Here is a 461,373-nt window from a genome sequence, read left to right as displayed (position 1 = left end):
ATGAGAAGAAGATGCACGACCCCTTCTTTGACAACTTCAATTATGAAGCTTTTGGTGGCAGTCCTATCTTGGGCATAAATGATAATGCTATCATTGGGCACGGAGTGAGTACGCCGCTGGCTATTTGTAATATGCTTTTACAGGGTTACAAAATGGCCGAGTCTGGTATTTCAGACCAAATCAAGAGCACCTTTAAGTCTTAGTGACTAAGTCCGGCTCTGGCCGGACTTTTTTTGCCGCCTTCGTCCGTCTTTCTCGATGAAAATAACTGCCGCTATCACCGGAGTGGGTGCCTATGTACCCGACTACGTACTCACCAACAAGGAACTTGAAACCCTGGTGGATACTACCGACGAGTGGATTCTGAGTCGCACAGGCATACAGGAGCGGCACATTCTGAAAGGCGAAGGACAAGGCACCTCCGTTATGGGGATCAAAGCCGTCGAGCAATTACTAGCAAAAACGGGCACCAAAGCCGAGGACATTGACCTAATTATCTGCGCTACCACTACCCCCGACTTAGTATTTCCTGCTACCGCTAATATAATCTCAGCAGCGGTGGGGGCCAAAAAAGCGTTCAGCTACGATATGCAGGCTGCCTGCTCGGGCTTTATGTTCGCTTTAGCTACAGGTGCCCAGTTTATTCAGACTGGCACTTATAAAAAGGTGATCGTAGTAGGTGCCGACAAGATGTCGAGCATTATTGACTACACTGACCGTTCTACCTGCATTATTTTTGGCGATGGTGCCGGTGCAGTTCTTTTAGAGCCTAATACTGATGGCCTAGGATTGCTCGATCAGCAGCTTTGCTCCGACGGCAATGGTGAGCCATTCTTACATCAAAAGGCAGGTGGCAGCCGTCGTCCTCCGTCGGCAGAGACTGTTGCAGGCCGGGAACACTTCGTATATCAAGAGGGGGGGACAGTATTCAAATTTGCGGTGAAAAATATGGCTGATGTAGCTGCTCAAGTAATGGAGCGCAATCAGCTTACGGCCGATGATGTAGCCTGGCTGGTACCGCACCAAGCCAATAAGCGCATAATTGACGCGACAGCGCATCGCATGGGTGTCGGTCCCGAAAAAGTGATGCTTAACATTCATCGCTATGGCAATACCACTAACGGTACCATTCCACTTTGCTTAGCCGATTACGAAAGCCAGTTGCATAAAGGCGACAACCTTATTATTGCCGCATTTGGTGGAGGCTTCACTTGGGGGTCATTGTACCTCAAATGGGCATATGATACCAAGTCGAGTCAGTAAATAGTCTGATTAGTCAACTGCACGCAGAAAACCTCTATACTTGCACTTTCGAAAACGCTGAACTTAGTACGTTAACGATTGAGTAGATTCTGTACAAACGTTATTAGCGCAATTCAGAAACTCATGTTCAGCCTTTAACTTTCAATAACTAGTATCTAAAAAATGGCCACCACCGCAGACTTCCGTAACGGCCTCGTCCTGAATTACAACAACGAGTTGCACGTTATTACCGAGTTTCAACACGTGAAGCCTGGAAAGGGCCCAGCCTTTGTACGCACCAAATTGCGCAACATTAAAACCGGGCGTGTAATTGATAACACCTTTAACGCAGGTGTGAAGGTAGAAACCGCTCGGGTGGAGCAACGTCCTCACCAATTCCTATACAAGGATGAGTACGGCTTCAACTTCATGAATAAGGAAGATTTTGAGCAGGTAACACTGCCTGAAGCAATGGTGCCCTTCGCCGATTTGCTGAAGGATGGGCAGGAAGTCACTATTTTGTTTCACGCCGAAACGGAGCAGCCGCTCACAGCTGAACTGCCAACTACAGTGGAACTCGTAGTAACCTACACCGAGCCTGGTTTGCGTGGAGATACCGCCACTAATACGCTTAAGCCCGCAACTGTAGAAACGGGTGCCCGTATCCAAGTACCCTTGTTTATCAACCAGGACGAAAAAATTCGCGTGGATACCCGCGACTACTCCTATGTCGAAAGAGTTAAATAAGTCGCCGCAGAAGCAGCCTGCTATGAAAGCCAAAGAACTACAGGAATTGCTCGATTTCATCGCCAAATCGGGTTTGAACAAAGTCAACATCGAAACTGAGGAATTTAAAATCTCAGTTCAGCGCGACCCCAGCTATAAGCCGGTAATAAGTTCCTCGATGTCTGCGCCAGCGCCAGCTGCTGCGCCTCAAGTGCCGGCTCCAGTAGCTGCTCCTGTTTCTGCACCTGCACCAACAACCACTACGCCTGCTACTACTAGCGAGCCTTCTGAGTCCAATTATCAGGCACTGAAGGCCCCTATGATTGGCACTTTCTACCGTTCCAACAGCCCCGATTCACCTGCTTTTGTGAACGTAGGTGACACAGTCGAAAAGGGTCAGGTTATCTGCATCATTGAGGCTATGAAGTTGTTCAATGAGATTGAAGCTGAAGCTTCAGGCCGTATTGTAAAGGCGTTGGTAGAGAACTCCTCTCCAGTAGAATACGATCAGCCCCTGTTCCTGATCGAGCCAATGTAATTTTTGGGCCTTGAGGTCTTGGTAGCTTAGGTTTTGGGCGAGTCGGATGACTTGCACAAGCATCTAAGCCACCAAGGCTTTTCTTTTTCGATCAGGTTCCCCCAATTATTTGCTTCCAAAGCTTCTTCATCATGTTTAAAAAAATACTGATTGCTAACCGGGGCGAAATTGCACTGCGCATTATTCGCACGTGCAAGGAAATGGGTATCAAAACGGTAGCAGTATACTCCACTGCTGACAAGGAAAGTCTTCATGTTCGCTTCGCCGACGAGGCAGTGTGCATCGGTCCTCCCCCCAGCGCACAGTCGTACCTAAACATTCCGACCCTAATTGCAGCGGCAGAAATCACGAATGCCGACGCTATTCATCCTGGCTATGGATTCCTTTCGGAAAACGCAGAATTTTCGCGTATCTGTCAGGAAAACGGCATCAAATTTATCGGTGCTTCGCCCGAAATGATTAATAGCATGGGCGACAAGGCTTCGGCTAAAGCAACCATGAAAAAAGCCGGGGTACCCACTATTCCCGGTTCGGAAGGCTTACTCGATTCGCTACAGGATGCGCTGAAAATCGCGCACAAGATTAAATATCCAGTTATTCTGAAAGCTACGGCTGGTGGCGGCGGACGTGGTATGCGTGTAGCGCGCACCGACGAGGAATTGGAGAAGGGCTGGCATGATGCACGCACCGAAGCCAAAGCAGCCTTTGGCAATGATGGTATTTACCTTGAAAAGTTTGTAGAAGAGCCACGGCACATTGAAATCCAAATCGTTGGAGACCAATTTGGCCGAGCTGCCCACCTTTCCGAACGTGACTGCAGCATTCAGCGCAGGCACCAGAAGCTAGTAGAAGAAGCACCTTCTCCGTTCATGACCAAAGATCTGCGGAAGAAAATGGGTAATGCGGCCGTAGCTGGCGCGAAGTCCATTCGCTACGAAGGAGTAGGTACGATTGAGTTTTTAGTAGATAAAAACCGTGATTTCTACTTCATGGAGATGAATACCCGCATTCAGGTGGAGCACCCTGTGACGGAGGAAATCATCAACTATGATCTGATTAAAGAGCAGATTAAAGTAGCTGCGGGCGTACCTATTTCGGGCAATAACTACGAGCCCAAAATGCACGCTATGGAGTGCCGGATCAATGCTGAAGATCCGCGCAATAACTTCCGCCCTGCTCCTGGCAAGATCACAACGCTCCATATTCCTGGTGGCCACGGCGTCAGGGTTGATACGCACGTTTATGCTGGCTACACTATTCCGCCGAATTACGATTCGATGATTGCTAAGCTTATCACCACTGCTCAGACTCGGGAAGAATGCATTGTAAAAATGAAGCGTGCATTAAGTGAATTCGTCGTGGAAGGCGTGAAAACTACTATTCCATTTCACTTAGCTCTTATGGATAATCAAAGCTTTAAGGATGGTAACTTCACCACTGCCTTCCTGGATACGTTTGACTTTTCAACTATCTAATTAGAGATCCTATTTCATAACCAATAAAAAGCCCCCCAGAACTATTCTGGGGGGCTTTTTATTGGTTATGAAATAGGATGTTCTATTTCCTGCACTAACTCACTATACCATTGTTCACCATACTTGCGAATCAGGGGCTCTTTAAGAAACTGATAGACCCGCACACCCAAATCGGCGCCAAAGGAGCAGGCAGGATTGCAGATGCCCCATCGATCATAGTTTAGGGCTTCAAAATCCTCGTACTTGCTGATGCGAATGGGATATAAATGGCAGCTGATAGGCTTCTTGAAATTGGTGGCTCCGGCCAAGTAAGCCTGCTCGATGCCACACTTTAAAATGCCACGCTCATCATACAGAGCATATGCACATTCTCGGTCATTGATGGTAGTGGTGCTAAAGTCGCCTTCCCAATCCTTGATATAAAGACCTTGTTGTTCAATAGCCTGCTGACCCGCTTCGGTAAGAAAAGGCTTTATATTGGCGTATTCGGCTTCAAGAATGGCTAATTCGCCTTCTTCTAAGGGAGCACCTAGGTCACCCTCTACGCAGCAAGCACCTTTGCAAGCCTCGAGATTACAAACAAAGAAATTGTCGCGAACGTCATCGGAGATGACGGTGTTCTGGATAATAATCATGGGAATGAGAGGCAGAACCTCACGGGGGGCTTTTTAACTCCGTCAAATAGTCGCAGGCGTTAAGCCAGCGACGAGCAAAGTCCCGAGAGAAATGAATTGACAAAGATAACCCCGAACGGGTGCTTCCTGGTTTCCTGGGGGGCAAAACCTTACCTTTGTTCCTTCGCCAACGAGCCGGTTTACTTGAAAGAATGGCATTAGATTATCATACCTTATTGAATCCCTCGCAGGCCGCTGCCGTGCTGCAAACGGAAGGCCCCTGCATGATTATAGCTGGTGCTGGTTCTGGCAAAACGCGCGTACTGACGTATCGTATTGCGCATTTGCTTGAGAAAGGCGTCGACCCATTTAATATCTTGGCCCTGACTTTTACCAATAAGGCAGCCAAGGAAATGCGTGCCCGCATTGAGAAAGTAGTGGGCCCTGAGGCTAAGAATGTGTGGATGGGCACCTTTCACAGCATTTTTGCCCGCATCCTACGCTCCGAAGCTGAAAAGATTGGCTTCCCGCGTCACTTCACCATTTACGACACCCAGGATTCCAAGACGCTGGTATCGCAGATTGTGAAGGAACTGGACCTCGACGACAAGCTGTACAAGCCTAGTATGGTACTGGGGCGCATTTCGTCAGCGAAGAACAAGCTGATCTCAGTGCAGCAGTACTTGAGCGACCCAGTCATCAAGCAGGACGACGAAGCGGCTTTGCGGCCTAAAATTGGCGTAATTTATCAGCAGTACCAGTCGCGGTGTTTCAAGGCTGGTGCCATGGATTTTGACGATCTGTTGTTTAACACGAATGTGCTGTTCAAAGACCACCCTGAAGCGCTTAACAAATACCAGAATATTTTCCGGTATGTGATGGTCGACGAGTATCAGGACACCAACTATTCGCAGTACCTGATTACGCGCAAGCTGGCCGCGAAGGAGCGTAACATTTGCGTAGTTGGCGACGATGCGCAAAGCATTTATGCATTCCGGGGGGCGGATATTACCAATATCCTCAACTTTGAGAAGGACTACCCCGAGCTTGAAGTATTCAAGTTGGAACAGAATTATCGCTCTACCAAGAACATTGTAAAAGCGGCCAACTCGGTCATTAAGAACAACAAAGCGCAGCTTCGCAAAGACGTTTTCTCCGAGAATGAGGAAGGAACGCTCATCGAAGTGCTCAAAGCGGCTTCGGATAATGAAGAAGGCAAGCTGATTGCCAACTCCATCTTTGAGGACAAGATGAACCAGCACTTGTCTTATGACCACTTTGCGATTCTCTACCGCACCAACGCCCAAAGCCGGGCAATGGAAGAGGCCTTGCGTAAGCTAAATATTAAGTACAAGATTGTGGGGGGCCTTTCTTTCTACCAACGGAAAGAGATTAAGGACTTGGTAGCTTACCTACGCCTCACGGTAAACCCGAATGACGAGCAGGCGCTACGCCGCGTTATCAACTACCCCAAGCGCGGCATCGGCGACACGACGGTGAGCAAGCTCATTAACACGGCCGAGGAAACCAATCATACGCTGTGGGAAGTGGTAGCAAATGCGACTTCATTTCTGGGAGCACGGCTTTCGGGAGCTATAACGCAATTTGCGGAGCAGATTAAAAGCTACGCTGTAATTGCTGGCAAAGAAGATGCGTTTGAGGCTGCTAAGTTTATTGCCAAAAACTCCGGCATGATTGAGGAGCTTTATGCCGATAAAAGCATTGAGGGACTCTCGCGCTACGAGAACATTCAGGAACTGCTGAACGGTATCAAGGCGTACACGGAAGATCCGGAGCGTGATGACAAGTCACTGGCTTCTTTTCTACAGGATATTGCCCTCGTTACTGACGCCGACACCAAAGACGCGCAGCAGGATGGGGAGGCCGTGACGCTGATGACCATTCACTCAGCCAAGGGTTTGGAATTCCGTAATGTATACATCGTGGGCTTGGAGGAAAACCTGTTTCCGTCCCAAATGATGATTACGTCGCGGGCTGATTTGGAAGAGGAACGTCGCCTTTTCTACGTTGCCATTACGCGGGCGGAGAAGAAGCTAACCCTCAGCTATGCCACTTCGCGCTACCAATGGGGAAACTTGCGGAGTTGTGAGAAAAGCCGTTTTCTGGACGAAATTGATCCGCAATTCGTAGATTTCAAGTTCTCTGCGGGGCCGGGTAGTGGCGAGTCGCCATTTGGGCACGTTTTGGAGCGGCGTAGCAACCTAATTCCGCCCGCTCCGCGTAAGACGGTAGCCACCAGCTACAAGCCTTCAGCAGATTTTCAGCCTTCCGATACTTCTAATCTGGCCACCGGGCAGCGAGTAGAGCACCCTAAATTTGGCTTCGGCACGGTGAGTAAGCTCGAAACGCAGGCCGGTTCCACCAAGGCGATTATTCAATTTGAAGAGGTGGGTGAGAAGACGTTATTGCTGAGTTTTGCCAAATTGCGAGTGCTGAGTTAATTGGCCGCACTCAGTGCCCACCACAGCACTCTTCAGAGCGCTGATTCTTCTTGTTTTTATCTTTTCTCATGTCTCTTCCCTCCCCTCATAAGCACGAGTTGCTCCAGCGCGAATACGGCCAGAGTACCTTCCAACTTGTGCAAACCCTGCGTACTATCGAAGATAAGGCTGAGCGTACGCGCCGGGCTCATCAGATAGTACAGCTTATCTTCCGCCTGAACGCCAATTTGCGCGACCAGCCCGACGCCCAGCAAAAAGTATGGAATCATCTCTACGAAATGGCCGATGAGGACTTGGACGTAGATAGCCCATTCCCGCTTACCAGCCTTGCCCAGCTGCATCAGCAGCCGAAGCGGGTGCCCTACCCCAGCAAATCGCCCAAACTGAAGCCATACGGCCGCAGCGTGGAAGCAATGATCGAAAAGGCACTGACGCTGGAAGACCCGGCGGAGCGCGAGCAGGCGACTATTGCCATCGGGCGGACGATGAAGTTTCTGTACCGCTCTTATAGCAAGGAGAATGCGAAGGATATTACCATCCTCAAGCATTTGAAAGAGCTTTCGGGGGGCAAATTGGAGCTCGACCCGGCTCAGGTTGACGCGCAGAACTTATTTGAGTTTGCTACCAACGGTCGGCCCGCACCATTTATCGTACCCCAGCCCCGCAACGACCGCTCCGACCGTGACCCACGCCGCAGTGGTGGTGGCGGCAATCGCCGCGACAAGCAGCGCCGTGGTGGCAAAAAACGCCAGGAACCACAGCAACCTCCTCAGTAATTTTTATCAGGGAGCTAGGAGTTTTGGGCTTGAATATCAGTTGTCATAAGCTTCTCTCCTAGCTCCCAACTTTTAACTTCTTTTTTAATGGCCTCTTTTGAAGTAATTGGCGGACACCCGCTTAAAGGCGAGATTATACCCCAGGGGGCAAAAAACGAAGCGCTACAGATATTATGCGCCGTACTGCTTACCAGTGAGCCAGTTACAATTAGCAACATTCCCGATATCCGCGATGTAAACAAGCTCATCGAGCTACTGCGTGATATGGGCGTAAAAGTGGGCAAGCTCGCCACCGATACCTACGTTTTTCAGGCTGACAGCGTAAACTTAGATTACCTCGACTCAGAGGAATTTGTAGCTCAGGGCCGCGCCCTACGCGGTTCCGTCATGATTCTGGGGCCCATGTTGGCGCGCTTTGGTCAGTGTCAACTGCCAAGACCAGGCGGCGACAAAATTGGGCGGCGGCCTCTGGATACGCACTTTTTAGGATTGCAGAAGCTGGGGGGCAAATTGACTCTCGAAGGCAATGACTTTTACCGTATTCGTACGGAAGGCAAGCTGCAGGGTGCTTATATGCTCCTCGACGAAGCTTCCGTAACAGGCACGGCCAATATTGTAATGGCTGCCGTGTTAGCCGAAGGCATTACCACCATTTACAATGCTGCTTGCGAGCCTTATTTGCAGCAGCTATGCAAAATGCTGGTGCGTATGGGGGCCAAAATCAACGGTATCGGCTCCAACCTACTCACCATTGAAGGCGTGGAAAGCCTCGGCGGCACCGAGCACCGCATGCTGCCCGATATGATTGAAATCGGTTCTTTTATCGGTCTGGCAGCCATGACGGGGTCCGAAATAACCATCAAAGACGCGCATATTCAGGAGCTTGGTCTGATTCCGGATACATTCCGCAAAATGGGTATTCAGCTGGAGTTTCGAGGCGATGATATCTTTATTCCTGCCCAAGATCACTATGAGATTGCTACTTATTTGGATGGCAGTATCCTGACCGTATCAGATCATACGTGGCCGGGCCTCACGCCTGATTTGCTCAGCATTATCCTCGTGGTGGCAACCCAGGCAAAAGGCACAGTTCTCATTCACCAGAAGATGTTTGAGTCGCGCTTGTTCTTTGTCGATAAGCTTATTGATATGGGCGCACAAATCATTCTCTGCGACCCTCACCGCGCTACTGTCATTGGCCTCGATCAGCGTAATCGCCTGCATGGTATCTCTATGACGTCGCCCGACATCCGGGCTGGCGTGGCGCTGCTTATTGCGGCTCTATCCGCCGACGGTCGTAGCGTAATTGACAATGTAGAGCAGATTGACCGTGGCTATCAGTTTATTGATAAACGCCTGAATGCGCTCGGCGCGCAGATCAAACGACTGTAATTCAGATTATCAAGTCATAAAAAAGCCCCCCAGAAACGTTTCTGGGGGGGCTTTTTTATGACTTGCTAACTATTCAACGATCATATCAATGACGCTCGTTACCAGTGACAATACAATGCTGAATAGCAAAGCCGCCAAGAAGCCGTCGAGTTTGAAGCCGGGCAGCACCCAATCGGCCAGCAACACAATAGCGGCGTTAATGACGAGCAGAAACAAACCCAGAGTAAGCACGGTAATCGGAAAGCCCAGAATCTTGAGGATAGGCTTCAATACGGCATTCAGCACCGCCAGTACCAGCACCAGAAGCAGAGCATCGCCAAAGCCATCGAGGTGAGCACCGGGCAGAAAGTAAGCCAGGGCATAGGTGACAATGGCAGTGAGAATGAATTTGAGTAGAAATCCCATAGGGTCAGAATGATGAATGAGCGAAAAATCCGACCCCCAACCGGGAGTCGGATTACGGTACGCAAAAATGCAAATATCGTTGAGAGTCTATTCTTCGTCTTCTACTTTCTTCATGTCGCGGGCGGCAATGCGCCCCTGCGATACGGCCATCCAGTTGCAGAGCTGATACAGCAGGCGGGCACCCACAATGCCATTCCAGTCGGTGTCGCCGGGGGCTACTTCGTTTAAGTCGCAGCCGATGATTTCACGACCTGAGCGCACCACCATCCGAATCAGATAGAGCGCTTCCTCAAACTCCAAACCACCAGGTACGGGCGTGCCGGTGCCGGGGCAAAGCTTCGGATCGAGACCGTCGATATCAAAGCTCAGATATACCTTCTGGGGAAGCTGCGCGATAATTTTCTTGCACTCCTTCCGCCACGATTTGCCGGCAAACAGCTCTTCCCGCAGAAAGCGCTCCGGAAACATAATGATGCGGCCATTACTGCGTTCGGCCAACTCTGCTTCCTGCTGGCAGAAATCGCGAATACCTACCTGCACCAGCTTCTTCACCTGCGGCAGTTGCAGCGCATTATACATGATAGAAGCGTGCGAATACTCAAAGCCTTCGTAGGCCGGGCGTAGGTCGCAGTGAGCATCAATTTGTAGAATACCGAATTCTTCATGGCGCTCCGCCAACGCGTGAATGTATCCTAAGGGCGTGCTGTGGTCACCGCCCAACACCGCTACCGCCTTGCCAGCATCGAGGTGAGCACCGGCTTTTTGCTTGAGCCACTCCAGCAATGCTTTGCCCCGAACCGTAGCCTGACTGGTGGCCGTGGCATGTTGGGGGGCTTTTTCGGCCGGCTGCCCGTCCTCCAGCCACCGAATGTAGCTGGAGGTCTGCTCGCGTAGCTCGCGGCTTTCGGCGGCCCAGCTTTCATCCTCCTCTTCCATAGCTAGGCCTAAGCGCCAGGCATCTGTAATATCCAGATCGTAGAGGTCGACTTGTAAGGAGGCTTCGCGGATTGCGGCTGGTCCCAAAGCCGTACCTGCCCTATATGAAACCGTCACTTCCCAAGGCACCGGCACAATAACTACCTGAGCCTCCTCAACGGTGAAAGGCAATCCAAAAATGCCCCCCGCAGTGTCTCCCAACGCATTGGGGTCGAACGAGGCGAGTTTCTTTTCGAGATTTGATGAATGAGAATTTGACATGACAAACGAATTAGAAAAGGAAATAGGCACCAAGTCGGCGCTACAAAAAAGCAGTGTTTTTTTATAAACTGAGCACATCTCCATGTGGTCCTACGCAATAAAAAAGCTGTCATTTTGGGTGGTTCAACCAGCCGCGATACGTAATCTGCGACAGTTGATATCTACCAAAATGACAGCTTTTGTCCCTTATAGGGCTATTTAGCGGGCGGCTTGCTGGCCGTTGAGAAAGTCGTAGGTCCGTATTATATCCAGAATCTTGACGAAAGTCTCACGGTCAAAGAACAGCATCAAAGGCAATTCAACCGAGTTGTTTTTGTCGGAGAACTGTGTAATAACCGAGAAAACCATAGGCTGAAATAACGGATTTTGCGTCACCAACCGAGTTAGGGAAGAATCGAGGTGGCCTTTGGGAGCAATAGGCGGCGCGCCGTAGATATTGGCTTTGAGGATATTTGCCAACTGGGTTACCAAAGCGCCCGTGATAATGTTGCTGATTTCCAGCAATAGCGACTCTTGCAACTCATCTATTTCCACCGATTCGGGCTTCACCAGACGCAAACATACCCGCGACAGGCGTTGCACATGCTGCCCCGAGAAGAACATCAGCGTTGAGCCATTGAATTCACCCTTTATGTCGGACTGAATAACTACGTGGTCTTTCTCGTACACTTTTACGCGCTCCAGAATACTGGTTCCGGGTACCAGGTCAAGGCTAGGAACCTCCAGTAACACGGTTTCCTGGGCAATAGAAGCAAAAGAATCGGCGGCGCGAGCCAAGCCAATATTCAGTATTTCCCGAATAATGTCTCGCTCCAGTTCCGTCATGTGCAAATCCATACAATTCAGTCGGTTGGTACGAAAAAGCCACTATAGGCAGTTTCGAAATCTGCAATACGTGTTTTAAGGTCGTTTGGCCAAGAATAGTCGAGTTAATGCTGGCACATCGAGCACAAGGCACACATGCCCGCTGCCCAGCAACGTCACGCCCCCGAATAAGTCAATGGTATCCAACGGTTTACTCACAGGCTTGATAACAATGTCTTGCTGACGCAAAAAACGATCGACAATCAAACCCAACTTACGGTTATTATAATCTACGATGATGATGCGCTGCCGTCCTACTAGGTCTTCATGGATGGCGGCCGGCAAGGGGCCGTCGCCGCTATGAAGCAGGGTTTTCAGGTTCACTATCGGCACGTTTTCCTCTTGGATACGTGCCATCAGCGTCCCTCCTACTACATGTAACTCCTCAGGCTCCAAGGCCACTACTGAGTCGGTGTGCATGAGTGGGATAGCATAGCTTCGCTCCTCCAGCTCAAACAACAGGGCACCCTTTACAGCAATAGACGTAGGCAGCACCAAGGTAAAAATAGTGCCCTGACCTAGCTCCGACTCGACCCGTAATTGCCCCCCAAGCGAGTCGATAGCCAGCTTCACCACGTCTAAGCCAACGCCCCGACCCGATATTTCTGTCACCTCCTTGGCCATTGAAAAGCCCGGCTCAAACAGGAACGCCCGCACTGCATTCGCATCGAGGTTAGCAGCTACCTCAGCTCTCACCAAGCCCCGCTCTATTGCCTTACGCCGCACGCTTTCTACATCAATACCGCGGCCATCATCAGCTACCCTAATCAGTACATCGTCGCGCTCCGTTTGGGCGGAGAGTGTCAGACGCCCTGCAGGACTCTTATTTGCTTTCTGCCGCTCTTGAGGTGTTTCAATGCCGTGGGCAATGGCATTGCGTACTAGATGCAACAGGGCATCGGTGATAATTTGAAGAATATTTCGGTCAATCTGGATGTCCTGGCCTTCCAGCCGCAGTGTTACTTCCTTTTGCTCCGAAGCAGCTACATCGCGTACTACGCGGGGAAATTTATTGAAGAGCGAGCCGACATTTACTAGGCGCGCATCCATCACGCTATACTGCAGCTCGTCGGTAATACGAAACAGGTGGGAGGCAGCTGCCTGCAGCGCTGGGTGACCAATTTCCCGGCCCAGTGTCATGATCCGGTCGCGGTCAATAATCAGCTCACCTACTAAGTTGAGCAGGTGGTCCAGCTTTTTGATTTGAATATAAACCAAATCAGACAACTCGAGCTTGCGGCCGGCCTCTTCATCAGTGTCCGATTCGGCGATAATCAGGATAGGTTCCTCGCCTTGAACTAATCGATCAAGATTGGCAAGTAAATCCTCGGTGGGGGGCATTTCGGCATCTTCCCCAACGGCCCGAATCATGGCGCCTAAAGTATCGACGCCGGTAAACAACACCGGGACGACTGTTCCAGCAAAGGATTTCTCTTTGTCTCTAATCAAACCAAATATGGTTTCCATCTCATGCGAGACTTCGCCAATTTGATTGTAGCCCATCGCGCGTGCGTTGGACTTGAGGTTGTGCATAAGCCGAAAAAGCTCATTCAGGGCGGCTGTATCTTCCGGATTTTTCTCCAGCTCGCTGATATGACGGCTCATGGCGTCATAATACTCCAGCGCCTCGGACATAAAGATCTCCCGGTACTCCTGTTCCCGTGACTTCATTAGTTTACGGTCGCTAGAGATTGAGAAAAACGGGCAGTTGAAGCAGGTAGCGCAGCACGCTGATTTATAATCTCCGCAATCTGATCCAGTGGCAATACGGCGTTGGCGTGTCCGGCCCGAATCACGGAACCAGGCATACTAAATAAGGCCGCTGACTCCTGGCTTTGCGCTATAATGCGGCCTCCGCGTGCCCGAATAGCCTTAGCCCCTCCGGTTCCGTCCTGCCCCAAACCAGTCAGGATTATACCCAGCACCTGTGAGTTGGCCGCCCTAGCAGCCGAGCGCATAAGCATATCAATGGACGGGGCATCAGCTGACAGGTTGGGCTTTGAGCTAAACCCAATCTGCCATACTCGCCAAGGGCCGCGCTGCACAGGTTTCAGCACCATATTTTGCCCCCCAGGAGCTATAATAATCTGCCCCTCTTCTATGGGTATTCCTGCAACGCCAATTTTAACTGGCAATGGAGTCAGTCGTTGTAAGCGCTTGGCAAATGAAGCGGTAAAGTACGCGGGCAAATGCACCGCAATGAGCAGAGTAGAAGGCAAAGCGGGATGCAATGCCTGTACAAGTTGCTCCACAGCGGCTGTGCCTCCCGTAGAGGCGCCTATCACGGTCAGGCTCTGAGGCTGAGCACTAACTATATGACGAAGCGGATTAATGAAAGTGGCTACACGCGGCACAACTGGTATAGCCCGCAACTGCTGAAGTACGGCTCGTCGAAACGCCTGCTCATTGCCCAACTGCAAAGGCGCGATGTAGTTATATACTCCCCAACGAGCAGTTGCACACATAACACCTGCCAAAGGAATGGCAGTGGCATAAAGAAGTACCGGACAAGAGTGCTGCTGCTGGAGCCGATTAAGATACGGCAGGCTATGCTCGCCCAGAATTACCAGTGCAGGCCGAAACCTTCGAGCCAGAATAACCAGCTCATCGGCACTGCTAGCCGAATCTACCACTTGGTAGCCCAGCTGGGATTGCAGTAAGTGAGTCAACTCCAACTGCACTAAAGCAGGGAGTTTATCAAGCAATACAGTAAAAGGGACGGGTAAAAAGGGCACGGAATAGGTGGAAGCGCGGAGTAAGAAGGCTGAACGAAATAAGTATACATATGCCCTGGGGGGCAAATTTGACCTTAGGCGTCGTTTTCTTCAGAGTTTTGCAAAGCACTGCCTACAATCTCGAGTACCTTTTCCTCAGAGAAAGGCTTCACGATGTAAGCCGAAGCACCACTTTCAAGCGCCTCATTCACAATTATTTCCTGCCCCACCGCACTGCACATTACCACTTTCACAGTAGGATTTACCTGACGGATTCCCTTCAGAACATCCAGGCCCGTATTATCAGGCAGAATAACGTCGAGCGTGATCAGATCAGGATTGGTAGCACTCGTCATTTCCAAGGCCTGCTGACCATTGGCGGCCTCTCCTACCACCTCGTAGCCAGCATCAGTAAGCATATTCTTTAGCATCGTGCGCATATAAAAGGAGTCGTCCACGATGAGAATGCGGTTTTTCATAAAAGTAGAATCGGTAGAAGGAAAAAACGGAAAATAAGCTAAACAGCAATGTTAACCCTTGTACGGGCAGCCACTCACTAAGATTAGGCTTTGGGTTGAAGCTGCATTATTTCCGTTGGGGTGAGGAGCTTCAGCATATCGAGCACAATAATAATGCGACCGTCCAGCTTAGCAATTCCCTCAATGTATTTGTCCTGAATGTTGGCATCCTGAATAAATTCTGGCGCTTTCTCAATGATTGAAACCGGAATCGACAACGGCTGCGGCACTTCACGTACTACCAGCCCAATCGTATAGTCTTTGGCTTCAATCGCTAAAGTATACGTGATGGCTGGCAATGCTTCTGCAGTTGAGCGCAACTGAAATCTTTCCTCCAAATCAATAATGGCGATGATGTCGCCGCGCAAGTTGGCAATTCCCTTCACGAAAGGAGGCGTCTTGGGCATACGAGCAATTTCCGGGGTAATAGTTACCTCTTTCACTTGCTCGATGCGAATACCATATTCTTCGCGTCCCAATCGGAACACAATTAATTGGATAAGCGCTTGCTGCTTAATAACCTTCTTTTCGCTATTCGACTCTATTTCAGGCATGAACAAGATTGATATAGGCTTGCCACTGCTTGATTAGGGTAGTGACAAGCCTGTAAATAGACCTGAGAGGAATTAGTTGGCTTTCGCTTTGGCCCGGGCTTTTGGAGCCTTCTTGTCGGCTCCATTTGCCGGCTGCGCCTCCACCGATTTTCCATTTACGGGAGCCGGACGCCGCGTCGCCGCTTTTTCTGTAGCAGGTGCTTCCGGTAATTTGCCCCCCCGTGCGGGTCTGGCTACCTGAGTAGCCGTCGCCGTTGGTTGAGCATTGTCATTACGCCGAACAGGCCGTTCCCTTTGAGTGGTTTGCTTAGGCGCAACTGCTTGGCCGTTGCGAGGCTGTGCCATCTGAGTTAAGCGCTGGCGACTACGACGCGGCTCTGGCTCTGGCTCTGGCTCCAGATACTCCATCAGCTGGAAGGCCGACAGACCAACTTGCAAGTCATCAGCAATATCTGTCAGCTTTTGGCTGGAGGCAGTCAGTTCCTGCATAGAAGTGGATAGCTGCTTGGCTGTACCTGCCACTTGCTGCGTACCAGACGCCGTTTGCTCAGCAATAGCTACAACTTCCTCTACATACTTTACTACGTCGCCGATACTGATTTTCTGAACTTCGGTAGCCGTAAGAATGTCACGGGAAGTACGTAGCGTTTCGCCGCTGCTCGTTGCAATATTTTTGAAGGCGGAGCTGGCTTCAAACGTCGCGTTTTTACCCTTCAATACTCGGCCTTCCATGGTTGAGATAGCCGTAGCTGCTGAGCTTGTATCCTTGCGTACGTCGTCAACCAGCGTAGCAATTTCACTGGCTGACTTGCGCGAGCCTTCTGCCAGCTTGCGAATCTCTTCGGCTACTACTGCAAAGCCTCGACCAGCCTCACCAGCGCGGGCTGCCTCAATAGCAGCGTTCAAAGCCAGCAGGTTGGTTTGCGAAGCAATGTCTGTAATTACTCCCAGCGACTTACTGATTTCCTGGCTGCGCGTACTCAGTACTTCAATCGTTTTGGACGTTTGGGCAGCAGCGTTGGAAATCTCTTCCATGTTCTTTACCACCTCAGCTACTGTTTTCAGACCAAGCTGAGAAGTTTGCTCACCCAGGATAGCGGCTTTGTTCACCACATCAGCCTTACCGGCTGTTTCCTTCGTAGCCTGCATGATTTCTTCAATCAGCTTAAAGGCTTGGTCTGTCTTAAGTGCTTGGTTTTGCGCGCCCTCGGCCATTTGCTGCATGGCCAAAGCTACGTCGACCGTTACACGGCTCATCTCCTGACCTTTACCGGCCATTTCTTCTGATGAAGTTCCTACCACCTGCGACGAATCATTGATTTCGCCCAGCAGTTCGTTTAGATTCTCAACAGCTAGGTTCAAAGCATTCGACATAGCCATGATGTCGCCAGCGGTGGGTACTTCAACACGCTGGGTCAGGTCACCTTCCGAAATGGCTCGCACTACGCGGCTCACTTCCAGAACCGGAGATGCAATCGATTCGAGCAGTTCGTTGAGCGTGTCTACCAGTTCTTTCCAAGAGCCGCTTACACCGCCTACTGTTGCGCGCTCCGTCAGCTTCCCTTCCACACCGGCTACTTTAGCCACACGGCTAACTTCCACCGCCAAGCGGTTCAAGTCGTCCACCATTCGGTTGATGGTATCAGCTAGCTCGGCTACCTCGCCTTTAGCGTCCAAGGTCAGCTTTTGGGTCAAGTCACCTTGCGATACAGCTGTTACTACTTTTACCAGTCCCCGCACCTGTGTGGTGAGGTTCGAGGCCATCGTATTTACGTTATCGGTCAGGTCTTTCCATACCCCACTCACGCTAGGCACATTGGCCTGGCCACCGAGTTTACCCTCGGTACCTACTTCCTGCGCCACACGGGTTACTTCGCCGGCGAAGATGTTCAAGGAGTCCACCATGCGGTTGATGTTGTCCTTCAAATCCAACAGCTCACCTTTTACATCAACCGATACTTTCTGGCTCAGGTCACCTTTGGCAACTGCAATAGCTACGTTAGCAATGTCCCGCACCTGACTGGTCAGGTTTGAAGCCATCGTATTTACGTTATCAGTCAACGCTTTCCAGGTTCCACTCACGCTGGGCACATTGGCCTGACCGCCGAGTTTGCCTTCCGTACCTACGTCGAGGGCCACACGGGTTACCTCGCCAGCAAACAGATTGAGCGAGTCCACCATCTGGTTCAGGTTCTGCTTGAGTTGTAGCAGCTCGCCCTTTACATCCACCGTAATCTTTTGACTTAGGTCTCCCTTAGCTACGGCCGTGGCCACATTGGCAATGTCGCGCACCTGACTGGTCAAGTTCGAGGCCATCGTATTTACGTTGTCCGTCAGGTCTTTCCAAGTACCGCTTACGCTGGGCACATTGGCTTGGCCGCCCAGAATACCTTCAGTTCCTACTTCACGGGCCACGCGGGTTACTTCGCCGGCGAAGATGTTCAAGGAGTCCACCATGCGGTTGATGTTGTCCTTCAAATCCAACAGCTCACCTTTTACATCAACTACAATTTTCTGAGTTAGGTCACCTTTGGCTACAGCAGTAGCTACGTTAGCAATGTCCCGAACCTGTAGAGTCAGGTTGGCGGCCATGGTGTTTACGTTATCTGTTAGCTCCTTCCAGGTTCCACCTACACGAGGCACATTGGCTTGACCACCCAGCTTTCCTTCGGTACCCACTTCACGGGCCACGCGGGTTACTTCATCACCGAAAATATTCAGTGAGTCCACCATCTGATTCAGAATGTTCTTCAGCTCCAGAATTTCTCCCTTCACGTTTACCGTCATCTTCTGGCTCAAGTCTCCCCGAGCTACAGCGGTAGCGACGTTAGCAATGTCGCGAACCTGACTGGTCAGGTTCGAAGCCATGTAGTTCACATTATCAGTCAGCTCCTTCCACACACCAGCTACGTTGGGCACCGAAGCTTGTCCGCCCAGTTTACCCTCCGTGCCTACTTCCAATGCCACACGGGTTACTTCGCCGGCAAACAGATTGAGCGAGTCCACCATCTGGTTCAGGTTCTGCTTGAGTTGTAGCAGCTCGCCCTTTACATCCACCGTAATTTTTTGGCTCAAGTCGCCTTTGGCTACAGCGGTCGCTACGTTGGCAATGTCGCGAACCTGACTGGTCAAGTTCGAGGCCATATAGTTTACATTATCAGTCAACTCCTTCCACACACCGGCCACATTCGGTACCGAAGCTTGGCCGCCCAGCTTGCCTTCCGTGCCTACTTCCTGGGCCACGCGGGTTACTTCGCCTGAGAACATGTTCAGCGAGTCCACCATTTGGTTCAGGTTCTGCTTGAGTTGTAGCAGCTCCCCCTTTACATCCACCGTAATCTTCTGCGACAAGTCGCCTTTGGCTACAGCGGTCGCTACGTTGGCAATATCTCGAACCTGACTGGTCAGGTTCGAGGCCATATTATTTACGTTGTCCGTCAGATCTTTCCATACCCCGCTAACATTCGGTACCGAGGCTTGGCCGCCCAGCTTGCCTTCCGTGCCTACGTCGAGGGCCACACGGGTTACCTCGCCGGCAAAAAGATTGAGCGAGTCCACCATTTGGTTCAGGTTCTGCTTGAGTTGTAGCAATTCACCCTTTACATCCACCGTGATTTTTTGGGTTAGGTCACCTTTGGCTACAGCCGTGGCCACATTGGCAATGTCCCGTACCTGACTCGTCAGGTTAGAAGCCATGTAGTTTACGTTGTCGGTCAACTCTTTCCAAATGCCCCCCACGTTGGGTACTGAAGCCTGGCCACCGAGTTTACCTTCGGTACCTACTTCCTGTGCCACGCGGGTTACTTCGCCGGCAAACAGGTTTAGGTTGTCAATGGTCTTGTTTATGGTTTCGGCCATCACTTTGAAGTCGCCCGAAACAGGAATTTGGAAGGTCTCATCCAAGTTGCCCTTGGAGATGTTCTTCAGTACTTTACCTACTTCCAATACCGGAACGGCGATGCTATCCATCAAACCGTTGATATTGTTAATCATATCGCGCCAGAAGCCTGAGGCGTTCTCGCCGGAAGCGCGAGCCTTCAGGTTACCCTCTACACCGGCAACTTTTGAAATGCGCGATACTTCGCCCCCCACGCCGCCAATCATTTCCACCATCGAGTTGTAAGCCTCAGCGATGTCAGCGAAAATGTCGTCGTTCTGCTTGGTTAGCCGCACTGATACATCTCCTTTTTTGAAGGCATCAAGCGCATACAGAACTCGGGTAAGCTGCTCGTTTACATAACCGTCATCCTGCGTGTTATCGAGGTTACGAGTGCTGACCCGTCTGCGTGTTACTGTGCTACCACCAATTGGTGCTTCTTTCCGCTGTGACTGGTTATTATCGGCTGCAGCAACGGCAGCATCTGTGGATCCCGAAGCCAATGCCGATGAATTAGAAGCCGGACGAGTGGTGGTTTTGGTAGTCTTACCTGAAGCCATACAAAATGTAGATTGCGAAGCGTGCTAAAAAGGCACTGCTGAAACAAACCGGAGGGTGGACCGGTAGCCAGACTTACAAAGGTAATAAACTACTGGCTTCCGCAGCAATGGAAATAAGCTGTTATATAGGATTCGTTCAACCGGCGACGGATGAACTACTTATCCAAAATATTTGCTCTTATACAGTTCTACTTAGTCTGGATTTGGGCTAGGAGCTGTAAGGATAATTAAGATGGTATAGGTGACTGGCCGGATTATTCCATCATCTTTGCGGCAAAATTCAACTTTTGCCCCTCTTAGGCCGTTTCCTAGTTGATACCCACCTGTATTTGGTTGCCAATCCCCTTTATATGATCAAAAATTTAGTCATAGTCGAGTCACCGGCCAAAGCCAAGACCATTGAAGGATACTTGGGCAAGGACTTTATTGTAAAGTCCAGCTTTGGCCATGTACGCGATTTACCGAAGGATAATAACGCTATTGATATTGCTAATGGCTTTAAGCCAACGTATGTAGTTTCGGCCGATAAGCGCGAGATAATTGCTCAGTTGAAAAAGCTGGCAAAAGAGGCCGAAGTTGTATGGTTAGCGAGTGACGATGACCGTGAGGGGGAAGCAATTAGCTGGCACCTTGCTGAGACTTTGAATCTGAGCGACGCCAAAACGCGCCGTATCGTATTCCGCGAAATCACTAAAAACGCTATTCTCAACGCTATTGCCTCTCCCCGAGAGATTGACCTTAATTTAGTAAATGCTCAGCAGGCCCGCCGTGTGCTCGACCGTTTGGTTGGCTTCGAGTTGTCGCCGGTGCTCTGGAAAAAAGTTAAAACGGGTTTATCCGCTGGCAGGGTACAGTCGGTGGCGGTGCGGCTGGTTGTAGAGCGGGAGCGTGAAATCAATCAGTTTAAAACCTCATCTGCTTACCGCGTTACAGCACGTTTCGATGCTGGCCGGGGGGCAATTTTGGAGGCCGAGTTACCAACGCGCTTCAAAACAGAAGCTGAAGCACAGGATTTTCTGGCTCGTTGCGTGGGGGCTATTTATCAGATTGAAAACTTAGAAAAGAAGCCAGGCAAACGCTCCCCAGCGCCGCCTTTTACCACTTCTACACTTCAGCAAGAAGCCTCCCGCAAACTGGGCTTCTCCGTGGCTCAAACTATGAGTGTGGCTCAGAAACTGTACGAAGCTGGTAAGATCAGCTACATGCGTACTGACTCGGTAAACCTGTCACAGGATGCGCTAGCGGCGGCTCATGTGGAAATTAGCCGGGCTTATGGTGAGGAGTACGCTCATAAGCGTCAGTTCAAAACAAAGTCAGCCTCGGCTCAGGAAGCTCATGAAGCTATTCGGCCTACTGATTTTGCCTTGGTAAAAACAGGCTCTGACTCTCAGGAGCAGCGCCTCTACGATCTGATTCGCAAGCGGGCGCTGGCTTCGCAGATGGCCGATGCGACGGTGGAACGCACCGTGGCTACTATCGGCATCAGCACGCAGCCGGGCACTACGCTTACGGCTACTGGTGAGGTGATTACCTTCGAGGGTTTCCTGAAAGTGTACAGCGAGTCGAAGGACGACGAGGAGGAAGATGGTGATTCTACCTTCTCCCGTGGCTTACCTCCTCTGACGGTTGGTCAGCAGTTACCTTTGCAGTTACTGCGCGCTACGGAGCGCTATGCTCAGCCGCCGGCTCGCTACACGGAAGCATCCTTGGTGAAGAAACTGGAGGAAATGGGTATCGGACGGCCTTCTACCTATGCGCCTACCATCAGCACGATTCAGAAGCGCGGATACGTCGAGAAAGATACCCGTGAAGGCAAGGAGCGCAGGTTTCGGGTGCTCACGCTGGAAGGTGAGGAAGTGAAGACGGAGGTTAAAACGGAAACGTACGGGGCTGAAAAAGCGAAGATGTTTCCAACCGACACCGCTATGGTCGTCAATGACTTCTTAGTGGAGCACTTTCCTATTATTATCGACTACCAGTTTACGGCCAAAGTGGAGGGCGAATTTGACCTCATTGCCAACGGCCAGGAGAAGTGGGGCGATATGCTCTCCAACTTCTACGGGGCATTTCACGAAACCATTGAGCGCGGTCAGGATATTGAGCGCAGCACATTAGGCTCGAACCGCGAGATTGGTATTCACCCCGAAACTGGGCAGAAATTGACCGCTCGTTTGGGTCGTTATGGCCCTTATGTGCAGATTGAGCCGAAGGAAGGTTCTGAGGAGAAGGCCGTGTACGCAAGCCTTCGCAAAGGCCAGTTTATAGAGAACATTACGCTGGAAGAAGCGCTCGATCTGTTCAAGTTGCCGCGCATCGTGGGGCAGTTCGAGGAGAAGGATATGACGGCTTCACTTGGTCGTTTTGGTCCTTATATCCGCCACGACAGCAAGTTTTACTCGCTTACCAAGGAGCAGGATCCGCATACTATTACTGCCTCGGAAGCTATTGAGCTTATTGAAGCCAAGCGCAAATCGGATGCGGAGCGTCTGATCAAAAGTTTTCCGGAGCGCGAAGACGTACAAGTGCTGAACGGCCGCTTTGGTCCTTACATTGTGGTGGGCAAGAAAAACGTGAAGATTCCTAAGGGCGAAGAACCGCAGGATCTCACGCTGGAGCGCTGCCTGGAATTGGCTGAGCTAACCCCCGATAAGCCAGCTAAAGGTGGCCGCTTCGCCAAAAAAACGTCAGAGAAAACCGTAGATGAGCCGGCTGTTGCCAAGAAAAAACCAGCCGCAAAGAAGCCAGCCGCGAAAAAGGCTACAACAACCAAGAAGGCTGCGCCCGCGAAAAAGGCAGCAGCCAAAGCGAAATAGCAAATCTCATGATAGTGAATAAAAAAGCCCCCCAGAAATTATCTGGGGGGACTTTTTTATGTGATAAGTGACCAATCTTCTATTCACCTAAACGCTGGCGCAGACTCTGTACCTCACGCTCCAACTCTAAGTTGCGAAAGGTAACTTTCATTTCCAGATCAGCATAAGAGCGCTCTAGCCGTTGCTGAAGCTGCTTTTGCTCGTGAATATCGGTGCAGGTACCAAACCATTGCTCAATGTTGCCTTGTTCATCGATGCGCGGCAAGGCTTGGCCCAAAAACCAGCGGTAGGAACCGTCTTTGGAGAGAAACCGATATTCTATTTCGTAAAACTCACCGGTAGCTAGCGAATGCCCCCACCGCTCTCGGGCGCGTTGGCGGTCGTCGGGATGCAACAGGTTATTCCACATTTCGCTGCCGCGGCTTTGCTCCACAGTATAGCCTGTGTAGTCGATCCAGCGTTGGTTGAAATAGGTGTGGTAGCCAGCAAGGTCCGTAATCCAGACAAGTTGAGGAATGAGCTCGGCTAGGAAGCGAAATTGCTGTGCGTTAAATTCAGTATCAACAGATGACATAACGTAGTAAGTAGCAAAAGGCGAAATCAGGGCCGGGCGAGCTGCATTTCCATACCCGACTGAAAATAAAGACTAAGCTGGCTCTGGGCTCCATCGGTGGAGCGGCGCAGACGCGTGACTAAAGCGCGCGTTTGTTCGCGCGCCAACTGCATTTGCAGATAAGGACGACTAAGCAAACTGTCACGCTCCACGGTCCACTGACCATTATCTTGCTGCGTGGGGGCTTCTACATGCAGCAAGCCAGGCTGCAGCTGCAGGTGCGTCGCTTGAGCTAGGGCAGAGCCAGGGTCATTTCGATTCAGTACCCGATCTGCCACCCGCCAGTTGCCGGTGAGGTAGTCGTCGGGCAACTGTTGAAGGTTAACGTCAAATAAAAGATCGATCATAAAGGAGCTAAGCAGATCGGTGTAGAGACAAATTTACTTAATGCCATTTTATTCTCATCAGTAGTTGAGGGTACTATAGAGCAAACTCAAAACAGACTAATAAGATTAAGCTGGACTGTTGAGCGTAAACCCATTTTAGTCTTGTTTAATTTCAACTGTGGGCATATTCTAGCTAGTAGCACTAGTATAACAGTGACTTAAAGGCCTTTGATTTTCTAGCTCACATCAATTTTTGTTTCTAAATATCAGTTACAAAAGATTTAGCCGAAGCAAAAGGTGCTTAAATGAATTTAAAAACATGTATTGCAAAGACATACTTAATACATGCTTTTAAGTAGGCTTAATACATGCTTTTAAGTAGGCTAGTTAAGATGAATAAGGATACGGTTGGCCGTTTTTTGGTAGTTATTCGTACTCAGGAAAGAATATTTCACCCGACAAACCGGCTTACACCGTGTCAAAAAAAATAGTAGTACTAACTGGTGCTGGCATCAGTGCCGAAAGTGGCTTGGCTACTTTCCGCGGAGCTGATGGCCTTTGGGAGGGTCATCGCATTGAGGACGTAGCCTCACCAGAAGGATGGGTACGCAATCCTGAGTTGGTGCTTGACTTCTATAATCAGCGACGTAGCGCCGCCCGCAACGCCCAGCCTAACGCTGGCCACCATGCCCTAGTAGCGCTAGAAAAAGGCTATGAAGTGGTTATCGTAACCCAAAACGTAGACGATTTGCACGAGCGAGCTGGCAGCAGCCGGATTATTCACTTGCATGGTCAGTTGTTTCAGTCGCGCAGCACGCGCCATGAGGAGCTTGTGTACCCCATGACCGGCGACCGTATTGAGCTAGGAGATTTGTGTGAAAAAGGCCACCAGCTACGGCCTAACATCGTGTGGTTTGGAGAAGCCGTGCCATTGATGGAGCGTGCGATTGAAGAAGCTGCTACTGCCGATATATTTATGGTGGTTGGCACCTCATTGCAGGTATATCCAGCGGCCAGTCTGCTGCAATTTGCCCCCCAGCACTGCCCAATCATCGTAATTGATCCGCATCAGCCGCCATTGGTAGGCCGACGCAACGTGCGCTTCGTTACGGAGCCCGCTAGTACGGGTGTTCCTCGCGTAGCTACGGAATTGCTGTCGGAGTATTAAGTAATAAAGCGAACTATGCGTAAAACAGCTTCGCTTAATCAGACGTAAGCTCAGCACTGCCCGGTAAACCTGTACTGGTTCGCTTCCTATGGTTTTATGCCAATGAGAGGTAATAATCGGAGGCCATTTTTCCTTCTTTTAAGCCTATTTTCGACAAAGGCTTATCTTTGAATTTCAATTCCTTTTCCACCACATCAACCTACCTGATGGAGTATCCCCTACTGAAACTAGCCGCCATTGATATAGGATCGAATGCTGTACGGTGCCAAATTTCGGCGGTTCTGGTTTATGGGGGGCGTTTTCGGTTGAAGCGCGTGGAGTATGTGCGCTACCCTATGCGCTTGGGTGAGGATGTATTTGCCACCGGCGACATCTCGCCCGCTAAGGCCGATAAGTTTGTCAAGTTTCTGCACTCTCTGAAGCTGTTGATGGAAGTGCACGAAGTAGCGCACCACTTGGTGTGTGCCACTTCCGCCATGCGCACCGCCAAAAATGCTCCGGCTTTAGTTGAGCGCGTGCGCAAGGAGCTAGGCTTGACTATCGAAGTAATTGATGGCCAGGATGAAGCCATGTACATCAATAGCGTAATTGAGCACGTGCTTGAGGACAATAAGCACTATCTGCACATTGATGTAGGCGGAGGCAGCACGGAGTTCAATATCTACCACAACCGCCATAAAGTGGCCACGCAGTCGTTTGAAGTTGGCTCCATTCGACGGATGCAACAGGCCGAGTCTGGCCTCAACACCGATGCTCTCAACGGCACCTGGGAGCGGATGGAGGAATGGGTAACCGAAAACGCGCGTCGCTACCATGTCACGCGGGCAATTGGTACTGGCGGCAACATCAATAAGCTGTATAGCTTAGCCAAAACCCAAACCACGCTCGATAAGCCCATCACACGCAAGCGCATCGCTACTCTGCTAGACAATCTGACCAAGATGACCATGGATGAGCGGGTGAATGTGGCCATGCTCAACCCAGACCGCGCCGATGTTATCGTGCCGGCGGGTCAAATCTACCTTTCTGCTATGGAGTGGGCTAACATCAACAATATGCACGTCCCCGATATCGGTTTGAAGGACGGAATGCTGCAAACGCTGTTTGAGCGCCATTTCGAGGACTTTCGCCCGGTCAATGACCACTCTACTATTCCGCCTCACCCCGATGTCCAGAACTCGCACAGCGGAGCTGAATAGTTCGAGGCAAGTACAAAAAAAGCCCCCCAGACGCTGATCTAGGGGGCTTTTTTATGTTGAGATAAGGCAGTAATTAGACGTCCTGAGGAGATTCTACACCGGGCAATTCCTCCTCGGCAGCGGAGTTGAAAGTTGCCAGTTCAGTTTCCATTTCGGCATCTTCCATCTCAGCATCCGTTGGAAAATCAGGGGAAGTTAAGGGAGGTCCTTCGTTGGAGGCAGCATTGTCCGTTTGCACATCCGCGCGCGTAAGCCATTCGTCATACAAAGAGCTTTCAGACACAGCCGCGTAATGGCGATGATAAAACTCCTTGTGCACGTTGAAAATAGGCTCATCAGGAGCGGGGTTGCGACGCACATATGCCCCATCCTCCCGCATCAGGTATGTATTCTGGTTGTCTTTGAGATTGAAATACAGAATGTTAATTGCCTCCCGCTTCAGGGCGGGGTTTACAATTAGGAATAGAGCTTCAATGCGCCGATCAAAGGAACGCACCATCAAATCGGCGGAGCCTGCATACACTTTTGGCTGGCCGCCGTGATGGAAGTAAAACATTCGTGAGTGTTCTAAGTAGTCGCCTACAATACTGCGCACCTCAATATTTTCGCTTAGGCCAGCCCGGCCCGGCCGTAGACAGCAAATGCCCCGTACGATAAAGCGAATGGGCACGCCAGCCTTACTGGCCTTATAAAATTCGTCAATCATCTCCTTGTCTTCCAAGGAGTTCATCTTCATCACAATGCCACTCGGCAGGCCCTTCTTCGCGTTTCGAACTTCTTCCCGAATCAGATGAATGAGCTGCTGACGCATATCTTTCGGGGCCGTAATCAGATACTCATAGTCATCAGGCTGAGAATGGCCGGTAATAACGTTGAAGAATTCTGACACGTCGTGGCCGTACACATCGTTGGTCGTCAGCAGACTTACGTCGGTATAGATGCGCGACGTTTGCTCGTTGTAATTGCCTGAGCCTAAGTGCACGTAGCGCGTCACCTTCTCCCCTTCCTTGCGGATAATCATGAGCATCTTGGTGTGCGTCTTGTACTTGCTCACGCCATAGATGACAAAGCAGCCAGCCTTCTCCAGGCGGGCACCTTCCCGAATATTACGCTCCTCATCAAAACGCGCCTTCACTTCAAACAACACGGATACGTGCTTGCCGTTTTCGGCTGCTTTCAGTAGCGCCGCCGTCACCCGAGAGTCGTCGGCCAAGCGGTAGATAGTTTGCTTAATACCCAGTACGTGAGGGTCTTCGGCGGCTCGCTCCAACAGGCGCACAACAGGATCGATACTATTATAAGGGTGATGCAGAAGCACATCATGATGCTTGAGGTACTCAAACATGTTATCCTCGGCACCTTCGGGCAAGCTAAGCGGGGCCACGGGAGCCGGCTGGCGGGCCGCTTTTCCCCGGAAGTTAGGGTGCTTAAGAATTTGCAGCAGCCCTTTCATATCAATCATAGAGTTGATAACGAACACGTTGCCGTTATCAATTTTCCAGCGCTCCTTCAAAACCGCCATGAGTACAGGTGACGCGTCCTTCTCCACTTCCAGACGCACTACACGGCCCTTCTTGCGGGTTTTTAAGCCAACCTGAATTTCCTTGATGAAGTCTACGTCGATGTCATCTGACTCTTCCAGCGTAAAGTCGCCATTGCGGGTAATGCGAAACAGGTTGGCCGACTCTATCTCGACGTTGCGAAAAAGCTTGGGCAAATTAGCGCGTACAATTTCCTCGATAGGCACAAAAATCACCTTGTCTTTGCGCGTCAGCTCAAAGAAGCGGGACAAGTTTTGCGGAATCTGTACAAAGGTGAGGCGCTCCTGTCCCTTCTCCCCTTCAGCTTCCGTACGCGTTACCACCCCCAGAATCAGCATTTGATTCATCATCAGCGGGAAGCCATGGTAGGAATCGTACACCATAGGCGTGAGCAGCGGAAACAGCGTGTTTTTGAAGTAGCCATCCGCTTTCTTCAACTCCAACTCCGTCAGCTCATCCATCCGCAGAATGTTGAAGCCATTTTTCTCAAACTGCGGCTTCAGCTCATTCAGGTAAGTGAGCGATTGATCGTTTACAAAGCGGTGAGCAAAATCCAGCAGTTTGCGCCGAAACGGCATTTCCCGCAGCCCCGAATAGTCGATGCGCTCCTTACCGTAGTCGATATAATTGTACAGCGACCCTAGCCGAATCATGAAAAATTCGTCGAGGTTGGAGCAGGTAATACTCATAAACCGCAGCCGGTCAAATAAGGTGCGCGACGGATCTTTGGCTTGGTCGAGGACGCGATAATTAAAGCGCAGCCAGCTTAAGTCGCGGCTGATATACTTGCTTTTGCGGATAAGGTCAGCTGATTTGAAGAGTTTCATAGCGAAGAATAAGGCGCAAGTGGCAAGTTACAGCGCCACACCTGTCATTCCGAACAGAGAAAGGAATCTATCCTAGTTGTTACTAAAAGATAACTCCAAAATTCAGAAGATGGTATGCAGCGCTTGCTGTAGTTATAAACAAAAAAAGCCCCCCAGCATGCTGGGGGGCTTTTTTGACACTTCTGCCTTTATACGTCCAGCTTGGCGTACTTGGCGTTTTTCTCGATGAACTCGCGGCGGGGAGCTACTTCGTCGCCCATGAGCATGGAGAACAAATGGTCAGCTTCCGCGGCCGACTCTACGTCTACGCGCTTCAGCGAGCGGGTATCAGGCTGCATGGTGGTGGTCCAGAGCTGCTCGGCGTTCATCTCCCCGAGACCTTTGTAGCGCTGCACGTTCACCGTTTCGGGCTTACCGCGGCCTAGCTCTTCCTGAGCAGTCTGGCGCTCTTGCTCGGTCCAGCAATAGCGCTCTTCCTTACCACGCTTCACCAAGTACAGAGGTGGCAGCGCAATGAAGATGTAGCCATTGTCAACCAACGGCTTCATGTAGCGGAAGAAGAAGGTCAGAATCAGAGTACGAATGTGCGAACCGTCAATATCAGCATCGGTCATGATGATGATTTTGTGGTAACGCAGCTTTGTAATGTTCAGACCTTTAGGATCAGCTTCAATACCAGCCTCCACATCGGCAGGGGTGCCAAACGACACGCCTAATGCGGTAATCATGTTCTTGATTTCCTCATTTTCGTAGATGCGGTGCTCCTGCGCCTTCTCTACGTTCAGGATCTTACCCCGCAGTGGCAGAATAGCTTGAAAAGCCCGGTTGCGACCCTGCTTAGCAGTACCGCCAGCCGAGTCTCCTTCGACCAGATACAGCTCGCAGATTTCAGGATTCGACTCGGAGCAGTCGGCCAGCTTACCTGGCAAAGAGTTCGAGCCCAATACCGTTTTGCGCTGCACCATCTCACGGGCCTTACGGGCCGCAATACGGGCGCGAGCCGCCAGAATCACCTTTTCAACGATGATACGGGCTTCTTTGGGATTCTCCTCTAAGTATTGGTTCAGGATTTCACCTACGGCCTGGTTTACAGCGCCGCTTACATCAGAGTTACCCAGTTTGGTCTTGGTTTGGCCTTCGAACTGGGGCTCCTGCACCTTCACTGAAATGACAGCGGTCAGGCCTTCGCGGAAGTCGTCGCCCTGAATCTCCACCTTCGCCTTCTCCAGCATACCCGACTTGTCGGCGTAAGCTTTCAGCGTACGCGTCAGGGCTGAGCGGAAGCCAGCCACGTGAGTACCACCTTCGATGGTGTTAATGTTATTTACGTAGCTAAAAATGTGCTCTTGGTACGAGTCGTTGTACTGCAACGCCACTTCTACCGGCGTGCCACCCTTTTCACTGATTACGTGAATAGGCTTCGGCATCAGTACCGTACGACCAGCATCGAGGTAGCCAACAAACTCACTCAGGCCACCCTCCGAATAAAACTCCTCATACAAGAAGTTGCCGTCCACGTCGTTGTCGCGGCGGTCGGTGAGGGTGATGCGGATGCCTTTGTTCAGGTAAGACAACTCGCGAAGACGAGTAGCAATAGTTTCGTACTTGTATACCGACTCCGTGAAGATGGTATCATCGGGTAAAAACTCTACCTGCGTACCGTGCTCTTCGGTATCACCAATTTGCTTTACCGGATACTGCGGAACACCAATCTTGTACTCCTGCTCATAGAGGTGGCCATTACGACGCACAGTTACTTTCAGGTCCTTGCTCAGTGCATTCACGCAACTTACGCCTACGCCGTGCAAACCGCCGGAAACCTTATAGGAATCCTTGTCGAATTTGCCCCCCGCGTGGAGCACTGTCATAACCACTTCCAGGGCCGAGCGACCTTCTTTCTGGTGGAAGTCAACGGGGATGCCGCGACCGTTGTCGCGGACGGTTACTGAGTTATTTTCGTTAATGGTAACTTCAATTCGGTCGCAGTGGCCGGCCAAGGCTTCATCGATTGAGTTATCGACTACTTCCCACACTAAATGGTGCAGGCCCTTAACCCCCGTATCACCGATATACATCGATGGCCGCTTGCGTACGGCTTCCAGTCCTTCCAGTACTTGAATACTATCCGCAGAGTACTCAGCGGGGACTCTTTTCTCTTTCGTTTCGCTCATGGAATGCGGGTAAATTCAGCGTCAGTGTTAATAGGCAAAGATACCATTTTTAATCGGTTTTTGCCAGCCAAAGCCGGATTGCATCCTCCATGCTAGCAATCAAAATAGACCTACTTTTCAGGTTGATTAACAGCCGCTTTTGGTACTACTTGCTTGTATACAGATAACGTATCATATCACAATTTTATACAACCCTTGGTTGGCATTTAACACCGATTTTACCAGCTTCATCAGTGTTACTCGCTCTGGGCAAAGGGTACTAAACCTGCTACTTTAGCTCTTGTACTACTCAACCAAACGGAACTCTGGCTTATGGATCGTAGTTCTGAAACCTGCTACATTTGCCTCTATGTCACACGAAGTTGCCAACCTTACGCTAGCCGAAGCTACTCGCCATGCTCCATTCGTTGAGTATGCTCGCTGCCTAAATGCCGCCGACCGCCCTTTCAATCATAATGGTGATTGGCCCGAGGAAGGTCAGTTTTATCCTGTGCGTGTTGTTGACTCTCATTTGGAAGGTATTCCTTTAGTCCATGTATTGGGCTTTCAAGCGGAAGCGCCTTACTTTAATGCCTTTGCTCCTCACCGCTTTGAGCTGCTTTATACCGTCTGGTTAAATTGACCCATTACATCATACGCATTATCAAAAAAGCCCCCCAGAGCAGTTCTGGGTGGCTTTTTTACGAAAAGGTGCCAGCGTAAATCTATAAACCAAAAAATAAACAGCCACCTAAAATTATGTATAAGTAGCTGATAATTAATAATCTAAAAACAAGGTTCGAACTAGCGACCCTCAGCTTGGGAAGCTAACTAGGTACTATAGAGTGAATAGCTTCAGCAGTCAATTAGACTAAATACATTGAAGTGCCAGGTATCCAGTTGTAGAATCGCTTAAAGCATAGGCGGCAGGAGCAGGTCTCCGTTTTGCCATGAAAAAACACCGCCGCAAGCGCACACCCTTTTATCGCCGCATGCCGAAGATTGAGTTAATCGGCTGGCTGCTAGTCATCCTTATTCTGACCTTACTCTAGGCAATAGTCAGTGCCTACGGCTGGTAGCCATCACCTGAGCCCAACGCTTGATAGCGCTGGGCTATTGAACACTGGGTGAGTCTGATTAAAGTCTCCATACCCCCTCCAACTATTCTGCATTTACTACACTGGTGGGCGCACGCCCAAAGTACACGCTCCTAACCGGATCAAGCAATGGCTGCGCTCTAACCTCCCTTTTAGGTTAGATCCATGGTAGGAATAAAGAATTAACAAGCGTAGTGTGTTCTGGTATACTAATTGTTTACTATTAATCCTGTAAACAATTTCACTTTTCCCTCATCCCTATGAAAACCCTCCTTCAGCGGCTATCCGTATTCCTTTTCGTTTCAGGTCTCTCCCTAAGTGGCAATGTTGCCTGGGCTCAGAACACATATGGTGGTGCTCCACAGCGAGGTAATGGTGCCTTTGTGCTGAAAGGAGAAACTACCCAATGCCTACCGAATTCTTTACTTGGCGTGCCTGCCCTAGCTAGCACTGATTGTGTCACGATGACTCGGGAGAAGTTGGTTTCTACTCCTTCGGGCAAAGCAACCATCGTATGGCGGGGTACCGTTCCTGCTGCCTCTCGCCCGGCGCAACGGGTAACCTTCAATTCTACTTTTACCGAAAATACCCACGGTGAATCACTCGGACGCACCTATAACACGGTGGCTATAACCGATCCCAATGGTGCTATTACATTAACCTTGAAAGAACAGTCGAAGGAAGGCTACGGTAAAAAGCAGGGTCGTAAATAGCTCCACTTTAGTCATGCAATAACCTGCCGTCACTTACTTAAATTAAAAGCCCCGCATCCTATCTCTGAATGCGGGGCTTTCTTATAGGTAATGGCTCACAAGGTTGAGCCGGCTTTTATGTCATATAAGAGCCACACGTCCTAATTGTAGTTGCTTGTTCTGTTGAATAGTGACACAAGCTTGGGTTGTATTTTTTTCTCCAGAACAAAGGCGGCGGCTAAGGCTAACGTAATGCATGCGGCGAACCGTACACTAAAGGTCCATAGACTCCCTGAAAAGTATTCGACTTTGTGTAACATCACAATGATTGGCAGGTGGATAATGTAAAGCCCATACGACAGCGCCCCCACCTTAATTAACAGTTCAATTAAGCGTGCTGATGCTTTCTCTACTATAGCGGGGCTTACATAAATAAGGGCCATTCCTATAAGGTAAGCGAGCGATGAAAAAATATATTCGTTCTGGTTGATAGAGTCTATATTCTTGAGAAGGTAGACAAATGTAAGTGCTGGTAGCAGCAGTAGGAATGCCGTTATTTTGTTTTTGTACGGAAAGTCTTTATCCGTAAATATTAATAGAAACAGGATGAAGTAAGGGAGGTAGGAGAAGTCGGAAAAGTTGACCATAGCATCATAGCCCCGTACCGCGCCATATTCCAGTCGGGTACCCGCTATAAGTCGGGTTGTTTTCAATAAGAGCGTATCAAGAATATTGAAATTTCTTAGGCTGATGAAAATAAAGATGAAGCCAACCAGCATATGGTACTTTGTCTTCGTTCGAGACAAATCCGTTGTGTGGCGTGCTAAGGCTAAGCCAGCCAGCCATAGCGTGAGGCCAAAGCTATAGGAGCTAAGGAGGGTGTGCTCCGGAAAGAGCAGGTTGTTGACGACGCCCACAGCTAGGGCACACACGGCGGCTAAGACAGGTTTTATATTGAAAAATGACAGAGGAATAAACAGCAGATAATAAAGTATTTCATAATGCAGTGACCAGCTGGGATTGTTCTCCCAAATAACGGAGTTAAGAGCACCTGCGTAAGGGTCATGTTGCCCCAAATCGTGCTTATGGGATAGGCTTTGGCTATCATTATGGTAAATAGCATACTCAGAAAATAGATTGGATAAATACGCAATAATCGCTTCTTTATGTATTTACCAATTGTCCCCTTCGTAAGTGCTTGCTTATTGGATATTCCAATTACATAACCCGAGAGTACAAAGAATAAAAAGACGCTGATACGCGCCGGAGGTTCAAACGAAAAGGGGCCTGTTATGGCATAATTGGGATCCAGAAACTTTGGAAATACAAAGGCGTGACTCCATACTACAATCAGGGCCGCAACCCCTCGTAGTGCTTCTAAATTGTACTGAATTTCTTTTTTTGGGGCGGTTACTGCTTGCGCCTTACTCTCACTAGGATGAGGACTTGTTACAGAATTAGAAGACATCTAAAAGGTATAACGGGTACACATAAAGGATGCAAAGCTACTATCTGAACAAGGAAGTCTGTCTGCAGCGATGGATGTAGATAAGTAAAAGCTTCCCTCTTGGTGAGAATTTTTATGCTAGTGGAGCTATATAAATTAGCGAGAATCAAGGTTCGAACTTGCTACCCTCCACTTGGGAAGTTCACTACCAGCTAATGCCACTGCGTACTAATTATAAGTTTTGCGTCTATTCTCAACCCTACTTGAAAAGAGCAAACTCAGTTGTATGAACCGGCAACAAAAAAGCCACTCAGCAATACTGCTAAGTGGCTGATTATCAATGTACCCCGTAAGAGATTCGAACTCCTGACCTACTGCTTAGAAGGCAGCCGCTCTATCCAACTGAGCTAACGAGGCAAAAACTAAGCTATTAAAAACAGAATACTGGGTTACATAAAAAAGGCCTTTTGCAGTTTGCAAAAGGCCTTTTTTGGGAAATGTGTCGGGGTGGCAGGATTCGAACCTGCGGCCTCCTGCTCCCAAAGCAGGCGCGATACCGGGCTACGCTACACCCCGAAAAGAGAATGAGGAATAAGAACTGAGTGTGAAGAATCTGTTTGCAATTCCTCATTGCTCATTCTTGATTCCTCATGGAAAAGGAATGCGGAGAGAGGGGGATTCGAACCCCCGGTAGCCTTTAGAGCTACGGCAGTTTAGCAAACTACTGGTTTCAGCCACTCACCCATCTCTCCAAAACAGGTCTCTTCCGGTCGAAGAGTGCGCAAATATACAACTAGAAGCGAAGAAACAGCCTTCTCGAAAAAAAATATCTTCCTTTGCTTATCCTGCCATCCCTACACCTAGCTAGTAATAGGCCGCTATATTTGTTGCAGTAGCCTGAGTAACTGTATAGTTGGACAGCTGGTCATTTACTTATAGTACCAACTACATTAGTCGTATTTTTTTATGAATTGGGCTTATCCCCTTTCCTGGCTTGAGTTGGCTTGCGCAGGTATCTTTCTGATCCTGTATGTTGGCTACGCGATCCGTACGAGGCGATTAGCGGCACCTTTGGGTCAGCGAGGATGGCACCTTGGCTGGAAACTACTTTTGCGAACGGTTTACTTTGGTTTATTTCTGCTAGCCTTGCTTGGGCCAGCTTACGGTGTTACCCAGCAGCCAGTGCGTACAGCGGGCAAAGATGTATGGCTACTCGTCGACCTTTCGCGTTCCATGGACGCTACTGACGTAATTCCATCTCGCCTGCAAAAAGCGAAAGCAGAGCTCACGCAGTTGATTAGCCGTTTTCAGGCTGATCGTATAGGCTTGCTGGTTTTTGCGGCCGACGCCTACGTGCAATGCCCGCTAACGTACGACCAAAGCGCGCTCCGTCTTTTCATTTCTACCCTTCAAACTAGCCTAGTACCTGTTGGCAGTACTGACTTGGTGCCGCCGTTGGAGTTAGTTCTGACTCGCTTGGAGGCAACGAAACGGCCGGTAGGTTCGGCGGCCCGTTCTACAGCGGTAGTTGTAATAAGTGATGGAGAAGACTTTGGCGAAAACTTAGAGCCTACCTTACGGCTGCTTGCTCGCTCTGGGGTGCGCTTATTTACGGTAGGCGTTGGCACTCTTGAAGGCGCGCGCGTTCCGCGATTTACCAACGGTGGATATGTGCGTGACAATAAAGGCCGGGAGGCAGTCACGCGGCTGATGCCTACTACGCTACGTCGGCTTGCGCAGCAAACTGGGGGGCAATATTTTGAACTGAATGATCGGCGCAACGAGTTTCCGTTGTTAGTGAATGCCCTGAACCGCCTTGAGGGACAAGCAGAGCAGGTGCGCACCGTGGCCGTGGCCGATAACCGCTACAGATTTCCGCTGTTGCTGGCCTTGATACTGCTGGCGTTGGACATTGTTGTTACTATTCGTGTAATAAAGCCGTGAAGAATGTGTTGCTACTTTTTTTACTGCTGATCGGCGGCTGGGGAGGCTTCACCCGCATCCGTGACCGAAACGCGGCTATACAGGAAGGAGCCGCTGCTTACGCCCGGCGAAATTTTGCGAAGGCTGCCCAGGCTTATCAGCGGGCCGTGGAGGAGTTGGGCACCAAGGATGAGGCGGCTATCCTGAATCTGGCTCATGCCTGCAACCGGGTCGGACGGGAGGCAGCGGCGAAGTCCTACTATAGCCGTTTGATTACAAGCAAAACGCCAGCTATACGCAGTGTGGCGCAACAGCAGTTAGCCGTGTTGGCCGTGCAGGGAGGTGAATTCGCACAGGCCGTGAATCTGCTGCGGCAGTCGTTGCTGGCCGATCCTACGAATGCCGAAGCGCGCTATAACTATGAAGTGCTACGCGATTATCTGACACGCCGACCCAACACACCACGCATTCCACCGCCGCCTTCCGGCAACGCTTCCAACCCGAGGACGGAGCAAGCTGCGCCCAGCTCTAAAGATGTAGCTAACCAATCTCAGCCGCGAGCAGGCAATGACCGCAAGGGCCAGCTTGACGAACCCAATTTGCCCCCCGACCCTCAAAATGCCCCCCAGCAGCAACCAAACAAATCTGGGCAGTCAAATAATAATCAGCCCGGAGCAGCCCCTGGCAATATGGCTCGTGGTGGCTTCCAGCCTGGTGAGGGCGCTGAGCGTAATGTGTCCAGCGGCTCGGAATCCGGCAATGTGCGCGGCCTCAGCAACGATGGAAGTGGTGAAGAGGCAACCGATGGCCGCAGCCGACGAGCCGGTACTGAAGTAGCTGACCTCGACGAGACCCAACTCCAGACCCAGCGGGCACGCTTGCAGCAGATGCAGCTCAGCACGGGCCGCGCCCGGCAAATACTGGAGTCGTTGGGAGCGGCAGAACAGCAATACCTCCAGCAGCTACCACGGAGGTCAGTTCGTAAGCAGGCCAGCGACAAACCAGCTTGGTAAGCACCATAAAAACGAAGGCAATAAACTCCGGGAAAGCGGACGCTACTCGGGTTATTCGTACTTTTGCGGGCCGAAGCTTCGGCTCCATTTTTCTGATCCACCCCCACTTCCACCCATTTTTATGCAAGTCAAAGAAGTAGTTATTGTTGCTGCCGTACGTACGCCAATTGGCAGTTTTGGCGGTAGCCTCGCCTCGCTTTCGGCCACCGATTTGGGCGGTATAGCCCTAAAAGGTGCTTTAGAGAAAGCCGGCGTCGATCCTAAGGAAGTGCAGCAAGTAATTATGGGCAACGTGATATCGGCTAACCTTGGCCAGGCACCTGCCCGCCAGGCCGCCAAAAAAGCTGGCTTACCTGATACTGTTGAGTGCACCACCGTTAATAAAGTATGTGCTTCGGGCACTAAAGCAATCATGTTTGCTGCTCAGGCTATTATGTTGGGGCAAGCCGACGTGATTCTGGCTGGTGGCATGGAAAGCATGTCCAATGTGCCTTATTATCTCGATAAAGCGCGTTTTGGCGCTAAGTACGGCCATTCTCAGATGATTGACGGCCTGATGAAAGACGGCCTCTGGGACCCCTATAACGACTACGCTATGGGCAACGCGGCCGAGCATACAGCCAAGGAAATGGGCTTTACCCGCGAGCAGCAGGATGAGTTTGCTATTGAAAGCTACACGCGCAGCGCAAAGGCAGCCAAAGCCGGCAAAAAGAAGGATGAAATCATTCCCATCACAATTGAGAGCCGTGGCAAAACGACTGTAATCGAAGATGATGAGGAATACCTGAAGGTAGACTTTACCAAAGTAGCCAGCCTGAAGCCTGCGTTTATAAAGGATGGCACCGTAACGGCGGCCAACGCTTCTACTCTGAATGACGGAGCCGCTGCTGTGCTGCTCATGAGCCGCGAGAAGGCCGATGAGCTGGGCATCAAACCGTTGGCTCGCATCCGGGGTTTTGCCGATGCTGAGCAGGCACCAGAGTGGTTTACGACTTCACCTTCGCTGGCTATTCCGAAGGCCTTGAAGCACGCTGGCATTAATGCCAGTGAAGTGGATTTCTATGAAATCAACGAGGCTTTCTCAGTGGTATCGTTGGCCAACAACAAGCTGCTGAACCTAGAAGGTGACAAGGTAAACGTGTACGGCGGAGCCGTGTCGCTGGGTCATCCGCTGGGTGCTTCGGGCGCACGCATCGTGACAACGCTGCTGAATGTGATGCAGAATGAAGGTGGCAAAATCGGCGTGACGGGTATATGCAATGGCGGCGGTGGCGCCAGCAGCATTGTGCTGGAAAAGCTGTAGAGCTCCTTTTTAGGATAAAAAGCCCCCCAGACACATTCTGGAGGGCTTTTTTGATGCACTAATTCCGCCTCAATTCGACTTAATAGGGCCACAAGGCCTGCGAATGCACTTTGCCGCTTTTTCCTGCGTTCTTGCGTCTATGAAACGAGTTATTTTCCTATTACTGCTGCTTTCTACCACGGCTCAGGCCCAGAAGCTGCGCCGCCTGGTGAGCTACCGCGACTCAACCAATAGGGTGGTGCGCGAAGTCTACTCCGCTTTGGTGAGCCCAGCCGATACCATCATGGAAGGGCCTTACAAGCGTTTTTACCGCTCAGGCAAAGTTGAAGCCCAGACCAGCTATGCCGGCGGCAAGCGGGATAGCGCTTACGTGGAGTTTTTCGAAAACGGGCAGCGGCGGATGGAGGTAACCTTCAAGCAGGGATTGCGGCAGGGTCCTTTCAAAACGTATTATGCTTCCGGCAAACTAGCCCAGGAAGGCACCTACGCCAATGACCAGCCCGATGGCACGCTCAAAACCTACCACCCAAGCGGAGCCATTAAGCTGGAAACATCGCTGGTAAATGGGCAGCCGGTGGGTGCCGTGCGGGAGTTGTACCCATCGGGTAAGCCCAAGGTGGAAACCACGTATAAGAACGGCCAGGCCAATGGCCCCATGAAAACGTACCATCCTAACGGTCAGCTGCAAAGCGAGTCAACGTATAACAATGGTCTGTTGGCGGGCCCCTACAAAACCTACTTCGACAACGGCCAGCTGGAAAGCGAAGTAGTTATTGACAAGGCAGGCAAGGGCACGCAGAAAAGCTACTACCGCTCGGGTAAGCTGCGCACGGAAGGCAACTATGTGGCAGCGGCTCTGCAAACCCGGCGCGTAACGAATCCCCTCGGCGATGACCTGACTAAAGGGGCTGCTCCCGGGGCTGGCACGGCTAACCTGGATGGCCCGGCAAAGGCTTACTATGAGAGTGGCGCCGTAAAGAGCAAGATGAATTATCGCGCTGGCGTTTTGACTGGCCAGAATCAGGATTTCTATGAGTCAGGGAAGCTGGAGAAGCAAACTGACTACAGCAACCAGGCCCGCGACCGGAAGGTAACCGCCTACTATGAGTCGGGCGGGGTGAAGCTGGAGCAGCAGTATAAAAATAATGTACCTGCTGGTACGTGGCGCACATTTTACCCCGATGGTAAACAGGTGCAAACCCAGGAGACCTATGTAAACGGCCGGCTGGCCGGTGAGAAGCTGACCTACTACCCTACCGGCACAATAAAAACCAAGCTGCTATACGAAAACGGCCGCCCCACTGGTATAGGACAGGAATTTTATGCTTTGGGAAAGCTAAAATCCGAAACGACTTACGTGAAGGGATTAAAAGTTGGTGCTTACCGCCAGCTGCGGGAAGATGGTACGCCAGAGGTGACAGGCGCATTCCGCAACAATAAGGAAACGGGAGTCTGGACTTACTTCGGACCCGATGGCAAGGCAGTAACGCAGAAAAAAACCTTCCGAAACGGCGAAGAGGTAACAGCTGGCAAGTAGCATCAGTTTACAATTCAACCTCAAAAAAGCCCCCCAGATAAGTTCTGGGGGGCTTTTTTACTTCACAAGAGCTCAGCAAAGAGGTAGCCACTGACTCCAATCTTACCGAATAACCAAATTATTTATCATAGTACCTTGCTTCACATAGTACCTTCTGATATATTTGTTCCATCAATTAGAATTACTACCTGCCGCTCCACCAAGCCCAACCGGGGCTTCCTGATCGGCGGAAGCCAAGGAACAATAACGGGTACATACCACATAAACGGGCCCTGCTAAAGGGCACTTAGTACTACCTACGACGTGAGGCAAATTCTCGCATTGAGGTACACTACCAGCACCCGTCCCAACCTTTTATTTATCGAGTGAATGCCTGCAATAGGGCAACCAGCGGAACCGCGGCCGTCTGGGAGAACATCCTATTGCCCAAATTTTTCCACTCCTCTCTCCTTCTTTTATGAACTCCTCTTCTACTCTTCGCTGGGCGCTGCGGTGCCTGGGGCTCCTTCTTGTGCTCTTACCAAACGTATTACGGGGCCAGCAAAAAGCCCCCCAGGGTGCTGTTTCGGGCGTTTTGCTCGACGCCAGCAATGGACAGGCGCTGCCGTTTGCCAACGTTGTGCTACTGCGGGCCCAAGACTCAAGCTTCGTGGCGGGCGCTCAAACGGGTGAAAACGGCTCGTTTGAAGTAGCCCCTGTGGCACAGGGAAAATACATGCTCCGCGCTACCGTGATAGGCTACCAAGCGGGCCGGCGCTTGGTTTCTATTACAGAAGCAACGCCCGAAGTAAAGCTTGGCTCCTTAAAATTGCCCCCCACGGCCACTCAGCTGGCCGGCGTAACGGTGCAGGGCGAGCGGGCCACCGTAGTTGATAACCTTGATAAGAAGGTCATTAACGTAGAGAAGGACTTGAGCAGCGTAGGCGGCACGGCCGTAAATGTGCTCCAAAACGTGCCTTCCGTGTCGGTGGACCAGAACGGCACCGTGAGCATGCGCGGCACCAGCAATATCACGGTGCTGATTGACGGCAAAAACTCTGGTGCGGCCTCTGGCGGCACGGGTACGCGCCTGGAGCAGATTCCGGCCAGCAGTATTCAAAGCATTGAAGTCGTGACCAATCCCTCGGCCCGCTACGATGCGGCCGGCGCTGGCGGGATCATCAACATCATTCTCAAAAAGCAGAAAAAGGACGGCTGGAATGGCTCGGCAGTGGCCAACGTGGGCACCCGCGACAAGTACAATACGTCGTTGAGCTTTAACCGTCGGACCGGCAAACTCAATGTATTCGGCTCTTATGATGGCCGTGACGACCACTACCGCAGCCGCAATACGATGCAGCAGTTGGCAACTGTGGAAGGCGTATTGCGCACCACCGATCAGCAGGCAACGGGTCTGCGCCACAGCCGCAACCACGGCGGGCGTCTGGGCCTCGATTACACAATTTCACCCGAGCAAAGTATCTCCCTGACGGTACAGCCCAACTTTAATCGGGCCGACCCGAATGTGATGAATCAAACCGCCCTTCTCCGCACCGGCGACCAAGATCCTATACTCCAGCAAACGCGCTCGGTGGTGACGGAGGATGTAAAGACAGCCGATGTATCGGCGGACTACAAGCGCACCTGGGCTGAGCAAAAAGGCCGGGAGCTAACGGCCAGCACGGGCTACACCCGCCTGTGGGCCGATGTAATAGTGGGCCAGCAGTTTACCAATGATGAAGTAGCTCAGTTGGGCTGGAAGCAGGATTTTCGGGTTCGTATTCACGCGCTTAATGGCCAAGTTGACTATGCGCATCCACTGGGCGAGAAAAGCCGTCTGGATGCGGGCCTGAAAACGGAGTGGGAAACGAATGAAGGCACGGATGACTTTTTAGTACAGACGGTCGCCGACCAGCCTATTTATTCCCGCGACGCCGACCGCTCCTTCGCTTATGACGTCAAGGACTTTGTGCAGGCAGGCTACATCACCGGTCAGCACGCGGTAGGCAACTGGAGCTACCAGGGCGGTTTGCGGGCCGAATACACCAATACGCAGGGGGAAGTGCGCGGCGGCCGGGGCAGCTTTGAGCTCGATTACCTGAATGTATTCCCTTCCGCCACCGTGGCCCGCACCATCAGTAAGCACGATCAGCGCCTGCAAGCCAGCTACTCCCGCCGCCTCAACCGTCCGGGCTTTATGCAGCAGCTGCCTCTGCCCATCTACATGGACCAGCGCAACTACCGCATCGGCGACCCCAGCCTGCGGCCCGAGTATATCAACTCCTTTGAGCTGGGCCACCAGATAACGATGGGCGACGCCACCGTCACTTCCACCCTTTTTTACCGCCAAACCAACAATGCCATTCAGCGCTTCCGCCGGATAGATACTACCGCCACTCGCCTGCTGAATACACCCGGCGTTATCACGGCAGAATACTTCCAGAACTTCGGGCAAAGCACCAGTCTGGGAGCCGAAATGTCAATTAATCAGCCCCTAGCAAAGTGGTGGAAGCTGACCGCTAACGGGTCGTTATTTCGCAATAGCATCACGGCCGCTACTGGCACCGAAGCCAGCCGGCGCAACCTTACGGGCACCTTGCGTCTGCTTAATACCTTCATGCCTACGCCCAAGCTGGATGTGCAGCTCACGGGCAACTACCGGGCAGCTGTGCTCACGCCTCAGGGCCGCTTAGCGCCCGTTGGGTCCGTGGATCTGGCCTTGCGCCACCGCCTGTTCCAAGATCGGGCGGCCCTCACGCTCCGCCTCAGCGACGTATTCAACACCCAACGTCAGCGCATCACGGCCTACTCAGAAAATTTCGAGGCCACTTACAATAACAAGTGGGAAACGCAGGTTGGATATGTAGGCTTCTCCTGGTATTTCGGCTCCAATAAGCCCCCCAAGAAAATAGAAGCCGCACCGCAGGGCGGCGGTGGTTTCGGCGGCTAGCCTTACGATAGCCTTGCAGCTATTCCGGGTCATCGGGTGTCACTTGTACATGGTCTTTGATGCTTAAATAACTGAGCAAATCTTTGAGACGATGCAATGAGTTTTACTTGGTGGCCCGAAACAGATTCAGTAGTTCGTCAAAAATTTCGTCCCAAAAAACAGCGTTTCAAACCTTCAAACGCATCATTCAACACATTTAAAAAAATATTTCAGGTGTCAGGCAGCCCTCACAATTGCTTCTGCATCTATACCCCTGAAAGCAATTCGAAGATGAATCCGAACTCTTACGCACCCTCCTTCAGCCTCTCCTTTTTTCCCCAGCCCGCTATTTCTCAACCTTAAAAAAAATTTTAACAAGTACCTTGCTTTACATAGTACTGTCACTTATCTTTATAGTGTTCTCTTCCGGTTCGTGGTAGTGCTTCTTTCAACCAGCACCCCGATCAAGCCACCCACCGGAGCCGCTTCCAGCCTGACGGGTTGAAGCCTCCCGCCCCACTAGGTTCGCGCCCCCGGCGCCCGACCATCTGGGCTCGCTAATCGTCTTTTTCTAGTTACCTGCCTCACTCCCGAACAGAACCGCGGCTGTTCCCCTGTGCCCAGGTGGCTCCTTTTCCTCTCCTTTCTAAACTTTCAAATCGCCATGAAATCCTCTGTCATCAACCGCTTCCTTGCTGCTCTTATCTTCGTTTTAGGTAGCCTTCAACTAGTTGCTTCCGGCCCCGAGAACGGCCGTCTTACCGGTCAGCTTCTCGATGGCGAAACCCAGGAGCCAATTCCTTTTGCCAACGTAGTGCTGCTCCGCGCCGATGATCACTCCTTCGTACGCAGCGTGGCCACCAATGCTGAAGGCACTTTCAAGTTCAATAATATACCACTGGGAGACTACACGGTGCGCACTACCGTACTGGGTTACAAGTCGTTGAAGCCCGTTGTATCGCTTAGCATGTTGCAGGGCAGAGTTGCACTCGGCTCGGTTGAAATGCAGCCGCTGATGCGCGGTCTGGCTGTGCGGCCCTCTAAAAAAGATGCTCCAATCATCCGTCAGGCTAAGGTAGCTTCTGCCAGCCGTACGCTGACAGCCAGCACCTTAACAGTTCGCTAGCCGACCACTGCCTTTTAGTGCTCTTCTATCCGCCCGACTTGTTGCTCTCCGGCCAGAGCAGTAAGCCGGGCGGCTGCATAAAAGCCCCCCAGCCGCCTTTTCAGTACGAAATACAATCCGGGAGTTGGCGCTATTTAAAAAAGCCACTACTTGGGCCTTTATGCTCTTACGCTGGCTCATGGCTGCATTTGTCGCCTTCATTTTACTGCTGCTGACGGGTACGCTGGTGCCCACAAACAGCGATTTCCGGCAAACGTCCGATGGCATTCAGGTTTTTGTGGTGTCCAATGGTGTTCACTCCGACCTGGTATTTCCCGTGCGCGAACCCCGCACTGCTACCTATTGGCTCCAAAAGCTGAATGATTCGACGGTGGTCAGCAAGTTTGGGCGGTATGAGTATGTTGGATTTGGCTGGGGAAACGAAGCTTTCTATCTGGGCTCGTATGGGGGGCAATTTCCGGGGCTCGGCGCTACGTTGCGAGCCGCTTTCCCATCGCCCACGCTTTTACACATCGATTTTTATAAAAATGCCCCCCAGCCCGGCAAGCGAGTAGCTTCACTACTTATTTCCGAAGCGCAGTACCGCCAGCTAAGCACCTTCGTGGAGCAATCATGGCAAACCGATTCAGTAGGCCGCCCGATGCTGACGAACGCAACTGGCTATACTCCCGACGATTTTTTTGTGAGGGCCAAAGGCAAGTATCACCTCCTGCGTACCTGCAACGACTGGACAAACCGGTGCTTGCGCACCAGCGGCCTGCGGGCTGCCTTGAAGGCTCCTTTTGCTGCCTCTGTACTGTATCAAGCTCGGCAGGCAGCCAAAAAGCCCCCCAGACAACTTCCAACAGATTGACTGTCGGGCTGCAACCTATTAGACCTAAAGCGGTTCTTTGCTCGATTCCCGCTGCTCCGGTTCGGCTGAAGCAGCGGGTTTTACGTTAGGTAACTGTAGGCTTCTGGCTGATTGATTTTGTTTGGTTGTTATTGAGTCTCATGTATTTGAATTTACTACAAAGGGGCGCTCACGCTCGATTACGCTTTTTTTTCGCCTTATTTCTTTCTCTGGCTATAGCCTGGCAAGCGCAAGCTCAGATGGGCACGGTAACCGGCTCCTTGGTAGAGCAAAGCAATGGGCAGCCCGTTCCATTCGCCAACGTGGTGCTGCTGCGGGCGCAGGATTCCACCTTTATTTCGGGTGCCCAGACCACCGAAACCGGCACTTTTGCTATTGAGAATGTAGCGTTTGGCACCTATACCTTGCGGGCCACTATTCTGGGCTACCGCCCCGTGCGGCGCCCCGTTACGCTGAGTGCGGGCAGCCCGACGGTGGCACTGGGTCCCGTTCGTTTGGCATCTACCACCACCCGCCTCAAGGAAGTGGTAGTGCAGGGGGAGCGCGCTATTCTGACCGATAACCTCGACAAGAAAGTAATTGATGTCTCGAAAGACCTGACCACCACCGGCGGCTCGGCAGTGGATGTGCTCCAAAATGTGCCATCGGTAACTGTAGATCAGGCGGGCTCGGTGAGCTTACGCGGCTCGGGCAACGTGACCATTTTTGTGGATGGCAAGCCGACGGGCGCCGCTGGCGGGGGCCGCTCGGCTGTGCTCGACCAGATTCCGGCCAGCAGTATTCAAAGCATTGAAGTCGTGACCAATCCTTCCTCCCGCTACGACGCGGAGGGCACGGCCGGCGTTATTAATATCATTCTGAAAAAGGAGCGCAAAGACGGCGTAAACGGCATCGCGACTGTGACAGCCGGAACCAAAGACAAATACAACAGTTCGTTGAGTTTGAACGCGCGCAAAGGCAAGCTGAACGTATTCGGCAGCTACGATTTTCGGCGCGATCGGCGCGTTGGCTCCGGCAACTCTTTCCAAACATCTACTTTCCTGAACGCCGATGCGGTAGAACAAACCCGCATCCTTGACCAGAACGAGCAAGGCCTCGACTACCGCACTTCCCACGCTGGCCGCTTTGGCTTAGACTATAACCTGACAGATTATCAAACAATTACTCTGAGCGCGCAGCCGCGTTTCAACCGGCAGCAGGAATTTGAGAGTCAGGCCAACCGGCAGTCGGCCCCGAATGGGGGAATTTTGCCCCCCGGCAGCAGCTTTAATCTGGCTAACGCCGAGCGTGAGTTCAACCGCTCAACTGACTACGCACTCGACTACCGTCGTACGTGGAAGGATCAGCCCCGCCGCGAATTGGTTGCCAATGCCGTATTCACGCCCATTCGGAGCGAAAGCGAAAGCATCACTAACCGCATTCCCTACGACGACTCGCCCTTCGTGCAGCAGCGCCAGCGTTTCGACAACGCCATCGACCAAGCCTCAGCCCAACTCGACTATGTGCATCCCTTCGGAGAGAAAGGCCGCCTGGAGGCTGGTTTTAAAAGCGTACTGCGGAAGTTTGATGCCGATTACAAGTTCTTCGATGCCCTGGTGCAGAACGACTTACTCTCCAACCGCTTTCTGTATGAGGAATATATTCAGGCCGGCTACGCTACGTACGCCAACGCTACCGGCAAATGGAGTTACCAAGGTGGCCTACGCCTGGAGCAGACCAACACGGAAGGCAACCAGTCGGCCGCTATTCAGGATACTACATTCACTCGCAGCTACTTAAACCTCTTTCCAAGCGCCGTACTGGCCTACGACCTGTCTAAGGACCAGCGCCTACAGCTCAGCTACTCACGCCGCCTCAACCGGCCGGGTGTTAACCAGCTCAACCCTTTCATTGACCGCTCTGAGCCTCTGAATACGCGCAGCGGCAATCCGGCTTTGCTGCCCGAATACATCAACTCCTATGAGCTAGGGTTCCAGAAGTTTTTTGGCCAGTCCAACTCCTTCACAACTACCGCTTTCTATCGCCAGACCAACAATTCTGTGCAGCGCTTTCGCCAGTTGGGCTTCAATGAGCAACTCCAGGCGCCCACTACCAACCAAACAATTCTAAACCTGGCCCGCGGTACGGCTTACGGCCTTGAGTTGGTTGGCTCAACTACAGTTGCCTCCTTCTGGAAGCTTAACGCCAACCTATCAGGGTTCCGCAACATCATCGAAGGCACAGCACCCGGCACCGATATCGACAACCGCAACTTCACATACACCGGTCGTTTGAACAACAACTTTACGATCACCAAGAAGCTCGATTTCCAGTTATCGGCTAACTATCGGTCGGCGGCTGTCACGGCCCAGGGCCGGCGGGGCGAGTTCTTCTTTACTGAGTTTGCCGGCAAATACACGGTACTAAAGGACAAAGGGAGCATCACGTTGCGCGTGTCGGATATATTCAATACGCTACGCTTCAACTTCGATTCTTTTGGGCCCGGCTTTGAATCGCAAAACAGTTTCAAGCGCGAAACCCGGGTAGGCTTTTTGGGCTTCACGTACCGCTTTGGCGGCGCTCAGCAGCCCGAACGGCGCCGCCGCGGCGACCGTGGCGACCAGCAGCAACAAGGCCCGGAAGACCCAAGTGAAGGAGGCATAGACTAATTTTATAATAGAAAAGGAAGCCGTGACGAATAATTCGTCACGGCTTTTTTGTTTCAGTAAAACACTGTTTATCAGCTTACTAATTCATTAATTACAGTACAGCTCATCGACCGTAATAGTAGCTGCATTTTATTTCAATTAAAAAAGTGCAAAAAGACAGCTTTTGTACAATTAATACGTATTAGCCGCAGAATACTCGATTATTTACCGAAGTCGGAACTACGCTGGCCCTAACCCGCAAGCCCCCGAATCAATCTTAATATCTACTGGCTAGGCTCTCGGTGATAGCTGCCCTGTCTGACATTAATATGCTTGATGTACATCGCGAAATATTACCGGAAAGCTACCTACTAATCCTAGCTCCTGATTCGCATACTCCCGACGAGGAGAAACTGAGTAGGGCGCTATTTCGGGCCAGCCGAAGCAGCAAGCGGGCTGTGTGGGTAGATTGTAGCTTGCTGCAACATATGCCAACGGAGGCAATTGAATTGCTCCTGGCTTATGCCTATCACCTGCGCTGCCAGGAGCGACGGCTCGTGCTTTGCCATGTGCCGGAAGAAGTGCAGCACCACTTTCTGCACCTGGATGCCGCCTCCCAGCCCCTCATGGTTGCCTCCTTACTTGATGCTGACCTGGGCGTAAGCGAATAGCTTTTTACGCAATAAAAAAGCCCCCCACAAACGTATTGGGGGGCTTTTTCTGTGAATAGCCGTTGAAATTACATCCACCACTCAGCTTACTGCCTTAGCTGTATTTGCAGTTGTGTAATAGGGTTGATGAAGCGTGCGGCCAATCGTTGTTACCTTCGCAGCCCTATTGATCTGCATTCGATGAGTATCCAAAAACCCAGCATTCCGAAAGGCACCCGCGACTTTGGCCCCGCCGTGGTGGCGCGCCGCAACTACATTTTTGGCGTCATCCGCCGTACGTTTGAGCTGTTTGGCTACGCCCCGCTCGAAACGCCCACGCTCGAAAACCTCTCCGTGCTCACCGGCAAATACGGCGACGAAGGCGACCAGCTGCTGTTTAAAGTGCTGAACTCCGGCGACTTCCTGAAAGATGTCGCGCCGGAAGATATTGCGGAGGGCACCCGCAAAGTCCTGCCCAAAATTGCCGAAAAAGGCCTGCGCTACGACCTGACGGTGCCTTTTGCCCGCTACGTGGTAATGAACCGTGGCACGCTGACCTTTCCTTTCAAACGCTACCAGATTCAGCCCGTATGGCGCGCCGACCGCCCGCAGCGCGGCCGCTACCGTGAATTCTACCAGTGCGACGCCGACGTAGTTGGCACCGATTCGCTGCTCTGCGAAGCGGAGATTGTGCTCATGATGTGTGAGGTGCTAAACGGTATCGGGCTCACCGACTTCACTATCAAAATCAACCATCGGGGCGTGCTGCGCAATATTTATGAGGCGCTGGGCGGCGAAGGCAAGGAGTCAGATTTGTTTGTGGCCATCGATAAGCTGGACAAAATCGGCCGCGAAGGCGTAGAGAAAGAGTTGGCTGAGCGCGGCTTTTCAGCCCAGGCATCGGAGCACTTATTTGAGCTTTTGGCTACCTCCGGTAGCTATGGCGAAAAGCTGGAGAAGTTGGACGCTGCTTTCCAAAAGGCCAGCTTACCGTCGGAGAGTGAAGGTTCGAACAGCCCTTCATACAAGGGTATACAGGATTTACGTGAGGTACAGGATTATCTCACCAGCTTCGGCTTCACGCAGTTCGACAAAGTAGAATTTGACCCCACGCTGGCCCGCGGCCTTTCCTACTACACCGGCTGCATCTTTGAAATCAAGATCAACAACGTCAAAATTGGCAGCGTATCCGGCGGCGGGCGCTACGACAACCTTACGGGCGCTTTCGGGCTGCCGGGCGTGTCAGGCGTAGGCTTCAGCTTCGGCGTCGACAGGCTTTATGATTGCCTGGAAGAGCTGAACCTGTTTCCGCCAAATGCAGCAACCACTACGCGCTGTCTGTTGGTGAATTTTGACGAAGAAGCGGGCCGCTCGGTGCTGCCTGTTTTGCGTCAGTTGCGAGCGGCGGGCATTCCGAGTGAGCTGTACCACACCCCAGACAAGCTGGTGAAGCAGTTTAAATACGCCGACCAAAAAGGCATTCCTTACGTGTTGCTGCAAGGCTCTGAGGAGCGGGCGCAAAACCTTTTAAAGCTCAAAGATATGAGCACTGGCCATGAGCAGCTGCTTGCTTTGGATGACGTATTGAGCAATCTGAGTCAATAAGTAAAGCTTTGATAATCGGTTTTTAGAAGCGCCGCCCTCACATCGAACGCTCCCATCACAATCGGCTTTCTCCCACCCCGAATGTACTCCCTCAACCCGACCACCCACCTCAGTCTATCTACCTTAGAGCACCTGCTTCGCGAGCGACCCAAAGTTGTATTGAGCGACGAAGCCCGGCACCGCGTTGCCACCTGCTATGAGTATTTGCGCGACCGGCTGGAGCAGTCGGACGCGCCAATATATGGCATCAACACTGGTTTCGGGGCACTTTGCAACACCGGAATTGCCCCCCAGCAACGCCGCCAGCTCCAGCTCAATCTTCTGATGTCGCACGCCTGTGGTACCGGCGACGAAGTGCCCGAGGAGGTAGTCCGGCTAATGCTTTTGCTTAAAGCACAGAGCCTAAGCTATGGGCATAGTGGCGTGCAAGTGGCCACGGTGCAACGCCTGCTCGACTTTTATAATCGCGAGATGTATCCGGTGGTTTATCAGCAGGGCTCCCTCGGGGCCAGCGGCGACTTAGCACCTTTGGCGCACTTGTGTTTGCCGTTGCTGGGCCTGGGAGAAGTAAATTACCAGGGCTACCGCCTCGCCTCCGCCGACGCCCTAAGTTTGTTTAGCTGGCCATCCATTGAGTTGGAAGCAAAAGAAGGACTGGCACTACTCAATGGCACTCAGTTCATGCTAGCATACGGCGTGCATTGTACCCTGCGCGCTCAACGCCTGGCCAACGCCGCCGACGCGATTGGTGCGTTGTCGCTGGAAGCCTTTGGGGGGCAAAACCAACCCTTTGATGCCCGCTTACACCAATTGCGGCCGCATGCCGGGCAAGTGGCCGCAGCCGAGCGCATACGTAACTTTCTTTCTAACAGCGAGCTACAGGATCAACCCAAAGCTGCCGTTCAGGATCCTTACTCCCTCCGCTGCCAGCCGCAGGTACACGGTGCCTCCCGCGACGCCTTCGCTTACGTGGCGCAGGTGATGGAAACAGAATGCAACTCGGTGACTGACAACCCCAATGTGTTTCCTGCCGACGATGCTATTTTTTCAGGGGGCAATTTTCATGGTCAGCCCCTGGCCTTGGCCCTGGATTTTCTGGCTATTGCCGTAGCCGAGTTGGGGGGCATTTCGGAGCGTCGCACATACCAGTTGCTCAGCGGGCAGAGAGGTTTGCCGCCCTTCTTGGTGGCAGAGCCGGGCCTAAACTCTGGCCTCATGATTCCGCAGTACACGGCGGCTGGCATCGTGAGTCAGAACAAACAACTCTGCACGCCCGCTTCCGTCGATAGTATTGTGAGCAGCAACGGGCAGGAGGACCATGTTAGCATGGGCGCCAACGCGGCTACCAAAGCCCGACGCGTGGTCGAGAACGTAGAGCAGCTCTTGGGTATCGAGCTAATGACTGCCGCGCAAGCACTAGCGTTTCGACGGCCGGCTCGAACCTCAGCCGCGCTGGAACAGATAGTCGAGGATTTCCGGCAAAAAGTAACTTTCGTAAGTCGGGACCGGGTGCTGTACCCCGATTTGCACGCCGCCGCCGCCTTCGTTCGCACCTACGAATGGCCGTAATTAAGACACTCATTTTCGCCTGTATGGCTTCACAAAGCCTACATTGGCAAAAATATTCTTTACTTAAGGGTAGCCTATTCAATTCTCAACAATACAGGAACTTGACTTATTAGTGATGGAGTTTGCAAAGGCTTTTATGCAGGCATAACTTCTTACTTTCAGTCATCCGAAAACGCAAACACCCCTTGGGTACGTTATAAGCTTCGTGAAAAACTTCTATCGTCTTTTTGTTCTACTTCCAGCGTTGCTATTGGCTACGCTGGCTCCCGCCCAAACCTGTGAGAACACGCCTAACTCGGGGGCCGATTTTAAGATCGTTGATGCTTCTTCAGGTACAGAAATATCGACCTTGTGCGCGGACCGAGAAATAAGACTCATAGATAATAGCGGTCGGCAACTCGACCCGAGCGTTGTGCGCTACGCCACCGGGGCCGCTATCACCTGCACTGGCTCCGACTTCTCAACCAATGCTTTATATACGCCTAGCGCCGCCGACGCTACTCGCGGCTTTGTGGTTATTACTCAAAACACCCCCCAGGCCGTTGGGGCTTCGGGTATTATTTTCTCCAAACGCCTTGAGGTAAAGGCGTCGCCAGCACCCACCTTCACGCTTACTTCGTGCTCCGCCGACGTTGTTCAGGTAACTATTACTGACCAAGCGTACACGGCTAACCTCTACACCGTGAAGATTGGGAACAACGTGTTTCCTAACGTAGATAGAAGCCAGCCACGCACGTTTTCCGTTCCCGCAGGCGTCACGGCTGTAACGGTAACGGGTAACTACGCAGGCAATAATCAGTGCAGCAACAGTAGCACACAGAACTTTACGCCCGCAGCAGCGCCTTCATCCCGCCCTATACTTACGAAGCTTGAGGTGCGCGATAAGAATATTGTATTTGATTTCGATAACATCCAACCTGGGTTTCAGTATGAAGTTCAGGTGGCTGAACCTGGCGGTTTTCGTACCGTTGCCAGTCGTATCAGCGGCAACGGTATCGTGCGGGATTATACTGTGCTTAATGCCCCGCTGCCCGGTTGCTATCGTATCCTTCCCTCCTCGGCCTGCGGTACTGGCTTAACTACTGGTTTGCCAGCTTCTCCTCTGGTTTGCTCAGTTAATTTATTTAATGCTATCAGTCTGGTTTCTACGTCAGCGAATGGAGTCAATAAACTCGAATGGAAAACTCTCGACCCTGTAGTCGGAACTTTCCGAATAGAACGAACTGAGCCAGGAGTGAATCCCACAATTATAGCAACCTTGCCTGGCAATGGCCCCCATGAATACTTCGATAACACAGCGAGTTGTGGTACTACCTATACGTATCAAGTTGTGGCTCTGGTAGATCGGGCTGCTTCGTGGTCCAACAAAGCATCCGTAACGACAGCAGCTGGTACTGCGCCGCAACCCCCGCGTCTGGTAGCAGGCTTCACGCTCAGCAATAAAGTGGAGTTATACGCTACTAATGCAGTTGGCCAGCCGTTGCCTAATGAACTTACCTTTCTGCGAGCTTCCCCTACTGCTGTTGAATTGGGCGTGGTAAACGCACCTACAATCAGCGACACGCCCGAAAACCTGAGCGTTACTAATCCACCGGTTTATCTTGCCCGCCGCCGCGATGCCTGCGGCAGTATATCAGCCGATAGCAACCCCGCTTCTCCCGTAGTACTGGCCGTTGACCCTCAGTCCGAAGGAGCCCGCTTCACCTGGTCGCCGCTGGGAGGTCCTGATGCCGCTATTCCGGTGCAGTATCAGCTGGTACGCCTGGCGCTTAATGGCTCTACCATCGATATCATCCCCGTAAGCGGATTGAGCTACGTAGATACTCAACCTCCTACTAATCAGAGCACCGTGCGCTACCGCATTGAGGCTACAGGGGGCGGCTTAGCTACGGCCAGCTATTCTAACCTAGTGAATGTTACGCGTCAGCCCCGCCTGGCAATGCCGACAGCATTTTCACCCAATGGCGACGGACTAAATGATGTATTAGAAGTAAAAGGGCGTTTCCTGAGCACATTTGTTTTCGTTATCATTGACCGCAATGGCCAGGAAGTGTTTCGCGGCACCAACCGTACCCAGACCTGGGACGGGCGCATCAATGGGCGGGCACCCGTACCTGGGGCGTACGCGTGGCGCTTCGAGGCCCTCACCGATGAAGGCAAGCCATTCGTGCAGCACGGCGCCATTACCATCGTACGCTAGCCGAAGCAGTAAATAGTGAGCCCTATAACTCAGGTCTGAGCTACTTAATTGCTCTAGCAGGTACTGAAATTGACAAACGAAGTACCTTTGCTTGTCAGTCGTCGTACACGAACTGCTTTGGGTGCTGCCTCTGCACTGACACCGTGAAAACCAGGTGCGGCACCTACTGCACTGCTTAAGCAGGTATTAGTCAGCTTCTCAAAACCTCATTTAAACGCCCTCAGGGCACTATTTTGGCTTATGTTTGATATGATGGGCATGATGGGCAAAGTGAAAGAGCTTCAGGATAAGATGAAGCAGGCCCAGGATGAAGTACAGTTTTTGACCGCAACGGCCGAGTCCGGCGGGGGCTTGGTGAAAGCTACAGCCAATGGCAAGCGCAATGTGGTGAAGCTGGAAATAGATGAGTCGCTGCTCAATCCGCAAGACCGGGAAATGCTGGCTGACCTTGTAGTAGCGGCAGTAAATAAGGCTCTCGATGAAGTTAGTGAGAAAGCGAAAGAAGAACTTAAGAACAAAACGGCCGGTTTGATGCCCAATCTTCCGGGCCTCGACCTTGGCAATTTTGGCCTCTGATCCTTTCGCGTCACCTACCCTTTCGCTCCCGCACGTAGCCGTCGTTATTCTTAACTGGAATGGCCGCGAGCTGCTGCGCACTTTTTTGCCCACCGTGCTGGCCCACTCCGATGGTGCCCGCGTGGTGGTAGTTGATAATGCCTCCACCGACGACTCGGTGGAACTGCTGGGGGGCTTTTTTCCGAGTGTTGAAGTTATCCAGCATCCTGAAAATCTGGGTTTTTGTGCTGGCTATAACCAGGCTTTAACTCAGCTCGATGCCACTTACTACGTTCTGCTTAATTCTGATGTAGCCGTAACGCCGGGCTGGCTGCAGCCCTTGGTGGCGCTGCTGGATCGGCAGCCTGCGGTGGCCGCTTGCCAGCCCAAGCTACTTGCTCATGCCGCACCTACGCAGTTTGAATACGCGGGTGCCGGCGGTGGCTACCTCGACCGCTTAGGCTATCCTTTCTGTCGGGGCCGTTTGTTCGAAACCCTCGAAACCGACCACGGCCAGTATAACGACGCTCGCCCCGTAGCCTGGGCCAGTGGCGCCTGCATGGTAGTGCGGGCCAGTGCCTGGCATGCGCTGGGTGGACTGGAAACAGCTTTTTTTGCCCACATGGAGGAAATTGACCTGTGCTGGCGTTTCTGGAATGCGGGCTACGAAGTATGGTATGAAGGCAGCAGCACGGTGTACCACGTGGGCGGCGGCACGTTGCACAAGTCCAACCCCCGCAAAACTTATCTCAACTTTCGCAACGGCTTAGCTCTGTTATACAAAAATGCCCCCCAGAGTGAGTTGGGGGGCATTTTTATCCAGCGAATTGGTTTGGACTGGATTGCGGCCTTACGTATGCTGGCTCAAGGCGCCTTTGCTGATGCACGTGCCGTGCTGCGGGCGCATCGTGATTTTTTTAAAAACCGTACCTATTGGCGGCAGCAGCGAATGGCAGCCCGACCTCACTTACGGGTGTCGGAGCGCCCCGGCGTGTACGCTCGAAGTTTGGTGTGGGCTTATTTTGGGCTGGGAAAACGGACGTTCACCGACCTACAAATCCCAGACGGTGCTCCGCTGCCGCCGCAACGCGCGGCGCACGTTCATCCAGAAAGCCAGCGCAAAGTATAATACTACCGGCGATCCGAAGGTGAAGAAAGAAGCATAGACGAATGATAATCGCACGCTGCTCGTGGAGAAGCCCAGCCGGTTCCCCAAGGCATTGCAGACCCCGAAGCTCTGCTTTTCGATGAAGTCGGTTAATTGTCTCATTGCTCCTCAGTATGAAGCCCTTACACAGGCTATGATTGGTCAAAATAACGATAAAAGCACCGAACATCAAGCTGCGTGCTGTAACTAGCAAGCAATTTTAGCCGGCAAAACCGAGTTTTGCGTTTGTTGCTTCAATTCGATAACCCGGCTTTCCGCCTTTAAATAGATCTATGAAAGATGCTTTTCGCTCGCTTCTACCAGCTTTTGTCTGCCTAACGATCGTGGCGCTACCGGGTTGTACGCTACCGCGGATGCTAAAGGTTGCGCAAGAAGGTCAGGAAGTGCGTGTGCAGCCGGCGGTGCTGGAAAGTAACGGCGAAAACGTGCTGTTTGAAGTAACGGCCCGCGTGCCAGCCAAGCACTTACGCAAAGGCAAAGCCTATAATCTCGACCTCAGCTACCGCTACGGAAATGGCTTGCAGCAGGATACGCTGGGTCGCATTACTTTTGTTTCGGGCGAGTATCTGTACGACGAGCAGGATAAGAATAAGCTAGTTATTACCAAGCAGTTTTCCTTTCCGTACACGCCGCGCAAAAGCCCTGGCACGCTGATAGCCCGCCCCGATGCGCGCCGCCTCAAGCCGGGGGGCAAAATGGTAAAAGGCAATGAGCTTCCGCTGGCTCGGGGCATCGTGACTACCGCCCGCCTCGTGGTACGTCAGGATTCGACCTTGGATGTGCTACCCGAAACGGTTAGCAATGATCGCAGCGGTACTCGCATACTGCCATTTTTCTTCGATGCCGGAAAGTCGGCTATTCGCAACTATTTGGGCACTAACGTGGCCGCGCTGGAAGACTTTATCGACTCCAACCAGCGCACCGAGCGGGTCATGATTGTGGCTGGTCACTCTCCCGACTCTCTTGATGCCCACGACCCGCGCCTGGCCGACCGGCGGGTTCAGGCTCTGGCCAAATACTACAAGCAGCGCGTCGACGGTTTTTCGTATCATAATTCGGTGCGCAGCATCGTATTTGAAACGCAGGCTTATCGGCAGCGCTGGGATTTATTTCTGAGCAAAGTGCAGGAATCAGCCCTCAAGCCCGAGCAAATTGATTCCGTTGTACAGATTGTGAACGATACGCGGGGCTCTTTTGCACAGAAGGAAAAGCGGCTTCACACCTTATCCTTTTATGATTACCTCGAAGATTACGTGTACCCGGTGTTGCGCTTCGGTACGGTAGCCGTGCAGTACACCGCTCCGCCCCGCTATGATTCTGAGGTATATCTGCTCTCCAAGAAGATTGTTGAAAAAGCGGCCGAAACGGATGCTCTCACGCCGGAGGAGCTGCGTTATTCCGCTACGCTCACGCCCCTACTCGCCGAGAAACAGCGCATTTATGAAACCGCTGTAGCCACTACCGGCCGCTGGGAGGCTTATTATAACTTGGCGGCGGTGCTCTTGCAGCGCTCTGAAAAAGAAATAACCAACAAGTCGCGCCGGGCCTACCAGCGCCGGGCGGCTACTTATTTCACGTTGGCCGCTCATCGTAACCCCACGGCTGAGCTGTTCTTCCGAGTAGCAACCGCTTATCACCGCGCTGGCGATCAGCTTGAGGCACTTCAGAGCTATGATTACGCCATTAAGCTCGGCGGACCGCGCCCCGTGCTAGAGAAGGTTTTTGCGGATAAAGCTGCGCTGGAAATCGAAATTGGTCAGCTCGACGACGCTTTGCGCAGCCTCAGCTTCAGCGGCAAATCTTACCAGAACACCATGAATTTGGCCTTGATCTACCTGATTAAGCAGAATTATGAAGGCGCTACAACCTTATACCAGGAAGCCTTATCGTTGAAGCCTGATGATGCAATGGCTTACTACTGCCTAGCCGTAGTAGCGGCCCGCGCCCGCAACGAGAGCCTTGTAGGAGAGCGGCTGCGTCAGGCTGTGGCCTTGGATCGGGCTTATGCCCAGCGCGCCGTGGAGGATATGGAGTTTAGTAGCTATGCTAGGTCGAAGGCATTTTTGGAGGCGCTGCGGTAAGGATCTAAAGCATCGCTTCTAATTAGGAAGCTCGTTCTTCCATCCTTCATTTGCCCCGGCGCCCTGTGCGTTGTAGCTTTACGCGCCGGTGTAGCGCCGGCTTTTCTGTCTCTGACCTTTCGATTTCGTTAACCAGAATAACTATGCGGACCATCCAATTCCGGGAAGCCCTACGCGAAGCCTTGTCTGAAGAAATGCGCCGCGACCCGCGCGTGTTTCTGATGGGCGAAGAAGTAGCCGAGTACAATGGAGCTTATAAAGTAAGCCAGGGTATGCTCGACGAGTTCGGCCCCGAGCGCGTGATTGACACGCCCATTGCTGAGTTGGGCTTTGCCGGTATCGGGGTAGGTGCAGCCATGAACGGCTTGCTGCCCATCATCGAGTTCATGACCTTCAACTTCTCGCTGGTAGCCATCGACCAAGTTATTAACTCGGCGGCCAAGATGTACTCGATGTCTGGGGGGCAATATTCTATTCCTATCGTGTTCCGCGGGCCAACGGGCAGCGCTGGTATGCTATCCAGCCAGCACTCGCAGAACTTTGAGAACTGGTTTGCCAACACGCCCGGCCTGAAAGTAGTGGTACCCAGCAACCCGTATGATGCAAAAGGCTTGCTGAAAAGCGCCATCCGCGACCCAGATCCAGTAATTTTCATGGAGTCGGAGCAGATGTACGGCGACAAAGGCGAAGTGCCTGAGGAGGAATACCTGCTGGAAATCGGTAAGGCCAATATCGTTCGGCCTGGCACTAGCGTTACCATCGTAAGCTTCGGCAAAATGATGAAAATCGCGACGGCCGCCGCCGATGAGCTGGCTAAAGAAGGTATAGAAGCCGAAGTTATTGACCTCCGCTCCGTGCGCCCCATTGATTACAATACGCTGATAGAGTCAGTTAAGAAGACAAACCGCATCGTTATCGTAGAGGAAGCCTGGCCGCTGGCCAGCATTAGCTCCGAGCTAACGTACACCATTCAGCGTCGCGCCTTCGACTACCTCGATGCGCCCGTCGTTCGCATCACCTGCATGGACGTGCCCTTGCCCTACGCGCCAACCCTCATTGAAGCGTCGTTGCCCAATGTAGAGCGCACGGTGAAAGCAGTGAAGGAAGTACTGTATCAGAAAGCCTAAAGCAAGCTTTCCTGAACTCAGTTTATACAAAAAAGCCCCCCAACAGCAGTTGGGGGGCTTTTTTGATACCTTTCCTAATACAGCAGCTTAGTGACGCAGCCAGGGCAGATTGTTTGACCCACCGCTTCCGACAGCCACCAACATCCTGCCACCCATAATACGAGCCCAAGCGCAGCTAATGCACTCAATGCCGGGCGTGAACGAAACCGAAGCCACCACTCGGAGGGTGAAAAAAGGAATACTACTGCGCTGAGCAGAAGCAGATGGAGCGGCAGTAAAAATCGGTTCTCAATAGCAGTAGGAATAGCTGCGGCACAAGGCAACAGGAGCGCCAGCAATACCCAGTAGTGTTGCTGGCGCAGCTGCTTGGGCCGGATGGTGGTGAGGGCCAGCGCTATTAGCACATAATTCAGAAGCTTTAAGGGCAGTGATTCCGGACTATTTGCCGTCAATCGGTAAGGGGTTGGATACCGGATGTCCAGTCCATTGAACAGATGGCGAGAGTAGCGCAGGAAAAAATCGACGGGCTGCTGAGCTACCAGTTGCAGATACTGTGCATACGACGTGTATTCCCGCTGCTTCAACCGTTCAAACAGCTTCACCCCCGACTGATCAGCATAAGGTAAAGCGCCTGGATAAGTTAAAGCTCCATCATATAGCTGCACGCGTGTTCCCCAGGCAAGCTGTTTTAAGTAAAATGATTCTTTGTGACCTTCCATCCGAGCCAGCGTCAGGGGGGTGTTTTCATGAAAATGAATGCGGTTGATAGCCCACTGCGGGCCAAGGGTGAGCGCCATACCAACGATGAGGGCGGCCCAACGCCAGCCGGTGGTCTGGGAAGAATGCCGGTGGCTCCACCAAATTGCTAGGCCCAAAAATGGCAGCAAGCTTAGCAGGTATACGGGGCGCATATTGAAGGTAGCAGCGATGCTCAGCCCGGCCAATAGCCAAGCCAGCAGTCCCGGCCGGTTCAACAGCCACAGGCTCAGCAGCAACGTACCCAGCGCGGGCATATCGGTGAGGGTGAAACTGAAGAAGTCACGCCAAAAAATAAAGCCTACTAACACCAGCAGCAGCCAGCGTCCTGCTATAATCCGACGGCCAGTGATACTCGTCCATAAGCCAGGAATCAAGAACCCGAACAGGACAGCAGCCCACACGGAGCCCAGCATCTTGGCGGCCGTGAGCATAGAGCAATCGGTAAAAAAACGAAACGCCAGCGCCGGAAACATCATTAGCGGCCCTACATACCCCCGAAGCGGATCGTCGTAGTACAGCAGTGAAAATGACTGGTGGTGCCGCTGAAATTTCACCGCCATTACCCAATATTGAACGGCGTCATGCTGAAGATTACCGCCCTGAAAGTCGTTGAAGGGAAGATAGATCAGATAAACAAGCCACACAAACGCTATTCGCCACCCAACTGCCAGCGGGCTACGCAGGAAATCTTGTACCTTATTCCAACTCATAATTTAATCGCGGACTTTATACGCAACGCTTCTTTCCAGCTCTATTCGCGCCCCTGACGAATGACGCAGGACTTACTTGGGGGGCATATTTTGCGTATCTTTTGCCAAAGCTACGCCGCTGTGCGTAACCTTCCATTCCCGCGCACTACAACCATGAATCATCGTCTGAATCTACGTTTTGAGCAGCTTGAACGAGCTACCAATCAACTTCTAGTGCAGGTAGAGTTACTGGGCGAACGAGCCAGCATCTCGCCCGGTCCCGGACAATGGTCGGCGGTACAGGTGGTACATCACCTGCTGGTCTCCGAAACGGGCATTAATCAATACATCGACAAAAAGCTGGCGCAGACGGAGGATTTGGAGGAAGCGGGTGTGGGGGGCTTTTTGCGGGCCACCTTGCTGCGAGTGCTGCTGCGCCTGCCTTTTCTGCGCTTCGCCGCCCCTTCCAAGCTCAAAGGACTGACGCCCGATGAGGTCCCACCCTTGCCTATGTTGCGGGCCGAGTGGGAAAGCGTGCGCCGTAAGCTGGAGCGCACCTTGAATGAATATCCTTCCAAGCTCCTGAACCGAGCCATTTTCAAGCACCCACGGTCTGGTATGCTTACCATTTACCAAACCCTGGATTTTATGGTTGACCATGTGCTACACCATCAGCGGCAGGTAAGTCGAATTGCGCAAGCAGTTGCGGCCATGCCACCGCCGATAGTGGTAGCTCATAAAGAGAATCAGACAACATAACCCAGAGTTCTATTCCTTCTTCTCTCTCACGATATCGGCGTAAGTTTCATGGCGCGTCACGTGCTGAAATGCCTCCACCATCTCGGCCGGGGGTATCGTGAGCTTTCGCAGGCTGAGGTCGAGCCACGCGCCATCTACCGATACGGTAGCCGCCATACGTCCATCGGCTTTGTATATTGTATGAATAATGCGCCACCGGCTGCCGTCGGCGCTCAGCCCACCCAATTCGGCCGTCACCCGGATGGTCTCGCTGATGCCTATTTCCTTAAGAAAACGGGTGTCTTCTCGGAACAGAATGGGGCCAATGCGCAATTCAGCAAAGCGGCGCATGGTAAAGCCCTGATCAGCCAGAAAATCGAGGCGTACTTGGGCAGCGTAATCGGTGTAGGCGGAGTGACGCATATGCACGTTGGGGTCCATATCGGCCCAGCGTACGGTAAAGGTTTTTTCGTAAACAGACATTCGGGGGAATAAGCGGGTTTTCGTTTGACGGAGTTTGGGGGGCAAATTAGGCCCTTTCTAGTTGTCGGCGGTGAGTCCTGAACCAACACGCTGATTACCTGCCCAGTAATACCTGGTTTGAGAAGTCACAAAAAAGTTCTACAGAAGAGCACTGGGGGGCTTTTTGAGCCCAGGTCTTTAGCTAGACACCGAATATCTTAGGCTTATTCCAGTTGATTCAGCCCATCTGACCTTGTTCCTACCAACCTCAATTTGGACTCCCTGAATGTTTGCCCCACTTTTACCCGCCTATGAATCCTAACCTGCACCACCTCATCACTATTGCCCAAAAGCCCCAGCGGCGTATCATTGGCCTGATGTCGGGCACCTCGCTTGATGGTCTTGATGTGGCGCTGTGCCGGTTTGAGGGCAGTGGACCAGCTACCCAAGTGCAGGTAGAACAGTTTGCCACGGTGCCGTACACGGAGGAGGTGAAAGCAGAAATCAGGCGGGTGTTTGCCAAAAGCACCATCGACTTTGAACATTTGTGCCTTCTCAACCCCTGGGTAGCGCTGCTGCACGCTGATATAGTTCTGGACTGCTTGCGCACCTGGAAAATTACCCCCCAGGAAGTGGATTGCATCGCCAGTCATGGCCAAACGGTGTTTCATGCTCCCAAAAGTCAGCACGGCAAATCCAATTTCCCGAACGCCACGCTTCAGATCGGCGATGGCGACCATGTGGCCGTGCGTACCGGCATTCTCACGATCAGCGACTTTCGACAAAAGCACGTGGCCGCTGGCGGCGAAGGCGCGCCGCTGGCCGTGTATGGCGATTATCTACTATTTTCCAAAGCCGGGGAAGACCGCATCCTGCTCAATATGGGCGGCATCGCCAACTTCACGTTTCTGCCTGGCTCCCTCGATGTTGGGGCCATGTTCTCGACTGATGTTGGCCCGGGCAATACGCTTCTGGATGCGTTCACGCAGCTTTATTTCCCCGATAAAAGCTACGATGTCGATGGCACCATCGCGGCTCAGGGCCAGGTGCACGAGCTGCTGCTACGTGCATTGCTCAATCATCCATTTTACGCCGCGGCCTTCCCTAAAACCACTGGACCGGAGCTATTTAGTCGCGACTACGTAGTACAGGCCCAGCAACAAAGTAACTCGGTTGGCCTCTCCCCTGCCGATCTGCTGGCTACGCTCGTCGAATTTAGCGCGGCGGGCATTGTGCGGGCTATCCGGCGCTGCTTTCCGACTTCCGATGCGCCGCTGACCATATATGCCAGCGGCGGCGGTATGCACAACCCAGTGCTGATGAAGACGTTGCACTTACAGCTACCTAATTGCCGCTTTCTTACTACCCACGACCTGGGAATCAATCCCGACGCGAAAGAAGCCGTCCTTTTCGCAGTGTTAGCAAATGAAACCCTGGCAGGAAGCAATGCGCCGCTCGGTAGCAGCCGGCCAGGTATTCCAGCAGTATCGATGGGCAAAATTTCGTTCGCGCAGTAGCCTCTGTCTAGATTACTGATTTGCCTGATGTGCACCGGCACTCAGCGTCAGTCGAGCCAGATACTGCTGTTGATCGTCTTCAGCAATTATTTCCAGCTCATAGCCAGCTTCTTCGGCATAGTCCTGCAAAATGCTGGCCTCCACAAACAGCCACTGAAAAGGCGCGCCCGTTTCGCCCTCATACGTCATGGCGTATTCTATTTCGCCGTAATAAGGGCCATTCAGATCAATGAGCAAGGCGCCCTCTTCGTCTTCGTAGAGGTAGGCAACATCTGATGAAGTGGCTAAAATTTGCCCCCCAGGCGCAAGAAAACTGCGTGCATGTTTCAGAAAACGCGCGAGTCCATCAAGGGTGCCAACTAGGCCTAAGCCATTCATCAGCATCAGAATAGTATCAAAGTGTTCGCCGCTCGCGGGAATGTCAAAAAGGTTGTGGTGGGCTACTTCACGCACGCCTCTCTCCTCCATCACCTGCACCGCGCCGGCCGATACGTCGAGGGCGCGCACCGAAAACCCTCGGTTTTGTAATTCTAATGCGTGTGCGCCCGCGCCGGCTCCCAAATCCAGTATTCTACCTTGACATTCTTCAAGCGCGCGGCGCTCTAATTCAGGCATTTCCCAAAGCGACCGAAAAAAATAACTCGCGGGCAGTGGCTCATCTTCACTGACGTTGGTGTGCACCGTAAGCGTAGCAGATTCATCACCACGCAAATAAGCAGTTAATGCGTGGCCCAGCGGATCGGAGTTAGTAACAGAAGAAGTCATAAGTTGAAGATACGCGCAGTTGCATCAACAGGATATAAATTATTTAAAAGTAGGAACGTAAGGCAGCAGACAAAAACCAAAACGATATCAACAGCTACCAATGTTGGCTTTTTAATTTATACAAGCAAAGAGACAACTTTGTTAGACCTGATATTTCAGAGATTCGGTCATTATTAGACTATAAGCATCAGCAGAATTTCTTGCCGGCAGGTCTTTATATATTATTAAATCCTAAAAAACACCTTCATGCAATAATCGGGATTTATGAAAGAAGCCCCAGTCTAACTTAAAGACCAGGGCTTCTTAATTTATGCAACAGGGGGCTTAATTACTCAGCCGCAGCCTCTTTTCTGGGGCGACCACGACGGCCACCGGTTCCCGTACTAGCAGCGCGGGGCTTGCGCTCTTTGCGTTCAGGGGTGTAAGATGGGTCCAGCAACGCATTGGTCTCGCTGATGAGGCTGGTAAGTTTTTCCATGTTCTTACGAACCTGGGCTAATACCATCTCATTATCTTCCGCATTTTGAAGAAGTTGCTGTAGTTTGTTTAAATCTGCTGCGGCCATTTTAGGAGGATTTGAAAGGGGAATAAATTAATTTCTTTGGCAAAAGAAAACATTAATTATGACACCAACAAAAAATAAAATTCATGTCGGTATTTTTTCTACGAGCAGATATTGATAAAGGATACATTATTCTTAAGCGTTTAAGATAAAATGGCGATAGTTTGTTTCATAACATGCCTATACAAAAAAATAATTACTCATCCCTAGGAGGGAATAAGTCAATTTTTTAGTATCCCCAATTGGTCGGTGTCAAGGTATTATTGTTGCAAGATTGCATCCTTGCCTTTGCAATTTGCGTTGTAAAGACACCTCCACTTTCACTTTATCCCATTATGGCCAGCAACCTTGACTACCTAAATCCGGCCCTTATTCCACTCGAAGAAAAAGTTAAAGCCTATCTGGAAGCTGAGGAAGAACTGGAAAAGGCACAGATAGAAGCCCGCTCGCTGGCAACATCAGACCTTCCCCCCACCGCCGACGGCTTTGAACAACGCCCCCCTACTGGTAGCTTCGATCAGCATGCTGATGAGCTACAACAGCGCCTGAATAATATGATTACTGATTTGGATCTGCTTCGTCGCGAGATTGTTGAGCTACTGCCCGTGCGCGATGAGTTTGTGAAAGTTAACTTGGGATATGGCCCCAGCCGCGTGGGTGCCTTTACGATACCTACCGCTGCCGGCACAGAACCTAAGTATCAGCTTAGAGTAATTCACTAGTTCCCTATAGCATATTTGGCACAGAAAAAGCCCCCCAAGTATACCTGGGGGGCTTTTTCTGTGCCAAATACTCCAAGAAGGAAGAGAAACTGATAAACAAAAAAAGGCCCCGCTTAGCGAGGCCCCTTTCCACAACCAAAACACCTAAAAAAACTATTCTTTCGAATACTTAATTAGCAAGCATCGGGCCAGAAACAAGGCATTTTTCATTTATATGGTAATCTATTTTAAAATATCATGTACTAAAGTTTTAATTGAATTATTAAATAGTTTATAGATCACGAGGCAAATATTATAAATGTGGATTTATTTATAATATTTTATACTGACTTGCTAGACAGCTAATTACAGAAACAAATATCCATCATTTTTCTAGCAAAATGCAATTTTAGGGCACTTTCCGGAGCTTTCTTTGCTCTGGTTTAAAATCAATTCCACTATTATTTATTGTTCATGAAAACACTTCTTACCCCCTTCACCAGACGGTCAGATACTGTTAGAAAGCTCTTGCGAATAGCAAGTGCGTCGTTATTCTTATTAGCGTTTGGCGAGCGAGCGCAGGCGCAGTTTCCGCGGGTCGAGTCATTCAAGAATGGTACCGCCGCTGGTTTTGACATGTTTGGCACCGCTCGGCTTACAGGTACTGGTACCAGTGGCACGGGGTATTTGCGTCTTACCGACGCAACTAATAATCAAGCAGGTACAGCTATTGACCAGACGGCTTTTCCTGCACCCCAAGGCTTTAGTATTTCCTTTGAATTCTTCTCGTACGGTAGAACGGGCACTTCTGGAGCCGACGGCTTCAGCGTTTATTTGATTGATGGTGCAACGAGCAACTTCCGCATTGGTGCTGATGGTGGCTCCTTAGGATACGCTCAGCGCAAACGAGATGCGAATAGCGCTACTATTACTCCTGGCGTATCGAACGGCTACGTAGGAATTGGTATTGATGAGTATGGCAACTATTCCAACGCCAGCGAAGCTCGATCGGGAGGCTTGGTTGCTAGCGGCTTGACGCCTGACGCTGTCACCATCAGAGGTAAAGGTAATGGCACCGCCTCGACGGACTACCCATATATAGCTAGTAGTGGACAGCTTGGTTTCAGCTTGGATGTAGCTGCAGCACAAGCTCAAGAAGGTAGCGGAGATTACCGGAGAGCCTTTATAGATTTTATACCTTTCACTAATGCTAGCGGCGTAACTGCTTACCGCATTACGGTTCGCATTCAGCACGGGAATACGGTAACCACAGCGCTTAGCAACGTAGAATTGCCGCCGCCGCCGCCTACACTCCGGATTGGTTTCTCAGGCTCTACAGGTCTTTTTAATAATACGCATGAGATTCGCAATCTAGCTATCGTTCGGCCTACCATTGCCAACAATGACCAGTTCCGTACGCGTTATGGAACCGCTGCCTCATTTAATGTAACTACCAATGACCAGGCGCCAGGTAGCAGTCTGAATCTTAACTCTGTAGACTTGAATCCATCAACGGCTACTGTTGATAAGAGCTTTACGGTTACAGACAAAGGCACTTTTACTGTTGATGAACAAGGACTAGTAACTTTTGTGCCTGTCAGTACTTTCGCTGGTGTAGTTGAAATTCCTTATACTATTCGCGACATTCTCAATACACTGTCGAACGAAGCGACTATCACCGTTTTCGTAAGTGGTGCCGATTTGGCTACGAGTCTAAGTGGATCAACAACAGCAAACCCAAGCTCACGCGTAACTTACACGGTAACAACTAGCAACTTAGGTGGTGAAACAGCCTTTAATGTAATTCCAACACTAAGGCTTCCTTTAACAGCTACCAATGTAAGTTTGCCAACTGGCGCTACCATTGCTACTGTGGGCGGCGAGCAGGTTGTTACGTTTGCCACCGTTAGTAGCTTACTAGCCAACGATCCGGCAATAGTTAATGCGGTAACATTTACCGTCCCTACTACTGGAACAGTTACGGGTACCGCTTCATCTACATCTAGCGTACCCGACCCGACCTTAACAAACAACACGGCTACCGTGAGTACGCTGGTCAGCGGAGTTGCTAACGTATCTACATCTTGCGCTACGCCTGGTAAAGATGGCTTTGGTACTCTTATCAGCACCTCCGTGCCAAACACCTATTTCCCTGTAGCTATTCCTACCACAGTTGCCGCTGGCCAAAACAATATTGTTCTCGGTACAGCAGGAACTGGAAACACGCCCATTAGCGCTGGTGACCTTGTATTGATTATGCAAATGCAGGGTGCTACAATGAGTATCGATAACTCATCGTCTTATGGTACGATCAGCAGTGATGCTACATATACTGCTGGTAAGTATGAATACGCCATTGCCACGAACGATGTACCACTGACTGGTGGTACCTTAACACTGGCAAAAGGAGTAACTAACCAGTATGAGAGCAACGCTGGCGGTACTGGTTCTACCAGCCAGCGTCGGTTTCAGGTTATTCGCGTTCCCCAGTATTCTTCCGTTAGCATTACAGGCACACTTTCTGGACCAGCCTGGAATGGTACGACAGGGGGTGTACTAGTGCTGGACGTAGCGGGCCAAACCCGTTTCGTTTCTAATGCTTCAATCAATATGACGGCCAAAGGCTTCCGTGGTGGCGGCGGCGTAAGCTACTCAGGCGATGCTGCCAATAGAACGGATTACGTTACCGCCCCTGCTTTGGCGCACGGTTCGAAAGGTGAAGGTACAGCGGGTTCACCCCGCAACATTTACAACGGAACGGCGGTCATTTCCAATACTATTAATGGGACTGTTACGGATGGTTATTTTGGCGGCAGCAATGGAGCCGGTGCCCCTGGAAATGCCGGTGGTGGGGCTACTGATTATGGCATCAGAATTAATGGAAGTAACAGTACTTATAATAACTCTGGCAATGCCGGCGGAGCTGGCGGCGGCAACGGTGCTAACGGCGGTGTTGGTGGTTACGGTTATGAGTCAAGTAATAATGGTACTGGCTTACGTGCCTTAGGTGGCGCTGCTACTTTAGAATCATCTATTTCTCGCATTGTGCTAGGTGGCGGCGGTGGCGCTGGCTCTACGAACGATGCAAATGCGGCGCAAAGTAGTGGCGGCGTTGGAGGTGGCATTATCATGCTTCAAACCGGCTCTATCAGCGGCACAGGTTTACTGGTAGCGAATGGCGGCAACGCGCCATCAGCCAACGGCAATACCTCTGGTGGCGGTGGCGGCGGCGCTGGTGGTACAGTTCTCATTCGAGCTACACCTCCTGCTACAATTGGTAATGGATTGAATGGAATTACTGTGCAGGTAAATGGTGGCAATGGCGGTAACACTAGTACTGGAGGATCAGACGAATACGGTCCTGGCGGCGGCGGGGGCGGCGGCTTAGCTTATTCAAATGGTAATTTGAGTAACTTCGATGGAGTCGGTGGAAGTGCTGGCAGAACAGGTTTATTAGACCTTAGTGCTTTTGGTGCAGCTAACGGCACATCGGTTACAAATCCATCTGTCAGTACTACTGCTGTTCCGACTAACAATATTGCTGGGGCTGGCTCTTGCTTACCTACGCTTGCTGCAACGCTGTCTACTCCCACTCCAAATGTTACGCGTAGTGGTGATGCAGTAAATCCTGCTACTTATGCACTTGTTATATCAAATACGGGTGGAGCAGCAACAGGTGTGAGCGTAGAAACAGCGTTAACCACTGACCTCTTCAAATATGACAACACAGTAGCTCCTACTGTGACGCTAACACTAGCTGGTGGCATCCCCTCGCCTTATACAGAATACACTGCTCCAACTACTAGCACAAGCACTCCCGTATTCAGTGGTCTGAATATTCCTGCCGGCGCTACGCTCAGAATCTCCTTCCGGGCTACTATCGCCAGCACTGCTGTCAATAACACGGCTTATCAGGCCTCTGCAACTGTACGCTTCCTCGATCCTACCCGCCTCACGGCTACGAGCATCGTATCACCTGCTGGCACCTTCGCCGGTGGTGGAACTGTACCGGGCAGCAACTACGCCGCAGCCGCCAGCACTGCCGAGGATGTTACCATTGTGCGTCCGCTGCCCGTAGAGTTGAAGGAGTTCAAGGCTACAGCAGTTCGTCAGGATGCTCAACTTAACTGGGCTACAGCTTCGGAGCTCAACAATGACCGCTTTGTTATAGAGCGCTCACTTGATGGCTTGTCTTTCAGCACTATCGGAACGGTACGCGGTAAGGGCACCACTACGCAGCAGTCGAAATACAGCTTCACTGATGCTGGCGTGGCCCGTTTTGGTGCGCTGATTTACTACCGTTTGAAGCAGCTGGACTTCGATGGAACTGCAACGTTCAGTCCAGTGCGGACAGTTAAATTTGTGGACGCTATCAAAGTTGACGTATCCGTGTATCCTAACCCAAGTCAAGGTGGCGCTACACTCGACTTAACAGCCTTACCTGCTGGCAACTACCAAGTCCAGTTACTTGATCTGACGGGCCGCAGCCTACAAATCCTGACGCTGGCTGGTCAGCAGGAACACCCATTGCAGGTGCAGGCGCTGCCTCATGGCTCCTACATTGTGCGAGTACGCGGAGCAGCTGTGAATGTAGCACTGCCGCTGGTTCGCAACTAACTTGGGGCAATAGCCCGTGTCTCATAAAAAAGCCCCCTGAATGATCAGGGGGCTTTTTTGTTGCCATTACTTCATATAGTTTCTTCACTAGCAGTCAACAGGTTATATGGAAGTAAGTAACTGTTGATTCCGACTTTATTCCTCCTTAAGCCCAGACAATGTAACTTCATTGCTGGGGGGCTTTTTCTCCCTGCAAAAGTCAGTTTTCTCCTTCCCCTATTATACTATGGAAGCTCCCCGCGAAGAATTTATGCGCGAAGCCATTCGCCTATCGGTTGAAAAAATGCAGGCTGGTTATGGTGGTCCTTTTGGGGCCGTCGTCGTAAAAGATGGCCAGATTATCGCGCGCGGCTTTAATCAAGTTACCAGTACCAACGACCCCACTTGCCACGCCGAAGTTGATGCCATTCGCAAAGCTTGTATCGCCCTGGGCACTTTCCAGTTGCAAGATTGCGACCTGTATACGAGCTGCGAGCCTTGCCCTATGTGCCTGGGGGCCATTTATTGGGCTCGTCCGCGCCGCGTATTCTATGGCAACACCAAGCAAGATGCCGCCGCTATTGGCTTCGACGACCAGTTTATTTACGACGAGATAGAGAAGCCGCTGAGCGAGCGACAAATACCGATGCAGGAATTCTTGGGGGCTGAAGCCAAAGAAGGTTTCACAGCCTGGACAGAGCACGAAGCACGAACGGAATACTAAAAAAAATCCCCCAGAACACCTCTGGGGGGCTTTTTTGTAAAGCTCCGAGCAGCTTATTTCATACCGCCGCGCATGCCCATCATTTTGGCCATTTGCTGCATGCCACCTTTGGTGCTGCTCATTTTGTTCATGGTACGCATCACTTTGCGCATGTCTTCGAATTGCTTCATCAGGTTGTTGACCTGTTGAATATCAGTACCGCTGCCTTTGGCAAGACGACGGCGGCGCGAACCGTTTAATAACTCGGGCTGGGCGCGCTCTTTAGGAGTCATGCTTTTGATAATGGACTCGATTGGCTTGAAAGCATCGTCGTCGATATCCACATCTTTGATGGCCTTGCTCATGCCCGGAATCATTCCCACCAAGTCCTTCAGGTTGCCCATCTTCTTGATTTGCTCCAGCTGGGAGAGGAAGTCGTCGAAGTTGAACTGATTCTTGCGGATTTTCTGGTTGATGCGCTTGGCTTCGTCCTCGTCGAACTGCTGCTGGGCGCGTTCTACCAGCGAAATCACGTCGCCCATACCCAAGATACGCTGGGCCATCCGGTCGGGATAGAACATGTCCAGCGCCTCCATCTTCTCACCCGTTGAGATGAATTTGATGGGTTTCTCAACTACAGCCCGAATGGAAAGAGCCGCACCACCGCGCGAATCACCATCAAGCTTGGTAAGTACCACGCCATCGAAGTTGAGGCGGTCGTTGAAAGTTTTGGCCGTATTTACCGCATCCTGACCCGTCATGGAGTCAACCACGAACAGCGTTTCGGAGGGGTTTATCGCCTTTTTAACCTGCTCAATTTCGCGCATCATCTGCTCATCCACGGCCAAGCGGCCAGCGGTATCGATGATGACTACTTTCTTGTTGTTTTTCTTGGCGTAAGCAATACCATTCTGCGCAATCTCGACGGGGTTTTTATTTTCAACCTCCGAGTAAACCTCCACTCCTACTTGCTCGCCCAGCACTTTCAGCTGGTCGATAGCGGCCGGACGATACACATCGCAGGCTACGAGCAGGACGGTACGGTTTTGCTTTTTAATGAACGTGGCGAGTTTACCGGCGAAGGTTGTTTTACCCGAGCCCTGCAAGCCCGATAGCAAAATCACGGCTGGGTCACCTTTCAGTACTACGTCCTCTTTTTCGCCTCCCATGAGCAGCGTTAGCTCATCGTAGACAATTTTGGTCATGAGCTGGCCGGGCGAAACGGCCGTAAGCACGTCGCGGCCCATGGCCTCGTCCTTTATTTTGTCGGTGACTTCCTTGGCCACCTTGTAGTTCACGTCGGCATCGACCAACGCCCGACGAATTTCCTTGATAGTCGCGGCGACGTTGATTTCGGTGATGCTACCCTGACCTTTCAGGGTTTTGAAGGCCCGGTCGAGCTTGGTAGAGAGATTATCGAACATCTTGTGATGTAGTGATGTGAAAGGTGCTAGTATGCCTAACTGCCTGATTAAGAGGCTTGAGGCAATACAATAGGTCGCAACGGCAAGTTCGCCTCCCCAAAATTAACCCAAAAAACCCTGAAAGCCCACGGCTACGTACCTTCGCGTGCTCAAACCTGCTTTAAAAATGCCCCCCAAGCCCCTGCGTCTGCTTGTTATTACGTATTACTGGCCCCCTTCAGGCGGGGCGGGCGTGCAGCGAAGCTTGAAATTTGTGAAACATCTGCCCGCTTTTGGCGTGGAGCCAACGGTGATTACCGTGGATGCGTCACAGGGAGCTTATCCAGTAATCGATGAGTCGCTAGCGGCGGAAGTGCCGGCTAGCGTGCGTGTGTTTCGCACAAATACGAGCGAACCATTTGACTCCTATAAAAAGCTCACCGGCCGCAAACAGATTCCGCACGGCGGCTTTGCAAACGAAAGCAAAAGCAGCTTGCAACAGCAGGTTTTCAAGTTTTTGCGGGGCAACCTGTTTATTCCAGATCCGCGCCGAGGCTGGAACCAACACGTTCTGGGGCAGTGTGCCGAGCTATTTGCCCAAGGCCACACTTTCGACGCGGTGATGACTAGTAGTCCGCCGCACTCTACGCAGCTTATTGGTCTGGAGCTAAAGAAGCGCTATGGTCTACGTTGGATAGCCGACATGCGCGACCCCTGGACGGATATTTACTACTATAAAGAACTGAACCACACCCCGCCCGCGCGCTGGCTCGATGCCTGGTACGAACGTCAGGTGCTGGAGCAGGCCGATGAAGTGCTAGTTACCAGCCCCGACACCAAGCGCCTGTTTTTAGGGAAGTCGCCGCGCCTTACGGCCAGTAAATTTCATGTGCTGCCCAACGGCTATGATGAAAGTGATTTTCGGGAACCTAGCTCCCCACCCACTGATTGTCTGCTGATTACCCACACCGGCACCATCTCCGAGACGTATCATATTGAACTGTTTCTGGCGGCCTGTGCCACTTGCACCACGCGCCATCCGGATGTACCCCTTAAGCTGCGCTTTGTGGGCACCGTGTCGGCGGGCGTGCAGGAGCAGATACGAGAGGTAGGCTTAGGCAAACACACGGAATTTGTGCCTTTTGTGCCACACGACGAGTCGGTGAGCTACTTGCTGCGGTCTACGGCATTGCTCATGGCCATTCCGGATGTAGCGCACAACTTCGGCATTCTACCAGGCAAAGTATTTGAGTATCTGGCTTCTAACAAACCTATTATCTGCATTGGCCCCGTAGGTTCCGATGCCGATAATCTGCTGGAGGAGTGCGGAGCCGGCCGTGCCCTCCCCTACGACACCTACAGCGGCATGCTCGACCATTTGGATGGTCTGTTTGCTGCCTGGCGAATCAATTCCAACCTTGATTTGCCAGCCATCAATCACGCGCAGTATTCGCGGCGGGCGCTTACGCAAAAGCTGGCTAAGCTGATCAAATAGGCTTTTTACTTCTGGAGCTTTTCCCAAGCATTGCGCAGCTTACTAGGCAAGTGGCTAGCTAATTGTGCTCGCAAATCGGTCCAGGTAGAGCGGGGCAGCTGGCGGCCGTGCCAGGCACCGAGAGCTTGAGCCAGGCGCTGAGCGAGTGTGCGGTAATGTGCGCGCTGATAATGGCGCAGATTATTGGTGACATCTGCCGGCGTACGAACGAAATCGCGCACATCAATGATAAAGCAATTATCAGCGCTGGCCACGAACTCAGCCAACGCTTGGTTCATTTGCGCGTGACGCTGCGCGGCGCCCGTTTCGGCGGAGCCGGGAACTTCTATTTCAGCCCCGTTGAGGAAGAAAATGGGAATAGCCGCCGGCAGCTGGCTCCGTAGCCAGCGCAGATTCGCTTGAAAGTCAGCGGGCGAAATTTGCCCCCCAAACTCGAATTCAGATTTAAACTGACCCAAAAAAGCCTCGTCCATTCTTCGGAAGCGGCGTTGAGCATATTTTGCCGCCAACGTAGCCGAATCAACAGCTAGAATATTCTGGTAGCCACCAAATGGAATGGCAATGCCCGTTGCCTTTTCGCGGTATAGCTCCTGCGTGTAGTCCATAAGGGGGCTGTATACTAAAGCATCATACTCGGCCGTCCACAAGTTGGTAGTGAAAGCTTCCTCTCCCAGAAAAGGCAGCTTGTGGGCCAAGCGTTGCTGCTCACTAGGGGGCAATTCGCGGGTCAGACGGAGCAGAGACGTATGCTCCACATGCACCGGAATTTGGTGCTCATTTACGTAATTAAACTCTTCTATTACGTCGATGGCAAAGGCCTGCAAGAAGGGCGTTAGCTGCCCTAAATCACAGCCACCTTTAAGTAATACCCGAAGCTTGGGATGGTTTTTATCCGGAATATACCCCCCAGCAGAAACACGCTCGTCATCAGTGCTCATAGAGGTTGTGGATGACGTCGGAGCCTTAGCATCTGGCGAATCCAGCGTAATCCAGTCAGGCTTATCCGTTCCATTCAGCTCTGTAGCCACTTCGCCTTCCACTTTTAAAGCCGGAAAACCGAGCCAGGCATATATAAACTGTTCAACGCCCAGATGCAGAATGCGGCAGGAAAACACCAGTTGCTCAAGTCGATTTTCCTGCAAATTCAGGCAGTAGACACCCACTAGACCATAGTCGCCGAATCGATCGCGCACCCGCACAGTGCCCCAACGAAGCGCAGCATCCGTGAAGCTGGCTTCTAAATCATCTTTGGCGACTCGCCTCTTCGTGAAATTGAGTTGGTTGGAGCGGTTAATCAATTCCTCAATGCGGCTCAGATCAGCATGCACGGCAGCTCCTTCCCGAAACTCGATGCGCACCTGCGAATCGCGCAGAAACTCCAGATTATCCTGGTAAGCAGCGCGGGCCTGCTGCTGACGCTCGAGCAGTTTGTACTGCTCCAGGCGCGTTAGGCCGGGGTCGGGTTTGCCGCTGAGTAGCAGCTGAGGAGCAAATTTTGGCAATTCAGCCGGATCGGCTACCTGAAGCTGGGGATTATAATACTGCGCCTCCGCCCGATTAATCGGATTATCGTCCAGAAACAGCGCGTTTGGCGCTCGCAGCTGCATCTGCGCCAGCAACTCTTTAATAATAGGTCCTTTCGGCTGCCAGCTTATTTGGGGGAAAACAAACAAGTCGCGAATGCCCAACTCTACTAGCTTGGCTTCGGCGGCGGCAAAATCATTTTTGGAAACGATGGTGTGCACAATGCCGCGGGCCGCTGTAGCACGCACCAGTTCCAAGTTATCGGCAATGGCTTCCACGACTCCTTCCGAAAGCGTACCGCGCCAAAAAGTATCATCCAGATCCCAGATAATGAGCTTGATAGGTTCGGACATGAAGAGACGCTGTAAAATAAAAGATGGTCATGCGCGGAATGCTCGGCACGACCAATAACCAACAACAGTGCAAAAGTACGCAACCCCGGCGCGGATTGCCTACTTTTGCCCCCCAGCGTCTTTTTCCGGATGGCTGGCCTCTCTTTGTCTTTCTATGGCACTCGATTTAAATAACAAATCCATCCTGGTTACCGGTGGTACGGGCTCTTTCGGCAAGCAGTTCGTGCATACCGTGTTCGAGAAATTTCCGCAGGTAAAACGCCTGGTCATTTACTCGCGCGACGAGCTGAAGCAGTACGAAATGTCGCAGATATTTCCGCACTCCAAGTACCCGGCTATTCGCTATTTCATTGGTGATGTACGTGATGCAGAGCGCCTCAAGCGTGCCTGCGAAGGCATTGATGTACTGGTGCACGCCGCTGCCCTCAAGCAGGTGCCCGCTGCTGAGTACAACCCGATGGAGTGCATCAAAACCAATATTTTTGGAGCTGAAAACGTCATTAATGCTGCTCTAGACTGCGGCGTGAAAGAAGTAGTGGCGCTCAGCACCGACAAAGCCGCTGCACCCATCAACCTCTATGGCGCTACCAAACTCTGCTCCGATAAGCTTTTTGTGGCCGCCAATAACATGAAAGGCAAGCGTGATTTGCGCTTTTCCGTCGTGCGTTACGGCAACGTAATCGGCTCCAGAGGCTCGGTAGTGCCGTTTTTTCTGCAACAGCGCGAGACCGGTGTGCTGCCCATCACACACCCCGATATGACGCGCTTCAACATTTCGCTGGAAGAAGGCGTCGATCTCGTGCTGTATGCTTTGGAAAACGCTTGGGGAGGCGAGATTTTTGTTCCTAAAATTCCGAGCTACAAAATTACGGAAGTCGCCGAAGCCATCGGCCCCAATTGCAAGCACGAGGTAGTCGGCATCCGTCCCGGCGAAAAGCTGCATGAAGCCATGATAACCGAAACCGATGCGCTGAGCACGGTGGAATTGGATCGGTACTACGTCATTTTGCCTTACACGCCGCAGTGGGATGTGGAAGAGTTCATTCGCCATTTCAAAGGCAGCCGCGTGCCCGACGGCTTCTATTATGATTCGGCCAACAATGACCATTGGCTGAACGCCGAGCAGATTCGGGAGGAAATTCGCCTGCACGTCGATCCAACATTCACGGCTTAACCAGCTTCTTCTATTATCTATTCAAAATGTCGCTCTGCACCAAGAGCGGCATTTTTTGTTTCACGCTGCAAGCTTTGTTGACCACAGCACCTGCACAGATCCGGGTGCCACACCAAGCGCTTGGGCTGTGTATATTTACCAGACTATGACTAATGCCTCCGTTACCTTTCAGCCCACACGTGCTATTCCCTATGGCCGTCAGCATATTACTGAAGACGATATACAAGCTGTAACCGATACGCTCCGGTCCGATTTTCTGACACAGGGACCGAAGGTGGCAGAGTTTGAAGAGAAATTTGCGGCTTATATCGGCGCCAAATACGCGGTTGCGGTAAGCAATGGCACGGCGGCTTTGCACCTGTGCACGCTGGCCTTGGGCGTACAGCCCGGTCAGCGCGTCATTACTACGCCTATCACATTTGCTGCCTCCGCCAACTGTGTTTTGTATTGCGGGGGCGAAGTTCATTTTGCTGATATCGACCCCGCCACCGCACTCATCGACTTAAAGCAAGTACGACGGTTGCTGGAAAGTCACCCTAGGGGGCATTTTCACGGCCTTATTCCCGTCGATTTTGCGGGTTTGCCCGTGAATATGGAGGAAGCGCGCGCGTTGGCTGATGAGTTTGGGCTGTGGCTGATTGAGGACGCCTGTCACGCACCGGGGGGCTTTTTTGTGGATTCAAAGGGTAACGAGCAGCGCTGCGGCAACGGACAATTTGCTGACTTAGCCATTTTCAGCTTTCACCCCGTCAAGCACATTGCCACCGGCGAAGGCGGCATGATTACGACTAACCGCCCAGACCTTTACGAAAAGCTACTCATGCTGCGCACCCACGGCATCACCAAAAATCCGGCGCAGCTTCAGCAAAACCCCGGCGGCTGGTATTACGAAATGCAAACCCTGGGCTATAATTATCGCATGCCTGATATGCTCACGGCGCTGGGAATCAGTCAGCTCCAGCGCGCCAATGCTGGCCTTGCTCGTCGTCGCGCTCTAGCCGCCCGCTACGATGCCGCCTTTGCCAAAATGCCCCCCATACGCTCATTGACCACGAAACCGGGTCATGCGTATCATCTCTACGTAATTCAGATTGAGGATCGTAAAGGCTTATATGATTTCCTGCGCGAGCGGCAGATTTTTGCGCAAGTACACTACATTCCGGTTCACACGATGCCTTATTATCAGGAGCTAGGTTGGAAAAGTGGGGATTTCCCGCAAGCTGAGGCGTACTACGCCCACTGTCTAAGTTTACCCATGTTCCCGGATCTGACGGATGAGGAACAGCAGTATGTAATTGACTGTGTACGAGAGTTTGTGCGCATGTAACAAGAATAAAAGGCAAGAGTAGAGACAGGTATTAAAGCGCCTAATAGTTCGTAGTAAGCTGGTAATTAATGCTTTCGAATTCTCCTAAAATCGGTATTATCTCTCAGGCTCGCATGACTAGTACGCGCCTGCCAGGGAAGGTGCTATTGCCAGTTGCTGGCCAGCCGCTGCTACAGTATCATGTAACACGATTACGTGAGAGTGGCTTACCCATGTACCTGGCAATTACCAGTAACTCTACCGACGATGTGCTTGCTGAGTTTGCTGCGCATGCCCATTTGCCCTGTACCCGCGGCGATGAGCAGGATGTGTTGGGACGTTATTGCCAATGTGCAGAGGAAAATCAACTGGACATTATCGTGCGCGTTACCTCTGATTGCCCCCTACTGGATGGGCGGCTTATTGCACAAGGCGTACAGGAATATCTACGCCACCAAGACTCACGTCTTTACCTCTCCAATGTATTGGAGCGCACCTTTCCACGGGGCTTCGACTTTGAGATTTTTTCCCGCGAGCTATTAACTGAAGCCTACCATCAGGCTGTCTTACCTGGTGACCGGGAGCATGTGACGCCGTATATCCACCAGAATCGTTTGGGCAATGTTCATTTTCAACATGTTACTCGCTCTCCCAACCGCAGCCAGTACCGTCTGACCGTGGATACTCCCGACGACTTCCGGCTTTTAAAACTCCTCATCGAGAATCATAATGCTGCTGCTTTAACTTCTGATGAAATTATTGCTCTACTAGATCAGCACCCGGAGCTGGTAGCGCTGAACGCTCATATCGAACAAAAGATAGCTTGATGACCGCCCACCCCAGCCTGCCCCGCCTCGTGCTCCGCGCCGATGGAAATCCACGCATTGGGCTGGGCCATGTGATGCGTCTATTGGCGTTGGCTGATATCCTGCGCGATGAGTTTGGGTGTGTATTCGTTATTCAGGAGCCTGATGCTGTGCTCCTTAATCAGCTCCAGGAATCCTGTTCAGAGGTTGTCGAAATGCCCCCCCAACCTGCGGGTGGTGAGCCAGCCTGGCTGGCCCAGCACGTGTTGCGCCCCAATGACATACTGGTGCTCGATGGCTACGGCTTTGAGTTGAGTTATCAGGAAGCCGTGCGCGCTCATGTGGCCAAGTTAGTTTGCCTGGATGATTTGCACGCCTTTCCCTTCGCCGCCGACTTGGTGCTGAACCCTGCGGGGGGCATTTCTGAGGCTGATTATGACTTACGACAGCCTGGGGCTCGGCTGTTGAGCGGACCAGCCTACGCGCCGCTACGAGCCGCTTTCTGCTCCGCCGCCCCCGCTTCTCACACAGTTGCTTCGCCCTCATCCGTGTTGGTTTGTCTCGGCGGGGCCGACCCTACGCATCAGACCCAACGCGTGGCTGCTACCCTGCTCACGCTGCCCGTCGTTGAGCAAGTGCAGATAGTAGTAGGCAGTGCGTATACCGGGTGGGAATCGTTGAGCCAGTGGGCTGAACACGAAGCTAAAGTTACGCTGCATCGAAATTTGCCCCCCAGCCAGTTAGCGGAGCTTATGCAAAGCTGTGGGGCGGCGGTGTGCTCGCCCAGCACCATCAGCTACGAGTATTGTGCGGCGGGGGGCGGCTTACTGTTCCTGTTGCCTACTGCCGCTAATCAGCATGATCTGCACGAGTTCTTGCGGGCGGCAGGCATGGCTTTGCTGTATCCCAGCGCTGCTAATGTGCTGACTTCACCGGAGGTGATGCGCATTGCAGAGCAGCTCCGAACGGCCCAAAAACGTTATTTCGACGGCCAAGCTCCTGCACGTTTACGCCAAGCTTTCAAGGCCTTACGACTGCCAGATGCGCCTTTCCGCTTGCGCCTGGTTACCGCCGCCGATTCCGCTCAGCTCCTGGCCTGGACGAATGAGCCAACCGTACGGCAGGCTTCCTTCAATCCTCAGCCCGTACCGGCCGAGTTTCATGAGCGGTGGCTAAACGCCCGTCTTGCCGATCCTTATGCCCTGATGCTTTTGGCCGAAGAGGAGGCCACCGGCGCGCCTGTTGGGCTCATTCGCTTCAGTATTTCGCACGACGAGGCCACATTGAGCTACTTGCTTGACCCAGCGTATCGGGGGCGCGGCTGGGCGGCGGTGCTACTAGCCCTGGGCACCACGCATTTGGTGCAAACTTTCCCTCATCTGCGTCGGATAGTTGGGCATGTCCAACTTCGGAATCAAGCTTCGTTACGTGCATTTGAGCGGGCGGGCTATGCTTTGCTCCCCGTCGCTTTATCAGGCGAGCCTGATTCGGTTACTTTTGCGTGGTGGCTGTAGCTTTCTCGTCTGGCGTGGTGCCACCACGACTCTTTTCGCCGTTGATGCCAACACGCTTGAATCGTTCAACGAAAGTGTCACCACCGTGCCTGATTGCAAACAGCTTGTCTTAGCTACCGACTTTTCGCTTCTAACTCCTTCAAGATGCATATCGGCTCCCGCCCTATCGGCCCCGACCAACGGCCGTTTATTATTGCTGAGCTTAGCGGCAACCATAACCAGTCGCTGGAGCGAGCTTTGGCCATTATTGATGCCGTAGCGGCCGCAGGTGCTCACGCCATCAAGCTCCAAACCTATACCGCCGACACCATGACGCTCCCCGGCGCTTACCGCATCGACGATCCTGACTCGTTGTGGTACGGTCGGGAGTTGCACGAGCTGTATCAGGAAGCCTACACGCCCTGGGAGTGGCATGAGCCATTGTTTGAGCGCGCCAAATCGCATGGGATGCTGGCCTTCAGCTCGCCCTTCGATGAAACGGCGGTTGATTTTCTGGAAACACTCGATGTGCCTGCTTATAAAATTGCCTCCTTCGAAAACACCGACTGGCCCCTACTGCGGCGCGTAGCTGCTACCGGCAAACCTGTGATTATGAGCACTGGAGCCAGCACTCTAGCTGAAGTAGCCGAGGCCGTGGAAGTATTGCGTGAGGCTGGCTGCCAGAAGTTGATTCTGTTAAAATGCACCAGCACTTATCCCGCCACACCCCAAAACACCAATCTGCGCACTATCCCGCATCTGGCCCAGCTTTTTCCTGATTGTCCGGTGGGTCTTTCCGATCATACCATGGGTGTGGGCGCGGCCGTAGCCGCCGTAGCGCTGGGGGCCTGCGTCATTGAAAAGCACGTAACCCTACGCCGATCCGATGGCGGTGTCGATTCGGCTTTTTCCCTTGAGCCTGAAGAGGTAGCCACCTTAGTCACCGAAACGGAGCGAGCCTGGCAGGCATTGGGGCATATTCAATACGGTGTGCAGCGGGCCGAGGAAAAAAGCCGCCTGTACAAACGTTCGCTGTATGTTGCCCAGGATATTCGGGCAGGCGATATGTTTACCAAAGAAAACCTGCGCGTAGTGCGTCCCGGCGACGGTCTGCCGCCCCGCTACTTCGCGCCCCTGCTCGGTAAGCCTGCCCGTCAGGATTTGCGCGCGGGTACGCCACTCACCTGGGAAGCGCTGTAGTCTCGTCATGCCCTATTTGGCTCAGCTCGTTGCCCGCACCCGCGACATTCTGCAACTGCGCTTCACCGATCTATTTGTGCAGCTTCCACCCCAGATGCTGGGGGGCATTTCGCCGCACAATCCACTGAAGCGACTTGCTAAAGTATTGGGGTACACGGCCCTGCGGCTGGTAGGCAACTGCTTTCGGCCCATCCATAATCCGGAACCGTTGCGAGGAGCAATTTGGCTGTATGTTGTAAGCCAGAACAACTACCAAGCGCTAGATTTTATCCGGTCTGGGCTCCCCAACAGTGTATTTGTAGCTGGCCAAAGCAAACAGATCGGGCGTTACAACGGGAGCGTGAATCGCCTTTCGCTCCGCCTCAAGCTTTTGTACTACTGGCAGTTTCCGCTGGTACTGGTTGGGTTATGGCGTACAGAAGGAAGCCGGGCAGTGCGCTTTTTCGACCTGATTTTTAACGCCATCGGCTACTACGAAGTGTACGTGCGGGCCCTGCGCCATTACAAGCCCAAAGCCATCATTTTTGCTAACGACCACAATGATGACGCTCGCGCCCTCCTGCTCGCTGCCCGCGCCTGCGGAGTCCCGACTGCCTACGTGCAACACGCCAGCGTAAGTACTTATTTCCCACCCCTGGGCTTCGATTTGAGCCTACTGGAGGGTCAGGATGCGCTGGACAAGTATCAGCAATGTGGGCCCATCCAGGGCCGCGTGGAGTTGGTGGGGATGCCCAAAGCCGATGTCTATCTCAGCCAGCGCAATACCGCGCCGGCCGTACGGCGCGTAGGTATTGCCGTCAATTTGCTTGACGATACAGAAGCCATCCGGGCTGCTGTAGCTTACTTGGTCAGGGAGTTTCCTACACTCACTTTCACTTTTCGCGCCCACCCTGGCGATACCCGCGACTTTAGTTTTTTGCGCGAGCATATTCACCTCTTGTTTTCCAATGCGCGCCAGCAGAACATATTTGAGTTTCTACACCAACAAGACGCTTTAGTAGCCGCCGATACCTCTACACACTTAGAGGCTACACTGCTCAATCTGGCGAGCCTGTATTACCGCTTTGGTACTCACACTGTTGCCGATGATTACTATGGCTACGTGGCTCATGGCTTGGTAGAACGAGCCTCTTCCCTACTCGAATTGGCTACGTTGCTACGAGGCTATGAGCAGTACAAACCTTCCAACCTTTACCAGCGGGCAGCTTACTATAATTCAACTTTAAGTACAAAAAATGAAGGCCTCAGCACCAAACTCGTTTTAAAAAAGTTGGCGTCCTGGATAAATTAAGGTTATTACGTGATTGATAATTCTAATATAACTTTAGAATGAATAAATTTTTACTTTCTTTAGAACCTAGAAATAATATAAGATTATACTCTCTGCTCTTATTGCTTCTTATGTGCTGCTATTCAGCATAAGCTCAGAGCCTTCCGGGAGCGGCTGCAACATCCAGACAGTCAGCCGAACGCTAACCACCCAACTCTGTGTACCCAACATCATCACGCCCAATAAAGATGGTCGCAACGATGCCTTTGTGGTAGCTTCCTATAATGTGGGTGAATGGTCATTGGCTATTTACAACCATTGGGGAAAAGAAGTATATCAAACGGAGTGCTATTTTAATGACTGGGGTGCTAGTGTAGCACCGGGCATTTATTACTACATGCTGCGCCGTGGTGCTACCAACAGCGCTCTCAAAGGCTGGCTGGAAGTGGTTCGTTAGGAAAACAGCCTGATTAGCAGGCATGGACTCGAACAACGTATTTTCGTGCTTATGCCTGCCTATCCTTCTGCAATTTTGCCCCCCATCGCCAGCCAGCCTGTATTGGAAGCAGCGCGCCTGGCTTATGTGCTACGTCATTTCAGGCAAGCATATGCGGGGGTCCCAGCGCTGACTATTAGCTACGCGAATCAATCGCAACTTGTCATTGTCGACCACTCAGATGGGTTTTTCCAGCAGCAGCACCCGTTTCCACCAGCACCAAACTGGCGGGAGTGGCGGGGCAAGAGTATTCCCTTCTTTTTTGATACTAATCCGAAGAGTGAACTGCTGGAGCTTTTGCCCGGCAGTCGAGCTATCATACATGCCGATATAATCTCGGCAGCCTTTTATCTGCTTAGCGGCTGGCAGGAATACTTTTCGGAAGAGCGCGACCAGCACGGACGATTTCCCTACACCGTCAGCGTGCAGCGGCAATATGGCTTTGTGGCGGTATCTGTAGTGAACTACTACTTCGATGTGTTGCAGGCAGCGGTAGAGCACGTTACTGGCCAAAAGCTGCGTCTACGCACTTGGGGGGCAAATCAGGCATCATTCGCGACCTTTATAACGCATGATATCGACAATTGCCAGAGTGCCTGGAAGGGCGAAGGCAAAGCGGCGCTCCGCAAAGGTCAATTGGGTTTGTTTGGGCGCTTAGTGGGGCGCCGGCTGCAAGGCCACGACGCCTGGAATAACTTGGAACAAGTGCAGGGCGAAACGGCGCGCTGGGGGGCAAAATCCACGTTCTTTTTTCTCGGAAATCCAAACCGCGCCGCCAATGGCACCCCGAACGCTGATTACGACCTGACCAAGCCGAGCTTCCAGAAACGCATTCAAAACTTAGCTCAAAACGGTGCCGAAATAGCCGTGCATGGTAGCCTCGGAACGGCCCAAAATGCCCCCCAGCTCCAACAGGAAAAGCAAAAGCTGCCAATTCCTGCTTTGGGCAACCGTTTTCACTACTTAAGTTGGGAGCCGCGCCAGACGCCAGCGGTAGTGAGTGAAGCCGGTTTTACTTATGATTCCACACTGGGATTTGCGGAGCATTTCGGCTTTCGCAATTCGTACTGTTTGCCCTTTTATCCCTTTGATTTTGAGCATGGCGAAGCGTTTGAGTTTCTGGAAATTCCGCTTAATGTGATGGACGCCACCTTACATCACCCTAACTATCTGCAACTTGCTCCGCACGAAATTCTGCCGGCTCTTACGCCTATGCTTCAGGAAGTTGAGCGGTTTGGGGGCGTGTGCACGGTGCTTTGGCACAATGAGAATTTTGCCCCCCAGAATCAAATAAATGGTCCTGAGCAGTTCAAGGAGCTATTGCAGTACCTTCGCAGCCGCAATACAGCATTCGTTAATGGCACGGATATTTTAGCTCACATGGCATCTTCGGAAGTGTCAGCAGCATCTTAACAAGTAATTACAAATCAATTAATTAGAAAACAGTACACTTGGGCATCGTTCAGCGGCAGGGACTGCGCAACACCATTATTGCCTACATCGGGTTAGGCCTCGGCTTCGTGAATACCGTGTTGGTGCTTCCCAACTTGCTGGCCGCCGATCAGATTGGACTGACGCGGGTGCTTGTGTCAGTAGCGACCATTTACGCGCAGCTCGCCGCCTTCGGGTTTGCTAGTACTGGCATTCGTTTTTTTCCTTATTTCCGCAATAAAGCTGCTGGGCACCAAGGGTTTCTGCCAATGCTGCTGGGAGTTCCGCTCCTGGGTTTTGCCGTTGTGACTATCATCTATGTGCTCGGTCGGCCGTTTCTATTGGCCCAATACGAACGTGATGCTGCGCTGCTCAACCCCTACTACTTCTGGGGGGCAATTCTGGCGCTTTTTACCCTATTCTATTCATTGCAGGATGCCTACCTGAAAGCGCTGTATCAAACGGCCTTCTCGTCATTTGTGCAGGATATCCTGCTACGCGTGCTCACGGTGGTAGCAGCCCTTTTGTTCTCGCTCGGGTATCTGACCTTCCATCAATTTGTGCTGGCTTTTATTGGCAGTTATGGCCTTGCCACGCTGTTACTGGCGCTGTATGTCATGTACTTGGGTGAGTGGCACCTGCGACCCTCCAAGGCGGCATTGGCAGTGGTGCCGGTGCGGGAAGTTCTCAGCTTCAGCGGGTTCGTTATTTTATCAAGCTTATCGGGCACTATCATCGGCTCCATCGATTCGCTCATGGTAGGCTCCAGTATCAGCCTGGCTGCCACGGGCGTGTACACCACCGCATTTTTTATCAGCACCGCACTTACTATTCCGGCTCGCTCGCTCAATAAGATTGCCTTCCCGTTACTGGCTGAGTACTGGAAAGCGCAGGATATGCCACGTATGGCCGACTTTTATCGTCGTACTACACGTCTCAACACGGTTGTTGGGTGCTGGCTGGCGCTGGGTATTGGCTTAAATCTGGACTTCATTTACTCGTTGATGCGGCCCGAATTTGCGGCCGGCGCTACATCTGTTTTGCTGCTGCTGGCCGGCCGGCTTTTCGACAGCATAACGGGCGTGAACGGCCTGATTCTCGTCACCTCGCCCCGCTACCGCTTCGATCTGGTGTTCAACGTGTCGCTGGCCGTTGCCACGGTGCTGCTCAATTTGCTCCTGATTCCGCTGTACGGCCTCACCGGCGCGGCTCTTGCTACCCTCCTGGCCATGACAAGCATCAACGTGGCGCGTACCTGGTTTGTATGGCACGCCTACGGTTTGCAACCCTTCGATTTTCGAATTCCGCTGGTGTTGGGCATTGCGGTGGCGACTGGCGTAGCGGCATGGCTGGTGCCATCTGTTCACTCGATATTCATCACCATGCTTGTTCGCTCCGTGGTGCTTACGGGCGTGTATGGGGGGCTTTTATTATTGACTCGGGCTGTACCAGAGGTCAGTAACTTGTGGCAACAAGTACGCCGACGGCTCCCATTTTAAGGCTAGGCGTTGGCTAATGGCTCTGACTCGGTAACTATGCTCATGTGAGTAGCGCGCCAGATAAGCCAGGTTCCACCAGCGAAAGTAACGGCTGATATGACCATTATCAGAAAAAGCATCGAGCCCTCAGGTAGTAAAGCAATAGGGTCCTCTAGATTTTTCCATTTCGGATTTTGCATCGCTATCCAAGCCATTGCATTGTTCAGGAAATGCACCACAATGCACGCCGCCAACGACTGCGTGCGGTAGTATAGCCAACCCAAAAAGAGCCCCAACAAAAACGCCGAAACTACCTGGGCCGGATTCAAGTGGATGATTCCGAATAATAAACTAGACTGTAGTATTGCTTTGCGGGGGCTGTAGTTTTTAAGCAATCCTGGCAGCAGCAAGCCCCGAAAGAGCAACTCTTCCAAAATAGGCGCTGAAACGCAGATAACAAAAAAAGAGAGTCCTGGAAACCCACTTAGCTTTCGCATCGAATCGCTCATCCAGTTGGGCAGATGCAGGAATATAACCAACGTACGCAAAGCCATCTGAGCGAGTACCAGTAGCGGCAGCAACCAATACACCAACGGTATTTCACGGGCCGCCAGCAACCGCAACCGATGGCGGCGAACCGCCGGAATTCTCCAGATCAGCAAGACGACAATAAGTGCCTTGGCCAAATCACTGGCTATCACGGTCACAATAATGGATTGCGCGTGAGTTGTAAAGCGTAAAAAGGGAATAGATAAGACGCCTAAAACCAGAGCCAGCAGCATAAACCAACCAAGCGCGCCCCAGCTTTCACTGATGGTTGGGTAAGCAGGAGATTGATTTATAGGGGTTTGAATTTCAAATTCGGGTAACGATTCAATCATCGGATAGCTATAGTAAGAATAGATGTTTAAAGCTACTTAAAACAACTGCATAGCTATACTTCTCTTATTTGAATGATGACAAAAATCGGTTTTGCTACCAGAATAAGTCGGTTATTCATGCACAAAAAAGCCCCCCGCCTTATTTGTAGCGGGGGGCTTTTTTGCAGGATTGGATTCACTAAGCCTTCACCTTAGCTTGCTCCTGCGCCAGTCGCAGTTTGCTGTGCTTCTTGCCGTATAGGTAATAAATCACCAGTCCGGCGGCCAGCCACACGATGAGGCGCAGCCAAGTATCCCAGGGCAGCGAAAACATCATCAGCAGGCAGGTCAGAATACCCATGATGGGCACCAGCGGCACCCACGGCGTGCGGAAAGCACGGGGCGCGTCGGGCTGCTGCTTGCGCATGATAAGCACGCCGAGACACACCATCACGAAAGCCAGCAGCGTACCGATACTGGTCATTTCGCCTACCACTTGAATGGGCACTAAGCCGGCAAAAGCGCTAATTAAGGCCGCCAACAGTACATTTGATTTGTAAGGCGTCTGAAAGCGGGGATGAATCTCAGAGAAGATCTTAGGTAACAAGCCGTCGCGCGACATGGAGAAGAACACCCGCGACTGACCTAGCAAATCCACCAGAATTACGGAGGTGTAGCCAATCAGAATGGCGATGATAATAGCCTGACTCAGCCAGGCATAGGGCGTTTTCTCAATGGCAATAGCAACGGGCGCGGCGCTGTTTTTAAACTCCGTGTAGTTGGCCAGACCCGTCATTACATGCCCAAACAGCACGAACAGAATAGTACACACCACCAGCGAGCCGATGATACCAATGGGCATATCGCGCTGGGGTTTTTTGGCTTCCTGCGCCATTGTCGCCACAATATCAAAACCGATAAAGACGAAGAAGATGACGCCGGCTCCGCGCAGAATTCCGCTCAGGCCGAACTCACCAAACGTGCCCGTATTGGCCGGAATATACGGCTGATAGTTAGCCGGATCGATATACTGCCAGCCGAGCGCAATGAACACCAGCACCACCGATACCTTCAGGGCCACAATGGTCGCATTGACCCAGGCCGACCCTTGCGTACCCCGAATCACGATGGCCGTGATGGCCAGCACGATCAGAATAGCGGGCAGATTGACGAACCCGTGCACCACCGAGCCATCGGCCAAAGTAGAGGTTTCGAAAGGTGACATGACGAGCTGAGCAGGAATATGCAGGTCGTACTTGGCCAGGAAACGCGTCAGATACTGCGACCAGCTGATGGCCACGGCGGCGGCGCCTACGGAGTATTCAAGCACTAAATCCCAGCCAATAATCCAGGCAAACAGCTCGCCCAGAGTAGCATACGAGTATGTATAAGCCGAGCCGGCCACGGGTACCATGGAAGCAAACTCGGCGTAGCACAAGGCTGAGAAAGCGCAGCCAACGGCGGCCACCAAAAACGAGAGCGTAACGGCCGGCCCGGTATGATTGGCGGCCGCAATACCAGTGAGGGAAAAGAGCCCCGCCCCAATAATAACCCCTACCCCAATGGCGACAAGGTTAAAGGCACTCAGACTGCGCTTGAGGGTGTGAGTGCCGGTTTCGGCTGCCTCTTGTCGCAGCAATTCCAGTGATTTCTTGAGCATAAAAGGTAGCACGAAGCCGCGCCTCGTGTTGAATAAAAAGAATGGAGATAAGAGAAAATAAGCGCTACCGAAGAGGCAGTCAGATCAGAAAGCAAATGACGCCTCTACCGATTCGGCAGTGACTTTATGGGCTGAGCTTCAGCCAAAGCAGAGGCTGCAAGCAAAATGCCCCCCAGCAGCTACTTGCCGCCGCGGGTCGGCAAAGCCAGGAAGACGAGGAGATTATCGAACGCTCAACAACAGCAACAACCCATGTCCAGACAAGTAGCCCAACTCAACGTTTGGGGTGACGTGGTGGCGAAGGAAAGTGGAGCGGGTTGGAAGTGAATGTTCACAGCAATTTGTTTTTATATAGTCAGTCGATACTTGCGCTGACCTCGGTTGGCACCGTTCCAGTTGTGCTGGGGGTTGCCGGCGTTTCGTCGAGCCTTTCTCTCCACGCCTCTGTATAAAAACAATCCTTTGATCAGAAAGAATTGGGGTCGCAAAGGTAGTCCGTGCCGCGCAAAATCTGCATATCAGTCAATTTTTATTGTGCATCCGAAGGTTTTCGGGCACTAAAAAGCCCCCCAGCGCCGAATGCTTGCTCGGCGACTGAAGGGTTCAGTAAGACAATAAGGGCATTTTTAATAGTTGTAGGAAGCGCCGAGCGACACCCCGGTCGATTGGCCCAAATTGCGGCCGCTCACATACTGGCTAGCCCCGAGCACCACCCCAAACCCCTTGGCGATGGGCTTGAATACGCTCATCCCCACCCGGGTGTAGTTGACGCGGGTAGCCGTAAAATCGCCGGTGAAGCCGGGCTGCAAAATATCGGTTCCTTTGCTGCTTGACTGCTGAAAGGATGCCCAACCCTCGGCGTACAGTTTCAGACCAGCATAGCCTACTTTGGCATCAGCAATAAAGGCGTTAGGCACCTGCTTATTGCGGTAGCTATAGCCGGCCTGTCCGGTCAGGAACACGCCCGAAGCCATTTTTAGGTGCGCAATTCCCAAGGTATTGAGCTTAGTGGCGCGGTTGCCGATAGCGATAATATACTCCAAGCCGGTATTCGACTGGTAGTTGCTGGCGGGCGTACTAGCACCTACCACTCCTAATAAGTCGAGCACGCTACCGCCTAACTCAGTTGTAAAAGCTTTGAATTTAAGTAAGCCTGAAATGTCCTGCAGGCCACTGCGGGAATTGGTGTAGCCTTCGTTGTTGCCTTTGCCCTCCGACTTGATGTAGGGCAGGCTGATAGTAGCTTCTATCTGGTCGGTGATGCCATAAGTGGTGTACACGTTCAGCGACGAAACCCTTATCTCCCTGAAAACAGGTACTCCCTGCACTTTTTCGGGAACCAGATACACGCTCTTGTAGCGCTCGGCGGTGCCCGTGAAGGCAACTGAGCCGTGCCCTTTTCCAACCATAAAACCACTCACTAAACTCTGAGCCTGCAGGTGTCCGGTGAGCAGGAGCACCGCTATATGCAGGAGAAAATACTTAAAGTAATGTTGTTGCATGTGTTGCTTGAGGTCAATGAGTTGAAGCAGAATAATTTACAGACGATTTCTCCGGTAGAAATGCAATGATCCTGCATTTCTACCGCAGTTATTATGTCGCACCATACGAGGCCGATTCTATGCTTGGATTTAGCTACAAAAAATATTTTTAGTGGCTAAATCCAAGTGCACACCCGTTTCGTTTATTGGGCATCTCCATTAGATCAATTATATTTTTTGCTCTTAATCTTGCACTTAACACATTTTATGTATTCTTCTTTTCATAGTCAGGTAGTAGCGGGCCTGCTAACTGTTGCTCTACTACTGACTGGCTGCGCTGACGAGAAATCAGAAGCCGATCCGTCTATTGCGGGCGTGGCGGTAGCGGGCCGTGATTTTAGTCTGCTGGAAGATGCAGCCATACGTGGCGGCGTGGTAGATGTGCTGACCAACAAGAACCCTAATGACCCGGAAGGCAAGGGAAATTTCACCGTTTTTGCCCCCCACAACGACGCCTTCGGCCGCTTAGGTTTGCGTAGCGCCAGCGACCTTAATGCGCTGCAAACGGCTTTTCTTACCACCACGCTTCAGTACCACGTCGCGAACAGTTCCCGCCTTATCGGTGCGCTGCCGGCTGGTACTAACACGCCCTCCGTGCTTGGCCTTACCCGGCGCATGGTGACACGTGGTGGCAACCTTTATGTGAATGGCTCACGCATTGTCAGTACAGATATAAAAGCTTCAAACGGCACAGTTCACGTCATCGACAAGGTGCTGTTGGCTACCGGGGCCGACATCGTGCAGTCGGCCATAGCGCTGAGCCGCGCCCAAGTGTTTGTAAAGCCCGAGCTGACGTATCTGGTAGAAGCTGTGCTCTACTGCGACTTGGCTGGAGCCTTGTCTGCTACGCCAGGCAGTGCCCCGCTCACAGTGTTTGCGCCCACCGATCAGGCCTTCAAGGATTTACTCGCTCAATTACTGGGCACGCCCTCTACTTCCCCAGCCGACATCCGCAAGCTACCGAAGGAAGTAGTTACCAGCGTATTGCTCAACCATGTGGTGCTGGGGGGCAAATTCACTTCCGAATTACCCGAGAGTACTTCCATTACGTCGGTTGGCAACACACCCGTTTTGTTGGGAGCTTACAACAATGGTGTGCTGCCTGTACGCGGTGCCGGCAATGGTGCTACCACTGCCTCCATGGTTATTCCCGATGTGCAATGCATCAACGGTGTAGTACACGTGATTGACCGCGTGCTGCTACCTCAATAGCCGAACAATACCGCTTCCCCTGCCCCGATTACCCTGCGCTTCTACTACCTATTGCTCACTAAGCCTTTTCTGGCTAACCCCGGAGGAGGCAATTGCCCACTTTATTACATGAAGAAGATATTTACCGGCTCCTTATTGGGCTGGTGCCGCGTTCTGCTTACATCCCTGCCCCTCCTCCTTTCTGCCCAAGCGTCAATTGGCGGCCCAATTTCATTGGAGGGCGATTGGAAAGGCTCGCTTACCGTTCCAGGGGGCAGCCTCCCCATCAGCATAACCGTTACGGAGTTGACCAATGGTACTCGTTTCGCCGTGCTCGACGTGCCCGCTCAGCGTATCAGCCGAGCAATCATGACGGTAGATGTGAAAGCTGACACCCTCATATTTGAAACCCGCGAACTGGGTTGCAGCTACACCTGCGTGCGGACCCCCGACGGCAAGCAGGTGCAGGGAAAATGGAAGCAGCAGGGTTATCAAACGACTCTGGCGCTAAACTTTTTTCCGCCGCCCGCCAGCCCACCCAAAAACTTCAAGTTTCCGCCGCCCTACCGGGTGGAGGATGTCGTGTTGACCAGCCCACGCGACAAAACTAGCCTGAGCGGCACTCTCACTATTCCGCCTGGTGAAGGTCCTTTTCCGGCCGCCGTGCTACTTTCCGATATGGGCCCCCACGACCGCGACGTGAGTTTGGGTGAGTACAAGCTATTTAATGCCCTGGCTGACTACCTTACCCGCCGCGGCGTAGCTGTACTCCGCCTCGACGACCGTGGAGTGGGCCAGTCGGCGGGCAGCCTAACCGCCCTTACCACCGCCGACCTGGTAAAAGATGCCCAAGCAGCCCTTAGCTTTCTGCGCACCCGCTCCCTCATTGACTTCAGTCAGTTGGGATTAATCGGGCATGGCGAGGGCGGCAATATCGCGCTATTGGCGGCGGCCCAGCCGTTGCCACCGAATTTTGTTATTGCTCTAGCCGCTTCGGGTTCTGTGGGCGACGAGTTGCTACTCCATCAGCCAGGGGTCTTTTTACAGGCTGGGGAAGCTGATACCATGCAGGAAAACCGGGCACGTCAGCTCCTTAAGCTACAGCAGGAGCTAGACCTAAAGGCCACTGAGCTGCGAGCCAAGGGTGCCAACGCCGCCCAAATAGAAACCTACATGACACAGCAGCAGGCACGCCTGCGGGCTGCCGATAAAAAACGGCAGGAAGCAATTATTAAGCAGCAGAAGACGTTGCTGGAAGTTATTCGCCAAACCCCCGACAACGCCCAGGCGCAGGCCATGCTCACCAACATGATTAGCCAGCTCAACCGCAGCCTGCCACTGGAGGCCGCGCAAACCAGAGCTGCCCAGATGACCTCCCCCTGGTACCGATCTTACATGGCTTTCAATCCGCAGCCAGAACTAAGCAGGGTAACTACGGCCGTCCTATTGCTGCACGGCACCGACGACACCCAAGTCAACTTGTCGAACCTGACGCTGCTGGAAAAAGGTCTAAAAGCCAATAAGCGCGTGCAGGCTATCCGTTTGGAGGGCATCAACCACCTTTTTCAAGCGCCTATAATGGAATGGCCCGTAATTAGCGGCGAACCCAAACCAATAGTTGCTCCTGCGGTGCAGCAAGACATTCTGGCTTTCATCCGTCAGACGTTTGCTCAATAGGCTCGCAATTCCCCTGGGGATGGCTTTCAATTACATGGTACCTTCCTTGCTCTACCGACTGTTCAGCTTTTCTTTAGCTGGCGCATTCGGTAGCAGTTCATGGCCGTTTCGCCAAGCTGCTCGATAAGGCGGTAGTTGGCCACTGCTCCCACTGCTGCCCCAATCACGGGCACCAGTTGGGCCAGTTTCGCTAGGTCGATATAGTCGCGGTACTCTTGCTGAAAGGTGCGCCAATCGAACTCGTTCACGTCAGTAGGCAGCGTGTGGCGGTACTCGTCCCAATTGGCGATGCGGCGGAATACCTCGTTGCGGGTGTGTTGACTGGAGAAAGCCAGTTGGAAGATGTGCAGCAGGTAAAGCCGCTCGGTGTAGTCGCGCACATCGTGGCCGTAGAGAGCGGCTACGTCGAAGAGCAGCTTGAGCTTGAGGCCCAGCAGCAATGGAAAATCGGCCAGACCCAGCAAAAAGCCCCCCGCGCCCGTTACAGCCCCTTCGGCCGACGCCGTGTTGCGGTAGTAGCGAATACGGGTGCGCACGGCCGTTTCCCGTTCCGCCCAAGGCGCTTCCAGCAGTGGCTGGCGCGTGGTGTGCATCGACCCAAACAACACCCCACGCACCATCTGCCGAATAGCCGTCGTAATGGCCTCATGCACGCGCTCGGGCAGCAGGGCATTCAACCGAATTTGCACCCGCCGCGTGAAGCGGTTCAGCAGCGTCGGCGACTTCTGCATGCGCTGTTGCCAGGCGCGGAGTTCGGTGAGAACTTGTTGGTCGGGGAAGTCCATGTAGGTAGTTACGTAAAACCGATAAGTAGTTTATATCTACGCTCCCCCACGTTACTTCAAGCTATAAATCTGCTCAATAATTTCCACCACCTTCACCCCTTCCCGAGCGTTCGTTTGAAATGAGTCACCACTCCTAACAGCCTCAATAACCTCTTCTATCACCTGTACATGGTTGGCGGCGCTGCCTTGGTAGAAGCCGTAGTGATTGGCAGGATTGGTGGGCAGTAGCGGCGGGCACTCGTAGTCACGGATGTGGCAGTGCTCCACTTTATCCATGTACTGCCCACCGATGCGCAGGCTACCGTGCTCCCCGATGACGGTGAGGCTGCTTTCCAGATTACGGTCCCAGACGGCGGTGCTGTAGTGCAGGGTGCCGGTGCCCCCGCGCACTAAGTCGAAAGTCACGAGGCCGCTGTCTTCAAACTCAGTAAGATGCTGGTGATTGAAGTTGTGGAAGTGGGCTTGGAGGTTAGTAACGTCGCCGAAAACCCAATAGAGTAGGTCGATGAAGTGGCTGAATTGGGTGAAGAGGGTACCGCCGTCCTTGGCGCGGGTGCCGTGCCAGCTGTCGGGGCGATAGTAGCGGGCGTCGCGGTTCCAGAAGCAATTGATCTGAACCATAAAAATGCCCCCCAGCCGGTTTTCCTCTATCACTTGCTTCAGCCAAACGGCCGGCGGTGAGTAGCGATTCTGCATTACTCCAACTACCAATCGGCTGGCCTGCGCGGCGGCAGCTAGAATCTGCTCGGCATCGGCGGTGCGCAGGGCCAAGGGCTTTTCCACCAGCACGTGCAGGCCACGGCGCAAACCGGCAATGGCCTGTGGTGCGTGCAAATAGTTGGGCGTGGCTACGGTGAGCACATCGGCAGCGGGACCTTGGGCGAGGTATTCTTCGAGCGAAGTAAAGAAAGGCACCCCAACAAATTCGGCGGCCAGTTCCGTATGCAACTCCGTCCGCGCATCAATTAAAGCGGTAAGCGTAGCGCCCGGCTGGCGCTGCACTAGCGCCGCGTGGCGTCGCCCGATGTGGCCCACCCCACAAATCACAAAACGAACTTCAGCCTGTTTGGCCCCAACGGGTAATAGTATACTCATGCAAGAGAGCGAGTTAAATTGAAAAACGCCCGGACAGTAGAAGTAATATAATGGAGTTGCGCCTCGCTCAGCATCGGGTGAATGGGTAACGATAGCACCGTATCACATAATTGCTCGGCCACCGGAAACTGCCCAGCCGGGTAGCCAAGGTAGGCATAGGCAGGCTGCAAGTGCACTGGCACCGGATAATATACCATGCTCGGTACGCCGTGCGCCCGCAGATATTCCTGAACCTGGTCGCGCTGGGGGGCTTTTTCCAGGGTCAAGGTGTATTGATGAAACACATGGCTGCTCTGTGGATCGCGGTATGGAATGCAGAGGCCAGAAATGCCCCCCAGCGCCGCATCAAAATAGTCAGCGATGCGCTGGCGGGCGGCAGTCCAGGTTGGTAGATGCGGTAGCTTTACGCGGAGCAAGGCGGCTTGCAGGGTGTCGAGGCGGGAGTTGAGGCCGATGTGCTGGTGGTGATACTTGCGGGTTTGGCCGTGGTTGGCGAGTTGTCGCAGGTAGGTAGCTCGGGCGGCATCATGCGTAAAAATGGCACCGCCGTCGCCGAAGGCTCCGAGGTTTTTGGCCGGAAAAAAGGATGTCGTGCCCACCTCTCCTACTGTGCCTGCATACGTCTGCTGGCCGTCAGCAAACCGATACGTAGCGCCAATAGCTTGAGCGTTGTCCTCAATCAGCGGAATAGCACGCCTAGTTGCAATCTGTTTCAGAGCCTCCAGATCAGCACATTGACCGAACAAATGCACCGCTAGTATTGCCCCCGTACGTGGTGTAATAGCCGCTTCTACCGCCGCCGGATCGAGGCAGAAAGTGGTAGGCAATACATCGACGAACACCGGCCGCAGGCCCAGCACGGCGGCGGCTTCAGCGGTGGCCACGTAGGTGAACGCAGGAAGAATAATCTCAGCGTCAGGGGGCAAATTCAGACTCATCAGCGCTAGTTGGAGCGCGTCGGTGCCGTTGGCGCAGGGTATTACATGAGGGCCGCCAAGATACGCGCTTAGCTCCTGAGCAAAGGCCGCTACGGCCGGCCCATTAATAAACTCCGCTTCTTGGAGCACGGTACGCAGGGCATCGTCGAGGGCGGGTTGCAGGGGAGCGTGCTGAGTTGCCAGATCCAGCATGCGAATGGGGGCGGGCGGCACAAGATTGGTGGGCAATGGGCAGGCAAATGAAGAGTGGGCGCTAAGCACCAAATATAGCTGCAACGCCCAAACTAGCAGCCCAAAGGGCACGCAACCACTACCCGTGCGCCTGCGTTTAGCCAACCGAGGATCAGGCTTCCACACTGATCATTTTATTTCAGACTTAACACCCTACTGCCATGTTTAAGAAACGAATAACCATGCATACCCTGGCCCTCTTGCTGATGGCTGGTGGCATCACTTTCTCGCAAGCCAGCTGTTCGCGCCAAGACCGCGCGGAGGTTTCGCAGGGAAGCGACCAGGCCTACAACGACTTCAAAAATTTTGTTGCCGAATCGGAAGCTAAAGCACAGGCGGCCAGCAATCAGGCTGAAGCCGATTACGAGCGTGAAACCACCCAGATGAAGGCCGACTACGATGCCAAAGTAGCGGCCGTAGATCAGTACGCCGACCAGTACGACGAGGCCCGCCGTCAGGAAATCGAGCAGCTTCGGACCCGTTACACCACCGCGTATGATCAGCGCGACCAGGCGTGGCGCAACAAAACCAATACTGCCGGCACTACTACCGGCGGCACCGACGCTACTACTGGCGTAGCCAGTGGCGCAGGCACGATGAAAGTGGGCAAATACTATAAGCCCACCAATCCGGCTGCTCAGCTCACTGCCGCCAACGCTCGTCAGACGTACGAGAACTTCACGCAAATGATCAAGCAGAACGAAGACCGCTACGACATTGACGATTGGCGTTACATCAATGCCGAGTGGCGGGCCTTGGATGAGGCATATGATGCCGTAAAAGGCGACATCAGTGCCAATGACTTAGCAGCTATTCAGAAGGAAAAGCTGAAGTATGCTGCCTTCAAGTCGGTTGATAAAACACAGGCGCGCGCCGCACAAGGAGCCAATGCCGTGAGTGGCGAGGCCAAAGAAGTGAAAGAAGAAACCGCCGACGAGCGCAGCAAAGTAGGCCAGGCCGTTAGCAACACCGCTTCTGATGTTAAAGAAACCGGCAAAGATGTTGGTAAAGGTGCCGCTAAAGTAGGCAAGAAAGTAGGTAGCGCCGTAAAAGGTGCTTACAAAGAAGTAAAGTCGGAAGTAAAAAACACTGACAACGACTAAGTAGCCATTTTCAAGTTTTCAGTTCCCAAAAAAGCCCCCCAGAAAATATCTGGGGGGCTTTTTTGGGAGTTTTCAGTAGTCACTGTTTCAAAGCCCGCAGTGCCCAGAGCAACTTCAGGATATCCAGGTTTCGCAACTGAGGAGTAGGCCCGAGTAACTGACGCCAAAGTAGCGGCTCAACTGGGCCTAATGCAATACGCGTAGCCGTACCTAAACCGAGGCGTTGCAGGCGCAAAGCCACTCGCAGCAGTTTGGTATCAATCCCCAAGGCTTCACTGCGATATAAGTACACCAGGTTCTCTACAGCCTGACGAGTGTTCAGCAGGAAAGCCTCACCAGCCTCCAGCCCATCGTGTAGCACAGGGTTATCCAGATGTTGCACCCTAATTCCTGCGGCCTGTAATCGCCACCCAAATTTGGTATCCTCATGCCCATAGCGCGTGAGCGTTTCGTCCAGTTTTACCTGGTTGAGTACATCCGCTTTCAGCAGAATATTCTTAAGCTTGAATTGAGAATGAGGATTCTGTTGACGCACCGACGCGGAAAAAGCCTCCCGCCTGCGTCCGTAGTGCCAACGCAGGTAGGTGGCAGCATCGGTGGGCAACGAGGAAGTGTATGTAGTGCCGCCCACCAGCACGGGAGCCTTCGTCTGGGCAATGGCTGCGGCGTAACGCGCCAAAAAGCGCGTATCAGGCAGATTTACGTTGTTGTCCAGCAGCAGAAGCCACGGCTGGCTGGCAATAGCAGCTAAGCGGTTGCGCGCAGCCGAGCGCCCAACATTATGGGGTAATTCCTGATAAATTACTTGTAGCGAATTAGCCAGCTTCCGATTGAGTTGCCGGTAATGCTCCGCAGAGCCATCATCCAGACAGATAATCTCTATGGCTCCGTCCCAATCCGGTGCCTGCTCCGCTAATGCCTGTACCAGACTGGTAACGTCACGATTGAAAACAGGAATCAGAATAGACAGACCGGGCATACACGTAAGCGGGGTCTTTTGAGGGTTGGCTGGCCGGTTGCTGAATTCGTTATTCAGTCAGCTTGAAGGAAACCTGGGCTGAATCAATCAATTGCCCGTTCTCACACTTCAGCACCCGCTTCGGGTACTGACGGATAATCTGGTAGTTGTGCGTAGCCATGAGCACGGCCGTACCCGCATTATTGATTTCCACAAACAAACGCATGATGTCAGCGGCTACTTCGGGGTCGAGGTTGCCGGTAGGTTCGTCGGCTAGCAGTAGCAAAGGTTCGTTGAGCAAGGCGCGGGCAATGACTACCCGCTGCTGCTCGCCACCCGAAAGCTGGTGGGGCATTTTGCTGGCCGAGTTGGCCAAGCCCACGCGCATCAGTACTTCCGACAAGCGATTCTGAATGCGGGCCTTACCGCTCCAGCCCGTTGCTTTCAATACGAAAATCAGGTTTTCGGCCACGGTGCGGTCGAAAAGCAGCTGAAAATCCTGAAAGATTATTCCCAGCTTGCGCCGCAGATACGGCACCTTGCCGGAGCTAAGCTTTTGCAACGGAAAACCGGCCACAGTACCTACGCCCCCACCCAGCGGCAAATCGGCATACAAGGTTTTCAGCAACGAGCTTTTGCCCGACCCCGTGCGACCCACCAGATAAGCGAACTCGCCTTTTTCGAGGGTGAAGGTGATCTTTTGCAGTACCGTATTCACGTCCTGCATAATGTAGGCGTCGTGGAGCTCAACAACGGGTACGGCGGAATCTGACATAGTAACTATAACGCGAAATGAATCTGAGCCTATTGCCACAGCGGGCAAATCAATGAATGCAATGGCTGAGGGGCTTTTTTAACGCAAAAGCTCAGACTTCCAGCTTTTGCAGCTTACCAAATTCCAGCCCGGCAATAACCCCGGCCAAAGCGTCTTCCTTGCCTTCCAGCCCGTAGCGGTGCAAATCTTTCAAAGGGCGGTCGGCGCGGAAGTAGGCAATCAGCACAAATTCCTCGTCGCGGAGCTGAATATAATCCGGGATTTTTGCCTTGCCTTTTACTTTGATGATGTACATAGGGAGAGAAGCTAGGATGTAAAAGCTGGAGAGTTAAAAGTCGAGAAGTTGCTCTTCGCTTCTAACTCTCCAGTACCTAACAGAATTATCCGTTCACCTTCTTATGATCGGCTAAGAACTGCGCTAAGCCTTTGTCGGTAAGCGGGTGGTTGAGCAATCCGGTGATGACGTTGAGTGGGCAAGTCACCACATCAGCCCCGATTTCAGCGCACTGAATCAGGTGCGGCACATGGCGCACCGATGCGGCCAACACCTGGGTTGGGTAGCCGTAGTTGCTGAAAATATCCACAATCTGCTGAACCAGCACCAGGCCATCGTGCCCGATATCGTCTAAGCGGCCCACGAAGGGTGACACGTAAGTAGCACCAGCTTTGGCGGCCAACAGGGCTTGCCCAGCCGAGAAAATCAGGGTGCAATTGGTCTTGATGCCCTTTTCGGAAAAGTGCTTGATGGCTTTCACCCCGTCGCGGGTCATGGGCACTTTCACTACGATATTGGGGTGCAGTTCGGCAAACATCTCGCCCTCGCGCACCATATCCTCGAAGGTAATACCAATAACTTCGGCCGACACATCGCCATCTACCATCTCGCAGATCTGCCGATAATGGGCCATAATGTTGTCCATGCCTTTGATGCCTTCTTTGGCCATCAAGGATGGGTTGGTAGTTACTCCGTCCAGTACACCGAGTTCGACGGCTTCCTGAATTTCACGGAGGTTAGCGGTATCAATGAAGAATTTCATGCGGCAGGTTATTACAAGAGAATGCCCCAAAGCTACCCATTTGCCGGCAAACGCGGCACTGGGTTTCGTTGGGGCATGGGCAAAAAAAAGCGAGCCAAAATCGCACCGCTCAACCGCCTACCCTTGCTACCTTCCGGTCCTGGGGGAGTTCAGCAGGAGCTGGTCGTTCTGACTCGCCGTTACAAAGATAGGCTACAGATTCGGCAGATGAAGCCCTTTGTCCCGATTATTTTATGATATGACAGCTAATCACAGAGTATCAACCACTTCACTTTGCTGCTTGTCCACCTGTGAATGGCCAGAATCTGCCAGTTGCGAAAACCAGCGCTTTTTCGCCTTGTATAAATAGCATCTGCGCTCTTTTTGCACGCTCGCATTAGCCTCCTTACCTTTGCCCATGCCCCAACAGATTCTGATTCTTGATTTCGGCTCCCAGTACACGCAGCTCATTGCCCGACGCATTCGCGAGTTGAACGTTTACTGCGAGATTCATCCCTACACGCACGCCCCGGCCCTCACTGAGGATATCCGGGGCGTGGTGCTTTCAGGCTCCCCATGTTCCGTGCGCGACCCTGAAGCACCCAATCCTGATTTAAGTCAATACCTCGGCCGCGTACCGGTGCTGGGTGTATGCTACGGCGCGCAGCTGCTGGCTCAGCAGGGAGGCGGCGAAGTATTGCCCGCTACTATCCGCGAGTATGGCCGCGCCCGCATCAGTCACCTCGACCACGGCAGCCCGCTTATGCGCGAGCTGAGCCTCGAATCGCAGGTTTGGATGTCGCACGGCGATACGATCAAAACGTTGCCCCCTGGCTACGAAATCATCGCTAGCACGCACGAGGTAGATGTGGCTGCGTATCATATTACTGGCCAGGACACCTACGGCATTCAGTTTCACCCCGAGGTAACGCACTCTACCCAAGGCAAAACGCTGATGCGCAACTTCGTAGTCGATATATGCGGCTGCGACCAAAGCTGGACGCCCGAGCATTTTGTAAGCAGCATGGTAGCGGCCTTGCAGAACACTATCGGCGAAACCGACCAGGTAATTCTGGGTTTATCCGGTGGCGTCGATTCAAGCGTGGCGGCTTTGTTGCTGCACGAGGCTATCGGCCCACGTCTGCACGGCATCTTCGTGGATAATGGTTTGTTGCGCAAAGATGAGTACGAGGGCGTATTGGAAGCCTATGAAGTGTTGGGCCTGAACGTGCGCGGCGTAGATGCTTCGCAGCAATTCTATTCGGCCCTAGCTGGTCTTTCTGACCCGGAGCTAAAGCGCAAAGCCATCGGCCGTACTTTTATTGAGGTATTTGAGCGCGAAGCCAAAAAGGTAGAAGGCGCCACGTGGCTAGCCCAAGGTACCATTTACCCCGATGTCATTGAGTCGGTATCAGTGAAGGGACCAGCCGTGACCATCAAGAGCCACCACAACGTGGGCGGCTTGCCGGAGCTGATGAACCTGAATGTGGTGGAGCCGTTGCGGATGCTCTTCAAAGATGAAGTGCGGGAAGTAGGTGCGGCCCTGAATTTGCCCCCCGACATCCTGAATCGTCACCCCTTTCCCGGCCCGGGCTTGGCCATCCGTATTCTTGGCGACATCACGCCCCAGAAGGTACAGCTGCTTCAGAAAGCCGATGCTATTTTCATCGACTCGTTGCGCGAGTATGGCCTCTACGACAAAATCTGGCAGGCGGGCGTGATGCTTCTGCCTATTCAGAGTGTAGGCGTGATGGGTGATGAGCGCACCTACGAGCAGGTAGTAGCTCTGCGCGCCGTGACCAGCGTAGACGGGATGACCGCTGACTGGGCTCACCTCCCCTACGACTTCTTAGCCCACGTATCTAATAAAATCATCAACCAAGTGCGCGGCATCAACCGCGTGGTGTACGATATCAGCTCCAAGCCACCCGCTACAATTGAGTGGGAATAGACTAGGTTTACACACAATAAATAAAATCCAAGTATAGGAAACTGATATCATTTATTTATTAGGCACTTCTTAACCTACTGATCTAGGTAATAGTCTCCTTTAGAGCTTTTGCTCCTCTTAAGCCATATGCTATAAAAAAGTCCCCCAGCAGATTGCTGGGGGACTTTTTTATGAGTGTATATTCATTGGCTAAGCTACCTCACGCTACATGTAACGATCTTCCTCTATTCTGTGTGAACCTGACAACTGCCGGACTGTCAGGTAGCCGAGCATTAAGAAAGCCGAAAATAGAATAGTCACGCCGTAGGTTGTAGGATGAGCAAAGGGGTGCACTATCCGGGTCAGGATATCATAGAATAAGGTGAGCGGATTGGTAAATACATCCCAGCTATTCCAGCGCAGATAGCGGCCCAAATAAATACCGAAGCTACTGAGCACAATGGCTATTGTGGCAAAGCTCCAACCGGCTATAGTGCCCATGCGACGCCGCACCAGGCCCTGCATTTCGATAAGGGAAGCGTAAGCCAGCATCAGCCCGTTCCAAGCACAGGTCAGGATAAGAGCCAGATCGTACCAGTAAGGCACGCCGGGGCGCTCAGCCAGATGGAATAAGTCAGTGAGAATGTAGGGCGCGTTCGGAAAAAACAGCAGCCAGATAGCGCCCGTTGGCAACAACAAGCGTCGCCGAATCGGTCCGGCGGCCAGGCCCAGCATGGTGCTAAGTCCGAATGGTATCAAGGCCAAAAACAGGTTCCACAGCAGGAACACAAACGTCAGCTCCTGCGTCATGAATACCCGAAAAGTAATCAGCACGACACTCAGGGTAATGGATGCGCCCAGCACAAACAGCAGTCCGAGACGCTGGCGCAGATGAGTTGTGGAAGGTAGCTGAGGCAGAGAAACAGGCATAAGCAGGCGAAGCGATGAGAGAAGTACCGTAACGACCAAGTGCACCATTTGGGTATAGCCGAGCCGCGCACACTTGCTAAAGATAAGACTTGACTTGGAAACTCAGAGCTGGGTTCTATCAGCCACTGATTGCGCCACTTGCTGGACGTGAATTCAAAAATTTGCCTCCTAGCGGCCACAGCAGTCAATCAGCAAGCCTTCGGCAGATATCATCCCCGCCGATCCTGCGTACCTTTGTATGGCGCGCGTGAGCATTCCCCAAACGCGCGTTTTCTCTCCCCCTTATTCCATTGCCCCTCCTCTATGAGGCACATGTACTCTCTTCGCTTACTTACCTGCCTTTGTTGTTTTTGGTGCCTGACTGTAGCGCCAACACCGGCCCAGACGACACCCGCTCGGCCGGCCAGCAAACCAGCTACTACAAAGCCGGCGACCACAAAAGCCCCCCAGACCGCTAGTACAGCTTCCACTAAAGCCGTAACTACCAATAAGCCAACAACACCGACCACAGCCCGCAAATTGCCCCCCACGGCGCCAAAAACGGCTACAGGGAAACCCCGCCCCGCTCTCCCCACCAATCTCAACTCTTCCGATCAGAACACGCGCTACCAAAACGGCAAGGTGCTGCTTGACCAAGGCCGTTACGACTTAGCGATGCAGGAGCTGGCGCCCCTTACGCCCCCTGCGGCTCGCTTCGAGCGTGGCGCTGAGGCCGCTTACTTGTATGCTGTAGCCGCTACCCGCGCTAAGAAGTGGGCTGAGGCAGAGCAAATGCTCAATCTGATTCGCGCCGAGTACGATAAATGGGAGAACCTACCCGAGGCCATGTTCCTGCAAGCACAAGTATCGTTTGAGCAGGGCGAGCCCGACAACGCTTTGCAGGTGCTTGAACAGATTCCGAACAAGACACTTGCTGCCGAGCAGGAAGGCATGAAGGCTACTTATTTGGCTCGCATTCAGGATAAAGCACTGTTTCAGAACCTATTACAGCGCTATCCCAAAGATGCGGCCGTAGGGCGAGCTTACGCCGACAAGCTGATAGCCGGTGGTTGGTATACAGAAGCTGACAAGCCCGTTTTGGAGCAATTAATCAAAGATTTTTCCCTCGACCGGGCCCGCTATTCGGCTATTCCCCAGGCTCAGAAAAAGGCCATTTACCGAGTAGCCGTCCTTCTGCCTTTCGAATTTAATGACCCAAGCTGGGAGAAAGTGCGTCGCAATCAATTTGTTACGGACCTGTATGCGGGCTTGCTGCTCGCCCAGGACTCCTTGCAGCGTGAAGGTCGCCCCGTGCAGCTTTTTGCCTACGATACCGGCGCCGACACAATCCAGTTGAAGCAAGTGCTCACCTTACCTGAGTTGGCCAGTATGGACATGATTATCGGTCCCATTTATAAGTCGGGCAGCAAACTGCTGGCCCGCTATGCCCAGCAGCGGCAGATTATTACCATCAATCCGCTTTCGCAGGATGGCAACCTGATTATCAGCAACAACTGGCATTATCTGTTCGAGCCCAGTATGGCAACGCAGGCCCAGGTAGCGGCTCAGTACGCCTTTCGCACTTTCAGCGGCCGCACGGCGGCGGTACTTCACGAAGACACCAGCGACGACTTAGCCTTCGCGCAAGCCTACAAAACGGCTTACGAAGCGCTGGGGGGCAAAGTACAAGTGTTGCGGCGTCTCAACTCCAACCTAGAAGAGTCGTTGATAGCCGGCTTTACGGGTGTCGACCTAGCTAGCCTGGGTCATTTAGTTGTTGCTTCCGACAACCGCAAGGCCGGGGCGTATACGCTTAAGCATCTCCAAAACCAGGCTGCACAACTGCCGCTTATTACCTACGGTTCGTGGCTGGAGAACCCGTCGGTGAACCCCAGCCGCCTCGATGCGCGCGATGTGTATCTGATTCATCGCAAGTACCTTGACCCTACAAGTTTTGGGGTGCGTCGCTTTCGCCAACTGTACGTGCAGCGCCACAATTTGCCCCCTAGCGTCTTTGCTCACTCGGGATTTGAGTTGCTGTACTACTTTGGTCACCAGTTGCATCAGCACGGCCCTGCGTTTCAACAGGGATTGGCCACATCCGGCCCAATTTCGGGCGTTCTTTTTCAGGGTATTGGCTATCCTAACGGCGCCCACGACAATCAATACGTACCGCTTATCAAGCTTGAACGATTGGAAGTAGAAGTGCAGAATCCGGTAGGCGGCCGTTAAGCTGAGCACCAGTATTCGCCTTACTTTATCTAGACTTTTACGCCTGTTCTCTGTTTTATCCCTATGAACTCAACATCACTCTCTCCTGCTCCTGAGCTTACTCTTACCACTAGCGAAGCTCTTTTTTCTCGCGCCAAAAACCATATTCCCGGCGGTGTTAATTCGCCGGTACGAGCCTTTCGAGCCGTAGGCGGCCATCCGGTATTTATGCAGTCAGCGCAGGGCGCTTGGCTCACGGATGTAGATGGCAACAAGTACCTTGATTTTATAAACTCTTGGGGTCCAATGATTTTGGGTCACGCCCCACAGGTTGTGGTCGAGGCTGTGCAGGCGGCCATTCCTAGCTCTTTGTCATTTGGAGCTCCGACTCGGCGAGAGGTAGAAATGGCCGAGTTGATTAAAGCCATGGTGCCCAGTATCGAAAAAGTGCGGCTAGTAAACTCTGGTACGGAGGCTACCATGTCGGCCATCCGCGTGGCGCGAGGCTACACGGGGCGCGACAAAATCATCAAGTTTGAAGGCTGTTACCATGGCCACGGCGACTCGTTCCTTATTGCGGCCGGCAGTGGCGCGCTCACGCTGGGCACACCCGATTCGCCGGGCGTGACTGCTGGCGTCGCCCGCGATACAATCACTGTTCCTTACAACGATACAGAGGCCGTGCGGCATGCTATTGAGGCCAACGCGGGCCAGGTAGCAGCGCTTATCTTAGAGCCGGTTGTCGGAAATATGGGACTGGTAGCGCCAGCCGAAGGTTACCTACAGGCTCTTCGCGATCTGTGCACCGAGCACGGCATCGTCTTAATTTTTGATGAGGTAATGACTGGCTTCCGCTTGGCCCGTGGTGGAGCGCAGGAGCTATACGGCATCAAGCCGGACATGACGACGCTGGGCAAAATCATCGGCGGCGGCATGCCTGTGGGCGCTTACGGTGGCCGCCAGGATATCATGGACAATGTAGCGCCCGCTGGCAAAGTTTACCAGGCCGGCACGCTCTCCGGTAACCCTATTGCCACGGCTGCTGGCATTGCTCAACTAACTTATTTGCAGCAAAACCCTGACCTGTACACCGAACTCGACCGCATCACCGCTCGCCTGGCTGATGGCACTCGCCAGATTGCTGCCGACCTTGGCTTGAACTACACTGTCAACCGTGTTGGCTCCATGTTCAGCGTGTTTTTTACTGATAAGCCAGTTCACAACCTTGAGGACGCCAAAACTTCTGATACAGAAGCATTTGGTCGCTATTTCCAGGCTATGCTGCGCCGGGGTATATACCTGGCACCGGCTCAATACGAAGCGCTGTTTGTTAGTACCGCCATCACCGACGAGCTGGTAGATGTGTATCTCACAGCCTGTCAGGAGTCTATGCGAGAAGCACACGGCTTATAAACGAATGATTTGTAAGGTAAAAAAGCCCCCTAGAAACTTTCTGGGGGCTTTTTTAGTGAATTGGGAATCGCGCGTGGGGCAAACGGGAATGCTTGGAAAAGAAATAGACAAGCCATTGGCTTCTGCGGTAATAGTCAGAGCTAGTATTCGGTTTGCCTGCATTTACCAGTTATTTGACAAGGTTGGTCGCTTTTTGCTCAAATATTGCCTTTCTCTATCGTAGCCATGAGCTAGCGGTTACCTTTGCGGCCAAACTGTAGCTCCTCTTATGGCCCAACTTCGTCTCTTTTCTTCCTTATTTGTGTTGTGGTGCCTGCTCGTGCCTGCCTCACAAATAGCACAAGCCCAGACACCCGCGGAGGCCAACAAGCGCTTGTTTGACCGAAGCATTGATGAGTTAAACTTTCGTACCATGGAAACCGTGTACGACAAGTCGTTTACCCGGCGCAAGTTTCCGGTTACGCTTCGCACTTACCAAGCCCGGCGCGAGTTTGACGACTTCAATAATAACGCTGACCTGAAGAAGCTGTTTCAAAACTACAACGATGTATCGGAGCGCTTTAAGAACCGTTTTGGCAAGGGTCGCCGCGATTTGGCCGAGTTTCAGAAGCAGCTCAACTCCGTCCTGATCGACAAGAACTTTGAGTTCTTTATCCGCGTGTTACCCCGCGATGAGCGGGTGGCACTTATTCGATCTTTGCAGCGGATTATCAAACAATCTACTGCCCAATTTAACGCATCCGAAGATCCGGCCCCGGAAGACCTGGCGGCTGATGGCGCGGCTGTGCCTCCCGCCGATGTTGATGCTGATCCGGAAGCGGCAGCACCGACCGAACCGCTCGAAGACCCCGCCCCGCAGCCGGAGGCCGGAGCGCCGGAATCTACTCCTGCCACGCCCACTAGTACTACCGACAGCCCCAAGCGCCACGATTGGGTTGACTACTTTACACTCCTGCTGGCCGGTACGTCTTCATTGCTTTTAGTTTATCTGATCGTGAGTGTGCTGCCTGATCTTCGTGCCCGTCTAGATGGGTTAGCTGATCAAATAGATCCGCAGGCTCAGCGCCGCACACCGCGCCGCGATGCGATGGACTTACCCGAAGACCGCTATGAAGAGGAAGACAATTAACAGCCAAGATGCTTTAAGCGGTGAGCAAATACGGCTCACTACAATGCCTCTTAATTGTTAATCCATTTTTATTACTTGAAATATGATTCTTACTGATCAGCAGATCCTGGCCGAAATAGAGCGGGGCAATATCGTCATTGAGCCCTACGACCGGGCTTGTTTGGGCACTAATTCGTACGACGTCCATTTGGGCCGCTACCTCGCAACATATCGCGATGCTGTACTCGACGCTCGTGCCCACAATAAGATTGATGTGTTTGAAATGCCCGACGAGGGCTTCGTGCTTCAGCCTGGCACTCTTTATCTGGGCGTAACGGAGGAGTACACGGAAAGCCACGCGCAGGTGCCATTTCTAGAAGGTAAATCCAGCGTAGGCCGCCTTGGTATCGATATTCACGCCACTGCCGGCAAAGGCGACGTAGGCTTTTGCAACACCTGGACGCTCGAAATATCCGTAACCCAACAGGTGCGCGTTTATCCTGGCATGCCTATCGGTCAGCTTATCTATTTCGCTGTGCAAGGAGATGTGCAGACATTCTACAATCGAAAAGCTAACGCTAAGTACAATGAGCGCACCGATAAGCCCGTTGAGTCGATGATGTGGAAAAATGTATGGTAAGAAAGGCTTGAAGTACCTGGGCCAAATAAGTAGTTATGTAGGTGCGCTTACTGGATAATGAAAATAAAAATTTGGCTAATAGCCGTGCTTCATTAGGTGAGTGCTGAACCCACTGGCACAGTTTTTCGTTACTATCATACACGACTGTTGTCGCAAGCTTTATGCTGTCCCGACCAGTAACAATTGATTTAGGAGCTGATAAACGACTGACACTGATGAGAAAGACACTTGCCACCGCTACCCTGGCTCTCACCGTTGCTCTCGGTGCGCAGGCTCAACAGAAGCCTGTCGCCTCTATGCCGCAGGACCAGACCCGCCCTACCCCACGACTGAACGCCGTGCAGGAGCGTGCCCAACGTCTCTCCGATCAAATGGCTCGGGAGTTGCGTCTCAATGGCTATCAGGCCACTAAGCTGCGCGCCATTAATGAAGATAAAGTTGCTAAGATGGCTGCCATCGAGCAGCAACATGCTGGCAACCCCACTCTCATTGAAGAGAAGTGCAAAGGTGTGTGCAAAGAGCGCGACAAAGAGTTAACTGCTGTGTTGTCGACCAACCAGTACAGCGACTACTATAGCTCTCGTAGCTCTTTCTATAAGTATGATAAAGACTATGCGGCTACGGCTTCCGATTTCCTTTTCGTGAATTCGGTGAAGAATCCGCTACCAGCTAACAGTAAGGGTGCCACCATTGGCCCGGCCAAAACAACCACCCCTACTCGTTCTGCTTCTAGTTCCGGTAACCGATAGCACCCCATATATCATAAAAAAGCCCCCCAGAAACTTTCTGGGGGGCTTTTTTATGATATATGGAAGCAGACTACTTGTTCTTGCTTTCTTCTTCCTCCAGATGCTGCATGAGCGTACGGCACAACTCCTGCATTTTGGCGGCCATAACCTTGTCGTTGGTAGCTGTAGTGATGCTTTCTGCCATTGCTCCGATGGTATCCACGTAGAAGCGCTTCATCTCATCAACGGGCATTTCCTTGGTCCAGAGGTCGATTTTCATAGTGCCCCGCTCGTCTCGGTCCCAAAGAGCGATGTTGATGGCTTTGGCGAAATGAATATCGGGACCAGCATCAGTAGCCTGCCAGCTGATGGCTTCCGGAACTTTCTGATCGTCGAGGGCAATACTAAAGCGAATTTCAGATTTCTTCATTACTTGAATTGCTAAATAGCCTTGAGTTAAATGGTTGATCGTTGCGGCCATGTTGTTGCCAGCAGAATGATCAGCCATTTAACCCAAGGCCATTTAACCATTAAAATTTAAACGTAGTTGTTAAGCATTACCGGCATCACCAGCATCAGAATGCTTTCGTTGTCGTCGGCAGTGGTTGGCATAAGCAAACCAGCGCGGTTAGGCGTACTCAGTTCCAGGGTAATTTCTTCGGAATCAATATTGGAAAGCATTTCGGCCAAGAAACGGGCATTGAATCCGATTTCCATATCCTCGCCCTCATATTGACAGGCCAGGCGCTCGCTGGCTTCGTTGCTAAAGTCTAGATCCTCAGCCGAAACTGTTAGCTCGGAGCCAGCCAGACGCAACCGAACCTGATGAGTCGTCTTGTTCGAATAGATGGAAATACGCTTTACCGAGTTCAGGAAATCGGCGCGGCTGATGATCAAGCGGTTCGGGTTGCTAACCGGAATTACGTTTTCGTAGTCAGGATAGCGCTCATCAATCAGGCGGCATACCAAGCGCATCTGGTTGAAGCTGAAGAAAGCATTGGAGCTGTTAAACTCAACTTTCACCGTGGTAGCCTCCGATGGCAACGCGCTTTTTAGCAGGTTGAAAGCCTTACGCGGAATGATCAGGTTAGCTGATTGACCTGCGCCTACATCCAAGCGGCGGTAGCGCAACAGACGATGACCGTCCGTTGCTACAAACGTAGCTTGGTTATCGGCCAATTGCACCAGAATACCGGTCATGGCTGGCCGCAGCTCGTCGGTGCTTACCGCGAAGATGGTTTTGTTGATAGCCCGTGCTAATGATGTCGATGGAATCTCAATCGGAGTTGAGCCCTTCACTACCGGAACGCGCGGGAAATCAGTGGCATTCTCACCGGCCAACTTATAGCGACCATTAGCCGAGCTTATCTCGATGGTGTACGTTTCCTCGTCGAGCGTAAACGTAACCGGCTGGTCGGGCAGGTTTTTGAGCGTATCCAGCAGAATGCGGGCGGGCGCAGCAATGCGACCTGTTTCGCGGGCTTCAACCGGCAGCTCGGTTATCATACTGGTTTCCAGATCGGAAGCCGTAATAGTCAACTTGCCGTCCTCAATCTCGAAAAGAAAATTCTCCAGAATGGGCACTACGGGGTTGTTCGTGACTACGCCGTTAATGCTCTGGAGCTGCTTGAGCAAGGCAGAAGACGAGACAATGAATTTCATATAGTGGGGGTTCGGCCAGGGTTGGGGTAAGGCGACAAAGATAGGAAACACACCCGGCTTTGCCAGCGCCAGCAGACAGGAATAACGCAACCTGCCAGTCAGGATTTTGGGGCAAAGTGTAGTATGACGAAAACCTTAAAATATTTGTCGCGTGACGGGGTTAGTAAAAGCTTTTTAAATGTTAAAAAACACGCTGAGCGACCTTGATAATACAGTATTGCATGAAATTGGCTAATGTTGATTTGCGCAAACAAAATCACTTTTTGAGTCTATGGCTATAGAAGTTTTACACCATCTAGTTTACCAAAGTGCCGCTACCCTACCCATGGGTGACAAGGAATTGCAAGCATTGCTAAAACAGGCCCGCGACTGGAATACGCAGCACCAGCTCACCGGCGTTTTGCTTTACAGTGAGCATAATATCATGCAGGTATTAGAAGGGCCCCAAGACGAGGTTCTCTATATCTTCAATAAAATTGAGCGCGATGTACGTCACCGCAACGTGACGAAGCTGGCTGATGGTGAGATTCAGCAACGTAATTTCTCCCAATGGTCAATGGGTTTCAAGGCGGTGGCTCCAAGTGACTTTCAGCATCTGGCTGGCTACCTGAACATCAATCAACCGGATTTTTTGCCCCCCAACCCGACGCAGAGTGACGCGTCTTTGCATTCGATCTTAGCCTCCTTCGTTACCGACGAAATTATCCGATTTTAAACGATGCATACCTACGCTTGCGCCGCCACGCCCGGAATAGCCCAAAAGCTCCCAGTAACACCAGCGGCGCGCCGATATTGAGGATTTGCCAGCGACGGCGCTGCTCCGCTATTTTCACTTTATCCAGCGGCCGCAGCATAATCTGCTTGCTGCGAACGGCGATGAGGCCGGTTTCGTCGAGCATATAATCGACGGCGTTCAGAGCTAGTTCGCGGTTGGCAAACTCGGTGTTAGCAAGTCGGTCGAAGCCAAGACGGAAGGGTTGGCCAGTTTTGGGGTCCAACTCGCTGCGCACAAAGTCGCCATCACCGATGATCAGGATTTTGCCGGGACGAGCATTGGCTGCGGTGGCCGGTTGAAACTGCGTGGTACCCGGCTGAGCACGATTAGCAAACAAGGAACGAAACTGTCCCTCCAGCAGATAACCAACTGGCTTGAAGCTCTCGCGGTAGAGCTTGGCATTGGGCTCCATGCGGGCATCGTTCAGATTGACAGGCACTGGTGAAGGCAACACACGGGTATAGCGTGAGGTGAACAGCAGCGGCGTTTTGCGAATACCTACTGCCTTTACCGTGTCAATGGTGCTCACAAACTTGGTGTACACTGCGTCGAGGTTGCGGGTGATAGGGTGCGGGCTAAACTGATTGATAAGTGGATAAAACTGCCACGGCATCGGCTCGACGGTGGGCTGGTCGCCGGTGGTGCCCGTCACAAGCGGGATTACGCCGGAGTTCAGGTCAAGTACTAGATTTGGGTTGATACGGGCGCCGTACTTAAATAACAGGTCTTCTAAGTTCAGCTGATACGGAAACGACAGCATGCCGCCGCGGGCCGCGCTGTCTAGATTGACGCGCATAGCATCCACGAAAAAGAGGGCTTTGCCCCCCTGTGTAATGAACTGGTCGAGCTTAAATTTTTCGATTTCAGTGTATGCTTGCTCGGGCTTCGCCACAATCACGGCGTCGAGGGTGCGCAGGTTGGGCACCGCGGCCAGATTGACCCGATATACATCGTAGTACTCCTGCAACGAGCCAATCAGGTCGCCGGCTTGGGCGTTGGTCAGTTCTCCGTGACCTTCCACCACTCCAATAATTTTGCGGCGGCCAGGGGACAATTTGCGGATGTTGCTGGCCAGCTCATACTCCAGACCTTCAATGCTCTGATTCAGGCGCACATCAGAAGACGCGGTTTGGTTGCCGCGCAAGAGCAGCACTTGCTTCTCGCGCGGACCAACGGCCACGGTAGCCCAGGGAAAAATGATTTTCTCAACCCGCTTACCATTTTCAGTAGCTGCCAGATTAGTGGGGCGCAAGCCTTTCTTAATCAGGGTTTCATAGTACTCACTGCGCGCTTTCTCGGAGCTGGCAGCGGAAGGATCGACGAATACGTAGCGCAAATTTGCCCCCCCGAATACCTGCATTTCATTCAGGGTTTCGCGCACAGCCTGCTGAAGGCGGCGAAAGGCGGGCGGAAAGTCACCGTCCAGATACACCGTGACCGTCACTGGCTCCGGCAGATTTTGTAGCAGCTGTTTGGTAGCCGGCGACATGGTGTAGCGCTTTTCCTCCGTCAGATCGAGGCGAAAAAAGAGCCGCTGTCCGACGAAGTTGAAAAGCAAAAGCAGACCGATGATCAGCAGAAATCGGGTGAGGTCGCGGCGCTTGCGAGAAGATTGAATCGGTGGTTCGGGCATGTTGTGTGGGGCTTGCATCCTAGCTTTTCTCTGTAGGGTCAAGATGTAAGCAGTGTTACCAATTGCGGCTTTGCAGCACTAACCGCGTAGCTAAAAGCAGCCCGGCTATCAAGCTAAAAAAATACGTCAGGTCGCGGGAATCGATGAGTCCTTTGCTGATGTCACGGTAGTGAGCGGCAATTCCCAGCTGACTGATGTAGTAAGCGGCGCTGCCTTCAAAGACGGAAGCCAGGGAATCGAAACCTGAATACACCAAAAAACAACCAACAACGGCCACCAAGAAGGCAATTATTTGGTCACGGGTGATGGCAGAGGCAAATACACCCATGGCCACAAATACGCCAGCCAGCAGCGCCAGCCCCAGATAAGAGCCCACCGTAGCCGCTGAATCGATGTTGCCTTCGGGGTTGCCCAGCTTATACACTGAATAATAATAGAGCAGCGTGGGCAGCAATGCGAGCAATGCCAACAGCAGACAAGCCAGAAATTTGCCCCCCAGAATCTGCCCATCGGTGAGCGGACGGGTTAGCAGCAGCTCAATGGTGCCTGCCTTCTTTTCCTCCGCAAAGGTGCGCATGGTGATGGCCGGAATCAGGAACAGAAAGATCCAGGGAGCAATATTGAATAGGGTTTGCAGGTCGGCGTAACCGTAGTCAAGCACGCTACTATCTGGAAACACCCACACGAACAGCCCAGTAGCTACCAGAAAAACGCCCAGCACAACGTAGGCGACTGGTGAGCTAAGGAAAGCATTGAATTCTTTGCGAAGAATGGCAAACATTGGGTCAATAAGTGAAAGAAGGTGGTCATGCAAAGCGAAGTATTTCGCGTGATTAATGGGACTTCTAATCAAACGTCAGCACTCGAGATGCTTCGCTGTGCTCTGCATGAACGCCTAGTGATTTCATTTAGTCAGATTCTGGAAGACTTGCTCCAGCGACTGTTCTTCCTGCCGTAGCCCCAGCAGCACCCAGCCTTCCTGGGCCGCGAGGCGCGAAATTGCTCCCCGGACATCAGCGCCGGCGCTGGCCCGGATGTGATACATGTTCTGGGGGGCAATTTCGACACTCGTAATGCCTGCCAGAGCGCGCAAAGGAGCTGGGTCGATAGCCTGCTCAAACTCGGCGCGGATAAGCGTATCGCCGGCGGCACGGGCACCTAAGTCGCTCACCGAGCTATCTGCCACCAGCTGGCCCCGATTGATGATAACGACGCGGGTACACAGAGCCGTTACCTCGGGGAGAATATGGGTGGAGAAAATCACAGTTTTGTCTTCCCCTAGCTCCCGAATGAGCGTGCGAATCTCGCCAATCTGGTTGGGGTCGAGGCCAGTAGTAGGCTCGTCAAGAATGAGTACGCCGGGGTCGTGAATGAGAGCCTGAGCCAAGCCTACGCGCTGCCTGTAGCCTTTCGATAAGGCTCCAATCTGCTTGTTCTGCTCCCGGCCCAGCCCTACCCTATCCACCATGGCCGCCACGCGGCGGCGCCGGTCAGCACCTTTCAGCCCGTGCACGGAGCCAATAAATTCGAGGTACTCATGCACATACATATCCAGGTAAAGTGGGTTGTGCTCAGGTAGATACCCAACTTGGCGGCGTACTTCCAGCGGCTCGGCCAGCACGTCGTGGCCGGCTACGCGCACGGTGCCGGCGCTGGGGGGCAAATACCCGGTCGCAATCTTCATGGTCGTGGACTTACCGGCCCCGTTTGGGCCCAGGAAACCCAGAATCTCGCCTTTACCTACCGAGAACGAAATATCATTCACGGCCGCTTGAGTACCGAAATTTTTGGTCAGATGCTGTATTTCAACCATAGAATGTAGCGCGAAGCTCCAGCTTCCGGCATCGTTGCGCCAGCTAAAACGGAGCGCCCCGACAGTTTCGTACAATAAAGCGTGAAGCTGGAGCTTCGCGCTACAAGTTTACTTTTTAGGCTGTAATGGCCGCATTTCCATATCCACAATGTGGAAATTAAATGGAGTTTGCAGCGCATAAACAATGGTGTCGGCAATATCCTCAGGCTGCATCATGTGCTCGTTGGCGTCGGTGCCGGGGATATCATCGAAGAAATTGGTTTGCACCGAGCCCGGATACAGGCAGGTTACTTTAATGCCATCGTTGCGCACTTCCTTAAACAAGGACTGTGAAAAGCCTCGAACAGCGAACTTAGACGCGCAATAGCCCGCCATTTTCTCTATGCCGGTTGTACCAGCAATAGACGAGATGTTTATGATATGCCCAATTTGCTGACGCTTCATGGCAGGCAACACGGCCTGGCAGCAATAGAACGTGCCGTGTACATTGGTATCAAACATCGTGTGCCAGTCGTCGGCCGAAAAGCCATCTACCGGACCGGCAATGCCCAGGCCAGCGTTGTTCACAAGCACATGCACCTCAGCACCGAGCTGAGTAATTGTTTTGGCAAACGCGACTTGTACACTGGCTTGCTTGCGCACGTCGCACTCAAAAAAATGGAAGTGCTCATGCTTCAAATCCTTCGGGCGGGTACGTCCCCAGCCGGCCACTATGGCGCCTTGATCCAGCAATGCCTGCGCTGTGGCCAGGCCAATCCCTTTGCTGACGCCCGTTAGAATAGCTACCTTGCCGGTCAGGTCCATAGTTTGGTATGTTGCGAGTGAATAGTTGGTTGCAAGTTAGCTGCCCGCAGCGGCTTTTTCGCAGTTGGGTAAGTCTGCTGGTGTTGATGGCATGGCTTTCGAGCTGCGCGAAGGACCACGAAGGCGACTGTTTTAAAAGTACGGGCAGCATCGTGACGGAGCGCCGGGCGCTGCCACACTTTCAGGATTTAGTCACCTACACCAACGTAGATGTGACGCTGGTACAGGATACGACCATAGCTGAACCCTATGCCGAGATCCGAACGGGCAAAAACCTACAAGAGGATATCGAGCTTCAGGTAGAAGATGGACGGCTTACTATTCGCAATACGAGCCGCTGCAACTGGGTGCGTCGCTACGACACGCCGCGCGAAGTGACCCTGCACGTAGCCAGCATCCGCGACGTAGCCTTATTGGGCGCGGGCAACATCAGTACTTCCGGCAACTTCCGCGTCAGCACCGTTTTCTTTCACCTCGTAGGGGCCGGCGACTACGACCTCGACCTAACCAGCGACATTGTGTATCTGGATATGTACGAATTAGGGGATGTGCGCCTGCGCGGCGCGGCCGATGAGCTAAGTCTAATCGTGGGCGGGCTTGGCTCAGTGCGAGCCACTGACTTGCAAACCAAGCGTTGTTTTTTTGAGCTTACCCGCAGCAGCGACGGATCAGCTTACGTCAGTGCTTCCGACGTTGTGGGGGGCACCCATGCCGGCACCGGTACGCTTTACTACAGCGGCAATCCGGCTGCCATCGACATCCGGGTAACCGGCAAGGGCAAGGTAGTAGAGGTCAATTAACAATGGGCTTACCAGCGACTGGCTAAATATCGCCTAGCTGCGGCCGAATCAACAGTTCTTCCACCACCGCCTGCGGCGACAAGGTGTAAGCTCCGAAAATGGCTTCAGCTACGTCTTCGGCCTTAATAAAGCGCTCGGGGGGCAAATCGGCGCCTTCCCAGCTAGCCGTAAGGGTAGCCCCCGGCAACACAGCCGTCACCCGGATACTCTGCTCTTTCAGCTCTTCGCGCAAGGCTTTCGTCAGGCCAAGCAAGGCAAACTTCGCTACGCTGTAAGCGCCGCCACTGGGGTATGCCCGCAGACTGGCCACCGAGCACATGGTGAAAATATGCCCCCCACCATGCGCTAACATGCTGGGCAGCAAGGCGCGGGTTACATCATAAGTGCTATACAGGTTCACGTCGATCATGTGGCGCAGCACCGATCCATCCTCGGTGTCATCCTGTAGGCGGCCGGGCGTAAAGGCTCCGGTATTGTTTACCAACACCTCAATTTTGCCCCCCAGAGCCAGCACGAAATCGGTGAAGCGGCGGGCCTCGTCGGGTTGGCTCAGGTCGGCGGAAAGCGTATAGAGTTCACTGCCTGGAATTGCCTGCTCTATATCAGTGGCGAGTGTAAGCAAATCGGCGGTAGAGCGGGCGCAGGTAACCACCGCGAAGCCAGCCCGCGCAAAGCGCATGACCACAGCCCGCCCAATTCCCTTCGTTCCCCCGGTAACAATGATATATTTTTTCATTCCTTTACTTGTTGAGTTCGTTTTTACGTAGGGTTACCAAACGCGGGCCGAGCATTTGTTGAGGCGTAGCTGTTTGCTCTGCAAGTTCCTGTATTTCTCCCTTCCTTCTTCCGCTTTATGGTCAAAAACTTCGGTGAGTTTCTGCTTTTCATTCAAAGTATGGTCACGCGGACCGAGCGCCTCAAAACGCTTTGGCAGCGCACCCTCGAAGAGTCCGTAATTATTGGCTTCGATTCGGTTTTCATCGTCGCCATCGTCAGTGCATTTATTGGAGCTGTTACGTGCGTTCAGATTTCCTATAACCTGGTTAGCCCGCTCATTCCAAAATCGACCATTGGCTTTATGGTGCGCGAAATGACCATCTTGGAACTGGCGCCTACCATCACCAGCATTGTATTGGCTGGTAAAGTCGGTTCCAGCATTGCGGGTGGCTTAGGCACGATGCGCATCACCGAGCAGGTAGCAGCCTTGGAAGTAATGGGCATCAACTCAGCTTCTTATCTAGTATTGCCCCGTATTGTGGCGGCCATTCTCATGTTTCCGCTGCTGGTTATTCTGGCTATGGCGCTTTCTATTTTGGGCGGCTACTTAGCAGGCACGCTCACCGGCGCTATTTCAGCCCAGGAATATATTGAAGGTCTCCGCACTGATTTTATTCCTTACAACATCGCCTTTGCCTTAATCAAATCGGTCGTATTTGCCTTCCTCGTGTCGGCTATTTCATCGTACAAAGGCTACTTTACCACGGGCGGCGCATTAGAGGTAGGAGCAGCCAGCACCGGTGCCGTAAACAACTCTATTATTGCTATTCTGATAGCCGACTTCGTGTTAGCAGCGCTGCTTTTGTAAAGCAGTAAGTTGGGCGTAGGATGGCAACACAGAGCCCCTCGCCCAATTGTCCCGCTCTAACCCCTTCTTTTATTATCTGTTTTGAACTCATGATTGAAATTCATAACGTCCAGAAATCCTTTAATGGCAACCAAGTGCTAAAAGGTATCACCTGCACGTTTGAGACGGGCAAGTGCAACCTGTTGCTGGGTGGCTCAGGTACTGGCAAAAGCGTGCTGCTGCAGTGTATTGTAGGCCTGATGCAGCCCGACATTGGCAGCATTACCTACGATGGCAGCGTGTTCACCAACAACAAGGTGCAGATCAGACAAGAGATTCGGCGCAAGATCGGGATGCTGTTTCAGGGCTCGGCTCTGTTCGACTCCATGACGGTGTACGAAAACATCGAGTTCCCTCTCAAGATGCTGACGCCTGAGATGACCAAGGAAGAGCGCCGCGACCGTGTGGAGTTCTGCCTGAAGCGGGTAGGCCTTGAAAATGCGGGCAACAAAATGCCCGCCGAAATCAGCGGCGGCATGAAGAAGCGCGTGGGTATTGCCCGCGCCATTGCCCCCAACTGTACCTACCTCTTCTGCGACGAACCCAACTCCGGCCTCGATCCGCTCACCAGCCTCAAGATTGACGAGCTGATTCACGAAATCACCCACGAGTACAACATCACCACCGCCATCATCACCCACGACATGAACTCGGTGATTGAAATCGGCGACCACATCATCTTTTTGCATAAAGGCCAAAAGCTGTGGGATGGCACCAAGGAAGAAATTCTGAACGCCCAAGTACCTGAACTGAAAGAATTTATATTCAGCAGCAGTTTGGTGCGAGCCGCCAAAAAAGTGGACGACGAATCGGAAGGTGGCCTTGCAGCCATTACAGAAGGTGAATCAACTAGCGCTTAACTCTGCGTTTATTTTCTGTAAAAAGCCCCCCAGACTAACTTCTGGGGGGCTTATTTATTCAATCTATTCTACGTTTTCTGGTCACGCAGGCCTGTCAGGTGGGCTAAGTGGTGCTGGCCGTGCCAAGCATAAAGTACCAGGGCTTGATCTAATGTATAGTCCCGGTCGTTTCCGGGATGATAAAAAGTGCGCTGCCATTGCGCTTCCGTCAGGTGGTGAAGCAATACGGTCCAGCGAATATGCAAAGCCTCCAACAGCGTTAAGGATACGGTGACAGGTGTTGCCTCTACGTCAGGAAGTTCGGCCCAGGCGTGCTCATCGTAAGGCCGCACAGTGGGCCGTTCCTCAGTGAGGGCCAAGCGGAAACGTGTGTAGCTGTTGATGTGCGAATCAGCCAGATGGTGAATGACTTGGCGGCCCGTCCATCCACCGGGCCTGTACGGCTCTAAGAGTCGGACGCCGCCTATTTCCCGCGCCACAGTATTAAGCTGGACTGGTAGCTCTGCTATCTGCTGAATAAAAGTCGCGCGCTCCGGGGCGGTAAGCGGGCCAGCGGGCAGCGTCGGCTGACCGATTGGGTAGCGAAGATCAGGACTGGGGGGCATTCTCAATTGGTTGAGTGGAAGGATAGGGCACAAAAAAAGCCTTCCATACAAGGAAGGCTTTCTTTCTAACATGACCAAAACTTAGCCGTTACGCTTATTTAGCTCATCGCGGATTTTGGCCGCTTTTTCGTAATCTTCTTTTTCGAGGGCCTGAGCCAGCATCTTGGTCAACTCATCCAGCGACACCTGACCGCTAGGGTCGCGGGGACTGGGCGCAGATGCCGGAGTACCGCTATTGTCCTCGTCATCGTCGTCCTCGTCATCATCGTCCGAAGCATCTTCAGCGTTTTCGTCAAGGTCGCTCAGGATGATGCCGGCTTCGCTCAGCACACTTTCTACGGTAAAGATCGGAACCCCGAAACGCAGACCGATAGCAATGGCGTCGCTGGGGCGCGCATCAATTTCAAAGGTTGTGGCCCCATCGGAGCACACAATTTTGGAGTAAAATACGCCTTCCTTCAAATCCGAAATCATCACTTCAATGATGGCCACGTGCACGTGCTCAGCAAACGACTTAAACAAGTCGTGGGTCAGCGGACGGTTAGGACTGATTTTTTCTATTTGAATCGCAATGCTCTGCGCCTCAAACATGCCAATGATAATGGGCAACCGGCGGTTGCCGGTTTTTTCACCCAGAATAAGAGCGAAAGAACCCGATTGGGATTGGCTGGATGACAGGCCGAGGATTTCGAGCTGAATTTTCTTCACAAGCGATTAAGCTGATTTTGGGTGTGTCGATTCGCGTTTACTAAGCTAATAATCAATAAGTTAATACACTAAATAAAAACAAAGGCATTAACCTATCAAAACTCAATTTAGCAGCGCATTAATTCAACTCTTTAACGGCCTGAGTTAATTTCGGTAGTACGTCGAATACGTCGCCAACGATGCCATAATCAGCCGCTTTAAAGAACGGAGCTTCCGGATCTTTGTTAATAACAACGATAACTTTTGACGAGTTTACGCCAGCCAAGTGCTGAATAGCGCCCGAAATACCGCAGGCAATATACAAGTTAGGCGACACCGTGATACCCGTCTGGCCTACGTGCTCGTGGTGAGGGCGCCAATCGACGTCGGATACGGGCTTGGAGCAGGCAGTAGCCGCACCCAAAGCTTTAGCCAAGTCTTCAATCAGATTCCAGTTTTCAGGACCTTTCATACCGCGGCCACCAGATACAACCTTGTCGGCTTCAGGTAGCAGGATGCCACCAGCTTGCTCTTGCATGATCACCTGCTTTGGTGCATCGGCGAAGTCAGCATCGGTGAGCTGAGCTGAGAACTGCTCTACAGTAGCAGTTTGGCCAGCGTTGTGCAGAGGCTCCATCGAGTTCTTTTTCACTGCAATAATCTTCCGCTCTCCGCTCAGAATAACGTCAGAGAAAGCCTTGCCGGAGAAAGCACCGCGCTTCACTACAAATTGCCCCCCATCCATCTTAGGAAGCTCTACCACGTTGGTAGCCAAGCTGGCTTGCAGACGCACCGACAGGCGCGAACCCACAGCCGCTCCAATGTTGGAGTTAGCCAGTACAATTATCTGCGCGCTTTCCTGCTGGGCTGCCGCAGCAATCAGCTTGGTGTAAGCGCCGTTTACGAAATCCTTCAGACGGGAATCGTTATCGTGTAATACTTTGCTGATGCCTTGCTCGCCAAGAGTGGCAAGGTTGGCCTCAGTAGCCTCGCCCACGGCCACAGCCGTAGCCGTCGTGCCAAGCATCTGGGCTACCTGACTTCCGTATGAAGCCACTTCCAGTGAGGACTTTTTCACCTCACCGTTATCACACTCAACTACAACTAGAACAGACATTTATTTAGACATAAGAAGTGAAGTACAGGAATTGAGATGTTTGCTAGAGAAGCTTGATAGAAGCAGCATCTGCTTTGTGGTTCTCTAAACTCAATCCTGTATTAAATTACTTTGGCTTCGTTGCGCAGCAGCTTGATCAGGTCGCCGGCCGATTCGGCGGGAATAAGCTTTACACCCTGCTTCTTGGGGGGCAAAGCGAACGCGGTAACCTGGGTGCGGGCAGCTTCGCCGGTAGGCTCTACTACTTTCAAGGGCTTGGTTCGGGCCGTCATGATACCACGCATGTTGGGAATGCGGGGCTCGCACATGGGCTCCTGACACGAAACAACGAAAGGCGTAGCCACCTCCACTATTTCTTTGCCACCTTCAATCTCACGCTCCAGCGTGGCGGTATTGCCTTCTACATCAAGCTTAATGGCCGGCGCTACGGTTGGAATGCCGAGTAGCTCGCCAACCATGCCATGTACCTGAAAGCCGTTGTAATCAATGCTTTCCTTACCCATCAAGATGATGTCGTAGCCACCTTCTTTGGCGGCAGCCGCAATTTGCTGAGCTACGAAAAAGGCGTCGGTGGGCTTGGCATTCACGCGGATAGCATCGTCGGCACCAATGGCTAGGGCCTTACGGATATTGGGTTCCGTATCGGCTTCGCCTACGTTGAGCACGGTCACATTGCCGCCAAGTTTTTCCTTTAACTCAATGGCGCGGGTGAGGGCATATTCATCCCAAGGATTAATTACAAACTGCACCCCAGCCTTGTTCAACTCCTTATTATCAGGAGTAAAGGTGATTTTGGTGGTGGTGTCGGGCACGTTGCTGATACAAACGAGAAACTTCATCGAAGGTGCTTATATGGACAAATAACTACGGGAAAGCCCCTAATTTCGGGCGAAGATACAGAAAACTCCTGCCCCATGGAAACCTCACCCAGCCGTTTACAGCAACTCCTGGCCTTCTACGCCGATGACCCTAACGACGCATTTACGATCTATGCGCTGGCCACCGAATATCGAGCAACAGAGCCACTACTGGCTATGAAATATTATCAAACGCTGCTGGATGAGCACCCCAACTACGTGGGGACTTACTACCACGCGGGTAAGATGCTGGAGCAACTAGAAAAGCCCGAAGATGCCGAAAAAGTTTACCGCCTAGGGTTGCAGGTAAGCCGTAAAGCCGGGCAGATGCACGCCGCCAGCGAGCTACAACAGGCTCTGAATCAGCTGCTGGGCTTAGACTACGAAGACGAGTAAAACGACTGGCTTACTTTTTTTGCATTAGCGTGCGAGCTGCTTCCACGGCTACCCGAGCATTGGGTGCATAAGCATCGGCTCCTATAGAGCGCCACAGCGTTGGGTCAGCATTGAATGGCTCACCTCCTACCATCACCCTTACATTATTGGCACCAATCGTATTGTTCTTGGCGCTAATTAGCTGGCGCAGAATACCCACATGGTGAGCCATCGAAGCACCGATTACCAGCAAATCGGCCTTGAAGCCCACTACCGCCTTCCAAATTCCATCCGTAGGCGTATTTGCGCCTAAGAAGTAGGGCGTCCAGCCATCTAACTCCAAAAAGTCGGATACCATGCGTACCGGCATACTATGCAAATCGCCGGATACCGTGGTAGCTACGAAACTGAAGCCATTTGAGGGCGTTTTTTGCAGATATGGATGGAGCATAGCCATTGCCAATTCGGTAGCGGCGGTGCAATAGTGTTCTTGCGCAACGCTTATTTCGCCTTTATGCCAGCGCGAGCCTACCTCCCACTGCACGGGCATAAATACATGCTCGTAGAGAAGGCGTACGTCAATTCCGTCTTTGGCTTCTTTTCGGAGTAAGTTAATGGCTTCTGTGCGCTTTCCGGCCAACAAGTGCGCTAAATAGGCATCAGCAAGTTCTTTCAGGGGTGCCTCCAACGGCGAAATGACTGGCGGTGTAGGCTCAACCGCCAGCACCGGATGCTCCAACTCTTTAAAAGCCGCACTCAAATAGCCAGCCGCGGCTATATACTCCGCAATGGGTAAGCGCTGGGCCAGAACCTGCTTCAAGGCCGTCAGCTGCTGGGTTAGTATCTGGTCGTGGACCGCGTCGGCTGGATGGTGCCGGGAATGAAACAAATGCGCCTCAAATAGGCCGGCACTGTTCATCAAAATGGCGTTGGCTAAAGCAGTAAGATGCTCTAGCAGTTCTTGCTCAAGTGCTCTACGGCTTTCTTCACCTCCCCCACAATATTCTGAGCCTGGTGATAATTGGCAATAAAGTACTGAGGCTTCTTTTGTAATGTTCTCGGCCTGTTGATTAATGGTTTCGGCCGTACGTTGCTGTTTTACATTCATTGCTACTTTCCCATTGCTGCCATCATAACACTGCTGCGCAGTCTATTTCCTCAACCGCTAAATACTTCTAATAGAATGTATTGTGTAGGGAAAGGGCACTAAAGCTACTTCGTGCTTTTACTGTGAACTAGGCTGGCTGGTTTCACATATCGCACTTTCGCCCACAATTTAATATCGAGATTGTGCTTCGTATAAAATTCAGTGTCTCAACAACAACATTTATAACAGAATAAAGCGAGTTCAGCTTTTCACAAAACAGCGTTTATCTCATTAGGGGGCTTTATTATTCTCTTATTTCCGCCAAGCTCTATATAGCCAGCATTTGTGCTTTTCCTGGCAACGGCGACATCGTCCGTTCGTGGCACTGAACTTTCTCTGATAGTCTGGTGTCAGAGGGGGCATGCGTAAAACCGCTTTTTTGGTTGCTGGGGGGCTTTTTGTAGCTGCTCCAGCCAGTCTGCTAGCCCAGACCACCGACCCTACACTCAATGCTGATGCGCCCTTCGTGCGCAACATCCGCCCTGACCGGCCCGGCCGCACCATTACAACCAATATGGTACCCTTGGGCCAGGTGCAGGTAGATGCGGGCACCAACCGCTTTGAGCCGGCCGAGGCCACAGGTTTTGGCTCGACTCGCACTTTATCTGGCGCTACACTGCGCATTGGCTTGCCCAGTCATATTGAGCTGCGCCTCACGCAAGGCTACCTCCATCCTTCCGACAAGCGTGCCGCCGCTCCCGCAATAGCTGCATCGGGCGATTTTGAGGTACCCGTTCCTTCTACCGCTTTGCCCGGTGGTTTTGCGCCCCTGACCATCGGGGCTAAATTCTTGGCCTCAACGGTGCCCAATGCCCGCTCTCAGGTGGTGCTACTGGGCGAGGTAACACTACGCAATGGCGACACATCTTTCCCAAACAAGGTTTTGGAGCCCGGCGCGCGCTTATTAGTGTCGCAACAGTTAGGACAGCGCTATGGTCTGGAAGCGAACTTCGGCTTTCGTCAGCGTGGCTTCCGCGCTGCCGACACCAAGCTGGGCACCTATCTTGGCACGCTGGCCCTGAATGGACCGCTGGGGGGCAGTTTTGGCTTCTTCGCCGAAACCTATACCACCTGGCAGCGCGAGTCAAAGCTGGCACCCGGTGCTACGGCCGGTATTTATTGGCGGCCGCTACCTAACCTGCGCTTCGACCTAAATGCCGGCCAAGGCTTCACCCCCGAAGCCGAAGGCTTATCCGTGGGGGCTGGCTTTAGCGTGCGCCTTCCCAAGTAGACAATTCGTTATTCGCCTAAAATGAAGCGGCCGCCCCGACACTAAACTGATAAGTGTCGGGGCGGCCGCTTTTACTTTACTTTAAAGCGCTACGGGCGCTGACCTACGCTGGCGGGCTCAATGCGAGTTGGCGTTTGCTCGCCGGCTATAATGCCAGTAGCACTACGCGCAATGGCCGAAATGATGGCCGTCATGTTGGTCATATTCAGGCTTTCCACTTCGTCATCTACTGTATGATAGAGCTTATCCGTCGGAATCTGGTCGCTGCTGATTGTGTGGGCCGGCACGCCCAAGCGGGCTAGCGTAGCGTTATCGGAGCGATAAAAAAGGTTCTGCTCGGGGTACGGATCTGGCTCGAAGCGGAAGGGCGTGCCTTCCAGCTTTTGCTGGAGCAGCTTGCCAAAGTCGGAGCGCTCGTAGCCGGTAATGAAAGCAGTCTGGGGGCCAAATTTGGCTTCCTTTCCAATCATCTCGATGTTGAACATGGCCACCACCTTCTGCGGGTCAATCTGCTGAGAGAAATATTTCGAGCCGAAGCCCCCGATTTCCTCCGCGGTGAAAGCCACGAAAACCAGCGTCCGCTGATTCTTCTTTTTCTTCTTGCCGACCTCCAGCTTATTCTTCTTGAAGTACTCTGCCAGAGCTACTACGGCCGTTGTGCCGCTGGCATCATCATCGGCCCCGTTGGCAATAGAGTCGCCGGCCACAGCTGGCAACGTCCCAATGTGGTCATAGTGAGCCGAAAACACCACCATTTCGGCCGCGCGGGCTTTGTCCTTGGCCTGTCCGGGCAGCACCCCTACCACGTTGCGCAGCTCCACTGTTTTAATAGTTGTCGTGGCAGTAGCAGCAAATTTGATAGGAGCCGCCGGAGCGGCAGCCAGCACAAATACGCTGGCGAAGGGCTTCGGCTGTTCGCCCTGCATATTGCTATGACTCAGGTAGCCAGCAAGTTGCTTGAAACGCTCCGTATGCGCCGGATCTACGAAAACCAGCGTGTTGGCAGTTGGCTGCAGCAAAGCGCCCATCTGCTGCCGCACGTTGTCCTGGGGGCCAATAATGACCACGCGCGGCGGCGTGGCATCCTCGCTGGTCCAGTTGAGGGAAGGCAGCCCCGATACGGGCAGCACGTTTTCGGGTGCAACTACCGAGCCGTTGAGTGTTACACTGCCGGCAACCGTGTGTACTTCGTAGGCCGGAAACACCTGCTCGTAAGTGGTTAAGCCCGGCATCTTCTCCAGCCCAATCCGGTCAAACTCGGCGGCCAAAAACTTAGCAGCCTGCAAGCCGCCTGGCTTACCGGCTGCCCGGCCTTTCATGTCATCAGCCGCCAACGTGCGGATAACACGCTCAACGTTTGCCTGCTTAATATTTTTTTGTGCTTCAGCTAATTGGCTTATAAAGGCCAATCCAAGGATCAGGACAAGTTTTTTCATGGCTCAAGGTAGGAATTTTGCCTCACGACAAAACCAATAATCACTGTTCACCTATCTTCTGTCAGGCTTTTCACTTACTGATATCCTTATGCCTATCCGCCCGCTCCTGATTCTGCTGCCATTTCTGCTTTTCAGCGCCTGCACAACCGTAAGAGAAACACCCCCCGATGCCAGCCTGCGCAATACGCGCTGGGTGCTTCGAACCCTGGCTGCCACCCCTATTACCACCCTCGCGAGCAGTCAGGAAGTTTACCTACAGTTCAACGCTACCACCAACCAGATAGATGGTTACACGGGCTGCAACCGTTATTTCGGCCGCTTCGAACTACCTACCCCTACTACGCTGCGCCTCTTAAGTATTGGCTCTACCAGAATGTTCTGCGAAGCCCGCCAACAGGTAGAAACCGACTATTTAAAAGCCCTCCATGACGCTTCACGCTTTGAAATACAAGGCAACACCCTACAGTTGTACGTAGAAAAAAGCGACGAACCGCTGGCAGTCTTTGAGGCCGTTTATTTAAAATAGGTGCATAAAAAAGCCCCCCAGAATGATCTGGGGGGCTTTCATTAAGTCGCTAAAGCACAATTTATTTGGCGGGAAGCGCAGGCAAGGTATTCAGCCAAGGCGCGAAAGCCACAAAATCGGCTTCGGTACGTAAAGCCGGGCGCTTCTTAAGCTCCGCCTGAATTTGGGCCGAGTGCTCGGGCAAAGCAGCCGCCAACGCCTTGGCGTTAAGCTTAAAGGGCTGCAAGCGACCATCGGCCGTGCGAATGTAATAGTCCGTTTGGTCGAGCAGCTCATCATAGCGACGGTCGGCGCTGTAGGCTCCGCTGTAGCTGGCTTTTTGCAGGGTTTTGCGCTGAAGCTTGAGCAGGCTGTAGTTGCCGGGCACTAATACTTCAAAATACTCCTGCCGCAGAGCCGGGTCGGGCGCATCATAAAAGCGCTTAAAAGCTCGCGGCTGACTTTTGGTGGGGTCATTTAGCACGAAACCCTCCACCTTATTCATGTCCACATAAGTGGAGTCTTTAGGGCTACGTAGCATTAAAAGCAGACGCTGATTAGCATCGTACTTCAGCTTGGTTTCGGGCAGGGGCACTTTGGAGGCCAGCTGAATAGTGCCCGGTATCCAGGCCGAAATCAGGTAAGGCGTACCGCGTACACCCTCGTAGCGGTTGTCGTAGCTGATGGCAGCCGAACCGTTCACCAGCGACTTCAGGTTTTCCTGAGCGGCATTGCCCGAGCTAACAACCGAGCTTTGGGCATGCGCTTGCAGACTTACAAAAGCACCCGTTGCAATAAGAAAAGTGCGTGAGAGATTCATATTTGATTAACAGAGTGAATAGGAAATGTCACAACTTCGAAAATATATACAATTTTCTGGATAGAAGCCGCACTCTACCCACAGTCGCACTTATCAGCTCAGCGTCAATACAAGGTCATCAGCATTTACTAAGGTTCCTTCTCCAAGGTGCAGGCTCTGCACGGTAGAGTCGTCGGGAGCGGTGATGGTGGTTTCCATTTTCATGGCTTCAATAATGAAGAGCGGTGTGTTGCGCTTCACCGCTTCGCCATCTTTCACCAGCACTTTCGACAGCATTCCTTGCAAAGGAGCGCCCACCTGGCGCGGATTGGCTTTGTCGATCTTCTGATTACGCACCGTTTTGACTTCCACCGAGCGGTCGCGCACTTCCAAGTTGCGGGTTTGGCCATTGAAAGAGAAGAACACGGTGCGGTTGCCGTCGTCGTTTACGTTGCCCACCGAGCGCAGCTTCACAATTACCGATTTGCCCCGAGCAATATCAATGATGGTTTCTTCGCCGGGTTTGAGGCCGTAGAAAAACACCCGCGTCGGAATCAGCGACACGTCGCCGAACTGCTGCACGTGCGCCCAATACTGCTCGAATACTTTGGGGTAGAGCAGGTAGGAAAGTAGATCCGTAAACTTAGTCTGGGGGCCAAATTTGGTTTGAAACGCCGCCCACTCTTTATCGAAATCGATAGGCGCCAAGTGCTCGTTGGGCCGGTCGGTGAAGGGCTTTTCATCCTTCAGAATCAACTTCTGTAGCTCCGCGGGCCAGCCGCCTTCTGGCTGCCCAATGTCGCCGCGGAACAAGCTCTGCACCGATTCGGGAAACGACAGGCTCTCCCCTTTTTCCAGCACGTCCTGTGTTGTCAGGTTGTTGGTTACCATAAAGAGCGCCATGTCGCCAACCACTTTCGACGAGGGCGTTACTTTCACGATGTCGCCAAACAGTTGGTTGACGTCGGCGAAGGTTTGCTTTACCTGCTCAAACTTATCGCCCAAGCCCAGCGCCGCCGCCTGGGGCCGCAAGTTGGAATATTGCCCCCCAGGTATCTCGTGCTGAAACACCTCCGAGGTGCCGGCCTTCAAACCCGACTCAAAGGGATAGTAGTATTCGCGCACCGTTTCCCAGTAGTTCGAAAACTCATTCAAGCTCCGCTGATTGAACTCCCGGTGGCGGGGCGTACCGCGCAACATCTCCACGATGGAGTTGAAATTAGGCTGCGAAGTAAGACCCGATAAAGCTCCCAGCGCCACATCAATTACATCTACATCGGCTTCTACTGCTTTAAGGTAAGTAGCTGCTTGCAAGGAAGATGTATCGTGAGTATGCAAATGAATAGGCAAACTGACGGTAGATCGAAGTCCCTGAATCAGCTCGGTGGCGGCGTAGGGCTTGAGCAGGCCGGCCATGTCCTTGATGCAGAGAATATGGGCCCCGGCATCTTCAATCTGCTTGGCTAGGCGCAGGTAATAATTGAGGTTGTACTTGGGGCGCTTGGGGTCCAGAATATCGCCGGTGTAGCAAATGCTGGCCTCGGCCAAGCCTTGCGTCTTGTTGCGCACAAAGCCGATGCAAGACTCCATACCGGGCATCCAGTTAAGGGAATCGAAAATGCGGAAGATATCCACGCCTGTTTCCCAGGCCTGCTGCACAAAACGCTCCGTGAGGTTATCCGGATAAGCCTTGTAGCCCACGCCATTTGCCCCCCGGATAAGCATTTGCAGCAGAATATTCGGAACCGCAGCTCTGATTTTAGCCAGTCGCTCCCACGGGTCTTCGTGCAGAAAGCGAAGCGCCACATCAAACGTAGCGCCGCCCCACACTTCCATAGAGAAAGTCTGCGGATGCATTTTGGCATAGCGCTCTGCTACCTTCAGCAGGTCGAAAGTGCGCATGCGCGTGGCCAGCAAGCTCTGGTGAGCGTCGCGGAAGGTGGTGTCGCAGTAATGGATGGGTTTATCGGCGCGCAGCCACTGGGCAAATCCTTCGGGACCGAGCTCGGTGAGCTTGTCTTTGGTGCCGGGATGGTGCGGCTCGGTGATGTTGGCAAACGGTATTTTGGGCTTGCGCAGGTCCCGTGTGGGATCAATCAGTTTTTTAACGTCGGGGTTGCCGTTCACCACCACGTCGCCGATGTAAGCCAGCACTTTGGTGCCACGGTCCTGGCGGGGCTTGTATTGAAATAGCTCCGGGTGGTCTTTGATGAAGTCCACGTTGGCCTTACCATTTACAAACTCGGGGTTGGCAATGATATTTTGCAGGAACTGGATGTTGGTCTGCACCCCCCGAATACGGAATTCATCCAGCGTACGCGCCATTTTTTGGGCCGCACCTTCCAACGTAGGCGCGTGGGCCGACACCTTCACCAGCAGCGAATCGAAGAAGGGCGACACTTTCACGCCTTGGTACACCGAGCCTTGGTCGAGGCGAATGCCGAAGCCACCCGCCGAGCGGTAAGCCACGATGGTGCCGTAGTCGGGCTTGAAGTCGTTTTCGGGGTCCTCGGTGGTAATACGGCACTGAATGGCGAAGCCGGTTTTGAGCGGTTTGCCCCCCGGCTCCAGTCCTATCTCGGACGAAGAAAGATTATAGCCGGCCGCAATGTAAATCTGCGTTTTGATCAGGTCGATGCCGGTAATCATCTCCGTCACGGTGTGCTCCACCTGAATACGCGGATTCACCTCGATAAAGTAGATGCGGTCCAACTCCGGGTTCACCAGAAATTCCACCGTGCCCACGTTGTTGTAGTTCACGGCCCGACCCAGACGCAAAGCGTATTCATACAGCAAATGGCGCTGATGATCAGCCAGATCCAGTGCGGGAGCAATTTCTACCACCTTCTGAAAACGGCGCTGCACCGAGCAGTCACGCTCATACAGGTGCACAATGTTGCCGTGATTATCGGCTACCAACTGCACCTCAATGTGTTTAGGGCGCTCTACAAATTTCTCAAGGAAAACGGTGTCGTCGCCGAAGGCTTTCAGGGCCTCATTCCGAGCTTCAAAAAAACCCTTTTCCAGCTCGTCATCCGTTCTGATTACCCGCATACCGCGCCCGCCGCCGCCCGAAGCTGCTTTAAGCATAACCGGATACCCAATGCGATGTGCCTCTTTCAGCGCTACTTCCAGATCAAATAACTCCGCTTCGCTGCTTTCTATAATGGGTACTTGGCATTGCACGGCCACGCGCTTGGCAGCTACTTTGTCGCCGAGGGCCTCCATTACTTCGGGCCGGGGACCCACGAAAATGACGCCCTCCTCTTGGCAGCGACGGGCGAATGTGGCGTTCTCGGCCAGAAAGCCGTAGCCGGGATGGATGGCATCGGCACCGTTTTCTTTAGCGGTGCGCAGAATTGCCTCAATATCCAGATAGGGTTTCAGCGGCTCGTCGTCGCGGCCAATTTGGTAGGCTTCATCGGCCTTGTAGCGGTGCAGCGAATACCGATCCTCATAGGTGTACACAGCCACCGTCGGGATTCCCAACTCGGTGGCGGCGCGCAGCACCCGGATAGCAATTTCACCACGGTTGGCAACGAGTAGCTTTTTGATATTCATAGTTTGGACGTAGTAGGGAGCGGGAAAATGGAATTTGGACGAAGCTAAGCAATTGCGCTACAAGCTTCATGAGCCGCCAGCGAATTTTTGCTAGTTGCCACTTATTCGCAATATCGGCTTTATTGGTTGCTTCGAAATAGCTGCTGGTTATCAAGATAGGAAGCATTGCTAAAAAAGCCCCCCGGTAGTGTCCTGCTCCATACAAAATCCCCTGCCCGGCCACCGAAAGCCAAACAGGGGATTCATGCCAGAAAGAGCTCCAGATTTAGCGTGCGGCTCTGACGGAGCTGGCCCCACTAGCCCGGTTGTTTACTAGGCGTGCATTGCCTTTGTAACGAATGTCGCTGGCACCGGAAGCAGTTGATGAAAGCTCCCCATCAATATTCACCTGGGCCTCGCTGGCACCCGAAGCAACTATCTGAGCGCCTTTTGATTGCAGCCCATACGCTTGGTATTCACTACCGCCACTGATGTTTACTTTCTGCCGGTCAGCCTGACCAGACAGCTTCACATCGCTGGCTCCAGAACAGTTCACATCCAAGCTTTTAGCATTTATGTTGAGCGTTATATCACTGGCCCCGCTGGCTTGTACTTTGAAGTCGTTGGCGGCAAAAGTTGATTGCCCCTTCACAGCCGACGCCCCGCTCACGGAAATTGCCCTCAGTTTAGGGCAGGTGATATAAACATTGACGCTGTTTTCACTGCGGCCTACTAAGTCCCGCCAGTTGAAATCACGGTCGCGGTATATTTTCAGGGTACCATTCTGCACCTCCGTTTTCAAGTACTTCTGTACGTCCTCCGAGGCTTCAACTATCACGCTGGTTTCGCCGCCTTGGCGCAGAAATACATTCACCGCACCACTGGCGCTCACAGCTTCGAAGCTGCCTGTGTTGCGGGTTCGCTTCGTCTGGGCTTGCACACAAAAGTGAAGTGTACAGGCTACTAAAAGCAGGATAAGCGTTCTGAAGGGAGCCGAGGCTTTCATGGTGTAGAATAATTATCTGAGAGTTGTCGAGGTAGATGAGCTAGAGAGATCAAGGGTTGCTTAAGAGCAGATAATATAATCATTTGGATGATTATATAGAGAACTAAAATCTCGAATGGCATTTACTATCAGCAAGTTGGGTGCTGGGAGCAACTATTTTTTGCCTTCTCTACAGACAGCTTGCAACCTTCTGCCTGCGAACTGCCTCACTTCTACAGACCACTGGCAGTTCTACTGATATGACACAAATCTTTACACGCTCTTTTTTGTGGCTAGCAATAATTTTCGTGCTCGGCAGCTGCGTTGAGGATTCTGATGTTAATGCCGACCTGCTCAACAAGCGTTGGCAATTAACATCCGTAGGTGAATTTCCTATACTGGCTTCCAGCTTTTTCCAGGATAGCCAGTCTTATATTCAGTTTGAGGCGGCTGGCAACAAGTTGCAAGGCTTATCAGCATGCGACGAGATTGGGGGGCAATTTTCCTTTAACGCCGGCACCAAAACCCTTACGATTACTCAGCTCACCGTGAAGCAAGGCACCTGCTCGAGTCCGGTAGTGGGTGGGCACTATTTATTAGCGTTGCCTCAAATTAGGCGGTATGAGCAAGACGGAAACACGCTCCGCTTGTACGACGCTACCCAGTCGACATTGCCTCGCTTGACCTTTCGCGCAGACGACTAAGTTTATGCAATTACTTTATGTTATTCACTGATTTTTAGCGTATTACTTATTCCTTATTTTATTTATCAGGCCGGCAGAAGGTGCGCTTCTGCCGGCCTGATTTATTAATAGGTCGCTGCTTTCGCACCATCAGGCCAACACACTCAGTAGTAGTAATTGCGCGGGGCGCAAACCTTGGCCGCGTGGTTCAGTTGTGAAGTGACCCTTCTTACCTGAACCACTCCATGGATTTTGCCCAAAAAAACATTCTTATCGTCGGTGCCTCGTCGGGCATCGGGTTGGCTACGGCTAAGCTGTTGCACGGTCTTGGCGCCCAATTGTTTACCGCCTCGCGCCACCTCTCACCCGAGCTGGCCGAGCTGCAAACGACCCACCTAGAGCTCGACGCTACCCAACCACTTGCAGCTACCGCCTTCGATGCCCTGCCTGACACTCTGCACGGCTTTGTGTATTGTCCCGGCAGTATCAAGCTCCGACCTTTCGAGCGGATTCCATTGGATGATTTCCGGGCTGATTTTGAGTTGAATGTAATGGGTGCTGTGCAGCTGCTGCAACCTCTGATGAAGCGACTAAAGAAGGCCGAAGGTGCTTCGGTTATCTTGTTTAGCACGGTAGCCGCTTCCACGGGCATGAGTTTTCATGCCAGCATTGCCACTGCCAAAGCCGCTTTAGAAGGTTTAACTCGCGCTCTGGCCGCCGAATTTGCCCCCCAGAACATCCGCGTCAACGCGGTAGCACCGTCGCTGACCAATACACCGCTGGCGGCACCCTTGCTCAACACGCCCGAAAAAGCGGATGGTGGGGCCAAGCGTCATCCGTTGCAGCGCATCGGGCAGCCTGAGGATCTGGCTTACATGGCCTCCTTCCTGCTCTCTGACCATAGTAGCTTTATTACTGGTCAAGTGATGCCCGTTGATGGAGGTATGGGCCGTTTAAAGTAAAACAGCCAGATTCACATTAAGCTACCCTCATAGTATGGCTAAAATCACGCTTTTCTGGCACCGGCGCGACATTCGCTTGCATGATAATGTGGGCTTGGCGGCCGCACTGCAAAGCGGGCATCCGGTAGTGCCGCTTTTTATTTATGACCGCGAAATTCTGGATTTGCTTCCTAGCCGCCGCGACGCGCGTGTCACATTTATTTATCAGCAAGTTGAACGCTTAGCGGCCCAGACGGACGCCGCGGGGGGCAACTTTCTAGCTATTTACGGGCGGCCGCTGGAAGTATTTGAGCAGCTGATGAGCCAGCACGAAGTCGCGGCCGTGTACACTAATGAAGACTACGAACCCTACGCTCAAGAACGTGATACGGCCGTAGCGGCAATCTGCCAGCAGCACGGCGCCCAGTTTCGAGCATTTAAGGACCAGGTGATTTTTGCCAAAAGCGAGATTCTGACCAAGTCGGGCACGGTACCGAGGGTATTCGGCTCTTATCAAAAAGCGTGGTTAGCGGCGTTGCGCGATGAGCATTTACAGGCATATCCGTCGGCCGATTTATTTCGTGCTGAGAACCTGCACCGGTTGGTAAATGCGCCGGCCCGTCCAACGCTGAAGGAAATGGGATTCGAGCATTTTGAACAGTTCGTGCCCGCCGCTGAATTGCCGGATGAGGCCCTGGTTCGAAACTACCACCTGACCCGTAATCAGCCCGGCTTGGTGAACAGCAGTACGCGGCGGTCGGTTCACCTGCGCTTCGGCACCCTGAGCGTGCGGGAGGTTATGCGACAGGCCAAAGAGCTGAATCCTAAGTTGCTATCCGAATTAATTTGGCGCGACTTTTTTATGATGCTGCTCTGGCATTATCCCTTCACGGCCACCGAGAGTTACGATCCTAAGCTGCGCCGCGTGCCGTATCGCAACAACGAACAGGAGTTTGCAGCGTGGTGCGAAGGCCGAACGGGCTACCCGTTGGTGGATGCAGGCATGCGGGAATTGAATGCCACTGGCTACATGCCTAATCGCGCCCGTATTGCCGCTGCCGGCTTTTTGGTGAAACATCTGCTCATCGATTGGCGCTGGGGCGACCGGTATTTTGCTGATAAGCTGCTCGACTATGATATGTCGCAGAACGTGGGCAACTGGCAGTGGATGGCCGGCACCGGGGCCACTTCCGCGCCGTGGTTTCGAGTATACAGCCCCCAAAGTCAGCAGGAGCAATATGATCCTACGTTTTCCTACGTGTGGCAGTGGATACCAGAGTTTGGCACCTGTGATTATCCCAAACCAATTGTAGACCACAAGTTTGCGCGCGAGCGGGCCATCGAAACCTTGCGCGCTGCTTACCGGCAGGCGGAGTAAAACCGACTGGTGCTGCGTACTTCAACTTTACCATGTCGTTCGCTGTTGTACTAACACTATGGAAAATACGGAAAAGGAACGCATTAAGCAGGGTTACTTGACTTACGTGCTGGATAAAAATAGGCCCCCAGCTTCGGTATTTAAGCTTACTAAACGGCTGAATATCCCGGAGGAAACTTTCTATCGCTATTACCCCAACTTTGAGGCCGTTGATCGGGAGCTGTGGGCTGACTTTGGCCGCCAAGCTCGCGAAAAAGCGGCGCTGGAACCAGTATGGCAAGAATACGGAGCCCGCGAAAAGCTACTGGCCTTTTATTATACCTTGCTCGAAATCTTGAAGCAAAACCGCAGCTACGCCCTCATGGCCCTGCGCCGCTCCATGCCGAACGTGCCAGGCATTACGCCCCGGGTACTCGATGATTTCCGCAGTGAGTTCATCATGTTTATTGAAAGCTTGCTGCGCGATGGCCGCCGCACCGAGGAAATTGCCCCCCGCCGCTTCGTCCAAGACAGCTACCCGCGCCTTTTCTGGACGCAGGCGCTATTTGTGCTCACCTTCCTTGCCAAGGATGAAAGCCTGAACTTCGAGCGCACCGACGCGGCCGTGGAGAAAGCGGTTACGCTCAGCTTTGACTTAGTGGGTCGCAACTCCTTCGATTCCGCCCTCGATCTGACTCGTTTTCTGCTGCATAAGCGTCGCTAATGGCTGAATCTGTGGAAAATTTGCCCCCCAGCATCTCGCTGGCGGATGAGAGCGTGCCCGGCCGTCAGCTTGATTCACTGCCCACTACCAAAGTGGCGCGGGCGGCACGTTTTGCCAAGTCGGGGCTGAAGGTGGGCGCCAACTATGTGAAACATTACGCGCGCCGCTCGGTGGGCGCTACCAGCAGCGAGGCTGACTTGCACGCGGCCAACGCCGCGGAGCTGTACAGTACGCTAAGTGAGATGAAAGGCTCAGTGCTGAAGGTGGCCCAGATGCTGGCGCTAGAAAAGAAATTTTTACCCCCCGCCTACGCCGACCAGTTTGCCCAAGCTCAGTATCAGACGCCGCCGATTTCGGCTCCGCTGATTATCAAAACTTTCCGGGATGCGTTTGGCAAGTCACCCTTTGAACTGTTCGCGGAGTTCGACGTGAACGCCCGGCAAGCTGCCAGTATCGGCCAAGTACACTATGCCCTTTCACGCGACGATAAACGCCCCCTAGCGGTGAAAGTGCAGTACCCCGGCGTGGCTGACAGCATCCGCTCGGATATTCGGCTGGTAAAGCCCATTGCCTTACGTGTGATGGGTCTTGATGAGGCACAAGTGCGGCCTTATTTGGAGGAAGTAGAAACGCGCTTGCTTGAAGAAACCGATTATAAGCTGGAACTGCGGCGCGGCTCCGAAATAGCCGCCAGCTGCGCGCAATTACCCCATCTGGAGTTTGCCCGCTACTATCCTGAGCTATCCTCGGCCCGTATCCTGACGATGGATTGGCTCCTGGGTGAACACTTAAAAGAGTTTCTGCGCACAGAACCCAGCCAAGAAATTCGTAACCAGTTGGGGCAGGCGCTGTGGGACTTCTATATGTATCAGCTAAATACGCTGCTGAAAGTCCACGCCGATCCACACCCCGGCAACTTTCTGCTACGAGCCGATAACGGCGGCACCGTGGGCGTGCTAGATTTTGGCTGTGTCAAGGAAATTCCGGCCGATGTGCATCGACTTTTCAATGCGCTGCTGGCCCCCGAAACTCTGGCTGATGAGGCGCGCCTTGCCGCCCTGCTCGACGAAACCGGCATTCTGCGCTCCACTGATACCCTCGAGCGCCGCGCCCTGTATGTGCGCACTTTGCACGCGTCGCTGGAGTTGGTTGGGCGTCCTTTTCGGGAGACTACCTTCAACTTTGGCGATCCTGCTTACATGGCGTCGTTGTATGCTTTAGGTGACGATTTGATGCAGGAGCCGGAGTTGCGCCAACAGCGTGAGCCTCGCGGGTCTGAGCATTTTATCTATCTTAATCGGACTTACGTGGGCCTATATGCGCTGCTCACTGAATTGGGAGCGCACATTCGCACGCAATAACACGCAGTGGTGCCTCCACCAAAACTATATCTGGTGCTCCCGGTTAATGCGTCCTGAACCAGCACCGATTCGTGTAGCAACATGAATTATGTTAGCTCAGGACGCATTTTCTTTTTCTCTCTATATTTCCATGAAAAAACTCTGGACTCTTTGTGCAGCGCTACTCAGCGCCGCAAGCGTGGCCTCGGCCCAAACCACTACCATGAGTTGCTGCGCCAAGCCAGCGGTAGCCACCGAAACATTCGCCATGCTCGCCTCCAACACCGATTTTTCGGGTGGCCACGATGCGCCGCTGCCGTACTCCTATGAGGGCGAAGGCGAAATGGTCAAGTTCAAAACTGCCGATGGCCAAACTGGTCAGGGCTTCGAAATCAAAAGCGCTACGCCCTCCAAAAAGTATCTATTCGTGATTCATGAGTGGTGGGGCCTGAACGACTACATCAAGAAGGAAGCGGCAGCTTTCGCCCGTGAGCTACCCGGTGTCAACGTCATCGCCCTCGACCTGTATGATGGTCAAGTGGCCACTACGCCTGACGAAGCCGGCAAGTACATGCAAGCCGTAAAGACTGACCGTGCCCAAAACATCATTCGTGGCGCCATGCAGTACGCCGGTCCGGATGCACAATTTGCTTCTGTGGGCTGGTGCTTCGGTGGTGGCTGGTCTCTACAAACGGCGTTGCTCGCGGGGCCCAAAGCTGTGGGCTGTGTGATGTATTATGGTATGCCCGAAAAAGACGTTGCTAAGCTAAAAACCCTGAATACTGACGTGCTCGGCATATTTGCCAGCGAAGACAAGTGGATCAACCCTGAAGTTGTAGCGCAATTCCAAAAGGACATGGCCACCGCTAAGAAGAAGGTGACCATCAAAAGCTACGCCGCTGACCACGCTTTTGCTAACCCATCCAACCCCAAATACAACCAAAAATTTGCCGCTGATGCCCACACCGCAGCTGTAGCTTATTTGCGCAAGAATTTCAAATTGAAGTCTTAACTCTAAGACGCAGAAAAGCCCCCCAGATGTATTTCTGGGGGGCTTTTTTGTGTACGCTGTGGTGAGACAGGGCGTAAGGATAACGGCTAACTTTCCGGCAAAAGTTGAGAGTCGGGTTACGCCGGCTTCAGTTGCCAACTATCCGCAAGCAAGGCGGCCATTTCCGCAACGCTGGCCGTGAGCTGCTCCCAAGAGTTGAGCACGAAGTATTGCTCCTGAAACCGCTGCTCCGAATATGGCGTGTCGAGGACCGTCGAAAGCTCAAAAGCGTGGCGAGCAGTTTCATCGTGCACGCAGTGGTGAATTTCACCGGCTGAAGACAACAATCCAGCCCCGTAGATGCGCGGCTGTCCGCCTTCCTGCACCAGCCCAAACTGGACCGTGAAGCCATACAACCGCCGCAACCGCAACAAAGCGGGCATATCGTGGCGGTGCTGCCTACCTACGATGCCCAGAAACTGTAGGAAGTCGGCGAAGGCCGAGTCGGTAAGCAGCGGCGCGTGCCCAAATACGTCGTGAAACAAATCGGGTGTCTTCACAAAGTCGAACTGCTCCATCGCCCGCAACCGTGTAACGGCCGGAAACTTACGCTCCGCCAACAACGCAAAAAACGTAGCATCGTCCACTGCTTCTGGCACGGGTACTAACTCCCAGTTCGTATAACGCTGCAGCTGCTCACTTACCGCATCAAAGTGCGGAATGACTGTGCGCTGGAAGTCAAGGCGCGCGAGACCAGCCCCAAAGGCTTGAGCCGCACGCTTATGCAACAGAGCCGTCTGGCGGTCGAATAACACTTTCCAGACGAGTTGATCCTGCGTAGTGTACTGGTCGTGGGCTTGTTCGAACATAGCTCTACTAAATAAAATAATGACACAAAAAAAGCCCGACTCTTGACGGAGTCGGGCTTGAGGTTTCGGGGTTGAAGGTGGTTACTTACCTTCCTTTCCGGCCATGCAGCTCGACTCCGCCTCCATTGGGGCGATTGACGGTTAGCATAATGCATTTGGCGGATTGCAGTAACATGGAGGCAAATATAGAAAATCAGAATAATAAACTACACTCAACTATTCAACTTATTTTCAGACAGATACAAAAGTCATAAAAAATGATATTGGGGGGCTTTTCAGTTGTAAAATATTATACCATCGTAGCTAACAACCTCTCAACTAAATAATAAGTGTTGTTATAACGAGTAGCAAATGTCATGCAGAACGCTGAGGTTGCGATGCTCACTTTAACTCCATTAAAGTAAAGCGTTATGCAGAGGCAGAGCCGAAGCATCTCGCTCGCGGTCGTGAGATTAGTAATCCCGCCTAAGCACGCGAGATGCTTCGGCTCTGCCTCTGCATGACAGCCTTTTTGGAAGCTACTCCTTCAGTTATTAGTAGAAGGTGCTTTTATTGTTTGCCATTTACTTCATACCCCATACTCAGATTTGTATCGCCAGTCACGCGCAAGTCAAGGCGGGCTTTTTGGTCTGACGACGGGTTCAGCAGAAGTGCGGTCGAGCCAGGTAAGAAGTGGAGTGTAGCCCGCTGGCCGGGCGCCAGAGTAGCTTTGCCAACAATACCGCCCCCACGTGGCCGCTCCTTTATTTCTACCGGCACCTTTCCCGTATTGCGCGCTACCACCCGAAAGGCACCAGGCTGCCCGCCGCCCAAGGCGAATTGCTTGCCGGGCTCGATGAGTAAGTCGGAGTTCAAACTGCCACCTGCCCAACTGGTCGTTGCCAGGAATAAGGTCAGGACGGCAGCCCCCGCCGAGGCCACTTGCCGAGTTGGTACAAAGCGGCGCAACCAGTTGGTATTACGCGTGAGCATATAATCGAGGGAGTAGCGCCCACCGCCTACTACGGTTACGAGTATGAAGCACCAGAATAGGAGCTGCTGGTAATTCATACCCACAATAAATTCAGGATTTTCGTACCATAAAAAGGCAATGACAAAAAACTGAAACGCCAACTGAAACGCACCTAAGCGGGTGAACAGGCCGAAGGCAATCAATAAGCCGCCGGCAAACTCTCCCCAACAGGCCAACCAAGCCCACATATAAGGAGAGGGAAACGTGAAGCCCAAGTTGGCTACTTGCTGTACAAACCAATCGGGGGGAGCTAGTGCGCTTGCCTCACCGGCCAACTTGGCGGCCTCGGTGGCGGTAGTCATGCTGACGAGTTTTGCCCAGCCAGCCCCAATAGCGATGGATAGGCCGATGTGCAAACGAAGGAGAAGCCAGGCAATATCGGCGAAGCGGGAGCCCAGAGGAGTGGCGGAAAAAAGAAGCTTTTTCATGGTCGTTGAAGGAGTGATTGAACGACCCAAAATTGCCACGCACTCCCCTCTCAAAAGCCCCAAATCACAGCTTGGGATGTCCCAACTTATGGATTGAGCCTAGCTGCTACTTCGCTTGGCGTCGCCGATTTCAGCTTTTTGAAAACTCGGTTGAAGGTTGACTTGGAGTTAAAGCCCGATTCCAGCGCCACCGCCAGCAAGGTATAGTGCTGGAAGCGCGGGTCTTGCAGCTTGCGCTCGGCTTCAGCGATGCGATACCCATTGATGTAGTCATTAAAGTTTTGCCCGAAGCACGTATTGATGACGCGCGAGAGCAGCGAGGTGTTGGTACGAAGCTGACCAGCCAATTCACTTAAGGTCAGTTCGGGTGCCAAATATGGTCGCTCGGTTTCCATGTGGCGGGAGAGTTTTGTGGCCCACCGCGTCAGGTCTGAGTCGGGCGCAACCTCTACAGTGCCTAACTCAGCAACTGAAGCCGACGCCTGGGGGGCTTTTTTCTCGAATTTGCTTTCCAGTTCTGCTGGTTCGAGCGCTTCAATGTTTATCCTATCCGCGACGGTACTAGTGCTTGCTTGAACGTCATCCGTACTGGTGGGCTGAAAATGTAGAGCTGGCGCTGGCTGGTAAGGAGCCAGTAAACCAGCAATACCTAGGTAATAAATCAGCAGACCGGTTGCCAGAAACGAATACCACACCTGGATGTAGGACAGCGGCGTCAGCACTTTATTTACCAAGCCGAAGAAAAAGGAAACTAGCAGACCCACTAGCACCGCCACTATCAGATTGCGCAGCCATTGGAAGCTGATAGGACCTGTGTTAGAGTAATTATCGTCGAGGTAGCGGCGGTAACGCTGATAGTCGCGCAATGTGAGCCAGCCGTACGCAAATACCGATACGTAACCTAGCAACTCTACTGTGCCATCTAATACTTCGCTCACATTGGCGAGCTTGCCTTTTGTACCAAAGTGCTCAGTAAAAGGCTCTCCCAGGTTCCAATGCTGCCACACAACATCATGGCCAAATACCATAAGCCGCCAGCCTAAGTACACCACCGCAGGCAGAAAGTGTAGCTTTTCGGCCTTGCCAAATCGAAAGTCTTGATTGGTAAGACTTCGAAAATAAAAGTAAAAAGTAGGTCCCAGAGCCAGCCAGTGACTGAAGGGGAAATAAAACATAAAGGTGGAGTGGGCATCGTGGGAGTCGTACCAACCCGCGAAGCCCAGCATCCACTGCGTGAGGGGTAGCGTATTGAGCAATAATAGTAGAGCTAGCCACCAATCGGAAGCTAAGCCGCGCCGCCACCCACGTACTAACAAAATCCCTATAAATACCATGCCCTGCACAAAGAAGGGCAGCAGTAACGAGCTATAGGGACTGAATTGAAAAAACATGCGCTAAAGCTACACGACCAGCCGATTACGACATTACACTAACTCCTTCCGCAACTCGTACACGCGGCGTAGGTTTTGAATAAGCCGGCTCGATTCATCGAAATTCAACGTTTGCTGCCCATCAGAAGCTGCTTCTTCAGGCTTTTCGTGGGCTTCGTAGAGAATACCATCAGCGCCGGCCATGACGGCGGCAAGTGCCATGGGCGCTACATAATCGCGGATACCGATACCGTGCGAGGGGTCTACCACGACGGGCAGGTGGGTTTTCTCCTTTAGAATGGGCACCGCATTCAAATCCAAGGTATTGCGTGATGCCGTTTCGAAGGTCCGAATGCCCCGTTCGCAGAGAATCAGCTTTTCATTACCGCCCGAAAACACGTATTCAGCCGAGGACAATAACTCTTCAATGGTACCCGAAATACCGCGCTTAATGAGCACGGGCTTGTCTACACCACCGAGGGCGTCTAGCAAGTTGAAGTTCTGGGTATTGCGGGCGCCAACTTGGAACACATCCACGTAGTCGTGCATTTCCTCTACCTGCGACACCTGCATTACTTCCGTTACCACTTTAATGCCTCGTTCGCGAGCCATTTGGTGGAACTGCTTTAGGCCTTCCATGCCCAGACCGCGGAAGGAATAAGGTGAGGAACGTGGCTTGAAAACGCCCCCCCGCATCAGGCGCACGTTGTTATCAAGCAGATGCTGCATGATTTTTTCCATCTGCTCTTCGCTCTCAATACTGCACGGCCCAGCTACCAGACTAAGCGATCCTTCGCCGATATGCACACCATCACCGAGGTCGAGTACAGTGGGCCGCACGCGCCACTTGCGCGACACCAGTTGGTAGTCATCTGATACCTGATGAATATCCCGGATTCCGGGCAGTTGGCCTATCGCACGCAAGTCGACCTCTGCCTTGCCGATGCCCACTAAATAATGGGCGCGCTGGGTCGTCACCTCCGTAACCTTATACTTCAGGGCTTTTATCTGATTGATAATATCCGCTTTGGTATTCGCGGCAATATCTTTTTCGAGTTGGATGAGCATGGATTGCTGATGCTGAGAAAGGTGTTGGAGTGCTTAATTCAGCACTGAGGAAACAAAAGCTTTGGCGGCGGCGGGTGCATCGTCGGCGCCTTCAAGGGCCCGAATGAAGGCGGAGCCGATGATAGCGCCATCGGCGTAAGAGCACGCGCGGTCGAAGCTGGTTTTGTCGCCGATACCGAAACCAATGAGACGCGGATTGCGCAGATTCATGGCCGCGATACGCTCGAAATACGCTTCCTGCACACCTTTACTTTGGGTATTTTGCCCCCCAGTAGTGCCGGGGCCAGATACTAGGTAAAGAAACGAATCGGTCAGTTCGTCGATGCGGCGGATACGGCTCTCGCTGGTTTGCGGCGTGATAAGGAACACGGGTCGCAGGTTATAGCGCCGGAAAATATCCTGGTATTCGGCTACGTAATCATCCAGCGGCAAATCGGGCAGAATAATACCATCGACACCGGCTTCGGCAGCTTGGCGGCAGAAATTCTCCACTCCAAACTGCATCACCGGATTCAGATAACCCATCAGCAACAGCGGCGTGTCGGGCACAGTTTGGCGGATATCGTGAAGCTGCTTGAACAGCACGCGCATATTCATGCCGTTGGCCAGCGCGGCAGTGCTACTTTGCTGAATCACGGGACCGTCAGCCAGCGGATCAGAAAAGGGCATTCCGATTTCGATCAGGTCGGCACCGGCGCCGGAAAGAGTTTGAATCAGCGGCACCGTAGCGTCAAGCGTGGGGTAGCCGGCGGTGAAGTAGATGTTGAGCAGTTTGCCTTTCTTGGCAGCAAATGCTTGTTGGATACGGTTATTCATTGATTCGTTTGTGAGTTAATGCAGGAAGTAGTTGGCAACCACATTAGTGCATTTGCTCCGCGTATTTCAGGTAAGTATCCAAGTCTTTATCACCGCGGCCCGATAAGTTTAGCACCACAATATCATCTGGGCCCGCCCCTATTTCGGGTAAAGCCGCCAGCGCGTGCGCCGTTTCCAAGGCTGGAATAATGCCTTCTAAACGACTCAACTCGGCTACTGCCCGCAAAGCCGGCTCGTCTTCAATCGAGATAAACCGTGCCCGGCCTGATGCGCCAAGGAAGGCGTGCAGCGGCCCAATACCGGGATAATCGAGGCCCGCTGACAAAGAGTACGGCTCCGTAATCTGCCCGTCTTCGTCCTGCATGAGCAAAGTGCGCGAACCATGAATAATGCCTGGCTTACCCAGCACTGAGGTTGCCGCAGAATGGCCCGAGCTAATGCCCTTGCCTGCCGCTTCTACTGCAATCAGTTTCACGGAAGGCTCATCGAGGAAATGATAAAAAGCTCCCGCCGCATTAGAGCCGCCGCCCACGCAAGCTACCACGTAATCAGGCAGCTCACGACCAACTTTCTCCAGCAACTGCTTTCTAATCTCTTCACTGATAATGGCTTGTAAACGTGACACCAGATCGGGGTACGGATGCGGGCCGACCACGGAGCCGATGATATAGTGCGTATCAACGGGGTTGCTAATCCAGTCGCGGATGGCCTCGTTGGTGGCGTCTTTTAGGGTTTGGCTGCCACTAGTTACAGGGCGAACTTCGGCTCCGAGCAGGCGCATACGCTCCACGTTGGGGCGCTGGCGCTCGGTGTCGGTTTTGCCCATGTACACGATGCATTCCATGCCCATCAGAGCGCAAACTGTTGCCGTGGCAACTCCGTGTTGGCCGGCGCCAGTTTCGGCAATAATGCGCGTCTTACCCAAGCGTTGCGCCAGCAGAATTTGACCAACGGTGTTGTTGACTTTGTGGGCGCCCGTGTGGCACAAGTCTTCGCGCTTCAAGAAGATGCGAGTGCCGTAGCGAGCCGACAGGCGCTTGGCTTCAAACAATGGCGTGGGCCGGCCCACGAAGTCGCGCAGGAGTTGCTGATAGTCGCGCTGAAAGTCGGGGTCGGCGAGAATGGTGAGGTATTGCTCACGCAATTCTTCCACATTGGGATAAAGCATTTCGGGAATAAATGCCCCCCCGAACTCACCGTAGTAGCCACGGGCATTGGGTTGGAAAGCAGAAGTAGTTGCCATATCGTAGGTGAAGTATTGTGATTCTAGGAGGAGTTTGTTAGGTAAAACTTGTCATGCTTGATCTGACGTCCGCTTGTCGAAGCTCTTGGATCATCTGATTCAATCGGGCTGGGTCTTTCTTACCTGGAGAAATTTCAAACCGACTGTTTAGGTCTACGGCAAACAAGCCGGGCAGCTGGAGGTTCCGCAGCGTTTCGGCGTGCGTCAGGTCGAGGCCACCAGCGAGAAAGTATGGAACGGGCAAAGAGTAGTTGCGCAGGAGCTGCCAATCGAAGACTAGGCCGTTGCCGCCGGGCTGCTCGCCTTTGGTGTCAAACAGGAAATAATCGCAGTGCGAGACGTAGGGCAGTAGCGTGTCGAAGTCAAAATTGCCCCCCAGCGCAAACGCTTTGAGTACCAGCAAATCCGACGCACGCAGTTCCTGACATTGATTGGGCGTTTCGTCGCCATGGAGTTGCACAGCGTTTAGCTTGAACTCCTGCACACGCTGCCTGATAACTTCACTCGTTTCATTCACGAAGACGCCTACTTTTTTGATGTTGGAGGGCAGATTTTCTAAGCTGGCCGCGCTTAGCTCCTGCCCTACATAGCGGCTGGATTTGGGATAAAATATGAAGCCCAAAAAATCCGGTTGCAGCGCTGCCACGGCCGCCAAGCTATGAGCCTCGCGCATTCCGCACACCTTTATGTATAGAGTAGGCTTCATGTTATAGAATCGACGCTGCGTTTTACGCCGTAATCGGCTCGGTAGCTTGTAATTCCTGCACCAGCGCGGCGCATGCTTTTTCGGGACGGCTGTGACGCATGAAAGCCTCGCCCAGCAGGAAGCCGCGGTAACCATAACTACGCACTTGCCGGATAGCGGCTGCGGTGCTCAGTCCGCTTTCCGATACTTTCACAAAGTCATTAGGGATACGCTCAGCCAACCCAGCGGAAGTTTCCAGACTCATGCTGAAGTCGTGCAGATTGCGGTTGTTGACGCCTACCAAGTTGACCGCTTCAGCATCGAGGCTGCGGTCCAATTCTTCGGCGTTGTGCACTTCCAACAACACTTCCATACCCAGGCTGCGGGCGAAGCGACCAAGCTTTGCTATTTCGGCGGGCGTGAGCACGGCCGCAATGAGCAGCACGGCATCGGCACCGATGCTTTTGGCTTCCAGAATCTGGTACTCATCTATCACAAAATCTTTGCGCAGAATGGGGCAGAAATTGAAGCGGCGCGCTGTTATCAAGTCCTCATTTTGCCCCCCAAAAAACTCCTTATCCGTGAGCACCGACAGCGCCGAAGCACCGGCCTGCATGTATCCAATGGTTGTGCGCTCTACGGGCGCATGCGGATTTATCCAACCCTTCGAAGGCGATTTGCGCTTAAACTCGGCGATAATTCCGCTTAAGTCTTCGCGTAACAGGTAGTGGCGCAACGATAATGGCTGAGTTTTGAAGTACAAGCTGCGCTCCAGCAGCTTCACTGGCACCAAGCTTTGGCGCTCAGCTACTTCGCTGCGCTTATGTTGAATAATCTGATCAAGAATAGTAGCCATGAGCTAAGAACAAGAAGCCGCGGAGTTTGGTCGGCTGTGAGGATGAAAATGAATAAGTAGAGTAGGGAATAGAAATGCTGATTCGCGCCTCTACACGTTTAACAACTGCCGAAAAGCCCCCCGAGCGCGCCCACTCGCCAACGACTCACGGGCGACTTCCAACGCTGCGGGCAGTGATAGTGCTGGATCAGCGCATTGAATAGCCAGAGCCGCATTTGCAGTTACTACATCGCGCTGCGCAGTGGTTCCTTCGTTATCAAGCACTTGCAAAAACAAGGCGGCAGATTCGGCTACAGTTTGCCCCCCGGCCAAGTCGGTGGCTGTATAAGTGGGCATACCGAGCGTGGCCGCTGTTACCACCTGCTCGCCTCGCGCCGACACAACTTTGGCGGTGCCCGTCAGCGACAGTTCATCGTAGCCGTCGAGAGCATGGACGACAGCGTAGCGGGTGCTGGTTTGCTGAAACAAGTAGTTATATAAACGCAGCAATTCTAGGCTGAACACGCCCGCCAATTGGGCCGCTGGCCGCGCAGGATTAACCAATGGACCCAAAATATTAAAGAAAGTGCGCACGCCCAGTTCGCGGCGCACGGGCCCGGCGTGGCGCATGGCCGGGTGAAAAGCTGCCGCGTGCAGAAAGCAAATATTCGCCTCGTCCAGCTGCCGCCGCAGGGTGTCAGATGGGGCCTCAAAATCGTAGCCGAAGTGGGCCAGAATATTGGAGGAGCCACACACCGACGATACCCCGAAGTTGCCGTGCTTAGCCACCTTATAGCCCGCACCGGCCGCTACAAAACAGGCCAGCGTGGAAATATTGAGCGTGTCTTTACCATCACCGCCCGTACCAACAATATCAAGCACTTCGTGGGTGCCTAGCTCAGGGTCGCGGCAGAGTTCGAGCAGGGCATCGCGGAAGCCGCTCAGCTCGGGCACCGTGATGGGCCGCATCCGATACACGGTCATGAAAGCAGCCGTTTCGGATGCATTGACGCCTCCCTGACCCAGGCGAAACATGGCTTCGCGGGCGTCCTCACGGGTGAGGGTTTGCTGGTCAAAAAGGGTGGTGAGAATCTGTTTCAAAATCGGTGATTTATAAAGATTATACTGACCTGTTTCATTTGGGTCATGCAGAGCGACAGCGAAGCATCTCGCTCGCGGTAGTAAGATTACTAACCTCTCATCAGCACGCGAGATGCTTCGCTGTCGCTCTGCATGACGTTCTGAGGACGGTGCTTCATTTTATTCGGCTAACCAGTTTTTCAGCATTTCGTGGCCGTGTTCGGTCAGGATGGACTCGGGATGAAACTGCACGCCGCGCACGTCATACTGGCGGTGGCGTAGGGCTAGCACTTGACCATTGGCGTCGCTGGCCGTTATTTCAAGTTCGGCCGGCATCGACTCAGGAGTTACAACCCAGGAATGGTAGCGACCTACCTTGAACTTGGCAGGCAGATTTTTGAATAACCTGTCCTCGCCGGTAATGATATCGGCGTCGGTGGCGATGCCATGCAGCACGGCGGGCAGGTTATATAATTGCCCCCCAAAAGCCTCGGCAATCCCTTGGTGACCAAGGCATACGCCCAGCATACGTTTCGTGGGCGCGTAACGCTCAATAATGGCGGGCATCAGGCCAGCATCGGCGGGAACGCCGGGGCCGGGCGAAAGCAGAATAGAGTCGTATTGCTCCACTTCTTCCAACGTTATTTTATCGTTGCGGACCACGGTGGTTTGAGCGCCGTAGCCAAGCTCGCGCAGGAGTTGCACGAGGTTGTACGTGAAGGAATCGTAATTATCGAGAACGAGAATGCTCATGGTACCAAGAGAATTGAAGGGTCGCCACATCACGCATGACAGACACTTACTGTTTTTTTCAGTTCAATTAGAAGCGGCCGTGGCTTGCGTAGCGGTCAGCTTCTCCCCTATTGCTTCGGCCATTTTCAAGGCTTTGCGCAAAGCAGCCAACTTGTGATCCACTTCGTTTAGTTCGGAGTTTATATCGGAAGCGGCTACTACGCCCGCACCGGCTTGGTAGTGGAGCTGATTGCCGGTGCTCAGAAAGGAGCGAATCATGATGGCGTGGTTGAAGTCGCCGTTGAAACCTAGGTAGCCGAGGGCGCCGCCGTAGTAGCCACGACCCGTTGGTTCGAGCTTATCAATGAGCTGCATGGCGCTGTGCTTGGGGGCACCGGAGAGTGTGCCGGCCGGGAACGTATCGGCTACAACTTGCAGCGGCGAGGCGTCGGGGGCTAGCGTGGCAGTTACTTCACTTACCAAATGAATAACGTGGGAGTAATACTGGATTTCGCGGAAGACCTTCACTTTCACCTCGTCGCCGTGGCGAGCCAAGTCATTACGGGCCAGATCAACTAGCATCACGTGCTCGGCGTTTTCCTTGGGGTCGTCGGCTAATTTCTGGGCGAGGGCGGCATCTTCGGCATCGTGGCCGGTGCGGCGGAAGGTACCGGCAATGGGGAACAGGCTAGCGGCGCGGCCTTTGATCAGCAACTGGGTTTCGGGCGAGGAGCCGAAGATTTTGAAGTTGCTGTAGTCGAAATAAAACAGATACGGCGATGGGTTCACGGAGCGCAACGCGCGGTACACGTTGAATTCATCGCCCACAAAACCCTGCGAAAAGCGGCGCGACAATACAATCTGGAACACGTCGCCTTTTCGGCAGTGGTTTTGGCCAGCGGCCAGTTTCTCCAAGAACTCCTCATCGGTAAGGTTGGTGGTCTCTTCGCCGACCGGCGCAAAACCAAACTCCGGCAAACTCGGATTGCGCACCAGATTCACGAGTCGTGTCAGGCCATCGTGGTCGGTAGGCTCATCAGCGGGCGAATGCTCGAATACGTACAACTCGTTGCGGAAGTGATTGATGGCAATTACGTAGCGGTAGGTGCCGTAGATGATGTCCGGAATCTGGCCGGCCGATTCTTTAGCCGGGTTCAGCGTGAGATCTTCGAAATACTGCACCGCCTCGTAGCCCATGTAGCCAAAAAGCCCCCCAGTGATAAAATCGAACTCACTCTTCTCCGTTTGAAAGCGGCCAGCAAACTCGCGTAGGCGGTCGAGAGCGAGGCGAGGTTGCGTTAAGCTTTCGGTAGTAGCGGTGCCGTCTGGGAAGGTTTGGGTCAGCTCGCTGCGACTTAGCTCAAAGCGCGCCAGTGGGTCGCAGGCCAGGTAGCTGAATGCGTTTTGCTGCCCGTGATAATCCGAGCTTTCGAGCAGCAGGCAGTTTGGGTACTGGTCGCGCAGACGCAGGTAGAGCCCCACCGGCGTCACGGTATCGGCCAGCAGGCGCACATGGCGGGTTTTGAGCGAGTAGGTAGATTGCGGCGAGTTATTCATGGGACGCGGGGGGCTTTTTGGCGGTGAGCGATGCGTTCTGTTTTGGAACACCGGGAAACAAAAAAGCCCGGCGGGTGGCCGGGCTTTCCTTTATGTTCGATGCGAGGTTCTATTTACAAATGACCTTACCGCACGCACAGGTTTTCCCGTCCGGAGTTTCGGAGAGGCCACCACCATGCTTGCGAAGTCATTGAGAAATTCATTGCCACTGAGTAAAGGCGTTTGTGTCGCAAATATACGGGTGAACTCACACTGAACAAGTAATTTTTAAACCGACACCCCCGCAGCTTACTCAATCTCATTGCCTTGCACACGCTTTTTTGCCCTCGGCGCATTCGATTGGTATAGCCACTGATAAGCGGCCGGAAACTCGCGCCGCCAAAACCACTCGGCGTGCTTGCCATCGGGCACAGCCCGGTAGGTGATGGCCGCGGACTTCACCCCAGCCTTCTTCAAAGAATCCCGCATTGCAGCCATCAGCGGCACCATTGTCTCACTTTCCTGTTCGCCAGCGACTACGTAAAACTGTATGGGCTGTCGCACTTTTGCGCGGCCGACGTAGGCAAAAACAGAGTCCTGCGCGAACCACAAGGCGGGCGAAAACACTCCGATTTTGCTAAACACTTGGGGATATTTTAAGCCCGCATACAACGAGATCAGGCCACCCATGGAAGAGCCGGCTATGCCCGTATTTTTTCGATTCTTTAAGGTGCGATACTTCGCATCAACGTGCGGCTTAAGGGTTTGAACCATAAAATCAAGATAGGCATCACCCTGCCCGCCACCATACTTCGCATTACGCCATGGCGAAAGCTCATCGAGGCGTGTATCGCCGCCATGGTCCACTGCTACCACAAGGCAGCCCGCATCCTGCCCAGACAGTTGGAGCTGCCGCAGGGTTTCATCCACGCCCCATTCGCCGCTGAAGCCAGTAAACTCATCGAAGACATTCTGGCCATCGTGTAGGTAAAGCACAGGGTAGCGCCGGTTGCTGGTGGCGTAGTCGTTGGGCAGATACACCCAAACGCGCCGCTTTCGGTTGAGCTGAGGTATAGCAAACGAATCGGTCAGCACGGTCACGTTGGGAGTCAGCGTGTGCTGCTTTACGGGTGCGCCGCCCGCCAGATCCTGCCAGTTGCTAATTATGTGCGTGACCGCTCTGCCCGCGGCAGCCGAATATCGCCGGTTCTCGACGGCTTTGTTGGCAGCATCGGTTTCTACAGTTTCCCAGGTGCCACGCGTGAATTTGTACTCGAAATTGCCGGTGCTAGGAGGCAAAACCACTTGGTAGCTGCCATCCGCATTTTTGGTAAGCGCGTGGGGGGCACTTTTAGGGTTCCAATTGTTAAACGAGCCTGCTACGTATAGAACCGCATCAGCGGGCGTGTTAGTTGGTACGCGGTCAATGCGCAGAGTAACCTGGGCCTGTAAAGAGCCTGCGCACAGCAGTAAACCGAGTAATGATGAAAGGATACGCATGTAAAAAAAGAGTTGTCGGCGCCTGAATTCGTTTGTAGCGTCGAGCTTAAGTAGTTGGTAAAGATAAAACTACCTTATCATCTCGTTTTTATACCACGCCAGAATATAATAATGCCTTAACTTCGCAACGCAATCGTTTGCGCAGAAAAGCTAACGTGGCGCTACCTATGGTTTTGTTAAGAGTTGATAGTGTTCGCTTTATGATTACTCGTTTACGTCGCTCCCTGCCTTTTTTTCTCTTCTGGACAAGTGCGTTCCTAATTCCAGCGCTAGCTCAAGAAGCTGTGCGCCGGCCAGAGGGTGACGTATTCGTGGACAAGGAAGGCGTACTGCGGTGGCAGAAGTCGAAAAAAGAGGTGGCTTTATTTGGCGTGAATTACACTACGCCATTCGCCCACGCTTACCGAGCTCACCAGCGTGTTGGTGTTGCTCATGAGCAGGCAATTCGGCAGGATGTGTACCACCTATCACGGCTGGGTCTGGATGCGTTTCGGGTGCACGTGTGGGACGTGGAAATCACGGATACGCTCGGCAACTTACAGGAGAATGAGCACCTCCAGCTGCTTGATTTTCTGGTGGCTGAGCTCAAGCAGCGCGGCATCAAGATCATCCTGACCCCTATTGCCTACTGGAATAATGGCTACCCGGAGCCCGACACCGGCACGGGTTTCTCCAGCATCTATTCAAAAGCGCAGGCTTATACCAACCCACGGGCTATACTTGCCCAAGAAAGGTATCTGACGCAGTTTCTGAATCATCGGAACCCCTACACCAAGCTACTCAACCGCGAAGACCCCGACATCATTGCTTACGAGGTGTGCAACGAGCCCAAGTACAGCAAGCCTGAGGCGCCAGTCACGGCCTTCGCTAATCGCATGGCGCAGGCCATCCGGGCCACCGGCTGCCGCAAGCCGGTATTCTATAATATCGCTGAAAGCCCCGATGTGTACGATGCCATTCTGAACGCTAACGTAGATGGTGTCACCTTTCAATGGTACCCACAGGGATTAGTAAGCGGGCACGCGTTGCGCGGCAACTTCCTGCCTTATGTCGATCAGTACCTGATTCCGTTTCGCACGGATAAGCGCTTTATCAGCAAGGCCAAAATGGTGTACGAGTTTGAATCGGCCGACATTATTCAGCCGATCATGTACCCGTTTATGGCGCGCAGCTTCCGCGAGGCGGGTTTTCAGTGGGCCACGCAGTTTGCCTACGACCCGATGGCTATTGCTTTTGCCAACACGGAGTATCAAACGCATTATCTGAATCTGGCGTACACGCCGGCCAAGGCCATGAGCATGCTGATTGCGTCCAAAGTGTTTCATCGCGTGGGCCGGGGCCAGTCGTTTCCAAGCTACCCTGCCGATTCGGTGTTTGATGCGTTTCGGGTGAGCTACCGGCAGCAACTCAGCGAGATGAATACGCCGGAGGAATTCTACTATACTTCCTCCACGACCACCCAACCGAAAAAGGCCGCCAGTTTGCGCCATGTAGCGGGCGTTGGCTCTTCACCGCTTGTCAGCTACGGCGGCACCGGCGCTTATTTTCTCGACCGGCTGGCGGCCGGCGTATGGCGCTTAGAAGTGATGCCTGATGCCGTGCCTATCCGCGACCCATTCGAAAAAGCTTCGCTAAGCAAGACGGTAACGCAGATTTTGTGGAACAACCAACCACTACAAATCACCCTGGCCGAGTTGGGGGGCAATTTCTCTTTGCGCGGCCTAAACGAAGGCAACACCACACAAACGCAGGCTGCCAATGGGCGCACTACTGTACGTCCGGGCGTGTATTTGCTGGCGGCGGGGGGCAAATCGACCAGTCGCTATACGGCCCAATCCTCTTTCAATCAGATTAAGCTAGGCGAGTTTGCGGCCCCTGCTCCTACCAAAATTGCCCCCCAGGCACTGCACACGCCGATGGCGCAAGTGTCGGCAGGGAAGCCGGTACGTATTACGGCTCGCATCACCGGGGCCGAGCCGCAGGACAGCGTTTTTCTGGTAGCTCAACACTATTATGGCCGCACCCTGGTGTTGCCAATGACCACTACCAGCTACGCGACGGTGGATGCCACGGTGCCCGCCGAGCTAGCGTATCCGGGCTTGTTGCGCTATTGGATTGTGCTGCGCAAAGGACAGCAGGCGCTGACGTTCCCCGGTGGTTTCACTGGCCAGCCCCGCGACTGGGACTACTACCACACGGAGAATTACGCGGTGCCCATTGTGGCGGCAGGCGCGCCTTTGCCACTCTTCACGGCGGCTCAAGATAAGGACCAGGTAGAAGCGCGCGGCTTAGCTTCCACCAACTGGACTGATTATGTCACGACGCCGGCCGGCGAGCTGGCTTTGCGCATGGTGGTGGGCCAACCTCAGTCGGGCCAACCGAAACCGGCCGCACCAGCTGGCCCTTCGGCGGCTTTGCGGGCTTACTTCGGTCACAAGCTGGCAGGTCGCGCTACTGATTTAGCCAGCTTCAAAGAGGTAATGGTGAAAGGCCGCGCCAATCAGCCCGCTACGGCCGTGAAAGTGGTGCTTCAAACCAAAGACGCGGCGGCATACTCTGCTACTGTACAGCTCGGTGCCGAGGTGCAAGAGGTGCGGATTCCGCTCACTTCCTTCCGTCCCGATGCGCTCCTGCTGCTGCCTCGCCCCTACCCCGGTTTCCTGCCGCTCACCTACCAATTTGCCCCCCAGACTGCCCTCAAGCTCACGGACGCGGAGGTTTTGCAAGTAGTAGTTGAAGGCACTGCCCCAGCTACCGGCCAGTTGCACGTCGACATCGAATCAGTCTCCTTACGATAAAACGCATGTTTTCTATCCCGACGCTTTTACCTGTTCTTTCACGCATCATTGGTGGCTTGTTGCTGGTGGCTACCCTGAGTCAGTGCACCAGCACCGACAAGCCAAAGGATCTGACTCCAGCCCCCACCCTTGATTTCAATCAGGAATGGCAGTTTGTAAAAGATATTGACACAGTTGTCACCCCTTCCTTTTTCGCTAAAACAGCCGACAGCGCAGCCCTGTGGACGGATGTATCGTTGCCGCATACGGCTCAAATCGAGCCCGTTGTCACCGATAAAAAGCAGTGGCAGGGCACCTGTTTCTACCGCAAGTTTTTTCAGGTGGACGCTACCGATTCCAGTAAGCGAGTGGCCCTGCATTTCGGGGCGGCGATGCACACGGCAGATGTGTATATGAATGGCAAACGGCTCCAGCGGCATCTGGGGGGCTATTTGCCCTTTACCGTGGACATTTCCCGTCAGCTTAAGTTTGGTCAGGAGAACTGTCTGGTAGTGAAGCTCAACAACCAGGACAACCCCGACGTACCGCCCGGCAAGCCCCTCAAAGACCTCGACTTCAACTTCTACAGCGGCCTCTACCGCCCGGTGCAGTTAGTAGTCCAGGATAAAGTGTACATCACCGACCCCGTGCAGGCAGGCCGGGCGGCGGGCGGAGGCATTTTGCTGCATTATCAAAATATAAGCCCCCAATCAGCGACGCTACAGGTACAAACCGATGTGCAGAACGATGCCGCTCAGGCCCAATCGATGCAAGTACGCGCCACTTTGCTCGACGCAAAAGGCACCGAAATAGGCAAGACCGAGAACAAAGAGGCCACTATTGCCGCCGGTACTTTCGGGCAGGTAAGCCAGCAGCTTACTATTGCGAAGCCCCAATTGTGGTCACCGGAAACGCCGTATCTGTATCGCTTGGTCGTTGAAGTAATGCGCAAAGGCGAAGTGATTGACCGCAAGGAGCTACAAACCGGGGTGCGCACTATTCGCTTTGCTACCGATGGCTTTTACCTGAACGGCCAAAAATTACGCTTACGCGGCACCAACCGCCATCAGGAATATCCTTATCTGGGTTACGCTTTGTCGGACAACGCCCAATACCGCGACGCCTGGCAAATCCGGGAGGCTGGGTTCAACTTCGTGCGCTGCTCCCACTACCCTCCCTCACCGGCCTTTTTGCAGGCGTGCGATGAGCTAGGGATTCTGGTGATGAATTCTATTCCCGGCTGGCAGTTTTTTGGTGATGCCGATTTCCAGAAAAACAGCCTGCAAGATGTGCGCGACATGGTGCGCCGCGACCGCAACCACCCCAGCATCGTGCTTTGGGAGTCATCGTTGAATGAGACCGACATGAGCAAGCCCTACATGGAACAAACCCATGCGGCCGTGCATCAGGAGTTGCCCTGGAAGGAAGGCGTGTACACCTGCGGCTGGATGGACTATGCTTACGACGTCTTTATTCCCGCCCGCCAGCACCGCAAAGCCCCTGATTACTGGAACAAGTACGATGGCAAAAAACCGCTGTTTCTGTGCGAGTACGGCGACTGGGAATACTATGCTCACAATGCCGGCTTCAACCAAACCGCCTACGCAGGCCTGAAAGAATCGGAGCGCACCTCGCGCCAGCTGCGCGGCCAGGGCGAGCGGGCGCTGGCCCAACAAGCCCTCAACTTTCAGGAAGCCCACAACGACAACTACCGCAGCCCCGCCGTCGGCGACGCCAACTGGCTGATGTTTGACTACAAGCGCGGCTACGCCCCCGATATCGAGTCATCCGGTATAGCCGACATTTTCCGCCTGCCGAAGTTTGCCTACCACTTTTATCAAAGTCAGTACGGCCCCATAAATGCCCCCCACGGCTTCGGCAAGCCCATGGTTTTCATCGCCAACTACTGGCAGCCGACCTCCAGCAAGCAGGTAGTTGTGTACAGTAATTGCGATGAAGTAGAACTCTCGCTCAACGGCAAAGTAGTTGCCCGCCAGCAGCCCGACAAAAACAACTTTTCCGACCAGTTGCCTCATCCGCCGTTCACCTTCACACTGCCGAATTACACGCCAGGCACCTTGCGGGCCGTGGGTTACTATCAAAGTAAGAAAGCGGCCCAAATGGAGCGGCGCACGCCGGGGGCAGCCAAAAGCATCAAGCTCTCCTATGCCCATAATGGCAAAGATCTGACTGCCAGCCAGAACGACGCCGTGCTTGTGTACGCCTCCGTAGTAGACGAAAATGGCACCGTAGTACCGGATGCCATTAATTCGGTGCGGATCACTGCAAAAGGCGGCGAGCTGATTGGTGATAATCCGGTGAAAGCTGAAGCCGGCATAGCCACTATTCTGCTAAAAATGCCCCCCAGGCAAGGTACGTCTCAACTTTCCGCCACTGCGGATGGCATAGCTTCTACTATGCTCACCGTCGTTAGCAAATAAGAATTGTTGCTGCTGATACTAAAGCAAAGTAATGCAAGGCACTCCGATTCGGGGCGCATGTTTAGGCAATCGTTTGTGTTAAATCAGCAGAAGGCATATCACTTTAAGTCAAGTAATTAATCGACTTAAAAAATCATATAAAATTGAATATTCAATTGAAGCAGAATACATGCTTATCAAATGCTAACAGTGTTTAATTATCGATTGTGTTTTTTTAGATATCATAGATTTGCTCAATATTCAGGCTGCTATGTTATGCGCAGGGAGATTGAATGTATGCTAAGTAGGTACGAGGGGGCTGATTTATTAGACTTAACAAACACAGAAAGGTATTTTAGACACTCTCACAATCCCGAAAGTTGCCGCTTGTGATGCTGCATTTGACACAAATAAATCATACTATTTCAAATAAAATACAGAACAAATTAATTGTATTTTTTAACGTCAAAACTTTAACTTGCGCAGTTTTTTTACCAATTTAGAATGTGGGCAGAAATAACCAAGTCTGAATTTTATGGTCCGCCGGCTGTAGCAGCTCTTCATTTCTCTACCCACCTTTTTGCTTGCCCGGCTTAGCCGGTTCTTTTATTCCCACCTCAAACATTTTTTCAATGAAACACCCTTACCTGGCGAAACTACTGTTTCTCCTTTTGTTCATCTGTGCCGGGTTTACCGGCGCGTTCGCCCAGACCGGCTCAGTGAGTGGTCGGGTATTGGACGAACAGAGCCAAGGATTACCCGGCGTGACAGTACTGATTGAGGGTACTTCCCTTGGTAACTCCACAAACGCCGACGGCACTTTCTCTATTCAAAACGTGCCGGCGGGCCAGCAGACCTTAGTAGTATCCTTTATTGGATACACTACGAAGCGTTTGCCGGTTGCCGTAACAGCAGGTCAGAATACAGAATTGAATGCAACCTTGGGCGAAAACACTACCCTGCTCAATGAGGCAGTAGTAGTAGGCTACGGTACCCAGCGCCGTCAGGACGTAACGGGCTCCGTAGCTACCGTTGACTCCAAAGACTTCGTTCAGGGGCAGATTACTAACCCTGAGCAGCTGATCAATGGTAAAGTAGCTGGTGTGCAAATCACGACCGGTGGCGGTGCTCCCGGCTCGGCCAGCAGCATTCGCATCCGGGGCGGTGCTTCGCTAAACGCTACCAATGAACCACTTATCGTAATCGACGGTGTACCTATTGATGGCAACAGCATTAGCGGAGCTGCAAGCCCACTCAGCACCATCAACCCGAACGACATCGAAACCTACACCGTTCTGAAAGATGCATCTGCTACTGCCATTTACGGCTCACGCGCTTCCAACGGTGTTATTATAATCACCACGAAAAAAGGCCTGCAGGGTGAGAAGTTGGCTGTTGCTTTCAGCACACAGTTCTCACGCTCTAAGAAAGCCAACGATCTGGATATACTCTCCCCAGATCAGTTCCGAGCCATTGTGAATGAGCGCGGTACCGACGCACAAAAGGCGCTGGTAGGTGCCGCAAACACAAACTGGCAGGATGTTGTCTTCCAGTCAGCCTCTACCTATGATAACAACCTGAGCCTGACCGGTGCGCTGGGCAAATTTCCTTTCCGCGTTTCGGGGGGCTATTTGAACCAGGATGGTATTCTAAGAACCAGCAATCTAGAGCGTATCACGGGTTCTCTCAGCCTGACGCCTGTACTTCTCAACGACAACCTGCGCCTTACGCTGAATGCCAAAGGAAGCCGTGCCAAAAGCTTCTTCGCTGATGAAGGCGCCATCGGAGCTGCCATCAACTTTGATCCTACCAAGCCTGTTACTGGCGAAAACTTTGGAGGTTATTACGAATGGACTCAGCCCAACGGTAATCCAATCACAGTAGCTACGCGCAACCCGCTGGGTTTGCTGGAGCAGCGCCGTGATCAAGCCACTGTAGACCGTTTCATCGGCAATGTGCAGTTCGACTATCGCTTGCCTTTCCTCACCGATCTGCGCGCTGTCCTGAACTTAGGTATGGACCGCTCTTCCAGCACGGGCACTCGCTTTGTTCCGGCTGAAGCCGGTCGTTCCTTCGCCCGTGGTGGTGAGAACAATCAATATGCTCAGGACCGCTACAACAAGCTGCTGGACTTTTATTTGAATTATGTCAAGCAGCTGGGCTCTAGCCGCCTAGACCTTACGGGGGGCTATTCTTACCAAGACTTTATACGGGAAGAGCCTCGCTTCGCTGACTTCCGCGCCGATGGCACAGAGTTCTCCCCAGCGCCTTTCCCCTTCCCCTTCAAAACGCAGAACACGCTGGTATCTTTCTTTGGCCGCGCTATCTATAACCTGAAGGACCGCTACATCGCTACGGCTACTTTCCGCGCCGATGGCACCTCCCGCTTTGGCGAGAACAACCGCTTCGGTTACTTCCCAGCATTGGGCTTGGCTTGGAATATCAAGGACGAGGCCTTCATGAAAGACTTGGGTCTGGTGACTCAACTTAAGCTGCGCGGCGGCTACGGCATCACGGGTCAGCAAGACTTGGAAACTGCTGTTGGCAACTATCCTTTCTTAGCTCGCTATACGCAAGGCGACTTGAATACGCAGATCCAAGTTGGCTATAATGCCGATGGCTCGCCACGTTTCGTTTCGACCCTGCGCCCTGAAGGCTATAACACGGATCTGAAGTGGGAGGAAACAACTACTTACAACGCTGGCCTTGATTATGGCATCTTGGACGACCGGATTTCCGGCTCTATCGACGTTTACAGACGCGAAACCAAGGACTTATTGGCTGTTGTTGCGCTCCCAGCAGGTTCCAACCTAATCAATGAGTTTGCCCGCAACATCGGTACACTTGAGAATCGTGGTATAGAAGTAGCACTGAATGTCGTGCCGGTTCGCACAGAGACAATCAACTGGAGTGCAAACTTCAACGTGGCAGTTAATAAGAATGAAATTACCAGCCTGAACGATGTTGTTGATCCAAATTTCGCCGGCTACTTAGTGGGTGATATTGCCGGAGGTACCGGCAACCGCATCCAGATCAACTCGGTAGGCTACGCACCCAACGCATTCTATGTGTACAAGCAGGTGTATGACACGAACGGTTCTCCAATTGAAGGTGTGTATGCCGATTTGAACAACGATGGCCAAGTTACTGAGCTCGACAAGTATCGCTATAAGTCTTCTAACCCGAAGGCTACATTAGGCTTCAGTTCTAACCTATCGTATCAGAAGTTCAATTTAGCCTTCACTCTGCGTAGCTACCTCGATAACTACGTTTACAACAACGTGAACTCCGACCGCGGAACTTATCGTGGCCTGTTTGACCCCAACAACTTCCTGGGCAACCTGTCTACAAACGTACTGGAGACCAATTTTGTCAACAATCAGTTCTTCTCTGACTACTATGTAGAGAATGCCTCGTTCCTGCGCATGGACAATATTACGTTGGGCTATAATGGTGGACGTTTGTTTAATGAGAAGCTAAACTTTGGCCTGACCTTCGCTGTTCAGAACTTGTTTGTTATCAGCGACTATAAAGGCCTCGATCCGGAAATATTCAACGGTATCGACCGCAACTTTTACCCACGTCCACGCACGTTCACCGTGGGTCTAAATCTGGGTTTCTAATCTGTTCGTACGTCTCAAAAAAATGAAAAAGTTACTTATAAGAAGCCTGGTAGCCTTAGCCGTTACCACCTCTACGTTAGGCGGCCTCTCGTCCTGCGTAAAAGACCTCGAGCGGGAACCTGAATTTGACCCTACATCTGCCCTTGTTTACAATGACCCTGCTAATTATGAATCAATACTTGCCAAGCTATATGCCGGCTTAGCAGTAAGTGGTCAGCAGGGCCCTAGCGGCAACCCAGATTTGCGCGGATTTGATGAAGGCACTTCGCCTTACCTACGTATGTATTGGTTTACGCAGGAGTTGCCCACCGATGAAGCTATCATCGCCTGGAATGACGGTGACCTGCCAGAACTTAATCGTTTGACCTGGACACCAAGCAACACGTTTGTGCGCACCATGTACAACCGATTGTTCTATCAGATTACCGTGTGTAACGAGTTCATCCGCGAGACTACGGATAGCAAGTTGAGCGAGCGTGGCATCGCGAGTACAATGGCGGAAAGCGTGAAGCAGTATCGGGCTGAAGCTCGCTTCTTACGTGCGTTGAGCTACTTCCACGCGCTCGATATGTATGGAAACGTACCTTTCGTAACCGAAAACGACCCGGTGGGGGCTTTCCTGCCAAAGCAAACTACACGGGCTGAGTTGTTCAGCTATGTAGAGTCGGAACTACTGGCAATCGAGCCGGAATTGGTGGCTGCACGCCAGAATCAGTACGGCCGTGCCGACCGCGGTGCTGCCCAGACGCTGTTGGCTAAGCTTTACTTGAATGCGCAGATATACACTGGTCAGCCAAAGTTCACGGAGGCCGCTACTTACGCCAAAAAAGTAATCGATTCAGGCTATAGCCTGACGCCATTATACAAAAATCTGTTTGTGGCTGACAACAATATAGTTGCAGCTAACGAAATCATTTTCCCGATCACATTTGATGGCCTGCGCACCAAAACTTTTGGTGGAATGACTTTCCTTGTACATGCTGGTGTAGGTGGTGATATGGACCCCGCTGCCTATGGTATTAATGGTGGCTGGTCGGGCTATCGGGCTAAATCAACGCTCGCTGATAAGTTTACGGACCTGACGGGGGCTAATGACGACCGTGCTCGCAACTTCGTAACAGAAGGCCAGAAGCGCGAGAACACCGATATCTTCACCTTCACAGATGGCTACGCTCTCCAGAAATACCGGAATGTGACTTCGACTGGGGTTAAGGGCTCTGACACGGGTGGCGACCACCCTGATACCGACTTCCCTATGTTCCGCCTGGGCGACGTGTATCTCATGTACGCGGAAGCTGTAGTACGCGGCGGGGCTGGCAGTTCGGCTGATGCTCTTCGCTACGTTAACCTGGTACGTCAACGGGCTAAAGCTTCGACCATCAACGCTGGTCAGATGACACTCGACTTCCTGTTGGATGAGCGTGCCCGCGAGCTGCATATGGAGTGCCACCGTCGTACTGACCTGATCCGCTTTGGCCGTTTCGCTGGCCCAAGCGCCAACTACAACTGGCCATGGAAAGGCGGAGTAGTACAAGGACGCCCAGTGGCTGAAGCCCTGAATCTATACCCCATCCCATCTTCCGACATTACTGCTAACCCCACGCTTAAGCAGAACCCCGGCTACTAAGCATTCTTGAACAGTTGTTTAACCGAATGCTTGATGATTTAACAAGCCCACAAACGCAGATTTTATCGTTAGGCATTCGGTTTTAACTCATCCAATTTTTTAAATTTCCTTATATCATAACAGATGAAAAACTGGCTTACCCAAATTCTGGGACTTTGCACGGCCATTATTCTGCTCTCTTCCTGTGAAAAGGATGAGGAGCGGATAGTAGCAAAGTCCGGCAGGGAGACAACCCTCTCCACCGTTACGACCAATGTGCCGCTTACCCTAGATGACGCAAACAAGACCTATGTTGTCTATTCCTGGACGCCTGTTTCGTTTGGGTTCATGGGCGAAGTAGTGTCTTACACCTTGGAGATTGACAAGAAAGGCAACGAGTTTGCTTCTCCAAAATCATTTGCTACAGGCTCAGCCCTCAGCAAAACCTTTACGGTATCGGAAATCAATAACCTAATGATTGATTTGGGTGCTGTGCAGAATCCAGACACGAAAGAGTACAGCCCTATTGAATTGGAAGTACGCGCTAAAGCAGCCCTTGGCGGTAGCCCTACTGCCAACGCGCTGGCTAAGTACTCTCCTACTACAGCACTTGCCGGTAAGCCATACAATGCAAACGCTGCCATCGTTTACCCATCACTTTGGGTACCGGGTGCTTATCAAGGATGGGCTCCAGATAAGGCGCCGGTTATTGCTTCGGGTAGTAAGACCAATACTACCTCTTTCGAAGGGTATATCAACTTCGCCGAGGCTAGCAAGCTGGAATTTAAACTTACAGATAATCCTACCTGGGATAAAGGCATTTTTGGTAAAGGCACCAGTACCACTACGAATGGCGTTACCACAGGAACCTTGGCTTCCCCTGGCGACAACATCACGCTGCCAGAGCCAGGTTATTATCAGGTGAAAGCTAACCTGACAGCAAACACATTTACCCTTACCAAGACTACTTGGGCCGTAATCGGTTCGGGTACCGCAAAGGGCTGGGACAATGACACTCCGATGACCTATGATGCTGCCACTGGCGTTTGGACTATTACAACTGCCTTGTCAGCCGATGGCGAGATAAAGTTCCGCGCTAATAATGCCTGGGATCTCAACTACGGTGATAAAGTTGTTGATGGCAAAGCCGATGGCTTGCTGGATGCTGGTTCTGACAACATCAAAGTTCCGGAGCCTGGCAATTATACCATTACCCTGGATTTGAGTAAGGGAGCTGGCAACTACGGTTACACCCTAAAGAAGAACTAGTCATATAGTCTCATTCTCGCTTAACAAGAAGGCCACCGCAATGCGGTGGCCTTCTTGTTTTCCCGTTTCTTTGTTACAGTATATAACCTAGTGCCAGAGAATAGCATACTGGGGGGCTTTTTCTCTAAAAAAAGCCCCCCAGTATGCTATTCAAGCGTAAAGCTTTCATCTACCAGATTCTTTTCCGTGCTTCGCTTCTGCTGCTACGGGCATTTCGACGGTAGCCGGCTCCTTTTCTGATCTTCCCATCTGTTCTCCTACCACTTCTCCTATGATCATTATTGCCGACGGCGGCTCCACCAAAACGAACTGGTGCCTCATTGACGACGCGGGTACGCGTATCAACTTCAATACCGAGGGCTACAACCCCGATTTCATTGGTACGGCGGGTATTCAAGCCTCCCTGCAAAAAAACCTGCCCGACACGCTGGAGTTGGACAAAATTGAGGAAGTGCACTACTACGGCGCTGGCATTTCGTCGGCCAAAAAAGCGGAGATAGTAGCCGCCGCTATGCGGGCGGTATTTACGAATGCGGAAGTAGTAGTTGATCATGATTTGCTGGCTGCCGCACGGGCGCTGCTGGGCACAAAGCCTGGCTTTGCGGCCATTCTGGGCACGGGCACCAATTCCTGCATCTATGATGGCAAGAACGTAGCAATGAATGTCGACTCGCTCGGGTATTTTCTGGGTGATGAAGGCAGCGGCTCTTTCATTGGAAAGCGGCTGCTCCGCGACTACCTACGCGGCTTCCTACCCGATGGCTTACAGGAAAACTTCCGCGAAACGTATGGCCTTACCCGCGACGAGATCCTAGATCGGCTCTACAATCAGCCTTTACCTAACCGCTTCCTGGCCAGCTTCGCCAAGTACGCCTACGACCACAACAACGTAAGCTACTGCCGCGAAATAGTGTTGGACGGCTTCAAGGCTTTCTTCGACAACCTAGTAACCAAGTACCCTAACTATCAGAATTACACCTTCAACTGCATCGGCTCAGTAGGCTACAACTTCCGCGACGCGCTGATTCAGGTGGCCAAAAGCCACGATATGGAAGTGGGCAAAATCATCCGCTCCCCAATAGATGACTTAGTAGATTATCACACCATCCTTACCAAAAAACAGAAATAGAATACGCATTTGGCAGGTCAGGGCGCTGTCCTCGCTTTCCAAACTTGCTACCAACAAAAAAGAGCGACCCTGCCGGCAGGGTCGCTCTTTTTTGTTCGCTAGGGGGCTTTTTTAATGTTGAACAACCAGCCTTGTGGTTTGAATTTGCTCACCGGTGCTTAAACGTACCAAGTACACGCCGTTTGCTAGGCCAGCCACCGACACCGGCAGCTCGTGGGACCCAACAGCCTGGCGTGGCGTAGCTGGCAGCGTGCGCACCGTGGCGCCGAGCAGGTTAGTAATGGTTACTGCAACCGGGGCAGCTGTCTTCAATTCGTAGCGAAGAGTAGCGGTAGCCGCGGCCGGATTGGGGGCAGCCGTCAAGTTTAGCACCACATCCTGCTTACGCTTGGCCGATAGCACCACGCCCTGTGGCCGGTTCACTTTCTGCGATGTATAAACGCGGTACTCGCCCGGCGCCAGCGTGATGGGTGTGTTCAACTCTGCGGCGCTTACGGTTAGGGTAGCATCGGAGAGGTAGTTGTACCAAGTGCCAGCGCTCTGGAAGCCGGGCGCAACAGTGCGCGACACGACATCAAAATTGCCGATAATAGTCACGCTTAAGTCGGCGTTTGCCAAGCGAATGCTTTTGGTGGTTCCACTCAAGCTTTGCGTGTAGGTTGCGGGGCTTTCAAATACCGACTGCGTTTTCTTCAACTCGATTAAGCTGCGGTACACATTGTACAAGTTGCGACGGGCCGGGTCCTGCTGATATTCCCACCGAATGGGCTTGTTGCCAACGCGCCCATTGAAGTTGATACCGACGTCGTAGCCAAGCTCGCCAAATTGCCACACCATCTTCGGGCCGGGAACGGTAAAAAAGAAAGCCGCCGCCTGGCCCATACGGCTCAGGGCGGTATTCACGTCGCGCACGTTGTACCCGGGAGCGGCACCGCTTTGGTTACCTTCATTAACCGCACGCACCATCAGGCGTTCCTCATCGTGGCTTTCCATGTAAGTAATGAGGTTTGGCTGCTGCCAGCCCCTGTTGGCGTAGTAGCCACCACTAAAGTCGGTGCCACTGCTTTGGCCACGTACGGCGTTGGCATAGCTGCCGTTCTGATTTCCCCATAGCATCATGCCATAGTCAGCCAATATCTTCTCTTCATCATTGTCGCTCAGGTGCTCCAAAATGCAGTACACGTTGGGGTCAATGGCGCGAATTTGATCGTAGATATTTTTCCAGATAGCAATACGTGAATCGTCGCGGCGGCCCCAAGCTCCTACATCATTAGGGTTGTTACGTTGGGTAAAGCCCTTCGACAAATCGTAGCGGTAACCATCGATATGGTATTCCTGTAACCAGAACTCGTTTACCCGTTCCACAAAGTATTTGGTGAATGGGCTTTCGTGGTTGAAGTCGTAGCCTACGTTAAAAGGGTGTGTAGCTGCACGGTTAAACCACGGGCTTTGTGCGGTGGGCGCACCATTTTCGAAATACATCTGCACCATCGGCGACTGCCCGAAAGAGTGGTTGAGCACCATATCGATGATGACGGCCATGCCACGTTTGTGGCACTCGTCCACGAAGCGCTTTAGATCATCCTTGGTGCCATAGTATTTGTCGGGAGTAAAGTAGAAGGACGGATTGTAGCCCCAGCTTTCGTTGCCTTCAAACTCATTGATGGGCATTAGCTCAATGGCGTTTACGCCGAGACGTTGCAGGTAGCTAAGCGTATCCGTAAGCGTTTTGTAATCGTGGCGAGCAATGAAGTCGCGCACCAGCAGCTCATACACTACCAAGTCCGTGCGCTTCGGCTTCTGAAAGTTCGCAACCTGCCACTGGTACTCTGCCTGCCCTGACTGAAAAGTAGAGACGATGCCGGTGGTTTTACCGGTCGGGTACTGCAACAAAGCCGCAGGATACGTGACTGCCGGAATCGTCTGGTCGTTGTTCGGGTCGAGTACTTTTTGCGTGTATGGGTCAGCAATACGCAGGGCACCATCTACCAGATACTGATACGTGTATTCGCGGCCGGGCGTGAGGTTATCGAGTTGTATCCACCAGCGGCCAGTGCTGCTGTTATCGGGCGCGTTGTCGGAAGCACTAACGGGCGTCCGTTTCATGGCCGACGCTGTGGTGGGCTGCCAGTCGTTGAAGTCACCAATGGCGTAAACAAACTGCTTATTTGGAGCCGTTAGACTTAATATCGCGGATGAGCCACCATTCAAGTACGTTACGCCATCTTTTTTGGCCCCTACCGGCAATTGCGCCACGGCAACAGCTTCGCGGCTTTGCGCGGTCAGCAGTGTTTCGGCTGTACCATTAGCGTCCGTAGCGGTGAGGCGAATAGTATTGGCCCCCGGCGCGGTCAGCGTCACCGTTCTGGTGATGGTGGTCGCATTTGGTTCGGAAGCACCCAACTGCACACCATTCAAGAACAAAGCCAGCGTGGCTGGCGCTATCGAGTTGCCCGTCACGGTAGTCGGCGTATTCAGCACGAAGAAATTGCTGCCCGGCCCGGTTGGAGCCGTAAAGCGCAGATTAAACCGATCCTGAGCTACATCGATGAAAATGTCGCCACTAGGTCCACGACCTACTTTACTGCCATCAGCGTTCTTAAAAATCATCCCCAGCCGATAAATCGTAGTGCCGGGCGTGATGGGGTAAAAGGTATTCGGCGTGAAAGTAATGGTGTAAATATTGGAATTGGTAGCCGAGCGCGTCATTTTAGCCGCCGCGTCAGGCTGGTTGAAAGCGGGGCTTTTGACGTTGGTCCAGGTAGAGCCGGTAGGTCCGCTGGTAATAACGCCGGTCCAGATATACACGTCACCTGTGAAATTGGCTAGTTCACCGTTGCCCTGCGTAGCATTGAAGGTGATCGTAACGGATTCAGAAGCCAGAAAAACGGCTGGCTGAGTTGTAACCTGTCCGTACGCCGCGGGAAGTCCCGTCAGTAGCACAAACAGGCTAAATAAAAGTCGAAGTGTTTTCATTAAAAATGGATTAATGGTGGGAAGTAGGTAGGGCTGAATAAAGCGCAATGCCTCGTTTCATTTAGCGTTCGTAAGCAAGAAGAATAAAGGTACATAACGAACTGTTTAGCTTAGCCCCAAAGCGCGTCCATTTGTTTGTAGCTTTGATTGTTCCGACCCCAGAGGTCATCAGCTTCCGCATGACGTTCTTCTTTCATTTTTCCATAAAAGTCCGGTGGTGCTTAGTGCCACTTCTGGCAATAAACTGGTTAATACCAGTCATTTGTCAAGCGCAAAGCAATATTGATACGGCTTTAGTTGCGCCTACTGCTCCCCTATTACATCGCCCAAATCTACCTGCCGATACGGCCCGAATAAGCCACCGGCTTCCCATCTTAGCGGGCGGACTCGCACTGAGTTATACAGGCCTCGTGTATAGTTTGAGCAAAAGCTGGTACACTGGCGAGCGTACTTCCTTTCATTGGTTCGATGATAGCCGCGAGTGGAAGCAGCTGGACAAGGCCGGGCACTTCTGGGGGGCTTTTCACGAAAGCCGCGGGGCGGTGGATATGCTGCGCTGGGCCGGCGTGCCCGACCGTAAGGCGCTTTGGTATGGCGGCTTCGTGGGTTTCTTGCTCCAAAGCCCCCTAGAGCTGCTCGATGGCCGCGACCCCGCTTATGGCGCTTCAGCTTATGATTTGGGGGCCAATTTTCTGGGTTCGGCCGGGCTTATTGCTCAGCAGCTGGCATGGAATGAAGTTCGCATAATGCCTAAATACTCTTTCCGTACTACCCGCTATGCAGCACTCCGGCCCAATGTATTGGGCAAAACTTTAGCCGAGCAGCACCTAAAGGACTATAACGGCCACACCTACTGGCTTTGCGCCGACGTGGCAGCTTGGCTGCCGCAGGAAAGTAAGTGGCCAAAGTGGCTTCAACCGGCCGTAGGCTACGGCGCGCAGCAAATGGTGTACAATGACCCCGCTGCTAACGCCGTTTTGGGCCTCAACGATTATCGTCAGTACTATCTGAGCTTCGATGTAAACCTGATGCGCATTCCTACGCGCAGCAAATTTCTGAAGCGTGTGTTTTACGTGGCCAGTATTTTTCACCTGCCCGCCCCCGCTTTAGAATATAACTCCCGACGAGGTTTCGTCCTGCACGGGCTCTACTACTAAAGTATAGGCTTACACTGCCTCGGAGGCGAAGTCAGCCTACTTACTCCATCCTTCACTTCAGAGTAATTATTACCTGCTGTAAACAGCGGGCCTGGAGTATCGTGTCTACAATTTCAAGGTTAAAAACCACACTATACACAGCAACACCATTATAATAATACAATTTTAAACATAATAGAGGCTCATCAATACATTATCTAAAACACTCATTTCAGAGAATTATACTTGATGCTGCTCCGGCTCATAGCTAAACTAACTGGGGGCATTCATTCTACAACAATCTGATTATCAAATATAAGCTCAACCGTTTCCACTTCTTGCCCCATACCCTATGCACGTTCCACACCTCATCCTTAAACCAGAAACTTAGATATGAAAAAACTCTTATTGTTAACCTTAATGATCTTGGCCACTTTTCGCTTGGCGATGGCCCAAGATCGAACGCTACAGGGGCAAGTAACGGACCGGGCCACGGGCAAAGGCCTGCCGGGCGTAACAGTGCTTGTCAAGGGTACTACGTTAGGAGCTTCCACCGATCCGGAAGGTGCGTATTCCTTGTCGGTGCCAGCTTCGGCTACTACGCTTACGTTTAGCTTTATAGGCTATACCAGCGTAGAGCGGCCCATCACTGATTCAGGTACTATCAATGTGGCCCTGGAAGCCTCAACCCGGGAATTGGGTGAAGTAGTCGTAACAGCCCTGGGCCTGGAAACCAGCCGTGACCGGCTAGGTACGGCCCAATCCACGGTGCAGGGGCAAGCGCTAGTACGCTCTGGCGAAACCAGCCCGATCACGGCTCTTTCGGGCAAGGCGCCGGGTGTGCTTATCACCCGCTCTACCGGCGACCCCGGTGCCAGCGCTAATATTCAGATTCGGGGTGCCAGCACCATTACGGGCAATTTGCAGCCCCTGATTGTGGTGGATGGAATTCCAATTTCCAACACGTCGGTGGGCGAAAACACCCCCGGCACCGCCGGGGGCATTGTGGCCAGCGGTGGCGGGGCCGCCTCCAACCAGATAGCCGGTGTCGTGCAGCAGTCGCGCCTCAATGACATCAACCCCGACGATATTGCTTCTATGGAAGTATTGCGCGGGGCTGCAGCCGCGGCGCTCTGGGGTACGCGGGCCGCAAATGGCGTGTTGGTGATTACCACCAAAAAAGGCCGCAATGCCGACAAACTCAACCTCTCTTACCGCACCACCTATGGCATCGATGAGATAAACCAGGTGCCTGAGCTTCAGCAGCGCTACGGACAGGGCCTCAACGGCTTGTTTGCCCAAGGCAATGCCCGCAGCTGGGGCGACCGTATTGCCGACCGCTCTGGTGGCCCCGATGCCACTATCACGACGCCCGGTGCGCCTGGGTACCAAGGTTTTATCACCTTCGCCGATGGAACGCAGCGCTTCGCTATTCCGGCCGGTACTGCTGCTAACCCTCATGGTGGCAAGAACAGCCGCGACACCTACGACCACAGCGACGAGGTGTTTGGGCGAGGCTATACCTGGGATAATATTGCCACGCTCAGCGGTGGCGACCAGCGCAGCAACTTCTACATCAGCCTTGGCAACACCCACACCGAGGGCATCGCGCGCAACAACAGCGACAACGACCGCACTACCTTCCGGGTAAACGTAGATCGGCAGCTGGCCACCAAGTTCCGGGCAGGTATAAACGCCACGTATGCGCGCACGTTTTCCAACAGGGTGCAGCAGGGCTCCAGTGGCAGCAGCATCTTCCTGGGGGGCCTTCGTAGCCCCGCCGACTTCAATAATGCCTATTATATAGGTGACTTTACCGATCCGCAGGGCAACATCTTTCTTCGGCGGCAATCCTCGTATCGTAACCAACTGGGCAACAGCAATAACCCTGGGTTTGACAATCCCTTCTGGACCATTGATGAAGTGCGCGACCAGACGCGGGTGCAGCGGCTTATTGGTGCCTTGGAGCTGACGTATGATGCTACGAACTGGCTTAATATAATCAACCGTACGGGCGTCGACACTTATACTGACCGGCGCTCCTCGGTGTATCCGATTGGGGCGGGGCAGTCGCCTACGGGGCAAATTGGGCAATCAACGATTCAGGAGACGCAGATCAACAACGACCTGATTGCGCGGGCCACTCATGATTTCACCGAGAGTCTGGGAGGCACTTTATTGGTGGGGGCCAATTTTAACATCCGTCGGGGCGAGCAGGTCGGCGCCAACGCAACTAACTTCATCAACCCCTTCTCGCCGCCTCAACTGGACAACACGCTCGCCGACAGCCGCCAACCCTTCAACCTTGTGCTGGAGCAGCGTACGGCGGCCGCCTACGCGCAAGTAGATTTGGCTTTCTTCAACCAGCTCTACCTCACGGGTACAGGCCGGGCCGAAACCGCCTCCACGTTTGGCCCCGAAACCAGCAGCACGTTTTTCTTTCCGGCTGGTACGCTCGCCTGGCAGTTCACCAAGCTGGCACCCTTCGCCGAGAATAAAGTATTGAGCTTCGGTAAAGCTCGCTTGGCTTACGGATCGGTGGGTGTGCAGCCTACCCCCTATCTCACCCGCACCTACTACGTCCCAGGTGATGCTAACATCATTGCCGATGGATGGGGTACCACCCTGGATGCGGCCAACTACGGCGGAGGCTTCGTGCGCTCCAACGTGCAGGGCAACCCTGAAATCAAGCCCGAGCGCAAAACAGAGTTGGAAGGCGGCTTGGACCTCCGCTTTTGGCAAGACCGTATCAATTTCAGCATTACGGGCTACACCAACCGCACCAAGGACGCTATTCTGACGGTGCCGGTGGCGGCCACCACGGGCTTTGTATCCACCAGCGCCAACGCGGCCGAAATCGAAAATAAAGGCCTGGAAATAAGTCTCGGCGCTGATGTTATCAATCAGACCGATGGCTTTGTGTGGAATATTGCGCCTAACTACTCTTTCAACCGCAATGAGGTAACAGACCTGTCGGGCGCGGAGTCTATCTTCCTGAATGGCTTTACGGGCACTTCGTCGCGGGCTGTGCGGGGCTACCAAATGGGAGCTTTGTGGGGCAGCCGCTGGGAGCGCAATTCCGAAACGGGCAGCTTGGTATTCGACACGAATGGTTTCCCAATTCAGGCTGCTACCGAGGGCATTATTGGCGACCCTAACCCCCGGTGGCGAGGGGGACTAAGCAACACCTTTAGCTACAAAGGCTTATCGCTGAATGTACTGTTCGACCACGTCGACAACCTAGACGTGTGGAATGGGACCAAAGGCGCACTCTACTCCTACGGCACCGCCAAAGACACGGAAGTTGAAACGACAGTATCGGCGGCCGATGCGGCCACGTTACGCCTGTGGAATAGCCAGACGGTAGCGCAGCGCTACCAGCCCAACGCCGATGGCACCTACACCTTCCGCGGGTCAGTCACCGATTTTGGGGCCGGACCGGTAGTGGCCGACGAGCAGTGGTATCGGAATGGCTTGGGTAATGGCTTTACCGGTCCGGCCGAGCAGTTTATCGAGAATGTGAGCTATACCCGCTTGCGCGAAATCACGCTGGCTTATAGTCTGAAACTTCCTTGGCTAACAGAGCGCGCTAAGCTGCAATCGGTAGACGTGTCGCTGACGGGGCGTAACCTGGCTTTGTGGACTGACTACACAGGCGTAGACCCTGAAACTAACCTAACGGGTGTATCCAACGGTCGCGGTCTGGACTATTTCAATAACCCCAGCACGCGCTCCTATATCATGTCACTGAACTTCAATTTTTAAGCAGTGTAAAGGGTCATTCTGCACCTAAGACCAATGGGCTCCTATAGACCCACCAGTTTACAGTTTGCTGAACTGGCCCTGCACTTTTCCTCACGATTTTGCTCGTTCATCCATATGAAAACATCCCTGCGTTATTATCTGCTGCTGGCCCTTCTGTTAGTGGGCCTAGGCAGTTGCGAAAAACTTACAGAGGGCTACGATATCAACCCAAATGCCCCCCAGGATGCCCCAGCCGACCAACAACTGACGGCGGTGCAGGTATCGGAAGGCTTTGTGCTGAGCGGCGAGATGGCCCGCACGGCTGGCTTGTTTAGCGACTTCTTCACTGGCACCGACCGCCAGTACGAGGGCCTACAGAACTACACCACCGTGTCGGGTGACTACGATAATATGTGGAGCAATACCTTCACGCTAGTGCTGGCCAACGCCCGCATCGTGACCCAGAAGGCGGAGGCTGTCCAGAACTTCCAGCTAGCGGGAATTGCCCAAGTGCTCGAAGCCCAGATGATTGGAATGGCTACCTCGGTTTGGGGCGACATTCCTTACTCGCAAGCTTTGCAGCCAGGTCAGCCAGCACCATTTGACCGGCAATCGGACATTTATGCTAGCGTGCAAACATTGCTAAGCACTGCCATTACCAACCTGGGGCGCACGGGTATTAATCCGCAGGAGCGCGACATCTACTATGGCGGTGACCTGGCCAAATGGCGGGCGGCGGCCCACTCGCTGAAAGCACGGTTTTTTCTGCACGTGCGCAACTACCCGCAGGCAGCGGCCGAAGCCAGACTCGGGATTGCCAGCCCCGCCGGAGATATGCTGATGCCTTACGGTGGTACGGTGAGTACGAGCGCCAACCCTTACTACGACTTCATCGACATCAACCGTACCGGTTACATGGGAGCTGCTGGTTCGTATGGGGTGCGCCTGCTAGAGGACCTTCGCAACAATGCCCGCACCAATGAGTCGGCTCGCTTCGAGTATTTTTATACTACCGAAGCTGGCTACAGTGAAGTCGACCCAAATATTCTGGAGGGTGGCGCCTTCGCGGCCGATGCTGACTTTCCGCTTATTACCTACGTCGAGACACAGGCTATTCTAGCTGAAGCCCAAGCCCGCGCCAACGACTTATCGGGAGCATTGGCCGCTCTCAACAACATCCGGGCGTACAACCGTACCACATTCACGGGTGGCACTTACGCTGCTTACACCCTAGCCGATTTTGCGTTGGGTGGGCTTCTGAATACGGGCCAATCGCAGCAGCAAGCCTTGCTGCGGGAAATCCTGACGGAGAAATATCTAAGCCTGATTGGCCAGATAGAGCCTTACAACGATGTGCGCCGAACAAATAACCTGATAGGTGTGCCCAAGAAACGCACGGATGCGCCCAGCATTCCGCAACGCTATCTGATTGCGCAGAATGAAGTGAATGCGAACCCCAATGTGCCCGATCCTATTCCGGGACTCTACGAGCCGACGGAAGTCAACCGGTAGGCTAGCTGGCTTTGTCAATTCGCTAAGTTTTAGAGAAAGTCCTGGCTCAAAAGAGTCGGGACTTTCTGTTGTTAGAATGGGGCAAATTATAATTAAAAGGCACGCAGAGGACAGGGCACCTTACTTTAGGCGGCTTGGTTGAGGCATATGGCGTGGAAAAAATCCGCGCTACACCTGAGCCCGAAGCAAAGCCCGAAACTCTACGCTACTTTTGCTTCTCACCCTAAGTTGAACCCACGCCTTACCGATATGAATGTAGGAGACCGAGTACGCCTGCTCACCGGGCGCGAAGAAGGCATTGTCACCCGTCTGCTCGACAACGATCTTGTCGAGGTTGCCATAGATAACGACTTCACAATTCCGGTGCTGCGGCGCGAGGTGGTAGTAGTTGCCGCCGAAGAACATAAAGCGTTTGGGCAAAGCGCTTCCTCCGTGGCCGCCGAGCGCCAAGCGGCTGCCAGTGCCCCACGGCCCAGTTTTGCCCCCCAGAAACCCGATGCACCCACCAATAATAACGTGGGGGGCAAAAAGGCAGATAAAGGCCCAAAACCAGAATTGCCGAAGGCTCAAAAAGGCTTGTATCTGGCACTCAGCCACCAGTCGCCGGAGCTGCTGGCCGTGCAGCTGATCAATAATACCGACACCGATTTGCTGTTCACTTATGGCGAGGAGCAGCAGGAGAAATACCGGGGCTTACTTTCTGATAAGCTTGGTCCGAAGGCAGTAAGCAAGCCTTTGGCTCACCTTCATCTCAAAGATTTCGAGCAGTGGCCCGCCGCGGTAATACAGCTTTTGCCTCACCGCCTCAATGGCGACACAGCGTTTGAGCTGCTTACCAAGCGCTTGGCTTTTCGGGCCAACAGCTTCTATACCAGCCGGCAGCCCGCGCCTATCTTACAGAAAGAAGCTTATCTTTTTCAGCTTGATGAAAAGCCTGCCGCACCCGTAGCACCCGAAAAGCTGGCTGAAAACCTGCAAGCTCAGCTAAGCGGCAATGCGCCGGCCAAACCAGCGGCGATAGCACCTGTCCCGGAGCCGGTCAAAACCATTCTGCCGCCCTCGCACGAGGTTGATCTGCACCTGGAAGTACTCAACCCTGATGCCGCTACCCTCGATCCACCGCTTACCAACACGGCCATCCTGCGGTTGCAACTCGATGCATTTGAGGATGCGCTGAGTCGTGCATTGGCTACCAACATGCACGAAATCGTGTTTATTCACGGCACCGGCAATGGCACCCTGCGGAAGGAGATTCACAAAAATCTGAGTCGCAACCGCGACATAAAGTTCTTTGAGGATGCCCAGAAAGAGAAGTTTGGCTACGGCGCGACACTTGTGCGGCTAAAGTAATTCCCTGCTTAAGCGATTCAATTAATACACTTAGAATTCAAACATCCGTTCTGTGCTTCACAAAAAAAGGCTGCCTTTCGGGCAGCCTTTTTTTGTGAAGCAGTAATTAAGCCTACAAGTGAGCAATCGGATCAGCGTTACCATCTGGGTCGTTTTTCACGGTGCCGCTGGTAGTGAAGCTTTTGCCTCTCATGATAAGTACACCAGCCATGTGCGGAGTAGCCATCGATGTGCCGCTGATGGTGTTATAGCCGCCATTCAACCAAGTTGACTGTACGCTAACACCGGGCATGCAATAGTCTACGGGCGGGTTGCCGAAGTTGGAGAACGAAGCCCACGTATCGGTGTTATTCATCGCCGAAATAGTGTAGATATTAGCTCCATTCACCCGAGCAGGTGAGTGATTATTGGCGTTGTCGGTTTCGTTACCGGCAGCCAAAGCGAAGAGTACTCCTTTTTGAGAAGCGTTTAAAACAGCCTGATCAAGAGCACTAGATACGCCACCGCCCAGGCTCATGTTAGCTACGTCGCCGGATGCGCCATTGGCACCTACATAATCTACACCGGCAATTACGCCCGAGTTGGAGCCGCTACCGCGTGAATCCAGTACGCGAACTGCTACTACTTTCGCACCGGCGGCTACACCTACTACACCACTCGCATCGTTTTTGGCGGCAATAGTACCAGCGCAGTGCGTGCCGTGGCCGTTGCCATCATCTGGCGAAGCGTAGTTTTTGCCGCTAGTCAGGAAAGACTTACTACGGGCTACGTCAACGTTCAAATCGGGGTGATCCAAGTCGATACCAGTGTCGATAACCCAAGCCGTGCGGCCAGTAGCGGCACCATCGCCGGTACCTACGCGGGTAATGCCGTAAGGCGTGACCTGAGCAGCCTGCACGGTGCTGCCGCCGCCATTGTTAGGATTGCCAAGCGTGATAATCCGGTCTTGCTCCACGTAGGCTACATCAGCATCCTGGCGCAGCGCAGCAGCTTCAGCAGGGCTAAGTTTGGCAACGAATCCTTTCAGAGCGTGGCCGTATGCCAGACCTACTTTTTCAGCCCCTAGGCCACGCGCTTTGAGCAGCTTCTGACCGGCGTCTTTTACTTTATTCACTTTCGCGTCGTAGGAGCTTTCGCTGCCTGTATCGACAGAACCATCTTTTAATACAACGATATACTGGCCTTCAATCAAATCATCGGCAGCTTTTGCGTCGGCACTGATCTGGGCTACGGATGGATCTTCGGCATCAATGGAATTGTCGGAACAGGCGGTGAAAACGGCCGAAGTAGCCACGAGCGAAGCGCTCATTACCCAGAAAGAAAGACGCGGATGTAATTGGTTTTTCTGCATGCTTTTGGAAAATGGAGTAATGGGTGAAAAAAGAACTTGTTCGCCGCCCGCTGCCGAAGCTCTAAAACCTCTATTCTATCAGCGACCAGTGGGGTGATTGTTTGGCCAATGTATCGATTCAAAAATGGCATCCAAGTCAGCGGTTGCTATCTGGGGGGCAAAATTATGCTTTTTAGCCTTGTTTTAAGTTCAAAAAACGCGCTTCTGATTAGCATTATCGCAGAAATGGGAAAATATCATTGTATTTGTGACATCGAAAAAACTATATGTATTTTTTGAGGCAGATAGGACTCTGAGAAGCTAAAAGGTGAGCTACCAAATTTTTACGCCGTTGCCTTTTATTTAGCACGCAGCAACCTCATCCGTAAGCGCCCAACCACTGAAAGCGCTACCTTTGCCTTTGTGATGAGTCGCTCCACCGCGGCGCTTTCGGGCGGCGAGGAAAGTCCGGGCAACACAGAGCACCCTGCTTCCTAACGGGAAGGATGGGCCGTAAGGCTCAGACAGCCAGTGCCACAGAAAACTACCGCCTACGTTGCCTTCGGGCAGCCGGTAAGGGTGAAAAGGTGCGGTAAGAGCGCACCAGCGGCCGGGCAACCGTGTCGGCTGGGTAAACCTCAGGGGTTGAAAGACCAAATAAGCGGGCACGCTGCCTAGTAATAGGCAGCACCGGGCGGCTCGTTCGGCGTTCGTGGGTAGGTTGATGGAGCCTTTTCGCGAGAACTGGCCTAGATAAATGGTGGAGACGCTGAACCTTCGGGCTTGGCGGACAAAACCCGGCTTACAGACTCATCACCACCGTATCATCGGTCGTTGTAGCTTCGGTTGCGACGACCGATTTTGTTTTTGGTGGTCTGGGGGGCAAATATTGATGGCAGACGCCTGAAAATTAAATAATTACAATTTTTCATGTGTATTGTGTTCTTTCCTCATTGAATCCTTCAATAACTTTACTCACTAAACGGGTAATGCTTTTCGTTACCTTCGCTACACCCTCAGTATTAATCTATTCTGCTCTCAGCTTATGCCCAAAATCCTCATTATCGACGACGAAAAGTCGATTCGCAATACGCTAAAGGAAATTCTGGAGTACGAAAGCTACGCCGTTGATCAGGCCGAAGACGGTCCGTCGGGCTTGGATATGCTTATCAAGAATAAGTACGACGTGGTGCTCTGCGATATCAAGATGCCCAAAATGGATGGGCTGGAAGTATTGAGCCGCGCGCAAGAATTGGCCCCCGATGCCGCTTTCATTATGATTTCGGCCCACGGCAGCATCGACACCGCCGTAGATGCTACGAAGAAAGGTGCCTACGATTTCTTGCAGAAGCCACCAGACCTAAACCGCCTGTTGGTAACGGTGCGCAACGCCCTCGACCGCACGAAGCTGGTTACTGAAACCAAGACGCTTAAAAAGAAAATCGCCAAAAGCTCCGAGATGGTCGGCAACTCGCCGGCGCTGGAGCAGGTGCGCAAAGCCATTGCAAAAGTAGCCCCCACCGATGCCCGCGTACTTATTACCGGCCCTAACGGCGCTGGTAAGGAAATGGTAGCCCGCCAATTGCACGAGCAAAGCAACCGCGCCAACGGCCCAATGATTGAGGTAAACTGTGCCGCAATTCCCTCAGAGCTGATTGAAAGTGAGCTGTTCGGTCACGAAAAAGGCTCGTTTACGTCGGCTGTAAAGCAACGCATCGGCAAGTTTGAGCAGGCCCACGGCGGCACGCTGTTTCTGGATGAAATTGGTGACATGAGTCTTTCAGCTCAAGCCAAAGTGCTGCGGGCTTTGCAGGAAAACAAAATCACCCGTGTGGGGGGCGAAAAGGAAATAACGGTGGACGTGCGCGTGCTGGCTGCTACCAACAAAAACCTTCAGCAGGAAATCGCGGAGCGCAACTTCCGCGAGGACTTGTATCACCGCCTATCAGTTATCCTTATCCAGGTTCCGGCCCTAAATGACCGTCGCGAGGATATTGGTGATCTGGTGCAGAAGTTCCTCGACGATATTGCCCGCGACTACGGCAACAAGCCCAAAATCGTCACCCCCGAAGCGCTTGCGTATTTGAGAAGCCTCGATTGGCGCGGCAATATCCGTGAGTTGCGCAACGTGGTAGAGCGCCTGGTAATCATGAGCGACGATACTATTACGGAATCAGATGCTAAGATGTATTCAGGCAAATAAATAGCCGTATGTTTAAAACAGTAGCCCCGCCTTTTTTAAGTAGAAAAGGCGGGGCTACTGTTTTATTCATCATCTCAATTTCATCTGTCATCCTGACGCAGGAAGGACCTTATCAAGCTGGAACGAGTCGTTGTTACGATCATCTTTCTGGCTTGATAAGGTCCTTCCTGCGTCAGGATGACAGACATGAGTTAAGTTAGCTAAATATGTTTTATAATACCTACACCATCTGATTACAGCCGCGCACATCGGAGTTATCCAGTCGCCCAAGCACTTCAAACGAACCGTCGGAGTATTGGCGAGCTAAGTCTTTGGTTTCGATAAAGGCGCAGGAATCAATATTTGCCAAATCGATGACATTGATAGCGCCGGCCGGACGCGTGGTATCGGCGGAAAATGGATCGGATGGTTCGCGGAGCAGAATACAAAGGCCCGGGGGGCAAAAAAAGCGACCATCGCCGGTGCTATAGGCTTGGGAAAGCAACTCGGTCATGCCGTATTCCGAGTGAATACCTTGAGGTCCAAAAGCCGTCTGCAACTCGGCGTGCAGCTCCTCACGGATCATTTCACGGCGCCGACCTTTCATACCGCCCGTCTCCAATACCGTGAGCCCCAATAGCTCCGGCGCACTTGCATACGCAGCTACCAAATCGAGCAGCGCATACGACACGCCCAAAAGCATTACCTGACGGCCCGAATCTCGCTTAGCGGTGGCCAGAGCCTGCAACAAAGCTTCGTGGTCGTGGAGGAAAAACGCGGGCTGAGTTTGGCCCGATGCTTTGGCAAAGTATTCAACCATAGCCACCAAGGAAGAATGCCCTTGCTCCAAGTAGGAAGGTAACAGCGCCAGAAAAGTCCAGCTGGTAAGTGGGCCGTAGGTTTGCTCGAAGATGCGCGCGGCGTTCTGACGGTACAAGACCGGATCGCGCAGGAGGTGGCGGCTCCGCTGCTGCTGGGTAGTGCCGCTGCTCAGAAAAACTTCCTGTGGTGTCCAGTCGGCGGGATCGGTGCGTACTTCGTGCGCTTTGAAGAACTCGATGGGCAGAAATGGAATATCCGTCAGTGTGTGAACGTCGCTTGGGTTGCGGCCCAGCGCAGTTAGGTAGTGGCGGTATGGGGGGCAATTTTGGGCCTGATGCTGGAATAAGCGCAGGGCCGTTTGCTCAAAAGTGGCAGCCGATATAGCAGGCAAAGCGCGGAGGTGCTCATCACGGAAACTCATTGCAAAACAGTGGGGTTAAAAGCTGGATATAACAAACGCAGCACGTCTTCGTTGAGAAGTTGTATCTTCCGTTCTGGCTGAAAAGGCCGCGTTCGACCTGTCTTTTTTACTCTGATATGAACCTACTTCGTACTCTTCGGACAAGCACTCTGCTCCTGCTCACGGGCTTGGCAGTGTCTTCATGCCTTGAAATGCCCGATTACCCCGAAACACCTTCTATTAGCTTTAAAAGCATTTCCTCTGAGCGCGTATCCGATGGGTTCGGCCTCTATGATCGGGTGACCATAACCGTTAGCTTCAAGGATGGCGACGGTGATTTGGGCTTACGTGAACAGGATAAAGTGGAAGGTTCGCCTTGGGCCAGACTGAATCCTGATTTGACGCTAAACCCATTTTACAACAACTACTACATTACTCCCCTTATTCGCAATGCTACCGGCGAGTTCGTTGCGCTTGAGCTGGATAATCCGAATGACAATTATAACAGCACATATCCTCCTCTTGACCAAGATAGCAACGGGCGCAAAACACCGTTGCGCGGCGATTTAAGCTTTACCACGGACTTTTTTGCTGGTGACCCCTTAAAAGCAGGCGAGGTGGTACGCTTTGAAGTCTTTATTTATGACCGCGCACTGAATAAAAGCAACACCATCATCACAGACCCCATCACCATTCCGCGCTAAACGAGCTTCGTTGTTAAGCAGAGATAAGAAAACCCCAACTGAACCTTTCCAGTCGGGGTTTTTCGTGTTGATTCGGATGCTTAATAGATGGCTGGGAAGCGTTTAGGATCGGCCTCCTGCATCATTTCGTACACCGTATCGAATACATCTTCGGCGTTGGGCTTGCTGAAATAGTCGCCATCGGAGCCATAAGGCGGGCGGTGAGGCTGAGCGGCCAAGCAGCGAGGCTGCGAGTCGAGCAAGCGGTAAGCTTGCTGGTCGTCGAGCACGTGCTGCATCATGTAAGCCGTAGCGCCGCCGGGCACATCTTCATCAGCGAAGAGCACGCGGCTGGTTTTGCGGATGCTGTCGACAATGACATGCTGCAAGTCGAATGGCAATAGGGTCTGCACATCTATCACTTCCACTGAAATACCTACTTCGCTTAATTGCTTGGCGGCATCCAGCACGATGCGGCACATAGAGCCATAGGTTACGATGGTCACGTCGGTGCCGGCTTGCAATACTTCTGGCGCTCCAAGCGGCAACGTGAACTCACCTACGTTCTGCGGAATGCGCTCCTTGATGCGGTAGCCATTCAGCGGTTCAATAACCAAGGCTGGCTCGTCGCTACGCAATAAGGTATTATAGAAGCCAGCGGCCTGAGTCATATTGCGGGGTACGCACACGTGCATACCCCGAATGCTGTTCAGAATCATACCGATGGGTGAGCCGCTGTGCCATACACCCTCCAAGCGGTGACCGCGGGTCCGCACGATGAGAGGAGCTTTCTGGCCGCCCTTGGTCCGGTACTGCAAGCACGCCACATCATCCGACAAAATCTGGATGGCATACAGCAGGTAATCAAGGTATTGAATCTCAGTAATAGGTCGCAGGCCGCGCAAAGCCGCGCCAATGCCCTGGCCTACAATGGTGCACTCGCGAATACCGGTATCAGTTACGCGCAACTCGCCGAATTTCTCCTGCAAACCCGCAAATGCCTGGTTCACATCCCCGATGCGACCTACGTCTTCACCGATGGCAAAAATGGTGGGGTCGCGGCGGAAGTTAGCGTCGAAACATGCCTGCAATACTTCGCGGGCATCAACCTGGGGGGCGTTTTCGGCAAATTTGATGGGTTCAACTTCGATATTCAGCGCCGCCTGCTCGCTTTGGCTATAGAGATATGAGTTATAGCGGTCAGCGTTTTCGGCTAGGGCTTGATCCAGCCAATTGGTTAGCTCGCGGCGGCTGGCGGAGCGTTGCTGGTCGCGGGTGAAGCGCAGTGCCTTACGAACCGTGCGCACCATGTCGGCCCGGATGGGTGCGGGGTTGTGCTGCAAATGCTCCACCATTTCGTGCAGAGCATTCTGGCGGCCGGTTTCATCAACCAGCTTCTCCAGCAATACTACTACCTCGTCGCGCTCCTGTTTGATGGGGTTGAAAAAAGCCCCCCAAGCAGCAGTACGCGCTTCGCGCACAGTATTCTTCGCTTCGTTTTCCAGCTGATCCAGCTCCTCGCTGGTGGCATATTCTTCGGAGAGCAGCCACTCACGCATTTTAAGCAAGCAGTCGTGTTCTTCCTCCCAGGTCAGTCGATCCTTGGTTTTATAGCGCTCGTGCGAGCCGGATGTGCTATGACCCTGAGGCTGCGTTACTTCCGTCACGTGAATAAGCACGGGCACGTGCTCGCGGCGGCACACATCGGCTGCCCGCTGATAGGTATCCAGCAAAGCCGGATAATCCCAGCCGCGTACCACAAAAATCTCAAAGCCTTGCTCGCCGGGGGCCTCGCGCTGCAAGCCGCTGAGAATGGCACTGATGCTTTGCTTACAAGTCTGATATTCAGCCGGAACCGAGATACCATAATGGTCGTCCCACACCGACACGAGCATCGGAATTTGCAGGACTCCAGCAGCATTCAGCGCCTCAAAAAACATCCCTTCCGAAGTACTGGCATTACCAATAGTGCCGAAAGCGACTTCATTGCCGTTCACGCTGAACTGCGTCAAATCATGCAGCTCAGGGTTTTGGCGGTACAGCTTGGAAGCATAAGCGAGGCCCACCAAGCGAGGCATTTGGGAAGCCGTGGGCGAAACGTCGGCGGACGAATTCTTCAGTTCCGCGAGGTTCTTGAAGTTACCATCTTCGTCGAGTAGGCGGGTGGCAAAGTGCCCATTCATGGCTCGGCCGGCGGTGGCGGGCTCGGCTTCTACATCGGGGTGGGCGTAAAGCTGGGCAAAGTATTGCTGCAATGTCAGCTCGCCGGCGGCCATCATGAATGTCTGGTCGCGGTAGTAGCCCGAGCGGAAGTCGCCGGGCTGAAACACGCGGGCCATGGCCAGCTGGGGCAACTCTTTGCCGTCGCCAAAAATGCCAAATTTGGCCTTACCCATGAATACTTCCTTCCGCCCGGCCAAGGAGGCGTGGCGGCTTTCCCAACCCAGGCGATAATCGTGGAGCAGGTCTTCTTTGCTGAGGGTGACCGGGGTGGCGGCAAGTGCGGATTCGGCAGTGGACATAGGAAAGAGTAGAAATAAAGCAGATGGCACCGATCAGTAGAACTGGGGGTTTCGACGAACGGCGCACAAAAGTACAGATTTGGGCGCGATACCGGCTAAATGCCCCCCAAGCCCCCCTACGAGGCCGGTGGGTTTTTGTCTATCTTTGGAGGGTAATCTGTGGAATTGCGTTCGGCCTTTACAACCAATTGCGCCATAATTTGCTGTTTACTCCGACTTTACTGTTATCATTTTATGAAAAACCTAGCCTCTCCCCTATTTACTCTAGCCTTGCTGTTGCTATGCTTTTCGGCGCAAGCTCAAGGCGTAATGACGTTTGAAAAAGAGCAGCACGACTTCGGCAACGTACCCGAGGGCACGATGGCCACCCACGAATTCAAGTTCAAAAACACTGGCAATCAGCCTATCATTATTGCCACCGTGCAGGCCTCTTGTGGCTGCACCACCCCCGACTGGACCAAGACGCCCGTGCTGCCCGGCAAAATGGGAATGGTGAAAGCCGTGTACAGCAGTGCCGGCCGCCCCGGCGTGTTCAACAAAACAGTGACTGTAACCAGCAACGCTAGCACGCCGAGCACCACGCTGACTATCAAAGGCACCGTACTTGGCCCGGAGGAAATTAAGGCCAGCCTCACGCCTGCTCAAAAAGCACTAGCGCCCCGCCTCGTGCTCGACCGTACTACCCACGACTTTGGTAAGATGGAAGCAGGCCAGCAGCCTTCTGCTCGGTTCACGGTGAAAAATACGGGCAAGCAGGATTTGTTGCTGGGCATGGTAACCTCGCCTTGCAACTGCGTAGGCTACAAAAAAGCCCCCCAGCCCATTAAGCCAGGCCAAAGCGCTGTGGTAGAGATTCTGTATGCGCAGCGCCAGCTTGGCCAGATGACGGATGTAGCCACGCTGAACTCTAACGCCGTAGAAGGCCCTGCCAAGCTCACCATCAAGGCCAATGTGGTGCGCGATCTGAACGCGGCGAGCATGGTAAAAGAAAGCGCCACGGCTGTACCGTTCAAGTAAACCCTTGCTCTGCACATCGAAATAAGCGGCTTTGCTTCGATCGATGCCTTTATTTTAAACTTCTCGAAAGGCCATATCCCTTATCTTTGCGGCCGTTTTCACCCCTCGTATTCCACCCATCTTCACTTCTCTGCCATGATCATCGGCGTACCGAAAGAAATTAAGAACAACGAAAACCGCGTGGGCCTGACGCCCGCTGGCGTAGCTGAGCTGCGCAAGCACAACCACACCGTATATGTACAGGCTACTGCTGGCTTGGGTAGTGGTTTTCAGGACGCCGAATATGAAGAAGCTGGTGCATTAATCCTCTCTACCATCGAGGAAGTATATGCTCAGGCTGAGATGATTGTGAAAGTAAAAGAGCCGATCAAGGAAGAGTACAGCCTGATCAAAGAAGGCCAGTTGCTCTTCACTTATTTCCACTTTGCCAGCGGCGAGGAGCTCACCCACGCCATGATTGAGCGCAAGGCGGTATGCTTGGCTTACGAAACAGTAGAACTTCCGAACCGCGCCCTTCCATTGCTCATTCCGATGAGCGAAGTGGCCGGCCGTATGGCGCCGCAGGAAGGTGCTAAATACCTAGAGAAACCACTGAAAGGCCGCGGCATTCTGCTCGGCGGCGTACCCGGTGTAAAGCCTGCCAACGTGCTTGTACTCGGCGGTGGCATCGTGGGTACGCAGGCTGCAAAAGTGGCTGCCGGCCTTGGTGCTCAGGTTACCATCATGGATATCAGCCTGAACCGTCTGCGCGAGCTCGACGACTTCATGCCGAAGAATGTGGTGACGCAGTATTCCAACGAGTACAACATTCGCGAAGCCATCAAAACCGTTGACCTTGTAGTGGGTGCCGTGCTGATTCCGGGGGCGAAAGCGCCTCACCTCATCACCCGCGACATGCTCAAGACCATGCGCCCCGGCACGGTGCTCGTGGACGTGGCTGTAGACCAGGGCGGCTGCATCGAAACCTGTAAGCCGACCACCCACGAAGATCCGACCTTCATCATCGACGATATCGTGCACTATTGCGTGGCCAACATGCCCGGCGCGGTGCCTTACACTTCTACTCTGGCTCTTACCAACGCCACGTTGCCTTACGCCGTGCGTCTGGCTAACCTGGGCTGGCAGGAAGCTTGCCGCCGCGACCCAGCTTTGCGTCTGGGCCTGAACGTGGTGAACGGTGAAGTAGTATACCAAGGTGTAGCCGAAGCCTGGAATCTGCCTCTGGTAAGCGTTGATTCCGTATTGGAGCCCGCTCACGCCTAAGAGTTTATTTGTGCTAAAAAGCCTTCCCGATACACTATCGGGAAGGCTTTTTGGTTGATAGCGTACTGTAACACCCTGTGGTTGCAGCGCGCTTTTACTTTACTACATGAAAGGAATTATTTATACCGGCGAGGCTATCACCGACCACAAGCTGCTGGTCATGCTGCCTAAAGAGTTGCAGACGTTTCTGCGGCAGCAGAATGGCGTAGTAGCTTACTTCGGCGGCCTACATATTCGGGGCTGCTGTGCTGAGCCAGCGTGGCACTCGCTGCGGGAAGCGTGGCAGGGTGAGCAGGCGTTGCAAAAAACCTATGATACAGTCCTGAAAAATGACATTCCCTTCGCTCAGGATTGTGTGGGCAATCAGTTCTTGCTGCGGCAGGGTGAAGTCGTATTTCTTGATACGGAAACCGGGGAAATCGCGCCACTAGAAGTTGACTTCAAGCATTTCCTGATTGGTGCTGAAAAGTATCCGGTCGATGCGTTGGGGCTCGAACCTTTGCGGCGCTGGCAGCAACAGGGTGGCGGTCTGCTACCTGGTCAGCTGCTGCATGTGTATCCGCCCGTTTGTATTGCCGCCGACACCGACAAAGCCACTTTGTCGCCGGCTTCAGTACCGAAGCGCATGGCTTTTCTGGCTGATTTATACCGGCAAATCAAGCATTTGCCCGACGGTCAGGCGCTGACGATAAAGCCACTTCAGGATTAGATTTCGCAGAATGCCATCACCTCTTTTACGCCTGTTTCTCCGCCGTTTTGCTCTCCTGCTGGGCGTTTATGTACTGTTACGCGCAGGCTTTTATTGGGCGAATAAGGAAGTATTTCGGGAAGCGTTGGGGACGGAGGTAGCGTGGGCGTTCTGGCACGGCTTCCGGTTCGATATGGCGGCCCTGCTACTGCTGAATCTGCCGTTTCTGCTGCTGTCTCTGGTGCCCCGGTTTGATAGAGGCTGGCAGGGTTTCGTGCGAGGTGTATATCTTACCCTGAATGCGACAGGTATGGCGCTCAATATCATTGATAGTCAGTACTTCAAGTTTATTGGGCGGCGCACTACCGATGAGCTGTTTACCATCACCGGCGACATCCAGCGGCAGGCGGGTCAGTTAGCTTTTCACTACTGGTTTCTGGTGCCGCCGTTTGTGGTTTTGTTTGGGCTGCTGTGGTACTTCTATCCGATGCCAACACCCGCAAATTTGCCCCCCAGTCCGGCAACAGGCTCACTGCAACGCCGCCTCGTTCGGCCGCTACTGGAAGTCGTGTTGGTGGCGGCGCTGGTTGTAATTGGCATCCGGGGGGGCTTACAGCTTAAGCCTTTGCGAACTGGTCATGCCTTCGTGCAGATGCCGCCAGTGTTAGGGCATTTGGCACTAAATAGCACTTTTACTTTTCTGCGCAGTCTGGGCTATCAAGCCGTGGAAAGGCGAACGTATTTTCAGTCTGATTCTGAGCTGCGGCAAGCGCTAGCGTCCCGCCTGCCTGAGGCTAACCCTGATGCCCCGCGCGACAACGTAGTTATTCTGCTGCTGGAAAGCTTTTCCTCCGAGTATACCGGCATCGAAAACGGCGGCCGTGGCTACACGCCTTTCTTCGATTCGTTGGCCACTGGGGGGCTTTTTTTCCGTGACCACTATGCTAATGGGCGTCGTTCCATCGAGGCCTTGCCGGCCGTGCTGGCGGGCATGCCGGCGTTGATGGAAAGCCCGTTTATTACGTCAAATTTCCAAACCAACGAGTTGCACGGCTTGGGTGAGCTGCTGGGGCGGCAGGGTTACGCTACGTCGGTGTTTCATGGAGCCGAGAATGGCACGATGGGCTTCAATACGTTTGCCGGCATGGTGGGCGTGCAGCGGTATTTTGGGCTGAATGACTACCCCGGCGGTGCTAAAAGTCCCGACTACGACGGGCATTGGGGCATTTTTGACGAGCCTTACCTTCAGTATTTCGCAAAGGAGTTGAGCCAGCAGAAACAGCCGTTTTTCTCCACTGTTTTCACCCTCACTTCCCACGAGCCTTTCCCGGTGCCGACGAAGTATAAGGACCGTTTTACACCGGGGAAATTACCCATTCACGCCTCCATCGGCTACACTGATTTTGCCCTCCGTCAGTTTTTCAAAACTGCTGCCAAACAGCCTTGGTACCAGAATACGCTATTCATCCTACTCGCCGACCATACGTCTCAGACGCTTACGCCCGAGTATCAAAACACCTTAGGCAGCTACAAAACGCCTCTGCTACTTTTTCATCCGGGCCGAAAATTGCCCCCCGCCAATGTGCGCCGCATCACCCAGCAGGCTGACGTACCGGCTACCGTGCTAGACTATCTAGGTATGCCTGCTAATGGCAAACTACTGCCCTTCGGCTATTCCGTATTCGACACCCTAGCCAATGGTCGCGCACTGTTTCTAACAGGTGGCTCCTACTACCTCGTTCACAACGACTATGTTACGGAGCTGACGGCCAACGATAAAGTGCGCCTCTACCCGTACCAACGCCATAATTTGCCCCCCACGCCCGTCGAAAACGCTGATAAGGCCCAGCAGTACGGCCAAGAACTGCGTGCCAGCGTGCAGTTCCTGACTAATGGACTGCTAGATAACTCCCTGTATAAGTTACCTAAGTAACAGCAGCTTCATTCGTCTGTCATGCAGAGCGGTAGCGAAGCATCTCGCTCGCGGTCGTTGAATTAGTAATCTCACATCAGCACGCGAGCTGCTTCGCTACCGCTCTGCATAACAGACGAGTTCATATTACTAGGAAATGAGAGCAAGTGCCTGCGCATACTTCGGAATTTCAGCCAGGCGCTGATTGGTTTTTTGTGCGAAGTCTACTAGCCAGCAATAGTGCTGCAAGCCATTGGTTAACAGTAGAAAAGGCGCCCCAATAGTTTGATTATAAGTAGTCACCTGATGCGCAACGGCAGCCGTGATAGGCACTGTGGCAGCCTTACACTCTACCAATAAAAGGGGCTCACCACTAGGCCCGAATGCACAGATATCAGTACGTTTCTGACGTTGGTTGTATGCGTGGCCGCGCTCTAAGCTGAGCAGGCCGCGCGGGTAGCTCAGTTCGTTTATGAGGTAATGCACTACGTGCTGGCGCACCCACTCTTCGGGTGTAAGCACCACGTTTTTGCGACGCAATACATCCCATATCAGGGAGTTTGCGCCTGATTTTGTAAGTTTGTGCTCGAAAGGCGGCAGGTCGAGGGCTTGCATCACCTCCAAAGGTACGGCCCGGAATCACTGCTTCCGCTTTTCATACGCTGTACCGTCGTTCGAAAGTGCGACGGTTTTTTTGTATCAGTTTGTGAACAAGCAAGTAAGCGAACGGGAAGCTGTTCTTTGCTTCATCTTTTTCAATTCAAAATTCCACCTTTTAACCCCACCCTATGAAGGACAAATCCGCGATAGTGGAGAACTGGCTGCCGCGTTATACCGGTGTGCCACTTAAGGAGTTTGGGCAGTATATCCTGCTCACCAACTTTATCAATTACGTGAATATGTTCGCCGAGCAGTTCGACGTAGAAGTGCGCGGACTGGATAAGCCCATGCAGTCGGCTACGGCCAACGGCATCACGATTATCAACTTTGGCATGGGTTCGCCGATGGCTGCCACAGTTATGGATTTGCTGTCGGCCATCAAGCCCAAAGCAGCTTTGTTTCTGGGCAAATGCGGCGGTTTGAAGAGCAAAACCAAGCTCGGTGACTTGATTCTGCCCATTGCGGCCATTCGCGGCGAGGGTACGTCTGATGACTATCTGCCTCCGGAAATCCCAGCTCTTCCCTCCTTCCGTTTGCAGCGGGCCGTGTCATCGATGATTAAGAAGCACGAAAAGGACTATTGGACTGGCACCGTATACACCACCAACCGCCGCGTGTGGGAGCATGATGAGGCCTTTAAGGAATACCTTCGGCAGATTCGGGCTATGGCCGTGGATATGGAAACGGCGACCATTTTTGTGGTGGGCTTTATCAATGAAATTCCCCACGGCGCCCTGCTGCTGGTGAGTGATAACCCAATGACGCCTGAAGGTGTGAAAACCGCCGAAAGCGACTCCAAAGTAACGCTGGGCTACGTGCATACGCACTTACAGATCGGTATTGACTCACTGATTGAGTTGAAAAACTCCGGCGAATCGGTGAAGCACATGCGCTTTGAGTAAGCTGAAAGCTTGAATTTAGCAGACCGTCATGCAGAGGCGGAGCCGAAGCATCTCGCGTGCTGATGTGAGAGTAGTAACTCAACTAAACACGCGAGATGCTTCGGCTCCGCCTCTGCATGACGGTCTTTTTTTAGTTACTTATTGCTTTACGACGCCCACACTGAAGAGATATTGCGCTACATTTTGCGTCGTGCCTTAACTTGCCTGTATGATCAGAATTTTACGCCCCCTGCTGTTACTGCTGCCGCTTCTTAATGGCTTCACCAGTTGCCAAAATACCCCCAAGCAGCAAGTCGCCGACCTTGTAGTTTACAATGCCACTGTGTACACCGTCGATTCGGCATTTGCTAAGGCTCAGGCTTTTGCTGTGCAGGATGGCAAGTTTCTGGCCGTTGGGACGGCAGATGAGATACGGCAGAAGTATAAAGGCAAGCAGGAAGTTGACGCTGGGGGGCAATTCATCTACCCTGGCTTTTATGATGCCCACTGTCACTTCTACCGCTACGCCCTGGGCCTGCGCGACGCTGACCTGGTAGGCACTACTTCTTGGGGCGATGTGGTCAGCACGTTGCAGCGGCAGCGCCAGCAATATCCGCAGGCGGCTTGGCTTACTGGTCGCGGCTGGGACCAGAATGATTGGCCTAGCAAACAGTTTCCGACCAAAGACACGCTGGACAAACTGTTTCCTAATGTTCCGGTACTCATCACCCGCGTAGATGGCCACGCGGCTATGGTGAACCAAAAGGCGTTAGACTTAGCCGGAATCACGGCCAACACGCCCGTTAGCGGCGGCGTTATCGGCCGCGATGCGATGGGTGAACTGACTGGATTATTAGTAGACAACGCCGTGGATTTGGTAGCGGCTAAAATTCCGGAGCCATCCGCAACCGAAGCCAACGCCGCGCTGCTGCAAGCGCAGCAATTGTGCGTAGCCGTGGGCCTCACCAGCCTCGCCGATGCGGGCCTCGATAAAGCCAACATCGACCAGATGGCCGCCTTGCAGAAACAAGGTAAGCTGAAACTGCGCTTGTATACGATGCTGAATCCTACGGCTGCCAACAAGCAATTCTACTTCAAAAACGGCCCTGTGGAAACGGATCGGCTGACGGTGCGCTCTTTCAAAGTGTACGCCGATGGAGCATTGGGTTCGCGGGGGGCTTGCTTGGTTGAGCCTTACCACGACCGTCCAAAAGAAACCGGTTTCCTGCTGTCCACTGAAAAAGAATACCGGGCGCTGGCCAAAGAAATTGCAGCCAGCAAGTTTCAAATGAACACCCACGCTATAGGTGACTCGGCCAACCGCATTATCCTGAATATTTACGGAGAAGCGCTTAAGGGACAGAAAGACCGGCGGTGGCGCATCGAGCACGCGCAGGTTATCACGCCCGCTGATATGGGCAAGTTCGGGCAGTTTGGCATTGTGCCTTCGGTGCAGCCCACCCATGCCACCTCCGACATGTACTGGGCAGGTGAGCGGCTTGGCCCGGAGCGCGTAAAAACAGCCTACGCCTTTGAGGAACTGCGCAAGCAATACGGGCAGGTAGCCCTGGGCAGCGACTTTCCGGTGGAAGATATTAATCCCCTCTTCGGCTTCCATTCCGCTGTGGCTCGCCAGGATGCGAAGAACTACCCGGAAGGTGGTTTCCAGCCCGAAAATGCCCTTTCCCGCCCCGATGCTCTGCGTGGCATGACTACTTGGGCGGCCCACGCTGCGTTCGAAGACAAGCAAAAAGGCAGCATTCAGCCCGGTTTGGCCGCCGATTTTGTGTTGCTCAACAAAGATTTGCTCACGGCCCCGGCGCCCGAGCTACGCGGAGCCCAGGTGCAGCAAACCTGGATTGCTGGCGAGCAGGTTTTTTCGCTAAAGAAGTAGACGCAGCATAGTTTCACACGGGCTATTCCCCGAGTACCGAAATCCCATAAAAAAAGCCCCCCAGAATCATATCTGGGGGGCTTTTTTTATGGATCAAATTTCAACCCCAACCTTGCTCATCGGCGCTGGGGCCGTACATGGCCGGTACAGGAATATCGAGCAGACGCAGGTATACGCTGAGCTGGCCGCGGTGGTGAATGCTATGATTCAGGCCCATAATGCGCAGCGCAGCACCTTTAGGGCGATCCATAAATACCTGGTCGCCGGCGTGCAGCTTAAAGGAATGCGTGAGCTTCTCGTTATCCGACTCGCTTAGGGCTTTGCGCAACGTGGCCGAATACTCGTCGAAGCGGGCCAGCAGTTCCTCTTTAGACGTTGGCGTAGGCCCCGGCTTGGGAGCGTTTTTGTCGAGAAAATCGCGCGAATCGTGCTGCACGAAAAGCGTTTTGAACGCCAGCAGATTTACCACGTGCGCCGCCAATTGTCCCAGCTTCATGCTTTTCGGATGCGGTTGGTAATCGGCCTTATCGAAGGGTACCCGCTCAAGTATTTTGCGGGTAGTAATCAACTCATGGTCAAGCTCGGAGAGGATATTTTGCTGGAGAGAAGAAGTGTGCATGGGGTGGATTTTGAATGGAAAAAGAATTCAAGAGAGGTAGAGACGCATATTTACGTCTAATTGTCGGGCCATTATTTTGCCAGTGCAATCGTGGTGGTTCCACGATTAGACGCGAATACGCATCTCTACAGGGCGGCCTGTTTGATCGGGGTTTCATCCGCAGCAGCATCAGGGCGTAGGTTCTGGCCACGCATTCTGAATAGGAATATCAGGCCCAGAATAAAGAACGCAATGAGGGCTAGGATACTGTTGCGCATATTGCCCGTGATTTGGGAAATAATGCCAAAAACGGCCGTTCCAATCACAATGCTGAGCTTTTCAGTGACATCGAAAAAGCTGAAATAGGAAGCCGTATCGGGCGTGTTCTCGGGGATAATTTTGGAGTAGGTAGAGCGCGAAAGCGACTGTACGCCGCCCATAGTCAGGCCGATGACAGAAGCCAGTGCATAAAAGCTCCATCCGGCCTGCACAAAGTAGCCCGCCACGCAGATCAGCGCCCACACTGCCACCGACCAGCTCAGCGCCCGCGTGTTACCAATGACTTCCGACAGACGAGCAAATAAATAGGCCCCCAGAATAGCGACTACCTGCAAAAGTAAGATGGTAATAATCAGCGCTTGCGACTCTAGTTTGAGCACTTTATCACCGAACACGGTGGCTACGTACATCACCGTTTGCACGCCCATATTGTAGGTAAAATAAGCCAGTAGAAAGCGCTTAAGCATAGGAAGCTGCTTGATCTGCTGCCATACATTGCTCAATTCGTGAAAGCCGTTGAGCAGGAAGTTGCCCTGCGCGGCGGGCATATGGTCGGGGCGGCCAGTATCGGTGGGCAGGCGCGAGAGAGCGAATTGGCCGAAAATAGCCCACCACATGCCCGTAAACAGAAAAGAGATGCGCGGCGGCAACGCTTTATTTGCCGGGTCGATGCCCACAAGATCGGGCTTGAGCACGATTACCAGACTCAGCACCAGCAGAATAACACTGCCCACGTACCCGAGCGAAAACCCTTTGGCCGACAGTCGGTCGTACTGATCCTCGGTGGCAATAAGGGGCAGATAGGAGTTGTAAAACACAATGCTGCCCGCCCAGCCAATGGTGGCCGACATCAGCAGCAGCACCGATAATCCGAAAGTCTCTTTCGTAAAGAAAAATAAACCCGCACACGAGGCCGCCCCCAGAAAGCAGAAGAAACGCAGAAATAGCTTCTTACGCCCCGAGAAGTCGGCAATGGCGGTAAGAATCGGGCTAAGCCCCGCGATAATGAGAAACGAGGCCGAAATGGCGTAGGTGTACAGCGAAGAGCCGGGCAGGTTGAAGCCCAGAAAGTTAACCATATCCTGGCCCCGCTCATTGACGGCCACCGAGCCATAATAAATGGGAAATATCGTGCTGGTAATCACCAGCGGATACACCGAGTTGGCCCAGTCGTACATGGCCCAACCATTGGTAATGCGCGAGTTATTTTTCTCGACTGGGGCCGAAGTAGCCACGGCAGCTTGCTGCATACAAACAAGGAAAGAAAGTGGTAGTGGGCAAGATAGTGGGTTTTCGGGCAGTCCGGGTTACACCAGTGGTTCAGCGTGCGAATCCGCATCTTCGGTGTGTTCCTCGCCCATGTCTTTTTCCAGCAAAGATGCGTATTGGGCGGGCGTATCCACATCAAAAATGCCCCCCGCAAACGGTACGCTGCCCACAGATCTACCATAGCTGGCAATAAGCTGACGAGCCCCCTCCGCGCCGCCCAGCTGGCGCAGCGCAGGCAGCGTATCGGCACCGAAAACGGCTGGCACGCCCAATGTACCGCCATAAGCAGCGGCTACCACCGGCGCCTGGGTCAACTGCTGTTGCTCAATTAATTGCGACAGCAATGCAGGCGTCAGCAAAGGCTGGTCGCAGAGCATGATGAGCACGGCGGATGGCGGCTGGGGGGCTTTTTCTAAAGTCGCCAAGCCTGCTCTAATGGAGGAGCCCATGCCCGTCGCCCAATCAGGATTTCGGGTAATGAGAAATGGTAAATCTTCGATTTCAGCGACTAATTCTTCGTGCAAAGCGCCCGTAACGAGCACCAGCGGCTGGCAACCCGTGGCCGCGGCTGTTTCGGCCGCCCGGCGTAGCAGCGTTTTGCCCTGATAGTACAACAACTGCTTGGGCTGCCTCATCCGGGCTGATGCGCCGGCTGCTAACAGGATCAGAGCTACGGGCGCAGTAGTAGCAGAAGCAGTGTTTAACTCAGAGAGCATGAGGCTGCTACCGTCAGATTGTTTCCTGGCGCAAGAGAAGAAGTAAGCACTGGTGTCTGCTCATGAATGGGCCCATCAATCTGGTGCAAAAAGCCCCCCGGACGACCTTTGAGCACCGCCTGCATCTCGGCCACAATGGAAAGCGCAATTTCTTCCGCCGTTTCCGCTCCGATATTTAAGCCCACCGGACTATACAGGCGCGGCACAAGCCGCTGGTTCGGCTGCAAGCCTTCCGCTTCCAACTCTGCCAGTAGTCGATCGGCTTTTTTGCGTGGCCCCAACAAACCGATATACGGCGTAGCAGTGGGCAACAGGTAACGCAGCGCAGCCAGGTCGTAATGATAATTGTGAGTCATGAGCAGGGCAAACTGCTGGCTGGGGGGCAAATTTGAGAGCTGGTCGAAGCCTAACACGCGCACCTCTTCCGCCTCCGGAAACCGTGCAGACGTAGCCTGCCCGGGTCGGCCATCCACCACGCGCACCTGCCAGCCCAGACTAGTAGCCAAGCGCACCAGGGGCTGCACATCGTTGCCAGCACCGAATACCGTAACGCGCACGGGCGGCGGTATTACTTCCAGAAAAACCCGCAGCGTGCCCGCCACCGTGTCATAATCGGCGGTGGCTGACTGGCCGCTGTTCAAGGTTTGCTGGGCGTGCTCCAATAGTTGTGCAGCTATACCGGCTTCAAAGTTGAGCGCACCCCGGCTGGTGCCGTCGCGCAGCAAAAGCAGACGCTCGCCTACCTGCACTTCAGTATTGGTACTCAAACTAAAGCCCGTCAGCAATACGGCTGGCTGATCCTGCTGGACACAGGCACGCAGCAATTCCAGGGGGTTGGTCAGGTCACTAAAATCGAGTGGCTCCAGCAGAATCTGAATGATTCCCTGGCAGCCCAAGCTAACGCCGTGCTCCACGTCTTCCTCCTCATCCATCGAATCATAGGTGACCAGCGCCGGTTGGCGGCGCACGATGGCCTGGCGCGCCCGGCGGCGCGCGTCGCCTTCCAGACAGCCGCCGCTGATGGCACCCGTCAGCTGCCCATCTTCCGTCACTAGCATGCGTGCCCCCGGCCGCCGATAAGCCGAGCCGCTGACATGCACTACCGTAGCCAACGCGCATGCCTGACCAGTTGCACGGTGAACATCATAGGCAGCAAGTAAACGGCGTATTTCACTCATATAACTGCTTATTAATCTGGAACGGCCGCCTCATAGCACACCCGGCCCGCGCGGCACTCAGCAGCTTCCGCCACCTCATCATCCGGACCAAACGACTCCATTGTACGCAAACACCAGCAAGTAGCGGTCATTCCATCAACTAAAAGCCACGGCTGCTCCCCTCCCTCACTCGTACCTAAGCCCGTTTTGCTACGCAAAAAACGACAGATGCCGGTGTGATTTTCGAGGTGAACGGGAATATAAATGGGCATATAAATAAGCTGTTCAATGAGGCCTCAACCCCTAGCCCCTTCTCCTAGGGGAGAGGGGGGACTAGTTCTAAATCTTTAGAATTCTAACCATAACTAGTGTTCTAGAATAACTAAAAACTAGTCCCCCTTCTCCCCTAGGAGAAGGGGCTAGGGGTTGAGGGTTCTCCTACGCCTCCCCTGCTTTCAAAATGGCGCGCTTCACAATGGCTGCAAAAATCGGCACCTTGTAGGCGTTGTGCTCCAGCGGAGTTGCGCCGGCAGTAGCGGCCTGCCCGGCGGCGCGGGCGGTTTCTTCGTTTATGGGTTTGCCAATCAGGGCTGCTTCGGCGGCGGCAGCGCGCAACGGAACCGGGGCGGCGGCACCCAGCACAATGCTCGCCTTAGTGCAGCGGCCATTCTGCTGCTCCAGCACCACGGCTACGTCGGCGAGCGCCCAATCGTAGCTTTCGCGCTCGCCAAATTTGATATACCAAGAGCTAGTACCGGCAGCGGGCGTGGGCAGCAACACATCGGTAATCAGCTCATTGGGCTGAATGGAATTCTCGCGCTTTACATCCTTTTCCGGCGTCACGAAGAACTGCTCTAGCGGCACCCGCCGCACGCCCTGCGGGCCCGTCAATTCGACCTGGGCCCCGAAGGCAACCAGAGCCGTGCTAATGCTGGAACCATGCACCGCCGAGCAGGTCTGATTTCCCAGGATAGCGTGGTACTTATTCTCGGCGCCGGGCTGGTTAGCGAAGCAAACAGTACCGCCTTTTTTCAAGCACTTGAAATTCTCGTTGCGGAAGTACCAGCAGTGCGGACGCTGCATAATATTGCCCCCCAGCGTGGCCGCGTTGCGCACTTGCGGTGTTGCGGCATGGCTGGCTGCTTCGGTAAGAGCACGGTAGCTTTTTTGCAGGTCGCTGTCGCGCTCCAGCTGGGCTAAAGTAACCAAGGCGCCGAGGTGAGTGCCTTCTTTGCCGGCATTGCGAATCGAGTCCAGCTTGGGCAAGTTGCTGATTCCTACAATGCGAGCAGGCGCCAATACGTGCTCCTTCATCAAATCCAGCACGTCCACGCCACCGGCTTTGAAGATGGTGGCCGACTCCGGCTTTGCATTCACCAGCATAGCGTCGGCCACCGGCGTTGTGTTTTGGCCCGTAGCCTGCTTGACGCTTGTGGCGTCGGTCCATTGAAAGGCGTTCATCGTGCTATGTCGTTATATAGGAAGTATTTGCGAAGCAGGCGTTTGACTGACCTGAGCTATACTTTACCTAATTTTTGTTTGGATTTGGCCAGCGCATTCAGGACTCGCTCGGGCGTAATGGGCAACTCATAAATACGCACCCCAATGGCATTGTAAACGGCATTGGCCACGGCCGCAGCAGTAGCTACGTTCGCCGATTCGGCAATGCCCATCGCATCGGTCGAGCTGGTAGCGGTGTATTCCTCCACCATGATGATGTCGATTTGCGGCACCTCGCGTGAGCCTAGTATTTTATACTGGTCGAGGTTGGCGTTCATCATGTGGCCGTAGTTGCGGTCGAGGTAGCGGTTTTCGTACAGGGCCCAGCTGATGCCCTGCAAAATTCCGCCGTTGATCTGGCTTTCCAACGCCAGTGGATTGATAGGTCGGCCGCAGTCGTGAGCGCCCACTACCCGCTCCACTTTCACGTAGCCAGTCTCGGTATCCACGCTCACTTCCACAAACTGAATTCCACCCGATTGCCCAAAGGAGACGCCCGGCCGGAAGAAGCCGCCATAGTCATCCTTGCGCTTTTCGGTGGCCGAAACCTGCTGGGTTGGCAGTTTCTGGGCTGCTTCGCGGAAGCTGATGCTTTTATTGGCATTGCCTTTCACCACAATTTTGCCCCCCACAAAAGCCAGTTCACTGGCTGCCACACCCATACTGGGTGCCACAGCGGCCAAAAGCTGCTGACCAACTTTGTAAGCAGCGGTGCGGGCCGGCGGCGTAATGGAGCCCGTTGTTTTGCTTCCGCCCGAGCCAGGGCCGGGCGGATAATTTGTGTCGCCTATGCGCACGGTTACGTCGGTGGGTTGCAGGCCTAACTCTTCGGCTACCACCTGGGCCAGCACCGTGCGGATGCCCGTACCCAAATCCTGCACGCTCGACATAATCTCCACGGAGCCATCCTGGTGCAAGCGCACCTCGCAGGAGGAGTCCATGTCAATAAAGCGCCCCCACTCCGACTGGGCCGCGCCCACGCCGCGCTTCACCACGCCGGGCGAGGAGCCGGGGGCTTGGCGCTTACTCCACCCAAAACGCTCAGCGCCCACGCGGCGCTGCTCGCGGCGCATTTCGCTCTTATCTATTTTGTCGCGCAGGGTTAAGGCATCAACACCCACCTTTTCGGCCAGTTCATCAATGAGCTGCTCCAGGGCAAATGCCCCCTGCGGCGCGCCGGGCGCGCGGAAGGCCGCGCCGGGTCCGGCATTGGTAAGTACGTCGTATTGTTCGCCCTTGAAGTTGGGGTTAGTGAGGTACATGGTCTCGGCAATCCAGCCAACGCCCGCCCCCAAACCTACGCCGGCCGTGCCATAGCTAGTGAGTTGCATGGCCGTGAGCGTACCATCTTTTTTAGCCCCAATGCGAAGATTTTGCACTGAGTTGGGCCGATTGCCGACTGCCACGTGCTCTTCCCTTCTATCGAGCATAATGCGCACGGGCACGCCTGTTTTTTTCGACAAATGCGTGGCGGCCACGCCGTAGTTACCGGCGCCGTATTTGGCTCCAAATCCGCCCCCCATAAACTCGGTAATCACACGCACCTGCGTTTTGGGCAGCTTAAATAGCTCGGCCATTTCGCTGCGGGCGCCGGCCGTATCCTGAGTGGAAAGGTAAACGGTCAGGCCGTCGGGGCGGTAGTCGGCTACCATGCCGTGCGTTTCGAGCGGAGCGTGGGTTTGTACCTGGGTTCTGAACTCGCCCTCCACGATGATTTCGGCTTCCTTGAAGCCTTTTTCAACGTTGCCGCGCGAGCCGCCAAACATACTTTTGGTACTCGGGCCGCGCACGTTGCCTTTCTGGGGCAAGCCCCCGGCCGCGCCGCCACCACCGCCACTTTCCTCCATGCTTACCTGCTTGCCGCCGTACACCAGCGGCGCATCGGGTTTGCGGGCATCATCCAGGTCAGTTACGAAAGGCAGCAACTCGTATTCTACCTTAATCAGGCGGGCAGCTTCATCGGCGGCTTGCTGGGAGGTAGCGGCTACGGCCGCAATGGGCTGCCCAGCGTAGCGTACTTTCGGAAATTTGCCCCCCGTAGACTGCACTTTGGGGTTTTTGTGGTTGGGGTCGCGCTCAATGGCTGAGCCCATCACGGTTTCAATAATATACACCGCCTTTACGCCAGGGTAGCGCTCGGTGGCACTGGTATCCACGCTCTTCACGTTGGCGTGCGGATGCGGCGAGCGGTACATGCGGCCGTACAGCATGCCCGGCAGGTTGATATCGTAGGTATACTTGGCCTGACCGGTGACTTTCAAATGCGCATCAAGCCGGCGGGTACGCTTACCCAGCACATTCAGCTTGTCATTTATCGCCAGCACGGGCGGCTCATCGGCGGATACTTCGCGGGTAATGGTCTTCAGATTCACACCCGGAATGCCCACCGGCATTGTCAGCGACTGGGTAGCAGCCGGCGCGGCCGAACCGATGGCCGGGGCTGCCAGCGCGGCGGCGAGGGCGGCAAACTTGCCCTCCTTCTTCGCCGACTTTTTGAGTTTACGGTAGCTGGCCATAATCTATCCTTTGGCGGCCTGAGCCTGGGTTTGGGAGTAGGCAATGCCGGCCGCGGCTAGCGTCGCCTCAAATACTTTGGGGTATGTACCACATCGGCAGAGGTTGCCGCTGGTGGCCGTTTTTACGTCGTCGAGCGTGGGCTTGGGGTTGCGCTGCAACAGGCTGGCGCAGCTCATCACCATGCCCGGCGTACAAAACCCGCACATGCTGGCATCGTGAGCCACAAAAGCTTCCTGCACGGGGTGCAGCTTGCCATTTTTGGCTAAGCCTTCAATGGTCGTTATTTCGCGCTTGCCTACTTCAATGGCCAGGGTCATGCAGGAGTTGACGGGCATGTTATCCAGCCACACAGTGCAAGCCGAGCACGCGCCCCTGTCGCAGACGACCTTGGTACCCGTCAGATTCAGCTCAGCGCGCAGCACCTCGGCCAAGGTTTGGCGGGGCTCGATAGCGACTTTTTTCTTGTCGCCGTTGATCTTGAGCGTGATACTGGTGCGGCCGGGCCCAACCGTGTCGGGAGCGGGGGCCGCCTCAGCTTCGGCCAGTCCGGCAATGCCGCTGGTCATGAGCACGCCCCCCGCCGCCGTAATGCCGGCCCCTTTCAGGAAGCCGCGCCGCGACAAGCCTCGGCCCGCGCCGGCGTTTTGTTCAGAATTCTCTTCGGGATCTTTCATCTAGCTTAAAATAGGGTAGCGCTTGCTTTGAATACCTGTCCACAGGTGCTGAGGGTCTTTTTCAGATGCTTGGCGCGGTATACAGCTTCCTTTTGTTGGAACAATAACCTCAAGCGCCACTGCTGGGTTTAGCATACGGCTTTCCGCTAGCTAAGACTAATATAATCAGATCATTCCAAAAATTGAGTGCTTTTGGTAAGGCTTAACTTACCAACACAAGAAAGCCCGGCCAAACGGTCGAGCTTTCTTCTTATTTGAATACACTGACTTACCTAGCGCCCTGAGCAAGCGCCTGATGTATACGATACCACGCCGGCTCTGTCGGCTTCGCAGCTATTGCCATAGGTTTTGCCATCGCAGCCACAGACAGGGTCAACGTTTGCTGTGCAAGCACCAGACGTAATGCGAGTGGGGTCAATGCACATAGGATCTGGGTCGGAATCGGAGTTGCAGGCCATCAGCAACATTAATAGAGAGCTTGAGACTATTGTTTTCATAATCCTGAGAGTGAAGGAATAGCAGTAGTATCTAGATACCAAACATGCCGCAAAGGTTGCAGTCGGACACTTTCACCACTCTTGTTTTCATGGGTGCGTAAGTCCTGTTGTATAGTCACCTTGGGTAGTCAGATGTATCTTCGTATTAGCCAGAGAAACGAAGCAGTGGAGCCCCAGCAAGAACATCGCAAAATCATTCACCTTGACATGGACGCCTTTTACGCTTCCGTGGAGCAGCGCGACAACCCTGCTCTGCGCGGACGGCCCGTGGCGGTTGGTGGCTCGCGGCAGCGCGGCGTGGTAGCGGCCGCCAGCTATGAAGCGCGCGAGTTTGGCGTACGCTCGGCCATGCCGTCGTCGGTGGCACTGCGCAAATGCCCGGAATTGGTTTTTGTGAAGCCGCGCTTCGATGTGTATAAGGCCGTTTCGCGGCAGATTCGCGCCATTTTTGCCGAATACACGCCGCTTATAGAGCCCGTTTCGCTGGATGAGGCGTATCTGGATGTAACCCAAAATCTTAAGCACATTGCGTCGGCTACGCAGGTGGCCCAGCAGATCCGGGGGGCAATTCTGGCCGAAACCCAGCTAACGGCCTCGGCGGGTATTTCCTACAATAAGTTTCTGGCCAAGCTGGCCTCCGACTACCGCAAGCCCAACGGGCAATTTGTTATTCGGCCGCACCAGGGCTTGGCGTTGGTTGGAGAACTGGCCGTAGGGCAATTTCACGGTATCGGGCCCGTAACGGCCGCCCGAATGAACCAGTTGGGCATTTTCACCGGCCTCGATTTGCGTCAGCAAACAGAGGCGTTCCTGCGGCAGAACTTTGGCAAAGCGGGTAGCTACTACTATGCAATTGCTAGGGCCGAAGACCACCGACCCGTCGTGGCCGACCGGATTCGTAAGTCCGTGGGCTCCGAAACCACGTTTGAGCAGGACCTGAGTAGCTATAAGGAATTGATAGCAGGAATTGCCCCCTGCCTGGAATCTGTTTGGGCTTACTGTGAGCGCACCGAAACCAGAGGTCGTACGGTTACGGTGAAGGTAAAATACGCCGACTTTCAGCAGGTAACTCGCAGCCGCACAGCCCTAGCCTCCATCGATGGAAAAGCGAAGCTCGAACAAATCATCTTAGAGTTGCTAGCCGGTCTATTACCTCTGTCTCAGGGCGTTCGTCTTTTGGGGGTGTCGCTGTCAAATTTGGATATGGAGGAAGTAGCGGGTCGGCAATTAGCCCTAATTTTTTAGAATTCATGGGAAATGGCTAAAAACGGAAGTCATAGCCGTCGAAAACCTTAAATTTCTGCCTTAGCGGCCTTTTAGACCCTGAATACTCTTACCGCAGCTACCTCAATCGATTTAGATAGGTACTTTCTTGAAGGAAGATTTTCTTGAGTACGCATGATTTTATTTGCAATTTGTTGGAGTTTATAGTACTCTTAGCAAGAATTTCGACCAACATCACAACTCTAGAATCACTGATGAAGTCCCTCATTAAGTCCCTGCGAGTTTGTTTGGCTTGTTTAGCCTATTGATGTCTGGCACCTAGAAATCATTTTTTTTAAAGCATTACACAATCGTTTGTGAATAAATATCGACACAATCGATTGTGCCTTCTCTACTTCACCATCCCCACCAAAATTTACTTCATGAAAAAGCCTGTACCCAAAATGAGTCGGTTAGCTATACCGGCCTTACTTTGCTGCCTGCCCTTTCAGCCCTACACGGCAGCGGCAGCATCCTACTCTGAGTATTTAGCTAGCTCACTAACCGTTCAGACTCCCGACGTGACCATAAGTGGCCGGATAACGGACGAGAATGGTGAAGGCCTGCCTGGTGTAAACGTAGTGGTGAAAGGTACCACCAACGGCACTCAAACGGGTGCTGATGGCAGCTTTACGCTTACCGCCCCCGACAACGGCACGCTCGTTATTTCTTATGTGGGCTACACCCCGCAGGAAATAGCTATTGGTGGCCGTACTACTATCAATGTTGGGCTGGCCCCCGATGCGAAGGCACTGAGTGAGGTAGTGGTAGTAGGTTACCTAACTGAAGACCGCCAAAACGTAAGTAGTTCGGTGAGCAGCCTCGACGTGAAAGAGGCGAATAAAGCACCTGTAGCAACGGCTACACAAGCACTTCAGGGCCGCCTGCCTGGCGTACAGGTAACCGGCTCGGGCGGACCAGGTGCTGCCCCGATTGTTAACATTCGCGGTATTGGTACCCTAGGTAATGCTGGCAGTGGACCACTCTATGTAATCGACGGGTTGTGGACGGATAATATCCGGGATCTGAACCCAAATGATATTGAGTCGCTCACTGTCCTGAAAGACGCCTCTTCTACAGCAGTTTACGGTTCTCGGGGTGCTAACGGCGTAGTGCAGATTACCACCAAAAAGGGTAAAGCTGGCGCACCTGCCATTAGCTTCAATGGGTATATGGGCGTAGATCAGATCTCTAAGACCTATAACCTGACTAACGCCAGTGAGTGGGCCGACCGCGCCGTTATTGCTTATCAGAATGCTGGCCTTGACCCGTTGAATAACGGCCAAAACAGCTTAGCTGGCGCTGTAAAAGGTCCGGGTGGTGCCTTTGACCCGAATACCGATACCGATTGGCAAGAAGAGTTTTTCCAAACGGGCCGACTCGAGGATTACAACCTATCTTTCTCCGGCGGATCATCGGGGGAGAAAAGCACTACCAACTTCCTGATTTCAGGTGAATATTTTCACCAAGAAGGAATTGTAAAAGGCCCTGACTTCCAACGCTATAGCTTACGTCTTAACTCCGGATTTACCCGCGGACGTTTACGCTTACAGGAGAACGTGCAGCTCACCCACCTCGATGTCACGCTGCTAAACGGCGCGCCATTCATCGACGTGCTCACCATGCTGCCCAGCATTCCGGTATATGATCCGGCGAATGAAGGAGGATTTGGAACCGGTTCGACCCGCCTCAACACGTTTGCTACAAACCCAATTGGTGCCCAAGCGTTGCTGAATCGCACGCAATCGGACAACCGCCTGGCAGGTAACATTAGTGCTGAGTACTCCTTCTTCGATTTTCTTACCTATCGCCTGAATGTGGCCATGGACGGCCATACGTACAGCAATGCTGATGCCCAACAGTCTGGTATCCTGCGTCAGAACACTCGCATCAACACCTCGTCGCTTAATGAGTTTTTAGGCTATGACTTGTTCCTGCTGGGTGAAAACACGTTGAACTTCAATAAGCGACTAGGTGACCACACTGTGAATGCGCTGGTTGGTGTTTCGGAACAGAGCCTCCGTGCTCATAATGTGCAAGCGGGCGGACAGGGCTACACTCAGGCTGGGGGGCAATATTTCTTCGAGTTGAGCGCTGCACCAAAAGTTGGGGTTGTTCAGGGCACCTCTTTCAAGAACACCAAACGTTCTTTCTTCGCTCAGGCTACTTACGATTACAAAAACCGCTACCTGCTATCCATTAGCGGCCGCCGCGATGGCTCCTCCCGCTTTACTGAGGATAACCGCTGGGGAAACTTTGGTGCCGCCTCTGTTGGCTGGCGCATAAGTGAAGAAGAATTCTTCAAGACAACTTTACCTCAGGTGAATAACCTGAAGCTACGTGCCAGCTATGGTGCCAATGGCAATGACGCCGTAGCCGGTGCTGCCGGTGGTAGCTATCTAACTCAGGCTATTGTAGGCCAAAACGTAAACTACGTAATTGGTACTGGCCAGAACATCGTCAATGGTCAAGCGCAGTTGGCGCTGCCTAGCCCTGACATTCGCTGGGAAGAGCGGTATACGAAAAACATAGGTTTGGACCTTGGCGCGTGGGACGACCGCATTACGCTTTCAACGGATTATTATATCTCCCAAACCCGCAACGCACTGGCACCAGTGCAGGTGTTGACCTACTTAGGTCACTTTGGAGCTACTTTGTTCCAGAATGCAGGTGATATCGAGAACCGTGGCTTTGAATTGGCTTTAGGCTACCACGAGAATAAAAGTGCCTTCACTTATGGCGCTGACTTTACTCTTACCACGGTTAAAAACGAGGTTACTGCGTTGCCAGTTGTAGGCCAAGTATTAGAAGGTGGCGAACTCTTGACTCGGTCGCAGGTAGGCCGTTCGCTCGGTGAGTTTTACCTGATTCCCTTCGATGGCATCTTCCAATCGGCGGATGAAGTAGCCAACTACAGAAACTCTGCTGGCACCATTATTCAGCCTTATGCTTCGGCTGGTGACGTACGCTACAAAGACACCAATGATGATGGAGTAATTAATAACGGCGACGCGGTTTATTCAGGTAAGTCAATCCCCAACCTATTAATGGGCCTGAACTTGAATATTGGCTTCAAAGGCTTTGATCTGTCAGTGTTCTTCAACTCGGTCAGCGGCAACAAAATTTTTAATCAAGCTCGTGTCGATCTTGAAAACTACGCCGGCCCGAACAACTACAACGCCGACGTAGAACCCTGGTCTCCAGAAAATCCATCCACTACTTCGCCGCGCCTGCTGCAGGGCGGCGGCCTCGGCAACTTAGGGCGGGCCGCTTCTATGAACTCCCTACGCAACACGACGCGCTGGCTGGAAGACGGAGCGTACACCCGGTTGCGGAATATACAGCTGGGCTACACCTTACCTACTTCGGTAACGAGCAAAGTACCAAGCCTAGGCAGTGTACGGGTATATATAACCGGCCGCAACGTGTTCACCCTCACTGACTACACAGGCTTCGATCCGGAAATTTCCGGCACGGGCTTCTACAGCCGCGGCGTCGACATCAGCTCTTATCCCAACGTGCGCAGTTTCACGGGTGGCGTACAGGTTAACTTCTAAATCACGACGGGGTAGTAGATGCTTTTTAGCTACTGCCCCACCCAAATCGTTTTCTCTACTTAGATGAAAAGCAATAAACTACTTACTCTTCTGCTCGCGGGTGGTCTCTTGATGACCACAGCATGCGAGAAGGACCTGCTGGATCAGAGCAATCCCAACGCTCCTACAAAGGACAACTTCTGGCAAAACGAGACTGATGCTGTTAAAGGAGTATATGCCGCTTACTCTGGTCTCCAGCAGTTTGCTGTGTACTACCGCAGCTGGCACTTCATGGCGCATCGCTCCGATGAGTCGTTTAGTGCTAGCCCATTTGTGGCGCTGGCCGACTTTACGCGCTTCATCCAGCCCGATGTAGACTTCTTTATCTCGTCGTTTGCTTGGAATGATTACTACCGTACGATTTACCGTACGAATCAGGTAATCGGGCGGGTGCCCGGTATTACTATGGACGAGACGCTGAAAAAGCAGCTGGTTGCCGAAGCCAAGTTCATACGGGCCCTGTCGTACTTCGATATGGCGTACTTCTTCGGTAATGTGCCCCTAATCCTGGAAGAGCCTAACGACGTGAATGCACGGGCGCCTCAGGTGACGCAGGCCGAAACGGAGGCGCAGATGATTGCCGATTTACAGAGTGCAATTCCGGACCTACCTCTTTCATATAACGACGACCAAAAAGGTCGTGCTACCAAGGGCGCGGCGCAGGCACTGCTCGCCAAAGTGTATATGCAGCAGCGTAAGTGGGCAGAGGCTTCTGCTTTGTTCACTCAAATAGCGGCTTCAAACCAATATGATTTGGTACCCAACTACCTTGACAACTTCACCGACAGGAACGAGAATAACCGCGAGTCGGTGTTTGAGGTACAGTTTACGGGTGCTGTGCTAGAAGTAGGCCAAGGCCAGGACAACGGCTCTGCTTCGGAAAGCCACGACCGTCCCAACTTCTTCGGCCCTCCCGGTCCGACGTTTGCCGACGTGCAGCCCCGCCGCTGGTTGCTCAACGCCTATACCGACTCCACAGTATCGTTTGCCCCAGGCAGCACAACCAGACACAGAATCGATCCTCGGCGCGACATCAGCATCATTCACGCTGGCAACCCGGATGTATTCTACGGCCGCACCTTCCAGCAATGGAACTGGAACCCGAACCAGCAGTACTGGCGCAAGTATCTGAATGACCGCACCCGCACTGATGAGAACTTTTCATCGGGCATCAACCACCGCGTTATTCGCTACGCCGATGTACTCTTGATGCAAGCCGAAGCTCTCGCCCAACTCAATCAGGTAAGTGCAGCGCTGCCACTCGTTAACAGAGTACGCGCCCGCGTAGACCTGAGACCGCTAACTGGCACCTTCACACGCGAGTCTATGCTCCAGGCTATCTATATGGAACGGGCGAAAGAGCTGGCTGGCGAAGGTACCCGCTGGTTCGATATTCTTCGCTGGGGCCTGATGGACAACCAAGCTGGCATTGATGAGTTGAAAACGCGAGATACGGACTTCAATAACTTCCGTCTGGGTGTCTCTAAGCTACTGCCAATACCACGGCGTGACCTTGGTATTGACCCTAATCTAAAACAGAATCCTGGCTACTAACCGATTGATTAATCGATAGACATACAGCCGCTCCGGCCCCAGCTGGAGCGGCTGTTTTCGTCAGGTACTTACTAATGGTGTTGCTATGCGTGATTTTGCCCCCCAGCCTTTCCAACAGCTTATGCATTCTGGGTCGCGCTGGCTGCTTATAGTTTGCATAGTGCTAGCTGTTGCCTGCGGCAAGGAAAAGGCCGCACCCGCCCTCTCTCCTGTTACCCAACCCACTACCCCACCGGCACCTGACAACACCTTTACTAACCCTTTGCTGCCCTCGGGTGCCGATCCGTGGGTGGCCCAGAAGGATGGGTTTTATTATTACATGAACACCACGTACACGGATCTGCGCATCTGGAAAACGGCCAAGATGTCGGACCTGTCGCTGGCAAATAGCACTACCATTTGGCGGCCCGAGGCGAACAGTCCAGCAGGCGGCAACTTATGGGCTCCAGAGCTTTATTTCTTAGATGGGAAGTGGTACGTATACTATTCAGCGGGTCCGGCAGGCACCAACTTGGGCCTGCAGCGCACGTGGGTACTGGAAAATAGCGCCGCCGATCCAACTACCGGAACCTGGATTAATAAAGGCCGCGTCTATAATCCCAATGCCGACTTTTGGGCCATTGACGGTACCGTGCTAGAGCAGAATAACAAGCGCTACTTCATCTGGTCGGGGCACGATGGTGTGAATGGCATTCAGCGGCTTTATATCTCTAAGATGAGCAACCCCTGGACGCTGACGGGGCCTCGGGTGGAGCTTTCGAGCCCCGAGCATCCGTGGGAAAACGTGGGCCCGCCCTACGTAAACGAAGGGCCCGAAATTATCAAGCACGACAACAAGACGTTTCTGGTGTACTCGGCCAGCTTTTGCGGCACCGATTCCTATGCGCTAGGCATGCTGACATCCACGGCTACGGCTGACCCCATGCTCCCCGCTTCCTGGACGAAGTCAAGCAAACCAGTCTTTACCCAGAGCCCCGTTAATCGCGCTTTTGCCACCGGCCACAATGGCTTTTTCAAGTCGAAAGATGGACAAGAAGATTGGCTGATTTATCACGCTAACTCCAACCCCGGCGAGGGTTGCGTAGAGAAGCGAAATCCACGCATGCAGAAGTTTACCTGGAACGCCGACGGCACTCCCAATTTCGGAACTCCGGTAGCTATTAATACCCCCCTCACGAAGCCCGGTGGTGAGTAGATCTCATCATTCCCTATTCTTTTAAATCCTGCCCGTTATGCCTTTACCTCTACAATTTGCCCCCCAGACCAACCTGGCAGTTAAGCAACCGTCAACTTCGCGGCTCTGGCTTGGCTTGCTGCTGTTGGTGCTGTCCGGGTTATTCAGCACTAACGCCTATGCTTTGCAGGGGCTTACGGGCGTGCATGACCCATCCACGATTATCAAAGACGGCAACCGTTACTGGATTTTCGCCACGGGGCAAGGCATTTACAGTATGTCGTCTACGGACCTGATCAACTGGACGCCTAGTCCGCGGGAGGTGTTTGTCAATAATGCGTATCCGAGCTGGATCAACACGAAGGTGCCCGGTTTTCAGGGGAATTTCTGGGCGCCGGAGTGCTTTTTCATGAACGGTAAATTTTACCTTTATTACTCCTGCTCCACGTTTGGCTCCAAGGTCTCCGCCATTGGTTTAGTCACCAACGTAACCCTGGACCCTAGCAGCCCCAACTACCGCTGGGTAGATCAGGGCGAGGTGATTTCGACGAGCAGTAATAGTAGCGTGAACGCCATTGATCCGGCCGTATTCCGCGACGCCAACAACAATGTGTGGCTTAGCTACGGCTCCTTTTTCGGCGGTCTGCGCACTACGCAGCTGAATCCGGCTACGGGCAAGCTGCTAGGCACGCCTGAGTTTAGCATTGCCAATGGCGATGTAGAGGCCGCCCACATCATGCGTCACGGCAACTTTTACTACTTATTCATTAACCGCGGCGCCTGCTGCCGGGGGGCAAATAGCACCTATTTCGCGCAGGTGGGCAGGTCGGCTTCGCCTTCTGGTCCTTTCCTGGATAAGAATGGCGTGGACCTGAATAACAACGGCGGCACCACCGTGCTCAATTCCTCGGGCCGCTACATTGGGCCGGGCCACATTGGGGTACTTGAAGAAGGTGGCGTCAGCTATGTTTCGCACCACTATTATGATCGGGATGATAACGGCGTGCCGAAGCTTGGGCTGGCTAACCTGACCTGGGATGCCACCGATTGGCCCGTCATCAGCCGCGACTGGGTGAAGCCGGGGCGCTACGAAATCGCCAACAAAAACAGCGGCTTGGTCTGGGATGCTTGGGGCTGCACCGGCGTATCGGGCCAGATGATTGCGCAGGGCACGAAGACCGGCCTAACATGCCAGCAATGGGACTTCACTGCACTGGGCAACGGCGAATACAAAATTAAGACTGCGCTGGGCAGCCTCGCCGCCGATGTATCGGGCTGCTCCCCCGACGCTGGCGCCAAGCTTCAGCTATTTGCCGACAATGGCCTGGCCTGCCAGAAATTTCGCATTGAGCGGGCCAACGACGGCACGTATGTCTTCGCATCTGTGAATGGCAACCGGGTAGTAGAAGTGCCCAACGCCTCGACCGTAGTTGGTCTGCAACTGGGCCTTTGGGACTATAATGAGTGTGCTTGCCAACGCTGGACGCTGGCCGCCCCCGGCACGCTTACCGCTACCCATGCTCCGGCGCTCCTAACGGAAGTCAGCATCTACCCTATTCCGGCTATCCGGGGCAGCTTTACGGTAGAGCTGGGGGGCAAAAAAACAGGTGGCGCCGTACTCATACATATCTTCAATTTGCAGGGCCGATTAATGTATCAACGCAAATTTGCCCCCCAGCAGAGCAAGGTAGCTGTGGAGGCCGCGTTGGCGCCGGGCGTCTACTTAGTGCAGGTGCAGCAGGATGGCAAACTGCTAAATCAGAAGATTACAGTTGAGTGAGCTGAAGCAATGAAGTAGCATGTAAGAGACACAAACGATTGTGTAATTCAGGAAGTCTTTCTACTTTACATACCAAATCTGGAGATTTTACTACTGGCGCTACCCTTCATTTTTACTTATCTGATTGTCTCAAAAGATTTACCTCTAACTATTTAGTAGTAAACTTTCGTCGTCGAAGTGCTACTTTCTTAGCCGGTTTGACCAATCTTCCTACTCCCTTGTTGGCCTTCCACTCACGGTTATTGACCACTTAAAGCCTCTCTTTCTCCCTGCCATGACATCTTTTTCCCGTATCTCTTTGCTAGGCGGAAACCTGGCCGGCGTGCTACTTCTCGTAGCCTGCAACCAGCAACCCACCACTAGTGAAAACGCCACCTCCGGCGCTGCCGCTGACTCTACCCAAACAGCCTCCACCGCTATGACCCCAACCGCTACTTCCTTCGGCAAAACGACCGACGGGACGGAAGTCCAACTCTACACCCTCACCAACTCCCACGGACTGCAAGCTAAAATCACCAACTACGGTGGCACGCTCACCAGCCTACTAGTGCCGGACAAAAGCGGCAAACTGGGTGACATCGTGCTGGGTTTCGACAACGTGAGCGGTTACCAGAGCCCGGAGTATGTTAAATCGGGTCCTTATTTCGGCGCACTGATCGGGCGCTACGGCAACCGCATCAAGGGGGGCAAATTTACGTTGGATGGCAAGGAGTATAAGTTGGCCACGAACAACGGCGCAAACCACCTGCACGGCGGCGTGAAAGGCTTTGATAAAGTAGTGTGGCAAGCTCAGCCCGGCAGCTCAGCCGACGGCCAAAACCTAACGCTAACCTACACCAGCAAAGACGGCGAAGAAGGCTACCCCGGCAACCTCAATGTGCAGGTAGTGTACACGCTCACCAACGACGACGCGCTCCGCATCGACTACACGGCCACCACGGACAAGGCCACGCCCGTCAACCTCACTAACCATAGCTATTTCAACCTCAATCACGGCACAGCCAAGGATATCCTGAGTCATCAGGTAACCCTGAATGCCGACCGCTACACGGTAGTAGATGCCGGCCTGATTCCGACCGGCGAGCTGCGCCCCGTAACAGGCACTCCTTTCGACTTTACCACGCCCCATGCCATCGGGGAGCGGATTGGGCAAGTGGAAGGCGGCTACGACCACAACTGGGTGCTGAAAGGTACCGGCAGCGGCATGCATCAGGCCGCTTTGGTGTACGAACCCACTTCGGGCCGCACCATGACTATAACTACTGACCAGCCCGGCGTGCAGTTTTATACCGGCAATTTCCTCGATGGCACTCTCACTGGCAAAGGCGGCACCAAATACGTGAAGAATGCAGGCTTCTGCCTGGAAACGCAGCATTTCCCCGATTCGCCTAACCAGCCTAAGTTCCCGAATACCATCCTGAAGCCAGGCGAAACCCTGCGCTCCTCGACGGTGCACCAATTTGGGGTGCGCAAGTAATTCTGACTCATTAACAAACCCGAAACGACTTCTTTATTTCTATCGTGCAAGATTCACAATCGATTGATTTTGGGGCCGAAGCTTATGTTATCGGGGTCGATTATGGCACCGATTCCGTGCGTGCTTTGCTGGTAAATGCCCGCACTGGCGCCGAGGTGGCCCAGGCTGTGCACTACTATGCCCGCTGGAAAAAGCTGCTCTACTGCAAGCCCGCCCGCAACCAGTTTCGCCAGCACCCGCTGGATTATCTTGAAGGGCTGGAAACGACTATCCGTCAGGTAGCCCAGAAGGTACCCGCCGAGCAAATCGTAGGAATAGCTGTGGATACCACCGGCTCTACGCCCTGCGCCGTTGACGAGCATGGTGCTGCCCTGGCTATGACGCCTGGCTTTGAGGAAAACCCCAACGCCATGTTTGTGCTCTGGAAAGACCACACGGCCCTTGAAGAAGCAGCCGAAATCAACCACAAAGCCCGCACCTGGGGCGGCGAAGATTACACCAAGTACGAAGGTGGCATTTACTCCTCGGAGTGGTTTTGGGCCAAGATCATGCACGTGGTCCGCGAGGATGAGGCCGTGGCTCAAGCTGCCTACTCCTGGATGGAGCATTGCGACTGGGTGACGCTACAGCTCACGGGGGGCAATTTGCATGACTTTAAGCGTAGCCGCTGCGCTGCTGGTCACAAGGCCCTGTGGCATGAGAGCTGGGGTGGTCTGCCGCTTGAGCAGTTTATCATTCACCTGGAGCCCAAGCTAACGTTGCTGCGCGGACACTTATACCAGGACACCTTCACCGCTGATCAAGTTGCCGGTAACCTATCGGAAGAGTGGGCAACGCGCCTGGGCCTGACCACAAACACAGTAGTGGCAGTCGGCTCATTTGATGCCCACGCGGGTGCCGTGGCCGGCGAGATTGAGGCGTATTCGATGGTGAAAGTGATGGGTACTTCTACCTGCGACATCGTGGTAGCCCCCACGGCCGAAGTAGGCGACAAGCTCGTGCAAGGCATTTGCGGTCAGGTAGATGGCTCCGTAATACCGGGCATGCTGGGCCTGGAAGCGGGGCAGTCGGCCTTTGGCGATTTGCTGGCCTGGTTCCGGCAGATTATCGAGTGGCCCCTGCAAACTCTGCTAGGCTCATCCACGGTTTTGACAACTGAGCAGCAGAAAGCTCTGCGGCAGGAAATGAGCGATAAGCTGCTCGTGGAGCTAGCCAAAGCCGCCGCTGAAGTTGACCCCGAAGAGTCGGCCGTGCTGGCGCTGGACTGGGTAAACGGCCGCCGCACACCGGATGCCAACCAAGCGCTGAAAGGCGCCATCATGGGTTTAACCATGGGCACAAATGCCCCCCAGATCTTTCGGGCGCTGGTAGAAGCCATCTGCTACGGCTCCAAGCAAATTGTAGAGCGCTTCGAGCAGGAAGGCATTCCCATTAAGCAGGTAATCGGTATCGGCGGCGTGGCGAAAAAGTCGCAATTCGTAATGCAGACTCTGGCCGATGTGCTTGACCGGCCCATTAAGATTGCAACTTCTGAGCAGGCTCCGGCCCTCGGCTCGGCTATGTACGCTGCCGTTGCCGCCGGCGTGCACCCCGACGTGCTGACTGCACAAAAAGTAATGGGCAGCGGCTTTGCCGAAACCTACGAACCAAATCCAGCGCGCGTGGCCGACTATCAGCGCCGCTATAATGAGTACAAAACCTTCGGTCAATTTGTGGAGTCGGTGACGCTGGGGGGCAAAAATACCGTACCTGAGCCCGCCGAGTCCCGGGATGCTGAACATATCATTACCGCCAACGCATGAGTCAATACCAGGATTTGAAACAGGCCTGCTACGAGGCCAATATGCAGCTGCCTAAGCTGGGGCTGGTGCTGTTCACCTTCGGCAACGCCAGCGTAGTCGACCGGGAACAGGGCGTATTTGCCATCAAGCCCAGCGGCGTGCCTTATGACACATTGAGGCCCGAAGACATCGTAATTATGAGTCTGGGGGGCAAAGTTGTGGAAGGTGATAAGCGACCCTCGTCGGATACCAAAACACACGCCGTCCTCTTCAACCACTGGGACTACATTGGCGGCATTGTGCACACGCATTCCACCTATGCCACTTCCTGGGCGCAGGCTCAGCTGGATATTCCCATTCTGGGCACTACTCACGCTGACCACCTGACTGCCGATATTCCCTGCGCTCCGCCCATGGCCGACGCCATGATTGCCGGCGACTATGAGCATCAAACCGGCTGGCAGATTCTCAACGAGTTTCAACGCCGTGGCCTCTCTCCCACTGAGGTAGAAATGGTGCTGCTCAGCAACCACGCGCCCTTCACCTGGGGAAAAACCGTGGAAAAAGCGGTTTACAACAGCGCTGTGCTGGAAGAAGTGGCCCGCATGGCCTACCTGAGCTGCACGCTGCGCCCCGATGTTCCGCGCCTGAAAGACGCCTTGATTCAGAAACACTACGACCGCAAACACGGCGTGAATTCCTATTACGGACAGTTATAGGCTGCTGTCTTAACACAAACTATGAACAACTAGACCGTCATGCTGAGCTTGTCGAAGCATCTCTACCGCATTAGCAATTATTAGTATTGCAACGAAGCGGTAGAGATGCTTCGACAAGCTCAGCATGACAAGAAACTTCTGACATTTCTTTCTCCCATCATGCTAGACATTTCCCACTACGAAGCTTGGTTTATTACTGGTAGCCAACACCTCTACGGTCCCGAAACACTGGAACAGGTGGCGCAGCATTCTCAGCAGATTGCTGCTGCGCTGGATACAGAGCTACCCATCAAAATCGTATTTAAGCCCGTACTAACTGGTCCCGATGAGATTTTTCAGCTCATGCAGGAAGCCAATACCACCAAAAACTGCGTGGGCCTGATTGCGTGGATGCATACTTTCTCGCCGGCCAAAATGTGGATTAACGGCCTGAAGATTCTGCAAAAGCCGATGGCCCACCTGCACACCCAGTTCAACCGCGACATTCCGTGGGCAGACATTGACATGGACTTCATGAACACCAACCAATCGGCGCACGGCGACCGGGAATTTGGGTTCATTGGTACCCGCATGCGCCTGAATCGGAAAGTAGTAGTAGGCCACTGGCAAGATCCCGCCGTGCATCAGAGCCTGAATGTGTGGGCTCGCGTGGCTTGCGCCTGGGCCGACTGGCAGGGGGCAAAATTCGTCCGCTTCGGCGACAACATGCGCTATGTAGCCGTTACTGAAGGCGACAAGGTAGAAGCCGAAATCAAGTTTGGCTACTCCGTGAACACCTACGGTATTGGCGATTTAGTGGCCGTTATCAATGCAGTGAGCGACGCGCAGATCGATGAGTTGATGGCCGATTACGCCCAGCAGTATGAGTTGGCCGACACCTTGAAAGATGGCGGTAGTCAGCGCGAGTCGTTGCGCGAGGCCGCCCGCATAGAGGCCGGCATGCGCAAGTTCTTGCAGGACACCGGCGCCAAAGGCTTCACCGATACCTTCGAGGATTTGCACGGCATGGCCCAGCTACCCGGCATTGCTACGCAGCGTCTGATGGCTGAGGGCTACGGCTTCGGTGGCGAGGGCGACTGGAAAACCTCCGCGCTGGTGCGGGCTATGAAAGTGATGGGCGCTGGTATGCCGGGGGGCAATTCTTTTATGGAAGACTACACCTATCACCTGGCCCCCAACAACAACCAGGTGCTCGGCTCCCATATGCTCGAAATTTGCCCCACTATATCTACGGGCAAAGTGCGCTGCGAAGTACACCCCCTCGGAATTGGCGGCAAAGCTGACCCGGTGCGCCTGGTGTTCAATTGCCCGGCCGGCCCGGCCCTGAACGCTACGCTTGTAGATATGGGTAATCGTTTCCGTTTGCTGGTGAACGAGGTAGAAGCCGTAGAGCCCGAGCAGGACCTGCCTAAGCTCCCCGTAGCCCGCGTGCTTTGGAAAGTAAAACCAACCTTAACAGTAGGCGCGGCGGCCTGGATTTTGGCCGGCGGTGCTCACCACACAGGCTACAGTCAGAATTTGACAGCTGAATATTTAGAGGACTTTGCCGAGATGGCTGGTATCGAATACGTTTTGATAGATGACGATACCAAGTTGCGCACATTTAAAAATGAGTTGCGCTACAACGAAGTAGCTTACGGCAGCCGATAATTTCACTACTTTCCCAAATCCTTACCATCTGTCAGCCAAAAGCCCTACTTCCCTCAAATGAATCAGCTCGCAACGATTGACTACATCGTTTTCATTATTTACTTCATCATTGTTGCCGGCTATGGCATCTGGATTTACCGCCGCAAAAACACGCACGATGGCACTGTGGACGGCGACTCCAAGGATTACTTCCTTGCCGAAGGCTCCCTAACATGGTGGGCCATTGGCTCTTCCCTCATTGCCTCCAACATCTCGGCTGAGCAGTTTGTGGGCATGTCGGGCTCCGGATTTAAGATGGGTCTGGCCATTGCCACCTATGAATGGATGGCGTCTATCACGCTGATTATCGTGGCGGTTTTTTTCATTCCAGTATACCTGAAAAACAACATTGCCACGATGCCGCAGTTTCTGAGCCAGCGCTACAACAGCACGGTGGCCATGATTATGGCCGTTTTCTGGCTCATGTTGTATGTGGTCGTAAACCTGACTTCGATTCTCTACCTCGGGGCTATTGCCATCAGCAGCATCTCGGGTTTCGACATCACGCTCTGCATGTACCTACTGGCCACATTCGCTATCTTCATTACGCTGGGCGGTATGAAAGTAATTGGCTACACCGACGTAATTCAGGTGTTCTTCCTGATTCTGGGGGGCTTGGCTACTACGTATCTGGCTTTGAATCTGGTAGCTGAGCACTACGGCAGTACGGGCGTGCTCAAGGGCTTCTCGCTGATGACAAGCCAGGCCAACGACCACTTCCACATGATTTTCAATCGTGACAATCCGAACTACCTCGACCTGCCCGGCCTGACGGTGCTGCTCGGCGGTATGTGGATTGTGAACCTAAACTATTGGGGTTGCAACCAATACATCACCCAGCGCGCCCTCGGTGCCGACCTGCCCACGGCTCGCGCTGGCCTGCTGTTCGCTGCGTTTCTGAAGATGTTGATGCCTATAATTGTAGTGTTGCCAGGTATCGCAGCGTATGTACTGTTTAAGGCCGACGTATTTGGCGGAGAGATGATGCAGGACGGAGAGTTGAACCCCGACCGGGCTTATCCGGTGCTGCTCAATATTTTGCCCGTAGGCTTGAAAGGCTTGTCTTTTGCGGCTCTTACGGCGGCGGTAGTAGCCTCACTGGCTGGCAAAGCCAACAGTATTGCCACCATCTTTACCCTCGACATTTATAAGAAAGTGTTCAACGAGGGCGCCTCAGAGAAGCAGCTGGTACGCGTAGGCAAAATCTCGGTGGTAGTGGCCATGATTCTGGGCGTACTCATCGCTCCCTTCCTGGGCATCGACAAGAAAGGCGGCTTCCAGTACATTCAGGAATACACGGGCTTCGTGTCGCCGGGTATTTTCGCCATGTTTATCCTGGGCTTCTTCTGGAAGAAAACCACTTCTACGGCAGCCCTGTTTGCTACTATCGGCGGTTTCCTGCTGTCGGTTCTGCTTAAGTTCCTGCCGAACATGATGGATCTGTCGTTCCTGGCTCCGTTCGGTTTTGCGGTGCAGCCGGCTGCCGGTGCTCCCTTCGAGATTCCTTTCCTCGACCGCATGGGCATCGTGTTCGTCATTTGCGTACTGATGATGTTGGTTATTAGCTTGATTGAGAACAGGATGGGCGTGAAAACCAACGGCCTGGAAATTGATCGCAGCATGTTTAAAACGAACCGCAGCTTCGCCATTGGCTCTATCGTGGTCTTTGTTCTTATCACCACGCTCTACACTGTTTACTGGTAATTGAAAAAGCCCCCCAGAAGATGATTGGGGGGCTTTTTTTGGCTCTTTAGCTGCACTTACTTCTTTAGAAATTGTTTGAGTTAGCCAAAACGAAGTAGAGGCACCTATCTGTGTCTCCTTAATGTTTAGTTGAACGGCGCCGTATCAATCGTTCGACGTCGAGAAACAAGGGGGTGCCTCTACCTCGTGCTGGTTAGTACACTACCATCAAGCAACTAACCGAATTTTACTTCTTGAATTCAAAAGCCTACTTCCCACCTAAAAACGTACTTATGGAGACTCTCTTTATTTCCCATAAAGCACAATCGATTGTGTTCAGTTTGGCTCTCTCTGGAGTGCTGGCCAGCAATGCGGTGCAAGCCCAGACGGCCGGCGCGCCCAGCACCATCACGGTGCAGGTAAACAAACCCGGGGCCCCAATTGCCAGGACCATGTACGGTCTGTTTTTCGAGGACATCAACTTCGGCGCCGACGGTGGTCTTTATCCGGAACTGGTCAAGAATAAGTCGTTTGAAACCGATGACCGCCTGATCGGCTGGAAAGGCATCAAAGGTGCATCGGCCCTTTCCACTTACACGGTTTCCAGTCAGCAGCCCATCAGCGAAAAAAATAGCCACTTCCTTCGCCTGACCGCTACCACCGCCAGCCCCGACGCGGGCTTCGTAAACGAGGGCTTTCGGGGAATGGGCGTGAAGGAAGGAGTTGAGTACACGTTTTCGGTGTATGCCCGCCGTGGCCCCGGGAACGTCGGGGGGCTAAATGTGACGATAGAAGAGCCCGCCCGCGCCCAGGGAGGTGGTCCTGAAGCGCCCTCCTCGGGGAAGGTGCTGGCCCAGACCAAAATCACTGGCCTTACCAGTGAGTGGAAAAAGTACAGCGTGGTGCTGAAGCCTTCGGCTACGGCCGCCAAAGCGCGCCTCAAACTGACCGTAGATGGCACCGGCACCCTGGACCTGGACGTGGTATCGTTATTCCCGAAGGATACCTGGATGAAGCGAGAAAATGGTATGCGCGCCGACCTCGTGCAGCTATTGAAGGATATGAACCCCGGCTTTCTGCGCTTTCCCGGCGGCTGCATTGTGGAGGGCGTCACGCTCGATAACCGTTACCAGTGGAAGGAAACAATCGGTGACGTGGCCTCCCGCTCCCCTATCATCAACCGCTGGAATACTGAGTTTAAGCACCGCTTCACCCCCGACTATTATCAGTCGTTCGGCTTAGGTTTCTTCGAGTATTTCCAACTATCAGAAGACCTTGGTGCTGAGCCCCTGCCTATTTTGAACGTAGGCATGGCTTGCCAGTTCAACTCCGCAGAACTGGCCCCCATCACGGCCGCCGGTGGCCCCAGCGCCCCGGCCCATGACCACGCCGACGATGACCCAACGCTCGACACCTTCATTCAGGATGCCCTCGACTTGATTGAGTTTGCCAATGGCCCTGCTACCAGCACCTGGGGGGCAAAACGCGTGGCTATGGGCCACCCGGCTCCTTTTAATCTGAAGTATATCGGGATTGGTAATGAGCAGTGGGGCCCGCAGTATTTGGAGCGCTATGAGCCGTTTGCCAAAGCCGTGAAGGCGAAGTACCCTAATATGAACATTGTGAGCAGTGCGGGCCCCTCGCCAGGTGGTGAGTTGTTTGATAAGGCTAGTGCAAAGCTGCGGGAGCTGAAAGCCGAGTTGATTGACGAGCACTACTACGCGAAGCCCGAGTGGTTCCGTGAGAACGTTGGCCGCTACGACAATTACCCCCGCACCGGCCCCAAAATTTTCGCTGGCGAATATGCTGCTCAAAGCGTAGCCATCGGCAGCCCTGACAACAAGAACAACTGGGATTGCGCCATCTCAGAGGCCGCCTTCATGACGGGCTTGGAGCGCAACGCCGACGTGGTAACCATGGCCTCCTACGCTCCCCTGTTTGCCCACGTTGACGCTTGGCAGTGGACGCCAGACCTTATCTGGTTTGACAACCTGAAAGCGTACGGCACGCCTAACTACTACGTGCAGAAGCTATTCGCTACCAACCCCGGCACTACGATGCTGCCCGTGCAACTTGGCAACAACGCCAAGAACGGCCAGGATAACCTCTTCGCCAGCGCCGTAGCCGACGACAAAGCTGGGGAAGTAGTGGTAAAGCTGGTGAACTACTCGCCCCAGCCCCGCACCATAACCCTGAACTTAGCAGGCGCAAAAAAACTAGGCAAGTCGGGCAAAGCTACTGTGTTAGCCAGCAACGATTTGAATGCGGTGAACAGCATCGAACAGCCTATGAACATTGCTCCGAAAGAGGAAAAATTTACGGTAAAATCTTCGACTATCAGCTACACATTGGCGCCCAATTCCTTCACGGTTTTACGCGTTCCTGGTAAGCGATAAGTGTTCGATTAACTAGTAATTGGTGGGTGGAAAAAGGAAGCAACAGGTTCTTTTTCTCCACCCATTTTTTTGCACCAGCCGCTTATCCAAGATTAGCCTTATGAAAAACTTAGGTACGCTTCTGCTGCTTCCTGCTCTGGCCGCGGGACTATCTGTTCAGGCACAAGAAAAGCCCCCCACGCGTGCTTTTCACCAGTGGGCGCTAACTCCGCCTATGGGCTGGAATAGCTGGGACTGCTACGGCCCCACCGTAACCGAAGCCGAGGTAAAAGCAAACGCCGCTTATATGGCGAAGTACCTCAAGGCTAGCGGCTGGGAATATGTAGTGGTGGATATTCGCTGGTATGTGGGCAACGATACGGCCCACGGCTACAACGAGAAAAATCCAGACTGGAATATCGACCAGTACGGGCGCTTCGTGCCGGCCGTGAATCGGTTTCCGTCCGCGGCGAATGGGCAAGGGTTTAAGCCGCTGGCTGATTACATGCACAGCAAAGGGCTGAAATTCGGGATTCATATTATGCGCGGCGTGCCCGTAGTAGCCGTCAACCGGAAACTACCCATTCTGGGGAGTAAGGCAACGGCGGCCGATATCTACTCGAAGGAAGGCCAAGCGGGGTGGCTGCGCGATATGTACACTGTAGTCGCCGGGCGGCCGGGCGCGCAGGAGTATTACAACTCGCTGTTTAAAATGTACGCCGACTGGGGCGTTGATTTCGTGAAAGTCGATGACCTCTCCTCGCCCTACCACGCGCCGGAAGTTGAGATGATTCGCAAGGCCATCGACCTGACAGGGCGACCGATTGTGCTGAGCACGTCGCCGGGCGAAACACCTATTGCCCAGGCCAAGCACGTGCAGCAGCACGCCAATATGTGGCGCACTGTGGGTGACTTCTGGGATAGTTGGGAGCAGTTGAAGGAACACTTTGAGGTCTGCAACCGCTGGGCACCTTACAGCATGCCCGGCGCCTGGCCCGATGCCGATATGCTGCCGCTTGGCCGCATTGGAATTCGGGCGGAGCGGGGCGATGACCGCATGTCGCGCTTCACCAAGGATGAGCAGTACACGCTCATGTCGCTGTGGTCCATCTTCCGCTCGCCGCTAATGTTTGGGGGCGATTTGCCTAGTAATGATGCTTTTACCCTTTCTCTGCTGACCAACAAGGAAGTATTGGCCATGCACAGCACTAGCACGAATAACCGTCAGCTTTTTCGCCGAAACGACCTCATTGCCTGGGTAGCCGACGACCCCAAAAGTGGCGACAAATACCTCGCGCTGTTTAATGCTCAGGATCAGGAACTGGCTTCGGAGAAAGAAGCAGCTTGGTCGAGCGGCCTTATTACGCGTCAAACGCCGGGTCATAGCAAACCCGTGGACATCGACATTCGGGGGGCAAAAAAGCTCTATCTAAATGTGCGCAACGGCGGCGATGATATTGCCTGGGACCACGCCGATTGGCTATCTCCTACCCTATCCAGCGGCCAAAAAAGCGTCATGCTGAGCAGTTTGCCGTGGGAACAAGCCTCCGCTGGTTGGGGCAAGGTAACGGCCAACAAAAGCGTATCCGGCGCCGACTTGCTGGTGGGAGGTAAAAAATATACGGACGGCATCGGAACGCACTCCAACTCCATGATTGAGTTCGATTTGCCCCCTGGCTTCACACGCTTCACCGCTTCCGTTGGCATCGACAACGCGGGCGCAGCACAAAATACTGGCGGGACAATAGAGTTTTTAGTGTTTACCAAAAACCCATTTAAGCCTGTGCCTCCGGATTCAGCACAGGTGGAAGTAGCCTTGCAGCAGCTGGGCTTCAACTCCGCATGCACTATTCACAATCTGTGGACGGGCAAGGAAGTGGGCACGTTTACCGGCAAATTTGCCCCCCACATCCGCCGTCATGGCGCTGGGTTGTATCGGATTTCACCCAAGCAGAAACCCAAGTAGATTTAGCGTCCGTTCAATCAACAGAAAAGGGGCCGACTGCATTCAGTCGGCCCCTTTTCTGTTGTCAATACAGCCCGGTTATTTAGCCGGCTTCACTCCTTCGGTCGTCATCACAACGCGTTTCATCGTGCCGTCCTTGTTGTAGTAAAGGTTGTCGATGCAGACGGAACGGCGGAAGCTGCCTCCATCCGTCTGGAGAGCGCCATTATGGTAGATAAAGTAGGACTGACCTTTAAAATCGATAATTGATTGATGGTTGGTGTTGGAATTGCCCGCTATTTCATTCAGAATGCCTTTGTATTCCCACGGGCCTTCAATCTTCTTGCTCATGGCATACACGATTTTCTCTGGGAAGCCCGACGCATACGATAAGTAGTACCAATCGCCGCGCTTATGAATCCAGGGAGCTTCGGTGAATTTGGGCAGATCTATGGTTTGAATGGGACCGTCCAGTTCGGTCATATTGGGCTTGAGCTTGGCGTAGTAGCAAGCCGTGTTTCCCCAAAACAAATACGCATGACCTTTCTCATCGATCCAGACAGTAGGATCTATATCGTCCCAACTAATCGTGGCTTTGGTGGTCATGTCATTGGTAATCAAGGCCGAGCCGCGCGCATCTTTGAACGGTCCCAAAGGGTTATCGGCCACTGCTACTCCAAGGGCTTTGCCTTTGATAGTGCCATGCTCAACGGCCACGTACCAGTAGAATTTGCCGTTGCGCTCCACCACCTGCGAAGCCCAGGAGTCGCCTTTGGCCCAGGCAAAATCCTTGGCCGCCAGTGGCACCGGATGCTCCGTCCAGTTCACCATATCCGACGACGAATAGCAGAGCCACTCGTTCATCACGTAGCGTTCCTGCTTGGGCGGCGCCTCATCGTGACCAGCGTAGATATACACTTTGTCTTTATATACCAACGCGGCCGGGTCGGCGGTGTACTTGTTTTTGATGATGGGATTACCTCCCGGCGGGTTAAGCGCTGGGTTCACAATCGATTGTGCAGAGGCAGAAAAAAAAGCAGCTAATCCAAAGCAAGCCGCCGCAACTGTTAGGTTTACTCTCATATAGATGGGGTTAGGAATATTAGAATGAACGCGTAAAGACCAATGGCCTGCCCTTCAGATGAGCAGACCATTGGATATTCACTTACGCTTCTTGCACGCTTAGCGGCACGGTAGCCAGCGCTGCCAGCATGGTTTTTATTCCTTGCTCAGCATCAGAGCCCAAATGCACGCGCAACGTGCGCCGATCATTTTGCTGCAACGCCTCCAAGTCGCCTTGGGCTTGAGCATTTTTGAAGGTGCCAAACGTGTACGAGCGGCCCGGCAACGGCAAATCCTGCGGATGATCGACGGTGAATTGCACAAACAGGCCCGTGTTGGGTCCACCCTTGTGATATTGCCCCGTAGAGTGCAAAAAGCGCGGCCCATAACCAGACGTGGTAGCGATGTGCAACTGCTCCTGCACCTGAGCCCGCAGCTGCTGCAAGCTCTCATTCATCGCCGACGATTCCGTGAGGTATGCCTGTATGTTTAAAAAGTCGCCGGGCTTGGCCTGCGCGAAGAAGTTTTGCAGCACTTCGGCGGCGTCATTGCCACTCACGGCGGTATAATACGCTACGCCGTTCTCCGTCACTTTCGGCGCCTCTTTCTGCGGAATCTGCCCTTCCTGCTCCACCACTTTCATCAAACGGTCGGTGGCCGTTTTGGCGGCCTGCACGTTGGGCTGGTCGAACGGATTTATGCCGAATACGGCGCTGGCCACGGCCGTGGCTACTTCCCAGCGGTAGAACTCGGCGCCCAGATCCAGCGCGTCTTTCATCAGAATTGTGATAACCGGGTGGCCGTCCTGAGCTAGCTGTTGCAGCTTGGTCTGGTTGGCTTCGTCAGTTTCATTCTCATAGCCCACGTACACAAACACGCGGTCATGGCCGTACAGGCTTGGCTCACCCAGCGGCTCACCGGCTACGGGCAGAATGCCTTTGCCTTCTTTGCCAGTGCTTTCTGCTAACAGTTGCTCCAGCCACAAGCCCAGGTCGCTCAACGACTCTGGTACAACCAGCGTCAGCTTATCGCGGCCTTGCTCAGCCAGCACACCAATGGCCGCACCCAGCTCTAAGCCGGGATTTTGCCCCCCAGCGCCGTAAGCACCGCACGCCCGCATCATCCCGATGGCCCGCGCCAGCAGCTCGCCAATGCTTATACCGTACAGCGCAGCGGGCACCAGACCAAAGTAAGTCAGGGCCGAAAAACGCCCCCCAACCTCTGGGAAGTTGAGAAAAATGCGCCGATAGCCCTGCTCCGTGGCCGAGGTTACGAACTTGGAACTGGGGTCGGTGATGGCCACGAAATTTTCGCCAGCCTTATCCCCTTTAATTTGCTTGATGCGGTCGTAGAAATAGTCGCCAAAAGCCAGCGGCTCGGCCGTCGTACCCGATTTGCTGGCTACGATAAACAGCGTTTCAGCCAACGGAACTGACTCTTCGATCTGCTTTACCGTGCCAGGGTCCGTAGTATCCAACACCGAAATGGGCAAGCCATTTTCACCCATCGGAAATGACTCTTTGAATACAATAGGTGCCATCGTGCTGCCACCCATGCCCATCACGACTACGTGCTTGAAGCCGGCGGCCTTCACCTCGTGCACAAACTGCTCGATCTCGGGCACCGCCTTCACCATCGTTTCGGCCACGCGCAACCAGCCCATAAAGCTACGAACGCTCTGCTGGGCCTCCGCATCTTGAGTCCAAAGGGTGGCATCCTTTTGCCAGAAGCCTTCGGTAAAGTCTTTGGCGTTGAACTCCTGAATTTTAGCGTCGATGGCCGCTTGAAAATCACCTAGCTGCATCGTGGCCGAAGCCACTGTGATACCTAGGGCTTTCTGCCGCTTCTTTTCCAACGACTCCATGAGTTTGCCAAAGGGCTCGTTGAATTTTTTGGCGCCATCAACCTCCAGATGGTTGGTCAATTCCTCCAGATCTAGCCCCAGCTCCGGCAGACGCCGAAGCACTTCCTGCGCTTTCTCCAGGCCTTCTTCCAGATGATCGTCCGGCTGACCTTTTTCGCGGAAAATATCCAGTGTTTCCACTGGCACCGTGTTCACAGTGCGCGGCCCAATGAGGTTGGTGATATACTTTAGGTCGTCGTACTTCGGATTTTTATTGCCGGTGCTGGCCCACAACAAACGCTGCGTATTGGCGCCCTTGGCTTGCAAAGCCTCCCACCGAGGACCCACAAATATCTCCTTATAGATTTGGTAGGCCTGCTTGGCACTGGCCAAAGCTACTTCGCCTACCATCGACTGCGCCAACTCGCCTTTCTCGCCGCCTTCAGCCGCAATCTTTTCCAGCATTGGGTCAATCAGCACATCAATGCGGCTGAGGAAGAAGCTAGCTACGGAGGCGATTTTATCGATCGGCTGGCCAGCCTTCGCGCGGTCCTCCAAGCCTGATAAGTAAGCGTCAGCTACTAGCTTGTAGCGTTCCAAGCCGAAAATCAACGTCACATTCACGTTGATTCCTTCCGCGATAAGCCGACGAATGGCCGGCAGTCCTTCCAGCGTGGCCGGCACTTTGATCATCACATTGGGGCGGTCAACGGCTTTCCAGAAACGTATGCCCTCCTCAATGGTGCCTTCCGTATCGTTCACCAAGGCCGGCGATACTTCCAGACTCACATAGCCGTCGCCAGCATTATCGTGGCTGTCATACACGGGACGAAAAAGGTCGCAGGCGTGCTGCACGTCGGCAATGGCTAGCTCGGTGTAAATTTCATCTGCCGATTTATTCTGCAAAGCCAGGCTTTCAATAGCCGCGTCGTAGTCGTCGCTGCCCCCAATGGCCTTTTCAAAAATGGCCGGATTAGACGTAACGCCGCGCAGGGCTTCGTCTGTAATACGGCGCTGCAACTCCCCGTTGATGAGAATTTTGCGTCGAATGAAATCGAGCCAGATGCTTTGGTCAAACTGGCGGATGGCTACTAATGGATTCATGCGAAAGAAGGTTTTAAATCTTAGGTTTTAGTCTTTCTGAGCGGCTGAAGATAAATGCTCCCCAGCAGACATTCTGTCTACGTGTTAATTCAGCAAAACGAATTATAAAAACTAGGCTCGTAAAAACGAGGTAAAATTTGCTTTGTGCTCCTCATTATGAGATGGGCAACAACCTTGCTTTTTCGTGTTGTCTGGCTTCACAAATTCAAGTTAAGAATCGGATAAATCAACTATTAGCACCCATTCAGTGGCAATAGTTCACAATCGTTTGTGCAAAGTATGCAAAATAGTTCTTTTACTCACTACTTACTTCTGCCCAGGTGTCGGCCAGCCCTCTTTGTCCCAAACCAGCTTCTCCATCCGTAGCTTAGCCCGTCCTTTGTCGGCAGCGTCATACCCGTGAAACACCAGATAATCTTGGTTATCAAAGGTATATACTGAGTTATGACCAACGCCATACCAGTCTTTGTTGCCTTCCATCACCAGCGTGCCACCGCCTTGCTCCAAGCCCATACCGGCCTTGTCGATGTAAGGGCCAGTAATTTCCTTGGCACGGCCAACCACCATTTTGTACGTGCTTTGCGGCCCGCGGCAGCAGTAGTCAAACGACGTAAACAGGTAATAGTAAGACCCTTTCTTGAAAATAAAGGGTGCTTCAATGGCCGCGTCGCCGGGCATGGAGTCGGTGAGTTGGGCATTGCGGGGCCGGCTGGCGATGGTGCGCCACTGCTCGGGTTGGGCAGGAGCCGTCAGGTCGTCGCGGAGCTTTACCAGCTTGATTCCATTCCAGAAGGAGCCGAAGCTCAGCCACGGCGCCCCAGCTGCATCACGGGCTAAATTAGGATCGATGGCGTTCCACATATCCCGGCCCGGCACCGACTGAATAACCTTTCCCTTGTCTACCCATTTGTAATCAGGCGACGCCGGATTCAGGGTTTTATTCGTTGCTAAGCCAATGCAGGAAGTGTTTTTTCCGAAGGCTGAGATCGAATAATAGAGGTAGTACTGCCCATTTTGAAAAGAAATATCCGGGGCCCAAATATGGTTATTCTTGAACCCTGGTACAGCTTTTACAGCCCAGCCTGGTGCCTCGCTGAATACAGACTTCTCACGCTGCCATTGTTGCCTATCTTTCGATGACCATATTGCAATGCCTGGTCCTGTGCAGAACATATAATACGTGCCGTCCTGTCGAATCATTACTGGATCGTGGGCTGGAATCAAGTCTTTGCTTACCTGCGCGTGTGCCCAATGCGCGACCAACAGCAGAAAGCTCAGATAGACAAGTTTTTTCATAGGATCATTCGGTTTACATTAACGATTGTGTAATCTATGCTTAATTAAGTAAAATTGTGCAGATTCAGTATAACTCTCTGTTTACAGTGGGAGCAACTGAACGAGCTACGGGCAGGCACTACCCCACGGAGTACCACGAATACAAATTATGAACCCACGTAAACCCAAGAAAGAGGAAGTGCCCGACAGCCCGGTTTCCATGGCCGATTTAGCCAAGGAATTAGGCGTTTCCATGACCACGGTTTCTCGCGCCCTCAGTGACCACTACAGCATTGGGCCCGCTACCAAGCAGAAGGTATTGAAGCTGGCCAAAAAGCTCAATTACCAGCCCAACCAAATGGCGGCGGCATTGCGCAAGGGCAAGAGCAAGCTTATCGGCGTAATTGTGCCTTACATTGAAGGACGCTTTTTTCCGTCGGTGGTGCATGGCATCGAAACGGCGGCTCGCAAGGCCGGTTTCAGCGTGATTATTTGCCAGTCGAACGAAGACGTAGCCAACGAGCGCAAGAATATTGAAACCTTGCTTAATGCGCAGGTAGCGGGCATTTTGGTGTCATTGTCCCGTAACACGCGCGATTTCAAACACTTCGAAAAGGTCCGGAAGCGAGGTATTCCATTAGTCTTTTTCGACCGCATTCTGGAAGGCGATAATGTGAATGCCGTGGTGCTCAACGACCGGGAAGGCGCCTTCCAAACCACCAAGCACCTGCTGGAGCAGGGCTGCCGCCGAGTGGCACATTTTGCGGGTCCGCAACACCTGAATATTTACAAAAATCGTCGCCAGGGATACGTCGATGCGTTGCGCAGCTTTGACTTGCCGCTGGATGAGGATATGATCATTTACTCCGATATGACCCTTGAACAGGGCACGGAAGGCATGAAGCAGCTACTCTCGCTACCGAATCCGCCTGATGGCGTTTTTGCCGCAGGCGACTCGGCTATTTTGGGAGCGTTGCAACTACTTAAGAGCCGGGGCATTCGCGTGCCACAGGATATTGCGCTGGCAGGCTTCAGCAACGAAGGTTTCACGGCTATTACTGAGCCCATGCTGACTTCCGTAGATCAGCGCTGCGAGGAAATGGGGCAGGCCACGGTGCGCCTATTTATGGAACTGGTGGAGGCCAAAGGCACGCCCTTTTATCAGCGCCAAGTAGTGCTTCAACCGCAATTATTTATTCGGGAGTCCTCGCTGCATTCGGGGAAGCGTTAGGATGTAAATTTGCCCCCCAGCGGTAGCCATCGTTGAACAATCACACCTAAAGCAGGACTGCGTGAGAGAATATCTGCTTTTCGTTGATACGGAAACTTCCGGCATCCCGCAGGACTGGAACAAGCCGTATTCGAGCCGTGACAACTGGCCCCACATTGCCCAGTTGGCGTGGGTGGTGTACACGCGCGATGGGCAGGAAGTAAAGGCCGAGAATCATTACATCCTGTCCAGCGACTACGACATGAGCCCGGCCTCCGCTACCATTCATGGCATCACGCCGGAGTTTTTACGCGAACATGGTAAGCCGAGGCACGAGGTAATGCGCCGTTTGTACGACGATCTACTCCAGTATCAGCCGCTAGTGGTGGCGCATTTTATGCAGCTCGATTATCATATGATGGGCGTGGGCTTTTATCGCGCCGGGCTGGATAATCCGGTGAGTGAGCTGCCCACTTTTTGCACCATGCTGACCTCGGCCCGGTTTCTCCAGTATTCGACTCAGCCAAAACGCGGGCTGCGGCTAAATGAGCTGCACCAACGGCTTTTTGGGGAGCCAATGGCGCGCGAGCACGACGCACTAACCGATGCGTACGCCACCGCCCGCTGCTTTTTTGCCCTGTGGCAGCGTGGCGACATCAACGAGCAAATAATAATGGCCCAACGCCCCCTTGGTGAACCCGGGAAAACCGTTTCGCGCCGGTGGCGCCCATCTCTGACCCATTTTATTGTAGTTCTGGCCCTCGCTGCCCTAGTGGCTCTGCTCCTTTTCTTCTGACATGAACGACCGCCTGGAATTTCTCAAAATGGCAACGCCTTTCAACCGCCTTCCCGATGATGTGCTGGAGGAAGTAGCTGAGTTGCTGCAGGAAGTGACGCACCCGAAGGAAGCAGTTATTTATCTGCAGGATGTGTCGAAGCTACGCGGAATCGACCTTATTGTGGAGGGCGAATACGAAACGTTTTTCTACGACAGCCAACAGAACAAGCGCCTGATCGAAATTTGCCCCCCAGGCTCCTGCTACGGCGGCGTATCGGTGCTCCTGAACAAAAAACGGTCGTTGCGCACCGTGATGGCCCGCAAAGGCACGCGCGTATATTTCCTGCACCGCCGCGATTTCCGGGCGTTGTGCCAGGCCTACGAGGACTTCTTCCAGTACTTCACGCATCGGTATGGGCAGCAGATGCTCAACCCCGAGTACGCCCACTTTTTGCGGCCCGATCAGAAGCCTGGGGGGCAAAATTATATCCTCTCCGATCAGCTTTACTCGCGCCGCCTGGAAACCGTGGAGCTGCGCGATATTGTGGCCTGCGCTGGCAGCACGCCCATTCATGAAGTGGCCCGCCGTATGGCCGCCGCGCGCACCAGCTGCTACTTCATCACCAGCGACGAGCCCGACGCTTCCATTGTAGGCTACGTGACGGATATCACCCTGCGCGACAAGGTAGTAGCTGGCCTGCTCGATGCGAATCAGCCGGTGGCGACTATTATGGATGCGCCCATAGTGGACATTGATAGCCAAGCGTTTGTGTATGAGGCGGTGCTACGGATGTTCAGGACCAAAACCCGGTATTTGTTGGTGAAAAAGGCTGAGGAATACATTGGGTTTATCAGCCGCAACAAGCTACTCAGCGACCAAGCACAGTCGCCATTTGTGTTCATTCAGGCTGTAAAACAAACCCTGTCGGTGCGGGAGTTGAAGCGGCGCTGGGAACAGGTACCCAACATGGTGTACCAGCTGCTGGACCGCGGCGTGAAGCCCGAAATCGTCAACCAGATTATCTCCAGCGTGTCGGATACTATTGCTCTCAAAGTCATTGAGGGCGTAATTCAGGAGCAAGGGCCGCCGCCCGCCAAGTTTGCGTTTATCGTGCTGGGCAGCGAGGGCCGCAAAGAGCAAACTCTGCTCACGGACCAGGATAACGCCATCATTTACGAAGACAAAGCCAACGAGCAGCGCGAAGCGGTGCGCACATACTTCTTGGAGTTTGCACGCATCGTTTCGGAGCGGCTCAACAACATCGGTTTCTCCTTTTGCGAAGGTGGGCTGATGGCGATGAACCCGAAGTGGACTCATTCACTTTCGCACTGGAAACGAAACTACACAGCCTGGATGACGGAGGCGAACCAGGAAACGGTGATGAAGTTTTCCAGCTTTTTCGACTGTCGCTACCTTTACGGCGAGGAAAGCTTGGTAACGGAGCTGCAAGATCATCTGCGCGCTGAGCTGCAAGGCCGCCTCGACCGCTTTCTATATTACATGGCCAATAACGCCCTGCAATACGAACCGCCCCTCACGTTTTTCCGCAATATCCGCACCTTCACGCAAGGCTCGCAGCAGGTTTTTGACTTAAAGAAAACCATGACGCCGATCGTGGATTTGGTGCGCGTATACGCCCTACGTCAACAGATTTTTACCACGAATACCGGCGAGCGCATGGCCTTGCTATCTGAGCAAAATGTGTTTACCGATAAAGAATATCAAGAGCTGCTGCATGCCTACTACTACCTGATGGGTATCCGCCTCAAGAAGCAAGCCCAGCAAATCATCAACGACCGCACCCCTCCTACCAACTACCTCGACCCGCGCACGCTCACCCAAGTGGAGCAGGTTACGTTGAAGGAAACCTTCAAAGTGATATCCGATTTTCAGGTTAAAATCCGGGTAAGCTTCACAAAGACTTTATAACCCTACAGAGCAAAAAAAGCCCCCCAGAAATGTTTCTGGGGGGCTTTTTTAATGACATTTATCAAAGCTACTGAATTAAGGACGACGGTTCACGGCGTTCAAGTCCTCAAACGCCTGCTTCAAGCGCGCCACGAAAGTTTCTTCGCCTTTACGCAGCCACACACGTGGGTCGTAGTATTTTTTGTTGGGCGAATCGGCGCCGTCGGGGTTACCGATCTGGCCTTGCAGATAGCCTTCGTTCTTCTTGTAGTAGTCTTTGATACCCTCCCACAATGCCCACTGCAAATCGGTGTCGATGTTCATCTTGATGGCTCCGTAGCTGATGGCTTCGCGGATTTCCTCTTGGCTAGAACCCGAGCCGCCGTGGAACACAAAGTCAATAGGCAGTGCCTCCGTGATGCTGTGCTTGCTGCGCAGAAACTCTTGCGAGTTGTGCAGGATTTTTGGCTGCAACTTCACGTTGCCGGGCTTGTACACGCCGTGCACGTTGCCAAAGGCCGCCGCGATAGTAAAGCGTGGGCTGATGGCACTCAACTGTTCGTAGGCGTAGGCTACCTCCTCGGGCTGTGTATAAAGCTTAGAGCTATCCACGTCGGAGTTGTCGACGCCGTCTTCTTCGCCACCGGTTACACCTAGCTCTATTTCCAGGGTCATCCCGATCTTGCTCATGCGATCCAGGTAGCGCTTGCAGATTTCGATGTTCTCCTCAATCGGCTCCTCCGACAAATCGAGCATGTGGGAGCTGTACAGCGGCTGACCATACTGGGCGAAATGCTTCTCGCCGGCTGCTAGTAAACCATCAATCCAGGGCAGCAATTTCTTGGCCGCGTGGTCGGTGTGCAGTACAACGGGCACATCATACAGTTCAGCCATCAGGTGCACGTGCTGAGCGCCCGAAATGCCCCCCGCGATGCTAGCGCGTTGGTCGCCATTCGGAATTGACTTACCAGCAAAAAACTGGGCGCCACCATTCGAGAACTGAATCATAACCGGCGAATTCACCGCTTTGGCGGCTTCCAATACGGCGTTCACCGTGTTGGTACCCGTCACGTTCACGGCCGGCATAGCGTAGGCATTGGCCTTCGCATGACGGAAAAGGGCTTGAATTTCGTCGCCGTGAAGCACGCCGGCCCGCAGTGTGGTGAGTTGTTCAGTCATCATAAGGAATGGTGTAAGAGCAAAAAGTATAGGGTGAGAAGTAGGAGTGGCAATTTCCAACATTTTACTGACGAACCAAATGGCCGGTCATAAGAGGTATAGTAATGACCTTGCTCTGCATGACGGTCTAGTTGTTTATTCTTGACTGTTTTTGCCGCATTAGCAACTACTGTACTCGCGTCAGGCGCACATAATCCAGCATAGCCTGGTTCACCGCACCATTCATGTTCTCATTAGCGGACTCAAAGGCTAAAGTCAACGTCTGAGGGCCATTTTCCAAACGTACCAGCACCGAGTTGGAGAAGCCCCAGTTTGACCACTCCGCTACGCCGCGCTGAGGCATTACAATGGTACCTAGCTGTTGCTGACCGTTGCGCAGGGTGCGAATAGCGCATTTATTCTCCGTATTGATTGGTCCGTTGCCGTTGGAATAACGAAAATCAATTGCGTATAGACCCGTTAATGGCACCGTCACAGGAATAGTCAGCGCCTTATTTTTGGTTTTGCTGATTTCAACAAAGCCCTGACCAGTAAAGCCTTTATACGGTAAAGCCGCCTTCGGAGCAACAGACTCCAGTTGATAAAGCTGACTAAACTTTTCCCCATTTACCACCAGCGGCTCGCTGGCAAACGATTCGAGCCCTGACGCATCAACCGCTACCACCTGATACTCAGCGTACCCCGTGGCATCGGCCGGCGACTCTAGCGCCGTGGTAGTTGCTATTGCTTGGCCATTTCTCAGGATGCGGTAGCTCCTCACCCCTTCCTGCTTATTCCAGGTGATGCGATTGTTCGCGAAAGCAACTTCAGGCGCTGCGGGTGAGAATCGGTTAGCAACCTGATTCACTGGGGCCATCTGGGGGGCTTTTCCGAGCAACAGAATGCGCACCTTATGGCGGCCGGTAAGTGTGGCGGGGATGGTGGCATTAGCCAATGGCTTGTCATCCAAGGTGATGGTCGTTATTTCGTTGCCGTAGCCTTCCATCTCAATATCCAGCACCGCCCCCCGATACTTGAACCCGGCCAGCTTACGCGGGCCAGCGAATGCCTGCGGCACAAATGGCCGGAACACCAGCTTATCGGCCTGAAAATCCATTCCAAACAGCACCTTATACACCAGGCTCAGACTGCCTGATAAGCTCCAGAGCATATTGCTGGAGTTGATTTGGGTGCCCGCGAAGTCGCCGTTCTCTGCTACAAAATTCTCCTTGTTTGTCAGGAATAAGGCCGCGGGCCGATAAATGGCAGCCATGCTTTCCGTGAGCGAGGCTTGGTTGCCAACCTTTGCGGCCGCTAGTGCCCAGTAGCTTTGCACAAAGGGCCATACCCCGTTATTGTGGTAAGGCGGAATGCCCGGAATTTGAGGGTAGATGCAGCTGATACCGAAAGGCGTGGTGGGCGTTTTCTGCACCACTCGCTCCGCCCGATCACCTTCGGCCACGCCGAAAAGCACGCTTAGCGCTTCGCCCAGCGCCTCCGCCCGTGGCGACAGTATTTTGTAGGTACGGCCGTACAAAAACTGGCCATAATAGCCCTTTTCAGCCAGCCACAGGTGTTTGTTCATGCCCTGCTTGATCTGCTCCGCTAGCTGCTGATGCTTGCTGGCCACGACTGGTTCGCCAAGTATCCGGGCCATCTGGCTGAGCACCACGTTGCCCTGGTAATGCACCGCGTTGGTCCCCAGCGTTTCCGACTCATAAATATCCACGGGCTGCATCCACTTGGGGTACGTTTGCTCGCGCCAATCCAGAAACGACGATTCGCCGCGTACCATGCCGGTTTGGGAGTTGTAGGCGTTCTGTATGTCGTCCTCAATCGACTTTTTGATAATAGGATACACCGTGCGCAGCCACTGCTCATCGCCGGTTACCTTATAGATTTCCCAAGCGGCCGTGGCCCAAATCATACGGTCGGTGGAGCATGGGTATGCGCCGCCCGTGCCCGTATCCTGAATTATGCGCCCGTCTTCCGACACTTTGCGCATCAGGCTTTTCATAGCCACTTCGGGCTGCAGCATAGCCATCGACAGGATGATACTGTAGCTGATGTCGCGGGTCCAGACGCCGGCCCACTCTTTGCCCGTGCGGAAGGTGCTATCTGGCTCCACCGCCCGTCGCGCTTCCTCCAGCGCCAGATTATACAGCGCATCGGCAATCGGGTACTCCGAAGTGTACTGCGGAAAGTCATCGGTCTTGACAGACTTTTCCCATTTGCCAGCGGTGGTTTTGGCGGCCTGGGGGGCATTTAGGGTCAGCGTAGCCTCATAAATGCCGTTACCATCCGAGTCTTTCAGCTCCAGCTCGGGCTTGTTCACCAGGTTGTCAAAATCCCAGCTCAACGGGGCCGTATTGCCAGCTACAAATACCTTCTTGAAGTCTTCCTTATAAATCTTCTCGCCTTTGAAGGTGGTGTAGTAACCTTGCTTCTTAAATGCCGCCAGCACCGGCCGCATGTCCAGCCGAATCTTCATGGGTGTGTTGGGAGGCAAATACAAGTTGGCTGGCACCGCTCCAGGGTCTACGTAGCGCTGCCCAAACACAATGACCGGTAGTTCGGGGGCTGTTTTGCCCGCCCGCGGCACGGCAATAAACCGATGGTCCTGGCCCGGTGCCAGCTCGTTATCCTTGCCGTTTATACTAAACTTAAAGTTGATTTCCGGGCTCTGAAACTCGTTGGCCGGGCTCTGGTAGTTTGAGGTGAGCGATGTGGGCGAAAGCACCCGCGCTACGTGCTTACCCTGCACCACACTATCGCGATACACGGCGTACGCCTCCGACTTCCACACTGCCCCGGAGTCGTCCGTATCAGTTGATTGCTGCATCTGACAAGCACTTAAGAGAGAACACGCAAGCACAAAGCCCGCTGAAAAGGATGATTGTTTCATACTGGTAATTTGGAAACAAGGCGGTCCAAGCTGATTCAGCCAGCGGCTGATGCAACAGCTTGGCTGCTCAGGCAAAGTGACGAAAGATAGAGCAGTTTCCGTACCCGGGCAGTCATTCTCGCCATCATTTGTGGTTTTGCCTGTCAGAAACGCCACTCCCCGGCGGCCAGCTGCCATAGCCAAAACAGCCAGTGGCCAACGGATACTTTCAATTTTATATGCGAAATCTACAAAATAACATGACGCTGTACTAGAAGCCTGCTCAATCTATGCTTACTTAGGGCTGCTTACATTATTCATTATCTCTACTTCACTATGCACTACCCACCACGCCAGCGGTATGGGCCGCTCCTGCTTGCCTGTCTGCTGCTCACGATCAGCAGTTATGCCCAAAATAAAAAGCCATTGCCGGGCTACGTCGTTACGATGGGCGGCGATACCCTGCAGGGGGCAATTGTTCCAACTAGTAGGTATACACAACAGTATCAGGTAGAGTTTCTTCCGATACGGGGCCACCAACGCCTTAATCTGGATGCCGATCAACTCGCCTCCTTTACTTACTATTCCGACCTGGACACCATCCGCTACGTTTCGCTGCTGTTTGCACAGAAGGGCACTAATTCCCTCAACCGTGCTTTCTTGCAGCAGATACTAGCGGGCGAAGTGCAGCTATATCATTACAGCTTTTATCCTCGCCGGTTCGGTGACAGGGTGTACAATCCTGAAAACAGCCTCGTCATCTATCGCCCGGATAAGATGCAGCTAGACGAGGTCAGTGGATGGAGATTCCCGAAAGATGCTGTCGCTTATTTTGGCGACTGTCCAGAGTTAGTTGCCGACCTACAAGTTGGCCGCTACCGGTATCGTGACCTTCCCACAATAGTTCGGCGGTACAATGCCTGGCATGAATCGCAAAAAACTACGCCTTAAGAGAACAGAATAGCCAAGTTTTCACCAGTACTCATGTTGCCCGACCCTATGGAAGCTGATGTACTTGTAATCGGGGCCGGACTGGCCGGTTTGGTAGCCGCCGCCGAGCTGGCCGACGCCGGCAAAAAAGTGCTTCTGCTCGACCAGGAGCCGGAGCAAAACCTGGGCGGACAAGCGTTCTGGTCGCTTGGGGGGCTTTTTCTGGTCGATTCGCCCGAGCAGCGCCGCATGGGCATCCACGACTCCCACGCCCTGGCTCTGGAAGACTGGCTCGGCACCGCCGCCTTCGACCGCCCCGAGGACAAATGGCCCCGCCGCTGGGCTGAGGCCTACGTAGATTTTGCGGCCGGCGAGAAGCGGTCCTGGCTTTACAAGCAGGGCATGCGATTTTTTCCGGTGGTAGGCTGGGCCGAGCGGGGCGGGTATGGCGCCATCGGTCACGGCAATTCGGTACCGCGCTTCCACGTCACCTGGGGCACTGGGCCGGGGGTATTGGCACCCTTCGAGCGGCGCGTGCGCGAAGGCGTAAAACGCGGCCTTATCACCTTCAAATTTCGGCATCGGGTAGAAGAGTTAATCGTAACAAATGGCGTCGTGAATGGCGTGTTGGGTGAAATTCTGGAACCCAGCGACGTACTGCGCGGGCAGAAAAGCTCCCGCATAGCCGTCGGCGACTTCGCATTTTATGCCCAGGCAGTTATTGTAACGTCAGGTGGTATTGGGGCCAATCATGCGCTGGTGCGGCAAAACTGGCCCGCGCGCCTCGGCGAGCCGCCCAAAAGCATGCTGTCGGGTGTGCCCGCCCACGTCGATGGGTTGATGCTGGGCATCAGCGCCGCCGCTGGGGCGCATTTAATCAACCAGGACCGCATGTGGCACTACCCGGAAGGCATCCAAAACTGGAACCCTATCTGGCCTAATCACGGCATCCGCATTCTACCCGGCCCTTCCTCGCTGTGGCTCGATGCACATGGGAATCGCCTGCCCGTGCCCTTGTTCCCGGGCTTCGACTCGCTGGGCACGCTGCGGTACCTTCGCCAAACAGGTCACGATTACAGCTGGTTTGTGCTAACACAGCGCATTCTGCGAAAGGAATTTGCTCTTTCCGGCTCGGAGCAAAACCCTGATCTGACCAATAAAGACTGGCGCCAGACTCTCTGCCGCGCCTTTGGCAAAGCCGCACCGGCTCCCGTCGAAGCCTTTAAAAAGCACGGCGCCGATTTCGTGGTACGCGACAACCTCGCCGACCTGGTCCGAGGCATGAACGCCCTGACGGAGGAGCCCCTCATCGACCTCGCTTCCCTGGAGCGCGAAGTGCGGGCCCGCGACCGGCAACTGGATAACCCATTCAGCAAAGACAGCCAGATTACGGCCATCCGAGGGGCGCGCAAGTACTTGGGGGACAAACTTATCCGCACGGCCAAACCTCACTCTATACTCGACCCGTCGGCCGGGCCGCTTATTGCGGTGCGCCTGCACATCATCACCCGCAAAACTCTCGGTGGCCTCGAAACCGACCTTTACGGGCGGGTACTGAACGCGGAAGGCAACCCCGTGCGCGGCCTGTATGCGGCGGGCGAGGTAGCTGGCTTTGGCGGCGGCGGTATGCACGGATACCGTGCTTTGGAGGGCACTTTTTTGGGCGGCTGCCTCTTTTCTGGCCGCGTAGCTGGGCGTGCCGCTGCGGCCACCGTTATTTAAGTTTACCCGACAGTACAGGTAAGCTAATCAGGAGGTGGCGTTTACATTTAGTTCGTTGGCAAGCTACTACCGCTGCCACTGTCGATATGAAACCTGCCTTCTTCCTACTAGCCTGCCTTGTCGGCCTATTCATAGCCAAAAGCACCGTCGCGCAACCTGCTAAAACCATTTTCAAATTTGATTTTGGATCAGGTAAAACGGCGCCTGGCTACCAACAGGTTTTACCGACTGCCATTTACACAGCAGACAAGGGCTACGGCTTCGATTTTAACACCACCGTGAAAGCAGTCGACCGGGGTGGAAAAGATGCGCTCAAAGGCGATTTTGTGACCAGTGACAAGCCCTTTTATTTCTCGGTCGATTTGCCGGAGGGCAACTACAATGTGACCTTTACGCTCGGCGATGCCGAGGGCCGCTCGTCCAGCTCCGTGAAGGCGGAATCACGCCGCTTACTGCTAGAAAAGACGGAAACCGCGCCGGGCAAATTCAGCACGCACACGTTTACCATCAACATCAAAAGCCGGCAGATTCTAGGGGGCAATTCGGTGGCTTTGAAACCACGGGAATTAACTAAACTCGATTGGGACAACAAGCTGACGCTGGAGTTCAATGGCTCCGCTACTTGCCTGAGCTCGTTGGAAATAACGCCCAACCCATCGGCCGTCACCGTTTTTCTGGCCGGCAATTCTACCGTGGTCAATCAGGAAGAGGAGCCTTGGGCCTCATGGGGACAGATGCTGCCGCGGTTTCTGAAGCCGGGTGTGGCCGTGGCCAATCATGCCGAATCGGGCCTGAGTTTGGGTAGCTTTCAGGGCTCCCGGCGCCTGGAAAAAGTACTGAGCGTGATGAAGCCCGGCGACTATCTTTTCATTGAGTTTGGGCATAATGACCAGAAGGAAAAAGGCCCCCAGGACGGCGCCTACAACTCCTACACCGAGCGCCTGAAACTGTTCGTCGCGGAAGCCAAAAAGAAGGGTGGAACTCCAGTCATTCTCACCTCCACCAGCCGCCGCTCGTTTGGAGTTGATGGCAAGATTGAGAACAGCCTTGGCGACTATCCCGAAGCCGCCCGCCAGGTCGCCCGCGCCGAGAACGTTGCCCTCATTGACCTTACCGCCATGACTCAAACGCTATATGAAGCGATAGGCGTGGAAGAGTCGAAAAAGGCGTTTGTGCATTATCCGCCTAACACCTACCCTGGTCAGGAGCAAGCCTTAGCCGACAACACTCACTTCAGCCCTTATGGTGCCTACCAGATTGCTAAGTGCGTGGTGGAAGGCATAAAAGCCAATAAACTGGGCTTGGTGAGGTTTCTCAGGAATGACACTCCGCCCTTCTCGCCTGCCAAACCAGATGCGTTAGCCGCTTGGCAATGGGCCGAAAGTCTGCGCACTGATACTGTGAAACCTGATGGCAATTAGCATGATAAAATACGGCCTTGTTTGCCTTTTATTACTCTTCTTTTTGCCCCCCACGTACACGCTGGCGCAGAAAAAACCGGCGGGTAAGTTGGCCCCCAAACCCCTGTATCGCGACCCGATTTATGACGGCGCCGCCGACCCGGTTATAATCTGGAATAAGCGGGAGAAGAAGTGGTTTATGTTTTACACCAACCGCCGCGCCACCGATCCCGCCGCCGAGGGCGTAACCTGGGTGCACGGCACGCGCATTGGCATTGCCGAATCGGCGGACGGGGGCGCCACGTGGAGCTACCGCGACACGGCCAACATCAACTACCGCCCCACCCCACAGTATACGCATTGGGCTTCCGATGTAGTGGAGGATGCAAAAGGCCGCTACCACATGTTTCTGACCTACGTACCGGGCATTTTCACCGACTGGAACCACCCTCGCCATATTCTGCACCTCACGAGTTCGGATTTGCTGAATTGGAAATACGAATCGACGCTTAACCTAACCACCGACAAAGTCATTGATGCCAGCGTATTTCGTCGGCCCGATGGCACGTGGCGCATGTGGTATAACAACGAGCGCGACGGCAAATCAATCTACTACGCCGACAGCCCCGACCTCTACCACTGGCAAGACAAAGGTCTGGCCCTGAAGGAGCGCGGCGAAGGCCCCAAAGTATTCCGCTGGAATGACCGCTACTGGATGATCATCGACAAATGGAAAGGCCTAGGCGTGTACAGCTCCGCCGACTTGCAGCAGTGGCAGCCCCAAGAAGAGCGGCTAGTAGAACTGCCCGGCAAAGGCCCGGAAGATCAAGCCATCGGCGGCCACCCCGACGTAGTAGTGCAGGGCGACCGGGCGTATCTGTTCTACTTCACCCACCCCGGTCGCACCGAAGGCACGCCCTCCGCAGCCGCCACCATCGCCACGAAACGCAGCCTGATTCAGGTAGTTGAGCTGCACTACGCCAACGGCAAGCTCACCTGCGACCGGGACCAGCCCACGTATATTCAGCTCAAGCCAACTGGTAAGCAACCTAAAAAACCATTGTAAAAAGCCCCCCTAGATGCCGCCAATTTCCTTCTTAAAAAGCCCGAAGGCTTTCCTACTTGCTGCCAGCTTCTTCATCAGTCTCAGCACGTTTGCTCAGCAGATTGCACCGAAAGGGCAAGCACTGGTATTTGCTTACTTCAAAGGCAACGGCCAAGACGGCCTGCACCTGGCCCACAGCAAGGATGGCTACACCTGGACGGCCTTGAAAAAAGACAGCACCTTTTTGCGACCCACTGTGGCCCAAGACAAGCTCATGCGCGACCCCTGCGTGATTCGGGGCAAGGATGGACTGTTTCACATGGTCTGGACGGTAAGCTGGAATGATAAAGGCATCGGCTACGCTTCTTCCAAAGACCTGGTGAACTGGTCGGAGCAGCAGTTTATTCCGGTGATGCAGCACGAAGCAGAAGCACGCAACTGCTGGGCTCCCGAAATCACGTTGGACGAAAAAACTGGCACCTACTTAATCTATTGGGCCACCACCATTACCGGCAAATTTCCCGAAACCCAAAGCACCGCCGACAAGGCCTACAACCACCGCCTCTACTACGTCACTACTAAGGACTTCAAGACCTTCAGCGACACGAAGCTGCTCTACGAGCCCGGCTTCAACTCCATCGATGCTACCATCCAGCGCGACGGTAAACGCTACGTCATGATTCTGAAAGACGAAACCCGCGAGCCCGCTCAAAAGAACCTAAAGGTGGCTTTCAGCAACAACCTCACTGGCCCGTACGGCAAAGCCTCCGCTCCCATCACTGGCAAGTATTGGGCAGAAGGACCTACTGCCATTCAGCTCGGTAAGCAGTGGCTGGTATACTTCGATAAATACACCGAGCATAAATACGGCGCCGTCCGCTCCAGTGACCTCAAAGCGTGGACTGACGTTTCCGACCAAATAAGCTTTCCTGCGGGCGCCCGCCATGGCACCGTCATTCAAGTGACGCAGAAGGAACTAGAGTTGCTGCTGAAGCAGTAATTGCCAGAATAATTGCGCGATTATAGACCTGCCATCATCAGCACGTCATGCAGAGCAACGCGAAGCATCTCGCGTGTTTGATTGCAATGGTATTGTCATGCTGAGCGGAGTCGAAGCATCTCTCCTGGTTACTAATCTCAACGAAGCGGCAGAGATGCTTCGACTCCGCTCAGCATGACGGTTAGTTTGGCAACGACCGCACGCGAGATGCTTCGCGTTGCTCTGCACGACCGCCAACTTGATTATTTACCCAGCCTTCTTTACGAGATACTTCTGTAGGGGGCATTTTCTGAGGTCGCGGATTCCCTCGGCTACTATGGCGGCGTTCAGCTTCGCGCCGGCCTCGATGGTGTGTGTGTGGTCTTGGGTGTTGAAGTAAGTTGCTCGTACCTTTTGCTCACCCTCGGCGTCATATTTATCGGCTATCCGGTTGTTCAAATCGATGTAATAAGCGCCACCCTGTTTGGCGGCCTCGGCGGCCCACTGGCCGTAATCAGCGGAGGCGCGCTTCACTTTGCCCTCCTGCCACTGATTGCGCGGAATAAGTGAGCACACAATGACGGTGGCGCCTTTGGCCTTGGCGTCGGCAATGTACTGGCGCAGATACCAGCCGTAGCTATGCACCACTTCCTGCTGCTTAGTGATGGGATTATAAATCTCCTGACTCTCGTCGCCGTTGCTGCGGATGGTGCCGCGGGCCCGGGCCGTATCCGCCAGAGGATTGTTGTCGTTGTGGCCGAATTGCATGATCACGAAGTCGCCGGGCTTCAGCTTGGCCTGCACATCGGCCCATAGGCCTTGGGTGCGAAACGTGCGGCTGCTGGTGCCGCCCAAGGCCGCGTTGCGAATGGCCAGGCGGGTGGTATCGAAGTGAGCGGTTAGGAAATTTCCCCAACCCCAGAGTCCACCGTCGCCGTTGCCTTTGCCGTTTTTTACGGTCGAATCACCAATGAGGTAGAGCGTGGGTTTCGCCTTCTGTTTTGGCAGAAAACCCAGTGAGAAAAACACCAGCACAACCACCAGTATAACAAGCCCTCTGGGGGGCATTTTTGCAAATGTTTTTATCATAAGAGCGGATTCTGGCTGCGTGTTTTTTATTGTAGCGAGTGATAATACATGAACGATGTAGAGACGCATACTTGCGTCTTGTCGTTGAACGACTCGTGTCGCGCAAACCTGAGTTAGCGTTTGGCTAGATAGCTGCGCAAGGGTAACCGCTTGAGTTCTTTGATCCCAGCCACCACCGATTCGGCATTGATGCGGGCGCCGGCTTCGTTGGTGTGGGTGTGGTCGCCGGCGAAGAGTTTGGCTACTTCCTCTGGCCCTAGCTTGTCGTATTTGTCGGCTGTAAGTTTGTTCAGGTCAATAAACTGCACGCCTTCCTGCTGAGCTACTTCGGCGGCCCATTTGCCAAAATCCTGATTGGCGCGCTTCACCTTGCCGTCTTGCCACTGATTGCGCGGAATCATAGAAGCCACGATGGGCGTGGCGCCTTTGGCTTTTGCTCCCCGAATAAAATGACGCAGATACCAGCCGTAGGTGTGCACGGTTTCCTGGCGTCCGTCGGGCCATGTCAAGCTCTTGGTTTCTTCACCAGTGCCGCGCAGCACGCCACGTCGGCCAGCCTTGGTAGTGTCGGGCGCGCTGCCTTCATTGTGGCCAAACTGCATGATGAGAAAGTCGCCGGGCCGCAGGAGCGAATCGACGCGCCGCCAGCGGCCCTCCGACACGAAGGTGCGCGTGCTGCGCCCGGCCATGGCGTGGTTGGCAATAGCAATGCGCGTGGTATCAAAAAAGCCCCCCAACTTGCTTCCCCATCCCATTTGCGGCAAGTGCGAATTATTGACTGTGGAGTCGCCGATCAGGTAAAGCGTTGGCTTGGGCTTCGCAAATTGGATGAATGCAGTAAGGCAACAAAACAGGAGTAGCAGAGCGAAAGCGTTTCTCATAAAGGGTATCAATAGGAAGCATACACAAGGAAAAGCTTCGTTCTGCCCAAACTCTCCTGCACTGTTGGTGCCTGAGGCGGGGCGAACAGTAAGTCAGCAACTCAATTGTAGCGCTATCTGCGTAGCTACAGGCCGATTTGGGGGGCAGATAAAAAGAATTTCAAGGCTTAATAGAGGTCAGGAAAAGCGGAGAGCAAAGAGTCAGAATACACTGATCATTAAAATGTTATATACAGGACACTGCAGGAGACTTTGCGGGATTTTATAAGACAACTTTGATAAGTACCAGGACACCTATCAGGTGTGCTAGCATTTCCGACCTATCCCAATTTCCACTTCCAGCTCTATTACTATGATTAGAAATTTACAATGGCTCAACCGCAATGTAGCCATGTGCGCGATGCTGACCGCATTGAGCACGCCCGTCGTGAGTATGGCTCAGGGGCAGAAAAAAGCCCCACAGTCCGCACAGCGACAAATGGAAAAGCTCAATCGCGGCATTGTGGCTGTGAAGCTCCCCGATGGTCAGGTATTCGTGAGCTGGCGCTTGTTGGCTACCGACAACGCCCGGGTCGGCTTCAATTTATTTCGCAAAACTACTGATGGCGAAGCGGTTAAGCTCAACGCCAAACCTATTACTGAAAGCACTAACTGGGTAGACGCCACTGCTGCTACGGCCCCAGATGCAACCTATTTTGTGCGCGCCGTGCGCAATGGTGGCCCCGGCCAAGGAGAGGAGTCGTCGAGCCCAGATATGGCCACGGCGTGGGCCCAACAGTATATGCGCCTTGCGCTCCAACGTCCGGCGGGCGGCACCAACGCGAGCGGAGCCTATACTTACACTCCCAACGACTGCTCAGTGGGTGACCTTGACGGTGATGGCACCTACGAGATTATTGTAAAATGGGACCCCACTAACGCCAAAGACAACTCGCAAAGCGGCTATACCGGCAACGTGTACCTCGATGCTTACAAGCTTGATGGCACGCAGCTGTGGCGCATTGATCTAGGAAAGAACATTCGGGCCGGTGCGCACTACACTCAGTTTATGGTATACGATCTGGATGGTGATGGCAAGGCCGAAGTAGCTTGCAAAACCTCCGATGGAACCATCGACGGCCAGGGTAAAGTAATGGGCGATGCCAACGCTGATTACCGCAACTCAGCCGGCTACATTCTGCGTGGCCCCGAGTACCTGACCGTGTTCAATGGCCTCACGGGCGCTGCTTACCCCAGCGTGACCTATTTGCCCCAGCGCCACCCTGTAAAGGGCGACAACCCAACAACTTCCGAGCTAAACGCTATCTGGGGAGACAATTATGGCAACCGCGTCGACCGTTTCCTGGGGGCCGTGGCTTACCTTGACGGCGTGCATCCCAGCTTGGTGATGTGTCGTGGCTACTACACTCGCTCTGTGCTGGTAGCCTGGGATTTTAAGGATGGGCAGCTCACCCAGCGCTGGACCTTCGATAGCGACGATCCGAGCACGCCCGGCAATAAGGCTTACCGCGGCCAGGGCAACCACAACCTTACCGTAGCCGACGTAGACGCCGACGGCAAGGACGAAATCGTGTACGGCTCGTGCGCCATCGACGACGATGGCAAGGGGCTGTACTCCACGGGCCGTGGCCACGGCGATGCACTGCACGTATCCGATATGGACCCCGACCGCCCCGGCTTAGAGGCATTTTCGCCCCACGAAGACCAGAAAGCGTATGGCAGCGCCGCCGCCGACTTCCGCGACGCCCGCACTGGCGAGCTTATCTGGGGACGGCCCGGCCCCAACCAGGGCGACGTAGGTCGTGGCTTAGCCGCCGATATTGACCCGCGCTACAAAGGCTTCGAAGCCTGGGCCTCCAGAGGCGGTTTGTATTCGGCAAAAGGCGAACAAATCAGCACTTCCCGGCCTAGCATCAACTTTGCCATCTGGTGGGATGGCGACTTGTCGCGCGAGTTGCTGGATGGCACCTCGATTGATAAGTGGAACTTCGAAACCAGCAGATCTAACCGCTTGCTTTCGGCCTCTACTTTCGGGGCGGCCCAAAACAACACGACGAAAGCCAACCCTGGCCTCTCCGCCGACCTGTTTGGCGACTGGCGCGAAGAAGTTATCTGGCGCAATGCAAACGATGCAGAGCTGCTGATTTTCACGACCACGATTCCTACGCAGTACCGCCTCACCACGCTCATGCACGATCCGCAGTATCGCCTGAGTGTTGCCTGGCAGAACGTAGCTTACAACCAGCCGCCGCATACCGGCTTTTATCTGGGCTCCGACATGGAAATAGCTAGCGCAAGCCCTACGGCTCCGGGAAAGGTAAAGGGCAAGGCTGCCGTGTATCCTAATCCTACTACCAATTCTTTCAAAATCGCCTCTAAGCACGCCTTCACCTATGAAGTGTATAACGGCTTCGGGCAAGTAGTAGAACAGGGCGAAGGCAAGCACGTGAAAGAGGTAGGCGGCAGCTTACAGACCGGCATGTACGTTGTGAAAGTGCATACAACTGAGGGCGTTGAAACCTTGCAAGTATCGAAGGAATAACAAGCTATCATTCCAATAGAAAGGGCGCTGACGGTATAGTCAGCGCCCTTTTTTTGTGGATGAAGAAAACATTTGATAGAAACCAGCACAAATAAAAAAGCCCCCCAGACGGGAAAAAGCGCCGAGTTTAGGCCGAAGCAGGATACTACAGGTAGCACGCAGAAGAAATCTGGCCTAAGTTGGCTTACCAAACGCCTCCTTCCGCCCTTCTGAGCTACTGATTATGAAGACCAACCTGCTGACTTGGCTTACTTGTCTGACGCTGCTTTGGGCCGGCAATACTGCCGCCCAAACGCCCACGCAGAAGCAAGTCCGCTACCTCTCCGGCACCGACAACACGCACACCGCCACCTGGGATTTTTACTGCACCGGCGGCCGCAAAAGTGGTTTCTGGACCAAAATTCAGGTACCATCGTGCTGGGAGCAGCAGGGTTTTGGCAGCTACAACTACGGCCGCGACTACAAAACCTACGGCAAAAACTTCCGCTTCGCCGACGAGAAAGGCATGTACAAGCACACCTTTCAAGTGCCCGCCACCTGGCGCGACCGGGAGGTATTCATCGTGTTTGAGGGCTCGATGACGGATACCGAAGTCAAGATAAATGGTCAATTGGCCGGCCCGATTCACCAGGGGGCTTTTTACCGCTTCAAATACAATCTCTCCGACAAGCTCAACTTCGACAAGCCCAACGTTCTGGAAGTAACGGTGAGCAAGATGTCGGCCGACGCCTCCGTAAATAACGCCGAGCGCCTGGCCGACTACTGGATTTTCGGTGGCATTTTCCGGCCTGTTTACCTCGAAGCTTTTCCCAAGCAGTTCAGCCCCCAGCTCGCCATCGATGCCCGCGCCGATGGCTCTTTTAAGATGAATGTCGCCCTAAAAGGTTTGCGCCAAGCCACCGACGTGCAGGCTGATATTGTGAATGCGCAAGGCACTGTAGTGGGTACGGCACGGGGCCGGGCCAATGCGCAGGATTCGCTGATTCAACTGAAAACGACCGTCAGCAAGCCGCTGCTTTGGACCTCCGAAACCCCGAATATGTACCGCGTGAATGTGGCGATGCAGGCTGGGGGGCAAAATCTGTATCAGACCTCGGAGCGCTTCGGCTTTCGCACCATTGAAATTAGGCGCGGCAAGGGCGTTTATGTGAATGGCACGCAGGTAAAATTCAAGGGCATCAACCGGCACAGCTGGTGGCCCGAAACCGGCCGCACCCTCAACGACTCCATCCACCTGATGGATGTGCAGCTGATGAAGGAGATGAACATGAACGCCGTGCGCATGTCGCACTACCCGCCCGACGCTAAGTTCCTAGAAATCTGCGACTCCCTGGGCCTTTATGTGCTCGACGAGTTGGCCGGCTGGCAAAAAGCGTACAGCACGCCCGCCGGTGCTAAGCTGGTGAAAGAGATGGTGCAGAAGGACGTGAATCATCCCAGCATCATCTTCTGGAGCAACGGCAACGAGGGCGGCCACAACAAAGAACTGGACGACGACTACGGCCAATACGACCTTTCCAACCGCCCCGTCATTCACGCCCACCACCGCCCCGGCAACCAGCACAACGGCATCGACTGCAACCACTACGAGAACTACTACAGCTCCCAGAAAATCCTAGCCGACTCGCTCATCTATATGCCCACCGAGTTTCTGCACGCCCAGGACGACGGCGGTGCCGCTGTGGGCCTCCACGACTTCTGGGAGCTACACTGGTCTTCTCAACGCTCGGCGGGGGGCTTTTTATGGGCCCTGGTTGACGAAGGCATCGTGCGCACCGACCAGCGCAATATCATCGACGTGAACGGCGTAAACGCGCCCGACGGCGTGGTGGGCCCGCACCGCGAAAAGGAAGGCAGCTTCTACGCCATCCGCGAGATTTTCTCCCCCATCAAGATTGATTTGGAAGAGCTACCGGCCAAGTTTAATGGCACACTGGAAGTAGAAAACCGCTACCATTTCAACAACCTCAGTCAGTGCTTTTTCCAGTGGGAGCTGGTGAATCATCGCCAGCCCGGCGAGACCTTCACCGGCTCGACTACCATGAAAAAAAGCCGCGTGGAAAGCCCCAAAATCGCTCCCCTGGCGAAGGGCAAGCTTAAGCTCGGCCTGCCTAAAGACTGGAAAAACTATGATGCGTTAGTGCTCTCCGCCTTCGACCCACAAAAGAACCTGGTGTACAAGTGGACCTGGTCGACAGGAAGCAACAAACAACTGCTCCGCAACATCCTGACGCTACAGGAAAAGGAAAAGCAGCCCATCGAAACTGCCGAAACCGACACCACGCTCACACTCAAAGCCAGCAACATCACCGTCACCTTCAACAAAACCAACGGCCACATTACTGGTCTGAAAGGCAACAGCGGCGACAAATTATCCTTCGGCAACGGCCCCATTCTGGTAGCTGGCCAAGCCAAGTTCACAGGCCTGCGCCGTCGCACCGAATCCGATGGGGAAGTAATCGAAGCCAGCTACGAAGGCGACCTCAAAACCGTGCGCTGGAAAATGTACGGCAGCGGCTGGCTCCAGCTCGATTACGAGTACGCGCTGCAAGGCGATTTTCCTTTCGCTGGCCTGAGCTTCACCTACCCCGAAAACTTCGTCATAGGGGCCAAATGGCTGGGCAAAGGCCCCTACCGCGTTTGGAAAAACCGCCTGCAGGGTGTTAACACCGACGTGTGGGAAAACGCCTACAACAATACCCACACCGGTGCGGCCCCCTGGATTTATCCAGAATTCAAAGGCTACTTCGCCGACATCGCTTGGCTGGAAATGAACACCGTAGAAGGTAAGTTTCTGGTCGCCAGCCCCGACAAAGGCCTGTTCGTGCGCCTCTTCGATTTCTACGGTCTATCTGGCGTAAAGTCCAGCCCGGACCTGCCGGGGGGGAATTTATCCTTCCTCGATGCCATCCCGCCCCTGGGCACCAAGCTAGCCCTGAACATCGACGCCAACACCAAAAACCTAGGCCCTAATAGTGAGCTAAACCACCTCAACGGCTCCACCAAACGCACGCTTTATTTCTTCTTCGGCCTACCCAAAACAACCGGCACACCCCAGCCTTACACTGTTCCAGCCAAGAACGATTTATTTTAAGTTAAGCAGAAAAGTTCTCTTGGTCATAACAGCCAAAAGAAAGTCATGCAGAGGCGGAGCCGAAGCATCTCGCGTGCTGATGTGAGAGTAGTAACTCAACTAAACACGCAAGATGCTTCGGCTCCGCCTCTGCATGACCGCCTATTCGATAGTCGAGAGGCGTTCTTCAACATCTCGACTATCAAATAGTCTACTTCACCATTTCCATCTCCACACTAGCCATGATAAATGGCCCCACGCCTTTAAAATCATTCTTCTGAATAGGCTCGCTTAGGTAATACTCGTAGCTGCCGTCGCGGTAGGGAGTGCCACCGAGGCCACCCACGCTCACCGTGCCATTCAGGGTCAGCAACCCATCCGATTCAGTTTGCACAAACTGCTTTAGAATTCCTAGATAGCCTTTGTCGGCTACTTTCTGGAACGACTTATCGATGTAGCCGAGGCGGGCGCCCTTAGCCAGCGCGTACACAAACATACACGATGCGGAAGCTTCCACGTAATTGCCAGCGCGACTGCCTTGGTCGCTTACTTGCCACCATGCGCCCGTTTTCGGGTCCTGATACTTCGCCAACACGGGAGCCAAACGTTGCAGATACATAATAAGCTTGGCCCGTTCCGGATGATCCTTAGGAAAGTAGTCGAGCACATCAACCAGCGCCATCGCGTACCAGCCTATACCGCGTCCCCAGAAGTTGGGCGACAAGCCCGTTTTCTTGTTGGCCCATTGCTGCTCCCGACTTTCGTCGTAGCCGTGGTAAAGCAAGCCCGTTTTGGGGTCAACCAGGTTTTTCTCGATTAAAGAAAACTGTTTGGCTACCTCATCAAAGCCTTTTGGCTGCTTGAAAAGCTTGCTGTATTCAGCGGAAAAAGGCTCCGCCATGTATAGGCCATCCAGCCACATCTGGTTGCTATAGCGCTTCTTATGCCAATAGCCGCCTTCCTTCGTACGCGGCTGCGCATTAAGCTGCTGATGCAGGCGGTGCGCGGCTTTGCGGTACTTTTCCTGATCTAAGCCCGGCTGCTGACTCAGGGTAAGCAGAATGCGGCCGGTGTTGATGTTATCGAGGTTAAAGTCCTCGTACTTGTAGCGCTGAATGGAGCCATCAGCGCCGATGGAATACTCCATAATGCGCACGATGTAGTCGAGGTATTTCCGCTCGCCCGTGCGCTGCCACACGCGTTCAATGGCCTTCAACATGAGACCCTGTTCGTAGCCCCAGCGGGCCACTTTATTCTGCTCCAGCCCCAGGGAATCGGGGTAGCGCTTGATAAACGAATCGGCCATGCGCTGTGATAATGCGGCCGATTTCTTTTGGGCAAAAACCGCTGGGCAGACTAGCAGATACAACAGCGAAAGCAACAGGATTTTTTTCATACAGAAAGCGCGTTTGGGGGGCTTTTTCGGGGGTTATTAGCCCAGAAATGATTTTATATAATGGTCAAAGAAGTCGACCGTCATGCAGCGCGTCGCGAAGCATCTCTCTCGCTTCGTGAATTACCATTGCAAGTAAACACGCGAGATGCTTCGCGACGCGCTGCATGACGGGCTTTAGATTGGGTAATTTCACCCAGCCTTAGCGTCTTAATTTTTGGAAACGACGACGGCCTTTTTCTTTACCTTCTCACCAAACTCCACCCCTACTTTTGCCTTCGAAACATCCGTATTAACAAGCCGCACATTCTTCGCCTTTTCCGCACCCGAAACGCGCAGCAGTACAGCCGCCTGGGGGGCATATTTGATGTTATCAAGCGTGATATTCTGGCTGTTGTGCACCTCCATTACTGGGTCGGTTTTCTGTGTTAGCAGCGTCACGTTGCGCAGCTGAATATTGTCGGCTTCGATGCAAACCAGCCCCTGCTGACTTTGTAAAACGGCATTTTCGATACTGATGTCTTTGATGCTCATTTCGGGAAGGCCGCGCACCAGAATGCCGGTTTTGGCGCCGTTGCAGGTCACGTTGCGAATCTGAATTTTGCGAAACTGCGGCGTGCTCTCATCCACGGGCTTGGCCGGCGAAATGGGCCGCTCTTTTGAGCCTGCTACCTGCGGGGTCGGATCTTTGATCATGTAATACATGTCGAAGAGAATGGCTTCGCCGGGAATATCTTTCATGTCTACATTCTCGATGAAGATATTCTCGACCACGCCACCACGACCCCGCGTAGTTTTGAAGCGTAGCCCAATGTCGGTGCCGATAAACGTGAGGTTGGACACGTAGATATTTCGCGCCCCACCCGACATCTCCGAACCAATCACGAAGCCGCCGTGGGCGCGGTACACTTTGCAGTTGCGGATGATAAAATTCTCGGTAGGCATGGCCCGCTGCCGCCCCTGCTCGTTGCGCCCCGACTTGATGCAGATAGCATCGTCGCCCACGTCAAATGTGGAGCCTTCCACCAACCCATTTTTGCAGGATTCCAAATCCAGCGCGTCGGTATTGGGGGTGTAAGGTCCGTTGAGCACGGTCACGTTGCGCACCACAACGTCTTCGCTCATCATCGGGTGCAGGGTCCAGGCCGGCGAGTTCTGAAACGTCACACCCTCCAGCAGCAGCCGTTTGCAATGGTCGAGCACCAGCATGTCGGGGCGCAGATAGTCCTTGATATCCTCAAAATCCTTGATTTCGGATTTCTCTTCGCTGAGCACACCAGCCTCTTTTACCAACGTGCCTTTTAGGCTTTGCGGCGAGGGATACCAGCGGTCCTGCTTCTCGTTGAGCACGCCGCCCGACGCCACCAGCTGCTTCCACCCCGATTCAGTGGAGCGCCCTTTCTGCACCATATACCACGCCTCGCCCGCGCCATCTACAATGCCTTTGCCGGTGACGGCTACATTTTCCAGGTTCTTGCCATAAATCTGCGGCTGATTGCGCACGGCGGCCAAACCTTCCCAGTTGGTTTTAATCAGCTTATAGTCAGCCATCTTATTGCTGAACTGCACCAGCGCTCCTTCGGCAATGTGCAGATTCACGTTGCTGCGCAACTCAATGGGCCCCGTGCGCCAGTGCCCGCGCGGCACCAGCACCACTCCCCCACCCTTCTGGCCACAGGCGTCAATGGCTTGCTGCAAAGCCGTGGTGTTAGAAGTCACGCCATCGGCCACCGCGCCGTACTTGGTTATCGAAAAGGTATCGGCCCGGAAGGAAGTGGTTTTGACAGGGGGCAAATTCGGCTTGAAATAGGTCTGGGCGGAAGCCAAAGTTGGCAGCACCAGAAGACTAAGCAGGGAGAGGTGTTTTATCATGATGAGAGTTGGAGAGTAACAGAGGGAGTTATAGAGTAAGACTAAAGAGGTAGAAAGCTACTACTGGTAGAGAGCTAGAAGCTAGTTCCCCTCCTCCGCTGAATTCCGCGCATCAAGCGGCGTGGGCTAGGGGTGGTTGGCTCGTTGCTGAAGTTATTTGTAAAGTGGTCTGTTAAACAACTAAACAACGACCTCAACCACCCCAGCCGCCACTTCGTGGCGGCATCCCCTCCTCAGATGAGGAGGGGAGTTGGTCGTTCTATCATTAAGGCATTTTGCTTAGACCTTCCCACCGCACTTTCCAGCCTTTCGGAATGCCGGGATTCTCCTCTTTACAGCCATCATAGCCGGCGCACATGAGGGCTACAGCAGCCAATAAACCGCCGTTGCCGGGGAGGTAAATGGGTAGGCGGCCTTCCTGGTAATTGTGGCCGCTGGGCAGGTAGGTATTGGTTTGCACTTTCATGAGCAGAGCATCCACGGCCCGGTCGGGGAGGCCGAGGCGGGTGGCGGTCATGGAGGTCATGGGGAAGTCCCAGCCCCAGGTTTTGTCCCAGCTCCAGTCCTTCCAGATCAGGTCGAAGGTGCGGCGCATGGTGGCGGGATCTACCTGGCCAGTGGCGGGCATAACACCAAGGGCGGCTAGCACGGAAGGGTGGTCGGTTTTGAACTCAGGGTTGGTGTAAGAATCGGGGGCACTTTCAGTGGCTAGATACACACCGTTGGCCTGGGGCAATTTGGAGAGTTTTTGCAGGACGGCATCCCACTTCGGGTTGCGCGGCTGGCCCTGGCGCACGCGCCACTGCTGAGCGGTGTTGAGGGCCCAATTCCAGTACACCAGCTCGAAGGTGGGATTAAACGTTTCTTCAGCCTTGAAGCGCTCCTGGGCTGGAATTACGCCTTTTCCCAAAATATAGCGGTCCTTATCCTTCTCGAAAAACGGGTATGAAGCCATAAAATCGGCGGTGGCAGATACCCGGGCCTGATACAGTTTTAGGGTAGCCGCGTTGGGGCGCTGCCGGTAAATTTCCTCGGCGAAGTAAATAAAGTGGGGCTGCTGCCAGATCAAAAAGGCTCCCACCGACGAGGGTCCTTCCTGCCCCCAGGGGTCCGTCATTTTCTGCCAGCGTACGCCTTCGTAACCCTGGCGCTTGGCAATGCCGCGTGCTACGGCCTGCACGTCGGGGCGCGCGTACCAAGTCAGGCTCTTTTCGAGCAGAGCCGGGCGACCCCACAAAGCGAAATGGGCTGAGTGCCACCAGTGCATTTCCAGGTGCGGCCGACCATACCAACTATTGAGCACAAGGCCCGTTTCTTGGGGCGGCTGCGAACCAGCACCTTGCAGCTTGGTGAGGTACTGCGAGAGCACAACGCGACGCTCTAGCTCGCGGGCTCGCGGATCGGTGGTGCCGCTAAAATCGACGGCGCCGCCACTACGCCAAAAAGCCCCCCACTGCTGCTGACTATTCTGGCGAGTAGCGGCAAACGTTGGCGCAGCCGTGGGGCGAGGGCGCGGCGAGAAACGGCAACTAAACTCCAGCACTTTTTCGCCCTTGCCGGGCGTGAGCACAAACTCGTGCGCTTTGCCCGCGGCCAGCGTAGCAGACTGCTGCCAGCTCAGCGACGCGTAGTATTTGGTAGTATCCAGCTGGTGCGAAATCAGGGCTGTGCCTTTCTTTTGATCAGCTATAGTTGATTTATGCTGATCGGAGTGCGAATAATCGGTGCCCATATCGGACCAGCTGGCTGTCGGAAACGGAAAGCGCAGACCTACTTTCAAACGACCCGATTTCATCAGGTCTGACTCCACCCGCGCAGCTACTGCATCCTCTTGCTGATGCCCTACGGTCACTACATCGACCGGCACATTATCCAGCGTGAAGTGGCTTTTCAGCTCACCCGTCCAGGGGTTGAGTTCCTGTCGGATGTCGCGCAGGTCTTTGATTGTAGCTTCCTGTCCATTCTTTTTCAGCAATACAAACCCCAGATTACCTAGCTGCAAACGGTGTGGATTAGCCCGCAAATAATCGACGGCTTCCTTGTTGCCGGGTGTTTTCACCTGCACTGCATATGGCACATTGCGGCCATTCAACTCCACTTCACGCAGACTTTGTTCGAACTTGTAGCCCTGGGTATTTGGAAACGTATGCCAGCCCCACTCCGACTGCGTGCCCAGCGGCACGCCCTTTTCATAGTAAGTTGGAAATGTCTGAAGCCCTGTTACATCGGCGGTGAAGGCAAAAGCACCATTCCCCACCGACAACGATGAGAGCGTATCGGTGTTCGTGATAATCACGCGGTGGCGCTCCACCAAAGCTTGGCGGTTAATAGGTTTTTGCTGAGCAACAAGGGGCGTACTGACACCAGCCAGCAGAAGGTAGGAAAGGATTTTCGGGAGAGAAGACATAGGCTAATTTGGTGTTATAAAAGACCGTCATGCAGAGCACCGCGAAGCATCTCGCGTGTTTGACAGGATTGGTAATCTCTCGTCAGCACGCGAGATGCTTCGCGGTGCTTTGCATGACAGTCTGTATTTGATGGTTTTGAATATGTTGTTTCAAGCATCTGGCGCATCTCATTCCCGCACCAGCGTCACACTCATGAGGCCAATGACCACATCATTAGCCAGCGCTTTTAGAGTGAGGCTGCGGAGCTTTTTCTTGGGATTGAGGGGCATATCCAACACAGTGGCAGCACCACCATCAATGGCGCGGGTGCTGAAGCCTTTGATGCTGGTGTAGTCCTTGAATTCGCGGGTGAGCAGGCCGGTTTTGAGATGAAGGCGGAAGGGTTTTTGGGCCCCTGTATCGAAGGCGAAATCATCTTGAAAGTAGTCCTGCTCAATGGGCGCCCAGTTATCAGGGTTGCGCAGGGGTAACGTATCGGTGGTGCCGTCGGCGTAGGTTACCAGTACTTCGCCGTTGACGAGCTGGCTTTGCATGGGGTTAGTAGAGCCGGCCATGAGTAGGTAGGCGTGGCTGGATTTGCCCCCCAGCGGCACCGTCGCCTGGTCCGCGTAATTATCCCACTGCGAAACGAACAATATGTTCTTCTCCCCTGCTGTACCGGGCGTGCGCAGGGGGGTGCCCCAGGGCAAAACAATCTCGTTTTTGCCCCCCGCCAACTGGCGCAAACCAGTGTCATCTATAACAGCTTGAGTAAGTGGATAGCACCAGTTGCCAATGCCCTGAGTAGGCAGTTGGAGCGTAGGCCCCGCAGGACGAGGCGAGAGATATTCGTTCTGAAAAATCTGGGTCACCTGATCGTTGAAATGCGGTGCCAGATTGACGGTTTCGTAGCGGGTTTGGGGCGGTTTAGGAGCGGCCCAAGTCAGCACTTTATCCACGACTCGGCCGTTGCTCCATTCCACAGTCACGACATTGGAACCGGGCACAACAAACGCAGTGGGCACCGCTATTTCCATAGTCGCGCCGCGCGGAATTTTCACGTTGGTACTGTACGGTTTGCGGCCGTTGCCCACGATTACTTTCGCGGCTATATCTTCCGTATTATTCTGAACCCAGAACCGCAAACCGTTCCGCTGGGGGGCTTTTTCAGCAATAATTTTTACCGTTTCCCTAACCTCAAAAGCCAGCGGTGCCCACCAGGTAAGCCCACCCTGACGGAGCTGCACGAAGGCAGTGCGGGCACCCGTTAAGCCGGTCACCTGAGCCGTTAGCGCGGAGCCATTCGGCGCGGCATTGCGCAACGCTTTTTGTGGGTCAAATACCTTGGTAATAGTTGCGTGCGGGAAGCGCACTTCCAGCTGGCTGTCGGCAGCGTACACCGGGGCTATGGCGGCCGTATCGGGTGCGGCGCCTTGCCAGATTATGGCCACCTCGTATTTGGCAGCCGGCGCGCTGCTTATTTCAATAACCGGCTGTCCTACGGCCGATTCCACTGCCTGCCATTTGGCGGCCTGCCCGTTCACCGTTACTGACTGAACAGCCTCGGCCCGGGCCTGTACTTGTATACGCAATCGGAGCGGCTGCGCGAAGCGCGGCGTTATATTGTATTTATCCTGTTGTCCCCGCCGCTTAAAGTCAAAGTCAATATCGGGCACCGTCAAGGATGCGTTATTCCAGGCGGCGGGCAAGCCGGGGCGAATGGTCAAAATGCCCCCCAGAGCATCAGGTACAATGCCGAACAAGCCTTCCAGCAACGTGCGGGATGCCACGCCAATGGGATCGGCGAAGTCGCGGTACAGTTCGCCGCGGTGGGCATCGTAGAAGGAAACCTGCTGAATATTACCCGGGCTAGAGCCCAAATACATGCTTTCAAGCAAAGCACTTTTCCAGAGTTTAAATGCCTCCTCGGTGCGCCCGGCCTGCCAGTTGGCCAACGTGGTGTGCAGCACCTCGGCCATGGCCACATTGTTGATTGACCAGTCGTAGGGCTGCCAGTTGGTGGTCGAAAGCAAATGGTAGCCTTCATCCGGCAAGCCCGTTGCCCGGACCGGAATATGCGGAATATTGGTATCCACGTAGCGCAGCGCCTGGTAGGCCTGAAAAGCATCCGGCACTTCCGAATCCAGCGCGTGATAAACCGTCCAGAGGGCAGCGGCGGGGTGCAGCTGCTTCAGGCCCAGCGCATCCTGATACTCGGCGTACCAACCCTGGGATGGCATCCACAATCGGGCGTTGAGGGCCTGATGAATCTTGGCGGCTTCCTGCCGGTAAGGTTCGGGATTTTGGCCCAAGCGCGTTGCCAGTTCGGCGGCCAACTTGTTAGCCAGGTAGTTATAGGCAGATGAATGCGTTACCGCGCCTCCGCTGTATTGCAGGGCGTCGCTGGCCCAAATGGCGGCGTAGGCGTCGTAGAGACCATCATTATTGGTGTCGAAGTTGCGCTTTTCCCAGGCCAGGTGGCGTTGCAAAACGGGCCACAGCTCGCGAGCCATAGCCAGGTCGCCGGTCCAGCGCAGGTGCCGCAGCAACGCGTCGATGTAGACCAGGTTCATGTCGTAGTGGTGGGGACGAAAATCGCCGCCAGGATTACGCGAAATATAGCCGCTGCTGAACACCGCCGTACCCAGTTTTTCCTGATGGCGAGCCAGGTGCAGGACCGTATCCATAACCAGCGGACCCACGGCCGGGCTGGTTAGCTGCGACTTGGCGTACGAGCGAAAATGGGTTTGGGCGCGGTCGTGCCAGCCGAGTGGGTCGGCAGTGTAGGCCCCGCGCCAGCCATTAAGGGGCATGCGCCAGGCAATGGAGCCGTGCAGATAGGCGGGGTCCTGCCAGATGGCATCAGCGGCAATACTAAGTGCGCCGCCTAGGGTATTAATATAAGGGTCAGGGGTTTGCACCCGCACCCGATTAGCCAGCTTTTGCCGGGCAGCCTCGGCGCGGCTCCAGGCTTGCGGCAACTCTGCGTAGCGCAACGCCGCTGCTTCCGGTTTTTGAATGGCGAAGTAAAACGTCTCCCCTGCTTTGGCTTTGATAGCGCCAGCCAAGACGGGAGTCGCAGATGCTTGCGAAGCGTAAAGCTGCGCGGGTGATGCCTGCTGAGCGGCATCAGCGATGTGCATTTCCGAGGTCGGCGGCATTACGCCCACCAAGTGCGGGCGCGGTAGTGGCGCATCAGGCTTATCCGACAGACCGGGGGGCATTTTTGCCGGCGTGTCATCGCTTTTCGGGGGCTTTGGTGCAGTGCCGTACGTCAGTCGGAAGGTGTTGTTTTTTAGCTCGAAAACATTGCCTTGGCAATACTCCGGTTTTAAATAGAAGTTGGATTCTGGGTCGGCACCGATGTCGCCGTCGCGGCTGAATTTCTTACCCGTAGCGCCGCCAAAAGCCCACAGCAGGCGCACTTTGTTGGCGGGCACATTCTCGAAGCGGGCACGGATCAGCATGCCTTCGGCGTCGGTTTGGGCCAGCACTTCCAGGTGCAGCATGCCGGCTCCCAGCAGCGGATCTTTCACTTCGTAGATCATCGCGCCGGGCCGGTAGCGGGCCTCAATGCTATCAGCCTCGATCAGCCACTTGCTTTGACCATCGACTAGTAAACCGAGCTTAAAATTGCCCCCCATACCGGGCAGGTAGAGCGCAAACTCGGGCATGTCGCCGGCTTCTACGCGGAAGGGAGTGTTGGTGCCGTATAAGGCGCGGGCGAAACGTTTATTGCCGTTGGTAATAACAAAGTCGAAGCCGTCGGGGCGGTAGCGGAGCGTGCGAGACTGATCGTGCCAAAGCGCGGGGGCGGCGGGCGGACCGGATTGCGCCAGCGCTGCCACTGGCAGCAAATAGCAGAGACCAGCAACCAGTCGGCAAGTCATGCTTGCCGAAAGCGAGATTAGAAAGGTTTGTCTACACTCGTATCTACTCATTACGCTTAGTTATCCGTGAATTTGCCCCCCAGGGCAGCAAAAAGCCCGACTCTGGCCAGTCTATGTTCCTGGAAAGAGCCGGGCTTTTAGTTACATGCCTGTCAGCAACTTAGTAGCCGGGGTTCTGATCGTAGAGACCCGGCGTGGCGCTCAATTCGTTCAGCGGCACGGCGTAGATAATGTCATTCGCGCCAATGTTGCGGCGCATCTTACCCGACGCGTCTTCCTTTGCAATCCAGGCATTCATGGTGGTAAGCACGGTGCCGGAGCGCACCAGATCATGCCAGCGCAAACCTTCCCCGAGGAATTCGCGGCGGCGCTCTTCCATGAGTTGCATCATATTCAGACTGGTAAGCGCGGGCTGCTTGGCGCGGGTGCGAACCTCATTAACAGCTTTCAAAGCATCTGCCTGCGTGCCACCGCCGCCGCGCAGAATAGCTTCGGCTTTCATGAGCAGAATATCGGCGTAGCGCATCACAATGAAGTTGATGGGCCAATCGGTGTTGCCCGTTCCGCGGCCGGCAGCACTCACATATTTTTTCAGTACGGTGCGATTTTCGGCCACGCCTGCTACCAGATAACCCGTCTGCACACTGGCCGCGCGACGATCATCATTAGCCGCCAGAATGCTCAGGAAATCAGTAGAAACCGGCTTTATCTCAATCCCACGCGAACCAAACGGAATGCCCAGGGAAGTGAAGTAGTTATCGGGCACCATTACGCCCGGATGAGTGGCGCCATTGCCTACGATATACTGGACGTCAAATAACACTTCCGAATTGTTCTCATTGGTGTAAGAGAACACGTTCGCGTAGCTGGACACCAAGGAATAGCGCTTGCTGTCAATTACTTCGTTAAGCAATGCCAAAGCTTTGTCGTTCTCGTTGCTGGCCAAACCCGGACCATCGATGCCGTAAGTAGGACCCGAACGCGTGAGGTATACCAACGCCAGCAAGCCCTTAGCAGCACCCGACGTCACGCGACCTACGTTGGCACCCGTGTAGTTCAGGGGCAGATTCTCCTTAGCGTATTCTAGGTCGCTGATAATCAGGTCGTATACCTCTGCTACCGAGCCGCGCGGAATTTTGGCTACCTCCTGGGGCAGCAACGCTTTATCAATAACGGGCACGCGGCCAAACATGCGCACTAGGTCGAAGTAATGGAAAGCGCGAAGGAAGCGGGCTTCGCCCTCATAGCGCAACCGCAGCCCCTCGCTTACCACCGAGCCGTTGGCTTCCAATTGGTCGAGCATGGTATTGGCCCGAAAAATAGCGCCAAAATCTGATGCCCAGGTATCGGACATGTAGGGGCTCACCGAGAGGGTGGTGTTGAAGTTGTTGATGGCGTCCCAGTCTCGCACACCCTGGCTGCTGACTCCGTAGAAGTTGTCGGAGCGCAGGTCTGAGAGGATGAGGATGCGGTCGGGGTAGCCACGCAGTTGGCTGTACACCGCGTTCATGGCCTGCTCGAAGTCAACAGCAGTTTTAAAGAAAGCCGGCACCGAACCGTTGGAAAGCGGTGTTTGATCAAGGTCATCTTCGCAGCTGCCCAGAGTGAGCATGCAGGCGGTGGCCAGAAGGAGAAATATTCGTTTCATGGGAAGTTGGAGCTAGGAGTTAGGAGCAGGCTACCGCTGGGCAGCCCGCAGTTGGCTTCTGGATGTAGCTTAGAAAGTAACGTTAAGGCCCAAAACCAACGATTTGGCCAAAGGCAGACCGCCGTAGTCAACACCCGAGGTAAAGGTGCTGCCGTTGTCGGTGTTCACGGCATCGGGGTTGAAGCCGCCGTAATACTTGTCTTTGCCAAAGAAGTTTTCAGCCGTTACATACACACGGGCCCCCTGCATCACGCTCTTGCTGATAATGCGGCCCAGGTCGTAGCCCAACGTGATGTTGCGCACGCGGTAGTAGTCGGAAGAGTAGAGCCAGTCGGTGTTCTTGATGAAGCCAAAGCGAGCGGTAGCCTTACCCTTTACGCCGTCGCCAGGATCTTCTTCCGAACGCCACCGGTCACGGGAGCGGCCCAGGGCGTTTTCCTGGTAGCCCACGCTGGTGCGGTCGATGGCGCGGCCAAACATGGAGTAGATGTAGCCACCGTTCTGACCCTGCACGAGGAAGCTCAGATCGAAGCCTTTGCACTTGAAGGTGTTCGTGATGCCCCAGGTGTATTTGGGGTTAGGCTGGCCCACAATCACGCGGTCGTTGGCGTCAATCTTACCGTCGCCGTTGGCATCTTCGTAGCGGGGGTCGCCGGCAGTCTGGTTGTTGTAAAGTGCGGCGCCGTTATCGATATCAGCCTGGCTCAGGATGCCATTCTGGCGAATAACGAAGATGCTGTACATCGGCTTGCCTACTTGCAGCACGTTGCTGGGCAGGTCGGCTACTGAGGCTACTTCAATAGTGGCATCGCCGGGGCCGAGGTGCTTCACCTCGTTCTGGTTGTGGCTGAAGTTGAGGGAGGTAGTCCACTCCAGAGCGTTGTTCAGGTTGTTGGTGGTCAGTTCCACTTCCCAACCGCGGTTCTCTACTTCCCCAATGTTCACCAAGTTGTTGCCGAAGCCCGAAGCCGTATTGATAGGTACGTTCAGCAGCAGGTCCTTGCTCGTTTTGGTGTAGTAATCGAATGAGCCGAAGATGCGGTTTTGCAGGAAGCCCACGTCAATCCCGAAGTCGATGGTACGGTTACGCTCCCATTGCAGCTCTGGGTTTTCTACCCGGTTAGGGGCCTGACCCGTAGCCAAAGCGCCGCCGAAAGTGTAGTTATAAATACCCAGCGTCGCAATGCTGTTGTAGTCGCCGATGCTGTTGTTGCCCGACAAGCCAATGCTGGCCCGCAGTTTCAGGTCGCTGAGCGGCGTGATGTTCTTCATGAACTCTTCCTGCGAAATGCGCCAGCCCACGGAGGCAGCAGGGAATACACCGAACTGATTTTGCCCCCCAAAGCGCGAGGAACCATCGCGGCGGATACTGGTGGAGAACAGGTACTTGCCGGCGTAGCTATACTGCAAACGGCCGAAGTAAGAAATCAGGACGTTCTGGCTTTCGGTAGTATTGTTGCTGCCGGTGCCGTTGATGTTTGTGGCCGCGTTCAGCGTGGTTACCTGGTTGTTTACAAAGCCGCCGGTGGCACCCAGACGCACGTTATCGATGCGCGAGATATTATAGGCGTAGCCAGCCAACGCCGTCAGGTCGTGCTTCTCACCGAAAACCCGCGTGTAAGTGGCTGTATTCTCGTTAACGAATGTTTGGCGACGGAAACCGCTATAAGAGCCTGAAGCCAGCGACGTTGGCAGATCACGCACGGCCGGATTGTATGATTTACTAGTTACGTCGTTATTGTCAAAGTTGACGCTGGTGCGCAGGCGCAGGCCGCTGATTATTTCGTACTCGGCAAACAGAGTGCTCAGGGTACGGAAGGTCTTGGTTTCGCCGATGGCATTTTCCATCACGCGTACTGGGCTGGCCGTCGATACACCCCAACGGTACACTTCGTTTTTGCCGTAGCCCGTAGCTACCCCGGCCGTGTCTTCCACGATAGGCGCCATCGATACGAGCTGGTGCAGACGGTTGTCTTTGCCCTCAATGCCGGGGTCGTTGGTGACGGAGTAAGTGGGCGTCACGTTCAGGCCGAAGCGCAGCTTGTTGCTGGCTTTTACTTCCACGTTGGCGCGCGCCGAGTAGCGCTTGTAACCCAGCCCGACCATCATGCCCTGTTGATCGGTGTAGTTACCTGATATGAAGTAGTTCACATTATCGGTGGCGCCGCTGGCACCTACCTGGTAGCTCTGGGTGCGACCCGTGCGGAAAGCCTCGTCCTGCCAGTCGATGTACTGTAGTCCGGGGTGACCGGGCTGAAACCAGCGCTCATCAATCATCTGAGCGGGCACGATGTTGTTCACCTTTAAAATAGCCTGACGCTCAGCCGTGGTTTGGCTGGCGGTGCGGCCGGGGCCCGAGCGTACCCAGTTATCATTGATGATTTCGGCAGCGCGCTCAGCCCACTCTTCGGCACTCAGCACGTCCAGCTTTTTGGCGGCCTGCGAAACACCAACGTAGGAATTGAAGGTAATTTGAGGCTTGCCCGATTTACCCTTCTTCGTGGTGATAAGTACTACTCCGTTAGCAGCGCGCGAACCGTAAATAGCGGCCGCAGCGGCGTCTTTCAATACCTGAATCGACTCAATATCATTGGGGTTGATGTTGTCGAGCGGGCTGCCGCTGGCAAAACGCCCCCCACCATTCTGGGCCACGTTGTCGAGCGGGAAACCGTCGATTACATACAGCGGTTCGTTGCCGGCCGTGATGGAGCCTGCGCCCCGTACCTGCACGCTAAAGCCGCGACCGGGCACGCCCGTGTTTTGCTTTACCTGCACACCCGCCATCTGACCAACAAGGGCCTGATCGACGCGGGCAATCGGGCGTTCTTCTAAGCGGCTGGCGTCGAAGGTGGCAATGGCGCCGGTTACGTCGCCCTTCTTCTGGGTGCCGTAGCCTACTACTACCACTTCCTCCAGGCTCTTTACATCTTCAGCCATCCTGATGGTGAAGGCCTGTGAGCCGGTGAAGGGGCGCTCCTGGGTTGTAAAACCAATGAAGCTGAATACCAACGTGCCAGCCGTTTCGGGTACCGATAAGTTAAAAGCACCATCAGCGCCGGTAGTAGTGCCGTTGGTAGTGCCCTTGATCACGACTGTGACGCCGGGCAGGCCCTCGTTGTTCTGCGAAACGACCTTACCGGTCAGTTGCCATTCGGCTACTTTGTTGGTGCTGCTGGTGTGTGCCTGCACGGCTGTGATGCCCGGTCCTGCTAACAGTAGCATTGGCAGGCATACCGCTATTGGGTAGCGCCGCCATGTGTAACTTTTCTTCATGAGTAGGTATGGGTAGGAAGGAGAGTGTAAAGACAAGACCGGGCCTTTTGAGCATGACCAAATTATTACCTCCCATAGCCGAAACCCTCCTGTAGACTACCGCCCCACCCCGATTACCCTGAAATTATTTTTCCAATAATGCTTTGGACTGCGTTTTTGGCACGCTACCAATAACCGTGGAGCTTACCAATGCTGGCTCTGCTGGCAAGTATCTAAAGCCTTGCAGGTTGCGGAGGAGCATGTTTGCATCCTCATCGTTGCGAGCTTTGTTGATTGAAGCATCTTCTACCCTACACTCTCTGTCATCCTGACGAAGGAAGGACCTTCTCACGGCAGCATGAGTTGTTACTAGGCTAGCTTGTTCATCGGTAAGAAGGTCCTTCCTTCGTCAGGATGACAGCTGTGGAGATATAGCTGTTAAGATGTAGAGGATAGATGGGAATAAGTGGCAACTATCATTTGAAGAATATGCGGGCAGGTACTTCCAGCGCGATATCGTTGACACTTCTAATAGACACAAAAAAGCCCCCCAGCAGAGCATTTGTATGCACTGGGGGGCTTTTTTGGAACCTGTAAACTTTAGGAGCCTAAGTAGTTGCCAAAGCCAACAACCACTGTTGAAAATACCACGACCAGAATACCGAGTGAAATAGTGCGCATAGTCAGGCGGTTGGAGCCGCGCCACTCGTGCAGAATCAGGCCCCACATGCTGCTGAAGGCGATGATGAAAGCCATGTGCAGCGTCCAGCCCGAGAAGCGGTACTCGCCCATCTGGCTGTCGCCCATGCCGTAGAAAAAGAACTGGAAATACCAGGTGAAGCCCGCCAGCGCACAGAAGATAATGTTGCGCGCAATTGGGGCCGACATATTGGTGTAGTCGGTATACGTCTTGTTCTTTATGTTCAAATAAATCGTCCAGATGGCGTTGGTAGTGAGGCCGCCGAGCAGGATGATGACCAAGATGGCATTGTTGGCATAGAGCGGGTTGGTGCCGTTATCCGTAGCCAGTTCCGCAATAGATTGGCCAGCCGTCAGGCCGAAAGAGAAGCAGGCGCTCATCACCCCCGAAAACACCGCCACCATCAGGCCCTTGCGCATGTCGAACTCGGCTACGCCAGCTTGCTTTTCTTCCGTAGTCTGATGCTTTTCTTTCATCACGCCGGCCATGCCGCAAATCAGGATGCCCGCCACGCACACCACTAGGCCCATGATAATAACCTTACCGGACAGGGTGCTGATCAGGGTCGGAAAAGTACCCTCCCAGATAGGCGGCACCAGCGTACCAAACACGGCGCATAACCCCAACGTGACGGCCATACCCAACGACAAGCCCAAGTAGCGCATGGCGAGGCCGAATGTAAGGCCCCCGAAGCCCCAGAGAATGCCCCAGAAGTAAGTCCAGAGGATGGTTGTGGTATCCGCCTGGGCCAACACCCCGAACAGGTTGGGCACGGTGAGGTAGCCAAGCAAGATAGGCGCCATTAGCCACGAAAAAAGCCCCCCAACGAGCCAGTAGCTTTCCCAGGCCCAGCCGTTTACTTTCTTGTAAGGCAGATAAAAGCTGCCGGAGGCGAAACCGCCTAGTGCGTGGAGCACCACTCCCAGAAAAACACTCATAAGTCGAAGTTGTTGGTCGTGTTGTTTTACCAAATCTGCCTTAATCGATTACACGAACCCTCCTGTTCTCTCCTGAAAGCAGGAAACTACCTGGGGGTCGGATTCAAATCGGCGAAAAGTAGGCAGTCACAGAATTTATTTCATGCTTGAACAGGAGAGTGCAGGAGTTTTGCTGCTTGTACTTCCTATTCTTTTGTGAGCAATCTAATTATCCGGTTTTCGGCCCTCAAATCAGTAGCCTCAATATGGAAAAAACGCTCACCTTTCAGCACGTCAGTTACTTGTGGGACGAGGCCCAGGCGGCGGCACTAGCCGGCGATGAAGTAGCCCTATTTATTTATCGCTCCAACCTGCTGGGGGCCGATTTGCGCCTGACCAACTATGCGGGCGGCAACACCTCCGTCAAAATCACCGAAACTGACCCTGTCACCGGCGAACAAGTCCCCGTGATGTGGGTAAAAGGCTCCGGCGGTGACATCGGCACCCTGACCAAAGCCGGTTGCGCCAACCTCTACGTAGAGAAGCTGCACCAGCTCAAAAACCGTTACCGCGGCCTCGAGCACGAAGACGAGATGGTAGAGCTTTTCAACCACTGCCTCTTCGATCCCAAGTGCGCCGCGCCCTCCATTGATACGCCCCTGCACGGCCTATTGCCCTTCAAACACATCGACCACCTTCACCCTGATGCCCTGATTGCCATTGCCGCCAGCCAGGAGGGTGAGCAAATCATGCGTGAGATTTGGGGCGATTCCATGGCCTGGCTCCCCTGGCAGCGCCCCGGCTTCGATCTAGGTCTGCAGCTGGAGAAAGTAGTGCTCGAAAATCCGAATCTGCGCGGCGTAATTCTGGGCGGTCACGGCTTGTTTACTTGGGGTGATACTTCTTATGAGTCGTATATCAATACGCTGGAGGTAATTGAGCAAGCGGCGGCTTATCTGGAAAGTAATTACGGCAAGAAAGGACCGGTATTTGGCGGCGTAAAGCTCACCAACGGTCCTGATGCGGCCACGCGCAAGCAGCAAGCCGCCGCCATCATGCCTACGTTGCGCGGCCTGGCTTCGGGTCACCGCCGCATGCTGGGTCACTTCACCGATGATTCCCGCGTGCTGGAGTTCGTGAACTCGAACGACTTAGCGCGTCTGGCTCAGAAAGGCACCAGCTGCCCCGACCACTTCCTGCGCACCAAAATTCGCCCCCTGGTGCTCGACCCAGAGGTGATGAGCCAGCCATTGGCCGAGGTGAAAGCCTATTTGCAGGAGCAGTTCGCCGCCTACCGCCAGGATTATGCAGCCTACTACGAGCGTAGCAAGCACGCCAACAGCCCAGCCATCCGCGACGCGAATCCGGTTATCATTCTGTGGCCCGGCGTGGGCATGTTTGCCTTCGCCAAGGACAAGCAGACCGCCCGCGTAGCCGCCGAGTTCTACACCAACGCCATCAACGTGATGAAGGGCGCGGAGGCGGTGAGTACTTACGTGGGTTTGCCTGAGCAGGAAGCATTTGACATTGAATATTGGTTGCTGGAAGAAGCCAAACTCCAGCGCATGGCGCCTCCCAAATCGCTTTCGGGAAAGGTGGCCTTTGTTACGGGTGGTACGGGCGGTATCGGCAAAGCAATCTGCGAGGCCCTGCTGCAACAGGGTGCTTGCGTAGTCGCTGCCGACCGTGCCGACCTGGACGAAACCCAAGCGGATTTGCGCAAGCAGTTTGGCAAGGACAGCTCGCTGGCCGTGGGCATTGAAGTAACCAGCGCCGATGGTATTGCCGAAGCTCTGCGCCAAAGCGTACTACAGTTCGGTGGTGTTGATATCATTGTCAACTGCGCGGGCCTGAGCATTTCCAAGCCATTGGCCGAAACCACCCAGGCCGACTGGGACATCCTCAACGATGTGCTAGTAAAAGGTCAGTTCCTGGTCAGCCAGGCCGCCGTAGAGATTCTGCGCCAGCAGGCATTAGGTGGGGACATTGTGAACATCGCCAGCAAAAACGGCTTAGTAGCTGGTCCTAACAACGTGGCTTACGGCACGGCTAAGGCCGCCCAGCTGCACATGTCGCGCCTGCTGGCCGCTGAGTTGGGCCCTGACAAGATTCGCGTGAACACCGTCAACCCTGACGCTGTATTGCGCGGCTCCAAAATCTGGGAAGGCGCCTGGGCGCAGGGCCGGGCCAAGGCCTATGGCATTTCGGTGGAAGAACTGCCTCAGCACTATGCTAAGCGCACATTGTTAGGCGAAGAGTTGCTGGCAGAGGATATTGCCAAAGCCGTGCGGGTGTTTGTGGATGGCTCGCTGAGCAAATCTACCGGCAACGTGCTCAATGTAGATGGCGGCGTGGCTATGGCCTTCGTGCGCTAAGCAAATAGTTCAGTTGAAAAAGAAAGGGACCGACTATGAAGTCGGTCCCTTTCTTTTTTGTCCCTGCGAAAAATCCATGTTCCGGCACCAAGTGAATTTTATAGAACGCACACAAATTCAACGAGCTATGTTTGATCCTACCGGGGGGCTTTTTTGCAAGACATGAATCATGGGAACGTTCCCGGTAACGTTGGCATAAGGAAATACTCCCTATTGCTTCCAATTGAAGTTTAATCTGCTTAATTTAAGCCTAGGTTGGTTAATTCCACCTGAACCGTTTGCCTGAAATACACCGAAAAAGCTGACGTTTATTCTGTGTTTTCTCCCAGCGCTAGTTTCTCCCACCTAACTACTCGCTATGGCCGTCTTACTTCCGCCTAATCAGAGCATGTATAAGCTGCAGTTCAAGCCTTTCGACAAAACCCCCAAGTACAAGCAGATTGTACAGTCGGTGATTACCGATATTGAGCGGGGCACCTTGAAGAAAGGCGACCAACTGCCCTCCATCAGTGAGCTAAGCGCCGAATACTACCTGGCCCGCGACACCGTCGAGAAAGCGTACCGAGAGCTACGGGAGCGGGGTTTTTGCACCTCTGTCCAAGGGAAAGGCTACTACGTTCAGGCTACGGATGCCACCAAGATTAAAATCCTGTTGGTATTCAATAAGCTCAGCTCCTACAAGAAGATCATCTATTACGCTTTCCTGCAAGCCCTCGGCGACCGGGCGACCGTCGATCTGCAAATTCATCACTACAGCGCCCACCTGTTTCAGGAAATCATTGAGAAGAATCTGGGCAAGTACAACTACTATGTGGTGATGCCGCACTTTGCCTTGGACCTCGACAAAGCCGACTACAAAAGCGTCCTTAACTCCATTCCCGCAAACGAATTAGTTCTGCTCGACAAGGACCTGCCCGACATGAAGCGCGACGTGCTGACCATCTACCAGGACTTCGACAAAGACATTTTCACAGCCCTGGAAGGCGTGCAGGATTTGCTGGAAAAATACGACCGTATGGTGCTCGTACTGCCTAGTGTTGGCAACAACTATCCGGTGGAAATTGCCTGGGGTTTTCGCACTTTCTGTATCAACTACAATAAGGGTTTTTCGGTCAAGGAAAACGCCATAAATGAAGTGTTGGAAGCCGGCACTGCTTACGTGGTAGTGGAGACCACCGACTTAGCTGAACTGATGAAAAAGGTGCGACAAACGCCTTACTTGCTAGGCCGCGAAATCGGTATTTTATCCTTCAATGCCAGCACCTTAAAAGAACTGCTGGGCATCACCGTAATCACCACCGATTTTGAGGCCATGGGCCGCACCGCCGCCGAGCTTTTGCTAGAGAAGCAGCGGGTGAAAGTGAAGAATCCCTTCTACACGATTCGGCGCGGATCGTTGTAACCATATCTGCTTCATTAAGCGACTGGGGGGCTTTTCTGTAGAGACGCGATACTTCGCGTCTCCTCGCGTGTGCCACCTGATCCACTATCGTTCAACGCCAAGACGCGAAGTATCGCGTCTCTACACTGTGCTGACGACATACATTTATCAGGCGAGGAGATGCAGCTAAGTGTATCTCCTCGCTTTTTTACCTACCTGCTTCGTCACTAACGAGAGGCTAATTTTAATCCAGGAAAAAAGCCCCACACACAGGAGAGTTCAGAAGAGTTTGGGCGCGGGTTGGTGCTAGGTTGCTTATCCTAATGAAGCTGTGTTTATCGTCTGCCTGGCCGACTTGCTAAAACGAAGCTACCGGGCTCCATCTTCCCACCCTCGACCCCTACCCTACTATGCTTTCCGACCAACAAATTCAGGACCTCGACCAACCGCTGTTGAGTGAGCACCAGCTCCGCTTCAGCTATCTGGCTGATATGCTGGCCCGCCGTAGCCTCGACGCGCAGGATATCATCCGGCAGCTCATTGATTTTCAGGTAGCTATTCCCAGTTGGGCATTGGGTACGGGCGGCACGCGCTTCGGGCGCTATCCATCGGGGGGTGAACCGCGCAGCCTTGAGGAAAAGATTGGCGATGTGGCTTTACTTAATCGTCTTAACCGCTCTTCCAACTCTATTTCCCTGCATATCCCGTGGGATATCCCGAGGGACATTCCCGCGCTTCAGCAGCAGCTACAGGCTGAAGGTCTGACAATTGATTCGATGAACTCGAATACGTTTCAGGACCAGAAAGATCAGGCGAGTTCTTACAAATTTGGCTCACTGAGTCACACCGAAGAAGGGGTTCGGCAACAGGCTATTCAGCACAACATTGAGTGTGTAGAATACGGCAAGCAATTGGGGGCCAAAATTCATACAGTATGGCTCGCTGATGGCTCCAATTTTCCGGGTCAGCAGCACCTGCGCCGCGCCTACCAGCGCACGGCCGAATCGTTGGCCAGCATCTACGAAGCCATGCCTTCGGACATGACGATGCTGATCGAGTACAAGCCCTACGAGCCGCACTTCTACTCCATGGTTATTCCGGATTGGGGCACCTCGTATTCGCTGTGTCAATATCTGGGTGAGAATGCGCAAGTTCTAGTTGACTTAGGTCATCATTTGCCCAACACCAACATTGAGCAGATTGTGGGCCGTTTGCTGCATTTCGGCCGTCTGGGGGGCTTTCATTTCAACGGCTCCATGTACGGCGACGACGACCTGACCACGGGCAGCATCAAGCCGTATCAGCTCTTCCTGATTTTCAACGAGCTGGTAGATGGCGCGCAGGACACGGCCGTCACGAATCCTGCCGTGGCTTACATGATCGACGCCAGCCACAACACCAAAGACCCGCTGGAAGACTTGCTTCAGTCAGTAGAAAGCATCCTCGGAGCCTACGCCAAAGCCTTGCTAGTAGACCGTGCAACGCTGCAAGAAGCCCAGCAAAACAACGACGTGGTACGGGCCGAAGAAATTCTGCGCGACGCCTTCCTCACCGATGTACGGCCGTTGGTGGCCGAAGCCTACCGCCAAGGTGGCGGGGCGCTCAACCCCATCGCGGCCTACCGCGCGGGCAAAATCCGGGAGCAGCTTATTCAGCAACGCGGCAAATTCAGTCTGTCTACTGGCTTATGAAAAAGTCCATCTACGCCGTGTTTGATGTTGGCAAGACCAACAAGAAAGTACTGCTTTTCGATGAGGATCGGCAGATCATTGACGAGCACCAGCAAGTGTGCCTCGAAACCGTGGATGAGGAGGGCTTTCCGTGCGAAACTCTCTCACGGCTTTCGCAGTGGGTGCAGGACCGCTGGCACACCTTGCGCCATAATCCGCACTACAATCTGAAGGGAGTGAATTTCACTTCCTACGGCGCCAGCTTTGTGCACTTAGGCGCCAACGGACAGCCCATTTTGCCGCTTTACAACTACCTAAAGCCGATGCCCCCGTCCCTGATGACTCAGTTTTACGCCGAGCTTGATCAGGACCCCATTGACTTTGCTACGGCGACCTGCTCGCCACAGATGGGCATGCTCAACTCCGGTATGCAGTTGTATTGGCTTAAGCAGACCAAGCCCGAGCAATATGCCCGAATTCGCACGTCGCTGCATTTGCCGCAGTATCTATCATACCTCATTACCGGTGAGGCTTTTAGCGACTATACTTCCGTGGGTTGCCACACGGGCCTGTGGGATTTCAAGCGCAACCAATACCACGACTGGGTCTACCGCGAGGGCATCGACGACAAATTAGCCCCCCTGACTAAAGATTCAATTGCCTCGGTGGTCGATGGCATTTTGGTGGGTGTTGGCTTGCATGATAGTTCGGCGGCGTTGCTGCCCTATATGCAACAGGATGAGAAGCCTTTCCTGCTGATTTCGACCGGTACGTGGGCCGTGACGTTGAGTCCCTTCAACCGGGAGCCGCTCACCCCCGAGCTACTGCGCCGCGACTGCCTGAGCTTCCTTTCGCCCAAGGGCGAAATGACCAAAGCATCGCGGGTGTTTTTCGGCCGTGAGCACGACTTTCAGGTGCAGCGTATTGCCCACCACTTTCATGTGAAGCCCGATTTTTACCATTCGCTGATGTTGGCCCGCCCCTACGATGAGGCTTCGCATGACTTTCAGCCCTGGTGTATGAGAGGCACGGGCCCCTTCCCCGAGCGGCAGACCAAAGAGTGGGATTTATCCGGTTTCAACACTGCCGGGGATGCTTACCACCACCTCATGCACGGTCTTATGGATATTCTCACCGAATCCATCAACCTGATTCGGCGTGATGAAAAGCTGATTTACGTGGACGGAGGCTTCGCCCGCAACCCGTTGTTCATGCAGATTCTGAGCTGGAATTTCCCCGACGCGAAAATCAAGACTCTGGAGGTTCCTCAAGCTACCGCCCTTGGTGCCTTGATTCATCTGGAGCAAGGTGAGGCTTGGAAGAAAACGCAGTTGTTGTTTTCGTGACATCCCATTCCTGACGTCCCAATCCCACAGAAAAAGAGAGCAGAGTCGGATGATAAATCATTGATTACCTACTTTACCTACTGCAGTTAAGTGTGTCATCCTGAGCTTGCGAAGGACCTTCTGCCAGTTGGGCGACAAGCGTAAAAAACGACTTATTCAACGGCAGAAGGTCCTTCGCAAGCTCAGGATGACAGACAGCTGAAAAGACTAGCTTATTGGTAATTAATCTTTCCGCCGCTCTTAATCCCTCCTCAAATGAGGAGAGAAATCAGTTTTCAATTTAATGAAAGTCGCTTTATTCATTCCCTGTTACGTTGATCAGTTTTACCCGCAAGTAGGTATTGCTACCTACCAATTGCTGCATAAACTGGGCATACAGGCCGAATTTCCGCAGAAGCAAACCTGCTGCGGTCAGCCGATGGCCAACAGCGGCTGCGAGCAGGATGCGGTGCCCGTGTATCACCACTTCGTCGATACCTTTCAGGGCTACGACTACGTGGTGGCGCCGGCGGGCAGTTGCGTGTACCACGTGCGCAAGCATTTCAATATTATCGAGCAGACACCGGCCGTGCAGCACGTGCGCGAGGCCACTTACGATCTGATTGATTTTATCACCACCATTCTCGGCGTCACGGAAATACCAGGCGTGTTTCCACACAAAGTAGGCTTGCATCTGAGCTGCCACGGGCAGCGCGGCTTGCACCAGGCCAACGAGTCGGAAATGACCCCCGTTCGTGATGGGCATTTGCGGCGGCTGCTAAAGTCCCTAGATGGCATCGAGCTAACCGAGCTTGACCGCAACGATGAGTGCTGCGGCTTTGGGGGCACTTTCTGCGTGTCGGAAGCCGCTATTTCGGCCCGCATGGGGCAAGATAGAGTGCAGGATCATCTGCGCAACGGTACGCGGGTGCTTACGGGCGGCGATATGTCGTGCCTGATGCATCTGGAAGGCATTGTGCGGCGCCAAAAGCTACCCATGCGGGTGATGCACGCCGCCGAAATCTTGAACGGTACCATCCTATGAGTCATCCCAAACGAGCGGAAGTTTTTACCCGCGACACAGAGCGGACAACCTGGCACGATGAAACCTTGTGGTTTGTGCGTCAGAAGCGCGATAAAGCCGTGTATGCGGTGCCCGAGTTTCAGGAGCTGCGTGAGCTGGCCTCCCAAATCAAAACGCACACGCTAAGCCGTCTTGCAGATTATTTAGAGCAGTTCGAAGCGCAAGCCAAAGCAAATGGTGTGCACGTGCATTGGGCTGCCAACGCGGAAGAGCACAACGCCATTGTGCTGGATATTATCCGGCAGGAAAAAGCCAGCAGCATTGTCAAAAGTAAGTCGATGCTGACGGAGGAGTGCCACCTTAATCCCTATCTGCTGCGCCACGGCGTCGAGATTGTAGATACGGACTTGGGGGAGCGCATCGTGCAGCTGCGGCAGGAGTCGCCGAGCCACTTGGTGCTGCCGGCTATTCACTTAAAAAAGGAAGACGTAGGCGCCACGTTTTTTAAACACCTGGGCACAGCCGAAGGTGAAGTCGATCCGCAGGTACTCACCGAAGCCGCGCGTCAGCACTTGCGCGCCCGTTTTCTTACCGCTGAAGTAGCTATTTCAGGGGTTAATTTTGCTATAGCCGAAACGGGCAGTATTGTCGTGTGTACCAACGAAGGCAATGCCGATCTAGCCGTAAATCTGGCGCGGGTGCACATTGCCAGCATGGGCATTGAGAAGCTCATTCCGCGCCTTTCTGATCTGAGCGTGTTCACGCGCCTGCTAGCTCGCAGCGCCACCGGGCAGCCCGCTACTACCTACACCTCGCACTTCAGCCGCCCCGCGGCGGGCAAGGAACTGCACATAATTCTGGTAGATAATGGCCGCACCCAGCAGCTCGGCCGTCCCGATTTTCGGGCGTCGCTGAAGTGCATCCGGTGCGGGGCCTGCATGAATACCTGCCCCGTATACCGGCGCAGCGGCGGCCACAGCTACGACTTCACCGTGCCGGGACCCATTGGCGCTATTCTGTCGCCCAACATCGACATGCGCCAGCACGCATCTTTGCCGTTTGCCTCCACGCTCTGCGGCTCCTGCACCGATGTGTGCCCGGTGAAGATTGACATTCATACTCAGCTCTATAAGTGGCGTCAGGTAATTGCGGCCGCTGATGAAATTCCGGCCAGCAAGAAGTGGAGCATGCGCCTGCTCAGCCGGGTGCTGGCCCGGCCGGGTATGTACGAGCTGGGGGGCAAATTTGCCCGCGTGGGTCTGCGTTTTGTGCCCCACGCCCTCACTCACGCGCCGGGCTATAATCCGTGGGCCATTGCCCGTGAGCTACCCGAGCCGCCACCCCAAAGCTTCCGCGAATGGTTTAAGCAAACTAACCCCAAGCCATGACCGCCACTGCTCGAGAGCGAATTCTGGCCGCTACCCGCGCCAATCATTTCGAAGAAAACCCGTTACCTACGGTACCTCAATTCACCGGCGACGCTTCGGTGGAGCGCTTCACGGAGGTGCTGCAAAGCATTGGGGGGCAAATTGTGCGCATACCAGTGGGCCAGCCATTGGCCGAAGTAGTTCAGCAGCTTTTCCCAGCCGCTGGCCCTGTTGCTTCTCCCCTGCTGCCCGCCACCATCACTATCGATGAGCAAACCCCAACTGCTGTGCTCGACACGGTAGATGTAGCCGTACTGGGGGGCATTTTTGGTGTCGCGGAGAATGGCTGCATCTGGCTACCCGAAGCAAACATGCTGCACCGGGCGTTGCCCTTGATTACCCAGCATCTGGTGCTAGTACTTTCGCAGCAAAATATCGTGGCGACTATGCATCAGGCTTACGCGCTGGTGACAGATGTAGGAGACTATGGTATGTTTATCGCGGGTCCATCCAAAACGGCTGATATTGAGCAGTCCTTGGTTATTGGCGCTCATGGCGCCCGCAGCCTCACGGTGTTGCTCACGGCGTGACAAGACTTAATTAAAAGAAAAAGCCCGCACGACAGACGTGTCATGCGGGCTTTTTTATGGCTATATCCGATGTCGTTCAACCTGCTCTTTATAACCTTTGAATGAGGTAGAGACGCGTATTCGCGTCTAATCGTTGAACGATTGGAATTGTGCCGTTCGAACAGCGCCAACTAAACAACGTCAGCAACGACGTAGAGACGCGAATACGCGTCTCTACGTCGTTCGGGCTGTTAGAACTTCACGCTTGTGCTGTTCACCACCGCTACAGGCTGTTGGTCTTGGGTGGTGATGTTCATGTCTTTCACGGTCCAGTTCTTTGCGTAGCTGATGTCGCCGGCGGTTTGGGCCGTCATCGTGATGTTGCTCAGGGTCATGTTTTCGAGCAGGGAATTGGCTTGGCCTTCGGCCGAAACAGCTTTTTTGGCGTTGGTCACGCGCACGTTGCTGATGTGCACGTCGCGGAAGTACGGGAGGCCTTTTTCGGCGGGCTCTACTTTCGTCAGCATGGCTTTCCAATGGGCCGGCAATGTCTCCTGCGTATAGCCTTCGGGCAGCGTGGAATAGCTGTAGGAAGGGTTCCAGTTCATGGTCATCTCGATGGCCGTACCTACGCCATCCATCTCGATGTTATCGACGCGAATATCCTCTACGGTACCGCCCCGTGTGAGAGCCGATTTGATACGGATACCAACCTTGGTTCCTTTCGCTTTCAGGTTGCGGGCAATGACGTGGCGAATACCTCCCGAGGTTTCGCTGCCGCAGGTAAAAAGCCCCCCACCGGCACCAGCGACGCAGTTTTGGATGAGGACATATTCCGTGGACTTATTCACACGCAGGCCGTCAGCGTCGCGGCCCGATTTGAGGCAGAAGTTGTCGTCGTTGCAGTCGATATCGCAGTTTTGCACGAGCACATAGCTGCTGGAGTCAATGTCGATGCCGTCGGTGCTGGGGCCATGACCGCCGAGGTTGTTGCGAATGATGAGGCCGTCGGCTGTTACGTTTTTGGAGTACAAAATATGCACGGTCCAGAAGCCAGCCCGCTGCAACGTAATGTCCTTGATGGTTACGTTTGAGGAGTTCGACACGAGCAAGGTGCGCGGGCGTTTGGCGTCGTAGTCCACAATCCAGCGCAGGCCTTTGGCATTGTAGTCTTTGCGCAAAGCCCAGTACATATCCCAGAAGGGCTTGCCTTGTCCATCCACCGTGCCTTCGCCAGTGATGGCGACGTTATCCTGATCCAAAACATTGATTAGAGCTGCGGGCCACACCATCTCAATGCCGGCAATGCGGCTCGGCATTTCGGGGTAATCCTTGATGTCCTGACTGCCGAGTAGGGTCACGCCCTTATCGAGTTGGAGCGTGACACCCTTCTTCAAAAAAATTGAGCCCGTCAGATACTGACCGGGCTCAAACGTGACAACGCCGCCTTTCTTAGCGGCCGCATCGATGGCTTTTTGAATGGCTTTGGTGTTAAGGGTTTTGCCGTCGCCTACTACGCCGTATTTAGTGGCCGCAAACGTCGTTTTGGCCGTGGGCAGCGTTTTGGAGCCTACCTCTTTCACCCAGGCCGGATCAGCGGCAGTGGGCGCCGCTGGCTCCGTTACAAACAGGCTCAACCAAGTGATGAGCGGAAACAGAAAGGAGAGCAGCAGTTGCATAGGAGGCAGGATTGACCGAATCAGGAAGAAACGGGAAGTGCAACATGACGCGAGACTGAGGGGCGGAACAACAGATTCCCACCACCGCTGTATTTGCCCCCCAGCCCCACGTCAGTTAACACTCACTTTTGCTTACTCATCCAAATCTGCATTTTCTCTCCTGCCAAACCCTCCCGCACCCTCCTGCTACTGAAAGTCCCTTTGGTTAAACTGGCTAGAAAACCAACGCAACTGTACCTTGAAATTAGTAATTTCTTGGGCAAGTCCCACAAAGGGGTAAAAAGAAGTAGCAGATCCCGCTAGACCTTTGAAAGCATGACTCCCACTCCGTCTGTCATCCTGACGCAGGAAGGACCTTCTCACCGATGAACCAGTCGTTCTTTCGTGAGAAAGTCCTTCGCAAGCGGACGCCAGATCAGGATGACTGATAGCGTGGCAACGTCAGCACGCGAGATGCTTCGCTACGCTCTGCATGACGATTTACCAGAATTTGCCCCCCAAGCTTAATAACCCGGATTCTGCTCGGTTTGGCGCTGCTCCTGGGTTAGTGATTGACCACCGCGGAAAATCCGCTCCAGGTGCTCGCGTGGGATGGGCCGCAGCTTATGGTAGGGCTGAATTTCGGCCCGGGTATCAGGGTTGAAAGTACGGGCGCGCTCCAGCAGCGTTTCCGTGCGGGCCAGGTCTTCCCAGCGGTGCAGCTCGCCGGCCAGTTCGCGGGTTCTTTCATTCAGAATGAAGGCGATAAAGCGAGCCTGCGTAGTGGTAACCGATGGCGGATACAGCTCGGCCGGGTCGTTGGTGGTGAACTTGGTCATGGTGACTTGCAAAGCGCCTGCTGTACTCGTCACGTCGCCGCGGGTGCCGCCTTCTACGAGTGAGAAAGCCGTGGGCTTGGCCTCGCCGGCCTTGTAGGCAGCCCGGTTGCGCAGGGTGTTGATGTAGCCGATAGCCTTGGCATAATCGCCCTTGCGACCATAAGCCTCGGCGGCAATCAGATACGTTTCAGCAAAGCGAGCCAGGATACCGTCGCGCGTGCCGGCCTCTTCATTTACGCCAGAGCCGGCCCGGAAAGGGTCGATATACTTCAGCAGCTGAGGATATTTGTTGCGCACGCCTACCGGGCCGGTTGGGTCATAAGCAGAAGCTACAGCGCCGTTAGCATTGCGGAAGTAGCGTGCAAACGTGGCGTAGCGCGTCCGCGAAATCTGGTTGGCGGTGAGCGGGGTTTGCGGGGTATTTACTTGGATAAAAATGGCCGTATCGCCTATGGCAAATTTGTTTTGCCCAACCAGCGCGGGAGTAGGTGCATTGGCGGCCGTCCATTTGGGAATGGTGGCGGCGTTATTAGCAATCCACACCGTTTTGAAGCTCTTATAAAACCGCGAGTCGTTGCGCCGGTCGTAGATGTCCATGGTGTAGTTGGTGGGCATCAGGCGGCGGAAAGGCCGGTCGTTGAGCAGGTCGCGGGCCATGCCGGGAGTGTCTTCGTAAATCATGGTGAAGTACGAGTGCACGCGGTTGCCAAAGCGCCCTGCTAGGGTAATGACGTTGTTGAACTGCGTGGAGAAAATGACTTCCCGGCTCGTTTGGCCAGCGCGGTTATTCGCGTAGCTGGAAATGTCCCAAAGCTTGGCAAAATCGTTTTCCAGCACGTAACGGCCCGAGGTAATCACCTGGTCGGCGTAGTAGGCGGCACTGTCAACGTCGGTGGGCTTCTGGCCCCGCTCGTCGGTGATGGCGCTGCCGCGCGTCAGGTACACTTTGGCTAAGTAATGCTGAGCCGCGCCTTTGGTCGCCCGACCAAACTCCGCGCTGGTGGGGGACAAATTTTCCTCCGCGAAGCGCAAATCCTTGATAATCTGCTGATACACCTGCGGCACGGGCGTGCGCTCGTATTCCAGCTGTATACTTTCGGTAGGCTTCAGTGACACGGGAATAGCACCGTACTGCTGCACCAGCTGAAAATAGTAGTAGGCCCGCAGGAAATGCAGCTCGCCGAGGCGCTGGGCTTTCTGTGCCGCAGTAGCCAGCGTGGTGGTGCCGCCAGTGAAAGCCGGAATCTTATCGATGCCGATGTTGCAGCGGTTGATGCCGTCGTAATCGGCCGTCCACACATCGTGCACGAAGCTTTCGATGCCGTTGCCAGTATTCAGACGGCTACGGTCGTAGGTATTCCAGTACACGTAGTTTACCTGGTCGGCATGGGTAAACTCATCGGTGCCGAAGTTGAACATCGCGTAGCTGTGCTCGTTGGCGTACTTGAAGCGAGTTTGCTCGTAGGCCGCTTTCACGAGGTCTTCCAGCCCTTTTTCCGTGGTGTAATAATCGTTGGTAAGGGTAGAGACGAGTTCTTCCTGCAGATAATCCTTGCAGGCCGTGGTAGTCAGGCCGAAGGTAGTAAGCAGGGCAATGGTTATGAGTCGATAGGAACGTTTCATGAGACTAGGCTAGACGTAGGGAATTAGTCGTCAAATCAGAAGCCGATGCGGAGGCCAAGCACCAAGCTTTTGGTGCTCAGGTTACGCGCTTGCGCCAACTCGCCGGAAGTAGTACCGATGTCGGTAGCTTCGGGGTCCAGACCCTTGAACTTGGTGATCAGGAAGGGGTTAACCGCATTCACATATACACTCAGGTTGCTGCTGTAAAACTTATCGGCCAGCTCCTTGGGGAGGTTATACGTGAGCGAGATGCTGCGCACTTTGGCGAAGCTGCCATCCTGGTACCGCAAGGCGTCGCCAAAGGTGGCGATGTCCTGCTGGCTGTTTGGCCGGGGCGCCTCAGTTGTTGGGTTGGCGGGGGTCCAGTAGTCGACTTTCTGACCCGGAAAACGCCCCCCAAGGCCGGGCCGGAAGCCCGTGGCCAGCATTTGACCGACACGGGCATACACTAGGAAGCTCAAATCGAAGCCGCCGTAGGAGAAGCTATTGCTTACGCTGCCGCTCCACTTGGGACGGTTGGAGCCCAGCACAATCTGGTCCAGGGTAGTGATCTGGCCATCGTTGTTTACGTCCACCACTTTTATCGTACCTGGCCGCACGTTATAGCGAGTCAGGCCTTCGGTGTCGTAGCTCTGCCAGATGCCGTCGAACTTGTAGTCGTAGTACACGCCCAGGGGCTCGCCGATAAACCAGCGGTTACCAAGATCGTCCTGCTTGCCCGAGGCCAGCTCCACGAACTCTTCCTTGTTTTTGGTGAAGACAAAGTCAGAGCCCCAGCGGAACTTGCTGGTCTCCACGTTCACGGTCGACACGGTGGCTTCTACGCCGGTGTTGCGCGTGGCGCCAATGTTTTGCAGCACGTTATTGAAGCCTGAAGCTGTAGGCAGAGCGCGAGGCAGCAACAAGCCGGTGGTGTTGGCGCGGTACACTTCCACCGAGCCGTTGATGCGGTTTTTAAACAAACCAAAGTCCAGACCTACGTTGACGGTGTTGGTCCGCTCCCACTCCAGTTCGCTGTTAGGTAAGCCCCCCAGGGTGCCAGGCAAGGTGCCGGGCGTAGGCGTGTAGCCGTAGGCTGGGGTCTCGTCCCACACGTAGGGAGTTTGCTGCAAGGTGCCGCCGGTGGTGTAAGGGTCCACGGAAGCCTGCCCTACGGAGCCATAGCCGCCGCGCAGCTTCAGTTCGCTGATCATGGCTATGTCTTTAAAGAAGCCTTCCTCCTGGAGTTTCCAGGCCAGGGCCACGGAAGGGAAAAATGCCCATTTCCGACCTTCAGCCAGCACAGAAGCCCCATCGGCGCGGCCGGTAGCCGTCAGCACGTACTTGTCGCGGAAGCTGTAGTTTACCCGTCCCATCCACGACATCAGCTGCCGCTGGATAAATGGGCCGGAGCCGAAGCTTTGAGCCGCCGCGTTGTTGGTTGAGCCCAGGTTGTACCACTTCTGCGAGTCGTAGGGCAGGTTGGTGGCACTGATGGAAGAGCCTTCACTGCGATCCTGCTGAATACTTTGCAGGAGGGTCACGCCTAAAGAGTGGTCAGAGGTGAGCTGCTTGTCGTAAAAAAGCAGGTTTTCTACGACGTACGTAAAGTTCTGATTCTGGTCGTATTGGGCGAACGATACCGCGTTGGCGCCGCCGCCCTGTCCTGTAGAGCGGGCCGACCGAAACTGACCGTTACGGGCGTTGCGGAAGTCGGGGCCCACGTTGAGGCGGTAGCGCAGGCCTTCCAGCAGCCGGGCTTCGGCGTAGAGGCTGGTGAAGAAACGGGCCACGCGTCGCTCACTAAATGTGTTTTCCGGGTCGAGCAGCGGGTTCAGAATGTTGGCGTCGGCGCCGGGGTTGGTCTGGAATACGCCTTCCGCGTTGTAGGGCGTAGCATAGGGCAATTGCCCCACAGCCTTACCGTAGATGTCAGGACCAACGTTTTGGATGCCCAGGCTGGCGTTAGTAGAACCGCCCACCGAGATGATCTTATTGACTTTGAAGTCGAAGGTGGCGCGGGCGGTGTAGCGGGTGAAGTCTTGGCCGGGCTGAATACCTTCCTGATTCAGGTAGCCCACCGACAGCGACGCACGCAGGTTTTCGGAGCCGCCACTAGCGCTAAGCTGGTGGTTTTGGGTGAAGGCGCTGCGCAAGGCTGCATCCTGCCAGTCGAAGCTCCTAATCTTGCTGGGGTCGTAAATCGGAATCTGGGTAACGTTCGGGAAGCCGTAGAGAGCATAACGGGCTTTCTCCTCCTCTGTCGCTTCGCGCGTTTCGGGAATGCGGGCGTCGAAATCCCGCCAGGTGTACGCCCCGGCGATATTGGCCCACACGTTCGGATCGGTGCCAAAGTACGTGAAATCGTTTACCGGATTAGGGTAAGGCGTGGTATAAGAGCCGGACGTACGGTACGCTTCGCGGCGCACATCGGCAAACTCAGCAGCGTCGAACAGTTCCGGCAGGCGCAAAGGCCGGTCGAAGCTGCCGTAGGTGTTGTAGCTGATATTGAACTTGCCCTCCTTGCCGCGCTTGGTCGTCACGATGACCACCCCATTTGCCCCCCGCGATCCGTAAATAGCGGTAGCTGAAGCATCTTTCAGCACTTCCACCGATTCAATATCATCGGGATTGAAGTCGTTCAGGCCCGTGCCTTGCGCCAGCGGAATGCCATCAACTACATAAAGCGGCTCGTTGGAAGCCCGCACCGAGCGGTTGCCGCGAATACGGATAGCAGGCGTTTCACCGGGCCGAAAATTGCCCCCCGCCACGTCTACGCCGGCCGCACGGCCTTGCAGGGCCTGGGTCAGGTTCTGAACCGGCACCTGCTTTATCTTCTCCTCCGATACCGACGACAGCGCCCCCGTTACGTCGCTCTTTTTCTGGGTGCCATAACCAACTACCACTACGTCTGCCAGCTGCGTTACATCCTCAGCCAGCGCCACGTTTATGGGCGATGCACTCGCGGGCACCTCCTGGGTTACGTACCCAATCGATGAGATAGTGAGTGTGGCTCCGGCCGGAGCCGTCAAGGTAAAGCTGCCATCCGGATTCGTGCTCGTGCCGGTTGTGGTGCCTTTCACCACCACTGTTACCCCTGGCAAGCCACTTTTGTCGGTGGCCGTAACGACCCGCCCCGTCACAGTTTGATCCGTCTGGGCAAAAACACTGGCGGGCGCCAGACCAACCAATACGGTCAGGGGCAACCAGCGGACTGAGTTGTAAAGTTGTAACATAAAGGAGGAATTGGAAGTGGGAATGCAAACAGGAACTTTCTACCTACCAAGTACCTGTCTTCCTTTCCCAAATCCCTCCCGCACTCTCCTGCTACCGTACTAGAATTTCTTCGAAGTGATCAAAAAACGTTACAGCGCTTTGGAGTCGATGTATAGCGACTCCAAAGCGCTGTAATTGGGCCTTTTACAAAACGATAAACAAGTAGCCTTACGATTATTATGCCTGATAAAACACCCTTTCTAAGGGCATCACCACTGGCGAGTTATCTGGATTCGTCAGCATCAAATCGGCCATATAAGCCCACCAGCGCCGCATAATGGGCAGCGTCGGTAGCTGATCGGCACTGTGCTCGGGCAGGCGGCGCTGCACGGCGAATAGCGTATCAGTGGCGGGGTTCAGGTAGATGGAATATTCGCGGATGCCGGCTGCGTGCAAGGCTTCAGTCAACTCGGGCCATATTTCGTCGTGGCGGCGCTGGTATTCGGCTTGCACGCCGGGGCGCAACTGCATGGTAAAGGCTATTTCTTGCATGGGGGGCTTATTTTTTACCTTGAGTACTTGTCCGCCACTGATCAGTGCGGAAGGGCGAAGCGGGCAGGCCGGCCCCGTTGTATAGATTAGGCATGGGCGACTTGCTCCAGCCAAAGCGTACAGCTACCGGCTGCTTCACCTGCTCGCTCCATACCACCACAGAGTTGTCCTCAATACGAGCCTGAGCAGGCCGAAACACGCTATCGGGGCCGGCAATAGTAAACTCGCGCAAGTCGCCATTTTGGGCAACCAAGCCGCCCGATGTGTAGCCGAATTGCAGGCGGGCTTTACCATCTTTCACTTCCATCTTTTTGTAGATGGGACCCGAATACGGCAGATTTTTCTGCCCATATTCTTTAGCTAACGCCCACAATGCCAACCGATGGCCCACCACCTGTTTATTGCGCGGATGAATATCAAGTGAGTCGCCGACGTCGGTGGTAACCACCATGCCCGTGTTTGGCACGGTTTGCATGCTCACCAGCTGCGCTTCCCGGATTTCAGGATTCTGATCCTTGTGGGGGGTAATTTGAACAAAGTAGAATGGCAGATTCGGCTGCTGCCAGTCCTGGCGCCAGTTGGCAATCATGGCCGGAAACAGCTTGCGGTACTGATACGCGCGCACGGCATTGCTCTCGCCCTGATACCAGATGACACCCTTCAACGTGTACGGAATCAAGGGCTTGATCATGCCGTTGTAGAGCTTGTAGGGCGACTTATTGCTGGTCGCGCTGAGCGGCTCGGCGGGCTTGGGCGTAGTCGTTTGGGGAGTAGCGGCTTTTTCCTGCTGCCACGCGGTGAGGGCCGCTTCGTAGGCGGGGCGTTGAGTTAGACCTTGGTCATAGCGCGTGAGAATGGGGCGCAAATCAGGGTCCTTTTCCAGCACGTCTTTCCGTGTCCAAGATTCAGCCGGCGTGCCACCCCAGGAGGAGTGAATCAGGCCCACCGGCACCTTAGTCTTCTCGTGAATTTCCTGGCCAAAAAAGTAAGCCACGGCCGAAAAGCTTCCCACTGTTTCGGGGCTGCACACGACCCACTTCCCCTCCGTATCCATCTGGGGTGTATCGGCCACTTTCTGCGGCACCGTAAACATCCGAATGGAGGGGTACTTCGCCTTAGGTACTACTTCCGCCTCATTCACTACACCCGTCATCCATTTAGAAGAACCTTTCGCCACCGGAAAATTCATGTTCGACTGCCCCGAGCACAGCCATACTTCCCCTAGCAGCACATTGCTGACTACCAGCTTGTTTTTGCCCTGAAAGGTGATGGTATGCGGTCCGCCGGCCTTGTCGGTGGGTATGCGCACCTGCCAGTTGCCCTGCGCATCGGCGGTGGCTTTTTGGGGGGCTTTTTGCCAGCTGGCCGTTACTGTCACGACTTCGCCGGGGTCGGCCCAGCCCCAAAGGGCCACCGTTGTTTTTTGCTGCAACACCATGTTGTCGGTCAGCAACGCGGGCAGCTTGATGTTGGCCCAGGCCGGACATGCCAGCGCAAACAGCGGTAAAAGCAAGAGGTGGCGCAGAAGGAGCCGATGAGTCATTGTGGGGGGCTTTTTTACGAAGTGATTTTAAAAATAAAGGCCGACGCTGTCATGGATTTCCCACCCTGCGAGGCACCAAACAGGTACGCAGGCTTGCCATCGCGCAGCAATAATTGAGGACGCTCCAGGCGGCCGTAGCGCTTCAGATTAGAGGGCGCGGGCGGCTCTACCACACCATATTCGCGTAGGGGCAAGTAGGCAATTTTGGGAAAGTCCCAGCGCTTGCCGTCCTCCGATTCCAGGTATAGTCCGACTTCGTGGTTGTATACGCCCATGTCGCGGGCCAGAAGCCGAAATTTGCCCCCCTGCCGCCACACAAAGGCATCTTCAAACTGCTTGTTGTGGCCTTGGTTGGAAAAGTCAATAACTGGGTTGCCAGAGTACTTCATGTATGGGCCTTCCAGCTTATCGGCCACGGCTAGGCCGTACTTGCGGTTGCCGCGAATGGTGGGGTCTTTGGCCGTAATGTAGTCTTGGGTATTCCACGATTTATAGTACAGCCAATACTGCCCGTTGGGATGCTTAATGAAGGCCGGATTAGTAGTGCAATGGTCGTCCCAGGCACCTTCAGCGCCGGGCTCCAGCAAGGGTGCATCGGGGCGCTGCCAAGGGCCGTTGAGCGAGTCGGCGGTGGCTAGGCCGATGCGCTTGGTGTCGGTTTTGCCGTTGCTGTTGCCCATAAAGAACAGGCAATATTTCCCATCCACAAACTGAATACTGGGATTGTGGCAGGTGGTAGCGTCCCAATATCCGGGTCCGCGCGGCGCCAGCACTACCTCCACAAAAGTGAACGAGCCTTCCGCCGAATCACCAACGGCGTGGGCAATTTCGGAGCTGCTGATCCAGCCACCCATACCCTTCTTAGAAGGCCAACGCGAGAAAAACACGTGCACTTTGCCATCGGGCCCGTCGATGGGACTCGTACACCACACGTAGTAATCGGGCAGTTCCAGAGCGCGGCCCACGGGCTTCAAGTGCTTGCTGAATTTCGAGAAGCTGCCTTTGGGATAATCAATCAGTCGGCCTGCAGAAAAGCCCCCCAGCGCCCCCGCCACAGGCGCTAAGGTGAGTGTAGCAAGAAAAGCGCGACGAGTAAGCATCGTTGGGAAGAATTAGCGATGTAGAGGCGCATATTTGCGTCTCGTCGTTGAACGATGGGCACTGCGCTGTTGTAAAGTTTACCTCAACAAAGTCAGCAACGATTAGACGCGAATACGCGTCTCTACACCGTTCGAAAAAGGATTCCAGACTTATAATCCCGGCGATACTTTATCCTGACGATCATTCGTTGTCGTTGTCGTTGGCGTCAGCGTCACGGGGCCTAGCAAGCCAGACTCCTTTGGGGTCCATTTCTCCGCCGTGAAAAGACCATCTGCCCCGCGGTTTTCCTTGAGCTTGCTCGACATATTAATGTTGTACGCATTCTTGTAGGAAACCTTATTGCGGTCCATGTGAATGATGCGGTTGGCCATACCATTGCTGACGGTAACTACCAGCTTGTTTGTGGCTTGGATTTTCTCTTTCGGCACAAACACCTGATACGTAGGTCCAACCAATGTGCCTAGCTCCTGCCCGTTGAGCTGCACGCGGGCGCTTTCCGCCACGCGACCCAGATCCAGGATAAATCCTTCGCCCGTACCCTGGGGCTTGGCAAATGAAATAGCATAAGTGGCAGTGCCGGAGAAATTTTTCACTGCCTCACCGTTCCAGCTGGTCCACGAGCTTAAGTCTTTGACTTGGGTTTTGGCCGGCAACTCTGGTCCACCCGACACAAAGCTCACGTCCCAAGTACCCTGCACGGGCTGGGGGGCGCCAGTAGCTTTCATATAAGCGTAGGCAGGACCGGTCAGAGCGGCATCGTTGGTTTCCAGAATGCACGACTCGCCGGGCGCCAGCTGCACATACACTTCCGTGCCGTTTGCGGAGGTGCGCGAGGCAGCCACGCCCAACTTCTCCGTCATGGGGTTGTACAGCGCCACTGATTTGCCCCCCACGCGTAGCGGCACCCAGCTTTCCACCGGTTTTTCGCTCCAGTTGGCTACAAAGTAATAGTGACCCTTCTCGTGGCGGCGACGCACAAACTCCAGGCCCTTATCCACCATAGCTTCGCGCTGTACACCGGCGGCAGTCAGCGCCTGATCCACGTCTTTACCAACCAGCACCGAGCCCTTGCCCACGCTAGCTTTCTGCACGCCGCCACTGGTAGTAAACTTGAGCGTGCCAACCAGCTTTTTAAAAGCAGCGCGGCGGCTGTCCAGCTTACTTAAGCCGGGAACGTCGGTAGGTAATTGGTCCTGAAAAACGATGGTAGCGCCGTTTTGGGCCAGCTTCATCAGCTGCTCCATCGTGGCAAGAGGCATTACCTGCGCGGCTGGCACCAGGATAGTTTGGTAGGCGGAGCCACCGCCGGTTTGCAGAGTTTTAGCTGTGTTTTTTACCTGCTGAAGTTGCAGGTCGGAAATAAAATCGAAGCCGTAGCCTTTGGCCAGCAATGCCTCGCCGGTAGCTCCTACGGGCATGCCTTTAAAGCCGTGGTCAATGCCGTCGAAGTGCTGAAGCATTACCTTGCCTGGCTTGCCATAGGAGTCATAAATGGGCAGGTACACCAGCACGTCGTTGCTAGGTTGCCCGGCCTGCAAAAAGGATTGCGCGTGCGCCACGTAGCGGTTTAGCTGAGCAAAATCAGTCCAGAACGTGTTGTTTGGGTTGAAGTGCACAGCCGCATAAAACAGCCAGCCTGGCCAAGCCGCGGCCTGGGGCGAGTAGTTAGTGCCGTGGTAAAACGTGTGATTAACGCCCCCCAGCAGCATGCGGTCCATGGCCTTTTTGATGTCGCTGAGCTTGGAAAGAAAGTGGTCATTTTCCCAAGTAGCCGACTCCGACGACGTGAGCTTTTTGCCCGTCACGTGGGCGGCCGAAGAAGCAAACTTTATGCGCAGCAAATCCTCCCCTTCTATCTCCGGAATATCCGTGACGGCGTACAAATCCAAGATGTTAGCTGGCGAGCCATGGGCTTGATTGCGAATCAGGGCTTTGTGCGTTTTGGCCCAGTCGCTCCACGTTTTGGTGTAGTTTTCCAGCAGCAGCTCCGACAAGGTTTCGCGGTAGTCGGTGAGCACGCGCTGGTTCTGGTCTTCACTGGCTTTACCGAATAATGCGGGCAAGTGCTGACGCAAGTCGTAGCCGCGGCGCTTCTGGAATTCGGCAAACATCTGGGGCGTCCAATTGCTTTCGCCTTGGGCGTCGTCTACCTCATAAGAATCGTTGAAAAACGCCCGAATGCTTGACACATCGCGGCCCTTGAAAGCTTCGTCGAAGCGCTGCAAATAGTGCTGAGTCGCGGTTTGGGAGAAGTGGTCAATTACGTCGCCTTCTCCACCGGGGCCGGCCCGCTCTACCTGCTTGCCGTGCCAGCCTTGAAATACACCATACAAGGTCCAGTTGCCGGCCGGCGCGGTCCAGTTTAGCTTGCCATTGGCGTCTACTTTACCGGTTAAATCTACTGTTTGGCCCTTATCCGAGTAAGCCATGAGCGCCTGCAACGGCAGCGGCTTCTCAAACCGGACCTGGTCGAAAGCGTGGAGTTGCAAATTCTTGTTTTTAGCAACTGGTTCCACCAATTGCTTGATGTCGATGGGCTGGCCTACAGTGCGTATCATCGGCTTCTGCATGTAGCTTACCGCCTCTTTCAGTTGCTCCCCACCCTTCATAGTGTACGTCTGATAAGCCACGTACTTGCAAGCATCCTCGGATGTCACCCACGGACCGCCAAACGGCCACCCAGACGCCTGCGCCATATCCACGCCCAGCCCCAGCCGCTTCGACTCGGTGAGCGTGTGCGTAAGCATGGTCATCCACTTGGGCGATAGAAAGTCAATGAATTGGTTTTCCGTGCCTTTCACCCCATAAATCGGTGTGATTTCGGTGCCGCCCAAACCTGCTTGCTGGTACTGCGTGAGCAGGCGCGTCAGGTCCTGCTCGTTCACGGCGCTGCCTTGCCACCACCAACGCGTCCAAGGCTTGTTTTGCTGGTTTATTTCGGGCCATTTCAGGGTTTGGGCCGATGCAGCGTTTTGATGAAGCGCCGCGGCAATAAGCAGAGAGAAAAACAGAGACTTTTTCATGGGAGAAGCAAGAAAGCAGAGCTAAAAGCAGGTGCTGGAGAAGAGTAAGGAAGCCTAAAGAAGCTAGGTTAGAGCTAGCTCCCCTCCTCATCTGAGGAGGGGTTAGGGGTGGTTGACCGGAGCGTTATTTATCTGCTAAAAAAAGCAGGTCATACAGAGCGAAGCATCTCACTCGCGGTAGTGGGAGTACTAATCCAGCGTCAGCACGCGAGATGCTTCGCTGCGCTCTGCATGACGTTCTGTTAAACAACATCAGCAACGACCTCAACCACCCCAGCCCCCGCTACGCGGTGGCGTCCCCTCCTCATCTGAGGAGGGGAGTTGGTCGTTCTTTAGTTACCTGCGCTTACTGACTTTGATTTAACATCATTCATTTTGTAGATCTCGCTGCCGGCCAGCAGGAAGCAGCCGAGGCCGTAGTCCTCAAAATCGGGCTTGCTGGTGTAGCTCACGGGCTGGCCGTCTTTAGGCTCTTTGCCAGTGCCTTGCACGTAGCCCAGGAAGCCATTGGGGTGCACGCACTCCTTAGCCATAGCGTTCCAGGCCTTGGCGATGATCGGCTGGTATTGCTTGGCATCGAGCAGACCGTTGTTGATGCCCCAGGCCATGCCGTAGATGAATAGTGACGTACCGGTTAGTTCTTTGCCGCCGAAGTTTGTAGGGTCGTGGAGGCTGACGTTCCAGTAGCCGTCGGGGCGCTGGAGGGCGGGCAGGGCCTTCATCATGTTCATGTACATCTGTTCGTACTCGGCGCGGTGGGGGGCATCTTGGGGCAGAATTTCGAGTGTCCGGACCATGGCCGCCACTACCCAGCCGTTGCCGCGGCTCCAGTAGCAATCCTCGCCGTTGGGCTCTTTGTACGGGGGCACGAAGTCCTTGTCGCGCCACCAGAGCTGGTCCTGGGGGTTGTAGAGGCCGTTGGTGCCGTGCACCGTTTTGGAGTAATTGTAAAGCCGATACATCTTCTCGTAGTAGGCCGTATCCTTGGTCATAACGCCGAGCTTGGCGTACACAGGCATGGCCATTTGCAGGGCGTCAATCCACCACCAGTCATCTACTTTCGGGCTGTTCACCATCAGGTCGATGCTGGCTTTGATGTCGCGGATGCGCTCGGGCTTAGGGTCTATTTCGTAGAGGGCAATGTAAGTCTGGCCAGCAGCTTGGTTATCGGCGTTGCGCGTGGTAATGCCGTTATTCAGGCCCCATTGGTGCTTTTCACCCCAGTCCACGGCGTAGTCGTAGTACTGCTTTTGCTTATCGATGCCGTAGAGCGCCATGAGGCCTTCGTAGTACACGGCCCGCGTCCAAATATGGCTGGGGCGGGTTTTGTTGGTCACGATTTCCTTGCCTGTGTCCGGCCACTTCTTCATGAAGTAGGCGTTGGTCTTGCGCATGGTCTTGAGCACGTCCTTCTGCTTGGGCATTTTCTGGGCCTCCGCCGTGGTTGCCAAGCAGGCGAGCAGGCAAGCCGCCACCAATAGTTGTTGCCAAAAAGCCCCCCAGCGCTGCGTCATTGTCATGGGTTGTGGTGTCATAAGTTTTAGTGATTTCTGTAGTAGTGTGGGCACTTTCTACGATGCCGCTTTGGCAATTTCTACCGCGTACACCTGCTCCTGCCCCTCGAAGTTGGCCCGGAAAATTATCCACTTGCCATCGGGGGAGAAATGGACATTGGGCTCCAGCTTGTAGCCGTGGTGCTTCATGTTCACCAGTCGCTCCGACTTGAATTTGTCGCCCTCGGGGCGGAACAGGTATATCCACATGCCGTCGGGGGCTTTGGCTACCTGTCCCGCGTCGCCGCCGTCGCCGGCAAACAGCTTCTGGTCGGGGGAGATATTGAAGTGAATCGACCACTCGTTGCGGTCCATTTGGTACAGCTTTTCGTTACCGGTTTTCACGTCGGCGCCGGCCAGGTAGAAGGTCACGCTGCGGGGCTTTTGCAAATCAAACCAGATGGTTTTGCCATCGCGGCTGAAGAATTCGTGGCCCGCAATTTCGCCCTCCACCGTGCGCTTGTGCACCAGCTTCACGGCCTTGGTTTTGGTGTTGATGTGCCAGATTCGGTCCACTTTGTGCCAAGGCCCTTCGTGGCAAAACATCAGCAAATCGGGGTCGGTGGGGGAAAACTGCACGTGGTTCAGCCATGCGTTGTCGGTGAACAGCTTGGTGAGCTTGCCGCTCCCGCCCGCGTCCACCACGAAGAGGGTGCGCGGCAGCTTGGCCTCGTAAATGCGGTTGAAAAAGTCGCTTTTGGCCGGATACTGGCGGAAAATCTCCTTCTCTGCATCGGTGCCCCAGGCGCCGCCGAGCTGGGTTTCGGCGGCATTCAGCGAGGTGATGTCGGCCTTGAAATCGTCCGGAAACACGAAGACGCGACGGGTCTTTTTCGTGTCGGCGTGGGTAGCGTACACTGTGTCCTGCACCTGGTAGAACACCTCGCGGCGCTTCCGGCCCACTATTTCGCCCTTCACCGATTTGAAGTAGCGGGTCAGCGGCGTGGTTTGGCGGGTTTTTAGGTTCAGCAGGCGGATTTGCTTGCCGCGCTCATCGGTGTGGTAATACACCATTTTGTCGCCTTCGCCGGCTTTGCCTTGCAGGAAGGGGTTGTTGTGGAAGTAGAAGCTGCCATTGCCGCCATCGGTGGGCGTCAGGCGCATCACTTTGTGGCCTGTGTCCTGGTCAATCCAGTCGGCAGGCATGGGCTTTCCCCCAGTTTCCTGCTTGGTTTGGGCCCCGGCGTTGCTTCCAAGCAGCAGGCTACTCGCGAGTAGGAGCAGAAGTCTGTTTGTAATCATAGTTGGGAGAGTGTAGAGTGGGAGAAGTAGATCGGAGCTTAAGACTTAGGCGCACTGACCGCGGCAGCTGGCGGCACGCGCACGTACTTTTTGAGGTCGCGTAGGGCAATGACTTTGTAGTTGTTGTCGTGCAGGTAGCGCAGGTATTCCTCGAAAAGCACAGGCGGAGTAGTTACCCAGTCGTGGGCGTAGTCGGGGACGCCGTGCACGGTGAGCACCACAATTTTGCCCCCCACGGCCTGCTGAATGGCTGTTAGCACACGTTGCTTATCGGTGCCGGTAGTGGTGAAGCTGGGAATGAGCAGAGGATTATCAGTAGCGGGGTCGTAGGGCTTGTCGCCACCTATGCGGGCAAACTGGTAGCCTTGCTGAGGCAGCACCGTAAAGGCGATGGGGTGCGTGTCGTAGGCGGGGTAAGCAAACGTGGTCGGCCTGGAGATGCCATTGTTGCGGCAACGGCTTTCAATAGAATCGAGCTCGGCCACCAGCTCTGGCGCGCTCATTTTGTTCACGTGCTTATGCGTGAGCGTATGGCTGCCGATTTCGAAGCCCTGACTGTGCAAATCCGCTATTTGGGCCCAGCTCATGTACTTTGTTTTGTCGGCGAAATCGGGCCGAAACTCGCAGACGTAGAAGGTGGCGCCGAAGCCGTATTTCTTCATTAGAGGCGCGACGTAGGTAGCATGCGTAACGGCTGCATCGTCGAAGGTGAGCACCACGAGCTTGTCGGGCACAGGGCGGCGCAACTGCTGCGCATAGCTGGAACCAGCAGGCAGCCCGAACGCTACAAGAAGTAGCAATCGGAGCAAGTGAAGCCCGGCGCTATGTACACGAATGGCGTGAAGCATGAGTACAAGAAACACTCTTCACTTGCCGCAACCCTCCTGTACTCTGGGGTGCAGTGAAATTCATTCGCTCAAAAATGCCCTATACTGTAGCCTTTAGGTCTGTAGTGTCTGCTTTCGAAGTATACCAATGGTTACTGTGGGAGCCCGATGTTACGACATAGTTTTTCGCTTTATTCGCACAGTTATCCTTTATACTATCATTTCCCCCTTCTGTCATCCTTGATCTAGCGTCCGGCCCGAAGGACCTTCTGCCTGTTGAACGACTAGCATAACAACGTCTCGTGCTACCGTGAGAAGGTCCCTCGGGCCGGACGCTAGATCAAGGATGACAGGAGGGGGAAATGTGGGTGAACACGGGTGATCAGGCGATTGTATCCACGAGTCCGAGCGTTAATGCGCTACTGACCACTATGTTCAACTAGGCAATAGCGTTAGTTATAGGAGTTAAGTGTATTCCTTGGCTTGGACCTTGTACCTTAGCAAATCGGCTGCCCGGCAAGCTGAACAATAGTTTGGGCACATCGGCAAACAAGCCGCGCGTTGGATATTTAGTAGTATAACAACTCCCGGTGGAGGCAAGGCCGCGGCCAGTTTATCACTCATTTTTACCTGTACCCTCAGCCCAGATTATGCACGGCACCGTTCTTATACTGCTAAAGCGCTACGTTCAAACTCAGTACGACCATAGCACTTGGCTCAAGCTCATGGAGCTTTCCGGCCTCGAAAACGTTGAGTTCGACCACAAAACGGTATACCCCGACGAGAATATTTATGCCTTGGTAGGTCAGGCCGCCGAGATGACAGGCCTATCGGCGGGCGAATTGCACGAGAAGTTTGGCGAGTACTTGGTGCCTGATCTGATGTTTATGTACCAGAAATACGTGCAGCCCGATTGGAAAACCCTCGACATGATCGAGCACACCGAGCTCACCATGCACAATCAAGTACGCCGCGAGCACCCCGAAAATAGCCCCCCAGTGCTTAATGTAGAGCGCCTGAGTGAGAACGAGCTGACCATCGACTATGTGTCGCCGCGGCGCATGAGTGGTTTGGCCGTGGGCATTGTGCGCGGGCTGGCTACGTATTTCGATGAGGCCGACCGCATTGACGTGATGCCCACCACCAGCGAAGACGGCGAGCAGGTGACCATTCATGTGCGCCGGACGTAGGGGCACTTCTTCGCGGCTTACGTGGCGTGTACAGGCTCAACGCTACCGAAAGTAGATGGCAGGGAAAATATCTTTTTTGCCCGAATGCACGTTCTAGGGTCCTTGATACGCCAAGTGTACTATTCCGTAAAGGCTTGTACTCTGGCAATTTCTGATCCTTCATCTAGCTTCATGTCTATAAAAATCACCACCCGTAGCTTCCTTTTTGCGCTTTCGCTTAGCCTGCTGGGTTGCAGTTCCAGCGGCTCCGATACTGATCCGGAACCTGCGCCAGCTCCTGCCCCTGCTCCGGCGGCTCCCATCACCTACAAAATCACCTACGCTGGCAACAGCTTGCTCTCCGGCTACCTGGGCTTCGTTATCGACACCAAGATTATGGCCGAGGTCAAGAGCCAGGGTGGAGCAGCTTTAGGAGCCGGCACTTCAGAAAACTTCGCGGTGGCCAACTACGTCACGCCCCAGGTGCTCGACCAGATGCCGAAGATCAACGCCGCCTTCGACCCCACCAAGGATGTGAACGTGCTGGTGCTCTGGGAAGGCACCAACCATATTTACTACGGCGCCACAGCCAAGCAAGCCGAAGAATCCCTCTTGGAAGTATGCCGCCGCGCACGGGCCGCGCACCCAGAGTGGAAGATTGTGATGGGTACTTTGTTGCCCCGCTCCGAAGATGACTACCCCGCCACCCAAGAGCGCGACCGACTAGCCGTGAACGTGGCCCTGCGCGCCGTAAAAGCCAGCGGCAACACCCTGTTCCATGAGCTAGCCGACGTCGCCCAGGACCCGCGCATCGGCCCCGGCGGCACCGAGAAAGACAAAACCTATTACGCTGACCTAGTGCACCTCAACGACGCCGGCCAAGCGGTAGTAGCCCCCATCTTCGCCAAGTCAATCGTGGCGGTTATCAAGGCAGGTAAGTAGGGGCCTCCCCGGCCGGTTCAACGGTGGGCCTCACCCCCCGGCCCCCTCTCCTAGGGGAGAGGGGGAGTCGTTCTACGCCGCACTTTCGGCTTGCGCCTCAAGCACGGCTACCGAGTTGTTAACAACCCAGTGAAGACATCATAAAAAAGCCCCCCAGAACCTTTCTGGGGGGCTTTTTTATGATGAATAAAATACGGTAGCCGTGCTTGAGGCGCAAGCCGAAAGTGCGGCGTAGAACGACTGTCGTCAGGCTCCCCCTCTCCCCTAGGAGAGGGGGCCGGGGGGTGAGGCCCACATCAGCCAATCCTCCCTATCTTCCCACCCCCTTTCTACCGACCGACTTATCCCTCGTGACTTATCCCGAATTTGAAGCCCGCTGGCGCCCGGCCGGCGGCGCGGAGCGGGCCAACTATGGCCTCTTCCTCCAAGACCTCTGCGATTTATTAGAAGTCCCGAAGCCCGACCCCACTACCGACAACCCCGCCCAGGATGCCTACGTGCTGGAGCGGGCCGTGCAGTTCAACGACGGCGCCAAGAAAAGCACCGGCCGCATCGACCTGTATAAGCGCGGCTGCTTTGTGCTCGAAACCAAGCAAGGCACCGACACCCCCGACCAACAGCAAAAGCTGGAGCGCGCCGAGCTGGGCCTGCCCGCCACCACTCGCCGCAAGGGCCACGCCGTGCGCGGCTCCGCCAAGTGGGAACAGATGATGCAGGCCGCCCGCCAGCAGGCCCTCGGCTACGTACGCGCCCTGCCCGCCGATGAGCCTCGCCCCCTGTTTGTGCTGGTGGCCGACGTGGGCTACTGCCTCGATGTGTACTCCAACTTCGCCGGCGTCGGCGACTCGTTTGTGCCGTTTCCCGACCAGTCGCGGTTTCGGCTGCCGCTCTCAGCCCTGGCCGATGCAGGCACCCGCGCCATGCTGCGCCAGCTTTTCACCGAGCCGCGCGAGCTGGACCCCAGCCGCCGCGCGGCCCGCGTGACGCGGGAGCTGGCCGGCTACCTGGCCGGCGTATCGGCCCAGCTGGAGCGGGCCGGGCACGCGCCCGATGTGGTGGCGCAGTTTCTGATGCGCTGCCTGTTTACTATGTTTTCGGAGGATGTGGGGCTCATTCCCAAAACCTCCTTTACGGGCATGCTGCGCACCTACTCCACCCCCGAGATGCGCGAGTTTCTGCCCGATGCCTTGGCCGGACTGTGGCGCACTATGGACCTGGGGGGCTTTTCGCCCGACCTCAAGGCCCGCCTGCGCCGCTTCAATGGCAAGCTGTTTCATGATGCCACGGCCCTGCCCCTCTCCACCGACCAGATGCAGCTGCTGCTCAAAGCCGCCGAAGCCGACTGGACCGAGGTGGAGCCCGCCATCTTCGGCACCCTGCTCGAACGCGCCCTCGACCCCAAGGAGCGCCACAGCCTGGGCGCCCACTACACCCCGCGCCGCTACGTAGAGCGCCTGGTGCTGCCCACGGTGCTGGAGCCCCTGCGCCGCGAGTGGGCGGCAACGCAGGCCGCCGGCGCCCGTCGCCTCGACGAAGGCCAGCCCAAAGAAGCCCGCGCCGAGCTGGTCCGCTTCCTCAACCGGCTTACCTCCATTCGCATCCTCGACCCGGCCTGCGGCTCCGGCAACTTCCTCTACGTCACGCTGGAGCACCTCAAGCGCCTGGAGGGCGAAGTACTGGCCGCCATCAACAGCTACGGCCACACGGGCCTGCTCGATTTGGGCGGCGGCACCACCGTGAGTCCGCGCCAACTGCTGGGGCTGGAGCTAAACCCGCGCGCGGCCGCCATTGCCGACGTGGTGCTGCGCATCGGCTACCTGCAATGGCACCTGCGCACCCACGGCGTCACGCAGCTAGCCGAACCCCTGCTGGATGAGTACCAGAACATCCGCCAGCAGGATGCCGCCCTCCAGCACGACCCGCCCGTGCCCCGCTTCGATGCCCACGGCCTCCCCGTGACGCGCTGGGACGGCACCACCCGCCTCCACCCCGCCACCGGCCAGCCCATCCCCGACGAAACCGCCCGCACCGCCGTCTTCGATTATCCCAACCCCAAGCCCGCCGCGTGGCCCGAAGCCGATTTTATTGTCGGTAATCCGCCGTTTGTGGGCCCGGCCCGGATGCGCGATGCCCTCGGCGACGGCTACACCGAAGCCCTGCGCAAAGCCTACAAAGGCAAAGTGCCCGACTCGGCCGACCTCGTGATGTATTGGTGGTACAATGCTGCGGCCGCCGTGCAGCGCGGCCCCGCTGAGCGGTTTGGCTTCATCACCACCAACAGCCTCAAGCAAACCTTCAACCGCCGCGTGATGCAGCCTTTCCTGGAAGGCGAACCGGCCCCGCTCACGCTCACCTTCGCCATTCCCGACCATCCGTGGGTGGAAAGTGGTGATGGGGCTGCGGTACGAATTGCAATGACCGTGGCTGAACGAACCCAGGGTACTCCGCTTTTTGGTCAATTGCTTACGCCGAGAACTGAGACAGTATCAGAAGGAGAAGAAGCTTCTGAAGTCACTTTTTCTAACCAACAAGGCCGGATTCTTCCTGACTTAACAATTGGAGCAGATTTAGACAGTGCAAAGCTGTTGAAATCCAATGCAGGCCTTTCAAATCCAGGTGTTAAGCTTCATGGAGCGGGATTCATAGTTACGCTAGAACGGGCCAATAATTTAGGATTAGGAACAATCACTGGGCTCGATAAGCATATTCGTCCTTATCGCAATGGGAAAGACCTCGCTGATAAACCACGTGGTGTTTTTATAATTGATTTATTTGGGCTGTCATTACCTAATGTGCTTGAAAGGTTCCCTGCTGTATATCAGCACCTATTTGAAACCGTTAAACCTGAGCGTGACCAGAATAATCGAGCGTCTTACAGAGATAATTGGTGGATTTTTGGTGAAGCTCGGAGCAGTTTCCGACCAGCTTTGAATAGCTTGCCTCGATACATTGCTACGGTAGAAACCGCTAAACACCGTACGTTTCAATTTCTAGAAGCAGATATCCTTCCTGATAATATGCTGATTGCAATAGCTTTGGATGATGCATATTATCTGGGCGTATTATCAAGTAGATTTCATAATGTTTGGGCGCTAGCAACTGGCGGTGACTTAGGAGGAAATACTCCTCGTTACAACAAAACGCGTTGTTTCGACCCGTTCCCCTTCCCTGCCGCCACGGCGGAGCAGCAGGCGCGCATCCGGGAGTTGGCCGAACAGCTCGACGCCCACCGCAAGCGCCAGCAGGCCCTGCACCCCAGCCTCACCCTCACCGACCTCTACAACGTGGTCGAGAAGCTGCGCGCCGGTCAGCCCCTGGCCACGGCCAAAGAGCACACCATCAACCAGCAGGGCCTGGCCTCCGTGGTGTTCAGCCTCCACCAGCAGCTCGACGCGGCCGTGGCCGAAGCCTACAACTGCCCCCCCGACCTCCCCGACGCCGATATTCTCACCCGCCTTGTGCGCCTCAACCACGAGCGCGCCCGCGAAGAGCAAGCCGGCCACGTCCGCTACCTGCGCCCCGCCTACCAAGCCCCCGATCAGCAGCAATCCGCCCTGAATTTGCCCCCCAGCGCCGCCGCTACCGCCTCCCCCACCGAGGCCACCGGCCCCCAGCCCTGGCCCACTGAGCTAGCCCAACAAATGCAAGCCGTCCGCGACGCCGTGCAACAGTCCCCCCAACCCCTCACGGCCGCCCAAGTAGCCGCCCGCTTCCGCCGCACCCGCCCCGAGAAAGTGCAGCCCCTCCTCGACACCCTCACCGCCCTCAGCCTCTTGCGCCCCACCGAAGAAGGCACCTACGCCGCCTAAATCAGCAGAACAACAAGCTCCCCTCCTCACCTGAGGAGGGGACGCCGCGCCGCAGGCGCGGCTGGGGTGGTTGAGGTCGTTGCTGACGTCTGGGGGGCTTTTTTGCAAAAAAGAACGTCATGCAGAGCAACGCGAAGCATCTCGCGTGCTGACGGTGGGTTACTAACCTCACATCAGCACGCGAGATGCTTCGCGTTGCTCTGCATGACGTTCTTTTATCTGCATAATCGCCACCTTCTGAACACCATCCGCAACGAATCAAACGCCCCTGTTTTCGCTTCGTGAAAACAGCCTCATTCAGCTATAGGCGCAACATTATCAGAGGAGAAAAGCATGAGCGTGCGTGGCGGCTCATCGCGGCGCAAGACAATGAATAAGCCCAATAGCATAATTTGATTTACATATAAACAACACAATATTTTTTTGTATTATTTCTAATATTAGTATACATTAATAGTTATTATCACCTCAGCTATTCTACCTATGGCGCTCACCGAAGGAAATCCAGACATCATAGAGTTTCCAGTGCCATCTGACGAGTGGCAGATTTACGTTGACGCATTCAGCGAGACCTCTAAGCGACTCGAAGACCCGAATCATTTTACGGCCGCTTTTCAGCTGGAAAAAGGTGAAATACTGTATGTTATAAATTCAGGTGATTCGATGATTGCCGGTACGGCCACCTACACGGATGTGCCCCACGCAGGCTTTGTAGATATAATCTATGAGGCCATGCCCTCAAGGTATCGATTCAAGAAGCCCTACGACGTCAACGTCACGGCTTTGCGAGAGGATAAAATAGTGGAAGCCACGCTTCGGTTCGCCGAATTTAAGTTCAGCAAAGCAGAAGAGCTTACCGAAAGAACAGGCGGCGTTATTCACAATCCGCCTTATTAAAAAAGCAGCATGTCGAAATCCCGCACCACCAGCACCAGTGACTCGGCTCCTGAGGAGTCGACCCCAGATCCCTCCCGCCCTACCGACAGCACGTCGGATGAGCCCGTCAATCTCTCCACCTTGGACGGTGGCGTACTGCATAATCCACCCCAGGCTACGCAAAGCCAGGAGTCCAGCACTATCGACGAAGAGTAGCGCGGCGGTTGCCTGCTAACCGCCTACCAGCACGCGCGGCAACGTATTTACCCTTAGTGCCCGCCAGCATGAAGCATGTAGTAGTTCTGCTTCTTTTCAGCGTTTTTCTGCTCCCGCAGCCGGCTCCGGGCCAAACGTCTGCTGCCACTGACAGCCTGCGCCAACTGTTGCGCCAGCAGCCCCGCGCCGATACCCTTCGTGTGCAGCGCCTGCTGGCCCTGGCGCACGCGGTACGTGTAGGAGATATGCCACAGGCCATGCAGCTGAATCAGCAGGCGCTGACGCTGGCTCGCAAGCTCGCTTATACCGACGGCCAGGCCGAGGCGCTGTTGGCCCTGAGCATCCTCTACCGCCGCCAAACCAAGTACGGCCTCGCTCGCCGCTACGCCCAGCAAGCCCAGGCCTCGTTTGCCAAGCGCAACGACTCGGAAGGTCTGGGTAGAGGTTGGCTGCAAATGAGCTGGATTGACCTATTACAGGGTAATTATCCGGGAGCCCTGTCTTCTGCCCTGAAGGGCTTGCCACTGACGGAGAAAAGCGGTGACCTGCTCACCCGCACGCGGCTGCAAATTAATATGGGCAACATTTACAGCCAGCTGGGCGACTATACAGAGGCGCTGTCGACGCTGCGGGCCGCGCTAAAGAATGCCCAGCGCCTCAAAGACGAGCAGACGGTATTGATGGCCCTGAACGGATTGGGCACTACCTACCAAACGCTCAAAAACTGGCCCCAAGCTATTGCCTATCACCAACGGTCCCTTCGCCTCAGCAAAAAGCTAGGCAACGTGGGGGGCGAAATCTCTGATGAGATCAACCTTGCGGAAGTATATGGTCGGCAGGGAAACACAGCAGAGGCGCTGGCCCACGGCCTCCGGGCTCGCCAGCTGGTGCGCGCCACCCAGGATACGTACAACTTGCCCTCGGTGGAGCTGATGCTGGCCCGAGCCTACCTGCTTGCCAACCAAACTGATAGCGTGCTGGCCCTGGCCCATCATGCCCTGGAGCTAAGCCAAAAATCGGGCAGCAACGTCAATATTTTCATGGCCAGCCAGTTGCTCGCCGAAGCCTACGGTCAGCGCCGGGATTTTGAGCAGGCTTACCGCTACCGCAATCTGCAAATAGCCTACGATGATTCGCTTTCTGGGGAGGACATTCAGCGCCGAACTAGTGCTTTACGCTATGGCTATGAGCTGGACCGCAAAAAGGCGCAGATTGACCTGATCAGCAAAGACCGCCAGCTCCAGAAGCAGTGGGTGGAGCGCCAGCGCCAGCAGCTCATTGCTCTGCTGGCCGGATTAGCGGGGCTGGTGCTGGTGGCCGGTCTGTTGCTGCGCAACGTCTTTCTAAAACAACGCGCCAACCGCCAGCTCAAAGAAAAGAATCTGGCCATAGCCGCTCACCGCGACGACCTCGACCAAGCCCTCACGGAACTGCGCGCCACCCAGGCCCAGCTGGTGCAGCACGAGAAGTTGGCCTCGCTGGGGCAGCTGACGGCAGGCGTGGCCCACGAAATCCAGAACCCGCTGAACTTCATCACCAACTTCTCCGACCTGGGCGTGGAGCTGACTACGGAGCTACAGGAGGAGCTAGCAAAAGAAAAACTGTCGGAGAGAGGCCGCGCCACGATTGAGGAGCTGCTGCACGATCTGTCGCATAACCAGCTGAGCATCCATCAGCACGGGCGCCGCGCCGACCGCATCGTGAAAAGCATGCTGGAGCACTCCCGCGCCAGCAGCGGCCAGCCCCAGCCCACCGACCTGAACATGTTGGCGGAAGAGTGCCTGCGCCTAGCGCACTACAGCTATCAGGCCGCTAACAAGGACTTTAAAGCCACGCTTACCACCGAATTTGCCCCCCAGCTCCCCAACCTGCAAGTGGTACCCCAGGATTTGAGCCGGGTGCTGATCAACCTGCTCACCAACGCATTTTACGCGGTAGCCGAGAAGCGCCAACAGTTGGGTGAAGCTTATCAGCCGGAAATAATCATCCGCACCCTGCAAACCGAAAAAGAGGTTAAGATTCAGGTGCGCGACAACGGCAACGGCATTCCCGACGAGGTGCGCCAACGCATTTTCGAGCCCTTCTTTACCACCAAACCCACTGGCGAAGGCACAGGCTTAGGCCTGTCGCTGAGCTACGACATCATCACCAAAGGCCACCGCGGCACGCTAGATGTAGATACGAAGGAAGGTGAGTACACCGAGTTTACTATTTGTCTCCCGCTAGCCACCGCTCCACAACGCGCCATCCGCCCCGCCACCCCCGAAATGACCAAGGCTACCGTGTAACCCTCCCGTAGAGACGCGAATACGCGTCTCTACGGGAGGGTTTTTACTTCCGTATGCCTTCGATAATGCTGAATGGCGACATGGTGGGCAGGATGCGGGTTAACTCCAGGTCGGCTTTCTCAAACAGCTGCCGGTACTCGGCTTCGGTCCGCTCGCAGCCGCGCAGGTACAGCAGCATCTGCAAGTCCAGAAACTTGCCAAAAGACGGCTCGTTGCCTTCGGGCAGCACCATTTCCACGACCAGCACTTTGCCTTCCGGATTCATCGCCTCGCGGCAGTTTTTCAGAATGGTGAGGCACTGCTCGTCGTTCCAGTCGTGGATGATGTGCTTCATAATGTATGCGTCGCCGCCCGCCGGCACTGAATCAAAAAAACTGCCCCCCACCCGCTCGCATCGGTCGGCCACGCCGTGCGATTGTATCAGGTCCTCGGCAGCGTCTACAATGGCTGGCATGTCGTAGAGAATGCCTCGCAGCCGGGGGTATTTTTTCAAAATGGAAGCCAGGAGCAATCCATGTCCGCCCCCTACATCAACAATGGTAGAAAAGGCCGAAAAATCGTAGGCTTCCAGCACGGCAGCGCTGCTAAAAGCGCTGTTGCTGGACATGGCATCGTTAAACACTTTGCCGGCCTTCTCATTATTCCAGAAATAATCAAACGATGAAGTGCCAAATACTTTGTCGAAGGCCGGCTCGCCCGTTCGCACGCTGTAGAGGAGCTCAGCCCAGGTTTGAAACTGAAAGTCGTTCGTCATCAGGGTTACGAAGGGCCGTAAGCTGCCTGGCACATCACTTAGCAGCGGCTCGGCCGGCGGCGTCAGGCGAAACCGCTTGTCTTCGTCCTCCGAAAAGACGCCCACGCTGGCACAGGCGCGCAGCACCCGATACAAAGAGCGCTCATGCGTATTGGTACGCCGCGACAGTTCGCCGGCGCTCTTAGGGCCGTCGCGCAACAGATCAGCAATACCCAGCTCAGCGGCGACTCCAATAGCCCGCGAAGCCGCAAACCCAAACATCACCTGCATGAGCTGGATGGGAGGAGGCAGCTCTTGTTCCATAGATAGTTTAGTTAAATCCTATCAAATAGTTAAGTGCACGCCCACAATCCAAGAGTATGCAGCCGGACCTAAACACTACTCTAATATATACAAGTTATTCTATCCTTATTTATAAAATTGCAATCATAATTTTTACTTAGTTATCCTCGTAATAGCTCCACCGTTTTTGTTGAAACCAACGTTTGTATCTGTTCAACCTGACTAGTACCCCCTCACTTTATCTACCACTACTATGAACAAACGCGATTTTTTGCAGAGAGGCCTGCTGCTGGCCATCAGCGGTTTTGTAAGCCCCGCCCTACTAGCCCGCGCCCGCGACGAGAAGTTTCTGGCCGAAGCCCGTGCCACCCCCATGGCCGATGGTCCCTTTACCCTGCCGGCTCTGCCTTACGCTTTCAACGCGCTGGAGCCGCACATCGACGCGCGTACCATGGAGATTCACCACGATGCGCACCACAAAACGTATGTGTCGAAACTCAACGAGGCCGTGGTGGGCAAACCCCAAGAAAAACAGTCACTGGCCGAGCTGCTGGCTTCTGCCAGCAAGCAACCCGACGCCATACGCAACAACGCGGGCGGCCACTGGAATCACTCTATGTTCTGGCAGATATTAGCGGCCAAGGGCGGCGGACAGCCCACAGGTAATTTGGCTACCGACCTTACCAAGACCTTCGGCTCGTATGAGAAGTTTCAGGAGGAATTTACCAAAGCCGCTACGGGTCGGTTTGGCTCGGGCTGGGCGTGGCTGAGTGTGGACAAAGCTGGCAAGCTGTTTATTTCCTCCACGCCCAATCAGGACAACCCGCTGATGGATATTGCTGGCATTCAGCGCGGTACGCCCATTTTGGGCCTCGATGTGTGGGAGCACGCCTATTATCTGAAGTACCAGAATAAGCGCCCCGATTATGTGAAGGCTTTCTGGAATGCGGTGAACTGGTCGGCGGTAGGTCAGCGCTACGACGCTGCCCGCAAGAGCTAGACGCTATAACACTGCGTAAGAATTCCTTGGATCTACAAACACAAGGTGGTCATGCAGAGCAGAGCGAAGCATCTCGCGTGTTTACCAGGGTTACTACCCAGGCATCAGCCCGCGAGATGCTTCGCTCTGCTCTGCATGACCACCTTATTTGTTACGTTAAGACTCAGTCATATGCTTTTCGTTTTTTGCTTTGGGCTGTACTGCTCCTCGACAAAAGTGAGCAAAGCTGTCTTGAAAAGCTCGACCTCTTGATCTGTATTGTAGGGAGCTAGCCCCAACCGAATCCAACCGCCTAGCTCATTTACTTGCAGCTTATCGGCCATGGTGGAGGCATAAAAATGGCCGTGCGCAATACACATATTGTAGTTATCGGCAAACCAGGCCGCTGCCTCCCGCGAGTTGACGCCATCTAGAGTGAAAGCTAGCGTGGGCGTTTTGCGGGTGCCTGCCGGAGCCCGATACAAGCGCACTTGGGGTAATGACAGCAGGAAATTTTCCAGCCGCACGGCCTGTTCCTGTTCTTGCTTATCAATGCTGTGCATGGCGGTGCGCAGGCGCTCTTTACGAGTAGCTCCTGTGCCGAGTGTTTGAATAAAATCCAGCGCGCCCAGCAGTCCGGCAATGGCCTCATGATTTTGCGTGCCTGTTTCCAGCTTATCGGGAATATGGGCGGGCGCGGGGGCCAATTTGTAGACCGGCAGCTGCTCAAACAAAGCCGCTGACACCACCGCAATGCCTAGGTGGGGCCCAAAGAACTTATACGCTGAGCACAACAGAATATCAGCCCCCAGCGCCTGAAAGTCTACTGGGATATGTGGTACGGCATGCACCGCGTCCAGCACCACAAGGGCATTCACGGCTTTAGCGCGCCGAATCACTTCTTCTACCGGCGTCACGGTGCCCGTCACATTCGATGACATATTCACCGCGACGAGCTTGGTTTTGGTGGTAATCAGCGTGTCGAGCTGGTCGAGTTCCAGCGTGTAGGTTTCGGGATTTACGGGAATAAACTTGACTACTGCGCCGCAGTCTTTTGCAAGCGTCACCCACGGATCTACGTTGGCCCGATGGTCGATTTCAGTAACTATGATTTCGTCGCTGGGCTGAATAAAGTTGGCTAGGCAGCGGGCAATAGCGAAGGCTAGAGAAGTCATATTCTGGCCGAAAGCAACCTCTTGCGGCTGGCAATTCAGAAAGTCGGCCATGCCGCGCCGGCCTTCTTCCAGCAGCTCGTCGGTGGCAACGCTGGTACCAAACATGCCATGCAGGTTAGCCATGCCCCCCGTGATATAGCCCGTCATAGCGTCGAGGGCCTGCTGGGCCATCTGGGTGCCGCCGGGGCCATCGAAAAAGATGTAAGGCTGTTGATGAGCGCGCACGCGTAGCGCTGGGAAGTCAGCCCGAATCGGGTTTATAAGACTGGGAGAAACTAACATGCGAAAGTGGGTGGAATAAGGGGAGGCATTACGGATCGCTTGTAAGGTATAAAGCGACGCTAACATCCCCTAGCTTACGCAAAAAAGCCCCCCGGCCGTCATGCAGAGCGGCAGCGAAGCATGACAAGGCTTTCTAACGTTCCGTGCTACTTTTAAGGAACGACAGCCACAAGCTTTCGCTAATGGTGCTATCAGCTACCGCGAAACAGTAGCGTAATCCTGTCGCTCCTGTACATTTACTGACCAATCCACCCGCTACCTATCTCAAATGAAGCGTCCACTTTTTACTCTGTTATTTCTCTTCTCCTGCCTAGCATCCCAAGCGCAGGCCTTCAAACCCGAAGAAATTGCGCGTTGGCAGCAGCAAGCCAAGCAAGTGAATATCATCCGCGACCAATGGGGCGTGCCGCATATATATGGCAAAACCGACGCGGACGCTGTATTTGGTCTGCTCTACGCCCAGTGCGAAGACGATTTTGCCCGCGTGGAGGAAAATTATCTCACCAACATCGGGCGTCTGGCGGAGGTAGAGGGCGAGACAGCTTTGTACAGCGACTTGCGGGCTAACCTTTTCATGGACAGCACTCAAGCCATCAGCATCTACAAAAAAAGCCCCCCGTGGATGAAGGAGCTGCTCAACGCCTTCGCCGACGGCACCAACTATTACCTCTACACCCACCCCACCATCAAGCCCAAGGTGCTCACGCGCTACCAGCCCTGGATGCCGCTTATGTTCAGCGAGGGCAGCATTGGTGGCAACATCAGCGTGGTGCCATTGGAGCGGTTGAAGGCATTTTATAGCCAGAAAAAGTCCACCTCCTGGCAGCACCCTAACTTTGAAAAGCAGGACCGCGAACCGGTTGGCTCCAATGGCTTTGCTATTGCCCCGGCCAAAAGTGCCAGTGGCCACGCTCTGCTGCTGATTAACCCGCACACGTCCTTTTACTTTCGGCCCGAAGTGCAGATGGTGAGTGAAGCCGGCCTCAATGCCTATGGTGCCGTTACCTGGGGGCAGTTCTTTGTGTATCAAGGTTTCAATGAGAAGTGCGGCTGGATGCACACCTCCAGCCAGGCCGATTCCATGGATGAGTACCTGGAAACCATTGAGGAGAAGAATGGAAAGCTGTACTACAAGGTTGGCAAAAAGCGGCGGCCGGTGCAGGTCAAAAAGGTGTCGTTGGCTTATAAGCAAGGCAATCAGGTGCTGCGCAAGGAGTTCACCACCTACCGCACCCATCACGGCCCCGTAGTAGGTCAGCAGGCCGACAACCAATGGGTAACGGTGCGCATGATGGATACGCCGCTGGAGGCGCTGGAGCAGTCGTATCTGCGCACTAAGGCCACCGACTACGCCAGCTTCAACGAGGTAATGAAGCTCAACGGCAACGCTACCAACAACACCGTTTTTGCCGACAGCAAGGGTAACATCGCCTACTGGCACGGCAACTTTATGCCCATCCGCGACCCCAAATTCGACTGGAGCCGCCCCATTGATGGCAGCAACCCCCAAACGGAGTGGAAGGGTCTGCACAAAGTAAACGAGCTGGTGCAGGTGCTCAACCCTGCCAGCGGCTGGATTCAGAACTGCAACTCCACGCCCTTCACCGTATCTGGCCCCAGCAGCCCCGCTAAGGATAAATACCCCGCCTACATGGCCCCCGATGCGGAAAACTACCGGGGTATCAATGCAGTGCGCGTACTGAGTCGTCGTAAAATATACACGCTGGATACGCTCATTGCTGCCGCCAACGACCCGTATCTGGCAGGCTTCGAGGAGATAATTCCGGCATTGCTGACTGCACATCAAAACACTGCTGGAACTGCTAGCACCCAGTCGAAAGCGGTACCGGAAGCCATTGAGGTGCTACGGGCTTGGGACAAAAAGTACAGCAAAACCTCCGTAGGGCAAACGCTTGCCATCTATTGGGGTGAGCGGATTCAGAAGCTGGCTCGCACCCGCGCCCTCCCCGACCAACGACTTGACAATCTGACGTTAACCGCCTTAGTTATTGAAAAAACGACGCCCCAGGAGAAGGTAACCTCCCTGGCCGAAACCCTAGACGAGCTGACCCGCAACTTCGGCACCTGGAAGATGCCTTGGGGTGAGGTAAACCGCTTCCAGCGCCTCACCGGCCAGATTCAGGAAGTCTATGATGACAGCAAGCCCAGCATTCCAGTAGCCTTCACTTCCTCGGCTTGGGGTTCACTGGCCGCTTTCGGCGCGAAGGCGCAGCCAAACACCAAAAAGCGCTACGGCAACGTCGGGAACAGCTTTGTGGCTGTGGTAGAGTTTGGGCCGCGCATTAAGGCGCGCTCCGTGCTGGCTGGGGGAGAAAATAGCGACCCTAACTCGCCCCACTTCACTGATCAAGCGGCTATGTACACGGAGCAGCGGTTCAAAGACGTGCTGTTTTACCCCGAAGATGTTCGCAAGAACGCTAAGAAAACCTACCATCCGGGTGAGTAAGCGTTTTTAAAACGCTAGAACGAACACCCATCTGTTCTCCACTCCATTTCTCATCCTGAGCTTGCGAAGGACCTTCTCACGCTTGAACAAGACGTTGCTACGTCAGTCGTTCAACGGGCATAAGGTCCTTCGCAAGCTCAGGATGACAGACAGAGTGGATGCTAGGCGGGGCGGATGAGAGAGCAGGGGAGGACAAATCAAGCACATGTTGAACGAGTAATGTTCAATGACGAGACGCAAAGTGTTGCGTCTCTACACCGTTCAAAAACAGCGAGGCCGCGCCGTCTAATTACTGACGGCGCGGCCTCGCTGTTTTTACTCCGACTGTTTAATCAATCATAACGCTAGCGCCAGTCAGCGCCACATTGGCTTGTAGTACTTGCTTCGCGGCCAGCGCCGACTTTAGTGGCTGTCCGCCGCCTACGAAAACCTGTACTTGGCCGGCTTGCACCAAGCGTTCGGCTTTCTCATTTAACATGGATAACTGCCGGGGCGTGAGCGTAAACTGCACCGTCTTTTTCTCCCCGGCTTTCAGGTTTATTCGTTGGAAACCTTCCAGCGCGTGCAGGGCCACGCGGCTCTTGGCGTTGGGGTGTTTTACGTAGAGCTGCACTACCTCGTCGCCGTCGCGCTTGCCGGTGTTCTGTACTTCTACACTTACCGTTACCGGTTGGCCAGTTGGGGCGTTGGGGGGCATTTTTAAGCCGCTGTACTTAAAAGTAGTGTAGCTCAGGCCATGCCCGAATGGATAGAGTGGCGTGTCGCGGAAGTAGCGGTAGGTGCGGCCCTCCATGCTGTAATTATCGAAGGCGGGCAGCTGCTTTTCCGAGCGATAAAACGTCACGGGGAGGCGGCCGGCGGGGTTGTAGTCCCCGAAGAGCACATTGGCTAGGGCGGTGCCAGTGGCCTGCCCTCCATACCAGGTATTGATGATGGCTGGGATGTTGGCCGCCTCCCACGGCACACCCAGGGCACTGCCGGTCATCATGGCAAACACCACCGGCTTGCCCGACGATTTGAGCACCTTCAGCAGCTCGGTCTGCACTTTGGGTAAGGCAATGCTGGTGCGGTCGCCGCCGCTGAAGCCTTCCACGTCTACCTTCATTTCTTCGCCCTCTAAGCGGGGAGAAATGCCCCCCACGAAGATAATTGCGTCGGCGTCGCGCACTTGGGCCAGGATATTCTTGGCGTTCATGGGCACTATGTGTGCGCCGGTAAACTTGAGAATGGTGCGGCGGTCAGACTGGAAGTACTCGATTTTGATGTCCATCTTTTTACCCGCCTCCACTTTCTGAGTGTGCTGCATGGTCGAAACGCCGCGGCTTTTCCAGTTATCGATAACTAGCTTATTATCCACGAATAAGCGGTAGCCGTCGTCGCCGGTTATTTGCAGAGCCAGTTCCTCCGACTTCTCCGGGGTGAACGTGGTGGTGTAGCGCGCCGAGAAGTTTTCGGAAGGCAGGCCGGGCACCACTTCAATCTTTACGTTAGCCAAATAGCGGTCGAGGCCCGCTTCCTGAGCCGTTGCCACAGGCTGTCCTTCCAGATTAGCACCTTTGAAATACTCTGCTTTGAAACCAAGCTGGCCGTTGAAAGCCAGGCTTTTATTGATGTCGAAGGTCTCATACACGATGTTGCTGGCATAGTCAACACCTTGGATAAAGGTTACTTCGGTGCCTTTGCCGACTTTAGCTCGAATGCCTTCGAGTGGGGTCACATTATCGGTGGGGAAACCGTTGTAGTTGCCGAGCTGCACGGCATCGTTGTCGGCATTGGGGCCGAGCACCACTAGCTTCTTAATGTCTTTGCGGAGCGGCAGTGTGTTCTTGTCATTTTTCAGCAGCACCAACGATTCGTGGGCCATTTGGAGGGCGTGGGCCTGGTGGGGGGCACTTTCCACCACGCTCATCGGAATCTGAGCGTACTTCACCTGCTCCACCGGGTCAAACATGCCCAGCTGGAAGCGAATCTTATACAACCTCTTCACCGACACGTCTATCTGCTGCTCCGTGATAAGCTTGCGCTGCACTGATTCGAGCAAAGAATTGTAGGTAAATAGCTTGCCCGTGGCACATTCGAGGTCAGTGCCGTGCATCACGGCGTTGGCGGCGGCAGTAGCCGCGTCGGGGTCGGTTTTGTGGTTTTGCCAAAAGTCGTTGATGCCGTCGCAGTCGGAGGTAACGTAGCCCTGAAACTTCCACTTATCATAGAGAATCTCGTTCATCAGCTTGTCGCTGCCGCAGCAGGGCTGACCAGCGTAGGCATTGTAGGCGCACATCACGCTTGCCACTTTTGCATCCACAATTAAGTCGCGGAAGGCCGGCAAATACGTGTCCCACAAATCGTAGTCGCTGATTTTGGCATCGTACACGTGGCGCAATGACTCCGGGCCGCTGTGCACGGCGAAGTGCTTAGCGCAGGCGGTTACCTTCAAATACTTCGGGTCGTCGCCCTGAAATCCTTTTACCAGCGCCGAACCCAGCTGCCCGGTCAGGTACGGGTCTTCGCCGTAGGTTTCCTGGCCCCGGCCCCAGCGCGGGTCGCGGAAGATGTTAATGTTGGGCGTCCAGAACGTGAGGCCTTGGTAAATGCCTCGCTCACCGCGGCGGGCGTACTCGTGGTGCACGGCGCGGGCTTCGTCGGAGGTAATGGTGGCCATTTTGAGCATGGCATCGGTGTTGAAAGTAGCCGCCAGACCGATGGCCTGCGGAAACACCGTCGTCTTCATGCTCGTGCGGGCCACGCCGTGCAGAGCTTCATTCCACCAGTTGTAAGCCGGAATGCCCAGCCGGTCGATGGCGGGCGAAGCGTTCAGCATCTGGCTTACTTTTTCCTCCAGCGTCAGGCGCCCAACTAAGTCATTGACCCGCTGATCGATGGGCAGATCGGGATTGCGAAACGGGAAGTCTTCGGGCTTGCTGGGGGGCATTTCTTGGGTAGAAGTGGCAGCTGGGGCAGTGGCGGTCTGCTGACTGCCTTTGCCGCACGCCGCAAGGGCCAGCAGGGAATAAACGATTAGGGATTTCTTCATCCTTTGGGTGAGATGGTGAAAAATGGTGGTCGTAGACTACTAAGACCTGAGACTTGCCCCCTTCCTTCATTAATGGCTGCTTAAAATTGCCGGTCATGCAGAGCGGAGCATCTCGCGTGTTTAGCTGGAGTACTAACCTTACTATCTACCGCACGCGAGATGCTCCGCTCTGCATGACCGGCTGATGTTAGCAACCCTTGGTTATGAAGGAAAAAGACGCGCATCTAAAGTAGGCGGCTTGCCAACTACGACCAGCGATTTTAAGCCAAATCTGTGCTTTCAGGCATGAAATAATCTATGTAAACGATTGTGATAGTATTTCTTACCGATATAAGTGCCTTCGTAACTCAGCCCTTTGCCCGCCTCTCTACGTTTATCTAGCTTCGAACCCAAGACGCAGATCTTACCTCACCCCAACCTTATACTACTTTAGAAAAGCAAAATCATGGCAGGAAAACTTAATGGAAAAGTAGCTCTCATTACGGGTGCAAGTGCCGGCATCGGCGAAGCGTGCGCGCGGGCTTTGGCCGCCGAAGGAGCCAATTTGGTATTGACCGCCCGGCGCGACGAGCGGCTGGAATCACTAGCCGCGGAGCTGCGCCAATTGGGCGTGGAAGTAACGTTTGTAGCCGGCGACGCCCGCGACGAAGAAACTGCCCGCCGCACTGTGCAAGCCGCCACCGACTCGTTTGGCCGCCTCGACATACTGATCAATAACACCGGCGCTGGCAACTATAAAAACTTGGTTGACACGAGCGCCGACGAGTACGACGAGCTCATGGACACCAACATGCGCACGACTTTCCTCTTCACCCGCCACGCGGTGCCCGTGATGCAAAGCCAGAAATCCGGCACCATTCTGATGCTTTCCTCCATGGCGGGCGTGTATGGTTTTGCGGGCGAAGCGGTGTACTGCGCCACCAAGTTTGCTCAGGTTGGCTTTGCCCAAGCGCTGGATAAGGAGCTGCGGCCCGATGGCATCAAAGTGGGTGCTATTTGCCCCGGCGGCGTAAAAACGGAGTTTGCTTTAGGCAAAGGTCGCACCGAGGAAAAAGTAGCCCAATCAGGAATGCTGGATGCTGAGGACGTAGCTGGCGCCGTGCTGCTGGCCTGCACACAGTCGGCCAACTCCCGCATCATTGAGATTCAGATGCGCACGATGGACGAGGCGTTGACATAGGCCAAATTGCTTAATCCCAGATTAGAAAAAGCCCCCCAAAATCAGTTGGGGGGCTTTTTTGGCTATTATAAAGTTTATAAAACCTGCACTTTAAAAATCAGAACGATGTAGAGACGCAACACTTTGCGTCTCGTCGTTGCTCATATTGTTATTCAATCCAGCGCTTCTAGTCGTTCAATGACCGCAACGACGAGACGCAAAGTGTTGCGTCTCTACATCGTTCAAACAGCTTCTTAAGCTGCTGGTGCAGGCCGCCGCAACAATTGATACAAGCTGGCTATGTGGCTGAACAGTACCACCGGCACAATAAACGAGGGCAGCCACACAAACGGAAAGCGCAACACTCCCACATTCGGCTGCTCAAAAGCTAGCCGCTGGACCGGAGTTGGGGCCGAGAGCAAAGCCAGCGTAACAATAATGGCCAGCAATAAAAGCGTGGCTACGTTCCAGACGATTAGCCCTACCCTTCCCAACCGCTGATTGCGCCACATGCTTGCCACCACCGGAGCCGTCAGGCCCGAGAGTACATCGAAGTTGCGACCAGAAAACGTCATCAGCTCGGGAACCAGATGATGCGCTGCCAGTCCATACAAGCCAATTTCCACGCCTATTCGCACTACGCTAATGGCAGTCAGATCGGCTAGAGGAAGGCGGGCCATCCAGCGGCGGCCTTGCGGGGAAATAACGATGGCGAGAATAACAGCTACGGCCGGAAAAAGGGCGCCCACTGCTAAATGCGGAGGCAGCGCGTCCAAATCGGTTTGATAAAAGCCCCCCAGCGCCAAGCCGGCCTGCACGGTAAGCCACACGCCAACCATCAGCCAGTAATAGTTAACGGAGCTGCCAGCGCGCTGTATGGCCTGCGCCAACAGCCACGCGGTAAAGGAAGTACAAGCCACAAACAGCACACTAAGCCAAGCCGGCGCCGGTGCATTCAGATATTCCAGATTGACCGTCGGCATCAGTAAAAGCATTCGTAGCGGATGAAAGGCTGAAAATATAGTCTTCCTTGAATAAAACTACTAGCGCAACTTTCCTTTCAGTCAGGCTTTACCTCACATTTGCTGCACCTGCTGCCAGATTTCCTTTTCCACTGGAATACCCTGCTTCAGATTATCCTGGCGGGTGGCATACGACTGCTCGCCGGGGTAGAACACCTGCTCACCGGCTTCTGACGGCGCGCCGCTTTTAGTGTAGCTGATAATTTCCTCAATCAGGCTTGCGTGCATGTTGGGCTGGTGCAAGGCAATAAAGCACTGCGACACGCCCGCCTCGGTGCCCGACTGCGTGATGGCCGCCGTGGAACGGCCACCGCTAAGGGCGGTCAGCAGCACGTCGAGCACCAACGACAGGCCCGATCCTTTCCAGAAACCAATGGGCAGGGCCCGTTCCGAGGCCAGAATATCGGCGGCGTTGGTGGTGAGCTTGCCCTCCTGGTCGTAGCCGCCGGGCACGGGCAGGGTTTCGTGCCGAGTGGCGTAGGTATTGAGTTTGCCGTAGGAATACTGCGAAATAGCCATATCCAGCACGATGGGGGGCTTTTCGGCGCGCGGCACTGCAATTACCAATGGGTTGTTGCCTAGTCGTGCATCGGTGCCGCCCCAGGGCGTGACGTTGGCAATGGTATTGGTAAAGCAAATGCCGATGCAGCCGGCTTCGGCGGCCTGCCAGCCGTAGGTGCCGCCACGCATCCAGTGGTTGGTGTTGCGGAGCGCCACGCAGCCAATGCCATGCTCGTTAGCCAAGGCAATAGCCCGATCCATGCAGACACTGGCGCTGTACATGCCGGGGGCCAAATTCCCGTCCCAGCGCTCCAATGCCCCATTTTGCTCCACACATTCGGGCTCGGCGGCTGGGTGAATCAAGCCTTGCTGCACGACCTGCACAAACGTGGGAAACCGGTTGAGGCCGTGGGTATACACACCGTCGCGGCTATTCTTGGCGAAAATGGTGGCGCAGTGTTCGGCTCTTTCTTCTGAGAAGGAAAGCGACAACAGCACCCGCTTTAACTCGTGCTGCAATTGTGGATAAGGAATGCGTAGGCTCATAGGGGGCTTTTTTGATGATTAGCAGCCACTTGTGGTTGTCTGCTAGAAAGCAGCTTACTCTTGTGCATTCGGGCCAGCATTATGCTGCCTGCTTCCGGTTTCAACTAACATACTCAAGTTGGCAATACGCGATTTTTCAAATTTATACCCACCTTTCTTGCCACTGTCTCCTATCAAGGCAGCGCCTCTACGTTTTGCCCAACAGCTTTTTTTAGGCGTCAATGGGAGAAATTTGCTCCCCACATGGTAGCAAGGCACGTGAGCAAGCGGATGGGTTTTGGCTTGGGTCATAGCTCCTCCGTAGTAATACGGACAAAAAACAAAGCTGAAGTGTCTCAAAATCCGTAGTAACTAACTGTTCCCGCTGTAGCGCCGACACGTTATACACAGCAGATTTACGAGCAGGCACCATCGCCTCTGAGCGCCTGGGCTTTATACATTCCGATTGATGGCCAGAACCATTATTGTTTCCAACCGCTTGCCTACCAAAGTGCAGCGCACCACCGACGGTCTCACCTTTCAGCCCAGCGAAGGCGGCCTGGCCACCGGCTTGGGCTCCATTTATCGAGCCGATAGCAACATTTGGGTGGGCTGGCCGGGCCTATTTGTAGAAGACCCCACCGAGCAGCAGCACGTAGCCGACCAGCTCCGCGACGACAGCATGGCGCCCGTATTTCTGACCGAAACCGAAATCCGGGATTTTTACGAAGGCTTCAGCAACTCCACACTCTGGCCTATTTTTCACTATTTCAACGAATACGCCAGCTTCGAAGAGGCCCATTGGGAAGCCTACGTAGCGGCCAATCAGAAATTCTGCGACGCCGTATTGGAGCTGGCCGGCCCCGACGATACTATTTGGGTGCATGATTATCAACTATTACTGTTGCCCCAGATGCTGCGCCGCGCGCGGCCGAATGCCACCATTGGCTTCTTTCTGCACATTCCGTTTCCTTCATATGAGCTGCTACGGGTGCTGCCCTGGAGCACAGAGCTGCTGGAAGGCATGTTGGGCGCCGATCTGATTGGCTTCCACACCTTTTATTACATGCGCCATTTTCTGAGCGCGGTTTCCAATTTGCTGGGTCTGCCCAACCAGAACGGCCAGATTGAAACGCCCAGCCGCATGGTACTCGTCGATGCCTTCCCGATGGGTATCGACTACGAGCGCTACGCGACGGCCGCAGCCTCGGAAGCGGCGATGGGACATATTGAGACCTTCCGCGAGGCCTTGCGCGGGGTGCGCATGATCCTGTCCATCGACCGCCTCGATTATACCAAGGGTATTGCTCAACGTCTGCGGGCTTTTGAAGAACTACTAAAGCGCTACCCCGAGTGGCGCGAGCAAGTGAGCCTGCTTATGCTGGTGGTGCCCTCCCGCGACCAGGTAACGCAGTATCAGGCCCTGAAAGTGGAGGTGGATGAGCTGGTGGGTCGGATCAATGCCCAGTACGGCACCATTGCCTGGACGCCCATTCTGTACTTCTACCGCTCATTGCCCTTCGACCAGTTGGTGGCACTCTACCGGCTGGCCGACGTGGCGCTGGTAACGCCCGTGCGCGACGGTATGAACCTGGTAGCCAAGGAATATATTGCCTGCAAAACTGACCAGCGCGGGGTGCTCATCCTCAGCGAGCGGGCCGGCGCGGCCCAGGAGCTCTCCGATGCGCTGCTCATTAATCCCACCGCCACCGGCAAAGTAGCCGACGTACTGCATCAGGCCCTGACCATGCCGGAGGAAGAGCAAAAAAACCGCATGAGCAGCTTGCAGGCTCTGGTGCGGCAATATGACGTGTTTGCCTGGACGGAGCTGTTCATGAATCGGTTGGCCTACAGCAAGATCAAGCAACTGACGTTGGGCACCGACCTACTGGATGACGTTGCCAGCGCCCAATTGCGGCGCGACTACCGAAAAGCCCCCCAGCGCCTGTTATTGCTCGATTATGGGGGCACCTTGGTCGATTTTCACAACAACCCCGAGCACGCCAAACCCGATGAAGAGCTGCTTGCGTGCCTGCGGGTTCTCACCGCCAATCCACAGAACCGCGTGGTTATTATCAGCGGGCACGACCGACCGACGCTGGAAAAGTGGCTGGGCCACCTCCGCCTCGATTTTATTGCCGAGCATGGTGTATGGCTGCGGCGGGCGGGCGAAGAGTGGTATCTGTTTCGGCCAATGGAATCGGTGTGGAAGCAGGCATTCCGGCCTTTGCTGGAGCAGTATGTCAGCCGCACCGCCGGCTCCTTCATCGAAGAGAAAGACTACTCCCTGGTATGGCACTACCGTCGTGCCGACGCTGCCCTTGGCGAAGTGCGCTCACGCGAACTGCTCAACCATCTCAACTTTATGACTTCCAACACCGATTTGCAGGTGCTGGAAGGCAATAAAGCACTGGAAATAAAGACCATCGGCATAACCAAAGGCACTGCCGCTCAGCGCTGGCTCACCCCTGATTATTCCGACTTTATCCTGGCCATCGGCGACGACCGCACCGATGAAGACATTTTCCGCGTTTTACCCGCCCACGCCTACAGCGTGAAGGTTGGCAGCGCCATCCACTCAGCAGCCCGCTACGCGGTGAGCGGCGTTTCGGACGTGCGCAAGCTACTTACCGAGCTTACTGAGGTAGAAACTAACCGCCCAGATATACACGTAGGGCAGTCCACTCCTACTTAGTATTGCGCTGTTAGTCATTAATGTATCAAAAAAGCCCCCCAGATAAGTTCTGGGGTTTTTTTTTTCATTCAATTATTTCTTGATGGCTGTTTATCTGCTCAAACCGGGCTTCCAGCTCGGCGCGCGAGGCCTGCCGGATCTTCTCAGAGGTGCCGTAGCCTATTTCCTGCTCCCCGGCCGCCAATCGGGCCACGATGCTGTCCGCAAACTCATCGACGGGCACGGCCCAGGTATGCAGACCCGGTCCGCCCAGGTCGGTATTGACGCCGGGCGGCACAATTTCCAGCACGCTCACCCCAACAGAAGCAAGCTGCTGCCGGAGCGAGAGCGTGAAGGAATGCAGCGCCGCCTTAGTAGCGCTATAAACAGGCGCCGCCGCCATCGGCGCAAACGCCAGCCCCGACGACACATTGATAACCACCGGGTTGGCTTGCTGCCGCAGGTGGGGCAGCAGCAAAGCCGTCAGGTGAATGGGCGCTTCAAAGTTGATGGCTATTTCCTGGCGCTGCTCTTCCCAAGCCTCCAGGCTGGGGGGCAAATCGGCTAGCTGGAAACGGTTTTGGATGCCAGCGTTATTGATCAGCACATTCAGGGCCGGGAAGTCGGCCTGCACCTGGCGGGCCAGTTCAGCGCGGTCGGTGGCCTGCGCCAGGTCGCACTCATAGATATGCAAACCAGGCACTTTGGCTTGCGCATCGCGTAACTTATCGGCACGGCGCCCGCAGATAATTACATCACTACCCGCCTCACGCAGGCGCCGGGCCAGCGCCAGCCCGATGCCGGAAGCGCCGCCCGTTATCAGTATCGTGTTGTTTTGGAGGTTCATAGAATAGCTGCTACTGATGGTTGAATAAGAAATATTTACTCCTAAACGCAGTAAAGCGTGCGGGAACGAAAACCATGAACCCTAGCTCAAGCTTTTTTTGCCATCAGCAATGTCGGTCTCTTATACAACCGCTGAACATGGACAGGAGAGGGCATAAAAAAAGGCATCCCACCCGGAATGCCCTTTTCAAATCCCAAAGTTGAAGACAAAGTCCCACCCCTACTTCAACCTGGGTTAGCCTACCGAAATCGGCGCCACAACTGACAGTATTGGCACCATTCCAGAGACTAAGACTGTTGGTGAAAGCCAGCTAACCAGCTTATCACGAATATCTTCATTAAGGTGTAAGCCTCAATTCTGATGGCAATTTAGAAAAAAGTTGGCAATACCTAATGTATCTACCTCAAAAATTTATAGGGCAAATGTAAAAAACATGTACTTTTATTAAAACAGCCCCATAGAATAGAGGCTACCGTCACAAAGAAACAAATTTAATAAGGAACTTTGCATTGTGTCGCCGCTCCACATCCTAGTTTCCTTTTTCTCCTTCTATAGAACCTAAAGCATGGCACCTACTCCGAAGCGTGTTTCCATTATCGACATAGCCAAGGCGCTAAACTTGTCGGTAGCGACGGTATCAAGGGCATTAGCCGACAAAAAAGATATTGGCGAGGCCACCAAAGCGCGCGTGCGCCAGTTGGCTCAGGAGCTGAACTATCGGCCCAACCAGTTGGCCTCGGCGCTGCGCAAAGGCCGAAGCGGCACTCTGGGCGTGATTGTGCCGCACATAAAGGGTTATTTCTTTCCGGCCGTAATGCACGGCATCGAAACGATAGCCAGCAAAGCGGGCTACAACGTGCTTTTGTGCGAGTCGAACGAAGACGTGCGGCGCGAGCGGCGCAACGTCGAAACGCTGCTGTCGGCGCAAGTGGAGGGCATTCTGATGTCGGTATCAGCCACCACCCTCGACCAAACAGACCACTTTGAACAGGTACGAAAGCAAGGCACCCCGTTGGTGTTTTTTGACCGCATGCCCGAGCTGCCTGGTAGCACCGGCGTCGTGCTCGACGACTTTTCGGGCGCCTATCAGGTAGTCACTCATCTGATTGAGCAAGGTTGTACGCGGATTGCGCACTTGGCTGGCCCTCAACATTTAAATACCAGCCGCAACCGCTACCTGGGCTACGCGCAGGCTATGCGGGCACACGGTCTGCCCCTCGACGATGAGAACTTAGTATTTGCGCTACCAGCGCTAAGCCAGGAATCTGGTCGCATGGGCATGGAGCATTTGTTAGGGCTGGCCCAGCCGCCGGATGCAGTGTTTGCCGCCTACGCTATCCCTACGGCTGGCGCCCTGGAAGTCCTGCACGAGCGCAAAGTTCGGGTGCCGCAGGATATAGCCTTAGCCTGCTTCAGCAACGAGCCCTTCACCACCATGACCACCCCCCGCCTGACCGCCGTAGATCAGCGGGCCGAACAGATGGGCGAGACGGCGGTACGCCTGTTTTTGCAGCTTTGCAAGCGTGGCCCTGAGTACGCGCCCCCACCCATTGTACTCAAGCCAGAGCTTCGTCTCCGCGACTCCTCTCTGCATATGCAGCATTGGCAGCCCCAGCTAAAGGCTTCTTAAAATTGAGTTACGCATAAACTAACTGAAGGCATTACACTTAGTATCTCCTTTAACACTTAGTAATTAAAAAAGCCCCCCAGTAGACTTCATAGTCTGCTGGGGGGCTTTTTTGTATGCAACATAAGCGCAAACAAGAAATTAATTGAGAGATGAGTCTACTTAAAATGTTAAATATTTAATATATTATTTATTTAACATTCACCAATCCTAAATATCGTAATTAAATAGGTATTTATTATCAAATGGGATACAAGTTATACACCTCTTTTAAATAAGATGACATTAATAACAATTAATATAATATGTGATGCATTACATATTCTTTATATATATTATATTAAATATAAATAGGCACAATAAATAAGGTTATATGAATTTATTTAAGCAGCTGAGCAGCTCTTTCTTTCTCGCCTAGTCAGGTTACAGTTGTGCTTAAATACCTGTTAATAATGACAAAAAATTGAACCCACGTAAGACACTTATAATTTTTTGTGTATTAAAAGATAACAAAGTGCGACAACACACCAAAAGTGATAAAAATAAATTTAAGTATTTATAAGCTCGATATTATTTTTATCCAAAATTATGTTTATATATTTCAATTCAAAGGAAGGAATATACTTAAACACACCCGACACTGTTACATCCAACTTCTCTAGCCCAATTACAGACAGGCCCACTATATATGGGTACAGTAACCTCTTACGCCTTATGCGGCAGGTGGGGCTATTTTTTATTGTCTTCACTAACCCGAATTTTTGTATGAAAAAATATACGAACCACACAGCACGTTGTAGAAATTATGAAGCCTTTCGGTTTTCCATCTTACTACATTCACTTAAAGGTTTTTTTTAAACAAAAAAATACTCCGCTACTCCACCAAAACACACTATTCAACAACTAGAAACACTGCGGCTATATTTTTACTAGCACTTCTATGCTCTACTGCATGGGCTCAGAACGCTATAATTGATGAGAATAAGCTACCAGGAAATCCATCTTCAGAGTGGCAGATAACCGGCGCCGGAGATTTAAATATCCAAGGTTTTGCCACCGATATCAGCTACAATAAAGGCTCGCTGGCCAGCTTCAAAATAAAAACGAGTCCCTCCACGGCCGCGTACGGCATCAATATTTATCGGCTGGGCTATTATCAGGGCAATGGCGCTCGCTTTCAAGGCGATGCCACGGTTGTGCCTGGCGGAGGAGCCCAACCCACCTGCCAAACCGATGCGACTACAGGCTTAGTGGACTGTGGAAACTGGGCTGTGTCGGGCACCTGGCAGATTCCTGTTAACGCCGTTTCTGACATATACATTGCCAAATTAACCCCCACCGGGGGCGGGTCCAGCCACATCGTCTTAATCGTCCGTGACGATGCGGGCACCTCCAATTTGCTTTTCTAAACGTCGGATGCCACGTGGCAAGCCTATAACGTTTATGGCGATAATAATGATGGTAAAAGCCTGTACACTGGCTCTGGTGGTAAGGCCTCAAAAGTAAGCTATAACCGCCCTTTCCTTACGCGTACCGGGGGCGGCGCAGATAAGGACTGGCTTTTCAATGCGGAGTACCCCATGATTCGCTGGCTTGAAGCGAACGGCTATGATGTAAACTATAGTACCAACGTCGACACAGATCGGAACGGCGATTTGCTCGCCCGCCACAAGGTATTCATGTCGGTTGGGCATGATGAGTACTGGTCGAAAGGCATGCGAGACAATGTAACCGCAGCCCGGAACGCGGGTACTCACTTAGCCTTTTTCAGCGGCAATGAAGTGTATTGGAAAACCCGCTGGGAAAGCAGTGGGGGGCAAATGAGGTGGTCTAGCTAAGCCGGACACATTTGGGACGTTGTTTGAAGGTGGATTTCGAAGTGGTTGGGGGCGAGATAGCTGAGCGAAGAATGCCGCCGCTCCGCGTTGTAGTAGGCGACCTGGTGGCTAATTTCGAGCTTAGCCCCGACCAGTCCAGGCAAGCTGCCGCCGTCGAGCAGCTCGGCCTTGAAGCGGCTCCAAAACGATTCGGCATGCGCGTTATCGTAGCAGTTGCCCCGCCGACTCATGCTTTGCAGCGCGCCATGTTTGGCAACTAGGTCTTTGAAACGGGTAGCCGTGTACTGGCTGCCCTGGTCGGAGTGCACGATGAGCCCCGCGGGTGGGCAGCACACCACGAGCGCCCAGCGGAGCGCCTCGCTGACCAAAGCCTCAGGCATGGTGTCGCGCACGTCCCAGCCCACGACCTTGCGTGAGCAGCGGTCCAGCCGGACGGCCAGGTAGAGCCAGCCGCCGCCCTGACGGGGCAGGTAGGTGATATCGCCCACCCAGACCTGATTCAGGGCGGTGGGGGCCAGCTAGCTCAGCAGACGGTTGGGCGCGGCCCGCACGGCCGGGTCGAAATCGGTGGTACGGGGCACGAACGAGCGGGGCTGTTGGGCCCGCAAGCCGTGGGCTTTGAGCACGCGGCGGATGCGCCAGCGGCCCACGGCGTGGCCTTGAGCCTGCACTTCGGCCCGCAGCTGGCGCGTGCCGTAGCGCTGGCTGTGGTCGGCAAACGCCTCACGCACGGCCACTTGCCAGGCGGGCTCAGGCAGCGCACGGTTCCGCTGCCGTTGCCAGGCGTAGTAGGCGCTGGATGCAACCTGCAGGACGTGGCAGAGCTGACGCACTGGGGCCTGGCTGGCCCGCTGGGCGATGTAGCGGTAAGTACTCACGGGGTCGGCTGGCCGATACTGCGCGTTAAGCAGTTGCTGACCAAGGCTTTTTTTTAAATGTACAGCTCCTACGCCAGCCGCTTATTGGCGGCGCGCAGGGCATGTATCTCCGGGTCACGGGCTACTTCTACACTGCCCACCTCGGCTACGAGCTGCGCCTGCTGCCAACGGTAGAGCAGCTTGGGGCTGATGTCCAACCGCCGGGCCGCGCGCTGGCCAGGCGCAGGGCCTCGGTTTTGAAGGCCACGTCGTACTTGCGTCGTTTATCGGGCGACGCCCCGCTCTTTTTGGCCGTCATTACAGAAGAAATATACGTCCTTCTTCTGTCCGTCATCTCTAGACCACCTCAGTCGGCCAAGAACCTATGTGGCCGTTGCAAAACCCCCAACGGTGCATTTTCTAGGTCGTATTAGCGGCTAGTAGAGGCCGGGAGGCCCCTAAGGAGGTCCCTTGTTAACAGCGGGTGGGGCTCGAATACCCTATGTTGGGGTTGCGTTAGTATCTGGACAAAGAATTACGGTAGAGCGACCGAGGGCCACTAATCACACTGTTAGCCTGTTCTCTACTCCTGAAAAGGCGGTTTGCCTACGTAAAGCAGAAGCGCCAGAAAGCTTTTATGCCTAGCACACCTACCTCCAACTAGCTGTAATGTAACTACTTACTCGCATAGTGCAATTCTTTGTCCAGATACTAACGCAACCCCTTTAGTGTGAATGCATAATCGCTGGGTAAGCAGGGGCTTCCTGCACATTCATTTCCTCTGGTTCGTCCTAGAGAATTCCAAGACTATGGCAGCAGAATAATAACGACTACCTATTTTCATATTATATAACAATTTAAGTATTTATTATAATTAATTTATTGTATATCAATTACTAATTGCTTAGCTTAGACCTAGTTAAAAATGATAGCCTCCGGTTGCCTCCTAGGCACGGTGCCTGAGCTAGTGAACCTCCACACAGGCCCACAAGGGGACTGGTCTTTTACACGCTGCCTATTGGTTGCCGTCGACGGCAAGACCTTTGGTCCTTTTCTGGATCTTTCTTTTCGGGATGATGCGCCTTTAGTAAGCCTAGCGGCTCCTACGCGCAGCAGTACTTAGTAGTTGAAAGAGTTGCCTATCCTGCTGAGTTGCCTGCCCTCCTACAGCGACAGGCTACGTTCTCGTCGCCTTTCTCACTCCTTCATTTTCCTGGCCCCTGTACCCAGCCCTGTTAACGAGCGGAAACAGGCGGTCTTTTCTCTTCTGTTCCTTGGGTTCAAGACATGGGACTGCTCCTGCCGTGTCTTGGTAGGCTGCCTGGCAGCCGTTGACGAGTTCAGTGTTGTTCCTGTCTTTTTTCACCTACCCCATCATGACTCCTATCTCTTTACTCCACACACCTGATTGCCCGCCCACTTCTGCTCTCTTTCCTTCCTGCCAACCCCCGGCTGTCCTGAAGGCAAACGCCCGCTCGGCGAGCAATGGGCTAACCTGGCTCGGGCGCGTCGCGCTGCTCTGGATTCTTAGTGTTGGGCTGTCCTTTCAGTCCGCTGTTGCCCAGGATCCTGGCATCGGCGGTACCCAGGCCGGCTTTGAAATTGACGCCGATTTCAAGTCCGGCTTCATTCCCTCCTTTTGGAAAGGCACGGCGCCCAACCAAACATATTTTCCCAGCATCATCTATGGCGACGACTGGTCGAGGGGCCCCTCCGGAAATCCGGTCCTGCTGCAGCAAGGGGGCATCTCCATTCTTGGGGTAACCGCCGATGGCCGCAGCATCTGGCAGGTAGATGGCAACTGGGGCACCGCGTCCACCATCGGCGAGTTGTCCGTGTTTGCTGGGCAGTCCAACAAAAATGGCGACGCCATCGGGACGGGCCCCGCCGTCGACCCCAAGGTCACGCAAAAACCCTACGCGGTGGGCACCGGCAGCGGCGGTCCGCAAAAAAACGACATCACCAATACGTTTCTGCACTCACGGGAAATAGGGGGCAAGTTGTGGCTGTTTTTTGCCGCCGAAACCCGGTCGGTGAACGGGGCCAGCTACCTCGATTTTGAGTATAACCAAGCCGGGGCGAAAGTCATCGGCAATCAGCTCGTCGGCCAAGGTCTGGTAAATGGGCGGACGGTCGGTGATTTTCTGCTGGTCGTGAACTATACCGGCGGGGGCAACAAGCCCGTCATCGGCGTGCGCACCTGGCTGGCTTCCGGTACGTGGTCAGCCGAGAGGTCCGTGAGCACTTTGGGGGCCTTTATTACGACTAACACGGCTAATGTGGATGCCGTAGCGCCTAACAAGTCCTTTACCACGGAGGGCGCTCCCAGCAGCACCTCGGGAGCCCTGCAAATGGTTGAGGGGGGTATTAATATAACCGATGTGGAAGGGTTGGATGACCTGAACCAGTGTACCCCACTGGCTACCATCACCGTGAAAACCCGTTCGTCGCCCTCGTACACGTCCGAGTTGAAGGACTTCGACATTCTCAAGTTCGCCCTTACGCCTTCGGCAGCGGCAGAGGTGGCGGCCGTGGATCCGCAGTGCAAAGCGGCCAGTGGGCCGACCGTGTTTAACGTGACCGGGAGTTACAGCAACGGCACCGCGACCTGGAGCGTCTCGGCCGGGGGTATCCTGTCCAACGAAAGCACAGCGAACGGGGTAGCTTCCGCTACCGTCAGCGTTGCCGGCGACGGCCCGGTAACCGTAACCCTGACGACAGCCAGTGTCAATGCGGCCTGTCCTCCCTTCTCCGATAGCGAAACACTCACCATCAACCCATTACCTACGGTTACGGCCGCCGACAAGTCGGTATGCATCGGCGGCTCGGTGGCCCTGACCGGCACGCCGGTGACTGGCGGCACCTGGAGCGGCACCGGCGTGAGTGGCTCGATCTTTAACTCCACGGGGCTGGCTGCGGGTGAGTATACCGTGACCTACAGCTTCACCAATGCCAATAATTGTACCAATACCGCTACGGCCAAGGTCACCGTGAACGCCTTGCCTACGGTTATGGCCGCCGACAAGTCGGTATGCATCGGCGGCTCGGTGGCCCTGACCGGCACGCCGGCGACTGGCGGCACCTGGAGCGGCACCGGCGTGAGTGGCTCGATCTTTAACTCTGCGGGGCTGGCTGCGGGTGAGTATATGGTTACCTACAGCTTCACCGACGCGGGCACCACGTGTACGAACACGGCCACCGCCAAGGTCACGGTGAACCCGCTGCCCACGGCCGCCATCAGCGGGGGCGTCTTCTGTAAAGCCGGTACCACGCAGCTCACCGTAACAAGTGGCACAACCGGGGGTACTTTCAGCTCCAGCCCGGCAGGTTTGAGTATGGGCAGTAGCGGGCTGATCGATTTGGCGGCCAGTACCGTAGGAACGTACACCATCACCTATAGCTTCTCCGACGCGAACACCTGCACCAACACGACCACCAGTTCGGTGACGGTGGATGACCTCCCCGGCCCGCCCGCGGTTACGGTCATTCAGCCGAGCTGCGACCGGATGCTGGGCAGTGTCACCGTCACCAGCCCTGTGGGGGATAATGTGGAGTACAGCAACCAAGGGGGTACGTATCAAAAAAGCCCCACCTTCTCCTTTGCGGCGGGACAAGGGTATAGTATTGTTGCGCGCACGGTAGGAACCGTCTGTGTATCTGGAGCGGCCACCTGCACGCCTGATCCGGACTATGTAAGCGTGCGTGCCGTCAGCAGTTCGCAACAGCTGGCTAAAACCGCTCCTGCTCCCGAAAAAAGCATCCAGACGGAGGTCTATCCCAACCCCACGGGACGGGATGCGACCATCAACTTTCGCGTCCCCAGTAGCGGGCGGGTAGAAGTGCGGGTCTATAATGCGATGGGCGTAGAAGTAGCGACTTTATTCAACGGAGAGGCCCAGGCCGGCGAGAACCGCTCCGTCGTCTTTAAGGGAAGCAGCTTGCCCTCGGGCACCTATTACTACCGCGTCACCACCAATGGCAAAACCAAGACTAATCGCATCAGCCTCGCTAAATAAGGCATCCTGATTGGTCGTCCACGAAAAGGCCCATCCACCCTGGATGGGCCTTTTCAATTCAAGATATGCTATAGGCGTGATGGCGCCCATCGAAGTCCGGCGTGGCTACTTTGCCCAGGTAGATTACCAGCAGGCCGAGCAGGCCTGGGACGCTGCCCCGCGCTAATGGATAGCGGAGGAGACATGGATGCCACTACGTTTCCGTCGTATAAATGCCATTACGTGCATTAGGGCGCCTATAAGCGATGTGCCAGCCCCAACACCGCCTTCTATAAGCTGGGTAGAAGGCGGTGTTGGGGGCTTATGCGTTAACAAGAGGGCCATAAATCTGGCACACGACATCGGGAAACGAGGCGTCTGGGCTCCTTTTCTTAGTGGTGAATAGTACTGCAAGCAGCTCCTCAACCCCAAGCAACCAATGCGTTAGATGCTATAATTCCCTTTTTAAAGCCTCACGGACGTCCCTGATTCAGCCTCCGTAGTGGGTGGGGAGTTGGAGCGGCCGAACGGGTAACCCGACCGTTGCCACGGCGGCCATTAGGATGTGTGAGAGAGTCTAGCAAAGTGAGACAGAAAAGGGCGTTATCTTCCTACTGTCATGACGCAAAAAATGAACCCGGGCTCGCCACACAAGCGCCGCCAGTACACGGAAGCCTTTCGCGCGGAGGCGTTGCGCCTGGCTTCTGAGAGTCGCAGCACGCAAGCCGCGGCCCGCCAACTCAACATCACCCCGAAATTGCTCTACAAGTGGCAAAAGGCCGCGCAACCCCCACTGGAGTTGGGCCAGGGGGAAAGCGAAAGCGCGGCCATGCGGGAGCTGCGAGCGGAGAATTGCCGCTTGCAGCAGGAGCGCGACATCCTAAAAAAAGCCTTGGCCATCTTTATGCCACCGACCACGTGAGCCGCTACCGCTTTATCTAAGCGCAAACGCGACATTACTCCGTGCGTCGGCTCTGTCAGGAGTTGGGCGTAGGGGTGGCCAGCTATTACCGGTGGCGGCAAAAGGTAGCGGCGCACTCCTCCATGCCGACCTGGGAAAGGGAGCTGTGTCACGTGTTTTTCCAGCACCAGCGGCGCTACGGCACGCGGCGCTTGCAGGCGGCGTTGCAGGCCCAAGGCCACCGAGTGGGTCGCCACCGCATCCGCCACGCCTTACGCCGACGTCAGCTAGTGGCCCTGCGGCCGCGGGCCTTCGTGCCGCGCACGACCCAGAGCGAACACGGGCCGCGCGTGGCGGCCAACCACCTGCTGGCCCGGCCAGCGCCCACGGCAGCCGACCAAGTGTGGGTGGGCGATATCACTATGTGCCCCTGCACAATGGCGCGTGGGCCTATCTGGCCGCGTCTCAGGATGCCTACTCCAAGCGCGTGGTGGGCTGGCAGGTGCTGGGCAGTATGGCCGAAGAGTTGGTGGTTACAGCTTTGCGGCGGGCGCTGCTAAGTCGGCAGCCGGCCAAGGGACTCATCATTCACTCTGACCGGGGCAGGCAGTACTGCGGTAATACCTGCCACCGTCTGCTCACCGAGCGGCACCTGGTGCGCAGCATGAGCCGAAAAGGCAACTGCTACGACAACGCCCAAGCCGAGAGCCTGTGGTCCCGCCTCAAAACGGAGGTGCTCTTGGATCGCGCTGCTTTCACTTCTGTGGCCGAGGCGCAAGCCGAGCTGGCCACGTATTTTGACTATTACAATCCCCAGCGACGGCACTCAGCGTTGGGCTATGAGTGCCCGCATAGTTTTGAACAACAGGCTCTTCTAACTAAGACCCAACTCTGTCTCACCTAAGCCGACCACCTCAGATTAATACAAAAGCTAAGTGAGGAAACCGCAGAAGCTGGTCGGCGCTATGAGTTTGAAGTAGATATTCACCTGCTGCCCCAAGGAGTTTATATAGGCCGGTTGATAGCTAATTCACAAGCCCAAATGACTTGGGTATGCACTAAGGAAAGGCGGAAAACGAACTTAAAAGTTGGGTTTTCCGCCTTTCCTTAGTGCATACCCGAGTCATCTGCTACTTCCATCTACTCTGCGGACAACGCCATCCAAACTGTACTCTCGCTCAACTTCAAATTTGCCCCCCAGTGACAGGAATTTGATTTACACCTGGATTGAGAGTATAGTAGAACAGTATAGACAAAAAGCAAAAAAAATACAGTTAAATTAATATGTCAGCTTTTCAAAAGCTCTTCATGTAGTCACTGATGATATTTTTAACTTCTTCATTACTTAGAAAAATCCATTTTATTTAAATCATAATACACCCAGCTATTTTCAACAATTGCGATTGCACAAATTGCCCTAACAACTTTCCGGTAGCTGATTGCCAGCATCAGCTTTATGCCTCCTCATTCCCTTTACTTACTCCTAACTAAAAGCCTCTTATCGCTATTCAACCCGCGCTTACCAATTATCTCTCGATTGTTAAATAACCACCCCAAAGCCATGAAAATTAAGCTGCTATTTATATTGATCTTACTCGGTTTGCCTTGTTGGCCATCAGCAATTGCTCAAACGCTCCCCACCGGATTTTCTTCTGTAACCGTGGCTGCTAACTGGGACGAAGCCGTGGGCATCACTTTCAATAAATCGGGTACGCAAATGTTCGTGTGGGAACGGCCCGGCCGCGTGTGGGTGGTAGAAAATGGACAGCGCAGTCTAGTGCTGGATATTTGAGCGGAAGTCGGCGGCTGGCGCGATTACGGGTTGCTCGGCTTTGCCCTCCATCCTGACTTTGATACCAATGGCTACTTCTACCTGTTTTATACCGTCGACCGCCATCACCTGATGAACTTCGGCACGAGCAATTATAGCCCGACAACCGATGAATACTTTAATGCCACGATCAACCGCCTTACCCGCTACACGGCCACCAAAACCACCACGGGGTACACCGTCAGTGCGGCCAGCCGCAAAGTGCTGCTAGGTGCTACCCGGCAAACCGGGGTACCCATTCTCCACCAAAGCCACGGACCCGGCACCTTGGTGTTCGGCACGGATGGCACGCTGCTGCTATCTACCGGCGACGGCGCCAGCTATGATGGGGTGGATGTCGGCAGTTCCAGCAATACCTATTATGCCCAAGCTTTGGCGGACGGCATTATCCCGAGTGAGCAAAATGTAGGTTCCTTCCGATCCCAGCAACTGGAAAGCTATAATGGCAAGGTAATGCGCCTCGACCCCGAAACAGGCAATGGACTGCCCAGCAACCCCTTTTACAATGGCAACGCCGCTTCGGTGCAGTCAAAAGTATGGGCGCTAAGTCTGCGAAACCCCTTCCGAATGGCCCTCAAGCCCGGCTCGGGCAGCACGCTTCCTAGTGATGGACGACCAGGTGTGTTGTACATCGGGGATGTAGGCTTCTATACGTGGGAGGAGCTTAATATCGCTACTAAACCAGGAATGAACTTTGGCTGGCCACTCTATGAGGGGCTAATGGAGGAGACCAACTATATTAACTGGAAAACATACAATCCATACGCGCCCAACCCCGCATACGGTACTGCAGGCTGCAGTCAGCAGTACTTATCCTTCCAAGACCTGATCAAACAGCAGACAGCCAGCGGTACGGCTACTTACCTTAACCCCTGTACCGGCCAAGCCTTGCCTACGTCGGTTAGAACCTTTATGCACAGCCGGCCAGCCATTGATTGGAAGCACGGGGATGCCGGACCTTCTCGCACGGGCACCTTCAACGGCGAGACAGCCACCACTACCAATCTAAATGACCCTGCTTCGCCGGTTACAGGCTCCCTATTTGGGGGTAGCGCAGCGGTGGGGGGAGCTTTTTACACAGCCAATGAATACCCCCCAGAATATCGGAACACCTGTTTTTTTGGCGATTACACGGCTGGGTTTATTCGCAACATCAGTGTCGATGGCACCGATAAGCCACTGGCCGTCAAAGATTTTATCAATAACGGCGCAGTCGTCGTATCGATGGCGGCTCACCCCACCGATGGCTCCCTCTACTATGTGAGCTTCGCCCCGTCCGAAATCAGAAAGATCCTATACCGGGCTCCTGACCGCGCCCCCATTGCCGTCGCCTCAGCCGATAAGACGTTTGGGCTCGGGCCGCTCACGGTACAGTTTACAGGCGATAAGTCGTATGATCCGGATGGCAAAAGCATCACGTATCAGTGGAACTTCGGGGATGGAGGGACTAGTACACTCGCCAACCCTACTCATACCTATGCGACAGGTAACCCTGCCAATTACACCGTCACGCTGACCGTGCGCGACAACTCACTTAGTGGACAGACCTCGCTCGTCATATCAGCCAACAACACCCCGCCACAGGTTACGATTACCAGTCCGGCTGATGGCACTAAGTATCCCATGGATAAGGGGAATGTTAGTTATCCATTAAGAGCAAGCGTCACAGATCCGCAACACAGTGGCAGTCAGCTGAAATACGAGTGGCAAACAACCTTGCATCACGACGACCACAATCACCCCGAACCTGTTGATACCAATCCGGAAACTAGTACTACGATTACCCCATTAGGCTGCGGGGCGGAGACTTACTTCTATCGCATTAGCCTCACCGTAACGGATGCGCTGGGGCTGGCCACCAAGCAAGAAGTCACGCTCTATCCGGATTGTAGTTCACTCCCTCCTGGTTCAGCCGTCTACCGCATCAATGCTGGTGGGCCGGCTGTGGGACAGTTTTCCGCCGATCAATACTTTACGTCAACAGGCGGTGGTGTTTACACATCTCCAAATCCAGTCAGCGGCACCAGTAACCCTACCATTTACCAGTCCGAGCGTTGGGGCCAGGGCACGCTCAACTATGCTTTTCCCGTCACCAATGGCCAGTACACGGTCGTGCTGCACTTCGCTGAAATCTGGTACACGGCCGCCGGCCAGCGTGTGTTCGATGCCTCGCTGGAGAATACGAAAGTCTTGACGGCCTACGATATCGTCAAGAAAGTGGGCAGTTTCACCGCTACGACCGAGACATTCCCCGTCAGCGTCACCGATGGGGTGCTGAATGTAAACCTTTCCTCGCTCAATCCGGGCAACATCGAGAACCCTAAGATCTCCGCGATTGAAGTGCTGAGTGCTTCCTCAACTAACCAGCCCCCCACCGCCAATGCCGGAGATGATAAGACAATTACCTTGCCCACCAACTCGGTAACCCTGAACGGGCAGGGCTCAGATACGGACGGCACCATCAGCAGCTACAGCTGGACTAAAACGAATGGACCAAGCGCTACGCTCAGCGGAGCGACCACCCCAAATTTAGCTGTCAGCGGGATGGCAGCTGGTAGCTATACGTTCCGCCTCACGGTCACGGATAACGGTGGCGCAACAGCTTTTGATGACGTCAACGTAACGGTAAATTCAGCCCCGGCCCCACCACCAACCGGCCCTCAAATCGCCAGCTTTACGCTTATAAATGTTACCACTGGGCAGGGAACAACGCTTACAGAAGGTGGGGTAATCGACTTGACCCAGAGCACATACTTTAACATTAGAGCTAATCCGGGCGCGTCCACTGTCAGCCGAGTAGACTTTACGCTGTCGGGTACGGAGCGTCGAACCAATAGCGATAGGTCTGTTCCCTTCACGCTCATTACGAATAACACTTGGCGGCCGCAGGTCGGTACCTATACGTTGGCGGCCACACCATTTGCAACCAATGGAAACGGCAGTGCCGGCACGGCTTCCACGATTAACTTCCGGGTGGCCAATGGTGCCACAGCTCTCCAAACCAGTGCGGCCCTGCAGCTTGATAAAGCCAAGGCTTCGACCGAAGATCAGGTACGATATTACCCGAACCCCTTCACCGATGAATTCACCCTGCTGATCCAAGCGAAGAGCACTGCCAAACACGCCGTGAAACTCTCCGATATGGTAGGCAGAGAGGTAGTAATATTGGAGGATGTACCCAATGGCAAGCATATCAGCTTAGGCAAGAAACTCCCGGCTGGCGTATATACCCTCACGATACGTACCGGTGTCAAAGTCAAGCACTATCGGTTGATTAAAGCGAACTAGTGCTTCGTTGGGCTGCCAGCCTGACCGTCTGGTTGTTTTATTCTTTTCTCAATAGTTTTATTCTCTTCTCAATAAAAAAGCCCCCCAGATTCCGCTGGGGGGCTTTTTGTTGAAACCCAGCTGTGTTCAGTATAAAGATAGCCCTGATCATACGCGCTGGCTGTAGCGCCACTCACTACACAATTCAGGCCTCTAAAATCTACTTTGAGCTGCCTTCAGCACGGCATACCACTCGTCATATATCGGAAGCACAACCGTAGAAAAACACGCCTCGAAGTGGCCCGGGGGGCAAATTTGTCACTTAGCATGCGCTGTCGTAAGTTAGATCGTTGCGGCCGCTACCTCGGGCCCAACCAACAGCAAACGCTCCCACGATCTCTGCCCCTATCGCATTAGAAAATGGATTATCTACAGCTAATGCCCGCCGTTTGGCGCCTTCGATTTCCCAAAGACACCGAGACAGATTTCATCCAGCATTATGAAGAAACGAACATAAGAACCATCAAGATATCCCTGGCTTTTGGCTTCGTGCTTTACTCATCATTTGGCATTCTGGATATCTTTTCGGCGCCCAATTCGACGGCTACAGCGTGGTTTTATCGGTTTGGCATTGGCAGCCCCACCTTGCTGCTCATTGTTATCATCACCCACATAAAAGCGCTGCGCTCCTATCTACAACAGATCATCAGCGGCGGGTGCATTGTGGCCGCCATCACCGTTAGTCTGATTATCAAAAAAACGGACCCGAGCGAGCTGGCTCATACCCATTATTACGTGGGCCTTATCATCATTATGATGTTTACGGGGTCGTGGGCGCGGCTGAAGTTCTGGTATGCTTTCGTTTCCAACACTCTGATAATCAGTATATATTTCGTAGTACTGGTAACCGACGGACATTCAATTCACAACAGGCTGCTGATTATCAATAATGGAATGATGCTGCTTTCTGCGCATTTCGTTTCTGCCCTAACGTGCTACTTTTTTGAAGTGAACAGCCGGATTGATTTTCTCCAACGCCGAACTATTGAGGCGGAAAAGAACAAATCGAATGCCCAACGGGAGGAACTGGAGCAGCAGGCCGAGCAGCTGGCCGACGCGCTTAACTCACTGGAAAACACGCAGGCGCAGCTGGTACAACGGGAAAAAATGGCCTCGCTAGGTGAGCTGACGGCCGGTATTGCCCACGAGATTCAGAACCCCTTGAACTTCGTCAACAACTTCGCCGAGGTGAGCACCGAGCTGGCCGCCGAGCTGCAAGCCGAAGCTGCCCAGCCCGAACCCGACCTGCTGACCCTGCGCGAGGCCGCCGAGGATTTGCGGCAAAACCAGGAGCGCATTCAGCAGCACGGGCGCCGGGCGGCCAATATTGTGCGCGATATGCTGGCCCATGCACGCGCCAACAGCGGCGCGCGTGTCCCCACCGACCTGAATGCGCTGGCCGATGAGCATCTGCACCTGGCTTATCACAGCCTCCGCGCCAAAGACCCGCAGTTTAACGCCGCGCTTACCACCCATTTCGACCCGTCTTTGGGCGCTGTTGAGGCAATACCGGAAGCCTTAAGCCGGGTGATGGTGAATTTGTTCAATAATGCTTTCTATGCCCTGCAACAGCGAAAAAAAACGGAGGTCAATGGCTACCGCCCGGAGGTGCAGGTGTACACGCACCGCACCAATGGACACGTAGAAGTGCGCGTGCGCGACAATGGTCCAGGGATTCCGGCCCCCATTCGCGACAAAATCTTCCAGCCATTTTTCACCACCAAGCCCTCCGGCGAAGGCACGGGCCTGGGTCTCTCCCTCAGCTACGACATCATTACCCAAGGCCACGGCGGCACGCTCACGGTGGACAGTCAGGAAGGTGAATTCACCGAGTTTACTATTGAGCTGCCCCAAAGTTCAGCACCGGAAAAAGCCCCCCAGCCGCCGGTATAGCAGAACTGACAGGACGCACCCTTGAAGAAGACCCAACTACCTGATTAGCATATGTATCTGTGGATAAATACGTAGCGATTATTATAACTAATTAAGTATTTTTTAGTATATTAGCGGGCAGTATATACCGATTTGTTCGGTAGCAGAGAGTCATATGGTGGGGGAGCAAGGTATGCCCCTGTGCGTTTTCGGTGCCGGCGCCTGTGCGGTGTCTGGCTTACAAGATTCAGGTCCTTCTTTCGGTGGGTTTTAACACCTTCTAACGTTGGCAATCCTCTGTTCCCATCACTGGCCATTCAGACCACCCCCTCCCGTACGCACAGATTAGAATTGTCAGTAGTTGCACTCGCCCATAATTTTAGGCCTGGTTTGACTACTGCGCTTGCTCCTTTAAAAGAGGGGATACTTCGGAGTTGCCGGAAGTGCTGGCAGCGGCTCTAAAAAGCCCCCCAGGTTGAAGAATGGCATAGGGTTGCTGGTCGCGTTCGTATGCTTCTTCGCTTAGGCGATGCTTTGCTTCTTGCCATGAAAAGGTTTTATGTGCTGCTACTGTGGGGATTAAGTTTGAGCATCCCTATCAGAGCTGTCCAGCTTGATGTCAGGCTCGACAGCTTGCACCGGCTACTATTGGTAGCGCCCCCCGACACCGGGCGTGTGCTGCTGCTAACCCAGCTGGCCTACGAAAACACGCAAAGCAACCCGCTAGCTACTATCTTTTATGGCAAGCAAGCGCTACAGCTGGCCCAGAAGCTTAAGTATCAGCGGGGTGAGACGTGGGCACTGATTCGGTTGGGTGCGGGTTTTCGGGAATCGGGCAACTACCCGGCGGCGCTGCAGGTAGGAATACGGGGCCTGCGGCTAGCCGAAGAGCTGCGCGACCAGGAGCTGATTGGGCGGGCGCTGAATACGCTGGGCTATTTGTATTGGGAGCAGGGCTATAGCCGGCCGGCGCTGGCTTACTTTTTTAAAGCGAAAAGCGTAGCCGAAAAAAGCCGCAACATCAAGCTCCTGACCCGTATTATGGGCAACATCGGCAACGTGTATTACCAGCTAAACCGCCAGGATTCGGCACGCCATTACTCGCAGGTAGGCTACGCGATGGACCTGAGTGAGCACGACCTGATCAGCGAAGTAGGCGACGCGGCCATGCTGGGCAATATCTACGCGAAGTTGGGCAACCCGCAGCTAGCTCGCCACTACTACCGCCGCAGCATTCAGCGGGCGCTCGGCCAGCATATTACGTTTGCCTTGTGCCGGGCGTACCTCGGGCAGGCCCAGCTATTCAGGCAAGAGCGGGGGCCGTGGGCCGATTCAGCCCTTTATTTCGGGCATAAAGCACTGATTGCGGCCCAGAAAGGCAACTACCCAAAAGGAGTCTTGGAAGCCAGCCGTTTTTTGTCGAGCACGTATGCCGCCCGCCGCGACAACGCCCGCGCCTTTCACTACCTGACCTTAGCCAGCACCACCCGCGATAGCCTGTTTAGCCAAACCAAGATGGCGCAGGTACAAGCACTAGAAGTAAGCGAACAACTCCGCCAGCAGGAACGCGCTATTCAGCAGGCCCAAACCGATGAGGAGCACCGTTCACACTGGCTAATTGCCGCCTTGGCCAGCATCATTCCGGTGATGCTGCTGCTATGGCGCACGATCCGGCATAAGCAGCGAGCCAACCTGAAGCTGAATGCTCAGAACGCGGAAATTGCTAACCAGCGCAACAAGCTGAGTACTACCTTATCGCAGCTGAAAGCTACCCAAGCACAGCTGGTGCAGCGGGAGAAAATGGCCTCGCTAGGTGAGCTGACGGCCGGTATTGCCCACGAGATTCAGAACCCCTTGAACTTCGTCAACAACTTCGCCGAGGTGAGCACCGAGCTGGCCGCCGAGCTGCAAGCCGAAGCTGCCCAGCCCGAACCCGACTTGCTGATGCTGCGCAGCGCAGCCGCTGAACTTAAGGAAAATCAGGAAAAGATCTACCAGCACGGGCGCCGGGCGGCCAACATTGTGCGCGATATGCTGGCTCACGCCCGCACCATTAGGGGCGAGCGGGTACTGACCGACCTGAATGCGCTGGCCGATGAGCACCTGCATTTGGTTTATCATAGCTTCCGGGCCAAAGACCCGCAGTTTGTGGTCACCCTTACCACCAGATTGGATCCGGCGCTGGGTCGCGTCCGGGCTATACCCCAAGCCCTTGGCCGAGTATTAGTAAACCTGTTCAACAATGCATTTTATGCCGTGCAGCAGCGCCGCAAGGTGGAAGGCGAAAATTATTGCCCCGAGGTGCAGGTATACACGCACCGCCGCAACCGGCGTGTAGAGGTACACGTGCGCGACAACGGCCTAGGGATTCCGGCCCATATTCGCGACAAGATCTTCCAGCCCTTTTTCACCACCAAGCCCTCCGGCGAAGGCACGGGCCTGGGTCTCTCCCTCAGCTACGACATCATCACCCAGGGCCACGGCGGCTCGCTTAGAGTGATCAGTCAGGAAGGCGAGTTCACAGAATTTATTATTGACTTGCCACAAGGTATAAACTACAAAAAAAGCCCCCCAGACGCAGAAGTAGCTAAGGATTTGGCTGTTAGGAGCTAGCTATTGTTGGTCGTGGGCAGGAAGCAAAAGTGCAGGAGCAATTGGTCACACGTCGTGTTTGCTCAAGCAAAACCGCATTATGGTGCGCAACGTCACGGATATTTGTCCGGAATACGTGCGCAACAAAGTCCTCACCCGCTACTTCAGGCTCAGCTTCACTTACAATCTGCGGCAATTCGGCAAATAAGGTTGGGGAGAGCGAAACTTCCCCCCGCCTGTCATCCTGACGAAGGAAGGACCTTATCGAACCAGAAAGACGATTGTGTCAACGTCTCGTTCTAGCTTGATAAGGTTCTTCCTTCGTCAGGATGACAGGTGGGGGAAGGCAATGTAATTTGGTGTGCCTTCAGTGCCTATAAATGCGGTCATGCAGAGGCGGAGCCGAAGCATCTCGCGTATTTAGTGGGATTAGTAACCTCACTACCGCGAGCGAGATGCTTCGCCGTGCTCTGCATGACTCAAGAGCAAAAAGCTGGAAACGCGCTCTTAAGAAAACACGGCTCGATTTAAACTTAACAGAAGGAAACATGCTATTTTCGTCCGTGCCAAGCCTGACTAATCAGGCCGCAGGACTTGCTGTTTTGCTTCTTTATGAACTTGAAAAGGTACTTCGCGCTCAGCCTAGTGAGTGCTGGCCTATTGGCTGCCCATCCTGCCCTACCCCCTACGCCTGCGCCAGATGTAAACGCTATCAAGACGCAAGCACTAAAGGATATTGAAGGAAAATATGACGACTACCGAAAAGTAGCCCAGCAAATCTGGGGCTTCGCGGAAGTTGGCTACAAGGAAACCAAGAGCTCGGCCCTGCTCCAGAAAACGTTGCGCGAAAATGGCTTTTCGGTGCAGGCTGGTGTAGCCGATATACCGACAGCTTTTGTAGCTACGTATGGTAGTGGCAAGCCGGTTATCGCGATACTAGCCGAGTACGATGCATTGCCAGGTCTTTCGCAGCAGGCCGCGGCGGAGAAAAAGGCGGTACCGGGCCTCGACGCGGGCCATGGCTGTGGGCACAATCTGTTTGGTACGGCCAGCGTGGCCGCCGGCATCGAGCTTAAAAAGCTAATTAAGGAAGGCAAGTTTAAGGGCACCGTAAAGGTATTCGGCTGCCCGGCCGAGGAAGGCGGCAGTGGTAAGGTGTACTTAGTGCGGGCTGGCTTATTCCAGGGCGTAGACGCCGCGGTGCACTGGCACCCGAGCAACTAGAACCGCTCGATGATGGCCAGCTACATTGCCAATAGTTCGGCCAAGTTTCGCTTCCACGGCATTGCCTCACACGCCGCTGCCTCACCCCAGCGCGGACGCAGCGCCCTCGATGGCGTAGAAGCCATGAACAACATGGTGAACATGATGCGCGAGCATGTGCCCCAGGAAACGCGTATTCACTATATCATCACCAACGGCGGCAAAGCACCGAACGTGGTGCCCGAATTTGCCGAAGTGTACTACTATGTGCGCCACCCCAATCGCGACGAGGTGAAAGACGCTTTTGCCCGCGTGGTGAAGGCGGCTGAAGGCGCGGCCCTGGGCACCGGCACCACCATGGACTATGAAATCATTGGCGGCACCCACGAGCTGCTGCTCAACGAAACTCTAGCTCGGGCGCTACAAACTAACCTGGAGCGGGTGGGCGGCGTGAACTACACCCCGCAGGAAGTTGCGATTGGCAAACAGATTCAGGCCTCGTTTGGCTTTCCGGCGCCGCCCATTGAAGAAGCGGCCAAGGTGCAGCCCTTCGCCGTCACCGATGGGGGTGGTAGTTCCGATGTAGGCGACGTAAGCTTCGCGGTACCTACAGTGGGCCTCACGGCCGCTACTTGGATTCCGGGCACGCCGGCTCACAGCTGGCAAGCAGTAGCTTGCAGCGGTCAGGAAATTGGTACCAAAGGAATGGTGGTAGCCGCCAAAACCATGACCCTAACGGCCATCGACCTGTTTACTGACCCAGTCCTGCTTGAAAAAGCCACTGCCGAATTCAAGCAGGACGTGGGCAGCTATGTATATAAGCCTCTGCTCGGCGACCGGAAGCCCGCTCTCAACTACCGTGACTAATTTGTAAGACGCCCTCCTTGCCTGCAACACTGTAGCAGCTCTGACAAAGCTTGCCTTAGCCGATATTGGGGTGATGAGGTTTAATAAAAAACATTAAACAGCCTCCCCTTGGGAGGCTGTTTAATGTTCGGCACCTGTTGTCTTGGGAGCAGTAGTTGCTTTCGCATTCGTGCGTCGGCTCTGGGCCCAGTAGCCTAGGCCGACTGCGGCTAGGAGTGCGGCGCCGCCCGCCACTTTCTGGCCGTTGGTTAGCGCGCTAAGTCCATTCTGCTGTTTTCCTTTTTTACCGGACTTCGCCGACCCACCAAAAAAGGAAGTACTGTTCTTTTGCTTGGCCGCTTTCTTATCCTTTTTCGCGTTCTGTTTCTTGCTCTTTTTCATATCAGTAACAGTTAGGAGTAGGTGCGTACGCCATGGATGTCAGCCAAAGCGAAAATCTGTATTCGCAGCCCCGCGGTGCAAGGTTATGTCGAGCTTCTAGAGTGGGGCGCCGATGCGGGTAAGCGCTTCTGGCTCTTATTAGCCACGCTCCTTTTTACAGGCTTGCTCGTTTTTACAGGCTTGCTCGGCTCCTGATCCGAGTTGGGTGGCAAGGCATCCTGCCCAGAATCGTTGTCCCTGGTCTTGCCTAGCATCAGGGAAGCCAAAAGGCCGTCGGCAGAGGCAAGCCGATCAATTGTCTCCTTATTGGCCAAGTAAGTAAGGGCGGCGGCGAGTAAGCCTACTCCGCCAAATAGTTTCTGGGTGGTGCTCAGCTTACCGATTTCGTTACTTATCCGGCGATACTTCCGGATCGATTCGGCTGCCACGTCCAGCATATCTTTTTCCAGCTTCTTAGCCTTTTTAGAACCTTTCTTTTTGCCTTTACCCATGGTAGTACACGATGGTTAGAGATGACAAGTAGATCCGAGGTAACGCGTGCTTCTTGCCTGCGTGCTTCCTGTGTAGCAGGTTTTCTTCATTCGCAAAGCCGACGCGGAAGGTTGTCTTTTCCTCCACTTCTTTTGCCCATTTGTGGGGGGGCTTTTTATCCTGTTTGAAAGGCTCCCTCCACCCCTGCTGATCTGTTGGTCCAATGAGCCACCAGGAGCAAATTCATCACTGAGCGGGGGGCTTTTTTCAGGCAAGCTGAGTAGTTCGTCACAGCATTTTCCTGTTCGTCACATTTTGTTTTGGGGGCGATTACGGCCGCTTATTCTTGCTCATGATAGGCCCTACCAGCGGGGCCAGGTGTATCAAAAACTACAACTCTATACATCATGAGAACTTCTGACACTACCCGACTTACTTATTCTACCAGCTTACTACAGCGCATCCGGCCGTTTGCCTACAGCCTGCTTCTTGTGCTCGGTATGCCCATGGCGACGAGTTGCGTACGCGGGGCCACTGCGCCCGTAGTGGGCTCACCCCAGAGTCAGACCACGATCAAGCCGATAGATATACCACGCCTGCTCGCCGTGGCTGACTCGGCCGCGCAGGCTCAGATAACGGCTGGTCTCACGCCGGGCATGAGCGTGGGCGTGGCCCAGAATGGCCAGCTGGTGTTGGCCCGAGCCTATGGTAAAGCCAATGTAGAAACGGGCGTCGATGTTGGCTCCATCACTGCCTATAAGGTGGGCTTCATCACCAAGCAATTTACGACTGCCATCGTGATGCGGCTGGTGGAGGCGGGCAAAATGTCGCTCACCGACCCCATCACCAAATACTTGCCTGATTACCCCACGCAGGGCCACCACGTCACTATTCACCACCTGCTAAATCATACCTCGGGCATTAAGGCTTTCCGGGTGATGCACGAGGAAAACCGCCAACGCTTCTGCCTCGACCTCACTTACCCCGAGATGATCGAGATGTTTGCCAAGCAGCCTTTTGAGTTCAAGCCGGGCGAGAACTACGAGTACAACAACTTTGGTTACTACTTGCTGGGCGAGATTATCGGCCGGGTGACGGGCATTCCGTACCAGGATTATCTGGAGCGCGAATTACTGGGGCCGCTGGGCCTGAGCAACACCATGTACTGCGTGCGAGTCGAGCCGCTGGTCTTACCATTCGGGAAGGCTGCTGGGTAGCGACGGAGGCCAAGCGCCAGGAATAAAGTAGCCTCGCCTTCACGCAGCATCCATACTACTAACATCTCGAATTTGACTGAGCGGTGTAGAGACACAACACTTTGCGTCTCTACAAAAAGCCCCCCAGACGCAGAAAACAGAATAGATTGCTATCCTTTTGACCCAGATAATTTACAGCTGAATGTGTGTAGAAAACTTTCATTTCAGAACGTCATGCAGAACACAGTGAAGCATCTCGCGTGCTGACGCTGGATTAGGACTCCCACTACCGCGAGCGAGATGCTTCACTGCGTTCTGCATGACGTTCTTTTTGACTATTACACAATCCTAGTATGCAGAACGCTGCCAAACAATAAATGCCTTTCCCTCAAAACACCACGCCTGCCTAACAGGCCCCTCATATGACACCCACGCTAGAAGAGACGCAGCCTCAGACCCCAGATCTTCCCATGAATGATCTCACGGAGTACATCGATAAGCCAACCACCCTTTCCAAGATTGAGCTTGGGGCCGCTACGATCCTTCTAATTTTCTCGATTCTGCTGCTCGATAGCAGTGATGCGACCGTTGCCCGCCAGTTGTTCGAGGAGGCGGGAATGCCGTTCGGGTACTACGCCAATTTCTTCTATCCACGGGTGCTTGTATTTATTACCGTTTACCTCACGTTTCTGCTGGTCAATTTTGTGGTGGTGCCCCAGCTCCTGCGGCGGGAAGCAGTGGCCCGAAACATTCTGCTGCTAGTAACGGCCTATGTGGTGGCGGGGGTGGTTTTTGGCACCACTGACACCTATGCTGCTACGTATCTTTTCCGTGAGTACCCCACGGAGCAGGACACCTACAATGCGCTGTTTCAGCAAGGATTTGGGGGGGCTTTTCAGTTGCTGGTTTTTCTGGGAATGTACTCATTGTTGAAGTACGTGGTTCTGCGCTTTATCCCGAGGCCACTGACTATCAAGCCAGAGAACCGACCTATTGTGCGCGAAGCGGCGCTGGCGTTCGGCGTGTGGCTGGTGACCGTGTTGCTACTCATGGCGGTGGGAGCCGAAGAGATGATTCTGTATGGGGCGATGCTTGTGCCGCTTACGGCAGCCTTCTATTTCTTCGCCTATTATTACCTCATCCCGCGGTTGGTAACGAAGCAACGGCCGGTGCGATCATACATCCTGTGGGTACTGCTGTGTTTGCTTATCTCATTTGGGCCGGTGATGCTACTGGTTCTGATCTTCTGCAATGATCCGGATGTAGCGGCTGGTTTTTCCTTTTTCAATTCGGGCTTTCAGCTCTTTCTCACGGCTCCACTGACCTGGAATCTCTATAAGCGGCGCGTAAAGAGTAAAGAGCAAATTGGCGTGCTGCAAACCGAGCTCGGCCAGTCCACGGCCAACCTTGATTTCCTGCGCTCCCAGATCAATCCGCACTTTCTGTTCAACAGCCTGAACACGCTCTACGGCACCGCCCTGCAGGAAAACAGCGACCGCACGGCCCAGGGCATTCAGATGCTGGGCGACATGATGCGGTTTATGCTGCACGAAAACCACCAGCGCCAAATTCTGCTCACCCGCGAGGTGGAGTACATGCGCAACTACATCGAGCTTCAATCCTTGCGGACCAGTACCTCGCCCAATATTAGCATCGAAACTACCATTGAAGATGTGGTAGCCGAGCGCTGGATTGCGCCCATGCTGCTGATTCCGTTCGTGGAGAATGCCTTCAAGCACGGCATCAGCCTAAAGCGCAAATCGTGGATACGGGTGACCCTGCACTACGAAGCCGACAAGCTCTACTTTGACGTGTACAACAGCACCCACCCCAAGCAGGAGCTGGACCTGGAAAAAGACCACTCAGGCGTAGGCCTCGAAAACGTGCGCCAGCGCCTAGCCCTCCTCTACCCCGGCAAGCACGAGCTGCAAATCAGGGAAACACCCCAAGAGTTTTTTGTGCACCTTACACTACAGCTAGGCACAGGAGCCCAGCAATAGATAAACAAGGGCTAGAAAACCAGAAAGTTAAAAAGGTGTAAGGCTAGAAAGCTAGTTCCCCTTCTCAGCTGAGGAGGGGAACTAGCTTTCTAGCTCATCCTAGCTTTAGCTTGGCAGTGCACAACCTAGAATAAGCAATAGCATTACAACGTCAGCATGCGAGATGCTTCGGTTCCGGCTCTGCATCTCGCGCTTTTCTCTATCCCCACCCGGCTGAATACCTATGAAGGCAATTGCAATCGACGACGAACCGATGGCGCTGGAGGTGGTGCGCTCCCTGGGGGGCAAAATTCCGTTTCTGGAGCTTAAAGCCTGCTTCACCGATGCCTTTGAGGCTATGGAGTACCTGCAAAAGCAGCCCGTCGATCTGCTGTTTCTGGATATCAAGATGCCCGACATCTCGGGGCTGGAGTTTGTGACCAGTCTGCAGAAAAAGCCCCTGGTCATCTTTACCACAGCCTACTCCGAGCACGCCGTGACGGGCTTCGAGTTGGATGCCGTCGATTATCTGCTCAAGCCTTTCTCGCTGGCCAGGTTCATGAAAGCCTGCAACAAAGCCCACGAGCTGCTCCGCCTCCGCGACCAAACCACCCAGCCCAAAGACCACGTGTTTGTAAAAACGGGCACGGAGCAGGTGCGCGTGTCCTACGCGGATATTCTGTACATGGAGGCGGCCGGCAACTACGTCACGTTTGTGCTGGGGGGCAAACGCTTGCTCTCCCGCATGACCATGACGGAGCTAACCGACCTGCTGCCCACCGATCAGTTTGTGCGGGTGCATCGCTCCTTTGTGGTGGCCAAAGACAAAATAGACAAACTGGAGCGCCACCAGGTAACCGTGCGCGGCCATGCCGTGCCGGTGGGCGCTTCGTATCTGCCGCAGCTACAGGTATAGCCTGTATGGCACCTATTCGAGAGCGTGTATCTTTTCCAAAAACTGACAGATACTGCGCTGATTTCTATCTGGCCTATTTTGCAACTCAGAACCTAACCGGGCTAAGCCATTAAGTAAATGGGGCTTGGTGGCAATACTATGTTGCTAGGTAGGCCTTTATTTAACAAGCTCGCAGCATTGCATTTATAACTATAAAGTGTTAAATTTTACTTATTTCTATCTAATAGAATCTTGTGCTCCCCACTGACGCGCTTCGCCGCGTCGGCTCTTCTCGGAAAATCCTGAGGACTCTCTCGGTAAGCCAACTAGGCTTCGTGTGTGCACTCGTTCGTATTTGCAAGCAGATTAATGTCTGCCTGCAGTACCCTCTCCGCACTTTTGCTATGTGCTACTTTTTTACCCACTGTATATTGCTAATAGGGTGTCTGATGTGCGCGTCTGCTAGCCACGCTCAACCAAGCCGTCTGGCTCCTGCCCCCCTCCCGCTCCACTCGTCTCAGCAGCGAATATTACCCCCCAGCGCACCAGCTTCACCCACCCAGCTTCCTGACCAGTCAACAGTACGCAGCTATGGAGCCCAGCCCCAAGCAGGCCCTGCCTCCGCTAGCCGACAACTACCGTGTGATGCTGAAGGTGTGGCAGCATGGGTATCGCGCTACGACGGACCAATCCATAGCACGGATGAGGGCAGGGACATCGCCGTAGACCTTGCGGGGAACGTGTACATAACGGGCTACACTGTCAACAGTAGTGCTTTTAACGCTGAGGGCATGTTTACTGACATGCTTACCATCAAGCTCGACCGCCGTACAGGGCAGCCCCTATGGGTAGCCCGCTATAATGGGCCCGCCAATAAACTTGATTTGGCTTACGCCATTACGGTAGACCTGGTGGGTAATGTATATGTAGCGGGGGTATCGTCTGACGGGAATGATGAAGATTTGGTCACTATCCGCTACGACCAGCATACAGGTCAAGAGAAGTGGGTAGCCCGCTATAATGGAGCCGGCAACGGCGAAGAAACTGCTACTGATATAGCCGTAGACCTCGTGGGTAATGTTTATGTCACCGGCACTACTACCAACCTAAGCGGCAACTCAGATTATCTTACCCTTAAATATGAGCCACGAAGAGGGCGCCAAGTGTGGGCAGCAGTGTACAATGGTCCCGCTAATGGGCAGGATCGCGCGTGGGCCCTAGCAGTCGACCTGGCGGGTAACGCTTACGTCACGGGAGCCTCGTATAGTGATACTGATGGTGATTTTACCACCATAAAATACGATGGACGTACGGGCCAGTCACGGTGGGTGGCACGCTACAACGGACCTGCCAATGACTATGATGCAGGCTGGGATATAGCGCTGGACTTAGCCGGCAACGCCTACGTGACTGGCTTCTCTCCCCACACGGGCGAAAATATTGCTACCCTTAAGTACGACGGACGCACAGGCCAGCAACTCTGGTTAGCGCGCTACAGTGGGACCGCCAACAGGGCCGGTGCCAGTGGAATTGCCGTTGATCTGGCGGGCAACGCCTACGTCACTGGGTTTTCGTTCAATGGGACTACCTATGAAATTGTTACTTTGAAATATGATGGGCGGACGGGACAGGAACGTTGGGTGGCACGCTACAATTCACTCGAAACTTCCTCCCCTGAGGATATAGCTGTGGATTTTTACGGCAACGTCTATGTGACAGGATCTGGTATGGACCCCCAAACTGGTAACGTTGATTATCTCACCCTACAATACGACCAACAGTCAGGACAACTAGGCTGGCAAGCGCGCTACGATGGGCCGACTGGTGCTGAAGGTGTTCCCGTGGCCATGGCAGTGGATATCCATGGCAATACGTATGTGACAGGCTACTTGCGTGACCCTGGCACTGACTTCGATGTGGCTACCATTAAATACCTCCGTGAGCCAAGCTCCTGCTTGACTGCCACTTCCTCAAACCTGAGTAGCTTGGCTGGGCAAAGCGATGCTGCACCACGGTTACCCGTGAAAGCCTTTCCCAATCCGGCCCGTGACCATACCTCGCTGCAGTTCCAACGTACCTCAGCGGCTCCGGTACAGCTACTGGTTTACAATGCCAGAGGCTCGCTGGTCCAAACCCACGATCTTGGTTTAGCTACTGCCACGGGTGTACAGACAGTGCCGCTGTCCACCACCGATCTGCCCAGCGGAGTCTACCTCTGCCGCCTAGTTCAGGGCAAGACTACCGAGACGATCCGCATTGTCGTGCAAAAGTAGTCTGCCAAGTTATGAGCAGCACTGCCAAAGAGTGCTTGTTCTGTTAAGTTAGTTCAACGACAAGTCGCTGTAGTTGCTTTGGTAGCTTACGTGACTATAAGCTCATCAGCAGCAATCACTACGATTAGTTCTATAAGTAAAAAGCCCCCCAACGTGCGTTGGGGGGCTTTTTCGTTCTCGCTTGTATTAACTTCTACTTCTGCGTAGCCGCCCAAGCGTCCATCGTCTTTTCGGCAATGGCCAGGGGCATGGCGGCATTCTGCAGCAGCTGGTCGTGGAAGGCGCTGAGCTTGAATTTGCCCCCCAGCTGCTTCTCATACTTCTGCCGCAGCTCGATGATTTTCATCTGGCCGATTTTGTAGGATAGCGCCTGCCCCGGATTGCCCATGTAGCGCTCAATCTCGGCCGTGGCCGCCTGCTCATCGATACTGCGGTTCGCCTGCATGTACTTGATGGCCTGCTCGCGGGTCATGTTCTTATTGTGCATGCCCACATCCACTACCAGGCGAATGGCCCGGTGCATCTCCCCGTTCAGCGCACCCATGCGCTGGTAGGGGTCGGTGTAGAGGCCCAACTCCTTGCCCAGGCTTTCGGCGTACAGAGCCCAGCCTTCGCTGAAGACGCTGTAGCTACCGTAGCGACGGAATTTAGGCAGGTTTTCGTTTTCCTGCTGCAGAGCAATCTGGTAGTGATGGCCCGGAATGGCTTCGTGCAGAAATAGATTGTCCATGCCGCGGGTCACGTTATACTTGGTGGCGTCGAGGATGGGTACGTAGAAGATACCGGGGCGCGAGCCGTCAGCCAGGCCGCGGTTGTACTGGGCGCTGGCGGAGGCCGCTCGGAAGGCTTCAGTCTGGCGCACCTCAAAGCCGGTTTTGGGCACCCGCCCAAACATCTTCTTCAGATTGGGATCAATCTTGGCCTGAATGCCGCGGTACACATTGAGCACCTCTTCCGCCGTCTTGAAGGGCATAAACTTAGGATCGGTATTCAGGTAGGTAAAGAAAGCGTTCAGGTCGCCCTTGAAGCCTACTTCCGTCTTGATCTTTTCCATCTCCGCCCGAATGCGCTTCACCTCACTCAGGCCCGTCTGGTAAATCTGGTCCGGGGTCTTGTCGGTGGTCGTCCAGTACTTCACGGCGTAGCGGTACATATCGGCACCGCCGGGCACCGCCGAAATGCCAGTAGTAGTGCGCGCCTTGGGCAAATACTCGTTCTTCAAAAAGTCGTGCAGCTTCTGGTACGTGGGCACCACCTGCTCCTTGATGGCCTGCTGATACGCGGCCATGAGGCGCTGCTGATCAGCGGCAGGTACTCCAGCCGGGAACTTAGCCACGGGCCCATAGAAAATACTCTTGGCAGGGTCTGGCGTGATCATGGCCTGCAGCTGGGGCAGCATTTTTTCTACCAGCGGACGGGGCAGCACTACCCCAGCGCGCATACCCCGGCGGAAGTTGCTGATAGCCGTGTCGGCCCACACGGGGTAGGCGCGCACCCGGCTCAGCCAGTTGTCGTAGTCCTTGGTGGTTTTGAAAGGTTGGTTGCCGGAGCCCGCGCCCAGCTGCGCCAACCCAATCGGCAGGCCGCTCATCTGATTAAAGGGCATCATCCAGGTATTCAGCTTGAGCCCTTCGAGGCGCCTCTGCATCTCATAGAGGAAGATATCGTAGCTCACCCGGTCGTTGTCGGAGAGCTTGCTGCGGTCGAACTTTTGGACCTGGTCGAGGTACTGCTGAAAAAACTGCCGCTGGGCGGCGCGGTAAGCCACAGTGCCATCATTAGGCAGCTGATCGTTGTAGCGGTTATCACCCTGCGAAGTAGCTTCCAGTGGATACAGCTTGGCCCGCTCATCCCAGTACTTCTCAAACAACGTAGCCAGCTCCGGCGAATCGGCAGCTACACTCGCGGCTGCAAGTTTAGTCGCTGGTGTATGGCTGGTCAGAGTGCCCAGCAAAGCCGCCGCCAGCGCCGCTGATAGGAAAAGGTGTTTCATAGGGAAAGGTTGAGGTGGTAAGTAAATATAGCGGGGTGTCAGGTTTGAGCTGGTAGTGTGCGGGAAATGCCTTCGGGGCATTTTTGATTGGAATGGCGAACATATGCTGGAAGGCGCCTCCTTGCTTAAGCACCTTTTCCCCAGGTGGTCATGCAGAGCAACGCGAAGCATCTCGCGTGTTTAGCTGTTTAGCAACCATACATCAGCACGCGAGATGCTTCGCGTTGCTCTGCATGACGTTCTAGTTGGTATAATTGCTTTTTTACTTTTGAAGGAAGTACAGAACACTCAATGTTTTCCCTACTGCTTCTCCGATAACGTTAGCAGTTCCTTCAGATAATGCCACCATAGCGCAGGGTGCGAATGAGTGCCGTGGCCGACGGTTAAGTCGGAGATGGGTAGGAGGATGTAACGCCCCCTGGGGACCTTTTTGATTTCCTGCTCCAGAATTGCCAGCTCAGGGGGATTAACTTGGTCGTCGGCGGAGTTGATGGCGAACAGGGGGGCTTTTATCTTGGCTAGGTGCGGGGCCGGGTCGTAGTCGCGGGAGGCGTCGAACTGGTAGATGAAGTCGTTGGCGTCGAGGGAAGTCAGTAGTTGGTTTCTCCTTTTATCCAGCGCTGCTTCGGCTAGCTCGCGCGTAGGGGCCGCTTTTTGCATTTGAAATGGACTGCTGGTCATAAAGATCAGCGACGAAATGGCCCCCGTCAGGCCCGTGCGAGGCTGAGTGGTGTAGTTGCCACCCTGCCAAGCGGGGTCCATCTGAATCAGGTCGATGGCCATTTTGCGCAGCATGCGGTTGCGGCCCGCTATTTCTACTGGCAAGCTGGCTAAGGGCATCAGGGCATCCATAAAGTCGGGGTAGCGGTAGCCCCACACCCAGGTTTCCATCCCGCCCATGGAGGTGCCCATCACCAGTCGGGCGTGGGCCACGCCCAGGTGCTCGGTGAGCAGGCGGTAGTTGGCCGTTACCATATCGTTGTAGGAGTACTTGGGGAAGCGCATCCACAGGCCGTTGCTGGGCTTGCTGGATTGGCCGTGCCCGATGGCGTCGGGCAGAATAATGTAGTACTTGGCTGCGTCCAGCACTTGGCCCGGCCCAAACAGGTTACCGGCGAACTGCTCGCTCAGAAACTGCTTTCCGGTGCCGGTAGTCCCGTGCATGATGACCACCGCATTCACAACTCGCCCCCGGGCGTCTTTGCGCGGCTGGCCGATGGTGGTGTAGTGCAGCTTCAGCTCCGGCAGCTTCTCCCCACTTTCGAAGGCGTAGTTTTTTAGACTGAAGTCCGCGTCAACGGGCGCCGGGTACTTTATGGCCGTTTGGGCATAGCTGAGCAGGGGCAGCCAAAGCAGCAGAAACAGTAGTTTTCTCATGGTGGGGCAGAAATCGAGAGGCTGCTTTGTAAGCGCCTATGAGAGGAAAGAACAGTGGAGATGGGTAAATATAGCGGCGTTTTGGGTGAGCACGGAGGTGAGCGTTGGCGTAGATGAAACTCCGTAGAAACAAAAAGCCCCCCGTAGGCTAAGCGTACTGGTTTAGGCAAAAAACAGCCTCCACCAGCATGCAGCTAGCGGAGGCCAATACGTATAGTTTTACCCGTTTCTGGGGGGCTTTTTTGTGGAGCAACTTAGTAGTTGCGGCCACAAGGTTTGGGCGGAAGGCTTGGCTACTTAGTTGTTGTTACTACTGCCTTTGTCGCTGGGGGCCGTCATGCCAGTGCCGCTTTCCATGTTGTCGCCGGCAATGCGTTGGTCAAATTTCTCGGAGTTGGCGGCGTGGGGCTTGCTGGCCTGACCCGACAGTCCGCTTCGCACGGAACGGTCTTTATCGGTAGAGCCGGCGTGCTGGGCCTCCCCCGAAGATTGGTTGCTGATTTTGGGATTGGTGTTTGGTCCAGCTTTGGGGTCGTGCTGGCTGCGTTTCCAGATTGCTTAGACATAATCGCAGGCATTAGAGGTGGTAGACAAATGGCTGAATCAGGCATTTTTTTACCGAAGCGAGCCACTAATGGGTACACCTTTGCACAGCCTCAGTTGCGCGATCTTCGGAAAAAATAAAGCAACAGCTTCTTCGCTTACGTTCTGCTGTTCAGTCAGATAAATGCTCGCCGTCGCCTCTTTCAAAGAGTAATCAGCACCTATACCCAGCTTACACTAAATTGTGCAGATCTACATGCTAGAAATAAGGTGCTATAGTATTCGCTAATAGCTAGCCGCAAGCCCAAACGCGCGCCGACTGTAAGTCCGTAAAGGTGCCCATCTCAAAGGACAACTGATGCTCTGCCGTTTTTTGCGCCTGCCCTATTAGCATTTTATTCATCGGATCTATTGCCTCAATGCGGGCAAACCGCTTCACACCTGCGCCGATCAGCTGGGGCAGCACCTGCTGAGCAATCCATTCCAAATCGATGGGGCGAATGGGCCCTAGGAGCCGATCATCGGCTATCCAACCCGATACTTTGTATTGCCGGGCCAGGGTTACGGCTTCCAGCGTAGACTGGCGCAGCTCGGCGCTACTAGCGAAACCTAGCCACTGGGCTTCAATAGCGCGGTTAATTCCTTCGTGTAGGTAGAGCGTTAGGTGAGGCGTATAAGTCAGAAGTTTCATTAGGAGCGGATAAGAAAAGCTACCTACTCAGTAGCTCTATAGCTTCGGTTTTGATAGGCGGCATGTCGGCATAGATGAGCAAGTAGGCGATAAATCGCCATTCTTTACACATGTACCCACATATGTATTACTCTACAACCCGCTTTTCCGCGTTTCGCAAGTACTGCTCATCTATCACTGCTCCCAGGCCCGGCACGTCTGGCACCTCAATCACGCCCTGCGCTAGGTAGCGAATTCCGCCCACGACTGGGTCCTCGGCATACATCAGCGGCGTGTCAAAGTCGCAGTGGCGGATGGCGTCGCTGGTGAGGGCCAGGTGCGCGGCGGCCGTCATGCCCAGGCGCGACTCCATGAAGCCGCCGACTTGCAGGGTCATGCCGGCCGCTGCGCCCAAGTCAACAATCTTTCGGGCCCGGTGCAGCCCCGATGATTTGCCGAGCTTGATATTGAACTGCGGACAGGCGCGCAGCTGAATCAGGCGTGCCGCGTCGTGCTCGTCGCCGCAGCTTTCATCCGCCATAATCGGAATGGGCGACGCGGCCGACACCGTGGCCAGATCCATAAACAAGTGGCGGGCAATAGGCTCTTCGCAATGCGCAATGCGGTAAGGAGCCAGGGCCTGCAAAACGGCAATGGCCGCCTCAGCCGTGTGCCAGCCTTGGTTCGCGTCGATGCTCAGCGGATGATCTGGCCCGATGCCTTCCCGGATGGCCCGGATGCGCGCTACATCGGCCTCCAGGTTTTCCCCCAATTTCACTTTAATAGACGGAAAGCCTTGCTTCTGAAACCGGATAGCATCGGCCTGCATCTTCTCGGCCGGCCCCAGGCTGACGGTCATATCAGTGGTCAGTTTTTTGGTGATTTTGCCCCCCAGAAAAGCGTAAAGCGGCACGCACGCCTGTTGGGCAGCTATATCGTGCAGGGCCATGTCAAATGCACTTTTGATACTACTATTGGCGTAGATAATACGGTTCATAATGGCCACACATCCGGCAATATCCGACGCATCGTGCCCGTATAGCCCATGTGCCAAGTACTGCGCTACGGCAAAGCAGGTATCAACGCTTTCGCCGTTGATGGTCATGTAAGGGCTGCATTCACCGTAGCCTGTGCAGCCATCCGCCGTTTGCAGACGAATCACCACGTTTTGGACCTCGTTGATGGGCCCGAGGGAAATGACGAATGGCTCCTTCAGTGGCAGGAAGAGCTTGAAAATTTCAATGGACTGAATAGTCGTTGGGAGCATGGGGCAAAATAAGCAGCCCGCCCATCATTCCCTATTAGCTGCGAAAAAGCCCCCTGTGTCTCTTGGTTAGCTCCCGAAGCCTGATGTCCTTATCATAATGTCGTAATTTTGCCCCCAGCTCCTTCAGCCACTTCCGTTCTTTATGGAATCTCAATCTTCTCTGCCTGTTTCCTCCCCTGCGCCCATCGCGCCACCGTTACTGAACTGGGCTGGTAACTATCGTTATAGCACCACCCGTTTGGCGCAGGCCGACTCTGTAGAGCAGGTGCAGGAGCTGGTTCAAACCACCGACCAGTTGAAGGTGCTTGGCTCCCGCCATTGCTTCAACGGCATCGCCGATAGTACGCAGCAGTTGCTTTCCCTTGGGGCGGCGGAGACGGATATTTACCTTGATGCGGCCGCTCGCACGGTTACGGTGCCCGCCTCCATCACGTATGGCCGGTTGGCTCCCTACCTGCACAGCCACGGATTTGCCCTGCACAACCTCGCCTCGCTGCCGCATATTTCCGTAGTGGGCGCCTGTGCTACCGCTACCCACGGCTCGGGCATACAGCACGGCAACCTAGCCACGGCCGTTCGGGCGATGGAGTTTGTACTCGCCTCGGGGGAAGTGCGGGTGCTGTCGCAGGAAAATGACGGCGACGAGTTTCAGGGCGCGGTTGTGCATTTAGGGGCGCTGGGGGTCATAACCAAGCTTTCGCTCGCCATCGAGCCCACCTTCCAGCTTTGCCAGGACGTGTACGAAAACTTGCCTCTCGACCAAGTCTGTGAGCACTTTGCCGCCATTCAGGCCAGCGCTTATAGCGTGAGCTTATTCACCGATTGGCAGGATCAGCGCATTACGCAGGTCTGGCTGAAACAGCGCCTTACGCCCGGCGCGCAGCTTCAGCAGGCTCCACCAGACTTTTTTGGGGCCCCACGCGCCACGCAGAATCTGCATCCGCTGGCCGGCCTCTCGCCCATAAACTGCACGGAGCAAATGGGTGTGCCGGGCCCCTGGCATGATCGTCTGCCGCACTTCCGGCTGGGCTTCACACCCAGCTCAGGCGAGGAGCTGCAATCAGAATATTTTGTACCCTTACGCCACGCCGAGGAAGCTATTCGGGCCGTGGCAGGCCTGCACAAATACTTGCGCCCGTGCCTGCAGGTTTCGGAGATGCGGACTGTCGCAGCCGATGCGCTATGGCTGAGCCCATGCTATCAGCAAAACTCGCTGGCTATCCATTTCACCTGGAAGCCTGATGAAGCTGCCGTTAGCCAGGTGCTACCGTTGCTGGAACGTGCACTCTCGCCTTTCGGGGTACGCCCGCACTGGGGCAAGCTGTTTATCCTGTCGGCGGCACACCTGCAAAGTCAGTATGAGAAACTGCCCGCGTTTCAGGCTTTGATGGCGCAGTATGATCCGAAAGGCAAGTTTCGCAATGCCTTCGTGAATACTTATCTAGCTAACTCCCTTTAGAAAAAGGGCTGAATCGGGTTTAAAAGGCGAAAATTCAAAAAAAATAATATATAATTCCGGAATTAGCGAAGTGTTCCACTATTCTTGATATAGCTATTCTTATCTATACTTTATCAAGTTCTATATGTTTGCACGGTTAATTATTCTATTCGTTGCCCAACCCTACCACTGTGCCGAAAAGCCGCCGCAACCGGGTGACCCTGGCGCATCTGAAGACGTACACGTCACCTGAGTAGGCCCAAAGCAGTTTTCAAGCGCACGGAATATTTTTTCCGCTGCTACTTTTCATCCCTAAGTCTGAATGCGCCGTCACAGAAGAGCCCGTGAAACATGTGTTTCACGGGCTCTTCTGTGACGGCGCATTTACAATATCAGGACAGTACGGGACGGTTCCCGGCGAAGTGTCAGGCACATTAGCTTACGGAGGTCAAGTACCGGGGTCGGCATCCATTAAACGTATCACCCGATTCAGCCTCAAGAAAGACCAGTGAGCAGCAGCTGGGGCAAAATCTTAACTCTTTGCTGCTCTTGCAACTCGCCTAACCATCGTGTCACCTGATGAGAAAGTACTTCTCCTGGCTCATTTGCTGGCTGCTTCTGTCCCTCTCCTACCCGATGGGCGCCCAGCCCACGCCTACCGCGCCGCTGGTGCTGGCCGGAAGCTATAGCGCTGAGGGGTTTGCGCTAGTGCATGAAAAGCTGGCCGCGCCACTTTATCTCGACAATCAGGATGCTGAGGTTGTCCGCGTGGCCGCCGATGCTCTGGCCCGCGACATTGCCAATATCACCAGTATTACTCCGGCGCTGCGGGGGGTTAATGAGCCGCTGGGGGGCTTTTCTGTACTCATTGGCACAGTGGGGCAGTCGAAGCTGATTGATCAGTTGGCAGCGGGAGGGGTGAAGCAGGTAGCGGGCCTCAAAGGAAAGTGGGAGGCGTTCAGTATAAGCGTCGTTGACAAGCCGTTTGGGCAGGCGGGCAAAGCCTTGGTTATCGCGGGCAGCGACCGGCGCGGCACCGCGTTCGGTGTGTTTGAGTTGTCGCGGCGGCTGGGCGTGTCGCCGTGGTACTGGTGGGCCGATGTAACGCCCCATCACCAGGATAATTTGTACCTGACGGCCGGCAGCTTCCTCAGCGCGTCGCCCACGGTGAAGTATCGCGGCATCTTCCTCAACGACGAAGATTGGGGCCTACAACCCTGGGCCGCTCAAAACCTGGACAAGGATATTAAAGACATTGGGCCCAACACGTATGCCCGCATTTTCGAGCTGCTTTTGCGCCTGAAGGCCAACCTCATCTGGCCCGCCATGCACCCCAGCACGCGCGCTTTTTTCTCGTACCCCAGCAACCCGAAGATGGCCGACCGCTACGCCATTCTGGTGGGCACTTCCCATGCCGAGCCCATGCTGCGCAACAACGTAGACGAGTGGAAGGAGCCCAACATGGGACCGTTTGACTATTTCCGCAACAAGCCCGCCGTGTACAAGTATTGGGAGCAGCGGGTGAAGCAAGCAGCCGACATGGAGGTGATGTATTCACTGGGAATGCGCGGCGTGCACGACAGCGGCATGGAAGGCGCCAAAAATCCTAAACAAGCCGCCCAGATGTTGCACAGCATCATTGCTGATCAGCGCGAAATCCTGCGGCGCCATGTGGCCCCTGACGTGCCGACTGTGCCACAGGTATTCACGGCCTACAAGGAAGTGCTTGATATTTACGACGAAGGCCTGAAGCTGCCCGACGACGTGACGCTGGTGTGGCCCGATGATAACTACGGCTACATCAGCCGCCTCAGCAACGCTGAAGAGCAGACGCGCGGGGGCGGCTCGGGCGTGTACTACCACGCCTCGTACTGGGGCCGCCCCCACGATTATCTGTGGCTGAGTTCTACGCACCCGGCCCTGATTCGGGAGGAGATGATGAAGGCCCACGAGCTGAAAACTGATCGGCTGTGGGTGCTGAACGTGGGCGACATCAAGCCCTTGGAATACAACATCCAGCTGTTTCTGGACATGGCTTATGATGCCCGACCTTTCCAGCAAAGTCGGTATGTACCCACTCATTTGAAGGCGTGGGCCAGCAGTATTTTCGGCGACAAATTCGGACCCGAAGTTCAGTCCATCCTCTGGGAATATTATGACTTGGCCTTTGAGCGCCGCCCAGAATTTATGGGCTGGAGCCAGACGGAGCCCACCACACCAACTCAGCGCACCGCCTACAATCATTTTGGCTACGGCGACGAAGCCCAGCGCCGCCTCGACCGCTATGCCGCGTTGCGGCAGCGCGTCCAGCAGCTGCGCGCCCAGATGGAGCCGGCGCGGGCTGATGCCTTTTTTGAGCTGGTGTACTACCCGGTCGTGGGCGCGGCCCTCATGAATCAGAAGTTTCTGTATCAGGACAAGAGCTACTGGTACGCCCTGCAGCACCGCGCTAGTGCCACCGACTATGCCCTGTGGGCCCAACAGGCGTACGCGAGCATTGAGCTAGAAACGGAGTATTACAACAACCAACTGGCGGGGAGCAAATGGCGCGGTATGATGTCGATGAAGCCGCGCAACTTACCCGTTTACCAAGCGCCAATTTTACCGAATCTCTCCATTGACACCACCCTAATCTGGGGCGTTGCGCCGGAAGGATTTGCCCCCCACGACTCCGCGCAAGCAGCCACGTCAGCATCTTCCCTGTCGTTGCCAACCTTCTATCCGTGGGGGTCGCCGAGCTACTTTATTGATGTATTTCTGAGTCGGAAGCGGGCGGTTACCTGGAAGGCAAAGTCGTCGGTAAAGTGGCTGACGCTGTCTGCCCAAAAAGGTACGCTCACCTCGGCTGGGGGGCAAAAACAACAGCGGCTTCAGGTGCACGTTGACTGGCGCAAAGTGCCTAAGCAGGGTGCACCAACGGGTTTCCTGACATTTACCGGAGCCGGCAAAACCTTCCGCGTAGTCGTGCGGGCCGCCGTAGCCGAGAGCAAATTAGCAGCTGACTACCAAGGGTTTATTGAAATCAATGGTTGCGTCTCGATGCTGGCTACGCATTACAGTCGCAAAGCAGATAAAGCTGCCAGCCGCTGGGCATTGGTGGAGGGTCTCGGCCACGCCGGTCAGTCCCTGCAGGCTCAGCCCTTGCAAGCAGAGCCACTCGCAGATACGGCCAACATACGGACCCAAGCCCCGGCCGTCGAGTACGATTTCTACACCTTCTCGCGGGCGGCCCCAATCGTCACCGTATATACCCTGCCCACTCACCCCACTACCCGCAGCACCAGTATGCGCTATGGGGTAGCTCTGGACAATGGCCCGATAGAAATTGTCGATTTCAAAACCGTGGGCCGGTCGGAGGAGTGGAAGCAGAATGTGCTGCGCAACCGCGCGCAACGGCAAACGAAAGGACCGCTGCTGAGCCCCGGCCGGCATACGCTCACCATCTACCTGCTTGATCCGGGCGTGGTGCTCGACCACCTCACCATCGATCTGGGCGGCCTGCAACCCGCTTACAGCCTCATTCCGGAAACCTGGAAAGCGTCGGGCCTTCCCTCCCCGACCTCCCCGACCCGAAAAGTTTCGGCTCGTCCGCTTGTGCGCCCCACCCGCGCCAATGAGCAAGCTCTGGGGGGCAAAAGTTCGTTGCCCTAGCTTTAGCCAATTGATTAAATCGCCATTTATCACAACCTGAACCTGTATTCTTCTCCATTCAAAGCCCACTCCATGACTACTGCCCGCAAGAGTCTGTTCGCTGTTGGTCTGATTACGTCGCTGTTCTTTCTGTGGGGCTTTGCTCTTCATCTGAACCCCATTCTAATTCCGCACCTCAAGAAAGCCTGCCAGCTCACGGATGCCCAGTCGGCCCTGATTGATTCGGCGTCTTACATCGCGTATTTTCTGCTGGCCATTCCTGCCGGGCAGTTTATGAAACGCTTTGGTTACAAGGGTGGTATCCTGCTGGGACTGCTGCTGTTTGCCGGGGGGGCTTTTCTGTTTTATCCCGCGGCGGCGGCCCGCTCCTACCCCTTTTTCCTGGTGGCTCTGTTTGTAATTGCCTGCGGACTAACGTTCCTGGAAACGGCCGCCAACCCGTATATCACCGTGCTCGGCGACGAGGAAAGCGCCACCCAGCGCCTCAACTTCGCGCAGTCGTTTAACGGCCTGGCGGCTACGCTGGCGCCTTTTCTGGGGGGCATGTTCATCTTATCGGGCAACACGCTTTCCGCCGCGGAAGAAGCCAGTATGTCGGGCGGGCAGCTGGATGCCTACCTGAATGCCGAAGCGGCCACGGTGCAGGTGCCCTACCTGCTCATCGGCGGCGTAGTGCTGCTGGTGGCCCTGCTCCTCTACTTCACCCGCCTGCCCGACATCGTGGAGGAAGACCGCGGAGCAGAAGCCAGCCACCCCCTGCTGCGGGAGAAAAACTTACTCCTGGGGGTATTGGCGCAATTTTTCTACATCGGCGCGCAGGTGTGCGTGAGCAGCTTTTTCATCCGGTTTTCCCAGCAGGTGGCTGGTATCGGGGAGAAGGCGGCGGCTCAGTATTTGGCGGCGGCGCTGCTGGGCTTTATGATCGGGCGCTTTATGGGCACCTTTCTGATGCGCTATATTCCGGCGCCGCGCCTGCTGGCGGTGTATAGTTTGCTCAACTTTTTCCTGGTGTTGCTGGCCGTCATTCTGCCGGGCAAATTCTCGGTGTACGCTCTTATGGGAGTTGAATTTTTCATGTCGATCATGTTCCCTACTATTTTCTCGCTGAGCATTCGCGGCCTGGGGGGCAAAACCAAGGAAGGCTCCTCGCTGGTGATCATGGCCATCGTAGGCGGCGCAGTATTCCCCGTGCTCATGGGTCGGGTGTCGGATATGAGCACCATTCAGACGGCTTATCTGGTGCCCGCCTTTTGCTTTCTGGTGGTCTTTTATTTTGCGCTCAAAAATGCGCGCGTCAAGCACGTACAGCTCGTTACAGCCCATTAATCTATGTTCGATTTAACCGGAAAACATGCCGTCGTTACGGGCGGTGGCAGCGGTATTGGCCAAGCCATTTCGCTGCTGTTTGCGCGCCAAGGGGCCGAAGTGCACATCCTCGACCGCGACGAAGCAGCCGGCCAACAAACGACTCAGCAAATACAAGCCAGCGGCGGCCAAGCCCACGCTTACGGGGCCAATGTCAGTCAGCAGGCGCAGATTGTTGACATTTTCCAGCGCATCGGCCGCGTCGATATTCTGGTTAATAATGCCGGCATTGCGCACGTGGGCAACGTGGGAAATACCTCCGAAACGGATTTTGACCGCGTGTACCAGGTAAACGTGAAGGGCGCTTACAACTGCCTGTTTGCCGCCGTGCCCCTGATGAAAGCGCAAGGTGGAGGTGTCATCGTGAACATGGCGTCCATTGCCGCCCACGTAGGCCTCACTGACCGCTTTGCGTATTCCATGAGCAAGGGGGCCATTTTTGCCATGACGCTTTCCGTAGCCCGCGACTACCTTTCCAGCAATATCCGCTGCAACAGTATCTCGCCCGCCCGAGTGCACACGCCCTTCGTCGATGGCTTCATTGCCCAAAACTACGCTGGCCAAGAGGCGGAGATATTCGCTAAACTTTCGCAAAGCCAGCCCATTGGCCGCATGGGCGAGCCCGCCGAAGTGGCCGCCTTGGCTTTGTACCTATGCTCAACGGAAGCCGGTTTCATCACCGGCTGCGACTACCCCATCGACGGCGGTTTTATCACGTTAAATAGTTAATTACCAAGCTTAAAACAGCCCCCCAGCGCCCCTATGAAACTAATCCGCTACGGTGCCCCAGGCCAGGAAAAGCCCGGCGTCATTCTCCACGATCAGAAGGTTGACGTCTCGGCTTTCGGCGAAGATTACAACGAAGCCTTTTTTGTCAACAATGGCCTCCAGCGTTTAGCCGAATTTTTGCAAAAGAAAGAAGGCCAGTTGGCACCCATTGCAGATACGGAGCGGCTCGGCCCACCTGTGGCGCGCCCTTCCAAGCTGCTGTGCATTGGCTTGAATTATATAGACCATGCCCGCGAGACCGGTGCCACTCCCCCTCCCGAGCCGGTGCTGTTTATGAAGGCCACCACCTCGTATACAGGGCCTTATGACGATATTATCATCCCCAGAAACTCCACCAAAACCGACTGGGAAGTGGAGCTGGCGGTGGTTATCGGCAAGCGAGCGTCCTACGTGGAAGAAGCCGACGCGGCCGACTACATCGCGGGGTATGCTCTGCATAATGACGTGTCGGAGCGGGAGTTTCAGTTGGAGCGCAGTGGCACCTGGGACAAGGGCAAGGGCTGCGACACCTTCGCGCCCGTGGGCCCTTTTATGGCGACGCCCGACGAACTAGGCGACGTGAATAATCTGCGGCTGTGGTTGTCGGTGAACGGGCAGATGATGCAGGACGGCACCACGGCCAATCTCATTTTTAACATCCCATTTTTGATCAGCTACGTCAGCCGGTTTATGACCCTGCTGCCCGGCGACATCATCTCTACCGGCACGCCGGCCGGTGTGGGGCTGGGGTTCAATCCGCCGGTGTACCTGAAGCCCGGCGACGTGGTAGAGCTGGGCATCGACGGCCTGGGAAGTTCGCGCCAAGTGCTGAAAGCCTATGGCCAGAATTGACGCTCACCAGCATTTCTGGCACTTTGAGCCCGCGCGCGATGCCTGGATTACCGACGAGATGGCCCAGCTTCGGCGCGATTTTTTGCCCCCCGAGTCGCATTCCCTATTCCAGCGCCACGGCTTCGACGGCTGCGTGGCAGTGCAGGCCGCGCAGTCGGAAGCGGAAACGGATTTTCTGCTAGCACTGGCGGCCGAGCATGACTTCATCAAGGGCGTGGTTGGCTGGGTAGATTTGCGGGCCAACAACATCCACGAACGCTTGGCTTACTACCGCCAGTTTGCGAAGCTTAAAGGCTTTCGGCACATACTTCAGGGCGAGGCTGATCAGGCACTAATGCTACGGCCGGAATTCCGGCGCGGCATTGCGGCTTTGGGCCAGTACGGCTTCACCTACGACTTACTCATCCTCTCCGATCAGCTACTGTATGCCGCCGAATTGGCCGGAGCTTTCCCGAAGCAAACTTTCGTGCTCGATCATATAGCCAAGCCGGGCATAAAATCTGGTGAAACTGAGCCGTGGCGGCGAGATTTGCAGATGCTGGCCGCCCACGAAAATGTGGTGTGCAAAGTCTCAGGTTTGCTGACCGAGGCCGACTGGCAGCGGTGGCAACCGATTGATTTTCGGCCTTATCTCGATGTAGTTTTTGACGCTTTCGGGCCGAAGCGCGTTTTGTTTGGCTCGGACTGGCCGGTGTGCGAAGTGGCGGGTGGCTACAGTCGCACGGTAAGCCTGCTGGATGATTATCTGGCTGCCTTCTCACCCACGGAGCAAGCCCGGTTTTGGGGCGACAACGCGGTTTCCTTTTACAACCTCTAACCCTACCTCATGGACTTGTACCTGGCTGATAAGATTATCCTGGTTACCGGCGGCGCAAAGGGCATTGGCGCGGGCATCGCGCAGGTGCTAGCCGACGAAGGTGCCATTCCCGTCATCGTGGGGCGCAACGAGGAAGACAATCGTCAGATGGTTGCGGAAATTTTGGCGGCGGGGGGCAAATCCTGGCAGGTAGCGGCCGAATTGACGGAACCCACAGACTGCGAAAAAGCCGTACAGGCCGTCGTGGCACACTTCGGACGAATTGATGGGCTGGTGAATAACGCTGGCGTAAATGATGGCGTAGGGCTGGAAAACGGCACCTACGAAGGGTTCATGCAGAGTCTGCACCGCAACTTGGTGCATTACTACCTGATGGCCCATCATGCTTTGCCGGAGCTAAAAAAGACGAAAGGCGCGATTGTGAATATCAGCTCGAAAACGGCCGAAACCGGGCAAGGCAACACCTCCGCTTACGCCGCCGCCAATGGCGGTCGCAACGCCCTTACCCGCGAATGGGCCGTGGAAATGCTCAAATACGGCATTCGCGTAAACGCCGTAGTAGTGGCGGAATGCTGGACGCCGCAGTACGAAAGTTGGATTCAGACGCTGCCCAATCCGGCGGAAAAGTTGCGCGAAATCACCAGCAAGATTCCGCTGGAAAACCGCATGACTACGGCCGAAGAAATTGCCAACACAACCGCCTTCCTGCTCTCCCGCCGTAGCAGCCACACTACGGGCCAGATTCTGCACGTCGATGGCGGCTACGTGCACCTCGACCGGGCGCTGGCCAACGCCTGATTCCACCTGACAAATACGCTGCATGCCTGGGGGCAAATTAGCTGGCGAAGGACTCCTTCCGGGTACCGAAAATTCTGCTGGCTCGATCCGCGTTTATTAGTAGCTTGCTATTCTAAGTTAGTATTTTCACTAGGATTAATCCCACTCACCAGAGGCGGCTCGTGGGGTGTGACGACTGCTCCTATGCGCTACTTGTTGCTGCTCACCTTCCTGTGGATGCTTCCCGCCGCGGCCAGAGCCGCGCCCCAGACCACCGACACCGTATTGGTGATCAATAGCTTGCCAACGAAGGGGCTGTTGCTCGACAAGGGCTGGCGCTACCACGTGGGCGATGATCCGGCCTGGGCCAAGCCTGATTTCGATGACAGCCGTTGGGATACGATCAGTCCTACTAGACCCCAGCGGGAGCTGGCCCCTCGCTTGCAGAACGGCATCAACTGGCTGCGCCTACGCTTTCGCCTCAGCGACAGCCTACGCCAGCGGGCGCTGATGGTGCAGGTTGGCCAATTGGGAGCAATGGAGATGTACTGCAATGGTCGGCTCGTGCAGCGCCAGGGCACGCTTCACCCCGTTCCCAGCCAGGCCACGCCCGGAGTCATCAACCCTAACCCGGTAGAGATGCCGATAGATGCCGGCTCGGCCGAACAGGTGATTGCCATCCGGATGGTGGTGTGGACGCCCCCGTTTCAGTTAGGTGCCGACGAAAATTCCCTGCTTCGGGTACGATTGCGGACGGTGTCGCAAATGATGGCGTGGTATGCGGAGCAGGAGGTAAACCGAACTATTTTTTATGTCGTGGGGGGCATTTTTGGGCTACTTATGCTCCTGCACTTTGCTTTCTTTCACTACAACCCCGCCCAGCTTGCCAACCGTTACTTCGCGCGCTACGCTCTGTCTCTGACTTTGGCCTCGCTAGGAGTTTATTATGGCAGCACCCTGCGTTTGTCGCTGATTCCGGCCCTGGTGTTGAGCAGCGTCACTTTCACCCTCTTTTTCCTCGGTAGTATGTGGGCGGCCCGGGCATTATATGCCTTGTTCAACTTTCGCTTAGGCTGGATCTACTTCGGCTTGTGGGGCTGCTTAATCGTGTTATTGCTGTTTCATCAATTCAACTTATTCTCCTCGGTCAGCTTTCTCACTTACTTAACGTTTGTGGTCCTGGCCACGGCGGAGCAGCTACGCCTGACGGTGCGGGCACTGCAGCAGCGGCAGCGCGGCGCCTGGATCATCGCGACGGGCTTTGCCATCGGGCTGATGTTTGCGCTATTATTTGCCAGTCTGATTGTGGCAAAGGTGGAATTCTCCATGGTCCTGGAAAACTTTTTTTTTCCGCTGATCTACCTGCCGCCGGCGCTGGGCATCTCCTTGTTTCTGGCCCGCGAGTTTGCTTTGGATAGCCAGTTGCTGCAACTCAAGCTGAACGAGGTAAAGCAACTGTCGGCGCAAACCCTGGCCCAGGAGCAAGAGAAGCAAGCGCTGCTGGCCCAGCAAAATGAGACACTGGAGCAGCAGGTACAGCAGCGCACGGCCGCTTTGCAACGCTCCCTCACGGAATTGCGCACCACGCAAGCGCAACTGGTGCAGCGAGAGAAAATGGCCAGCCTGGGAGAGTTGACCGCCGGCATTGCTCACGAGATTCAGAACCCGCTCAACTTCGTCACCAACTTTGCCGACGTGAGCACCGAGCTGTGTCACGAAGCCCAGGAAGTGGTGGCCAATTCCACTTACCCAGTTCCCCAAAAAGGGGCCTTATCTGAGTTGTTAAGCAACTTAGGCGAAAACCAGGTCAAGATTACGCAGCACGGGCAGCGAGCGGCCAGCATTGTACGGGGCATGCTGGAGCACGCCCGCGCCAGCACCGGCGAGCGTCAGCCCACCGATGTGAACGCGCTGTGCGAGGAATATCTGCACTTAGCATATCAAGGCTTGAGGGCCAAGGACAAAACCTTCAACGCTACGCTAGACACGAACTTTTCCCCCGATTTGCCCCTGATAACCGCCGTAGGTTCGGACCTGGGACGGGTGCTGCTCAACCTGCTGACCAACGCCTTTTATGCCGTGCGCCAGCGCCAGCAGCAAGGCGAAGCTGGCTACATACCTACAGTAGGCATCAGGACCTGCCATACGGGCAACCAAGTAAAAATACAGGTGCAGGATAACGGCACTGGCATACCTGAGAGCGTGAAGGAAAAGATATTTCAGCCCTTTTTTACCACCAAGCCCGCGGGCGAAGGCACCGGCCTGGGCCTTTCTCTTTCCTACGAAATTATCACCCAAGGCCACGGCGGCACGCTCACCGTCGAGAGCCGCGAGGGTTCGGGCAGTACATTTTGCATCAGCCTGCCTGTGTAGATAATGGAGCGGGGACAAGGAATATGATTAAGCTTTGGTTTGCCTTTCTGATAAGCAGGACGTTCATCCTGTCGCCAGCCCACTAGCTAGCGAAGCCGCTTAGAGATGGCAGCGAAAGCAAGGCGGCACAAATCAGTGAGCTTCCTCAAGCTAAAAAAGCCCCCCACGAACGGCAGTTCTACCCGTGGGGGGCTTTTACTCTAACTGCCGCGCCATCAACGCTGGCCAGTCGTTGGCGGGTTTGCAAATGTGCACAAAATCGATATCTACCATATCCTGCAAAGGATTTGTGTATTTTCACCCTTAGTCAATCCGCAGGCAGGGCCTAGTATCCAAAGGCTACAAACAGTGCAGATGTAAGGCTTACTTAGTCCACCTTAACACCGGAGCAGCACATGGCAACCTATTGGCGTCAGTCCCTGTTGGTCCCAGGCCTAGTGCTTTTTCTGCTCTGCTGCTCGTGCCAGGAGAAGAAAGCTGCGCCCTCGCGCCAGGCGTTGAACGAGCTGAATCTTCGGTCCGGCCAGCTCATTACCTGCGGCCCACCGAACCAGCAGTTCGGCTCCCTGACCTTTCCCATTGCCTGCCGCACCGAAACCCAAGCCGATTTTTCCCTAGGTCTAAAGCTGCTGCATTCTTTTGAGTATGAGGAAGCGGAGAAAGTCTTTGCCTCTATCATTAGCGAGCAGCCAACCTGCCCGATGGCTTATTGGGGCGTGGCCATGAGCACGTTTCATCCGCTCTGGACACCTCCCTCCGAGGCTGAACTACGGAAGGGCGCCAACGCCCTAGCCATCGCGCAAGCCCTGCCGCCTTCCTCGGCGAAGGAAGCGGCGTATATCGCCGCTTTAGCCACCTTTTACCATGATTGGGCGACGGTTGGCCACCGGCCGCGGTGCCTGCGCTTTGCCCAAGCCATGGAAAAGCTGGCCGCCCGGTACCCCGACGATCCGGAAGCTACCATTCTATATGCCCTGGCCCTGACGGCCGCTGCTGACCCGGCCGATAAAACGTTTGGCCAGCTTAAAAAGGCCGGCGCCTTGCTCACGGCGCTGGCTCCGAAATACCCCAATCATCCGGGTATTATTCATTACCTCATTCATGCCTACGATGTGCCGGCGCTAGCGCCGCTGGCCTTGCCCTCGGCGCGCAAATATGCGTCGGTAGCGCCGTCTTCAGCCCATGCCTTGCACATGCCCTCGCATATTTTTACCCGCCTGGGGCTCTGGAATGAAGCGGTAGCTTCAAATCTCGGCTCTGTGGCTGCTGCCCAGTGCTATGCCGAGCAAGCGGGCCTAAAAGGTCATTGGGACGAAGAACTGCACGGCCTGGATTACCTTATGTATGCCTATCTGCAGCAGGGCGACAATCTGCGCGCCAAGCAGCAATGGACCTATCTGCAGACCATCACCGCCGTCGAGCCTACTTCCTTTAAAGTGGCCTATGCGTATGCGGCTATTCCTGCCCGATATGTGCTGGAAAACCGGCAATGGCAGCAGGCAGCAGTGTTTGAGGTACCCGGCGCACTTGTTCCGTGGGAGCAGTTTCCCTGGCAGCGGGCCATCCTTCACTTCACCCGGTTGCTGGGTGCCGTGCATACCAATAACAAGGCAGCCGCTCAAGTAGAATGGAATGCCTTGCAACGGCTGGAAAACATCCTGACACAGCAGAAAGACGCGTACAAAGCCCAGCAAGTGCATGTTCAACTGACGATGGGCGAGGCGTGGATGCGGTGGCAGGAAGGCAAACAAGAGGAGGCGGAGGCGCTAATGAGGCGCGCCGCAGCACTGGAAGACAGCACAGAGAAACACCCCGTCACGCCCAGCGAAGTGCTGCCAGCCCGTGAGTTGCTGGGAGATATGCTTTTAGCGATGAACCGCCCAGAGGAGGCGTTAGCGGCGTACGAGGCCAATTTGCAGAAACACCCCAACCGGTTTAATGGGCTCTATAACGCCGGGCTTGCGGCCGAGCGGGCTGGCAATATGGGCAAGGCCCGCAGCTATTATCAACAATTGCTTTCCGTGGCCTCTGCAAGCGCCACCAGACCCGAGCTCACAGAAGTAAGACGGTTCTTAGACAGCCAGCCATCACCCAGCAAAAATACAAGTGCTGCACTACGTCTGGGGGGCAAAAGTAACTCGGGAATCGAGTATTGATTGCAGAAAAATAGCTGATTGAAAACAGGAGTTTCGCCTTGGGGAGACTGTATTATAAAATATCAATTGAGGAGTTTTTCAAGCAACCCGAATGGCAGCAGGCAGGATAATACATGGACATAATCGTTTTTTTTAGCTAAATACAATGGCGGAATTCATGCGTATCTGAGGGGCAAATATTGCCATTGATGCATGTAATCAAAGTTTTGAGGATAGCGCAGCTTTTAGTTTAATAACGTATCGAAGCGTTGGCGCAGAATAAAATTTGCGTTTCTAAAAAACGCGTCTTTACCTTTACAGTATCAATTCTTTCCCACTAAAAGGATTGTTTTTATACAGAGGCGTGGAGAGACAGGCTCGACGAAACGCCGGCAACCCCCAGTAACCCTGGAACGGTGCCAAGTCCTGACCATATAAAAACAAATTGCCGTGAAAAGCTCCCCCAGTACCCCCGCTGCATCTATCACCCGCTTCGCTTTACAGCATCGGTGTTGTATTATGTGTTGTTGTGCCGTCTGTATGCAGATGGCCGGTGTGGCCTGCTAAGGCGTCGGAAAGACTTCGTTTTTTCTGCTAATCCACTGCCGGGAAAGGTAGCGTTGCGCCGCAAGGCAGCCTCGCCCATCTGTAACCCTTCGGTAGCGCCTTCAGCCCACGCCCGCCTGCCCATGCCGCCCCGAACGTCCTTGCACGTCGGTTCACGGTCTTAGGCCAGTCCCACCCCAATCTTCTTCGGCTACTGTCACTTCCGCAGCAGTGCTGAGCCCTTCTGTGCACAAGTTGGGCCGCGAGGAAGAAAGCACGCGCCGCTAAAGCTTCTTTTTGGCGCGTCGGGGGCAAAAAGCAAGCTGTTAACACCCCTCGCCTTGCTTCTCCAGAATCTGTATGCCACTAGGCGTTACAGGTCGGCTGGGGGGTAAATTGGGGCTGGCCAGATGGGTTTCTTCAACCCTTATTTTCTATTACTTTCTCATGAAAACCACTACTATTCTGGCCTTGCCAGCTGTTTTGCTAGCGGGCGCTACTACAGGATTTGCGCAAACTACGGCCGCCCAACCAGCGGCTCAAACCGTGAACGGTATTATCACCGATGCTGCCGACCGAAGTCCGCTGCCGGGCGTGACGGTCATCATCAAAGGCACGACCACGGGCGCCTCCACCGACCCTGGGGGGCAATTTTCGCTACCCATCCCCGCCGATGGCGCCACGCTGGTTATCACCGCCATCGGCTACGTCCGGCAGGAAATCCGAACTACGGGCGGTGACCTGCGCGTGGCGTTGAAGTCCGACGTGCAACAGCTCTCGGAGGTGGTGATAACAGGCTACAGCGAGCAAAACCGTAAGTCTCTGACCAGCGCTATTTCCTCCGTAAAGGGTGATGCGCTCAAAGATGTACCCGCCGCCAGCCCCGACCAACTTTTGCAGGGCAAAGCTGCCGGCGTGCAGGTATCGGCCAACTCCGGCGTGCCGGGCGGGGGTATTTTTATCCGGGTGCGGGGCAGCAACTCCGTGAATGCCAGCAACGACCCGCTCTACGTGGTTGACGGCGTGTTTATTAACAACACGAACCTCATTGCCACCGGCCTCGGTAACCAAGTGTCTTCTAACCCGCTGGCCGACATCAACCCCCAGGATATCGAGAGCATCGAGATTCTGAAAGATGCCAACGCCACGGCCATTTACGGCTCGCGGGGGGCAAATGGGGTCGTGCTTATCCGCACGAAACGTGGCAAGGCCGGCGAAAAAACGCGTATCACTTTAGATACTTACCAGGCGTGGTCGGAAGCGCCCAAAAAGTACAAACTAGTAAGCGGCCCGGAGCTGGCGACCCTCGAAAATGAGCGGTTCCTGAACGACGGCGGCAGTCCGTCGCTGCTACCATATCGGCCGGTATCAGAAGGTGGCCGTGGGTTGCCAGAAGAGCAACAGACCTACGACCGGCTGTCTGACGTGTTTCGCACCGCCCGCACCCAGAGCTACGAAGTATCGGCCGCCGGCGGCTCCGACAAAACCCAATTCTATATCGGCGCGGGCTATTTCGATCAGGAATCCATCGCGCGGCCCAGCAAGTTCAACCGCTTCAGCCTGCGCGTGAACCTGGATAACTCCGTGAGTGACAAGGTGCGCATTGGCACTAGCACGGCACTTACCCGCACTCAGCGCAACGTGAGCAGCAACGACAACAACCCCGTTGGTGTCATCAACTCGGCTTTGTTTCCGCGCACCAATTTGCCAGTATATAACCCCGATGGCAGCTACGCCAAGTACGGTTCCTTCGATAATCATCAGGCGCTAATCGACAACTTGGATAACGACGCGGTTGGCACCCGCGTCATCTCGAACGTGTACGGCGAGTACCGCATTCAGCCAAACCTGACGCTACGCAGCAGTTGGAGCATCGACTTCAACGACATGTACGAAAACAACTTCAACAACACGCTTATACTGGCTGGTCAGCCCCGCGGCACCGCCTCGTCTTTCCTTTCCCGTGACATTACGCTGCTGAACGAGCAGACACTGAACTACTCGGTTAACCTTGGCGAAAACCACTTCATACAGGCGCTAGTGGGCAATACGCTCCAGCGTAACACCTTCCAGCGCACAACCCTAGCCGGCCAGCAGTTCCCTGGCAACGACCTGCCCACGATTGCCTCTTCGGCCACCCAAACTGGCTCGTCGGCTCGCTCGCAAGCTGGCTTGGTATCCTTTTTTGGCAAAGCAACCTACTCCTTTAAAGAGCGCTACACCGCCGACGTTAGCATACGCGCCGACGCCTCCTCGCGCTTCGGCGCCGACAACCGCTGGGGCTATTTCCCAGCTGTAGGGCTAGGCTGGCGCTTAGGCGAAGAAAGCTTTATCAAAGACCTGAACGTATTTGAGGAACTGAAGCTACGCGCCAGCGTGGGTCGCACCGGCAACCAAGCCGGCATCAGTGACTTTGCTTCCCTGGGCCTGGTGCAGGGCGGTGCCAACTACCTCGATTTGCCCGGCACAACACCTTTGCAGCTCGCTAATCCCAATTTGAGTTGGGAAAGTACCGAGCAATGGAATGTGGGCCTTGATGCAGCCGTGCTGCAAAACCGTGTGGTGCTAGAGCTGAATTATTACGACAAATACACTTCCGGTCTGCTGCTAAACGTACCCGTGCCGCGCAAAATCGGCTTCTCGTCGGTGGTTGAAAACTACGGGGCGGTCAGCAACAAGGGCGTAGAGCTGCAAATCACCGCCAACTGGCTGCCTAAGTCGGCGGTGCAGTGGAGTACGACCTTCAATATCGCCCGCAACGTGAATAAAGTGGAGAAGCTGGCTGCTCCGATTACAGCCGGTTCGCGCGATATTTTCCGGCTGGAAGAAGGTGAGTCTCTGTACTCGTTCTGGCTCTACAAGCAAACCCGTGTGAACCCCGAAAGCGGCGACGCTGAGTACGAAGACGTGAACGGCGACGGCGCCATCACCGTGGCCGACCGCCAACTGGTCGGCACCGCCTGGCCCGACTTCTTCGGGGGCCTTACCAACTCGGTGAATTACAAAGGCTTTGATCTGGGCTTTACGCTGAACTTCGAGCGGGGGGCAAAAATCATGAACATGAACCGCTTCTTCCTCGTGCACGGCGGTACCCAGAGCAACATCGGCTACTTGGCCAACCAACTCGACCGCTGGCAGCAGCCCGGCGACCAGACTGACATCCCGCGCCTCACCACCAACGCCGCCAGCAACAACTACGGCGGCGTGGTCCAGAACCTGAGTGACCGTTACCTCGAAGATGGCTCTTTCTTACGCCTGCGTACCCTGTCGCTGGGCTACACTGTGCCGAAAGAAGTCGTTTCCAAAACCCGTTTGAACTCGCTGCGCCTCTACGTTCAGGCCGCTAACCTGTTCACCATCACGCCTTACTCGGGCCTCGATCCGGAGGTAAACTCTCAGGGCGGCGTAGCCAACACCAAAAATTTCGACTGGGCCACCGTGCCCCAGCCCCGCACTTTCCAAGTGGGCCTAACGGTTGGACTATAAGCTTTTATTCGACATGAAACAGACCCTATATCGCCTCTTATTTGCGACGCAAGTTGCGGCCGTTAGCCTTAGCTTCTCCGCTTGCAACGACTTGCTGGAGCCCCAGCCGGTACAGCAATTACCCGCCGACCAAGCCATCACTGACGCCGGCAGCGCCCGCGCCGCCACTATTGGTGCCTACGATCGGGTGCAGGCGTATTATCAGCTCAACTGGCCCGTACTGGGCTTTTTGCCCGGCGAAAACGTGCGCTTCAACGGCACGCTCAACCAGTTTTTGCAGATTGATCAAAACCAGCTCAGCGCCGATAATGTACTGATTACCGAAGCCTGGACGCAGATGTATCAGGCCGTGAACGTTGCCAACAATCTTCTGGCGGCGGTGCCCGAGGTGAATGACCCACTGCTGCCGGCGGCGGAGAAAAATCAATTGCTCGGCGAAGCGCATTTTCTGCGGGCACTGGTTTATTTTGATTTGGCTCGGGGTTGGGGTGGCGTACCGCTAATTCTGACGCCCACGCGCACCAAGGAAAACGGCCAAGGCATAGGCCGCAGCACCGTGGCGCAGACGTACGACCAGGTGCTTGCTGACTTGGTTGAAGCCGAAACCTTACTACCTGACGGCACCACGCGCAACCGCGCCGTCAAAACCACCGCCCGCGCCCTGCGTGCCCGTTTGCACCTCTACCGCCAGCAGTATGCCGAGGCTGAAACCTATGCCACGCAGGTTATTACCAACGCCAACTACAGCTTGGTGACCCCATATCGGTCTATATCGACGGCGCCATTTTTAAGTCGGGAATCGGTGCTGGAGTTGACGTTCAGCAACTCCGATGCGAATACGATGTGGAACAACTGGTTTCCGAGCGCGCTTGGGGGGCAATTTAACTTCCAGCCCGTGCCTGCTGCTATTGCCTTGCTCAACGACCCGACCGTGGGGGGCAATCGATCGGCGCTGCTGGCTACAACTACCATTGCCGGGGCCAACGTAACCTACGGCAACCTGTACAGCCGCTCCGCCCAGCGCGACGACCCTAGCTACGTGCTGCGTTTGGCCGAGCAGTACCTCATTCGGGCCGAAGCTCGCGCCCGCCAAGGCAAATTGACGCAGTCCTTGGCTGACCTGAACGCCGTCCGTGCCCGCGCCGGCGTGCCAGCCAGCACCGCCGCTACCACTGAGCAATTGCTGTTAGCCATTGAAAATGAGCGACGCGTGGAGTTTGCCTTCGAAGCCGACCGGTGGTTTGACCTCGTGCGCACTGGCCGCGCCGGCACCGTGCTCGGCGTCAATGACCAGCGCCGGTGGCTATTCCCTTTGCCTTTCAACGACTTAGTAGCCGACCCCGCTCTGGAGCAAAACCCGGGGTATTAATCCAGTAATGCACTAGTTAAGAGAAAGGCCATCATACGCAATCAAAAAGACCGTCATGCAGCGCAACGCGAAGCATCTCGCGTGCTGACGTTGGATTACTACTCTTACTACCGCTGGCGAGCTGCTTCGCGTTGCGCTGCATGACGTTCTTTCTATATAAATTATTCATCTAGGTATGCTATTCATCCGCACCCGCATCTTCTTCCAACTTACACATCCATGATCAAAACATACTTTTCGGCGGCGCTGCTCACGCTGAGCTTAACCCTGGCGAGGCCGGCTGCGGCCCAAAGCAGCTACTTTTTCCCCGAAGCGCCAGCGGGCTCCTTCGATCCGGCCATCCCCACGCCGGAGAAGTTTCTGGGGTACCCTATCGGCTCGCACTACACCCGCACCGACCAGATTGTGGCCTACCTGCGGGAGTTGGACCGGGTATCAGACAAGGTGAGTCTGCGGGTGCTGGGCAACACGTTTGAGGAGCGGCCCCAGGTCGTGGCCACCATCACGACCGTAGCCAACCAACAGAACCTTGACCAGTTGCAGAAGCAGCGCCGCGCCCTGATTGACCCCAGCCAACCCGCGCCCGACTACAAACGTTTGCCGGTGATTATCAGCCTTAACTATGGGGTGCACGGCAACGAGAGTTCCAGCTCGGAAGCGGCACTGCTCACGGCGTATTATCTCACGGCCTCTACCAGCCCAGAAACCCAGCAGTGGCTGGAGCAGTCCGTCATTACCATCGACCCGCTGGAAAACCCCGACGGCCGCGACCGGGCCTCGCACTGGTTTGACCAGAATAAGTCGTGGCCGCCGGTGACAGATCCGCTGGACCGGGAGCACACCGAAGCCTGGCCGGGTGGCCGCACCAATCATTTCTATACCGACTTAAACCGTGATTGGCTGCCCCTGACCCAGCCCGAAAGTCGGGCCCGGATGGCGTTTTTGCACGAGTGGTACCCCAACGTGATGATTGATTTCCACGAAATGGGCACTAATAGCACCTACTACTTCGAGCCCACCAAGCCCCTGAGCACCGAAAATGATCTGATTCCGCGCGCCACTTACGAGGTACTGAACGTGCATCTGGCCAAGTATCATGCTCAGGCTCTGGATAAGCTTGGCGCGTTGTATTGGACCAAGGAGCAGTTCGATAACCTGTCGCCCATTTACGGTTCCACCTATCCCGATTTTCAGGGCGGTGTGGGCGTGACGTTTGAGGTAGGTAGCTCGCGCGGTCTGGCTCAGGAAGGAACGAATGGCGTGGTTACGTTCTCGTTTACAATCCGCAACCACGTGGCTACCGGGCTGGCTACTGTGCGCGGGGCTGTGGAGGAAAAAGACCTCTATCTGCGCCATCAGCGCGACTTTTTCGCTTCTGCGCTTACCTCTGCCAAAAAGTTTCCGACCAAAGCCTATGTCTTTGGGAGTGCTAAAGACGAAACCCTCACCAACCGTTTTCTGGACTTACTCTTGCAGCACAAAATTCAGGTGCACGAGCTGGGAAAAACGGTGACGCTTGATAAGCAGACGTTTGAGAAGGGAAAGACCTATGTAGTGCCCACCGCCCAGCCCCAGTACCGCATTGTCAATTCATTGTTTGAGGAGCTAACCACCTTTCACGACAGTGTATTCTACGACGTAACAGGCTGGAGCCAGGCCCACGCCTATGGCCTGCCGGTGAGCAAGCAGAAAAACACCTCCTTAGTGCAGGGTGCTCCCATTGCAACCGCCAAAGCACTGGCTGGCAACGTGCTGGGGGGCAAAAGCAGCTATGCTTACCTCTTGCCCTGGACCGACTACAACGCCCCGAAAGCATTGGTGGCTTTGCAGCACGCCGGCGTCACAACCAAGGTTGCCTTTAAGCCCTTCCGCGCTGGTTCCGCTTCGCAACCCACCGACTTTGGCTACGGCACTGTAGTCGTGCCAGTGGCGGGCCAGAAGCTGCCGGCCGATTCGGTATTTCAGGTGTTGAGTCGGGTAAGCAAACAGGCTCAGGTCACGTTTACGAGCGTAACGACTGGATTCAGTCTGGGTGGTATTGACCTGGGTTCCAACAACGTGCGCACGGTGCCGGAAACCAAAGCCGCGCTGCTGGTTGGCACCGGCACCACGGCCTCAGAGGTCGGCGAAGCATGGTTTGTAGCCAGCCAGCACTTGGGGCTGCCGCTGAGTAAGATAGAGGTGAGCAATGTGAGCCGCGCGCCGCTGGGTCGCTATACCAGTTTGGTGCTGGTAGGGGGCAATTATGGGGCGCTGGACAAAGCCACGGTCGAAAAAATCCGGCGCTGGGTGCAGGACGGCGGCACGCTTATCACGCTGAAAAATGCCTCTGAATGGGCCATCAAGCAAGGAATAGTAAAGGAGAAGCTGCTGATTCCTGCCAATGGTGGCTGGGCTGATACCACGGCTGCACGCACGGCCAGCACGGCACCTGCTACCAAAGGAAAGAAGGCGAAAGAAACCGCCAGCGCTTCCCCACAGACTTCGCGCCGCACCGATTTTGTGAACCAGGAGCACGAAGGCACCCGCGCCATTGCTGGCTCCATCTATCGCACCGACGTGGACCTGACCAACCCCATAGCTTTCGGCCTCACCGACCGGCGCTTGTACGTGTTCCGCAACGGCACCACCTTCCTACGTCCCAGCCGCAACCCCTACGCCACCGTGGCCCAGTATACGGCCGCGCCCTTGGTTAGCGGTTATATATCCAAGGCTAACCTGCAGCAGATAAGCAACTCGGCGGCTATTGTGGTAAGCAAAGTAGGAGCCGGTCGGGTGGTGCTCTTCGCCGACGATCCTAACTTCCGCCACTACTGGCACGGGACGGCCCGACTCTTCACCAACGCCCTGTTGCTGGGGCCGCTGCTGAATTTACCCGAAGGTCCGGCCACTATATCAGCAGAGGAAGAATAGAGCTTCCAACTGGTTTCGGACTGTTTTACAACGCTTTATCATATTCACTGGAACAGAAATGCGGTCTAATGATGGCTACTTCGTAGAGCCTGCTTTGCGGGGCTTGAACACCGTGCGAAAAGCCCGCAATGCTGCTGGATGGTAGATGGTGGCATGCGTTTCTTCCGGCATAGCCTGATACTGGTAGATAAGTTTATGACAGGCCGCACTCTTCAGGATGGTTGCGAAGCACTGAGTGGTGGGGGCCTTTTCGGTGTCGCTGCTGAAGGCAACATAGAGTGTCTTCGTCGGCCCTGCGTATGCCCGGAGTAGCTTGTCGGCCTGAGTAATCAGTGCCCCATTATTCCACCACAAACTCGGGTCAAAGGCCACGTACGTGTCGAATAGATCGGGCTCCAGCAACAGGGTTTCCACCACAAACAGGCCGGCCAGAGACTCCCCTACGATGGCCGTTTCAGCAGTGGTGCGGTAGCGCTGCTGGATGGCAGGCATCAGCTCCGAGCGAATAAATTTCCGGAAGGCCGCTGATCCACCTATCCGGGGGGCAATTTTGCGGTCTTTTGCGTTGGTGGTGGGCCCAGTCATATCCCGCCGTCGCTCGGTATTCTGGATGCCCACCACGATGAATGGCCGCATGGTGTTGTTGCCAGTGCCAACCTGCACAAGGCCGGCCACGTGCAGGAAGTCCTCCTCCATGCCACCATCGGGCATGTACAGAACGGGCAGCCTGAGGGTAGCTGAGTCCGCGTAGCCCGGTGGCAGATATACGTTAATGCGGCGAGTTTCCCCAAGGGCGGCGGAGGTGAGCGTGAAGGTTTGCCCCATAGTCAATGGCGCGGCCTGATCTTGCGCCACGGTCGTCTGGCCGCAAACAATGCTCAGCAGCAGGAGCAGGAAAATCGCCTTCACTTTGGGCCAGGATAAGAGGTGCATGCTGCTAACTTAGAAGATGAAAAACAGGGACAGGTGAATTACCAGAACAAAGTAGAGGTGTAAGTATGCGCCTCTACTTTGTTCTGGCGGCCCTAAGCTTACGCCAAAGTGCAGCAAGTAGATTGCTTCGGCGAGAAGTGCGGTACTACCAGCTGAGTTGTTCCTGAAAAATGCTCCCCCTCAAAATCAAAAACCCCGTTTCTAAAGCAGAAACGGGGTTTTTAGCAGAGAGGATGGGATTCGAACCCACGATGACCTTTTGAGCCATACACACTTTCCAGGCGTGCTCCTTCGACCACTCGGACACCTCTCTGGATGGGAAAGCGGTGGCAAAGTAACGCCCCTTTTTCCGCAAACGCAAGCTAGCAGCGGAAGTAGCCCCCAGCAGAGATTGAGTTACAGCGTAATTTCGCCGCGCAGGTTGCTGGTGAGCAAGCGGATGGTTTCTGGGGGGCTTTTTTTCTGGCCCAATACAAACATGAGTTTGGTGATGGCGGCTTCGGTGGTAATGTCGTCGCCGCCCAATACGCCGCGGGCCAGCAGCGAAGCGCTGGTTTCGTAGCGGCCCTGCTCTACGCGGCCTTCTTCGCACTGACTCACGTTTAGGACGTGAATACCGCGGGCCTGGGCGGTTTCGAGGCAGCTCAGAAACCAAGGCTGGGTTGGTGCGTTGCCCGAGCCGTAGGTTTCGAGAATACAGCCCCGCAGGCCCTCTACACCCAGAATTGCGCCCACCACCTTTTCAGTTATGCCGGGGAAAAGCTTGAGAATGGCTACGCTCTCGTCGAGGTGAGTATGCACGTGCAGGGGCGCCGTGGGCAGGGGGCGAATAATGGCATCGTTGAAGTCGAGGTGGATGCCCGCTTTTACCAGGGGGGGCAAATTTTCGCTTTTGAAGGCCGCAAAATGCTGACTCTCCACCTTTTTGGCCCGGGTGCCGCGCAGCAATAAGGTGTTGAAGAACAGGCTGACTTCGGGCACGCGGGCCGAGCCATCGGGGTGGCGGGCGGCGGCAATGTCGAGGGCGGTGATGAAGTTGCGGCGCGCATCTGTTCGGATGCGGCCTACGGGCACCTGCGCGCCGGTAAGCACCACAGGCTTCGCCAGATTTTCCAACAAATAGCTTAGTGCAGAGGCCGAATAGGCCATGGTATCGGTGCCGTGCAGCACCACGAAGCCGTCGTACTGCTCGTACAGGTCGCCGATGATGGTGGCCATGAGCGCCCAGTCGGCCACGGTCACGTTCGAGGAGTCGATGGGATGCGGCAGGCTCAGCACCGACACGCGCATACGCAGGTGGCGTAGCTCGGGCATCAGCTTACTGACTTGGCGAAAGCGCATGGGTGCCAGCTCGCCGCGCTTATTGTAGGCCATACCCACTGTGCCGCCCGTGTACAGCACCAGAATGGAAGCGCTAACCTGCCCATCGTGGGCTGCCGTCTGAATATCAACGATAGGAAACAAGGCGGAAGGGGCTATAAGTTGAACAGGGCCTGTGCGTTGCGTGTGGTCGCGGCGGCCACTTCTTCCACGTCTTTTTGCAGCAGTTCGGCTACGCGCCGGGCTATCAGGGGCAGGTAGCCGGGCTCGTTGCGCTTGCCGCGATGCGGTACTGGTGCTAAATATGGGCAATCGGTTTCGAGCAACAGATGCTCTAACGCCATATCGGGCAGGACCTTGTCGGAGCCGCCATTTTTAAAGGTTGCAACTCCGCCGATACCCAGCTTAAAGCCTAGCTTAATGGCTCGTTCTGCCTCTTCTTTGGTACCCGAAAAACAGTGAAAAACGCCCCCCAGGCTGCCATCCTGGGCCTCTTCAATGAGGTCGGCGGTTTCGGTAAAGGCCTCACGGGTGTGCAGCACGAGGGGCAGCTTAAACTTTTTGGCCAGCCCAATCTGAACGCGCAACGCTTCCTGCTGTTGGGCAAAGAAGGTTTTGTCCCAGTGCAGATCGAGGCCGCACTCCCCTACCGCCGCAAATGGGCGCTTGCCCAGCCAATCTTCCACCTGGTACAGCTCCTTCTCGAAGTGCTTACCCACCGAACACGGGTGCAGCCCCATCATGGCGAAGCATTGCCGGGGGAAGCGGGCCTCGGTTTCGAGCATACTATCGACGCTGGTGTGGTCGATATTGGGCATAACGATGGTGGTAACGCCGGCCTCGAAGGCACGGTGCAGGGTGGCGTCGCGGTCGGTTTTGAACTGCTCGGAATAAATATGAGCGTGCGAATCGGTTAGGTGCATGGGGTGGAATACGGGTGGTGCGGCAAATGTACGGCGCAGGAAGAGAGTGGCAGCACAGGCCGCGCACGCTTACGAATACGTACGACCTTTCCAGTCGAAGCGCCGGCCCAAGAGCCGAAACCCGATCAGACTCACCGTAAGCCAAACGGTATAAAGCTCGAACGCAGGCAGCAGTTCTAAAGGCGCGCGCAGCCCCACGCGCCGAAAAACGATGGCAGCTAATAGTCCCTGAGCCAGCATTTTACCCCCCAGCACAGCCAGCGCCGGTCCGGGTCCGGCAACCCATGCCAGGGTGAGCACGCCCAGGTAAAAATTACCATAAACGAGCAAGCATAGCTTCAAACCCCAAGGCAGGGCCTCGACGCCGCGCAGCCAACGCCGACGCTGGTGGAGCAAGCCCAAAGGTGTGGCAATGGGCAGGGAATGAGCCAGAACTTCGGGTCGGAATACATTACAAAAGCCAAAGCCGCGCTTCACGACAGCCTTAAACAGCTCAAAATCCTCGGTTACTGAGAAGGGCAGCGCTTCGTAGCCGCCGGTAGCTTCGTAGGCTTCGCGGGTCACGAGCATGTTGTTGCCCATCGCCGTTACGGGCTTTCCCAGATCGGTCACTACCTGCACTAAGCTCAGCGACAGCAGCCAATCCAAGCCCTGAAGCCGGTCGAAAAGTCGGGGGCCGCGCACAACGGTGAGGCCCGTAACGGTACCGATACCCGGCCGGGCATACGCCAGCATACCCGATAGCCAGGTGCGAGGCACGGCAATATCGGCATCGGTAATAAAGAAAAAGTCGGTGGTGGCGGCGCGGGCGAGGTGAGCCAACACATTGGCTTTGCCGCGGGCTGTACCCAACGTATTAGTGATAGAAATACAGCGGAAAAGCCCCCCATAGCCCTGCATTACTTCTTGGGCATGGGCGCGCGTTTTATCTGTGGAGCCATCGTCGCCGAGCAGTATTTCCACTAACTCAGCGGGGTAATCCAGCGCCCGAACAGCGCTCAGGCAGCGCCCAATGGCGGCCTCTTCGTTGCGGGCGGCAATCAGAATACTGACGCGCGGCAGTGGCTTCGCTACGGGTGCAGGCTTCGCGCCTTTTCGCAGCGCAAATAGCAGCGTTGAAACCAGCATCACCCCAAACCAAACCACGAAATACCCTGTGAGCAGCGCCAGCATTCTCTTCCTTTAAAGAGAGGCGAAGGTAAAGCCCTGCTCCGCAAAATGCGCCAGATAGCGCGGCAGCACAAAACGTAAGTTGCGACTAGCCTTCTGGCTGTCGTGAAACACGACAATATCGCCGGGACGAGTAGCAGCAATGGATTGGCGCAGGCAACGCTCAGCCGGCAGATTTTGGTCGTAGTCCTGAGTCAGCACCGACCACATGATCAGGCGATACTGCGGGCGCAAGCGGCGCAGCAGCGGCCAGGTGAGCCGCCCGTAAGGCGGACGCAATAGAGGACGCATTTCGGCTTCCAGCAGGCTCAACTCGGTCAGTATTTGTTGGCACTGGGCTACGTCCTGCAGATACGTAGCGCGCGGGTGAGCCCAGGCGCTCAGGTGATGGTGGGTGTGATTGGCGAGACGGTGTCCTTCGGCTACCGTGCGCTGAGCAATGCTGGGGTAGCGCTGCACATTGTCACCCACACAGAAAAAGGTAGCGCTGGCCTTATAATCAGCCAGTTGATCGAGTACCCAGGGCGTTTCTTCGGGAATGGGGCCGTCGTCGAAGGTTAAATATAGAATACGCTCCGCCGTCGGGTGCTGCCATTCGCAACCGGGAAATAAGGAATGTAAGAGAGCAGGCGGGCGAGTAAGCATGCTGTTTAACGCACTGATAAATAAGATGTTATTTGTTCCATTATTTGGCGTCGGCCATCATTCATATGGGCATAAGAAACACCATTTAACCCTTTATTACCTCCTGTAGGCAGGACCATAGCTGCTCGGCGCTTCGCTCCCAGGAAAAGCGCTGCACGTTTTCTAGCCCTCGTGCTATCAGACGCTGCCGCAGCTCAGGGTTCGTGTCGAGCTGCTCCAGGGCATTGGAAATGTCGGCCACATCAACAGGATTAACCAATAAAGCACCTTCCGGGCCGGCTACTTCGGGCATTGAGCTGACATTGGAGGTAATGACGGGGCAGCCGCTGGCCTGGGCTTCTACGATGGGAATGCCAAAACCCTCAAAGTAAGGAACATACGCACAGCCGCGGGCGGCGGCATACAGTTGCACCAGCTCTGCATCGCTCACGCGACCAGTGAGCCGGACGGCCTCTCGGTGGCGCATCTGCTGATACACTTCGAAGATAGGCCCCGCTTTCCAGGCCTGCCGCCCCACAATAAGCAGCTGCGTAGCGGAGCCCGTGCGAGTCTTGAACGCCTCAAAAGCCCGCAGCAGATTGACTAGGTTTTTGCGCGGCTGCAAGGCTCCCACAAACAAGATATAGGGCTGTTGCTGGCTAAACCTGGCGCGGGTAGCGGCCTGCTCCGGAGCGGCTTGGGGGGCAAAATTGCCCCCCGGCGCATTATAAATCACTCTAATGCGGTCGGCAGCGAGGCCGTAAGTCTGCATCAGATCCTGCTTGGTCGCCTCCGATACGGCAATTACCCACGCGGAGGCCCGAACGAAGCGAGGCATAAAAAAGTGGTAGTAGCGGCGCACCAACCAGCTTACGTCCTGCGGAAAATGCTCGAACGCCAAATCGTGCACCACCGTTACGCGGGGCACAGCGGTAGCCAGCGTCGTGAAACCGTCGGTGCTCAGAAATACAGCCGGCTTGTGCCGACGGAGCCACGCGGCTACGGCCCCTTCAAACCAAGCCACGAACAGCAGTGGATGGCGGGCCGGCGGCGCCAGCACATGTGGTATTACGTTGGCTGCAAACACATAGCGCGCGTCGTAGGGCCGGTCGAAAAGGAAATGAAACGTGTGCTCCGGATGCTGGCGCACCATCCGACTCAGCGTTTCAAAAGTGAAGCGACCGATTCCCTCCAACGCGTCGCCCGGCAACAGAAAACGGGTATTGACGGCTATGTGCAGGGAACTGGGGGGCATTTTTGGCTTGATAAGTAAGAGAGGATAAAGTGTAGCGTGCCCTATTTAAAAAAAATGCCTGAACGGTGTAGAGACGCGTATTCACGTCTCAATCGGCAGGTTCGTTGTTAAGTTTTTGATTGTATAGTAATAGAAGACCTTGTACCGTTCGTTCAACGATTAGACGCGAATACGCGTCTCTACGACCTAAATGTGCGAGGCTTCACGAACACAAAATTATCGGAGTCAATCTGCTCAGCTTGCAGATAGGCGTCAAGGTCGGCACAGACGATAAGCTGTCCATCGGGGCCGATGCGATGCGATTGGTAGCCCAATTCGCGGAGCAAGGCCGCTGCTTGCTGGTGGCCGGTATTATGACGCTTGGGCTCCAGATATTCCAGCACGACAGCCGGCGCGGCGCGCTCCAGCAGCTTTGTTGCGCCCTTTATAACTTTTAGCTCTGCTCCTTCCACATCAATTTTCAGGACAGCGGGCACTTTACCGGAGGAAGCAAAAAACGAATCGAGCGTAACGGCGGGCACGGTGATTTTGGTCGGCTTGAACTCCTTAAACCATTTTTCACCCTCAAACTGCTTTACATCCAGCGAGTTGAATTCGTTGTACAGAATAGGAAACTCGTAAAAGGAAATTGTTTCCTGCTGGTCAGAAACGGCGCAGTGGTTCGCCTGCACAACAGCGGAACCATCCACATTTTGAGCTAACACAGCGTGAGTTGTGGCCGATGCCTCGAAGGCAACTACCTGCCCCTTTAGGCCAACTAACCGAGCCGCCAGCAGCGAGAAATACCCGAAATGCGCGCCAACGTCCGCAAATACGTCGCCGGGCTGAAGGCGCTGTATGAGGAAGCGGGCCAGACGAATTTCCGAGTCGTGAGACTTGCCGCCGGTGAGGTAAATATCAGTGCCAGCGGGCAATACCACCGTCATGCGAGTGCCGAAGAAGGTGTCAGTTTGCTTCATTACACCCTTCTTGGTGGCCCAGTAGCGCAGCAGCCGAAAGCCAATTGCATACAAGTAGCGGCCCGGAGACCGGAGCAGCCGGAGCAGCTTAGAGGCCGTGGCCAGCTGCTCTACGCGCTCGAGTTGGTGCAGCAAATCGGTATTCATAGGAACAAATCAAATACAATAGAACAAAGAGCCAGGAGTCCGGGGCGGCTTTATGGAGTGTTGGGGGGCAATTTCGCGCCGGCCCCGGGTCGCAGAAACGATTTCAGCTCAGCCAGAGGAACCAAGCCCAGCACCACACTAAGCACGCCAAAGCCGATGGTTGCCAGCAGACTTTCCAGCAGCCAGTGCAGCTCCAACGTTTGCTGCAAACCGTACCAACCTGCGCACAGCAGCAAAAAGCCCCCCAGCAGCTTCCCAAGCAGCAGCCACGGCACAGTAACCCCTGCCCTATTCTGCACCAGCCACACGTAGCCACCCGACACCAGCACGGCGCAGCCGAGCGTATTCAGGGCGGCGGCAACAGCTCCAAAGCGAGGTAGTAGCACTAGGTTCAGACCTACATTGAGGGCCAAACTCAGGGCTACCAGCCAACTTACCGTTTTCACGTAGTGCGTACTGTTGAGCAGAGAGCTGTAGATAGCAAAGAAGCCATGCACGAGCACATTCAGGAATAATATCTTGAGACACAGCGTCATACGGGCCAGTTCGGCGGGAGTGCTGTGAGTAAACTGCCAGAACAGTACCTCACCCCGAAACAGTACGAAGGCGCAGGCCAGCAGCAGCGGCAGCGTAACAATGCGTTGCCCAAACCACAGCAAGTCGCGCTGCTCTGAGCGACTATTTAAAGCGGCGGCAAAGCGGGCGAAAAACAAGGGCATAACGGTCCAGACGTACATCATCACGGCATCAACCCAGCGGTAGGCGCCGGCATAATAGCTAGCCTCAGCCGGCGAGGCCAGCCGCTCCAGCATCACCATATCTACCCGCTCGTTGGCGCCGTATAGCAGCGTTATCAGGGCGAAGGGCAGGGTTTCGCGCAATACCATACGCGCATGGCCCCAATGCCAACGATAGCGCACCCGCCCGAACAGGCGCACCATGAGCCCATACAGTAATATCGCAGCAAAAGCAGCGGCGGAAAACCGCATCCAAACATAGCCAGTTAAGGTTAAGCCGCTGGGCAACAAGGCCAGCACCAAGCCCAGCAGGAGCACTTTCTCTAGCACCGACAATATGGCATCGGTGTTGAAGCGCTGATGCGCCTGCAGGGTGCCCCGCAAAAACTGTCCGTATTGTGTCAGCAGCAAAGCCGCGCCAATAATAGCCAGCAACGTAAGCTGCGCGCCCTGGTAGCCCACTACCCAACCCAAAATCAGCAAAGCGCCCAACGCCAGAAAGTTGAGCGAAGCGCGCAGGGGCAGAATGGTTGGAAAATAGGTGGCCAGATATGCCGGCTCGGCCGCCACCCGCTTCACCGTGTAGTGCGTCAGGCCCACATCGGAGAAGGTAGCCAGAATAATAGTGAGCGACGACAAGGCCGTGAACGTGCCAAACGCCACGTGCCCAAGCTGATTCTGCACCAGGTTTTCAACAAATACCCACCCCGGCTTTACCAGCAGGTTGAGCAATACGGCAAAGCTGATGTTTCCGAGGAAGCGTTTGATACAAGTAAAGCTGAGTGGGGGGCAAAACTAAGCAAAGGTAGCAGGGTGACTCAAGGCAAGCACCGCAATCATTATATGGAGCCAGACAATAAATAAAGCCTCTGCGTGGTTGGGAAGGCAGGACTTAAGTGCGCGTCGGCAACACTTGCAGGAAGGCGCAAGCCAACTATAAGCCGATTCGAGTAACTTTGCCCCGTTTTGGCCCCTGTGACAACCGACTGCAGCCATCTGCACCGGCTTGATTCTCTAACTTCCTTTATGTCATCCCGTTCGTTTTCCCTTATGGGCTTGTGGCCCGTTATTCTTCGGTGGCGCAATTTGATTCTTCTAGCTGTCACCCTGGCTTTAGTGGTAAGTGCCTTGGTAGCATGGCAAATGCCCAATGTCTACCGTTCTACGGCAATTTTTTATCCTACAAACCCGGAAAGCACCGACCCTGACCGCATTGTAGAAGAAGGTGGGCGGCTGGCTCTGGGCGGCCGCGCCGAAGACCTAGACCGAATTATTACCATTGGTCAATCTCAGCCTGTAGCTGCTATAATTATCAAGCGGTATAATCTGTATGAGCATTACGAGGCGGGCAAGCCAGGCACCGAAAAGGCTGATCAAGCGGTGCTCGACGAGTACAACGACAACCTGAGCATTGTGCATAGCAACCGCGACGCCATTGAGCTTGCCTTTCATGACACAGATAAGGTGCGAGCGGCCAACATTGCCAATACCCTGGTGCAAGTCATCGACTCCATCAACCAGCGTCTGACCATGGAAAACCGGGGTCGTATTATTACGCTGTACCGCAATCGAACTATGTTTCTGGAGAAAGAGTCGGCTCAGGTGCGCGATAGCCTCGAAGATGCGCGGCAGCGGTACGGCATCTTCGGCAGATTAGGCCTAGAGACCGAATCCGGCTATGAATCGCGCTACCTGGCTAAAGAATTGGCCGAAACGGAAACCGAGCTACGCCGCGCTGAAGGCGAATTAGCGGCCGGTGGTGGTTCGGCAGCACGGGTAGCCGGCCTGCGACGCGCCATGCGTGGCCTTACGCAGGCAGATGGGGGCAACATTATTAATTTAGAAAACTACGTAGCGGGTGCCGATTTGGTCACTGCTCTTTACATGCGTTATGAGTCTTTACAAGAGCGCTTAGTAGAGGCTCAGGCTACTTATGAGAATGCGCGCCTAGCCATCAGCAGCGACATTTCATCCATTTATGTAGTGCAAAAAGCGTATCCGGCCACTCGCGAGGCCAAGCCTATTCGGCCCCTTATCGTGCTTTCTGCCATGTTCATCACCTTTGCGCTGTCCGTAATTTTTATTACGCTGCTGGAGCTTTATCGTAATAATCTGTCTTTAATGAAGCCGAAGGCCGTTAACCGGTCGGAGCAAGTAGCCTAGCCAACACGAACATAGTGGTGAAGGCCTGTTGTTTTACCACACTGGGGGGCATTTTCCAACGGACTTTTCTTACGCAAAAGCTGATCTATGGAGGGCAAATCCTCATTTTCTGCTCCTACCACTGCTATTCCTGAAACCGACCGCCGCTTGTTTTTGGCTTTTATAGGAATTCTCCTGGTGGCTGGAGCCGGCGCTTTGTTCTTCGATCAACCGCTTTGGATAGCTCTGCCCCTTGCTATGGTAGGCTTAGCCGTTTTGGCCGTCGACTGGCGTTGGGTATACTATGTATTACTCTTTACCCTGGCTTTCTCAGTTGAGATTCCGCTGCTTGGCGGCCTGAGTCTCGACGTGCCTTCCGAGCCGCTAATGTTGGTATTGGTGGCCTGTTTTGGGGTAAATATGCTGCTAGGCCGAGCTAAGGTTCCCCGCCGATTCTGGGTACATCCGTTGGTTATTATTATCGGCTTGGCACTGCTCTGGTCGATGGTAGCTACCCTGGTTTCAGTTGATACTGTCAAGTCGATTAAGTATTTACTGGCCAAAACATGGTACATCATTCCATTCGTTTTTGTGACGCTCCTTATCGTGCGTCGGCCCAAAGACATTTGGGGTGTAGTCGCCTGCCACGTTGCCGGAGCTACCCTTACGGCTGTCTACGCCTTTGTGCGTCACGCCGGGCTCGGCTTCTCATTCGATGGCATTAATCCCGCTGTACTGCCCTTTTACAAAAACCACGTTGCTTACGCGGCCACCATCTCCATGCTGCTTCCTTACGCTTTGTATGGGGCGCGTCGGCCGGAGCTGAGCTCATTTTGGCGCTGGCTGTGGCGGGGGGCATTTGTGATGTTGTTGTTGGGCGTGTTCTTTTCCTACACGCGCGCTTCTATGGCATCGCTGCCGCTAGCCATAGGTTTCTACTTTATTGTTCGCTGGCGGCTAACGCGAGTAGTACTAGTAGCGGTAGCCATAGCCACAGCGGCAGGTACTTTTTACTTCGTAAATCAGAATAACTACATGCTGTATGCGCCCAACTTCGAGAAAACCGTATTCAACGGCGAAGATTTTGGCAAGCACCTACAGGCAACCTACAATCTAGAAGACCTTTCCGGCATGGAGCGTGTGTACCGCTGGGTGGCAGCCGGTCACATGATCAGCGACCGACCCATCATGGGTAGCGGCCCCAATACGTTTTACCCCGAATACAAGCGCTACACGGTATCGAGCTTTCGCACCTACGTCAGCCGTAACCCCGAAAAATCAACGACGCATAATTATTTTCTGCTCATGCTTGCCGAGCAGGGTATTCCTGGCTTTCTCCTGTTTACCATCCTCGTTGTTACGGCTCTACTTATGGTAGAACGCCTGTACCATCGTAGCCAGTCGGTTGAGCACAAACGCATTGTACTAGCGGCTGGTTTGTCGCTGTTTATCATCACGGCCCATTTGTTACTCAACGAGTTGGTGGAGGTCGATAAAATAGGCTCCTTCTTTTATATCGCATTAGCGATTCTCATGCGAGCAGAAAGCTGGATCAGAGACGAGAACGTAGCGCTTGAGGATTAAGATACTCCACAAAAAAGCCCCCCAGCATCTGACTGGGGGGCTTTTTTGTGGAATAATGTTATTACTTAAACCGACAACTCAGGATAGTTACGTCGTCGGCGAAGGAGTTGCCATCCTCGTTGAAAGCTTCGATTTCTTTGAGGATTTCCTGGTGTAGCACCTTCAGCGGCAGGTAGCGGGCACGGTGCAAGAACTCGATTACGCCCTCTTCGCCGTACTCTTCACCGGCTGTATTGAATACTTCCGTCAGGCCATCGGTGTAGGTAAGCAGCAGAGAGCGAGGCGGCACTATGAGCGACTGCACGTGCAGAAAAGGTAGATCCTCGAAGATACCCAGCATAGTTGTGCCTTCCGACAGTAGCTGGTGCGGGCCAGAATCGGGCAGTAGAATGGCAGCATTGTGGCCGGCACTCACGTATTGCAGCTCGCGGGTAGCACGGTTATAAATGCCGAAGAAAGCTGTGATAAACTTTTCCGACACGGCATTGCGATAAATCAGGTTATTCAGCTCCGATACTACCGTTGACAGGTCGGCCTGTTGGCGCAGCAGCGTACGCAGTCCCGCCTGGAAGTTCGACATGAGCAACGAAGCCGGCACACCCTTGCCCGATACATCGGCTACGCAGAACAGAAACCGGTTCGCGTCGATGTTTACCACATCATAATAATCGCCCCCTATGGCCGTATGAGGCACATAGCTGGCGCACACCGCCACGCCGGCATCATTGGGAAGGGTACGCGGAAAGAGCATGGTTTGCACTTCCTGGGCAATCTCGATTTCCTTACGCATGGCCGCCGACTCGATGCGCTGCTTGGCCAAGCGGCGGTTCTGAATAGCTCCTACCAAAATGTTGCTAAGGGTTTCCAGAAACTTGGTAGCCTCATCGCTGACGTAATCGGCCTGCACGTTGCCGATGAGCACGTAGGCCAGCACGTTGCCGTTGTTCACGACCGGAATGACGGTTTCCAAGTTTTGCCACTCCGGTCCTAAGTTCAGAGCCGCCACCGGACAAGGTGTATTAGTGCAATTGTTACTGATGGCCTCAGGAAGCGGAATACGGCGGAAATCCGACAGATCGGACCCAAACGACACCATACAGGCCCACTCCCCTTCCTCCTTCACATACAGCACCAACCGACGAATATTGAGCTGTCCGAGTAGGGTAAACTGGAAGATTTTGTAGAGCGCATCTTCCGTGGGGTCGTGATTGATAGCTTGGGTAATTTCCAGCAGTGCATTCAGTTCCCGCTCCCGTAAGAAGAGCTTTTTTTCCGGCGACATGGCCTGCAGAGTAGGCATGGAGGTAAATAGTGTATTGTGGACTGCACGCAGCGCGAAGGCTGTTTTCCAACGAGTAAGGATGAATACTTTCTACGTGCAGTTGTGTTGAAAGTACTTCAAAATACTTACTGATACTAGCAATTTCGCCGCAGCGAAGCGCTAGCTCAGCGGTGTTTTGGGGTCGTAAGCGTCGCGCAGCCCATTTCCTAACAAATTGAAACTGAGCACCAATAAGCTTATGGCTAACCCCGGCAACAGCGTAAGCCATAAGCCGGCTTGTGTGCCCAAAAGTTGGAAGCCTTCATTCACCATCAAGCCCCAGGAAGGAGCCGGGGGCTGCACGCCAAGTCCCAAAAAGCTCAGGCCCGCTTCCAGCAGGATAGCCGCCGCAAAGTTACTCGTTGCAATGACAATTAGCGGCCCAGTCATGTTGGGCAGCAGGTGGCGGGCTATCAGGCGGCTTTGGGGCAAACCCAACACGCGGCCCGCTTCCACGAAGGTTTTCTCGCGCAAGCTCAACATTTGCCCCCTGACCACGCGGGCCACATCAACCCACATGGTGAGGCCCACGGCTACGAAGGAAGTCCAGACGCCCTTGCTATCCAGCGCCAACGAAATGGCAATAACCAGCATGATGCCCGGAATGCTCCACACCACCGTCATCAGGCCCATCAGCACGCTATCCACCCAGCCGCCCACGTAGCCCGCCACGGCCCCGATGAGCATGCCCAAGGTCAGCGAAATCAGCACCGCCACCAGCCCGATACCCAGCGAAATGCGCGTACCCAGCAGCAAGCGACTCAGCATGTCGCGCCCCGACTTGTCGGTTCCCAGCCAATAGGTGCGGTGAATGATGCGTTCGTTTTCTACGATGTTACGCAGTTCGGCCTGGGGGGCATTTTTGCCCCCCAGCTCGCTCAAAGAATAGCGTGTGGGCAAATCCGCGAGAGCGGAGTGATTACGGTAAGGCTGTACCAAGACCGAATCGCCGACCACCTTGTAGCTGCCGATGGGCACCTCCTGAAAGCGCGGCGCGCGGCCCCGGAGCCAGGTACGGAAGATGTTGTCGGAATCAGTACTTTGCGCTGCCTCGGGCAAAAGCCGCCGCAGAACGGTGGCTGAAAAACCAGGCGGCTCCTTCTGCAGCTGCACTAAGCCATTGTTGGCATTAGGCGAGTTGTCGGGCAGCACCCAGTAGCCAGCCAAAGCAATCAGCGTACAAATGAGAATAAAGCCGAGGCCAAACATAGCTGGCCCGTTGCGCAAAAGGCGTTGGCGCACGTAGTAGCCAGGAGGCCGGGCAGGCGGCACACTGGGCGCAACGGGCACCAAAACCGGGGCAGCCGTCGTCATTAGCGGGTATTGTGGGCCAACAGGCCGGCTTTGGTAGCCAAATAGAAACTGTCGCGGCAGATAGCGCCGAAAGACGTGGTTTCGTAGGCCTGCTCAGTATCGGGGTCGGGGTAGAACGATTTGATGTACTCCTGCTCCAGCAAGTTGCGCAGCCCTTTTTCCAGAGATGGGGCAGGCAAACTGGTTTTTTGCAGCAAATCGCGGAAGGAAGTGACGAAGTACAGCTCGTCGAGGATGTCGAATTCAGAATCAGTCACAGCAGCGGGCAACGGGGCAGAAGGAGAGAAAGCAAATGTACTGTTGATGCGTGGGATTCGCGCAGGATTCGTCGCTCTATCCAGTACAGGTTAGTAGTTATCTAACACTTACAGCGCCATTTGCGCTTTCAATTTCAATGTATTTCACTAACTGTTGAATCTGCGTATCGGTTAACGCGAAGCTGGGCATTTGCTGCCTCTGGTACTGATTAAAGATCTTCACGGCATATTCATCCCCGCTGGCGACCATCTTGCTGGAATTCTTAATCCAGGGAATCAGCCAGGAAATGGGACGGCGTTCGTGGACGCCCTTCAATGCTGGACCTACCACAACCTCCTGAACACCGTGGCATTGGGCGCAATTGTTAGCGAATACTTCTTGGCCGGCAGTGAAAGCCCCAAGATCGGCTTCGGACAAGAAATTACTCAAAGAATCTTGAACTGCGACGGGCATCCCTAGTGAATCTAACGCAACCAAATTACTTGCTTTGGTGTCCACAGCGAGAGTTGCGCTTGCCGGATCATGGAGCAGGCCAACGGAGGAGAGAAAAAGCACGCCCATCGTGCATACGAGTAATGCCAGCGCCACCGGAATCACACCGGCCATTAGTCCTTTTCTCATGGTTTTGTAGCCATTTCTGGCCGTTGGTAACAGGAGATAAGGTCGCTGACAAATGCCGCAAACTCAACTATTCCGCCTACTTTATTTCATCTTTCTCCCCTTCCAAACATACCCGCCACGCAAGCCCAGCAAGCCCGTCAGCAAAGCGTAAGGTGCGTAGGCAATTTGGAGCAGCCCGATGTAGCAAAGCCACCGCTGCCGTCCGAAAAAGCGAAGAATAGGAGTCAGAAACCAAGCATCGGCACCGAGTTTTATTCCCCAGGCAGCCAAGGTCCATGGCCATAATTGGGGGTACCCGAAAAGCAGCAACACACCAACGAATAAGCTCACGTTGGCTCCTAATACCAGCATAGCTAAGTGCTGGGGGGCTTTTTGCTGATAATGTCGCCACTTACTAGCCCAACGTACTCGTTGCGCCAGCAGGGCATGGAGCGTAGTCGGGCCAGCCGTGCGTACGATAGCACGTGGGTTTTTCAAAAACCGGATGCTGCTGGGAAAGGCGGCGTGTAGCTTGTGCAGCAGGAATTCGTCGTCGCCGCTGGCTACGTGTTCGTTGCCGGCAAAGCCCTGCACAGCAGTGAATGCCTCGCGGCGGTAAGCTAAGTTGGCGCCGTTGCACATGGTGGGCCGGCCCTGCCCAATAGTAGCCGCTCCTACCCCAATAAGTCCGGCAAACTCCAGCCCCATCAGGTTATCGAGCAGGGAGTTGCCCCCGGTAAGCAGCACCGGCCCACTGACAAAATTCGCTGTGGTATCAGCGTGAATCAGAGCGGCATAGCTAGCTAGCCAGTCGGGGCCCACGCGGCAGTCGGCATCAGTGCAGATCACCCACGGAGCGTTAGCAACATTCAAGGCAGCTTGCAGAGCAGCTTTTTTGCCGGTTGGTGCGCCGGGTTGGTCTTGCAGCTTTAGGAGGTGAAGCACAAACGAACTGCGTTGAGCCGCTGTCTGCACTACGGCAGCTGTATTGTCGATTGAGTCATCATCTACCACAATGACCTCAAACCGGGCAGCCGGCAGAGTTTGTTTCTTCAAATCATCAAGCAGCAATGGCAGCGTCAGGCCTTCGTTGCGGGCGGCGACAAGTACCGAAAAGCCAAGTCCCTCTTCTGCTTGGTTCGGGTGCGTTTCCTGGGTTAGGACTGTTGGCAGCTGCTTCCAGCTTCGACGTAGCCGCAGCATCAAAGCCGCATACAGCGCCGGTAAAACCAGAAAAAAAGCCGCCCACCAGTTCATATAGTTGGAGTTGGCTGCTGGGGGGCTTTTTTCTTGCGAAACACTTTCAGCCTAAGCACAAACAGTAGCCCGGCGGCGCTGGGCAGGGCAATATTAAGCACCCACAAGCTCAGGCTGGCGCTCAATACCGGCAAAGCTGGCTGCTCCAGCAAACCGAATAAATGTGTGGCCGACAGCTCGCGCACGCCTACATCAGCCAGGGCGTTGAGCGAAGGAATTAAAGATTTCAGCAAGAATGTGCTACTGATGGCCGCCAGCGCCGGGCCCGCGCTTGGTCGGGCACCGTAGGCTACCAGCAGCAGCCCGAATTGCAGACAGAAAACCGCGTAGCGCAGCCCTGAAATGGCCAGCACGGCGTGTAGGGCCCGCGCCGGATAGGTGGGCATTACGGCCAGAAATGGCTGCAAGCGCCGCAGCGGACGCACCAGCCCTAAAGCCGTCAGCAGAAGCCGTGAGCGATACAGGGGCAGCAGCACGGCGGCGTTAATCAGGAATCCAGCAACCACCAATCCTAAGCCAGTAGCCGGATAATCAGCTACATAAAACGTCAGCAAAAAGTACAGCAGACCAGTGGTACCAGCCAGCACCGTGACAACCAGCTGACAGTAACGGCCCAGAAAAACAGCCCCCAGCGCATCTAGCCGCCTACTTTTCAGCTCCATAATCCGGCCAGCATAGTCGCCCACCCGATTGGGCGTTACGAAGCCCAACGTGAGGCCCACCAGCACCGCCCGGAAGCTGCGCCGGTAAGAAACCGGCTCTAAGTGTCGTGCCAGACGCCACCATTTCCAGGCCTCCAAGCCCCAATTGACGGGCACCAACGCCAGGGCCAGCAGCACCGGTCCGCGCCCCGCGCCGCTGAGCGCCGACGTCAGCAGCCCCCGCCAGGCGGCAGCCGTATCGGGAGTGGTGAAGACGGAATGATAAAGCAAACCCAAGGTCAGGGCCGTGATGAGCAACTTGCCCAGCACCACCAGCACCCGACGGCGAGTGGCGCGTTCCAGCTTTTGGGCGTAGTTTTGTAGAAGGTGGTTGGGCAAAGCGGGTAGCACGCATTCAGTTGAAGGCGGCAAGTTACCGATGGAAATCCAAGGACAGGCTTGCGCCCCGCTACCGCCTACCCCAAGCACAAATGATTCTGCCCGTCACTCCCACCGATCTGCTGCCCAAAATTATCATGGGCGTCGACCCCGGCACCAATATTATGGGCTACGCCCTGATTGAAGTGCAAGGCCAGCGCGTGAAGGTGCTGCAATATGACGTGATTGACATGCAGAAGATGGGCTCGAATCATGCCCTGAAGCTCAAGAAGATATTTGAGCGGATGCTGGAGCTGATTGATGAGTTTTTGCCCGATGAGCTGGCCATCGAAGCCCCATTTTACGGCGTCAACGTGCAGAGTATGCTTAAGCTGGGTCGGGCGCAGGGTATGGCTATTGCCGCCTGTCTTTCACGCCAGATTCCGTACGTGGAGTATGCTCCTACCAAAGTAAAGCAGTCGGTAACAGGCACGGGCACAGCCACTAAGGAGCAGGTAGCCCATATGCTGCGCCAAACCCTGACGTTGCCGCCCATTGCGGAAGCCTCCAAGTTTCTGGACGCCACCGACGCGCTGGCCGTGGCGCTTTGCCATCACTACCAAAAAGGCAACAACCTGAAAGCGGGGGGCAAAAGCTGGGGCAAGTTCCTGGCCGACAACCCCGACAAGCTGGCCACCGTGGCGCGCAAGAAGCCCGCCGCCAAAACCAAGTAGCTCTCCACAGTATGAAGCGCCAGCCCGTTCGCTCCACCTCCCTCAAAGCCGTGGGCTACGACCCCGCCACCCTGACTCTGGAAATCGAGTATCGCAACGGGCGGCTGGTGCGCTACACGGGCGCCAGCGAGGCTGTATACCAAGCGCTACTGACGGTGCCGGGTAAAGCGCTATTTGTGGAGCAGGTGATAGAGAAAAGCGGCTACACCCGCGAGCAGGTAAATAAGCTCAAGCCTTAGAGCATACTATGTCTAAGATGTCAACGCGCTTGTACATCCAAGAAGGGTCGTAACACGTAGCTCGAGCTATAGTGTGGCAAATTTGAGCACTTCCTCGCCTAAGGCAGCATCGCCTTGATAACTATCCACCACATAGTAGGCCAGCGCCTTTCCCTCTGCTTTCTGGTTAGCAAAAGTCAATTCCTGTAGCCTGGATAGCACATCCTGGCAAGACTTGTATTGACTATGGGATTGACTAGGTCGACTTAAGCTCTCCCGTATTCGTGTGAGCAAAGCTTCCCGGCGGGTGTTGAATAGGTTTTCATCCATGGAGCGGAAGGTAATGGAAGAAAGCACTAGTTGCGTCTCACATTTGGCTGGCACTTAAACTTGGAGCTTAGCCAATATGACAGTAACCAAACACACTCTTCGCGCTACAGCTCAAACTCAATCTCGCCCTTCAAATACGTCACGGCGTAGCCGCTGATGAGCACCCGGTCGCCGCGCAGCTCGCACCATAAGTCGCCGCCGCGGGGCGAGACCTGACGGGCGCGCAGTTCGGTTTTGCCTAGCTTTTCGGCCCAATACGGTATGAGCGTGGTGTGCGCCGAGCCAGTCACCGGATCTTCGGGAACGCCCACGCGCGGCCCAAAAAAGCGCGACACAAAATCAATATCGCCGCTGCCGGGCGCTGTCACGATAACTGCCCGGTACGGCACCTCCGCCAAGTGCAGCTGATTGGGATGAATGGCCCGTATTTCAGCCTCAGAATTAAATAAAGCCACCAGATCGGGGCCAGCCAGCAGCTTCAGGGGCGTGGCGCCCAGGCCATCAATCAGGCCATCGGGCGCGGTGGCCAGCGGCTGGGGCGGACGGCTTGGGAAATCCAGCGTGAGGCGGCCGTTATCCTGCTGAGTGACGCGCAAAGGACCGCTTTTAGAGTGAAACGTGATTTCTGTACCCTTGAAATTCAGGTGGCGCAACAGCACATGGGCCGAGGCCAGCGTGGCGTGCCCGCACAGCTCGACCTCCACGGCCGGTGTAAACCAGCGGATTTCGAAATGGCCATCTGTACCGGCCTGGGGGGCAAAAAAGGCGGTTTCGGCGAGGTTGTTTTCCGCCGCAATGGCCTGCATAGTGTCGGCGGGCAGCCACTCCGTGAGCGGGCACACGGCGGCGGGGTTCCCGGCAAAGATGCGGTCAGTGAAGGCGTCTATTTGGTAGAGAGGCAGTAGCATAGAAGATCGTGGGGGGCAAAATATGCGGAAAGGATACGCTGCTGAGCGAATAGTACTAATCAAAAGTAGAAGGAATAGCCAGCATAGAAAAAATTTCGTAAAATAGGTAAGTGGGCCTATGCCTACCTGAAAGTGCTTTCTTATGTAGCTGAACGGTATTTATTCACTGCTATTCAGTTCTCGTTGGGCTCCAGCGCCGCCCTTATTCTATCCTCCTCACCACGCCGCATGCTAAACGAACAACTACTCTATCGCTGCCATGAAAAACGTGCTACTGGCCCTGGGCTTGTTGGCGTTTACGCCACCTCTATTAGCTCAAATACCAACTAACAGCTACGCTGTAACCTCCATTGGCTTAGCCGCCCAACGTAATCCATCGGTCCTGCAGCTCATTCTTCCCAGTGGGCAGATGCAGCAAATTAGAACACTAGCCGCCGCTGATGGTGCTACTATTTTTGATGGGCTTGGGTACAATTCTTCCGACCCGAGCAGCCTGTTTGCCATGAACGCGATTCTGGCAACTCCGCTTTCGGCCCCCAGCCTGTACCGCATCGACCTGGAAAGCGGCCTAACCGTTCCCTTAGGCGATATTGACACACCACCGGCCCCCTTCGGCAGTTTATCGACAGCCTTCAATTTCATAGGGGCTGGTGGCGACAACTCCGATTATTTCATAGCCGGTTTAGTAGTAGATGCACGGTTGGAAATCGACTTTTCCGTATTCCCTCCTGTTGTCCGAACCCGCTTAAGCAACCCGCGCTTTTATGTGGGTCAGCTGAACCTGAACTCGCCCAACCCAACTAACGCCGTCTGGCGGCGGGCCGATACCAGCGACCCTGCCGCGGCCGCCATTATTAATAGTTACCTCGCCGCTATCAATGCCAACCCTACCAACCCTAATCTCACCGGCGGCCCCCGCGACTGGGTTTTTGTGCGGGAAGATGGGGTGCCAACGCTGAAAAGCTACTTGGGTGTAGAAGGGCAACTGCTGACGGTGAGCAATGTGCGAACCTCGCCGGTAGTGCGCGTGACAACGCCCACCGTGCCGCTGCCCGTTAGTGCTGAGCTAGGTGCCATGTTTGCCGGTGAAAACAACACGCTCTACGCTATTAACACTGATGGCGGCCCTAATGCTGGCGAGATGTATCAGCTTGATGCACTTACCGGCAACTACTTGGGTGTGAGGCTGAATACAGGCGTTGGCCTCTTCCGGGGCGATGCCACCAGCTTTGTGCCAAGGCCCCCGCTGCCTGTAACGCTAACCAACTTCGAGGCCCGTGCCCAACGGGCCAGCGTATCGTTGCGCTGGGCTACCGCCACGGAAGAAGGCACCGATAATTTCCGCGTTGAACGCAGCACCGATAACGGCCAGACCTGGGTAGCCATCGGCTCGGTAAAAGCAGCAAATGCCCCCCGGGGCCGTACCTATTCTTTTGTAGACGAAGCGCCCCAAACGGGCCTGAATTATTACCGGCTCGCCATTGTGGACCTCGATGGCAGCATAGCCTTTTCGCCCGTCAAGTCAGTCGATTTTCAGCCGGCGCAGCAAGCCATCAGCGTTTACCCCAATCCGGCCCAAGACCACTTTGCAGTAGAATTGCCGCAGTTGGCCGCGCCCGGCAGCACGCTGCAAGTACACAACAGCTTGGGCCAGCAAATCTGGACGCAATGCCTAGAGGGGCAACGCACGGTGCGCGTAAATACCCAGACTTGGGCCGCGGGCGTTTACCACGTCAAGGTCTCAACCAACGGACGATCCGAAACGCAGAAGCTTGTCATTCAGCCTTGACTTAAAAAAGCCCTCCAGAAATATTTCTGGGGGCTTTTTTAATAGCGTTAGGTCCAGTAAAGTACGGGGGCCTGCGGGAAGCGCTGCTGCCACTCTTGGTAAAAGAACTGCTTGAGCGTGCGCATTTCCTCGGGCTGGTACACATATTTGACGCCTCCAAACTTATTGCGCTTTTGGGCCCGCGTGGTCTCGTCCAGATCCAGCGACATATTGGGGTACCACTGTTGCAGCACATCCTTGGAGCCGGGTGTGAAGCGGTGGCTGATAAACTCCGCCGTGAGGTCGCACTCGAAGTCGAGCGTAGCAGCCAAGCGGTCGAGCAGATGGCGGTAATGGTCGCGCCAGTCGGGAATGGGCATAATGGGCGCCAATACGGCTCCTACGCGGTAGCCTCCCCCACCCTGCTCGCGCGGCAAAGCCAACTGGCGCATAGCCCGCAAGCGCGCTTCCAAAGAGGCCGTACCACCTTCCAAACGACGCGTTACAGGCTCCGCATTCAGACTAATACGGGCACGCACCTGCCCGTTGTGGGGCAAGTCCAGCAATGATTCAACCTGATCATACTTGGTCACGAAGCGAAGCTGCGCCCCCTCGCGGGTACCGAAGTAGCGAATACACTCGGCTAGGCTGCCGGTCAGATGCTCAATGCCGAGCACATCGGTGTAACAGCTTACTTCGAAGGTAGTCAGCTTGCCGGCCTGCTCGTACTGAGCTGTATTTTGCAGCATCTGAGGCAGGTTAGCATAAGCACGCACTACTGGCGGACCTTGCAGACTGCCAGCCAGATAGCAGTATTGGCAGTGGGCGGGGCAGCCTTCGGCAAGGTTCATCTGCCAGTCGGCGGAGGGCGGAATGGGCTGGAGGCGGAAGGCACTCGGGGGGGCTTTTACCACAGCCAAGGTGTTCTTGGCATTGCGATAGGTTTCGCGCTCGTCGGCGCCGCGCAGGCCGGTGATGCGGTTGCTTTTCAGTATCTCGATGGGCAGACCCGCAGCGCTGATTCGCTCAAACATCTGCTGGCCAAACTCTTCCTCCAACGCATCGGGGGTAAACAGCACCCGCTTGGGCAGCCACACGCGCGCCGAACGGGTAAGAATAGAAGGCTGCGGAGCGGGTGTTTCGGTGAGTACAGGTAAGGAATCGAATAAGGTGAGCTGGGGGGCATTTTCGAGCATCAGGAGCTGGTTTTGGCTTGCTTTTGATAACGTTTGCTGGTCCGTTTTAGGTCCTTCACAGCTGAATTAAGCACCAGCACAAAACACACATTTTCACTTGTTAATCAACCACTTACAACATTACCATTTGGCTACGGTTGTTTATTTTTTACCTTATCTCTGATGGTTACGCTATTCCGCAGCTTATGCTTCTTACTGTTGGGCTGTTGGGCTCTGAGCGCCTGCGAGAAAAGCACCGACCCAACCGCCCCGATTCCATCTACTCACAACCCATTGGTCGCGTTTCAAATGCGCAACGGGGTAACACCGGAGTTTTTTACCTACAACCCGCGCCGCATTCCACGCTACGTTTCTAAGCGTGGCAGCGCCATCGAACTTGGGGCTGAAGCGTTTGTAACGCTGGGCGGGCTACAGCTTTCCGACGCACCGGTGCGCCTGGAGTTTCGTGAAGTTCTGGACAAAAAGGATATGCTCCTGAGTGGTATTCCCAGTGGTACTGATGACCTTATTTTAGAGTCTGGGGGGCAATTTTACCTGCAAGCCACCCAGGACAATCGTCCGCTGGAGCTGGTTCCGCGGGTTCGTATCGGGCTGGCTAGTCGTAGTCCGGCCCGGCTTAGTCGGCTGACGGATATGCGGATGTATACCGTGAAAGGCCCGCTTCTGCCCGATCCATTTACCTGGCAGCCCTCCACCGACCAGGAATCGACGGTGCGGTTGGGCCTACGACTAACCCCCGATTCGCCCGATTATCTGCTGGCGGTGCTCAATCATCAGCTGTTTAATCAAAGTATGGGCTGGGTGAGCTACCAGCGCCAACTCTACACTGGCACCACTACCACCACGATTCAGGTGACCGTAGAAGCCGCTGCTGAAGAGCCACAACAGACGCTGGCTTACCTGGTTTTCGCTGATTACAACGCCGTAGCCCAGTTTCGTGCTACTGGCCCAAATACCTTTAGCCTAGCCAATGTCCCGACTGGTACCGAAGCGACGGTCGTTGTTTTGCGCGGTGCCGGGGGCAAATTTTATCTGGGCCAGCAAACCGCTCTTATGCAAGTGGATCAGCGCTTCACCCCCACTCTCACGGAGATGAGCGAAACATCGGTAGTAGCCGAGCTGAGCAAGTTTTAAGGCTGGTTTTCTTCCGCTTTAGTGGCTACCACAGAGTACATCATCGGGAGCTTGTCGGCTAAGTGTTCAATCCGAAATTTGCGCTCACCCACTTGCTCCATGTGCGCAAAGCACTTGTAAGGCGAGTAATCGTACTCGGCGAAGTGTCTTATGGCGAGGCCATTGTGCAATAGGCTACCCAGAACTTCGCCCAAATCGTGATTCCAGGAAACGGAGGTTTGCTCCAGCGGAGCGTCGCGGTCGGCGTACGTGCCGGTTTCAACTTCCGTGATGGTTTCTCTGTTAAAATATGAGTACTGAACGCGGGTAAAATCCGAGTCGAACATCCATACGACCGGGTGGAACTCAACTAGCACCAATTTGCCCCCCGGCTTCAGAAAATGACTTACCACGCCCGCCCAGCGCTTCATATCGGGCAGCCAGCCTAGCACGCCGTAGGTGGTAAATACGATATCAAACTGACCGTTTAAGTTATTTGGTAGCTCGTACACGTCGCTGCACACAAATTCGGCCGGCAATGAGAGCTGCGCCGCCAACTCGCGGGCTTTGATGATAGCTTGATCAGCCAAATCGACGCCGGTTACGTGGGCGCCCAAGCGGCTCAACGACAGCGAATCCTGCCCGAAATGACATTGCAGATGCAGGATTGATTTGCCCCGCACATCACCCAGCAAACCTAATTCCACGTCATTCAGCGACGATTTGCCCCCCAGAAAGCTCTCCACATCATAAAACTCGGACTGCACGTGGTAGTCGGTTTTAGCGTTCCAGAGTTGGCGGTTCAGCTCGGTATAGTTTGCGGGCGTTTCCATGATTTCGCTGTTGTTTGCTCAATTTTATCGTAGTGGTAAAAATCCCTCTGTCATGCAGAGCGGCGCGAGGCATCTCGCTCGCGGTAGTAAAAGTAGTAATCCCGCGTCAGCACGCGAGATGCTTCACTGCGTTCTGCATGACCGCCATTCTAAATAGCCGCATAACTCTTACTTCTAAGGTCTAAATATTACATGAAAGCCTTATTACTCATTGATGTTCAGAATGATTTTGTTCCCGGCGGCGCGTTGGCAGTGCCCGAAGGCAATGAAATCGTGGCGCTCCTTAATCAGCTACAGCCCTATTTCGACTTGGTAGTAGCCACGCAGGACTGGCACCCCGCCAATCATAAAAGCTTTGCCGCGAACCATGCAGGCCGCCAGCCTTTTGAGGAAATCGAACTGCATGGGCTGGCGCAAGTGCTATGGCCTGTGCACTGCGTGCAAAGTACGCCCGGTGCTGAGCTGCATCCGGAGCTGAATACAAACCAAGTTGAAGCCATTTTCCGCAAGGGCACCAACCCGGAAATCGACAGCTACAGCGGATTTTATGACAACGGCCACCGCAAAGCCACTGGGCTTGCCGCCTACCTGTTTGGGCGCAGCATCGCCTCGGTATATGTCGCCGGGCTGGCCGCCGACTACTGCGTGTACTTCACCGCGAAAGATGCTTTACAGGAAGGATTTGACACTTTTTTGATTGAAGATGCCACGCGCCCGATAAGTCCGGAGGGTTTTGAGCGAGCCAAAGCCGACTTAGAAAACTTGGGGGGCAAAATTATCAGCAGCGCCGAGCTACTGTCACATGAAAAAGCTCCCCAGCCCGCCTAAGCATGACCGAAGCCGATGCTCCCCTGATTCTGACTCTGGCGCTCGATGCCGAGTCGTTCGCTTACTTCAACGGTCTGCGCCAACAGCATTTTCCGCCCGAGCGCAATTTTCTGGCGGCCCACGTCACGCTGTTTCACCATCTACCCGGTGCCCGGCGCCCCGATTTAGTAGCGCAACTAGCCACCCTTTCCCAGCAACAGGCTCCGCTCACGTTGGAGGTTACTGGGCTGCGATTTATGGGGCGCGGCGTAGCTTACGCGCTCGAAAACGAAACACTGCAAGCCTTGCACCGCGAGTTGCAACTGGCGTGGCAGCCGGCTCTCACGCCCCAAGACCAGCAAAAGCTGCGCCCCCACGTAACGGTGCAGAATAAAGTAGATCCGGTACAGGCGCGTGCCCTGTATGAGCAACTCAAAGCTGACTTTGTGCCTTTCCAGGCCACCGGCACGGGCTTACAGCTATGGGCGTATCGGGGCGGGCCGTGGGAGGCTATTCAAACCTTTAAATTCCAGTAACGCTAGGTTGCCACTTGGCGCTAGCCTTCTGATTATGAAAGACATGTCTTGGGAAATATCCTTCCAATGGCGCGAGATCCTCACTACGCTGGGCATTCTGGCGGGCGGCCTCGCGGGCGGGCTTATTCTGAAGTATTTACTCTTTGGCGCCTTGCGCAGGTACGCTAAGCGGCCCGATTCACCACTGCTCATTCAATCTATTGTCAAGCATCTGAACCAGCCGAGCGCCTTCTTTTTCCCGGTGCTGGTGCTCTCGTTTATGCTGCCGTTGGTACCGCTTACGGCTCGTCCCTTCGAAGTACTGCGCCGGGTAGTGGAAACCAGTCTGATTATGACTTTCGCCTGGGGCTTGGTCAAGACGGTGAATGTGATTGAGGACCTGGTGCTGCACCATTATCGCCTCGATGAGGAGAATAATTTTCGGGTACGCAAGCTGTTTACCCAGCTTCAGTTTGTGCGCAAGGTGGTAGTGTCGCTGATCATATTTGTGGCCGTGGCGCTGGTACTGATGAGCTTTGCCACGGTGCGCAAAATCGGGACGGGCCTGCTGACTTCGGCGGGAATTGCCAGCGTTATCGTGGGCTTTGCGGCCCAGCGCTCCATTGGCAATCTACTGGCAGGCTTTCAGTTGGCTTTCACCCAGCCTATTCGCCTCGACGACGTGCTGGTGGTGGAAGGTGAATGGGGTAAGGTGGAGGAAATCACGTTTACCTATGTAGTGGTGCGCATCTGGGATGAGCGTCGGTTGGTGCTGCCGCTCACTTATTTCATCGAGAAGCCCTTCCAGAACTGGACCCGCAACACGTCGCAGCTTATCGGCACCGTGTTCGTCTACACCGATTACAGCATTCCCGTAGATGCCGTACGCGCTGAGTTAAAGAACATTGTGACAGATCATCCGCTTTGGGATAAGCGCGTGTGCGTGTTACAGGTCACCGATTCCAAGGAGCGCACCATGGAACTACGCGCCCTGGTCAGCGCCGGCGACGCCGGTCGCGCGTTTGACTTGCGGTGCCATGTCCGGGAAAAGTTGGTAGCCTTTATTCAGCAGAATTACCCCGGCTCATTACCCAAAACCCGCTCCGTTGTAGATACCGATGAACGGATGCTGTCTGCTTCTTCAGGCGTTTCGGGCGAGATTGCTTAGCCCCCAGTCTTCTCATAATTCATCTGAGTAATTTCAAATCAATCCAATAAGGCGGTCATGCAGAGCGAAAGCGAAGCATCTCGCGTGTTTAGCGAGATTACTAACCTAAATGCGTGAGCGAGATAGTTCGCTCACGCTCTGCATGACCGCCTTTTTGCACTTCTAATAAACACACTAAGCTGCGCTTAAAAAATTCTGTTAGTAGGCACGCTGCTACTTTTCTTTCCTTCCCTCGTACGCTGTCAGAACTATCAATCTATCCCGATGAATACAGAAAACACTACCTCCGACCTCACCACCGATGTCGTGCTGATCGGGGCCGGCATTATGAGTGCTACCCTGGGTATTATGCTCAAGGAGTTAGATCCTAATCTCACAATAACTGTCATAGAGCGCCTCGATGTAGCCGCGGCCGAAAGCTCCGACGCCTGGAATAATGCCGGCACTGGTCACTCGGCCTTTTGCGAGCTAAACTATACGCCCCAGCGCCCCGATGGCTCCGTAGACATCAGCAAGGCCATCGGCATTGCCGAGTCGTTTGAAGTTTCGAAGCAATTCTGGGCCTTTCTGGCCGAGCAATATAACGTGGAGGGCATCCAACGGTTCATCAACCATATCCCGCACATGAGCTTTGTGTGGGGCAACGAGAACGTCGATTTTCTGCGCACGCGCCACGCGGCCCTCGTGCAGTCGCCGCTGTTTCAGGGCATGGAATACTCCGAAGACCTAAACCAGCTCCGCGAGTGGATGCCGCTGGTGATGGAAGGCCGCGACCCCAGCCAAAAAGTAGCGGCCACTCGCATGGATCTGGGCACCGACGTCAACTTCGGCTCCCTCACGCGCGGCATGTTTTACCTCTTGCAGGAGAAGCCGGGCGTCACGTTTCACTTTGGCCACGAGGTAGATAAGATCCGTCGCAAGGATGACGGCACGTGGCGCGTGCGGGCCCAGAACCGCGCTACCGGTGAAAAGCGTAAGCTGCGTGCCAAGTTCGTGTTTATCGGGGCGGGCGGGGGCTCGTTGCCGCTGCTGCTGGCCTCGGGCATTCCGGAAAGCAAAGGCTTTGGCGGCTTCCCGGTAAGCGGGCAGTGGCTGAAATGTGTGAACCCGGCCGTAATTGAACAGCATCAGGCCAAAGTGTACGGCAAAGCCAGCGTCGGCTCGCCACCTATGTCGGTGCCTCACCTGGATACGCGCGTGATAAACGGGCGGCGCGAACTGCTGTTTGGCCCTTACGCCGGCTTCAGCACCAAGTTTTTGAAGTTTGGCTCCTTCCTCGATTTGCCGGGCTCCATTAAGCCCACCAACCTGAAGCCCATGCTTATTGCGGGGGCCAAAAACCTGCCCCTCACCCGCTACCTGATCAACCAGGTGCGGCAGTCGCCCCAGGACCGGCTAGCCGCGCTACGCGAGTATTTGCCTACCGCTCGCGCCGAAGATTGGAAGCTGGAAGTGGCCGGCCAGCGCGTACAGGTCATCAAGAAAGATGAAAAGCTGGGCGGCGTACTCGAGTTCGGCACCGAGATGGTCAGCGCCAGCGACGGTTCTATTGCTGCTTTGCTGGGTGCTTCGCCCGGCGCCTCCACGGCCGTCAGCATTATGATCAGCCTGATTCAGAAGTGTTTCCCCGCGCAGGCGGCTTCCCCGCAGTGGCAAGCACGGTTTCGGGAGATGATTCCCACGTTTGGGCAGCCGCTGGCCGACAACCCGGAGCTGGTGGAGCAAACCCGCACCCACACCAGCGCCGTGCTGGAGCTGAGCGTGGATGCGCCGTTGGGCAGTTAATAAGTTGATTTGCCATAAAAAAGCCCCCTAGCCTCGGCTGGGGGGCTTTTTTATGTGAGCCGCCGAACGAATATGCGCGGGTTTTGGTATCTCTTATAGCTTAGCTTCAGTGCTGCCGGACGCGCTGTTTTGGGCCCTCGTCTGTTCTGATTAGGAAGCTAAGCAAGCAGAACCGTACATTAGTTTCCTTTTTGTGAACGCTACCTGCGCGTAGCAGTTGGCAGTGCCCAAATTCCCACCTGTGCCTCCCACCTATTCGGAATTTTTCTGATGATTCAGCTTGAATATTTTACCCCCGCCGATTTCAAACAACTTATTCAGTGGATTGATAATGAGCAGCTTATGAAAGAATGGAGCGGCTCTTTGTTTTCATTCCCCCTCACCGAGGCGAGTCTCACCTGGTACATCGAAGGCGCGAACGACCTGACTGACCCGGATGCCTTTATATACAAGGCCATCGACACCGAAACCGGCGAAACCGTGGGGCATATTTCCTTGGGCAGCTTCAGCGAGACCAATAAAGCGGCCCGCATTACGCGCGTGCTGATTGGCAATACTGCTGTCCGCGGCCGTGGCTACTGCCAGGGCATGATTAAGGCCGTATTGCGCATCGGCTTCGAGGAGTTGGGCCTGCACCGTATCAGCCTGGGTGTGTACGATTTCAATCAAGCGGCTATTGGCTGCTACAAGAAAGCGGGCATGAAAACTGAAGGCATTATGCGCGACGTGGTACGCTACAAGGATGGCTACTGGTCATTAGTGGAAATGGCCATACTAGAAGACGAGTGGCGGCTGGCCAATGCCCCCGCTGAATCACTAACCGCTACACATACGACAGCCACCAGTACGAATGTCGCCGTTTAAAGTCCTGATACCAGCGGCACGGCATATACAGTAGCAACACTACTACCGCCCACACCACGTAGGCTCGCAACAAGCTGGGCTGGTAGGCAGCGGGCCACGCCGTGGGCGGATTGAACGACAGATTAATGGGCTTACCGAAAGCCACCGTCGTCCAGATCAGCGCACCGAAGCTGATGAGGAACAGGTGCAGGATGTAATAGAAAAATGGTACCTGCCCGAAGGTGCGCAGCCACTGGCTCAGTCGGTTCGTGGCCCCTTCGACGCTGGAGAGCAAGAGCAGCGCAACCCCCAGCGTAAGGCACAGAAACAGTAGAGAAGACGGGTACTTCGTGACATTCAGGAACGATAACACGCTGTAAGCCAAGCCTCGCTCTTGGGTGCTCCAGGGAAGTGGGTCGCCGTACCAGTTGGTGGCGCGCAGAGCAACAAACATCAAGAGCAGGGCTACTCCGGCCAAACGCAACATCCGCGTACGCTGGGGGAGCGGCAGCTCAAACCATGGCCCAATCAGATAGCCAGCGAGCATTACGCCCAGCCACGGCCCGATGGAATACGCCACCAGAAAAGGCGGCAGGTGTGCAGGATCGAACAGGAATGGGCCGTTGTGCAGCAGCGCCAAGCCCACGTTGGCGGCGGTGACGGGCTGAATAGTGGGCAATGCATTGTGCCCGGCAATGATGACGAAAGCCAACAGCGCCAACAACCAGCGGGGCAGCCAGATCAGGCCGGCCAGCAGCACCATTGCCCAACCGATTACCCAAATTACTTGCAGCAAAATCATTGAGTAGCCCCACAACAGCATAAAGCTGATAACCAGCAATTCCAGCGCTACCAGCCATAGGCCGCGCGTGAGCAGAAACCAGCTTACTGGCCCCTTCCTGGGCTGTTTTTGCTGATACAAATAGATGCTCGTACCCGACAGAAACACGAAAGTAGGCGCACAGAAATGGGTTATCCAGCGCGTGAAAAACAGCAAGACCGACGTCTGCGCCAGATCCTCAGGCCGAAAGGTGGTGGGGCTCCAAAAGTCGCGTACATGATCGAGGGCCATGATCACCATCACCAAGCCCCGCACGATGTCAATGGCCTGCACCCGCGCTACGGTAGCGCGAGTAGCCACAGGCGCCGAAATTTCTGTAGAAACCTGTTGCATAGTGAGAGCGCATTAGGCAAGCTGGCTACTTCGTTTTCAGGAAGTTATTAATCGTACGGTTTATCTCCTGCTTTTTTTCTTCGGTGGCGCCATCCCAGATATCATTATGGGTCATGTTCTCCATTTTAACAATCTGAATAGCATATTTTTTCTGTTCGGCGGCTGTCGGCAGCACGCCATCATCGGCCACCTGGTCGCTGGAGCGGATGGTAAGGATGTGCGGGCGCCGGGTGCGGGGCAGCGGCATGCGGCGGTTATCCAGCGAGATAATATTTCGCGCCAATTTGGGGTATTTGTGGGCAAACAGCATGGCCATATCGCCACCATTGGAATGGCCTACCAACAGCAGATTTTTAAAGTCCAGCTCCGGGTTTGACTTTTTGAGGGCTTGCAGCACAAACAGCATGTTTTGCGCTCCCCGCTCCCAGAAAGGTCGCCGCACCTGCTGCGGATTGCCGGTGGTAGGCATGCGCGCCTCCTTGGGCAAGTCGTGCTGAATGCTAGCCACGAAGTAGCCTTGCGCCACCAGATTGTAGGCAATAAAAGAGTAGCCTGTGTGAGGACTGCCATAGCCATGATTCAGGATAGCGAGTTTGAGATTGGACCGCTTGGCTGGATTCAGCTTTGCGCCCGAACCGGGCACATACACGGTAATGGGAACCGCCCGATTGCGAGCCTCATCGAACAGGGCCAACTGGTAGCTTTTTACTTCTCCTTTGGCAGTTTCGGTAACGCGCTGCGGCACTGGCGCCGGGTGCCCTACTTTCTGGCTGCTATCGGCACAGCTGTTTATCAGGAGCGCGATGCCGAGAACTGCGGCTATTCTTAAGCTCATATAATGATTGATCAGACGCTGAGTGCTGGGTTTTATTAAGCTGAATATCTGGCGAAGTGCGGCGCAAAAAAGCCCCCTATACACCGGGCAGAAACACTTCGGCCAACATACAACGGGCACTGCCTCCACCCACGGTTTCGATGGTAGGAATGGGCAGCGCAACCAGCGTACAGTAGCGGCTGAGCGTTTGGCGATGGTCAGGAGTCAAGGCATCGTGGGCACTTTGCGACATAACCAGCAATTCCTGACCACCAGCGGCGGGTTGCAGCGTGAGCATGTTGCCGGCGAAATGAGCTACCTGCGCCAGCGAAATAGCTACTATTTCGTGGCCCGTAGAAGTCAGCGAATCCGTTACCGCTGCCTGCTCGGTCGGGTCGGTTATGCTTTCCAGACAGATGACCGCAAATTTACCCCCCACGCATAGCATTACGTTGGTATGGTAGATGGCGTGGCACTGCGCGTCGGTGGCGTGAAAAGCGACCGGATGATAACCCAAAAGGCTGGTTACTTGCTGAAACAAATCCGCATCGGTGCGGGGTGAGAGGCCGGCGTACGCTACGCGGTGCTGGTGGTCGAAAATGATGCTGCCCGTGCCTTCCAGAAACCGACCCTCCTGCTCGTAGTGCGATAAGTCGATTACCTCCCGAATGGTGAACTGGCTACGCAGCATTTGCAGAATATCCGGCCGGCGCTCGGGGCGGCGATTGGGCGCGTGCATCGGGTAGAGCACTACTCGGCCGTCGGGGTGGAGGGTAAGCCAGTTGTTCGGAAAAACGGCGTCGGGCTTGGGCGGCGCGGGCGTATCGTCCATTACCAGCACGTACACGCCGTGTGCCCGCAACTTAGCCACGGCAGCATCAAATTCGGCAAACGCTCTCGCTTGAATTACTGCCTGATCTAGTTCAACTATGGTCTGCTGAAAGTGATTGGACATCGCCGTTTCGGTGTTAAAACCAAACCGAACGGGCCGCACGAGAAAAACGGTTGAAGCAGACTGCATATACGTGGTTGGGGGGCTTTTTTGACACAAAGAAAGTCATTCCGGCCACGCCAGCAGCGCGCATATTCTACGGTTTCTGCACCCGACCAATTACAACATACAGTGGGTCGCTGCGCCGGGGCTGCGGGCTGCGGTCGAGTAGCTCAATTGGGTGCCAGTTGCCGGCGGCCAGCAGGTATTGTTTCACGAGGGCCAGATGGCCGCGGTCGTCGAGGGCGTGCCATGCGGCTACGGCTTTGGTGGGGAAGCAGCGGTTGGAGAATGTAATAACCACAGGCGCATCCGGCCGGAGCACGCGAGTCAGATCGCGCAGCACTTCCACGGGCCGCGTCAGGTAATCCACGGATACACAGATGGCGGCGCCATCAAACTCATTTTCCTCAAAAGGAAGCTGCGGCTCTTGGTTCAGATCCTGCACCACGTAGCTCGCCAGCCGAGGGTTTGCGCGTAGCTCCTGCTCGTTCATCCCTAGGCCTACTACGCGCTCATACGGCACATCGGGGGGCAAATGACTTATCCAACTGCTCATCAAATCCAGCAGCGTGCCGTTGGCCGGAAAATACTCGCGGTATAGCTGCGTAACGGCCGCAATTGCGCCCTCGTCGATATGCGTTACGAAGCGGGGCTGCTGGTAGAATTGTGCGTCGGGAGTTTCGTCGGTGCGGCGGAAAGCGTCGGCAGGAAAAAGCGGATCGAGAGCCATAAAGGCAAGTAGTTTTATAGAAGGGTTCGTTTATCTATTTAGGTGGTCATGCAGAGCGCAGCGAAGCATCTTGCGTGCTGATGTCTGAGTAGTAATCCCACTACAATGGTAAAGTATAACCGCCGTTTGGCGTGACGGGCATTTACAACCAGACGGCGATGATATTGTCACCTTTGCATCCCCTCTTTCACCAAATCCTTATCTACCGGATATTCAAATCTTCTTTCCGAATCCAGCCGGTCGTTTTCACCTGTTCCCAGTTTATGAATGTGGCAAAAACCGCTTGCTCGGAAGAGTCGGTTAGTGTCATTTTATCGCCCCGAATGCAGAAGGCGCGGCGGCGTTGGGTCAGGTCGGGTGAGTCGTAAAAGTAGGTGGTGTCTACCCGCACGGTGCCGGTAGTAGCGGGCTTTCGACTCGCACTAACAGGGGTTCCTTTTGGCTCTGAATCTGATGCAGCTACTGCGGGCTTTTTGGTTTGGGTGCGTGCTTCCGCTGGCTCTGCTGCCGGGCGGCGGGGGCTGGTGGGCGTAGCGCGGGGAGGCGCGGGCTTCGGAGCCGCTTTACTCAGCTGCACCTCCGTTTTTTTCAGCCAGCCCACTACCGGGTCGCCATCGGAATTGAAATAGCGGGTTTTGATAAAATTTCCGCTCTCCCCTTCCGCATACACAATGTCGCCCCGCAATACGTACTTGCCGGTGGAGCTATTTACATCGGGGTTGGAATGAAAATAGGCTCTGGGGGGCAAAACTTTATAAGCCCCGGCCAGAGGTTTAGTGCTGGTGCCAGCTTGTACAGGCGGCCCCTGTTTTTCGTTCTCCGGAAGTGCAGAATCTGTCTTGGCGGGAATAGCCGCCGACACTTCCGTAACGGGAGCAGCAGATGCCGGCAGCTTAGTGCTGGACAATGACGTTTCCTGGCTGCGTTCGGCGCTATTTTTCTTTGATAGCCAATACGCTGAGCTCGCAACCAGTAAGAATATCGCGGCCAGCAGCAAGTAAATCAGACCGGTTCGGGGTCGCCGTATCGTGGTATTTCTGTTCGAATAAAGGCGTCCCGACTGCACTTGGTTGCTCATGTTACGGAGTGGTGATGGCTACTATATCTGATCCGTAATGTTTACGTAGTTTTTAAAGTTCGGGGAGGCTTTTGGGTTGATTTCAGGCGAAGAACTACCTATCGCTTAAGCTAGTACCTGCTCACGATTGGCCAACACCTCGCGCACCGGAGTCCAACGGATATCGGGGTAGCGGGCATTGTCCAGAGGTTCCAGCTTGGGTCGACCGCTAAACATGTTATGCATGTATTGCATGCCCTGCCAGGGCGGGAATACGTCGTCGGTAGTGGGCATAAGGGCGCGGGTTACTTTAATCAGGGTTCCGAAAGCGCCCAGGCCACCTACCCGGAATAATCGAAACTGTTCGCCCGTGACAGCGCTGGCCACCGCCTGCAAGCCGCGAATAGTGGCCACTTCGCCGGCCACGCGCAGAAACCGGGGCGTGGTGGCGTCGAGGGCGGCAGCGGCCGTGAAGGCGGCAGTATCCTCGGTGGTAGTAAAGTCCAACGGCTGGTCTGCGTTGCCCCAGTATACCACCCGCTTAAACTTAAACAGGATAACCGGCGCCTGTCCCGTCAGCAGATCAGTGAACATGCCGTTGAGAATGGAGGTAGCTTGGATGGGTGCTTTATCGAGCCGCTCGGCGAACTCCCGGCGCAGATCGAGGTTGCGGTTGGAGCCGACTGGGAGCTTGGTGTAATCAATACAATAATCAGAAGGGATGAAGCGTGGAACACCAGCGGCCCCAGCCGCTTGCAGCAGGCGCGTCTGCATCTCCACAATTACCTCCCGCAGCCCCGACAAAGCCGATACCACGCAGGTTGCGCCGACACATGCTTTCGTCAGTTCGGTTTCGTTGTTAAAATCGACTTCAATAATAGTTGCCCCCTGCTCGCGCAAGGCAGCTATGGCTGGGGCCCCACTGCCCGCACGGACTAGGGCCCGCACATTTGCCCCCCGCTGTAGCAAGTACTTCGCAATTCGCCCTCCAAGATCACCGGTGGCACCGGCAAGCACTATAGTTGCTTGCTGAGCGGAAGAGGCGGTTGTGTTCTCTGTTGTTGATTCTGCCAAAATGAGGGGAAGTAGTTGGGTAAGGGAAATGCTAAAGCCGCCTGCCGGACCGGTGTGCGTGTTCGACTAGCTCAAACTCGACTGGTCAGGGCTGCTAATACAGTGACCGATGCCGGAAGGTTATTGACAGCCAGAGAAATAAGGCTGGCATCGGCACAAAAAAGCCTCCCAGCGTCGTCCATGCGGCCCGTATCTGCGTACGCTTCAGGATAGATATCTCACTAAACCCGGATACGATGAAACAGGTAGCTGCTGGCGTCAACCAGCTTCTCATTCAGCGCTTTGTCAATGTATACTTTGTGGAAGCCGGCGCCCCCGGCGAGTGGGTACTGGTAGATACGGGGTTGCCTGGCTCGGCCAAAATCATTATTGCGGCGGCCGACAAGCTATTTTATCCCGGAACCCATCCGCAGGCTATCATCCTTACCCACGGCCACATGGACCACGCCGGCTCCGCTCAGGAATTGGCCGACCACTGGCACGTTCCTATTCTGGCGCATCCCTTGGAAATGCCTTTTCTGACTGGCAAAGCGGTGTACCCGCCCGCCGACCCAACGGTGGGGGGCTCGTTAGCGTTTGTCAGCCGCTTTTTTCCGCCCCAAACATTCAATCTCACCGGTGTGCAGGCGCTGCCGGAGGGTGAGGAAATACCCTACATGGCTGGCTGGCAATGCCTGCACGTACCGGGTCACGCGCCCGGCCAGGTAGCTTTTTTCCGCGCTGAAGACAAGACCCTGCTCGGCGCCGATGCCTTCGCCACCACCGAGCACGATTCGGTGCTGTCGGTGCTGCTTGGGGTGCCCAAAATCAGCCGGGCCGGCACGCCCTTCAACTTTGATTGGGAAGCCACTCATGCTTCGGTTGTGAAGCTTTCTAACCTGGAGCCCCAGGCTATTGGTTGCGGCCACGGCCCGGCCGTGCAGGGCTCCCACTTGGCGAACGAGCTTAGGGAGTTGGCCCTGCATTTTCCGGTACCGCCCAAAGGTCGCTACGTGGAAAACCCAGCGCGCACGGATGCAAACGGTGTAGAGTTTATTCCCCCTGCCCTACCCGATACGTTGCCGGCGCGGGCAGCTATGCTAGGGGGCGGATTGGCGATAGCCGCGCTGGCAGCGGTATTGCTGAGCAAGCGAGATGGCAAGAAAAGGAAAAAGCACAAGCGCTTAAAAGGCTACCGACCGGCACCCGCAACAGCGTATGAGCGGCCTTTCCCAGATTATCCTTACAAAGAGAAGCGCGGCCCAGCACCACACAGAAACGGCGGGACTTAGTCCCGCCGTTTCTGTGTGGTGCTGGGCCGCGCTTCCTTTCCGATCCTATCTGTTTTGACGCCCTATGGCTGGTTAAGGCCTTTACCGGCGCGCCTCACGTGACGACTACAGAAACGGTTTAGCTACCTGTTCTCCTACAACTGAAGCTACCCTGTTTCCTCGGGCTTGCAATTTGCCCCCCGCCGGGCTTTCCGCTAACTTGCGGCCATTCGGCGCCCCACCCTATCGCGCCGCCGCACTAAGCATCAATCACTACTATGGGAAGAGCATTTGAATTTCGCAAAGGCCGCAAAATGAAGCGCTGGGACCGCATGTCCAAAGATTTCACCCGCATCGGCCGCGAAATCGTGATGGCCGTGAAGGAAAGTGGCCCTAACCCCGACACCAACTCTCGTCTGCGCGCGGCTATGCAGAACGCCAAGGGCGTGAACATGCCCAAAGACCGCGTGGAAGCCGCTATCAAGCGCGCTAGCAGCAAGGAAGAGAAAGATTATCAGGAGGTTGTATATGAAGGCTACGCGCCCCACGGCGTGGCAATTGTGGTAGAAACCGCCACGGACAACCCCGTGCGCACCGTAGCCAACGTGCGTATGTATTTCAACCGTGGCAATGGTGCCCTTGGCACGGCCGGCTCCTCCGATTTTACCTTCACCCGCAAAGGCGTATTTAAGCTAGCCGCCGAAGGCCTCGACCGCGACGAGCTGGAGCTGGAGCTTATCGACTTCGGTGCCGAAGATATTTACGAAGATCAGGAGGAAGACGAACACGGCAACGTGAAGGAGCTGATCGTGGTGGAAACCGCCTTCACCGACTTCGGCCAGATGCAAAAAGCCTTGGAAGAACGCCACCTCAACGTGGTTGGCGCCCAACTCCAGCGCATTCCAAACGCTACCGTCACGCTGGAAGGCGATGAGCTGGAGGAGGTAATGAACCTGATTGAGAAGTTCGAAGAGGATGACGACGTGCAGGCCGTGTACCACACGTTGGGGTAAGCTTCACCTGCCGCTTAGGTAACTTTATAAACGCGAGCCGCCCCAATTTGGAGCGGCTCGTTGTGTTTTGGGAAGGGATTAAATTATAGTTAGGTTTAGCCAAGTCGAAGACCTGATTTTCAGCACCCGAAGTGCCACCCTCCAATTCACCTTTCCAACCAACGCCACCCCATGCTACCACTGAAGAGAATAACGAGTGCTTGTCTGCTGCTTACCGGCCTCTTCAGCGCGGGATGCTCCACACCGGCCAAGAAACAGGAAACGGATTCGGCAACGGCTACTACTTACTTCCAGAGCCAGGAAACAGGCGTGCAGGATGGCGGCGTAAAGATGATTCCGATTACCACACCCAAGGGCAAATTCAACGTCTGGACGAAGCGCTTCGGCAACAACCCCAAGATGAAGGTGCTGCTGCTTAATGGCGGCCCCGGCGCTACGCACGAGTATTTTGAATGCATGGAAAGCTTCCTGCCTAAGGAAGGCATCGAGTTTATCTACTACGACCAGCTCGGCTGCGGCAACTCCGACAACCCCAAGGATACTGCCATGTGGAGCCTACCGCGCTACGTGGAAGAAGTCGAGCAGGTGCGGCAAGCCCTGAACCTGACCAAAGACAACTTCTACCTGCTGGGCCACTCCTGGGGGGGCATTTTGGCTGCCGAATACGCCCTCAAATATCAGGACAACCTGAAAGGCCTTATCATCTCCAATATGATGATGAGCGTGCCCGAATACGGCAAATACGCCGACAACGTGCTGGCCAAGCAGATGAAGCCTGAGGTGCTGAAAGAAATCCGGGACATTGAAGCCCGCAAGGATTTCCAGAACCCGCGCTACATGGAGCTATTGATGCCTAACTTCTACGTGGAGCACATCCTGCGTCTCCCGCTGGATCAGTGGCCCGAGCCCGTGAATCGCTCCTTCGCGAAGATGAATCAGTCGCTCTACGTGACCATGCAGGGCCCCAGCGAGTTTGGTGTGTCCGGCAAGCTGCTCAACTGGGACCGCACCAAAGACCTGCCCAAGCTAACCGTGCCGGTGCTGTCCATAGGAGGCAAACATGACACTATGGACCCCGAGCATATGCGCCGCATTGCTACCCAGGTCCAGAACGGCACCGCCCTCATCTGTCCCAATGGCAGCCACATGAGCTTCTACGACGATCAGCAGACGTATATGACCGGGCTGATTAAGTTTATTAAGGGCGTGGATAAGGGCGAGAAGAAAGTCGCCTTATAACTACCAGTGACACTGGTATTTATTTCATTATCTGATACTTAGTCAAGTAACAACAATACGTTGCGAGTCTTGAAACGCGGTGAGTCAGCTATTTAGTTTTTCTCGTAAGCTCATCTGTATTTTTTGCTTGCTATATTTTGGCCATCAATTAGTTTTCAACATATCTAACCACTTCTTCAACCACGTTTAATTAAATGAAACGCCTAACAAGCACTTTATTTAACCTACTGATTATCTTGACTTTATTTTCCTGCAACAAAGAGGAAATAGCCCCCCAGACGGGCGACTTAGTCATAGCATTTCCCTACACCGCGCAGCTAAATGGCGTCCCCTACTATCTCTTCACGGAAGGCATCTGGACAACTCCCATTCGCTCTGCCACTCCCCTGCGCGAAGGCACCATGCCGAGCGCGGCGTCAGCTTCTACCGGAGGCAAAGCGAGAATTGAGTTTAAGAACTTGAACGCGGGCAATTATGTCTTTGTATTAGGCAGCAACAACTGGTCGGTGCAGGTAACGGCGGGCCAAAATACCGAAGTATTCAAGTAATTAGATTGAAACCCTGCGCGCTACTTCCTTTGCAATAGCTTGGCTTGCAATCCAACGTCGCACGCTTTCCCTTACTCGCACTGCGTATCTTTGCGGCCCGCCGGAGTTCCGGCGGGCCGTTTATTTTTCTGGCCATCAAATTTGCCCCCCATGTCTACTCGTCTCAACAAATACATCAGCGAAAGCGGCGTCTGCTCCCGGCGCGAAGCCGACAAATTCATTGAGCAGGGCAACGTGTTTGTGAACGGCAAGCGGGCCAGCATCGGCGACCAGGTGACCGAGAAAGACCGCGTGGTGGTGAATGGCAGCCTCATTGAGCCCCGCGCCCCCGAGGACGCGATTTATATTGCCTTCAATAAGCCCCCCGGCATCACCAGCACCACCGAAACCAGCGTTAAGGATAACATTATCCGCTACATTAAGCACAGCGAGCGAATTTTCCCCATCGGCCGCTTGGATAAGGATTCGCAGGGCCTGATTCTGCTGACCAGCAACGGTGACATCGTCAACAAGATTCTGCGGGCCGGCAACAAGCACGAGAAGGAGTACATCGTGATGGTGGATAGGCCCATTACCGACAGCTTCATCGAAGGCATGCGCGGCGGGGTGCCCATCATGGGCATCATGACCCAGAAATGCGAGGTCAAAAAGGAAACCAACTATATATTCCGCATCACGCTCATTCAGGGCATGAACCGCCAGATCAGGAAGATGTGCGAACATTTTGGCTACGAAGTGGTGCAGCTGGAGCGCATTCGGGTAATGAATATCACGCTTAAAGGTCTCGGCGTAGGCGACTGGCGCGAGCTGACGGAGAAGGAGCTAGATGGCATCATGAAGATGACCGAAACCTCCTCCGGTACCAAGGAAGCATCGCTGCCGAAGCGTCGCGTGGGCCCACCTACTACCGCATGGAGTAGCCGGCCAGCGCGCTTTAGCGAAGGGGAAAACGAGGATAAACCCGCCCGCAAACCAGCTGGCACAGGTAGCAAGTCCGCGCCTCGCTCGGCCCCCAGCGGCGCCAAACCCGCGCGCAAAACTGCTCCGGGCAAGCCAAAGCCTACGGCCTCAGCAGCGGCTTTTGGCACAGAAAAGCCCCCCAGAAAGCCCGGACGTCCCACCAGCGCCGGCTCCAAGCGCAAGCCCGCCGCCAAAACGCTCAACCGCGCCCCAAAAGGCAACGCTGGCCGCCGGGGCAGTAGCCGGTAGTGGTAAATGCTGCTTCGCATTAGTCTTCCCAGGTTAGTCTACAGAGTTTTCTCTTCTTTAAGTAGCCTAAAAACTTAATATTGAAGCTGAGCTGAGGCAACTCATGTGCGATCGTTTTTTTGTTAAACAGGCGGTCATGCTTCGCTCCGCTCTGCATGACCGCCTGTTTAACAATTGATTTAGAGTTGATAACAAACTCAAACTATGCCCACTGCTCTTGAGCAAATGCTGACCGGCGATTTGTATCAAGCCAACGACCCGGAACTGGTAGCCGCCCGTCAGCGTGCCAAAGCCTTGTATCATCGCTACAATCAGCAGCCCCTGGAGCTAGACCGCGCTGTGCTGGCTGAGCTGCTGGGCTACGAAACCGACGCTTACATCGAAGCTCCCTTGCGCTGCGACTACGGCTTTAACATTCAATTGGGGCGAAATTTCTACGCTAATTATAACCTCACCATTTTGGATTGTGCGCCGGTACGCATCGGCGACAACGTGTTTGTGGCGCCCAATGTGTTGCTGAGCACGGCGGGCCATCCCGTGGAGGTTGAACCGCGTGTGGCCGGTTGGGAGTTTGCCCGGCCTATTATCATCGGCGACAATGTATGGCTGGGCGCGGGGGTCATCGTGCTGCCCGGCGTGACGATTGGCGCGGGCACTACCATCGGGGCTGGCAGCATCGTGACGCGGGATATTGCGGCTGATTCGGTAGCTGTGGGCAATCCGTGCCGCGTACTTCGGTCGGCGCTACCGCCAGACCAGCAGTAAGAATTAGGACTGTTGAGAGTGGGCTGCTTTGCTTCGGCCTTTTGCGCAATCGTGAAGTAAATCCTATATTTCTTATGCGATTTGGCTCCCCTTTCCTATGTCAGCTAGCTTCCTCGATCCCAATGCTCATGACGCTCTCGTGGCCCGGATTCAGGCTTTGACGCCTACTAGTCAGCGCCGATGGGGCCAGATGACCGTGGGGCAAATGCTGGTGCATTGTGCCGATCAGCTGCGAGTGAGTCGGGATGAAAAGGCGGTTACCTCTTTGCGGATTCCGAGCTTTCTGAAACCCTTGGTGAAGTGGTTTTTTGTTACGCGCCTGAAGCGATTCAAGCCAAACATGCAAACGCTGAAAGAGTTGGATTCGAAAGCTGGTATGACGCCGCCGACCTCCTTCGAAACCGACCGCCAAACGCTGCTCGATCTACTCAATCCGGCCAAGTACAGTCTGTCTGGGATTGAGCATCCGGTGTTTGGTCATTTGTCCCATAAGGAGTTGGGGGAAGTTACTTGGAAGCACCTCGATCATCATTTGCGACAGTTTGGTGTGTAGCGGCTTTTGCTGGCTCGCTTCCACTTAATTACCTGTCGTGTTGAGCGGTATAACGGCGGTTGAGGTCCTACATTAGGTAGTTAGCTTTTGGCTACAGCTACTTGATCTGCTGAAACACCATCCCAACCCACTTTCCTGCTTATCTTGCAGCCCGCCTTTTGGGCATCTGACTAACTATTTTTGCCCCACAACCCTCAACCACCCCTCCATGCTCCGCACTGACTGGACCCTCGACGAAGTAAAAGCTCTGTATCATCAGCCCGTGCTAGAACTTGTGACTCAGGCCGCCGCTGTGCACCAGGCCAACCAGTCGACTGGCGAGGTACAGGTATGCACGCTCCTATCGGTAAAAACCGGCGGTTGCCCCGAAGACTGCTCCTACTGCCCTCAGGCCGCCCGCTACCACACTGGTGTGGAAGTACATGCCTTGCTGAAGGATGAGGTAGTATTGGATGCCGCCCGCCGCGCCAAAGACTCCGGCAGCACCCGCTTTTGCATGGGTGCCGCCTGGCGCGAAGTGCGCGACAACCGCGACTTCGACCGCGTGCTGGGCATGGTAACCCAGGTAAACGACATGGGCTTGGAAGTGTGCTGCACCCTGGGCATGATCAATGAATACCAGGCCGAGCGACTCAAGCAAGCTGGTCTCTACGCCTACAATCACAACCTCGACACCAGCGCCGAGCACTACTCCGAAATCATCACCACCCGCACCTACGACGACCGCCTTAATACGCTCGAAAACGTGCGTCAAGCGGGTATTTCAGTGTGCTCGGGGGGCATTATTGGCCTCGGCGAAACCGACGAAGACCGTATTGCCATGCTGCACACGCTGGCCACCCTGCCCGCCCACCCCGAATCGGTGCCGGTGAATGCACTGGTGCCCGTAGCCGGCACCCCGCTTGCCGAGCAGCCCCGCGTGAGCGTATGGGAAATGCTGCGCATGATTGCCACCGCCCGTATCCTGATGCCCCGCACCATGGTCCGCCTCTCCGCTGGCCGCCAGGAAATGCCTGTATCAGAGCAGGCGCTTTGCTTTTTAGCCGGCGCTAACTCCATATTCTCCGGCGAAAAGCTACTCACCACGCCCAACCCCGACTTCGACGCTGACAAACAAATGTTCGCCACGCTGGGCTTGAAGCCGCGTAAGTCATTCAAGGACATGCCGCAGGGCGCTACAGTGTTGGCCAAAGCTTCGCTTGAGGCGTAAGGATTCATAGTATTGAGATGCGCAACTCTCGAGTGCTAACTTGGATCATATTAGCACTAGTGTGCTTATACTCATTGCCGCTAAGAGCCCAAACTAGTGGTCCGATGTTGAGTTTGCAGAGTTTGGATAAGGGCTATGGCTTCAATGGGGTCTCTTTTGGGGCGGCGCTTCCTATAAACAGTTCATTCAAACCAGTTTTATCAGGAATAGGCAAACGCTGGCAGGTCACAAAGACATACAAGCTTGATGGGGATACCACAACCCTGGCAGGCCAGCGGCTAACGCCGGAGTACTGGTTTAGACTCAATCGATTTGTCGGGGTTACTTTTCAGATAGCCAACGAGCCAAAAAGTCGGTCAACACTGGCGTATTTAACTCAGCTATATGGGCAGCCCCGGCCGGGAAATATACCAGGAGCTCATTACTGGTTAGGGAAGCATACTTATATTCTGTATGAGGATATAAGTCGTGCAACCACCGTGGTACATATTGCCAGTTTAGCGATGCTGAATGAGCAAGTAATTGAAACTTCTGTCCGACAAGAAGCGCGTACTACTTTGGGCTGGCAACCTGATTCTGCAGGCTTGCCACGCCAGTTTCCCGTGCCGCCGAGGAAGTAAGTTATTATCGGCTCGATGGTCTTACAAACTGATTTTCTTCTCCAGCGCCTCACTCAGCAGCTCATGCAGCGCGAGGCCGCCGGTACCCGCCGGCATTTGACAGTCGCGGAGGCGGGTCGGGTAGATTTTAGCTCCAACGACTACCTCGGCTTAGCGCAACACGACATGTTGCAAGCTATTTTGCAACGCGCAATAACTGAAAAAAGCCCCCCAGCCGCCGGCAGCACCGGCTCGCGCCTGCTCACCGGCAACTCAGCAGCCGCCGAAATGCTGGAAACTCAGCTAGCGACCTTTCACCGCGCTGAGGCGGCTTTGCTTTTCAACTCCGGCTACGCGGCCAACCTAGGCTTCTTTGCCGCCGTGCCCCGCCGCGGCGACACCATTTTTTACGACGAAGCCAGCCACGCCTCCGTGAAGGATGGCATCCGGGGCAGCTTCGCCACGGCCTTCAGCTTCCGGCACAATGATCTGGCGGACCTAGAGCGGCGACTGAGTCGGGCGACGGGAGCTGTCTTTGTGGCCGTGGAGGCGCTGTATTCCATGGATGGCGATCAGGCGCCGCTGCGGGAGCTTGCGGCTTTTTGCCAGCAGCGCGGCTTGTATCTGGTAGTAGATGAGGCGCACACCAACGGTATTTATGGCCCGCGCGGCGAGGGCTTGATAGTGGAGCTTGGCCTGGAAAGCGCGGTATTCGCCCGGATTCTTACGTTTGGCAAGGCCTTGGGCAATCAGGGGGCAATTATTGCCGGGCCACAGGTGCTGCGTGAGTATCTGCTGAATTTCAGTCGGCCATTTATTTATACCACCGCGCTGCCTCCGCTGGCTATTGCTACGCTGGCGGCCGCCTACGAACTGCTGCCCACTATGCAGACGGAGCGGCAGCGGCTTTTTGCCCTTTCCGATTTTCTAAAAACAAAGCTGAATGCAGTGCCCGGTCTGCACGTACCAGCGGCCAGCCACATCATTCACCCGGTTTTCTTCACCGCTTCGCCCGGCCCGGCCCATGTGCGCGCCGTGGCCACCACCGCCCAGCAGGCCAATTTCGACGTGCGCCCTATCGTGGCTCCTACCGTACCCGCGGGTACTGAGCGCCTGCGGCTTATCGTGCACAGCTACAATACTGAGGAGGAGATAGAGGGTCTGGCGGCGGTACTGGGGCGGCTTGGGGGATGAACTGTTAAGCCCTAATATCTAAGTGGCCAACTGGACGGAAGCAAAATTATTCTTCGATTGCTAAGATATGCAAATAGCTCTATGTTTCACTCAGCAACTTTATATATTGCTGTCGCAATCTTACTTTTGCGGTTTTCTATCCTCTGCAAAGAGGGTTTATGAAGGTTAGTTGCAGGCGAGCTACCGAGCTATGTGGATATTACAGCAGCTTGTAGCTTCATCAGTTGCGGCAATTCAGATCGTAATTTTCGGGCTAAAAGACGACAATAAATAAACTGAAAAGAATATTTAAAATCATTTTCCATGAATGAAAAGTTGTTCTTTAAGACCCGGTTGTATTTTACAGGAATAGTAACCATTGCTATATGGGCACTATTAGCTTGGGGACATTATCATGGAGGTGTACCGAGCCATCATATAATGGCTCGCGCAGATTTGCCCAAAATTTCTAATTGGTGGGGCGGCATTTTACTTCCTCTGCTTACATGGTTTCTACTATATCGAATTCATAAGAGAGTCAGTAATAACAAGAATAAAAAACCAGAATGGTTAACGTTCTCAATAAATATAGTTTACGGATTCTTTGGTGGCCTATTTTTCGGAATATTACTTTCTACCTTTTTCACTTTTGGCTTTTCAGATGTATTAGGCTACATGCTTAATGGGCTATTTCTACTCGCTCTGTTCTTTCCAATTTATCGGGCAGAATGCGTGCTTGGGTTCGTTATTGGTATGACTTTCACATTTGGTGCAGTAATACCAACTGTAGCAGGATCGATATTCGCATTAATAGGTATTGTTTTATACCTTTTTATTAGACCAGTCATATTATATATGGCATCAAGTCTTGTACACATAGTATCGCCAAATAAAAAAGAGACTGACAGATAAATAAAAACAAAAATCAACATTGCATATTTAATATATAATAAATTAATCTAAAATTAACACCCAGGGATTTAAAACCACAATGTCTGCTATTCACCTCAGAAGCTAGCGCATCTTTGTATTGCCTTTCGAAAGGCTATAATTAAATCAAACGCAGCCGTTAGTATCAGGCTCCCTTACTTAACGCTTTTTGGAACAACTTTTCGTAACCGGCATTGGCACCGACGTCGGTAAAACTATAGTAGCCGCCATCCTTACCGAGGCCCTGCAAGCCGATTATTGGAAGCCCGTGCAGGCCGGCCTTACTCCCACGACCGATACAGCCACGGTACGCGCGCTGGTAACCAATCCGGTCTCCCAGTTTCACCCCGAAGCGTACCGCCTTCAATTGCCGGCCTCGCCCCACGCGGCGGCGGCGGCCGAAAACATCCGCATTCAGCCCGAGCGTTTCGTGCTGCCTCAGACCACCAATAATCTGATTGTGGAGGGCGCTGGGGGGCTTTTTGTGCCGTTGGCGCCGGGCTTTTTGCTGGTTGACCTACTGGCGCAACTACAGCTGGCGACGGTGGTTGTGTCCCGAAACTATCTGGGCAGCATCAATCACACGTTGCTTACGCTGGAGGCTCTGCAACGGCGGGGCTTGCCTATTCGCGGATTGGTGTTTAATGGTGAATCAACGCCAGCCACGGAGGAGTTTATTCTTCAGCATTCCGGCGTGCCAGTGCTGCCGCGGCTACGGCCTGAGCCGGTGGTGGATGCGGCCATGGTGAGCCGCTACGCGGCAGATTTTCGGGCGTGGGGCCTCACCCCCAGCCCCTCTCCCAAAGAGAGGGAAGTCTAACGCTCCGCCTACGCGGCTCCGTCGGCTGGCGCCTCCGCAACCGGAAGCTTATTCTATATGCTACTCTGGATGGTAGTAGTACCTGAGGCGAAAGCCGACGGAGCCGCGTAGAGCGACTGTCGTCAGGCTCCCCCTCTCCCCTAGGAAAGGGGGCCGGGGGGGAGGCCATCCGTTGAATGGCCGGTGCACCACGGCCAACCCTTACCTTTGCGCCATGCCCACCCTAGCTGCCCGCGACCACGCCGTACTCTGGCACCCCTATACCCAAATGCAAACCGCCCCCCTGCCCATTCCCATTGTGCGGGGTGAGGGCGCGTGGCTCTACACCGAAGACGGCACTGCCTACCTCGACGGCATTTCCTCCTGGTGGGTAAATCTGCATGGGCACGCCCACCCCCGCATCGCGGAGCGGGTAGCTCAGCAGCTCCAGACGCTGGAGCATGTCCTGTTTGCTGGCTTCACCCACCCGCCCGCCGTGGAGTTGGCCGAAGGATTATTGGAGATTTTGCCCCCCAATCAGCGCCGCATCTTTTATTCCGACAACGGCTCGACGGCGGTGGAGGTAGCGCTAAAAATGGCTCTGCAATACCATCATAACCACGGCCTGCCTCGCCGCACGATGGTGGCTTTTCGCGACAGCTACCACGGCGACACCTTCGGAGCCATGGCCGTGAGCAGCCGGGGGGCATTTACAGCGCCCTTCGCGCCGCTGCTGTTTGATGTGGCTTTTATCGATGTGCCCGTGCCCGGCCACGAGGCCGAAGCCTTGGCTCAGCTGGAAGCTATAGCCGCTCAGGGTGACGTGGCGGCCTTCATTTTTGAACCGCTGCTGCTGGGCACGGCCGGCATGATTACCTATTCCGCAGAGGTGCTGAACGAGCTGATTAGCTGCTGCCATCGTCACGGCATTTTAGCCATTGCCGATGAAGTAATGACCGGTTTCGGGCGCACTGGTCGGCTTTTCGCCTGTGACTACCTCACGGAAAGGCCCGACATGGTCTGCTTATCCAAGGGACTCACTGGGGGTACGATGGCGCTGGGCATCACAAGCAGCACGGGGCCGGTGTACGAGGCATTTTTGAGTGATGACAAGATGAAGACTTTCTTTCACGGTCACTCTTATACGGCCAATCCGGTGGCATGTGCGGCGGGACTGGCTAGCTTAGAACTGCTGCGCGAGCCGGCTTGCACGGCTGACTTAGCGCGAATCTCGGCGGCGCATCAGGCGTTTGCGGTGGAGATAACGGACCAACCCGGCGTGCGCGCTGTGCGCCTGCTTGGTACCGTAGTGGCCGTGGAATTCGAAGAGCAGGCCACCACATCCTACTTCAGCAGCCTCCGCGACGAGCTGTATCAGCTGGCCTTACAACGTCGCGTGATTCTGCGGCCGTTGGGCAACATTATCTACATCATGCCGCCCTACTGCACCACCGACGCAGAGCTAAATCTGCTCTACGACACCGTACGGGCCATGCGTGACTTGGTGGTAGCGCGGATTGACTGAGCTAAGCATACTGAAAAGCAATCATCTACCCACTCTACACATCCGCGTCATGCAGAGCGGTAGCGAAGCATCTCGCGTGTTTATCGGGGTTAGTAATCTCACATCAGCACGCGAGATGCTTCGCTACCGCTCTGCATGACCGCCTGCCTGGAATTCTTACAAGGAATCATTCAATCTACTAGCCGTAGCTTGCGGCCTGATCGAGCTTTATCCAACTAATGTCCGACGACGATCTAATTCTGATTCGGGGCCGGGGCAGCGTGTCCGCGCTGGGGCTGGGGGGCAATTTTGTCGCTTCCTCACCTGTGTCGGCCTTTTCAAGCCGCCCCACCGGAACCCGCGTCCTGCCGGTTGCCAGCCTGCCCACCGAAGCGGAGGAAGCAGCTGCGGCCTTGCGCCACGCGCACGCCCCCTACCGCCAGCTCGACCGCACCGTATTATTGGCCTTACTTGCCGCCCGCCAAGCCACGGCCCAGGCGGGCTGGGCAGCGCAGGATGCCAGTCTGGGTGTCAGTATTGGTTCTTCGCGGGGTGCTACAGGCCGAATAGAACAGTTCCACGCCGATTTTCTGACTGATGGGGTGGTAGCCGCGGCTGCGTCGCCGCTCACGACGCTGGGCAATGTGGCGAGCTGGGTGGCCTACGATGCGGGCGCAATCGGTGGGGCGGCGCTCAGCCACTCCAGCACCTGTAGCAGCGCCTTCCAGGCATTGGGCAACGCGGTGGCCTGGCTGCGCGCTGGCCTCGCCGATCGGTTTTTGGCTGGCGGCGCCGAAGCTCCGCTCACTGATTTTACGCTTGCCCAGATGCACGCCCTGGGCATTTACTCCACTTTTGCCTCCCAGGAGTGGCCTTGCCGCCCTGGCGCGGGCGCACCTTCCACCTTCGTGCTGGGCGAGGGAGCGGCAGTTTTTGCCCTAGAACGAGTTAGTCGTGCGGCCCTTGCGGCGGAGCCAGCCACGGCTTCGGCACCTCAGTTTCAGCTGGAAAGCGTCGGCTTTGGCTTCGAGGCTATTCCGAGCAAAACCGGCCTCTCAGCTGATGGACAGCACTTTCAAACGGCCATGCGTCAGGCGTTGCGGCAAGCAAATTGCCCCCCAGAAGCCGTTGATGCCTTGGTGCTGCACAGCCCCGGCACACCAGCAGGTGATGCCGCTGAGCGCCGGGCAGTATCAGGGGTTTTTGGGGCAGAAAATGTCCCTCTGTTTGTTTCTAACAAATGGCTGGTGGGACACACGCTTGGCGCTTCCGCTGCTCTGAGTCTGGAGTTTGCTTTACAAATGCTCACTCACCAAACCTGGCCTAAGCCGCCGTTCGAAACCTATTTATCCTCACCTTCTAATCCGAATCGGCCCATTCGGCGGGTGCTGGTGAATGCAGCAGGCTTTGGCGGTAATGCATCCAGCGCGCTGGTGTCTTTGGTGTAATGAATTACCCACTCTCTGGACTTTTCTCTTTTTATAGAACATCATGCGGAGGCGGAGCCGAAGCAACTCGCGTGCTGACGTGGGATTACTAACCCCACGTCAGCACGCGAGTTGCTTCGGCTCCGCCTCCGCATGACGGGCGGTTTTCATGTGTTCTCCTAACAATTCCGGCGTACGCCGTATTTTACATCACCAAAACCTCCTACGCCTCCCGCATTGCCGTTGCCTGAATCTTGCCCACCACGCACATAGTTCGCTTACTCCATCACTCCAAACACCCTTCATGAAATTCCTTCACTCTACGCTCCTACTCGCCGCAGCGGTCAGCTTCACTACCCTGCGCGCCCAAAATGCCCCCCCATCTACCCCCGACCCCGCCATCAAGCAAATGGTGGAGGCTATTTCGGCCAAGACGCTCGAGGAAGATATTCGCAAGATGGTATCGTTCGGCACCCGCCACACCCTGAGCGACACCAAGAGCAAAAAGCGCGGCATCGGGGCGGCGCGAAATTGGGTGGAATCGGAGTTTAAGAAGTACGCCAAAACCAGCGGCGGCCGCATGAAAGTGGAACAGGACACCTTCACGGTGAAGCCCGACGGCCGGCGCATCGATAAGCCCGTGGTGATGGCCAACGTGATGGCCACGCTCAAGGGTACCGACCCCAACGACAAGCGCATCATCATTGTCAGCGGCCACCTTGACTCGCGCGTGACCGATGTGATGAACGCCACCGCCGACGCGCCCGGCGCCAACGACGACGCTTCCGGCGTGGCCTTGGTAATGGAAATGGCCCGCGTAATGGCTTCCAAGCAGTTTCCCTGCACCCTCATTTTTGTGGCCGTTCAGGGCGAAGAGCAGGGCCTGTATGGCTCGACACACATGGCCAAGCGAGCCAAAGCCGAAGGCTGGAATATTGTCGGGATGCTCAACAATGATATCGTGGGCAACTCCACCGGTTTCGACCCTGAGATTAAAGATCCTAAGCACGTGCGCATCTTCAGTGAGGGCGTACCTGCCAACGAAACGCCCGAAGAAGCCCGCATGCGTCGCCAGCTGAGCAGCGAAAACGACTCGCCCAGCCGCCAGCTGGCCCGCTACATCAAAACCACTTGCGAGCAGTACTTGAATGACTTCGGCGTACTCATCGAGTATCGCCCCGACCGCTTCCTGCGCGGCGGCGACCATACACCCTTCAACCAGCAAGGCTTCACGGCCGTGCGCTTCACGGAGGTCAACGAGAACTTCAACCACCAGCACCAGGATCTGCGCACCGAAAACGGCATCGAGTACGGCGACAAACCCGAGTTCGTCGACTACGAGTACCTGCGCAAAAATACCGGTGTAAACCTCGCCACCATGGCCAGCTTGGCCTGGGCGCCTCCCGCGCCGCAGAACGTGGGCGTGCTCACCGCCAAGCTCACTAACCGCACGGAGCTGAAGTGGGACGCTCCCGCCGCCGGCGAAAAACCAGCCGGCTACTACGTGCTCATGCGCGAAACCAGCAGCCCCGTGTGGCAGCAGAAGTTCTTCGTAACCGGCACCACCGCCGATTTGCCCCACAGCAAAGACAACTACATTTTCGCAGTGGCGTCTGTTGATGCCGAGGGCCACGAGAGTCTGCCTGTAACGCCGAAAGTAGTGCGGTAAGCGGCTTGTTGCTTCACGTCACATTTGGCTATTACAGACTGTGAAAAAGCCCCCCAGATTTAAATCTGGGGGGCTTTTTTGTCCTTGCTGTTTACACCTTAAACTGTCATGCTTAATCTATAAACGCGGACAAGATTTCGCTTTAGGAGATGACTAGATATTGATAACAATATACCTCAGTATCTTACCGCCATGCTCTACCGCGAAGCCCAAGTTGCCGATATTCCGCAGTACATGGCCGTGCGCATGGCGGTCAGGGAAAATCAGCTTTCCAATCCTGATCGGGTAACGGAACAAGACAACATCGACTACATCACGCGGCGCGGTAAAGGCTGGGTGTGCGAGGTCGACGGCCAGATTGTGGGGTTCGCCATTGCCGACCTGCAAGACCATAGCATTTGGGCGCTCTTTGTACACCCCGACTACGACCGGCAGGGCATTGGCCGGCAGCTACAGACGCTGATGCTGCGCTGGTATTTCGGCCAAACGCAGCATTCTGTATGGCTTAGCACGAGTCCGGGAACGCGGGCCGAAGCTTTTTACCAACAATCGGGCTGGCGCGAAACTGGCCGAACAGCTAGTGGGGAAATCCGATTTGAGCTGACGATGGAAGAATGGGCTAAGCACTCAACTCAGGTGTAAAACTGGTTTTGGCAGCCTGATACGCTGAATGTATAGCTACCTTGTGGGTATGGAGACGACGCGTTTATTCCAACGGTGCTTGCTGCTCTTGCTGCTTCTGATGGGGCATTGGGTACTCGCGCAGCGCACGCCTTCTCCCGCCTTCAGCGTCGTGCCGCTGGGCGTGAAGGGCGGACTGGACGAAGGCAACCTTTCCGCCTATCTGGTCGCGCCGGCGGGCTCTGCTTCCTACGTGTGTCTGGATGCGGGCACCGTGTACAGCGGCGTAGAAAAGGCCATTGCACGCAAGGTATTTGCGGGGCCGGCAGGCGAGGTAATTCGCAACAATATCAAAGCTTACCTCATCTCTCACGCCCACCTCGACCACGTGGCGGGCTTACTGCTGAACGCTACCGACGATTCGCCCAAGAGCATTTACGGCCTGTCCGATTGCCTGAAAATCATTCAAAACGATTACTTCAACTGGCGAACCTGGCCCAACTTCGGCAGCAGCGGCACCCCGCCGGCCCTGGGCAAATATCAGCTTCGGCCCCTGGCACCCAACCAGGAAAAAGCCCTCGAAAACACGGCTCTGCGCGTCCAGACGTTTGTGCTGAGTCATGCCAAGCCCTACCAAAGCGCCGCCTTCCTGATTCGCAGTCAGGATAATTACCTGCTCTACCTCGGCGACACGGGTGCCGATGCTGTTGAAAAAGCCCCCCAGCTGCGCAACTTATGGCAAGCCATTCAGCCACTGGTGAAAGCAGGTCAGTTGAAGGCCATTTTCATCGAAACTTCCTACGCTAATGCCCAGCCTCCGGCGCAGCTATTCGGGCACCTCACTCCGGCTTTGCTTATGCAGGAAATGACTGCGCTTAGCCAGCTAACGGGCGCTGCTGCAGTACGCGGGCTGCCGGTCGTAATCACCCACATGAAGCCCACGCCGGGCAATGAAGCGGCCATCAAAAAGCAGCTCACCGAAGCGAATTCGTTGCAGCTGAAACTCATCTTTCCGGAGCAGGGGAAGCTGCTACAGTTCTAGCTTTGTATTAGGCTATATCCGCTATTTACACAGAAGAAATAGCCTAGCTACAATCACCTGAACTACGAATAAGAAAAGCATGATAATCACCAGAATCTGGCACGGCGTGACGCACGCTCACCACGCCGATGAGTACCTCAAATATCTGGAAGCATCCGGCCTAACCGACTACAAGAAAACACCCGGCAACTTAGGCGTGCAAGTGCTCCGCAGCGTGGAAGGCGAAATCTGTCATTTCTGGACTGTAACCCGCTGGGACAGCTACGAAAGCATTAAACAGTTTGCCGGCGACGACTCCGAAAAAGCGCGCTATTATCCCGACGACGCACGCTACCTACTGGAGTTCGAGGCTAACGTAGTTCACTGCGAGACCTTTGACTTTTAAGTAACAACAAGCCGTGCGTTGAGCTATGCTTGTGCTTTATTTGTGCCAAGCAAAACGATTTTACCGAAGCACATATCAGTCACTATACGTGCTTCACTGCCCCCACCCAACTACTATGCATACTCCAAAACTCATACGGAAGGTAGCCTTTCTGTGCTGGTCTGTACTGCTCATTTCATGCAGTAAAGGAACAACCATCAGCCCCACTACCCCGGTTATTCCTTCCGTTACGGCCGATCCGGCTCAATACGGCACACCTTTCACCGAAGTACCTGATGCTGCAAATGCTACGGTGTATCAGGTGAACATGCGGGCGTTTAGTGCGCAAGGCAACTTCAAGGGCGTAATAGCTCGCCTCGACTCTATCAAAGCACTGGGGGCCAATGTGGTGTATTTGATGCCTGTTTATCCTGTTGGTAAGCTAAAGGCTTTTGACTCGCCTTATGCGATACAAGACTATATGACGGTGAATCCTGAACTCGGTACGCTGGCCGATTTACGGGCCCTCGTGGACGGTGCCCACGCCCGCCGCATGGCCGTCGTGCTCGATTGGGTGGCCAACCACACCGCTTGGGACCACCCCTGGATAACGGCCCACAAGGATTGGTATCAGCAAGATGGCGCGGGCAACATCAAAAACCCGCCCCTGGGTTGGACCGATGTGGCCCAACTAAACTTCGCTAATGCCTCCATGCGGGCGGCCATGATTCAGGCCATGCGGTACTGGGTTTTCCAGGCCAATATTGATGGTTACCGCATCGATTACGCCGACGGCCCAACCTATGAGTTTCTCACCGAAGCCGTCAGCAACCTGAACTCGATTAGCACGCATAAGATGCTCCTAATTGCCGAAGGATCGGATAAGACTTACTACTTCCAGGCTGGCTTTCCGCTCCGCTACGGGTTCGATTTCCTGAACACCATGAAGGATATTTTCGCGAAACGTGTCAGCGTCAAGCTCCTCGACAATCTCAACGAGGCGAATTATGCTAATGCTCCGGCCGGTGCCCGCATGCTGCGCTACACCTCCAACCACGATATCAACAGTTCCGAAGGCACGCCGCAGGAGCTATTTAATGGTCAGCAAGGATCGATGGCGGCCTTTGTGGTGGCCGCTTACATGCGCGGTACGCCCATGATTTACAATGGCCAAGAGGTAGGATTTCCCGCCCGCCTACCTTTCATGGGAGCGCGCCGCGCTATTGATTGGTCGCTCAACCCGGCCGTGACCAAGGAGTACAAAAGCATCCTCCGCTTCCGCAATAGCAGCGACGCCGTGCGCAATGGAGCGCTTACCTCCTACAGCAGCGACGATGTGTGCGCGTTCACGAAAACTGTCGGCAGCGAGAGAGTCTTGGTGCTGGTCAATCTTCGCAACTCGGCTATTAACTATCAGGTGCCTACCAGCCTCGTCAACTCGCCTTGGCTCAATGCCTTAAGTGGGCAGCCTTTGGCCATGACGACTCAGCTTAACTTGCAGCCCTATCAGTACCTGATTTTGCGCAACTAACTCTACCTATTCGGTAGCAACCGTACCAATCCAGTTCGCAATTCCCATGAAACGGATTCGATAATGTAGCTCATGAAAAAAACCGCCCTTCTGCTGCTAACTACATGTCTGAGCATCCCGGCTCTGGCCCAAACCCTCCATTCGCCTTCTAAAAAGCTTACGCTTAACTTCCAGCTAAGCCCCACAGGTGAGCCTACTTACAAACTTCAGTTCGGGGCAAAGCCAGTTGTAAAACCCAGCCGCTTAGCTGTTCTACTCCAAGATCAACCCGGCTTTGATAAAGGCTTTACCATTGCCAAAATCGACTCGTCGGTGACGGATGAAACGTGGGCGCCAGTGTGGGGCGAGGTGAAGCAGATTCGCAACCGCTATAAGGAGCTGGCCGTGACCTTGCAGCAGGCCGCCGCGAAGAACCGGCGGCTGGTGGTACGCTTTCGTCTGTACGATGATGGGCTGGGATTCCGCTATGAGTTTCCGGCCCAGCCGGGCTTCACTTACTTCACCGTGCAGGAGGAGAACACCGAGTTTAACCTTACCGGCGACCACAAAACCTTCTGGATTCCGGGCGACTACGACTCCAACGAGTACACCTACAGCACCACCCGCCTGAGCGAGGTAAATACCACGCCCATCGAACCCATCCAGCTAAAATCAGCCCCCCAGCGGGTCCAGACGCCCCTGATGCTGAAGACCCAGGACGGGCTGTACGTGAACATCCATGAGGCGGCGCTGGTGAACTATCCGGCCATGATGCTGAACGTGGACACTAAAACCTTTGGCCTCACCAGTCAGCTAGTACCCTCGGCCACCGGCGCGAAAGCGTATCTGCAAGCTCCTGAGCATACGCCCTGGCGCACGATTATCGTCAGCGACAAAGCGCCCGAAGTGCTGGTTTCCAAGCTGATTCTGAACCTGAACGAGCCCAGCAAAATCACGGATACAGGCTGGATTAAGCCCCAGAAGTTTGTGGGCGTGTGGTGGGAAATGCACGTGAACAAAGCCAGCTGGAACTACGCCGACACCAGCAACATCAAGCTGGCTACCACTGACTGGAACAAGCTGAAACCCAACGGCCGCCACGGTGCCAACACCGTCAACGTGAAGCGCTACATCGATTTTGCCGCCAAGCATGGTTTGCAGAGCGTGCTGGTGGAAGGCTGGAACGTGGGCTGGGAAGACTGGGCCAATAACTGGAAGGAGGAAGTGTTCGACTTCGTGACCCCCTACCCCGACTTCGACGTGCAAGAACTCCAGCGCTACGCCGCCAGCAAGGGCGTGAAGCTGATGATGCACCACGAAACTAGCAGCTCCGTGACCAACTACGAGCGTCGCCAAGATGAGGCGCTGCGCTTCATGAAAGAGCATGGCTACGACGCCGTAAAAACTGGCTACGTGGGCCGTATCATCCCGCGCGGCGAGCACCACGACGGGCAGTGGATGGTGAACCACTACAACCGCACGGCCGCCAACATGGCCCAGCAGCAGATTATGGTGGATATGCACGAGTCGGTGCGACTGACGGGCTTGCACCGCACTTACCCCAACTGGCTGGCGGCGGAAGCTGCGCGTGGCAACGAGTTCAACGCCTGGAGCACCGGCAATCCGCCTGAACATGAGACTATTTTGCCCTTCACCCGCCTCATGGGCGGCCCCATGGACTACACACCGGGCATCTTCCAGATCAAGCTGGAAACCTGGAACCCGACCGCCAACAAAGGCCGCCAGGTGCATACCACGCTAGCCAAGCAACTGGCTCTCTACGTGACCCTGTACAGCCCCGTGCAAATGGCCGCCGACCTACCTGAAGCCTACGAGAAGCACCTCGATGCCTTCCAGTTCATCAAAGACGTGCCCGTGGATTGGGACGACACCCGCATTCTGGCCGCCGAACCCGGCGACTACATCGTCACGGCCCGCCAAGCCAAGGGCAAAGACGAGTGGTACCTCGGCGCCATCACCGACGAGCAGGCCCGCCGCCAGACCATAAAGCTGGACTTTTTGCCCCCCAAGGCTCGCTACACCGCCACCATCTACGCCGACGCCAAGGATGCCGACTGGGAAAAGAATCCTATGGCCTACCAAATCCGGCAAGTGCTAGTGGATAGTCGCACCCAGCTGCCGCTGCAACTGGCTCCCGGCGGCGGCACGGCCATCAGCCTGAAACCCGCGACGCGGGAGGAACTGCAGAAGCTGAAGGGACGGAAATTGTAGAGTAATTTTCAAAAAACACTTTACAACGTTTTATTATGACCCTACATAATAACAAATTAAAGAGTCTAGGTCCCAAGCTTCGTAGAGCACAAAAGCAAGAAATCAGCAGATTAAACCATAAACGCAAAGAGAAAAAGAAATTAGTAGCAGAGATTATTATATCAATTTTAATAATCTCTGGTTTACTCTTGTCTGTGTGTGAGGTTATACTTTACCGAAAAACATTAATAAGCAGCAACCTTCTTATATCAATTGCTTTTGTTATTGCTTTAACAGTAACGATATTCACTAGAGGTATTTTTAGAATATATCTTGATACAAACAATTTTTTCCTTCAACTACTATATAACCTCACATCTTGGGGTGGAATAATTGTTTACCTATTCATGAGCCTGAACTATTATTTTCCATCAGATAGCCCATCAATTGTAAGAGCTTCGATTCTTAAATCCGGAAAATTAGCCCAAGGCAGGTATGGGTGTCGTGACCCTTATGTAGAAGTATATGTCAAGGGTGTAAACAAAGAAATCTTTTTTCCCTGTGGCTTTGACACAGAAGGTTACAGTTATGCTAGGGTTACTTTAAGAAAGGGGTTATTTGGATTTGATACTATTATGGATCAAAGCTTAGGAAAATAGCCTAATGTAATCATTCACTGTAACAACGCGTCGCAAGTCGTGGATTACCCGTGTTGTACAGTTATATAACGATCAAAAAAGCCCCCCAGACGTAGTGTCTGGGGGCTTTTTTGATCGTTAATGACGAGAGAACTTTATAGCGCGGCCACTTTATTTCTTACTACCAATATCCGCTAACAGCTGCTGATTCAGGCGAATATACTCCTCTTTGATTGACGGCGTTTTTTCCGCTTTTACTAGCTCCAACGACTGCTTGGCGGCCGCGGTGGCCTCATCTGGGCGCTTGGATTTTTGCAGCACCCGGGCCTTCCAATAATAAGCGTAGTAGCTGGGCTGTTGCTTTATAGCAGCGTCTAGCCAGGTTAGAGCTTTGTTGAGGTCTTTATTATTGTTGTAGTAGTACTGCGCGGCGCTGATATAGGGCTTCTTTTCGCCCTGCATGGCCTGCGCAATCTGGGCTTCTACCTGCGCATCGGAGTCGCCGGTGAGGGGCACGCTTACCTGAGTTTTGTCCCAGCGCAGGGTGAGGTCGGCGGCCGATGGCTTCAGGTTTTCGAGCGTCAGGCTCATGGTTTCGGCGGGGTCGCGCAGAGTGGTGGGAATAGCTTTTACGCGCACCACGTCCATCTCGGGCTTGTATCTGTAGGCGCCCCACTGCGCAGTATCCCGGTTCAAAATCAGCGTCCACTCCTTGGGGCCGGGAATACTGAATAAGGCGTAGGTGCCCGCTGGCACAGTCTGGCCGCCGAATTTCACTTCTTCCCCGAAGCGAATTTTAGTATTGGTGTTAGCGCCCGTGCGCCATACTTGGCCGTAGGGCTCCAGCTTACCGAAAATCTCACGGCCTTTTTTAGAGGGGCGCGAGTAGCTCAGTTCCACGAAGGAAGCGGAAAAATCCTGGCGGATACGCACGGCGGGGCTGGCCACCGGAATCTGCAACGCCTGCTGAGCCTGGGCGTAAGGGTTGGACCCTAGCAAACAGGCTACACTGAGGAAAGGAATAGTAAGGAGAACACGCGGTTTCATGGGCAGATCATTTAGGATGGGAGCAGTTTAAATATAGTAACCATCGAATTGAAAGAGTTGCGCAAGTCAGAGGAAAGAAAGCGGTTGGAGTTAGCTGAAAAGGTGTAGAGACGCATACTTGCGTCTTGTGGCTAAACAACCCCAGGCGGCGCGGAAGACGAGACGCAAGTATGCGTCTACACCTTTTCAGCTACTTCTGAATAACGTTTCGAGGAGTAATTCGCTTCTTGCATCGTGCGCAGGTTTGATGGTGTCTCTAGCATTCAGACCTTTAAAAAGCCCCCCAGCAAAGACATCATTTCACATCTTGCGGCTTGGGCCGTAACTTGGGGGCTCTTACGCCCAATATTTTTCATGAGAATTCTCAAGTTTGGCGGTACATCCGTCGGGTCGGCGGCGCGGATGCGTTCTGTGGCCGACCTCATTCAAAGTTCCGAGCCGCGCATTGTAGTCTTGTCGGCCATGTCGGGTACAACCAATTCGCTGGTTGCTATTGCGAAGCTGCTTTTTGAAGGTGAAATCCAGGCCGCTACGTCTCAGACCGAGATTCTGCGTCAGCATTACATAATAGTAGCCCGTGAGCTGCTGCCCGAACCAGCAGTAGCCGAAGAAGCTATCAGTCAGCTAGGTACGTGCTTCAAAACGATTTTCAACCTGATGCGTCAGCCCCTGTCGACTTCCGGCGAGCGGGTGATTCTGGCGCAGGGGGAGCTGCTAAGTACACTGCTGTTTCACCGCTACCTGACGGCCATTCGCGGGCAGGATGCGGTACTGCTGCCCGCGTTGGAGTTCATGCGCCTCGACGCCAACGACGAGCCCGATGACGCTTACATTCGGGAGCATCTGGCCCAGCAAATTGCCCCCCACGCGGGCCAAAAGCTGTTTATCACGCAAGGCTACATTTGTCGCAACGCGAAGGGTGATATAGATAACCTGAAGCGCGGCGGCTCCGACTACTCTGCCTCGCTCATCGGGGCGGCTGCCGGGGCCGACGAAATCCAGATCTGGACTGATATCGACGGCCTGCACAACAACGATCCGCGCGTGGTAGAGGGCACCTACCCTATCCGCGAGCTGTCGTTTGACGAGGCGGCCGAGCTGGCTTATTTCGGCGCTAAGATTTTGCATCCTAGCTCCGTGCTGCCGGCGCGCCAGTACAACATTCCCGTGCGCCTACTTAACACCATGCAGCCGGAGGCGCCCGGCACGCTCATTTCCAGCAAAACCGGCTCGGAGGCCATTAAAGCGGTAGCCGCTAAAGATGGCTTGGTGGCTATCAAGATTAAGTCGAGCCGCATGTTGCTGGCCCACGGTTTTCTGCGCAGCGTGTTCGAGGTTTTTGAGCGCTACCGCACGCCTATCGACATGATTACGACGTCGGAAGTTGCTGTTTCCTTGACAATTGACGATGCCACGCACCTGACGGAAATCTTAACGGACCTGCGTGATTTTGGCAACGTGGAAATCGATGAAAATCAGACCATCATCTGTTTGGTTGGCAATCTAATTCAGGAAAACCACGGCTCGGCGCGACTGGTGTTCAATGCTTTAGGTGATATTCCGCTACGGATGATTTCCTATGGCGGCTCGCCCAATAATATCAGCTTACTGGTGCACACCGCCGACAAAACGCGGACGCTGAAAGCGCTGAACGCGGGTCTGTTTCAGCGGTAGTCATTTCTTCTAAGCTTGTTCAACGAGAGCCTCAACCCCTAGCCCCTTCTCCTAGGGGAGAAGGGGGACTAATTCTAAATATTAGACCTCTAACTATAACTAGCTTTCTAAAAATTAAAGCTAGTTCCCCTTCTCCCCTAGGAGAAGGGGCTAGGGGTTGGGGCTCTCGTTGCTTATTACTTTACAAATGTCCTTTTCTCTTTCCGGCGAGCTTTTCTCCCGTCCTACGCCTTTCTACCACTATGACTTGGGCTTGCTCACGCGCACGCTTGAAGCGGTACAGCAGGCGGCGCGGCCGCGGGGGTTTCATGTGCACTATGCCCTGAAAGCCAACGCCAATGAACCCATCCTGCGTCTTATTCAAGCGCACGGCCTTGGGGCCGACTGCGTGAGCGCCAATGAAGTACAGCGTGCCCTCGACACCGGATTTGCCCCCCAGGACATTGTATTTGCGGGCGTTGGCAAAACGGATGCGGAAATCAATCGGGCGCTGGCGGCGGACATCTGGTGCTTTAATGCGGAGTCGGCGCAGGAGCTGGAGGTGCTAAACGAGCTGGCTGGGAGGCAAAACCGGCGGGCGCGGGTGGCGTTGCGCGTGAACCCGAACGTGGACGCGCAGACCCATCACTACATCACGACGGGCTTGGAAGCCAATAAATTCGGGATTGGGCTTGCCGATTTGCCGGCCGTGGTGGAGCAGTTAGGAACGCTGTCCAACCTAGAGCTGGTAGGTTTGCACGCGCATATTGGTTCGCAAATCACTGATTTGGCGGTATTTGCCGAGCTTAGTCAGAAGCTAAACGAGTTGCAAACCTGGCTTGAGGAGCAAGGCCACCAATTACCACACCTCAACGTGGGCGGCGGCCTGGGCATCGACTACAACGACCCCGACACGAACCCTATCCCCGACTTCGAGGCCTACTTCCGTACCTTCGAGCAACACCTGATTCGGCGGCCGGGCCAGCAGGTGCACGTGGAACTGGGCCGCGCCATTGTAGCGCAAAGCGGCACGCTGGTAAGCCGGGTGCTGTACGTGAAGCGCAGTCAGCAAACCCTGTTCGCCATCCTCGACGCGGGCCTCACCGAGCTGATTCGGCCTGCTTTATACGGTAGTCATCATCACATCCAAAACCTCAGCAGCCAAGGCGAAATTCAGCCCTACGACGTGGTAGGCCCGATCTGCGAGTCGTCGGATACGTTTGGACGTGCGGTGCCTTTACCCGAAACAAAGCGCGGCGACTTAGTGGTGCTCCGTTCGGCGGGAGCGTATGGCGAGGTGATGAGCTCGGCTTATAACTTGCGGGATAAGGCCGAAGCAGTATACATCTAGAACGAGTATTGTATCACATAAAAAGCCCCCCAGAGTAGTTCTGGGGGGCTTTCTATGTAAAATTATAAACGAGTAGACCGCAAGTCAGCCTAAAGACTTAACTCCGCGTCGAGCGTCATCTTCTCTAATACCAAACAGTCCATTTGCCCAGTGTCTCGTGCTGCTTGAAATACGGCAGCAGCCACTGGCGCTCTGGGTTCAGCTCGCCTTTTATAATGAGTACTGGGCGTTGCTGAAGCATCCAGTCAAGGGCCGGGCGCTGGGTGGAATCGGCGAGGTAAATCAGGTTTTGTTGCCAGCGCTTATCAGTTTCAAACTGCGTTTCGCGGTTGAGGTTGTGGTTGCCGTCATTCAGGGAAACGGGCAGTTTGCCTAGCTCAAACGCCAGGGAAGGCAGCAATTCATTGTACACCAACACGGGCCGCGCCGTAAGCTTGCGCTCGCGAAGCAACTCAGCCAGCGGACGCGTACCATTGGCGGCCAGTTCATTTTGGTGCAGAATGGGCTTAGCGGCCAGTAGCAGCGTGAGCGTGAACATGACAGCCGCCGCCAGCAAACGAGGCGCTACGCGCACCTGCTCCCAGAGCGTGAGCACAATAACGAGCACCACCACGCCAGCCGCTGGCACCGCTGCCGTCATTGGACGTAGGGCAAAGGGCAGATCCAGCACCCCAGCAAACGCGGGTGCCAGACATAAAACGGCCAGCAGGAAACCGAAAAAGGCTACAATGCCCACGTACCAGCGAAACAGCGCTGCCTCGGTGCACCGGCCCAAGTAATAGACCGTGAGCAGAGCCATGCCAGGGAATATCGGCAGCACGTATAGCAGCAGCTTGGAGCCGGACAGCGAAAAGAAAAACAACGGCAGCAGCACCCAGAAAATGAGCACGTTGCGCCAGAGCTGGGGCACGCTTCCCCAGCCAGTACGCACGGCCAATGCGACCAGCGCCACCGACCACGGCAAACTGGTGGCCGGTGCCAACACCAGATAAAACCACCACGGCTTGGCCCGACCAAAGGTGTTGGGATTGGCAAAGCGCTCTACGGTGTGCTCAAACAAAAAATACCGGATAAAGGCCGGATTCTCGGCTATGAGATACAGATACCAGCTGAGCCCGACCAGTACAAACAACCCGAAACCCAGCGCGTGGTGTACCGTGAAAGGCCGGCGGGCTTGCTTCTGCTCGGCATTCTGTCTGAAATAATGACCGATAATGGCCATCAGCGGCAGGATAAAGCCGACCGGGCCTTTGGTTAGAAAAGCGAAGCCGAGGCCCACCCAGAACAGGTAGAGCCAGCGAATTTGCCCCCCAGCATAGTAGCGCAGAATCCCGTAGGTAGCCGCCAGCTCCAGCGTAGCCAGGTAGGCATCGGTAGTAACGTTGAGGGCCGAAATGAGAACTACGGGCAGGCTGCCGTAGACGACAGCCGCCGCCAGCGCGCGGGCTCGGTCGCCGCGAAAAAGCAGCTCGCCCAACTTATACACGAGAAGCACTTGCAGCAGCACGGCCAGTACCGGCAAAATGCGCACGCCGGCCGCGTGGGGGCCAAAAATGGTCAGGCTGGCAGCCGTGAGCCAGTAGGTAAGCGGCGGCTTATGAAAGTGCTGAATACCCAGCAGGCGCGGGTGCAGCCAGTCGCCTGTGACCAGCATTTCGCGACCAATTTCGGCATAGCGAGCCTCGCTGCTTTCCAGCGGCCCCCACGCACCCAGACCAACAAAAAATGCCCCCCCGAGCACGAATAGCCAAAGCCAAAGCCAGGAACGGGAAGTAAGGGGAGCAGCCATAAAAACAGGATGTGGAAAGCGGCTGCAATGTTAGCCAAAATGCGGGGTAAGACCGGTCTTACAACTAACAAGTAACTCAGCGGTTCTCTATTTGTCTCACCTTACGTTATGTCCATGAAGATTCTGCTAACTGGCGCCAATGGCTACATCGGCCAGCGCCTGCTGCCGCTACTGGTAGAAGCTGGCCATGAGGTAGTGTGCTTGGTGCGCGACCCTCGGCGGTTTACGCTACCCGAGCGCCTGCGCGAGCAAGTGACGGTAGCGCAGGGCGACTTGCTACAGCCGACATCTCTGCAGGAGCTGCCACGCGATATTGAGGTGGCGTATTACCTGGTCCACTCCATGAGCGGCACCGACCAGGATTTTGTACAGGCGGAGCGGCAATCGGCGGAGAATTTTACCCAGTACATCAATCGAACGTCGGCGCGACAGATTATCTACCTCAGCGGCATTGCCAACGATCGGGGGCTTTCGGCGCATCTGCGCTCGCGTCGGGCAGTGGAGACGGTATTGCGAAAGGCTCAGCCAGCGGCGCTCACGGTGCTGCGGGCCAGCATTATCATTGGCTCCGGCTCAGCCTCCTTTGAGATAATTCGGGACTTGGTGGAGAAACTGCCGGTGATGATTACGCCGCGCTGGCTCAACTCCCGCTGCCAGCCCATTGGGGTGCGCGATGTAATGTTTTACCTGACCGCCGTGCTTGACAACCCCGATTGCCTAGGCCAGAGCTTCGACATTGGCGGGCCGGATGTACTGACTTACAAGCAGATGCTGCTGGGCTTGGCCGAAGTGCGCGGCTATCGGCGCTACATTCTCACTGTGCCGGTACTCACGCCGCGCCTGTCGTCGCTGTGGCTGTTTCTAGTCACCAGCACCACGTTTTCGTTGGCGCAGAGTCTGGTTGACAGCCTGCGCAATGACACCATTGTTGCCACGAAGCGCAGCATTTCGCAGGTTATACGGCACGAGTGTATGGGCTACGCGGAGGCATTGAAGCTGGCCTTTACCCGCATCGAGCAGAATGAAGTTATCAGCAGCTGGACTGATGCGCTGAGCAGTGGCGTAATGGAGCGGAATTATATGGACTTTGTGCAGATTCCGCAGCATGGTATGCTCTTCGACCGGCAGGAAATGGCTTTTATGCGCGACCCCGACGAGGTGCTACAAAATGTGTGGAGCATCGGCGGGGAGCGTGGATGGTATAAAGTGGACTGGCTCTGGCGCGTGCGCGGCCTGCTCGACAAGCTGGCCGGCGGTGTGGGTTTGCGCCGGGGCCGCCGCTCCCCTTCCGACCTACGGGCTGGCGACCAGCTCGACTTCTGGCGTGTTCTCGTAGCCGACCGCCCCGGCCGCCGCCTGCTGCTGTACGCCGAAATGAAACTGCCCGGCGAGGCTTGGCTACAGTTTCGCATCGTGCCCGATGAAGTGACGGGCGGCCACCGTCTTGAGCAGTTGGCCGCCTTTCGACCCCGTGGCTTGGCCGGCCGGCTGTACTGGTATTCGCTGGTGCCCTTTCACTTTATTATTTTCAAGGGCATGGTTGAGAATATCGTGCATTACGGTGCCGCGCCCAACACCGCTCCGGTCGCAACGCCAGCACGCGCTTAACCATGTAGTTGTTAAACGACTGTTCATGCCTAACAATCAAACAACGAAGGGCGGGGACAAGCCCCGCCCCTACCTCAGCCATTATTAGCTAAGTTTAAAAAAACGTCATGCAGCGCAGCGCGAAGCATCTCGCGTGCTGATGTTTGATTACTAACCCCGCTAAACACGCGAGATGCTTCGCGCTGCGCTGCATGACCGTCTGTTGGGTTGAAAAAGGCGCTCAGCCCAGGCGTCGCACTACCCACATTATCAGGCTCAGGAGCACACTAATCAGCAACATCGACACGAAGGGCATGTAGAGCCTAAACCCCGGCCGCTCCACGCGCACGTCGCCGGGCAGACGGCCGAACCAGCTAAACCAGCTGCCGCCACCGAGCCACAAAAAGCCCCCCAGCAGCGCTAGGCCAAGGCCGATGAGTACAAGTAGTTTACCAATAGGCATATTATCAGGTACTGAATCAGAATTTACGGGTTGCTACAGCCGAGCTGCTTATTTCTTCTCAAACACAAATTCCACCTTATCGCCGGCCAGCTGCAACGCCGCCTCAAACTTCTGGCCGGTACGCTGGGAGGTGAAGCCACGGATGACGCCCGTTTTGCCCCGGCGCAGCAGCTGAGCAATTTGCGCCTCAGTGAGCGTGCGGCCGCACAGCTCCAGCGGCACTCGAAACTGGCAGTCTTCGCGGAAACGGGAACAGCCGTAGGCTGCCTTACCGCGCAACATAGTACCCAACCGGCACACCGGACACGGAATCTGCTGGGGCGCCTCGGCGGTGGCGGGCTTGCTTTCGGCGGCGCGTACTAGCTCTAAAGTATGCTGCGGGGTGAGGCGCACTGCCGCATCGAACTTCTGGCCTACGTCGTCGATAAAGCCCTTGATGACCGGCGTACGGCCCTTGCCTAGCAGCGTCGATAACTGCTTATCTGTCAGGCTTTTGCCTTCGAACTGACCAGGTAGACGCAAGGCGCAGCCCTCGCGCCAGCGCGAGCAGCCAAACGCCGTTTTGCCCCGCATGATGTGGCCTTGCCCGCAAGCCGGACAAGTGCCTAAGCTGCCTGGCACGGCTGGCTCAGCGGGTTTGGCCGCGCTGGGGGGTGTTTTTCCAGCCGGCACACCTGATTTTTGCCCCCCAGCGGCCGCCATCCCCGGCGCACTGATGCTGATGCCGCGACCGGAGCCGTCGGCTTTCACTTCCAGCACCATCTCGCGCACCAGCGTTTTCAACTCGCCCAAAAACTGCTCAGAATCGAGGTTACCGGCTTCAATCTGACGCAGCTTCTGCTCCCACTGCCCCGTCAGTTCCGCCGACTTTAGCGTTGGGTTTCGGATGAGACCGATCAGTTCGACACCGGTAGGCGTGGGCAGGATCTTCTTTTTGTCGCGGCGGATGTAGCCGCGCTTGAACAACGTTTCGATGATGGCGGCGCGGGTGCTGGGACGGCCGATACCGTTTTCCTTCATTGCCTGGCGCAGTTCCTCATCGTCCACGTTGCGGCCAGCGGTTTCCATGCCGCGCAGTAGCATGGCCTCGGAATATTCGCGCGGCGGCTGAGTTACTTTTTGGTCGAGGCGGGGCTTGTGGGGGCCATTTTCGCCTTGGGTGAAAGATGGCAGCACGGTGCTTACCACGTCGTCGTCGCCCTCGCCGGCCACTTTTGGGGCTGATGGAGCTTGCTGCTTTTCCGGGTCGCCGTATACCACGCGCCAGCCGGGATTCAGAATCTGCCGACCCCGCACGCGGAACGGATGCGCAGCGGCTTCGCCCGTCACGGTCGTGTTGCTGACTTCGCAATCGGGATAGAACGCAGCCAAGAAGCGCCGCACGATGATATCGTACACGCTGCTTTCGGAGCCACCTAAGCCGCCGGCACTTGCGCCCGTGGGGATGATGGCGTGGTGGTCGGTAACTTTATTGTTGTTGAAAACCTTGGTCGACTTGCGAATTTTACCTTGCAGCAAGGGCGCCGCAAGGCCAGAATAGCCCCCCAGCCCGCGCATGATGCCGGCAATTTTGGGGTACTGATCATCAGGCAAAAAGGTGGTATCAACACGCGGATAGCTGACGACTTTTTTCTCGTAGAGGCTTTGCACGGTTTTGAGCGTGTCCTCGGCCGAGAGGCCCAACTGGTTGTTGCACTGCACCTGCAAAGACGTCAGGTCGAAAAGGGAAGGTGGCGTTTCGAGGGCTTTCTTAATTTCAACGTTGGTGACAGTGAAAATTGCTCCCCGCACGGCTTCTAAGGCCACATCGGCTTCTTCCTGACTCACGAAATAGCCACGCGCTTTGAGGCGGGCTTTTTCGTCGGGCTCATCGTCGTCGGCTTTGCCTTTTTTTGGTGGCGCCACATGGCTAAACATCGTACCCCGATACTCGGTACGCAGCACCCAATACGGCTCGGGCTTGAAGTTCTGAATCTCGTGATACCGATCGACAAGCAGGGCCAATGTGGGCGTTTGCACCCGGCCAATGCTGAGCACTTGCTTCTGGCCAGCAGCGTATTTAAGCGTGAATAAACGTGTGGCGTTCAGGCCCAGCAGCCAGTCGCCTACAGCGCGGCTTTTGCCAGCTTGGTATAATCGGTCGAACTCGGAGCCTTCGCGCAGATTAGCAAAACCCTGCCGGATAGCTTCTTCCGTCAGCGACGAAATCCAGAGGCGCTTGAAGGGCTTACGGTATTTTGCCTCGGTGAGCACCCAGCGCTGAATAACCTCTCCCTCCTGCCCCGCGTCGCCGCAATTGATAACTTCCTCGGCGCTGGCCAGCAGGTTTTTAATGACGTTGAACTGACGGACCACGCCGTCGTCACGGCGCATGAGCTTGATGCCGAATGAATCGGGCATCATAGGCAAATCGTGGATGCTCCAGCGCTTCCATTCGGGGCGGTAATCCTCGGGCTCGCGCAGCTGGCAAAAGTGACCAAACGTCCAGGTGACCTGGTACCCATTGCCCTCATAATAGCCATCCATGCGCCGGTTGGCGCCGAGCACGTTGGCTATTTCGCGGGCTACGCTAGGCTTTTCGGCAATGCAGACTTTCAAATCGCAGGGTTTCGCTAATTAAATACTGTTTTCACTGAGTAAAGGCAGCGAAGAATCAACAAAGATAACGCGCTAAAAGGTCGCTGACAGTGTCTGCTTAGAGATGAGGTTTTGCGTGTGCTAAATCTTACCCAACCCCGCGTAGTGGCATCCGTAACTCATCAGTAGCCTGGCTGCTTGAGATGCTGGGGTTTGTACCGCTCTTTTCCACCTCCAAAACCAACCTTTTCTATTCTATGGAAGCTATTAAAACCAAAGCCTACGGGGCCACCAATTCGATTTTTAACGGACTCGCGCCTATGGAAATAGAGCGGCATCCACCCCAAGCCGATGAAGTACACATTGATATTCTTTACTGCGGCGTGTGTCACTCCGATTTGCACCAAGTCAAAAACGATTGGGGCAACACTGTTTACCCGTGCGTACCCGGCCACGAAGTAGTAGGACGCGTGACGGACGTGGGCAGCGCAGTTACCAAGTTCAAAACCGGCGACATCGTAGGTGTGGGCTGCATGATTGATTCATGCGGACAGTGTCAGCCTTGCCAGCATGGCGAGGAAAACTACTGCCAGGGACCCGTAAGCTGGACGGCCACATACAACGGCCCTATGAAGCCAGATGGCAGCGGCGCCAATACTTTCGGGGGCTACTCGACCAACATGACCGTGAAGGAGTCGTTTGTGTTGCGCATTCCGGACGGCCTCGATATCAATGCGGTAGCGCCTATTCTGTGCGCTGGCATTACAACATATTCACCCCTGAAGCACTGGAAGGTGAAAGCCGGCGACCAGGTAGGCGTAGTAGGCTTAGGCGGCCTGGGCCACATGGCCGTGAAGCTCGCTAAAGCATTGGGTGCCAACGTAACAGCCATCACCACTTCCAAAGACAAGCAAGCCGACGCCGAAGCAATGGGCGCCGACAAAGTGCTGTTCTCGACGGATGCCGATGCTATGAAGCAGCACGAAGCCTCCTTCAGCTTCATCCTCAATACCATCCCCGACAAGTACGACATCAACGACTATGTGAACCTGCTCAACTTGGATGGCGCAGTGGTAGCGGTGGGCTTGCTGGGCGAGTATAAAAAGCCGCTCAACAACATGGATGTCGCTAAGTTTCGGCGTACAGTAGCCGGCTCCATTATCGGAGGCATCGCCGAAACCCAGGAGGTGCTGGATTTTTGCGCTCAGCACAACATCCTGCCCGATGTAGAAATGATTCGGATGCAGGACATTAACAAAGCCTTTGACAAGATGATGGACAAAGAAGTGCGCTACCGCTACGTCATCGATATGCAGTCGTTGAAAGATGGTGAATAGCTAGAGCCTTATATCATTAAAAAAGCCCCCCAGATAGCGTTCTGGGGGGCTTTTTTAGAAGCAAATGTTAGTGTCTGTCACTTAGTGCACCTCGCGGGTGCCATCGGGATACACCGTAGTGCCGTGTTTGGGGAGTTTGGCTGAGTTGCCGTTTCGCGAGGCGCTCAGCAAGGCAGCCGTAATTGCTACGCCCGCACCAATGAGAGCTGCGGCAGCCAGTGGATGTGTGGTAGCGGCCGTATAAAAGCTGCTTTCACGAGTGTAGCCGGGGTAGTTGCCGCGCTCTTCCAAAGAGCCGATGGGTCTATCGAGGCCGTTGTAGTCGCGCGCATGAGGTGGGTAATCGGCCTTTTCCTGCTTGGCAAATACGTTCTCCATAAACTTATCCAGCAGGCTCGGTACCCAGTTGTTCAGAGCCGTGATGGCGCGGCCACCACCGCCCACGGTTATTTCGCGCTCGGGCGTTTCGGCGCAGTGCAGAATAGCGCGAGCCACTGTTTCGGGAGCGTAGGCCGGCGGCGCGTGCTGCGCTTCGCGGTCCATATAGTTTTTAGCGTGCAGCGGATAAGGCGTATCAATAGCAGCTGGCTTGATAAGCGTAACTACCACCGGCGACTCGTCCATTTCCAGCTCCATGCGCAAGCCATCAGTGAAGCCCTTCACGGCATGCTTGCTGGCGCTATAAATGGTTTGCAGAATAGCCGTTGTTTCGGACAGTATGCTGCCGATATTGATGATGGCGCCGCCCTTCTGCTTCAGGTGCTTCACCGCTTCCAGCGAGCCATATATCAGCCCCCACACATTGGTTTCAAACAGCTTGCGCATGTCCTCAATGGGCACTTCTTCAATCTTCCCATAAATCGACACGCCCGAGTTGTTCACCCAGGTGTCGAAGCCGCCGAAGCGGTCGTGGGCCGCCTGCGCAATGCGACGTACCTCGTCTTGGTTACTTACATCGGCCACTACATAAATAGCCTGACCACCAGCCGCTTCAATTTCCTTAGTGAGTTGCTGTAATGCCTCTTCGCTGCGGGCGGCCAGTACTAGTCGAGCGCCTTTTTTGGCGGCCATCCGGGCTGTTACAAGGCCAATGCCCGACGAGGCACCCGTAATTACGATTACCTGATCGGAGAGCTTTTTTAGTTTCGTCTTCATAGTGGTAGGGGTCAATTTGTTCATTTCTCTTACGGCTTCGCTACAGACTAGTGTTACGTGGGGATCATTTTTTGGGCATAAAAAAACCTCCGTGACTACATAGTCACGGAGGTTCCCAGTTACCGACGTATCCCCCTCAGTTTACGTCGGCTAGTGGTAACTAAATACACTTGAAGTCAGCAAATGTTGACTTTATTCTCTGCTAAAATGCTAGTTAGGAGCTTTGACTTTTTGTACCTAAGTCTTCCGTAGTTTCTACCTGATCCTCAAGGACTTCCTCTGCATGCTTCATAGCTTCGGTGCCATAGATATGCTTGAAATCATTCATCAATGCATCATTGACCTCCAAATCCTTTAGAAGACCTTCCCTGATATCATATACCAAGCCGTGTAGACGGACAGGATTGCCACCTCTCATGGCATTTTGAATGATGTTAGTCTTGCCCAAGTTGCGCACCTGCTCAATGACGTTCATCTCTACCAGACGCCGAAGTCGCTGATCTTCATCCTGGATGCTCAAAAACTCTTTTTCGTGCAGACGAATAACGTCGCGAATATTGGTTAGCCAGTTATCAATCAGGCCATACTGCTTACCGGCTGCTGCTGCTGCCACACCGCCGCATCCATAGTGGCCGCATACGATAATGTCTTGTACCTGCAATACCTCTACTGCATACTGGAGCACCGACAGCAAGTTCATATCGGTATGCACCACCATGTTGGCAATGTTACGATGTACAAACATTTCGCCTGGGCCGGTTCCAGTAATTGCACTAGCTGGTACGCGTGAATCGGAGCAGCCGATAAACAAATACTGAGGCTTTTGACCCTGAGCAAGCTTTTCAAAATATTGCGGATCTTGAGTTAGCATTCGCTCTACCCAAATGCGGTTATTTTCCAGAATCTCTTTCATGGGGATGTATAAGGACTAAGTAAGGCTAACACCAGCACAGAAGCCGGTATTTGGGGTTGATGGGTGGGTTTAAAATTAGTGCGCGATGAGAGCTACCTGGGGAATATCACGGAGTTCTAAGTTGATGTTACGCTCAGCGGCCGTGGTCCGGTAATTTTGAATGGCTTCAAGCACATCATAGTCAATATACGATGATTCAGTACCATCCAGAATTACGTGCTTACCCGCTGGGATTCTATCTAAGGTGGTAACGATGCTCGCTTTGTTCAGGAAAGAAACGTGCTCCGACAACTTAATGTGAACAGTGTTCGGATCCTGGCTTGGCTCATGATGGTAGAAGTAAGCCGACTCAAGGTTAGCCTTCAGAATGTAAAACACACCCACAGCCAGACCTATGCACACGCCCTTTAAGAGGTCGGTGAAAAGAATAGCAACAATAGTTACGATAAACGGCAGGAATTGAGCTAATCCTAAGCGCCACTGACTGGTGTACAAAGCTGGCTTGGTTAGCTTAAAACCTACCATCAATAGAACAGCGGCCAACGCTGACAGCGGAATCTCATTGAGGAAGTCGGCCAGGAATAGCAAGCTGGCCAGCAATAACAAGCCATGAAAGAATGCTGAGACCTTAGTTTGCCCCCCAGCATCGATATTCGCCGAACTCCGAACGATAACGGCGGTCAGAGGTAAGCCACCAATAAGTCCACTAATGAGGTTGCCCACGCCTTGCGCTTTCAACTCTCGGTTTTGAGGAGTATGGCGCTTATGCGGATCAAGTTTATCGACAGCTTCAACACTCAGCAAGGTCTCCAAAGAAGCTACGATAGCAATGGTAATGGCGACAACATAAGTAGAGCCATTGGATAGCGCGCTCCAATCTGGAAAGCGCAGGATGCCTACTACATCGCTGAATGAGCCGATAACAGGCAGATTGACCAAGTGGGCAGCTTGCACCTTTAATTCAGGAGCTACTACACCCAGCAATTGGTTTATTGCTATCGATACTACAACTACAATCAGAGCACCCGGTATCATGCGTACAAATGGCAATCGACGTAGAGCCTTAGAACCCCAAATAATCAGAATAAGCAGGGAAGTAATACCGATTATAGCCGCGCCTAAGTTGATCGACTTCAAGGCCGCCCCGATTGCTGAGAAAGTATTCTGACCATTAAACTGAAAAAAGTCCAGATCTTCAAAATAGTCGCTATCGGCTCCCAAAAAGTGAGGTATTTGCTTCAGAATTAGAATTACACCAATAGCAGCCAACATACCACGAATAACGGATGTGGGGAAATACATACCGATAATACCCGCTTTCGCAAAGCCGAGAATAAGCTGTAAAACACCAGCAATTACCGTTGCGGTCAACACGGCTTCAAACGAGCCCAGCGTGCTAATGGCCATTATCATAATGGCTGTAAGACCAGCAGCCGGACCGCTTACGCTTAGTTGGGAGCCACTCAGCCAGGAAACCACTACGCCCCCCACAATACCCGTAATGATCCCTGATAGTAAGGGAGCATTGGAGGCTAGGGAAATCCCCAGACACAGCGGTAGTGCCACCAGAAACACGACCAGGCCCGATGGAATGTCTTTGCCTAGTGTGTTGAGATAGTTGGTAGGCGGAGCCTGCACCTCCGTTGGAGATGAAGGTGGCGCTGTGCGCTGAGTAGAAGGAGCAATTTGTGGCATGGAAGAGGCATCGTAAGTATGACAACTGCCAGCAACTATTGCTGATGCAGGATTTCAATACGATACAAACCTATCCTCCAGCCGTTAAGATTCGGTTAAAATAGAATTAAAATAAGATTAAAACGTTTAACCTGTCAGTAACCCTCACATAAAACGTATTCTTAAACCTTAACTACAGAAGAAATAGGCCAAGTCAGCCTTACGAGGGTACCAATATTCAACTGGCTCTCTACCTGCACCGATCCGCAGTGCAAACTCATTATTTTGGCAGTTAACGGCAATCCGATTCCATGACCCGGGACATCCCGTACTGTTTCGGCCCGGAAAAAAGGCACGAAAACCTGCTGGCGATCTGCCTCATTCATCCCCAAGCCATAGTCCAGCACCTCAAGCGTAACACGATTTCCGGTAGAGCTGAGGGTTGCCATGATAGGCTTTTTCGAATCGCGGGAAAATTTACAGGCATTTTCCAATACGTTAAGAATAGCAGCCAGCAGCAAAGCTTCATTGCCGCGCACTTCAAACAGGGCGTCATGTTCCGCTTTGGCGTTCTCATTAAAGGCTAAATCTATGCGACAGGTAGGCTGGCGGCGCTGCATTTCCTCATGAGCCTGCAACAACAGCTCATCCAGCCGGACCAAGCCAAGTGTAATTTGTGACGGGTCGTCGGAGGCACGCGCTATCTGGAGCAGGCCGTTGGTGAGGTTGCTGAGCAGGCGGGCCGCATCGAGCGTGCTACGTAAGGTGCGCCGATACTCGTCGGGAGTTCGTTTCTGAAGCAGGGCAACCTCTAACTCACCCATGAGGGCAGCCAGTGGTGTTCGGAGCTCATGGGAGGCATCGCGCACAAAAGTACGCTGCCCAGCGAATGCCGTTTCGAGCCGATCGAGCAGACTATTGAAGCGCTGAGCCAAGTGTGATACTTCGTCCTGGCCATCAGCCTGCGACAGGCGACGGTGCAGGTCGGAAGCCGTAATGGCATCTACTTCTTGCACAATCCGCTGCATAGGGCGCAGGGCTTGCCGAGCGAAAAACCAGCCCCCAAGACCTACTATGCTTAGCGATGCCAAAAAGCCCCCCAACAGAATACGCTGTAAACTACTGAGCTTTTGCTGACTATCTGCATCGAGGGAAGAAGCAACGACTACAAAGTCCCCACGCTCAGCATCGTGGTAAAGCACGCCAATAGTCTGGCGAAACTCTTTCTCCACAACAACAGGTGTCCGATTCTGACGAACTGCTCTTAGCAACTCTAATGGAACCGGCTCCTGTCGAACCTGCCCTTCCTGAAATACCACTTTGTTATTCGAATCGTAAACCCGCGCCTCCTCTTCAGGCAGTGTACGATAGAACTGCCGCAGGTAACGCCGGTACGAAGCCCGACTGGCGGCGTTCGTCCGGTTGGTGCCATCCAGATAGACGTGCGCTACCACGCGTGTGCGAGCCAACAGATTGGCGGTAAAAAACTCCTGGCGTGATTGGTAGGTGAAATAATAAATCACCAGCGAGAACACCAACAGCGTGACGGCCAGAATGGCAGCAAACTGTAGCGCCAGACGCGTCCGAATGGTCATAAGAGAATACTAAATAATGCGCTACTGCTGTGCCAAGGGAACAGTTCTGTCGCTGTCAGTACTAAAAAGCCCCCCGCCCTATTCCTCCTTCATCACATAGCCCATTCCTACCAAAGTGTGAATAAGCTTGGGAGAGAAATCCTTATCAATTTTCTTGCGCAAGAAGTTGATATACACGTCAATAACGTTGGACCCGGTATCAAACGATGTTTCCCAAACTTGCTCCAGAATATCGACCCGCGACACCACCCGCTCTTGGTTGCGGAGCAGGTATTCCAGCAAAGCAAACTCACGGGCCGTTAACTGAATAGTTTGGCCGGCCCGCTGCACCAACTTGCGGCCCGGATCCAAAGTTAGATCGGCTAGGCGCAAAATAATTTCCGGTGAAGGGCTCTCGTGGCGCCGCCGCACCAAGGCCCGGATACGCGCCAGCAACTCCTGAAAGGCAAAGGGCTTCACCAGATAGTCGTCGGCGCCAGCATCAAGCCCCCGAATCTTATCATCCGTTTCGCCCAGCGCCGTGAGCATCAGAATAGAAACCGCAGAATTCTGAGTACGCACCTGCCGACACACATCTAAGCCGTTGAGGCCAGGCAGCAGATTATCCAGAATCAGCAAATCGTAAGGTTCAGCCAAAGCCCGTCGCAAGCCGGTTGGGCCGTCGGTTGCTACCTCTACGGTGTGCTGCTGTTCAGTTAAGCCTTTATGTAAGAAGGCCGCAACTTTGGGCTCATCTTCTACCAACAAAATTCTCATAGACAAGTATACGAACCGCCGTTTAGGAACAGTGATTTGTCCCCGAGTGGCTCTTACTGAATGGTGGAAAGCTGATTTTGACCTTCATTTGACAAAGCCAAAAAACTTTAGTGTTGTAAATCCGTAACTACCTGAAATTGTTAAGTACAAAATTTTATTATAAATATTTAACTATTTCTTGATATAGGATAGAATTCAAATTACTTTTACTATATAGTACTAAATAAGCTTGTCATTTTTACAGTTTCGCCTGCTTTTTGCTCCTGCCTCTCATTCTTCTCCACTCTACTCTTTCAAGAACACACCGCTTTTTTTATGATCCGTCCTCTCTACGCATTCGCCATTCTATTACTTAGCGGTATAACCTCCTGTGTTTCAACCAAGGACATCAGCTATTTACAGGACTCAGATTATTCCAGCACTCAGGCCAAAGCAATAACCAATGAGCGTCAAGAGTACAAGCTCGCGACGAATGATGTACTAAATATTACAGTGCAAAGTGCACAGCCTGAACTGACACAGGTGTTTAATCTGAATACTGGCCAAGGAAACTTTATCAACGGTGACCCTGGCTCCCAGTACACGAACGGTTATGTTATCGATGCGGGGGGCAATATTACGCTGCCCACTGCTGGTCGTCTACCCGTTCGAGGGCTTACAGTATCAGAAGCCCAGCGCGTCATCCAGAATGCAGTAAACAACTATGTACGGGGCGCAACCGCTTCGGTTAAATTGGTCAGCTTCAAAATCACCGTTTTGGGTGAGGTCAGGAACCCTGGCTACTTCTTTATCCAAAACCCACAGGCTACCATACTGGAAGCCCTTGGCCTAGCTGGTGATCTTACCCCGTTAGGTAACCGTCGCAACGTTAAATTGATCCGCCAGACCCCAACTGGCTCAGAAGTAGTATTGCTGAACCTTACGAAACCGAATTTGCTTTCATCACCTTATTTCTACCTGCAGCCAAACGATGCCGTGTATGTGGAACCGGAGTCTGCGCTCACCCAGCGGGCTAACCTCAACAACCTAAGCCTCGTATTCGCGGGCTTGACTACAATAGCCGTAATAACAAACCTAATTATATCTGCGAACAGGTAATATAAACTAAAGAAAGCTAGTGCTTTACTGACACAATAGCTGCCTCAATCTTTAGTACGTACCTTGTATATAAACGCAGGCTTTTTCCTTTTCAGTTACCCAGATGAATAAGCAGGAATCTTCGGATGAGCTGAACCTGAGCAATTTGCTCTTCAAATTCGGTCGCTATTGGTATCTTTTTGTCATTATACCAATCGTGTTGCTGGCTGCCACCTGGCTCAAGGTTCAGACCACGTCACCAGTATACCGTTTTCACTCCACCATTCAACTAGCCGATCGCGCTACACCAGGCTCCCGTCAGGCTCAGGAGGTGCTTACGCCCAACGAAAGCCGGAATGACTTAACCAGTGTTGAAGATGAGATAAGTGTGCTTACTTCTGCTTCGCTGGTACAGCAGACACTCAAAAAGCTTGACTTTGCGGTATCATACTTTGACGTCACTAACTCAATTGTTAATAAGCTCGGCGACTTAAAAGTTCAGGAGCATTATCAGGATGCCGGTTACACGGTAAAGCTCGATACAATTGCCCCCCAGGTAACCGGAGTGTCTCTATTTCTGGAGTTACGTCCCGATGGGTTTTACCATATTCAAGGTGAGGCAGATAAAGCCTACCTAACCGATATGCGCACAGGTAAGGTGTTGGAAACTATCGACGACTTTGCTATTAACGAAGTAGTGCGTCCTGGCCAACTTTTACGTACCCCACACCTAACTCTTACCATCACACCAACTGATTCTATTAGGTCATTACCTAAGGTAGCCAAGCGATATTTCGTTATCAATCATCCGGATGCGTTGGTTAATGAGTACCAGGCCAAGTTGATTGTAGAGCCTACGGAGCGTTTTGCTCGAGTACTACGGCTCACGAGTAAAGGATCTGTAGCGAGTAAGGAAACGCGCTTCCTGAATACCCTCATGGAAACGTATGTGCTTAACGACCTTATTGATAAGAATCGAAAAGGCAGTAAGACCTTTGAGTTCATCGAATCACAGATCACGAAGGTTGCCGATTCTCTACGGCGTTCAGAAGCCGCACTTGCCTCCTTCAGAGCTTCACGCGGCATGGTTGACGTTGGCGTTCAATCAAGCTCAGGCATAGGCAAGATTAGCGAGTTAGAAAGTCAGAAGGCCCAATTGTTGGCTACCCGGCGCACATATGAGAGCGTTTTAAGTGCCCTTCGTACCAATTCGAGTGAAGAGGCGGTTAGCACATGGGCAAGCGCAGGCGTAAATGATCCGGTACTCGATAACCAGCTCAGCGACTTGGCACAGCTTACCAGCCAGCGGGCTGGTTTGGCTGTAAGTGCGAATGATGATAACCCGGTATTACAGGCCTTAGACAGCCGAATTCAGAGCCGTCGTCAGTCGCTCCAACGCAGCCTTACTGGTTTAATACGCTCTTCTGATGCAACCCTTGCTGATATAACTAGTCGCTTGGCTTCTATCAAAACAGCAATTAATCAGATGCCGGAAAATGAGCGGCAGATGGCTCGTTTACGCACTCAAAGTACTCTGAATGATCAAAACTATAACTTCCTAATGCAGAAGCGGACGGAGGCAGCCTTGATGCTGGCGACGAACGTGAGCGACAAGAAAATAGTAGACCGCGCTCAATTGTCTGATAGTACCCCGGAAAGTCCCAAAGGCAAACAATTGTATATGTTTGCCGTATTGGCTGGGCTAATGCTTCCTGCTGGCTTTCTTCTTTTGCGCGACCGCACTGCTCAAACTGTTCAAAGTGCTGATGAGCTCAAGCGCGTTACAAATGCTCCATTCCTGGGTCTGATAGCCGATGCTGGTCGTAAAATTCGATTAGCCCGGATGGAGATGCCACGCTCCGCTGTAACAGAATCATTCCGTACAGTACGCGTAAATCTGCAATATGTAGCGGCTGGGCCAGATCGACGTGTTATAGGCTTTACCTCCTCGACTTCCGGTGAAGGCAAGACATTTTGCTGTACCAATTTGGCTGCCGAATTAGCTCTTTCCGGCAGACGCACTATTCTGATTGAGACAGATATGCGTAAGCCTACCGTCGCGGGCTACTTTGGTTTTGACTCCCGTCATGCAGGCTTATCTTCTTATTTGAATGGGGAATGTTCTTTGGCTGAAGCCATACAGCAGCCTGATATTCCTAATCTGACTATTCTAGCTGCGGGCCCCATACCTGAAAATGCTTTAGAGCTGCTGGAAATGCCACGCATGGCTACACTGATAGCTGAGTTGCGTAAATCCTATGATTATGTAATTGTGGATGCTCCTCCTTTGGGCCTCGTATCAGAGTATTATATTCTGAATCAATACACTGATGTTACGATCTTTGTGGTTCGCCATCGTTATACACAGCGCAATATGCTATCGCAAGTACAGGACTTGGCTCAGCGCCAAACCGGCAACCAGCAGCTTTATGTATTACTGAATGGCGTTAATTTCTCATCTACTTACGAGTACCGCTATAAGCGCGAATCGGCTTACTACACAGCTTAAATTCGCCATGCGTAACTGTCGAGCTTGACAGTTTTGCTCCCAGATTTCCTGTGTCAATGAGTCAGAATCTATCCTCACGTATCCTGCACAGCATTAAATGGACCACGACAGCCACCTTCGCGATTGCCGCGATGCAGGTAGGCTACAGTGCCTTAATGTCGCGCTTGCTTACTCCGGCCGATTTTGGCTTAGTCGGAATGGCTGGAGTTGTGTTAAGCTTTGGCAGCTATTTCGCTCAAATGGGCTTGGAGCAAGCCCTAATTCAACGTACCGAGTTGAGCGACGATGATGTACGCGTAGCCTTTACGGTATCGGTTCTGCTTGGAATTACATGCACCACAATACTCTGGTTTGCAGCTCCTATAGTTCCACTCTATTTTAAGAACCCCCACGTCGTACCAATTCTGCAGGTAATGGCGGTAAGCTTGTTAATTACCGGCCTATCGGCTACGGCTGTTAGCTTGCTCAAGCGTCGTATGGCCTTCGAGACCCTCAGCAAAATAGAGGTTGCCTCCTATATAATTTCTTACGGTGGTGTAGGTTTAGGGATGGCTTTTCGGGGCCATGGTGTATGGAGTTTGCTGGGAGCAACAATTACTCAAGGCATCTTATTAGGTATACTGGCCTATTGGAATGTCCGTCATAGCATACGCCCACTTTTTAGTTGGAGTGTATTTAAGCCGCTATTTGCTTTTGGTGGTAAGGTTTCAGTCATAAGCTTTCTGGAATTTCTTGGAGCTAACCTAGACCAGTTATTCATTGGCCGCTTGCTGGGCGTGCGCATGGTTGGTATTTATAATAGAGCATTTATGCTAGTGTATCTACCTGTGCATAACATGACGACGAGCATAGCGCGGGTATTATTGCCAGCCTTCAGTACCCTACAAAACGATCGTAAGCAATTATGCCAATCTTATCTAACCACTCTCTCCCTTACGAGTTACGTAGTATTACCTACCTGTGTAGGCATAGCCACTACAGCTGAACCATTGGTCAAAGTAATGCTCGGTGATCAATGGCTTGAAGCAATTCCCATTGTCAAGATCGTGGCCTTTGTTGTAGGGCTAAATATGCTATCCACTTTTGGGGGCATTTTATTTGAATCACTGGCAGATCTCAACTTCAAGCTGGGTTTACAAGGCAGCTATGTAGTAGTTCAGGCCTTACTAATGATTTATGCTAGTCGCTTCGGGCTGATAGGCCTGACGGGGGCTATGTTAGTAGGGGAGGTGCTACGTCATATAGCTTATCTAGTAGCGGGCAGGCGCCTTTTAAGTTATTCTTTCTTCGATATTGTTTCGACCTACTTACCAGCTGTTGTAACTGCTTTAGTAGTAGGATCAGTTTCTTACGGGCTCACAGTAGTTTTTACCGGTTCGGGGGTACCAGCCTTGGTACAGTTGCTGGCTCACATATTGCTTTGTGGATTTTTACTAATTGGGATGCTAACAGTTAGCATCAATCGCCCAATCCGCATGCAACTTGATGAACACGTATTGAGCAAGCTGAGCTTTTTACGGCACGCCCGCCCTTTTAGCCAGATGCGCCTGACCGTGGCTAAAGTGCGGGTACGGTTGGCTCAAATAATCCAACGTAAGCTTCTGGGCTCTATGGTGGGTAATTTGCCTGGTACCGCTTTACGCTCCCTAGAAGAAGTATGGGGTTGGGAAGCAGTTAAGCCACATGTACGCACTATGCGCACCTTATCAGCACCTACCACCCAATACTATAATTTCCCCGAACATTATCCACCCTATTTTCGACGCTATAAAGCCTTTGAAGCACGGCTGGCATATTGGCTTTGTGATGTGTGCGTGGCTCCTGACAACGGGCTAACATGGCTTCCGAATGCTGACTATGTCTTGTCTGAAAGTATAGGTGATGTGCGCCGGCTTATGGGCTGGGGCAATGTAATGCCACACTTACACTTACTACACTCACGGCGTCCTACTCAACTCGCAGAGGCTGGCTTAGTAGTAGCAGCTGCACCCTCACCATTTTTTCACTGGCTTTTCGAAACCTTACCTAATTTGCTTACTGCATTAGAGTTAGCTCCTGAGGTTCGAATTTTGATTCCAACACAATATCCTGCGTTTGTACACCAAGCTTTAGAGTTACGCTTAGGTAGCAGCTTTAATCAAAGGATTATTATAGCTGACGAACCTGTACGGATTCCTAATTTACTTCTATTACAAACTGAGGTTGATGCAGGCTTTGTGCCTCCAATAGCAGTAGAGATACTGCGTGCAACTTATATTCCTAACTACGAACAATTGCCTTCTGGCTATCGTGACATTTATATCTCACGGCGTTATGCACCTAGGAGAGCTATGGTCAACGAGGTAGAACTAGAAAATGCTCTGCGTGAGCGAGGTTTCGAAATTGTCTACTGCGAAAAATTAAGCTTTGCCGAGCAAATACACCTATTTAGTCAAGCTAGAACAGTTGTCGCTCTTCATGGCGCGGGTCTTAGTAATATAACATGGGCTCCCAAAGGGCTTAGGGTACTAGAGGTATTTCCAAATGGTTATTTCAATGACTGTTATGCGCGCTTGGCTATTCAACTTGGATTTGCTTATAGTTATGCTACATGTGGGCAAGTTCAGGGGAGAACTGCCTCCGGCACGATTTCGGTAGCAGATGTCGTAGCTCGCCTACCAAATGCACCTCAAGCAATAGGGCTGGCACCTGTTCTTCAGTAAGCCTATACATATGTGAAGTGTATGAAGGGCTGTGATCTTAATCTTTGCACTTGATGAAATCTAATTACTCTATCCTAGTTAGCAGCACTGATAGCTACTCTGATTGTTGGGTGCCTTTTTTCACACTATTCAAAAAATACTGGCCGCATTATCAAGGGAGAATTTTTCTGAGTACTGAAACTAAAGACTTCTCGTTTCCGGGGCTCGATATTACGTGTACGCGGGTAGCACGCTTTACAGGAAGCGTTAATACACCCCATGGAGAACGCTTACTAGAGGCATTCAAGCAAATTGATACTGATATTGTAGTGTATTTGCATGAGGACATGTTTCTAGACCACTACGTACCAGAAGAAAAGGTACAACAGTTGGTAGATACCATGCTTGAGCATCAGATGACATATATAGGTTTGGTAGAAAGTGGAAATCAAGGGCCATTCCATCCAAGCGATTTCCCTGATTTGTGGGAGGTTGATCATTCTGATTCCTACTTATTTAGTGCTATGGCGTCCATGTGGAATATCAGGCGCATAGCACGGTACTTTCGACCTCATGAGAATCCATGGCAGACGGAATTTTATGTCAACCGTCGGGTGAAACCGACGAAAGAGCGCTTTTACACCATCAATCGCGACCTTTATTCTTATCCTGATCACGCTATAATTCCCTTTGCCCCTATCACGGGTATTTATCGTGGGAAATGGCACCGGGATGCAGTAGTAGACCTGTTCGCGGCGGAAGGAATAGAGATAGATTATTCTCTTCGGGGATTTTATACGCCAGGCATTGATGATGAGGAACCACCAAAGGAGCTTTCGTTCAAAAAGCTATTGTCGGTTGTTAAGTCTATAATATGATGAATATTGTTACTAGTCTGTGCGTAGACGATACAACAACGCCCGAGTCACTGTATCCACAATTACTTGATATTAGTGCTAGTAAGAGGCGGCAGGTATACTGGCAGTGTGTAGCTGTATTTTTTGCAACTTCTGTCCGTTGCAATCCAGAAGCTGGACATATACTCTACACAAATGATCAAGAAGTAGCCAACTGGGAAGGTATTGACTTCCGGCAGTTCTTAAATTCTATAGGCGTAGAAATCAGAACACTAGCCTTCGAAACTTTCCGACCACCAGAACACTTTATTACAGAATTCCGGAACGCTTTTTACAAGCTTGATGTGCTGCGCGCTTTGTCTCAACCTGAAGCCGGTCAGTATAGCTTGTTGCTCGACTCAGATTGTGTTTGGACTCGGCCTGACCCGGCGCTCAGCCGTTTGGTGCAGAGTGATGTTCTTGTACTCTTAGATGCCGAGCCAGAATCATTACCTGACACTAAAATACATGGACTAAGCCGCCGGGATATGGGCGACCTATACCAGGAGTTGGATTCAAATTATCCGGTAGCTGTGCCCTTACACTTCGGTGGAGAGATTATAGGTGGTAGTCGTGAACGTTTGGCCGAAGTAGCAGAGCAGCTTAGCCAAACATGGGAGCAAATAAGACAAACTTATCCAACCTCTCCCCCTCGCTTTCGTAACAAGCGCAGCATTTTTGATGGTGACGAGTACATGACTAGCTTCGTGTGCAACCGTTTATCTCGTCCATGGGCTGACGCCAGCCCATTCATTCGTCGTATCTGGACAACTTACCAGAATACCAATGTGCGCCCTTCGGATGCGCAGCTAACATTATGGCATTTGCCTAATGAAAAAACCCAAGGCATCCCTGTAATATGTCGACGCGTAGTAAAACGCGACTCCCAGTTCTGGAAATTGCCCCCCGCAGCATTAGCAGACTACTTAGGTAGTTATCTTGGAGTACCGCATCCTGTCTGGCGGCCCCGTCGCCTTCTGACATTGGCTACCAAGCTTCCTAGGCTATTACTAATTGCCAAGCGACTCCTTCATCGCCCCGCGACCGCTACCTGATTTCTCTCCTATTGCTTTAATGCCGCTATGAAAATTGGTCTCTCTACCACTATTGATGTAAACGCTCTGCGCCCCTATTTAGATGTAAAGGCAGATGCTTTCATTCCTAGCGGTATGGGGGGAAGCGCTATTACGCCCTTAGTTCAAGGATTGATTGAAGCTGGTCATCAGGTATCCATTTATTCACTAGATCCGCACGTCATTACCCCCGTTATTATGCGGGGATCCCAGTTAACAATTTATATGGGCCATTATAGGCCCCGTGCGCGCCATCGTTGCTTAGACCTATTCAAGCAAGAAGGGCAGGAACTCGCACGATTTATTCACCAAGATAAGCCTGAGATCGTTCATGCTCATTGGGGGTATGAATTCTCATTAGGTGCTCTGATGAGTGGCTATCCTCATCTAATTACTCTTCACGATGATCCGTGGCTTATTCTGCGATACGTACCTGACCCCTACCGTGTAGCACGACTGCTGCTGAAGCTAAAAGTTCTTCGTAAAGGTAAAAACTTCACTGCTGTCTCGCCGTACCTAGCCGAGGCTTTGCAGAGTACGAATCGCCACCCAGTAGTGGTACCTAATGCGATTCGGCCAGCTCCGGGTGGTCCTCATGCATTTCCAACTGGCCCCCAACGACGCATAATCTCGATGCTCGCAGAGTGGTCGTCCCGTAAGAACGTAAGTTCGGCTTTGTTGGCTTTCAAGGAAGTGCGTAAGCAATTGGGGTCCGATACGGAATATTGGTTGTACGGTGCTGATTACGGAGTTAATGGGCCAGCTCATCAATGGGCCTTGAGGCATGGAGTTGCTGAAGGTGTCCACTTTGCTGGGAAAGCCACACACACCGAAATGATTACCCTTTTGCCTCAATTTGACGTAATGCTTCATCCATCACGTGAAGAATCGTTTGGAATGACCTTAGTGGAAGCAATGCAGGCTGGGGTACCTGTAATAGCAGGAGCTAAATCAGGAGCCGTTCCATGGGTACTTAATAATGGAAAGCATGGGGTACTTACCGATATCGACTCTCCTGCGGCGATAGCTAAGGCTTTGTGCCATTTATTGACTCAACCTCAACTTTATGAACAACTAAGTAAACAAGGAATCATCAGCGTGCAAGAAAGGTTTTCGATACCCATCGTTACTGCCGCTTATGAGGAACAATACCGCCGAATACTTGGTCAAATTGCCCCCCAAGCGATACTTGCCTTGTCATACTAGTCTGCTCTTGTTAGGGCTACAACTATGAAGATACGCTATCGACTTTTATATGCTCTTCCCCTGCTGGCCGTACTGATACTAGACGTTCTGTTCTCAACTATGATTACAGGCCGCATAGAGGTAGACGAGTTTGGGCAGTCAGCACCATCGCCCCTTGATGGTTATCCGGCTTTATTTATTGCTGGCTGTGTACCGTTAAGTATACTTTTATACAAGTACCTGCGCGGAATAGCTCGCTACGTATTCTGGTGTGCTCTAGTGGGCATAGCCTTTCTCATGGCCGAATCATACTTGCACTATGATGTACTTGCCGTATATCCCCATGTGTTTCAGAAAATAATGGTGCTGTTTACCTTACCTGCCATGTATGGGATGTACAGCATAATTGGACGCATCACATTAGCAGATTTGATTGGAATGATCTGGGTAGCTCTAGTTCTCAATTTAAGCCTTTTCAATCCTGAAGCCCTTAGCATGGGGGCCTTTGTCAATCACGAACGCGGGTTAGTTGCGGCATCTGTTTATCTACTGGTTTTGCCATTGCTATTCCATTTTAACACTTACCTGCAAACACGCAAACCATTACATCTTGTACTGTTTTTCGTAGCGTCAGTAGCCATTCTATTTTTTCAGCACCGCACAGTATGGGTAGTCTCCGTTGTTTCTTTGGCAATTAACGTGGTGCTGCTACTTGGTGCAGCTAGGCAACATCTGAGTTTTAAGACGCTATTGCCTTTACTGGGCATCCCTGCCGTATTACTCTTCTTAACGCTGACAACGTTGGCAGTGTCAAATCCTAAGGTACTTGCCAAGATCTCCGAGAATATAGCCGATATTGAAAATCACGATAAGCAGGGTACAGGAGGATGGCGAGCTGAACAAGCAAGGTCTTACTGGCCCTTTATTGTCGATAATCCAATAGCCGGCATGCGGTTTAAAGGATTTGAATTACCTATTCAATTTTATGATCCTGACCAACCTACCGTAGTAGTCTTCCCAGACGGTCATGGCCACTTTTTACATAGTTTTTATATTGATGCTTTATTCTATCTAGGAATAATAGGATTGATACTTCTATCTATACCTCAACTATATGCACTTCTACAATTGCTGAAAAGTCCTTCTATGGACCCCGAAACCCTAACATGGTGCATTTTCATTGGTACTAGTTTGGTTTACGGCTACTCGTATAGTTTGCCACCATATTTTTATGGCTTAGCCGGTCTAGGGTTTGTTCGTATAAAGACGTTAGCTAATCTCGCCAGTACTCCTTTAGTAGAAAATCAAGCTTCTACCTCTGTTATTAGTTCTTCTCAGAGTGCACCAGCCGTTCCCTTATCAGTTTAATTCATGCTCGTCAACGCTTCAACTCATTCTACCGACGCGACGAACGGTTTAGCCTCTCGTACGGCAGTTTTGTTTTTAGTCTTCAACCGTCCCGACGTTACGGAGCGTGTACTTGCTGCTATTCGTGCTGCACGTCCACCCCGGTTGTATGTTGCAGCCGATGGCGCCCGGGCAGATCGGCCAAGTGAAGCAATTGCTTGTGATGCGGTGCGTCGCTTAATAGAAACTGGAGTAGATTGGCCTTGTACGGTACAAACACTTTTTCGGGAGCAGAATCTTGGCTGCCGTCAAGCAGTGAGTACTGCCATTGATTGGTTCTTTCAACACGAGGAAGCGGGTATTATTTTGGAAGATGACTGCTTACCTCACCCCTCTTTCTTCTCTTACTGTGAAGAGTTGCTGGACCGCTACCGTGATGATAAGCGAGTAATGCACATAAATGGCAGCAATATCATGCGAGGCTGGGTTCATGATCCTGATTATTCTTATTATTTCTCTCGCCATTCTGCTATTTGGGGATGGGCTAGCTGGCGTCGGGCTTGGCAGCACTATGATGCGGCTACCCCCTTATTACCTGAAATTCAGCGCAAGAATTATTTATGGCGGCATTTCTTTAATCCCCTGGAAGCACGAATGCTGTTAAGTCCATTATGGGCTACCCACAAGGGGAAGCTTGATACTTGGGATTACCAATGGTCTTTTACGCTACTTGTGCAATCAGGCTTGAGTATAATGCCTGCCGTAAATCTGATTAGTAATATTGGTTTTGGCGGCGGCGCTACTCACACAGTGAATACTTCTCATCCATGGGCTAATTTACCTACCGAGCAAATCCCTCAGCCATTGCGGCATCCTAGCTTTGTAATTCGTGACACCGTTTCAGACTATCGGGAGTTACGTGGTACGCTTCGCGATAAAATAATGGCCCGTCTGCGTTCTGTAGCAGCTATGCTTTAATTGTGCCACATCTTTTATTATGAGTGGTCTTTTGCCTTATCGGTCTATTTATAGCCTGATGATATTGATTCTACTTGTCTATTAGAGCAATTAGGTTCTCAGCATCAATCTGAGTTAAAATAGTGATCAACAGGGATGATGCATTTCCTGAATTTCATCAATGACAAGGGCTAAGAGATTACTTTATCTGCTCTGATTACCATCTGGGCATTTAAATGACACTCTTTCGCTCTATACTACCTATGCCCAAGATTCTTCATATACTGCACTCCTTGCGATTCAGTGGAGCAGAAGTCATGCTTCGCCTTGCTGCTCCAACAGTTAATAGTCATGGATTCGACCAGCATATCTTAGCTGATGGCCCTACTGTAGGCGATTATGCTTCAACGCTGGTAGAAGCAGGGTTCACGGTATATCACCGTCCCTATGTAACATGGTCAATACCACATTTGTGGCGGCTGTACCGCTTTATGAAGCAGCACCAGTTTAATGTTGTTCATAATCACACTGAGCAAAACTTCTTCTGGTATCTGTTAGTAGCCCGCTTAGCAGGCATCACTCAACTTGTATCCACAGTTCATAATGCCTTTGATTTTCGTGGGCAGGTGCGTTGGCGACGTGGCGCTTACCGTTGGATAGCGCGGCGCATATTTGGAACTCAATTTACAGCTATCGGGCCTTCTGTAGCTCAAGTTGAAGCACGTACTTACTACAATCCTACCGTTTTGGTACCTAACTGGCTGGATGAGCAACGTTTTGTACCTGCACTAAATCCTGAAGAACGAGTTGAAGCACGAAGGCATTTTGCTATTCCCGATAATGCTATAGTGCTTATTTCTGTAGGAGGTTGCTCCGACATTAAAAATCATGGCGTCATACTAGAGTCACTTGTAACCCTGCGTACACGCTTATCTCAGCCACTAATTTATCTACATGTTGGCGAGGGTGACACCCATGAGGCTGAGCAGCAACAAGCTAAAAAACTAGGGGTTGCTGATGTAGTCAAATTCGTGGGCCAGCTGCATGATGTACGCCAGGCTTTATTAGCTTCGGATATTTTCGTCATGCCTTCGTTATTTGAAGGACTAGGCAACTCGTTACTAGAGGCTTTAAGTTGCGGTGTACCAGCCGTTGTATACGACGTTTATGGACTACGTGATTTAGTGGTAGAACGTCAAACGGGGCGTTGTGTGCCACCTAAGAAAGCAGCACTTATCGATGCTTTACAAGAGCTTATTGAACGCCCAGACCTACGTCACCACTACGGCAAAGCTAGCCGGGAATTTGTGCAGCAACACTATTCTATGCATGATTCACTTTCCCGGCTACTTCCCTTATATGGGTTATCGGCTGGTGAAGGCACCAGAGTAACAAAATTAACTAGTTACGCAGCTGTTAACTAAACAAACTGCTGCTTTCCTGCTCGCTTGCTCATGCTTCATATTGTCATTCCAGTATTCAACCGTCTTTCCTTTACTCTGGCTTGCCTCGACTCGCTACGGAAGCAGACCGATCAAGATTTTAAGGTAGTCATAGTAGATGATGGCTCTACAGATGGTACTGCCGCTACCTTAGCTGAAAAGTACCCTGAAGTAAAAGTGATTTTCGGCTCGGGTTCTTTATTCTGGACAGCGGGTGTAAACTTGGGTTTACGCTACGCCCTAGATCAAGGGGCCGATTGGCTGATGACGATGAATAACGACGTAATCGTGTATCCGGATTTTGTAGCCAACATGAAAAAAGCGGCTGCTAGCCGGCCGCCTGCACTTTATGGCGCTTATGAGTTGGATGCCGTTACGCAAGAGCCCATCTACAGCGGAGGCTGGCTTAATTGGCGCACCGGCAGCTTTCGGCGTTTGTTAGATGATCTGGCTCCGGATCAGCGCCGTGGACAGTGGCCTAGTCAGAACCTGCCTGGCCGTGGGTTGATGATACCGCGCGTTGTATTTGATCGGATCGGATTGTTTGCAGCCGATGTTCTACCACATTACTATGCTGATTACGACTTTACCCATCAAGCTCGTTTGGCTGGCTTCGAGGTATACTTAAATTTTGACGCACGCCTTGGTACGTATCCTGACGAAAGCGGCGACCAGCATAACCGCAAGCGCAAGAGCTTAAAAAATTATTATAACCACTTATTCAGTATTAGAGGAGGCGCTAATCTGCGCGACTTCACTCAATTTGCACGTCGTAACTGCCCTCCTCTTTATCTCCCGCTTTTCTTGGCTAACGGCTATATGCGCCGAATTCTTGGATACTGGCGCTAGCGTTAGGTTTCAAGCCTAATAAACAGTAGAAAAAAGCCCCCCACCGGCCGCGCTGTAGTATATACTACAGCGCGGCCGGTGGG

General features: G+C 54.1%; 345 protein-coding genes, 4 tRNA genes, 2 other RNA genes, 2 pseudogenes and 2 riboswitches (1 of these 355 only partly in view). Of the genes and pseudogenes, 199 read left to right on the top strand and 154 right to left on the bottom strand.

Annotated features, from left to right (window positions below; all coding sequences use genetic code 11):
• From plsX to accC, 5 genes are all read left to right on the top strand, one after another.
• Window positions 1-203 carry the 3' portion of a phosphate acyltransferase PlsX gene (plsX, locus tag H8B13_RS13400; protein ID WP_187311308.1) on the top strand. The gene continues 739 nt to the left of window position 1, outside the view, so the window shows 203 of its 942 coding nt (coding positions 740-942); its start codon lies beyond the left edge, outside the window; the stop codon is at window positions 201-203.
• A 55-nt stretch (window positions 204-258) separates the two neighbouring features.
• Entirely contained in the window at window positions 259-1,263 is a 1,005-nt protein-coding gene (locus tag H8B13_RS13395; protein ID WP_187311307.1) for a beta-ketoacyl-ACP synthase III, read from the top strand.
• 162 nt (window positions 1,264-1,425) lie between these two features.
• On the top strand, window positions 1,426-1,989 hold the full coding sequence (efp, locus tag H8B13_RS13390; RefSeq protein WP_133273208.1) for an elongation factor P: 564 nt from the start codon (window positions 1,426-1,428) through the stop codon (window positions 1,987-1,989).
• Window positions 1,990-2,011: 22 nt separating this feature from the next.
• Window positions 2,012-2,506, top strand: coding sequence for an acetyl-CoA carboxylase biotin carboxyl carrier protein (accB, locus tag H8B13_RS13385; protein WP_187311580.1), 495 nt, complete (start codon window positions 2,012-2,014; stop codon window positions 2,504-2,506).
• Between the two features lie 131 nt (window positions 2,507-2,637).
• The gene (gene accC, locus H8B13_RS13380; protein WP_187311306.1) at window positions 2,638-3,981 is read left to right on the top strand and encodes an acetyl-CoA carboxylase biotin carboxylase subunit; all 1,344 of its coding nucleotides are present in this window, start codon (window positions 2,638-2,640) and stop codon (window positions 3,979-3,981) included.
• A 65-nt stretch (window positions 3,982-4,046) separates the two neighbouring features.
• Here the strand turns inward: accC and H8B13_RS13375 are convergent, their stop codons facing one another.
• Window positions 4,047-4,616, bottom strand: a complete 570-nt coding sequence (locus tag H8B13_RS13375) for a DUF3109 family protein (protein ID WP_187311305.1) — start codon at window positions 4,614-4,616, stop codon at window positions 4,047-4,049.
• A 191-nt stretch (window positions 4,617-4,807) separates the two neighbouring features.
• Here H8B13_RS13375 and H8B13_RS13370 point away from each other — a divergent pair, with 191 nt between their 5' ends.
• The 3 genes from H8B13_RS13370 (at window position 4,808) to murA (ending at window position 9,225) form a co-directional block, all read left to right on the top strand.
• The gene (locus H8B13_RS13370) at window positions 4,808-7,057 is read left to right on the top strand and encodes an ATP-dependent helicase (RefSeq protein WP_187311304.1); all 2,250 of its coding nucleotides are present in this window, start codon (window positions 4,808-4,810) and stop codon (window positions 7,055-7,057) included.
• Between the two features lie 68 nt (window positions 7,058-7,125).
• Window positions 7,126-7,833 (top strand): DUF4290 domain-containing protein, encoded by a 708-nt coding sequence (locus tag H8B13_RS13365; RefSeq protein WP_187311303.1) that lies wholly within the window; start codon window positions 7,126-7,128, stop codon window positions 7,831-7,833.
• Between the two features lie 87 nt (window positions 7,834-7,920).
• Window positions 7,921-9,225, top strand: a complete 1,305-nt coding sequence (murA, locus tag H8B13_RS13360; RefSeq protein WP_187311302.1) for a UDP-N-acetylglucosamine 1-carboxyvinyltransferase — start codon at window positions 7,921-7,923, stop codon at window positions 9,223-9,225.
• A gap of 69 nt (window positions 9,226-9,294) precedes the next feature.
• Here the strand turns inward: murA and H8B13_RS13355 are convergent, their stop codons facing one another.
• The 8 genes from H8B13_RS13355 to H8B13_RS13320 all read right to left on the bottom strand — a co-directional run bounded on the left by H8B13_RS13355 (window position 9,295) and on the right by H8B13_RS13320 (window position 19,914).
• A complete protein-coding gene (locus H8B13_RS13355) occupies window positions 9,295-9,630 on the bottom strand; it encodes a phage holin family protein (RefSeq protein ID WP_187311301.1) in 336 nt (111 codons plus the stop codon).
• Window positions 9,631-9,717: 87 nt separating this feature from the next.
• Window positions 9,718-10,827 carry an agmatinase family protein gene (locus H8B13_RS13350; protein ID WP_187311300.1) on the bottom strand — a complete coding sequence of 370 codons (1,110 nt, stop codon included), beginning with the start codon at window positions 10,825-10,827 and terminating at the stop codon, window positions 9,718-9,720.
• 198 nt (window positions 10,828-11,025) lie between these two features.
• A complete protein-coding gene (locus H8B13_RS13345) occupies window positions 11,026-11,664 on the bottom strand; it encodes a chemotaxis protein CheC (RefSeq protein WP_261990364.1) in 639 nt (212 codons plus the stop codon).
• 63 nt (window positions 11,665-11,727) lie between these two features.
• Window positions 11,728-13,362 carry a chemotaxis protein CheA gene (locus tag H8B13_RS13340; RefSeq protein ID WP_187311299.1) on the bottom strand — a complete coding sequence of 545 codons (1,635 nt, stop codon included), beginning with the start codon at window positions 13,360-13,362 and terminating at the stop codon, window positions 11,728-11,730.
• On the bottom strand, window positions 13,362-14,396 hold the full coding sequence (locus tag H8B13_RS13335) for a chemotaxis protein CheB (protein ID WP_187311298.1): 1,035 nt from the start codon (window positions 14,394-14,396) through the stop codon (window positions 13,362-13,364). Before H8B13_RS13335 ends, H8B13_RS13340 begins: the two co-directional genes overlap by 1 nt.
• Before the next feature lie 104 nt (window positions 14,397-14,500).
• Complete coding sequence (locus H8B13_RS13330; RefSeq protein WP_187311297.1) at window positions 14,501-14,884, bottom strand: response regulator; 384 nt, start codon at window positions 14,882-14,884, stop codon at window positions 14,501-14,503.
• An 83-nt stretch (window positions 14,885-14,967) separates the two neighbouring features.
• Entirely contained in the window at window positions 14,968-15,477 is a 510-nt protein-coding gene (locus H8B13_RS13325) for a chemotaxis protein CheW (protein WP_187311296.1), read from the bottom strand.
• A 72-nt stretch (window positions 15,478-15,549) separates the two neighbouring features.
• Window positions 15,550-19,914 (bottom strand): HAMP domain-containing protein, encoded by a 4,365-nt coding sequence (locus H8B13_RS13320; RefSeq protein WP_261990363.1) that lies wholly within the window; start codon window positions 19,912-19,914, stop codon window positions 15,550-15,552.
• A gap of 350 nt (window positions 19,915-20,264) precedes the next feature.
• Here H8B13_RS13320 and topA point away from each other — a divergent pair, with 350 nt between their 5' ends.
• Entirely contained in the window at window positions 20,265-22,727 is a 2,463-nt protein-coding gene (gene topA / locus H8B13_RS13315; RefSeq protein ID WP_187311295.1) for a type I DNA topoisomerase, read from the top strand.
• A gap of 79 nt (window positions 22,728-22,806) precedes the next feature.
• On the opposite strand, the gene H8B13_RS13310 is transcribed toward topA, so the two are convergent.
• A complete protein-coding gene (locus H8B13_RS13310; RefSeq protein WP_187311294.1) occupies window positions 22,807-23,301 on the bottom strand; it encodes a PAS domain-containing protein in 495 nt (164 codons plus the stop codon).
• Between the two features lie 26 nt (window positions 23,302-23,327).
• Window positions 23,328-23,687, bottom strand: a complete 360-nt coding sequence (locus H8B13_RS13305; RefSeq protein WP_187311293.1) for a hypothetical protein — start codon at window positions 23,685-23,687, stop codon at window positions 23,328-23,330.
• Window positions 23,688-24,141: 454 nt separating this feature from the next.
• On the opposite strand from H8B13_RS13305, the gene H8B13_RS13300 reads away from it, so the two are divergent.
• Both H8B13_RS13300 and H8B13_RS13295 read left to right on the top strand, forming a co-directional pair.
• Entirely contained in the window at window positions 24,142-24,834 is a 693-nt protein-coding gene (locus tag H8B13_RS13300) for an SIR2 family NAD-dependent protein deacylase (RefSeq protein ID WP_187311292.1), read from the top strand.
• 206 nt (window positions 24,835-25,040) lie between these two features.
• Entirely contained in the window at window positions 25,041-26,033 is a 993-nt protein-coding gene (locus H8B13_RS13295) for a phosphatase (RefSeq protein ID WP_187311291.1), read from the top strand.
• Between the two features lie 73 nt (window positions 26,034-26,106).
• Here the strand turns inward: H8B13_RS13295 and ppk1 are convergent, their stop codons facing one another.
• Window positions 26,107-28,401 (bottom strand): polyphosphate kinase 1, encoded by a 2,295-nt coding sequence (gene ppk1 / locus H8B13_RS13290; protein ID WP_187311290.1) that lies wholly within the window; start codon window positions 28,399-28,401, stop codon window positions 26,107-26,109.
• 188 nt (window positions 28,402-28,589) lie between these two features.
• Window positions 28,590-30,572 (bottom strand): DNA topoisomerase (ATP-hydrolyzing) subunit B, encoded by a 1,983-nt coding sequence (gene gyrB, locus H8B13_RS13285; RefSeq protein ID WP_187311289.1) that lies wholly within the window; start codon window positions 30,570-30,572, stop codon window positions 28,590-28,592.
• A gap of 349 nt (window positions 30,573-30,921) precedes the next feature.
• Here gyrB and H8B13_RS13280 point away from each other — a divergent pair, with 349 nt between their 5' ends.
• The gene (locus tag H8B13_RS13280) at window positions 30,922-31,194 is read left to right on the top strand and encodes a hypothetical protein (RefSeq protein ID WP_187311288.1); all 273 of its coding nucleotides are present in this window, start codon (window positions 30,922-30,924) and stop codon (window positions 31,192-31,194) included.
• 714 nt (window positions 31,195-31,908) lie between these two features.
• Complete coding sequence (locus H8B13_RS13275) at window positions 31,909-32,361, top strand: hypothetical protein (RefSeq protein WP_187311287.1); 453 nt, start codon at window positions 31,909-31,911, stop codon at window positions 32,359-32,361.
• Window positions 32,362-32,501: 140 nt separating this feature from the next.
• On the opposite strand, the gene H8B13_RS13270 is transcribed toward H8B13_RS13275, so the two are convergent.
• The 5 genes and pseudogenes from H8B13_RS13270 to H8B13_RS13250 form a co-directional block, all read right to left on the bottom strand.
• The gene (locus H8B13_RS13270) at window positions 32,502-33,416 is read right to left on the bottom strand and encodes a hypothetical protein (protein WP_261990362.1); all 915 of its coding nucleotides are present in this window, start codon (window positions 33,414-33,416) and stop codon (window positions 32,502-32,504) included.
• A gap of 32 nt (window positions 33,417-33,448) precedes the next feature.
• Window positions 33,449-33,808 (bottom strand): annotated as a pseudogene (locus tag H8B13_RS21690) (acyltransferase family protein); the annotation flags it as partial.
• A gap of 322 nt (window positions 33,809-34,130) precedes the next feature.
• A tRNA-Arg gene (locus H8B13_RS13260) sits at window positions 34,131-34,204 on the bottom strand.
• A gap of 85 nt (window positions 34,205-34,289) precedes the next feature.
• A tRNA-Pro gene (locus H8B13_RS13255) sits at window positions 34,290-34,363 on the bottom strand.
• A gap of 88 nt (window positions 34,364-34,451) precedes the next feature.
• Window positions 34,452-34,539: transfer RNA gene (locus H8B13_RS13250), tRNA-Ser, on the bottom strand.
• 214 nt (window positions 34,540-34,753) lie between these two features.
• Between H8B13_RS13250 and H8B13_RS13245 the strand changes: the two genes are divergently transcribed.
• The 14 genes from H8B13_RS13245 to H8B13_RS13180 all read left to right on the top strand — a co-directional run bounded on the left by H8B13_RS13245 (window position 34,754) and on the right by H8B13_RS13180 (window position 54,785).
• Window positions 34,754-35,731 (top strand): VWA domain-containing protein, encoded by a 978-nt coding sequence (locus tag H8B13_RS13245; RefSeq protein ID WP_261990361.1) that lies wholly within the window; start codon window positions 34,754-34,756, stop codon window positions 35,729-35,731.
• Between the two features lie 5 nt (window positions 35,732-35,736).
• The gene (locus H8B13_RS13240) at window positions 35,737-36,723 is read left to right on the top strand and encodes a hypothetical protein (protein WP_187311283.1); all 987 of its coding nucleotides are present in this window, start codon (window positions 35,737-35,739) and stop codon (window positions 36,721-36,723) included.
• A gap of 121 nt (window positions 36,724-36,844) precedes the next feature.
• Entirely contained in the window at window positions 36,845-38,026 is a 1,182-nt protein-coding gene (locus H8B13_RS13235) for an acetyl-CoA C-acyltransferase (protein WP_187311282.1), read from the top strand.
• A gap of 139 nt (window positions 38,027-38,165) precedes the next feature.
• On the top strand, window positions 38,166-39,563 hold the full coding sequence (locus H8B13_RS13230) for a toxin-antitoxin system YwqK family antitoxin (RefSeq protein ID WP_187311281.1): 1,398 nt from the start codon (window positions 38,166-38,168) through the stop codon (window positions 39,561-39,563).
• 457 nt (window positions 39,564-40,020) lie between these two features.
• Window positions 40,021-42,492 carry a TonB-dependent receptor domain-containing protein gene (locus H8B13_RS13225; protein ID WP_187311280.1) on the top strand — a complete coding sequence of 824 codons (2,472 nt, stop codon included), beginning with the start codon at window positions 40,021-40,023 and terminating at the stop codon, window positions 42,490-42,492.
• Between the two features lie 643 nt (window positions 42,493-43,135).
• Window positions 43,136-43,597 (top strand): carboxypeptidase regulatory-like domain-containing protein, encoded by a 462-nt coding sequence (locus tag H8B13_RS13220; RefSeq protein ID WP_187311279.1) that lies wholly within the window; start codon window positions 43,136-43,138, stop codon window positions 43,595-43,597.
• Between the two features lie 160 nt (window positions 43,598-43,757).
• The gene (locus H8B13_RS13215) at window positions 43,758-44,450 is read left to right on the top strand and encodes a DUF2459 domain-containing protein (protein ID WP_187311278.1); all 693 of its coding nucleotides are present in this window, start codon (window positions 43,758-43,760) and stop codon (window positions 44,448-44,450) included.
• 239 nt (window positions 44,451-44,689) lie between these two features.
• Window positions 44,690-47,098, top strand: a complete 2,409-nt coding sequence (locus H8B13_RS13210) for an outer membrane beta-barrel family protein (protein WP_187311277.1) — start codon at window positions 44,690-44,692, stop codon at window positions 47,096-47,098.
• A gap of 308 nt (window positions 47,099-47,406) precedes the next feature.
• Window positions 47,407-47,748: a hypothetical protein gene (locus H8B13_RS13205; protein WP_187311276.1), complete on the top strand. Its 342-nt coding sequence runs from the start codon at window positions 47,407-47,409 to the stop codon at window positions 47,746-47,748.
• Between the two features lie 180 nt (window positions 47,749-47,928).
• Window positions 47,929-49,332, top strand: a complete 1,404-nt coding sequence (gene hisS, locus H8B13_RS13200) for a histidine--tRNA ligase (protein WP_187311275.1) — start codon at window positions 47,929-47,931, stop codon at window positions 49,330-49,332.
• Window positions 49,333-49,413: 81 nt separating this feature from the next.
• Window positions 49,414-50,901 carry a histidine ammonia-lyase gene (gene hutH, locus H8B13_RS13195; protein ID WP_187311274.1) on the top strand — a complete coding sequence of 496 codons (1,488 nt, stop codon included), beginning with the start codon at window positions 49,414-49,416 and terminating at the stop codon, window positions 50,899-50,901.
• 205 nt (window positions 50,902-51,106) lie between these two features.
• Complete coding sequence (locus H8B13_RS21585) at window positions 51,107-53,101, top strand: gliding motility-associated C-terminal domain-containing protein (RefSeq protein ID WP_187311273.1); 1,995 nt, start codon at window positions 51,107-51,109, stop codon at window positions 53,099-53,101.
• 240 nt (window positions 53,102-53,341) lie between these two features.
• Window positions 53,342-53,677: a YbaB/EbfC family nucleoid-associated protein gene (locus H8B13_RS13185; RefSeq protein ID WP_187311272.1), complete on the top strand. Its 336-nt coding sequence runs from the start codon at window positions 53,342-53,344 to the stop codon at window positions 53,675-53,677.
• Window positions 53,667-54,785 (top strand): glycosyltransferase family 2 protein, encoded by a 1,119-nt coding sequence (locus H8B13_RS13180; RefSeq protein WP_187311271.1) that lies wholly within the window; start codon window positions 53,667-53,669, stop codon window positions 54,783-54,785. Before H8B13_RS13185 ends, H8B13_RS13180 begins: the two co-directional genes overlap by 11 nt.
• Here the strand turns inward: H8B13_RS13180 and H8B13_RS21685 are convergent.
• Window positions 54,708-54,926 (bottom strand): PspC domain-containing protein, encoded by a 219-nt coding sequence (locus H8B13_RS21685; RefSeq protein WP_187311270.1) that lies wholly within the window; start codon window positions 54,924-54,926, stop codon window positions 54,708-54,710. The genes H8B13_RS13180 and H8B13_RS21685 overlap by 78 nt on opposite strands.
• 251 nt (window positions 54,927-55,177) lie before the next feature.
• Here H8B13_RS21685 and H8B13_RS13170 point away from each other — a divergent pair, with 251 nt between their 5' ends.
• Both H8B13_RS13170 and H8B13_RS13165 read left to right on the top strand, forming a co-directional pair.
• Window positions 55,178-56,905 (top strand): tetratricopeptide repeat protein, encoded by a 1,728-nt coding sequence (locus tag H8B13_RS13170; RefSeq protein ID WP_187311269.1) that lies wholly within the window; start codon window positions 55,178-55,180, stop codon window positions 56,903-56,905.
• A 143-nt stretch (window positions 56,906-57,048) separates the two neighbouring features.
• Entirely contained in the window at window positions 57,049-58,032 is a 984-nt protein-coding gene (locus H8B13_RS13165) for a pyruvate dehydrogenase complex E1 component subunit beta (protein WP_187311268.1), read from the top strand.
• Window positions 58,033-58,106: 74 nt separating this feature from the next.
• On the opposite strand, the gene H8B13_RS13160 is transcribed toward H8B13_RS13165, so the two are convergent.
• On the bottom strand, window positions 58,107-59,501 hold the full coding sequence (locus H8B13_RS13160; protein WP_187311267.1) for a hypothetical protein: 1,395 nt from the start codon (window positions 59,499-59,501) through the stop codon (window positions 58,107-58,109).
• Window positions 59,502-59,654: 153 nt separating this feature from the next.
• On the opposite strand from H8B13_RS13160, the gene H8B13_RS13155 reads away from it, so the two are divergent.
• Window positions 59,655-60,239 (top strand): DinB family protein, encoded by a 585-nt coding sequence (locus H8B13_RS13155; protein WP_187311266.1) that lies wholly within the window; start codon window positions 59,655-59,657, stop codon window positions 60,237-60,239.
• A 9-nt stretch (window positions 60,240-60,248) separates the two neighbouring features.
• On the opposite strand, the gene H8B13_RS13150 is transcribed toward H8B13_RS13155, so the two are convergent.
• Window positions 60,249-60,701 (bottom strand): acyl-CoA thioesterase, encoded by a 453-nt coding sequence (locus H8B13_RS13150; protein ID WP_187311265.1) that lies wholly within the window; start codon window positions 60,699-60,701, stop codon window positions 60,249-60,251.
• 290 nt (window positions 60,702-60,991) lie between these two features.
• Here H8B13_RS13150 and H8B13_RS13145 point away from each other — a divergent pair, with 290 nt between their 5' ends.
• Window positions 60,992-62,197 carry an anhydro-N-acetylmuramic acid kinase gene (locus H8B13_RS13145; protein ID WP_187311264.1) on the top strand — a complete coding sequence of 402 codons (1,206 nt, stop codon included), beginning with the start codon at window positions 60,992-60,994 and terminating at the stop codon, window positions 62,195-62,197.
• Between the two features lie 12 nt (window positions 62,198-62,209).
• On the opposite strand, the gene H8B13_RS13140 is transcribed toward H8B13_RS13145, so the two are convergent.
• Both H8B13_RS13140 and H8B13_RS13135 read right to left on the bottom strand, forming a co-directional pair.
• Window positions 62,210-62,962, bottom strand: a complete 753-nt coding sequence (locus H8B13_RS13140) for a class I SAM-dependent methyltransferase (protein WP_187311263.1) — start codon at window positions 62,960-62,962, stop codon at window positions 62,210-62,212.
• 328 nt (window positions 62,963-63,290) lie between these two features.
• Window positions 63,291-63,527 (bottom strand): hypothetical protein, encoded by a 237-nt coding sequence (locus H8B13_RS13135; protein WP_187311262.1) that lies wholly within the window; start codon window positions 63,525-63,527, stop codon window positions 63,291-63,293.
• 332 nt (window positions 63,528-63,859) lie between these two features.
• Between H8B13_RS13135 and H8B13_RS13130 the strand changes: the two genes are divergently transcribed.
• The 3 genes from H8B13_RS13130 (at window position 63,860) to H8B13_RS13120 (ending at window position 69,545) form a co-directional block, all read left to right on the top strand.
• Window positions 63,860-64,246 carry a hypothetical protein gene (locus H8B13_RS13130; RefSeq protein ID WP_187311261.1) on the top strand — a complete coding sequence of 129 codons (387 nt, stop codon included), beginning with the start codon at window positions 63,860-63,862 and terminating at the stop codon, window positions 64,244-64,246.
• Between the two features lie 453 nt (window positions 64,247-64,699).
• Complete coding sequence (locus H8B13_RS13125; RefSeq protein ID WP_187311260.1) at window positions 64,700-68,842, top strand: T9SS type A sorting domain-containing protein; 4,143 nt, start codon at window positions 64,700-64,702, stop codon at window positions 68,840-68,842.
• A gap of 226 nt (window positions 68,843-69,068) precedes the next feature.
• Window positions 69,069-69,545, top strand: a complete 477-nt coding sequence (locus H8B13_RS13120) for a nucleoside deaminase (RefSeq protein ID WP_187311259.1) — start codon at window positions 69,069-69,071, stop codon at window positions 69,543-69,545.
• Between the two features lie 53 nt (window positions 69,546-69,598).
• Here H8B13_RS13120 and ffh read toward each other — a convergent pair whose 3' ends face one another.
• Window positions 69,599-70,948, bottom strand: a complete 1,350-nt coding sequence (gene ffh, locus H8B13_RS13115) for a signal recognition particle protein (RefSeq protein WP_187311258.1) — start codon at window positions 70,946-70,948, stop codon at window positions 69,599-69,601.
• Window positions 70,949-71,114: 166 nt separating this feature from the next.
• Here ffh and H8B13_RS13110 point away from each other — a divergent pair, with 166 nt between their 5' ends.
• Window positions 71,115-72,422: a glycosyltransferase family 4 protein gene (locus H8B13_RS13110; protein WP_222841423.1), complete on the top strand. Its 1,308-nt coding sequence runs from the start codon at window positions 71,115-71,117 to the stop codon at window positions 72,420-72,422.
• Between the two features lie 5 nt (window positions 72,423-72,427).
• Here the strand turns inward: H8B13_RS13110 and H8B13_RS13105 are convergent, their stop codons facing one another.
• On the bottom strand, window positions 72,428-74,299 hold the full coding sequence (locus H8B13_RS13105; protein WP_187311257.1) for a hypothetical protein: 1,872 nt from the start codon (window positions 74,297-74,299) through the stop codon (window positions 72,428-72,430).
• A gap of 154 nt (window positions 74,300-74,453) precedes the next feature.
• On the opposite strand from H8B13_RS13105, the gene pseB reads away from it, so the two are divergent.
• From pseB to H8B13_RS13060, 9 genes are all read left to right on the top strand, one after another.
• Window positions 74,454-75,473, top strand: coding sequence for a UDP-N-acetylglucosamine 4,6-dehydratase (inverting) (gene pseB, locus H8B13_RS13100; protein WP_187311256.1), 1,020 nt, complete (start codon window positions 74,454-74,456; stop codon window positions 75,471-75,473).
• Between the two features lie 145 nt (window positions 75,474-75,618).
• Window positions 75,619-76,800 carry a UDP-4-amino-4,6-dideoxy-N-acetyl-beta-L-altrosamine transaminase gene (gene pseC / locus H8B13_RS13095; RefSeq protein ID WP_187311255.1) on the top strand — a complete coding sequence of 394 codons (1,182 nt, stop codon included), beginning with the start codon at window positions 75,619-75,621 and terminating at the stop codon, window positions 76,798-76,800.
• Between the two features lie 68 nt (window positions 76,801-76,868).
• A complete protein-coding gene (locus tag H8B13_RS13090) occupies window positions 76,869-77,606 on the top strand; it encodes a cytidylyltransferase domain-containing protein (RefSeq protein ID WP_187311254.1) in 738 nt (245 codons plus the stop codon).
• Entirely contained in the window at window positions 77,606-79,099 is a 1,494-nt protein-coding gene (pseG, locus tag H8B13_RS13085; RefSeq protein WP_187311253.1) for a UDP-2,4-diacetamido-2,4,6-trideoxy-beta-L-altropyranose hydrolase, read from the top strand. Before H8B13_RS13090 ends, pseG begins: the two co-directional genes overlap by 1 nt.
• A 144-nt stretch (window positions 79,100-79,243) precedes the next feature.
• A complete protein-coding gene (pseI, locus tag H8B13_RS13080; protein ID WP_187311252.1) occupies window positions 79,244-80,278 on the top strand; it encodes a pseudaminic acid synthase in 1,035 nt (344 codons plus the stop codon).
• A gap of 7 nt (window positions 80,279-80,285) precedes the next feature.
• Window positions 80,286-81,569 (top strand): hypothetical protein, encoded by a 1,284-nt coding sequence (locus H8B13_RS13075; protein WP_261990360.1) that lies wholly within the window; start codon window positions 80,286-80,288, stop codon window positions 81,567-81,569.
• A 112-nt stretch (window positions 81,570-81,681) separates the two neighbouring features.
• The gene (locus H8B13_RS13070) at window positions 81,682-82,005 is read left to right on the top strand and encodes a gliding motility-associated C-terminal domain-containing protein (RefSeq protein ID WP_187311251.1); all 324 of its coding nucleotides are present in this window, start codon (window positions 81,682-81,684) and stop codon (window positions 82,003-82,005) included.
• A gap of 51 nt (window positions 82,006-82,056) precedes the next feature.
• Window positions 82,057-83,457, top strand: coding sequence for a DUF7033 domain-containing protein (locus H8B13_RS13065; RefSeq protein WP_187311250.1), 1,401 nt, complete (start codon window positions 82,057-82,059; stop codon window positions 83,455-83,457).
• Window positions 83,458-83,495: 38 nt separating this feature from the next.
• Window positions 83,496-84,974, top strand: a complete 1,479-nt coding sequence (locus H8B13_RS13060) for a lipopolysaccharide biosynthesis protein (RefSeq protein ID WP_187311249.1) — start codon at window positions 83,496-83,498, stop codon at window positions 84,972-84,974.
• Window positions 84,975-84,976: 2 nt separating this feature from the next.
• Here the strand turns inward: H8B13_RS13060 and H8B13_RS13055 are convergent, their stop codons facing one another.
• The 3 genes from H8B13_RS13055 to H8B13_RS13045 all read right to left on the bottom strand — a co-directional run bounded on the left by H8B13_RS13055 (window position 84,977) and on the right by H8B13_RS13045 (window position 88,975).
• A complete protein-coding gene (locus H8B13_RS13055) occupies window positions 84,977-85,834 on the bottom strand; it encodes a CPBP family intramembrane glutamic endopeptidase (RefSeq protein WP_187311248.1) in 858 nt (285 codons plus the stop codon).
• A gap of 178 nt (window positions 85,835-86,012) precedes the next feature.
• A complete protein-coding gene (locus tag H8B13_RS13050; RefSeq protein ID WP_187311247.1) occupies window positions 86,013-87,473 on the bottom strand; it encodes an amino acid permease in 1,461 nt (486 codons plus the stop codon).
• Window positions 87,474-87,817: 344 nt separating this feature from the next.
• A riboswitch (SAM riboswitch) is annotated at window positions 87,818-87,928 on the bottom strand.
• A 171-nt stretch (window positions 87,929-88,099) separates the two neighbouring features.
• On the bottom strand, window positions 88,100-88,975 hold the full coding sequence (locus H8B13_RS13045; protein ID WP_187311246.1) for a hypothetical protein: 876 nt from the start codon (window positions 88,973-88,975) through the stop codon (window positions 88,100-88,102).
• A 246-nt stretch (window positions 88,976-89,221) separates the two neighbouring features.
• On the opposite strand from H8B13_RS13045, the gene H8B13_RS13040 reads away from it, so the two are divergent.
• Together H8B13_RS13040 and H8B13_RS13035 are read left to right on the top strand one after the other, a co-directional pair.
• The gene (locus H8B13_RS13040; protein ID WP_187311245.1) at window positions 89,222-90,226 is read left to right on the top strand and encodes a fasciclin domain-containing protein; all 1,005 of its coding nucleotides are present in this window, start codon (window positions 89,222-89,224) and stop codon (window positions 90,224-90,226) included.
• A gap of 108 nt (window positions 90,227-90,334) precedes the next feature.
• On the top strand, window positions 90,335-91,882 hold the full coding sequence (locus H8B13_RS13035) for an alpha/beta hydrolase family protein (protein WP_187311244.1): 1,548 nt from the start codon (window positions 90,335-90,337) through the stop codon (window positions 91,880-91,882).
• A 62-nt stretch (window positions 91,883-91,944) separates the two neighbouring features.
• On the opposite strand, the gene H8B13_RS13030 is transcribed toward H8B13_RS13035, so the two are convergent.
• Genes H8B13_RS13030 through H8B13_RS13020 form a run of 3 tightly spaced genes read right to left on the bottom strand, consistent with a single transcriptional unit; the run spans window position 91,945 to window position 94,928 of the window.
• On the bottom strand, window positions 91,945-92,667 hold the full coding sequence (locus H8B13_RS13030; protein ID WP_187311243.1) for an EcsC family protein: 723 nt from the start codon (window positions 92,665-92,667) through the stop codon (window positions 91,945-91,947).
• 51 nt (window positions 92,668-92,718) lie between these two features.
• Window positions 92,719-93,762 carry a Gfo/Idh/MocA family protein gene (locus tag H8B13_RS13025; protein ID WP_187311242.1) on the bottom strand — a complete coding sequence of 348 codons (1,044 nt, stop codon included), beginning with the start codon at window positions 93,760-93,762 and terminating at the stop codon, window positions 92,719-92,721.
• Window positions 93,759-94,928: a DegT/DnrJ/EryC1/StrS family aminotransferase gene (locus H8B13_RS13020; protein WP_261990359.1), complete on the bottom strand. Its 1,170-nt coding sequence runs from the start codon at window positions 94,926-94,928 to the stop codon at window positions 93,759-93,761. The genes H8B13_RS13025 and H8B13_RS13020 overlap by 4 nt, the downstream gene beginning before the upstream one ends.
• 164 nt (window positions 94,929-95,092) lie before the next feature.
• On the opposite strand from H8B13_RS13020, the gene H8B13_RS13015 reads away from it, so the two are divergent.
• Window positions 95,093-96,034 (top strand): hypothetical protein, encoded by a 942-nt coding sequence (locus H8B13_RS13015; protein WP_187311241.1) that lies wholly within the window; start codon window positions 95,093-95,095, stop codon window positions 96,032-96,034.
• A 79-nt stretch (window positions 96,035-96,113) separates the two neighbouring features.
• Here H8B13_RS13015 and H8B13_RS13010 read toward each other — a convergent pair whose 3' ends face one another.
• From H8B13_RS13010 to ffs, 5 genes are all read right to left on the bottom strand, one after another.
• Window positions 96,114-97,013: a glycosyltransferase gene (locus H8B13_RS13010; RefSeq protein WP_187311240.1), complete on the bottom strand. Its 900-nt coding sequence runs from the start codon at window positions 97,011-97,013 to the stop codon at window positions 96,114-96,116.
• Window positions 97,014-97,062: 49 nt separating this feature from the next.
• Window positions 97,063-97,767 (bottom strand): cell division ATP-binding protein FtsE, encoded by a 705-nt coding sequence (locus H8B13_RS13005; protein ID WP_187311239.1) that lies wholly within the window; start codon window positions 97,765-97,767, stop codon window positions 97,063-97,065.
• A 91-nt stretch (window positions 97,768-97,858) separates the two neighbouring features.
• On the bottom strand, window positions 97,859-98,062 hold the full coding sequence (locus H8B13_RS13000) for a fructose-6-phosphate aldolase (protein ID WP_187311238.1): 204 nt from the start codon (window positions 98,060-98,062) through the stop codon (window positions 97,859-97,861).
• An 85-nt stretch (window positions 98,063-98,147) separates the two neighbouring features.
• Window positions 98,148-98,804 carry a fructose-6-phosphate aldolase gene (gene fsa, locus H8B13_RS12995; protein WP_187311237.1) on the bottom strand — a complete coding sequence of 219 codons (657 nt, stop codon included), beginning with the start codon at window positions 98,802-98,804 and terminating at the stop codon, window positions 98,148-98,150.
• An 83-nt stretch (window positions 98,805-98,887) separates the two neighbouring features.
• Window positions 98,888-98,984, bottom strand: an RNA gene (gene ffs / locus H8B13_RS12990) — signal recognition particle sRNA small type.
• Window positions 98,985-99,201: 217 nt separating this feature from the next.
• Here ffs and guaA point away from each other — a divergent pair.
• Window positions 99,202-100,734, top strand: coding sequence for a glutamine-hydrolyzing GMP synthase (gene guaA, locus H8B13_RS12985; protein WP_187311236.1), 1,533 nt, complete (start codon window positions 99,202-99,204; stop codon window positions 100,732-100,734).
• 204 nt (window positions 100,735-100,938) lie between these two features.
• Here the strand turns inward: guaA and H8B13_RS12980 are convergent, their stop codons facing one another.
• A complete protein-coding gene (locus H8B13_RS12980) occupies window positions 100,939-101,643 on the bottom strand; it encodes a DUF1361 domain-containing protein (RefSeq protein WP_187311235.1) in 705 nt (234 codons plus the stop codon).
• Window positions 101,644-101,946: 303 nt separating this feature from the next.
• Between H8B13_RS12980 and H8B13_RS12975 the strand changes: the two genes are divergently transcribed.
• The 5 genes from H8B13_RS12975 to H8B13_RS12955 all read left to right on the top strand — a co-directional run bounded on the left by H8B13_RS12975 (window position 101,947) and on the right by H8B13_RS12955 (window position 107,743).
• Window positions 101,947-103,854: an ABC transporter substrate-binding protein gene (locus H8B13_RS12975; protein ID WP_187311234.1), complete on the top strand. Its 1,908-nt coding sequence runs from the start codon at window positions 101,947-101,949 to the stop codon at window positions 103,852-103,854.
• Window positions 103,855-103,917: 63 nt separating this feature from the next.
• Window positions 103,918-105,246: a glutamate-1-semialdehyde 2,1-aminomutase gene (gene hemL, locus H8B13_RS12970; protein WP_187311233.1), complete on the top strand. Its 1,329-nt coding sequence runs from the start codon at window positions 103,918-103,920 to the stop codon at window positions 105,244-105,246.
• Between the two features lie 268 nt (window positions 105,247-105,514).
• The gene (locus H8B13_RS12965; protein ID WP_187311232.1) at window positions 105,515-106,375 is read left to right on the top strand and encodes a hypothetical protein; all 861 of its coding nucleotides are present in this window, start codon (window positions 105,515-105,517) and stop codon (window positions 106,373-106,375) included.
• 82 nt (window positions 106,376-106,457) lie between these two features.
• On the top strand, window positions 106,458-106,994 hold the full coding sequence (gene dcd / locus H8B13_RS12960) for a dCTP deaminase (protein ID WP_187311231.1): 537 nt from the start codon (window positions 106,458-106,460) through the stop codon (window positions 106,992-106,994).
• A gap of 215 nt (window positions 106,995-107,209) precedes the next feature.
• Window positions 107,210-107,743, top strand: a complete 534-nt coding sequence (locus tag H8B13_RS12955) for a hypothetical protein (RefSeq protein WP_187311230.1) — start codon at window positions 107,210-107,212, stop codon at window positions 107,741-107,743.
• 70 nt (window positions 107,744-107,813) lie between these two features.
• On the opposite strand, the gene gldC is transcribed toward H8B13_RS12955, so the two are convergent.
• Window positions 107,814-108,152: a gliding motility protein GldC gene (gldC, locus tag H8B13_RS12950; RefSeq protein ID WP_187311229.1), complete on the bottom strand. Its 339-nt coding sequence runs from the start codon at window positions 108,150-108,152 to the stop codon at window positions 107,814-107,816.
• 107 nt (window positions 108,153-108,259) lie between these two features.
• A complete protein-coding gene (dnaN, locus tag H8B13_RS12945) occupies window positions 108,260-109,384 on the bottom strand; it encodes a DNA polymerase III subunit beta (protein ID WP_187311228.1) in 1,125 nt (374 codons plus the stop codon).
• Between the two features lie 271 nt (window positions 109,385-109,655).
• Between dnaN and H8B13_RS12940 the strand changes: the two genes are divergently transcribed.
• On the top strand, window positions 109,656-110,099 hold the full coding sequence (locus H8B13_RS12940; RefSeq protein WP_187311227.1) for a BLUF domain-containing protein: 444 nt from the start codon (window positions 109,656-109,658) through the stop codon (window positions 110,097-110,099).
• Here the strand turns inward: H8B13_RS12940 and gldG are convergent.
• The 4 genes from gldG to H8B13_RS12920 all read right to left on the bottom strand — a co-directional run bounded on the left by gldG (window position 110,086) and on the right by H8B13_RS12920 (window position 114,409).
• A complete protein-coding gene (gene gldG, locus H8B13_RS12935; protein WP_261990358.1) occupies window positions 110,086-111,792 on the bottom strand; it encodes a gliding motility-associated ABC transporter substrate-binding protein GldG in 1,707 nt (568 codons plus the stop codon). The genes H8B13_RS12940 and gldG overlap by 14 nt on opposite strands.
• Window positions 111,793-111,847: 55 nt before the next feature.
• Window positions 111,848-112,573, bottom strand: coding sequence for a gliding motility-associated ABC transporter permease subunit GldF (gene gldF, locus H8B13_RS12930; RefSeq protein WP_187311226.1), 726 nt, complete (start codon window positions 112,571-112,573; stop codon window positions 111,848-111,850).
• 123 nt (window positions 112,574-112,696) lie between these two features.
• Complete coding sequence (gene gldA, locus H8B13_RS12925; protein WP_187311225.1) at window positions 112,697-113,605, bottom strand: gliding motility-associated ABC transporter ATP-binding subunit GldA; 909 nt, start codon at window positions 113,603-113,605, stop codon at window positions 112,697-112,699.
• Window positions 113,606-113,713: 108 nt separating this feature from the next.
• Entirely contained in the window at window positions 113,714-114,409 is a 696-nt protein-coding gene (locus H8B13_RS12920) for an SDR family oxidoreductase (RefSeq protein ID WP_187311224.1), read from the bottom strand.
• A gap of 86 nt (window positions 114,410-114,495) precedes the next feature.
• Between H8B13_RS12920 and H8B13_RS12915 the strand changes: the two genes are divergently transcribed.
• Complete coding sequence (locus H8B13_RS12915; RefSeq protein WP_187311223.1) at window positions 114,496-115,209, top strand: GIN domain-containing protein; 714 nt, start codon at window positions 114,496-114,498, stop codon at window positions 115,207-115,209.
• A 22-nt stretch (window positions 115,210-115,231) separates the two neighbouring features.
• On the opposite strand, the gene H8B13_RS12910 is transcribed toward H8B13_RS12915, so the two are convergent.
• Complete coding sequence (locus H8B13_RS12910) at window positions 115,232-115,945, bottom strand: SDR family oxidoreductase (RefSeq protein WP_187311222.1); 714 nt, start codon at window positions 115,943-115,945, stop codon at window positions 115,232-115,234.
• Window positions 115,946-116,062: 117 nt separating this feature from the next.
• Between H8B13_RS12910 and H8B13_RS12905 the strand changes: the two genes are divergently transcribed.
• Together H8B13_RS12905 and H8B13_RS12900 are read left to right on the top strand one after the other, a co-directional pair.
• Window positions 116,063-116,794 carry an MlaE family ABC transporter permease gene (locus tag H8B13_RS12905; RefSeq protein WP_187311221.1) on the top strand — a complete coding sequence of 244 codons (732 nt, stop codon included), beginning with the start codon at window positions 116,063-116,065 and terminating at the stop codon, window positions 116,792-116,794.
• A gap of 89 nt (window positions 116,795-116,883) precedes the next feature.
• Window positions 116,884-117,693, top strand: a complete 810-nt coding sequence (locus H8B13_RS12900) for an ABC transporter ATP-binding protein (protein WP_187311220.1) — start codon at window positions 116,884-116,886, stop codon at window positions 117,691-117,693.
• Window positions 117,694-117,761: 68 nt separating this feature from the next.
• Here the strand turns inward: H8B13_RS12900 and H8B13_RS12895 are convergent, their stop codons facing one another.
• From H8B13_RS12895 to H8B13_RS12880, 4 genes are all read right to left on the bottom strand, one after another.
• On the bottom strand, window positions 117,762-118,298 hold the full coding sequence (locus H8B13_RS12895; protein ID WP_187311219.1) for a YfiT family bacillithiol transferase: 537 nt from the start codon (window positions 118,296-118,298) through the stop codon (window positions 117,762-117,764).
• An 81-nt stretch (window positions 118,299-118,379) separates the two neighbouring features.
• Window positions 118,380-119,006, bottom strand: a complete 627-nt coding sequence (locus tag H8B13_RS12890; protein WP_187311218.1) for a bifunctional nuclease family protein — start codon at window positions 119,004-119,006, stop codon at window positions 118,380-118,382.
• A 118-nt stretch (window positions 119,007-119,124) separates the two neighbouring features.
• Complete coding sequence (locus tag H8B13_RS12885; protein WP_187311217.1) at window positions 119,125-120,102, bottom strand: electron transfer flavoprotein subunit alpha/FixB family protein; 978 nt, start codon at window positions 120,100-120,102, stop codon at window positions 119,125-119,127.
• A 101-nt stretch (window positions 120,103-120,203) separates the two neighbouring features.
• On the bottom strand, window positions 120,204-120,941 hold the full coding sequence (locus H8B13_RS12880; protein WP_187311216.1) for an electron transfer flavoprotein subunit beta/FixA family protein: 738 nt from the start codon (window positions 120,939-120,941) through the stop codon (window positions 120,204-120,206).
• A gap of 75 nt (window positions 120,942-121,016) precedes the next feature.
• Between H8B13_RS12880 and H8B13_RS12875 the strand changes: the two genes are divergently transcribed.
• Window positions 121,017-121,355 carry a tetratricopeptide repeat protein gene (locus H8B13_RS12875; RefSeq protein ID WP_187311215.1) on the top strand — a complete coding sequence of 113 codons (339 nt, stop codon included), beginning with the start codon at window positions 121,017-121,019 and terminating at the stop codon, window positions 121,353-121,355.
• A gap of 10 nt (window positions 121,356-121,365) precedes the next feature.
• Here H8B13_RS12875 and H8B13_RS12870 read toward each other — a convergent pair whose 3' ends face one another.
• Window positions 121,366-122,253: a B12-binding domain-containing protein gene (locus tag H8B13_RS12870; protein WP_187311214.1), complete on the bottom strand. Its 888-nt coding sequence runs from the start codon at window positions 122,251-122,253 to the stop codon at window positions 121,366-121,368.
• A 589-nt stretch (window positions 122,254-122,842) separates the two neighbouring features.
• Here H8B13_RS12870 and H8B13_RS12865 point away from each other — a divergent pair.
• Window positions 122,843-123,712 (top strand): transporter, encoded by an 870-nt coding sequence (locus H8B13_RS12865; protein ID WP_187311213.1) that lies wholly within the window; start codon window positions 122,843-122,845, stop codon window positions 123,710-123,712.
• A gap of 89 nt (window positions 123,713-123,801) precedes the next feature.
• Here H8B13_RS12865 and H8B13_RS12860 read toward each other — a convergent pair whose 3' ends face one another.
• Complete coding sequence (locus tag H8B13_RS12860) at window positions 123,802-125,148, bottom strand: M20/M25/M40 family metallo-hydrolase (RefSeq protein ID WP_187311212.1); 1,347 nt, start codon at window positions 125,146-125,148, stop codon at window positions 123,802-123,804.
• Window positions 125,149-125,236: 88 nt separating this feature from the next.
• Between H8B13_RS12860 and H8B13_RS12855 the strand changes: the two genes are divergently transcribed.
• The gene (locus H8B13_RS12855) at window positions 125,237-125,674 is read left to right on the top strand and encodes an META domain-containing protein (RefSeq protein WP_187311211.1); all 438 of its coding nucleotides are present in this window, start codon (window positions 125,237-125,239) and stop codon (window positions 125,672-125,674) included.
• Window positions 125,675-125,735: 61 nt separating this feature from the next.
• Here H8B13_RS12855 and H8B13_RS12850 read toward each other — a convergent pair whose 3' ends face one another.
• The 3 genes from H8B13_RS12850 to H8B13_RS12840 all read right to left on the bottom strand — a co-directional run bounded on the left by H8B13_RS12850 (window position 125,736) and on the right by H8B13_RS12840 (window position 130,998).
• Entirely contained in the window at window positions 125,736-126,473 is a 738-nt protein-coding gene (locus H8B13_RS12850) for a hypothetical protein (protein ID WP_187311210.1), read from the bottom strand.
• A 93-nt stretch (window positions 126,474-126,566) separates the two neighbouring features.
• Window positions 126,567-130,013 carry a pyruvate carboxylase gene (locus H8B13_RS12845; protein WP_187311209.1) on the bottom strand — a complete coding sequence of 1,149 codons (3,447 nt, stop codon included), beginning with the start codon at window positions 130,011-130,013 and terminating at the stop codon, window positions 126,567-126,569.
• Window positions 130,014-130,278: 265 nt separating this feature from the next.
• A complete protein-coding gene (locus tag H8B13_RS12840; protein WP_187311208.1) occupies window positions 130,279-130,998 on the bottom strand; it encodes a head GIN domain-containing protein in 720 nt (239 codons plus the stop codon).
• 239 nt (window positions 130,999-131,237) lie between these two features.
• Between H8B13_RS12840 and H8B13_RS12835 the strand changes: the two genes are divergently transcribed.
• The 6 genes from H8B13_RS12835 to H8B13_RS12810 all read left to right on the top strand — a co-directional run bounded on the left by H8B13_RS12835 (window position 131,238) and on the right by H8B13_RS12810 (window position 137,034).
• Window positions 131,238-131,681 carry an META domain-containing protein gene (locus tag H8B13_RS12835; protein ID WP_187311207.1) on the top strand — a complete coding sequence of 148 codons (444 nt, stop codon included), beginning with the start codon at window positions 131,238-131,240 and terminating at the stop codon, window positions 131,679-131,681.
• 224 nt (window positions 131,682-131,905) lie between these two features.
• The gene (locus tag H8B13_RS12830) at window positions 131,906-132,622 is read left to right on the top strand and encodes an SDR family NAD(P)-dependent oxidoreductase (RefSeq protein ID WP_187311206.1); all 717 of its coding nucleotides are present in this window, start codon (window positions 131,906-131,908) and stop codon (window positions 132,620-132,622) included.
• Window positions 132,623-132,656: 34 nt separating this feature from the next.
• Window positions 132,657-133,979, top strand: a complete 1,323-nt coding sequence (locus H8B13_RS12825) for a cryptochrome/photolyase family protein (RefSeq protein WP_187311205.1) — start codon at window positions 132,657-132,659, stop codon at window positions 133,977-133,979.
• A 58-nt stretch (window positions 133,980-134,037) separates the two neighbouring features.
• Window positions 134,038-134,682 carry a TetR/AcrR family transcriptional regulator gene (locus H8B13_RS12820; protein ID WP_187311204.1) on the top strand — a complete coding sequence of 215 codons (645 nt, stop codon included), beginning with the start codon at window positions 134,038-134,040 and terminating at the stop codon, window positions 134,680-134,682.
• On the top strand, window positions 134,682-136,043 hold the full coding sequence (locus H8B13_RS12815; RefSeq protein WP_187311203.1) for an ABC1 kinase family protein: 1,362 nt from the start codon (window positions 134,682-134,684) through the stop codon (window positions 136,041-136,043). Before H8B13_RS12820 ends, H8B13_RS12815 begins: the two co-directional genes overlap by 1 nt.
• A 130-nt stretch (window positions 136,044-136,173) precedes the next feature.
• Window positions 136,174-137,034, top strand: coding sequence for a dienelactone hydrolase family protein (locus H8B13_RS12810; protein WP_222841422.1), 861 nt, complete (start codon window positions 136,174-136,176; stop codon window positions 137,032-137,034).
• A gap of 116 nt (window positions 137,035-137,150) precedes the next feature.
• On the opposite strand, the gene H8B13_RS12805 is transcribed toward H8B13_RS12810, so the two are convergent.
• The 12 genes from H8B13_RS12805 to H8B13_RS12750 all read right to left on the bottom strand — a co-directional run bounded on the left by H8B13_RS12805 (window position 137,151) and on the right by H8B13_RS12750 (window position 150,187).
• A complete protein-coding gene (locus H8B13_RS12805; protein WP_187311202.1) occupies window positions 137,151-137,882 on the bottom strand; it encodes a phenylalanine-4-hydroxylase in 732 nt (243 codons plus the stop codon).
• A gap of 549 nt (window positions 137,883-138,431) precedes the next feature.
• Window positions 138,432-139,322: a DoxX family protein gene (locus H8B13_RS12800; protein WP_187311201.1), complete on the bottom strand. Its 891-nt coding sequence runs from the start codon at window positions 139,320-139,322 to the stop codon at window positions 138,432-138,434.
• 86 nt (window positions 139,323-139,408) lie between these two features.
• A complete protein-coding gene (locus H8B13_RS12795) occupies window positions 139,409-140,713 on the bottom strand; it encodes a helix-turn-helix domain-containing protein (protein WP_187311200.1) in 1,305 nt (434 codons plus the stop codon).
• A gap of 33 nt (window positions 140,714-140,746) precedes the next feature.
• Window positions 140,747-141,760 (bottom strand): bifunctional 3-deoxy-7-phosphoheptulonate synthase/chorismate mutase, encoded by a 1,014-nt coding sequence (locus H8B13_RS12790; protein WP_187311199.1) that lies wholly within the window; start codon window positions 141,758-141,760, stop codon window positions 140,747-140,749.
• A 33-nt stretch (window positions 141,761-141,793) separates the two neighbouring features.
• Window positions 141,794-142,576 (bottom strand): tryptophan synthase subunit alpha, encoded by a 783-nt coding sequence (gene trpA, locus H8B13_RS12785; RefSeq protein WP_187311198.1) that lies wholly within the window; start codon window positions 142,574-142,576, stop codon window positions 141,794-141,796.
• A 43-nt stretch (window positions 142,577-142,619) separates the two neighbouring features.
• Window positions 142,620-143,819, bottom strand: a complete 1,200-nt coding sequence (gene trpB, locus H8B13_RS12780; protein ID WP_187311197.1) for a tryptophan synthase subunit beta — start codon at window positions 143,817-143,819, stop codon at window positions 142,620-142,622.
• A 37-nt stretch (window positions 143,820-143,856) separates the two neighbouring features.
• Complete coding sequence (locus tag H8B13_RS12775) at window positions 143,857-144,525, bottom strand: phosphoribosylanthranilate isomerase (RefSeq protein WP_187311196.1); 669 nt, start codon at window positions 144,523-144,525, stop codon at window positions 143,857-143,859.
• Window positions 144,526-144,547: 22 nt separating this feature from the next.
• The gene (gene trpC / locus H8B13_RS12770) at window positions 144,548-145,360 is read right to left on the bottom strand and encodes an indole-3-glycerol phosphate synthase TrpC (RefSeq protein WP_187311195.1); all 813 of its coding nucleotides are present in this window, start codon (window positions 145,358-145,360) and stop codon (window positions 144,548-144,550) included.
• A gap of 90 nt (window positions 145,361-145,450) precedes the next feature.
• Complete coding sequence (gene trpD / locus H8B13_RS12765) at window positions 145,451-146,440, bottom strand: anthranilate phosphoribosyltransferase (protein WP_187311194.1); 990 nt, start codon at window positions 146,438-146,440, stop codon at window positions 145,451-145,453.
• Between the two features lie 159 nt (window positions 146,441-146,599).
• On the bottom strand, window positions 146,600-147,172 hold the full coding sequence (locus tag H8B13_RS12760; RefSeq protein WP_187311193.1) for an anthranilate synthase component II: 573 nt from the start codon (window positions 147,170-147,172) through the stop codon (window positions 146,600-146,602).
• 63 nt (window positions 147,173-147,235) lie between these two features.
• The gene (locus H8B13_RS12755; RefSeq protein ID WP_187311192.1) at window positions 147,236-148,708 is read right to left on the bottom strand and encodes an anthranilate synthase component I family protein; all 1,473 of its coding nucleotides are present in this window, start codon (window positions 148,706-148,708) and stop codon (window positions 147,236-147,238) included.
• A 288-nt stretch (window positions 148,709-148,996) separates the two neighbouring features.
• Window positions 148,997-150,187: an alpha/beta hydrolase-fold protein gene (locus tag H8B13_RS12750; RefSeq protein ID WP_187311191.1), complete on the bottom strand. Its 1,191-nt coding sequence runs from the start codon at window positions 150,185-150,187 to the stop codon at window positions 148,997-148,999.
• Window positions 150,188-150,387: 200 nt separating this feature from the next.
• On the opposite strand from H8B13_RS12750, the gene H8B13_RS12745 reads away from it, so the two are divergent.
• From H8B13_RS12745 to H8B13_RS12720, 6 genes are all read left to right on the top strand, one after another.
• Window positions 150,388-152,985: a cellulase family glycosylhydrolase gene (locus H8B13_RS12745; protein WP_187311190.1), complete on the top strand. Its 2,598-nt coding sequence runs from the start codon at window positions 150,388-150,390 to the stop codon at window positions 152,983-152,985.
• 5 nt (window positions 152,986-152,990) lie between these two features.
• A complete protein-coding gene (locus H8B13_RS12740; protein WP_187311189.1) occupies window positions 152,991-155,405 on the top strand; it encodes a glycoside hydrolase family 2 TIM barrel-domain containing protein in 2,415 nt (804 codons plus the stop codon).
• Between the two features lie 611 nt (window positions 155,406-156,016).
• Complete coding sequence (locus H8B13_RS12735) at window positions 156,017-159,007, top strand: SusC/RagA family TonB-linked outer membrane protein (protein ID WP_187311188.1); 2,991 nt, start codon at window positions 156,017-156,019, stop codon at window positions 159,005-159,007.
• 22 nt (window positions 159,008-159,029) lie between these two features.
• Entirely contained in the window at window positions 159,030-160,634 is a 1,605-nt protein-coding gene (locus H8B13_RS12730) for a RagB/SusD family nutrient uptake outer membrane protein (protein WP_187311187.1), read from the top strand.
• Window positions 160,635-160,757: 123 nt separating this feature from the next.
• Complete coding sequence (locus H8B13_RS12725) at window positions 160,758-161,882, top strand: SusE domain-containing protein (protein ID WP_187311186.1); 1,125 nt, start codon at window positions 160,758-160,760, stop codon at window positions 161,880-161,882.
• Window positions 161,883-162,153: 271 nt separating this feature from the next.
• A complete protein-coding gene (locus tag H8B13_RS12720) occupies window positions 162,154-163,011 on the top strand; it encodes an N-acetylglucosamine kinase (RefSeq protein WP_187311185.1) in 858 nt (285 codons plus the stop codon).
• Window positions 163,012-163,122: 111 nt separating this feature from the next.
• Here H8B13_RS12720 and H8B13_RS12715 read toward each other — a convergent pair whose 3' ends face one another.
• On the bottom strand, window positions 163,123-165,987 hold the full coding sequence (locus H8B13_RS12715; RefSeq protein WP_187311184.1) for an alpha-amylase family glycosyl hydrolase: 2,865 nt from the start codon (window positions 165,985-165,987) through the stop codon (window positions 163,123-163,125).
• A 410-nt stretch (window positions 165,988-166,397) separates the two neighbouring features.
• On the opposite strand from H8B13_RS12715, the gene H8B13_RS12710 reads away from it, so the two are divergent.
• From H8B13_RS12710 to H8B13_RS12695, 4 genes are all read left to right on the top strand, one after another.
• Window positions 166,398-167,144, top strand: a complete 747-nt coding sequence (locus H8B13_RS12710; protein ID WP_315985138.1) for a DUF2279 domain-containing protein — start codon at window positions 166,398-166,400, stop codon at window positions 167,142-167,144.
• 405 nt (window positions 167,145-167,549) lie between these two features.
• Complete coding sequence (locus H8B13_RS12705) at window positions 167,550-170,888, top strand: SusC/RagA family TonB-linked outer membrane protein (protein ID WP_187311183.1); 3,339 nt, start codon at window positions 167,550-167,552, stop codon at window positions 170,886-170,888.
• 114 nt (window positions 170,889-171,002) lie between these two features.
• Window positions 171,003-172,379: a SusD/RagB family nutrient-binding outer membrane lipoprotein gene (locus H8B13_RS12700; protein WP_187311182.1), complete on the top strand. Its 1,377-nt coding sequence runs from the start codon at window positions 171,003-171,005 to the stop codon at window positions 172,377-172,379.
• A gap of 249 nt (window positions 172,380-172,628) precedes the next feature.
• Complete coding sequence (locus H8B13_RS12695) at window positions 172,629-173,729, top strand: Smr/MutS family protein (protein WP_187311181.1); 1,101 nt, start codon at window positions 172,629-172,631, stop codon at window positions 173,727-173,729.
• A gap of 112 nt (window positions 173,730-173,841) precedes the next feature.
• Here H8B13_RS12695 and H8B13_RS12690 read toward each other — a convergent pair whose 3' ends face one another.
• Window positions 173,842-175,080, bottom strand: coding sequence for a S8 family serine peptidase (locus H8B13_RS12690; protein WP_261990357.1), 1,239 nt, complete (start codon window positions 175,078-175,080; stop codon window positions 173,842-173,844).
• A gap of 402 nt (window positions 175,081-175,482) precedes the next feature.
• On the opposite strand from H8B13_RS12690, the gene rnpB reads away from it, so the two are divergent.
• Window positions 175,483-175,880: RNase P RNA component class A (gene rnpB, locus H8B13_RS12685), an RNA gene on the top strand.
• Window positions 175,881-176,104: 224 nt separating this feature from the next.
• Window positions 176,105-177,262, top strand: coding sequence for a sigma-54-dependent transcriptional regulator (locus tag H8B13_RS12680; RefSeq protein WP_187311180.1), 1,158 nt, complete (start codon window positions 176,105-176,107; stop codon window positions 177,260-177,262).
• 220 nt (window positions 177,263-177,482) lie between these two features.
• Here the strand turns inward: H8B13_RS12680 and H8B13_RS12675 are convergent, their stop codons facing one another.
• Window positions 177,483-178,484 carry an acyl transferase gene (locus H8B13_RS12675; protein WP_187311179.1) on the bottom strand — a complete coding sequence of 334 codons (1,002 nt, stop codon included), beginning with the start codon at window positions 178,482-178,484 and terminating at the stop codon, window positions 177,483-177,485.
• A 116-nt stretch (window positions 178,485-178,600) separates the two neighbouring features.
• On the opposite strand from H8B13_RS12675, the gene H8B13_RS12670 reads away from it, so the two are divergent.
• Window positions 178,601-179,167 (top strand): hypothetical protein, encoded by a 567-nt coding sequence (locus H8B13_RS12670; RefSeq protein WP_187311178.1) that lies wholly within the window; start codon window positions 178,601-178,603, stop codon window positions 179,165-179,167.
• An 80-nt stretch (window positions 179,168-179,247) separates the two neighbouring features.
• Here H8B13_RS12670 and H8B13_RS12665 read toward each other — a convergent pair whose 3' ends face one another.
• Window positions 179,248-181,668, bottom strand: coding sequence for a thiamine pyrophosphate-dependent enzyme (locus H8B13_RS12665; RefSeq protein ID WP_187311177.1), 2,421 nt, complete (start codon window positions 181,666-181,668; stop codon window positions 179,248-179,250).
• Window positions 181,669-181,902: 234 nt separating this feature from the next.
• On the opposite strand from H8B13_RS12665, the gene H8B13_RS12660 reads away from it, so the two are divergent.
• From H8B13_RS12660 to H8B13_RS12645, 4 genes are all read left to right on the top strand, one after another.
• Complete coding sequence (locus H8B13_RS12660; protein WP_187311176.1) at window positions 181,903-182,685, top strand: DUF1573 domain-containing protein; 783 nt, start codon at window positions 181,903-181,905, stop codon at window positions 182,683-182,685.
• A 135-nt stretch (window positions 182,686-182,820) separates the two neighbouring features.
• Window positions 182,821-183,948 (top strand): alanine dehydrogenase, encoded by a 1,128-nt coding sequence (gene ald, locus H8B13_RS12655; protein WP_187311175.1) that lies wholly within the window; start codon window positions 182,821-182,823, stop codon window positions 183,946-183,948.
• Between the two features lie 106 nt (window positions 183,949-184,054).
• Window positions 184,055-184,657 carry an SMI1/KNR4 family protein gene (locus H8B13_RS12650; RefSeq protein ID WP_187311174.1) on the top strand — a complete coding sequence of 201 codons (603 nt, stop codon included), beginning with the start codon at window positions 184,055-184,057 and terminating at the stop codon, window positions 184,655-184,657.
• Window positions 184,658-184,667: 10 nt separating this feature from the next.
• Window positions 184,668-186,569, top strand: coding sequence for an LTA synthase family protein (locus tag H8B13_RS12645; protein ID WP_187311173.1), 1,902 nt, complete (start codon window positions 184,668-184,670; stop codon window positions 186,567-186,569).
• A gap of 129 nt (window positions 186,570-186,698) precedes the next feature.
• Here the strand turns inward: H8B13_RS12645 and H8B13_RS12640 are convergent, their stop codons facing one another.
• Window positions 186,699-187,163 (bottom strand): type I restriction enzyme HsdR N-terminal domain-containing protein, encoded by a 465-nt coding sequence (locus H8B13_RS12640; RefSeq protein ID WP_187311570.1) that lies wholly within the window; start codon window positions 187,161-187,163, stop codon window positions 186,699-186,701.
• 173 nt (window positions 187,164-187,336) lie between these two features.
• Here H8B13_RS12640 and H8B13_RS12635 point away from each other — a divergent pair, with 173 nt between their 5' ends.
• Window positions 187,337-188,110 (top strand): AMP nucleosidase, encoded by a 774-nt coding sequence (locus H8B13_RS12635; RefSeq protein ID WP_133273344.1) that lies wholly within the window; start codon window positions 187,337-187,339, stop codon window positions 188,108-188,110.
• Between the two features lie 208 nt (window positions 188,111-188,318).
• Window positions 188,319-189,983 carry an amidohydrolase gene (locus H8B13_RS12630; protein WP_187311172.1) on the top strand — a complete coding sequence of 555 codons (1,665 nt, stop codon included), beginning with the start codon at window positions 188,319-188,321 and terminating at the stop codon, window positions 189,981-189,983.
• Between the two features lie 100 nt (window positions 189,984-190,083).
• Here H8B13_RS12630 and H8B13_RS12625 read toward each other — a convergent pair whose 3' ends face one another.
• From H8B13_RS12625 to H8B13_RS12585, 9 genes are all read right to left on the bottom strand, one after another.
• Complete coding sequence (locus tag H8B13_RS12625) at window positions 190,084-190,602, bottom strand: DinB family protein (protein WP_187311171.1); 519 nt, start codon at window positions 190,600-190,602, stop codon at window positions 190,084-190,086.
• 125 nt (window positions 190,603-190,727) lie between these two features.
• The gene (locus tag H8B13_RS12620; protein WP_187311170.1) at window positions 190,728-192,110 is read right to left on the bottom strand and encodes an MFS transporter; all 1,383 of its coding nucleotides are present in this window, start codon (window positions 192,108-192,110) and stop codon (window positions 190,728-190,730) included.
• Between the two features lie 57 nt (window positions 192,111-192,167).
• A complete protein-coding gene (locus H8B13_RS12615; RefSeq protein ID WP_187311169.1) occupies window positions 192,168-192,845 on the bottom strand; it encodes an NTP transferase domain-containing protein in 678 nt (225 codons plus the stop codon).
• Window positions 192,830-194,023 (bottom strand): XdhC family protein, encoded by a 1,194-nt coding sequence (locus H8B13_RS12610; RefSeq protein WP_187311168.1) that lies wholly within the window; start codon window positions 194,021-194,023, stop codon window positions 192,830-192,832. Before H8B13_RS12610 ends, H8B13_RS12615 begins: the two co-directional genes overlap by 16 nt.
• 11 nt (window positions 194,024-194,034) lie before the next feature.
• Window positions 194,035-194,274, bottom strand: coding sequence for a hypothetical protein (locus tag H8B13_RS12605; protein WP_187311167.1), 240 nt, complete (start codon window positions 194,272-194,274; stop codon window positions 194,035-194,037).
• Window positions 194,275-194,440: 166 nt separating this feature from the next.
• Entirely contained in the window at window positions 194,441-195,463 is a 1,023-nt protein-coding gene (locus H8B13_RS12600; protein ID WP_187311166.1) for an FAD binding domain-containing protein, read from the bottom strand.
• Between the two features lie 56 nt (window positions 195,464-195,519).
• Window positions 195,520-198,018, bottom strand: coding sequence for a xanthine dehydrogenase family protein molybdopterin-binding subunit (locus H8B13_RS12595; protein ID WP_187311165.1), 2,499 nt, complete (start codon window positions 198,016-198,018; stop codon window positions 195,520-195,522).
• A 3-nt stretch (window positions 198,019-198,021) separates the two neighbouring features.
• Complete coding sequence (locus H8B13_RS12590; RefSeq protein WP_187311164.1) at window positions 198,022-198,693, bottom strand: (2Fe-2S)-binding protein; 672 nt, start codon at window positions 198,691-198,693, stop codon at window positions 198,022-198,024.
• A gap of 272 nt (window positions 198,694-198,965) precedes the next feature.
• Window positions 198,966-199,190: a Kazal-type serine protease inhibitor family protein gene (locus tag H8B13_RS12585; RefSeq protein WP_187311163.1), complete on the bottom strand. Its 225-nt coding sequence runs from the start codon at window positions 199,188-199,190 to the stop codon at window positions 198,966-198,968.
• Window positions 199,191-199,322: 132 nt separating this feature from the next.
• Between H8B13_RS12585 and dinB the strand changes: the two genes are divergently transcribed.
• From dinB to H8B13_RS12525, 12 genes are all read left to right on the top strand, one after another.
• Window positions 199,323-200,435, top strand: a complete 1,113-nt coding sequence (dinB, locus tag H8B13_RS12580) for a DNA polymerase IV (RefSeq protein ID WP_187311162.1) — start codon at window positions 199,323-199,325, stop codon at window positions 200,433-200,435.
• A gap of 401 nt (window positions 200,436-200,836) precedes the next feature.
• Window positions 200,837-204,010: a SusC/RagA family TonB-linked outer membrane protein gene (locus tag H8B13_RS12575; RefSeq protein WP_187311161.1), complete on the top strand. Its 3,174-nt coding sequence runs from the start codon at window positions 200,837-200,839 to the stop codon at window positions 204,008-204,010.
• 63 nt (window positions 204,011-204,073) lie between these two features.
• On the top strand, window positions 204,074-205,603 hold the full coding sequence (locus H8B13_RS12570; RefSeq protein WP_187311160.1) for a RagB/SusD family nutrient uptake outer membrane protein: 1,530 nt from the start codon (window positions 204,074-204,076) through the stop codon (window positions 205,601-205,603).
• Window positions 205,604-205,688: 85 nt separating this feature from the next.
• On the top strand, window positions 205,689-206,798 hold the full coding sequence (locus H8B13_RS12565; protein WP_261990356.1) for a glycoside hydrolase family 43 protein: 1,110 nt from the start codon (window positions 205,689-205,691) through the stop codon (window positions 206,796-206,798).
• 37 nt (window positions 206,799-206,835) lie between these two features.
• The gene (locus H8B13_RS12560; RefSeq protein ID WP_187311159.1) at window positions 206,836-208,557 is read left to right on the top strand and encodes a family 43 glycosylhydrolase; all 1,722 of its coding nucleotides are present in this window, start codon (window positions 206,836-206,838) and stop codon (window positions 208,555-208,557) included.
• A gap of 418 nt (window positions 208,558-208,975) precedes the next feature.
• Entirely contained in the window at window positions 208,976-210,034 is a 1,059-nt protein-coding gene (locus H8B13_RS12555) for an aldose epimerase family protein (RefSeq protein ID WP_187311568.1), read from the top strand.
• Window positions 210,035-210,078: 44 nt separating this feature from the next.
• Window positions 210,079-211,836: a ribulokinase gene (locus tag H8B13_RS12550; protein WP_315985137.1), complete on the top strand. Its 1,758-nt coding sequence runs from the start codon at window positions 210,079-210,081 to the stop codon at window positions 211,834-211,836.
• Window positions 211,833-212,534 carry an L-ribulose-5-phosphate 4-epimerase gene (locus tag H8B13_RS12545; protein WP_187311158.1) on the top strand — a complete coding sequence of 234 codons (702 nt, stop codon included), beginning with the start codon at window positions 211,833-211,835 and terminating at the stop codon, window positions 212,532-212,534. Before H8B13_RS12550 ends, H8B13_RS12545 begins: the two co-directional genes overlap by 4 nt.
• Window positions 212,535-212,693: 159 nt before the next feature.
• A complete protein-coding gene (araA, locus tag H8B13_RS12540) occupies window positions 212,694-214,184 on the top strand; it encodes an L-arabinose isomerase (RefSeq protein WP_187311157.1) in 1,491 nt (496 codons plus the stop codon).
• Window positions 214,185-214,241: 57 nt separating this feature from the next.
• Window positions 214,242-215,927 (top strand): sodium/sugar symporter, encoded by a 1,686-nt coding sequence (locus H8B13_RS12535; protein WP_187311156.1) that lies wholly within the window; start codon window positions 214,242-214,244, stop codon window positions 215,925-215,927.
• A gap of 272 nt (window positions 215,928-216,199) precedes the next feature.
• Complete coding sequence (locus tag H8B13_RS12530; protein ID WP_187311155.1) at window positions 216,200-218,302, top strand: alpha-L-arabinofuranosidase C-terminal domain-containing protein; 2,103 nt, start codon at window positions 216,200-216,202, stop codon at window positions 218,300-218,302.
• 100 nt (window positions 218,303-218,402) lie between these two features.
• A complete protein-coding gene (locus H8B13_RS12525; protein ID WP_187311154.1) occupies window positions 218,403-220,247 on the top strand; it encodes an NPCBM/NEW2 domain-containing protein in 1,845 nt (614 codons plus the stop codon).
• A gap of 78 nt (window positions 220,248-220,325) precedes the next feature.
• On the opposite strand, the gene H8B13_RS12520 is transcribed toward H8B13_RS12525, so the two are convergent.
• The 3 genes from H8B13_RS12520 to H8B13_RS12510 form a co-directional block, all read right to left on the bottom strand.
• A complete protein-coding gene (locus tag H8B13_RS12520) occupies window positions 220,326-221,309 on the bottom strand; it encodes a glycoside hydrolase family 43 protein (RefSeq protein ID WP_187311153.1) in 984 nt (327 codons plus the stop codon).
• Window positions 221,310-221,391: 82 nt separating this feature from the next.
• The gene (locus H8B13_RS12515) at window positions 221,392-224,235 is read right to left on the bottom strand and encodes a bifunctional transaldolase/phosoglucose isomerase (RefSeq protein WP_187311152.1); all 2,844 of its coding nucleotides are present in this window, start codon (window positions 224,233-224,235) and stop codon (window positions 221,392-221,394) included.
• 306 nt (window positions 224,236-224,541) lie between these two features.
• Entirely contained in the window at window positions 224,542-225,531 is a 990-nt protein-coding gene (locus H8B13_RS12510) for an arabinan endo-1,5-alpha-L-arabinosidase (protein WP_187311151.1), read from the bottom strand.
• Between the two features lie 148 nt (window positions 225,532-225,679).
• On the opposite strand from H8B13_RS12510, the gene H8B13_RS12505 reads away from it, so the two are divergent.
• The 3 genes from H8B13_RS12505 to H8B13_RS12495 all read left to right on the top strand — a co-directional run bounded on the left by H8B13_RS12505 (window position 225,680) and on the right by H8B13_RS12495 (window position 229,428).
• Window positions 225,680-226,741, top strand: a complete 1,062-nt coding sequence (locus H8B13_RS12505; RefSeq protein WP_187311150.1) for a LacI family DNA-binding transcriptional regulator — start codon at window positions 225,680-225,682, stop codon at window positions 226,739-226,741.
• Window positions 226,742-226,802: 61 nt separating this feature from the next.
• Entirely contained in the window at window positions 226,803-227,516 is a 714-nt protein-coding gene (locus tag H8B13_RS12500; RefSeq protein WP_187311149.1) for an exonuclease domain-containing protein, read from the top strand.
• A 1-nt stretch (window position 227,517) separates the two neighbouring features.
• Window positions 227,518-229,428: a DUF294 nucleotidyltransferase-like domain-containing protein gene (locus H8B13_RS12495; protein ID WP_187311148.1), complete on the top strand. Its 1,911-nt coding sequence runs from the start codon at window positions 227,518-227,520 to the stop codon at window positions 229,426-229,428.
• Between the two features lie 75 nt (window positions 229,429-229,503).
• Here the strand turns inward: H8B13_RS12495 and fbaA are convergent, their stop codons facing one another.
• Both fbaA and H8B13_RS12485 read right to left on the bottom strand, forming a co-directional pair.
• Complete coding sequence (gene fbaA / locus H8B13_RS12490) at window positions 229,504-230,586, bottom strand: class II fructose-bisphosphate aldolase (RefSeq protein ID WP_187311566.1); 1,083 nt, start codon at window positions 230,584-230,586, stop codon at window positions 229,504-229,506.
• 166 nt (window positions 230,587-230,752) lie between these two features.
• Window positions 230,753-233,407, bottom strand: a complete 2,655-nt coding sequence (locus H8B13_RS12485) for an MGH1-like glycoside hydrolase domain-containing protein (RefSeq protein WP_261990355.1) — start codon at window positions 233,405-233,407, stop codon at window positions 230,753-230,755.
• Between the two features lie 378 nt (window positions 233,408-233,785).
• Here H8B13_RS12485 and H8B13_RS12480 point away from each other — a divergent pair, with 378 nt between their 5' ends.
• The 5 genes from H8B13_RS12480 (at window position 233,786) to H8B13_RS12460 (ending at window position 239,546) form a co-directional block, all read left to right on the top strand.
• Window positions 233,786-234,400: a hypothetical protein gene (locus H8B13_RS12480; RefSeq protein WP_187311146.1), complete on the top strand. Its 615-nt coding sequence runs from the start codon at window positions 233,786-233,788 to the stop codon at window positions 234,398-234,400.
• A gap of 33 nt (window positions 234,401-234,433) precedes the next feature.
• Window positions 234,434-236,101, top strand: coding sequence for an FAD-binding dehydrogenase (locus H8B13_RS12475; RefSeq protein ID WP_261990354.1), 1,668 nt, complete (start codon window positions 234,434-234,436; stop codon window positions 236,099-236,101).
• An 86-nt stretch (window positions 236,102-236,187) separates the two neighbouring features.
• On the top strand, window positions 236,188-237,522 hold the full coding sequence (locus H8B13_RS12470) for a rhamnogalacturonan acetylesterase (RefSeq protein WP_187311145.1): 1,335 nt from the start codon (window positions 236,188-236,190) through the stop codon (window positions 237,520-237,522).
• A gap of 43 nt (window positions 237,523-237,565) precedes the next feature.
• The gene (locus tag H8B13_RS12465) at window positions 237,566-238,567 is read left to right on the top strand and encodes a glycosyl hydrolase (protein ID WP_222841419.1); all 1,002 of its coding nucleotides are present in this window, start codon (window positions 237,566-237,568) and stop codon (window positions 238,565-238,567) included.
• A gap of 13 nt (window positions 238,568-238,580) precedes the next feature.
• Entirely contained in the window at window positions 238,581-239,546 is a 966-nt protein-coding gene (locus tag H8B13_RS12460) for a glycoside hydrolase family 43 protein (protein ID WP_187311143.1), read from the top strand.
• A gap of 246 nt (window positions 239,547-239,792) precedes the next feature.
• Here the strand turns inward: H8B13_RS12460 and H8B13_RS12455 are convergent, their stop codons facing one another.
• Entirely contained in the window at window positions 239,793-240,614 is an 822-nt protein-coding gene (locus tag H8B13_RS12455) for a rhamnogalacturonan acetylesterase (protein ID WP_261990353.1), read from the bottom strand.
• Window positions 240,615-240,727: 113 nt separating this feature from the next.
• Window positions 240,728-241,495 (bottom strand): rhamnogalacturonan acetylesterase, encoded by a 768-nt coding sequence (locus H8B13_RS12450; protein ID WP_187311142.1) that lies wholly within the window; start codon window positions 241,493-241,495, stop codon window positions 240,728-240,730.
• 352 nt (window positions 241,496-241,847) lie between these two features.
• Here H8B13_RS12450 and H8B13_RS12445 point away from each other — a divergent pair, with 352 nt between their 5' ends.
• A complete protein-coding gene (locus tag H8B13_RS12445) occupies window positions 241,848-244,037 on the top strand; it encodes a T9SS type A sorting domain-containing protein (protein ID WP_187311141.1) in 2,190 nt (729 codons plus the stop codon).
• A 223-nt stretch (window positions 244,038-244,260) separates the two neighbouring features.
• Window positions 244,261-247,131 carry a glycoside hydrolase family 2 protein gene (locus tag H8B13_RS12440; RefSeq protein ID WP_187311140.1) on the top strand — a complete coding sequence of 957 codons (2,871 nt, stop codon included), beginning with the start codon at window positions 244,261-244,263 and terminating at the stop codon, window positions 247,129-247,131.
• 190 nt (window positions 247,132-247,321) lie between these two features.
• Here H8B13_RS12440 and H8B13_RS12435 read toward each other — a convergent pair whose 3' ends face one another.
• The 7 genes from H8B13_RS12435 to rhaT all read right to left on the bottom strand — a co-directional run bounded on the left by H8B13_RS12435 (window position 247,322) and on the right by rhaT (window position 263,190).
• The gene (locus H8B13_RS12435) at window positions 247,322-248,506 is read right to left on the bottom strand and encodes a glycoside hydrolase family 88 protein (RefSeq protein ID WP_315985136.1); all 1,185 of its coding nucleotides are present in this window, start codon (window positions 248,504-248,506) and stop codon (window positions 247,322-247,324) included.
• 207 nt (window positions 248,507-248,713) lie between these two features.
• A complete protein-coding gene (locus tag H8B13_RS12430) occupies window positions 248,714-250,375 on the bottom strand; it encodes a glycoside hydrolase family 28 protein (RefSeq protein ID WP_187311139.1) in 1,662 nt (553 codons plus the stop codon).
• Between the two features lie 265 nt (window positions 250,376-250,640).
• Window positions 250,641-252,782 (bottom strand): hypothetical protein, encoded by a 2,142-nt coding sequence (locus H8B13_RS12425; RefSeq protein ID WP_187311138.1) that lies wholly within the window; start codon window positions 252,780-252,782, stop codon window positions 250,641-250,643.
• Window positions 252,783-252,950: 168 nt separating this feature from the next.
• The gene (locus H8B13_RS12420) at window positions 252,951-256,652 is read right to left on the bottom strand and encodes a DUF4450 domain-containing protein (RefSeq protein WP_187311137.1); all 3,702 of its coding nucleotides are present in this window, start codon (window positions 256,650-256,652) and stop codon (window positions 252,951-252,953) included.
• A 160-nt stretch (window positions 256,653-256,812) separates the two neighbouring features.
• Window positions 256,813-258,300 (bottom strand): RagB/SusD family nutrient uptake outer membrane protein, encoded by a 1,488-nt coding sequence (locus H8B13_RS12415; protein ID WP_187311136.1) that lies wholly within the window; start codon window positions 258,298-258,300, stop codon window positions 256,813-256,815.
• A gap of 69 nt (window positions 258,301-258,369) precedes the next feature.
• Window positions 258,370-261,573 (bottom strand): SusC/RagA family TonB-linked outer membrane protein, encoded by a 3,204-nt coding sequence (locus tag H8B13_RS12410; RefSeq protein ID WP_187311135.1) that lies wholly within the window; start codon window positions 261,571-261,573, stop codon window positions 258,370-258,372.
• A gap of 579 nt (window positions 261,574-262,152) precedes the next feature.
• Complete coding sequence (gene rhaT / locus H8B13_RS12405) at window positions 262,153-263,190, bottom strand: L-rhamnose/proton symporter RhaT (protein WP_187311134.1); 1,038 nt, start codon at window positions 263,188-263,190, stop codon at window positions 262,153-262,155.
• A gap of 245 nt (window positions 263,191-263,435) precedes the next feature.
• Here rhaT and H8B13_RS12400 point away from each other — a divergent pair, with 245 nt between their 5' ends.
• The 7 genes from H8B13_RS12400 (at window position 263,436) to H8B13_RS12370 (ending at window position 272,901) form a co-directional block, all read left to right on the top strand.
• The gene (locus H8B13_RS12400) at window positions 263,436-265,544 is read left to right on the top strand and encodes a bifunctional aldolase/short-chain dehydrogenase (RefSeq protein ID WP_187311133.1); all 2,109 of its coding nucleotides are present in this window, start codon (window positions 263,436-263,438) and stop codon (window positions 265,542-265,544) included.
• Between the two features lie 358 nt (window positions 265,545-265,902).
• Window positions 265,903-266,946, top strand: a complete 1,044-nt coding sequence (locus H8B13_RS12395) for a GntR family transcriptional regulator (protein ID WP_261990352.1) — start codon at window positions 265,903-265,905, stop codon at window positions 266,944-266,946.
• 389 nt (window positions 266,947-267,335) lie between these two features.
• Window positions 267,336-268,616, top strand: coding sequence for a TIM barrel protein (locus tag H8B13_RS12390; RefSeq protein ID WP_187311132.1), 1,281 nt, complete (start codon window positions 267,336-267,338; stop codon window positions 268,614-268,616).
• Entirely contained in the window at window positions 268,613-269,941 is a 1,329-nt protein-coding gene (locus H8B13_RS12385; protein WP_187311131.1) for an FGGY-family carbohydrate kinase, read from the top strand. Before H8B13_RS12390 ends, H8B13_RS12385 begins: the two co-directional genes overlap by 4 nt.
• A 283-nt stretch (window positions 269,942-270,224) precedes the next feature.
• Window positions 270,225-270,965 (top strand): (Fe-S)-binding protein, encoded by a 741-nt coding sequence (locus tag H8B13_RS12380; RefSeq protein WP_187311130.1) that lies wholly within the window; start codon window positions 270,225-270,227, stop codon window positions 270,963-270,965.
• Window positions 270,962-272,332, top strand: coding sequence for a lactate utilization protein B (locus H8B13_RS12375; protein ID WP_187311129.1), 1,371 nt, complete (start codon window positions 270,962-270,964; stop codon window positions 272,330-272,332). The genes H8B13_RS12380 and H8B13_RS12375 overlap by 4 nt, the downstream gene beginning before the upstream one ends.
• A complete protein-coding gene (locus H8B13_RS12370; RefSeq protein ID WP_187311128.1) occupies window positions 272,329-272,901 on the top strand; it encodes a lactate utilization protein C in 573 nt (190 codons plus the stop codon). The genes H8B13_RS12375 and H8B13_RS12370 overlap by 4 nt, the downstream gene beginning before the upstream one ends.
• 230 nt (window positions 272,902-273,131) lie before the next feature.
• On the opposite strand, the gene H8B13_RS12365 is transcribed toward H8B13_RS12370, so the two are convergent.
• The 10 genes from H8B13_RS12365 to H8B13_RS12320 all read right to left on the bottom strand — a co-directional run bounded on the left by H8B13_RS12365 (window position 273,132) and on the right by H8B13_RS12320 (window position 290,057).
• Entirely contained in the window at window positions 273,132-274,559 is a 1,428-nt protein-coding gene (locus tag H8B13_RS12365; RefSeq protein ID WP_187311127.1) for a glycoside hydrolase family 28 protein, read from the bottom strand.
• Between the two features lie 503 nt (window positions 274,560-275,062).
• Window positions 275,063-277,000, bottom strand: coding sequence for a RagB/SusD family nutrient uptake outer membrane protein (locus H8B13_RS12360; RefSeq protein WP_187311126.1), 1,938 nt, complete (start codon window positions 276,998-277,000; stop codon window positions 275,063-275,065).
• A gap of 35 nt (window positions 277,001-277,035) precedes the next feature.
• A complete protein-coding gene (locus H8B13_RS12355; protein WP_187311125.1) occupies window positions 277,036-280,215 on the bottom strand; it encodes a SusC/RagA family TonB-linked outer membrane protein in 3,180 nt (1,059 codons plus the stop codon).
• 217 nt (window positions 280,216-280,432) lie between these two features.
• Window positions 280,433-280,747 carry an L-rhamnose mutarotase gene (gene rhaM / locus H8B13_RS12350; RefSeq protein WP_187311124.1) on the bottom strand — a complete coding sequence of 105 codons (315 nt, stop codon included), beginning with the start codon at window positions 280,745-280,747 and terminating at the stop codon, window positions 280,433-280,435.
• Window positions 280,748-280,754: 7 nt separating this feature from the next.
• On the bottom strand, window positions 280,755-282,290 hold the full coding sequence (locus H8B13_RS12345) for a sialate O-acetylesterase (protein WP_187311123.1): 1,536 nt from the start codon (window positions 282,288-282,290) through the stop codon (window positions 280,755-280,757).
• Window positions 282,291-282,304: 14 nt separating this feature from the next.
• Window positions 282,305-283,390 carry a glycoside hydrolase family protein gene (locus H8B13_RS12340; RefSeq protein ID WP_187311122.1) on the bottom strand — a complete coding sequence of 362 codons (1,086 nt, stop codon included), beginning with the start codon at window positions 283,388-283,390 and terminating at the stop codon, window positions 282,305-282,307.
• A 150-nt stretch (window positions 283,391-283,540) separates the two neighbouring features.
• On the bottom strand, window positions 283,541-286,414 hold the full coding sequence (locus tag H8B13_RS12335) for a glycosyl hydrolase (protein WP_187311121.1): 2,874 nt from the start codon (window positions 286,412-286,414) through the stop codon (window positions 283,541-283,543).
• Between the two features lie 332 nt (window positions 286,415-286,746).
• Window positions 286,747-287,928, bottom strand: coding sequence for a glycoside hydrolase family 88 protein (locus tag H8B13_RS12330; RefSeq protein WP_187311120.1), 1,182 nt, complete (start codon window positions 287,926-287,928; stop codon window positions 286,747-286,749).
• 57 nt (window positions 287,929-287,985) lie between these two features.
• Window positions 287,986-289,209 (bottom strand): oligogalacturonate lyase family protein, encoded by a 1,224-nt coding sequence (locus H8B13_RS12325; protein WP_187311119.1) that lies wholly within the window; start codon window positions 289,207-289,209, stop codon window positions 287,986-287,988.
• Window positions 289,210-289,247: 38 nt separating this feature from the next.
• The gene (locus H8B13_RS12320; RefSeq protein WP_187311118.1) at window positions 289,248-290,057 is read right to left on the bottom strand and encodes a polysaccharide deacetylase family protein; all 810 of its coding nucleotides are present in this window, start codon (window positions 290,055-290,057) and stop codon (window positions 289,248-289,250) included.
• A 629-nt stretch (window positions 290,058-290,686) separates the two neighbouring features.
• Here H8B13_RS12320 and H8B13_RS12315 point away from each other — a divergent pair.
• The 6 genes from H8B13_RS12315 (at window position 290,687) to H8B13_RS12290 (ending at window position 299,336) form a co-directional block, all read left to right on the top strand.
• Window positions 290,687-291,226 carry a heme NO-binding domain-containing protein gene (locus tag H8B13_RS12315; protein WP_187311117.1) on the top strand — a complete coding sequence of 180 codons (540 nt, stop codon included), beginning with the start codon at window positions 290,687-290,689 and terminating at the stop codon, window positions 291,224-291,226.
• Between the two features lie 171 nt (window positions 291,227-291,397).
• The gene (locus H8B13_RS12310) at window positions 291,398-292,147 is read left to right on the top strand and encodes an SGNH/GDSL hydrolase family protein (RefSeq protein WP_187311116.1); all 750 of its coding nucleotides are present in this window, start codon (window positions 291,398-291,400) and stop codon (window positions 292,145-292,147) included.
• 350 nt (window positions 292,148-292,497) lie between these two features.
• Complete coding sequence (locus tag H8B13_RS12305; RefSeq protein WP_187311115.1) at window positions 292,498-295,956, top strand: class I SAM-dependent DNA methyltransferase; 3,459 nt, start codon at window positions 292,498-292,500, stop codon at window positions 295,954-295,956.
• Window positions 295,957-296,439: 483 nt separating this feature from the next.
• Window positions 296,440-296,853, top strand: a complete 414-nt coding sequence (locus H8B13_RS12300; RefSeq protein WP_187311114.1) for a hypothetical protein — start codon at window positions 296,440-296,442, stop codon at window positions 296,851-296,853.
• Between the two features lie 9 nt (window positions 296,854-296,862).
• Complete coding sequence (locus tag H8B13_RS12295) at window positions 296,863-297,048, top strand: hypothetical protein (RefSeq protein ID WP_187311113.1); 186 nt, start codon at window positions 296,863-296,865, stop codon at window positions 297,046-297,048.
• 68 nt (window positions 297,049-297,116) lie between these two features.
• The gene (locus H8B13_RS12290; protein WP_187311112.1) at window positions 297,117-299,336 is read left to right on the top strand and encodes a tetratricopeptide repeat protein; all 2,220 of its coding nucleotides are present in this window, start codon (window positions 297,117-297,119) and stop codon (window positions 299,334-299,336) included.
• A gap of 43 nt (window positions 299,337-299,379) precedes the next feature.
• Here H8B13_RS12290 and H8B13_RS12285 read toward each other — a convergent pair whose 3' ends face one another.
• Complete coding sequence (locus tag H8B13_RS12285; protein WP_187311111.1) at window positions 299,380-300,393, bottom strand: methyltransferase; 1,014 nt, start codon at window positions 300,391-300,393, stop codon at window positions 299,380-299,382.
• 232 nt (window positions 300,394-300,625) lie between these two features.
• On the opposite strand from H8B13_RS12285, the gene H8B13_RS12280 reads away from it, so the two are divergent.
• Complete coding sequence (locus H8B13_RS12280; RefSeq protein WP_187311110.1) at window positions 300,626-301,372, top strand: superoxide dismutase; 747 nt, start codon at window positions 300,626-300,628, stop codon at window positions 301,370-301,372.
• A 167-nt stretch (window positions 301,373-301,539) separates the two neighbouring features.
• Here H8B13_RS12280 and H8B13_RS12275 read toward each other — a convergent pair whose 3' ends face one another.
• Window positions 301,540-302,808, bottom strand: a complete 1,269-nt coding sequence (locus H8B13_RS12275; protein WP_187311109.1) for a cysteine desulfurase-like protein — start codon at window positions 302,806-302,808, stop codon at window positions 301,540-301,542.
• 268 nt (window positions 302,809-303,076) lie between these two features.
• Between H8B13_RS12275 and H8B13_RS12270 the strand changes: the two genes are divergently transcribed.
• The gene (locus H8B13_RS12270; RefSeq protein ID WP_187311108.1) at window positions 303,077-305,275 is read left to right on the top strand and encodes a penicillin acylase family protein; all 2,199 of its coding nucleotides are present in this window, start codon (window positions 303,077-303,079) and stop codon (window positions 305,273-305,275) included.
• 328 nt (window positions 305,276-305,603) lie between these two features.
• Here the strand turns inward: H8B13_RS12270 and H8B13_RS12265 are convergent, their stop codons facing one another.
• Entirely contained in the window at window positions 305,604-308,306 is a 2,703-nt protein-coding gene (locus H8B13_RS12265) for a glycoside hydrolase family 3 C-terminal domain-containing protein (RefSeq protein ID WP_187311107.1), read from the bottom strand.
• Between the two features lie 445 nt (window positions 308,307-308,751).
• Between H8B13_RS12265 and H8B13_RS12260 the strand changes: the two genes are divergently transcribed.
• Window positions 308,752-309,486, top strand: coding sequence for an SDR family oxidoreductase (locus tag H8B13_RS12260; RefSeq protein ID WP_187311106.1), 735 nt, complete (start codon window positions 308,752-308,754; stop codon window positions 309,484-309,486).
• A 233-nt stretch (window positions 309,487-309,719) separates the two neighbouring features.
• On the opposite strand, the gene H8B13_RS12255 is transcribed toward H8B13_RS12260, so the two are convergent.
• Both H8B13_RS12255 and yiaK read right to left on the bottom strand, forming a co-directional pair.
• Window positions 309,720-310,460, bottom strand: coding sequence for a hypothetical protein (locus H8B13_RS12255; RefSeq protein WP_187311105.1), 741 nt, complete (start codon window positions 310,458-310,460; stop codon window positions 309,720-309,722).
• An 81-nt stretch (window positions 310,461-310,541) separates the two neighbouring features.
• Window positions 310,542-311,534, bottom strand: a complete 993-nt coding sequence (gene yiaK / locus H8B13_RS12250; protein WP_187311104.1) for a 3-dehydro-L-gulonate 2-dehydrogenase — start codon at window positions 311,532-311,534, stop codon at window positions 310,542-310,544.
• Window positions 311,535-311,982: 448 nt separating this feature from the next.
• Between yiaK and H8B13_RS12245 the strand changes: the two genes are divergently transcribed.
• Window positions 311,983-314,208, top strand: coding sequence for a bifunctional alpha,alpha-trehalose-phosphate synthase (UDP-forming)/trehalose-phosphatase (locus H8B13_RS12245; protein ID WP_187311103.1), 2,226 nt, complete (start codon window positions 311,983-311,985; stop codon window positions 314,206-314,208).
• 64 nt (window positions 314,209-314,272) lie between these two features.
• Here H8B13_RS12245 and H8B13_RS12240 read toward each other — a convergent pair whose 3' ends face one another.
• Complete coding sequence (locus tag H8B13_RS12240; RefSeq protein WP_187311102.1) at window positions 314,273-315,034, bottom strand: SDR family oxidoreductase; 762 nt, start codon at window positions 315,032-315,034, stop codon at window positions 314,273-314,275.
• 565 nt (window positions 315,035-315,599) lie between these two features.
• Between H8B13_RS12240 and H8B13_RS12235 the strand changes: the two genes are divergently transcribed.
• A complete protein-coding gene (locus tag H8B13_RS12235) occupies window positions 315,600-316,664 on the top strand; it encodes a LacI family DNA-binding transcriptional regulator (protein ID WP_187311101.1) in 1,065 nt (354 codons plus the stop codon).
• A 1,031-nt stretch (window positions 316,665-317,695) separates the two neighbouring features.
• Here the strand turns inward: H8B13_RS12235 and H8B13_RS12230 are convergent.
• Window positions 317,696-317,842 carry a hypothetical protein gene (locus tag H8B13_RS12230; protein ID WP_187311100.1) on the bottom strand — a complete coding sequence of 49 codons (147 nt, stop codon included), beginning with the start codon at window positions 317,840-317,842 and terminating at the stop codon, window positions 317,696-317,698.
• Between H8B13_RS12230 and H8B13_RS21580 the strand changes: the two are divergent.
• A pseudogene (locus H8B13_RS21580) lies at window positions 317,792-318,499 on the top strand (N,N-dimethylformamidase beta subunit family domain-containing protein). The gene H8B13_RS12230 and the pseudogene H8B13_RS21580 overlap by 51 nt on opposite strands.
• On the opposite strand, the gene H8B13_RS12220 reads toward H8B13_RS21580, so the two are convergent.
• From H8B13_RS12220 to H8B13_RS21260, 3 genes are all read right to left on the bottom strand, one after another.
• Entirely contained in the window at window positions 318,496-319,002 is a 507-nt protein-coding gene (locus H8B13_RS12220; RefSeq protein ID WP_261990386.1) for an IS3 family transposase, read from the bottom strand. The pseudogene H8B13_RS21580 and the gene H8B13_RS12220 overlap by 4 nt on opposite strands.
• 15 nt (window positions 319,003-319,017) lie before the next feature.
• Window positions 319,018-319,377 (bottom strand): IS3 family transposase, encoded by a 360-nt coding sequence (locus H8B13_RS12215; RefSeq protein WP_187311097.1) that lies wholly within the window; start codon window positions 319,375-319,377, stop codon window positions 319,018-319,020.
• 68 nt (window positions 319,378-319,445) lie between these two features.
• Window positions 319,446-319,574, bottom strand: coding sequence for a hypothetical protein (locus tag H8B13_RS21260; protein WP_261990351.1), 129 nt, complete (start codon window positions 319,572-319,574; stop codon window positions 319,446-319,448).
• Between the two features lie 1,158 nt (window positions 319,575-320,732).
• Here H8B13_RS21260 and H8B13_RS12210 point away from each other — a divergent pair.
• The 11 genes from H8B13_RS12210 (at window position 320,733) to H8B13_RS21565 (ending at window position 335,944) form a co-directional block, all read left to right on the top strand.
• Window positions 320,733-323,372 carry a T9SS type A sorting domain-containing protein gene (locus H8B13_RS12210; protein WP_187311096.1) on the top strand — a complete coding sequence of 880 codons (2,640 nt, stop codon included), beginning with the start codon at window positions 320,733-320,735 and terminating at the stop codon, window positions 323,370-323,372.
• Window positions 323,373-323,970: 598 nt separating this feature from the next.
• Entirely contained in the window at window positions 323,971-324,273 is a 303-nt protein-coding gene (locus H8B13_RS12205; protein WP_187311095.1) for a transposase, read from the top strand.
• A 41-nt stretch (window positions 324,274-324,314) separates the two neighbouring features.
• Window positions 324,315-324,812, top strand: coding sequence for an IS3 family transposase (locus tag H8B13_RS12200; protein WP_187311094.1), 498 nt, complete (start codon window positions 324,315-324,317; stop codon window positions 324,810-324,812).
• On the top strand, window positions 324,707-325,156 hold the full coding sequence (locus H8B13_RS12195) for an integrase core domain-containing protein (protein ID WP_261990383.1): 450 nt from the start codon (window positions 324,707-324,709) through the stop codon (window positions 325,154-325,156). The genes H8B13_RS12200 and H8B13_RS12195 overlap by 106 nt, the downstream gene beginning before the upstream one ends.
• Window positions 325,157-325,912: 756 nt before the next feature.
• The gene (locus H8B13_RS21255; RefSeq protein WP_261990350.1) at window positions 325,913-326,044 is read left to right on the top strand and encodes a hypothetical protein; all 132 of its coding nucleotides are present in this window, start codon (window positions 325,913-325,915) and stop codon (window positions 326,042-326,044) included.
• A gap of 30 nt (window positions 326,045-326,074) precedes the next feature.
• A complete protein-coding gene (locus H8B13_RS21575; protein WP_187311093.1) occupies window positions 326,075-329,371 on the top strand; it encodes a PKD domain-containing protein in 3,297 nt (1,098 codons plus the stop codon).
• Window positions 329,372-329,770: 399 nt separating this feature from the next.
• Window positions 329,771-331,303, top strand: coding sequence for a sensor histidine kinase (locus H8B13_RS12185; protein ID WP_187311092.1), 1,533 nt, complete (start codon window positions 329,771-329,773; stop codon window positions 331,301-331,303).
• A 525-nt stretch (window positions 331,304-331,828) separates the two neighbouring features.
• Window positions 331,829-333,895, top strand: a complete 2,067-nt coding sequence (locus H8B13_RS12180) for an ATP-binding protein (RefSeq protein WP_187311091.1) — start codon at window positions 331,829-331,831, stop codon at window positions 333,893-333,895.
• A 58-nt stretch (window positions 333,896-333,953) separates the two neighbouring features.
• On the top strand, window positions 333,954-334,082 hold the full coding sequence (locus H8B13_RS21235) for a hypothetical protein (protein ID WP_261990349.1): 129 nt from the start codon (window positions 333,954-333,956) through the stop codon (window positions 334,080-334,082).
• A 404-nt stretch (window positions 334,083-334,486) separates the two neighbouring features.
• Window positions 334,487-335,098, top strand: coding sequence for a M20/M25/M40 family metallo-hydrolase (locus H8B13_RS21570; protein ID WP_315985134.1), 612 nt, complete (start codon window positions 334,487-334,489; stop codon window positions 335,096-335,098).
• Between the two features lie 9 nt (window positions 335,099-335,107).
• Entirely contained in the window at window positions 335,108-335,944 is an 837-nt protein-coding gene (locus H8B13_RS21565) for a peptidase dimerization domain-containing protein (protein ID WP_315985133.1), read from the top strand.
• A 120-nt stretch (window positions 335,945-336,064) separates the two neighbouring features.
• Here H8B13_RS21565 and H8B13_RS12170 read toward each other — a convergent pair whose 3' ends face one another.
• The gene (locus H8B13_RS12170; protein ID WP_187311090.1) at window positions 336,065-336,325 is read right to left on the bottom strand and encodes a hypothetical protein; all 261 of its coding nucleotides are present in this window, start codon (window positions 336,323-336,325) and stop codon (window positions 336,065-336,067) included.
• A gap of 83 nt (window positions 336,326-336,408) precedes the next feature.
• Window positions 336,409-336,816 carry a hypothetical protein gene (locus H8B13_RS12165; RefSeq protein ID WP_187311089.1) on the bottom strand — a complete coding sequence of 136 codons (408 nt, stop codon included), beginning with the start codon at window positions 336,814-336,816 and terminating at the stop codon, window positions 336,409-336,411.
• A 387-nt stretch (window positions 336,817-337,203) separates the two neighbouring features.
• Here H8B13_RS12165 and H8B13_RS12160 point away from each other — a divergent pair, with 387 nt between their 5' ends.
• The 4 genes from H8B13_RS12160 (at window position 337,204) to H8B13_RS12145 (ending at window position 343,139) form a co-directional block, all read left to right on the top strand.
• On the top strand, window positions 337,204-338,013 hold the full coding sequence (locus H8B13_RS12160) for a serine hydrolase domain-containing protein (RefSeq protein WP_187311088.1): 810 nt from the start codon (window positions 337,204-337,206) through the stop codon (window positions 338,011-338,013).
• Between the two features lie 449 nt (window positions 338,014-338,462).
• A complete protein-coding gene (locus tag H8B13_RS12155) occupies window positions 338,463-339,992 on the top strand; it encodes a sensor histidine kinase (protein ID WP_187311087.1) in 1,530 nt (509 codons plus the stop codon).
• 223 nt (window positions 339,993-340,215) lie between these two features.
• Entirely contained in the window at window positions 340,216-340,887 is a 672-nt protein-coding gene (locus tag H8B13_RS12150; RefSeq protein WP_187311086.1) for a LytR/AlgR family response regulator transcription factor, read from the top strand.
• A 635-nt stretch (window positions 340,888-341,522) separates the two neighbouring features.
• Window positions 341,523-343,139 carry an SBBP repeat-containing protein gene (locus tag H8B13_RS12145; RefSeq protein WP_187311085.1) on the top strand — a complete coding sequence of 539 codons (1,617 nt, stop codon included), beginning with the start codon at window positions 341,523-341,525 and terminating at the stop codon, window positions 343,137-343,139.
• Window positions 343,140-343,332: 193 nt separating this feature from the next.
• On the opposite strand, the gene H8B13_RS12140 is transcribed toward H8B13_RS12145, so the two are convergent.
• The 5 genes from H8B13_RS12140 to H8B13_RS12120 form a co-directional block, all read right to left on the bottom strand.
• Entirely contained in the window at window positions 343,333-345,132 is a 1,800-nt protein-coding gene (locus tag H8B13_RS12140) for a DUF885 domain-containing protein (protein WP_187311084.1), read from the bottom strand.
• Window positions 345,133-345,432: 300 nt separating this feature from the next.
• A complete protein-coding gene (locus tag H8B13_RS12135; RefSeq protein ID WP_187311083.1) occupies window positions 345,433-346,509 on the bottom strand; it encodes an alpha/beta fold hydrolase in 1,077 nt (358 codons plus the stop codon).
• A 297-nt stretch (window positions 346,510-346,806) separates the two neighbouring features.
• Entirely contained in the window at window positions 346,807-346,950 is a 144-nt protein-coding gene (locus tag H8B13_RS12130; protein WP_187311082.1) for a hypothetical protein, read from the bottom strand.
• Between the two features lie 394 nt (window positions 346,951-347,344).
• Window positions 347,345-347,743 (bottom strand): hypothetical protein, encoded by a 399-nt coding sequence (locus H8B13_RS12125; RefSeq protein WP_187311081.1) that lies wholly within the window; start codon window positions 347,741-347,743, stop codon window positions 347,345-347,347.
• 127 nt (window positions 347,744-347,870) lie between these two features.
• Complete coding sequence (locus H8B13_RS12120; protein ID WP_187311080.1) at window positions 347,871-348,989, bottom strand: mandelate racemase/muconate lactonizing enzyme family protein; 1,119 nt, start codon at window positions 348,987-348,989, stop codon at window positions 347,871-347,873.
• Between the two features lie 142 nt (window positions 348,990-349,131).
• Here H8B13_RS12120 and H8B13_RS12115 point away from each other — a divergent pair, with 142 nt between their 5' ends.
• The 12 genes from H8B13_RS12115 to H8B13_RS12060 all read left to right on the top strand — a co-directional run bounded on the left by H8B13_RS12115 (window position 349,132) and on the right by H8B13_RS12060 (window position 371,479).
• Window positions 349,132-350,448, top strand: a complete 1,317-nt coding sequence (locus H8B13_RS12115; RefSeq protein WP_187311079.1) for a D-arabinono-1,4-lactone oxidase — start codon at window positions 349,132-349,134, stop codon at window positions 350,446-350,448.
• Window positions 350,449-351,006: 558 nt separating this feature from the next.
• Window positions 351,007-354,078 (top strand): glycosyl hydrolase 115 family protein, encoded by a 3,072-nt coding sequence (locus H8B13_RS12110; RefSeq protein WP_187311078.1) that lies wholly within the window; start codon window positions 351,007-351,009, stop codon window positions 354,076-354,078.
• Window positions 354,079-354,150: 72 nt separating this feature from the next.
• On the top strand, window positions 354,151-355,404 hold the full coding sequence (gene fucP / locus H8B13_RS12105; RefSeq protein ID WP_187311077.1) for an L-fucose:H+ symporter permease: 1,254 nt from the start codon (window positions 354,151-354,153) through the stop codon (window positions 355,402-355,404).
• A gap of 3 nt (window positions 355,405-355,407) precedes the next feature.
• The gene (locus H8B13_RS12100) at window positions 355,408-356,172 is read left to right on the top strand and encodes an SDR family NAD(P)-dependent oxidoreductase (RefSeq protein ID WP_187311076.1); all 765 of its coding nucleotides are present in this window, start codon (window positions 355,408-355,410) and stop codon (window positions 356,170-356,172) included.
• A 33-nt stretch (window positions 356,173-356,205) separates the two neighbouring features.
• On the top strand, window positions 356,206-357,063 hold the full coding sequence (locus H8B13_RS12095) for a fumarylacetoacetate hydrolase family protein (protein ID WP_187311075.1): 858 nt from the start codon (window positions 356,206-356,208) through the stop codon (window positions 357,061-357,063).
• Window positions 357,050-357,880, top strand: coding sequence for an amidohydrolase family protein (locus tag H8B13_RS12090; RefSeq protein ID WP_187311074.1), 831 nt, complete (start codon window positions 357,050-357,052; stop codon window positions 357,878-357,880). Before H8B13_RS12095 ends, H8B13_RS12090 begins: the two co-directional genes overlap by 14 nt.
• 9 nt (window positions 357,881-357,889) lie before the next feature.
• Window positions 357,890-358,678, top strand: a complete 789-nt coding sequence (locus H8B13_RS12085) for an SDR family oxidoreductase (protein WP_187311073.1) — start codon at window positions 357,890-357,892, stop codon at window positions 358,676-358,678.
• Window positions 358,679-358,861: 183 nt separating this feature from the next.
• The gene (locus H8B13_RS21230) at window positions 358,862-361,030 is read left to right on the top strand and encodes a sensor histidine kinase (protein ID WP_261990347.1); all 2,169 of its coding nucleotides are present in this window, start codon (window positions 358,862-358,864) and stop codon (window positions 361,028-361,030) included.
• 395 nt (window positions 361,031-361,425) lie between these two features.
• Window positions 361,426-363,186: a tetratricopeptide repeat protein gene (locus tag H8B13_RS12075; RefSeq protein WP_187311072.1), complete on the top strand. Its 1,761-nt coding sequence runs from the start codon at window positions 361,426-361,428 to the stop codon at window positions 363,184-363,186.
• 328 nt (window positions 363,187-363,514) lie between these two features.
• A riboswitch (SAM riboswitch) is annotated at window positions 363,515-363,606 on the top strand.
• A 552-nt stretch (window positions 363,607-364,158) separates the two neighbouring features.
• Window positions 364,159-367,197 (top strand): SusC/RagA family TonB-linked outer membrane protein, encoded by a 3,039-nt coding sequence (locus H8B13_RS12070; RefSeq protein ID WP_187311071.1) that lies wholly within the window; start codon window positions 364,159-364,161, stop codon window positions 367,195-367,197.
• 13 nt (window positions 367,198-367,210) lie between these two features.
• The gene (locus H8B13_RS12065) at window positions 367,211-368,566 is read left to right on the top strand and encodes a RagB/SusD family nutrient uptake outer membrane protein (RefSeq protein WP_187311070.1); all 1,356 of its coding nucleotides are present in this window, start codon (window positions 367,211-367,213) and stop codon (window positions 368,564-368,566) included.
• Window positions 368,567-368,785: 219 nt separating this feature from the next.
• Window positions 368,786-371,479: a M14 family zinc carboxypeptidase gene (locus H8B13_RS12060; RefSeq protein WP_187311069.1), complete on the top strand. Its 2,694-nt coding sequence runs from the start codon at window positions 368,786-368,788 to the stop codon at window positions 371,477-371,479.
• Between the two features lie 75 nt (window positions 371,480-371,554).
• Here H8B13_RS12060 and H8B13_RS12055 read toward each other — a convergent pair whose 3' ends face one another.
• The 9 genes from H8B13_RS12055 to H8B13_RS12015 all read right to left on the bottom strand — a co-directional run bounded on the left by H8B13_RS12055 (window position 371,555) and on the right by H8B13_RS12015 (window position 380,279).
• Window positions 371,555-372,412, bottom strand: coding sequence for an alpha/beta hydrolase (locus H8B13_RS12055; RefSeq protein WP_187311068.1), 858 nt, complete (start codon window positions 372,410-372,412; stop codon window positions 371,555-371,557).
• A gap of 225 nt (window positions 372,413-372,637) precedes the next feature.
• Window positions 372,638-372,725, bottom strand: a tRNA-Ser gene (locus H8B13_RS12050).
• Between the two features lie 83 nt (window positions 372,726-372,808).
• Window positions 372,809-373,876, bottom strand: coding sequence for a type I asparaginase (locus H8B13_RS12045; protein ID WP_261990346.1), 1,068 nt, complete (start codon window positions 373,874-373,876; stop codon window positions 372,809-372,811).
• 11 nt (window positions 373,877-373,887) lie between these two features.
• Complete coding sequence (locus tag H8B13_RS12040; RefSeq protein ID WP_187311067.1) at window positions 373,888-374,655, bottom strand: TatD family hydrolase; 768 nt, start codon at window positions 374,653-374,655, stop codon at window positions 373,888-373,890.
• Between the two features lie 69 nt (window positions 374,656-374,724).
• Entirely contained in the window at window positions 374,725-375,828 is a 1,104-nt protein-coding gene (locus H8B13_RS12035; protein ID WP_187311066.1) for a glycosyltransferase, read from the bottom strand.
• A 9-nt stretch (window positions 375,829-375,837) separates the two neighbouring features.
• The gene (locus tag H8B13_RS12030; RefSeq protein ID WP_187311065.1) at window positions 375,838-376,470 is read right to left on the bottom strand and encodes a polysaccharide deacetylase family protein; all 633 of its coding nucleotides are present in this window, start codon (window positions 376,468-376,470) and stop codon (window positions 375,838-375,840) included.
• Between the two features lie 85 nt (window positions 376,471-376,555).
• Window positions 376,556-377,704, bottom strand: a complete 1,149-nt coding sequence (locus H8B13_RS12025) for a glycosyltransferase family 4 protein (RefSeq protein WP_187311064.1) — start codon at window positions 377,702-377,704, stop codon at window positions 376,556-376,558.
• Between the two features lie 179 nt (window positions 377,705-377,883).
• Window positions 377,884-378,810 carry an FkbM family methyltransferase gene (locus tag H8B13_RS12020; RefSeq protein ID WP_187311063.1) on the bottom strand — a complete coding sequence of 309 codons (927 nt, stop codon included), beginning with the start codon at window positions 378,808-378,810 and terminating at the stop codon, window positions 377,884-377,886.
• A gap of 50 nt (window positions 378,811-378,860) precedes the next feature.
• Window positions 378,861-380,279: an oligosaccharide flippase family protein gene (locus H8B13_RS12015; RefSeq protein WP_187311062.1), complete on the bottom strand. Its 1,419-nt coding sequence runs from the start codon at window positions 380,277-380,279 to the stop codon at window positions 378,861-378,863.
• Window positions 380,280-380,573: 294 nt separating this feature from the next.
• Here H8B13_RS12015 and H8B13_RS12010 point away from each other — a divergent pair, with 294 nt between their 5' ends.
• Complete coding sequence (locus H8B13_RS12010) at window positions 380,574-381,710, top strand: hypothetical protein (protein WP_187311061.1); 1,137 nt, start codon at window positions 380,574-380,576, stop codon at window positions 381,708-381,710.
• 87 nt (window positions 381,711-381,797) lie between these two features.
• Window positions 381,798-383,273 carry an O-antigen ligase family protein gene (locus tag H8B13_RS12005; protein ID WP_187311060.1) on the top strand — a complete coding sequence of 492 codons (1,476 nt, stop codon included), beginning with the start codon at window positions 381,798-381,800 and terminating at the stop codon, window positions 383,271-383,273.
• Between the two features lie 61 nt (window positions 383,274-383,334).
• On the opposite strand, the gene H8B13_RS12000 is transcribed toward H8B13_RS12005, so the two are convergent.
• The 6 genes from H8B13_RS12000 to H8B13_RS11975 form a co-directional block, all read right to left on the bottom strand.
• Entirely contained in the window at window positions 383,335-384,573 is a 1,239-nt protein-coding gene (locus H8B13_RS12000) for a PP2C family protein-serine/threonine phosphatase (protein ID WP_187311059.1), read from the bottom strand.
• Between the two features lie 141 nt (window positions 384,574-384,714).
• Window positions 384,715-385,908, bottom strand: a complete 1,194-nt coding sequence (locus tag H8B13_RS11995) for an ABC transporter permease (RefSeq protein ID WP_261990345.1) — start codon at window positions 385,906-385,908, stop codon at window positions 384,715-384,717.
• A complete protein-coding gene (locus H8B13_RS11990; protein ID WP_187311058.1) occupies window positions 385,908-386,165 on the bottom strand; it encodes a hypothetical protein in 258 nt (85 codons plus the stop codon). Before H8B13_RS11990 ends, H8B13_RS11995 begins: the two co-directional genes overlap by 1 nt.
• A gap of 97 nt (window positions 386,166-386,262) precedes the next feature.
• On the bottom strand, window positions 386,263-386,787 hold the full coding sequence (locus H8B13_RS11985) for a c-type cytochrome (protein ID WP_261990344.1): 525 nt from the start codon (window positions 386,785-386,787) through the stop codon (window positions 386,263-386,265).
• An 81-nt stretch (window positions 386,788-386,868) separates the two neighbouring features.
• Window positions 386,869-388,023 (bottom strand): glycosyltransferase, encoded by a 1,155-nt coding sequence (locus H8B13_RS11980; protein WP_187311057.1) that lies wholly within the window; start codon window positions 388,021-388,023, stop codon window positions 386,869-386,871.
• Window positions 388,020-389,063 carry a YbhN family protein gene (locus H8B13_RS11975; protein ID WP_261990343.1) on the bottom strand — a complete coding sequence of 348 codons (1,044 nt, stop codon included), beginning with the start codon at window positions 389,061-389,063 and terminating at the stop codon, window positions 388,020-388,022. Before H8B13_RS11975 ends, H8B13_RS11980 begins: the two co-directional genes overlap by 4 nt.
• A gap of 92 nt (window positions 389,064-389,155) precedes the next feature.
• Here H8B13_RS11975 and ruvC point away from each other — a divergent pair, with 92 nt between their 5' ends.
• Complete coding sequence (gene ruvC, locus H8B13_RS11970; RefSeq protein WP_187311056.1) at window positions 389,156-389,776, top strand: crossover junction endodeoxyribonuclease RuvC; 621 nt, start codon at window positions 389,156-389,158, stop codon at window positions 389,774-389,776.
• An 11-nt stretch (window positions 389,777-389,787) separates the two neighbouring features.
• Complete coding sequence (locus H8B13_RS11965) at window positions 389,788-390,015, top strand: KTSC domain-containing protein (protein WP_187311055.1); 228 nt, start codon at window positions 389,788-389,790, stop codon at window positions 390,013-390,015.
• Window positions 390,016-390,081: 66 nt separating this feature from the next.
• Here H8B13_RS11965 and H8B13_RS11960 read toward each other — a convergent pair whose 3' ends face one another.
• Both H8B13_RS11960 and H8B13_RS11955 read right to left on the bottom strand, forming a co-directional pair.
• Window positions 390,082-390,324: a hypothetical protein gene (locus tag H8B13_RS11960; protein WP_187311054.1), complete on the bottom strand. Its 243-nt coding sequence runs from the start codon at window positions 390,322-390,324 to the stop codon at window positions 390,082-390,084.
• Window positions 390,325-390,428: 104 nt separating this feature from the next.
• Window positions 390,429-391,232 (bottom strand): PhzF family phenazine biosynthesis protein, encoded by an 804-nt coding sequence (locus H8B13_RS11955; RefSeq protein WP_187311053.1) that lies wholly within the window; start codon window positions 391,230-391,232, stop codon window positions 390,429-390,431.
• A gap of 259 nt (window positions 391,233-391,491) precedes the next feature.
• Between H8B13_RS11955 and H8B13_RS11950 the strand changes: the two genes are divergently transcribed.
• Complete coding sequence (locus H8B13_RS11950) at window positions 391,492-393,021, top strand: T9SS type A sorting domain-containing protein (protein ID WP_187311052.1); 1,530 nt, start codon at window positions 391,492-391,494, stop codon at window positions 393,019-393,021.
• A gap of 47 nt (window positions 393,022-393,068) precedes the next feature.
• Here the strand turns inward: H8B13_RS11950 and H8B13_RS11945 are convergent, their stop codons facing one another.
• On the bottom strand, window positions 393,069-394,196 hold the full coding sequence (locus H8B13_RS11945; RefSeq protein WP_261990342.1) for a spore photoproduct lyase family protein: 1,128 nt from the start codon (window positions 394,194-394,196) through the stop codon (window positions 393,069-393,071).
• 162 nt (window positions 394,197-394,358) lie between these two features.
• Here H8B13_RS11945 and H8B13_RS11940 point away from each other — a divergent pair, with 162 nt between their 5' ends.
• Complete coding sequence (locus H8B13_RS11940; RefSeq protein WP_187311051.1) at window positions 394,359-395,330, top strand: hypothetical protein; 972 nt, start codon at window positions 394,359-394,361, stop codon at window positions 395,328-395,330.
• Here the strand turns inward: H8B13_RS11940 and H8B13_RS11935 are convergent.
• Entirely contained in the window at window positions 395,327-396,142 is an 816-nt protein-coding gene (locus H8B13_RS11935; protein WP_187311050.1) for a class I SAM-dependent methyltransferase, read from the bottom strand. The two genes, H8B13_RS11940 and H8B13_RS11935, sit on opposite strands and share 4 nt — an antisense overlap.
• Before the next feature lie 192 nt (window positions 396,143-396,334).
• Between H8B13_RS11935 and pncA the strand changes: the two genes are divergently transcribed.
• The 5 genes from pncA to H8B13_RS11910 all read left to right on the top strand — a co-directional run bounded on the left by pncA (window position 396,335) and on the right by H8B13_RS11910 (window position 401,281).
• Entirely contained in the window at window positions 396,335-396,970 is a 636-nt protein-coding gene (gene pncA, locus H8B13_RS11930) for a bifunctional nicotinamidase/pyrazinamidase (protein WP_187311049.1), read from the top strand.
• A 2-nt stretch (window positions 396,971-396,972) separates the two neighbouring features.
• Complete coding sequence (locus tag H8B13_RS11925; protein WP_187311048.1) at window positions 396,973-397,485, top strand: 2'-5' RNA ligase family protein; 513 nt, start codon at window positions 396,973-396,975, stop codon at window positions 397,483-397,485.
• A 34-nt stretch (window positions 397,486-397,519) separates the two neighbouring features.
• Complete coding sequence (locus H8B13_RS11920; RefSeq protein WP_261990341.1) at window positions 397,520-398,632, top strand: mechanosensitive ion channel family protein; 1,113 nt, start codon at window positions 397,520-397,522, stop codon at window positions 398,630-398,632.
• 264 nt (window positions 398,633-398,896) lie between these two features.
• Window positions 398,897-400,417 carry a malate:quinone oxidoreductase gene (locus H8B13_RS11915; protein WP_187311047.1) on the top strand — a complete coding sequence of 507 codons (1,521 nt, stop codon included), beginning with the start codon at window positions 398,897-398,899 and terminating at the stop codon, window positions 400,415-400,417.
• Between the two features lie 270 nt (window positions 400,418-400,687).
• Window positions 400,688-401,281 (top strand): GNAT family N-acetyltransferase, encoded by a 594-nt coding sequence (locus H8B13_RS11910; RefSeq protein WP_187311046.1) that lies wholly within the window; start codon window positions 400,688-400,690, stop codon window positions 401,279-401,281.
• On the opposite strand, the gene H8B13_RS11905 is transcribed toward H8B13_RS11910, so the two are convergent.
• The 6 genes from H8B13_RS11905 to H8B13_RS11880 form a co-directional block, all read right to left on the bottom strand.
• Window positions 401,241-402,434: a DUF1624 domain-containing protein gene (locus H8B13_RS11905; protein ID WP_187311045.1), complete on the bottom strand. Its 1,194-nt coding sequence runs from the start codon at window positions 402,432-402,434 to the stop codon at window positions 401,241-401,243. The two genes, H8B13_RS11910 and H8B13_RS11905, sit on opposite strands and share 41 nt — an antisense overlap.
• Window positions 402,435-402,459: 25 nt before the next feature.
• Complete coding sequence (locus tag H8B13_RS11900; protein WP_187311044.1) at window positions 402,460-403,269, bottom strand: alpha/beta hydrolase; 810 nt, start codon at window positions 403,267-403,269, stop codon at window positions 402,460-402,462.
• A gap of 76 nt (window positions 403,270-403,345) precedes the next feature.
• Window positions 403,346-404,269, bottom strand: coding sequence for a citrulline utilization hydrolase CtlX (gene ctlX, locus H8B13_RS11895; RefSeq protein WP_187311043.1), 924 nt, complete (start codon window positions 404,267-404,269; stop codon window positions 403,346-403,348).
• Between the two features lie 67 nt (window positions 404,270-404,336).
• A complete protein-coding gene (locus H8B13_RS11890; RefSeq protein ID WP_187311042.1) occupies window positions 404,337-404,972 on the bottom strand; it encodes a class I SAM-dependent methyltransferase in 636 nt (211 codons plus the stop codon).
• 202 nt (window positions 404,973-405,174) lie between these two features.
• Entirely contained in the window at window positions 405,175-406,050 is an 876-nt protein-coding gene (locus tag H8B13_RS11885; RefSeq protein ID WP_187311041.1) for a hypothetical protein, read from the bottom strand.
• 105 nt (window positions 406,051-406,155) lie between these two features.
• A complete protein-coding gene (locus H8B13_RS11880) occupies window positions 406,156-407,103 on the bottom strand; it encodes an NmrA family NAD(P)-binding protein (RefSeq protein ID WP_187311040.1) in 948 nt (315 codons plus the stop codon).
• A 236-nt stretch (window positions 407,104-407,339) separates the two neighbouring features.
• Here H8B13_RS11880 and H8B13_RS11875 point away from each other — a divergent pair, with 236 nt between their 5' ends.
• From H8B13_RS11875 to H8B13_RS11775, 21 genes are all read left to right on the top strand, one after another.
• Entirely contained in the window at window positions 407,340-408,374 is a 1,035-nt protein-coding gene (locus H8B13_RS11875) for an MBL fold metallo-hydrolase (RefSeq protein ID WP_187311039.1), read from the top strand.
• Between the two features lie 257 nt (window positions 408,375-408,631).
• On the top strand, window positions 408,632-409,366 hold the full coding sequence (locus H8B13_RS11870; RefSeq protein ID WP_187311038.1) for a YebC/PmpR family DNA-binding transcriptional regulator: 735 nt from the start codon (window positions 408,632-408,634) through the stop codon (window positions 409,364-409,366).
• 171 nt (window positions 409,367-409,537) lie between these two features.
• Window positions 409,538-410,605: a proline iminopeptidase-family hydrolase gene (locus tag H8B13_RS11865; RefSeq protein WP_187311037.1), complete on the top strand. Its 1,068-nt coding sequence runs from the start codon at window positions 409,538-409,540 to the stop codon at window positions 410,603-410,605.
• Between the two features lie 236 nt (window positions 410,606-410,841).
• Window positions 410,842-411,153: a hypothetical protein gene (locus tag H8B13_RS11860; protein ID WP_187311036.1), complete on the top strand. Its 312-nt coding sequence runs from the start codon at window positions 410,842-410,844 to the stop codon at window positions 411,151-411,153.
• A gap of 150 nt (window positions 411,154-411,303) precedes the next feature.
• Entirely contained in the window at window positions 411,304-412,362 is a 1,059-nt protein-coding gene (gene rluF, locus H8B13_RS11855) for a 23S rRNA pseudouridine(2604) synthase RluF (protein WP_187311035.1), read from the top strand.
• A gap of 204 nt (window positions 412,363-412,566) precedes the next feature.
• Window positions 412,567-413,127 (top strand): sugar O-acetyltransferase, encoded by a 561-nt coding sequence (locus H8B13_RS11850; protein WP_187311034.1) that lies wholly within the window; start codon window positions 412,567-412,569, stop codon window positions 413,125-413,127.
• Between the two features lie 97 nt (window positions 413,128-413,224).
• Entirely contained in the window at window positions 413,225-413,680 is a 456-nt protein-coding gene (locus H8B13_RS11845) for a DUF1569 domain-containing protein (RefSeq protein ID WP_187311033.1), read from the top strand.
• Between the two features lie 208 nt (window positions 413,681-413,888).
• The gene (bioB, locus tag H8B13_RS11840) at window positions 413,889-414,890 is read left to right on the top strand and encodes a biotin synthase BioB (RefSeq protein WP_187311032.1); all 1,002 of its coding nucleotides are present in this window, start codon (window positions 413,889-413,891) and stop codon (window positions 414,888-414,890) included.
• Window positions 414,891-414,994: 104 nt separating this feature from the next.
• Entirely contained in the window at window positions 414,995-415,510 is a 516-nt protein-coding gene (locus tag H8B13_RS11835) for a hypothetical protein (protein WP_187311031.1), read from the top strand.
• Between the two features lie 15 nt (window positions 415,511-415,525).
• Complete coding sequence (locus H8B13_RS11830; RefSeq protein WP_187311030.1) at window positions 415,526-416,683, top strand: aminotransferase class I/II-fold pyridoxal phosphate-dependent enzyme; 1,158 nt, start codon at window positions 415,526-415,528, stop codon at window positions 416,681-416,683.
• A 303-nt stretch (window positions 416,684-416,986) separates the two neighbouring features.
• Window positions 416,987-417,574, top strand: coding sequence for a hypothetical protein (locus tag H8B13_RS11825; protein ID WP_187311029.1), 588 nt, complete (start codon window positions 416,987-416,989; stop codon window positions 417,572-417,574).
• A gap of 187 nt (window positions 417,575-417,761) precedes the next feature.
• The gene (bioD, locus tag H8B13_RS11820; protein WP_187311028.1) at window positions 417,762-418,412 is read left to right on the top strand and encodes a dethiobiotin synthase; all 651 of its coding nucleotides are present in this window, start codon (window positions 417,762-417,764) and stop codon (window positions 418,410-418,412) included.
• Between the two features lie 214 nt (window positions 418,413-418,626).
• On the top strand, window positions 418,627-419,916 hold the full coding sequence (gene bioA / locus H8B13_RS11815; protein ID WP_187311027.1) for an adenosylmethionine--8-amino-7-oxononanoate transaminase: 1,290 nt from the start codon (window positions 418,627-418,629) through the stop codon (window positions 419,914-419,916).
• 218 nt (window positions 419,917-420,134) lie between these two features.
• Complete coding sequence (locus H8B13_RS11810; RefSeq protein WP_187311026.1) at window positions 420,135-421,343, top strand: beta-ketoacyl synthase N-terminal-like domain-containing protein; 1,209 nt, start codon at window positions 420,135-420,137, stop codon at window positions 421,341-421,343.
• 283 nt (window positions 421,344-421,626) lie between these two features.
• Window positions 421,627-422,991: a M20/M25/M40 family metallo-hydrolase gene (locus H8B13_RS11805; RefSeq protein ID WP_187311025.1), complete on the top strand. Its 1,365-nt coding sequence runs from the start codon at window positions 421,627-421,629 to the stop codon at window positions 422,989-422,991.
• Between the two features lie 192 nt (window positions 422,992-423,183).
• A complete protein-coding gene (locus tag H8B13_RS11800) occupies window positions 423,184-423,633 on the top strand; it encodes a GNAT family N-acetyltransferase (RefSeq protein ID WP_187311024.1) in 450 nt (149 codons plus the stop codon).
• 49 nt (window positions 423,634-423,682) lie between these two features.
• On the top strand, window positions 423,683-424,654 hold the full coding sequence (locus H8B13_RS11795) for an MBL fold metallo-hydrolase (RefSeq protein ID WP_187311023.1): 972 nt from the start codon (window positions 423,683-423,685) through the stop codon (window positions 424,652-424,654).
• A 79-nt stretch (window positions 424,655-424,733) separates the two neighbouring features.
• Entirely contained in the window at window positions 424,734-425,039 is a 306-nt protein-coding gene (locus tag H8B13_RS11790; RefSeq protein WP_222841416.1) for an antibiotic biosynthesis monooxygenase family protein, read from the top strand.
• A gap of 115 nt (window positions 425,040-425,154) precedes the next feature.
• Window positions 425,155-426,549, top strand: a complete 1,395-nt coding sequence (locus tag H8B13_RS11785) for an alpha-amylase family glycosyl hydrolase (RefSeq protein WP_187311022.1) — start codon at window positions 425,155-425,157, stop codon at window positions 426,547-426,549.
• Between the two features lie 72 nt (window positions 426,550-426,621).
• Window positions 426,622-428,760, top strand: a complete 2,139-nt coding sequence (locus H8B13_RS11780; protein ID WP_187311021.1) for a glycoside hydrolase family 97 protein — start codon at window positions 426,622-426,624, stop codon at window positions 428,758-428,760.
• Between the two features lie 35 nt (window positions 428,761-428,795).
• Window positions 428,796-429,398, top strand: coding sequence for a hypothetical protein (locus H8B13_RS11775; RefSeq protein ID WP_187311020.1), 603 nt, complete (start codon window positions 428,796-428,798; stop codon window positions 429,396-429,398).
• 150 nt (window positions 429,399-429,548) lie between these two features.
• On the opposite strand, the gene H8B13_RS11770 is transcribed toward H8B13_RS11775, so the two are convergent.
• On the bottom strand, window positions 429,549-430,424 hold the full coding sequence (locus H8B13_RS11770) for a DUF2911 domain-containing protein (protein ID WP_187311019.1): 876 nt from the start codon (window positions 430,422-430,424) through the stop codon (window positions 429,549-429,551).
• 354 nt (window positions 430,425-430,778) lie between these two features.
• Here H8B13_RS11770 and H8B13_RS11765 point away from each other — a divergent pair, with 354 nt between their 5' ends.
• Window positions 430,779-432,098 (top strand): aspartate kinase, encoded by a 1,320-nt coding sequence (locus H8B13_RS11765; RefSeq protein WP_187311018.1) that lies wholly within the window; start codon window positions 430,779-430,781, stop codon window positions 432,096-432,098.
• Between the two features lie 187 nt (window positions 432,099-432,285).
• Complete coding sequence (lysA, locus tag H8B13_RS11760) at window positions 432,286-433,428, top strand: diaminopimelate decarboxylase (protein WP_187311017.1); 1,143 nt, start codon at window positions 432,286-432,288, stop codon at window positions 433,426-433,428.
• Between the two features lie 124 nt (window positions 433,429-433,552).
• Here the strand turns inward: lysA and H8B13_RS11755 are convergent, their stop codons facing one another.
• On the bottom strand, window positions 433,553-435,217 hold the full coding sequence (locus H8B13_RS11755) for an ArnT family glycosyltransferase (RefSeq protein WP_187311016.1): 1,665 nt from the start codon (window positions 435,215-435,217) through the stop codon (window positions 433,553-433,555).
• Window positions 435,218-435,331: 114 nt separating this feature from the next.
• Between H8B13_RS11755 and H8B13_RS11750 the strand changes: the two genes are divergently transcribed.
• Window positions 435,332-436,825, top strand: a complete 1,494-nt coding sequence (locus H8B13_RS11750) for an SDR family oxidoreductase (RefSeq protein WP_187311015.1) — start codon at window positions 435,332-435,334, stop codon at window positions 436,823-436,825.
• 220 nt (window positions 436,826-437,045) lie between these two features.
• Here the strand turns inward: H8B13_RS11750 and H8B13_RS11745 are convergent, their stop codons facing one another.
• Both H8B13_RS11745 and H8B13_RS11740 read right to left on the bottom strand, forming a co-directional pair.
• A complete protein-coding gene (locus H8B13_RS11745) occupies window positions 437,046-437,267 on the bottom strand; it encodes a DUF2905 domain-containing protein (protein ID WP_187311014.1) in 222 nt (73 codons plus the stop codon).
• A 48-nt stretch (window positions 437,268-437,315) separates the two neighbouring features.
• Window positions 437,316-439,865 carry a type IA DNA topoisomerase gene (locus H8B13_RS11740; protein WP_187311013.1) on the bottom strand — a complete coding sequence of 850 codons (2,550 nt, stop codon included), beginning with the start codon at window positions 439,863-439,865 and terminating at the stop codon, window positions 437,316-437,318.
• Window positions 439,866-440,101: 236 nt separating this feature from the next.
• On the opposite strand from H8B13_RS11740, the gene H8B13_RS11735 reads away from it, so the two are divergent.
• The gene (locus tag H8B13_RS11735; RefSeq protein WP_187311012.1) at window positions 440,102-441,181 is read left to right on the top strand and encodes an NAD(P)-dependent alcohol dehydrogenase; all 1,080 of its coding nucleotides are present in this window, start codon (window positions 440,102-440,104) and stop codon (window positions 441,179-441,181) included.
• An 81-nt stretch (window positions 441,182-441,262) separates the two neighbouring features.
• Here H8B13_RS11735 and H8B13_RS11730 read toward each other — a convergent pair whose 3' ends face one another.
• The 5 genes from H8B13_RS11730 to H8B13_RS11710 form a co-directional block, all read right to left on the bottom strand.
• Complete coding sequence (locus H8B13_RS11730; RefSeq protein WP_187311011.1) at window positions 441,263-442,336, bottom strand: SDR family oxidoreductase; 1,074 nt, start codon at window positions 442,334-442,336, stop codon at window positions 441,263-441,265.
• A 214-nt stretch (window positions 442,337-442,550) separates the two neighbouring features.
• Window positions 442,551-443,249: a carbonate dehydratase gene (gene can / locus H8B13_RS11725; RefSeq protein ID WP_187311010.1), complete on the bottom strand. Its 699-nt coding sequence runs from the start codon at window positions 443,247-443,249 to the stop codon at window positions 442,551-442,553.
• Window positions 443,250-443,324: 75 nt separating this feature from the next.
• Window positions 443,325-444,944: a SulP family inorganic anion transporter gene (locus H8B13_RS11720; protein WP_187311009.1), complete on the bottom strand. Its 1,620-nt coding sequence runs from the start codon at window positions 444,942-444,944 to the stop codon at window positions 443,325-443,327.
• Between the two features lie 161 nt (window positions 444,945-445,105).
• Window positions 445,106-446,518, bottom strand: a complete 1,413-nt coding sequence (locus H8B13_RS11715) for a sensor histidine kinase (protein ID WP_187311008.1) — start codon at window positions 446,516-446,518, stop codon at window positions 445,106-445,108.
• A 78-nt stretch (window positions 446,519-446,596) separates the two neighbouring features.
• A complete protein-coding gene (locus H8B13_RS11710) occupies window positions 446,597-447,274 on the bottom strand; it encodes a response regulator transcription factor (protein WP_187311007.1) in 678 nt (225 codons plus the stop codon).
• Window positions 447,275-447,589: 315 nt separating this feature from the next.
• On the opposite strand from H8B13_RS11710, the gene H8B13_RS11705 reads away from it, so the two are divergent.
• The 10 genes from H8B13_RS11705 (at window position 447,590) to H8B13_RS11660 (ending at window position 461,290) form a co-directional block, all read left to right on the top strand.
• On the top strand, window positions 447,590-448,372 hold the full coding sequence (locus H8B13_RS11705) for a polysaccharide biosynthesis/export family protein (protein ID WP_222841415.1): 783 nt from the start codon (window positions 447,590-447,592) through the stop codon (window positions 448,370-448,372).
• A gap of 103 nt (window positions 448,373-448,475) precedes the next feature.
• Window positions 448,476-450,860: a GumC family protein gene (locus H8B13_RS11700; protein ID WP_187311006.1), complete on the top strand. Its 2,385-nt coding sequence runs from the start codon at window positions 448,476-448,478 to the stop codon at window positions 450,858-450,860.
• 56 nt (window positions 450,861-450,916) lie between these two features.
• Entirely contained in the window at window positions 450,917-453,562 is a 2,646-nt protein-coding gene (locus H8B13_RS11695; protein WP_187311005.1) for an oligosaccharide flippase family protein, read from the top strand.
• Between the two features lie 53 nt (window positions 453,563-453,615).
• On the top strand, window positions 453,616-454,419 hold the full coding sequence (locus tag H8B13_RS11690) for a hypothetical protein (protein ID WP_187311004.1): 804 nt from the start codon (window positions 453,616-453,618) through the stop codon (window positions 454,417-454,419).
• A complete protein-coding gene (locus H8B13_RS11685; RefSeq protein WP_187311003.1) occupies window positions 454,416-455,492 on the top strand; it encodes a hypothetical protein in 1,077 nt (358 codons plus the stop codon). The genes H8B13_RS11690 and H8B13_RS11685 overlap by 4 nt, the downstream gene beginning before the upstream one ends.
• A 27-nt stretch (window positions 455,493-455,519) precedes the next feature.
• On the top strand, window positions 455,520-456,716 hold the full coding sequence (locus tag H8B13_RS11680) for a glycosyltransferase family 4 protein (RefSeq protein WP_187311002.1): 1,197 nt from the start codon (window positions 455,520-455,522) through the stop codon (window positions 456,714-456,716).
• Between the two features lie 24 nt (window positions 456,717-456,740).
• Window positions 456,741-458,063 (top strand): O-antigen ligase family protein, encoded by a 1,323-nt coding sequence (locus H8B13_RS11675; protein WP_187311001.1) that lies wholly within the window; start codon window positions 456,741-456,743, stop codon window positions 458,061-458,063.
• 3 nt (window positions 458,064-458,066) lie between these two features.
• Window positions 458,067-459,020, top strand: coding sequence for a nucleotide-diphospho-sugar transferase (locus H8B13_RS11670; RefSeq protein WP_187311000.1), 954 nt, complete (start codon window positions 458,067-458,069; stop codon window positions 459,018-459,020).
• A 242-nt stretch (window positions 459,021-459,262) separates the two neighbouring features.
• Window positions 459,263-460,423, top strand: coding sequence for a glycosyltransferase (locus H8B13_RS11665; protein ID WP_187310999.1), 1,161 nt, complete (start codon window positions 459,263-459,265; stop codon window positions 460,421-460,423).
• 30 nt (window positions 460,424-460,453) lie between these two features.
• The gene (locus H8B13_RS11660; RefSeq protein WP_187310998.1) at window positions 460,454-461,290 is read left to right on the top strand and encodes a glycosyltransferase family 2 protein; all 837 of its coding nucleotides are present in this window, start codon (window positions 460,454-460,456) and stop codon (window positions 461,288-461,290) included.
• The last annotated feature ends 83 nt before the right edge of the window (window positions 461,291-461,373 follow it).

The sequence above is a fragment of the Hymenobacter sp. BT188 genome (genome assembly GCF_014333585.1).
In the GTDB taxonomy this organism is placed as follows: domain Bacteria; phylum Bacteroidota; class Bacteroidia; order Cytophagales; family Hymenobacteraceae; genus Hymenobacter.
The sequence above is the reverse complement of the archived record's forward strand: the minus strand, read 5'-3'. Positions and strand labels throughout refer to the sequence as shown.

What these genes read in the sequence shown, in the direction of transcription:
- H8B13_RS13395 (WP_187311307.1), top strand. Translation starts at nt 259, where the DNA reads ATGAAAATAACTGCCGCTATCACCGGAGTGGGTGCCTATGTACCCGAC.
- efp (WP_133273208.1), top strand. Translation starts at nt 1,426, where the DNA reads ATGGCCACCACCGCAGACTTCCGTAACGGCCTCGTCCTGAATTACAAC.
- accB (WP_187311580.1), top strand. Translation starts at nt 2,012, where the DNA reads ATGAAAGCCAAAGAACTACAGGAATTGCTCGATTTCATCGCCAAATCG.
- accC (WP_187311306.1), top strand. Translation starts at nt 2,638, where the DNA reads ATGTTTAAAAAAATACTGATTGCTAACCGGGGCGAAATTGCACTGCGC.
- H8B13_RS13375 (WP_187311305.1), bottom strand. Translation starts at nt 4,616, where the DNA reads ATGATTATTATCCAGAACACCGTCATCTCCGATGACGTTCGCGACAAT.
- H8B13_RS13370 (WP_187311304.1), top strand. Translation starts at nt 4,808, where the DNA reads ATGGCATTAGATTATCATACCTTATTGAATCCCTCGCAGGCCGCTGCC.
- H8B13_RS13365 (WP_187311303.1), top strand. Translation starts at nt 7,126, where the DNA reads ATGTCTCTTCCCTCCCCTCATAAGCACGAGTTGCTCCAGCGCGAATAC.
- murA (WP_187311302.1), top strand. Translation starts at nt 7,921, where the DNA reads ATGGCCTCTTTTGAAGTAATTGGCGGACACCCGCTTAAAGGCGAGATT.
- H8B13_RS13355 (WP_187311301.1), bottom strand. Translation starts at nt 9,630, where the DNA reads ATGGGATTTCTACTCAAATTCATTCTCACTGCCATTGTCACCTATGCC.
- H8B13_RS13350 (WP_187311300.1), bottom strand. Translation starts at nt 10,827, where the DNA reads ATGTCAAATTCTCATTCATCAAATCTCGAAAAGAAACTCGCCTCGTTC.
- H8B13_RS13345 (WP_261990364.1), bottom strand. Translation starts at nt 11,664, where the DNA reads ATGGATTTGCACATGACGGAACTGGAGCGAGACATTATTCGGGAAATA.
- H8B13_RS13340 (WP_187311299.1), bottom strand. Translation starts at nt 13,362, where the DNA reads ATGAAGTCACGGGAACAGGAGTACCGGGAGATCTTTATGTCCGAGGCG.
- H8B13_RS13330 (WP_187311297.1), bottom strand. Translation starts at nt 14,884, where the DNA reads ATGAAAAACCGCATTCTCATCGTGGACGACTCCTTTTATATGCGCACG.
- H8B13_RS13325 (WP_187311296.1), bottom strand. Translation starts at nt 15,477, where the DNA reads ATGCCTGAAATAGAGTCGAATAGCGAAAAGAAGGTTATTAAGCAGCAA.
- H8B13_RS13320 (WP_261990363.1), bottom strand. Translation starts at nt 19,914, where the DNA reads ATGGCTTCAGGTAAGACTACCAAAACCACCACTCGTCCGGCTTCTAAT.
- topA (WP_187311295.1), top strand. Translation starts at nt 20,265, where the DNA reads ATGATCAAAAATTTAGTCATAGTCGAGTCACCGGCCAAAGCCAAGACC.
- H8B13_RS13310 (WP_187311294.1), bottom strand. Translation starts at nt 23,301, where the DNA reads ATGTCATCTGTTGATACTGAATTTAACGCACAGCAATTTCGCTTCCTA.
- H8B13_RS13305 (WP_187311293.1), bottom strand. Translation starts at nt 23,687, where the DNA reads ATGATCGATCTTTTATTTGACGTTAACCTTCAACAGTTGCCCGACGAC.
- H8B13_RS13295 (WP_187311291.1), top strand. Translation starts at nt 25,041, where the DNA reads ATGGAGTATCCCCTACTGAAACTAGCCGCCATTGATATAGGATCGAAT.
- ppk1 (WP_187311290.1), bottom strand. Translation starts at nt 28,401, where the DNA reads ATGAAACTCTTCAAATCAGCTGACCTTATCCGCAAAAGCAAGTATATC.
- gyrB (WP_187311289.1), bottom strand. Translation starts at nt 30,572, where the DNA reads ATGAGCGAAACGAAAGAGAAAAGAGTCCCCGCTGAGTACTCTGCGGAT.
- H8B13_RS13280 (WP_187311288.1), top strand. Translation starts at nt 30,922, where the DNA reads ATGTCACACGAAGTTGCCAACCTTACGCTAGCCGAAGCTACTCGCCAT.
- H8B13_RS13275 (WP_187311287.1), top strand. Translation starts at nt 31,909, where the DNA reads ATGAAAACCCTCCTTCAGCGGCTATCCGTATTCCTTTTCGTTTCAGGT.
- H8B13_RS13245 (WP_261990361.1), top strand. Translation starts at nt 34,754, where the DNA reads ATGAATTGGGCTTATCCCCTTTCCTGGCTTGAGTTGGCTTGCGCAGGT.
- H8B13_RS13235 (WP_187311282.1), top strand. Translation starts at nt 36,845, where the DNA reads ATGCAAGTCAAAGAAGTAGTTATTGTTGCTGCCGTACGTACGCCAATT.
- H8B13_RS13230 (WP_187311281.1), top strand. Translation starts at nt 38,166, where the DNA reads ATGAAACGAGTTATTTTCCTATTACTGCTGCTTTCTACCACGGCTCAG.
- H8B13_RS13225 (WP_187311280.1), top strand. Translation starts at nt 40,021, where the DNA reads ATGAACTCCTCTTCTACTCTTCGCTGGGCGCTGCGGTGCCTGGGGCTC.
- H8B13_RS13220 (WP_187311279.1), top strand. Translation starts at nt 43,136, where the DNA reads ATGAAATCCTCTGTCATCAACCGCTTCCTTGCTGCTCTTATCTTCGTT.
- H8B13_RS13215 (WP_187311278.1), top strand. Translation starts at nt 43,758, where the DNA reads ATGCTCTTACGCTGGCTCATGGCTGCATTTGTCGCCTTCATTTTACTG.
- H8B13_RS13210 (WP_187311277.1), top strand. Translation starts at nt 44,690, where the DNA reads ATGGGCACGGTAACCGGCTCCTTGGTAGAGCAAAGCAATGGGCAGCCC.
- H8B13_RS13205 (WP_187311276.1), top strand. Translation starts at nt 47,407, where the DNA reads ATGCTTGATGTACATCGCGAAATATTACCGGAAAGCTACCTACTAATC.
- hisS (WP_187311275.1), top strand. Translation starts at nt 47,929, where the DNA reads ATGAGTATCCAAAAACCCAGCATTCCGAAAGGCACCCGCGACTTTGGC.
- hutH (WP_187311274.1), top strand. Translation starts at nt 49,414, where the DNA reads ATGTACTCCCTCAACCCGACCACCCACCTCAGTCTATCTACCTTAGAG.
- H8B13_RS13185 (WP_187311272.1), top strand. Translation starts at nt 53,342, where the DNA reads ATGTTTGATATGATGGGCATGATGGGCAAAGTGAAAGAGCTTCAGGAT.
- H8B13_RS21685 (WP_187311270.1), bottom strand. Translation starts at nt 54,926, where the DNA reads ATGAGACAATTAACCGACTTCATCGAAAAGCAGAGCTTCGGGGTCTGC.
- H8B13_RS13170 (WP_187311269.1), top strand. Translation starts at nt 55,178, where the DNA reads ATGCTAAAGGTTGCGCAAGAAGGTCAGGAAGTGCGTGTGCAGCCGGCG.
- H8B13_RS13165 (WP_187311268.1), top strand. Translation starts at nt 57,049, where the DNA reads ATGCGGACCATCCAATTCCGGGAAGCCCTACGCGAAGCCTTGTCTGAA.
- H8B13_RS13160 (WP_187311267.1), bottom strand. Translation starts at nt 59,501, where the DNA reads ATGAGTTGGAATAAGGTACAAGATTTCCTGCGTAGCCCGCTGGCAGTT.
- H8B13_RS13155 (WP_187311266.1), top strand. Translation starts at nt 59,655, where the DNA reads ATGAATCATCGTCTGAATCTACGTTTTGAGCAGCTTGAACGAGCTACC.
- H8B13_RS13150 (WP_187311265.1), bottom strand. Translation starts at nt 60,701, where the DNA reads ATGTCTGTTTACGAAAAAACCTTTACCGTACGCTGGGCCGATATGGAC.
- H8B13_RS13145 (WP_187311264.1), top strand. Translation starts at nt 60,992, where the DNA reads ATGAATCCTAACCTGCACCACCTCATCACTATTGCCCAAAAGCCCCAG.
- H8B13_RS13140 (WP_187311263.1), bottom strand. Translation starts at nt 62,962, where the DNA reads ATGACTTCTTCTGTTACTAACTCCGATCCGCTGGGCCACGCATTAACT.
- H8B13_RS13135 (WP_187311262.1), bottom strand. Translation starts at nt 63,527, where the DNA reads ATGGCCGCAGCAGATTTAAACAAACTACAGCAACTTCTTCAAAATGCG.
- H8B13_RS13130 (WP_187311261.1), top strand. Translation starts at nt 63,860, where the DNA reads ATGGCCAGCAACCTTGACTACCTAAATCCGGCCCTTATTCCACTCGAA.
- H8B13_RS13125 (WP_187311260.1), top strand. Translation starts at nt 64,700, where the DNA reads ATGAAAACACTTCTTACCCCCTTCACCAGACGGTCAGATACTGTTAGA.
- H8B13_RS13120 (WP_187311259.1), top strand. Translation starts at nt 69,069, where the DNA reads ATGGAAGCTCCCCGCGAAGAATTTATGCGCGAAGCCATTCGCCTATCG.
- ffh (WP_187311258.1), bottom strand. Translation starts at nt 70,948, where the DNA reads ATGTTCGATAATCTCTCTACCAAGCTCGACCGGGCCTTCAAAACCCTG.
- H8B13_RS13110 (WP_222841423.1), top strand. Translation starts at nt 71,115, where the DNA reads ATGCCCCCCAAGCCCCTGCGTCTGCTTGTTATTACGTATTACTGGCCC.
- H8B13_RS13105 (WP_187311257.1), bottom strand. Translation starts at nt 74,299, where the DNA reads ATGTCCGAACCTATCAAGCTCATTATCTGGGATCTGGATGATACTTTT.
- pseB (WP_187311256.1), top strand. Translation starts at nt 74,454, where the DNA reads ATGGCACTCGATTTAAATAACAAATCCATCCTGGTTACCGGTGGTACG.
- pseC (WP_187311255.1), top strand. Translation starts at nt 75,619, where the DNA reads ATGACTAATGCCTCCGTTACCTTTCAGCCCACACGTGCTATTCCCTAT.
- H8B13_RS13090 (WP_187311254.1), top strand. Translation starts at nt 76,869, where the DNA reads ATGCTTTCGAATTCTCCTAAAATCGGTATTATCTCTCAGGCTCGCATG.
- pseG (WP_187311253.1), top strand. Translation starts at nt 77,606, where the DNA reads ATGACCGCCCACCCCAGCCTGCCCCGCCTCGTGCTCCGCGCCGATGGA.
- pseI (WP_187311252.1), top strand. Translation starts at nt 79,244, where the DNA reads ATGCATATCGGCTCCCGCCCTATCGGCCCCGACCAACGGCCGTTTATT.
- H8B13_RS13075 (WP_261990360.1), top strand. Translation starts at nt 80,286, where the DNA reads ATGCCCTATTTGGCTCAGCTCGTTGCCCGCACCCGCGACATTCTGCAA.
- H8B13_RS13065 (WP_187311250.1), top strand. Translation starts at nt 82,057, where the DNA reads ATGCCTGCCTATCCTTCTGCAATTTTGCCCCCCATCGCCAGCCAGCCT.
- H8B13_RS13055 (WP_187311248.1), bottom strand. Translation starts at nt 85,834, where the DNA reads ATGATTGAATCGTTACCCGAATTTGAAATTCAAACCCCTATAAATCAA.
- H8B13_RS13050 (WP_187311247.1), bottom strand. Translation starts at nt 87,473, where the DNA reads ATGCTCAAGAAATCACTGGAATTGCTGCGACAAGAGGCAGCCGAAACC.
- H8B13_RS13045 (WP_187311246.1), bottom strand. Translation starts at nt 88,975, where the DNA reads ATGCAACAACATTACTTTAAGTATTTTCTCCTGCATATAGCGGTGCTC.
- H8B13_RS13040 (WP_187311245.1), top strand. Translation starts at nt 89,222, where the DNA reads ATGTATTCTTCTTTTCATAGTCAGGTAGTAGCGGGCCTGCTAACTGTT.
- H8B13_RS13035 (WP_187311244.1), top strand. Translation starts at nt 90,335, where the DNA reads ATGAAGAAGATATTTACCGGCTCCTTATTGGGCTGGTGCCGCGTTCTG.
- H8B13_RS13030 (WP_187311243.1), bottom strand. Translation starts at nt 92,667, where the DNA reads ATGGACTTCCCCGACCAACAAGTTCTCACCGAACTCCGCGCCTGGCAA.
- H8B13_RS13025 (WP_187311242.1), bottom strand. Translation starts at nt 93,762, where the DNA reads ATGAGTATACTATTACCCGTTGGGGCCAAACAGGCTGAAGTTCGTTTT.
- H8B13_RS13015 (WP_187311241.1), top strand. Translation starts at nt 95,093, where the DNA reads ATGTTTAAGAAACGAATAACCATGCATACCCTGGCCCTCTTGCTGATG.
- H8B13_RS13010 (WP_187311240.1), bottom strand. Translation starts at nt 97,013, where the DNA reads ATGCCCGGTCTGTCTATTCTGATTCCTGTTTTCAATCGTGACGTTACC.
- H8B13_RS13005 (WP_187311239.1), bottom strand. Translation starts at nt 97,767, where the DNA reads ATGTCAGATTCCGCCGTACCCGTTGTTGAGCTCCACGACGCCTACATT.
- H8B13_RS13000 (WP_187311238.1), bottom strand. Translation starts at nt 98,062, where the DNA reads ATGTACATCATCAAAGTAAAAGGCAAGGCAAAAATCCCGGATTATATT.
- fsa (WP_187311237.1), bottom strand. Translation starts at nt 98,804, where the DNA reads ATGAAATTCTTCATTGATACCGCTAACCTCCGTGAAATTCAGGAAGCC.
- guaA (WP_187311236.1), top strand. Translation starts at nt 99,202, where the DNA reads ATGCCCCAACAGATTCTGATTCTTGATTTCGGCTCCCAGTACACGCAG.
- H8B13_RS12980 (WP_187311235.1), bottom strand. Translation starts at nt 101,643, where the DNA reads ATGCCTGTTTCTCTGCCTCAGCTACCTTCCACAACTCATCTGCGCCAG.
- H8B13_RS12975 (WP_187311234.1), top strand. Translation starts at nt 101,947, where the DNA reads ATGAGGCACATGTACTCTCTTCGCTTACTTACCTGCCTTTGTTGTTTT.
- hemL (WP_187311233.1), top strand. Translation starts at nt 103,918, where the DNA reads ATGAACTCAACATCACTCTCTCCTGCTCCTGAGCTTACTCTTACCACT.
- H8B13_RS12965 (WP_187311232.1), top strand. Translation starts at nt 105,515, where the DNA reads ATGGCCCAACTTCGTCTCTTTTCTTCCTTATTTGTGTTGTGGTGCCTG.
- dcd (WP_187311231.1), top strand. Translation starts at nt 106,458, where the DNA reads ATGATTCTTACTGATCAGCAGATCCTGGCCGAAATAGAGCGGGGCAAT.
- H8B13_RS12955 (WP_187311230.1), top strand. Translation starts at nt 107,210, where the DNA reads ATGAGAAAGACACTTGCCACCGCTACCCTGGCTCTCACCGTTGCTCTC.
- gldC (WP_187311229.1), bottom strand. Translation starts at nt 108,152, where the DNA reads ATGAAGAAATCTGAAATTCGCTTTAGTATTGCCCTCGACGATCAGAAA.
- dnaN (WP_187311228.1), bottom strand. Translation starts at nt 109,384, where the DNA reads ATGAAATTCATTGTCTCGTCTTCTGCCTTGCTCAAGCAGCTCCAGAGC.
- H8B13_RS12940 (WP_187311227.1), top strand. Translation starts at nt 109,656, where the DNA reads ATGGCTATAGAAGTTTTACACCATCTAGTTTACCAAAGTGCCGCTACC.
- gldG (WP_261990358.1), bottom strand. Translation starts at nt 111,792, where the DNA reads ATGCCCGAACCACCGATTCAATCTTCTCGCAAGCGCCGCGACCTCACC.
- gldF (WP_187311226.1), bottom strand. Translation starts at nt 112,573, where the DNA reads ATGTTTGCCATTCTTCGCAAAGAATTCAATGCTTTCCTTAGCTCACCA.
- gldA (WP_187311225.1), bottom strand. Translation starts at nt 113,605, where the DNA reads ATGGTTGAAATACAGCATCTGACCAAAAATTTCGGTACTCAAGCGGCC.
- H8B13_RS12920 (WP_187311224.1), bottom strand. Translation starts at nt 114,409, where the DNA reads ATGGACCTGACCGGCAAGGTAGCTATTCTAACGGGCGTCAGCAAAGGG.
- H8B13_RS12915 (WP_187311223.1), top strand. Translation starts at nt 114,496, where the DNA reads ATGGCATGGCTTTCGAGCTGCGCGAAGGACCACGAAGGCGACTGTTTT.
- H8B13_RS12910 (WP_187311222.1), bottom strand. Translation starts at nt 115,945, where the DNA reads ATGAAAAAATATATCATTGTTACCGGGGGAACGAAGGGAATTGGGCGG.
- H8B13_RS12905 (WP_187311221.1), top strand. Translation starts at nt 116,063, where the DNA reads ATGGTCAAAAACTTCGGTGAGTTTCTGCTTTTCATTCAAAGTATGGTC.
- H8B13_RS12900 (WP_187311220.1), top strand. Translation starts at nt 116,884, where the DNA reads ATGATTGAAATTCATAACGTCCAGAAATCCTTTAATGGCAACCAAGTG.
- H8B13_RS12895 (WP_187311219.1), bottom strand. Translation starts at nt 118,298, where the DNA reads ATGCCCCCCAGTCCTGATCTTCGCTACCCAATCGGTCAGCCGACGCTG.
- H8B13_RS12885 (WP_187311217.1), bottom strand. Translation starts at nt 120,102, where the DNA reads ATGTCTGTTCTAGTTGTAGTTGAGTGTGATAACGGTGAGGTGAAAAAG.
- H8B13_RS12880 (WP_187311216.1), bottom strand. Translation starts at nt 120,941, where the DNA reads ATGAAGTTTCTCGTTTGTATCAGCAACGTGCCCGACACCACCACCAAA.
- H8B13_RS12875 (WP_187311215.1), top strand. Translation starts at nt 121,017, where the DNA reads ATGGAAACCTCACCCAGCCGTTTACAGCAACTCCTGGCCTTCTACGCC.
- H8B13_RS12870 (WP_187311214.1), bottom strand. Translation starts at nt 122,253, where the DNA reads ATGAACAGTGCCGGCCTATTTGAGGCGCATTTGTTTCATTCCCGGCAC.
- H8B13_RS12865 (WP_187311213.1), top strand. Translation starts at nt 122,843, where the DNA reads ATGCGTAAAACCGCTTTTTTGGTTGCTGGGGGGCTTTTTGTAGCTGCT.
- H8B13_RS12860 (WP_187311212.1), bottom strand. Translation starts at nt 125,148, where the DNA reads ATGAAAAAACTTGTCCTGATCCTTGGATTGGCCTTTATAAGCCAATTA.
- H8B13_RS12855 (WP_187311211.1), top strand. Translation starts at nt 125,237, where the DNA reads ATGCCTATCCGCCCGCTCCTGATTCTGCTGCCATTTCTGCTTTTCAGC.
- H8B13_RS12850 (WP_187311210.1), bottom strand. Translation starts at nt 126,473, where the DNA reads ATGAATCTCTCACGCACTTTTCTTATTGCAACGGGTGCTTTTGTAAGT.
- H8B13_RS12845 (WP_187311209.1), bottom strand. Translation starts at nt 130,013, where the DNA reads ATGAATATCAAAAAGCTACTCGTTGCCAACCGTGGTGAAATTGCTATC.
- H8B13_RS12840 (WP_187311208.1), bottom strand. Translation starts at nt 130,998, where the DNA reads ATGAAAGCCTCGGCTCCCTTCAGAACGCTTATCCTGCTTTTAGTAGCC.
- H8B13_RS12835 (WP_187311207.1), top strand. Translation starts at nt 131,238, where the DNA reads ATGACACAAATCTTTACACGCTCTTTTTTGTGGCTAGCAATAATTTTC.
- H8B13_RS12830 (WP_187311206.1), top strand. Translation starts at nt 131,906, where the DNA reads ATGGATTTTGCCCAAAAAAACATTCTTATCGTCGGTGCCTCGTCGGGC.
- H8B13_RS12825 (WP_187311205.1), top strand. Translation starts at nt 132,657, where the DNA reads ATGGCTAAAATCACGCTTTTCTGGCACCGGCGCGACATTCGCTTGCAT.
- H8B13_RS12820 (WP_187311204.1), top strand. Translation starts at nt 134,038, where the DNA reads ATGGAAAATACGGAAAAGGAACGCATTAAGCAGGGTTACTTGACTTAC.
- H8B13_RS12815 (WP_187311203.1), top strand. Translation starts at nt 134,682, where the DNA reads ATGGCTGAATCTGTGGAAAATTTGCCCCCCAGCATCTCGCTGGCGGAT.
- H8B13_RS12810 (WP_222841422.1), top strand. Translation starts at nt 136,174, where the DNA reads ATGAAAAAACTCTGGACTCTTTGTGCAGCGCTACTCAGCGCCGCAAGC.
- H8B13_RS12805 (WP_187311202.1), bottom strand. Translation starts at nt 137,882, where the DNA reads ATGTTCGAACAAGCCCACGACCAGTACACTACGCAGGATCAACTCGTC.
- H8B13_RS12800 (WP_187311201.1), bottom strand. Translation starts at nt 139,322, where the DNA reads ATGAAAAAGCTTCTTTTTTCCGCCACTCCTCTGGGCTCCCGCTTCGCC.
- H8B13_RS12795 (WP_187311200.1), bottom strand. Translation starts at nt 140,713, where the DNA reads ATGTTTTTTCAATTCAGTCCCTATAGCTCGTTACTGCTGCCCTTCTTT.
- H8B13_RS12790 (WP_187311199.1), bottom strand. Translation starts at nt 141,760, where the DNA reads ATGCTCATCCAACTCGAAAAAGATATTGCCGCGAATACCAAAGCGGAT.
- trpA (WP_187311198.1), bottom strand. Translation starts at nt 142,576, where the DNA reads ATGAATAACCGTATCCAACAAGCATTTGCTGCCAAGAAAGGCAAACTG.
- trpB (WP_187311197.1), bottom strand. Translation starts at nt 143,819, where the DNA reads ATGGCAACTACTTCTGCTTTCCAACCCAATGCCCGTGGCTACTACGGT.
- H8B13_RS12775 (WP_187311196.1), bottom strand. Translation starts at nt 144,525, where the DNA reads ATGAAGCCTACTCTATACATAAAGGTGTGCGGAATGCGCGAGGCTCAT.
- trpC (WP_187311195.1), bottom strand. Translation starts at nt 145,360, where the DNA reads ATGGCTACTATTCTTGATCAGATTATTCAACATAAGCGCAGCGAAGTA.
- H8B13_RS12760 (WP_187311193.1), bottom strand. Translation starts at nt 147,172, where the DNA reads ATGAGCATTCTCGTTCTCGATAATTACGATTCCTTCACGTACAACCTC.
- H8B13_RS12755 (WP_187311192.1), bottom strand. Translation starts at nt 148,708, where the DNA reads ATGAATAACTCGCCGCAATCTACCTACTCGCTCAAAACCCGCCATGTG.
- H8B13_RS12750 (WP_187311191.1), bottom strand. Translation starts at nt 150,187, where the DNA reads ATGCGTATCCTTTCATCATTACTCGGTTTACTGCTGTGCGCAGGCTCT.
- H8B13_RS12745 (WP_187311190.1), top strand. Translation starts at nt 150,388, where the DNA reads ATGATTACTCGTTTACGTCGCTCCCTGCCTTTTTTTCTCTTCTGGACA.
- H8B13_RS12740 (WP_187311189.1), top strand. Translation starts at nt 152,991, where the DNA reads ATGTTTTCTATCCCGACGCTTTTACCTGTTCTTTCACGCATCATTGGT.
- H8B13_RS12735 (WP_187311188.1), top strand. Translation starts at nt 156,017, where the DNA reads ATGAAACACCCTTACCTGGCGAAACTACTGTTTCTCCTTTTGTTCATC.
- H8B13_RS12730 (WP_187311187.1), top strand. Translation starts at nt 159,030, where the DNA reads ATGAAAAAGTTACTTATAAGAAGCCTGGTAGCCTTAGCCGTTACCACC.
- H8B13_RS12725 (WP_187311186.1), top strand. Translation starts at nt 160,758, where the DNA reads ATGAAAAACTGGCTTACCCAAATTCTGGGACTTTGCACGGCCATTATT.
- H8B13_RS12720 (WP_187311185.1), top strand. Translation starts at nt 162,154, where the DNA reads ATGATCATTATTGCCGACGGCGGCTCCACCAAAACGAACTGGTGCCTC.
- H8B13_RS12715 (WP_187311184.1), bottom strand. Translation starts at nt 165,987, where the DNA reads ATGAAAACACTTCGACTTTTATTTAGCCTGTTTGTGCTACTGACGGGA.
- H8B13_RS12700 (WP_187311182.1), top strand. Translation starts at nt 171,003, where the DNA reads ATGAAAACATCCCTGCGTTATTATCTGCTGCTGGCCCTTCTGTTAGTG.
- H8B13_RS12695 (WP_187311181.1), top strand. Translation starts at nt 172,629, where the DNA reads ATGAATGTAGGAGACCGAGTACGCCTGCTCACCGGGCGCGAAGAAGGC.
- H8B13_RS12690 (WP_261990357.1), bottom strand. Translation starts at nt 175,080, where the DNA reads ATGCAGAAAAACCAATTACATCCGCGTCTTTCTTTCTGGGTAATGAGC.
- H8B13_RS12680 (WP_187311180.1), top strand. Translation starts at nt 176,105, where the DNA reads ATGCCCAAAATCCTCATTATCGACGACGAAAAGTCGATTCGCAATACG.
- H8B13_RS12675 (WP_187311179.1), bottom strand. Translation starts at nt 178,484, where the DNA reads ATGAGTTTCCGTGATGAGCACCTCCGCGCTTTGCCTGCTATATCGGCT.
- H8B13_RS12670 (WP_187311178.1), top strand. Translation starts at nt 178,601, where the DNA reads ATGAACCTACTTCGTACTCTTCGGACAAGCACTCTGCTCCTGCTCACG.
- H8B13_RS12665 (WP_187311177.1), bottom strand. Translation starts at nt 181,668, where the DNA reads ATGTCCACTGCCGAATCCGCACTTGCCGCCACCCCGGTCACCCTCAGC.
- H8B13_RS12660 (WP_187311176.1), top strand. Translation starts at nt 181,903, where the DNA reads ATGAAAAACCTAGCCTCTCCCCTATTTACTCTAGCCTTGCTGTTGCTA.
- ald (WP_187311175.1), top strand. Translation starts at nt 182,821, where the DNA reads ATGATCATCGGCGTACCGAAAGAAATTAAGAACAACGAAAACCGCGTG.
- H8B13_RS12650 (WP_187311174.1), top strand. Translation starts at nt 184,055, where the DNA reads ATGAAAGGAATTATTTATACCGGCGAGGCTATCACCGACCACAAGCTG.
- H8B13_RS12645 (WP_187311173.1), top strand. Translation starts at nt 184,668, where the DNA reads ATGCCATCACCTCTTTTACGCCTGTTTCTCCGCCGTTTTGCTCTCCTG.
- H8B13_RS12640 (WP_187311570.1), bottom strand. Translation starts at nt 187,163, where the DNA reads ATGCAAGCCCTCGACCTGCCGCCTTTCGAGCACAAACTTACAAAATCA.
- H8B13_RS12635 (WP_133273344.1), top strand. Translation starts at nt 187,337, where the DNA reads ATGAAGGACAAATCCGCGATAGTGGAGAACTGGCTGCCGCGTTATACC.
- H8B13_RS12630 (WP_187311172.1), top strand. Translation starts at nt 188,319, where the DNA reads ATGATCAGAATTTTACGCCCCCTGCTGTTACTGCTGCCGCTTCTTAAT.
- H8B13_RS12625 (WP_187311171.1), bottom strand. Translation starts at nt 190,602, where the DNA reads ATGCACACTTCTTCTCTCCAGCAAAATATCCTCTCCGAGCTTGACCAT.
- H8B13_RS12620 (WP_187311170.1), bottom strand. Translation starts at nt 192,110, where the DNA reads ATGCAGCAAGCTGCCGTGGCTACTTCGGCCCCAGTCGAGAAAAATAAC.
- H8B13_RS12615 (WP_187311169.1), bottom strand. Translation starts at nt 192,845, where the DNA reads ATGCTCTCTGAGTTAAACACTGCTTCTGCTACTACTGCGCCCGTAGCT.
- H8B13_RS12610 (WP_187311168.1), bottom strand. Translation starts at nt 194,023, where the DNA reads ATGAGTGAAATACGCCGTTTACTTGCTGCCTATGATGTTCACCGTGCA.
- H8B13_RS12605 (WP_187311167.1), bottom strand. Translation starts at nt 194,274, where the DNA reads ATGCCCATTTATATTCCCGTTCACCTCGAAAATCACACCGGCATCTGT.
- H8B13_RS12600 (WP_187311166.1), bottom strand. Translation starts at nt 195,463, where the DNA reads ATGAACGCCTTTCAATGGACCGACGCCACAAGCGTCAAGCAGGCTACG.
- H8B13_RS12595 (WP_187311165.1), bottom strand. Translation starts at nt 198,018, where the DNA reads ATGGCCAGCTACCGTAAACTCAAAAAGTCGGCGAAGAAGGAGGGCAAG.
- H8B13_RS12590 (WP_187311164.1), bottom strand. Translation starts at nt 198,693, where the DNA reads ATGAAAGATCCCGAAGAGAATTCTGAACAAAACGCCGGCGCGGGCCGA.
- H8B13_RS12585 (WP_187311163.1), bottom strand. Translation starts at nt 199,190, where the DNA reads ATGAAAACAATAGTCTCAAGCTCTCTATTAATGTTGCTGATGGCCTGC.
- dinB (WP_187311162.1), top strand. Translation starts at nt 199,323, where the DNA reads ATGTATCTTCGTATTAGCCAGAGAAACGAAGCAGTGGAGCCCCAGCAA.
- H8B13_RS12575 (WP_187311161.1), top strand. Translation starts at nt 200,837, where the DNA reads ATGAAAAAGCCTGTACCCAAAATGAGTCGGTTAGCTATACCGGCCTTA.
- H8B13_RS12570 (WP_187311160.1), top strand. Translation starts at nt 204,074, where the DNA reads ATGAAAAGCAATAAACTACTTACTCTTCTGCTCGCGGGTGGTCTCTTG.
- H8B13_RS12565 (WP_261990356.1), top strand. Translation starts at nt 205,689, where the DNA reads ATGCGTGATTTTGCCCCCCAGCCTTTCCAACAGCTTATGCATTCTGGG.
- H8B13_RS12560 (WP_187311159.1), top strand. Translation starts at nt 206,836, where the DNA reads ATGCCTTTACCTCTACAATTTGCCCCCCAGACCAACCTGGCAGTTAAG.
- H8B13_RS12555 (WP_187311568.1), top strand. Translation starts at nt 208,976, where the DNA reads ATGACCCCAACCGCTACTTCCTTCGGCAAAACGACCGACGGGACGGAA.
- H8B13_RS12545 (WP_187311158.1), top strand. Translation starts at nt 211,833, where the DNA reads ATGAGTCAATACCAGGATTTGAAACAGGCCTGCTACGAGGCCAATATG.
- araA (WP_187311157.1), top strand. Translation starts at nt 212,694, where the DNA reads ATGCTAGACATTTCCCACTACGAAGCTTGGTTTATTACTGGTAGCCAA.
- H8B13_RS12535 (WP_187311156.1), top strand. Translation starts at nt 214,242, where the DNA reads ATGAATCAGCTCGCAACGATTGACTACATCGTTTTCATTATTTACTTC.
- H8B13_RS12530 (WP_187311155.1), top strand. Translation starts at nt 216,200, where the DNA reads ATGGAGACTCTCTTTATTTCCCATAAAGCACAATCGATTGTGTTCAGT.
- H8B13_RS12525 (WP_187311154.1), top strand. Translation starts at nt 218,403, where the DNA reads ATGAAAAACTTAGGTACGCTTCTGCTGCTTCCTGCTCTGGCCGCGGGA.
- H8B13_RS12520 (WP_187311153.1), bottom strand. Translation starts at nt 221,309, where the DNA reads ATGAGAGTAAACCTAACAGTTGCGGCGGCTTGCTTTGGATTAGCTGCT.
- H8B13_RS12515 (WP_187311152.1), bottom strand. Translation starts at nt 224,235, where the DNA reads ATGAATCCATTAGTAGCCATCCGCCAGTTTGACCAAAGCATCTGGCTC.
- H8B13_RS12510 (WP_187311151.1), bottom strand. Translation starts at nt 225,531, where the DNA reads ATGAAAAAACTTGTCTATCTGAGCTTTCTGCTGTTGGTCGCGCATTGG.
- H8B13_RS12505 (WP_187311150.1), top strand. Translation starts at nt 225,680, where the DNA reads ATGAACCCACGTAAACCCAAGAAAGAGGAAGTGCCCGACAGCCCGGTT.
- H8B13_RS12495 (WP_187311148.1), top strand. Translation starts at nt 227,518, where the DNA reads ATGAACGACCGCCTGGAATTTCTCAAAATGGCAACGCCTTTCAACCGC.
- fbaA (WP_187311566.1), bottom strand. Translation starts at nt 230,586, where the DNA reads ATGACTGAACAACTCACCACACTGCGGGCCGGCGTGCTTCACGGCGAC.
- H8B13_RS12485 (WP_261990355.1), bottom strand. Translation starts at nt 233,407, where the DNA reads ATGCAGCAATCAACTGATACGGACGACTCCGGGGCAGTGTGGAAGTCG.
- H8B13_RS12480 (WP_187311146.1), top strand. Translation starts at nt 233,786, where the DNA reads ATGCACTACCCACCACGCCAGCGGTATGGGCCGCTCCTGCTTGCCTGT.
- H8B13_RS12475 (WP_261990354.1), top strand. Translation starts at nt 234,434, where the DNA reads ATGTTGCCCGACCCTATGGAAGCTGATGTACTTGTAATCGGGGCCGGA.
- H8B13_RS12470 (WP_187311145.1), top strand. Translation starts at nt 236,188, where the DNA reads ATGAAACCTGCCTTCTTCCTACTAGCCTGCCTTGTCGGCCTATTCATA.
- H8B13_RS12460 (WP_187311143.1), top strand. Translation starts at nt 238,581, where the DNA reads ATGCCGCCAATTTCCTTCTTAAAAAGCCCGAAGGCTTTCCTACTTGCT.
- H8B13_RS12455 (WP_261990353.1), bottom strand. Translation starts at nt 240,614, where the DNA reads ATGATAAAAACATTTGCAAAAATGCCCCCCAGAGGGCTTGTTATACTG.
- H8B13_RS12450 (WP_187311142.1), bottom strand. Translation starts at nt 241,495, where the DNA reads ATGAGAAACGCTTTCGCTCTGCTACTCCTGTTTTGTTGCCTTACTGCA.
- H8B13_RS12445 (WP_187311141.1), top strand. Translation starts at nt 241,848, where the DNA reads ATGATTAGAAATTTACAATGGCTCAACCGCAATGTAGCCATGTGCGCG.
- H8B13_RS12440 (WP_187311140.1), top strand. Translation starts at nt 244,261, where the DNA reads ATGAAGACCAACCTGCTGACTTGGCTTACTTGTCTGACGCTGCTTTGG.
- H8B13_RS12435 (WP_315985136.1), bottom strand. Translation starts at nt 248,506, where the DNA reads ATGAAAAAAATCCTGTTGCTTTCGCTGTTGTATCTGCTAGTCTGCCCA.
- H8B13_RS12430 (WP_187311139.1), bottom strand. Translation starts at nt 250,375, where the DNA reads ATGATAAAACACCTCTCCCTGCTTAGTCTTCTGGTGCTGCCAACTTTG.
- H8B13_RS12425 (WP_187311138.1), bottom strand. Translation starts at nt 252,782, where the DNA reads ATGTCTTCTCTCCCGAAAATCCTTTCCTACCTTCTGCTGGCTGGTGTC.
- H8B13_RS12420 (WP_187311137.1), bottom strand. Translation starts at nt 256,652, where the DNA reads ATGACTTGCCGACTGGTTGCTGGTCTCTGCTATTTGCTGCCAGTGGCA.
- H8B13_RS12415 (WP_187311136.1), bottom strand. Translation starts at nt 258,300, where the DNA reads ATGAAACGAATATTTCTCCTTCTGGCCACCGCCTGCATGCTCACTCTG.
- H8B13_RS12410 (WP_187311135.1), bottom strand. Translation starts at nt 261,573, where the DNA reads ATGAAGAAAAGTTACACATGGCGGCGCTACCCAATAGCGGTATGCCTG.
- rhaT (WP_187311134.1), bottom strand. Translation starts at nt 263,190, where the DNA reads ATGAGTGTTTTTCTGGGAGTGGTGCTCCACGCACTAGGCGGTTTCGCC.
- H8B13_RS12400 (WP_187311133.1), top strand. Translation starts at nt 263,436, where the DNA reads ATGGAAAAAACGCTCACCTTTCAGCACGTCAGTTACTTGTGGGACGAG.
- H8B13_RS12395 (WP_261990352.1), top strand. Translation starts at nt 265,903, where the DNA reads ATGGCCGTCTTACTTCCGCCTAATCAGAGCATGTATAAGCTGCAGTTC.
- H8B13_RS12390 (WP_187311132.1), top strand. Translation starts at nt 267,336, where the DNA reads ATGCTTTCCGACCAACAAATTCAGGACCTCGACCAACCGCTGTTGAGT.
- H8B13_RS12385 (WP_187311131.1), top strand. Translation starts at nt 268,613, where the DNA reads ATGAAAAAGTCCATCTACGCCGTGTTTGATGTTGGCAAGACCAACAAG.
- H8B13_RS12380 (WP_187311130.1), top strand. Translation starts at nt 270,225, where the DNA reads ATGAAAGTCGCTTTATTCATTCCCTGTTACGTTGATCAGTTTTACCCG.
- H8B13_RS12375 (WP_187311129.1), top strand. Translation starts at nt 270,962, where the DNA reads ATGAGTCATCCCAAACGAGCGGAAGTTTTTACCCGCGACACAGAGCGG.
- H8B13_RS12370 (WP_187311128.1), top strand. Translation starts at nt 272,329, where the DNA reads ATGACCGCCACTGCTCGAGAGCGAATTCTGGCCGCTACCCGCGCCAAT.
- H8B13_RS12365 (WP_187311127.1), bottom strand. Translation starts at nt 274,559, where the DNA reads ATGCAACTGCTGCTCTCCTTTCTGTTTCCGCTCATCACTTGGTTGAGC.
- H8B13_RS12360 (WP_187311126.1), bottom strand. Translation starts at nt 277,000, where the DNA reads ATGAAACGTTCCTATCGACTCATAACCATTGCCCTGCTTACTACCTTC.
- H8B13_RS12355 (WP_187311125.1), bottom strand. Translation starts at nt 280,215, where the DNA reads ATGTTACAACTTTACAACTCAGTCCGCTGGTTGCCCCTGACCGTATTG.
- rhaM (WP_187311124.1), bottom strand. Translation starts at nt 280,747, where the DNA reads ATGCAAGAAATAGCCTTTACCATGCAGTTGCGCCCCGGCGTGCAAGCC.
- H8B13_RS12345 (WP_187311123.1), bottom strand. Translation starts at nt 282,290, where the DNA reads ATGACTCATCGGCTCCTTCTGCGCCACCTCTTGCTTTTACCGCTGTTT.
- H8B13_RS12340 (WP_187311122.1), bottom strand. Translation starts at nt 283,390, where the DNA reads ATGCTTACTCGTCGCGCTTTTCTTGCTACACTCACCTTAGCGCCTGTG.
- H8B13_RS12335 (WP_187311121.1), bottom strand. Translation starts at nt 286,414, where the DNA reads ATGAAAAAGTCTCTGTTTTTCTCTCTGCTTATTGCCGCGGCGCTTCAT.
- H8B13_RS12330 (WP_187311120.1), bottom strand. Translation starts at nt 287,928, where the DNA reads ATGACGCAGCGCTGGGGGGCTTTTTGGCAACAACTATTGGTGGCGGCT.
- H8B13_RS12325 (WP_187311119.1), bottom strand. Translation starts at nt 289,209, where the DNA reads ATGATTACAAACAGACTTCTGCTCCTACTCGCGAGTAGCCTGCTGCTT.
- H8B13_RS12320 (WP_187311118.1), bottom strand. Translation starts at nt 290,057, where the DNA reads ATGCTTCACGCCATTCGTGTACATAGCGCCGGGCTTCACTTGCTCCGA.
- H8B13_RS12315 (WP_187311117.1), top strand. Translation starts at nt 290,687, where the DNA reads ATGCACGGCACCGTTCTTATACTGCTAAAGCGCTACGTTCAAACTCAG.
- H8B13_RS12310 (WP_187311116.1), top strand. Translation starts at nt 291,398, where the DNA reads ATGTCTATAAAAATCACCACCCGTAGCTTCCTTTTTGCGCTTTCGCTT.
- H8B13_RS12300 (WP_187311114.1), top strand. Translation starts at nt 296,440, where the DNA reads ATGGCGCTCACCGAAGGAAATCCAGACATCATAGAGTTTCCAGTGCCA.
- H8B13_RS12295 (WP_187311113.1), top strand. Translation starts at nt 296,863, where the DNA reads ATGTCGAAATCCCGCACCACCAGCACCAGTGACTCGGCTCCTGAGGAG.
- H8B13_RS12290 (WP_187311112.1), top strand. Translation starts at nt 297,117, where the DNA reads ATGAAGCATGTAGTAGTTCTGCTTCTTTTCAGCGTTTTTCTGCTCCCG.
- H8B13_RS12285 (WP_187311111.1), bottom strand. Translation starts at nt 300,393, where the DNA reads ATGGAACAAGAGCTGCCTCCTCCCATCCAGCTCATGCAGGTGATGTTT.
- H8B13_RS12280 (WP_187311110.1), top strand. Translation starts at nt 300,626, where the DNA reads ATGAACAAACGCGATTTTTTGCAGAGAGGCCTGCTGCTGGCCATCAGC.
- H8B13_RS12275 (WP_187311109.1), bottom strand. Translation starts at nt 302,808, where the DNA reads ATGTTAGTTTCTCCCAGTCTTATAAACCCGATTCGGGCTGACTTCCCA.
- H8B13_RS12270 (WP_187311108.1), top strand. Translation starts at nt 303,077, where the DNA reads ATGAAGCGTCCACTTTTTACTCTGTTATTTCTCTTCTCCTGCCTAGCA.
- H8B13_RS12265 (WP_187311107.1), bottom strand. Translation starts at nt 308,306, where the DNA reads ATGAAGAAATCCCTAATCGTTTATTCCCTGCTGGCCCTTGCGGCGTGC.
- H8B13_RS12260 (WP_187311106.1), top strand. Translation starts at nt 308,752, where the DNA reads ATGGCAGGAAAACTTAATGGAAAAGTAGCTCTCATTACGGGTGCAAGT.
- H8B13_RS12255 (WP_187311105.1), bottom strand. Translation starts at nt 310,460, where the DNA reads ATGCTTTTACTGATGCCGACGGTCAATCTGGAATATCTGAATGCACCG.
- yiaK (WP_187311104.1), bottom strand. Translation starts at nt 311,534, where the DNA reads ATGAGCCTACGCATTCCTTATCCACAATTGCAGCACGAGTTAAAGCGG.
- H8B13_RS12245 (WP_187311103.1), top strand. Translation starts at nt 311,983, where the DNA reads ATGGCCAGAACCATTATTGTTTCCAACCGCTTGCCTACCAAAGTGCAG.
- H8B13_RS12240 (WP_187311102.1), bottom strand. Translation starts at nt 315,034, where the DNA reads ATGAACCTCCAAAACAACACGATACTGATAACGGGCGGCGCTTCCGGC.
- H8B13_RS12235 (WP_187311101.1), top strand. Translation starts at nt 315,600, where the DNA reads ATGGCACCTACTCCGAAGCGTGTTTCCATTATCGACATAGCCAAGGCG.
- H8B13_RS12210 (WP_187311096.1), top strand. Translation starts at nt 320,733, where the DNA reads ATGACTCCTATCTCTTTACTCCACACACCTGATTGCCCGCCCACTTCT.
- H8B13_RS12205 (WP_187311095.1), top strand. Translation starts at nt 323,971, where the DNA reads ATGACGCAAAAAATGAACCCGGGCTCGCCACACAAGCGCCGCCAGTAC.
- H8B13_RS12185 (WP_187311092.1), top strand. Translation starts at nt 329,771, where the DNA reads ATGGATTATCTACAGCTAATGCCCGCCGTTTGGCGCCTTCGATTTCCC.
- H8B13_RS12180 (WP_187311091.1), top strand. Translation starts at nt 331,829, where the DNA reads ATGAAAAGGTTTTATGTGCTGCTACTGTGGGGATTAAGTTTGAGCATC.
- H8B13_RS21570 (WP_315985134.1), top strand. Translation starts at nt 334,487, where the DNA reads ATGAACTTGAAAAGGTACTTCGCGCTCAGCCTAGTGAGTGCTGGCCTA.
- H8B13_RS21565 (WP_315985133.1), top strand. Translation starts at nt 335,108, where the DNA reads ATGATGGCCAGCTACATTGCCAATAGTTCGGCCAAGTTTCGCTTCCAC.
- H8B13_RS12170 (WP_187311090.1), bottom strand. Translation starts at nt 336,325, where the DNA reads ATGAAAAAGAGCAAGAAACAGAACGCGAAAAAGGATAAGAAAGCGGCC.
- H8B13_RS12165 (WP_187311089.1), bottom strand. Translation starts at nt 336,816, where the DNA reads ATGGGTAAAGGCAAAAAGAAAGGTTCTAAAAAGGCTAAGAAGCTGGAA.
- H8B13_RS12160 (WP_187311088.1), top strand. Translation starts at nt 337,204, where the DNA reads ATGAGAACTTCTGACACTACCCGACTTACTTATTCTACCAGCTTACTA.
- H8B13_RS12155 (WP_187311087.1), top strand. Translation starts at nt 338,463, where the DNA reads ATGAATGATCTCACGGAGTACATCGATAAGCCAACCACCCTTTCCAAG.
- H8B13_RS12150 (WP_187311086.1), top strand. Translation starts at nt 340,216, where the DNA reads ATGAAGGCAATTGCAATCGACGACGAACCGATGGCGCTGGAGGTGGTG.
- H8B13_RS12140 (WP_187311084.1), bottom strand. Translation starts at nt 345,132, where the DNA reads ATGAAACACCTTTTCCTATCAGCGGCGCTGGCGGCGGCTTTGCTGGGC.
- H8B13_RS12135 (WP_187311083.1), bottom strand. Translation starts at nt 346,509, where the DNA reads ATGAGAAAACTACTGTTTCTGCTGCTTTGGCTGCCCCTGCTCAGCTAT.
- H8B13_RS12125 (WP_187311081.1), bottom strand. Translation starts at nt 347,743, where the DNA reads ATGAAACTTCTGACTTATACGCCTCACCTAACGCTCTACCTACACGAA.
- H8B13_RS12120 (WP_187311080.1), bottom strand. Translation starts at nt 348,989, where the DNA reads ATGCTCCCAACGACTATTCAGTCCATTGAAATTTTCAAGCTCTTCCTG.
- H8B13_RS12115 (WP_187311079.1), top strand. Translation starts at nt 349,132, where the DNA reads ATGGAATCTCAATCTTCTCTGCCTGTTTCCTCCCCTGCGCCCATCGCG.
- H8B13_RS12110 (WP_187311078.1), top strand. Translation starts at nt 351,007, where the DNA reads ATGAGAAAGTACTTCTCCTGGCTCATTTGCTGGCTGCTTCTGTCCCTC.
- fucP (WP_187311077.1), top strand. Translation starts at nt 354,151, where the DNA reads ATGACTACTGCCCGCAAGAGTCTGTTCGCTGTTGGTCTGATTACGTCG.
- H8B13_RS12100 (WP_187311076.1), top strand. Translation starts at nt 355,408, where the DNA reads ATGTTCGATTTAACCGGAAAACATGCCGTCGTTACGGGCGGTGGCAGC.
- H8B13_RS12095 (WP_187311075.1), top strand. Translation starts at nt 356,206, where the DNA reads ATGAAACTAATCCGCTACGGTGCCCCAGGCCAGGAAAAGCCCGGCGTC.
- H8B13_RS12090 (WP_187311074.1), top strand. Translation starts at nt 357,050, where the DNA reads ATGGCCAGAATTGACGCTCACCAGCATTTCTGGCACTTTGAGCCCGCG.
- H8B13_RS12085 (WP_187311073.1), top strand. Translation starts at nt 357,890, where the DNA reads ATGGACTTGTACCTGGCTGATAAGATTATCCTGGTTACCGGCGGCGCA.
- H8B13_RS21230 (WP_261990347.1), top strand. Translation starts at nt 358,862, where the DNA reads ATGCGCTACTTGTTGCTGCTCACCTTCCTGTGGATGCTTCCCGCCGCG.
- H8B13_RS12075 (WP_187311072.1), top strand. Translation starts at nt 361,426, where the DNA reads ATGGCAACCTATTGGCGTCAGTCCCTGTTGGTCCCAGGCCTAGTGCTT.
- H8B13_RS12070 (WP_187311071.1), top strand. Translation starts at nt 364,159, where the DNA reads ATGAAAACCACTACTATTCTGGCCTTGCCAGCTGTTTTGCTAGCGGGC.
- H8B13_RS12065 (WP_187311070.1), top strand. Translation starts at nt 367,211, where the DNA reads ATGAAACAGACCCTATATCGCCTCTTATTTGCGACGCAAGTTGCGGCC.
- H8B13_RS12060 (WP_187311069.1), top strand. Translation starts at nt 368,786, where the DNA reads ATGATCAAAACATACTTTTCGGCGGCGCTGCTCACGCTGAGCTTAACC.
- H8B13_RS12055 (WP_187311068.1), bottom strand. Translation starts at nt 372,412, where the DNA reads ATGCACCTCTTATCCTGGCCCAAAGTGAAGGCGATTTTCCTGCTCCTG.
- H8B13_RS12040 (WP_187311067.1), bottom strand. Translation starts at nt 374,655, where the DNA reads ATGCACCTAACCGATTCGCACGCTCATATTTATTCCGAGCAGTTCAAA.
- H8B13_RS12035 (WP_187311066.1), bottom strand. Translation starts at nt 375,828, where the DNA reads ATGCTGGCGCTGCTCACAGGGTATTTCGTGGTTTGGTTTGGGGTGATG.
- H8B13_RS12030 (WP_187311065.1), bottom strand. Translation starts at nt 376,470, where the DNA reads ATGCTTACTCGCCCGCCTGCTCTCTTACATTCCTTATTTCCCGGTTGC.
- H8B13_RS12025 (WP_187311064.1), bottom strand. Translation starts at nt 377,704, where the DNA reads ATGCCCCCCAGTTCCCTGCACATAGCCGTCAATACCCGTTTTCTGTTG.
- H8B13_RS12020 (WP_187311063.1), bottom strand. Translation starts at nt 378,810, where the DNA reads ATGAATACCGATTTGCTGCACCAACTCGAGCGCGTAGAGCAGCTGGCC.
- H8B13_RS12010 (WP_187311061.1), top strand. Translation starts at nt 380,574, where the DNA reads ATGTCATCCCGTTCGTTTTCCCTTATGGGCTTGTGGCCCGTTATTCTT.
- H8B13_RS12005 (WP_187311060.1), top strand. Translation starts at nt 381,798, where the DNA reads ATGGAGGGCAAATCCTCATTTTCTGCTCCTACCACTGCTATTCCTGAA.
- H8B13_RS12000 (WP_187311059.1), bottom strand. Translation starts at nt 384,573, where the DNA reads ATGCCTACTCTGCAGGCCATGTCGCCGGAAAAAAAGCTCTTCTTACGG.
- H8B13_RS11995 (WP_261990345.1), bottom strand. Translation starts at nt 385,908, where the DNA reads ATGACGACGGCTGCCCCGGTTTTGGTGCCCGTTGCGCCCAGTGTGCCG.
- H8B13_RS11985 (WP_261990344.1), bottom strand. Translation starts at nt 386,787, where the DNA reads ATGAGAAAAGGACTAATGGCCGGTGTGATTCCGGTGGCGCTGGCATTA.
- H8B13_RS11980 (WP_187311057.1), bottom strand. Translation starts at nt 388,023, where the DNA reads ATGAACTGGTGGGCGGCTTTTTTTCTGGTTTTACCGGCGCTGTATGCG.
- ruvC (WP_187311056.1), top strand. Translation starts at nt 389,156, where the DNA reads ATGATTCTGCCCGTCACTCCCACCGATCTGCTGCCCAAAATTATCATG.
- H8B13_RS11965 (WP_187311055.1), top strand. Translation starts at nt 389,788, where the DNA reads ATGAAGCGCCAGCCCGTTCGCTCCACCTCCCTCAAAGCCGTGGGCTAC.
- H8B13_RS11960 (WP_187311054.1), bottom strand. Translation starts at nt 390,324, where the DNA reads ATGGATGAAAACCTATTCAACACCCGCCGGGAAGCTTTGCTCACACGA.
- H8B13_RS11955 (WP_187311053.1), bottom strand. Translation starts at nt 391,232, where the DNA reads ATGCTACTGCCTCTCTACCAAATAGACGCCTTCACTGACCGCATCTTT.
- H8B13_RS11950 (WP_187311052.1), top strand. Translation starts at nt 391,492, where the DNA reads ATGAAAAACGTGCTACTGGCCCTGGGCTTGTTGGCGTTTACGCCACCT.
- H8B13_RS11945 (WP_261990342.1), bottom strand. Translation starts at nt 394,196, where the DNA reads ATGCTCGAAAATGCCCCCCAGCTCACCTTATTCGATTCCTTACCTGTA.
- H8B13_RS11940 (WP_187311051.1), top strand. Translation starts at nt 394,359, where the DNA reads ATGGTTACGCTATTCCGCAGCTTATGCTTCTTACTGTTGGGCTGTTGG.
- H8B13_RS11935 (WP_187311050.1), bottom strand. Translation starts at nt 396,142, where the DNA reads ATGGAAACGCCCGCAAACTATACCGAGCTGAACCGCCAACTCTGGAAC.
- pncA (WP_187311049.1), top strand. Translation starts at nt 396,335, where the DNA reads ATGAAAGCCTTATTACTCATTGATGTTCAGAATGATTTTGTTCCCGGC.
- H8B13_RS11925 (WP_187311048.1), top strand. Translation starts at nt 396,973, where the DNA reads ATGACCGAAGCCGATGCTCCCCTGATTCTGACTCTGGCGCTCGATGCC.
- H8B13_RS11920 (WP_261990341.1), top strand. Translation starts at nt 397,520, where the DNA reads ATGAAAGACATGTCTTGGGAAATATCCTTCCAATGGCGCGAGATCCTC.
- H8B13_RS11915 (WP_187311047.1), top strand. Translation starts at nt 398,897, where the DNA reads ATGAATACAGAAAACACTACCTCCGACCTCACCACCGATGTCGTGCTG.
- H8B13_RS11910 (WP_187311046.1), top strand. Translation starts at nt 400,688, where the DNA reads ATGATTCAGCTTGAATATTTTACCCCCGCCGATTTCAAACAACTTATT.
- H8B13_RS11905 (WP_187311045.1), bottom strand. Translation starts at nt 402,434, where the DNA reads ATGCAACAGGTTTCTACAGAAATTTCGGCGCCTGTGGCTACTCGCGCT.
- H8B13_RS11900 (WP_187311044.1), bottom strand. Translation starts at nt 403,269, where the DNA reads ATGAGCTTAAGAATAGCCGCAGTTCTCGGCATCGCGCTCCTGATAAAC.
- ctlX (WP_187311043.1), bottom strand. Translation starts at nt 404,269, where the DNA reads ATGCAGTCTGCTTCAACCGTTTTTCTCGTGCGGCCCGTTCGGTTTGGT.
- H8B13_RS11890 (WP_187311042.1), bottom strand. Translation starts at nt 404,972, where the DNA reads ATGGCTCTCGATCCGCTTTTTCCTGCCGACGCTTTCCGCCGCACCGAC.
- H8B13_RS11885 (WP_187311041.1), bottom strand. Translation starts at nt 406,050, where the DNA reads ATGAGCAACCAAGTGCAGTCGGGACGCCTTTATTCGAACAGAAATACC.
- H8B13_RS11875 (WP_187311039.1), top strand. Translation starts at nt 407,340, where the DNA reads ATGAAACAGGTAGCTGCTGGCGTCAACCAGCTTCTCATTCAGCGCTTT.
- H8B13_RS11870 (WP_187311038.1), top strand. Translation starts at nt 408,632, where the DNA reads ATGGGAAGAGCATTTGAATTTCGCAAAGGCCGCAAAATGAAGCGCTGG.
- H8B13_RS11865 (WP_187311037.1), top strand. Translation starts at nt 409,538, where the DNA reads ATGCTACCACTGAAGAGAATAACGAGTGCTTGTCTGCTGCTTACCGGC.
- rluF (WP_187311035.1), top strand. Translation starts at nt 411,304, where the DNA reads ATGTCTACTCGTCTCAACAAATACATCAGCGAAAGCGGCGTCTGCTCC.
- H8B13_RS11850 (WP_187311034.1), top strand. Translation starts at nt 412,567, where the DNA reads ATGCCCACTGCTCTTGAGCAAATGCTGACCGGCGATTTGTATCAAGCC.
- H8B13_RS11845 (WP_187311033.1), top strand. Translation starts at nt 413,225, where the DNA reads ATGTCAGCTAGCTTCCTCGATCCCAATGCTCATGACGCTCTCGTGGCC.
- bioB (WP_187311032.1), top strand. Translation starts at nt 413,889, where the DNA reads ATGCTCCGCACTGACTGGACCCTCGACGAAGTAAAAGCTCTGTATCAT.
- H8B13_RS11835 (WP_187311031.1), top strand. Translation starts at nt 414,995, where the DNA reads ATGTTGAGTTTGCAGAGTTTGGATAAGGGCTATGGCTTCAATGGGGTC.
- H8B13_RS11830 (WP_187311030.1), top strand. Translation starts at nt 415,526, where the DNA reads ATGGTCTTACAAACTGATTTTCTTCTCCAGCGCCTCACTCAGCAGCTC.
- H8B13_RS11825 (WP_187311029.1), top strand. Translation starts at nt 416,987, where the DNA reads ATGAATGAAAAGTTGTTCTTTAAGACCCGGTTGTATTTTACAGGAATA.
- bioA (WP_187311027.1), top strand. Translation starts at nt 418,627, where the DNA reads ATGCCCACCCTAGCTGCCCGCGACCACGCCGTACTCTGGCACCCCTAT.
- H8B13_RS11810 (WP_187311026.1), top strand. Translation starts at nt 420,135, where the DNA reads ATGTCCGACGACGATCTAATTCTGATTCGGGGCCGGGGCAGCGTGTCC.
- H8B13_RS11805 (WP_187311025.1), top strand. Translation starts at nt 421,627, where the DNA reads ATGAAATTCCTTCACTCTACGCTCCTACTCGCCGCAGCGGTCAGCTTC.
- H8B13_RS11800 (WP_187311024.1), top strand. Translation starts at nt 423,184, where the DNA reads ATGCTCTACCGCGAAGCCCAAGTTGCCGATATTCCGCAGTACATGGCC.
- H8B13_RS11795 (WP_187311023.1), top strand. Translation starts at nt 423,683, where the DNA reads ATGGAGACGACGCGTTTATTCCAACGGTGCTTGCTGCTCTTGCTGCTT.
- H8B13_RS11790 (WP_222841416.1), top strand. Translation starts at nt 424,734, where the DNA reads ATGATAATCACCAGAATCTGGCACGGCGTGACGCACGCTCACCACGCC.
- H8B13_RS11785 (WP_187311022.1), top strand. Translation starts at nt 425,155, where the DNA reads ATGCATACTCCAAAACTCATACGGAAGGTAGCCTTTCTGTGCTGGTCT.
- H8B13_RS11780 (WP_187311021.1), top strand. Translation starts at nt 426,622, where the DNA reads ATGAAAAAAACCGCCCTTCTGCTGCTAACTACATGTCTGAGCATCCCG.
- H8B13_RS11775 (WP_187311020.1), top strand. Translation starts at nt 428,796, where the DNA reads ATGACCCTACATAATAACAAATTAAAGAGTCTAGGTCCCAAGCTTCGT.
- H8B13_RS11770 (WP_187311019.1), bottom strand. Translation starts at nt 430,424, where the DNA reads ATGAAACCGCGTGTTCTCCTTACTATTCCTTTCCTCAGTGTAGCCTGT.
- H8B13_RS11765 (WP_187311018.1), top strand. Translation starts at nt 430,779, where the DNA reads ATGAGAATTCTCAAGTTTGGCGGTACATCCGTCGGGTCGGCGGCGCGG.
- lysA (WP_187311017.1), top strand. Translation starts at nt 432,286, where the DNA reads ATGTCCTTTTCTCTTTCCGGCGAGCTTTTCTCCCGTCCTACGCCTTTC.
- H8B13_RS11755 (WP_187311016.1), bottom strand. Translation starts at nt 435,217, where the DNA reads ATGGCTGCTCCCCTTACTTCCCGTTCCTGGCTTTGGCTTTGGCTATTC.
- H8B13_RS11750 (WP_187311015.1), top strand. Translation starts at nt 435,332, where the DNA reads ATGAAGATTCTGCTAACTGGCGCCAATGGCTACATCGGCCAGCGCCTG.
- H8B13_RS11745 (WP_187311014.1), bottom strand. Translation starts at nt 437,267, where the DNA reads ATGCCTATTGGTAAACTACTTGTACTCATCGGCCTTGGCCTAGCGCTG.
- H8B13_RS11735 (WP_187311012.1), top strand. Translation starts at nt 440,102, where the DNA reads ATGGAAGCTATTAAAACCAAAGCCTACGGGGCCACCAATTCGATTTTT.
- H8B13_RS11730 (WP_187311011.1), bottom strand. Translation starts at nt 442,336, where the DNA reads ATGAAGACGAAACTAAAAAAGCTCTCCGATCAGGTAATCGTAATTACG.
- can (WP_187311010.1), bottom strand. Translation starts at nt 443,249, where the DNA reads ATGAAAGAGATTCTGGAAAATAACCGCATTTGGGTAGAGCGAATGCTA.
- H8B13_RS11720 (WP_187311009.1), bottom strand. Translation starts at nt 444,944, where the DNA reads ATGCCACAAATTGCTCCTTCTACTCAGCGCACAGCGCCACCTTCATCT.
- H8B13_RS11715 (WP_187311008.1), bottom strand. Translation starts at nt 446,518, where the DNA reads ATGACCATTCGGACGCGTCTGGCGCTACAGTTTGCTGCCATTCTGGCC.
- H8B13_RS11710 (WP_187311007.1), bottom strand. Translation starts at nt 447,274, where the DNA reads ATGAGAATTTTGTTGGTAGAAGATGAGCCCAAAGTTGCGGCCTTCTTA.
- H8B13_RS11705 (WP_222841415.1), top strand. Translation starts at nt 447,590, where the DNA reads ATGATCCGTCCTCTCTACGCATTCGCCATTCTATTACTTAGCGGTATA.
- H8B13_RS11700 (WP_187311006.1), top strand. Translation starts at nt 448,476, where the DNA reads ATGAATAAGCAGGAATCTTCGGATGAGCTGAACCTGAGCAATTTGCTC.
- H8B13_RS11695 (WP_187311005.1), top strand. Translation starts at nt 450,917, where the DNA reads ATGAGTCAGAATCTATCCTCACGTATCCTGCACAGCATTAAATGGACC.
- H8B13_RS11690 (WP_187311004.1), top strand. Translation starts at nt 453,616, where the DNA reads ATGAAATCTAATTACTCTATCCTAGTTAGCAGCACTGATAGCTACTCT.
- H8B13_RS11685 (WP_187311003.1), top strand. Translation starts at nt 454,416, where the DNA reads ATGATGAATATTGTTACTAGTCTGTGCGTAGACGATACAACAACGCCC.
- H8B13_RS11680 (WP_187311002.1), top strand. Translation starts at nt 455,520, where the DNA reads ATGAAAATTGGTCTCTCTACCACTATTGATGTAAACGCTCTGCGCCCC.
- H8B13_RS11675 (WP_187311001.1), top strand. Translation starts at nt 456,741, where the DNA reads ATGAAGATACGCTATCGACTTTTATATGCTCTTCCCCTGCTGGCCGTA.
- H8B13_RS11670 (WP_187311000.1), top strand. Translation starts at nt 458,067, where the DNA reads ATGCTCGTCAACGCTTCAACTCATTCTACCGACGCGACGAACGGTTTA.
- H8B13_RS11665 (WP_187310999.1), top strand. Translation starts at nt 459,263, where the DNA reads ATGCCCAAGATTCTTCATATACTGCACTCCTTGCGATTCAGTGGAGCA.
- H8B13_RS11660 (WP_187310998.1), top strand. Translation starts at nt 460,454, where the DNA reads ATGCTTCATATTGTCATTCCAGTATTCAACCGTCTTTCCTTTACTCTG.